A 344,699-nucleotide genomic window follows, 5' to 3' on the forward strand; every position below is an offset into this window, starting at 1 on the left:
ACGACCAGGATTCATTCGGTCTCCTTCCCACTTCAACCATACACCAGAACCAACACACAGGATTCTATGGTCTGCGCTGCGTCGCTTCGCTCCTTGCTCCGCCCTAGAATGACGAAGAACAGATGGGACGGCGCGTCCCCTTCCGGACATCTCCCCACTTGGACCTCACCGCGCTGCCCGAAAATGCTTGGAGAGCTTCAGGCCCTGCGCCTGATAGTTCGAGCCGAGTTCGGTGCCGTAAAGCGCCTGCGGGCGTTTCAGCATATGCTCGTAGACGAGACGGCCGACGATCTGGCCGTGATCGAGGATGAAAGGCACCTCGTGGCTGCGCACCTCGAGCACGGCGCGGCTACCGCTGCCGCCGGCGGCGGAGTGGCCGAAGCCCGGATCGAAGAAGCCGGCATAATGGACGCGGAACTCGCCGACCAGTGGATCGAAAGGCGTCATCTCGGCGGCGTAGAGCGGCGGCACATGCACGGCTTCTCGGCTGACCAGGATGTAGAACTCGTCCGGATCGAGCACCAGTTCGCCGGCGCCGCTCTTGTAGATCGGCTCCCAGAAATCAACGACATCCTGGGCGGCGCGCTTGTCGACGTCGACCAGGCCAGTGTGGTGCTTGCCGCGGTAGCCGACAAGGCCGTCTTTGTCGCCATCGAGATCGATGGAGAGCGCGATGCCGCCGCCTGAGATATTGGGCGGCTCGGTGGCGACCAGCATCTCGGCTCGGTGAAGGTCACGCAGCTCGCTCTCCGAGAGCACCGCGTTGCCGGTGCGGAAGCGGATCTGCGACAGCCGCGAGCCGGCGCGCACGACGATCGGGAAGGTGCGCGGGCTGACCTCGAGATAGAGCGGCCCGCGGTAGCCGGCGGCAATCTTGTCGAACTCATGGCCGCGATCGGTCATGACGCGCGTGAAGATGTCGAGGCGGCCGGTCGAGCTCTTCGGATTGGCCGAGGCGGATACATTCGCCGGCAGCGCCAGGCTTTCTAGCAGCGGCACGATATAGACGCAGCCGGTTTCCAGCACCGCGCCCTCTGCAAGGCTGATCTCGTGCAGCTTCAGCCGCTCGAGCTTGTCGACGACCCGATGATCCGGACCCGGCAGGAACGAGGCACGCACGCGAAACGCCTTGTCGCCGAGCCTTAGATCGAGGCTGGCCGGCTGGATCTGGTCGGCGTCCAGCGCGCGCGGCGACTTCAGCGCCTTCGCCTCGAACAGCGCTGCGATGTCCTGATCCGGAAGAATGCCTGTTTGCCGCAAAGGCTGGCTCCGTTCACAAGGCCGGGCGAGGATCTAAGCAGGCTCTTGCCGCCGGGCTGGTACAAACCTCTTAATGAAGCCGGCAATTGACGCAAGCGCGGCGCGGGTCTAAAGGGTCGTTATCCCGTGGTGATTTGGCCGGTCGGCTTGCAGCCACGTTAAATAAGTCGCTAAAGGACCGTCGAGCCGCAAGGCTATATGGACCGGTTGCGACTTCGCGGCCGGTTTTTTTGTGTCTGAAAGCAGGGCTATGAGCACCAAGAAGCGCAACTGGAAACCTCAGACGGCACTCGTGCATGGCGGAACGTTGCGTTCCGGTTTCGGCGAGACATCCGAGGCGATGTATCTCACCCAAGGCTATGTCTACGAGACGGCGCAAGCGGCGGAAGCCCGCTTCAAGGGCGAAGAGCCGGGCTTCATCTATTCGCGCTACGCCAACCCGACCGTCGACATGTTCGAAAAGCGCATGTGCGCGCTGGAAGGCGCCGAGGATGCCCGCGCCACCGCTTCCGGCATGGCCGCAGTAACCGCCGCGCTGCTCTGCAGCGCCAAGGCCGGAGATCATATCGTCGCGGCGCGCGCCCTGTTCGGCTCCTGCCGCTGGGTGGTCGAGACGCTGGCGCCGCGCTATGGCATCCAGGCGACGCTGGTCGACGGAACCGACATCGCCAATTGGGAAAAGGCGGTAAGGCCGAACACCAAGCTGTTCTTCCTGGAAAGCCCGACCAACCCGACGCTGGAGGTGGTCGACATCGCCGCCGTCGCCAGGCTCGCCAATTCGATCGGCGCCAGGCTGATCGTCGACAATGTCTTCGCCACGCCGCTGCAGCAGAAGCCGCTGCAGCTCGGCGCCCATATCGTCGTCTATTCGGCGACCAAGCACATAGACGGCCAGGGCCGCTGCCTGGGCGGCGTCATCCTGTCTGACAAGAAGTGGATCGACGAGAACCTTCACGACTATTTCCGCCACACCGGCCCGAGCCTGTCGCCCTTCAATGCCTGGACGCTGCTCAAAGGCCTGGAGACGCTGCCGCTGCGCGTGCGCCAGCAGACCGAGAGCGCCGGCAAGATCGCGGATTTCCTTGCCGGCCGGCCGGAGATCGCCCGTGTCATCTATCCGGGCCGCGCCGATCATCCGCAAGCGGATATCGTCAAGAAGCAGATGTCGGGAGGCTCGACGCTGATCTGCCTCGACGTAAAGGGCGGCAAGCAGGCGGCCTTTGCCTTCCAGAACGCGCTCGACATCGTGCTGATCTCGAACAATCTCGGTGACGCCAAGAGCCTGATCACCCATCCGGCGACGACGACGCACAAGAACCTGAGCGACGAGGCCCGCGCCGAGCTCGGCATCGGGCCAGGGACGCTGAGGCTCTCCGTTGGCCTGGAGGACAGCGACGATCTGCTGGAAGACGTGGAACAGGGCCTGAAGGCGGCAAAATAGAAGGCTGAGAACGCCGCGGCCGGAGCCTTCCAGAGCCGCAATTCCGGATGGAAAACCGTTTCACACTTTTCCTGGAATTGCTCTAGGCGAGCTCCTCCAACTCGGTCATCGCCTTGGTGCGGATGGTCATGGCGTTGCCGCGCCATTCGACGGCGCCGCCGAACCAGGCGCGCGCCCAGATGGCCGGCAGCAGGGCATCGCGCACGATCATCGCGGTGATGCTGCGCGGCGACAAATACCAGCCCTTCGCAAAGGCCAGCAGCCATTCCGGCAGGTAGCCGATCGCCAGCACGCCCAAGGCCGTCGTGGGCAGGCTGACGCCGGCGCTTGCCGCCGCAATCAGCGCCAGCAGCAGCGGCACCGCAGCGCCAGTCAGGATCTCCGGCGCGAAGAACAGTGGGAAGGTAACCCGCCGCAGCCGCGCCCAGCGCGTCTGGCGCGACCAGATCTCAGCGAGCCTGCGCTGGCCGAGCGGCTGCTCGAATGGCGAGGCGACGAGATTGACATTGAGCCCCAGGCCGTTGACCAGCTTGGTGGCCGCCGCGTCCTCGGCGATCTCGGCGGCCAAGGCCTGGATGCCGCCATTCGCGTCGAGCATCGGCTTGTTCCACAGCATGCTCTTGCCCTGGGCGAAGCCAAGGCCAAGCGCCTCGCCGGCATACTGCCAGCGCGCCTGCAGCGTGTTGAGGAAGGCGCATTCGACTTCGGCCCAAAACCCGTCCGGCCGCGAGCCGATCGGCGTCGAGCAGACGAGGCCGGTATCCGGCCGCCATGCCGCCATCAGGTGCTGGACATAGTCTCTCGGCATCAGCACGTTGGAATCGGCGAGGATCACCCAATCGTGTCGCGCCGCCTGCCAGCCCTTGACGCAGTTGTTGAGCTTGGGATTGGCGCTGACGCGATCGTCGCCGATCAGCAGCCGCGCCGGAACCTTCGGGCAGCGTGCGATCGCCGCATCGATCAGCTTGACCACCGGGTCTTCGGCATGCGCGACGCAGAAGATCAGCTCGTAGCGCGGCCAATCGAGCGAGAAGGCGCGCTGCAAGGTTTCCTGCGTGAACGGCTCGACGCCACGCGACGGCACGATGATGGAGACCGGCGGCCGTGCGCCGGGGGGCGGCGCGATGACATGCCGCCGCTTCAGCTGCGACGAGGCGAGCAGGATGCTGGCGAGATTGAAGGAAAGAAGCGCTGACGAAGCCAGGCCGGCTGCGATAGTCGGTTCCATCGAGATCTGGTCACCCCCGATAGAGAGTTTCACCGTTTCACGCAAACGGCGACCCACTCCATCTCCTTGTTTTCACGCAATTCCGGACGGAAGGCTACGGCGAAGGCGCCGAGCCTAACCGCTCGCGCTTTCCTGGAATTGCTTTAGGCCGCACGCGGCCGTTTCAACTGTTACAGAGCGCCCGAGTCGCCCGGCACGGTTTGTGCACACCAACATTGTCATGTGTCACCTAAATGACATTGTTTTTCGGCACCTGCACTTACAAGGCTGGCAGGATGGTCGGCGCTGCGTTTATCAAGAGCGGAGCGTGACATATTTTCCGCGGCGGCAACCGGAGTGGCCCATGTATCGCGCAGTGACGCGCAACATCGAAGTGCTGGTCAGGCCCTTCTATCTGGAGGACCGCTCCGATCCCTCCGAGAACCGCTATGTCTGGGGCTATCAGGTAACGATCGACAACCGCTCCGACGAGTTCGTGCAGCTTGTGTCGCGCTACTGGCACATCACCGACGGCCAGGGCCGGGTCGAGGAGGTGCGCGGCGCCGGCGTCGTCGGCGACCAGCCGGAACTCAATCCCGGCGACAGTTACCAGTACACCTCGGGCTGCCCGCTCTCGACGCCATCAGGCATCATGGTCGGCCACTACACGATGCGCAACGGCCGCGGCGAGACGTTCGATATCGCCATTCCGGCTTTCTCGCTCGACATGCCAGGGACAAGGCGCACGGTGAATTAGCCGTCGGCGACAGCCTCTTTCTCCCCGCTTCACGGGGAGAAATGCCCGGCAGGACAATGAGGGGCGACGCCGGCCTTCTGAGATTTTCCTTGAGGCGGACGACCGCGTCGCCTGCGTGTCGCTATGATCGCCAACGTTGGCGCCGCCCCTCATCCGCCCTTCGGGCACCTTCTCCCCATGGAACGGGGAGAAGGAAGAGGGCTCACTTCGCGAATTCAGCCGGGTCGAAGTCGTATTGGGTCGAGCAGAACTCGCAGGCGACATGGATGCCGCCCTCCTCGGTCGATTCCTTGATCTCCTCAGCCGAAAAGCCTTCGAGAATGCCGCGGATCTTGTCGCGCGAGCAGGAGCACTGGTCGGCGACAGGGACGCCGCGGAAAACGCGCACGCCGTGTTCGTGGAACAACCGGTAGAGCAACCGCTCGGCGCCCACCGTCGGGTCGATCAACTCGGTCGGCTCGATCGTGCCGAGCAGCGCCAGCAACTCCTGCCAGGAATTGTCGGCCGGCTGGTCCGCAACGTCACGCGGATCGCCGTCGCCGCCGGAAATATCGGGAACGCGCATGCGCTCCGGCGATTGCGGCAGGAATTGCGCCAGGATACCGCCGGCGCGCCACTGCTCGCGCGCGCCGGCCGGGCCGGGCGTGACCAGCTTGGCGACCGACATCTTGATATCGGTCGGGATCTGCTCCGACTGGCGGAAATAGGTGCGCGCGGCGTCCTCGAGCGAGGTGCCGTCGAGCTGGACGATGCCTTGGTAGCGCTGCGTATGCGCGCCCTGGTCGATCGTCAAGGCCAAGACGCCGTCGCCGAGCAGCGTCTGCTGCGAGGTCTCGCCGGCGGCGGTCAGCGCCTGCAGCCGGTCGGCATCGAAGCGCGCATAGGCGCGCAGCGCATGCGGCGTGGTGAAATCGGCCACCAGCATGTCGACCGGACCGTCGGTGCGGGTCTGCAGGATGAACTTGCCTTCGAACTTCAGCGAAGTGCCGAGCAGCACGGTGAGCACGCAGGCTTCCGCCAGCAGGCGGGCGACCGGCTCGGGGTAATCGTGGCGGCTCAGAATAGCGTCGAGCATCGGCCCGAGCTGCACGGTGCGGCCGCGCACATCGAGCGGCGCGACCTCGTAAGGCACGACGTGATCGTCGCCGGCGAAGCCGAATTCACCGAGTTGGGGTTTATGCTCAGCCAAGGTCTGGGTTTCCAACATGACAATACTCCGGGGCGCAGCCATGCCGCCCGGTGAGCCGCATGCGTCGAAGCGCGTTCGATTTACGTGATGGCCCGCAAATAGGCATCACATGTCCCCAGATCAAGTTGAGCCCGATCGGGCCGGAAGCGGTCAGGTCCAGCCCTTCTCACGCGCCCAGACACCAGGCCAGCACCGCCTTCTGGGCGTGCAGCCGGTTCTCGGCCTCGTCGAAGACCACCGAATGCGGGCCGTCGATCACCTCGTCGGTGACCTCCTCACCGCGATGCGCCGGCAGGCAGTGCATGAACAATGCATCGGGCTTGGCTTTCGCCATCAGCGCCGCATTGACCTGATAGGGCAGGAAGACGTTGTGGCCGCGGGCGCGATGCTCCTGGCCCATGGAGACCCAGCTGTCGGTGACGACGCAGTCGGCCTGGTCGACGGCTTCCTCGGCGGACCTGGAAAACCGGAGCTTGCCGCCATTGGCTTTCGACCAGTCGACATATTTCTCGAAAGGCTCGCTGCCTTCCGGCACCGCGACATTGAGGTTGAAGCTAAACCGCGCCGAGGCCTCCAGGAGCGAATGCAGCACATTGTTGCCGTCGCCGGTCCAGGCGAAGGTCTTGCCGGACACCGGACCGCGATGCTCCTCAAACGTCATGATGTCGGCCATGAGCTGGCAGGGATGCGTGTCGTCGGTCAGCCCGTTGATGACCGGAACGGTGGCGTTCTCAGTGAGCTCCAGCAGCCGGTCGTGCGAGGTAGTGCGGATCATGATGGCGTCGACATAGCGCGACAGCACTTTCGCCGTGTCGGCGATCGTCTCCGAACGGCCGAGCTGCATCTCGGTGCCGGTCAACATGATGGTCTCGCCGCCGAGCTGGCGCATGCCGACATCGAAGGACACGCGCGTGCGCGTCGACGGCTTGTCGAAGATCATGGCCAGCACCTTGCCATCGAGCGGTTTTGAACGCTCACCTGCCTTGAGCCTGGTCTTTCGCGCCACCGCGTCGTCAAGCATGATGCGCAGGTCGCCCGCGGAAACGGCGGACAGATCGGTGAAGTGGCGAACACTCATCGGCAGGTTCCAGAAATTATTTGGCGGCTTCGGCGGCAATCGCGTCGGTCAGGCGCTTGGCGCCGCCGCGAATGCGCTCCAGCGCCTTGCCGATCTCCTCGTCGGTGACGGTGAGCGGCGGCAGGAGGCGGATGACGTTATCGCCCGCCGGCACGGCAAGCAGGTGCTGGTCGCGCAGCGCCATGTTCACCTTGGCGTTGGGCATGGCGCATTTCAGGCCGAGCATAAGGCCGGTTCCCCTGATGCCCTCGATGACGTCGGGGAATTCATCGGCCACCGCCGCAAGGCCCTGCTTCAGAAGCAGCGCCTTGCGCTGGACGTCCTCGAGGAAGCCGTCGGCCAGCACCACGTCGAGCACGGCGTTGCCGACGGCCATCGCCAGCGGATTGCCGCCGAAGGTGGTGCCGTGCACGCCGGCCGTCATGCCGGTCGCCGCCTCGTCGGTGGCAAGGCAGGCACCCATCGGAAAGCCGCCGCCGATGCCCTTGGCGATCGCCATCAGATCGGGCGTGACGCCCGACCATTCATGCGCGAACAGCTTGCCGGTGCGACCGATGCCGCACTGGACCTCGTCGAAGATCAAAAGCAGGCCGCGCTTGTCGCAGAGCTGACGCAGCCGCTTCAGCGATTGCGTCGGCACCGGGCGTATGCCGCCCTCGCCTTGCACCGGCTCGATCAGGATCGCCGCGGTCTCCGGCGTGATCGCCTTTTCAGCGGCGTCGATGTCGTCGAAAGCCACCTGGTCGAATCCCTCGACCTTCGGGCCGAAGCCTTCGAGGTATTTGTACTGGCCGCCGGCGGCGATCGTCGCCAGCGTGCGGCCGTGAAAGGCACCCTCGAAGGTGATGATGCGAAAGCGCTCGGGATGGCCCTTGACGAATTGATAGCGCCTGGCCGTCTTGATGGCGCATTCCAGTGCCTCGGCACCGGAATTGGTGAAGAACACCTTGTCTGCAAAGGTCGCCTCAGCCAGCCGCTCGCCCAGCCGGCGCTGTTCCGGGATCTCATAGAGATTGGAGACGTGCCACAGCTTGGCGGCCTGCTCGGTGAGCGCCGCGACCAGATGCGGATGGCTGTGGCCCAGCGAATTCACCGCGATGCCGCCGGCGAAGTCGAGATATCGCTCGCCCTTGTCGGTGACCAGCCAGGTCCCCTCCCCACGGTCGAACGCTAGGGGTGCGCGGGCAAAGGTCTCGTAAAGCGCCGAACCGCTCATTATATGCGTCTCCGGAACCGGAAATCAAAAAAGCCGCCAATGCGGCGGCCTTTGCGGCTTATCATGTTTTTCGGCCATGAAGTCAACGAAAACGTCACGCAGAAGCGCGTGGCAAGCCCCTGACGCCACGTCGGCTCATAAGTAGGCCGGCAAGTTGGGGAAAACCGAAAAAACCGAATCGTGTTGCCCTGGGGACTCTTGTCACCGAGTCAGCGCATAAGGTATTTGTAGTCGAGAAATAACTAGATTTCGTGCGGCGGACCTAATCACCCGGTATATGTGGTGTTGTTTGCCCGGCGAGAGCCGGGGGCGGGAAAGGATTCTGACTGCCGTACGCCTCAGCAGGAGCGCGGTCTCATGAACTGGACTGACGAGCGGGTCGAACTTCTCAGGAAATTGTGGTCGGAGGGTCTGAGCGCCAGCCAGATCGCCGCACAGCTCGGCGGGGTGAGCCGCAACGCCGTCATCGGCAAGGTGCATCGCCTGAAGCTGTCGGGCCGGGGCCGCGCAACGGCTGCTCCGGCGCGCCAGAAGAAGGCGACGCAAGGCGCCTCGATGCAGAAATCGGTGACCCGCGCCGCGAGTGCCACGCGTCACGTGACCACCACCATCGGCGCCACCGCGCTGCAGGTGCAGTTCGACGCCGAGCCGGTCGCGCGCCACTATATCCGGCCGGTCGAGAACGTGGTCGTGCCGATCTCGCGGCATCTGCAGCTCGTCGAGCTGACCGAACGCACCTGCAAATGGCCGAACGGCGATCCGCTGTCGGAAGACTTCAACTTCTGCGGCAACGACGCCGCCGAAACGGGGCCCTATTGCAAGTATCATTCTCGGGTGGCGTTCCAGCCGGCCGGGGAGCGGCGCAGGGCGCGCTGAGCGAATAGAGAATAGCGAATAGCGAATAGCGAATAGCGAATAGCGAATAGAGCTGGATGGAGTTTCGCGAAGAGGGCAACTTATTTCCCCTACTCGCTACTCCCTATTCGCTACTCGCCCCCTACTCCCTTACTCCCCTATTTCACAGCCATCCATTCTTCTTGAATCGCCAGTACAGGAACGCGCAGATGAGCGCGATCGCCACCAAGACGGCCGGATAGCCGTATTCCATCTTCAGTTCCGGCATGTCGGAGAAGTTCATGCCGTAGATGCCGGCGAAGGCCGTGGGCACCGCCAGGATGGCCGCCCATGAGGCGAGCTTCTTGGATATTGCGGTTTCCTGGCTCTGCCCGACCAGCAGACTGGCTTCGAAGGCGAAGGCCAGAACTTCGCGCAGGGAGTCGATCTTTTCCTGCACGGTGCGGATGTGGTCGGTCACGTCGCGAAACAGCGGATGCATGGCGGCATGTATCTGCGGCAGGTCGGCGCTGGTCAGCCGACGGCAGACCTCGACCAGCGGCAGCGCCGCATTGCGCAGCCGCAGCAGATCGCGGCGCAGCATGTAAAGCCGCTCGATATCGGAACCGGTCATCGGCTTCAGAAGCACCTTGTCCTCGATCGCCTCGACCTCGTCCTCTATCTGCTCCAGCACCGGCATGTAGTTGTCGACGATGAAGTCGAGGATAGCGTAGAGGACGAAATCCTCGCCTTTGGCGAGCGAATGCGGGCAGCTCTCCCAGTGCTGGCGCACAGCGGCGTAAGAGGTCGACGGGCCGTGCCGGACGCTGACAATATAGCCGGCGCCGACGAACAGATGCGTCTCGCCGAAAGTGACACGGCCGTCGATCAATTGCGCGGTGCGGGCAACGATGAAGAGGGCGTCGCCATATTGCTCGATCTTCGGGCGCGCATGCGGATGCTCGGCATCCTCGATCGCCAAATCATGCAAGTGGAATTGCGCCTGCACCCGGAGCAGCAGGTTGCGATCGGGCTCGAGCAGGCCGATCCAGACGACATGACCGGGTTTTGCCGCCCATTCGCCGGCCTGTTCGATGGCGATGTCGGCGATGCGCTTGCCGCCCGAATAGACGCTGGATGCAATGATGCCCGACATAGGGGCCGGGGTCAGGTTTCGAACTTGTTCCATCGCAAACCTCCCGAGACTGCGACTGACAAAATCGCTGTCCCTGGAGGAGCTTATCCTAAATCAGGAAGCCATTCGAGAGGCGGCGGTTCACTTAGCCGGCACCGGGCCGGGAAGCACGACCTTGTCGGTCTTGTCGCCTTTCGGCCGGTCGGCTGGCATCTGGTCGCCCGTGACGATGTAATAGATCGTCTCGGCGATATTGGTCGCGTGGTCGCCGATGCGCTCGATGTTCTTGGCGCAGAACAGAAGATGCGTGCACGGTGTGATGTTGCGCGGATCTTCCATCATGTAGGTCAAGAGCTCGCGGAACAGCGAGGTGTACATGGCGTCGATCTGGTCGTCCCGGTCGCGCACGAGGCCAATCCTCTCGACCGAACGCGAGGCGTAGACGTCGAGCACTTCCTTGAGCTGCGTCAGCGCCAGATTGGCAAGCGCCTCGATACCGCGGAAAAGGCTATTCGGCTGGCGGCCGTCCACCGAGGCCACCCGCTTGGCGACGTTCTTGCCCAAGTCGCCGACACGCTCGATATCGGCCGAGATACGGATCGCGCCGACGATCTCGCGAAGATCCGTCGCCATCGGCTGGCGCCTGGCGATGATGATGATGGCCTTGTCGTCGATCTCGCGCTGTCCTTCGTCGAGGACGAGATCGTCCTGGATGACCTTCTGCGCGAGGCCATGGTCGACATTCACCAGGGCCGCGACCGCCTGTTCGACCATGCGCTCGGCATGGCCGCCCATCGCGGCGATGCGCTTCGACAGGAATTTCAGCTCTTCATCATAGGCACTGGCGATATGAACGGACTGCATGGATATGCCTTCCCGGCTTGTGCCGGCTGGTGCGTTCCCTCAATCCGTCGCTGATACGTGAACCGCATGACAGAAAGAAGAAAATCCCGGTTGGTAACCGATATACGATCAGCGAGCCGGCAAATGAACCGTGAACGCCGCGCCCTTGCCGACTTCCGACTTGATGGACAATCTTGCGTTATGACGGGTCAATATATGCTTGACGATCGAAAGGCCAAGCCCGGTGCCTTTCTGGGCGCGGCTGTTTTCGACATCGACGCGGTAGAAGCGCTCGGTGATGCGCGGGATGTGCTCTTCGGCAATGCCCGGACCATAATCCCTTATCGTGACGTCGAAGCCCGGCTGCTGGCCATCCTCGCCGCCGGTGACCGATACGGTGACGCGCCCGCCTGACTGGCCGTATTTGCAGGCATTCTCGAGAAGATTCTCGAAGACCTGGAACAGCTCGTCGCGATCGCCGGGGACGACAAGCGGCGCGTTGGCGAACTCCCGCTCGATGACGACGCCGTTCTCACTGGCCAGCGGCCCCAGCGAATCGATGACGCTGTCGATCGTCTGGCGAAGATCGACTTCCGTGCCCGGTCCCAGATAGGGTTTCATCTCCAACCGCGACAGTGAGAGCAGATCGTCGATCAGGCGGGCCATCCGGCCGGTCTGGTTCTGCATGATCTGCAGGAACTGGTCGCGCGCCGCCGGATCGTTGCGGGCCGGCCCGCGCAGCGTCTCGATGAAGCCGGCGATCGAGGCAAGCGGCGTGCGCAGCTCATGGCTGGCATTGGCGATGAAGTCGGCGCGCATGCGATCGATGCGACGCGTCTCGCTTTGATCCTTGAACACCAGCACGTAAAGGCCTGTGGCATGACCGACCGTGGACGCGCTGACCCGATATGTGCGTTCCACCGGCAGCTTTTCGGTGTAGTCGACCGCATCGGAAGCGACTTCCCCGGCAAGGATGCCGTCGAGCAGCGCCTGCATCTCCGGGGCGCGGAACTTGAGCGACAGCGACATACCGGGCGCCAGTCCGCCAAAGGCGGCGAAGGCGGCAGCGTTGGCGTGAACGATGGTGGCGGAATGGTCGAAGATGATCAGCGGGTCGGCGACCGCGGCGGCCAGATATTCGGCGGAGAGCCTCTGCAGCCCGCTGGCCTCGATCGCTGCCCCCGCATCGGCCGGCTGGCGTTCGGCATCTGCAGGCAGCATCGCCGCGGCCGCCAGCGCGGCCAGGGCTAGCAGCAGCACATAGGCGGATGCGCCGGCGAAAAAGTAAACGGCAAGGACTGCGAGAACGCCTGCGCCAAGCAGCCAACGGTTGCGCATCAGCCGCCCGGCCAAGGCTTGCCCCTTGTCGTCTTGTCCCGCGCCCGTCTCTGCCATAGGCCCGCGCCACCCCGCATCCCGTTCGACCGGTCAGCCGGCTCGCTGGACCGGCCTGACGCATGGGACCCTGGAAATCAGGATCGATTTTCGCGAAGGTTCATGCGCAAGATCAAAATGCTGCAGCGTCTTTGCGCTGCACAGGCTCCATAGCATGAGTCCGCAAACTGGAAAGGTTCGTCCGGATGAAAAAAGCCAAGGAAACGGCTGAAGCGGTGCCGGCCACGGCGCCGATCAAGATCAAGATCGGCGGCAAGGAGCGCGAGTTCGACATCGACAATCCGGTGCTGCCTGACTGGATCGAGGACAACAAGCTTACCGCCGGCGGCTATCCTTACGACAAGAAGATGAAAAGCGAGGACTACGAAAAGGAGCTCGAGGAGCTGCAGATCGAACTGGTCAAGGCGCAGGCCTGGCTGCAGGCCACCGGCAAGCGGGTGATGGCGCTTTTCGAGGGCAGAGACGCGGCCGGCAAGGGCGGCACGATCTTCGTGCTGCGGCAATATATGAACCCGCGCACGGCCCGCAACGTCGCGCTGCCCAAGCCGACGCCGACCGAGGCGGGGCAATGGTATTATCAGCGCTATGTCGACCATTTCCCGACTTCGGGCGAATTCGTCACCTTCGACCGCTCCTGGTACAACCGCGCCGGTGTCGAGCCGGTCATGGGGTTCTGCACGCCGGAGCAGCATGAGAAATTCCTCGACGAGACGCCGCATTTCGAGCGGATGATCTGCAACGAAGGTATGCATTTCTTCAAATTCTGGCTGAATATCGGCCGCGAAACGCAGCTCGAACGGTTCCATGACCGCCGCTGGTCGCCGCTGAAGAACTGGAAGTTCTCGCCGATCGACATCGCCGGGGTCGGCAAGTGGGACGACTACACCAGGGCGCGCGACCAGATGATCGAGCGCACACATAAGGAGTTCTCGCCCTGGGTCGTCGTGCGGGCCAATGACAAGCGACGCGCCCGGCTCGCGGTGATCCAGCGTATCCTGCTTTCCCTGCCTTATGACGGAAGGGACCTCCACGCCGTCGGCAAGCCCGACAAGAAGATCATCGGCGAGGGGCCGGAATTCCTTAAAGACTAGTTGTTGTTCTTCGTCTGGAACCGCTGGCCTGCCCTACCCGCGGGGTAACGCGGTTCCGGACGAGTTACAGCGCCGCGCGCCTTTCGGCTCGCGCGGCGCTGAGGTTTCATGCCGGGCGCTCAGGCGGCCAGGCGAGCAATCCGCTGCAGCCGCTTCAGCGTGGTGTCATCCTGAAGCGCCTGCTGGAACAGCGTGATCTCGTGGTCGATGCGGTCGCACAACACGTCCGTATCTCCCTTGAGCAGGCTGCGCGTCTGCAGCAATGCCGCAACGGGCTTCTTGGCCAGCTGTTTGGCCCTCGCCAGCGTTGCTTCCTCGGCGCTGCCTTGCGTCACGATCTCGCCGACCAGGCCCAGCGCCTTGGCGTCTTCGACGCCCAGCGTATCGCCCAGGCAGAAGAAGCGGAAGGCGCCGGCATAGCCGAGCTTCTGGGGCGCCAGAATGCTGGTCGCCGCGTCCGGCACCAGGCCAAAATCGACGAACGGCACCCTGAAGGTGCTGCCCTTGGAAGCGATCACCATGTCGCAATGGAACAGGATGGTGCAGCCGACGCCGACGGCATCGCCGTCGACGCAGGCAAGGACCGGCTTGGGGAAGGTCGCCAACATGCGGAACATGTCGGTGACGGCGGCGATCAGTTCTCGGTGCTTGGTGGCGTCGAGGAACTCCGAGAAGTCGCCGCCAAGGCAGAAGCATCCGGCAAGGCCGCGCAGCATGACGACGCGGACCTCGTCGTTGACCGCCGCATCGCGCAAGGTCCTGGCAAGGCTCGCATAGGCGTGCCTGTCGAGCACCGGCCGGCCGTCATGCGAGGACACGGTGACGACCAGCGTATGGCCGCGCAGTTCCGGTTCGGGATGGAAACTCATGACCGCCTCCATCACGAAGCCTGCTTGAGGCCGAGCAGACCGGGATAGCCCCGGTTCAGCACCGGCAGGTGGTGGTTGCGGCGGGCCCGCACGACCTCGAGCGTATGCTCGGTGAAGGTGAGCAGCGTCGCCACGACCTGCTGGTTGCCATAGGTGCGCTGGTAACCGAGCGGCGTCGCCAGGAAGTGCAGTTGCAGGGCGCGCAGCACCCACATCGGCTCGAACTCGATGATGACCTGGTTGACGTTGCGCTTCAGGCCCCATTCGACGAAGCCGGCGATCAGCTCGGTGCCGACTGTCGAGACGCCGCGTTTGCCGTCGCGAAAACCCGGAGCCACCGCGTAGCGGGTCAGTTCCCAGACATTCGGCCCCGAAGGGGACGGTCCTTCGCAGAGATCCGACAGAACATCCGTCAGAAGATGCGGCCGTGTGGTCGGCAGCATGCGCTGGTAACCAGCCAGTTCGCCGTTGCGGATGACGAGGTGGTGTTCGGCCTCGTCATGATCGAACTGGTCGATCTCGAGCTGGTCCGGACGGTCGAGATCGGTCCAACCCATCTCCTCGACGAAGATCTTGTAGCGCAAGCGATGGACCGCCTCCCAAAGGTCGGGGCGTTCCATCAGTTCCTGAGTGGTAAGGGCAAAGAGCATTAGCCGTCTCCTGGGCTTAAGAGGAAGATACGGCCGTGATGTCCCTTAAAATATTGCGCGAAGGCGCAGGCAAGAATTTCCAGGTCGGCACGGCCGACCTAGCTAATATAACCGCGCCTAATCGCCTCCGCGACCGCCTGTACCCGGTTGGCTGCCCCGAGTTTGCTCTTGGCGTTAAGAAGGTGTTTCTCGGAAGTGTGTTCCGAGATGCCGAGGATTTGCGAGATCTCCCATTCGGACTTGCCGACGGCGGCCCATTGCAGGCACTCCCGCTCACGCGCCGTCAATTCTATGTGATCGATGACGCTGTCGGCCTTGGCGTGCAGTTGCATGGCGCGGCCGATCGCATAGGTCGACGCGAGCGAGACCATTCCGAATTCCGCATCCGACAGTTCAACGGATTCGCCGCCCAGCGAGACCATCACGATCTGGCCGTCGAGCGTGACCAGCGGAAACGCCAGGCCGTCGCGCAGCTTGAACTCGCGCGCGTCGCCCATGACTTCGTCGCTGTTCTTGTCGATCAGGGCGTTCTTGGAAGCGTCCCGCCATTGGAACGGCGCCTGAAGCTGCTTCATGTGGCTGACGACCGGGTCGTGGTCGACATAGTTGCGCGCCACATAGCGCTCCAGCCATTCGCCGGGCCAATCGCAAAGCATCACATGCTGTTTCTGCCGGCCGCGCGGCGTGCCCGGCTGCGGCACGGTTCCCGCCATCAGTGCGGTCAGGCCGAAGCTCGAGGTGATGCCGAGCAGCCTCTCGCAGACCGCGGCCGCGGTGCCAGCATGCTGCAACTGGTCTATGTATTCCAGCGTTCTGTCGAACAGGCCCATCGCAACATCTACCCCATGTTGCTTCTGCTTTTTCATTACCGACGGTAGATGCCCGAACCCCCCTTCGTCATCAACCCCCGCGTCGCAATCTCCTCAGCAAAACCGGCAGCTTCCCCCTTCCGGCACGCAAGGTCACTTGCACACGTGCTAAAGCATACGCTGAATTTGGCGGCTTGAAATCAAAAACCGTTGTGCCTGCCCCCTTTTCATACGAAAAGCCAAGAAAGCTGTCTGGGCGGAGCCTTATCGTGAAATTGCGGTGGATATTTCTGGCCCTGATATCGGCACTGACCGGCGCGCTGCCCCTTGCCGGACCGACTCAGGCGGCGGAGCCGCAGGTGCCGGTGCTGTGGGACGCCAAGGAACGGCTGCCGAAGCCCGATCTTTCCGCGCTGCCGCGGCTCAGATTCCTCACCACCACCGATTTTCCGCCGTTCAACTTCCTCGACGGCGCCGGCCGTCTGTCGGGTTTCCACATCGATCTGGCGCGGGCGATCTGCGCGGAACTGGGCGTCGCCGAAAAATGCCAGGTCCAGGCTTTGCCGTGGAACGAATTGGACGATGCTCTGCAGAAAGGCGAAGGCGAGGCGATCATCGCCGGCATCGCCGCGACGCCGGACAGCCGCGAGAAATACGCCTTCTCGCGCTCCTACATGCAATTCCCGGCGCGCTTCATCATGCCCAAGGCGAAGGCCTTCGGCGAGCCGATCCTCGACAAGCTGCGCAGCAAGCGGGTCGGCGTCGTCGCCGGCTCGGCGCATGAGAAAATGCTGCGGGACTACTTTAACACCGTGCAGGTGGTGACCTTCGACACACCGGAAGACCTCTATGCCGACCTCAAGGCCGGCAAGGTCGACGCCGCCTTCGGCGATGGCATGCGCTTTGCTTTCTGGCTGGGCGGCTCGGACGCCGCCGGCTGCTGCCGCTTCGCCGGCGGTCCGTATCTGGCGCCGGAATATCTGGGCTCGGGCATGGCGATCGCCACCCGCAAGAACGACACAGCGCTTGCCGCCGCCTTCGACTACGCGCTGCAGGAAATCTCGATCAAGGGCACCTTCGCCGAGTTTTACCTGCGCTATTTCCCGGTGAGTTTTTTCTAACCGGTTATTCAGCAATTCCGAACAGAAGGCGCGGCGAAGTCGCCGAGCCTAACCGCTCAGACTTTTCCTGGATTGCTTCATGTCAGCGAGCGCAAGCGCGCCTTGGCCGCGCGGGCGATCGCGGCGACGGTCAGCGTGTCGAGGTCGAGCTTGAGGCGGATGAGCTGCAGGACGCGCACCTCCTCCATGCGCATTTCGAGATCGACTGCGGCAACCTCGAAAGCAGCGGCATAAGCGGTGTCGCGCAGCCGCTCCGGCAGCGCCTCGGCGACGCGCGCCAGCACGCCTTCCAGCCCGTCCTTCTCATGCAGCGCCTTCTGGCAGGCCTGTGCCACCTGAACCAGCCTGTCCTGGTTGAAATCGACGAACACCGGCCAGGAGCGGACGACGTCGCCGATCCGCTGCAGCTCGACATCGGTCATGTCGCGATCGGAGGCCGATGTGATGACCATCAGGTGGATCAGGGCTTCGTGCGGCGTCAATGAGGGCATTCAAAACTCCTGAAAGCATGCATGTCATCTCTCCAAAACCGTGACACACTTTTGGATGACATGCGCTGGATGATGGCCTCGAACGTAAGAGCGCTATCGCGGCGTCGCAAGGAAAAGCGCCGCAAATCGTTGACGCTCCAGCCTGTCACGCCTAGAGACCGATCGACAAATCCTTATCCGCCACGAAGACGGCCATGACTGGAACTTTGACATGACGGGATCAAACATCATCGATCTCACTCCCGAGATGCTTGCCGCGGCGGCCGAGAGCAAGGCCTGGCCGTTCGAGGAAGCGAAGAAAGTCATCGCTCGCTACAAGGGCAAGGATTTTCCCGAAATCGTCCTGTTCGAGACCGGCTACGGCCCGTCCGGCCTGCCGCATATCGGCACCTTCGGCGAGGTGGCGCGCACGACCATGGTGCGGCATGCCTTCCGGGTGCTGACGCAGGACAAGGTCAAGACCAAGCTTCTGTGCTTCTCCGACGACATGGACGGCATGCGCAAGATCCCGGAGAGCGTGCCGGACCGCGCCGCGCTTGAGCCCTATCTGCATATGCCGCTTACCTCGGTGCCCAATCCGTTCGGCGGCGACTATGCGAGCTTCGCCGACCACAATAATGCGATGCTGTGCCGCTTCCTCGACACGTTCGGCTTCGACTACGAATTCGCCAGCGCGACGCAGTACTACAAGGCCGGCCGTTTCGACGAGGTGCTGCGGCGCGCCGCCGAACGCTATGACGAGATCATGGGCGTGATGCTGCCGACGCTCGGGCCGGAGCGCCAGGCGACCTACAGCCCGTTCCTGCCGATCTCGCCGAAGAGCGGCCGCGTGCTCTACGTGCCGATGATAAATGTCGACGCCAAGGCCGGCACCATCACCTTCGACGACGAAGGCGCCGAGACGACGCTGCCTGTCACCGGCGGCCGTGTGAAGCTGCAATGGAAGCCGGATTTCGGCATGCGCTGGGCGGCGCTCGGCGTCGATTTCGAGATGTTCGGCAAGGACCACCAGACCAACGCGGCGATCTACGACCGCATCTGCAACATCCTCGGCGGACGCGCGCCGGAGCATTTCGTCTACGAGCTGTTCCTCGACGAGGAAGGCCAGAAGATTTCGAAGTCGAAGGGGAACGGCCTGACCATCGACGAATGGCTGACCTACGCGCCGACGGAGAGCCTCGGCCTCTACATGTACCAGCGGCCGCGGCAGGCGAAGAAGCTCTATTTCGACGTCATCCCGAAGGCGGTGGACGAGTATTACGCATTCCTTGGCGCCTATCCGCGCCAGGACTGGAAGGAGCGGCTCGGCAACCCGGTCTGGCACATGCATGACGGCAACCCGCCGGCCATCGACCTGCCTGTGCCTTTCGCGCTGCTGCTCAATCTGGTCAGCGCCTCCAACGCGCACGACAAGGCGGTGCTGTGGGGTTTCATCTCTCGGCATGCGCCGGGTGTGACGCCGAAGACGCATCCGGAGCTCGACCGGCTGACCGGCTACGCGATCCGCTATTTCGACGACTTCGTGAAGCCGACCAAGGTCTACCGCGCCGCCGACGAGGTGGAGCGCGAGGCGCTGGCCAAGCTCTCCGACGCGCTCGGCGCGCTGCCGCAGGGTGCCGATGGCGAGGCGATCCAGAACGCTGCGCTCAATGTCGCGCGCAAGATCGAACGCTACCAGGACCATTCCAAGCAGAGCCCGGAAGGCGGACCCGGCGTGTCGGTCGCCTTCTTCCAGATGATCTATCAGGTGCTGATCGGCCAGGAACGCGGGCCGCGCTTCGGTTCCTTCGCGGCGCTTTACGGCATCGCCGAGACGCGCGCGCTCATTGAGCGGGCGCTGGCTGGTCAACTGGCGGCGTAACCGCGCCGCCATCGGCCGGCAGGATCGAATCCGGCGCCACCGGCGCCGGCCCTGACGCGGCCGGCAGCGCCGGCAGACCGTCAAGCTTTGGCGCCGGGCCGAAAATACCTTTCCTTGCGGCGCGCGCCTTGTTACCGGCCTCGACATAGGGGCCGCCTTGCGCCGCGCGCGCCCAGCCATTCTCGATCAGCCACTGGCCGATGTCCTGGTTGCCGATATGGCATTCGGCGGTAATGATGTCGCGGCCGCCGTCCGGCGGCACCGTGCAGGCGACCGCACGGCCACGCAGGAAGGCGCGGAACGCCGTTCTGGCGCGCGTGCCGCAGGCCCAGCTCTTGCCCGCGTCGCTACAGGTTTCGTCGGCCTTGACGACGTCCACGCCGGACACGGCGACCGCGTAGCCCTTCGACTCGATGAGCCCGGCGGCGGTGGCGACCGGCTGGAACAATTTTGTGCCGTTCCAATCGCCTGGCATCTTGGTTTTGGGCGGCTTGGGCGGCCCGGCCAGCGCCAGATCGCTGAGCGGTGCGCGCGGCTCCACCCGTTCGAGTTCCTGGTCAGACAGGTCCGGCGGCGCCACGACGTCGGGATCGATGGCCCTCGAACGAGCGGCGGGCTTCGGTGGCTGCGGAGCGGGCGTCGCCGGAATGGCCGCAGTGGCCGGCTCTTGCGCGGCATCAGAAGCGGAAGGGGTGTCGCCGCCGGTTGGAAGGGCATCGGCAATGGGATCGATCTGATCGACCGTGACGGCGCTTTCGTGACCCTTGACCGTCTGTCCGCCGGCAACAACGAGCGCCGCCATTACGGGAATTGCCAGAACCGCCAGGGCTGTCTGAAGAAGCCGCATAAGCCCGGCCTACTGGCTCGCCCAGACGATGCGCGCCACCCATTCGATGTCGCGCGTCGGGATGTCGCGGTCCGGGTGAGCGGGATTGAGCGAAACCAGCACGATCGATTTCACCGTTTGCCGGTCGAGCACCTTGGCCATCACCTCGCCGGCGGTGGTCTTGACGACGACACGATCGCCCTTGCGCGTCGGCGCGCCCGGTTCCACGATCAGCACATCGCCATTGCGGTAGAGCGGCAGCATGGAATCGCCCTGCACCAGCAGCGCGTAGGACGTCTCGGTCGCCCGCGCCGGCAGCTCGACCAGATCCCAGCCCTGCCCCGCCGGATAGCCGGCATCGTCGAAGAAGCCTCCCGCGCCGGCCTGGGCGAAACCAAGCAACGGGACGGCGCTGCGCTGTTGGGCTATGGAGGCGCCGCCGCGCCCTTCGACCAGTCCGGTGAATTCCTCGAGCGACGCGCCGGTGGCCTCGATGATCTTGGCCAGCGATTCGGTCGAGGGCCAGCGCGGCCGGCCATCGGAAGACAGGCGCTTCGACTTGTTGAAGGCCGTCGAATCGAGGCCCGCGCGCCGGGCAAGACCGGAAGCCGATAGCGAATAGCGCTCGGCGAGAGCGTCAATGGCGGCCCATACGCGGTCGTGTGAGAGCACGCGCGCACTCCTTCAAACAGGAAAAAATGCCTCAAGCCTGTCTAGCGCGCGACCACACCATTGTCCACCGGTAGCGGCGGACCGGGATGGAAAGTGAACGCAGGCACAGATGGGCCTGGTTCGGCACACTAATCGAGCCGGCTTTCGTCGCCGACCCTGTAAGGGCCACGGCTCGACGCCGTGGCCATGGTGCGGGCCATTCGCCCCCAGACATACATCTTGGGTTGATCAGGCCGCCTCTCGGACCTCGCCCTTCCGGTAAGGGTCGAAGCGCTCGTAGAAGGTCTCGCCCTTCTCGGCCATGTCGAGGAGAAGCTTCGGCGCCTTGAACTCGGCGCCATACTTCTTCTGCAGCCCCTTGGCGATCTTAACGAAACGCTTGGCGCCGATGCCGTCGATGTAGGATAGCGCGCCGCCGGTAAAGGGAGCGAAGCCGAAAGCGAGGATCGAGCCGACGTCCGCCTCGCGCGGATCGGTGACAATGCCTTCTTCCATCACCCGCGCCGCTTCCAGCGCGATGGTCACCAAGAGGCGCTGCTTCAGCTCCTCATAGTCGACCTTTTCGGGCTTCAGCTGCGGATAGAGATCCTTCAGGCCTGGCCACAGCTTCTTCTTCGCCGGCTTCGCCGGATAATCGTAGAAACCCTTGCCGTTCTTGCGGCCGAAGCGGCCATGCGTGTCGACCATGGTGTTGATCAGCGCCATCTGCCCGGGATCGACGGCCTTTTCGCCCAGATCCCTGATGGTCTGCTTCATGATCTTCTGGGCGAGGTCGACGGCCGTCTCGTCGGTCAGCGCCAGCGGGCCAACCGGCATGCCGGCGGCCTTGGCGGCGTTCTCGATCATCGGCGCCGGAACGCCCTCGATCAGCATCTTGTAGGCTTCCGACATGTAGCGGAGCACGCAGCGGTTGACGTAGAAGCCGCGCGTGTCGTTGACGACGATCGGCGTCTTCTTGATGGCGCGCACGAAGTCGAAGGCGACTGCCAAGGCCTTGTCGCCCGTCTTCTTGCCGAGGATGATCTCGACCAGCATCATCTTGTCGACCGGCGAGAAGAAGTGGATGCCGATGAAGTTCTTCGGCCGCGCCGAATTCTTCGCCAGCGCCGTGATCGGGATGGTGGACGTGTTGGAAGCGAAGATCGCCGACGATTTCAGCACCGCTTCGGCCTTCTCCGTGGCTTCCTTCTTGACGCTCGAATCCTCGAAGACCGCTTCGACGACGAGATCGCAGCCGGCAAGGTCGGCATGGTCCTCCGTCGGGGTGATCAACGACAGAAGCTTGTCCTTGTCCTCGGGTTTGGCGCGGCCCTTCTTGATTTGATCGGCCATCAGGCTGTCGGAATGCGCCTTGCCCTTCTCGGCCGACGGCAGATCGCGGTCGAGCAGCACCACGGGAATGCCGGCTCGTGCGGTGACATAGGCGATGCCGGCGCCCATGAAGCCGGCGCCGAGGATGCCGATCTTCTGGAACCTGGTCTCCGGCACGCCGGCCGGACGGCGCGCGCCCTTGTTCAGCTCCTGCAGCGAGACGAACAGCGAGCGGATCATCGCCGCTGCTTCCTTCGACTGCATGATCTCGGTGAAATAGCGCTGCTCGATCCTGAGCGCCGTGTCGAACGGCACCAGCAGGCCTTCATAGACGCATTTCAGGATCGCGGGCGCGGCTGGATAATTGCCATAGGTTTCGCGACGCAGGATGGCGATCGCCGGCGGCCAGAGATTGGCGCCGGCCGCCGAATAGATCGGACCGCCCGGCAGCTTGAAGCCCTTCTCGTCCCAGGGCGCCACCGGTTTCAGGCCGTTCCTGATCATCGCCTTGGCGGTCTCGACCAGTTTCGAAGGCTCGGCGATCTCGTGGATCAGGCCCATCGCCTTCGCCTTTTGCGGCGTCAGGTTCTGCCCGGTGGTCAGCATCTGCAGCGCCTGCTGCTGGTCGGTCAGCCGCGGCACGCGCTGGGTGCCGCCGGCACCGGGGAAGATGCCGATCTTCACTTCGGGCAGCGCCATCTTCACCTTGTCGGAATCGGCGGCGATGCGGCCATGGCAGGCGAGCGACATTTCGAAGGCGCCTCCCATGCAGGTGCCGTTGATCGCCGACACCCAAGGCTTGCCGCAGGTCTCGATCTTGCGGAACAGGCCGGTCATATAGCCGGCATTGTCGAACAGCGCCTTGGTCGCCTTCTCAAGGTCATTCTCCTTGTCGACGGCAAAGGTCGCCAGCATCTTCTGCAGCATGGTGATGTCGGCGCCGCCGGAGAAGCTGTCCTTGCCCGAGGTGATGACCGCGCCCTTGATGGCGGCATCGCCGGCCACATGATCGACTATGGCGTTCAGCTCGCGCATCACCTCCTCGGTGAAGACGTTCATCGAACGGTCCGGCATGTCCCAGGTGATCAGCGCAATGCCGTCGGCGTCCACGTCGAGGGTGAAATTGGTGTAGCTCATCTCTTCTCTCCCCGTCAGACGCGTTCGATAATGGTTGCGGTGCCCATGCCGGCGCCGATGCAGAGCGTGACCAGCGCGGTGTTGAGATCGCGGCGCTCCAGCTCGTCCAGCACCGTGCCCAGGATCATGGCGCCGGTGGCGCCGAGCGGATGGCCCATGGCGATCGCGCCGCCATTGACGTTGATCTGGTCGTGCGGGATGTCGAAGGCCTGCATGTAGCGCAGCACGACCGAGGCGAAGGCCTCGTTGAGCTCGAAGAGGTCGATGTCCGACTGCTTCATCTTGGCGCGCTTCAGGAGCTTCTCGGTGACGTCGACCGGACCGGTCAGCATCAGCACCGGTTCCGAGCCGATATTGGCGAAGGCGCGGATGCGCGCGCGCGGCTTCAGTCCCATCGCCTTGCTGGCCTTCTTGGAACCGAGCAGAACGGCGGCGGCGCCATCGACGATGCCCGAGGAATTGCCGGCATGGTGGACGTGGTTGACCTCCTCTACCTCGGGATGCTTCTGCACGGCGACCGCGTCGAAGCCGCCCATCTCGCCGGGCATGACGAAGGACGGGTTGAGCGAAGCCAGCGACTGCATGTCGGTCGTGGGCCGCATGTGCTCGTCATGATCGAGGATGGTGAGACCGTTCTGGTCCTTGATCGGGATCACCGAATTCTTGAAACGGCCCTCGCCCCAGGCCTTGGCCGCGCGCTTCTGGCTCTCGACCGCATAGGCATCGACGTCATCGCGGGAAAACCCGTATTTGGTGGCGATCAGGTCGGCCGAGATGCCCTGCGGCACGAACCAGCCGGGCAGGCCAACGGAGGGGTCCATGAACCAGGCGCCGCCCGACATGCCCATGCCGACGCGCGACATGGATTCGACGCCGCCGGCAATCACGATCTCATCCGCCCCTTGCGCGATCTTGGCGGCGCCGAAATTGATGGCGTCGAGACCCGAGGCGCAGAAGCGCGAGATCTGCATGCCGGGTGCCTTGGTGTCGTAGCCGGCCTCGAAGGCGGCGGCGCGCGGAATGACGGAGCCCGCCTCGCCGACCGGATCGACACAGCCGAAGATGATGTCGTCGACATTGCCGGTGTCGAGCCCGTTGCGGTCGCGCAGCGCCTCGAGCGTCCTTGCGGCGAGCCGCACCGCCGGCACCTCGTGCAGCGAGCCATCCTTCTTGCCCTTGCCGCGCGGCGTGCGCACGGCGTCATAGACGTAAGCCTCAGTCATTTTCGTGCTCCTTGGCTTTGCCAGCCGCCGCGCTCACAGAGAGCGCCCGATCAGCAATTTCATGATTTCGTTGGTGCCGCCATAGATGCGCTGGACACGGGCGTCGCGGTACATGCGGGCGATCGGATATTCATTCATGTAGCCATAGCCGCCGTGCAGTTGAAGGCATTCGTCGACGACTTTGCCCTGCAGATCGCTGAGCCAGTATTTGGCCATCGAGGCGGTCACCGGATCGAGGCCGCCGTCGATATGGCGGGCGACGCAGTCATTGTAGAAGACGCGGCCGATCGTGGCCTCGGTCTTCAATTCGGCCAGCTTGAACTGGGTGTTCTGGAACTCGATGACGGCCTTGCCGAAGGCCTTGCGTTCCTTGACGTAGTCGATGGTCAGCGCCAGCGCCCGCTCGGTCATGGCGATCGCCCCGGTGCCGATCTGCAGCCGCTCCTGCGGCAATTGCTGCATCAGCTGGACGAAGCCCTTGCCTTCCTCGTCGCCGAGCAGGTTGGAGGTCGGCACGCGCACGTCGTTGAAGAACAGTTCGGACGTGTCGTTCGACTTCAGCCCGATCTTGTCGAGGTTGCGGCCGCGCTCGAAGCCCTCGACCTCCTCGGTCTCGACGACGATCAGCGACGTGCCCTTGGCGCCCTTGTCCGGATCTGTTTTGGTGACGACGATGATCAGGTTGGCGAGCTGGCCATTGGTGATGAAGGTCTTCGAACCGCTGATCTTGTAATGGTTGCCGTCCTTCTCGGCGCGGGTCTTGACGCCCTGCAGGTCGGAGCCGGCGCCGGGCTCCGTCATGGCGATGGCGCCGATCAGCTCGCCGGTCGCGAGCTTGGGCAACCATTTCTGTTTCTGCTCTTCGGAACCGTAATGCAGGATGTAGGGTGCTACGATCGAATTGTGCAGGCCGATGCCGAAGCCGTCGACGCCGACATGGCCGATCGCCTCGATGATGGCGCTCTCATGCGCGAAGGTGCCGCCCGAGCCGCCGTATTGCTCCGGCATGGAAGCGCAGAGCAGGCCGGCCGCTCCCGCCTTCAGCCAGCTCTCGCGGTCGAACATCTCGTTCTTCTCGAACTCGTCGTAACGCGGCGCGATCTCCTCGGCCATGAAGCGCGATGCCATATCGTAGAGCATGCCGACCTCGTCCGCCGCCCAGGCGGGCTTTGGAAGACCAAGAATTTCGGCTGGATTTGTCGCCACGATTTCCTCCGCGTTCCGACACTTGTGGGCCGGCGGTGCCGGCCCGCCAAACCTAGAACGCTTCCGCCGGCAGCGCCATCAGCGTGTCCGCGCCACTCGTTATGCGGGCGAGACGCGCCGCCGTTTCCGGCATGACGCGCTCCATGAAGAAGCGCGCGGTCGTGAGCTTGGCGTCGTAGAACGCGCCAGCTCCGTTGGCGCCGTCCGCGAGCTTCGCCTCAGCGGATTTCGCCATTTGCGCCCACATGTAGCCCAGCGCCACCAGGCCGAAGAGATGCATGTAGTCGCTCGAGGCCGCACCGGCATTGTCGGGCTTGGCCATGGCGTTCTGCACCAGCCACATGGTGGCCGCCTGCAGGTCGTTGAGGCCCTTCTTCAGCGCCTTGGTGAAGGGCGCCATCTTCTCGTCGGCGCGGTTTTCCTCGCAGAACTCGCCGACTTCCTTGAAGAAGGCCTGCACGGCGCGACCGCCATTCTGCGCCAGCTTGCGGCCGACGAGGTCGAGCGCCTGGATGCCGTTGGCGCCTTCATAGATCATGGCGATGCGGGCGTCGCGCACGAACTGGCTCATGCCGTGTTCTTCGATGTAGCCGTGGCCGCCGAACACCTGCTGCGCCATGACCGCGTGGTCGAAACCCTTGTCGGTGAGCACGCCCTTGACCACCGGGGTCATCAGGCCGGTGTAGTCGTCGGCCGCCTGGCGGTCCTTGTCGTCGCCGGAACGGTGCGCGACGTCGGACTTGATCGCCGTCCACAGCGCCAGCGCGCGGCCGGCCTCGTTGAAGGCCTTCATGGTCATCAGCGAGCGACGGATGTCGGGATGGACGATGATCGGGTCGGCCTTCTTGTCCGGCGCCTTGGCGCCCGACAGCGAGCGGCCCTGCAGGCGGTCCTTGGCGTAGGAGACGGCGTTCTGGTAGGCGATCTCGGCGACCGAAAGCCCCTGCAGGCCGACGCCGAGACGGGCCTCGTTCATCATCGTGAACATGGCCTTCAGGCCGCCGTTCAATTCGCCGAGCAGCGTCCCCTCCGCCTCGTCATAATTCATGACGCAGGTCGAGTTGCCATGGATGCCCATCTTCTCCTCGATCGAGCCGCAGGAGACGGTATTCCTCTCACCGGGATTGCCCGAGGCATCGAGCTTGAATTTCGGCACGATGAACAGCGAGATGCCCTTGACGCCTTCCGGCGCGCCCTCGGCGCGGGCAAGCACCAGGTGGACGATGTTGTCCGCCATGTCGTGCTCGCCGGCGGAGATGAATATCTTCTGGCCGGAAATTCTGTAGCTGCCGTCGCCGTTGGGAACGGCCTTGGTGCGCAGCAGGCCGAGGTCGGTGCCGCAATGCGGTTCGGTCAGGTTCATGGTACCGGTCCAGGTGCCCTCGATCAGCCTGGGCAGCCATGTCGCCTTCTGCTCCTCCGTGCCGTGGGTGACGATCGCCGCGATCGCGCCTTGCGTCAGGCCGGGATACATCATCAGCGCCATGTTGGCGGAAACCATATATTCGGAAACAGCCTGGTGCACCGTGTAGGGCAGGCCTTGGCCGCCGAACTCGACGGGTGCCGCAAGCCCCATCCAGCCGCCTTCGCGATACTGGTCGTAGGCGTCCTTGAAACCCTTCGGTGTCGTTACCGAGCCGTCGTCATGGCGCACGCAGCCTTCCATGTCGCCGACGCGGTTCAGCGGATGCATGACGTTTTCGGCCAGCTTGGCGCCTTCGGCGAGGATCGCCTCGAGAACGTCGGGCGTCGCATCCGAGAAGCCCGGAAGATTGGAATAGCGCTGATAACCCAGCACGTCGTTGAGCACGAACAGCGTGTCCTGGATCGGCGCCCTGTAGATCGTCATGCCTTCCTCCGCCCTTACGGTCCCGGCCCGACCAAGCAAGTCGCCTGTCCACGTCCTGGACAGGAGGCCGGGCCAATGTCGATGCTGCGATAGCAAATATTGACGTTTGCGTAAACGTCAACTTCGTCGCAGCCAAAATTTTATTTGACCGGGCGTGTCAGAACTTGGGCCCCCCGCTTGTCTGCCCCTCTGCGGTGAGGCAACTTCGCAGCATGGACCCAGCCGCATTCATCATTAGCATCCAGAGCCACTACCTGGATCAATTCAGGGCGTTCGTAAGAGAACAGCAGCAAGACTGCAGTCAGGGAGCCGCGGAGGTCAAGTTCCAACTCGCCGACCAAAACGAGCTCTTTCGGCAGCTATGCTGTGTCGACTTCGTCAGGAACGATGAAATGGTCGAACCCGTTGAACTTCAGTCCGATATTATGCGCTTCGAGCCGATCTCGGGCAGAATTGGAAGTGCTGACCTGCTGATAGAACAGCTTCAATGGAACGATGTCGTCATCCACCACACGCTGGCGTCTCCGCCGCTCGACAAGCTGAATGCCTGGTTCCAGCACTGGTTCGATCCGGACGATGAGCGCTACCGGGAAGGCGCAGAATTCGGAGACATCATCCATTCGCTTTGGGTGCGCCCAAAGAAACTGACCGTGGATTTTGGAACAGCCGCGCCGGATGCGTTCTGGAGCCTGCTAGCGCTTCTTGAAGGCGCGGGCACAACTGGATTGCGGATCAATTCGTCGGCAGGGGAGCTATCATGACCTGCAGCTGGCGCGGCGCAGTTGTGCAGGAAAAGCCGCGCGGCGATAACCACGCGGCTTGCATTTTAAACGAGAGCTGATTCAGCCGGCGGCGCTGGCCTGCGGCGCCGCGGTGCGCTCGACGAGCATCTGGCGCACGACGGACATCGAGTTGCTCAACTCGCCGATGGCGTCGTCGATCAGCGCACGCTGCTTCTGCAGGCGGGCGAGTTGCTTCTCCGACTTGTCGAGGGCCAGCCGCAACTGCCTGGTGTTGGTACCGGTCGGATCGTAGAGATCCATCATCTGCTTGACGTCGCGCAGCGAGAACCCGACCTTGCGGCCGAGCAGGATCAGCTTCAGGCGAGCCTTGTCGCGGCGCGTATAGAGACGGGTCGAGCCGTCGCGATGCGGATTGAGCAGGCCCTTGTCTTCATAGAAACGCAGCGTGCGCAGCGTCACACCGTATTTCTTGGCCATCTCGCCGATGCGGACGAATTCCTCGCCGGCTTCGACCGGGATGTCATTGGTATTGGCCGCGGCTTCGCCGGGCGGAACAAGTTTCATGGTCACTGGCTTTCCCCTGGCGGCGTCGCGGTCGCGGACCAAGCGTCGCCTGAGTGGAAGCGGGGGCGTGCTTCCAATCGTGGTTGCGACAAGTCAATCGCAAGAGGCACGGCTTCGCACCTTTTACGTTTACGTCAATTCTATATCGACAGCCGCAAGGTGACGCAAGGGCGTTGTCGAAGCGGAGCTTTATGCCGCACCCGCCAGGCGGCTCACGATTATGCGCGACTTCTTAAGCTTGGTTAACGCCTTGTTAGCGTAGCTTGAAAAAATATTGAACGATTACAATGATCTAGATGGCACGCGTTACGACGCGTTACGGGTGTCGTTACGAACGGGGAAAAGATGTCTATTGAATTAGTCAAACACTCGTTGCCAGGATGGAAAAAATCCTTCGCAACCATGGACGGGGCGGTCGCAGAATTGCGCCGGCACATCTGCGAAAGTTGCCTGCTTGGTAATCAAGGATTTGGCGACGAGGAAGGTTTTGAATTCCCACCAATCGACGTCGTCCATGACGGTAAGCGTTACGAATGCCGCGATGCACTCACGTTGCTTGGAACATCGTGCGGCTGCGAATATGGATTGGAGGGAGACGCTCCATGGCTAGGGGAGGTAGAGGATGAGCGCCGATGACCATGAACCCATGCGGGCAACGGTGGATGTCGACAAGATTCTCGGTCGCCTGATCTACCATGTTTCTACAGAAATCAACCCTAGGGGGTGGGAACTTCGCGAGGCATCAATGCTGGAGGAGGCAGTCAGATACCTCTGTGCCACATCACGGTCGATAGGAGTAGGGAAGATGATTAGCAATGAAGAGCGGGAGACACTAGAAGCCCAATGGGAGCGTGAACGGCGCGAACCATCGCCGCTTCCGTGGGCTTGTCGTGCACACGATTCTTACATGATGGAAGATGAGGAAGAACCAATCGAGATCGTTGACGCGCGCGGAGACACGGTTGCCGACAACGTCAGTTATTACGCGCACCACATCAAAGTCGCTGACGCGCGGCTAATCGTCCAGAGGATAAACGCTCACGAAGCTCTTGTTGCGGCGTTGGAATACACCCGCGAGTACATGCATCCGTATACGCCTGCCGATGTGCGTGACAAGATCGACGCAGCTCTTGCGCAGGCCGGGAGGGGGAAATGATAGCTAAACATACGCCGACGCCGTGGGTGTTCTCACCAGGCCGACACACGCATGATTGCATCATCCATGCTGCTGACGCCGATGACAGTGAGTATGGCTACATTCTGCCTGACAAGGGAGGAGTAGTCGGCTCTTCCGAATGGATATGGTTGTCCGATGAGGACGGGGAGTTTATCGTCCGCGCCGTCAACGCCCATGACGCCCTCGTGGCTGCGCTGGAGATGGCGCGGGCGAGCATTGCCGGCGAATGGGGCGAAGACCATCCAGAGGTCAAGGAAATCGACGCCGCGCTTGCGCGGGCGCGCAAAGGAGGGTGATCGGGATGTGTGATTGCACCATAACGCAAGGACGAGAGGGAGAGCGCGGATCGTGGTGCGTAAAATGCGGCACGAAGGTTCTTGAGGTGCATGATCGTTCTTGCAAGGAATGCAAGCATTTTGAGCCTGACAACCGCAGTGAACGACTCGGCTTTTGTCGTCCGAACTACATGTTGGTGACGGACGACATGCATGTCACCTACTATCTAATCGACGGTCCTGGCCGCTACGGGCTTTGCTTTGAGCCATGCGCCACATCGTAATCGACACCGAAACCACCGGCCTCGACGTCGCCAGAGACCGCATTGTGGAAGTTGGCGCCGTCGAGCTTGTCGACCTGTCGCCGCGGCGCTCGTTCCACGCCTATTATAATCCAGGCATTCCAGTGCCGGCCGAGGCTACGGCTGTGCACGGCCTTACCAACGAGTTTCTGGCCGCCTATCCGGCGTTCACGCCAGGACAGCTGCTCGAGTTTCTTGGCGACGCGCCGCTTATCGCGCACAACGCCGGCTTTGATGTCGGCATCCTGAACGCAGAGCTTACTGCTGCCGGTGGTGACCCGCTACCAAACGAGGTCATCGACAGCTTGGCACTCGCCCGCGCAAAGCATCCTGGCGCACCGGCTAGCCTCGATGCGCTCTGCCGGCGCTGCGGCATCTCGACGGCGCAACGCACCAAGCACGGTGCCTTGCTGGACGCCGAACTGTTGGCAGCCGTATATGTCGAACTTGTGGGCCGGCAGGCGACCATGGATCTTACCGTTGAGACGGTGCAGGCGATCGACGTCGGCGCGCTTGCCGTGCGCCCTGTACCGTTGCCGCCGCGGCTTACTGCGGCAGAGATGGCGGCCCATGCGGCGATGATGGCGGATACAGCATCTCGCCATATCTAGCCATCATCCCCCATCAACACGCCAGCCTCGCGAGCCGCGTCCACAAACGCGGCTCTTGCCTTTTCTGGCGTCTTGCGGCCATACAGCGCCTCAGAGATGACTTCTGCCGCTTGCGCCATTTAGGCCCACGTCCTGGCCAGCCAAGCATCGTGTCGCTTGCCGCCTGCACGTTTCGCACCTCACGCTCAAGACCGGCGCGCTCTTTGATGCGCACCAGCGGGAATGTCATTTCCCGTCCATCAGGCATCGCTAATACATACCAATCCTTAACCACCACTTGGCGTGCTGTGTATAACTGACCACACACCCAAAAATAGTTTCTGGTCCGACCAAATCTCACTTGCGCAAGGTAAACAAATATAACAGTGTCGCGATCGGGCTTGAACACCCATACCGGGTCGGCTGAGGGGAGTCGACACTTTTGTGCGCATTGCTCGGCGGCAACGCACGCTCTGGCTTAAGGCCGGGGGCGATGCGTTATGTCCAAGCGAAAGCCAAAAGCCATCGGCTCACCGCCGAGTGAGTGTTCAACCCCCGGCTTGGTCTGAGGAACCATACCGAGAGAAAAAGCATGGAGATGCGGATTGGCGTCGTGTGTGTTGGCGCCCAATGAAAACAACGCAACAGGGTTTGGGAAAAATGTACAACGTGATGGAGCCGGCCGCTACCGGAATAGACTGCGCAGTGCATATAGACATCATGCCCGAAATCTGGAAATTTTGCTTGGGTCAGTGCATATCGCACAAGGACATGGCCATGCCATCGCTTGTGCTCGGAAGGGTTCGCACCAGTCGCGGTGACGAGATTTACTCGGTGCGATCCTTCGCCATTGTCGATCCGAATCGCGATAGGATGATGATGGGCGAAGCGCTTATTGACGTCTCGCCTGGCGACAAGCCTTGCCATGATTGCCTGCTTTACATGACCGGTATGTGTCCCGGAGCGAAGCGGTAAGCTGCTTGCGGCTTGCCGCAAGCTAAGGTATACGCCATGCATTAATCGAGGGACAATGCATGGCCGTTACCGACGTCAAGAAGCTTCGCCCTGAACTGCTAACGAAGTCCAAAGCCGAACTCGAGCGGCAAGCGGCAGAGATTGCTATGGCGATCGCAGAGCTTGAGCGGGCGGAAGAAATCAAGGCCAAGGAAGAGCTTGCAGCCGAGGCGGCTGGGCGCGTCGAGCGCGTTGTGGCCGACGTCAAATGGCTGCATGAACAAGGGCTGTTGCCCGACCGCGTAACGGCTGGTTTCAGCCGAGGCGATATCTTCTCGCCAGGATCAATCCTGAAAGCACCGAGCGCGGAGTCGCTGGTTGGATCTGCCAAACCTGCAGGTGAGAAGAAGCGGCGTAGGCGCCGCGGACCGAACGGAGAGTGGCTGCCTAGCAAGGCGTCCTTGTCGGACAAAAAATAAGCCGCCCGAAGGCGGCTGTAACTATTGCGTGGATGAAATGCAGGATGGTTAGGCGGCCACCTTGTTAATCTCAGCTCCAGTCAGTGTGTATCCAACCAGGTCAACGAAGCTGTCGCGGTGATCTGGCGTCTCACACAGACGGGCCTCCTTCATCAGCCGCATGAGTGGCGACACGTCTGCCGCAGTGACATTAGCCTCTGTCCGCCCTGTGTTTTCAAAGTACGCCTGCCAGAACTTGGCGATGCGCTCGAAATTGTCTTCTGGCTTGCCATAAGCTGCTCGCCTAGCACCCGAGACAATGCGCTTGGCATCATCCGCGATCGCAGCCTTGACGTCCGTGTCGACGGTAAGAACTCGGTCGCAAAAGCTGTCGTTGGCTGGCATGAATGTATCCTCCACGATGTGTCCGCCCCAAGGGTCGTACGCTGTTGCCAATGACGGGTTGTCCTTAAACATCACACCTCCTCCTTCTTTCGTTTTGGTGCGCCTTCACGAACCGGCTTGCCGCGCACGGGGCCTTCTGGTGCGTCGATCTGCTGATTAGGGTCGGCCGCAATTCTGCGCGCAAACGCAATCGGATTCTTGATGAGCGGCCGAAACCTCTTGGCGTTGTACGGTGGATCTTCGAAGCCATAGGTTGGGTCTTTGCCGCGATTGACGCCAACAAGACGCACGCCGATGAACGGGCCATCAACGTAGTTATCGTATTCGCCAACCCACCTAAGTACATAGGTTTGGCCCTCAACCAACCCCAATGGAATTGTCACGCGTGGTGGTGATTTGGCATCCACGCAAATAACTTCCTGGCCCGGATAAAAATCCCAACTCATGCCGCCATCCTATCTTCAAGCCATCCCCAATTTTTTCTAGAGATGATGAGGCTGACTGTCTTTCGGTCAACGCCATAAACACGAGCGATTTCGGAATGCGATTTCGTTTTGGATAACCCGCGTATTTCAACTACCTGTGATTCGCTGAGCTTTGAGGCCGGATGCGTTTCACCTCTTGGCATCGTGCCATGACAAATCTTGTCCAAGGCATTCTCTTTGGCTGTTTTCCATGACAAGTGATTTGGCGCAACGCAACCTTCGTGTCCCTTGCCGCAGGAGTGAGCGGCTTCATGTTCAGGTGTTGGCGGCTCTCCGTTGACGAGTTCGCAAACCAGTCTTGAGACTATCTTGACTTTGCCATCATAGTTCAGGTTGCCGTAGCCATCGGCGCCACGCGAATAAGGCCAGATGAGGCAATTGTCTCCATCGTAGACGAGAACCTCTTCTTCCAAGTACCTTCGTGGCTCACCCCATTTTGTGCCGCCCGCAAACGGGTCACCATATTTCTTCCACCTAGCGTAGTGTGGGCCGCAGAAACCCTTCGCATCAACAAACGACGTGCAACCGTCCACCGCACACTCGGCTTTCTGTCTTGGTTTCGGCCCCTTCGGCAACCTGGGTGCAAGCGGGTCACCGTGTGTCCGCCACCTCTCATAATGGGTCTTGCACCATCCCTTGGAGTGCGCAGCCTTTCGGCATTCCTCAATCGCGCACTCACTCACGCCGCCTCCTCCTTCGCCAATTGGTAATCGCGGTCAGCCTTCGATTCTGCGCTGTCGTCATAGATGTCCTCGGCGGGCATCAGCATCACGGCAAGCGTGTTGAACGCCTCAGCCGCATCGCGGCACTGGTTGGCGGTTAGCGTGACGCTCGCGGGAAAGTTCTCCACGATGGTGGCGACCACTACCGAGCCAATGCGGCGCGCTTGGAATGTGGGTGTGATGCGGATGGTCATGCTGCCACCCAATCATCGATGAACTGGTCGCATCGGCTCGGCGTATAAGGCGCCCTTCTGCCGTCTGTAAGTTCCATTTCAAGGTACGAGAGCGCGCCATCGGGGACGGCCAGATGCACCCACTTGTTGGGACGCCACTCAAGACGGCGCATCTTCGCGCCATCCTTGATCATGCGCAGCGCCAGACTGTAGTCCGCTCCACTCACGCCGCCGCCCTCATCTTTTCGAGCATGTAAAACGTGTTCAGGAAATTGTGCTCAGATTCTCCCGGCGACCAGAACGCCAACGAGACACAGAGTGGGTCGTTATGCTTGTCGTGCCAGGCCATCGGCCGCATATTGACCAGCTCGTCCGCAATGATGCGGTTATCAGCCTCGTGCACGATCGCCGGCATCTCTTCCGGCAAGCCAAAGCGAGCCGCTAGCACCTTCCACAGTGCTGCTTCGTGCAGGCGGTACTCATGCATGCTGCGCTTAACGGGTCGCGGCATATCCACAAGATAGGCTTCCGTCGCATCGTGCAGCAGACCGGCAAGCGCATCGGCCGCCGAGCCGTGCCACCAGATCCAGTTGGCAATCAGCACGGAGTGCTCAGCCACACTGTAGAATCGCTTGCAGTGGCCCGCATATCTGCACTGCAGACTCAAGCTATGCGCTATGTCCTCGATGTGAACTTCTTCTGGCCTCGCATCCAACGGCCAGAAGTGCCTCCCGGTAAATGTTTGGAGCATCCCGCCCTTGCGCTCAGTTGCCGCCGTAGGCACAACCTGGCGCAAGTTGGCGTTGGCTGCGTCGGACATTTCGCGGAAGGTGCCGAACGGCCCAAACGTCTCCTGCGTCAGCGTGTCGTGCTCCACGTAGCGGCGCGCGACGGAGTCCCAATTCATGGTGGGCGCCAGATTGAGGCGCCGTAGCGGCCCGTGCGTTGTTCTTGCGCTGCGGTAGTCGGGTGCGTATTCGATCTTGCCGACCTTCATGCTGCCCTCCTGATGTCGTCAATGTGCGAACCTTGAATGGTCAGAAGCTCGACCGGGCCGCCAGGCATCGAATCATCAAACACACCGACCACTAGGCGACCAGTGAACCAGGCAAACGTGTCTAGGTCGGTGCGCCCTTTGAGTAAGATCGGGCCATCTTCGAATTGGTGATGGCCGTGTACGACATGCCGCTTGTCGTGTCCTCTCTCGTCATCGCCGGCATAAAGTTTCCAACCAAGCTCTTGATCGTCCTGCTGGTCGAGAGGCTTGAACGGATCGACGCCAGCATGAACGAACACACGATGCTCATCCACATGCATTCGCGGAAGCGCCTTCATCCACTCAAGATGCTCGCGCGGCACTAGATTGGCCGATTCTATAACGTCATCACCAATCTTTGCGCCGTACGACATGAGTGTCCGCGCGCCGCCGTTGGGGATCCACCATGAGCCGATAAGGCCAACCGCATCGCAGCACGTCACCATGATGTCCTCGTGATTGCCACGCAGAACAACGCGGCGCCAACCCGGAGGCAAGGCGGGATCGTCGATCAACCACTCGACAATCTCACGGCTCTGCGGGCCGCGGTCGACGTAGTCTCCAAGGTGGACAATTGTTCCGGGCACGCCGAGAGCATGCTGCGAAATGGCGTCATAAGCCATCTGCAGCAGGTCGAAGCGGCCATGCAGGTCGGCTATTGCGTAGGTATAGCTCACGCCACACTCCTCTGCGGTTCGTTGTCGTTGGCAGCGGTGCGCCATCCACCCACCATGCTGTCTTTTAGAGGCCTCATAACCTCTGCTGAAATTCGCCTAAACTCTGCGTACATGTCTCTTGGCACTCCCCAAAGTTTGGCTGTTCCGTGACTTATGGCGTCCTGCACATTTTCCTTGCGAGTTCCCCAATAAACGTGACCTCCAGTCACGCAGCCAAGATGTCCATTTCCGCACTCATGACAGGACTCATGTTTTGGAGTTGGCTTTGCCCCATGCACCAACTCAGCAACGTACACATGCGCGCCAATCGATTGTTTTTGTCCGGGCGGCTTGAACCATCCGTATCCAGCTTCGTTCCTGTAAAATGGGAAAATGATGCATTCATCACGGCGCTGTGCCGCCGCCCAATCAAGAAACCGCTTCACGTCCCCCTTACTGGTGCCACCTGCTAATGGGTCACCATGAGCCCGCTTTCGCTTGTAGTGCTTACAACACAATCCCTGACCACCAGTTCGCCCCACTGGATTTTCGCAGCCTTCTACTGAACACGTGCTTGTAGGACGACTCACGCGGCTACCTTCATCGGCTGATTGTCATTCGCAGCATCGAGCATCGCCACGCGAACGCGCGAGACCTCGCCGAAGTCGCGATGGTAGGTAATCGTCTGCACGGAGCGCCCTGACAGGAAGCCTGCACCGAAATGCCAGGCGTCTTGCGGGATTGGTGCCTGATGCGATTCCATGATCACACCGCCGCCCTCTGTGGCGTACTTAGACTGATGGTGAATATGGAAACCGTGAACGTAGCGGAACTTTGTGGCGCCCCAATCCTCTGCTCGCCGATGCGCCATGATCGACGCCATATCTTTGAGCTTGACGGTATGCCCGTGGGTAGCGCCGAGCATCACCTTGCCGAACCGATGCCAGAAAAACAGCGACGCATCGACATCGACAAAGACGCGCGGCTCGCTTCGATACCAAGCAAGCAGGAAATATCCGATCGCAACAGACGTCTGCTCGTCGTGATTGCCCTGCAGGACGCGGACAATCACACGGCCATTCTTCCGTAGCGCTGCATCGATCGTGCGAACCATCAGGCGGCCAGCAACCTCAAGGCCCTTCTGGTGCCGCCCGTCTGTATCGAGAACATTGTTGGACCGCGAGGTGCGAGCTTCGTTTGTGTCGGCGTGCAGGAGGTCTCCGCCACCAAGAACGATTCCAGTCCCGGCCGGCGGGCTACGGTCAATGGCATCATCGATGCCGCGACCGATGACGACTTCTGCGATATCGAGATCCCAATTGATTCCCGTCTCGCGCGCCCACGTCAAAAGGTTGATATGCCAGTCGTTGCACGGAATAAGCGTCAGCAAGTCGTCCTGCGTACCCTGCGGCGCAGCGATAGGCGACGACGGCGAAACGTAATCCTTAAAGGCTGCCTGAAGTATCGCTGCTATGTCGGCTGCGCTGTACTCGTTTCGCGTTTTCACCCACTTTTGGATTACGCGCCCTTCGGCATCGACCAGAGCTGACTCGCCCTTGACGCTATGTCCTTCCGGTATCTCGTGGACGTCGCCTGCTGCCTTCTTCTGCTTGACCCACTTGCCGTCGACCTTTGATGCAACAGAGCTGATGGCAAAGCCTGGCATGACCGGATCCAGCGAAAGCAGCCCCCGCTCCGCCGCAAGCGTCATGTGACGGCGCACGGTCTTTTCGTCGACGCCGAGCGCCTTGGCTGCGTCGACGTTGCTGCTGGTGGCCTGGCGGGCCGCGACTGTGGCGGCGATTGCTTCGTCTGTGATGGGCTGTGCTGGCAATGGTTATTCTCCAGAAACGATGCGGTAGGCGATGATATCGGAGTCGCCATCAACAACATCCACGCCAAGATGCCGCCAGTCGTAGCAACGCGACTGGTTTTTGCTGCGAATGCCATCGCGGAGCCGAACTTCCACCTCGTGTTCAGTCGGCCGCTTGCCGCCGTTCCACTCAATCCAACCGTCCATCACGCAACCTCCCTCTCGCCTTTCGGCTCGTTGTCGTTCTCGGCCAGAACCTTGTAGGTGTGGCGCGCTGCCGTCATGTAGACGATGATGCCTTCAGGCTTGTAGAAGCCCGGCGCTGCACGGCTGCCGCTTTCCTTGAGCGCGGCTAGCGTCGCGTCGACAGCATCCGTCGAAAAATCACCGGCATAGAGCACAGGCACGACGTGGCAGCATGCCGGCCGCTCGTTTGACCATCTGCCCGCATTGAACAGACTGAAGCGCCGCTCGTGCAAGCCGTATCCGCGCTGAATGCCAAGGCCCCACCATTCTCCGAAGTGCCGGCCGGGACCGAGTTCGCGAAGTCCGTCCGCGTGTTCAGCCACCCACCGCGCAAAGCCAAAGTTATCGTTCTCTGGCGTAATCCATCTGTTGCGGCTACCGGCGCGCACCGAGCCGTCTTCACCAACGACGACCTGAGCGTTCGTGCCGTCGATCTTTTCGGTGATGACGCAGCCGCGCTTGAGCCGGGGTATCTTTGGAAATGGAATGAATTCGTCCATAGCAATCTCCTTTCAGATGGGCAGCCAAGCCAGCGCGAGCAGGCCAGCCGTGAAGACGGCTAGTGCGCCGCCAATGAGCCACCAGCCTTGCGCAAAGGCGTAATGTGATTTCCAAGCCAGCCAGGCGCAGAATGCGGTTATGTAGAGCGATAGGAGGATGTTCATGCCGGCCCGCCGAATTTGTCGCAGAGCGTCCAGTCTAGGCCATCTAGATGCGCGCAACCGCTAAGCAGGATAAAGCACCGCATGCCGTAATCATTGGAGATAAAGCCGCTCGGCCGGCTGTCATCCTCATGCCTGACGAACTGATAAGCTTTGCCCGCCGTGAGTGAATCATCGTAATCCGGAACGAACTCCGCCTTCACGTACTCCATCTCACCCTCCAACGTTCAGTTGCGGCTGCTCGGCCTGCTTCTGTTCCGTATCCGAAACAGGCGGATCCCCGTCATAAGCAACGCCACCGTCGGTGCCGACCGTCGCGCCAATGCCATTGCCGCCGTCCTTGGCTGCCTGCAGAGCGTTGGCCTGGCTTGCGCTGTACGGCAGGCGGTACGTCATGGCCTCGCCGACTTCCGGCTTAAGCATCGCGTCGATGTACTGATCGACCACGATGTCGGCACCAAGGACTTGATAATGTCCCGCAGGCGGTGCCGTAAGCCGTGGCGTGCCTGTTGCCGTGTACATGCATAGAGCCGTCGCTGCGGCAAGCGCAGGCAGCACGTAAGGCGTGCGGTAGGCGAACCATGCGTAGGTGCACAGCAGTAGCGCTAGGGCGAGCCAGGTGGAGGCGATGGTTATAGCCATTTCAGCGTACCTGTCAGAAAGCCGAAGCCAAATCCGACTGCAGCGCAAGCAGTCATGCTGGCCAGGATGTCTCCGTTACGAATGGCCAACGTAGCTTCGTAGCAGTATGGATGCGCAAGCCAATCCCACATCACAAGTCTTCCTCTGGACCAAGCCACCAAATACCAATTGCGCTAAAGGAGATCGCGGCAAGAAGGAACAACATAAACATTGCTGCGAACCAATAAGCATCGCCCATGCCTGTAGCGACTTCTTGAATGGTCATTTCCCCGCACTCCTCAGCGGCGCAAATACCTCATTGCTGCTCGTCACGTTGCCAGCCGCGTCCAGCGTGAACCGCACAACGGTGCGCTCCTGCTTTGGCTTTAGGTCCATATTACGCGACACCAGCAGCCTACCGTTAAGCGCCACCTCGACATGGACTGCGATGGAGTCGGCGGGTACTGAATAACCGTGAATATCAATTATGTATTCACCGGCAGGCAGTGCGCGGCAGAACGTCGTTTCCGCATTAAGTGGGCTGCCGTCGTTCGTAACGCCAAGGTCGTCGCGCAACAGGCTGCAGACCGTGCCGTCTTTTCGACTGTAGCCAACGGGCAAATTGTCGTCGGGCGACTTGACCCACAGATCGACATCTATGTTGCCTTCAGGCCAGGCGGCCACCATAGCCAGCGAACCTGGCGGCGGTAGAGTGTCGGGATTGTCCTTTGCCGGTGGGTTGATCTGCGCCAGGACAAGCACCACGAGCGCGGTTAGCCCTAGCAGCATATTCATAAGCAAGTCGCGCACTAGGATTGGCGTCATTTTGTCGACACCCACGCCATAACTGCCAGCGTAAACAGCATGCTGAATCCGCCGCCGAACGCTGCACCGTTGTGATCTGTGCTATAGCCGCTGTAGATGTTCCCAATGCTTGAGCCAAGGAGGTTGGCGACACCGAAAGAGATTATCTGCCAGATGGTCATTTGGCCGCCCCAACAACCCACCCGTTGACACTAATCCAGAGCGCCGCAACTGCGCCAACAAGCGTTGAGCAGAACGCCACGCCCATACCAGCAAGCAGGCTTGCCGCGACTTTCTGGACGCCCTCGGCGCTACCGAGCGAGCCTGTGTCGATGTGCTGCAGCGCGATGATGAAGCCAATCACGTTGCCTATAAGGCCGAGCGTAACCAGCCACACCTCAGAGCGCTCAATGTGCGCCGTGCGGCCAGCAAAGATTGCCGCGATGCTCGCCGCAAAAAGAGCCGTTATGACGTAGCTGATGCGGCTGATGTCATGGCTGTACACAAAGCCAACATACCCCAGCCACCAAGCCCATGCGGCTATGCAGGCGCCAGCGAAGTTGACGATGAAGAGGCGCTTGGTGAGGGTCATTTCATCACCGTACCCTTGTTGGAGTCGGCAACAGCAACGATCGCGTCGCGGGCCGCCTTGTCGAAAACAAATTCCATGTGGTTGGCGGCAAGAAATGCGTAGACAGACGGGAACGTGATTATCATTCCCATGTGCCAAACCGGACCTTTGGCCACTGGTATTTCAGACGGTACGCCGACGAACTCCCAAACACCGTCAGACGCCTTGCGGTAAAGGCCGCCACCGCTATTTCCAAACGCGATTGACGTGGTTGCCAGCGTAAAATACTGGCCGTCGCTGAACACTTGCGAAAAAGGACCCATGCGCCCGGTGGGTGAAAGGAATGGTGTGTTTCCAAGCGCGGCACCGCAAGCAATGACCTCTTCGCCTTGGTCAAGGCGCGACCCCGGCGCAGGCATTCTGGCCACCGGAAGCGTTAGCCTCCGCTCAACCAACTGAAGCACAGCAAGGTCTCTGTCTTTGTCCGCGGCAATGACAATCGCGTCCGTTTCCGTGGCGGACACAAACTCGCTCGTGTCAACATAGTTGAACGACCGGACCTTGATTTTATCCATCTGCTTGATGGAGCCGGACTGAGCGTCGATCTCGATGGATCCAGAAATTACATGGAAGTTCGTCAGCACAAGCGTGCTGACACCATCTGGACTGCGCTTTAGCGCATGCGAGAAGATAACGGTTCCAGACCCCTCGCCTGGACCGGCAACCACCTGTACGGTTGGGGCGATGATCTGCGCGTTTAGGTCGACAACCTCTTTCGACTGGCCGAAAGACGTACTCGGCACCAGCAATGTGCAGGCAAGCAAAAGGGTTGCGGCAAGCATGCGGCGCATTGGCTTCGGTCTCCGGTTGTCGTAGGGGTTTGCGATTCTGTATCGTGTCTAGCACTTTAGGCGTTTTCGCCTTTGTAGTCAAGCAAAATATGCGAAACCGCCTATGCCTTGTTCTGAAACGCAAAAAAGCCCGCTAACCTTGCGGCTAGCGGGCGTGAAATGGTGCGTGCCTAGACGGCGCGCTTTGTTGCGGGCATGCGGTCGACCAAGCGGTCGATGCGGTCGCCGAGACCTTCAATGGAGGCAATCATTCGCGCCTCGCTCGCCAAAAGCCTTTCCTCGAGCTTCTGAAGATTTTCGGCGCGAATGTATTTTTCGGAAACGTGCAACTTGTACTCGTCCAGCGCCTTGACGCCTGCCGTGATCTGCCGTTGCAGGAACCACCACAGGCCGCCCAAGGAGCCGGCTAGCGTTGCCAGACCGACAATCTGGTCCCATGTTATCGGCCCGCTCACTTCGCGACTCCCGCACCGCGCAGCGCCGCGTCCCGCTCCGCATAGAAATCGCGCAGTGCCTTGTGTCGGCGTCCGCATTCGATCAGCGCCTTCCGGTCCATGATCCAAAGCCGCTCGACATGGCGCTGCGTCAGCGCACCTTTCGGCAAGCGCACAGGTCCAAGGCACTCCGCCACCAGCGTGCGGTCAGGATCCGACAGGGCTGGCGGCTGGCTAATGAATCGCGTCGATACGCATCCCTGCACTGCTAGACAAAGCAGGCCGATCGCGATCAGGGTCGGCATCCGCCTCATCTGACTTTTCCTTGATAAGCTGTTCAAGTGCTTGGTTTGCGGCCTCGAGTTGCGCGATGCGCGCTTGCTCTGCAGCCTTAGCCTGCGCATTGGCTTGCGCCTGACGGCTAATCTCCGTCGCAGTCGCCTTGGCAATCTCGGCCTCGCGCTTTTCGTATTTGGCTGACCACACAGCGGCGCTGTGAGCGCTGCCGAGGTGGTAGGTGTAGCCGAATGCGCCGACGATGATTGCTGCGAGCAGCCCGTACTTAATCAACGATGCGTAGCCGCCTGTGAGCGTGTCGAGGTTCATCTTGGCATCCCCTTAATGTAGCCGCTTATGACCTTGATGCAGACAGCGGCACCGAGCGCCCCGCCGACCAAGAGGCAAGCATAGCCAAACAACATCATTGGAGACCCGAAACGCATAGTTCCGCCTCACCGATGCGCTGCGCGTCGCCCATCTCGCGGCGCTTCACGAGTCCATCCACAACAACAATGCCAACCTTGTTGAAATTAGTTTGGGCTTCGCAGCCCTTTCGGTATTTTCCGGCCATATGCCAGCGGGTCGCCGTAGAGCCTGCCATACCCTTGTGCGATTTGATCGATCCGACACCGAAGTTGTAGGCGCCAGACAGCATCGCCGCCTGCACACTAACCGGGAAGTTGGTGTAGCCAGGAACCTCGCGAACCAAGGGCAAATAATAGTCGTGGTAAATCTGCTCGCGCGTCATCTGCTCGCATTCGGCGCGCGTGAAGCTCATGTTTGGTCCGACCGGCTTGCCGTTGATGCGTGTGATGCCGGCGCAGATGTCGTAGATTTTGGCGAACCGATCCCAATGAGAATACAGCACCATGCCTTCCCATGGCAGGATGAGCTTGTCGGTCGCCAGGATAACGGCAGGCGGCAGGACGGTCGGCGACGTATCGCTTAGGGCATGCCAGCCGCCCGCTGCAGCTGCGGCCACAACGGCCGCAATAGCCGCCTTAGCCCGCCTCGACGGCAGGATTTTGTTGATGGGCATCTTTAGTCCTTGTTGGGTTGCCAGAGTAGGCGCGCCGCCCATGCGCCACCTAGCAGCACAAGCGTCAGCCACCATGGCATGTAGTCGGCTACGGCCGGCACAAAGTTGATAATGATGTCTGTTGCCGCCGCCAACTCGATAAGTCGCAGCGACCAGGCGCGCTTAAGCACCCGCTCGACGTCGTCAATAAGTCTCATCGTTGGTCTTTCGTTATGCCGCCCGCCACCGCTTAAGCTCAATGGCGCAATGGTTAGGCTCAACCCACTCCATTAGACGACAGAACAGGCAGTTAGTGCTGCGGCTTGCTGCTATGCGTGCGCATAGGGTCTGGCGCTTGTTGCCGCCCGTTAGGCGATTCAACAAGCGCGATAAGCGGAGCCATGTCATGGCGCACCGTTATGAAAAATGTGATTGATGTGTTGTGCGCAGTGCGCTATAAGCGCTGTGCATTAAGCGGGTGTCCGCAGCGTTGCAGCGCTACGAACACCCTAACCAAGCCAACCTTACAGGAGGTCGAAATGGCTACCAATTCCTTACATTCATTTTCATCTGACGACAAGATTACCGCCACGATCGACGGTCTTTCCGCCGCCATATCAGTCCAGCCGCGCGCTGTGCCGTATCTGCTTTACGGAATTGCGCTGGGCGTTATTGTTTGCGCAGCTATATATCTGGTTATGCTCTCTCATTGACGACAGCGACACACATTGCGACATGGTTAAATCGCGTCAAAGTATAGCAATTTCAACAACTTGTTTTCGCTAAGCTGCCGAGCGACGCGCAATCACAGTTAATGAATTGCTAATTTTCCTTTGACTCCAACCGCATACCGGGAACAGGATTGTGTTCGGGACCGGGGGATGAGCTATCTTTCAGGAGCACCTCTGTCCGGGTATTGGGTAAACAGGGGAATTATTCACATGAAGAAGCTTATCAACATCGCGAAGTCGTTCCGTGACGAAGAGTCCGGTGCCGCCATGGTCGAATATTCGATCCTCATCGGCATCATCACTGCTGCAGTCATCACGTTCATCATCTCTGTCGGCATCTATGTCACCAATGCGTGGAGCACACTCTGCACTAATTTGCAGACTGACACGCAGAACGCCACGAACGTGACCTGCTGATAGCTGTTTGCGCGCCCTGAACCAGCGCGCATTCGATAGATGGTTGGGGCAGACTTTGAGAGGTTACCCCTGGCCAGACTATCGGCGGAGGGGGTCGGCGCTTAACCGCGCCGGCCCCTTTTCTCATGAAAGCGTAATCTTTGGATCGATATAGAAGGTCGACGACGCCTTCGCGGCCTTGACGATCACGAAAATCCAACCCTTTTGCTGTGGCGTAAAGGTCGCGGCCATCTTGAAAGCCGTCGTTGACCCGCCCCAAGTCGCCGTGCTCGAGGCAATCGCGCCCCCCGCGGCCAGCGTATCGGCCGGCGATGTTCTTGCGAATGACGACTGCGGCGAGGATGAGCTGCCGAGATATTCGACCGCGATCCAGATGTCATCATTGTTTGGCACGGCGCCACCACCCCAGATGCCCTCGATGGTGGCAGTTACCGATGCACCAGTGGTATCATTCCAGATGGCAATTACAGCGCTTTCATATGGGAAGTGCCGACTAGAATTGGCTGTTGTGACGATCTTCCACGAAAGCGGCGTCGTGCCATCGGTGGCTCCGCCGGTCCTGACAATCGTGGTCTCTTGGACGGTCGAACCTTCGTAGCGGTAGCGCCCTTGTTTATAGTTGGTGCCTCCGGAATCGGCGCGTATATAGTCGACGAAACTTGAGCCTCGGGCGGTAGGCGTCGCGGAGATCGTGGCAGATGCATTTATCTTGCAATCGCGCATGACATAGCGCTGCCCGGTCTCGCTGCTCACTGCGCCAAAGATTGTTCCCGCCAATGCGCTGAGATCGACTCCAGATAGATCCAGTGACCCATTGCCGCTTGCAAGTCCTTTGAAGAGCGTCGAGGGGAATGTGGCGCCTGCAAGCGCACTTGCAGTATCCCGCCAGAAAACTGTCGCAGCTATGACGCAGCCCTGCGAAGTGCTGCCGAACTGCATCGTTGTGTTCTCAAGGACGATGAACACCCCATTCTGGTTATTAAAACCGCAGTTGATGTTCACCGACGTAGAGGTCGTGTTGAGCTTGAGGGCGCAGTTCTTGAATTTGAGCGTTGCCCGCGACGAGTTGTCTGACAGGTGCAAGTTGGCGACTGAACTGCCGGAGCCCGCGGAAAAGGCGATACCCTCGTATTCCGTCACGGTATCGGCACCCGTGAATCGGATAAGGCTTGCGCCGGTGGTTGAGACCGTCGCGGTGGTCCGCAGATCGGCCGAAACAGGCGGGACGGAACCCGAATGATTGACGCAGATCACCTGTACTGGCGAGGCAGCGCTACCCGGCGACGTAAGTGTCATAGCCGTCGCCTGAGTCTCGGCGTGATCCTCCGAGACATAGATCGTGTCGCCTGCCGCGGAAGCCGTCAGCGCGGCGGCAAGTGTCAGATAGGCGTTCGCCCAGTCAACGCCAGTTGCGGCGCCGCCAGCACCGGAACGCACATAGCGAAGGGTCATTGATTATGCCTCTGCGATCGGGGCGGTCTCGCCCTTCAAGGCGCGAGATATAATGGCCATCTCCTTATCGATCGGAACCAGTGCTTGCCGCTTCTCCCGGTAAGCCGCATCGATCGGCTTTAGCTCGGCTTCAAGTTCGCGGATACTAGCAATGATGTCATCCATCTGCTTACGAAGCGGCTCGACGTCAGATAAGGCGATGCGGTCACGGTCGGCGCGAAGATGCTGGAACCGCGTACGCATCGCGCCAGGATCGAAATGATAGGTCGTCTTCATGTGGATAGTTCCTTAAGCAAGGGTCAGCGCGCCACCGCTACCGTCGAAGTCGATGGTGAAGCTGTTGCCTGTGGACAACGTTAGATCGGACCCATAATCGTAGTACCCAATCAACTCGTCGTTTGTGGCGGTATCGTTGTAGAGAACGACATATCTGAATGGGCCTACAGTTCCCGATGCCGTCACCGTGAGGTCGGCAAGCACAAGCTTGTATGTTCCTGACGTCTGCACCGAACTTGACGTCGTCACATTGCGAGAGGAGCAATTCGTGTAACTTATCTCAGTCAAATTCGAGCGCTGAGTATTGGTAGCTACAGGCGCGTTCGCCGCTGCGGTAAGAGCAACCACGATCTGATCCGAGCCAAGATTATGGACCTTCTCGGCGAGCGCCTCCGAGAAGGAATTGAATTTATTGAAGGCGACCATCAGATCGTTCCCCGTTATCGATTGAAGAAGGAACCGGGTAGCGCGGCCTGCCGCGTGCCGGTGCCGTTGACCATTGAGCCGGGAAGCGCGGCGTCTTTCTCACCGGTGTCGAAGGTGAGCAGGACAGCGACGCCCGTCAGCGTGAAGGAGCCGGCGCCGGCTGGTAGCCCAGCTGAGAAGCCGAGACTTGCTGCGGTGCCAGTGAGCGTGAATGCGCCTGCCGTTACCGGCATCGATGCATTCAAGGCGGCCGGGTTGCGAGTGATAGTGAAGACGCCAGTCGAGACCGGAAGCGGGAACGCCAGATTCAAATTAGCGGCATTGCCAGCCAGGATGAAACTGCCGGCTTGGACCGCATTGAACACGACCTGCAGCTTATAGGGATGGTATTCCCTGAAGCCGTCGCGCTCGGATCCGAACTGGACCCAGCCCGAAGCGTTGCCTGCAAAAGACGCCACCGGCACGGCGAAAGAAAGCCCGGTGATCCCGCTATGCGTCGTCAAAACGCTCGACCCGACCGGGTCGAGCACCTCGATGATCGTGGTTTGTCCAGTTTCCGGGGTCTCTGTTGCGTCGGCCCAGCCTGGCGCCGGGACGAGTTCGATCAGGCGGTTTCGCTCGTACCATTCGGCGGCTAGGTCGGTAATTCCGTCGGATGAGATCAGGCCATAAGAGATGCCATTCAGCGAAACATTTGCGGGCCTAAGCGGGCGGATGCCGCGACTTGCGAACGACACGAAGTCCACTGGGGCGCCCACCAATTGCCCTTGTCCAGTATTGGTGAGCAGTTTGACGTTGATGGAGTCTCCGTCGGTGTAGGCTTCAAAATCGCTGGTCGAAAGATCGTCGAACAGAATGAACGCCGCACCATCGGCATGAGCGAGCGGAACGGTATCCAGGCAGCCGCGGGCAATGTTCAGCGTCGTTCCCGAAACTCCGTCGACCCGCACGACTTCTGTGCCATAACGCGAGCCGTCACCAATTGATGCAAGCAGGCCGATTGCCGACGTATCCACACCGCTTCCGGTATTGATCGTGACTGTCGTCGCGTCGATTGCCAGTGCGCCCGATATGAATCCGCCGGGCGCGAAATCCATCTGTTCTGTGCCGGCATAGCCAGAACCCGCATCGACCACGATGTCGGCGTTAACGGCATCGCCCGTTGGCGCCACACCAGCGACCTGCAGCAGACCGGCACCCGTATCGCTGGAAAGCAGGCTGGCAAGATCGGCGTCGCCGACCATCTGCCGCATCTCGCGATATGGCATTTCCCAGACCAAGCGCGGGTTCACGGCCTGCGGGTCACTGGACGGCGGCACCCACGGTGAATCGGTGTCGTCAACCAGAACGGCGGCGCCGAGATTGAAGACGTCGGGCAGGAACTTCAGCCCGATCTTGTTTTGCCTGCCGTCGCCGAAATTGAGATCGGCGACGCGCATCACCTCGCCGGAAAGTTGATGGCGGTCAGAAACAAGGCGGAAGGGGTCGCCAGGATTGAGGCGTTCGATGGTGCGTTTTGCCACCAGACGACCGGATGTCAGGCCAGACCCAAGTGCAATGACGTCCCTCGTGGCGACCTTGATAGCAAGATCGCTTCGATTGATGCCTGGATATTCCTTCGTCGCCGGTTGCACCTTTGTCGCCTGCATCGCCTGAGCGAGATTGGTGACAAGATGCGCGCCGGTCTTGCGCTTTTCGCGATAGTAGAACTTCACCAGTACGGAGCTTACCGCTTCCGCCGGTGAACGATGATCCACCTCGGTCCATTCAACGATATCATCTTCGGTCAGCACCGGGATGAGATCAATGTCATAGTCGTTACGGATCGCCTTCAGGACGAACTTGCCGGTCGAGCGCGATACGTACAGATAAGCATCGACGTGGCTCAGGATCGTTGAAACGAATTCCCGAATCTCTTCCTCTTGGCTCCAACGAAGGCTAAGCCCGAACAGTTCAGAGTAGAAGGTATCGGCACAAGCGGTAAAGCTTGTGTCATCAATGTCAGCGTCGTTGTAGCCCATGCCCCACGTCGCGTCAGTGAGGCATTCCCGGATAATGTGTGCCGGGTTCATGTCGAATACAGTCGCGGCTATCTGCCAGAATACAAGATACGGAGACCCCTCGGCCACCACATAACCATTGCTGGCATTGTAGGCCACGCCGAGCATCGCATTGCTTTTACGGACGAATTGTGAGTTCGCGACGTCAACATAGTTGTCCATCGCGAGGTCGGCGATCGGGATGAAATAGAATCTTGTAATAGCGCCGGTCGACGACGTGTCCGGGACGACCACCGTACTCGATCCCATCGACATACGCGATGAGATAGCGTCATTCCCAAGTCTGGTGCTATTGCCTAGCGACGACCTAACGAGTGTGGAAAGATCCTCGCTATAGACGTAGATGCCGCCATTGTCGTCAACAATCACGACCTGATTGGTAGCCTCATTGTAGCTGGCTACTCGAATGGCGGTTCCGCCGACGTCAGAAAGTGTAACGATCGTCTCGGACCAAGCACCATTCCACGTTAAGCGAAGAACGTTCTTGGTGCTGTTTATGGCCCGATAGGCATATGTCTTGCCCATCGAGAATGAAACACCGACTGCGGAATTGATGCGTGCGTTAGAGGATGAAACTTGCCACTGATCAATCAGTCCGACAGTGACGCGCTCCAACAATATCCACAGCGGAGGATTGCTGGTGGCTCCGTTCAATACGCCAACTAGCGCGAAATTGCCTTCCGCGACGGAGATGTCGCACATGATGAAACCGAAGTTGAGCCCACTTACGCCGAGATCATCAAGATCGATCGTTTGGATAATAGACGAAGGATTTGCGACATCGCGGAACTCGAGAAAGGTAGGCGCACTTCCTCCACTATTGCCGCCACTGCGTACGACTAGCTCGTCAAAGTCGGTGATGTGTACAGAAGTGTGAAAATTGGTGCCGGGCAGGGTTATTTCCTGCGTGGCGCCGTCAGGCATTAGCCATGTCCGCACTACGCCGCTAGAGTCGCCACTCGCCGCATAGTCGCCGTTCGTGTCAATGTTCTTTGGCCCCGCTTCGGACAGGGCTTCCCGACCGGGATCATCGTTCGATATTTCTTGAGCCGGAATCGCGGCCTTGGCGTCATACCACTGCGTAGAGCCATCGCTGCGCAGATGAATGCGCTGAAGCCGGAACTCCCACGGCTTGATGTAATTCGAGGTACCGAGATAGACCTGCCGCAAAACGGCCGTAACAACACCCCTGAATGCCGAAATGTTAGCGCCAAGCTTCGATACTAGATAGTCGTCCTGCAGTTGGTCCGGCGCGCCCATGTTGAGGTCGACAGCGCCCTTTATGCCTCCCTCGCTCTTGTCGCCGCCAAACAGGTTTGACTTGTTGATATTGATGCGGCCGCCGGTCGTGACTCCGCGCCATGCAACCTTGTCCCCGACCCGGACGGAGGTGATGTTATCGGCAGGACCGTGGCAAAGGCCCATCTGCATGCCGAGCGAATATTTATAGCCGAGAATTTGTCGCGGACCGAAGAGACCGTAACGGCGCGCGCCCTTGATGGCCTGGCGCTTTAGATCACCGTACCAGGTGACGTTAGGGTCGGCGATGTCCGATGTGCCGAACACCACCGGGATTTCGCGACCTTCCTCAGCAGTTGGCGCCTGAAAGTCCTCGAGGCTTTTTGGCTTAGCGTTTGGCGGCTTCGGCGTGAGCGCAAGCTGGATAGCATACGACAAGATGCCGATAACGATGTTCCAGAACATATCGGCCTAACCTTGTTACGTTATGCTTTGCGAGAACGGATTGTTGTCGGACATGTTCTTGAAGCCGCCGTAGTTCAGGAAATTCGAGAACTTGTTGGCGCAGGTGCTTTCGGAGAGATCGCAGCCAGGCGCGATAGATACCGAGGCGGAGCCGTGGGCTGTCACGTAGTCGGAGAGGCCATCGATAACGCCAATAAGAGTGATCGTGCTGCCGGTGTGGTCGCCTATCCAGCCGAAGAGACCGTCAAACTCGACGACGCCGGCCTTATAATAGCCGTCGGGCTGGGATGCCGCGGCAGGGATGGTTAGCGTAAGGCCGTTAGCAACGGTGACCGTCGCGGCAGTCGAGAAATCATCGATGTTGAGATTGCAGCCGGGAAAATAAAGGGCGTGCCGACAGGTACGTTGATAGCGCGCACGGCACCCCGGTCTGCGCATCGATGTGAAGACGCTTTCAACAGAAACTTTAATGCTCTGTTTCGCCGATTTTGCGTCGACGACGCGACCCTTCCAGACCGCACGCAGTTCTTCCGTAAGGTCTGTATGATGCCCGCGCCAAATTGTGACCGACGTCACTTCGCCAGCCGGCGTGAGTAGCGTTCTCGCGTATGTATCCGAAATCGGGAACGTCAGCTCGACTGAGTTCTTTTCGATGTTGCCGGTCTGCTCAATATCGGCGTGTGCGATCGGCGAAGGATACCAATCCTCTCCCATGCGGTTAAGGATGACGGGATCCGATGTGAGGCGAACCGGTGACACGCCATTGTCAAGCAAATACAAAAAGTACGGCTGCCCCTGATCGACAGAGGCTTCCGGGGTATCGTAAGACATGCGGGAACGCCTCGGCTGCAAGGTTTGGGTCGGGGCTTGTTGCTGGCGTTAAGCCGGTACTTCCGTAACCGGTATCGACACGGACGAGGCCAGTTCGAACTGGTGGTCGATTGTCACGACGTCGGAGTTAAGTCGCACCTTCGATATGAAGCAAAACAACGCGATGTCCGCCACTGCAACCGACTGGCCGATCGCCGAGGAAATGGTAAGCAGATCATTGCCACCTGACTTCGATGCGCTGTTAATTGCCCTGAAAAACCGCGTTCCGTCGTTAAGCAGGATCATCACATGCTTGCCGGCATAATAGCCGACATGCCCGATGCTCTTGACGGTCACTACCGTAGCCGCTGAACCGATGGTCGACTGCAGCAGCAGGTCTTGATTGAATGTCGGCAGCCAGAATGCCTTCTGCTTTCCATTCAACGAATGGATCCAGCAGCGGCGGCGCCATAGGTCGCTACCGCGGTTCTCATGAAAACTGATCGTCTGACCAAAGTCGGCATAGTTAAGCAGCGTCTCGACCGCTATAGGGCCGAAACCATTGTCGACATACTCAGCGGCGCGCACGATCGATTCCGACACGTCGGCGATCAGCGCCGGCTTTTCTGTCACGACATCCAAAGACTGGTATTGCGGATAGCCCGCATCTCCCGCCAACGTGACATTGTCGAAGACCTGAAGTTTGGCCGACACATCGGTAAACGCCTTGTCGCGGCGGACTTGGTAGCCCTCGATCGCAAGCGCATTGCGCATCGGCAAAATTGACGGGCGTGTGTAGGTGCCGGCGACAGGCCCAAGCAGCGTCAATTGATCGACGGCAACCGCTGTTACCAGCGCCGTCTCGTAAGTATCGCTGTCCTGGTAGATTACGATGCCTTCGTTAACGCGCCAGTCGCCAGCCGTCGTATCGATTGCAATTGTCGTGTCGCCAGCCGTAACGGCGGCAGTGGTTGTCTCCTCGACCCAGGCGGGCACGCCAATCGGCGAATGCGCACGTCGAATTGCCAGCGTCCGCGCCTTGGCGAACTGTGCGTCGGTAAGGCGCGATCCAAATGCGAACATTTGCCTCGCGGAACTGCGGAGCGCGATGCGCTGCTCACCAGTGCGGCTAGGCAGCACGTCGGTCAGCCACTCCAATGTCTCTTGGATCGGCAACAGCGGGCGGAAAGGCCACACCTCGTAGAGAATGATGATGACCGGCAGTCCTAGATCGGGCGTACCGCTGGCGAGGCTGTCTGGTACCGTAGCGTGGATAAGAACAAGCGCTGGCGTGCCGAGGACCGGAACGCCAGCGTCAAAGCCGTCTGGCGCCGTGTCAACCGTCGCCATTAGGCTGGACCAGGAATGCCGACGTCAAACGCTGCAGAAGTGATCGTGTCGCCATTGTTGGTGGCCTTGGAAACCGCGATGGTGTTGGCAGCCAGAAGGCGCGAATTGGCACTGTCGACAAGCGCCCAATGCGTGATGGTACCGTTTGCCGTGCAGGCGGCGTTGGTGACGGCAGAGACTGTCACCTTGCGCCCAGATGGCGACCGCGCTGCGGGTGAGCTAATGGTTGGGCTTGTCTTGCTGCCGAGAGATGCGGTGAGCGTGCCGGCGTAATCCGCCGGCATGCTCGAGCAAAAATGCAGGACGTTGGCTTCATTCTTGATGATGTTTAGCCCGCTATCCAGCACGCGGTCATTGAGATAGGCGGCCATTACTTACCATTCCTGCGCAGCACATTCATGATGATCTCCTCGCCCTGCGGCGTGGCGAGATAATCGCCAACCACGGATGGGTCGAAGATGTTGTTGATCCGCACGTTTGACTTCAGGTGCGGTGCCAGCATGCGGACAAAGTCCTTCATGTTATCATTGCCTGCACCACCGCCTGCCGCCTTCACCATGTCGGCCGAGCGCGCATTGCTGCGGATGACGTCGCCGGCACGAAGCTTGCGCAGCTCCGGGCCTTTCTCGCCAACCCATGCCCAGCCGGGCGGAGCGCTTTCCGTGCCGTCGGCATAGAGGCCGATGTATCCGCCAGGATTTGCGGACAGGAAGCTATAGGCCGCAGTTCCAGAGAAGGCGGAGTTGAGACCACCGCCGCCGAACAGGCCGCCGAACATGTTGAAGAGTCCGCCAAGTCCTCCCCCCCAGCCTCCAGGCGCGGCCGGGAATTGGCTTAGCATGCTACCAAGTTTGCCGGCACCGCTGCCTAGTTGGTTTAGCCCGCCAGCCGCTTGGCTGGTCGACGAGATGAGGTTCGAAAGCGTGCTTGACGATGCACCGCCGAGTTGGCCGACGTTCTGTGTTGCCTGGCTTAGCGCCGCATTGAACTTGGAAACATATTGAGCGCCAGAGGTGCCCAAAATATCCATCTTGCCTGCGCCGGCCGATAGCGGACCGCCAGTAAACCATGCCGATGCCGCGTCCTGCGGATTGCCAAATTTCGACAGCAGCTTACCGAATTGCTGGTTGAAGATGGTGTCTTGTGCGGCCGGATTGGAAAGGAACGAGCTTGCCGACATCGGCGAGCCAAGCGCTTCGGTCGACCACGAAGGCAAATTACTCTTCATGATCTGGTAAGCGCCGAGCGCCTGGTTGCCGTTCTTCAACAGCGGACCTAGTGCTGAATACCCACCGCTTCCGGCGCTCTCAATCATCTTGATCGCGCTGGCAAACGACGACATGTTGCCGGTCAAGGACGATCCGCCGCCCAACACGTTCGCAAAGCCACCGGCAGGCGTGAAGATGCCGCCAAGAGGCGCGCCGCCAAATGCCGAACTTATGCGGCTCTGGATTTGATCCTGGCTGAACAGCGTGCCGAAAGCGGAATTAATCCGCTGCGAGATATTTGCCTGGCTCGCATTGACATCGCCCCCCGTGAGTAGATCGGTCAGCGTTGTATTCGGCGTAAAGGTCGAGCCATTGCCGCCAAGCAGATTGCCAAGACCGCCAAGCCCCAACGGCGAACCGTTGATGAAGACGCTCGCCGCCTGCACCTGCATCGAGGCGACGGCCTTCTGAGCCCCAAGCAGATTGCCCAGCACCCCACCGAAACCGCCGCCCTTGCCGCTCACAGCGCCGGGGAAGATGCCAAGATCAGCGATGGTGTTGAGGTTCGAGCCGGTGAGCCAGTTCTTCAGCGGATTGGTGATCGCCTGATCGAAGAGTGTGCGGGCCAGTTGCTTGCCCGCATTCTTCAATGCGTCACTGATAGAGCCGCCGTCAAACAGCGCGTCGACAACGCCATCGATGCCATCGCGCGCAGTCTGGAAGACATCCTCCCAAGCCGCTTTCATGCTCTCGATGGTGTCTTTCATCCGAATGAGCTTGGCTACATCGGAATCAAGATCTTGATCGGAGAAGCCAGCCGAGCGCAGTTGCGATGCGACGGACTGATCAGCCGCAGAGCGGCCAGCCTGACGAATATCGAACAGCAAATCCTGCTGGATTTTGGCTTTCGCCATCTGCTGCGTAAGGGCCGACAATTCAGCGGTGTTGGCGCGCATCGCGTTGGCCTCTTGGCCATAGACGTCGATGCCGAGTTGCCTGATCTGCTGCTCTGTCTTCAGGGCGGCAATCGCCGCGTCGTGCGCAAGTGTGCCTTGGCCGACCAGCGCCAGTTCTGCGCGCTGGATTTCGAGGTTCTGCCCTTGGCTGAAGATGGTATTGCGCGCTTCCTCGAGAGCCTTAAGCTTACCGTATTCGGTAGCCTGCTGCTTGATCAGATCGATCGACTTCCCATAGTAGCGCTGGATGTCGGCTTCGCTGGTGATGCCGTTGCGTGCGGCTTCCTCGCGCACCTGTGCGAGCTGCTGGTTGGCGAACTTGGCGGCTTCGACCTGTGCAGTAGATTTGCCGACGAGATCGACGTCGAGATGCATCGACTTAGTCGTCTCGATGAGCGAGCGCTGTCGCTGATCCTCCGCCTCCGTCAATTGCAGTTCAGCCTCAGCAAGCGCCTTTTTGCCCGCAAGCTCTACTCGCGTCGCCTGCTCTGCTGCACTGCCGCTTGGATTCAATTCAGCCTGAGCACGAGCTGCGGCAGCCAATTCTTGCGGCGAGCGCGCATTGGCGCCAAGCATATCGGCGTTGAACTGCCGCTGCATGCGGTATTGCGCCGTGATGGTAGCAACATCTATTTCATCCCCGGCTGCACCTTTAGGCAGGATGCCTTTTTCGGGAAGACGTATCTTGGCGAACTTGTCTAGGATGCCGACAAGGCCGCCAACCTGGCGCTCTGCCTTAGCAGCCTCTTCCGACATCTGCAGGAAGCGGCCAATAATGTAAGCGAAGTCTGGATGTGTCTCGCCGAACCGCTGAAGCGAAGAGCGAGCCTCATTAATGCTCATCTCGCTCTTTGATGCTGCATCGACAATGCGGTCGAACTCAAGTGAGGATTGCGACCGGCCAAGTGCGCTTTGCGCGCCCTCGGGGAGAGAACCGATGAGGCTCAGGAAGGTACCGCCGGAGCTGCGCATATCGCTTAGCGCCGACCTGGCCTTTTCCATGGCGGCTTTTTGCGCATCTTGCAGATTTTGTTCGAGCACAAGGCGGCCGACGCCGACATTTTCGAACGGGCCAGATTGCTGACCAGCTAGCGCCTGATAGGCTGGGCCAAGAGAGGTGATGATATCTTTCTGCTCGCTTAGGATCGCGTTCAGATCCTTCGCCTTTTCGCGCGTCGCGAGATAAAAGGCACCGGCCGCGACCGCCGCCGCACCGAAACCAGTCGCGATAAGACCGACGGTGCCAAGCGTTCCGGCTAAGGCGGCCCCTGCCGCCACCGCACTGCCTTTGATGGCAGAGAGCGACCCGGCGACACCGCCCTCGCCCATCTGCAGCGTTTGCAGAATCTGTCCGCCCTGAGAAAATGCGATCTGCTGCGGCGAGGCGCCCAGAAGGGCCATCGTGGCGATGTCGTTGGCCTGAAAGCCAAGGCCCTGGATCTGCTGGCCAGACAGGCGATTTGTATTGGCAGGCGCGCGCTGTTGCTGCTGTGCTAGCTTCGCATTTGCCGCAGTGACTGCGGCAGCCAATTGAGTCTGTCCGCGGGCCGCGAACTGAGCCGCGTCTCCCATCATCTGGTATTTCGCATAGATGCCGGTCAGGATGTTCCCGGCCTGCTCCATGCTGATCTTACCGCGATCGATACCGCTGCTTAATTGATTTAGCGCCGAATTGAAGCGCTGCGCATTCGCATAGCCATCAACATACTGGCGCGATAAACGAGAAAGGACGTCGCCGGCTTGGCTGATCTTGGTGTTTGTCTCGGTTACGGATGCGCCGGCAATCTGCGAAGATGCAGACATGCTCTTGTCGGCAGCAACCTTCTGTGCCGCACCGGACACATACTGACTAGCGTCAAGCTGTGCAGAAATGGCGAGCGTACGGAGTTCAACAGTCATGCATTTACTCCGGCTGCGGCATAGTATATTTTCGCATCCCTACCGACTGGAGGCGGACATGCGATCGATTATTGTGCTTATGACTGCTTGCATTGGCTGGCAGTCGAGTGCCCTGGCGAGCGAACGTTATGCACTGACAGAGATGCAAACAGCCGCTATCGAACAGACCATTTCCTCAACTCTGAAGGATCCGTCCAGCGCGTTATTTGGCGATATTGACGCCGCCAATGTGGGCGGAGGACAGGTTCTGGTTTGCGGCTCGGTTAACGCGAAGAATGGCTTCGGAGGTTATGCCGGAACCATACCGTTTCAGGGACATATCTGGCCGCCAGATCGTTCATTCTACATTGACGCTCTTGCAAGCGATGAAAGCGATGCGCTGCGTGTTGCGTCGCAATGCAAAGCGATACTCAATCGCTAAGCACCCGCCTTCGTATCTTTGCTTTTCTCGGAAACGTGCCTCAGCCATTCATCATCGATGATGGTCATGAATGCCCGGAACAGTTGGAAGTCGCTGCCCGTTATGCCTTGGTCTTTGGCGTAGTCTCGGATAGCGCTGTAACGGAGCGGCAGTTCACCGCCGAAAGCGCCATAGTGGCGCTCAAAACGAATAGCGTCCCACGCCTCCCAATAGAGGCCGTGCCAAGGTTCGGCATCGAACTCTATGCGTCCATCTGGAAACGCTGCGCGCTGAACCCATTCCTCATCTGGATATTCCTCCGCCAGAGCCTCAAGCCAATCCTGTCTTTCCTGATCAAGGCCTTCCCGCCTTAGTCGGTCTCGGAAGGCCGCTCGGAGTTTTTTCCTGCGTCCTCGATATACTGAACATCGACATCGGCTATCTTCGCCGCGCAATACTCAACAGCGGCAACCACCACTCGATATGCCGGATCAGACAAAATCTCGAGGGCTTTTTCTGGGGAGTATTCAACGTCGAAGCCGCGCCAGCCGTGCAGGATATGCTTGGCATAGAGCTTCCCAAGTTCCGTTGTGATCACATCGCGCGGAGCTTTCCCCTTGTACTGCTTGCTCAGGCGCTGCAACATAAAATCGCGGTCTACAGTGTAGGCTGGAAGAAGGATCGACGAGACGTTAAATTCTACGCCAGGCAAGTCCAATGCTTCGATCCAGTCGCCGTCAGCCTCTCGCTTAAGATCGGCTTTCACAGAAGATAATTTAACAATACTCATAGTTTTTCCTTTGTCGGAAGGAGGGGTTGCTGGCGAGGTCCGACAACCCCGCCAGCCCATCGTGCGCACAATCGTCTGCCTGCTGTCGGGCAGGATACTAAGCGGCGGCCTGCATCTTTTTTGCCAGGCTTCCAGAAGGACTGCGCAGCCGCCCATGCGGCCTACTCGGCCTGTCTGCAGTCAGCCCCTTGTCGTGTATAAGCGCAGCAAACTCTGCCGTAACCTCAGCGCTTGTGACGCCAGCGCGAAACTGCACTGGCGTCTTGCCGTCCGGATAGCCGATGAAATCAGCCAAAGGGACGAAGGTTGTCACGACAACGCGACCGTGGTTCGGGTGATATTCAGCGATGCCGCCGAGGTCGCATCGAACTTGGCCTGGAACGGCACTTCGAGCACCACCGGCTGGCCGTTGCCGGGGCCATTCGGACCGCCATCGATGAGTTTGGTCACAGGGATCGACCAAACTTCTGAATTGCTGGCGCTATCGGTCAGCGTGAAGCCGATCTTCACGTCGTCATGGGCGAGAATGGCCGCGTAGGTGTCAAGGTTTTCGAACAGCGCCGTGAACGAACCGGTGACATCGAAACGGCCGAGGCCGTGAGCGTATGGCTCATATGCAGAGACGATATCAACCGGATAGATGTTGTTGCTGATCTTCAGCGAGAGCGCCTGTATCTTCGGCGCGTTAGTGATGCCCGTGAAGTCAAGAGCCGCGACATTGAGGCCAGCATTGAATACCTCCGTCGTCGTCGCATGTGCGTAAGTAGCACCAGACAGAATACCATTAGTCGGCGTCGGGCTGCCAATACCCATTATGCCCCATGCCGCCGAAACAGATGCGCGCGGCTTCAACGAAAGGTCGAGCGTGTTGAAGCGCGTGCCGCGATAGCGGACATAGGTATCGGTCGTGCCCTGCTCATAGAAGTGCTCCAGCGTCGCGGCCTGTGGCGTGACGCCGTTCTTCAGAACATTCGTGTTCCAGTTGGAACACAGGAGATATTCGAGCCAGGTATGATAGGTCGCATAACTGTAGAGCGTCTGGATTGTGCCCTGCACCATGCGGCCGACATCGGTGATCGCGGCGACGTTGCGATCGGCGCGCACCTCATTGGGAACATCGACCTGCTTCGCCAGACGCACATCGGACGAGACATAACGCATGATCTGGAAATGCGGGCTGGTTGGAATGGTGTTGATCGTGCCCTCGGTAACGGACGCGAGTCGAACCTGTGAGCCGTCAGCAACGGTCATCGTGTAGTGCTCCCTTATGACCGGCCTTGGCCGGAATTTGACTTTGTGTGTTGGTTGCGCGCGGGCTACGGCGTCGGAATTGACGTGATGTCGCGGCGGTTCCAGAAGATGCTAGCCGTCATGGCCCAATAGCCAGGCCAGTCTTTGCCGGGTTCTCCGGCGCCTATCGACATATCCGGCATGAAGAGCGTCGATATCGGCTGCTCACGGAACAGGTACAGCAAGCTGTTTGCATATTGCCGCGCAAGCCTACTGCCCTGCCCGCTCGGCGTCATGACGTGGAGATACGTTACGCCGCGCTCGAGCCACACGTTCTCTTGCGGCGCGCCAACCGTATCCTGGTCGTAAGTGTCGCCATAAACCTCGACGTAAACGAAGGGTGCCGGCGTGTCTGGCAATTGGTAGAACTCGTTTTCGAAGACGACAGGCGTGGTCGTCCAGTCGCCCAGCCGATTGGCAAAGGCGTCATAGGCTGTAAGGCTGGACATTTATGGTGCCGCGTTGATTATGAGTGCGGGGTAGGTTAACGGCGTGCCCGCCGAGCGTCTTTTAGTGGTGCGCTTAAGGTGGTACGGGACGGACGGTGAAATGCCGCCAGGAACATCCACGTACTTCATCTCAAACTCAAACGCGCCTCTAAAGCGCGAATTGAGCGCCGACTTGGATAGATCGAAATGCCGCTTGCCTGGACCGTTATAGCCGGCCTCTATCTTACGGGTGTAGGGCATCTGCGAAAATATGACCACCTCGGCGTCTGCACGTAACTTTGAAAAGTCCGTAACGACCGTGCGTCCACCTACAACAACCACAAACGAGCCGACATATCTGCCGGACTTCCGTGGCGCTCGCTTCTTCAATTCCTCAAGCGCGGCATTGATGACCAGCGGCCAATTGCTGAAGACATAGACAATTGGGCCGGGCGCAACGACACTCTCTTCCGATGCGCCTTGCCTGCCGTTAACGTAGCGGTCGTACTTGGTAGAGGCACCCTCGGAGATCGCTCGTGCCAGCTCCTGCTTGGCGAATTTGGCCAGAGCGGTGTTAACCTGCGCAGGCTCAAGGCCGGCTGTTGCTAAACGAAGGTCACGATCGAAGAACTCAAAGCCGGTTGGCATTCGCAGCCCTCACCCAGCCACCACCATGTTTATCCGGCACCAGTCAGGCGTGAACTTCGGATCCACCATCTTGACCTGGCGCTGCTTGCCGCGGGCTATGACAAAATCCGTAATGCGCGGCACGCGGGGATCGCTCGCATTGGTGACGGGATATTGCGGCACGCCGCCAGGCCACTGCGCAGCCATGATCTGCGTCGGCGAAAGGATGACCTTGAGGTCAGAGACGGCAATCGTCCCGGCAATTTCCTCTGCGCTTACCGTGTCGACACGAGCGCGGCATGTGACGTCGATGTTGGTAATATTTGAACCGGCCGCTATCTGTCTTCGGAGGATGATGTCTTCACCGCGGCGCCTTAATGCTGCGTCGAGATCGCGGCGCTGATTACTCATCTGGCGACCAACCGCAGATCGAGAAGCGTGCCGCCGCCGTAAGTCCCGACGCTGTTGATCACAGCGCGGAATTGCGGAAAAATCAGACCGTCGTTCTGGCCTTCCGAACCAAGCGCGGCATAAGCTGCGGCTGCCTTATAGGTGAGACCAGACAGGTTCGCGGTTTTGATGGCGCTTGACGTGGTGAAATCGAATCGTGCCACGTCCAGCCAGTTGGTCCCGCTGTCCGGACTCGCCTGAATGAGCGCAGCGACACTTGTGCCGCCGGAGCCCCACGCAAATCGCGCAACAAGCGTCGCCGCCAGCATGCCTTCAAGGTCGGTAATCGGTGTCTGCGCCTGCGCCGAAAGCGGGGCGGTGATCTGGCCGGCGTAAAGCGTATAGCTACCGGGAGCGTTCATTTATGCCACCCATGTTTCGATATAGCCGCCATCGATGAGGATTGCCTTCACCTCTGGCGGAAGCAGTGTCTCGACGGTCGGATTGACCCAACGTTCAACGCGCTCCACGCCGGGCACATCGACAACCTTCACCAGCGGATCGTTTATTTCGGAAGGCGTTTCGTAGGCGTCCCGCCACAGCGATCGCAGCCAGATTTCAGCCGCAAGCTTCAAGTCGTCAGGAACTTCCGTAAAGCCAGCCGTGTACTCGACAACAATCCGGTCGGACGGCAAGCAATAAGAGGCGCCGCTTGGTCGGCCGCGATACATCTCGATGAATGAAATTATACCCGGCGAGCGATCGACGTCATAAGTCGACTCGTCCATCTCCGTGCCGTTCAGTGTGACCGATTCGACGGCGGTTACCCGCCTGCGCGAAAGCCTCAGTGGCAACCTGCCCGTAAAACTTAGCCGGAATGTTTCGGTCACCGACTCGGACATCAGCGTCGGCGGATTGGTGCCATCCGAGGCTATCTTGCATGCCCTGAAAATCGCTGCGGAAATGCGCGCTATGAGACGCGTCAAGTCGGCGTCCCTCGCCATCCCAACAATGCCCAGCGCGGCTCTAGCCTCCGCAACGGTAAGCAATGTGGCCGGATTGGGTTCGGTTACCTCAAATGTCGCGCGCATCAGACGGTGACCTTAATTGGACCAGCCACCTTTGCGACGCGCTCTCTGGCGTCGCGGCCCTTCTTGACCGACAACCGCCAACCGCTGGCCGGCAGGCCAGGCGCCGCCTTGTTTTCGTCCTGGCAAATCCAGTATTGACCGCCATAGGTAACGGCATCGCCGCGCTCATAGGTGAGGTCTGACTTATAGACGCCACGATCAAGAACAACCGGAATCTTGAACTGGAATTCTTTTACTCGATCACCCTTGGTGAACTTGAACGCAAAACCGCGCTCGCCATCGTGCTCCACTGACAGGTCGTCAAAACCGAACCCGTCTTGACCGTCCCTGCCGTTTGCGCCGTCAGCCCCTTTTTCCCCATCGCGGCCACTGATGCCGTTAGCGCCATCCTTGCCGACGACAACGCCAAGTGACTTGGTTGTGCCATCCGTAAGCGTAACGACAAGACCACCGTCGCGGTCGATCATGGCACCGGCTAGGCCGATGCCATCTTTGCCGTCGCGCCCGTCTAAGCCCTTAGCGCCGTCGCATCCCGGCACGCCGTCCTTGCCGTCTACTCCGTCCTTGCCGTCTAAGCCCTTAGCGCCGTCGACACCATCTCGGCCGTCGGCACCGTCGACGCCATCCTTGCCGTCCTTCGGCATGGGCAACGCTGCAATGGCCTCCGCAACCATCGCCTTGATGACTTCAGGGTCAGCATCCTTGCCGTCTGCCCCATTAGCCCCATCAATGCCGTCGCGACCAGGGATGCCATCCTTGCCATCCGCGCCAGGCGCACCCGGCTCACCCTTTTCACCGGGCAATCCCTGCTCGCCGCGCATGCCAGGCTCACCAGCAGGGCCTACGTCGCCTCGCTCACCGGGTGCGCCCTGCTCGCCTGGCGGGCCTTTTTCGCCGCGTTCCCCAGGTTCACCTTTGGCTCCAGCAGCGCCATCGCGCCCCATAACCTCGCCGAGCGATTTCGTGGTGCCGTCGCTAAGCGTAATTACCAACTCGCCATCGCGATTGATCAGAGCTGCGGCAAGTCCTATGCCTGCAGCGCCTCGCTCCCCAACGTCACCCTTTTCGCCCTTTTCAGGCGCGCGCTTTTCAAGCGCGTCGATGCGCTGATAGACAGCATCGAGAGATCGCTCAATATAACCCTTGACCGCCGAAAAGCCGGCGTCGAATGCCTTTTGCAGGTCCATTAGGCCGCCTTCTTTTCAACGTATGCGCCGACAAACTCAGCCTCGGCAAAAAACGGAATGACTTCCTTGCCTCCGCTTACGGGAGCGGGCTCGGGTGCAGGATTTGGAGCGGGTGTTGGCGTCTTCGTAGTCGCAAACGGATCATCGCTAGCATCACGTTTCGCCAAAGCCTCGAGGCTAAAGTTCTGCTGCTGTAAGTAAACGGAAGCGCCGCCCTTAGTCGGCTTCAAATCAAGTTTCTTGCGCTTCTCATCGATCGTCATGACGCCGCTGGCTTTTTCCAGCACATCCATTTGCGTAACGCTGTCCATGCGGAGCAAGTTCTCGATATCGAACTCGGTCCCCATGACCTTGCCGCCGGCTTTAGGCGTATCAAGTCCAAGACCCTCATCCAGGCAAAGCTCAAGCGCTTCGATCAGAACCTGAAGACACTGGCTATAATATTCGATGTTGAGCGCCTGAACGCTCGTGTGCGGTGGCGTCACACCGATACCAATCTTGTAAGGCGGCACATGGTAGGTGGAGCAAACAACCTCAGCCGACCATTTCAGCTGCTCAATGAGCTGCGAATCCGTCGCCGTTACAGCCTTGCCTTCGTACTTTAGACCATCGCCAAGAACCGCAACCTTGCCCGCATTCTCACCACTGTAATTGGCATCCCAATATGCCTTGAGGCGCGCAGCAGTGGTGTCGTCTATGGATCCAGGCGCTGTAAGGATGCCTCCAGGCTGCGATCCGTTTTGGAAGAACTTCGTCGAGTTCTTCTGAACCGCTAAGCCTTGCGTCGCGGCAAGACCGCCGGCAAAGACAGGAGATAGCCCGACAAGCGGATGGAAAAAGCAATTAAATCGGTCGTGGATGATTTCGGTGGCTGGTACGGTGACGCTTGCCGTCAAGCCAACCAGATGGTCGGTCTGCAGGTCGTAATAGACGTCACCATTGTCTGCAACAAGTGGCGTAACAAGCTTCGGATCGAGCACGTACATGCTCGTAACCACTTGCCTGTTATCGCGCCTTTTAAGCACATATGTATTGCCGGACTGAAGCTTTGAAATCACCCAATTCTCTATGAACTGGATGCGATTTTGGTAGTTGTTCGGCTTACGAAGAACGGGTGAAAACGACTGACTGGTTGTTTCCGACCAAATTCCACCGGCATCTTGCTCAACCAACTTGATGCGGAGTTTGGCAATGTCACTCGCGATAAGCGTCTGGCAGGCAAAAACCGCATGGAAGCTCAATACGCTGTCAAGTTTGACCTCAACGTTTTGCTGCCACGCGCCAGCAAAACTTTCGCGGATCAGCGGAAACCAGCCTCTGTTGGTATCAACGTGGTTTAGCGCTTTGGCGTGCGTCTCTAGTGTGCCCTCACCCGTGAATGGGATGGGCAGGCCGAAAATCTTCATGCCACGTCCTTAATTTCGGATGGCTCAGGCGGCTGAAAGCCTTGCGGCGCAAGGCGTGCACCACCCGCATAGGCGTTTTCGCATTTTCTTGTTGACTATGTAGGCGGTTTCGCCTATTCATGATTCCAAGCTCGAAAGAGCGAAGCGGGTGGCCACCGTAAAGGCGAAATCCACTGCCCCCTAGCAGCCCGCACCAATTCAGAGGAGCAACTATGGCAGCGCATACCAGACTGAAGCATGTCACTGGAGCGAAGCCGCTAACGCTGCAAAGCCTTGCACGGCAGATGCTTGACGAGGCGAAAGGAGACATGAGTGCCGCCGCAATCAAACTCGCCAACTACGCCAGCAACATCGCCAGCTATCGCGATGAGATTCTGCTTATCGGGGCGCGCAAGCTGCTCAACGAGGTTCCGCAGGCTGAGCGGGCGGGCATCTTGCGGGAATATGGCAGCGCACCATCAATATATCGCCGTACCTCATGGCCATGATGCCACTGGACAACCAGCGCGAGGTCTACGAGAAGGCCATGGTTAAGGCAGCTAAGCGCCTGCCGGTCTATGCATGGGTTAAAGGCGTCAAGGGTTTCGGCGATATCAGTTTCGCCACCATCGTCGGCGAGTGCGGCGACATCGGGTCATACAAGAGTGTGTCCGCCGTTTGGAAACGTCTCAGACTGGCGGTCATGAGCGGCAATCGACAGGGCGCGCCAGGCGAAGGCGCAACCAAGGATGACTGGGTCGCGCACGGCTACAACAAACAGCGGCGATCCGTATCATACGTGGCTCGAGAACACGTCATCGGAGGCATGGGCAAGTGGCGGCCGGTCTTTGGCGAGGATGTGTGGGCTAACCCTGATCTGACCTATTACCAGAAGGTCTATGCCGATCGCGCCAGATACGAGGCTGCGAAACTCGACATGCCCGTCACCGAAGCCGCGAGCGGTAAGGAATCCTACAAGAAGCACGTTTCGAACCGCGCGCACCGCTACGTCGAAAAGCGGTTGCTGCGAAACCTCTACATCGAATGGCGGAGGGCATAGCCCAGAGCCGGGTGGTGGCCAGCGTTCCTGCGTAGCCCACAAAATCCTCGCCACCACCCACCAATCGAATGGCGTCGTGCTTTACGAGCGGCGCACAGGGGCGGTGATTAAGCCACGCGGTCGCCGCCCCGACCAATACGGCGCAAGCCGTGCCTGCTGCCACAGGAGCAGCGCAAACCAAACATTTGTCGCAGCAGGCTGAAATTGCAGACGGTGGCCAGCGCACCATCGCAAACCACTCGAGCTTCGCCGCCGTCCGCAATCCTGAAATGGTGGCCCTTCGGAATGTCCGCGCCGGGATATTCCGAAGGGCCTTTTACCCCGATATCGCGGGGCTACTCCGCCAAGAGTCTCTCAAATACACCTACCGCCACTCGGCTTTTCGCTGAGACTGGACTGGAAGTCCAGATCGCCTGACCGCAGCCCGCTTTCGCGGTTCGCATGCTGCCGTCTGCAATCCCCTCTACACCGCCATTGCCTGCCGCCCGCACCACACAGCATCAGTCAGGCCGTGCATCACGGCCAATTTTTCGGCGTGCTGGTCATCCTCGGCAATCGCCAGTATTTCACCTGGCCAATGCTCTGCCGCCTCTGGTGAGGCTATGACGGCATCGAATGGTCCAGTTTCCAGCGCGGCTTCAAGTTCATCCCAGACCGTATCTGCGTAGCCTAGAATAAGGCTGCGCCCGTGAGGTGTGCGCCGGTAGTGCTTGCTCACCCATTCATCGGGAACCGTCTCGACGAACTGCCACGGCTTGAAGTAGCCAGGAAAGAACATCAGGCGTGTTTCTGCCGGCACAGACTTGCTTCTATCCCACCAATTAACCCCGTCCTTTGGTCCCCATGTCGGCTGACCGGCCCCAAGAATGTGGCTTATCCATGCCTGGTCAGATCCGACAAACCGGCGGCCAGCTAGCGCCGCATCCTTGACCGTAAATCTGTTGTAAACTTCCGCCCTTGCCCCTGCCTTCAGGAGCATCATTGAGCCGTTATAAAGCCTGTCCGGAGCTGTGCCGTTATATATCTTGAATTCGGCATCTGTTTCGAACAGTGAATCGAGCGGGCCTGCGATTACGCAGTCCATATCCATGCAGACGAAACGTTGTCCGAAGATCGCGCCAGCATTCGGACTGAACATGGCGAGGCGCCGCAGGCACTGCGGCCTCGCCGGTCCCCATGTAGGAATTGTCGCGTCCTCGAAATCGCGAGGCGGCGTAATAATGTCTATGGATGGGTCGATGCCATTCGGGATGTCGGTAACGCAAGCAATGCGATGCGGCATCGACAAATTGCGCCGCACCATGTCAGCCCAGATATTCACATGCTCTGGCTTGTAGGTGATGCGTCCTTCGGGCTGCCGCCAGAACCAGGTCAAGACGGTGATAGGTTCCTGCGCGGGCATTAAAATACGCGCTCCCACGGGAATTGCAGCACCTTGACGACATCCTGTTCGCCGCGAGTTCGCTTCGCCTCCATGATCCTGTGCTTTGCAAGTGGGTCGCGCCCATCTTTGCGCAGCAGTGTCGTGGTCGAAGCATCCTCAACCAGATCGCGCCAGTAACGCGTCAATGATACCTTATCGAGATGTCCTTGCTTGGCGTTGGCGAAGGCGCGCGCCCTGAACAGGCCGTCCGTGCCATAGACGCCGCAGAAGTCCTCATCATAGCCACCAATGCGCCAGAACGCTTCGCGCGTCAGCACAAAACTGTTAGGATGCGGCTTTGCGAAACCATTCTGCAGCGTTTGCAGGCCGGTATCGGCCTCAATGCGGTTCAGCATGTACACTGTGCCAGTATCGAGCTTGCCGAGCCCAATACGCTTCAGCAATGCCGCGGCATCCTCCTCCGCAAGCACATGGTCCATGTCGGTAAGCAGCAACCATCCCTCGCCAGCGACATACGCGCCGAGGTTGCGAGCTGCGTGCTGATGCCAGGGGCGATCCTCTAGAACGCGATAGATCGAAAGCGCGGGCAAGCATTCCGGCCTGGGCACGTCAATTGCGTGCCCCACTGGAGATCCATCGTCGACAAGGATGATTGCAATGCGGTCCTTGATTTCCTCCGGCCATGCGGCCCATTTGGCGTACTGGATAGAAAGCATGCCTGGATTCATGTAGAACGGCATGACGATTGTCAGGTCTGGTGCAGGCGCGTTCGTAGCTGGCGCGTTCGTCGCATCGGTATCCGTCATGCTCATGCGAGACTCTGCGTCCTTGTGCACCAGACAGGCAGTCCGCTTTCACGCGCAATGATGCCGGCCTGTTTCGGATCGGATTCGATGAAGAACTCGGCGCCGATGCGCTTGAATTGCTCGGCCTTCCATTGGCCGCGACCACCGGCCGCCAAGCGCTCGGCCTTGGTGCTATAGGGCATCATCGTCATTGACGTGTAGGAGACGCCGTGACGCTTAAGCCAGGCGTCTGTGGCGCCGCGGTACTTCTCTAGCCGTCCAGTAACGATATGGCCGATCGGACGCGTCGGCAGAAACAGCGGCTCAGCATTGGCCAGGAATTTCTCGTAGGCCGGGCCGTCGTCGTTTTCTTCCTTCGTCGGATCCCGACAAAGAACGCCGTCGAAGTCGAAGCACCATCGGTCAAGCCGGATATGCTTCATCATATTCCACTGAAACGCGCGCGGCCCATGAACGCATTCGAAGAACATGTCACAGACCGTCGCGGGCTCGACCTGATATGGTCCGAACACAGCCAGCCTGGTTATCTCAGATGCCTGATGGGCAATCCTCGCCACGGCGGCAGCCATGGCGCGGCCTTTGTTTGCGCTGTCGTCCACAAGGAGCACTCGTTGGCCGGCGCGCTCCTGCACGCCGCTACGCCCCGCCACGAGGCCTCTTGCGTAACCATCCACGTCAGCCAGAGGCTTTTGCAGCGACGTCGCGATCAATGCGGCAGGAATCATGCCGGATCGCGGAATGCCGACCACGCAGTCGAATTTGTCTCGGTCTAGTCTGTGGAGGTTGTCGGCGATCGTGCGGTTGAGGTCAGCGAAACTGCGGACGCTTAGCATTCTACCTCGCGCATTTCACCCCACGTACACCGAAGTTGATCCACTTGTGGTCCTTGCCGCGAAGTTCAGATTTTTCGAGCGAACGAATGTCGGTAAGGCCGCAGCGCGCCATTGCGCTGGACAAGTATGCTGGCGACCACAATGAGCGATGCAGCCAGAGATTTCCGTGACTTCCGGACTTGGGGTAGTTAAGCATACGTCCAGAACCCCACAACCAGGGATCACCACCAGTCAGGTTTGCTTTCCATACGGGTTCCGGGCCATTCCAAACGCCTGTTTCCTCTAGAGCGACCATCTCTTTCATGATCGCATAGGCGTTTACCGTCCACACCTCCAGCACGCCGCCCGGTTTGAGGATGCGCACCCATTCGCGAAGGGTTGCCTCGGCCTCATACCACTGGACATGTTCGATGGTGTGCGAGGAATGAACGATATCAAAAGTGTCATCGTCGAACGGTGGCTTTTCAGCGCGTCCGACATGCGTGACGTTTGCGCCTGGTGCGGCATCAAGCGTCTCAAATCCTGGTGCCGGGAATGATCCCGGCCCAATATCAAGACAGCGCATTTGGCGCGGTCGCCGGCTCTACTGGCGCGGGATTTGCGGTTGGAGCGGGTTCGGCCGGTTCTGCAGCCACTGGCTCGACGGCCGGCACTACAGATTCCGCCAACTTGGCGCGCACCGTCTCCAAGTCCCAACCCATGTGCGGGCGCTTGCCGAACTTGGCCTGATATTCCGCCCTTGCCGCAGGCAACTCATCGGTAGCCGAAACGGCAACCTTGGCAATCACGTTTGCGGGCGGACCCTTCAATTCAACGGCAGCGCGCGGCTGCCTTGCTTTGCCGATGCCGACAAGCAGCATGGCGTCACGGCCAGACGCTTCGAACGTGTCACCAGCGCGAAGCATGCGTGTGTTGTAGCTGAACTCTTTTGTGGCAATAAGCTTCTTCATGCGGCTCTCCGGTTATGCGGTAAGGTGCTTAACCGCCCACATTGTCGCTTCTTCGATCTTTGTTTTCGCGACTGCCAATTCACGGCTATTGCCGAGGCTCGCGATGAATTCATGAAACTCAAGGCCCATGTCCTTGAGTTTGCCCATAAGCGCTTTTTCCTCATCGGACAAAACGCGATAGGCGTGGCGCATCACGTTGTTAACGGTGCGCGCATCGGAAGTGCTGTCTACTGTAGTCATCACTATCTCCTCTAGGTAGGAAAGCGGGCGACCCATTACAGATCGCCCGCCAGTCATTCAAATATTAGGAGGCAGGAACCGCACCACCCCACACAACGCCCGTCAGGTAGGCGACGGCCGAGGAGCGGCGGAGTTTCCAATTAATCGTACGCTCCGCCCTCAATGCAACGCTGTTAGTCTGGAACATCGACACCATCGAGGCGCCGCCACCAGTCAGGGCCGACTGCGCAGGGCCATCCGACATCTCGAGCGAAGTCTCGCGGCTCATGTCAACGGCAACGCCGCCTTCATCAGCCTCATAGATATCCGAGGCGTTCGCCAGGACGACCACGCTGCCGATATAGTCGGACACGATAACCGGCAAGCCGAAGAACGAGCCGCCCATCATCGTAATGCCAGGGAATTCCGGCTGACCGAGGGCATTCACCATCAAGGCAAGCGCCAGAGCGTTCGTGGTCGACATCAACCAGACGCCAGTCGAAGGCGGATTGTTGGCCGCGATGAACTTGGCAAACAGCGCGCGCACATCCAGACGAACCGCATCCGCCGAAGTGCCGGTGGAGGCGACCGTAGCCGCACCGAAGGTGATCGATGCCGGGGACACGCCGGCCGAAGCCGACTTGGACGGGTCAATGAAGTCGGTATCCAGACGGGCAACCAGAGCGTCACGGAGCGAATCGCGAACGATCATTTCCGAAGACGGGCTGGAGTCGCGGATCGACTCTTCGGTCAACACCGCGATGTTAGCAACCTTGAGTGGCTCCATCGTGGTGCGCGCAAAATCAAGCGCGGTGAGCGGCTTGCCCTTGCCCTGGCCAACCCAATAACCAGCGCCGCCACCGGTCTGCGAAATCAGCGGGACGCGGAACGGCACATTGCGCAGAGACGGAACGCCGCCAACGCCGAACTTGCCGAGGATGGTGGCCGGACGCAGGTAAGCCGCAAAGTCAGCGTAGACACCGCCTTCCTGGCTAACCAGGTTATAGGCCCAGTTGCCGCTAATGGTCGAGCCGGCAGCAACAGCGGTCTTCAGGATTGCAGCGACATCGCCAGAGGCGCCATAAATGCGCTCAATGACCGATGCAACCGACTCGCCGTCAAGGCGGGCGATCGTCTTCACCTTGGCCAGGCGGGCAAACATGATGCCGGGCTTCTCGGTCGGCGTGGCCTTGACCTGCGCAACCGTGCGGTGCGCCGTGCCCTCTTCCGTGGTGGCGGCCTTAGTGACCGGCTTAGCGGTGGCAAGCTTGCTGGCCTCGAGCGCCTTAAGGCGAACGATGTGAGCGTCAACCGCCTTCACTTCGTCGGCAAGCGTGTCGTATTCGGTTTCCATCTCGGCATCGAGGGTTTCACCCTCCGAACCAAGCATGATCTCTTCCATGCGCGCAGCCTTGCTGACGCGCGTCTGTTCAAATGCGGAAATCTGTTCCGCAATAGTCTTAGCCATCGGTTTCTCCTGTGGCGTAAGGGGTTTGGTTGTCTTGGTTTGTTTCCCCGTTACGCCGGGTGCGGCAGAAGCCGTTTTCGCAGGACGCTCGATATGGCCTGTCGCGGCAGGAGCGTTCGTGTCGAATGATTTGATGACCGCGATAGCTGCGGCATCCATGTTCTTTAGGCTGGTGATAACGGCGTCGGCGTTGGCCGGGATCGTTACCGCGGAAAGTTCGTAAACCTCCGTCTCGGTAAAGCGAATGCCGCCGTTCTCCATAAAGCTGTATTCGATCGGCCTAAAGCCGATGCTTACCGCCCTGACCAAGCCGGCAACCATTGATTGCCACGCCTCTTCAATGCGGTCCTGCAGCGTGCCGGGCGTGGCGATAGTCGGCAGTTCCGCCGTAAACGGAATGCCGTCAGCCGTGGCTTTGCCGAACGTAACTGTGCCGATCGGCTTGTCGTGCATGTGCTGCCACAACAGCGGCAGCGGATTGGCGAACTTACAGCCAAGTGGCTCAACAATGTCGCCGACACGATCGACAGCAGGTGTGGTTGCCACACCGCGAATCGTGCGCTTGCCCTCGTCGACTGCTTTCACAGTCAACCAACTATAAGCTCTATTCATTTTGCGTGATTTCCTGCGCTAAAGCGCTAGACAAAAAGTATTTGGTAGGCCTTCTTTGGCGGCTCAGCCGTCCCGTCCACTGCAGCGCCAACCGCCATGCAGAGCGCGACGGCTGGATCGATGCGTACCGTGGACTTCTTCTTGGACAGCCACTGGTTACCCATAAGCGGATCGGTCTCGATCGCCACGCCCATGATGGCGCCAAGCAAAACCGGACTGCGCCTTATGCGTATCCGTTCTTCAAGGATCAGCGTTTCCAGTGCTGCGACGGAGCCGGGCATCCACAAGCCAAGCGGAGGCTCTTCACCGCCCGCCTTGGCCGCTTCAATCTTATCCGCATCGGGCTTGGCACGACGCTTACCGCCCTGCGGGTGAGCTACCGTCTTTAGTTCGACGCCGTATTCGTCAAGCTCTTGTTCAAACTTGTCAAATACGTAACGGTCAAAAGCCAGCACACCAATACCGTGCTCAGCGTTGACGCGCGCAAATAATGCCGCCACATGATCGTATCGGATGCGAGCGCCAGGAGGAGCATTGATATAGCCTTGCTCTAGCCACAACCGATATGGAACGTGGTCGACCTTGGATCGCTCGTCCATCGTGTCGTAAGGCGTAAACGCCTCAATCCATGCGTCGTAAGTCGGCAGTTCCGCTTCTGTGCCGTCCGCGCGCTTTACGCGCTTGGTGCCAGTTTCACGAACGAACGCCGCGGCAGTCAAATCCTTGCTGCCCGACAAGTCCAAGCCGGCAGCGACGATTTTGCCGGCGTCTTTCTCATACGGATCGAAGTCCGCCATCACCTTTTCGACGAGCGGGCGCGGAATCCACGACGTATCGGCCTCGGTCCACACGCAGAAGTGCAGTCGCAAGATGCCATTACGCTTCGACGGGATGTCCTTCGCCTGCGCAACTACGCCAGCCAGGTAATCGTGCTTCAGCGTCACGCCGAAAAGGGGATTGGCCTTCTGCCAGCAAGTCGGATCCGAAAACGGATCGTCGTCCTTGTCGAGAGCGCACACGTAGCTGAATGTGCTGTCGTCAATGACCTCGCCAACGTAGGTAAAGTCCTCGTCAGGCGTAGCCGTGCCGGCCGCAACCTTGACCGCATGCTGATGCTCGTCCCAGCAGATCGTCGTGCGATCGCTTCCCGAGTTCGTAATCATGAACAGCAGCGGCTGACGGCGGAACTTGAACCCTCGCTCGAGCATCTCGATGACCCTGCCATCTGGATGCTCGTGAATTTCATCGCAGAGTGCCACGTAAGGGCGCGGGCCGCTATGCGCACCTTCGCGCGAGATCGGGCGAAAGAACGACCGCTTGGCTAAGTAGGCGAGATTCCAAATCGGATTGCCGCCAGAAGGTGTCAGCGCTTCCTTCAGTGCTGGCGACTGCTCATACATGGCAACCGCGTCGCGGAAGAGAACGAACGCCTGATCCTTGGCTGCGGCTGCAGCATAGATTTCAGCGGCGGCCTCACCGTCGGACGTCATGCAGTAATGGCCGATACCTGCCGCCAACGGGGACTTGCCGTTACCTTTTCCCTCTTCGATGTAGGCGCGGCGAAAGCGTCGCAAAACTGCGCCGTCAGACTCCGTGCGCTTCCATCCGAAGATGGACCCGACCTTGAATTGCTGAGAGGTGTGAAGGTGGAACTTCTGTCCCTCGAACTGGCCGCCATTCAGCCGCAATACGTCAGGGAAATAGTTCAGGACTCGGTCGGCCGCCCCTTGGTCCCAGACAAGTCCTCGCTCATGTCCATGCTCCATGTCGTCGAAGTGCCTTTGACAGGCATTCCGCACATGCGGGCCAGCGATAACTTTGCCCTCAAGAACATCGATCGCGTAAGCGTCGACCGGGTTTTTACGTGAAATATTTGGCCGCTGGATCTTCGTTTTTATCGCCATCCGGCTTCGCTCCAGCCTTGCTCGCAGCAGATGGTGTGGCTCCCATTTCGCTAAGGCACTGCTTGATAAAAACGCTGGCCTGAACGCCAATTTCTTGGCCGGCGATTAGGCGTCCAAGTTGATTGCATACCGTAGCCATCAACATGCGGTGGCTGCTGTTCAGCCATGGCACCTCGCGCCTAAGGATCGTCCACGCCTCGCGCGGTTTATTGTGCTCAGAGTCGAGCAGCCATTCGGGCGGGTCGCCAACTCCTTCGGAGACCTTAACTTCGGTGCGCGCCTCAAACTTCTTGCGACGAACTTTGTCCTGGCCTGTAACTTTCGCCTTGGCCTTCGGCGTTCTTGGCCGCGCCATAAATTATTCTCTTGCATTGGCAGGCGAAATCGCCTATGTCTGACTAGTGACCTATCGAAGTCGCCTTTGCGCCGAAACAGTCACGCAAAATCTCCAGTGACCTCAACATTTCAATTGGAAAAATGCGTACGTTGGCCCCAAGCGGTATGAGGCCCCATCGCGTTATTTTATAACGTGATGCCCCCCCCCTAGAGCGGCCAACCATCGGCGCCATAGCGGACTGGTTTAGTTGATATGGCCGTTCCGTTATCCTCGCGCTGACCTCGACTCGAATGGCACGGCTTGCATGTCGATATGAATGGCCCAGACCAGAACAGGCCTAAGTCTCCCTTATGCGCAATTGCGTGGTGAACCTCAGTAGCGGGCTCTTTGATCTTCCGCTCTAGGCACCATTCGCACAGCGGCTTGGCCGATAGTTGGCTCTTACGCAAGCGCCGCCAACGCGCCGTGCCGTATAGGTGGCGCCAAGGACGATCAGTCTCGTACTTCATTGCAGTTAAACGCTGAAGCGTTGTCATTCGCCGCCGTAAACAGGCGCGACAGAAATGGATCGTCCTTATGCTTGATCACCCAAGACATGAATAATCCTCTCGTTGCATTACAGGCGTGACATGAAGGCACAAGATTATCTATCGTATTGTTCTCTTTGTCGTTGTCTAGGTGATCAACTACTAGCTTTCGCTTGCCCTTTGCACTCCACTCAACTACTTGAGCGCACCAATGGCAAGCATGCTCACCACCGCCTATGGCGTCATATAGAACTTGCCTGTGCTGATACAGGGTTCCAGCCTTGCAAGATATCGGATGTGCAGGGCTATATGATACGACATATCCATGAGAAGCCACATAAGTTCGACCAAAAACCGGATCGTCTGTCGAGCCAGTCTTATATCGCCTGTAATAATGCTTTTCGCAGAATTTTGCCCCAACCGTCCTAGATGGATTGTCGCATCCATCAATAGAACATGTCGCCCATTCTTTCTTCTTTTTTTCTGGGAGGTCGAAAGTTCCGTGTTGCAAAAGTCTTTGATAGTGCAGACCACAAACCAACGGACCATCGCGGTATTTGGATCGTGAATCTCTGTCGCAATTCGGTGCTTCACACTTCAAGGTCTCGACTCCTCGCCGACCTCATATTGAAACGGCGGGAAGCCGAAGCTTGCCCGCCGTAGACAATCGCGAGAGGTCGAGAATCGCGATTGCGTTTTAGCTAGCGGTCAATCCTCGCCATCCCAATGCTCCAGCGCTTCCCTTGGATAGGCGTCGATGTTCATGCCCTTGTGGTCGTCGTACCAGGCAACCTCAACGCAACCATGTTCGCATACGCTGAGAACGGTCATAAGCGGCGAGCCGGTTAGCAACTGCACGACGTCACCGGGGAAGAAGGTATCTTCAGTCGTGGTGTTATCTGCGTCCATGGCGGCAAACGGATTGAACTCGGCTGCGTAAGAATATGCATTCATGTGGATCTCCTCTCGTGTTGTTGTGGTAGATTACTCGCCGAGGCGAGCCTTAACAAATGCCGTAATCTGCGGCCAGAAGTACCAAGCTGCGGCAGCAATAGCCGCGATAAAGATCAATTCGAACATTGCTATTTCCTTTAGCTAAGAGCCTTGACGCCTGCCGCAATCTTCGCAGCAAGCGCATCGCGTGCGGCTGTTGCAGAATTGCGGGCAGCAACCAGTGCGTCGATGCCAGCCTGCGTGGCTGGCTGCCCCTCAATCGTCAGGGCCGCCGTCGAAGTTGGCGCCACAACAGCCGTGTTGTGCTGCCTGTATATATCGCGCATGGCCAGCTCGGCAGCGGATGTACCGCCGATGCAGGTGTGACCGTTCTTGACTTCCCACACATACGCAAAATCGAATTGCGCGTTAGGAACCTTCCTGTCCCAACGCTGGAACATTTCAGTCATCTGAGCGATGGACGGGAATTTGTAACCATCGCCAGTGTTGCTTGTCCAACTGCCTCCGCCGAACGCCTGAAACACAGGAACGATGCGCACCAGTTCGATGCCTGACTTGACAGCCGCGTCCACCGCTTTGTCGATGTAATTAACATCATAAACCGACGGCCGAACCGGGTAGGGATCGATGCCGAACAGGTCTATATGGGTGTTCGCATAGTTGTAGGTGTTCGAATAGTCAGGCGCACCGTATGGACCCATGTCCATCAGCGTCACGAACGTCTTTGCGCCTGGAATGGTGGCGTGGATGAAGTCGGATTCAGCCATCAACGCGGCAGGGTCGGTGCGCGTCTTGTATTTGCCGGTGATGTCAGGCTCGTCACCGAGGCGGAAACCGAACAGTTTCGGATTGCCGACAAATTGGCGCACAAACGACTGGAAAGTAGCGGTGGCGCCGACATTAGTACCGACCCAAACCAGGCCTTTCATGCCGTCTGGCAGAAGGTTAAGGCGATCCACAGATGAAACATCAGCCAGATTGAAGCCGGCTTTGAGAAGGTCGGCGGGTGTGCCGCCTGCCGTATAGTGAAGGGTCAAGGTATGCATTCCTTGTTGGGGTAAGGCATGCGGTGAAAATTGAGCGCTGCCGGGAACCTTATGTAAGGCTCAACCGGCAGCGAAACCGCCCAGCCGCAGCGAGAGGAGGCGCGCGGTAGGGCGATTGTTAAGCGGCCTTAGCCGCTATCTTATCGAGACCGCGAATCATTTCTCGCAGTTTTTCAATAAGTTCAAGTGCGCTAGCGACGTCCCTAACAACGAAATCAGGTTCCCGGTCGGATACGCCGTCTACGATTCCAGCATCGACCGCTTCGTCGCCAATGTAAATCCAAGAGACGCCTACGCCTTTGCGCCTTGGGTACGTATTCTCCGAAGGCTCCGGCGACACATCGTAAGGCGCTCTTGTTATGCGCATACCAATCTTAGCTGATCTAACCGGCTCAACGCCATTCGAGCGCATTTTGCTGCGCTGCCTAGCATATCCCCAATTCATCTTTGCCACGGAGTATCCTCTTTGTAGTTACCCGACACTCAGCGGCTGCACCTAAAACTGCAGCATGGCGTCGGGTCCGTCGCTGAGCGCACGGAAGTGTTTGGGTAGATTCCCTACCCCTCACTTGCCCTCACCATGAAAACCGGCAAAAGCGGCAATCACGCAGCGCTTTTCTTCATTGCCGCAATGAAATTGTCATTTACGGCCTTCAGCCGTCGCTTTCCGCGACGTTCTTTGGTGCGCTGATGGCCGCTACCTCCGAACTCTGAAACGCTGCTGGCCGTCATTGCCTTGTCCATATCTTCAAAGTCTTTCTTAGATAGCGAAGCCATCGTCTCGGCCCAAACCTCACGTTCGACCACGTGCGTTGAAATATCTTCCCACGCTATGCTACCGGCCTCGCCTTTCTTGACTTTCTCCAGGCCCATAAAAAGCTCGCGCAGGCTGGAAGGCTTCCATGGGAAGCCTTTTTTGCACACCGTAATTGGGTATTCAGGCAATGCAGCTATTTCGCCGCGCATCTGCAGCTTTGTGCGCTCTGGCGCAGGTTTCTCCGATGCACGCGCATCCTTGTCCTTTCGCCTCACCTTGTTTGGGTGCTTCCCGCCGTACACCGCAGTATATATGGCGCTACTGGTGATTGTGTCACCACCAAGCACGCGCTCCTGTTTATCACCGGTTCCAAGCATAGCTCCGACAGGCATCGGAGCGTCGTACTCGATTAGCTTGCCGTCGACGCTGTAGCGGTAGGCCTTTTCAGTCTGTGTTCCGTCACTGAACCGAAGTTGGCCGATCGCCACGATTTGCCCGCATTCGTTTCGCAGCGTTTCGCCATCTTCAAAGGCTGTGCGAATTTCTCCGATCGTTGGGCGAACAGACCTGCGACGCTCAATGTGAAGCCCGTCAAGGTCTTCGGGGCTGTTGTCGTTCGCCGCGATTGTCTTCCAATTGGTTTGCACAGTCTCAATAGTGCCTTCCGGCCTGCCGCGGTACGACTTGAGCGCGCCAAGCTGCTCCGATAGAGAACCATGACGACTCATGCTGCGTCAGCCTTCTTTTTTAGTCTGCCCGCTTCTTGCAACTGCTTGTGAATATGAACCCTCAATCGTTCAAGGTGCGGAAGCTCAGCCTTAGTGATTCTAGGATTGTCGTTAGCAACCCCTCTTGAGGATATATTCCTGACGAACACCTCAGAATGTGGCTTGATCTTTTCTGGATATGCCCGAAGCAGCCAATGGCAAAAATACGTCCACTCCTTGCTGCTCATATCGTGGCCTGGTGACCAAAAGCTTTTCCCTGTTACCTTGTCGGTCCACATATCTGGCGAGTTATCGTTATCGGCATTAATGGCGTTTTCACCATACCACTCGCAATCGCCATCGTTTTTCACTACGAGATATTTGATGTCGTATCCGCTATTAGAATCGGCACGCCGCCTTGCTTGCGCTGCCATCGCTCCCGTCTTGTCGGCATCAAGGCTGAACCCTTCAGATTTTACATCGACTCGTATCGTCTCATCCTTAACCCAATCGACGGCCAGCAAGTCGGCTCTGCCGTTTGGCGAGACGTTCCTGAAGACGTCGTAGCCGTTTGACAGTAGCCATGCTGTTGCCAAGTGCTCGCTTATCGCGCCCTTAGTTCCGGGGCTTACCGTTGTTCTCTTGCCTGTCTTCGACTTGGCAATTGCCATGATGTCCCCACATTTAGTATGCGTGATTCTGTTCACCGCAATCTATAGGCGTTTTCGCCTATGATGTCAAGCCAGAAGGGAGATTACGAGCTTGGGCTGCCAGTGGCACTCGGCGCGAAGGTGCTTGCGCATAGCGGGCAGAGTCTGACTGCACTTGGTGGCTAAATGTTGAATGCGCGAAACATCGGCGGCATCCAAGAGCGCATGAGCTGCAGCTCTGTCAATTTTTGCCTGTGCTGCACTAGCTTTTGCATAAGTCTTGGCGCGCTTGGCCAGATCCCGCTTATATCGATCTATCTCCACATCGATACCTGCCCCTCTTTTGGAAAGGGGCAGGTTGAGCATTCCGTGATCTAATGCCATCAGTTGTAGATAGCCCGCCCCTCGAATTCGACTAACTCGCGCTTTACAGGCATCCAGCGGCGAGCCGCCTTTGAGTAATAGAAGAACTTGCCGTTGGTTTCTTTAACTTCGAAGGTTTTGGTTCCGAGGGTGTAGGTCATGTCGCTCTCCTTTGTTGATATGACTTTAGGCGCTTGCGCCTATTGAGTCAAGCACAATTATGCGAAAGCGCCTATTTTTTTATTGTCGTTGTCGGCCGCCAACCAACCACGCACCAGGGCCTCTGTAGCGTCGGCGCACTCCACCTCGCTTACCGCTTTGACCACTTCAACGTTATGACCGATCGCCCTCAGCGCGGCATGCCTGTGTGTCTGCTCCGGCGACAGACGACCATTGGCTGCCTTGTATTCGATAAATCCGCACCTGCCGCCAAGCAGAAACACAGTCAGGTCAGGGTGGCCAGCCGTCAATCCGGTCGCCAGCGCCTTCGCAGCTTCATTGCGTCCACGCCTGCCGGCCTCCATGCCGCCTACAAGCAAGAACCGCCGACCGTACTCATCCATGCCGCGCAACCTACGCACAGCAGCCGCCTGCAGTTCCCACTCGAGCGGAGCTGCCTTAATGGTGGTCACCTTGCCGTTCTGCGTGACGAGCCGTACGCGGGCGCCGTTGATGCGGACAGTTTGGGTGGTGCGGGCGGTGGTTTTGCGAGCCTTAGACATTTCGTCCATTCCTCCTCTGTATATTACACAGAACTATGAAAATGATAGAAAATGGTACATATACATAACGTTATGGATAAATGGATGAAACTCTATATATAGTATATATGCCATTGATTTCATTGAGTTTTTTCGCGGGAGTTTCGTCTTTTTTGACCGTGGATGAAACTCGGACAAATGGACGAAACTCGGATTTATCCATGGACGAAACTCCCGCGCTGGATGGACGAATTACGCCACCCAAACAAGCCGTCGCGTTGGGCGGCCAGACTTGTTCTCGTTGGCCGCATATTCGACCTTGCCGCCCTTCGTAAGGTCGTCAAGAATCTCCTTGCGCTGCCAACCATCGATGGCCTTGCAGCGATCGAATAGACGGCCCTCAGTGATGCCTTTCTTGCCGGATTGCCGAATAAGACTGGCAATCTTTTTGAAGTTCGCCTCACGCTGATTATCGGCCAGGCGCTCGCCGACTTCGGCAAGCATTCCAGCCGCGCAAGTCCACGCCAGGGACGCGGCCCATTCAAAGTCGTATTCAGTTATTCGCGGATTCTCTGGATCCTTGCCTACAGCAACGATGAGGGCCAGCTTGATGGCGTTCTCAACGATGCGTCGCATGAATGGGCGGCCCTCGACGGCAACACGACCTTCCTTTGCATCGATCGTCTCCTTGACGGCACGGAAGACGCTTTCCGCGTCCGGCGTCCACGGCACGATGTGTGGCTTGTTTTCGGTCCAATCAGCTTTCACCTTAATGCCGGTCGCGCCGACGTTGCCGCGCTTCTTGGCTACGTCTATCCCGGCCACGCGTGCCATTCGTTCCATGAGGATGTACGGAACGTCTCTCACATCGCGCACTGGCTTCACGGCTTGCGGTTTGTCGCCTTTTACATGGAACAATATTAGGCGCGGCAACAGGCCATCCTCAGCGCTGGCAGAACTGAGCGCTGTCCAGAACTGCTCTGGCGTGCTTGTGCCGTGGATGCATAGGCACGGATTGTAGATGCGCTTTGGTGGTGTGCCGCGGTAGGCCGCGCCCTCAAAGAAGGTTGACGATGCGGAATAGTAGTCGCGCATGTCGGTCGATATAGCGCGCTGATGGCTCCCCGCTTTGCGGTCTGTGATCTCGCGCACAAATCCGCCGAACTCGTCAATCTGACAGTTTACCGACGAGTTCTTTTCCAATACCTCGCGGAGCGCCGACGCCGACATAATGCGGGCGGGGCCGCTATAATCGCTGAATACGCCATGGTCGCTCATCAGGATGCGCTTGATCTGGCTTCGTGCGTGTTCCTTGCCGAAGCCCGATTCTGCCAACGCCACAGTGTAAATGTTTGGCCTGGTGTCGCGACTTCCGGTCGAGAAGCGCGAGCCGCATAGCGACGCTACCATTGGCAGAACCGCGGCCATGGCGAGTGTGCGCGACGGGTACTCCGCCGACGACACAATCCAGTCGATAAGTTCCTCGACCAACCCGCCAGGATTGGTCAGGTCTTCAAGATTGGCGACAGCCTCGAGCTTGTATTCGGGGGGGTCGTCGTCAATGTCCGAAATTTGTACGGGATTTTCTGACACCGCCTCATTGTCGTTTGCGGCAGGGGCGACAATGTCGACTTGTTGCTCTGGTTGCGCGTGCTTAGCCATACCGCTTTTGATGATGCCATCGACGGGCATTGGCTTTGTGCCGTCGTCAGCATATTGCCTCTCTGGAATTGCGCGAGGCTTTTTAATGCCCGCATCAAGACCGCGGCGGATCTTGGCGCGGATTTCCTTCTCGCCATCCTTCGCGACAACGCCATTGGCGTAAGCGGCATCGAACAGACCAGCTTCGGCCTCATGGCGGGACAAGGCGCCGGCACCTACCAATGTACCGAGATTGAAGGCTGACTTGTTGACTTGTTCACCGCGACTACCCTGCAGTGCAGTAGCCAATTCGTTCAGTTCTGCCTCGACTGCGCGCTCTACATAAACGTCGTTGTCGCCAGCCGCGTATTCATACGCCGAAGCGGCGTGTGTTTGCACTGGCGGCAAGACAAGCGACAGTATCCAGTCAGGCGCCTCAGCCAACGGGGGCAGGCCGTCGCCATCGTGATCAAGCCACACATACTCTTTGCCATCGCCTGTCTTGCTACCAGGGGCAATCACGTAGCCCCCGCTTCCACGCACGTCTAGGCCCGCGCCAAGCTTGCCGCGGTTACGCACGCCGGCCGCGTATTTGAAATACCGATGCTCGCCCCCGCCAGCGGTGCGCGCCGTAGCTGTGACAGGCAGCGGGCCATGCTTCTGCTCGAGCGCAGCTAGCGTCTCGTATCCGTTGATTACGTTGCCGTCGTCGTCTTTGTGCACGTCGACGTCGAGCACCCAAGCGCCAAGCTGCTCGCCTGTCGGTATGCCAACCATGGCGCCAGGATTGCGCTCCCATAGGATGCGGATCACGCGCTCGTTTTTTGTGGCGCCCTTAAAGCCAGAACTAACCAGCGGCGTCTTTGCCTTGTAGACGATCAGTTCGCCGGTTTCGCGATCGTACTCTCCAGTTTCTTCGTCAGCGGCCCTGCATGGGAAAACGGGAATTCCAGCCTTGGCGTAGGAAAGCGCAAGTGATGCTTCGGTCATGCGGCTCTCCTAAAGATGCGGCGAACTCGATTGTAATAGTCGTCGTTATCTGGCTTCCACTGAACGCGGTTGCCTGCCTCGCGCCAATGCGCGTCTCCACCCTTCGGCAATAGCGCTTCATACAAATCATCGAACTCAAGGCCATGTGGTGTTCCGCCAATAACCCCTATCGGAAACCCATTTGATAATGGCGAGTCGCCAAGTAGGCAAACCGCATACGTATGCATGTAGCGAGCAGCCTTATTGTATTCCTCGAATGGCCATAGCTCGGCGTTGTTTGAAGATGCCTGCCGATCAATGAATGTTACTAAGTCGGCCGGCTTAACCTCACAAAGAACAGGCCCTACTTTCGTCCTGATGCGAAAATCCGGCGCCCATCCCTCTAGGTCGAATGGCTCATAGTCCCATTTCCATCCGCACAGATCGAAAAACGCGGCCCACCTTGCCTCAAGACGCGAGCGGAAATTGACGCCCGCATAGGTGGTTGGGATTGCTTTTATTGAGTACTCAAGCTGCGGCAATGATGCGCTCCTGATTATCGTTGGCGGCTGTAATGGCGGCTGCCTTCGCAGGCATCAACCGTTGAATGCGCTCGCCAAGCCATCTGAACTTCGGCACCGCCCATGAGTTGCCGAGTTGCTTGTAGCGCGGGCCGTCTGCGGCCATGAGCCACCACTCGCCGTCTATGCACTCCCACATATCGTCGGGGCGCAGGCGCGTGACCTTCTTCGGCGTCTTGCGTACCGGGATGCGCGTATAGTCGTCAGGAAACCCCTGCAGGCGTTCGCACTCGCGCGGCGTAAGGCGACGGACTGCGGAGGTGGCAACCATGGGTGCGCCACCAGCGGCTCCTTCGGTCGTGAGAGTATGCGTCACGGTTCCCGTGACGCATACGACATCGCCGCCTTGGTTGCCGTTGGATTGACCCGCAGCCCTGCCGCTGTTCTGCGGCATGATGGAATAGACTTGTTGGCATACGGCTTGCACCTCAGCACGCGCTTCCAACGTGTAGGCGACATCAGCCTGAACGCCAACGCCATCAGGTCCACTGCTCGGATTGGTGCGCAACGCACCGGCCTGAATGGCGTGGACAATCGCCAAACTATCGCATGTGTCGACATCCATGCCGTACGGCCTGTCACCGCCAGTCACGTTGCCTCCCGCGCGCATTGTTGGCGCCACTTCGACAGCCACCATCGTGGTCGATTCGAAGTCTTGCGACGAACCTTCGCGCGTTGCGTCGCAACGCGCTATTTCTGGTGAGTATTGCAACTCGCCAGCCAAATCGAAATCAGTTCCTAGCCCGCCACCGCCTGAAGTGCGCGCGCTAATTGTTCCGGCAACGTCTTCCCCCTTTTCTCTGCTCGGCGCAGGATTCCCTTGCATGCCAACGCGCTCAAAAAGAACCGCGGCTGGATCGGCGCCGTTTCCAAAATCTGCGACAACGAGCACGCGCTTGCGTCGTTGGGCGAGTCCGAAATATTGAGCGTCGAGAACCCGCCAAGCGACCCGTGCCCTTGGCCCGGCAACCATGCCTGCGTTTGGCCATTTGTTCCCGCCTGGCGCAGGCAGGGCATCATCTGCGCCGACAATTCCCGCCAGGAAACATCCGAACGCGTTGTCTGGTGTGTTGAGCCACCCGGGGACGTTTTCAACAATGGCATTTCGAGGCTTAATTGCATGGAGCGCCTTCATGTAAACGAGAGAAAGATTACCGCGAGCGTCATTCAGCGACTCCCGCAGACCGGCAACGCTAAATGCCTGGCACGGCGGGCCGCCGCAGACGACATCGACCTTGCCGCGATACTGCGACCAGTCATGCTTGCTCATGTCCCCAACGTTCGGCACGTCGGGATAATGATGCGCCAGGACGGCAGACGCCGCCTTGTCGAACTCCGCAAAACAGATTGCCTTCCAGTCTAGAGGCGTAAAGGCAACGCTGGCGGCTTCAATTCCGCTGAACATGCTTATGAAGGTGAATTTGCTCAAGCGACCTCCTGCTCATGCTTGGCTAGGTATGCAGTTGCCCGCTCGCGAAAGACCGCATCCTCCACATACGGAAGACCGATGTTGCAGCGGTGGCAAAGAATTGCGCGAACCTTGCCTGTGTTGTGGTTGTGGTCGACGCAAGCCCTAGCCGCCTGCTCTCCGCAGATGGCACAGTTGCCGCTCTGCTCGGTTAGCATCGATTCATAATTAGATGGCGTTAAACCGTAACGCCGCTTTAGGTGCCAACGCTTGCTTTGCTCTTGTGTGTAGCCACGCTCAGCGCTTGTTGTTGGACGAGACAGACGTCTGATTGTGTTTGCGCAATCAGTGCAATACGAATGCCGTCCAAACTTTCCAGTTGGCTGCTTGTGGAAGGCGTCAATCGGCTTGGTTTCCTCGCACATAGAACATGTCTTTTCGCGAGGATTGTCATTGTCGGCAATCACCAAGGCGCCTCTCCATCCCTTATCAATCTTCGTATGTGCTTGCCGAAGCCACGGATCATGGTGTTGCGGAACGTCATCCACTCAACGTCGTCCATGATCGCCAAATCGGTCTTGCCTATGCTGTCCGCATAGGCTCCCGCGTCCTGGCCGGCCAATTCCGATGCTTTGATCTCATAAGCATCCCATCGCCGTATGTCCTTCACGTACTCCAACAGCGGCAAACATTCGGCGCAGAGCCACCGCGGGTCGTCGGTTGGCCGACGCATCTGCCCTACGCCAATGCCGATCGCGTGTCGGCCGCAGACGTGGCAGGCGTCGGGGTCGTGGTTGGGTTGCTTTGCGGTGGTGGTCATGCGGCACCTGCGAACGAGAAGAGGTCTAGCGGCTGGTGTGGTGCATTGTCATTGGCCGCGCTTATTGCTGGCGCAATAACGGCTGGCGCCATCTGTCGCGCCTCGGCAAAGTCGACTGACACAATCTCACAAAGCGGCGAGACGCCTTTCCATTCGTCTCGGTAGAATGCCGTATCCACACCCACGCCAGCGTCGAAGTGCAGCCCGGTCAACTCTTGGAACTTAACAGCCTTGCCGTCTTTCTGGCGCTCATAGAATTGCCTACCGCTGTAGTTGAAGCCGGCGCTACCTTGCGGCACGATGAAGACGCCGTAGTTGGCTAAGTGTGCGGCAATGTCGATGATATGGAATTCGAAGTTGCGACCGCTATACCTCGGTGCGTTACGTTCGCGCTTGATGTTGCCGAACGGCGGGTTGCTAATCGCGTAGTCGAACTGACCAAGACCCATGTCAAGCACATCAAGCACATCAGCCTGTATCCACGTTGCCTCTGGCAGAAGTTTCTTGCCGACTGCGACATAGTCGGGATTGCGCTCAATGCACGTTATGTCAGCGGTGCGCTCGCCAAACCGGCTGCGGTAATGAACGGCATATGACAGCATGCCGATGCCGGCGCATAGATCGATGACGCGATGTCCGCCAACGTCAAATGAAAAGTCGAACGCCATGTCATACGGCGTGAAGAACGCGCCCGCAGACCCATTGATGTGGTTGGCGCCCTCATGCCAGTTGCGGAACACAAATTCTTTCTCATCTTCCGTCAGACGCTCTTTGACAAGCATCTCGATTGCCTGCGCGTGGGCCTTGGCTTCCGGTTTGGTGAGTTTGGCCACTAGGCGATCTCCTTAAAAAGCGGCAAGTTATCATTCGCCGCAAACTTGTCTGTCTGATTTCCCCAAGCGCGCCAGTTTGGCCAAGCCTGACGCGCGAACAACTCGAGATACGGCCCGTCGACAAGACGCTCAATGCGCTCATATTGCTCGTCAGGCTTGCGGCTGTGCTCGCGACGAGGTGCGCGAATTAGCTGGCGCACGCCCTTACCGAGACGGCGCGGCTTCCCGCGCTTTAAGAGGTGGCAAATCTCAACCTCCTGTCGCGTCCAATAGCCCATTCCCATCCTGCCCTTGTCCCAAACGAAGGCGACGCTTACAGGCTCAAATCCCCACGCGCGGCCAACATCAAATGCCTGCGCCTGCAGATGACTAACCGTCCACATGAGCAGCAGACAATCTTTGGCGGCGATCGTCGCGACGGGCAGTGCCTTTATGTCGTCAAGCGACATCACCGGATACGGCTGCTCTCCACGTGCTGGCGCCACGTTCTCGTTTGCATACGTTCGGAACGACCACGGCGGATCCGCGAGAATGCAGCCGAAGCCGCCGGGTGTTGTGGGTAGATCAATCAACAAACCAATCCTCATAGTTCGCGACGTCGGCCATTCCAACTGCTGCGGAATTCCAACCGCAGCGGCATTCGTATTCGTCCTGGATGTACAGCCCCGCGCCGACGTCAACGCACCCAGCCTCTGCGCGCGCGCCGCATTCTGGGCATGTCATAAACTGGTCGCCGTGGTTGCTCATGCTGCCACCTTGTCGTCCCACACGCGGAAGCCTGGAACGCTACGCATACCGGCGCGCACCGTCTCTTCCGCCATTGACTGCACCATCTCGCGAAACCGCTCTGGAGCGCGCCCATAAGCCCAATCCAACGCCTTCCCTTCGTCCTCTAGAGTGCAGCGCCACACGGTGCGCAAGCCAGTTCCGGTTGTTGCCGCCTTGTCGGCACGCTTTGCAAACTTCTCCACTTGCTTGGCTTGCTCGAGCAGTTCCTCGGCCTCAACGCGAGCCTCCAAGTTGCCTGCCGAAGCACGGATAGCGGCTTGCGCTTCCGCAGCAATGCGATCGGACTCAACGCGCGCGAGCCGTGCGGTCTCAGCCTTCTCATCGGCGATCTTCTTTCGCCATGCGGCGAGCAGCGTACCAAGCGCATCCTTACCTAGCGCAACCTTGCCCTTCTTTGGCTGGATAAGCGGATTGTATTTGTCCTGCACCGCCTGCACGGCATCGTCTAGCGGCTTCTTTTCTTCTACGCGCATCGCATCGGCGCGCTTGCCGGCCTCGTGAAGTCCATCGTAGAGCTTCTCGATAGCATCGTGCATTTCCTGTCTGTCGATTGGCTCTCCGTCGGCGAAGTTCTTAGCCTCATCAAACAGGTCTTCAATCTCTTGCTTAATCAGCGCGAACGGCTCTTGATTGTGCGTCTTTGGCGGCAGTGTGTACGGGTCGTAGGTCATGATACAAATCCTCTAATATGCCGGCCTAGTGTCCGATGTTTTGTAACGTTCGCGCTTGGGCGCTTACGACGCGCCAACGTTACATTGCGCTTACCGGCTATTGCGCACCGCGCAATCGCTCGTATGCGCAGCGTTATCATTATCCTCACGGTACGCCGCTACTGCTTCCCGCTGTGCCGCGCCGTTGGCGCCCTCTCTTACGATCACCCACCCAGCCGCGCGCAGCGCGCTAACACACTGCATAGCAAGAGCCGGGGCGCCGACGTAGCCGTTGCAGCAGCCGCGGAGTTCGGCGGTTAGGATTTCGGTTGGGGTTTTGTTAGAAAGGTATGCTGTCATCCAATTCGCTCCAGCTTACGTTGCCTATTCCATTGTCGTTATCAGCGGGCCGCTGGTTATCGTTCTCGGCGTGCTCTCGTTCGGTGCCAGGTTTGTATTCGGTTATGTTCCAGTAGCGGCCCGATGGCTTAACGCTGATCTCCTCCGTTGTGAGGAGTTCAGATTGCCTCTCCAAGAAATCCATCACCGTGGAAGGGAACGGTCTTGAGCCACCATGCTGGTGCCAGTACCGATCGGCATAACTCTTTGCATATCGGCCTTTGCGCGGATCGGGATGCTCAAGGTGTTGCGGACATATGAAGCCGTTGATGACGGTAAGCCCGCACGTATGGACAACCTGCACACAGGGCGGATTATCGCCCTTACCCTCTTTGAATCGGAAACTCCTCTTTGTAACGGTTCGCCACTTGGCTACCTCTGTGCTAAGCACTGGTGCATCTGCCGCCGTCGCCGTAATCTTCACCTCATCGGATGGCGGGAAGACATATCCGCAGCAATGGCACGTCCGCGCCGACGCGTGGACCATTTCGCCGCAGCCGAAATTGCCATTTACATCCTTGACGGCGCCGGGTGAATTTTCATCAGGACACAGGCGTTTAGGCGCTTCGCCATCGCCCTCACCCGGTGCCTTTGGCCGTATCTGATCGATCGGTCCGTGATATGCCAAGTTCTTGCCGTGGTCGGCGACCAAGCAGTCCTCCTTGCCTGGAAAGTTGCGCGTTCCGCGACCGAGGATCTGGACAAGTTTGCCTGGTGACTTAGTCGACAAGATAAGGCTGATGAAATCCACCCATGGGAAATTTGTGCCTGTCGTGATCATGCTCACCGACGAAATCGCCCAATATTTGCCGGCCTTGAAGCCTTCGAAAATCTCCTTGGTCTGGTGAGCGTTGTCGCTTGTAAGAACCGCGCACGGCCTGCCGTGGCGCCTGACGCATTCGGCTATGTGCCTGGCGTTCTCTTTGCTGGTGCTGAAAAACAGCCCGCCTCGGCGCCCCTCAGACATAATCATGTCTTCGGCAACAGCCGCCTCAATGATCTTTTCCGCAGCCTCAGACAGTTGGCCAGGGATATACTCTCCGCCGCGCGTGCCTACGCCTTTGAGGTCAATCTTGGCCGTGGTCTTGTGGCTGGTGAGTTTGGTCAGATACCCCTGCTCGATAAGGTCTGTAATCTTGGCTTCGTAAACGACATCATCGAACAGCTTGACGCGCTGCGGTTTGCCATCCTCGTCAACCTCTCCGTCCGACTCCATATCATCGGTAAGCCTGCCCGAATCCATACGGTAGTCGGTCGCCGTCGTCCCCATGACACGGCTGTCTGGATTGTTCTTTTTGATGCCGCTAAAGAACTTGCCGTATTGGGTGTTGGAGTTGCGGCTGATGGCGTGCGCCTCGTCAACAATGACAAGATCCACGTCGCCAATCTCGGCTGTGCGTTTGTAGACCGATTGAATGCCGCAGAACAGGATCTGCGCACGGCTGTCGCGCCGACCAAGGCTGGCGGAATAAATGCCAGCCGGCGCAAACGGCGATAGGCCAATGAACTCCTTGAAGTTCTGTTCCACAAGCGGCGCCGAATGCGTGACGTTGACGATACGCATATCGGGATAGTCGGCAAGCAACTCCTCGATAATCTTGGCAATAACCAGAGCTTTGCCCGCGCCAGTCGGGAGTACGATCAAGCCATTGCCGCCACCATTTGCCCAATAGGCGTACAGTGCGTCGATACTTTCTCGCTGGTATGGACGCAGTTCGAGCATTAGGCGGCAACCTTGGTAGCCTTGACCAACCGCTCACGTGCCTGCTCGGTAAGCTGCCGCACGCGCTCATGGCTAATACCGCGGCGTTCGCCGATCTCGCGCAACATCTCGCCTTTCCCGAGACGCACCAACATGCGACCGTCGCGGCTGCGCGATAGACGGCGCACAACTTGGGTGGCGTAGGTGATGTCCTCCTGCTGCGCAGGTGTCGACAGGCGCGTCAGTGCCAAGACGTCCGCGGCAGGCATGTTCTTTTTCTTGTTGGCTGCAACCTGGCGCTTGCCCTGAGCGATCGACCGCATGTTCAGCGTGAGCCAGTTGTACATGCCGTTCTTCGGCGCGGATGGATCGTTGCGGAAGTTGCGCCAATGACTGAACACGTAAGCAAGCGTGTCCTGCACAAGTTCGTCGCGGTCGTCATTTATGTTCGTTAGCTTGCGCGCGAGTTTCTTCAGTGCGGGCAGATAGGCCATAACGGCTGCGTCGAATGCGGCTGGGCGGGTCATGCTGTTGCCCTCCAAGTTGCGGCCGCAGCCTCGGCGCGCTCGAGTATCTCTGCGTGGCTGGCAAGCGGGTCGCCAAACCACGAGTCACCTTCAAAGCCTAAAGCGCGTGCTATCTCACTGTACTGGTCGCGGAGAACCATCCATGATTGCTCCATCGACTTGTATTGATCTCGCCATGTTGCGGGCTTCATGCTGCTTCCTTGTTGTCGTTGGCGCCATCGGTCCATAGACGACCATCGGCATACATTCTGTACGTAACCGTCTCTGCGTCCTCGTCCGCATCGATTTGCTCACCTGCCACTAGGCCGGGAATCGTCAGGTGTGCGGGACACCCCGCTGCCTGCTCATCGATACTGAGCGGCTTGCTAAAGCGAGCGCACGACCACGACCCGCCGTCCTCTGGCGTCGAGTAGAGGCATGTCCTGCAGTTGACGCGCGCTGGCGCATAGTCGTGACAAATCGGCTTATGACGGCACCAGCCGCAGGCGAATGCCATTTTGTGGTTTGGGTCTTCGTGCAGTTTCGCTGGCGGCTCGCCTGCGTCGATAATGCGCTGCGCTCTGGCAAGCAGGCGCACAACGAACTCAACGTTCAATTCAAGGCGCTCAGCGTAAAGCTCGTCCGTATCCTTGCATACGGCAAGGTAAATCCCGCGATCGCGTCCGCGCCGATACATATAGGTTTGTATCTGGCCGTAGTGGAGCGGTTTCGCTACCCGCACACCTTCTTTAACCAGCTTGGCGAAAGACTTTGCGTTGTGACTTTTTATCTCTCCGACATGGATGGTTTTTGGCGCTTCCGGCAACCCGAGGATTTCCGAGTCGAGATACCCCCTGACGTGCCCGCCGCAAGCCTCGACCATGATCTGCTTGCCGTTGTCATCTCTGTCGACAACCTCGCAGCCGATCATGCGGAGATTTTCAATCCAGCGCTCCTCCTCGATATTGCCGCTTTCAAAGATGCGCAGCGTGCGACCGTTGATGACTTCCTGCGGCGACACCCAACGGAAATCATAGTACAGCTTTCGCTCGCACTCCTCCGCCAGCGTGCTCACGGATATAGAGCGACCGTCGCGCGACTCGGCGTTATCCTCATACGCCTTGTATATCGCGCGCACCGTGCTTGCGGTTGGTTTGGGCAGCGGGGCCACTATGCAACCTCGACATGGAACGGCGCGCGGACGGCGGCACTAAACCGCTCTGCTGCGGCAAGCGCGGTCAGAACGCGGCTCTTTGGCGTGCCCTTGCTTGTGTACATGCTGCCGAGCGCTATATCCTCACCGCACCCTACTGCGGCAAAGCCGTCAACGTTCTCACCAACCTGGTAATCGCAGTCGATCATGAACAGGCGACCCTTAAAGCCGACCAGGAACGTTCCGCCGGCTTCGCCTTCATTCTCTTTTGTTGCGTATCCTCCCGCCTTCAGGCATGCGCGCACCGCATCAACGAAATCCTTGACCATGAATTTGTGAATGTCGTCGTCAGGGTGCCAACGGGGCGGCTCAAGCGAGTGCTGAAGAAGATTGCCCATGCGAAAGGACGACGTGAATCCCATCACAAACTCGCCGTTTCTGAACACCTTCTTGTCGGCGCGAACGCTGAGGTTGTATCCGCCTACGCCAGCGCTATCTCCGCCAATGTAGACTTTCCCTTGGTGTGCGATTCCAACGATGCAGGTCATTCCTTGCCGTCCTTATTGGTTCCACGTTCAGCCACAGCCAGGCAGTCGTGCGCCACGCGCTCAAGGTCATAGCTTTCCATCTTGAAGCCCTTGCCGCGCACGATAAGCGCCGCCTCCTTCAGCCACTGCGCGGCGATCTCGAGTTGGATTGCGGCGGTGGTCATGCGCGCACCTTCCGGTACGCTTCCTCGCAATCCGCGACGTCTTCCCATTGCGGCAGGAATTCGCGCTCAAGGATGGTGATAGCCTCAACCGTATCGCCGCGCCTTATTGCGTTGATCGCATCAACTGCGGCGGTCTTTTCACGCAGTTGATGCTCGTTGCCGAACTCATCTTCCCAAGAGAACATCACTCACACCCGCCGCGGCATGAGAACGGCAAGCAGGTTTGGCGCATTGTCCGACGTGAACACGGTAGGCGAACCACCATCCTCCAGCGCAAGCTTGACATCGCCTGCAGGAAACTGCCCGACGAGTTCAGTGAGGTATGAGGCGTCAAAGCCAACCTCGATCTGCTCACCGTCATAGGAAACCGCAATTTCTTCCATAGCAGTGCCGGCATCAGGGTTGTTTACGGTTAGCGTTGCCACATTGTCGGCGAATGACAACTTGACGGCGCGTGCACGCTCGGACGACACGATGGCGACGCGATCGGCGGCCCGGCGCATGTCGTCGCTTCCAAAGGTCACAACCTTGCTGTTGCTAGTTGGAATGACGCGCTGATAGTCTGGGAAGGTGCCGTCAATCAGCTTGGAAGTGATGACAGTTTCGCCGGCAGAGATGCGCAACTTTGCATCGCTCAGCGACACGGACACGGCGCCCTTGGGAACCAGTCCAACCATCTTTCGCGGCACAATGATGCCGGAGAATTCACCAACCGACGCGCCGGTGTGTTTGCCAAGCCGATGGCCGTCGGTTGCTACGGCGGTGATGGCATCTTCGGCGCCGACCAGGAAGATGCCGTTGAGATAATAGCGCGTCTCTTCCGTCGATATCGCGAACGACACGGGCGCGAAGAGTGCGGCAAGATCCAAGTCAAAATGCTTGGTGAATCCGTCAGCACTCCATGACGGGAAATCGGTGACCGGCAAAACCTGCAGGCGCGACGTGTAGCGGCCCGCTTTCACGGTCAGCGTTCCGTCAACTTCGGAAAGGGCAACATCCGGCAGGGGCGGAAGCTTCTTGACGATGTCCTCAAGCAGTTTGGCCGAGACGCAGAACGCGCCGTCCTCTTCGGCCTCAGCTGTCACACTGGACTGGATTTCGATATCCAAGTCGGTCGCTGTCGCGGTGAGCGTGCCGCCGTCCGCCACCAGTTTGACGCAGGATAAAATCGGGATGGTGTTGCGCGCCTCGACCACTTTCGTGGTACTGGCGAGCAGGCGCGCGAGATCGCTGCGCGGCATGGTCATGCGCATAAATGTCTCCTCTGTGAAATTTGTGGTCGTAGGTGCTCCCAACACCTACGACCTGGCTCTAAGCTCCTGCAGCGGAGAGCTTAGGCGCTCTTTTTCGCCTTGATGGCTGTATCGGCAAGCATGCAAAGAGCGATGGCCATGTCGGTATCCATCTGCACTTTCGGCTCGCCAGCCTCAAGGAAGACAGTAGCCAGACCAAGCACCTCGCCGAGTCCGCCAGTCTCAAGGTAGTTGGTGGCTTCCTCGATCTTGTTTGCCACCGTCACTTGCCTTTCGCCCACGGCCTGGAGCCAGCGGGTTTGGCAGCAGTCTGCGGCGTGTTCTGGTTGGCAGCGGGCCGCTGATTATTGTTGGCGGCTACAGGCTTGGGAGAGGGCTGCACATCATCAATGGCGGGTTCGGGGAGTGGCGCCTCATCTTCGAAATAATAGCGCTTAATCTCGGCCCTAGCCGGATACTGGCCATCTTTTGACGGCTTGCCGAGACCGACCTTCACGGTGAACGGCAAGAAATGGATTTGCTCCGAATCTTCCACCTCCGTCACGCCAACGGCGCGGCACAGGCTTGCGAATTGGCGCTGACCAATTTCCTGAGCTGTCGCCGACTTGTTCTCAAGATTGTACTGATTGAACAGCTTCCTTCCGCGATAGTCTTCGGGGTCAATCACACTGCATGTGACCTTCAGTAGTGTCCCGCTGCCATCTTTGGTAGGCTTGACCTCGGAGGCTTCGATCTCCATGCGGTAAGTGCCGTTCGGAAGCTCTGCATAATCGTTCTGCTCTGTGTTGTGAGCGGTCGCGTCAAAGCGCGCGCCAAGTTGCGCCATAGTGAAACTCCCTTTGTGCCGTTACACTAGCCTGCCGCGCTCTGCGGCAAAGTCCAGCGGATGCTTTGCGGCCTTCACCTTGTTGCAAGTCGAACAGAGCAACTGGAGGTTATGTGGCCAATTGGTGCCGCCTAACTTCAACGGCATTATGTGGTCTACCTGCCTTGATGCGCGCTTTCGAATGTCCGTCCCGCATTCTGCGCACTTAAAATTCTGTCGAATTAAAAGCCGTTCGATGTCCTCCTTGGTATGATGCCCTTCTGCGTTTCTTTTGCGCGCTCGTCTGGCTCTAACATTGGACTGAACAGTCTCAGGATTGTTGAGCGCCCACTTTCGTTGCGAATCTTTGTGCTTTTCGGGGTTATTCTCCCTCCACCTGATGCTGCACTCTTTCGCCTTTTCCGGATTATTTATTTTCCATGTGTCGCGACCGATCCTAGCTTTCGGATTGGTGGCGTACCGTATCCTGTCGTATTCTTTCTTCGCCTGCGTGTCTGACCAATATCTCTCAGTCGCCCTAGCGATTGCGCATTCAACGCAGCCCGCCGTCGTATAGCGCGGTGCGATATGGCCATATTTGCAGGGCTCGCCAGTGAAATAGAGTTTGTTCCCCGCCGCCTTAGCTTCCGCACGAGTGCGCGGAAGTTTGCTGTTGTCATTGTCGGCCTGCACAGCTATTCAGCGGCCTTCGCCGCCGCCGCATAGAAGTACTTGGACAACTCGGCGAAGCCGTTGCCCTTCTTGTACGGAATCGATGCCGGCATATTCAGACGGTTCTTGGCAAGGAAGCCTGCGCGCTCGTCGGTGTAGATGATGCGCTCTGAGCCAGACATACCTTCGGCCTTGGCCTCCTTCTTGCCGAAGCCTTTGTCGACCTGCTTTACCGATGTGCGCTTCGTCATGAACAGGAGCGCTTCGCTCTTCTCCATGATAATGTCGGTGGCGCGGTCCTGCAGTTTCGGTCGGTAACGGTCGTAAGCGTCAACAAGCGGATCGTTGAATTGCTTGGTCTTGTTGTGCAGGATTTGCACGACGTGCAGGCCGCTCCTGGCAAGCGCCTTGGCCGCTGCCATGTAGTCGTTCCAGTATTCATCGGCGGCGAGGTATCCCTTGCCGAATGCAGTCGGGGATCCCTTGTCGTTGCTGTCGATCGTGTCGAAGCCTTTCATCTGGCAGGTGTGCGCCCACACGAACCGCTCAAACGAATCCAGGCTGTCGATGATGACCGTTTTGAAGTCGTGTTCCTCGGTAAGCAGTTGTTCGAACACGTCGAGCATTTCCGTGTATGAGGTGATCGGCTTCGGCTCGCCGTCTTCTCCGGTCAGGGTCGGCAACTCGATATCGGTCGGCGGCTCCTCGCCTTCCGTGAACAGATACAGGGGGTCGGGAAACTCTGCTGCGAGCGTCGTCTTTCCGATGCCGCCAGTTCCATAGATGGCAAGCACTGGCGGGTGCTTGCGCTTCGTCGTGGTCAGATTTTTAAGCGGGATAGCCAACGGTAAGCCTCCAAGCTGCGAAAAGGGTGAGGACGATAAGGCCGAGCAGCCACGCAGGCGGCCAGGTGAGGATGCTTGTTGTTATGGGGCGCAAGGCGGTCACAGCAGCCACCACGCGATGAGCGGAACGAGCACGAGTACCGCGGTAAGCCAGACCGCCATGTAACGCTGCGCGGCGGGTGGGACGGTATTGTGGTAATCAGGGTCGATTAGGTCTTCCAAGGCAATGCCCTCCTGACTGTTGCTGGCGGCGCCAGCAACAGTGTGGTGGTTGCGGTGTGCGTGTTGCTTAGGCGGCGCGCATAAGGTCTTCGCGGCGCAGCCAGTCCTCGACGGCGTCTTTTGCGGTTGCCAGGAACAGACCGGTCATGCCGCGCAGTTCCTTAATGGCGCCAATCTTGTTTCCATTCGCCGCCAACCGCTGCCATTCATGCTCATAGGTCTTCTCGACCTTGGTAACGGCGCCAAGCGTATAGACGCCGAACTCCTTGCCCCTGTTGGCGTTAGCCAGGCGCATAGCCTCCTGCTCGGCCAGCACGGCGGAACCGTGCACGAAAGGCTGGCTAGCAGGTCGCGGCTGGCCGTTCTCGAGCACAGCGACGATCGCCGTGCCGCTTGCCGAATGCCGTGCTACGATGTCGGCGATGGATGAGACTGTGACTGGCCGCAGATCCTTTTCGTCTTCCGTCGAGATTCCGGCGGCGCCACACCCTTGGTCGACCTGAACGCCTTCTCCGCCGCCCCATACGCCAATCTTTACCACAGTTGCCTCCTTACCGGCACAGGAGGTGCCGTAGTCGTCGCGGAACTTCACTCTGTCACCAACCTTGAACTTTGGCGCCGCAACCGGCTTGTCCTGCCATTCGGCGATGAGTTGGTCATCGCCGCCGCGATCGAAGCTGAAATACCGCTCGCCGTTGGTCAAATACATGCGCCGCCCATGGTCGCCAGTCCAGCCGTCGTCTTCCGGCTCCATCGGCCCGACCTTCCGCCCGTCGCGCGTCTTGTAGAACTTTCCGGCTTCGATGCGGAGAGTTGCGCTTGCTGGCGCAACGGCAAAGTGTTCGAGGTTGTCGGTGTAGACGTTTCGCGAAGGTTGCGGCCCGTTCAAATCCCAATAGACTGTTGTGGTCTTATGCAATCCTTCGCGATTCCTAACCGTGCCGATGGCGCCAATCTTTTGGGGTTCGTTATACTCCGTACTCTTGCCGCAATAGCGCACCCTATCCCCAACTTTGAACTCGAGCCTGGTCGACGCCAATTCAACCTGGTCGGCGGCAAGCCAGTACTCGTTGCTGCTCCAGCCGCTACCGTCATCAAAGTCCTCAAAGGCGACCAGGTATGGGATGCCGGATTGGTCATCCTCGATGATCTTGCCGAACCGGCCGAAAGGTGCCTCGTCTTTGTCGATGCACTTGACGCGGTCGCCGACCTTCGGCGCCAACTGCAGGTCGTGCGGCTGAATATACGCCCCATCGGTGGCATTGCGATCAGCGTTGTAGATGGCGAAGTAACCGTCTTCCGAAAAGCCAACGACATAGAACTTTGTCGGACGCGCATCGCCGCCCTTCGCCCAATGCCGCATCCAATGCCCAAACAGGTCATGCACGTCGCCGCACGCCGGCACTACTGCATCACCAACCTTAAACTTGCTCATGCCATCCTCCTGTGCGCATCAAGCGCCACAACATTGCCCTCAGCCTCGCGTCCTTCGAAGCTCAGCATCGAAGCCGGAAACTCGCGTTCTTGCGGACCGCCATCATCGAGATAGCGGACGGTGTACTTGTCCTGGTCGCCGAGATAGGTGCGCTTGCCGACCACGATTGCGTCGATGTCGCCCATAATGATTCGACAACGCGAACCGATCATATGCCGTCTCCGTCTTGCTGTTCGGGGATCAGGTCTTCGGCGCAGAACCATTCGGTTACGGAGCGCCCTTTGCGCTCGTACTCCACGCTGTAGGTGACGTCACCGTTGACGAACCGCGAGGAGCCGACAACAACACCGGAAATCATTACGCGCTCGCCAAGCGCAAGATCTTTCTCTGCCTCGCTCATGCCGCTGCTCCATGCAGGGATGGAATGCGCGGCATGGAGATTTCGATCTGGCCGGAGGTTGTGGAGCAACCTCCATTAAGTGCTCCGCGGCGAACGACGGTGACGGCCGTCTCTTTTATGCTGCGCTCGACATCGCTAGCGCACTTGTATGCCCACTGCAGTCCAACTCCTAACTCCTTAGAGATACGCGCAAAGCTATCGCCCTCGGCCCGCATGGCGCGGGCGCGATCCCCTTTAGTCATTATGACTGTCCTCTTGTTCTGGTTGTGCGGTCGGCCCAAACCCGTTTTAAAACCGACTCTTTAGCTACAATTTGGAGTTATAGGCGTTTTCGCCTTACGTGTCAAGGTTCAATATGCGAAACCGCCTATCGTTAACCATAGGGACGATTTGTTAGAAAATCTAAAAGCCGTTTTCGCCTATCGGCACTTGCCTTTTTAGGCGGTTTCGCATAAATGGCGAATCGTTGGGTCAATAAAGAATGACCGGCGCTGCTGAAGGTGGGCCGGTGAAAACAGGGAGATACCCGTGGAATCAATGGCCGAAAAGATCAAAGCGCTCCGAGAGAGGCTTGGCATCGACCAGAAGGAACTAAGCCAGCGTATCGGGGTCGACCAGTCGACCGTATCCAAATACGAACGCGGCATCCAAGAGCCAAAGCGCGAGCCGAGCATGAGGCTGGCCGAGCTGGCTGGCGTGCCGTTTGGCGAGTGGATGGGCGTCGAACCGATATCCACCGCAGATGTGCGGGCTAAAAACGTGACTGTCGTCGGCGAACTCTGCGCCGGCCAGTGGCGGGAGGCGATCGAATGGGATCACGACGACCAGTACACGGTGCCAGCTCTCATTGATTCGGATCTGCCTGGCTACCCACTCAAAGGGTTCGTGGTGCGCGGCACGTCGATGAACGAATATTACCCAGACGGATCGATCGTGTTTGCGGCGGCCACCATCGCGAATGGCCTGCAGCCAGCGAATGGCGACCACGTCATCGTGACGCGGCGGAACAACAAGGGCCTGTATGAGGCGTCGCTGAAGGAGTACGTGATTGGCGTCGACGGCTCCAAGTGGCTGTTTCCGCGGTCCCACGATCCGGAGCATAAGACGCCGCTGCGCCTGGATGATTCGGAAGAGGTCACGGTGACCGGCATCGTGCGCGCGTCGTTCATCACTAGGCCGCGGCGCGGGTGAAAGGTTGCCAAAAATGCGCGTTTGGGGGCGGACAGCGATGTCCGCTTTTTCTTTTAGGTATAGGCGCTTTCGCATATTGTTGTTGACTTGATAGGCGAAAACGCCTATACGACTCTCCTGTACGGCCTAAATGGCTGCTGGCTCCTCTCTGGAGTTACGGGAAGTGGATAAGCAGGAAATCGAAAGATTGCGCGAGGCGGCACATAATGCGCCGCTCGCTAAGATTTATGAGGACCATAGGGGCCGTAAATCGATCGGCATCCATACCGATGCCTGGTGGAAGGCTAGCCGTGAGTACGCAACTGCACTTGCTGCGCAGGTGCAGTCATGACCGCCGCCACATTCGACACCCGCCGCCCGATCATGGTCAACGGCGCCGCTTACCGGCGCCAGCAGAACCGCCGTGAACCTGACGTAACGCTTACGCAGTCGCTGATTGCTGGAGTCGTCGTTGCGCTTTTCGCGATTGCCGTTCTTGCGATTGCGGTGGGTGTGTCGTGAACATCAACCGCAAGCGAACGGTGCGCAAACTGTTGCGAGCCAAGCAAGGCAACACTTGCTGCTTCTGCGGTAAACCAATGGTTCGCGCGACTGGACCAGGGCGAATATCGGATGACGCTGAAACAATCGAGCACCTGCGCCGCAAATGCGATGGCGGCACTGACGATTTGGATAACCTCGCTCTGTCGTGCCATGGCTGTAACTATGGTCGCGGACTTACCGATTGGCTTACGTACACAAGCTATCGTCGTGGGGAGTTATTCGCATGAGCGACGCAACAGCAAAAGAGCTTGCCGCCATACTGGCGCTTTGCCGCGGTACGGCAAAGACATACCGAGCCATTGGCAAGGCCTCACCGGAGCGGGTGGCAGAGATTGCTGACGCCATAGGCGATCGCATCGCGGCCTTGTTGGAACGCTGCTAAATGGCATCGCTCATCGAAACCATCAACAAGGCAGACCGCACCGCCCGCTTCTGGCGGTGCGGCAACATACCGGCAATCAACGCGCAAGAGCGGCTAACAGAGTTGGGGTTTTATGCCGTGAGTGTCGGCGAGAGGACCATCGTTGGCTGGCTACGCGGCTGCCGGTTTGAGATGCCGGGAGAGATGATATGAGCAGATCGGGATATAGCGACGACATTGACGATACGTGGCAGTGGATAAAATGGCGCGGGCAGGTGGCTAGCGCCATACGCGGCAAGCGAGGACAGGCATTCCTTAAGGAGATGCTTGCCGCTATGGACGCGATGCCAGAAAAGAAACTTGTTGCCAATGCACTGGAGGCGGATGGCCAAGTCTGCGCCATCGGCACAGTCGGCCGCGCTCGCGGGGTCGATATGAGCAAGGTCGATCCAGAGGATTACAGCACTGTGGCTGGCACCTTCGGTATTGCCGAGCCATTGGCGCAAGAGATCGTCTACATGAATGATGAGGCATTCGGCTCCTACTGGTGCAAGACGCCAGAAGACCGCTTTCAAGCAATGCGCGCTTGGATCGTTGGCCACATCCGCAAAGAAGAAACAGCCTAGCACTACCCGTTGCCGCTTATTGCGCAGCAATAACTCGCAACCGGTAATCGACAAGAGAGGAACACCAATGACCAACATCATCACCGCCGCAGAAGCTCTCGCGCAAGGTTCGACGCCGTCAGCCTTCTTTAGTATCGCGCGCTTCAACGAACGCCTTGGCGACAACGCTACCGGCCAGGCGACTCGCCGCATCGGTCGTGAGCTTGCGGGGCTTATGGGTATGGATCTTGGCGGGCGCCGTCGCCACAACAACGATAACGGCAAGCCGCGGCAGGCAAGGAGGGTGGCGTGAGCGACCATATGAAAGAGATGTATGAGGCTGCGATGGCTTTGGCGGATGGACTTGATCCTGCTGCGCTTGAGGCGGCAACCGTGGCGGTTCATTTTGCCGTCGACGATGCTGACGCTAAAGCCTTGGCCGAAGCAGCAATCCGCGCCTATCTCGCCGCCTCGTCCGCCGCGCCAGTGCAGGGGAAGGGCGTGCGCCAGATCATTTTCGACGCGCTCGACCTGTCGGAAGAACTTCGCATCGAATGCACGGCCGATGTTGTCAACGCTCTGACTGAGGCCGGCGCCATTCTCCCCGCAGGAGATGCAAAGGCAGGGGCGGTGGAGGCGCTCCATGCGCAAAGGCTTCGGGAAGTGGCGGCGGTGCTTGCGGCAGAGCGCATCCAGGGTTGGGCAAACCCGCTCGTATGCGTCCTAACTGACGCCGCCGATGCAATAGCGGGGCGACAGGACTTTGGCTACACTGGCGAAGTTGTCCTGTCCGATGCCGCCTCCCCTGTCAGAGTATCGCGTTCATGATCCGCCGCGAAGCAACCATAGGGAATTGCCGCCTGATCCTTGGCAATTGCACCGAAGTCTTGCCTACGCTTGGCAAAATCGATGCGGTGGTGACCGACAACCCGTATGGCATGGGCTATGACACGGACAGCACGCGGTTCAGCAGCAAGGATCAAACGTTATACAAAAGGCCCATCGGTGCTGGGCGGTCAGATCGTGCAATTCATGGTGATAATCAGCCCTTTGACCCGTCCACTTGGCTTACTTTCCCCGAGGTAATCCTTTGGGGTGCTAACCATTTCTCCCAGCGTCTTCCGATTGGATCGACGCTCGTCTGGCTAAAAAAGAAGCCGGAGCGATATGGCACATTCCTTTCCGATGCTGAGATCGGCTGGCAGTCGGGAGGTTATGGCGTCTATGCCTTTCATGCTCCTGATAGCAACGCTCGCCGCCGGCTCGAATTCACTGGGTCAACACTGGCCCCAGCCACAGCGCACCCTACCCAAAAACCAATAGCTTTGATGCAGTGGTGCGTTGAGCGGACGAAGGGCAAGACCATCCTTGACCCCTATATGGGCAGCGGAACGACTGGCGTTGCTTGCGTCAAGCTCGGCCGCAAGTTCATCGGCATTGAGATCGATGAGGGTTATTTCGATATCGCCTGCAAACGAATATCGAATGCTACCGAGCGCCCAAGCCTTCTTCTGGAGATGTCAAATGACGAACAAACATAGTAGCGCGTCCTCATCGCCGAAAAAGGACGGCCCGCGTGAGCGCGAAATAGATAAGCTTCGCCTTGCCGCCTTCGAGACCAACAGCAACGAGGACAAGGCTGCTTATTACCTTGCCGTGTCGCAATGGTTCCAAGATCGGCACAGCAGCTCCCCGCATCCACATCCACCGGCAGAGGTGGGCGAACTGGTGGAGAGGCTGAACGGATGTGCGGAGGCAATGGATGCCGCCGCCAAGATGGGGAGCGTCGAGCAACGACACTATCGATCTGACGCAGTTCGCGAAGCCGCCGCCCTCCTCGCCAGCCAAGCCGAGAAGCTGGCAGCGGTGGAGGCGGATAACGAAACGCTCCGCTCAATCATCAGCGATTGCGCCAAGGCGACCGGCGCGCATGTATCGCCCGCATGCACACTCGAATTTACGGCCCTTCTGCCGAAGGAAATCACCATCGGCAAAGAATCCGACCGCGCTCGTATAGCCGTACTGGAGAAGGCGCTGGAGGAGATGTGGGCGGAATTTGACCGCCTCCGCGATGCCGTCAACAGGCCAAAATGCGGCCAGCCCTTCATGGTGGGCGGTCGCACTATCGCGCCTTGGGGCATCGTCAACCACGCAATCGCTGCGCTCGATCTGTCCATGCACCGCGCGGACATCATAGACGATTTGAAAGGTAAGCTCGGATGGAACTCGTGAACCGCAATGAGAACTACACGCTGGAGCAGCTTGCGGCAGATGGCGCGCAGCAGTTGCAGGACGCGAACGCGCGGGCTCACAACCTCTACCGCCCTTCGATCCACCGCAAGCGTGACGGCCTCCTTCTCGTGACATGCGCGGGTCAGGGGCGCTTCCTGACATGGTTCGAGCGCTGCCAGCTTTGGCTTGGGATCACCGATGCGGAGAAGCTTGAGCGCAAGGTTTGCCGCGCCGACATCAAGCACATGAATAGCGCTTTCGACTGGCCCGACGGCCGAGCTGCCTTGGAGCGCACCGATGGAGAGCGGCCATGAGCGCCTTAACAGGTGAATGCCGCTGCTGCCGGAAGCCGATCGACAGGTCACGCCTCGCCTGCCCACCGCATTGGGCGATGCTTCCGAAACCTTTGAAGGACGCGATCTACCAGACCTACAGCAGGCGAGACATGCGGGCCTACGCGGCGAACGTCAGCGAGGCCGACAAGATATGGCAGGACGCGGGGCTTTGGAAGCCTGGTGTTCCAATGTCGAGGCGGGCGGACAAGGGTATGGAGACTCTTCGCGCGACCTTAAACGGCAAGCCGGGAGGCCATTAATGAGCTACGAAGGCATCAAGCGCGCTGCTCTCGAAATAGCTTTGGACAACGGCGGCATCAACCGTTTTCGCTCCGAAAAGATGATGTCGCGCGAATTTGAGCGATGGATCGTCAAGCAGCCACAGGAAATGCTGCCCGCAATCGATGCATGGCTTTCCAGTCTTTCTCGGGAGGATTTGCAGGAGTTCTGTTGCGGCGGCGAAGGCGAGCCGGAGCGGGAGCGGATATCCGCAACAGCGCCACCGTTCACGGACGACCTGCTCAACCGCTATTTTGAGGAGGTGTGCTAGGCCATGACCAACCCGGCTGATATCGAGCGCATAGAACGCGAACTGCGGGCGCGCATCGAAGCCTACCCGGCATCATATTCGTCAGAAGCTCGAAAGCTGGACCGCGCTCTCCTAGGCGAACTCTCCCGGCTGCGGAGCCAGATCGAAGGTCGCGACCAGTTCATCGTGAACAATGGCCTTTGGAGCGAATTCGTTGCCGCTCTGCCCGCCCGCGCCTTCATGGAGCGCACCGATGGCTAGACTCTTGTTCCTTCTGGCGCTCACGCTAGCTGCAGCCGCATGCGCCACACACAAAGACATGTCGCGCCAGGAAAGCCTAGACATCATGAGGGTGATGAATGCAATCGGCGAATGATAACTCGCTGGATGGCAAGCTGCCGTTCAAGGCACTCGACGCCCTACCGTTATTTGCCAGCGACAGGGAGATTGCGCTTGCGATCGTTGGCAAGGCCAAGGCACAATATTGGCTTACCGGCGTCTTGCCGACGCTAGAGCGCCGCGGCTTCCCTGCCGAGGATCCGCTACACACCGGGCGCGCAGTGCCGCTGGTGCGGAAATTTTATGAGGACTATTTCGGAATAACGGCGGGCTTTGCGATGGCCAAGCCGAGTGGAGAGGAAAAGATATGGCAGCCAAGGAGGCGGCGACGAGCGGCCTAAGTCACGGCAACCGCGTAGGGCCGCGCGCCAACTTCGGCCTGACTTGGATTAATCGCGTCAATGGTCGGACACCCTATTGGCGCGCGCCGTCGTGGTATTTGCCGCACGGCAAGGACAAGCCGCCAGAGAACATCAATCTGTCGCCGCTTGCCGATAAGCCTGACGAACTGCTTAAGCGCTGCCAAGGATACGAGTCGGAAGCGCTTGCATGGCGCGCAGGCGTCCGCGGCCATATCGGTTCTTTTGACGGCACGTTCGGCCAAATTATCCAAAAGTACCTGCGGGACGAGGAGAGCACATTTCACGCGCTGCGTCCGTCGTCGCGTCATCCTTATGAGTTCTACGCTAACAAGCTTGCGTTCGAGTTGGGAGAGTTGCGCATTGATGAGGTAACCGGCATCGACCTTAAGCGCTGGCATGAGCGTTGGTCGGAGGGCGGCGAGAAGCTAGCGGCAAGCAAGATGATGCGTGCCGTGCTGGACGCAGCTATCTCGTTCACGATTATGAGCGCTCGAGCTGGCTCGCCGGAGTTGCGAGCCGCCTCCGAACTGCGCGAGGTGCTGAAGACGGCAAGCCGCAAGATACCCAATCCGAAGCGGCGCGAGTCAACCGTGACTGCAGACCAGGTGATTGCCTTGCGTGCCGCAGCGCATGCCGACAAGCGACCAAGCTGTGCGATGGTTTATGCGATGGTATTTGAGACAACGCTGCGTCTATGGGACGTCATCGGCCAGTGGTGGCCTATGGACGCGCCGCTGATAAGCGATGTCGTTATGACGCCGCACACCAGCATGAAGGAAACGAAGAAGTGGTTCGGCATTCGGTGGGAGGATGTCGACGATAAACTCGTGCTGCGCTATGTGCCATCCAAGACGAGCGCCAAGACCGGCTTGGCTGTTACATTTCCGTTGAGCAAGGCGCCGATGGTGATGGAGGAGTTGGCGCATTGGCCAGAACCGCGCAGCGGCCCGATGGTTGTCTGCGAAGGCACAGGCATGCCGTACTCGTCAAACTACTTCGGGGAGTTCTGGCGAAAGGACCGCGAGGCGGCAGGCATTGCCGACAACGTGTGGGCGCGCGACTTGCGGGCGTCGGGGATTACGGAGGGGCGCGCTAGCGGAGCCTCGACAGACGATGCAGCCAAGGTGGCTGGTCACGCTAGCACCAAGACAACCGCGGCGGTTTACGATCGCGCTACGCTCGAGGCCGCTGAGCGGTTTGCGGATGCTAGGGCGGCGAAGAGAAAGGGAAAATAATGGGACGCGAACTACGCAGGGTGCCACTGGATTTCTCATGGCCGATAAACACGGTGTGGCAGGGTTTTATAAATCCACTCCACGTCGCGACGAAGTGCTCGGCATGCGACGGTTCTGGCTATTCCCCAGCAGCAAAACGCTTGCACGATAGGTGGTACGGATACGTACCGTTTCGACCCGAGGACCGCGACAGTAAACCGTTCTGCCACACCGACTGGCACGTCTGGAGTTTTGCCGCGCGCAACGTCTCACGCTCGCCGGAATATTATGGTGGTGACGCGCGTGCTGTTGACGCAGAGGCTCGCCGCTTGACCGCCTTGTGGAATAGATCGTGGAGCCATCATCTAAACGTTGATGACGTCGCAGCCCTGGTAGATGCTGGACGGCTGTGCGATTTCACCCACACGTTCACTTCCGGTATCGGATGGCAACTCAAAGAACCGGCCTATCATCCAACACCTGAAGAGGTGAATGTTTGGAGTTGCGGCGGTATGGGGCACGACAGCATCAATGCATGGGTGTGCATCAAGGCAGAATGCGATCGCCTTGGCGAGCCGCGCGAGTGCGCACAGTGCGGCGGTGATGGCGAGATATGGCCGTCCGCCGAAGCGAAGCAGGCTTATGAGGACTGGCAACAAACTGAGCCGCCCACAGGCGATGGCTATCAGATTTGGGAGACGGTGAGCGAGGGCGGCCCAATATCGCCACCATTTTCAACACCGGAGGATTTGGCGAGGCATATGGCCACGACGAAATGGGGAGCCGACAAGGGGACTTCGTATGAGACTTGGCTTGCCTTTATTCGTGGACCCGGTTGGGCGCCGTCGATGGTCGGGACCGATCAGGGCCTTGTAAGTGGCGCTGAAGACATGGTTGCCTCGGTGAACACACCCTGAACGCCACCCGTAACGCGCATCGCCTAATTCGTAACGTACACATTGATTCTATCATTTTTTGAGTTAACGCCTTGTTTACCACGTTGGGCGAAATGTGCGCATGTCGGTCACCCGTGTTTATCCTGTAGAGAATTTTTCACGGTTTTCGAAGCGTGGGTGAAAACCCGGGAAGCCCGTCTTCCTCCGCAGCAAAAACCGCTCGGCTCGCTTCGTTTCCGGCAGGCTAATGGGAGACCGGCCTCCGGCCGGCCATTCTGAATACGGGCGCATCGATGAACAGCAAGCGGTCCTATCTCGATACACTCAATGCCGGCAGGCAACGCCGGCCGCACGCCTCGCTCGAAGAACTGAACCGCTCGCTCGAAACGCTGGAGCAGCGGCTGGACCGCACGCGCGCCGACATGCCCGATCGCCCCGACCTGCGGCGGTCGCCGGTCGAGCCGCGCTATCCAAGCACGCAGCCTTACGGCCAGCCGCGCTGGTACGAAGACACCTATGCCGCGCAAAGACCCCTGGACCGGCCGCAGCAGAACCCGGCGGCGCAGAATCCTGGCTCACAGTATCAGCGGCCGCAACCGCGCGCGCCGCAAAATCCGGCGCCCGCCGCGCCCGCCTTCGACCAAGGCTATCAGGCGATCGCGCGTGACATCGACCGGGTGCGCGGCCAGGAAGACAGCGTCGCCATGGTCGGCAAGATCGCCGTCGAATTGCGCGGGCTGCGCGAGGAATTGCGTCACCAGATGACCGCCGGCCTGCAGCGCGAATTCGAGGCGTTTCGCCAGGACATCGACCGCGCCATGCAGGGCGGCGCCAACGGCCTGCCGGATAAGAGCAGCGCCGAGCTCGGTCTCGAATTCGAGCGGCTTTCGGGCGCCATCCAGACACTGGCCGAAAAGAGCGACGACCGCAGCGTCAACCTGCTGCGGCTAGAACTGGAACAGGTGAAGGGCGCGCTGGACACGCTGGCACGCGAGGAAAGCGTGCAGAAGGTCGACCGCCGCTGGGACGATTTCGACCGCCGCTGGAGCGCCTTCGAAGACCGCGTCGACGCCGACCAGCGCAAGCGCGCGGAAGGCCCGAGCCTTTCGGTGCTGACCGACCGGCTCGAACAGATCAGCAGCGCCGTCAACAACCTGCCGGAATCGCTTTCGCTGCGCTCGCTGGAGGAAAAGGTGCGCACGCTTGCCGGCGCGGTCGACCGTTTCGCCAGCCAGCAGACTATGCGCGGCGGCGAGACGCTGGCCATGATCGACGAGCGGCTGGACGAGATTTCCCGCGCCATCGTCGCCTCGACGGTGGCCGCGCAGGCCAATGCCTTCGACCCCGAGACCTTCGGCCGGATCGAGAAGCGCATGGCCTCCCTGGCGGCGCAGATCGAAGAGGTTGCGCAGTCGCGGCCCGGCGCGGAAGTCATTGATCACCTCAACCTTCTTACCAGCCGTGTGGATCAGTTGGCCGGCAGGGCAGACCTGCCCGAGCAGGCCATGGAGCGGCTCGGCAAGCAGATTGCCTTGATCACCGACAAGATGGACCGCGCGCAGGCCATGCCCGACGCCGATCATATCTTCCAAGGCCTGGAACAGCGCTTCGAGGCACTGTCCATGTTAATCGAGCGCCGCCAGGGCGATGCGATGGAACAGGGCAATATGCTGTTTCGCGATCTAGAGCGTCGGCTGGACGAGGTCGCGGACCGGCTCGACCAGCGCATGCGCCAGGATGAGAGCGCCGGCATCATGGAGGTGATCGACGCCCGCTTCACCGCTTTGGCCAAGCGCATCGAGACACGCACGCCGGATCCCGCCAACGACGCGGCGATCCGCGGGCTGGAAAGCCGGCTCGAGGATATTTCCAGCCGGCTGGAAATGTCCGCGCAGCAGGTCGCGGGCATCGATCCGGCGCTGATCCGCAGCCTGGAGGCGCAGGTCGCCGGCCTGTCGGCGCATCTTTCCAAGCCCGGCACGCCGCTGCCCGAATTCGAGGACATCAGCCCGCGCCTCAACGAGATCGAGAAGTCGCTGGCGGGCACGCGCGATTCCATCCTGACCGTGGCGCGCGAGGCGGCCGAGAGCGCCGTCAGATCGCTTGCCGAGTCGACGTCCAGCACGGCCCAGAGCAACGCGACCGCCGTTGCCGGCCTCGCCCAGGACCTGAAGACGCTCGAAGCGCTCACCCGCCGCTCCGACGAACGCAACTCGCGCACATTCGAGGCGATCCACGATACGCTGCTCAAGATCGTCGACAGGCTCGGCTCGCTCGAATCGGACGAGACCAGCGAAGCGGTCAGCGAACTGGTGGATCCGCAGCCGGCCGGTAAGCGCGGCGGCCGCGGCGGTAAGATCGCGGTGCAGGACGCGCCTTCGATGGATATCGACCAGCCGCTGCCGCTCACGGGGGACATGGCCGGTCTCGAAGGCCGTGCGGCTGCGATCATGCGCGATGAGCCAGACGCGCCGCGCACGCCTGCCGAGGCCGCGGCGGCAGCAGCCATGGCGGCCCTCGGGCCGGATGCGATCGGCGACAAGAGCGAGACGGCCGGCCGCAGGAGATCGATGTTCAGCGGCCTGGCGCGCGCTTTCAAGGGCAAGAAAGATGCGGACACGCAGCCGCTTGCCGGCTCTGCGCCAGTCGGTGACGTGCCAAGCGTCGACATCGACGAGCCGCTCGACCCCAAGGCCGCCAACCGGCCGTTGGAGCCCGGTTCCGGCGCGCCGGACCTCAACGCTATCATGAAACGCGTGCGCGACGAGCGCGGCGGCCAGCCGGTCAAGCGCAACGAGAGCGATGCCGCCAAGTCCGATTTCATCGCCGCGGCCCGCCGCGCGGCCCAGGCCGCAGCCGCGGAAGCCGACACGCTGAAGCGGCAATCGACCCTGACCGGCCCGGTGAAGGCGCTGAGGATAGGCGACCTGCTCAAGGCGCGGCGCAAGCCGATCCTGATGGCGGCGGCCGCGATCATGATGGCGCTGGCCGGCCTGCAGTTGGGCAAGGCCTTTTTGTCAGATCCGGTCGAGACGGCCAACAACCAGCCCGCACCGGTCGTCTCTCCGCAGACGGTCGACACGGAAACAGCACAGGACGAAAGCGGCCCGGCCCGGCCCGTCAGGCAGGCCGAGCCCGTCAAGGACGCGGCACTCGCCGCTTCTACGTCTTCCAGTCCCGAAAATGCCGCAGCCATGCCCGCCGAACCGGCGCCCGCGCCAGTGGCGCTTGCTGCGCCTGCCGCGCCGGTGCCGGCTCCCATGGCTTCGGCAACGCCGCCCGAACCCGCCGCCGCAGCCGCGTCCGCGGCGGATACGGATGGCGACACGCAGCCGATGGCCAAGGACCCCATGACGGCCAGTCCGGCAGCCGAGGGCGCCGCTGCCAGCACACCGACGGCCACTTCCGTCGACACGACAGGCGCCGTGCCGCCGGCCGGGAGCCAGGCAGCCGCGGCCAAATTCGATATCCCTTCCGAAATCGGTCCGGTGGCGCTGCACGACGCGGCCGCCGGCGGCGACGCCAAGGCGCTGTTCGAGATCGGCTCCCGCTATGCGGAATCGCGCGGCGTGAAGGAAGACATGAAAGCGGCCGCCAAATGGTACGAGCAGTCGGCCGAGCTCGGCTTCGCGCCGGCCGAATACCGCATCGGCAATTTCTACGAAAAAGGCATCGGCGTCGCGCGCGACATCAAGAAGGCCAAGACCTACTATCAGCTCGCCGCCGAACAGGGCAATGCCAGCGCCATGCACAATCTGGCGGTGCTGTTCGCCATGGCGGCGGACGGCGTGACCGACAATGAATCGGCGACGCACTGGTTCCAGGAAGCCGCCGACCTCGGCGTCAAAGACAGCCAGTTCAACCTCGGCATCCTGGCCGCCAAGGGCGTCGGCATGAAACAGAACCTGGAGGAATCCTACAAGTGGTTCGCGCTCGTCGCCAAGACCGGCGACAAGGACGCTGCGGCCAAGCGCGACGAGATCGCCAATGCGCTCAGGCCCGAACAGCTCGAGCGGGCGCGCGCCGCCACGGAATTGTGGAAGGCCAAGCCGCTCAACGCGGCCGCCAACTCGGCCGACGTTCCGGAGTCCTGGCAGGACAGCACTCCGCAGACGACCGCCGGCATCGATATGAAGAAGGCGGTGAAGAACATCCAGCTGATCCTCAACAAGAACGGCTATGATGCCGGCGGCGCCGACGGCGTGATGGGCGGCAAGACCAAGACCGCCATCATGGCCTTCCAGACCGACAACAAGATGAAGCCGACGGGCGAGATCGACGCGCCGCTCGTCAAGGCGCTCCTGGCGCACAAATAACGGCGGACGCGTCGCATATGCGACGCCCTGCCACACATTTGCCTGTTAACTGATTGAGATGGTTTTTGTTTCGGCGCAAGAAAAAATTGGCTTTTCGGTGCTTTACTGTCCGGGGACGGCACTGTGCGCCGGCAGACAAACTGATCGAGACAGACGGGTGGGCATCTATCTCCCGATCGCGGAAATTTCCGTCAACATCTTCGTGCTGCTCGCGATGGGCGCCGCGGTGGGTTTCCTGTCGGGCATGTTCGGGGTCGGCGGCGGCTTCCTGATCACGCCGCTTCTGATTTTCTACAACATCCCGCCGGCAATCGCCGTCGCCACCGGCGCAAACCAGGTCATCGCCTCCTCCTTCTCCGGCGCGCTTTCACATTTCAAGCGCGGCACGCTCGACTTCAAGCTGGGCGGCGTGCTTTTGGCCGGCGGCATCGTCGGCTCGACGGCCGGTATCTTCGTCTTTGCGCTCTTGCGCCGGCTCGGCCAGCTGGACCTGTTCATCTCGCTGCTCTACGTCGTGCTGCTCGGCACGGTCGGCGGGCTGATGCTGTTCGAAAGCGTCAACGCGCTGCGAGCCAGCCGCAGCGGCGCCGCGCCCGTCCTCAAGAAATCCGGCCAGCACAACTGGATCCACCGGCTGCCGTTCAAGATGCGCTTCCGCGCTTCGAAGCTGTTCGTCAGTGTTATCCCTGTGCTCGGGCTCGGCGCCGGGATAGGTTTCCTGTCGTCGATCATGGGCGTCGGCGGCGGCTTCATCATGGTGCCGGCGCTGATCTACCTGCTCAAGGTGCCGACCAATGTCGTCATCGGCACCTCGCTGTTCCAGATCATCTTCACCTCGGCCTATACGACGCTGGTGCATGCCACGACCAACCAGACGGTGGACGTGATCCTGGCCTTCCTGCTGATGGCCGGCGGCGTCGCCGGCGCGCAATATGGCGCCAAGGCCGGCCAGAGGCTACGCGGCGAACAGCTGCGCGCCCTTTTGGCGATGCTGGTGCTGGCCGTCGCCATCCGCCTTGCCGCCGATCTCTTCGTGACGCCGCCCAATCTCTATTCTCTGTCCGCCGCGGGGCTCAACTGATGGCGGCGCGACGAGCATTTGCAGCCGCCGTCTCGTTGTCGATGCTCTTTGCCCTTTCCCCGGCGACGGCGCAGACGCCGCCCGCCGAAAGCATTCAGATCGGCCTGTCGACGGATGCCATTTCCATCACGGCGGGCTTCTCCGGCGCCGACCTGACGATCTTCGGATCGCTGGAGAATCCCGATCCGCTGATCGCGCGCCAGGGGCGCTACGACGTGATCGTCGTGCTCGAAGGGCCGCCAAGGCCGGTCGTCGTCCGGCGCAAGGATCGCGTGCTCGGCGTCTGGATCAATCTGGATTCGGAGACGTTCGAGAACGTGCCGGTTTCCTATTCCGTCGCGACGACGCGACCGCTGCAGGACATCGCCGAGCCCGCCAAATACAAGCAGCTCTCGCTGGGCGCGCAGAACCTCTACATGAAGCCCGCCGACGAGACCGACAGCCCGGCGACGATCGAGGAATTCACCGCCGCGCTCCGCGACCGCAAGGCAGCGACGGGCCTCTACAGCGAGAATGTCGGCGGCGTGCAATTCCTGTCGCAGAACCTGTTTCGCGCTACCGTGCGGCTCGCGCCCAACGTGCCGGTCGGAACCCATAAGGCCCGCGCGTTCCTGTTCAAGAGCGGCATGTTCGTCAAGGAAAGCTCGGCCCAGCTCGAAATCCGCAAATCTGGCTTCGAGCAATCGGTCTTCCGCGTCGCGCATGACGATTCGTTCCTCTACGGCGTGTTTGCGATATCGCTGGCCATGCTGACCGGCTGGCTGGGCCGGCTCATCTTCCGCAAGGACTGATGCTTCGGGAAGAATCGGAAGACCCATTTTCCGTTCGAAACAGGGTTTCCCTTTTCCCGGTTTTGCGATACATCGCCGCCTCCCAGCCCTAGGGATAAGCACACACATTTCGACTTCGGCAGAGCGGTCCGGCACTCGGATGACGGCGCGCAACGCGTCGCCGACGATCTGCCGCCATGAAGCAAAGACAGGAGGCTGCGATGCGATCGGCATTCGGCGGCATCGATTTCGGCACGTCCAATTCGACCGTGGGCGTGATCCGCGACGGCCGGGCGCGGCTGGTGGCGCTGGAGGGCGAGCAGCCCACTCTGCCGAGCGCCGTGTTCTTCAACTTCGAGGACGGCTACACCTATTTCGGCCGCCGTGCGATCAGCGACTATACCGACAGCATCGAAGGGCGGCTGATGCGCTCGCTGAAGAGCGTGCTTGGCAGTTCGCTTGCCAACGAGAAAACGCGCATCAAGGCACGCCAGATCGGCTTCATCGACATCGTCGGCCTGTTCATCGACCACCTCAAGAAGCGGCTGGAAGAAGATGCCGGCGGTCCGGTCGACAACGTCGTGCTGGGCAGGCCCGTGCAATTCGTCGACGACGACGCGGCTGCCGATGCGAAGGCGCAAGGCGAACTTGAAAAGGCCGCCCGCGCGCAGGGCTTCAAGCACATCGCCTTCCAGTTCGAGCCGATCGCGGCGGCGCTCGATTACGAGCAAAAGGTTTCCCGCGAGGAGCTGGCGCTGATCGTCGACATGGGCGGCGGCACCTCCGATTTCTCGATCGTACGAGTCTCACCGGAGCGCGCCCGCTCGACCGACCGCAAGGCCGACATATTAGCCAACCGGGGCATCCATATCGGCGGCACCGATTTCGACCGGCTGCTCAGCATCGCCCATGTCATGCCCGAGCTCGGCTATCTGACGCGGACCAAGGACCACAAGCGGAACCTGCCCGCGGCCTACTTTATCGACCTTGCGACCTGGCAGCGCATCAACCTCGTCTACACCGCCAAGGCGATGAACGACCTGCGACAGATCCGCTACGAGGCCGAGCGGGCCGACCTCGTCGACCGCTTCATCCACGTCGTCGAGCATCGCTACGGCCATGCGATGGCGGGCTTGGTCGAAAGGGCCAAGATCGCGCTCACGGACCAAGCCTCGGCCGAAGTGAAGGTGTCGCTACCCGGCGCGCGCTTCGCGGCCGAGATCACACGCGCCGGCCTGGAGGAGACCATCGCGAGCGATATCGAACGCGTGGCCGCGACGGTCAAACACACGATCGCCGACGCCGGCATCCCTGCTTCGGCCATCACCGCCGTGTTCCTCACCGGCGGTTCGACCGCCATCCCGCTGGCGAAACGGCAGATCCTGGCGCTGGTGCCGCAGGCCGCGGTCATCGAAGGCGATATGTTCGGCTCGGTCGGCCTGGGCCTCGCGCTGGATGCGCAGCGCAAATACGCGTGAGGGCTGGAGGTTGACTAAGACGCCAGTCACTTCGTCATCCACGGGCGGAGCAAGGAGCGAAGCGACGCGGCGCAGACCCGAGGATCCATTCCGTGACTTTGAAGCGTTGCTCCGGTGCAGAATTCTGCTCCGCTGCATTCCACGTCGAAGGTCACGGAATGGATCCTCGGGTCTACGCTCCGCTTCGCGTCGCTCCGCCCGTGGATGACGAAGTTCGGAGGCTTTCGGCTAATCGCGAGCGTTCGCAATGATCAGCATCCAAATGAGATAGTTCGGATGCCGCCTGGGCTCAACTGGCCTTTCCACCAAGATGCGCCTTCAGCGCCATCTGCGCGAGGCTCGCCTGGCGGTCGCGATGCGTGATCATGGCGAAATCGCGCTTCGGCAATTCGACCGGCACGGCCCTGAGGCTGCCCTCCGCCAAAGAGCGCGCGACCACCAGTTCCGAGATGATCGTCGCCCCTGCGCCGGCCTCGACCGCCTGACGCACGGCCTCATTGCTGGGCAGGACGAGGAAAATCTGCAACTCGGCCGGCGGGACTCCCTGGCTAAGCGCGAAATCCTCCAGCGCCTCGCGCGTGCCCGACCCGCCTTCCCTGATGATCCAGCGCAGCGCCCTGATGTCGAGGATCCCCGCCCGCGTCATCGGGATTTCGGGATGCGCGCGCGCGACGACCAGCATCGGACGGTCTTCGTCGACCGTGGCGCGGCGCAGGATGTCGGACTCGGTGCGGCCCTCGACCAGTCCGAAATCGGCCCTGCCGTCCAGCACATTGGTCTCGACCTGCCGGGTGTTGCCGATTGTCACGCTGAGCTTCACGGCAGGATAGGCCTCGTGGAAGGACGCCAGGCGGCGCGGCAGCCAGTAGCTGGCGATGGTCTGGCTGGCCGCGATCGACAGGCTGCCGGCGACGGTCTGCGAGACATCCTCCAGCACGCCGCGGGCCGCCGCGGCGCGATCCAGAACCGCCTTCGCCTCCGGCAGGAAGCGGTGGCCGGTCTGAGCCAGCTCGATGTTGCGGCCGACCCGGTTGAACAGGCGCACGCCGTGCTGGCTTTCGAGCGCGCGAATGGCAGCCGACGCCGCCGACTGCGAGATGCCGAGCCGCTCGGCGGCCTTGGTCATATGGCCGTGCTCGGCGACGGCGACGAAGATGCGCAACTGATCGAGGGTCATGGCTAACTAAGAAGCAAAATCGATCGGAATTACAAGAGCTGCTTGTTAGACGCATCAATAGCTTTGTTCTAAGTTTTTGCAGGAAATTGGAAAAAACTGGTCGTCAGAGGCCAAGAGCGGGAAATGGCAGGGCGCTTCAAATCCCTATTCGCGCATTGGAGCCGCCGGCTGAAGCGGCAGCTCGCCGGCGAGCGCTATCATCCCGAGCTCCACTATATGCGCGGCCCGGGTCCCAAGACGAAGGCCAAGATGGCGACCGGCAAGAGCGTTCGCGGATCATGAACCCCTGCGCGCCGCGCGGCGCCAATTCCGCACCCTCGCAGCGGCCGCTGGCGGACAGCCGAGCACCAAACGAGGGCGATGGCGTCGAGACCTCGCCCGAAATCTCCGACCGCATCGCCAAGACCACCTGCTACATGTGCGCCTGCCGCTGCGGCATCGACGTCCACGTCAAGGACGGCAAGGTGCGCTACATCAACGGCAACAAGGACCATCCGGTGAACCGCGGCGTGATCTGCGGCAAGGGCAGCGCCGGCATCATGCAGCATTACAGCCCGGCGCGGCTGAAGAAGCCGTTGCTGCGCACAGGTCCGCGCGGCTCCGGCGAATTCCGCGAGATCGAGTGGGAGGAAGCGCTGACCATCGCCACCGAGAGGCTGTCGGCGATCCGGCGCACCGACCCGAGGAAGCTTGCCTTCTTCACCGGGCGCGACCAGTCGCAATCGCTGACCGGCTGGTGGGCGTCAAAATTCGGCACACCCAACTTCGCCGCCCATGGCGGCTTCTGTTCGGTCAACATGGCGGCCGGCGGCCTCTATACGATCGGCGGCTCGTTCTGGGAATTCGGCGAGCCCGACTGGGACAACACCAGATACTTCATGCTGTTCGGCGTCGCCGAAGACCACGATTCCAACCCGATCAAGATCGGCCTAGGCAAGCTCAAGGCACGCGGGGCCAAGGTGGTTTCGATCAATCCCTGCCGCACCGGCTACAATGCCATCGCCGACGACTGGATCGGCATTCGCCCCGGCACCGACGGCCTGTTCGTGCTGGCGCTCGTCCACGAACTGCTCAAGGCCGGACGCGTCGATCTCGACTATCTGCTGCGCTACACCAACGCGCCCGTGCTGGTTGTGCAGGAACCGGGGACCGCCGACGAGGGCCTGTTCGTGCGAGACGGCGACGGCAATCCGCTGGCTTGGGACAGAGTGGCGAAGCGCCCGGTCAATGCGGCCGACCCCGAAGCCAAGCCGGCGCTGACCGGCAGCTATGAGGCAGGCGGGCGGCGTTGCGTGCCTGTCTTCCAGCTCATCGCCGAACGCTATCTCGACGAGACCTATTCGCCGGACGCCGTGGCGGCGCGCTGCGGCGTCACCGCCGACACGATCCGGCGGATCGCGGCGGAGCTGGCGCATGTCGCCTTCGAGCAGCCGATCGAGCTGCCGATCGCCTGGACCGATTGGGCCGGCCGGCGACACGAGACGATCAAGGGACGACCCGTCTCGATGCATGCCATGCGCGGCATCTCGGCCCGTTCCAACGGCTTTCACACCTGCCGCGCCATCCATCTGCTGCAGGTTCTGCTGGGCACCGTCGATGTTCCAGGCGGTTTCCGCTTCAAGCCGCCCTACCCGCGCCCGGCGCCGCCGGAGCCGAAGCCATGCGGAAAAAACGTTCGGCCGATGACGCCGCTGGACGGCATGCCGCTCGGCTTCGTCTGCGGCCCGGACGATCTTCTCGTCGACGAGGCCGGCCGGCCCACCCGCATAGACAAGGCCTATTCCTGGGAAGCGCCCCTGGCCGCGCACGGGCTGATGCACTCGGTCATCCGCAATGCCTGGGCCGGCGATCCTTATCCGATCGACACACTGATGATGTACATGTCGAACATGGCGTGGAACTCGTCGATGAATACGGTCGAGACCGTTCGTATGCTGACCGACAAGGACGAGGCGGGCGCCTACAAGATCCCCTTCATCATCTATTCCGACGCCTATTATTCCGAAACGGTGGCTTTCGCCGACCTGGTGCTGCCCGACACCACCTATCTCGAGCGGCACGACTGCATCAGCCTGCTCGACCGGCCGATCAGCCATGCCGACGGTCCGGGCGACGCCATCCGCCATCCCGTGGTGCAACCGGACCGCGACGTGCGGCCGTTCCAGTCGGTGCTGATCGAGCTCGGCGCGCGGCTTGGTCTGCCGGGCTTTGTCGACGAGGACGGCTCAGCCAAATACCGCGACTATGCCGACTACATCGTCAACCACGAGCGCACGCCCGGCATCGGCCCTTTAGCCGGCTGGCGCGGCGAGAATGGCGGCTCGATCGGCAGGGGCGACGTCAACCCCAACCAGCTGCAGCGCTACATCGACAATGGCGGCTTCTGGCACCACGATTTTTCCGACGAGCAGCGCTATTACAAGATGGGCAACCGTGCCTATCTCGACTTCGCCGTAGAGATGGGTTTCATTTCCAAGGCCGAGCCTATCGTCTTCCAGCTCTACTCGGAGCCGATGCAGCGGTTCAGGCTTGCCGGGCGCGGCCATGGCGAGGTGCAGCCGCCGGACGCCGAGCGCGGCCGCATCGAGGCCTATATGGACCCGCTGCCCTTCTGGTACGCGCCCTTCGAGGACAGCACCGTCGACCTGCAAAAATATCCGCTGCATGCGCTGACGCAGCGGCCGATGCACATGTACCATTCCTGGGGATCGCAGAATGCGTGGCTGCGGCAGATCACCAGCCAAAACCGGCTGTTCGTGCATAGGCAGACCGCCACCGAGCTTGGCCTTTCCGACGACGACTGGGTGTGGATCGAAAGCGTCAACGGAAGGGTGAAAGGCCAGATTAAGCTGATCGACGGCGTGAACCCGGACACGGTGTGGACCTGGAACGCGATCGGCAAGCGGCGCGGCAGCTGGGGCCTGAAGGACGATGCGGCGGAGAGCAATCGCGGTTTCCTGCTCAACCATATCATCGGCGACCAGACGGCGGCCGATGCCAACGGCAAGCGCTATTCGAATTCCGATCCGGTCACCGGACAGGCCGCGTGGTTTGACGTGCGCGTGCGGATCGTCAAATGCGCGGCGGAGGAAGCCGGCTTCACCGAGCCGCATTTCGAGCGTTTTGCACAGCCACCGCATTTCGAGCCATCGCCTGGCGTGCTTCGCTTCGGCACGGAATTCCGCATGAAGAGGGAAGCCGCCGAATGACCTGTCTTCCCGCTCGAACCGAGAAAAAACTCGGCCTCGTCATCGACCTCGACACCTGCGTCGGCTGCCAAGCCTGCGTCACCGCCTGCAAGGAGTGGAACACTGGCGGCCACATGGCGCCGCTGACCGACATCGATCCCTATGGCGGGCATGTCGACGGCGTCTGGTTCAACCGGGTGCATAGTTACGAGCACACGACCGAACAAGGCGACCGCACGGTGAACTTCCCGCGCTCCTGCCTGCATTGCGAGCAGCCGGCCTGCGTCACCGTCTGCCCGACCGGCGCCTCCTATAAGCGCGCCTCGGACGGCATCGTGCTGGTCGACGAGGACAAATGCATCGGCTGCAAGCTCTGCAGCTGGGCCTGTCCGTATGGCGCCCGCGAATTCGATACGGATGTCGGCGTGATGAAGAAATGCACGCTCTGCGTCGACCGCATCTACAACGACAATCTGGCCGAGGAAGACCGCGTGCCTGCTTGCGTCGCCGCCTGCCCGACCAGCGCCCGGCATTTCGGCGATCTCGGCGATCCGGCCTCCGCGATCTCGCGGCTTGTCGAGGAGCGTGGCGGCGTCGCGCTGATGCCGGAGCTCGGCTACAAGCCGACCAACCGGTATCTGCCGCCGCGCGCCCGTAGCGAACGCGCTGCGAAGGTCGACGCGCCGGCGCTGGAGCCGATCAAGGCCGAGGGCGGGTTCCTCGGCTGGATCGACCGCATGCTTTCGAACTGATCATGCATCCCGCCTTCTCGGTCGTCTTCTTCACCACCGCCACCGGGGCAGGCTACGGCCTGCTCGCGCTGCTCGGCCTGCTTGGCGGATCTGGCGTGATCCCGGCCGATTTCTGGTTTGGCCTTGTCGGGATGGGGCTGGCGCTCGGCCTGATCGCGGCCGGCCTGTTGTCCTCGACCGGCCATCTTGGCCGCCCTGAGCGAGCCTGGCGCGCTTTCTCGCAATGGCGCAGCTCGTGGCTGTCGCGCGAAGGCGTGGCCTCGGTCGCCACCTTCATTCCGGCCGGCCTGTTCGGCATCGGCTGGGTGTTGGTCGGCAGGAGCGGCGGCTGGGTAGCGATCGCCGGCCTGCTGGCGGCGGCAGGCGCGGTCGTGACAATCTGCACGACCGCCATGATCTATGCTTCGTTGAAGCCGATCGCGCAGTGGCACAGTCGCTATACTTTGCCGGCCTATCTCATCTTCGCGGTAATGACCGGAAGCGTTCTCGCCAACGCCTTGCTCCAGGGGTTCAAGCTGGGTTCAACGGCGATGCCGATCTGGGCTCTGCTTGCCACGCTCGCCGGCTGGGGCTGGAAGCTTGCGACTTGGCGCTACAATGACCGGCTGGAAATCCCGACCACCGCCAACACAGCGACCGGCCTTGCCGGCGGCACGGTGCGTTCCATCGAGTGGCCGCACACGGAAGAGAACTATCTGCTGAAGGAAATGGGATTCCGCATCGCGCGCAAGCATAGCGCCAAGTTGCGGCTGATCACGCAGGCGCTGGCATTCGCAGTGCCAGCCATTCTGCTGGCGATCGCGTACTTCCTGCCAAGGCCCTTAAGCGCAATTGCGTCCATGCTTGCAGCCGTCGCGCAACTCGCCGGCATGCTGGTCGAGCGCTGGCTGTTCTTCGCCGAGGCGAAGCACACGGTCACCCTCTATTACGGCAGGGAGTAAGTTTCAGCCCGGCCTGAGCATCGAGCCGGAGATAGCAAAAATGCGTTCGGCGCCCAGCATATAGGCCATTAGCGTCTCCAGCCGGAACAGGCCGGCATAGGCGCGGTCGAGAACGTTGAGCGAGCCGGTATAGGCGCCGAAGGCCGGCATGATCATGCGGCCGCCATCGCCGGCAAAGCAGCGCCGCCTGACCGAGCGCCCGCGCTGAACGATGCGCGCGCACGGATGGAGGTGGCCTGATATCTCGCCCTCCACCCGGACCTTCGACGGCTCGTGACGGAAGAGCAGCGAGCCGATGGCGAGTTCCCGCACGGTCTTGCCCGGCAGGTCGGCTGGCGCATCCGGGTCGTGGTTGCCGGCGACCCAGAACCAGTCGCGGCCGGCCATCATCGCCTCCAGCCTTTCGCGGAAACTCAGATGCATGCGCTCGGCACCGCCGCCGTCATGGAAGGAATCGCCCAGGCTGACGACGATGCGCGGCTGATAGTCGGCGATCACCGCCTGAAGCCGCAGCAGGGTGGCCCCGGTGTCGTAAGGCGGGATCAGCGCGCCGCGCCTGGCGAAAGAAGAGCCTTTTTCGAGATGCAGATCGGAGACCGCGAGCAGCCGCAGATCGGGGAAATAGAGCACGCCGCGCCGGTCGCAGACCGCGCGCTCGCCGGCGATGCCGACGGGGTCGGCCTCGGCGATCAGCGTTGCGCGCGACAGCGAAAAATTCATCCCCTCTTAGGCCTTCTTTCAGTCCGCCATCTCCGGCCCCATGGCCTCTTCGACGAGCGTGGCGGCATCCATCAGCAGCGTCTCGTCTGCCTCGCCATTCACCGGCATCTTGCCGATTTCAAGCATGATCGGCACGGCCAACGGCGATATCTGCTCAAGGTTCTTATGCATGATTCGACCGCGGATGCGCGAGAGCATCTCGGCAAGTCTGCTGACATCGAGCAACCCGGTCGCGGCATCCGTACGGGTGGCCTGCAGCAGAATATGGTCGGGTTCATGGCTGCGCAACACGTCATAGATCAGGTCTGTCGACACGGTGACCTGGCGGCCGCTTTTTTCCTTGCCTGGGTGGCGCTTCTCGATCAATCCGGAAATCAGCGCGCAGTTGCGGAAGGTGCGCTTCAGCAGCCAGCTGTCGGCGAACCAGGCTTCGAGATCATCGCCCAGCATGTCCTGATCGAATAGCGTGGCCAGCGACGGTTTTCTGTTCTTGAACATCCAGCCCATGTCGGCCAGCGACCAGATGGCCAGCGCGTAATCGGTGGCCACGAAACCGACTGGCTTCGCGCCCGCCCGATCCAGCCGGCGGGTGAGCAGCATGCCCAGCGTCTGATGGGCAAGCCTGCCTTCGAAGGGATAGGCGACGAGGTAATAGCGGTTGCCGCGTGGAAAAGTCTCGATCAGCAGATCATCGCGTTTCGGCAAAACGGACTTGTCCGCCTGAAATCTTAACCAGTCAGCGACCTGCTCAGGCAGTTTCTTCCAGCGTTGCGGGTCGTCGAGCATGGCCCGCACCTGCTCGGCGAGATAGGTCGAAAGCGGGAATTTGCCGCCGCCATAATAGGGCACCTTCGCGTCACTGCCCGGTGCGTTCGAGACGAAGCACTCGTTCTCGCGAATGCCTTCGAAGCGCAGGATCTTGCCACCGAACATGAAGGTGTCGCCGTGGGTCAAAGTCTCCAGAAACGCTTCCTCGATCTTTCCCAGCACCCTGCCGCCGCGCGAGGCCGCCCCTCTGCTGCCGGCCTGGACGTAGCGCACATTGAGCGCCGGCACTTCGATGATGGTGCCGACATTCAGCCTGTATTGCTGGGCGACGGCCGGATTTGAAACCCGCCATAAGCCTTCCTTGGTCTGACGGATGCGGGCATAGCGCTCGTAATTTCTCAGCGCGTAGCCGCCGGTGGCGACGAAGTCGATGACCCGATCGAATGTCGGCCTGTCCAGGCTGACGTAAGGCGCGGCCGTCCGTATCTCCTCGAAGAGCACATCGGCATGGAACGGCGCGCCGCAGGCGCAGCCCAGCACATGCTGGGCCAGCACGTCGAGCCCCCCATTGACCAGCGGCGGCGTGTCCTGGGCACCGAGATAATTGGCATCCAGCGCCGCCCGGCATTCCAGCACCTCGAAACGGTTCGCAGGAATCAGGATCGCTTTCGACGGCTCGTCCATGCGATGGTTGGCACGGCCGATGCGCTGCGCGAGCCGGCTGGCGCCTTTCGGTGCGCCGACATGCACGACCAGATCGACATCGCCCCAGTCGATGCCGAGATCCAATGTCGAGGTGGCGACGATGGCGCGCAACGCGTTTTCGCCCATGGCCTTCTCGACGCGGCGGCGCTGGGCGACATCAAGCGATCCGTGATGAAGCGCGATCGGCAGCGTGTCTTCATTGACGCGCCATAGCTCCTGGAACAACAGCTCGGCCTGGCTGCGCGTGTTGACGAACAGCAGCGTGGTCTTGTGCCGCTTGATCTCGCGGTAGATCTCAGGCGTGGCGTAGCGGGCGGAGTGACCGGCCCAGGGCACCCGCTCTTCCGAGTCGAGGATCGATATCTCGGGCTTCGCGCCGCCGGTCACGACGATGAGCTCGGACATGGCACCTGGAGAAGCCTGGCTTACCAGCCAGCGACGCAACTCGTCCGGCTCGGCCACGGTCGCCGACAGGCCTATGGTCTGCAACCCGGGCACAAAAGCGCGCAATCGTGCAAGGCCAACCGCCAGCAGATGCCCGCGCTTCGAGGTGACAAGCGAATGCAATTCGTCGAGCACGACATAGCGCAGGTCCTCGAAGAAGCGCTTTGCGTCGTTTGAAGCGATCAGCAAGGCGAGTTGCTCGGGCGTGGTGAGCAATATGTCGGGCGGCGCCAGTTTCTGCCGCTGGCGCTTATGCGAAGGCGTGTCGCCGGTGCGCGTCTCGATGGTGACAGGCAGGCCGATCTCCTCGACCGGCTTGCCGAGATTGCGCTCGATGTCGACGGCCAGCGCTTTCAGCGGCGAAATGTAGAGTGTGTGGATGCCGCGGCGGGCTTCGCCCGGCTTTCGCTTGGGACGGCTGGCCAGTTCGGTCAGCGAGGGCAGGAAGCCGGCCAATGTCTTGCCGGCGCCGGTCGGCGCGATCAGCAGCACCGACTGGCCGCTTTGAGCCTTCGCCAACAGCTCGAGCTGATGGACGCGCGGCGACCAGCCCTTTTCGCCGAACCATTTGACGAATGGCTCAGGCAGCAGGACGGCGGCATTCTGCTCGGCAAGGCGCGGCTGCTCGGTCACGCGCAAGAGGTAGCGCGGCAGCAAGCAATCGCCAAGGAAAATCGGAACAAAAGGGGATCAGCGCGATTCTTCCTTCCCCCCTTGTGGGGGAAGGTGGATTGCCGCGTAGCGGCAAGACGGATGAGGGGTGCTGGAAGAAACGAGACCTGACTAGATAAAGGTGCTAAAGACGCTTAGCTCTTCAACGTAGCGATCCGTCCAGCACCCCTCATCCGTCTCGGCGCTGCGCGCCGATCCACCTTCTCCCACAAGGGGAGAAGGGGAGGCTGGCGCTACGGCCTCCGAAACCCAGTCGGACCGCCATAAAGATAGCCGATGCGGTCGACAGCCTCTTTAAGGCCCTCGCGCGAGACCAGCATGGTGTGGCCGTTGGCGTGGATCATGTCTCTTTCGTCGGTCATGATCGCGACGTGGCCTTTCCAGAAGACGAGATCGCCGCGCCGGAGACCTGAATAGTCCGGACCCGGCTCAAACGGCGTGCCGATCGACGCCGCCTGCATATCGGAGTCGCGCAGGACATCCTTGCCCGTCATGCGCATCGCCAACTGCACGAGGCCGGAGCAGTCGATGCCGAAGCCCGAGACCCCGCCCCAGAGATAAGGCGTGCCGAGGAAGCTTTCGGCGACCGTGACGTAATCCTCGGCCAGCTCGGCGATCGGCCGCAGATGGCGGGCGACGATCGCCTGGCCGGAGGGCAGCAGCGCATAATGCGTGCCGCGCGTTTCGGCCGAGCCGGTCACCGTCACGGTCGACCCCATCGACAGCTGCCCGCTGATCGGGAAACGCAAATCGGGACCCGGATAGAGGAAGGTGCGCGGCACGGAGACGACATGCGTGGGCGCTTGTTCGCGTGCCCCAATCAGATTGTCGGCCACATAGCCGACATAACCGTCGCGCTCGGCCTGCACCCAGGCCCAGCCTTCCGCGTCCTCGAAAACGAGCACGTCGTCGCCGAACAGCGCCTGCGTGTTGACGCCCGCGTCGGGGCGCGGCGCCTTGCGCAGATCGGCGACCGACGCCGTGATCCGCGCCGGGCGGCCGGTGACGAAGCGGTCGGCAGCGACCTCGCCCTTCAGCCTCGCATCGGCAAGGTCGGAGCGGAAGGCATGAAGGCGGGCATCCCTGGCGGTCAAATCGATAATCCAGTCATATCAGATAGGGGCAATGAGGTCAGATGGGCAGCTCGTGCGCCCTGGCGACGATACCATCGCCGAAGCGCTCGACAAAGAGCGCGCCTTCCACTGTGCGCCGGATCAGCACGTTGCGCTTGTCGAGCTCGTCGCGGTGGCGCGAGACCAGCTTCAGCGCGCCCATCGTGTCCAGCGCCCGGGTGATGACCGGCTTGGTGACGTTGAGCTTGGCGGCCAGCCCGCGCACCGTATGGGGCGGCGGATCGAGATAGATGGTGAACAGGATAGCCGTCTGGCGCATGGTGAGATCGGGCTCGCCGTCGCGCACCTGGGCCAGCATCACCTGCTGCCACAGTCGCAAGGCCTGGCTCGGGCGCATCGAGATCGACATCGCCCAAGCATGCCGGCAAATTGTTTCGGTTCCGTTTCAGTGACGATCTACCACCTTGGTCTTCCGGCCTAGGCAAATCGCTGCGTAATTATCCGCTCCAGCGCGCGAATGCCTTGCGCTTCGCCGCCGGTCAGGCCGTAGGGCCGGTCGGCCGGGTTCCAGGCGAAGATGTCGAAATGCGCCCAGCTGTCGGTCTTCTCGACAAAGCGCTTGAGGAAAAGCGCGCCGGTGATCGATCCGGCAAAGCCGTCCGTCGTCACATTGTTGATGTCGGCGATCTTCGAGCAAAGCTTTGCATCGTAGGGGCGCCACAAAGGCATGCGCCACAGTGGATCCTCGACCGCGACCGACGCCGCGGCCAGGTCGGCGGCAAGCGTCTCGTCGTTGGTGTAGAAAGGCGGCAGATCGGGCCCCAGCGCGACGCGGGCGGCTCCGGTCAGCGTCGCCATGTCGACCAGCAAAGCGGGCTGTTCCTCGTCGGCCAGCGCCAGCGCGTCGGCCAGGATCAGCCTGCCTTCGGCGTCCGTGTTGCCGATCTCGACCGTGATGCCCTTGCGGCTCCTGAGCACGTCGCCGGGCCGGAAGGCATTGCCGGAGATCGAATTCTCGACGGCGGGGATCAGCACGCGCAGCCGGACATTCAGTCTCGCCGCCATGATCATGGAGGCGAGGCCCAGCACGTTGGCGGCGCCGCCCATGTCCTTCTTCATCAAAAGCATGCCCGACGACGGCTTGATGTCGAGGCCGCCGGTGTCGAAGCAGACGCCCTTGCCGACCAGCGTCACCTTCGGCGCGTCGCCCGGTCCCCAGCTCATGTCGATCAGCCGTGGCGCGCCGGTGGAGGCCCGGCCGACGGCGTGGATCATCGGGAAATTCCGCATCAGCAGATCGTCGCCATGGATCACCGAGATATCGGCGCCGTGGGCGGTCGCTAGTTTTCGGGCGGCTTCTTCCAGTTCGACCGGACCGAGGTCGCTGGTTGGCGTGTTGACGAGGTCGCGTGTCAGGAACACGCTGTCGGCGATGCGGCGGAGATGCGCCGCATCGGCGCCCTCCGGAAGCGCGAAGCGCAAAGCCTTGCCGGGCTTCTTGCCGTAGCGAGTAAAGACATAGCCGCCGAGGACAAGCGCGAGCGCCGCGAGATCGGGTTGCGCCGGGCGCGACGCGAAATGCCAGTCGCCCTCCGGCAACGCCCTTGCGAGCGCGCCGAGGGCAAGAACGCTCTCGCCATCGCCTGTGCCGAACAACGCGCCGGCAAGGCCGCCACCCTCGCCCGGCAAGACCAGCGTGCGCCCTGCTTCGCCAGAAAAACCGTTGGCCCTTGCCCAGGCGATGGCGGAGGGCGGCAGTGCCGCGGCTTCAAGGGCGTCCTTCGCCACCAGATAGACAGGCAAGGCGACTTCCGGCTTCTGCTCAACGAGTTCGACAGGCATGCGATGATCTCCGGCCGAACCGTTCGAGTCGGCGCTTCTTAACGGTCCGTTAGGGTTAACAGAATATTTCTGCCGGAGGGAAGACGGCCAGCCAATGGCCGCACAGGAATGGAGACCGGGCGCCGATGCCGACCGAAGCGTTGAACCTTACAGCCAAGCGTCTGATCACCACGGCTTTCATAGCGGCGCTGGCGGCCAGCGTGGCGGGTTGCGGCAGCACCAGCAAGTTCACCACGGGCTCCATCTCCCGCTCCGACAGCAGGCCGCTGGAAACGATGTCGTCCGGCGAATTGCGTACCGCCACGTCCAGGCTCGGTCAGTCCTATGCCCGCAATCCGGGCGACAAGCGCATCGCAATGAACTTCGCGGCGGCACTGCAGATGGACGGCGATGCCGACCAGTCGCTGGCGGTGATGCGCAAGCTGGCCATCGCCTATCCCAAGGATCGCGAGGTGCTTGCGGCCTATGGCAAGGCGCTCGCCGCCAACGGCCAGTTCGAACCGGCCCTAGATGCCGTGCGGCGCGCACAGACGCCCGAATATCCGGACTGGAAGCTGGTGTCGGCGGAAGCCGCCATTCTCGACCAGATGGGACAGAAAGACGAAGCGCGGCAAGACTATCGGAAGGCGCTGGAACTGAAGCCGAACGAGCCTTCGGTGCTGTCCAATCTCGGCATGTCCTATGTGCTCGAAGGCGACCTGCGCACGGCAGAAACCTATATGCGCTCCGCCGCGCAGCAGCCCGGCGCCGACAGCAGGGTGCGGCAGAACCTCGCGCTGGTCGTCGGCCTGCAGGGCCGCTTCGACGAAGCCGAAAAGATCGCCTCGCAGGAACTGTCGCCCGAACAGGCGCAGGCCAACGTCGCCTATCTGCGCCAGATGCTTGCCCAGCAGAACGCCTGGAGCCAATTGAAGGATCAGGACAAGAACAAGGCGAAGGTCGCCACGAACTGACCGCGGACGGCATTGCCAAATCGACCACCGTTGAAATCAAAAAAGCCGCGCGGATCCCGCGGCTTTTTGATTGAAGCGAACGGCCCTATCTCTTTGTTTTTACGCAATCCGGACGGAAAACCGCTCAACACTTTTCCTGCGATTGCTTTACTGGCTCGAGGAGCTGTGCTGGTCGCCGAAGATGCCGCGCTGGCTGACCTGGATGCCGGCCGGTCCCAGAATGATGGCGAACAGAACCGGCAGGAAGAACAGGATCATCGGCACGGTAAGCTTCGGCGGAAGTGCCGCGGCCTTCTTCTCGGCGGCGTTCATGCGCATGTCGCGGCTTTCCGAGGCGAGCACGCGTAGCGCGTGCGCCACCGGCGTGCCGTAGCGTTCGGCCTGGACCAGGGCCTGGGACACCGACTTCACCGATTCCAGGCCGGTGCGGCTTGCCAGGTTCTCATAGGCGTTCTTGCGGTCCTGCAGATAGGACAGCTCCGCATTGGTGAGCACGAATTCCTCGGCAAGCGCAACCGACTGCGTGCCGATCTCGTCGGCAACCCTGCGCAGGGCCGCTTCCACCGACATGCCGGATTCCACGCAGATCAGCATCAGGTCGAGCGCGTCCGGCCACGCCAGCTGGATCGACTGCTTGCGCTTGGTCGCGCGGTTGTTGACGTAGAGGATCGGCGCATAGAAGCCGCCATAGGCGACAACGACACAGACGAACAGCTTGATGAAGGCCGGCTGCTGCGGCAGGCCGCCGAGCAAGAACAGATAGATGGCCGCCAAGGCAAAACCGACGAATGGCAGGACCAAGCGGAAAAAGAGGAAGCGCGTCAGCGGGTTCTGGCCGCGGAAGCCCGCGACCTTGAGCTTCTGCATCGTGCTTTCGTCGGCAAGCGCGCGCCTGAGATCCAGGCGGTCGACGATGTTGCGCATGCCGATGGACTGTTCCTCGCGCAGGCCCTTGCGGCGGCGGTCGGCCTCGTTGGCCAGCCGCGCACGCTGCTCGGCACGCATTTTGTCGCGTTCGAGCGCCACGCTTTTCATGCGCGACTTGAGCGACGTGCCGCCGAACGCCGGCATGAGCGTGAAGACGGTCGCGAACACGGCGATGCCGACCAGCATCGCGATCAGGAAAGAAGGGTCGGTGAGTGTTTTGACGACCTGCTCTGTCACCGGATCCGCACCCCTACACTTCGAAGTTCATCATCTTGCGCATCACCAGGATGCCGATCGACATCCACACACCCGAGCAGCCGAGGATCAGGTTGCCGACGTTGGTGGTGAACAGCGGCATGATGTAGTTCGGGCTCGACAGATAGACGAGGAAGGCGACGACGAAGGGCAAGGCGCCGATGATGACGGCCGATGCCTTGGCTTCCATCGACAGCGCCTGGACCTTGGCCTTCATCTTCTTGCGGTCGCGCAGGACGCGCGAAAGGTTGCCCAGCGCCTCGGACAGGTTGCCGCCGGCCTGCGACTGAATCTGGATGACGATGCCGAAGAAGCCGGCTTCGCTGCACGGCATCGTCTCGGGCATGCGCATGGCGGCGTCGGGCACCGACATGCCCATCTGCTGGGAATCGACGATGCGGCGGAACTCGGACCGGACCGGTTCGGGCGATTCGTTGGCGATCAGGCGGATCGCATCGTTGAGCGGCAGGCCGGACTTGACCGCGCGCACGATGATGTCGAGCGCGTTCGGAAATTCTTCCAGGAAAGCCTTGGTGCGACGTGTGCGGCGAAACGACACGAACCAGCGCGGCAGGCCGAGGCCGCCCACCAGCAGGGCACCGGGCAGCGCCCATAGAGGCGCGCCGAGGAAAAAGAGAACGGCCGTAAGGATGATCCCGCAGACAGCGGAATAGATATAGAAACGCTCGATCGGAACCTGCATGCCGGCTTGGCGGATCTGAACCTTCAGCGGCGGTTTCTTGACGTTGCGATCATTGGCCTTCTGCTTCTCGTCGAGCTGCTTCAGCGTGTCCTGAACGTTTTTTCGCCGCTTGACCGCCTCCGCGGCGCGGTCGCGCGTCGCTTTCACCACCGACCGGTCCGTCTCGGCTGTCTTGATGGTCTGAAGCCGCTTGCCGGCCTGCTTCTCGTTGTCGATGCGCGTGAACAGGAAAGCATAGGCCACCGCGCCGGCGCTGAAGCCGGCAAGCACGATGAAAGCCAGTACGGTGGTGTCAATTCCGAACATCGACCGGGGTCCCTAGGGCATTTCGCCGTTCCAAGGAAACGGCGAAATGCCCTGTCTCTTTGTCTTGACGCAATTGCGGGCGGAAAGTTACGGCGAAGTCGCCGAACCCGACCGCACCACACTTTTCCTGAAATTGCTTCCAACCTCCAGATGCTTCAGTCAGCGCGTTTCTCCATCGCCTCGAGCGCATTGGCGAGGCGCTGCTCCTCGCCATAATAGCGGGCGCGGTCCCAGAAATGCGGACGGCCGATGCCTGTCGACACATGCTCGCCGACCAGCCGGCCGCCGGCGTCTTCACCCTTGATGTTGTAGAGCACAAGGTCCTGGGTGATGATGACATCGCCTTCCATGCCGACCACCTCGGTGATGTGGGTGATGCGGCGTGAGCCATCGCGCAGGCGAGCCGCCTGGATGATCACGTCGATCGAGCCGACGACGATCTCGCGCACCGTCCGCTGCGGCAGGGAATAGCCGCCCATGGCGATCATCGATTCGATACGATTGAGGCATTCGCGCGGGCTGTTCGAGTGGATCGTCCCCATCGAGCCGTCGTGACCGGTATTCATCGCCTGCAGCAGGTCGAACACCTCCGGTCCGCGCACTTCGCCGACGATGATCCGCTCCGGCCGCATGCGCAGGCAGTTCTTGACCAGGTCGCGCATGGTCACCTCGCCTTCGCCCTCCAGATTGGGTGGCCGGGTTTCGAGACGGACCACATGCGGCTGCTGCAGCTGTAGTTCCGCCGAATCCTCGCAGGTGATGACGCGCTCCTCGCGGTCGATATAGTTGGTCAGACAGTTGAGCAGCGTCGTCTTGCCGGAACCCGTGCCGCCCGAGATGACGACGTTGCAGCGGACGCGACCTATGATCTTGAGGATTTCCGCGCCTTGCGGCGAGATGGCGCCGAACTTGACCAGCTGGTCCAGCGTCAGCTTGTCCTTCTTGAACTTGCGGATGGTGAGCGCGGTGCCGTCGATCGACAGCGGCGGCGCGATGACGTTGACGCGCGAGCCGTCGGGCAGGCGCGCGTCGCAGATCGGGCTCGATTCGTCGACGCGGCGGCCGACCTGGCTGACGATGCGCTGGCAGATGTTGAGCAGCTGCTGGTTGTCGCGGAAACGGACGCCGGTCTGTTCGACCTTGCCATTGACTTCGATGTAGACGTTCTTGGAGCCGTTGACCATGATGTCGGCTATGTCGTCGCGGGCAAGCAACGGCTCCAGCGGTCCATAGCCCAGAACGTCGTTGCAGATGTCCTCGAGCAGCTCTTCCTGCTCGGAAATCGACATCGCGAAGTTCTTGATCGCGATGATGTCGTTTACGATGTCGCGGATTTCTTCGCGCGCGCTTTCGGGATCGAGCTTGGCGAGCTGCGACAGGTCGATCGTGTCGATGAGTGCCGAAAACACCTGGCTTTTGGTGTCGTAATAGGTCTCGGAGCGCTCGCGCGGGACCCTTCTTGGCGGCTCCGGCGCCATAGGCGGCGCCTCGACGGGCCGGCGCGCCGGCGGCGTGGCCGGCGTGCCGGACGCCGGCGCGACCGGTCGTTCGGCCGTCATCGTCCCGGTTGGAGCGGCGGCGGGAGCGGATGCCGGCGGACGGAATTCGGGCGTTGCCCGGCCGCCGTCGTCTTTGCCTCTTTTACCAAACATGATCGACTACCCGATGCCGCTCAATCAGCGTCACTTCTTGTTGCGCGAGAGCTTGCCGAGGATCGAGCCCAGGCCTGCTTTCTTCCTTGTCTTGATTTCGCTGCGTCCGGTCAGCACATGCGCTATTTCATTGATGGTGGTCACGACCGGGCTCTTGGCGTCCATCTCGGAGAGCATGCGGCCGTTGTTGGCGGCATTGCCGAACAGCAGCGGTTCGAAGTTGATCACCGCCATCGGCGTGATGCCGAGCGGTTCGGCGAAATCGGACGCCGCGATCTCGGGCCGTTTCGGCACGCCCGCCTGGTTGATGATCAGCTTCGGCGGCGGATCGTTCGGACGCAGCCGCTTCAGCATGTCCACCATGTTCTTGGTGTTGCGAAGATTTGCGAGCTCTGGCGTGGCCGTGATGACGATCTCGTCCGCCTTGATCAGCGTGCTCTTGGTCCACCCGCTCCAGACGTGCGGGACATCGAGGACCAGCAGAGGCGCGCTGCGCTGCGCTGTCTCTATGATCTGCGCGAAGGCCTCGGACTCGAAATCGTAGACGCGCTCGAGCGTAGAGGGAGCCGCGAGCAACGACAGATGCTCGGCGCATTGCGCAAGCAGACGGTCGAGATAGACCTCGTCGACCCGCTCTGGTGAAAACACCGCCTCGGCGATGCCTTGCGCCGGATCCTGATCGAAATTGATGTTGGCGGTGCCGAAGGCGAGATCGAGATCGGCGATGACGACCTCGGACTTGAACAGGGAAGACATCGCCCAAGCGACATTGTGAGCGATGGTCGAGGAGCCGACGCCGCCCTTGGCGCCGATGAACGCGATCGAGCGGCCGATCGGCTCCGAATCCGGATCGACGAAGATCGACGACACGACACTGACGATGTCTGTCATCGAGACCGGCGCGATGACATATTCGGAAATGCCCGAACGGATCAGCTCGCGGTAGAGCCCGACATCGTTGTAGTGGCCGATAACCACCACCTTGGAGGACGGATCACAATATTCCGAGAGGTGGCCGAGCTGTTCGAGCAGCTGCTGCGGTTCGCTGCGCGATTCCAGCAGGATCAGGTTCGGTGTCGGCGCGGACTGGTAGAACTCGATCGCGGTCGGGATGCCGCCCATATGAACCTTGAGATGGGCTTTGGCCATCCGGCGATCCTCGCCGGCGCGCTGGACGGGGTTGGCGACCCCCTCAGTCTCGCAGAAGGCCTGGATCGAAATGCGCGGCACGGGACGCAGCGCCTGCATGGCGGCGATGTCCTGCTGCGAAAGGTCGCCGGTTTCCGCGGGCGTGTCGTAGGCAAGATTGCTCATCGTCATGCTCTTTCCGTGACTGCTTGCTTCGTCGTCCGGCTCAGCTCAGTAGGTTACTTCCGAATTGGCGAGGAACTCGTCCGAGATGCCCCTGCTCCGATAGATATCGATCACCCCACCGCGATTTTCGGCGTCGATATCGGACTGCTTGCGCGGCCCGATCAGATCGTTGGGATTGGCCAGCTGGGCTGCGAGATTGTTCTGATAGGAGCAGCCGAAATCGGCGTAGTGCTTGTTCTCCGACGTCTCCAGCATGTCGTCGGGCCAACGCCCGCATTTGTCGGTCTGGGCCCGCACCGCGACGAAGGCGATGCGCACCGGCGCTGACGCCTCCGGCACCGCCGACTGATAGGATGTCATGACGATACGGTTGCGCTTGACGCCTGCCGCCATGGCGAGCCTGGCAAAATCGCGGCCGGCGGCCCGGGCGGCAAGCTCATTGGCGGATCCGGCCGGCATGGCGATCGTCAGCGCCGGCGCGGCGCTCTTGTCGTAGCGGTCGAGAAAACCGAGCAGCGTATCGCGCTGCGCACCGGTCATGCCGCGATCACCGGCGCCGACCGGCAGGTCAATCTTCTGGTTCTTCTCGGCAATGACGATCGGATGGGTCGTGCGGTAGTCGTCCGGGATCGACCCGACGGTCACGCTGTCGCGATTGGCGCAACCTGCGAGCGACGCGGCAAGCATGACCGCCAATGCCGGGACCACCTGCCGACGGATCCTTGCGATACCGGATGCTGTCCGGACCGTCATGACCTTCGATGCTGACTTGGACATATCCGCATTCCCACTCATTTGTAGATGAAGCCCACGACGCCGTGGTAGCGGCCGGCCGGCCTGTCGGTCTGCATGGTGCCGTAGACGCGGTTGACGCGGCCGAGGAACATGCCGGCGCCGTCGCTTGCCGCGTTGAAGTTGTCGTCCGGCTTGGCGAGATCGTTGCGCGCCACCGGCCGCGTCAGATAGGGCGTGATGATGATGATGAGCTCGCTCTCGTTGCGCACAAAATCCCGGCTGCGGAACAGCGTGCCGAGGACGGGGATCTTGCCCAAGCCAGGGAATTGGCTGATAGCCTGGCGAACATCGTCGCGGACAAGGCCTGCGATCATCATCGAGCCGCCCGAAGGGAGCTCGACGGTGGTGTCGGCGAGACGCTTGCGAATAGAGAGAATGTTTGCGGCGGGAACGTTCTTTGAGCCGGTCGAAAATGCGGCGGAGCCTTCTGTCGTCGGCTCGGAAACCGCCGTCCGGACTTTCAGGCTGATGCGACCGGCGGACAGGACGACCGGTTGAAATTCCAGTCCGATGCCGTAATCGACCTTGTCGAGTTGGTACGTCAGCTTCGCAGGAATGCCTTTGGTGATGTCAGGATCGGTAATGGCCTGGCTGGAGACAATATTATACTCGCCGCCAACCCTGAACGTGGCTTTCTCGCCTGAAACTGCCGTCAAAGTCGGCTCGGCTAGCGTCTTCATCACCCCCGACTGTTCCATGGCGTTGACATAGGCCTGCAGCGAGGACGAGCCGATGTTAAATCCCGAATTGCTGAGGGGCTTGCCGAGCCCCATCGGGTTGTCGCCTGTCGACATCCAGCTGATGCCGTTGCTCTCGCCGCTGCCAAACATGTTGACGCCGAGCTGCTTCATCACCGAGCGGCTGACTTCGGCGACGGTCACCTTGAGCGTCACCTGGTCGTCGCCGATGATCTGCAAGAGGTTGACGATCTTGGAGGTCCGGCGCTCCTGGTCGGGATTGTTGATGTCGACGCCGCCATTGACCGAGCCGCCGGCGGCGGTCTGCGAATATTGGCCCGTCGTCGCTTCACCGCCGGACACGAAGATGGTGGCCAGGTCGACGGCACGCTTGGAATCGAGCGGCGTGTCGACCATGCCCGTCAGGACGACGTTGTCATTGAGAAGCTCGACCTTGATCTGCGAGGACGGGATGAAGCGCTTGAGATAGTCTTCCAGCCCTGCGACGTCGCGCTCGACGGCCAGATCCAGGCTGACGATCTGCTCGCCATTGGGGCCGAAGACGAAGATGTTGGTCTCGCCGACCGTCTTGCCGAACAGGTAGATGCGCCGCGCGGTGCGCGTCACGGCATCGGCAACCGCCGGATTGGCGACGAGGATATCATAGGCGTCGCTCGGCAAGTCGATGACAACGGATTTGTTGAGGCCGAGCTTGACGCGCTGCGTGGCGACGGAAGCCGACACGCCGGCGCCCGCGGCTTTGGCTTCGACCGTTCCCGGGGCGCCGGCGCCGAGCAGGAAAATAGCGATCGCCGCGGCGGCCAGGAAGGGCAGCAGTTTACCGTTCAGCCTCATTTCCTTGCTCCCACCTCGGAAACCTCGCCGGACTTGATCAGCCGCACGGTTCCGCGTCGGCCGTTGCCGTTGACCAGATAGTCGGCCTCGCCCGTATTCTTTTCATGGATGTCGGTGATCGGGCGCAGCGCCAGCGTCAGGCGGTCGGCCATCTGCTGCGCCACTGTGATGATTTCCGCCTGCTGCGGCGTCAGCTCCAGCGTCGCGGTCTGGCCGACCCTGGTCTTCTTACCTTCCTCGTCTTCCTGGATGGTCTGGTCGATGGCCAGCACGCGGATGTTCTTGAGGATCGTCTCGGTGTTGAACCCGCTGCCGCCGTTGCCGGTGTCGGCGCGGCGGGTCATGATGACGTCGACGAAGTCGTTGGGCAGGATGAACCCGCCGGCGGACGTGTCGGCCGATATCGCGGTGGCGACGGCGCGCATGCCGGAAGGCAGGATCGACGACATGAAGCTCTGCCCCTCGCCGACCAGCTTGGAGCGTCGCAACGGCTCGCCGGTATACATGGCTACGCGGGCGACCGAGCCCTTGAGCTTTTCGATCGCGTCAGGCTCGGCGGCGCGCGTGATGAAATTGGCGTTAACGCCATCGGCCGGCCATTCTTCCCAGCTGATGTTGTTGCCGAGCTGGCTGCCCATTGACACGTCACCGGAAAGCACCAGCACGTCCTGCAATGCGATCGCCGGCTGCTTGGGCGCATCGACAATGACCTGAGGCGGCGGCGCTACGACCATGTTCTTCGCCACGTAGCCCGCGCCACCCGCCGCGACCGCAGCCACGCCCAGAATAATCAATCGGGATGCTGGCATTCGTCCGAAACCCTTCGCTCATGGCAACCACCTCGCCAGGCCGGACTTTGCAGCTGCAATCGTCAAAACAAGGTTAATGTAATGCTTACGATCGTGATTAATTTAAGGTTTACTCAAATTGGATTGAACAGTGTGCCGTTAACAGAAAAAAGCGGCCGGGGCCGCCTTCCGATCTGATAAAAGGCGCCCTGGGATCGCCGACATCGAGATCGCCGGGCCTATGTTGTGAGCCTCTCCAGCGCCCAGACCATCAGCGGCGAATCCGGGAAAGTGATCAGTCCGCCGGCGCCAAGCGCGATGCCATATGGGATGCCAACATTCTCGTCCGCGAAATGGCGCAGAAATCGGCTGTGGCCGGTGTACGTGACGAGCGGCGATTTCCGGTAGGCAAGGATTGCGAGGGTAAGCAGGCCGCCGATGAAAGCCGACGTCACCAGATAGCCGACCAGGTTGATGTTGAGGCCCATCCACAGAGCGGTCGCGGCCAGAAGCTTGGCGTCGCCGCCGCCCATGCCGCCGAGCGCAAAAAGGCCGAAGGTCGTGGCAAGCACGAGGGCGCCGGCGGCGAAATGCCAGCCATAGGTTGCCCAGTCCATACCGGCGAGTGGCGCAACAAGCGCGAATGTCGCCACCAACAGCACGGGAACGCGGTTGGCGATCGTCATCGACAGCGTGTCCGAGATCGCAGCAAACAGCATGCAGAAAGGAAAAACGACGAAGATCACGGCTTCAAGCATGGATGCGGCCTGCCTGTGGCATGTTTTCAGCGTCATCCTAGGCGCGCTGGATTAACGATCGATGAGGCCGGACGATCAAATCGGCCGACTGCATAAAAAAGGGCCGCCAGCCGGCGGCCCTTTTTCTTTCTGTCGAAAAGGCGCGATACGCAGCCTTATTACGGAGCAGTGGCGCCGTTGAGGGTGGCGGCGATGTTGGCGAACTTGGCGTTCAGCGCGCCGCCGAGCTGGGTAGCACCAACCATGATGGCAAGCGCGATGAGAGCGGCGATCAGACCGTATTCGATGGCGGTCGCGCCGGATTCGTCCTTCACGAAACGTGCGATGAGATTAGACATTCGAGAGCTCCTACTCCACGTGTTACAGCACTACCGTCAACTTCTCTTCCGGGTTGATCGGATGGCGCAAATCTAGGGAGAAGCCGTTTCGATCGGCTTAATAAACAGCCTTACCGATTCCTTTCCGATGGCGAACGCACTGCGTGGTTAACCGTGGCCTAAACATCGCCAGAGGTCCGAGTTCCCGAGAAACCGGCGCTTGTGCAATATTCCTAAAACAGTAAGCGCCATGGACGCATGGCGCATCATGCAGGCGATCCTTAATCATGGCGGGCCCGGTTTAACCGTTACTTCACCAATCTCGTTCATGTTCCGTTGAAGAATCTGCCTGCCGGAGCGCTTCAATGACCTTGTCGAGATCGCTGTTTCCAGTCGCCGCGCTGCTGGCAACTGCTGCCTTGGTCATGCCGGCCAGCGCCGGCGCGGGTATAGAAGTCACCATGAACCAGGCCAAGATCGTCAAATTGTCACGCGGGGCCGATACGGTCGTCATCGGCAATCCGGCAATCGCCGACGCCTCCGTGCAGGACGCCTCGACCATCGTTCTCACCGGCAAGGGCTTCGGTGTCACCAATCTGGTCGTGCTCGACTCGGAAGGCAGCCCGATCATCGACGAACAGGTGACCGTCGTGCGACAAGCCGCCTCCTCGGTGCGCATCTACCGACGCGCCGAAGTCCAGACCATGTCCTGCACGCCCTATTGCGAGAGCGCATTCAAGAGCGAGGCCGAGAAAACTTCCGAAGCCGAAATGAGCGCCGGGCACTGAGCCCTGCGAGGGCGAGAACCCACGGGCATTAAAGACGGCTTAAAGCTTGCCCGACGAATTTAACGATCATCAAAACCGGAACTCAATGGGTTATCGCTAACCCTGCCGCCGGTACCGCAAAGGGGATCGGCAGGAACGCAATATGAGCAAGGATGCCATATCCGGCAACGGCATGGACAACAGGGCGCGCGCCAGATCGCGCCCCGGCTTCTTCAGCGACAGGCGCGGCAGCACGGCGATGGAATTCGCGATGCTGGCCATCCCGTTCGCGCTTCTCGTCTTCGCCATCCTCGAGAGCTGCATTTCTTTCGCCGGCCAGGAGGTGATGGCCAACGTCGCCGACGACGTGGCCCGCCAGCTGCGGACCGGGCAGTTGCAGAAGTCGAACGTCACCGAAGCCTCCATCAAGCAGCTGATCTGCAGCAGGCTTGAGATCATGGTGGCCAAGGACTGCCCGGGATTGCTGGTCGATCTGCGCGAATATCCGAGTTTCGCCGACGCCGCCACGGCAGGCTTCAAGATCGTGGATGGAGATATCGTGCTTACACAGGGGACGAACTCGACGACCCCAACCGTCTCGCCCGGATTGGCAGAGTCCATCAACATGCTGCGGGTGTTCTACAAATGGCCGGTGATGACCGATTTCCTGGCCCAGGCGATGGCAAATCTGAAGGACAAGAAAACGCTGCATTTCGCATCGGTGACCTGGCAGAACGAACCGTTCGACGACAATTGAGACTGCTCGACGGCTAAGCCGCGGCGTGGAGGACTATATGCATAGTGCGGGGGCACTCCGGGGCATTTCGGCGAAGGTGAAGCGGTTTTGCCGCGATCGCCGCGGCATCGCGGCGATCGAGTTCGCGTTCATCGTGCCGGTGCTCCTGATCATGTATTTCATCACGATGGAGGCCTCGCAGGCCATCGAGACCGGCAAGAAGGTCAGCCGCATCGGCAGCATGGTTGCGGACCTCGTCACGCAGCAGCAGGCCGTCGTGAAGGCTAACCTCGATGCAATGATGAAGATCGGCATATCGACGCTTCGGCCCTACAATCGCTCAAGTCCAACGATCATCATCACGGGCATACAGATCTCCGACGAGGCGTCGCCGACAGTGAAGGTGGCGTGGTCGCGCAAGCTGGTGGGCAACACCTACAGCGTCGATGCCAGTCCCGGCGACACCACGACCGTCCCTTCGACGCTGAAAATCCGCAACACTTTCCTGGTCCGCGTGGAAAGCGACCTCGGCTATGTGCCCGTCATCGCCTGGAGCGAGAACAACAACCAGCAGAAGGCGCTTGGACTGTTGTCGACCTTCAGCCACATAAATATGAGCGAGACTTATTATCTCCGGCCTCGCCGGAGCCCAACGATCCCCTGCAGCGACTGCTGACGGTCAGTCCCGGCCGTCGGACGCCTGCCGCACAATGGCCGTGGCCATAGCGTAGTCCTTGGACGCCGCCGGCACAAAGCCACCGGTATGCGCGGCCTCCAGCAGATCGTATATGTCGGGCGTCTGGGACTTGAGATTGGTCAGGAAGACCGTCAGCCGGCGCTTTGCCTCGGGATCGATATCGTTGCGGACGGCGTGCGGCCCGTAGCGCAAGAGGCCCGAGGTCCACAACACCCGAAGCGACGCCCCGGGGATGCCGGCAGCCTCCAGCCGCGCGACAGTGCCCCCGGAACGGGTGGACCGGCCATCGGCATCGGCCGGTTCCCAGCCGAACAGGGCGTCCGCTTCGCCGCCGGCGAGCATCGTCTCGGCCGCAGTGGCTGAAGCGGCGCGCGCCAGGAAGGGCGAACCCCGGGTGATGTTGACGCCTTCGGCCGGCAGCGCTGTCAGCGGCAGCAGCGCGCCGCCGACATTTTCGGCCGGCGCTATCGCGATCCGGTGCGAAGCCATGGCGGCAAGGTCCGCAAGCCGGCCGTCGCGCGTCACCAGGACGGAACGGATGCCGACGGCGCCGTCGGTATCGACCGGCGCCACCAGTGGCTCGACGCAGCCGCAGCGCTCCGAGGCCGTGGCATAGGCGAGAGCGGAATAGATCGCATATTGCACGCGCCCGCTCGCCTGCGCCTCGATCAGCGCCGCGTAGTCACGCGCAACGACGAACTCGACCTTCATGCCGAGCGCATTGGCATAGGCGTCGGTCAGGCGCGCGAGCCCCGGGACGGTGTTGCCGCCGCCTGGTTCGGCAACGATGCCGATGCGGAACGTGCCGATTTCGCCACGCCAGTCGGCGCGTGCCGGCGAGGAGGCGGCACCTAAGGCCGCGAGAGCGGCCGCCCATATCTTCAAGGCTTGCCTTGTCGCGGTTTTGCCGCGCCTTGCCATACCTGCCACGCTCCCGCCCCGCATCCGCGCCTCGCCGCAACTATGGCGCCAAGCCGTTGCAGTTTGGTTTCCGATTTGCCAACGCCGCCGGGGAACCTTATGTCTGGCGATCAAGGCTGACAACAAAGATACCCATGGCGCGCGCGTTCCTGTTCGTTCTCGATTCTTTCGGCATCGGCGGCGCGGCCGACGCCGAACGCTATGGCGATGCCGGCGCCGACACGTTCGGACATATTTTTCAGGCCTGCGCCGATGGTCGTGCCGATCGGCAAGGTTTGCGCAAGGGGCCGCTCGCGGTGCCCAACATGATGTCGCTCGGACTTGGCCGGGCGGCGCAAACCGCGACGGGACTGAAAACCGGTATCGACGCGCCGCCGGTCGCCTCGGCCTTTCATGGAGCCGCACAGGAAGTGTCGAGCGGCAAGGACACGCCCTCCGGCCACTGGGAGATTGCCGGCCTGCCGGTGCGTTTCGACTGGGGCTATTTCCCCGATACGGTGCCTGCCTTTCCGGCCGACCTGACCGACGCCATCATCCGCGAGGGCAAGCTGCCGGGGATCCTCGGCAACTGCCATGCACCCGGAACCGAGATCATCGAGCGGCTCGGCGAAGAGCATATCCGCACCGGCAAGCCGATCTGCTACACGTCGGTCGATTCCGTGCTGCAGATCGCCGCGCATGAGACGCATTTCGGCCTGGAGCGGCTTTATGAGCTTTGCCTCACGGTGCGTCGGCTGGTCGAGCCGCTCAAGATCGGGCGGGTGATCGCTCGGCCATTCGTGGGCGAGACGGCGGCCACGTTCCAGCGCACCCACAATCGCCGCGATTATGCGGTGCCGCCGCCGGAGCCGACCCTGCTCGACCGGCTGACCGGGCGCGGCAACAAGGTCATCGCCGTCGGCAAGATCGGCGATATCTTCGCTCATCGCGGCATTTCGGAAGTGCGCAAGGCCGGCGGCAACATGGCAATGTTCGACAAGGCGCTCAGCGCGATGGACGATGCCGGCGACGGCGACCTGGTTTTTGCCAATTTTGTCGATTTCGATACCGAGTTCGGTCACCGGCGCGACGTCGCCGGCTATGCCGGAGCGCTCGAAGCGTTCGACCGCCGACTGCCGGAGGCGCTGTCGCGGATAAGGCCCGGCGACCTGCTCATCCTCACGGCCGATCATGGCAACGATCCGACCTGGCGGGGCACCGACCATACGCGCGAACGCATTCCGGTGATCGGTATCGGGCCGGGACTGACGGGCGGCGACATCGGGCTCAGGCCGACCTTCGCAGATATCGGCGAGACCGTCGCGGACCACCTCGGCCTGGCTGCCGGTCGCCACGGAACATCGTTCCTTGCGATGATAGGCGGCCATGCCTGAGCTGCCCGAAGTCGAGACCGTCCGGCGCGGGCTGCAGCCGGTCCTGGAAGGGGCGCGGCTCGTCGACGTCAGGGCGCGCAGGGCCGACCTTCGCTTTCCTTTCCCCGAACGCTTTTCGGAACGGCTTGCCGGCAAGACCGTGACGGCGCTTGGCCGGCGCGCCAAATACCTGACGATGCATATCGAAAACGGCCCGGTTCTCATCTGCCATCTCGGCATGTCGGGGTCGTTCCGGATCGAAGCCGCGGAAAGCAGCGACGTCCCCGGCGCCTTCCACCACGACCGCTCGAAAAGCGTGGCGCACGACCATGTCGTGTTCGACGTCATCTCTCCGAGGGACGAGCGCTCCCGCGTCATCTTCAACGACCCGCGCCGCTTCGGCTTCATGCTGTTTGCCGAAGGAGCGCCGGACACGCATCCGATGCTGGCAGGGCTCGGCATCGAGCCAACTGGCAACGCGCTCGACGGTCCCCTGCTCGCCTCGCTGTTGAAGGGTCGCCGATCGCCGCTCAAGGCAGCCCTGCTCGACCAGCGGCTGATCGCCGGACTCGGCAACATATACGTGGCTGAGGCCTTGTGGCGCGCCGGCCTCTCGCCGCTGCGCGAAGCCGGCACCATCGCCGGGTCGGCCAAGAAGGCGAAAGAGCAAAGCGCGCGCCTTGCCGAAGCGATCAGCTCGGTCATTGCCGATGCGATCGCCGCCGGCGGCTCCTCGCTGCGCGACTATGTCCAGGCCGACGGATCGCTCGGCTATTTCCAGCATTCCTTCGCAGTCTACGATCGCGAGGGGGAACCATGCCCGAAGCCGGGCTGCCGCGGCCACATCGAGCGCATCGTGCAAAGCGGCCGCTCGACCTTCTATTGCCGGACCTGTCAGCGGTAAGCTAGGAACGTATCGATCGTCCCACTGCCGCGGAAGGAAGCGAACCATGGCCTATGAAACCGTTATCGTGGAAACACGCGGCAAGGTCGGGCTGATCACGCTGAACCGGCCTAAGGCGCTCAATGCGCTGAATTCGCAGGTCCTTGCGGAGGTCGTGGCGGCCGCGCGCGCGTTCGATGCCGATCCCGAGATCGGCGCGATGGTGCTTACAGGCTCGGAGAAGGCGTTTGCCGCCGGCGCCGACATCAAGGAAATGCAGGCGATGACCTTCGCCGACGCCTACACGCAGGACTTCTTCGTCGGCTGGGAGGAATTTACGCGCACGCGCAAGCCCATCATCGCGGCGGTCGCCGGCTATGCGCTCGGCGGCGGCTGCGAATTGGCCATGATGTGCGACTTCATCATCGCCGGCGACAATGCCAAGTTCGGCCAGCCCGAAATCACGCTCGGCGTCATGCCGGGCATGGGCGGCTCGCAGCGGCTGACCCGCTTCGTCGGCAAGTCGAAGGCAATGGACATGTGCCTGACCGGGCGGGTGATGGATGCTGCCGAAGCCGAGCGCAGCGGACTGGTCTCGCGGGTGGTGCCGGTCGCCGAGCTCGCCGAGGAGGCGCTGAAGGCGGCGGCCAAGATCGCCGAGTTCTCGCTGCCGTCGGTCATGATGACCAAGGAGGCGGTCAACCGCGCCTACGAGACGACGCTCGCCGAAGGGCTGCGCTTCGAGCGCCGCCTGTTCCATTCGCTGTTCGCGCTCGACGATCAGAAGGAAGGCATGGCCGCCTTTGTGGAGAAGCGGAAGCCGAATTTCACCAACCGCTAGAGCATGATGCCGAAAAGTGTGGAGCGGTTTTCGGACGACATCATGCTCTCTCTTTGATTTAGAGCCGGATTCAGATTTCAGGTCGGCTCGACCTGAAATCATCCGGCTCTAGGGCACCTTGCCCAATGTCTGAAGGCGGGTCATGATGTGACGCGCTTTCAGTCTCCAAAAAGACCGCCAAGTGGCGTTGACGCGCCGGAAAAGCTGAACTATAAGCCGCACCAACCGAGGCGGCCTGTGGCTGCCCGTTTGTTTTTTGCGCCCTGCGGCACCCGCTGGCGCCCACCAGATCGGAAGAGAGGCATCATGGCCAACACGTCTTCGGCCAAAAAGGCAACGCGCAAGATCGCCCGCCGCGCGGCGATCAACAAGAACCGTCGCTCGCGTGTCCGCACCTATGTGCGCCAGGTCGAAGAGGCGCTGGCCGCCGGCGACAAGGCCGCGGCGGTGGCAGCCTTCAAGGCGGCGGAGCCGGAATTGATGCGCGCCGCCACCAAGGGCGTCGTTCACAAGAACACGGCTTCCCGCAAGGTTTCGCGGCTGGCCCAGCGGGTTAAGACGCTGTCGGCCTGACCGACTTAATCCTTACTCCATCGATGTTGAACCCGGTCGCATAGACCGGGTTTTTTTCGTTTGCCGGCAAGTACTTAAAAAAATTGCTCGTGAGCAACGCTCGCGACGTGATTCCAACGCCAGTAATGTTTTGCCGGCATATTCAACGCCGCTGACAGCGGAACGCCCTCCCCGCGGCAACTGCCTAAATTTGCCTGGCAAAAAATCTGCAGTCTTTTCATAGGCTTACAGCCGGTCGTCCACAGCTTGTTCAGCTCAAGGTCGAGCGGCGGGGGAGAAGTAGCTGTCAAGACAATTATTTCAGAATATTTCGTTTCGGGCGGCCTTTTTCATATTCGCCGGAAAAGGGTTTGAATCACAATGGCTTTGTCAAAACGTGCCGGCGCAGCTCCCGATTTTGAGCCCCGTCCGGTAACCAGATTCGTTAAAAAACCGTTAGATGTGGCCTTGCCCTATCCACAGCGATTTCGGTAATGTCCATTCATCGAAGGGACGGGCTCTAGCCCCTGACCCAGCCTGAATCGGCCAGCACAAAATGGCGGAATTCATGACGTGGAGCAATTCCGCGTACGGCTTGGTTTGTCTCTTCGGTGCGGGTAGGGGACTGGCGTAATTGTACATGGCAGTCGATGTCTCGCCGGCGTTTTCGCCGGAGGGTGAGGTATTGACTTGTCTTTGTCGGTGGCCGGCGTGCGGAGCCGGCAGCTGGTCCCTTGCGCGAGTTGCGACGATCGTTGCCGGCGGCGGCAATGGCATCGCGGCTGAATGAGGGTCGCCGGACCAAGGATGCAGGAGGCGCATCCCCGGCGGAAAAAGGGTACGAGAAGACAAAGGGACTTTGATCATGCAGAGCGGCATTGAAAGGGAGATAGCGGGCGAGCTCCCATTTCCAGCAACTTTTGTCGGAGGGGGCGACGTGGCGGTATCCAGCGACGCGGAACAGAAGTTCGAACGGGTCAAGGCGCAGCTGAAGGCCCGTCTTGGAGCCGAGGTCTATTCGAGCTGGTTCGGTCGCATGAAGGTCGCCGAGGCTTCCCGCGGCGTCGTTCGCATCTCCGTGCCTACAGCCTTCCTGCGGTCCTGGATCAACGGCCATTACCTCGAGCTTATCGCAGAGCTGTGGCGGCATGAGGATGCCGACGTCCTCAAGATCGAGATCGTCGTGCGCACTGCAACGCGCCAGGGGCGCAATCCTGTCGAGCCCGAGATCGCGCCGGCGCGCAAGATGACCAAGCAGACGCATACCGCGCTTGCCAACGGCACCGCGAGCGCCGGGCGTGTGGAGCAACGGGCGCCGGCGCCCCGCCAGGGCGTGTCAGCGGAACCGGAGTTCCGCCACAATGTGCTGGGGTCGCCGCTTGACCCGCGTTACACATTCTCCTCCTTCATCGAAGGGCCGTCGAACAGGGTGGCCTTCGCAGCGGCCAGGGCGGTGGCGGAATCGCAGTCGAGCGCGGTACGTTTCAACCCGCTTTTCCTGCACGCGACCGTCGGGCTCGGCAAGACGCACCTCCTGCAAGCGATCGCCGCGGAATCGCTGCGGCAAAACCCGAAGTCGCGCGTCGTCTACCTGACGGCGGAATATTTCATGTGGCGCTTCGCCACCGCGATCCGCGACAACAACGCGCTGACGCTGAAGGAGCAGCTGCGCGATATCGATCTCTTGATCATCGACGACATGCAGTTCTTGCAGGGCAAGTCGATCCAGCACGAATTCTGCCATCTCATCAACATGCTGCTCGACAGCGCCAAGCAGGTGGTGGTCGCGGCCGACCGGCCGCCCTCGGAACTGGAATCGCTGGAGCCGCGCGTGCGTTCGCGCCTCAATGGCGGCGTGGCGCTGGAAATGTCGGCGCCGGATTTCGCCATGCGGCTCGGCATGCTGAAACTGCGCCGCGCCAGCACCAAGACCGATGACACCTCGCTGGATATCTCGGACGAGATCCTGGAGCATGTCGCGCGCACGGTGACCGGCAGCGGGCGCGAGCTCGAAGGCGCCTTCAACCAGCTTCTGTTCCGCCAGTCCTTCGAGCCGCAGATCACCATCGACCGCATCGACGAGATCCTCGGCCACATCTACCGCTCCGGCGAGCCGAAGCGGGTGCGCATCGAGGACATCCAGCGCATCGTGGCGCGCCACTACAACGTGTCGAAGACCGAGCTTCTGTCCAATCGGCGCACGCGCACGATCGTCAAGCCGCGGCAAGTTGCGATGTATCTGTCGAAAGTGATGACACCGCGCTCATTGCCGGAGATCGGGCGGCGGTTCGGCGGCCGCGACCACACGACCGTGCTGCATGCCGTGCGTAAGATCGAGGACCTTTCGGGCGGGGACAACACGCTGGCGCAGGAACTGGAACTGCTCAGAAGGCTGATCAACGACCAGGCCTGAAGGAGCGCACAAACAGCCGGCGGCACGCTTCGCCGGCTTTATCCCCAGAAAGCCCGCGCCGCCGGTCGGAACCGGCGCCGCGGGCTTGCCTTTGCAGGCTTTTTACTGTCAGCTTACGGAGATTCTGGAAGCCTTTCAGAGCTTTCACGGGATGCCGCCTGCCGGTGACCTGTTCATTCTTGAAGCGAGCCTGTTTCGTCATGCGTGTTATCCTGGAACGGTCAAATCTCTTGAAGTCCCTCAACCACGTCCACCGCGTGGTCGAGCGGCGCAACACCATACCGATCCTGTCCAACGTGCTGCTCAGCGCCGAGGGCGCCAGCCTCGAGATGAAGGCGACCGACCTCGACCTCGAAGTGACGGAGGCAACGCCCGCCAAAGTCGAGCGCGGCGGCGCGACGACGGTGCCGGCGCATCTGCTCTACGACATCGTGCGCAAGCTTTCCGACGGCGCGGAGGTGATGCTGAAGACGGACGAGGACGGCAATGCGATGACCGTCACCTCCGGCCGTTCGAGCTTCCGCCTGCAGTGCCTGCCGCAATCCGATTTCCCGGAGCTTTCGGCCGGTTCGTTCTCGCATATCTTCCGGCTGGAATCGGCTGCGCTCAAAGGGCTGATCGACAAGACGCAGTTCGCCATCTCCACCGAAGAGACGCGCTATTATCTCAACGGCATCTTCCTGCACACGCATGAGGTCGGCGGCAAATTGAAGCTGCGCTCGGTGGCGACCGACGGGCATCGCCTGGCGCGGGCCGAGATCGACGCGCCGGCAGGCTCCGAAGGCATGCCCGGCATCATCATTCCGCGCAAGACGGTGAGCGAGCTGCAGAAGCTGGTCGACGATCCCGATGTGGCGGTGACCACGGAGCTGTCGGACACCAAGATCCGCTTCACCATCGGCAGCGTCGTTTTGACCTCGAAGCTGATCGACGGCACCTTCCCCGACTATCAGCGCGTCATTCCGACCGGCAACGACAAGAAGCTGATCATCGACCGCCAGAGCTTCGCCGCGGCAGTAGATCGCGTTTCGACCATTTCCTCCGAACGCGGCCGGGCGGTGAAGCTTTCGATCAATGACGGCCAGGTGACCTTAGCCGTCAACAACCCCGACTCGGGCAGCGCCACCGAGGAACTGGCGGCCGACTATTCTTCGGACCCGATCGAGATCGGCTTCAACGCCAAATATCTGCTCGACGTCGCGGCCCAGCTCACCGGCACGGAGGCGAAATTCATGCTGGCCGATGCCGGCTCGCCGACGCTGATCCATGACATGGCCGACGAGACCGCGCTCTACGTGCTGATGCCGATGCGGGTCTAGGCTCAGTCACCTTGACGCAATTCCGGACGGAAAACCGCTGTGCACTTTTCCTGGAATTGCTCTGACGGACCTGATGTGTCGCCGTGAACTCGGATGCGAAACAGCTTCGGCAGCAGAGCTATGTAAGTAAGCTTATACTTACGAATTTTCGCAATTACGCGACGCTGTCGCTCGAGCTCGCGCCCGGCGCGGTGGTGCTGTCAGGCGACAATGGCGCCGGCAAGACCAATCTCCTGGAAGCGATCTCGTTCCTGACGCCCGGCCGCGGCCTGCGCCGCGCGCCCTATGGCGATGTGGCGCGCGAAGGCGGCGATGGCGGCTTCGCCTTGCATGCGCGCATTGAGGGGCCGGAAGGCCAGGTCGAGATCGGCACCGGAATTTCCGGCGGAGACGCCGCCGGCGAAGGCGGCAGGAAGGTACGGATCAACGGCGCGCCGGCGCGATCGGCCGAGGATATGCTGGAATGGCTGCGGGTCGTGTGGCTGACGCCGGCAATGGACGGGCTGTTTCCAGGGCCGGCGGCGGACCGTCGCCGCTTCCTCGACCGGCTGGTGCTGGCGATCGATCCTGGCCATGGCCAGCGCGCGCTCGACTATGAGAAAGCCATGCGCGGCCGTAACCGCCTGCTTACCGAAGGCTCCCGCGACGGCGCCTGGTTCGACGCGATCGAGATGCAGATGGCCGAGACCGGGGTGGCGATCGCCGCGGCGCGGGCCGAGCTGATAAGGCTGCTTGCCGCCATGATCGACAGATTGCCTGGCAGCGGACCGTTTCCGCAGGCTGACATCAGCCTTGCCGGCGACCTGGAGAGCGAGGTCGCCGCCGCGCCGGCCGTCGATGTCGAGGAGCGCTTCCGCCGCGCGCTTGCCAATGGCCGCGAGCGCGATCGTGCCGCCGGCCGCACGCTGGACGGCCCGCATCGTTCCGATCTCGTGGTGCGGCACCGGCCGAAGTCGATGCCGGCCGAGCTTTGTTCGACCGGCGAGCAGAAGGCGCTGCTGGTCGGCATCGTGCTGTCGCATGCCAGGCTGACCGGCGAGATGTCGGGCCTGACGCCGATCCTTCTGCTGGACGAGATCGCCGCGCATCTCGACGCGGGCCGGCGCGCGGCGCTGTTTTCCATCCTGGAAGAGCTGAACTGCCAGGCCTTCATGACCGGCACCGATGCCGCCCTATTCTCCAGCCTTGCCGGCCGCGCGCAGTTCCTGACCGTCGAGCACGGCAACGTCGAGCCGACCGGCTGACCTTTGAAGCGAGTTCTGCACCTGCGTATATGCGACAAGGCCGCGCCTTGCGCTTACTGACAAGGCCTCGCCACGGCGATATGGTCCAGCCATGACCGACGCCGCCCTCACCGACGAAGAGCTCGAACGCTACGCCCGCCATATCGTGCTGCCGGAGATCGGCGGGCCGGGCCAACAGAAGCTGAAACGGGCACGGGTGCTGGTGATCGGTGCCGGCGGGCTCGGCGCGCCGGTGCTCGAATATCTTGCCGCCGCCGGCGTCGGCACGCTCGGCGTCGTCGATGACGACACCGTCTCCTTGTCCAACCTGCAACGGCAGGTGATCCATGGCAGCGACAGGGTCGGCATGGCCAAGACCGACAGCGCACGGGAAGCGATCATGCGCATCAATCCCAACGTCACGGTGGAATCGCACCGCCTGAGGTTGACGGAGGAGAATGCCCCTGCCCTCGTCGCCGGCTACGATGTCGTCGTCGACGGCTCCGATAATTTCGAAACGCGCTACGCCGTCGCCGATGCCTGCGCGGGCGAGAAGAAACCCCTCGTCACGGCGGCCGTCGGGCGCTTCGACGGCTCGGTGACGGTGCTGAAGCCGTTCGAGGCTGGCGCCGACGGCAAGCGCAATCCAAGCTATCGCGACCTGTTTCCGGAAGCCCCGCCCGAAGGGCTGGTGCCGTCCTGCGCCGTCGCCGGCATCGTCGGCGCGCTGACGGGCGTCATCGGCACGCTGGAGGCGATGGAAGCGATCAAGCTGATTACCGGCATAGGCGAGCCGCTGATAGGCCGGCTGCTGCTCTATGACGGGCTCACGGCCCGCTTCGACACCATCCGCTACAAGGCCGTCTGAGCGCATGGACCAGAACGTCGGCATCTCCATAACCGGCCTTCCAGCGGATTTCGATCGGTGGGACGACCTGCTCGCGCTGATCCGGCGCGCCTTTGCCTATATGGACGGCGTCATCGACCCGCCCTCCTCGGCGCATCTTTTGACCGCCGAGGCGCTTGCCGCGAAGGCGAAGCGGGAGACCGGGTTTCTGGCCGTCGAGAATGGCCGCATCGTCGGCTGCGTCTTCGCGCTGGAACGGGCGCGGGATTTCTATGTCGGCAAGCTAGCGGTCGAGGCGCGGCTCCAGGGCCAAGGCATCGGAACCCGGCTGATGCGGGCGGTCGAGGATCTCGCCCACGAACGCGGCAAGGATGCGATCGAGCTGCAGACCCGCATCGAACTGACGACAAACCATGCAGCCTTCGCCCGGCTCGGCTTTCGCGAGACCGCGCGCACGGCGCATGAGGGCTATGACAGGCCGACCTCCATCACCATGCGCAAGGTGCTGTCTTGAGCCTTTCGCTCAGCCCGCAAGAACAGGCGATCGCCTCCAAGCAGGACGGCGCGGGCATGGCGATGCGCATCCTCGCCGAAAGCGCTCGCCTGCTCGGCGCACCGCGGCTGATCCCGATCGCCTCCACCCATATCGATGGCGCGCTGTATCACGGCGATTCCGGCACGCTGTTCGCCGAAAGACTGGTCGAAGGCGGCGCGAAGGTCGCGGTACGCTCGACACTCAATGTGGGGGCACTCGACCTGATGGGTTGTTCGCGTATCCGCCTGAAAGAGCCGCAGCGCGGCATGGCGCGGCGGATGATGGAGGCCTATCGCAAGCTGGGCTGCGAGCAGAGCTGGACCTGCGCCCCCTACCAGGCCGGACACAGGCCCGCGCTGGGCAGCGACGTGGCCTGGGGCGAGTCCAACGCGGTCGTCTTCTGCAATTCGGTGCTGGGCGCGCGGACCAACCGCTATGGCGATTTCCTGGACATTGCCTGCGCCATCACCGGCCGCGCGCCGGATTACGGCCTGCACCGGCCTGACAATCGCCGCGCGCGTCTCGTTTTCGACGTCTCGGGCCTCTCGCCATCCTTCCTTGCCTCGGAGATCGCCTGGCCGGTGCTGGGCAGCCTCTATGGCCGCGAGGTGGGCAATGCGATCGGCGTCGTCACCGGCGTGACGGATAATCCCGGCGAAGACGCGCTGAAAGCCTTCGGCGCGGCGGCCGCATCGTCCGGTGCGGTCGGCCTGTTCCACATTGCCGGCGTGACGCCCGAGGCTCCAGACGCCGAAGCCATTCTGGCCAGGCCGGAGCCGGAAGCGGTGATCCGCGTGACGCCCGACATGGTGGCGACGGCGCGCGCGGGCCTGTCGACCGCGGCCGCGACCAAGACCATCGATGCGGTGGCGATCGGCAGCCCGCATCTGTCGCACGCCGAGTTCGACAACCTGGAGCGGCTGATCGCCGGACGGCGGCTCGCGGTGCCGATCTACGCCTGCACCGGCCGCCATGCGCTTGCCCTGCTGGAGCAGAACGGCCGGCGAAAACGGCTCGAAGCGAGCGGGGTCGTCATCGTCGCCGATACATGTGTGGTGGTGACGCCGATCATGCCGGAGCTCGGCAATGGCGTGCTGATGACCAATTCGGGCAAGTTCGCGCATTACGCGCCGGGCAACACCGGCTATGCGGTGCTCTACGCCTCGCTCGCCGACTGCGTCGAAAGCGCGGTCCTCGGCAAGCCGGTCTTCACGGATATCGCGGCATGAGCGCGAGGGCCGAAATCCTGGTGCCGGGCAAGGCGGGCGAAGGCGACGCGCTGGTGCTGACTGCGCCGATCAGCTTCTGGGGCGGCGTCGACCCCAGGACCGGGCGTATCGCCGACGTTCGCCACCCGCAACATGGCGAAGTCATCGCCGGCCGGGTTCTGTTCCTGCCGGGCACGATCGGCTCGTCATCCGCTTCGGCGGTGCTGATGGAGCTCGTCCACAACGGCCGCGCGCCGGTCGCCCTGGTGCTGCACGAGCCGGACGCCATCCTGCTGCTCGGCCTGATCGTAGCCCGTGAGATGGGCTGGGAAACGCCGATGGCGGTGAGGCTCGAACGCGGCGCGTTCGACAACTACCGCGGAGCCGCCGTCACGGTCGCTTCGGACGGCGCAGTGAGCGCCGCCGTCTAAAGCTTTTTCAGGTCCTGAGCGGCAGGACACGATCCGGCGGACGGTGGCCATCGAAGAAGGCGCGGATGTTGATGATCACCTTCTCGCCCATGTCGATGCGGCCCTCGAGCGTGGCCGAGCCCATATGCGGCAACAGCACCACCTTGCCCTTGGCGGCGAGCTTCAACAGCTTGCTGTTCAGCGCCGGCTCATGCTCGTAGACGTCGAGGCCGGCGCCGGCGATCTTGCCGTCATGGATGAGCTTGATCAGCGATTCCTCGTCGATGATATCGCCGCGCGCGGTGTTGACGAGGTAGGCCGAAGGCTGCATCAGCGCGAGCCGACGGCCGGACAAAAGGTGGAACGTCGCCGGCGTCGACGGGCAATTGACCGAGATGATGTCCATGCGGGCCAGCATCTGGTCGAGGCTTTCCCAGTAGGTCGCCTCCAGTTCCTCCTCGACCGCCGGCAGCACGCGGTGCCGGTTGTGATAGTGGATCGAGAGGCCGAAGGCCTTGGCCCGCCTGGCGACCGCCGTGCCGATACGGCCCATGCCGACGATGCCGAGACGTTTGCCCCAGATGCGCCGGCCGAGCATCCAGGTTGGCGACCAGCCGGCCCATTTCTTCTCGCCCGTCAGCACATTGGCGCCTTCGGCCAGCCTGCGCGGCACGGCGAGCATCAGCGCCATGGTCATGTCGGCGGTGTCTTCGGTGAGCACGTTCGGCGTGTTGGTGACGGTGATGCCTTTCTTGGCGGCCGCCGCGACGTCGATCTTGTCGACGCCGTTGCCGAAATTCGCGATCAGCTTGAGGTTCTCGCCGGCCTGGGCGATCAGCGCGGCATCGATATGGTCGGTGATGGTGGGGACCAGCACATCGGCTTCCTTGACCGCCGCGACCAGCTCCGGCTGCGTCATCGGCCGGTCCTCGACATTCAGCCTTGCGTCGAACAGCTCGCGCATGCGCGTTTCGACCGGATCGGGCAGCTTGCGCGTGATGACGACGAGGGGCCGTTTTTTGCCTGCCATTTTATCCCCGAAGCTTCTTCGATCAGGATGACGTTTCGTCGAATCGTCATCCTGATCCTACTCTTTGTAGGAGCATGATCTTTTCCGAAAACCGGTTCCCACTTTTCGGGATCATGCTCTCGAAACCGATCTCGTTGAGACCTCTTTAACCAAGACCGGCGAAACTTGCAGCCAGTCGCGGCATCAGTCCACTCCTGTAACAAGCGGTGCCGCCGAAGACAAAGAAAAAGGGGCGCTCATCCGCACGGACCGGCGCCGAAAGGAACGAAAGTGTCTGGTTTCGCGTCGCTTCGCCTGGCCTTCAGTGCAGCCATTCTTGGCGCCCTGCTTTGCGCGCCGCAGGCATTCGCGCAAAGCGCGGCCGCGCCGGCGCAAACCATAACGCTTGGCCCGAGCGGGCTGCCGCTGCCGCGTTTCGTCAGCCTCAAGCCGGCCCGGGTCAACTCGCGCGTCGGCCCCGGCGCCAATTATTCCGTCAACTGGATGTATCTGAAGGCCGGCCTGCCGATGGAAGTCATCCAGGAATTCGACACATGGCGCCGCGTGCGCGATGCCGACGGCTCGGAAGGCTGGATCAACCAGTCGCTGCTCTCCGGCCGCCGCACCGCGATCGTTGCGCCCTGGCAGCGCGGCAAGGGCGGGCGAATCAACCTTCTCGACGAGCCCGACAAGGATGCGGGTGTCATCGCCATCATCGAGCCGGGCGTGATCGGCTCGATCAAGAAATGCGACGGTCAATGGTGCGAGATGACCTTCGACGGCCATACCGGCTGGATGGCGCAGTCGCAGGTGTGGGGCGCCTATCCCGGCGAGAAGGTCAAGAACTAGGCTGTGTCGATATTCAGGTGAGGCCGGTCTGCGAATGCCGGCTTTCTGCGCTTCCGGTGCTCACGTACTTTAAGTACGCTCCGCTCCGGTTCTCGAAAACCGCCATTCTCGACTTGGCCTGACCTGAATCTCAACACAGCCTAACTGGACACACCGTCCTGCTGGCGGCCGATGCGGCCGAGATGCGTATCCTGAAAACCGGTGGGCAGCTTGAGCCCGTAGCCGAGGGCACGGTCGATGGCGATGTGCGCGATCCAGATGAGCGCCACGGCGGTCGTGATCGGGCCGGCGAGCAACGCGCCCGCAAGCAGAAGCACGAGCGGGGCAATCAGGATATGCAAGGCGTTGTAGGTGACGGCGCCGACGCTTGGCCCGGCGAGATAGCCCAGCATCGACAGGTCCGGCGCAAGGATGAGCAGCGCAAACAGCCACCAGGAAAAACCGGAGATCGCATAGCAAACGATAGCCAACGCGGCGACGGTGGCCCATTCAAACCGGACAATCAAATCGACGGGCCGCACGGGGTCAGTTGCCGCGCTTCGGGCGAAGCCTCACGACGATGTCCACATTGGCGATCTCCATGCCTTCCGGAGGCGCCGGCAGGTTGGAGACGGTCACCGGTCCGCTCTCGATGTCGAAAATCCGATTCTCGCCTTCGATGTAGAAGTGGTGGTGATCGGAGGTGTTGGTGTCGAAATAGGTTTTCGAGCCTTCGACCGCGAGGATGCGCAGCAGGCCGGCCTGGGTGAACTGGTGGAGCGCGTTGTAGACCGTCGCAAGCGAGACCGGCACGCCGGCGGCGATCGCCTCTTCGTGCAGTTCCTCGGCCGAAAGGTGGCGGTCGCCCTTGGCGAAAAGCAGATCGGCCAGCGCAATGCGCTGACGCGTCGGCCTCAGGCCGGCTTCGCGAACCCGCTTGTCCACAGCGACATTTTCCTTCCGGTAGCCCGAATCCATCTCTTCGCGTCGAAGCTTTGCTGCCCAGCCCATCAACAGGTCCAGAATGGCAAAAGACGTCAAAAGCCAAAACCGGACATCAGCCGACATATATTCTGTAGTCCGAATGCGATCAATAGCGCGCATTGACCCGGGCAGGCGCACGGGTTAAGCGCAAACGCCGGTTTCCGGCCGCAAACAGAGTGTGTTAGGAAACCAACGAGAAGGGCGCCCTGCCGCCCGCGAAGGAACACGGGGACAGAAATTTGATGGCGGATCAAAAGTCCAGCTACGATTATGAGGAACTGCTTGCCTGCGCCCGCGGCGAGCTGTTCGGTCCGGGCAATGCCCAGCTGCCCTACCCGCCGATGCTGATGTTCGACCGCATAACCGAGATCAGCGAGACCGGCGGTGCTTTCGACAAGGGCTTCATCCGCGCCGAGTTCGACATCAAGCCGGACCTGTGGTTCTTCGCCTGCCACTTCATCGGCAACCCGATCATGCCGGGCTGCCTCGGCCTCGACGCCATGTGGCAGTTGACCGGCTTCTATCTCGGCTGGCTGGGCGAACCGGGCAAGGGCATGGCGCTTTCGACCGGCGAGGTGAAGTTCAAGGGCATGGTGACGCCGTCGGTGAAGAAGGTCGAATATGGCATCGACTTCAAGCGCGTGATGCGCGGCCGCCTGGTGCTCGGCATCGCCGATGGGTGGCTCAAGGCGGATGGCGAACCCATATACGCGGCTACGGATCTGAAGGTCGGCCTGTCCAAGCAGCCGGCCGCCTGACCGTTTTCCGCCACGGCGCCCGCGTAGCCAACGGATGCCATGTCAGTTTGTTTGCGTATGATCAAGGGCGAAGCCGGTTAGGTCTTTCGCCCGAATACGCGGGAAGGAGTTGCGAATGAGACGGGTCGTAGTGACAGGGCTCGGCATTGTGTCGTCGATCGGCAACAATGCCAATGAGGTGCAGAGCTCGCTTTACGATGCCAAATCAGGCATCAGCTTTTCCAATTCCTTCGCCGAACACGGCTTCCGCTGCCAGGTCTGGGGCGCGCCGACGCTAGATCCCACCCCGATGATCGACCGCCGCGCCATGCGCTTCCTGAGCCAAGGCGCTGCCTGGAACCACGTCGCCATGGACCAGGCGATCGCCGATGCCGGCTTAAGCGAAGGCGATATCACCAATGAGCGGACCGGCATCGTGATGGGTTCCGGCGGGCCTTCGACCCGCACCATCGTCGAAGCGGCCGAAACCACGATCAAGAACAACAGCCCCAAGCGTATCGGCCCGTTCGCCGTGCCGAAAGCCATGTCGTCGACGGCGTCGGCCACCTTGGCCACATGGTTCAAGATCCACGGCGTCAATTATTCGATCTCGTCGGCCTGCTCGACCTCCGCGCATTGCATAGGCAATGCCTATGAGCTCATCCAGTGGGGCAAGCAGGACGTGATGTTTGCCGGCGGCCACGAGGATCTCGACTGGACCATGTCTGACCTGTTCGACGCTATGGGCGCCATGTCATCGAAGTTCAACGACAACGCATCGGCCGCTTCGCGCGCCTATGACGTCAACCGCGACGGTTTCGTCATCGCCGGCGGCGCCGGCGTGCTGGTGCTGGAGGAACTGGAGCACGCCAAGGCGCGCGGCGCCAAAATCTACGCCGAGGTCGTCGGCTACGGCGCGACTTCCGACGGCTACGACATGGTCGCACCTTCGGGGGAAGGCGCGATCCGCTGCATGCGTCAGGCGCTTGCCACGGTGTCTTCGCCGGTCGACTACATCAACACCCACGGCACCTCGACGCCGGTCGGCGATTCCAAGGAAATGGGCGCCATCCGCGAGGTGTTCGGCGACAAGATGCCTTACATCACCTCGACCAAATCGCTCACCGGCCATTCGCTGGGCGCAGCCGGCGTGCAGGAATCGATCTATTCGATCCTGATGATGCAGGGCGGTTTCATCGGCGAGAGCGCCCATATCGAGGAGCTCGATCCGGAATTCGAGGGCATGCCGATCGTGCGCAAGCGTATCGACGACGCCAGGATCGACACCGTCCTGTCCAACTCCTTCGGTTTCGGCGGCACCAACGCAACGCTGATTTTCCAGCGCTATTCCGCATAAGACCAGCGTTTTTCATAAGGATTGCCAGGCATGGAAGGGTTGATGAAGGGCAAGCGCGGGCTTGTCATGGGTGTTGCCAACGACCATTCGATTGCCTGGGGCATCGCCAAGAAGCTGTCGGAACACGGGGCCGAGCTCGCTTTCACCTATCAGGGCGACGCCTTCGGGCGGCGGGTCAAGCCGCTGGCCGAGAAAGTGGGAGCCTCGCTGATCGTGCCTTGCGATGTCGAGGACAGCGCCTCGGTCAGCGCGACCTTCGAGACCCTCGACAAGGCCTGGGGCGGGCTGGATTTCGTGGTGCACGCCATCGGCTTTTCCGACAAGAACGAGCTGAAGGGCCTTTATGCCGACACCAGCCGCGACAACTTCGTGCGCACCATGGTGATCTCCTGCTATTCCTTCACCGAGATCGCCCGCAACGCCGCCGCGTTGATGGGCAATGGCGGCTCGATGATCACGCTCACCTATGCCGGCTCGGTCAGGGTGATGCCGAACTACAACGTCATGGGCGTCGCCAAGGCCGGGCTGGAAGCGAGCGTGCGCTACCTGGCCAACGACTACGGCCCGCGCGGCATCAGGGTGAACGGCATCTCGGCCGGGCCGGTGCGGACGCTGGCCGGCTCCGGCGTGTCCGATGCCCGCCACATGTTCTCCTACCAGCAGCGCAACTCGCCTTTGCGGCGCACCGTGACCATCGACGAAGTCGGCGGCTCGGCGCTTTACCTGCTTTCCGATCTGTCGTCGGGCGTCACCGGTGAAATCCACTATGTCGATTCCGGCTATCATATCGTTTCGATGCCGGCACTGGAGGAATTGAAGCAGAACGACGGCACGCGGGAATAGTTCACGGCGGCGACAGTTGCGCTCCAGTAAAATTGGATGCATCGGCGGAAACTCATTTTAAGGAGATATCCGCTATAAGGCCCCGTAATCTGGGGACAATGCATGCCTGCAGTCAGCAATCCCAAACGGACTCCGCTGTTCCGGCTGATCACCATCGCCAGCTCGGGCATGGGCAGTTTCATCCTTGGACTGTGGGGCCTGAGGTTCGGCTTCGGCGACGGCATGGCCGGCATGCCGGCCGAAACGATGGCGGGCGTCATTGCCGCTCTCTGCGCCCTTGCCGCCGGCGGAGCAGCACTCTCGTTCTTTGCCGGGGTCGACGAATCGGCGGCCTATGTCTTCAAGGAAACCCATTTCGACAAGCTGACCGGCCTTTTGTCGCGCCAGGCCATGGTCGGCAAGATAGCCGAGGCCGCCTCTGGGACGATCCGAACCGGCGAGCCGGTATTCCTGATCGACATCGATATCGACCGCTTCAAGCAGATCAACGACGCCATCGGCTACAGCCAGGGAGACGAACTGATCTGCGCCTTCACCAGCAGGCTGACGGAGAATATGCCGGAGGATGCGGTGATCGGCCGTATCGGCGCCGGCGAATTTGCGGTGCTTTTGCCGGACCGCCAGATCAGGGGCTCGATCGAGCGGCTGATCGAGAAGCTCATCAACGAGATGATGGAGCCCTATCAGCTGCAGACGCATCTGCAGTCGGTCAGCCTGTCGGTCGGCATCGTGGCGATGCCGAAGGACGGCGTCGACCCGGTCCTGGTCCTGCGCCGCTCGAACCTGGCGCTGCAGAACGCGCGCGCCAGCGGCATCGGCAACTGGTCTGTCTTCAACGCCGACATGGGCCGCGTTGCGGACTATCGGCAATGGATCGAGTCGGAGCTGAAGACCGCTTTCGACCGCGGCGACTTCAGTCTTCACTACCAGCCGCAGCTCGACCTGCCGAGCGGCCGCATCGTCGGTTATGAGGCGCTGATCCGCTGGAAGCACCCGGAGCGCGGCATGATCCCGCCGATGGAATTCATTCCGATCGCCGAGGAAACCGGCATGATCAATCCGATCGGCGAGTGGGTGCTGCGCAAGGCTTGCAGCGACGCCCGGTACCTGCCGGAGGAATGCTTCGTCGCCGTCAACATCTCGCCTGTCCAGTTCATGACCAGGGATTTCGTCGGCATCGTGCGGGAGGTGATGGAATCGACCGGCATCAAGCCCTCGCGGCTGGAACTCGAGGTCACCGAGACGGCGATGATGCAGGACCGCGACCGCGCCGCAGCCATCCTGGAACAGCTTGCCGAGATGGGTATCTCTGTGGCCGTCGACGATTTCGGCACAGGCTATTCCAATTTGAGCTACCTGATCGATTTCTCCTTCGGCAAGCTGAAGATCGACCGTTCCTTCGTCAGCCGCATCGACACCGATTCCAGCTCCGGCGCGATCGTGTCGACCATTGTCGGCCTGTCGCGGGCGCTGGGCGTGGGCATCATCGCCGAAGGCGTCGAGACCGAGAACCAGGCCACCCTGCTCCGAGCGGCCGGCTGCGAGGTTGTGCAGGGCTATCTGTTCGGCCGGCCGGCGCCGCTCAAGGTCGAGCTTGGCGAAGCGCGGTCCGCCTTCGGCACGCACGAGCCGGCCCGCATCGTCAGCCTGCAGTAAAGCGCCTCACTTTTTCCTGAGAGGCCTATGCAATTAACTCCCAAAGATATCCCCGGCATCATCGCCGGCGCGATTGTCGTCTGCATTTTTATCTATGTTAAGGTGATCGACCCAACAGTACCTCGTCGGATCATCAGCTACGCCTTCGGCCCGGAGTGGGAATGCCTATCGCCCACAAGAAACAACCCCATTTGCTTCAAGCCCTCCCATCCAAGAAACGATGGCTCAATTTCAAACTGACCCAACACCGAATTGCTCTCTTGCCTCGCGCAATTCCGGATGGAAAACCGCTTCACACTTTCCCTGGAATTGCTTCAGCGGCGCGCCGAAAACACCTTGAACATGCCGTCGCGGGCGATCTCGGCATGGCTGGCGAAGGCCGCCGAGAGCGCCTGTTCGTAAGGAAGCTGGCGGTTGGCGACCATGAACAGGCGGCCGCCCGGCTTCAACGCCTTCGACGCGGCGCGGATCATGCCGGCACCGATTTCCGGCTCGGACGCGCGGCCGCGGTGAAAGGGTGGGTTCATGACGATCGCGTCGTAGCGCCGTTCGACCGCCTCGGCTAGCAGATCGGTCCAGAAGAAACGCGGCTCGATGGCGCCGCCGTGGACGTTCAACCTGGCTGCTTCCAGGGCCTCAAAATCCGCTTCGTAGAGATCGAGTGCGGTGAGGCCTTGTGAGCGCTGCAGGACTTCCGCCGCCAGATAACCCCAGCCGGCGCAGAAATCAGCGACATTGCCTTTGAGATCGTCAGGCAGGTTCGCGGCCAGCAGTTTCGAACCGGCATCGATCCGATCGAAGGAGAACATGCCAGGCCTGGTCTTGAACCCGCCTTCGATGATCAAATCGGGGTTGCCGGCGCGCAGCGTCGCGGCCGTCTCCGCGCCGGCTCGCTTGAACCAGAAGGCAACGCCGTGATGCTTCGGCAAATGGCCTTCGAGCGGCACCAGGGCGTTGATCCGTTTGCGCAGGCTGTCGATGCCGTCCTCCTTGCCGCCGGCAACAACAACCAGCCCGCCCGGCTGGACGCGCTCTATCGCCTCGGCGACACGCTGCTCGTTCTGGCCGCGATGGCGGCCCGCAAGCATCAACGCCAGGTCGAAGCCGGTATCCTCAGCGCGCGGCGTGACCGCGTAGCCAGACGCCTGCAGCGTCCGAAAATGTGGCCGAAAGCCTTGCACGAGATGCAGCGCCGCCTCGAAGCCGGCGGGCAAGCGGAAGCCGGGCTCGGCGCCGAGAAACAGGACACGGGCATCCTTTCGCGGCAAAGGCAGCGCCTCGGCCGCGAACGGGTAGAACAGCGTCTTCAGCGGCTCCGCGGCCATTCACCTGCTCCGTAGGACGCAATTCCGGACGAAAACGGTTGCCGCTATCCTGGAACTGCCCTGAAACAAAACGGGCGCGACCTCGCGGCGCGCCCGTCTAAATTATCCGGTCAAACCGATCAGGCGGCGTCTTCCTCGCCGTCCGACTTCTTCTTGTCCTGGACGATTTCCTTGCCGGTCGCCTGGTCGACGACCTTCATCGACAGGCGCACCTTGCCGCGCTCGTCGAAGCCCATCAACTTGACCCAAACCTTGTCGCCTTCCTTGACGACGTCCGAGGTCTTGGCGACGCGCTCATTGGCGAGCTGCGAGATATGGACGAGACCGTCGCGCGGGCCGAAGAAATTGACGAACGCGCCGAAGTCGGCCGTCTTGACGACGGTGCCTTCATAGATCTCGCCGACTTCCGGCTCGGCGACGATGGTGTGGATCCACTTCTTCGCCGCCTCGATCTCCTTGGCGTTCGCCGAAGCGATCTTGACCGTGCCGTCGTCCTCGATGTTGATCTTGGCGCCGGTCTTCTCGACGATCTCGCGGATCACCTTGCCGCCGGAACCGATGACGTCGCGGATCTTGTCGGTCGGGATATGCATGACCTCGATGCGCGGCGCGAATTCGCCGAGCTCGGCGCGGGCGCCGGACAGCGCATGCGCCATCTCGCCGAGAATATGCAGGCGGCCGTCCTTGGCCTGGGCAAGCGCGATGCCCATGATCTCCTCGGTGATGCCATCGATCTTGATGTCCATCTGCAGCGAGGTGACGCCGTTGGCGGTGCCGGCGACCTTGAAGTCCATGTCGCCGAGGTGGTCCTCGTCACCGAGGATGTCGGAGAGCACCGCGAAGCGCTCGCCTTCCTTGATCAGACCCATGGCGATGCCGGCGACCGGCTTTGCCAGCGGCACGCCGGCATCCATCAGCGCCAGCGAGGTGCCGCAGACGGTCGCCATCGAGGACGAGCCGTTGGACTCGGTGATCTCCGAAACGACGCGCAGCGTGTAGGGGAACTGGTCCGCGCTCGGCAGCATCGGGCGGATGGCGCGCCAGGCGAGCTTGCCGTGGCCGATTTCGCGGCGGCCCGGCGAACCCATGCGGCCCGTCTCGCCGACGGAATAGGGCGGGAAGTTGTAGTGAAGGAGGAACTTCTCCTTGTACATGCCGGTCAGCGAATCGACATACTGCTCGTCCTCGCCGGTGCCGAGCGTGGCAACGACCAGCGCCTGGGTTTCGCCGCGTGTGAACAGCGCCGAACCATGGGTGCGCGCCAGGACGCCGACTTCGGAGACGATCTTGCGGACCGTCTTCAGGTCGCGGCCGTCAATGCGCGAGCCGGTGTCGAGGATGTTCCAGCGCACGACCTTGGCCTGGAGTTCTTTGAACACCGAGCCGATCTGCTCGGAGGTGTATTTGGCCTCTTCGCCTTCGGCCGGCGCAAACGCGGCCTTGACCTTCGACTTGACGGCGTCGACGGCGGCATAGCGCTTCTGCTTGTCGGTGATCTTGTAGGCCTCGCGAAGCTCGTCGCCGACGATCTTCAGCATCTCGGCTTCAAGCGCTGAGTAATCCGGCGCGGTGAAGTCGCGCGGCTCCTTGGCGGCGACCTCGGCCAGCTTGATGATCGCGTCGATCACAGGCTGGAAGCTCTTGTGGCCGAACACGACGGCACCGAGCATCAGTTCCTCGGAGAGTTCCTTGGCCTCGGATTCGACCATAAGCACGGCGTCGCCGGTGCCGGCGACGACGAGGTCGAGCTTGGATTCCTGCATTTCGTCGATATGCGGGTTGAGCACATACTCGCCGTTGATGTAGCCGACGCGGGCGCCGCCGATCGGGCCCATGAAGGGCACGCCGGAAAGCGTGAGCGCAGCGGAGGTGGCCACGATCGACAGGATATCCGGATCGTTCTCGAGGTCATGCTGGACGACGGTGACGACGATCTGGGTGTCGTTCTTGTAGCCGTCGGCGAAAAGCGGGCGGATCGGGCGGTCGATCAGGCGGGAAACCAGCGTTTCCTTTTCGCTCGGGCGGCCTTCACGCTTGAAGTAGCCGCCCGGGATCTTGCCGGCGGCGTAGGTCTTTTCCTGGTAGTTGACGGTAAGCGGGAAGAAATCGAGGCCGGGCTTCGGCTCCTTCATCGAAACGACGGTGGCGAGAACGACGGTCTCGCCATAGGTGGCGAGCACCGCGCCGTCAGCCTGGCGCGCGATCTTGCCGGTTTCCAGGATGAGCGGACGGCCGCCCCATTCGATTTCCACTTTGTGTTGATTGAACATGTCTTGTCCTTCATATGCGGAAAGGGCCGCGCCGTCCTAGCGGTCACGGGTTCTCCCTTTCCTGGCTTCCTTCGGGCAGCCACGGGCAAGACAACGGGAGGCTCGTATGTCCGGCTCATAAGCCGAGCGAGCATCCTGCAATCCTGCCCCATGACCGTCCATGGGGCGGTTCCGAATGGCCCTCTGCGCGTCCGGAACCGTGTTTGGCCGACCGATCGGCCGGCTTTTTGCGCATGACGCCGGAAACCGCTGTTTCCGGAACGCGCCCTGCGCGAATGCGAATTTCTAGAGCGCGCCGCGCTCCGGCATTATCGCACCGGATCGACCGATGCGCCAATGCGCGACCGGCGGGCCCTCCGAGGAAGACCCGCCGGTCAATTCGTCAGCGACGCAGACCGAGCTTGTCGATCAGCGTCTGATAGCGCCCGTCATCCTTGCGCTTGAGGTAGTCAAGCAGGCTGCGGCGCTGGGAGACCAGAGCAAGCAGGCCACGGCGGGAATGGTTATCCTTCTTGTGGTCCTTGAAGTGCTCGGTCAGGTTCTTGATGCGCTCGGAAAGAATGGCAACCTGGACTTCCGGGGATCCGGTGTCGCCCTTGGCGGTTGCGAATTCGGTCATCAATTCCTTCTTGCGGTCGGCAGTAATCGACATCGTGCTTTTCCTTATCTGTTGGAGGAAACGGGACGCCCACAGCCGGGATGTCGTCCAGCAGGGGCCAGTGCAAGCGACGCGTCAGGGCGCGAAGCTGCGGCGCATATAGTCCAATTCCGGAATAAACACCAGCCCAAATGTCAAGCCGGCTTGTCGCAGGTCTTGCCACGAAAACAAAGGGTTCAGCGGCTATAGCCACTTCTTCCATTTGAAGAAGAAGATCAGTCCGGCGGCGACAAGCGCCATGAACAGAATTGCCACCGGATAACCGTAATAGGCTTTCAGTTCCGGCATGTTCCAGGGCGAGCTTTGCGGATCGAAATTCATCCCCCAGACGCCGACCAGGAAGGTCAGCGGCATGAAGATCACCGAGACGATCGTCAAATAGGAAATGACGTCATTGGTGCGGGCCTGGGTCAGCGAGACATGCATCTCGATCAGGCCGGTGAGCATGTCGCGCTGGTTCTCGACCAGCTCGATCAGACGCAGCGAATGGTCGAGCGTGTCGTTGAAGAAGATCTTGGTCTCCGCCTTTACGAAGGCCACGTCGTTGCGGATAAGCGTGGCCAACGCGTCGCGCATCGGCCACAGCACGCCTTTGAGCACGTTGGCGTCGCGCCGCAATTCATGCAGCTGCCGCATCTGGTGCTTGTGCGGCTTATTCAGCATCTCGTCCTCGATGCCGTCGACCAATTCGCTCGCCGCCTCGATCGGTGGGAAATAGCTGTCGACGATTGCATCGATCAGCGCATAGGCAAGATAGTCGGCCCCGCGCGAGCGCAGGCGGTTGGGCATCGCGGCCGCAATGCGCTTGCGCACCGGATCGAACGGATCGCCTTCGCGCTCCTGGAACGTGACGACGAAATTGCCGCCGAAGAACAACGCGATCTGCTCGTAGCGATGCGAGGTGACATCGTCGATCATGCGCATGACGACGAAGGCATGATCCTCGAAGAAATCCACCTTGGGCCGCTGTCCGGTGTTGACGACGTCCTCCAGCGCCAGCGGATGCAGGCTGAAGATGCGGCCGATCTCCTCGATCAGCGGGATATTGGCAAGCCCGGTGCAATCCAGCCAGACGACAGGCCATTTCTCGCAATGCGCGTTGAGATCGTCGATCGAGGCATTGTCGATTGTTTTGTATTTCTCGGGCGAGATCAGCGTCAGCCGGAGCTCGCTGCGCCGCGCCGCCGGATCGGCGATAAGCGTGCCTGGCGACGCCCCGACCGGCGGCCGGCGGGTTTTCAGCGGTTCCCGCTTCTTGCCTACATCGGCCTTGGCCATGAGATATCCTCGGGATTCAGCATTCGGCCTAGATTAGAGCAATTCCAGCAAAAGTGCGCAGCGGTTTCCCGTCCGGAATTGCGTAAATACAAATACTTAGACCGGATTACCCGACAAAGACCCGCTTGGGCTTGAACATGCCCTGCTCGATGGCGCCGATGGCGACGAGCTTGCCGCGCGCGGTTGCGCAGGCCTCCTCGGCCTCGACCGGGGCATCGCGGCCGCGAATGATGACGGGATTGCCGAGGCGGATCTTGGTCGCCGCGTCGTCGCTGACCGCGACCTGCGGCAGGCAGTCGAGCGCCGCCGCTGTTTCGACAAGCAGCGCATCGATGGCGCTGAAATCGACCGGGGCGTCCATTTCATCGGATTTGTCGTCATCCTTTTCGCCAAAGCGAGCCGCTTCCAGCTCGGCGACAGTGACGAAATCCTCCGGCGTGAACGGCTCGACCTCGACGCGGCGCAATTCGGCGATGTGGCCGAAGCAGCCGAGATCGCGGCCCAGGTCGCGGGCCAGCGAGCGCACATAGGTGCCCTTGCCGCATTCGACCTCGAAGACGGTCTTGTCGGTGCCATGCTCGACAATATCCAAACGGCCGATTTCAATTTCCCGCGCGGGTATCTCGACCGTCTCGCCTTCACGGGCAAGGTCATAGGCGCGTTCGCCGGCGATCTTGATGGCCGAGAATTGCGGCGGCGTCTGCATGATGACGCCGGTGTATTTCGGCAGCAGCGCCCTCACCTCCGCCTCGTCCGGCCGACGGTCGGAATTGCTGGTCACCGGGCCTTCGAGGTCGTCGGTCGAGCGCTCTTCGCCCCAGGCGACGGTGAAGCGGTAGACTTTGGCGCCGTCCTGCACATAGGGAACGGTCTTGGTCGCCTCGCCGAGCGCGATCGGCAACATGCCGGAAGCCAGCGGATCGAGCGTGCCGGCATGGCCGGCCTTCTCAGCCTGAAAGAGCCATTTGATCTTGGAAACCGCCTCGGTCGAGCCCATGCCGACCGGCTTGTCCAGCACCACCCAACCGGAGACCGGCCGCCCCTTCTTCTTACCGCGACGCGCCACCTATTCCTCGTCCTTGTCGTTGTTCTTTCCGTCACCGAGATCGCGCGCGACTTCCGGCGATTTCAGCAGTTCATTGATCTTCGCGAAATTGTCGAAGGAAGTGTCGAGCCTAAAGCGAAACTCCGGCATGTACTTCATCTGCCTGAGCGCGCCGGAGACGCGGCCGCGGATGAATTTCGCGTGCCTGTTGAGCGCCTCGATCACGGCGCCGTCGTCCCCTGCGCCAAGCGGCGAGACGAAGGCGGTGGCGATCTTGAGATCGGGCGACATGCGCACCTCGGACACCGAGACGACGCTGTTCTCGATCACCGGATCGATGATCTCGCCGCGCTGCAAGGTTTCGGACAGGGCGTGACGCACCTGCTCGCCGACGCGCAGCATGCGCTGGGAGGGGCCTGACGGTGTCGAACGGGGCATTTTCTCTGGTCCTGAAATCGTGAAGCGCGGGATGGGACCGCGCCACATGTCTCGACATGCATGAGGGATCTGGGCGGCAGCCTTTCGGCCGCCGCCCTTTATTATTCGGCAAGTATACCCGAATTAGAGCGTTCTGGTTACCATCTCGACGCGGAAGCACTCGATGACGTCGCCGACACGCATGTCCTCGTAGTTCTGGAAGGCCATGCCGCATTCCTGGCCGCCCGGCACTTCCGCAACCTCGTCCTTGAAGCGCTTCAGCGTCTTCAGCGTGCCTTCGTGGATCACGACGTTGTCGCGGATCAGGCGAACACCCGCGCCACGCTCGACCTTGCCTTCGGTGACACGGCAGCCGGCGATCTTGCCGACCTTGGAGATGTCGAAGATCTCGAGGATCTCGGCATTGCCGATGAAGGTCTCGCGCCGCTCCGGCGAAAGCATGCCGGAAAGCGCTGCCTTCACGTCATCGACGAGGTTGTAGATGATCGAGTAGTAGCGGATCTCGATGCCGGCCGCGGCCGCGGCCGCACGCGCCTGCGCATTGGCGCGGACGTTGAAGCCGATGATCGCCGCTCCGGACGTCTCGGCGAGCGAGACATCGCTTTCGGTAATGCCGCCGGCGCCGGCATGGACGATGCGCGCGCGCACCTCGTCATTGCCGAGCTTTTCAAGCGCGGCATTGATCGCCTCGATCGAACCCTGCACGTCGCCCTTGATCACCAGCGGGAATTCCTTCAATCCGCTCGTCTGCAGCTGCGACATCATCTGCTCGAGCGAGCCGCGCTGGCCGGCATGCTTGGCCACCGCCTTGTCGCGCGCCAGGCGCTGGCGGTATTCGGTGATCTCACGGGCGCGCGCCTCGTTGTTGACGACGGCGAAGCGGTCGCCCGCCTGCGGCGTGCCCTGGAGGCCAAGCACCTCGACCGGCATTGCCGGCGGCGCTTCCGGCACATGCTCGCCGCGATCGTTGACGAGCGCGCGCACACGGCCCCACTCGTTGCCGGCGACGATGATGTCGCCCGGCATCAGCGTGCCGGTCTGCACCAGCACGGTGGCGACGGGACCGCGTCCCTTGTCCAGCTGCGCCTCGATGACCGCGCCTTCGGCGGTGCGGTCGGGATTGGCCTTGAGGTCGAGGACTTCGGACTGCAGCAGGATCGCTTCCAAGAGCTTGTCGAGATTGATGCCCTTGGTCGCCGAAACCTCGACGTCCAACACCTCACCGCCCATCGATTCCACGAACACTTCGTGGCGCAGCAGTTCGGTCCGCACTTTCTGCGGGTCGGCATCGCGCTTGTCGATCTTGTTGATAGCCACGATGATCGGCACGCCGGCCGCCTTGGCGTGATTGATCGATTCGATCGTCTGCGGCATCACGCTGTCGTCGGCCGCCACCACCAGCACCGCGATGTCGGTAACCTGCGCGCCACGGGCGCGCATGGCCGTGAAGGCCGCGTGGCCGGGCGTGTCGATGAAGGTGATCTTCTGACCGTTCTTCTCGATCTGGTAGGCACCGATATGCTGGGTGATGCCGCCGGCCTCGCCGGAGACGACATTGGCGTTGCGGATCGCGTCGAGCAGCGAGGTCTTGCCGTGGTCGACATGGCCCATGATGGTCACGACCGGCGGACGCGAGACAAGGTCTTCCGGGCGGTCGGCGATGTTGAACAGGCCTTCCTCGATGTCGGACTCGGCGACGCGGCGGACCGTGTGGCCGAATTCGGAGGCGACCAGCTCAGCCGTGTCGGCGTCGATGACGTCGCCCGGCTTCAGGATCTGGCCCTGCTTCATGAAGAACTTGACCACGTCCACGGCGCGCTCGGACATGCGTTGCGCCAGTTCCTGGATGGTGATGGTTTCGGGCAGGATCACTTCGCGCATGACTTTCTCGCGCGGCTCATTGTGAAGCGCGCGTTTGAATTTTTCCTGGCGGCGACGCATCGACGACAGCGAGCGGGCGCGCGCGTCGTCATCCGACAGCGCCGAGTTCAGCGTCAGCTTGCCGCGGCGGCGATCTTCCTCGCCCTTTGTCGGCTTGGCAGGCCTTGCCACTTCCGGCGTCGCAAGACGGCGCGGTGGCGCACTCGCGGCACCGGCACCGGTACGCCTCGGCTTGGCCTCCTCCTCGTCGTCAGCGGTGGCGACATCCGCCGCCAGCGGCGCGCGGCGGCGAGCCTCTTCCTCGGCGCGCCGGCGGGCCTCGGCCTCAGTCTGCAGGCGTGCCTCCTCCTCGGCCTGACGGCGCGCGGATTCCTCGCGCTCGCGCTTGCGGCGTTCCTCTTCCTCGGCGCGGCGCTTGGCATCTTCCTGAGCGCGCTGGCGATCCTCGGCCTCGCGGGCCTTGGAGCCTTCCAGCGCCTTGCGGCGCGCTTCCATCTCGCCGCGCGAGAGCTCGTTCAGGACCATGCCGGAACGCTCCGGCGGCGGAGGCGGCGCCTTCGGCGCTTCCTGCACGACAGGCGCGGCGGCAACGGCGGGCTTCGGCGTGAAGACGGACGCAGCCACCGGTTCCGGCTTGTCGCCGGGCAGCGAGAACTTGCGCTTCTTGGTCTCGACCACGACCGACTTGGTGCGCCCATGCGAGAAATTCTGGCGCACGGTGCCCTGCTCGAGGCCGGGGCGCTTCAGCGTCAAGGTCTTCTTCGGCGTCACGCTCAACGTCTTGTCGTCGCCCGATTTCGTATCGCTCATTCCATATCCTCTGCGGCATCATCTTCGTCAGCAACGGCCGCAAGCATTGCCAGATCGTTCGGGGTACCGCCCCGATATCGGTCGAGCGCAACTACGCGCTTCTCAACCGCCTGTCCCGCGTCCTGCGCGAGAACGGCAGCATGTATCACATTTGTACCCCCCAATGCCAAGCTCAACTCGGCTTCGGGGAAAAGTTTGTAGGCAAGGATGGCCGGTCCGCCGAGATGGACGGTTGCCCGCCGCGCCTGACTGATCTTGCGGACACCGTCGTCCGAAGCCTCGGTCGCATGCAGCACCAGAAGCGCCAGCCCGTCGCGCACCGCACCTTCGACCTTGGCAGCGCCAAGGACGACGGCGCCAGCCTTGCGAGCAAGGCCAAGCATGCCCAGAGCGGATCTGGAGAGCAGCCCGTCGACCATGCCGCCGAGATCGGCCGGAACGGTCACCTGCGCCTTGAAGGCACGGGCAAACAGGTTCTTGGCCGCTGCCTTCTCGATATGTAGGCGATCGGCAGTAACCCAGCAACCGCGGCCGGGCAGATTTCTCTTGATGTCCGGAACGACGACCGAATCCGGGCCGACGACGAAGCGGATCAGTTCATCCGCTTCGGCCTGCCTGCGCGTAACGATGCAAGTGCGATCGTTCATCTCGTCCACGGGCTTTGCGATTGGTGGTCACCTCACGCACCGACGGTTTCGTCGGCCGCTGCCTCTTCGGCAGCGAGTTCTTCCTCGGTGATCCAGCCGGCCTGCTTGCGGGCGGCGAGCACCATCTGCTCCGCCTCCGCGCGCGAGACGCCGTGGCTGGCGAGCACGCCCGGATAGACCTTGGTCTCGCCGTCCTTGCGCTCTTTCCAGCCGATCAGATCGTCGGCGGCATAGCCGGCGAAGTCCTCGACCGTCTTCACGCCGTCCTCGCCGAGCGTCACCATCATGGCGGTGGTGATGCCGGGAATGTCGCGCAGCTCGTCCTTCACGCCCAGCGCCTTGCGCTTTTCGTCGTGCTCGGCCTCGATCTTCTCCAGATATTCGCGGGCGCGGGTCTGGATTTCCGAAGCGGTGTCCTCGTCGAAGCCATCGATCGAGGAAATTTCGCCAGAGTCGACATAAGCGACTTCCTCGACGCTGGTGAAGCCTTCGGAGGCAAGCACCTGGCCGACCATCTCGTCGACGTCGAGCGCTTCCATGAAGAGCGCCGAACGCTCGACGAATTCCTTCTGGCGACGCTCGCTTTCTTCCTGCTCGGTCAGGATGTCGATATCCCAGCCGGTGAGCTGCGAGGCAAGGCGCACGTTCTGGCCGCGGCGGCCGATGGCCAGCGACAGCTGGTCGTCCGGTACCACCACCTCGATGCGCTCGGCGTCCTCGTCGAGCACCACCTTGGCGACCTCGGCCGGTTGCAGCGCGTTGACGATGAAGGACGCGGCCGATGGCGACCACGGAATGATGTCGATCTTCTCGCCCTGCAATTCGCCGACCACGGCCTGGACGCGGCTGCCGCGCATGCCGACGCAGGCGCCGACTGGATCGATCGAGGAATCGCGCGAGATAACGGCGATCTTGGCGCGCGAGCCCGGATCGCGGGCGACCGACTTGATCTCGATGATGCCGTCGTAGATTTCCGGCACTTCCATGGTGAACAGCTTGGCCATGAACTGCGGATGCGTGCGCGACAGGAAGATCTGCGGGCCGCGCTGCTCGCGTCGCACGTCATAGACATAGGCCCGCACGCGGTCGCCATATTTATAGTTCTCGCGCGGGATCAGCTCGTCGCGGCGGATGATCGCCTCGCCTCGGCCGAGATCGACGATGACATTGCCGTACTCGACGCGCTTGACGGTGCCGTTGACGATCTCGCCGATGCGATCCTTGTACTCGTCATACTGGCGATCGCGCTCGGCCTCACGCACCTTCTGGACGATGACCTGCTTGGCCGACTGCGCGGCGATGCGGCCGAAATCCATGGGCGGCAGCTGCTCGGCGATGAAGTCGCCGATCTGGGCGTCGGGGTTGCGCTCGCGCGCCGTGGAAAGCGCGATCTGCGTCGCGTAGTCCTCGACCTTCTCGACCACTTCCATCAGCCGCTGCAGCTTCATCTCGCCGGTGTTCGGGTTGATGTCGGCGCGGATGTTGGTCTCCTGGCCGTAACGAGAGCGCGCTGCCTTCTGGATCGCATCGGCCATGGCGGCGATAACGATCTGCTTGTCGATCGACTTTTCACGCGCGACCGCGTCGGCGATCTGCAGCAGTTCAAGCCTGTTGGCGCTTACAACCATTGTCTTTCTCCCGATTTCGCGCCGGGCATACGGCCCGGCTACTCAATCAACTTTCCTGTTCGGTTTCATTTTCCTCGCCGTCGGCAGCGTCTTCCGCTTCGCCACGGCGCTTCCTGGCTTCCTTGCGCGCCCGGTTGTCCTTCGACAGGGCATCGCGGATGAGATCGTCGGTCAGCACCAGCCGGGCCTCGGCGATCGCGTCGTAAGGCACGCGCACCGTCGGCTCTTCGCCATAGGCCGCCTTGTCGCGCTCGATCAGGATGCCATCGGCATCGGCCTCGGCGATCTTGCCCTTGAAGCGTTTGCGGTCGCCGACAAGAACCGATGTCTCCAACTTGACCAGATGGCCGGTCCAGGCGGTGAAATCCGACTTACGCACCAGCGGCCGGTCGATGCCTGGCGAGGAAACTTCCAGATGATACGCTTTTTCGATCGGATCATCGACATCGAGCGCCGGCGACACGGCGCGGCTGACCTCTTCGCAATCTTCGACGGTCATGGTGCCGTCTTCGCGTTCGGCCATGATCTGCAGCGTCAGCCCGTTCTGGCCGGTCAACTGCACCCGCACGAGCCGGAAGCCGATGGCCTTGAGCACCGGCTGCACGATCAGCGCAATGCGCGCATCGATACCGCTTTCGCGGATGATACGGTCGTCGGCCTCGCTTGCCGCTGCAGTCATCAGATCCCTGTCGCTTTTTGCTTCCGGCCGGCAGGTAACAAAAAAGAGCGGGACCGGGTGGACCCACTCTTCGTCATACCGACCAAGAATTTGAAGTTGATATAGACGATTGCCGCCGGCGTTTCAAGCCTTCAGGCACAGGCCAGCGGTGGTGTCTACAACTGGCGCGGCCATCGTTGGGCCGCATGCATCACGGTGAGTATCTCGATCTCCTCGCCGATAACACGGTAGGGAATTATGTATGGGACATCAGCGAGGACGAGTTCTCGTGTCCCTTTCACCCGCCAGACCCGCCCCATGGCGGGTTGCTCGGCGAGATTGTCCGCACAGGAAACGATACGCGCAACCACTCGTGCCGCGGCCGTTGGATTGTCCTTTTCGATGAAAGCGCCAATCTGGTCGAGACGACGCACGGCGTGCTGGGTCCAGCGGATCCGCTTCATCGTTCGGGCTTGACGTATTTCGCTATGACGCCGGCCAAATCCTTCTCGCTTGCGAATTCTCCTCGATCGGCTTCGTCAAGGCCGGCCTCGATCTCGGCAAGCTGCCATTCTTCCCTGGCGACATAGTCTTCGATCGCTTGAGCGGCGACGTAGGAACGAGAGCGATCCACCTTTTCGGCCAGTTGGTCCAGCTTGGCCACAGTCTCATCCGGAAGCCGCACGGTGAAGGCGCTCATCATCCGGTCTCCATTCTGGTTCATTGTGAATGTGGTAGAACCAAAGTGGTTCGTCAACTCCGCATGCCGTGAGGCGGAGCGGCGACGCAGCGACCTGAAGAAACTCGGCATCGATCCGGCCGCTTTCGACCGAATCGGCCGCTTCTAGAGCGGCTGATTACGACACCTTGGTGCCGTCTATTTCCGGATGAAGGTCAGATAGGCCGGCCGCCGTCCTTCGCGGATGGCCTTGGCCTCGTAGCGGGTGCCTGGCCAGCCGTCATAGGGCTGGTGCCAGCCGGAAGCGTCCTCGGCCTGCCATGCGAAGGCGCCGTGTTCGCGGCAGGCAAGCAGCGTCCAGTTCACATAGCTGTCGATGTCGGAAGCGAAGCGGAACCTGCCGCCGGCTTTCAGCACCCGGGCAAAGCGGTCGAGATTGGCGGCGCCGACAAAACGCCGCTTCCAGTGCTTCTTCTTCGGCCACGGATCGGGATAAAGCAAGTCGATGCCGTCGAGCGAGGCTTCCGGCAGCCAGTCGAGCAGCCGCGTGGCGTCGTCGTCATAGACCCTGAGATTGGCAAGCGGCGCCTTGCCGACAGCCGTCATCATCTTGGCCATGCCGTTGACGAAAGGCTCGACGCCGATGAAACCGGTTCCGGGCGCTTCCGTCGCGCGATGCAGGAGATGCTCGCCGCCACCGAAACCGATTTCCAGCTGCAGCGTCGAGACCGGTGCCTTGAACAAGGTCCTGAGATCGGCCGGCGCTTCCGCCGTCAGGTCGACCCGGTATTGGCGCAGGCCGCTTTCGAGGGCGATCGCCTGCTGCGGGCGGATAGTCTTGCCGTGCCGGCGACCGAAGAATCCTTCGGTCGCCCGGCTCGGCCTATCCTTTGCGTCCGCTGGCGTCAGGCGGCGACGGCGTCCTTGAGCGCCTTGGCAAGATCGGTCTTTTCCCAGGAGAAGGAGCCGTCGCGACCGGCCTTGCGACCGAAATGGCCGTAGGACGAGGTTTTTGCATAGATCGGCTTGTTGAGGTCGAGATGACGGCGAATGCCCGACGGCGACAGGTCCATCACCTTGCGCAGCGCATCCTCGAGCTTCGCTTCGTCCACCTTGCCGGTGCCGTGCAGGTCGACATAGACCGACAGCGGCTGGGCGACGCCGATGGCGTAGGAGAGCTGGATGGTGCAGCGGTCGGCAAGCTTGGCCGCCACCACGTTCTTGGCAAGATAGCGCGCCGCATAGGCGGCCGAACGGTCGACCTTGGTGGTGTCCTTGCCCGAGAAGGCGCCGCCGCCGTGAGGGGCTGCGCCACCATAGGTGTCGACGATGATCTTGCGGCCGGTGAGGCCGGCATCGCCGTCAGGCCCGCCGATGACGAATTTGCCGGTCGGGTTGATGTACCAGTTGCAGTCCTCGGCGATCTTCAAGTCGCCAAGCGCCTCGCGGATATAGGGCTCGACCACCTTGCGGACCTTCTTGGAGTCCCAGTTCGCATCGAGATGCTGGGTGGAGAGCACGATCTGCGTGACTTCCGCCGCCTTGCCGTCGGCATAGCGCACGGTGACCTGGCTCTTGGCGTCCGGACCGAGCTTGCCGGCCTCGCCATTGCCTTCATGACGTGCCGCTGCCAGCAGTTCGAGAATCTTGTGGCTGTAATAGATCGGTGCCGGCATCAGGTCGGGCGTCTCGCGGCAGGCGTAGCCGAACATGATGCCCTGGTCGCCGGCCCCTTCCTCGCCCTGGCGGTCGGCGGCATTGTCGACGCCCTGGCCGATGTCGGGCGACTGGCCATGCAGCAGCACGTCGATCTTGGCGGTCTTCCAGTGGAAGCCGGACTGCTCGTAGCCGATCTCGCGGATCGCCTTGCGGGCAACCGACTTGAACTTGGCCGGGTTGACCACAGGGTGGCCGGACGCGTCCTTGAGGACGTTGCCCGCCTTGTCCTTCTTCAAAAGCGTGTCCGGGACGCGGACCTCGCCGGCGATGACGACGCGGTTGGTGGTGGCCAGCGTCTCGCAGGCAACGCGCACCTTCCACGGATCCATGCCCGTCTTCTTGGCTTCGCGATAGACCAGATCGACGATCTCGTCGGAGATACGGTCACAGACTTTGTCGGGATGACCCTCGGAGACGGATTCCGAGGTGAAGAGATAGTTCTGCCGCGTCACGGGTGTCCCCTCTTGAAAAGATCGGCAAGCTGCCGATTTTGGCGCGCCACGTGTTAGCGGTGCCGGGCGCCGCTCGTCAAGCGGCGCGACGGATCTGGCATGAATGTAGGCAAGGTCGGGCTATGCCACCGGCGGCATGAAACCGCCGGCGGCATCAGGCAAATCAATCGGCGTCCTCGGCGGAAAGCGCCTTCACCAGATCGATGATCCTGCGGCGCACCTTGACGTCGCCGATCTTGACGAAGGCCCGGTTGAGCTGAAGCCCTTCGGGACTGCCGCAGAATTCAATGGCGAACGCCATCGAGGAGTCTTCGGCAAATCCCCTGGTGCCGCCGGCGGGCTCCTCGCCCGGAGCATCCTCGAAGAAGAAGGCGACAGGAACGCTCAGGATGGAAGCGATCGCCTGCAGGCGGCTGGCGCCAACCCTGTTTGTGCCCTTCTCGTACTTCTGGATCTGCTGAAAGGTGATGCCGAGATTTTCACCCAGCTTTTCCTGGCTCATTCCAAGCATATTGCGACGCAGCCGGATGCGGCTCCCGACATGGATGTCGATCGGATTCGGCTTCTTCTTGTTCTCTTCTGTCATTTTTTCCTCGCCGAATTTTTCCGGCTTTTTCTATTTGTTCCGCCCATATGAAGCCGGAGCCACCTGCCCCAACAGAACCCTCCAACCGACTTCGAGAAAATTTTAGGCGTTACAGTATGAGTTTCTAATGTGCCGACTGTCAATTCACCCGTAGCCGCTGCCTTACATTCAGTGTGAAGGCAATCAGCGCAAACAGCAACATGATCAGCAATCCGTTAATGCGTCGCTGTTCGGCGGGCAGGAGGGAGCGCCCAGAAACGGGCACATGCGCGTCGATAGCGCCGCGCGCGTCGACGGCAAGCGCATCGACAATGCGCCCGCGCGAATCGACGACGGCCGATATGCCATTGTTAGCCGCGCGCAACAGAGGCATTCCATTCTCCGCTGCGCGAATCTGCGCCTGCCTGAAGTGCTGATACGGGCCTGGCGTGTCGCCAAACCATGCGTCGTTGGTGACGTTCACAATCAAGTCGGCGGACACAGCGTCAGCAGCAACGAGATCGGGAAAAATCACCTCGTAGCAGATGAACGGAGCGGCACGCAGGCCGCCCGGCACGCCGATCGGATGGCGTTCGTTGCCGGCGGCGAAATTCATCGGCCCGGCAACAAGCTGGCCTATGCTCAAGCGTTCGAACAAGTCGGCGAAGGGCAGATATTCGCCGAACGGCACCAGATGCACCTTGTCGACGGCATCGACGATCTCGCCCTTGTCGTTGATCGCCACAACGGAATTGTAATAGCGGCTGCCGGCATTGGCCGATCCGCCCTCCTCGCGCACGACACCGGCTATCAGCATCTGGCCGTCGGCCAGCATATCGCCCAGCGCCGTCAGCGCGTCCGGACGCTCGGTGAAGAGGAACGGCACCGATGTCTCAGGCCACAGGATAAGCTGCGGCTTGGCATGGCCCTGTTCCGGCGCTTTCCCCGATATCCCCAGCAAAGTCGCGAAGATGCGGTCGCGCACCGAGGCATCCCATTTCTCGCTGAGATCGACAGCGGGCTGGACGATGCGGACGTCGATCGCGCGGCTCGGTTCGACCGGTGCCGCAAGCCTGACATAGCCGAAGCCGACATGGGCGGCGACGAGGATGACAAACAAGGCGAGGCCGAGCTTGAGATGGCGGCGCGCGGCGATGAGCGCCGGAAGAGAAAAGACAAAGACCGCGAGCGCATTCATGCCGATCATGCCGGTCACCGATACGCTCTGCATCAGGAGCGGCACCGGCATTGCGGCATAGCCGACGGCATTCCACGGGAAGCCGGTGAAGAGGAAATCGCGCAGCCATTCCGCGAGCCCGAAGCCGAAGGCTAACGCCGCGATACGACCGATATCGCTGCTCCAGAACAGCCGCGCCACAACGGTGGCAAAGCCATAGAAGAAAGCGAGCGCGAACGGGATGCCGACAACGGCGAAGGGCAAGGCCCACGCGAAGCTGTCGGCCTCGACCAGCAATGCCTGGCCGATCCACCAGAGGCCGGCCAGGAAATAGCCGAAGCCGAACCACCAGCCAGCGGCGAAGGCCGGCCTCAGGCGCCTCAACCAGCCATCTGACGCCTCGCCGGTGGCGCCGTCGAGCAGCCAGACAAGGACCGGAAACGAAACGAAGCAGACGGCGAAGAAATCGTAAGGCGCCTGGGCAAGCACCGCCAGCGCTCCGGCGGCAAACGCCACCAGCGCCCGCCGCCACCCCCACAGCAGAATTATCCGGCCGGCAAAGCGCTGCATCAAGCTTCCCAAGTCGCGCGAATCAGGGAGCTAGAGGTTTAACAGGCTGCGCCGCCCGATCCAAACCCAGATAAGCGCAGCCTGATGCGCCGTCGCGCTATATCGGTATCCCGCTACAGCTCTTTGCCTTAGCCGCATTTCTGCAACGCCAAGCGATTCCGCTTGGCTGCAAAATGCTCAGTTGTGCCAGCCCTCGATCCGCAGGCCGCTCGGCCGCTCGGCCTCGTCCTTCGGGACAACGCGCACGGTCTGGCTGAACGTCCAGACATGACCCTCGGGATCGCGGGCGCGGTATTGGCGCTCGCCGTAGAAATGATCCGTCGGTCCCTGAAGAATTTCCGCGCCGGCCGCACGTGCCTTTTCGCAATGAGCGTCGAGATCCTGCCGCAGCCGGATATAGACGGCCTGGGTGTTCTTGCCGCCGACCGAGGCCGGGCTGGCGACATGCTCGGCCCATTCGCAATCGACGATGATGTAGCCGTCGCCGAAACGCATTTCGGCATGGACAAGCCGGCCGTCGGCGTCGCTCACCACCATGCTTGGCTCGAAGCCAAAGGCCGCCTGCAGCCAGGTCAATGCGGCGCGCGGATCTTTATAGAAGACGCCTGAGCCGAGAACGGCATGCTTGAAAGGATCGTCGACGGGCATGTCGCGACGGTGTCAGGCCTGCTCGGTGCGCGCGGCACGGCGGCGACGCTCGCCTTTCTGGCTCTGCACGATGCGCACGCGCTTGACGCGGCGCGGGTCGGCGTCGAGCACGTGGAACTCGAAACCTGGGATGGCCTGCACCACTTCGCCGCGAGCGGGGACGCGGCCGAGCGTGTTGAAGATCATACCGCCGATGGTGTCGACATATTCGCCATGCTCGCCGGCGGCGAAATCCTCGCCGATCATCTTGGCGACCTCGTCGATCTCGGCTTTGCCGTCGACGACGAAGACGCCGTCGCCGGTCTGCGTGATCATCGGCTCGTCGTCGTCATGCTCGTCCTCGATGTCGCCGACCACCATCTCGACGATATCCTCCAGCGAGGCGAGGCCGTCGGTGCCGCCATACTCGTCGATGACCAGCGCCATCTGCGTGCGGGTCGTCTGCATGCGCCCCATCAGGTCGGAGGCAAGCATCGAGGGCGGCACGAACAGAACCGGACGGATCAGGCTGAGATCGCCGATGGTGCGCGCAAGGTCGACCTGGGCAAGGTCGAGCGCGGTCGACACCGGCGTCTTCGCTCTGCTGCGGCCCTTCTTGACGCGGGCGAGCTTGGTGATGTGGGCGAGCACGTCGCGAATGTGGACCATGCCGCGCGGATCGTCCAATGTCTCGGAATAGACCGGCATGCGCGAATGGCCGGACTGCTCGAACAGCCCAAGCAGATCGCCAAGCGTCGTGTTGATCTCGACCGCCTCGATGTCGGCGCGCGGCACCATGACGTCCTCCACCCGGACTTCGCGCAGGCGCAGGATGTTGTTGAGCATGGCGCGTTCGCCGGGCGAGAAGGCGCCGGCATCGGTCGCCGTTTCGGCAAGCGCGCCGGCGATTTCCTCGCGCAGGCTGGTGCCATTGCGGTGCCGGAACAGGCCAAGCACGCGGTCCACAAGGGAAGGACCGGCATGCGTCGGCTCAGCGGCCGCGCTGCCGGTCGGAATACTCGGACTTGAGCCCTCTTCCGTCTTTTCGGAAGACTTGGCAGCACTGCCGGCGTCCGGACGGGCGGCAGTTTCTGGTGTGTCGTTCATCGCCATCGGGTCAATTGAGCTTTTTTGTTACGCGTAGGGATCGGGAATGGCAAGTCTCGCAAGCGCCGCGCGCTCGATCCCTTCCATCTCCTCGGCCTCGGCGTCGGTCTCATGATCATGGCCCAAAAGATGCAGCAGGCCATGGATAACAAGATGGGTGATATGGTTCGCAACCGGCTTGTCTTCCAGTGCCGCCTCGCGAGACACCGTCTCCGAAGCCAGCACGATATCGCCCAGCATCGGCGGCAGCTTGCCGCCTTTCGAAAACGAAAAAGCCGGGAAAGACAAGACGTTGGTGGGCTTGTCCTTGCCGCGCCATTCGGCATTGAGCGCCTGGATATGGGCATCATCGGAAAAAACGACGCTGAGCTCGGAAGCGCCGCCCGCGCCGGTCTCGGCAAAAGCGGCCGCAACGGCGCGCTCGACCAGATGCGTCAACTCGGCTTCTGCGGGCCAAGCGCCGGCCTCGACGAAAACATCGATGTCGACCGGGATTCCGGCAGAGGATTTGTTGTCTGCAGCCATACGGCCTTTGATCAGCTTTCGGCGCCGAGGCCTCGCGCCAGCTTGCCGTCGCGGTCATAGGCCTTGACGATCTCGGCGACCAGCGGGTGGCGCACCACGTCGCCTTCGTTGAAGCGGACCGTGACGATGCCCGGCACGCCGTCGAGGATGCGCAGCGCCTCGACCAGCCCCGACTTGGTGTTGGGCGGCAGGTCGATCTGGGTCGGATCGCCGGTGACGATCATGCGCGAGTTCTCGCCGAGACGGGTCAGAAACATCTTCATCTGCATCGGCGTGGTGTTCTGCGCCTCGTCGAGGATCACCGCCGCATGCGCCAGCGTGCGGCCGCGCATGAAGGCCAAGGGCGCGATCTCGATGACCTCGGCGGCAATCGCCCGCTCGACCTTGTCGGCCGGCATCATGTCGTAGAGCGCGTCATAGAGGGGCCGCAGATAGGGGTCGACCTTCTCCTTCATGTCGCCGGGCAGGAAGCCCAGCCGCTCGCCGGCCTCGACGGCGGGGCGCGACAGCACGATGCGCTCAACCATGCCGCGTTCGAGCAGCATGGCCGCATGCGCGACCGCCAGATAGGTCTTGCCGGTGCCGGCAGGGCCGATGCCGAAGACCATTTCCGAGCGCTCCAGCGCCCGCATATAGGCGTCCTGCGTCAGCGACCGGGCATAGATCGTCTTCTTGCGCGTCGCGATCTGGGCGGCCGAAACCTTGCCCTTGCGCTCCAACGTGGGCAGCGTCAGCTGGTCGTCGGCGGCAATCGCCATGCGCACGGCGCCGTCGACATCCGACTGGCCGATGTCGACGCCCTTCTGCAGGATGCCGTAGAGCGTATCCAGCGCCCGGCGCGCCTGCTCGGCGGCCGGAGCCGAGCCTTTGATCGCAAGCTGGTTGCCGCGCGAACGGATATCCACGCCGAGCTTCTGCTCGAGCCGGGCCAGATTCTCGTCGAACTGACCATAAAGGGCGCTGGCAAGCTTGTTGTTGTCGAAGGTCAGTACGATGTGCGCCATGTCGGAAGCCCCGGACGCCTGGTTCGGGGGCGGATTCTTCAGTTCAGCAGCGCTCAACCGTCTCTCCTCATCTGCCGAGGCCCGTCAGGCCAGTTCGGCGAACAGGCTATTGTAGCCGGTCCTTGTGATTCGTACGTCGATAATGTCACCGATTCCGCCGGCCTTGTCGTCAACAATAACGGGCTGCAGCCAAGGCGAACGGCCAACTTTCTGCCCGGCCTGCCGGCCAGGCTTCTCGATCAGCGTGCCTATGGTCCTGCCGACCAGGCTAAAGCCGAAATCCTGCTGCTGCCTGAGAAGCAGACCCTGCAGAGCCTGCAGACGCTCGTCCTTCACCGCTTCCGAGACATGGTCATCCATTTCGGCGCCCGGTGTGCCGGGGCGCGGCGAATATTTGAACGAGAAGGCCGAGGCATAGTTCACCTCGCGCACCAATTTCAGTGTCGCTTCGAAATCCTCATCCGTCTCGCCGGGGAAGCCGACGATGAAGTCGCCGGACATGGCGATATCGGCGCGGGCGGCGCGAATGCGCTCGATGAGCGCCAGATAGTCGCGCGCCGTATGGCGCCGGTTCATCGCCTTCAAAATCCGATCGGAGCCCGACTGTACCGGCAGATGCAGATAGGGCATCAGCGCCGGCAGGTCCCGATGCGCGGCGATCAATTCGTCGTCCATGTCGCGCGGATGGCTGGTGGTGTAGCGCAGCCGCGCCAGGCCAGGGATTTCCGCCAGACGAAACAGCAGGCCGCCAAGACCCCATTCCTCGCCGTTTTCGCCTATGCCGTGCCAGGCGTTGACGTTCTGGCCGAGCAGCGTCACCTCGCGCACGCCGGCCTCGGCGAGGCGCTCGGCCTCGGCGACGATCTGCGCCACCGGGCGCGAAACCTCGGAGCCGCGCGTGTAAGGCACCACGCAGAAGGTGCAGAACTTGTCGCAACCTTCCTGCACCGTCAGGAAAGCGGTGACGCCGCGCCTGGCAAGCTCGGCGCGCTTCGGCTGCGGCAGATGCTCGAACTTGTCCTCGACGGCGTATTCGGTCTCGACGATCTTTTCGCCGCCACGGACCCTCGCCAGGACGTCGGGCAGCCGGTGATAGGTCTGCGGGCCGATGACCAGATCGACCGCTGGCGAGCGGCGGATGATCTCGGCGCCTTCGGCTTGCGCCACGCAGCCGGCGACACCGATCAGCAATTCGCGGCCGGCCTCGGCGCGTTCGGCCTTCATGTCGCGAATGCGGCCAAGCTCGGAATAGACCTTTTCCGCCGCCTTTTCGCGGATATGGCAGGTGTTGAGCAGCACAAGATCCGCATCTTCGACGGCGTCGGTGGCGACATAGCCGTCGGCCGCCAGCGCATCGGTCATACGCTGGGAATCGTAGACATTCATCTGGCAGCCATAGGTCTTGACGAAGACCTTTTTCGCCGTCCGGTCCGTGCCGGCCGAGTGCTCGGCAGCAGCGCCGATGCCGTGGCTTTCAATCGTGTTCAAATCCATCGGGCGGCTTCTAGCGCCTTTCCGTGACAAAAAACAGACGAATCTGCCTGAAGCAGGTCGTCCCGACAGGACGCGCTTCAGGTCTTTTTTTCTTTATGTATGTCGTTATCCCAAAACCGCTACGCACTTTTGGCGAAATGCATCGGCTATCGGCTCTTGGCCGGGTCGGCGAGGACAGCCTGCATCATCTCGCGCACCTTGGCTTCCATCAGCCGTGCCGTTTCCTTGCGGTTCGAGCCCTTGGAGAACGGCACAGGCTCGCCGAAATGCACCTCGGCATCGATCGCGCCTTCGGCAAGCAGGGTTCTCAGGTGCGGCATCAAATCCTGGTCGCCGATCCAGGCGGACATCGGCCGATGGCGGCGGCCCATCGGCATGCCATGCAGGCGCGTATAGGCGATCGCCACGGGCTGGATGAAGACCTGGTCCGCCGCACCTTCCGAAATCGCCATCGAGGCGGCGCCGAAGAGCGTGCTCTTGAACGGCAGCACAAGGTTGCCGTCCCCGGTCGAACCTTCGGCGAACAGCACCATGGCGTCGCCTTTTGCCATCCTTTTGGCGATCTCGCTCGCCTGGTCGCCGGAGGTGCGCTTGCGCTCGCGCTCGATGTAGACGGTGCGCTGCAACTTGGACAGCATGCCGATCAGCGGCCAGCCTTCCATGTCGGCCCTGGCGATGAACTTCACATCGACAAAGGAGCCGAGCACCATGATGTCGGTCCAGGAGATATGGTTGGCCGCGATCAGCAGCGGACGTTCCCTGGCCAGCGCGCCCTTCACATGCACCCGCATGCCCAGCGCCCTCAGGATCATGCGATGCCAGATTTTCAGGATGAAGATCTCGGGCCAGAGTCCCGTCTTCATCGACAGTATCTGCAGCGGCACCAGCACCAGTGAACAGACGACGACATAGAAGAGCGCCAGGAAAATCCGTAATTTCTTGATCATTCGCTCCGGCCCCAACATTACAGTGCCGCGCGCCTTAGGGCGCGCAAAGGACGCTGTAACACTCCCGCTTGGCGCATGATCCCTTTCCGAAAATCGGAGCCGATTTTCGGGGTCATGCGCGACTGTGGCTAGCGAAGATCGCGGCGCATGACAAGCGCGCCGGTCGGACCGTGCTCGGTCGAGCGATAATAGTTGGGCCGATGACCGACCTGGATGAAGCCGAGCCTGCGATAAAGCGCGATCGCCGGCGCATTGGTCTCGTCGACCTCAAGGAAGAGCGCTTCGGCGCGCTGCGCATGAAGCTCGCGCAGCACCGCATCCATCAATTGCCAGCCAAGGCCCTGTCGGCGATGGCTACGGGCGACGGCCACGGTCAGGATCTCGCCCTCGCCGGCCGCGAGCCGCGCCAGCACGAAACCGACCGGAGGTTTCGATCCCTGCCCTGTCTCGCGCGCGGCGTAGCCGAACACCGTGTCCTGTTCGAGCAGCGCCGCGAACTCGCCATCGGTCCAGGGCCGCACGAAATCCTCGCGATGCAGCTCCGAGACGGCAGCGCTGTCGGCAACCGTCAGCGGTTCCAAGGCATATTCCCTGCGGCGCGGCTGAAAGAACGGTATGCGCATCAGGCGTCGTTTCCTTTTGGACCACGACTTTTCCGCAAAACCGCCTCCCCCTTTTTGGGATCATGGTTTTCCTTTGGACTGTTGTCCTGTCTTGGAAGAATGAAGCCCGCCTGCGGCTTGGCGTCGGCGCCGCGCAGATAGAGCGGCTTGGGCTTTTCGCCCGGCCCTCTGGCCGACGCCAGCCTGGCATAGGTCGCGATGTCGGCGGTGGCGGCAACCGGGCCGGTGTCGAAGGCCCGTCCCGCCGCTGCGGCAATCTGTGGCGCAGCGGTGCCGACAAGGACGGCATCGGCGCCGTTGGCCATGATCGCCGCCACGGAAAGCGTGATCACTGAAGGTCGGTAAGCCTCCGCTAACGCTTTATCGTAGAGCGCCGCGTGGATTTCGTCGCGGCCGGCGTCGAGCGCGGCAAGCACCGCGCGCTCGGGAAAAGTTTTCGCACCCTCCGCCGCCAGGGCTTCCAGCGTCGTCACGCCGATCGCCGGGATTTTCAACGCCAGCGCCAGGCCGCGCGCGGTCGAGACGCCGACGCGCAGGCCGGTGAACGAGCCGGGTCCGATCGAGACGGCAACGGCGTTGAGATCAGGGTAGCCGATGCCGCCCGCTTTCAAGGCCGTCTCGATGACGGCCATCAGATGCTCGGCATGCCCCTTGCCTAGGTCGCGCACTTCGCGGCCAAGCTCCTTCCCCGCGCCCGCGTCATAGACGCAGGCGGCGCAGAGATTGGCAGCGCAATCGATGGCAAGCAGCTTCATACGGGCAGCTTCATAGGCCGGTTAACGAACTGGATCGAAACACAATTCCCTCTGCCCGGCATAGGCCGCCGCCGCAAGGGCCAGGGCGGAGAAATGTTAAGCGGCTTCGGTTCAGCGCCACAGCGGCATCTTGGTGTTGTCAGGCCGTGGCCGCGATGCACAGCGTGTGATTGTCCCAGACATAGTCCGGTTCGGAACGGGTGGCGCCGTCGCCACCGACGATCTCGCCGGCGCCGGTCGTCGCCATGAAGCCGGAGCCGTCGGGCGCGACGCCGCAGACCTCGACCAGCGCTCTTGTCGTGACCACGCGTCCGCTGGCGGCATCGATGACGGCCAGCGAATTGCCCTCCGGCGAGGTGATGGCGACGGTGCCCGTTGCGCCATTGGCGGCGACCGAGCCGACATAATTGCGCAAGCCTGAGAGCACGTCCTGCGGCATCTCCAGGAGCTCGAGCTCCTTGCCGCGCGCGGCGCGCCCGACCAGCGCCGGCCGGTCGGTCGCCGGCCCGCGATACTGGCAGCCGAACCAGACGGTGCCCACCTGGTCGCGATCCATGTGGCGGATCGAAAGCTGATGCAGCGCCGGCGGCAGTTCGTGCTTTTCGATGAGGTCGCCGGTGACGCGGTCGACCAGCGTGTAGGACGGCTTCATTGTCGCGATGTTGAGTTCGGCGCGACCGAAATCGGGATGGGTCTCGATGCCGCCATTGGCGATGGCTAAAGTGCGGCCATCGCCAAGCAGGAGCAGTTCATGCGGTCCCATGCCGTAGGTCGGGAACTCGCCGACGCGATTGAATTTCGCCCGCGCATCGTAGACGCCCACGACACCTGCCGCGTTGTCGAAGTCGTTCTCCGTAGCGTAGAGCAGAGCGCCGTCAGGCGAGAACACGCCATGGCCGAAGAAATGCCGGCCGGCGATGCTGGCGATGGTCAGCGGCTTGTCGCGGCCGGCATGGTCGAAGACCACCGCAAAGGTGCCGGGCTGGCGGGCAAAGACCACCGAGCGCTTCGACACCGGATCGAAAGTGACGTCGTGGCCGCGATCCGGCAGATCGACCGTATGCAGGATTTTCCCCGCCTCGGAGAGCACGGCGGCGCCGAAGCTGCCGTCGCGCTTGACGAAGGCCGTGGCAAACACCGCATCCGCGGCAAGCGTGTCAGCCCATGCGCGCGGCGCCATGGCGGCGGCGAAGCCCACGCCCGCTGCCCGCAGGAAATCGCGGCGGTGGATGAGGGCGGTTCTCACGGCATCAATCCCCATCCAGCGACGAGAAGCCGGCGGTCAGGCCGAACTCGGCGGTCATCCTGGTGCCGATCAAGGTCGACAGGCTGGAGGTGATCAGCGCGAAATGCTCGAGCTTGCCGCGCAGCGCGGGGTCGGCGAGCGCCTTGTCGATCGGACCGGCAACGGATTTCGCTGTCGTCACGCCGTTGCTGAGCTGGATGTGGATGGACTCTGCCATCCATTGCGCGTCGGCGGGCAGCGCGTCGCCGAGCCTGGAGGCCTGGAACAGCTGGTCGATGCCGGACAGGTTTGCGGCCAGTGAGGCCGTCGTGTTCTGCGAGCGCCAGTAGATCGCCTGCTTCGGCTTATCGGCATCGGGTTTCGCGCCGAGAAATCCCTTGAGCCGCACGTCGCGGATCATTTCCAGCTCGTTGATGAAGACGCCGACCAGTTCCGTCACCGCTTCGTTGCCGTCGCGGTAGAGCGGGTTCTTCGGCCCCGGATTGGCCCAGAGCGACGCGAAACCATCGGGCTTTTGCCAGGCGTCGCGCACCTCGCCCGCCATCGTTTCGATATTGCCGGCAACCGCCGCGCCATAGGCGCAGCGGTAAGGATCGTCTTTCCCGGCAAGCGTTTCGGCGCCGTCGCCGTAAAGCACATATTCGAGCGCGCCGAGGCCCTGCATGGCGACGCTCTTTTGCGCCAGTTGCGCCGGATCGATGTCTGATGGGTCCTTGGATGCGAGCGTGGCCTGCACTTGCCTCAGGCCGATGCTCTTGCGGTCCGGCCAATAAAGCATGCGCTCCAGCCGGTTGTTCTCCTTGATCGGCCCGAAGGCGATGATCTCGGCTACCGACCAGGCCTCGACCGTGCCTGAAAACGCCGCGCGAGCCGCTTCGAGCTTCTCCTTGGACGGCGCTTCGCAAAGCTGGTGCATCGCCTTGGTCAGGCCCGCCGCATGCTCATCGAGGCTGGCATAGGCGGGGCGGACGAAGCCGTCGATCGCGCGGCCGATGACATCGGAAGCCTTGACCGCAGCCGATGCCGGCATCACTGCGGCCAGAAGGAACGGAAGAGCAAGGGCCATGCGTTTCGACATCAGAGCGACGCGTTTCGACATCAGAGGGACTCCAGGAATTTGATCAGCGCGTCGCGATCGGCCGCGGCGGCACCGACAAAGCGGTCGCGCGCCTTCTGTCCCTCGCCGCCATGCCACAGGATCGCCTCAGCAAGCGTACGCGCGCGGCCGTCATGCAGGTAAAAGGCATTGCCGTTGACCGTCGCGGTAAGCCCGATGCCCCAGAGCGGCGGGGTGCGCCATTCGGTCCCCGTGGCTTCGCCCACCCGCTGCCCATCGGCAAGGCCCTCGCCCATGTCGTGCAACAGGAAGTCGGAATAGGGCCAGATCAGCTGAAAGGCCTGCGCCTTGTTCGGCGTGCCGCGCATGGTGACGAATTTCGGCGTGTGACAGGCAATGCAGCCCATCTCGTAGAACTGCTTTTTGCCGGCGAGCACGTCCGGCTTGCCGATGTCGCGCCGCGCCGGCACGGCCAGGTTCTGCGAATAGAAGGTGACGAGGTCCATCACCGGCGGCGACGCCTCGGCCGTGCCGAGGCGTTGCTGCACCCCGTTTGGCATGGCCAGGCAATCCGTCTGCGCCTCGGTGCAATCCCCCCAATGCTTCGGCATTTCCGGCGTCGAGATGCCGATATCGCCAGCAAAGGCATCGCCCGTTTGCTGGCGGATCGAGGCGGTCTGCGCCTTCCAGCCGAAGCGGCCCAAGGTCACCGCGTCGCTCAGCTCGTCGCGCACCATGTTCGGCCTGCCCGAGATCCCGTCACTGTTGCGATCGTCCGGATCGGCATTGGCGAGAATATCGGCCGGCGCGATCTGCTCGATCAGGCCCAGCCCGATCATCGGCGGCGTCAGGCGCGGCGACAGCGTGGTGCGCGGATCGAGCGGACCGTAGCCGAGATTTTCGATCGTATAGCTCGGCTTGCGCAGTGAAACGACGGCACCGTCGCCGAGCGTAACTTTTTGCTCCTGATAATCGACGCGCATCCGGCCCTCACCCCTGAGCCCGGGAACCGCAAGGTCCTGCAGTTGCGCGCCATAGACGGGATCGGGAAAGTTCAGCAGCTTATGATCGGTGAGCGCGGCCCTTTCCTCGGCGCTGCCGGCATCGCGCGCGAGTCTCAGGAACATCGATGTCGATCCGGCATCGCCTTCCGGAGGACGCCCGCGGCCATCCTTCAGATGGCAGTTCTGGCAGGCGCGTTCGTTGAAGAGCGGGCCGAGCCCGTCCGAAGCCTGGGTCGAGGACGGCGACGACACCCAGTTCTTGCGAAACAGCGCGTTGCCGAGCTTGAAGGTTCCTTCTTCTTCGAAGGTGATATTGGCGGAGGATTGTGAGAAGGCATCGCGGTTGATGTCCTTGCGCGAGGTGCCGGCGCCGCCCTGCATCAGCTCGAACGGCTCCGGCCTGGTGAAATCGGCCGTTGGCCTGGTGACCGCCAGAACCCGCGCCTGGTCCTTCGGCGTCAGGTCGGTGCGGCTTGTCGGCAGAGCGGCGGGCTCACCGGCCAAGGCGGATGCGGAAGGCATGATCGCCAGCAAAAGCCATGCCCCGCGACCAATCCGGTATCGCGGGGTCTTTTGGGACGGCAAGCCGTGAATCCCGGCCCGCCACGCGCGGCGCGAAAAATCTACGGGGCGCCGCATTCCCGCATGTCCTTACTCCGCCTCGTTGGCCGAGTCGGCATTGAGCTGGCCGTATTTTTCCTCGCCGATCGAGGCAAGCAGATCGAGCTGCGTTTCCAGGAAGTCGATATGTCCTTCCTCGTCCGCCAAAAGATCCTCGAACAGCTTCATCGAAACGAAATCGCCTTCGTCCTGGCAGATCTCACGCGAGCGCTTGTAGGCGGTGCGTGCGTCATATTCGCCGGCGAGATCGGATTCGAGCACTTCCTTGACATTCTGGCCGATGCGCAAGGGCGCGACGGACTGCAGGTTCGGGTGACCCTCGAGGAAGATGATGCGCGCGATCAGCCGGTCGGCGTGATGCATTTCCTCGATCGATTCCGCCCGCTCCTTCTTTGCCAGCTTGGTGTAGCCCCAATCCTCGAGCAGACGGTAATGCACCCAGTACTGGTTGACGGCTCCAAGCTCCAGAAACAGAGCTTCATTAAGCCGCTCGATGACCTGCGGTTCGCCTTTCATGGGTTCTGCTCCCGTATTGGCCGCGCAAGCCTCGCACGCGATCCAGGTGTGAAACGATGTCCACGCCCCCCACCTCTGAGCGGGCGTGGTAATTCTCGGTGACCCGAATGATCGTTTCCACCACATTTGGGAAACAGCCGCAACAGCGACCGCGCTTGGCCATCGCGTGGTAGACCTTAGCGGGCACGATCAGCTGCCAGGGATCCTGATCCAGCAGGCCGACGATCGTCTGCTCGATCTCCTTTTCGGTGATGATGTTGCAATGGCAGATCAGCATCTACTTGCTCTGGCTGACGGCGCCGTTCCGGCGCCGCTTGGCTGGTTTCTCAATTGAGCATGATCTTGTCCAAAAACCGGCTTTTGGGATCATGCCCGATCTTACTTGAACACCTTGTCGGGCGCGTCGAGGCTGTCGGAACCCTCGAAAGCGATTTGGTTCAGCTTGAGCGAGCCGACGGCGCGCTCGATCGACTTGGTCTGGTCGATCAGGGCGTCGATCGCCGCCTGCACCGTGGCGTTACCTTCCGTGTTGCCCTCGGCGATCTGCTGGTCATATGCCTCGCCGGCAAGGGCACGCGCCTGGATGGCCTCCATCTTGGCGACGGTGGTGTCGAGTTTGCCCGACAGCTCCCTGTCGATCGCCGGATCGGCGGCCTTCACCATGTCGGACACCGACGGACCCGAGACCACGGAGCCATCGAGCCGCTTGTAGCTGGCATGGTAGGCATCGCGGATGCCGACCGCGTCATAGAGATGCGAGATGTAGGTGTTGTCGGAGAAGCAGTCGTGCTCCTCTTCCGGGTCGTGCAGCAACAGGCCGAGCTTCATGCGCTCGCCGGCGAGCTCGCCATAGGAGAGCGAGCCCATGCCGGTGAAGATGGTGGAGATGGCGGCATTCGCATCGCCCTCGGTGAGGTTCTTGCGCGCGGCGCCGTCTTCCTTCCAGTTGCCGACCATTTCCTGCAGGTCGGACACCAGAAGATCGGTCGCCGATCTCAGATATTCGGCGCGGCGATCGCAATTGCCGCCTGTGCAGTTCTTGAGGTCGTAGTCGGTAAAGGGCCGCTCGCCGGCGCCCGGCCCGGTGCCATGCAGGTCCTGCCCCCAGAGCAGGAATTCGATGGCGTGATAGCCGGTCGCGACATTGGCTTCGACGCCGCCGGCCCCCTGCAGCGTGCCGGAGAGGAACTCGGGCGTCAGCTTCGAGGCATCGACCTTCTTGCCGTTAATCTCGATTTCCTTGTTGGCGATGACGTTGGCCGTATAGAGCGCGTTTTCGTCCGACTCCGTGCCATAGCTCTTGGCGACATAGTCGATCAGGCCCTCATCCAGCGGCCAGGAATTCACCTTGCCTTCCCAGTCGTCGACGATCTTGTTGCCGAAGCGGTAGACTTCGGTCTGCTGGTAAGGGATGCGCGCCGCCTTCCAGGCCTCGCGCGCGGCGTTCAACGTGTCGGCCGAGGGACTGGCGACGAGCGCATTCACCGCCTTGTCCAGCGCCTGCGCAGTGGTCAGCGAATCCTCGTATTTGGCCAAAGCGATGTCGGCATAGGTCTTGATCACCGCCTTGGCGTCGGTCTCGGCTTTCGCCGGCAACACGAACACCGCCGCCGTCAGTGCAGCCGTGGCGCAGATCGCGGCCAGCCTGCCGCCATTACGTGCCGTCATCATCCTTCTCCAGTTCCTTGGAAATTCAATAAAAGGCGCCCACCCGCGCCGAGGCATAAGCATGCCGGGAAAAATGGTGGCCGCGCCAATGCGCGGTTCGCGATAAAAAGACAACCACTTGCCTCCAATCGAAAGGGTTCAAGGCCCAGACATCAAAGGAATGCGCTTTGAGCGCAGCTCTCCATAAAGCGATGGAGAGGCCGGGAGTCAACTGGTGAGAGAGAAAATATACAATTGAAACAACAGTTTAGAATTATTCTAAACTACAAATGTCAACTTTAAGCTCGGTATTGCCTCGCTGGGCCCGATTGACAGACAGCCATTCTGGGTGCGACCCGATGCGCGGCCCTTGCGGCGGTGACGGACAATCGCCACTTGGCGCAAGGGCCTAAATTTGCTGACCAAAAAGGATTGCGATGACCAACGGGGTTGTGATTGTCGGTGCGGGCCATGCCGGCGTGCAGGCCGCCGCCAGCCTGCGCGAAGAGGCCTATGAAGGGCCGGTTGTCCTGGTCGGCGACGAGCAGGACCTGCCCTATCACAAGCCGCCGTTGTCCAAGACCTTCATCAAGGACGCCGAGGCCAAGCCGCAGCCCTTGCGCGGCGAAGCCTTCTACACTGGCAACAACATCGACTACCGGCCGGGCGTGCGCATCGACAGCATCGATGCTCGCGCGAGCCGGTTGAATGTCGCAGGCGGTGGAACGCTTGCCTTCGACCGGCTGGTGCTCGCGACCGGCTCGCGGCCGCGCCTGCTCAAGCTTGACGGCGCCAGCCTTGCCGGCGTGGTCTCGCTGCGTTCGCTGGCCGATGCGCGGGCGATCCGCGAGCTCAGCGCGCAAACCGAGGACGTGGTCATTCTCGGCGGCGGCTTCATCGGCCTGGAGATCGCGGCAACGCTGAGAGCGGCCGGCCGCAACGTCACCGTCGTCGAGGCGGTCGACCGGCTGCTCGGCCGCGCCGTGGCGCCGATCATCGCCGCGCATGTGCGCCAGCGCCTGGAAGCGATCGGCGTGCGCATCCTGACCGGCACCACCATTGCCCGCCTGGAGGGCGAAGGCGGCCGCGTCGCGGCCGCGATCACCTCGGGCGGCGAACGCCTGCCGGCGCAAATGGTGATCATCGGCATCGGCGTGGTGCCCAATGTCGAACTGGCTGAAGCCGCCGGCCTGGCAACCGGCAACGGCATCCGCGTCGACCAGCATATGCAAAGCTCTGTTCCCGAAATCCTCGCCATCGGCGACGCGGCCTCCTACCGGCATTGGTTCACCGGCGGCGACGTGCGGCTGGAATCGGTGCAGAACGCCACCGACCAGGCGCGGCTTGCCGCACGCACCGTCCTCGGCCATGGCGAGCCCTTCTCGGCCGTGCCGTGGTTCTGGTCGGATATCGGCGACATGAAGCTGCAGATGGTGGGCCTGACCCAAGGCGGCGATCACCATGTCGTGCTGGGCGATCTCGCCGAGAACAAGTTCTCGATCTACCACTATGCGGGCAACCGGCTGCTCGGTATCGAATCCGTCAACCGCCCGGCCGACCACATGCTTGGCCGCAAGATGCTCGGCGCCGGCTTCTCGCCGACGCCGCAAACGGTGGCAGGCGGGCCGGATGCGCTGAAGGCGGCGCTTGCGGCCTTCAGTCGGGACGAACCGGCAAGGGCGAGCGCGTAGAGATTGCCGATTTTTGCCATAGATCATAAAGTGGCTGAATGAGCACGATGAACATTTCACTGCCGGACAGCTTGAAGAATTTTGTCGATCAGCAAGTGACTGATCGAGGCTATGGCACGAGCAGCGAATATGTGCGTGAATTGATCCGCCAGGATCAGGATCGTCAACTTTTGCGCCGCTTGCTCCTAGAGGGCGCGTCGTCCGCGCCGAGTGAGCCCGTTGACGATGATTATTTCGCAGCGTTGAGGAAACGAGCGCAGGGCCAATAAGTTAGTGGCCACCAAGCCAATTATTCCTCGAAGCCTTGCTCTGCGCGATATCGAGGACGCTGTCGATTATTATGCACGTGAAGCTGGTTCGCACGTGGCGTTAGGCTATGTCGAGGACCTTCAGAATGCCTACAAGTTAATAGCCAGCCACCCGGCATCAGGCTCTCTGAGATAGTTATGAAGTTGGGTTGCCCGGCCTACGCAGCCTGCCGCTCAAGCGTCATCCATATTTGATCTTCTATATTGAACAGGCAGAACCACATCGATGTGTGGCGCGTGCTTCACGCCAAGATGGATATCCCATCCTGGTTACAACATCCGGGCTCCTGACGGCTTGCGCGCGCCGGTGCAGACCGTCAGAAGAGCACCGCACCATCCTCAGGCGGCCTGCGCCTCGCGGATCGAGGTTTCCAGGATATCCAGCGCCTCGGTCATGACGCCGTCCTGGATGGTGATCGGGGACAGGAAGCGGATGACGTTGCCGTAGACGCCGCAGGTGAGCAGGATGAGGCCCTTGTCCAGCGCCTTCAGCCTGACCGCGTTGGCGAACTCCGCTGACGGAAGCCCCTTCTGCACGTCGTTGAACTCGACGGCGTTCATGAAGCCTGGACCGCGGATGTCGACGATCTCCGGTACGTCCTCGCGGATCGAAACCAGCCGCTGCTTCAGCCGCGCGCCCAGCGCATTGGCACGGTCGCAGAGCTTTTCCTCCTCGATGACGTCGAGCACTGCGTGCGCGGCGGCAACGCCGATCGGGCTGCCGCCATAGGTGCCGCCGAGCCCGCCGGGGCCGGGCGCGTCCATGATCTCGGCGCGGCCGGTGACGGCCGACAGCGGGAAGCCGCCGGCGAGGCTCTTGGCCATGGTGGTGAGGTCGGGCGCCACGTCATGATGATCCATGGCAAACATCTTGCCGGTACGGGCAAAGCCGGTCTGCACTTCGTCGGCGACGAGCAGGATGCCGTGCTGATCGCAGATCTTGCGCAGCGCAGCCATGAAATCGCGCGGCGCTTCGTAGAAGCCGCCCTCGCCCTGAACCGGTTCGACGATGATGGCTGCAACGCGGCCCGGATCGACATCGGCCTTGAACAGCTTGTCGAGCGCGGCAAGCGAATCGGCGACCGACACGCCATGCAGCGCCACCGGGAACGGGGCATGGAAGACATCGGCGGGCATGGCGCCGAAGCCGACCTTGTAGGGCACGACCTTGCCGGTCAGCGCCATGCCCATGAAGGTGCGGCCATGAAAGCCGCCTGAAAAGGCGATGACCGCCTGACGGCCGGTGGCGTTACGGGCGATCTTGATGGCGTTCTCGACCGCCTCGGCGCCGGTGGTGACGAACACGGTCTTCTTGTCGAACTTGCCGGGCAGCAGGCCGTTCAGCCGCTCGGCGAGATGCACGTAGCTTTCATAGGGTACGACCTGGTGGCAGGTGTGGGTGAAGCGGTCAAGTTGCGCCTTGACGGCCTCGATCACCTTCGGGTGGCGGTGGCCGGTGTTGACGACGGCGATGCCGGACGAGAAGTCGATGTAGCGGCGGCCTTCGACATCCCAGATTTCCGAATTCTCGGCGCGTTCGGCGTAGATCTGTGTCGTCATGCCGACGCCGCGCGAGATCGACTGGTTCTTGCGTTCGGAAATGGCTGAATTCTTCATCTCATCCCTCAATCGGGCCATCCCTCATCGAGACTGGGCCCGTTCTCGTTTGATGCCGTTGAAACCCCTTCTGGCCTTATTTCACGTTTTGCTCAAGTCGGCACGAAGTCCAGTCAATTGGGCCTGCCCCAGATAAAGTCCTCCCCGGTACACCTGGGCAGGGACGCGGCTTGGCAATTGCGGGCTAAACCCTCACAAATCCTTCGCTGGCCCTCAACAGATTGCGCGTATAATCCTCGCTGACGCGATGGCCGATCAGCTGGCTCGCGGTCAGCGTCTCCACGGCCTCGCCATTCTGCATCACCATCAGCCGCTCGCACATATGGGTGATGATGGCGAGGTCGTGGCTGACCATCAGGAAGGTGAGCTTGCGGCGCCGCCGGACCTCCTCCAGCAGGTTCAGCACCTCCGCCTGCACCGAAGCGTCGAGCGCCGAGGTCGGCTCGTCGAGCAACAGGATCGAAGGTTCGAGGATCAGCGCACGCGCAATGGCGACGCGCTGGCGTTGGCCGCCGGAGAGCTGGTGCGCGTAACGAAAGCGGAAGCCCTTGCCAAGCCCTACCTCGTCCAGCGCGCGCTCGATGCGCTTCTCGCCGTCGGCAATGCCATGGATCGCGAGGGGCTCCTGCAGAAGGCGGTCGACCGTCTGGCGCGGATGCAGCGAGCCGTACGGATCCTGAAAGACCATCTGCACCTCGCGATAAAACGCCTTGTCGCGGGTTTTGCCGAGCGTCTTGCCCTTGACGGTAATGGTGCCCGAGGAAACCGGCCCGAGACCTGTGATTGCTCTCAGCAGCGTCGACTTGCCGGAACCGCTTTCGCCGACGAGGCCGTAGGATTCGCCTTCCCTGACTTCGAGGCTGACGCCCTTCAGCGCGCGAAACCGGTCGAAGACCACTTCCAGCCCTTCGACAGTGATGGAAGCCGTCATGCCGCCCACTCCGGCTTGCGGTCGAGCACCGGCAGCGGATGGCGCTCGAAGCCGATTCTGGGCATGCAGTTGAGCAGGCCGCGCGTGTAAGGGTGCTGAGCGTCGCGCAGCTCCGAAGCCTTGATCTGCTCGACCACCTTGCCGGCATACATGACGACGACGCGGTCGCAGAAGGAGGAGACCAGGCGCAGATCGTGCGAGATGAAGATCAGCCCCATGCCGCGCTCGGCGACGAGCTTGTCGAGGATATTGAGCACGTCGAGCTGCACGGTGACGTCGAGCGCCGAGGTCGGCTCGTCGGCGATCATCAATTCGGGTCCGGTGACCAGCATCATGGCGATCATGGCGCGTTGGCCCATGCCGCCCGAGACCTCGTGCGGATAGAGATCGAAGACGCGGGCCGGGTCGCGGATCTGCACCGCCTGCAGCATCGCCAGCGCCCGTTCGCGCGCTTCGGTCTTTCCTACCTTCTCATGCGTGCGCAGCGTCTCGACGATCTGGCGGCCGATGGTCATGACCGGATCGAGCGAATATTTCGGATCCTGAAGGATCATGGCGATGCGGTTTCCCCGCAGCGCCCGGCGCTCACGCGGCGATATGGAAAGCAAGTCCATGCCGTCGAAAGCGAGCTTCTTCGCCGAGACCTCAGCCTGCGGCGGGGTCAGCCCCATGATGGCGCGGCCGGTCTGCGATTTGCCGGAGCCGCTTTCGCCGACGATGCCCAACCGCTCGCGGCCGAGCGAGAAGGAGACGCCGCGCACCGCCTGCACGAGGCAGGTGCGGGTCGGGAAGGTGACGCGCAGATCGTCGACCTCGAGAAGCGTGTCGCTCATTGGTCGCCACTCCGGGGATCGAGCGCGTCGCGCAGGCCGTCGCCGAGCAGGTTGAAGCCAAGGCTGACGATGAGGATGGCGGCACCTGGGGCTGCGGCCACCCACCACTGGTCGAGGATGAAGCGGCGTCCGGATGCGATCATCGCGCCCCATTCGGGCAATGGCGGCTGCGCGCCGAGACCGAGGAAACCAAGGCCGGCGGCGGTGAGGATGATGCCGGCCATGTCGAGCGTGACGCGGATGATCAGCGAGGAGATGCAGAGCGGCATGATGTGGCGCAGCACGATGCGGAAGGGCGAGGCGCCCATCAGCTGCACCGCCTTGATGTAGTCGGAATTGCGCACCGTCAGCGTCTCGGCGCGCGCGATGCGCGCGTAGGGCGGCCATGAGGTGATGGCGATCGCCAGCACGGCATTCTCGATGCCGGGTCCGAGCGCCGCGACGAAAGCCAGCGCCAGCACAAGCTTCGGAAACGCGAGGAAGATGTCGGTGATGCGCATCAGGATCGTGTCGGTCCAGCCGCCAGCATAACCGGCGATCGTGCCAACCAGCAGGCCGATGGGCGCGGCGATGATGGCGACGAGGATCACCACATAAAGCGTCCAGCGCGAGCCATAGACGATGCGTGAATAGATGTCGCGGCCGAGATCGTCGGTGCCGAACCAGTGCGCGGCGCCGGGCGGCAGCAGGCGGGCGTTCTTGAGATCGCCAACGGTCGGCGAATACGGTGCCAGCACATCGGCAAGGGCGGCGACCACCAGCAGCGCGATGATAATCAGCATGCCGACCAGCGCCAAGCGATTGGCGGAGAAGCGGCGCCAGGCGACATAGGAGCGGCCGAGCCTTGCCTGCAGGCGCGAGGCCGGTCGGTCGCTCAGCAGCCATGCGCGACGGGAGAAGGCGCCGGCGTCGGCGGCGGTCATGACAATGCCTCCTGAAGTAGTCGGCCCCCACTCCGGTCTGCTTCGCAGACCACCTCTCCCCCGTTCGACGGGCGTGAGGAAAGGCGCCAAGCGTGCGACCGGCTTGTCCTCTCCCCCAGGCACGAGGAGAGGTGGCCCGAAGGGCCGGAGCGGGGGTGGTTGGCCGCGGCCAAGCCCAAAACGGCAATAGCTCCGATCATTCGGTCTTCGTCCTTGGATCGAGCAGCCGGTAGAGCAGATCGGAGAAAAGGTTGATGGCGATGAAGACCGAGCCGATGGCAATGGTGCCGCCGAGCACGGCGTTCATGTCGGCGTTCTGCAGCGAGTTGGTGATGTAGAGGCCGATGCCCGGCCAGGAGAAGACGGTCTCGGTCAGCACCGAACCTTCGAGCAGGTTGGCGTAGGAAAGCGCAATCACAGTCACCATCGGCACGGCGGCGTTGCGCAGCGCGTGGCCCCAGATGATGCGCGTCTCCGACAGGCCTTTCGCACGGGCTGCGACGATATATTCCTGCGCCAGCTCGTTCAGCATGAAGGAACGCGTCATGCGGCTGATATAGGCAAGCGACAGGTAGCCGAGCAGCGAAGCCGGCAGGACGATGTGGCGCCAGGCGTCGTAGAAGACGTCCCACTGCCTCTGGATCGCGGCATCGAGCAGGTAGAAGCCGGTGATCGGCGTGAACGTGTATTCGTAGACGACATCGAGCCGCGCCGGAAACGCGATCCACTGCAGCTTGGCGTAGAACAGCACCAGCCCGAGCAGACCCAGCCAGAATATCGGCACGGAATAGCCGATGAGGCCGACGATGCGGGCGACCTGGTCGATGAGGCTGCCGCGCTTGACGGCGGCCAGCACGCCGAGCGGCACGCCGATGACGGCGCCGATGATCGTGCCCAGCGTCGCCAGCTCGATGGTCGCCGGGAAAACGCGGCGGATATCCGTCATCACCGGATTGGTAGTCAGCACCGACGTGCCGAAGTCGCCGCTCAACGCACTTTTGACATAGAGGTAGAACTGCTCGATCCAGGGCAGGTCGAGACCCATCTCGCGGCGCGTGCGCTCGACGACGGCCGTCGGCGCCCGGTCGCCGAGAACGGCCAGCACCGGATCGATCGGGATGACTCGGCCGATGAAGAAGGTCACCGCGAGCAGACCGAGATAGGTCGTCACCGCAATGATCAGAAAGCGGCCGAGCGACGATAGGATGGCGATGGCGCGGGCGCTGCCGCGCCCGGCCGCCGCCTGGTTTTCAGCTACGCTCACGCGTCGCGCCCGGGGTTACTGCTTCGAGACCGCCCAGACGAAATTGGTATCGAAGCTCGGGCCGAGCTTGAAGCCCTGGAGGTTCTTCCGCAAGCCCGCCACTTCCAGCTGCTGGTGGATGATGACGAAGGGGCTGGTGTCCATGATCTTCTGCTGCAGATCCTTGTACATGTCGGCACGCTTAGCCGCATCCTTCTCCAGCAATGCCGCCTCGGTTTCCTTGGTCAGGTCCGGAATGTCCCAGGCATTGCGCCAGGCCAGCGTCTTGATCTTGGCGTTGTCGGAATTGTCCGGGTTGGAGGCGAAGGTCTGGGCGTTGGAGTTCGGGTCGAAATAGTCCTGGCCCCAGTTGCCGATGTAGATGTCGTGGTTGCGGGCGCGGTATTTGGTCAGCGTCTGCTTACCGTCTCCCGGAATAATCTCCAGCTTGATGCCGGCCTGGCCGAGCGTCTGCTGGATCGATTCCGCCATGCCGGTGGTCGGCTGTCCAGTGCGCACGTCCATGGTCACCTTGAAGCCGTCCGGCAGGCCGGCCTTGGCAAGCAATTCCTTGGCTTTGGCGACGTCGAGCTTGAACGGGTTATCGTCGATGGCGCCGAGATCGCCCTTGGGCAGGAAGGACTGATGGATCTCGCCGATGCCCTTGAGGATGGTGGTGCTGAGCGCGTCGTAGTCGACCAGATATTTGAACGCCTGGCGCACCTCGGGCTTGGCGAGGTTCGGGTTCTTCTGGTTGAGGCTGATGTAATAGACCGTGCCCTTCGGCGCGCTGGTGGTGGTGAGATCGGCGTTCTTGGCAATGGCATCAAGGTCGTTCGGCTCGAGATTGCGGGCGACGTCGATATCGCCGGCTTCGAGCGCCAGGCGCTGTGCCGAGCTTTCCTTCATGTTGCGGTAGATGACGCGGGCGAGCTTGGCCTTCTCGCCGTTGTAGTTGTCGTTGCGCTCCAGGACGACGGCCTCGTTGGCGCGCCATTCGCGCAGCTTGAACTGACCGGAGCCGGCATAGCCGGTCTTCAGCCAGGCATTGCCGAAATCGTTGTCCCATTTGTAGTCGGCGCTCGGCGTGGCGGCGGCGACATGTTCCTTGACCAGCTTGGCGTCCACGACCGACGCGACGGTGGCCGACAGGCAGTTGAGCACGAAGCTTGGCGCATAGGCCTTGTCGACGACGAACTGGAAGGTGGTGTCGTCGACGGCCTTGGCCTTTTCGGTGACGTTGTCGCCGGTAATGCCGAACTGGTTGATGATGAAGGCCGGGCTCTTGTCGAGCTTGACGGCGCGTTCGAAGGAATAGGCGACGTCGGCGGCGGTGATCGGATTGCCGGAGGCGAATTTCATGCCGGGCTTCAGCTTGAACGTATAGGTCAGGCCATCATCGGAAACGGTCCAGCTCTCGGCGAGGTCGGGCTTGACCTTGGAGGTGTCGTTGAGATCGAGGCGGACCAGAAGATCATAGGTGTTGCCGGTGACCTCGGCCGTCGACAGCTCGAACGCTTCGCCCGGATCCATCGAGATGATGTCGTCGATGGCAAAGCCCTCGACCAGCGTATCGGCGGGCGTGACCGCGAAAGCGGGCGAGACGAGCAGCGCGGATAACGCGGCGCCCGCAAGCAAGGCGCGCGAGCGGAGAGCAAACTTTTCCAGCATCATAGTGATCGTTCCCTGTTTTGTTGACCTGAGTTCCCGGCTCAGGGCTGTATTGTTCTTTGCAAGGCCGGCTGCGGCTTTGACCCCTTACCGTCGTGTTTTTTGTCCAGTTGGTCAACACCCTATTCAGCGGTTCTCGAACCGGCAACGGACATTTTGCGAGACGCTATATTGGGGGACCAGTCGAGCCGTATGAGTCGACCGATGCGCCGGCTAATTGAAGCCGCCAATCCGCAAAAAATTATCAGGTCCATCCCTTGCGAGGCAGCCGCTATTTCAACTGCGCGACTAGGCCCGCATCGGGAAAGCAGGTGGCGGGCTTGCCGTTCTTTGCCTGCCAGATGCCGATGGAGCGACGGGTCTTGAAGCCGGGCAGGCCGTCGGCGCTGCCGACATCGTAGCCCTTGGCTTCCAGCGCCCGCTGCAGGGCGGCGATATCGGAGCGGTGGAGATCGCCGACCGCGCCCCAGCCGCCGACGAAGGCGGCGTCGCCCTTGGCGATGCGATCGGCGGCATGACCGATGAATAGGCCGTAGAGATCGCTGTTGTTGTATTGCTTCAGCACATAGAAGTTCGGCGTCACGACGAAGGCCGGACCGCTGCGCCCGGCCGGCATCAGCAGCAAGCCCTCGGCCTTCAATTCGCTCGCCGCAAATGCCTTGCCGTCGACGCGCCTGATGCCCATCGCCACCCAATCGGAGATCCTCTTGCCCCGGTCGGGTCCTTCGAGCGAGCACGACACATTTGCCGGCACCGTCACCTCGGCCCCCCAGCCGCGCCCCCTCACCCAGCCATAGTGGACGAGATAGTTGGCGATCGAGGCGAGCACATCGGGCGTCGAATTCCAGATGTCGGGCCGGCCATCGCCGTCGAAATCGACGGCGTGCTTCAAGAACGAGGTCGGCATGAATTGCGGCTGGCCGAGCGCGCCGGCCCAGGACGATTTCATCGCATTGACCGGCGCCAGCCCGCGCTCGACGATTTCGAGCGCCGCCAGCACCTCGGTACGGAAGAAATCCTTCTTGGTCGACATGAACGCCTTGGTGCCCAGCACCTCGAAGGCGTCGTAAGGCATCTTGGCCGCGCCGAAGCCGGTCTCGCGACCCCAGATCGCCAGCACGATCTCGCCCGGAACGCCATAGCGCTTCTCGATCAGCCCGAGCGTCCGGGCATTGGCGCTCTCGCGCGTCCTTCCGCCCGAGGTGACGGCCCGAACCACCTTCTCGGCGAAGTAGCTGGCCGGCGGGCCGAACTCGGCCTGATGCTGCTTCTCAGGCGTCGTCGGCTTCTCGCTGGGCAGGACGAGATCGGGCAGTTTCAAGTTCGGCTTCACGCCGAGGAAGGCCGCGTCGAAGGTCTTCTTGGAAATGCCTTTGGACTTGGCTTCGGGCCAGAGGTCGGTTTGAAGCCAGGCCTGGAACTGGTCGTCGATGGGGGCGGCATGGGTGGGGGTGGTAATGAAGAGAGCGATCAACGCCGTCAGAAAGGAAAGGACGACCCATCTGGAAGGCTGGCGTTCTGTCGCGCCCCCCTCTGTCCTGCCGGACATCTCCCCCACAAGGGGGGAGATCAGATGTCGCGCAGGCTTTCGCCAATCGCCGACGTGGGGATAAAAGCGCCGGCAAAGAAACTGCCAATCTCCCCCCTTGCGGGGGAGATGCCCGGCAGGGCAGAGGGGGGTGTGACGGAGCGCAGCATCCCGAGGAATAACATCTGTCACGTGCGCCCTCTCCAGTCCCCTCAAAACGCCGTCCTCGACCGCAACGCCGCGGCCAGCGTGCCTTCGTCCAGGTAATCGAGCTCGCCGCCGACCGGCACGCCATGCGCGAGCCGCGTCACTTTCACATCAGAACCCGATAACTGATCCGTCAAATAATGCGCCGTCGTCTGCCCCTCGACGGTGGCATTGACGGCGAGGATGACTTCCTTCACCTCGCCGCCGGCAACGCGGTCGATCAGCAAGCGGATGTTGAGCTGGTCCGGACCGATACCGTCGAGCGGCGACAGCGTGCCGCCGAGCACGTGATAGCGCACGTTCATCGCCGCCGCACGCTCCAGCGCCCAAAGGTCCGAGACGTCTTCGACGACGATCAGCGTGCCGGCGTCGCGGCGTGGGTCGGTGCAGATCATGCAAGGATCGGCGGTATCGACATTGCCGCAGGTCGAGCAGATGCGCACCTTGTCGACCGCTTCGCTCATGGCGGCAGCCAGGGGCTCGAGCAGCTGTTCCTTCTTCTTGATGAGATGAAGCGCTGCGCGCCTGGCCGAGCGCGGCCCTAGCCCCGGCACCTTGGCCAGGAGCTGGATCAGGCGTTCGATTTCCGGACCGGCGATTCTCTTCGACATCGCCCTGATCTAGAGCAATTCCAGGAAAAGTGCGAAGCGGTTTTCCGTCCCGAATTGCGTGCAAGGGAAAAGATGGATCAGTTCGCCGCTTCTTGAAACGGTGGACTGATCCAGGATTTTTCAGAGCGGTTTGGAACAGCCAGCAAGGGCAGAGGGCCTGCCATGGCGCCATGGCGGGCCCTGTATTGGATCAAATCGGGCTCAGTTGGTTTCGAGCGGCCGATCTTGGCTGGCGATCATCGCGCCGATGGCGTCGGTGTTCTCAGGTGTCAACTGGAAGCCCATCGACGCTTCCTGCGGCGCGCTGGGCACCGAAGAGACGTAGCGGCCCTTGAGCGTGCCGCCGAAACGCGAGGCGTCCGGCTCGGCCATCGGCTCCTGCATCGCCACGACCATCGGCTTCTGCGCGAGGCGGCCGGATTTCTGCGAAGGAGCAGCAGCAGCCGTCACATAGGTCGCTTCGGCCGGAACGATTGCCGCCTTGGCCGGAAGCGTCGGTTCGGCCGCATTCATCGCGGCCTGCTTGGCCGGATCCGGGCGTACGATCGTCTTGACCACCGGCTCGGCGGAAGCCACCAGCACGGGGGCGGCAGGGTCGATTTTCTGCTGTTTGTCGGAGGCCATGGCGACCATCGGCTCGTCCGGCAGCGGCTGCCAGTTGCGGCCGCGCTTCTCATAGAAGGCGTTGCCGCCGGCAACCATGGTGTAATGCATGTTCTTGTAGGGAAAACGCAGGCCGGCGGTGTGGAAATACATCGTGTTCTTGAGCTTGGCCTTGCGTTCGCCTCTCAGCACAGCATCGGCCGCCTCCTCGACATCCGGCAGGGCCCTTGAATTCATCGGCCGAGTCATGACGCCCGGAGCAAACTGGCCCGGCTCGCCGACAACTTGACAGATGGTGTTGCCGTGCTGGCCCGAGCGAAGACGGTTCATGACGACCGTGCCCACCGCGATCATGCCGTCGCGGCTCGACCTGTTGGATTCGAAGAACATTGCCCTTTGCAAGCATTCCTTGTCCTTCAGCGAGTGGCCGGAGGAACGCGTGAGGAAGCTCGGCGTAAGGGCATCGGTCAGACCCGACACCGACATGCCATGGGAGGAAGTGGTCTGGCTGCAACCGGCCAGGAGCAAGGGGGAAGTGACGATGCCGATAAGCAGCAGCGGCGTCTTCCATCGCGTCGCGATCACCAAAAAAGCCTCATGTCCAGATGCCAGCCCGCCCCGAGATGTGGCAAGAATGAGACTCTTTCAGGCAAAAAGATGGCTAGAGGGTTAGCAACTTCTGGACTTGGGTAAAACTTTATGAATGCCGCGAAATGAGCCCGTGAGCATTGCCGGCAAAATGGTTAATATTACAGCTGGACTCAATTTCCGTTCATAATCAATTAACTGGCGGACACCGCCTCAGAAAGGCAATTTCATTCCGGGCGGGATCGGCAAGCCTGCCGTCAACGCCTTGGTCTTCTCCTGCATGATCTGCTCGACCTTATTTTTGGCGTCATTGTGGGCGGCCAGGATGAGGTCCTCCAGTATTTCGGCTTCGTCCGCCTTGATCAAAGACGGATCGATCTTCAGCGTCTTCATTTCGAACTTGCCGGTCAGCGTGATGCTGACCAGACCGCCGCCGGCCTGGCCGGTGGCTTCAAGCGTGGCGATCTCGTCCTGCATGGCCTGGAACTTGGCCTGCATTTCCTTCGCCTTGCCCATCAGGCCGAGAAGATCTTTCATCGGTTGGTCCTCTAAAAATGTTTCAGGTCTCGTCGTCATCGGCCGCCGGCTCGACCGGCAGGTCGGCCTCGGCTTCATCCACTTCCGGCACGTCCGGGATGCGCACATCGATGATCTTGGCGCCAGGGAAACGGGCGAGAATGGCCGCGACTACGGGATCGCTCTTGGCGTCGGAGAAGGCATTCTCGCGCTTCGTCGTCTCCATCTCGGCCAATGTCTGGCCGCCTTCTTCCTTCGACAGCGACACCAGCCAGTTGCGCCCGGTCCAGGCGCGCAGCTTGGCGGTGAGGTCGTTGAGCAGCATCTTCGGCGCGTCGTTAGTCAAGGCAACGTCGAGCCGGCCGGGCTCGATGCGAACCGGCCGCACGCAGCGTTTCAGCAGCACCTTGAAGGCCATGTCGCGATTGGCGTCGGCAAGCGCAACGATGTCGGCCAGCGATTTCACTGGAACGACAGGCGTCTCGGCGACCGGCTCCGGCGCGGGAACGAAGGTATCCGGCACAGGCTGCGCCTCGACCAGGCGCATCGTCTGCGCGCCGCCGGGGGAGGCTGTCACCCGGGTCTGCGCGACAGCAGTTGCGCTGCCATTGCCGGACCCCGCGGGTGCTCCGTTGGCGCGAGTCGCCACATTCGACTGCGGGGCCGCACCTTCCAGCGATTTCAAAGCCTCGTCCAGCGTCGGCAGGTCGGCGGCATGCGCCAAGCGGATCAACACCATTTCGCCGGCGCTGACCGGGCGGTTGGAAGACTGCACCTCAGGAATACCCTTGAGCAGCATCTGCCAGGTCCGCGACAACACGCGCACCGAAAGCGTGCCTGCGAATTCGGCGCCGCGCCGGCGCTCATCCTCGGAAAGCGAAGCATCGTCGGCTGCCGCCGGCACGAAGCGCAGGCGGGTGACGAGGTGGTTGAACTCGGCAAGATCGGTAAGAACGGCGGCCGGATCGGCGCCGGTGTCGTATTGCGCGCGGAATTCGGCCAAGGCCGCTGCGACATCGCCCTTCATGACATGCTCGAACAGGTCGATGATGCGGGCGCGGTCGGCAAGGCCGAGCATGGCTCGCACCGCCTCGGCGCTGACCGTGCCGCTGCCATGGGCGATCGCCTGGTCGAGGATGGAGAGCGAATCGCGCGCCGAGCCTTCGGCGGCCCGCGCGATCATCGCCAGCGCCTCGTCGTCGACGGTAATACCTTCCTTGGCCGCGATCGAGGACAGATGCCCGACAAGCGCGCCGGCATCGATGCGGCGGAGATCGAAGCGCTGGCAACGCGACAGGACCGTTATCGGAACCTTGCGTATCTCGGTGGTGGCGAAGATGAATTTGACGTGCGGCGGCGGCTCTTCCAGCGTCTTCAGCAGGCCGTTGAAGGCCTGGGTGGAGAGCATGTGCACTTCGTCGATGATGTAGACCTTGTAGCGCGCCGAGACCGGTGCGTAGCGCACCCGGTCGATGATGTCCCTGATGTCGTCGATGCCGGTATGTGAGGCGGCGTCCATCTCGATGACGTCGACATGGCGGCCTTCCATGATCGCCTGGCAATGCTCGCCGAGAATCGAAAGGTCGACGGAGGGCTGGTCGACGGTCGCGGTTTTGTAGTTGAGGGCGCGCGCCAGGATGCGCGCGGTCGTCGTCTTGCCGACACCGCGCACGCCGGTCAACATCCAGGCCTGGGCGATGCGGCCGGTGGCAAAGGCGTTGGTCAGCGTGCGAACCATCGGCTCCTGGCCGATCAGCTCGGAGAAATTCGAAGGGCGGTATTTGCGCGCCAGGACGCGATAAGCGGCGGCCTTGCCAGTCTCCAGGCTTTGTGGCCCCAAATTTCCGGCTTCGCTCATTCGCCGTCAAAAGCTCCCAGGACCGCGACGGAAGGCGGCCGATTCCTGCGCATAGTCTCACCCGCACGGCTTGGCGCCGTCAATGTCGCGGGAGAAAGGCGAAGAGGTGGGAGGCTGGAACAATGACCCGTTCCGGGCTCGTTAGGGCTGCTTCCTTCCGGACCTGACCCGGTTGGCGAGTGGATCGTCCACCACCAACCTCCCGCGCTCCATATCGGCAATTCGGCAGCGAAATGCAAGGGCCGAGCCGGAACCCGCAACCGCATCGAAGGCGGAAAGTCCTTCAAATCGATAATGGCGGTCAATGAATCGCTTGCAGCCACCCTGCCGCCGCTCTAGCGTTCCTGGTTTGGAAAATGCTTGCAACAAAAGCGAAGGAAACGCTCATGCTGCCGGGCCTCGAGGCCGGATTCACGCTGGACGCCCGGCTGGAGGCGGACAGCGAGCAGCTTATGTGGCTTGGCCTTTGCGAGCTCAGGCTGATGAACGACCGCCGCTGGCCATGGCTGGTTCTGGTGCCGCAGCGGCCGGGCGTGGAGGAAATTCACGACCTGACGCCGCTCGACCAGGCGATGTTGACCTTCGAGACCAATATGGTAGCGCAGGCGCTGAAGCGGGTGACCGGATGCACCAAGATCAACACCGGCGCGCTCGGCAACATCGTGCGTCAGCTGCATGTCCACGTCGTCGCCCGCTCGGAGGGCGATCCCGGCTGGCCGGGACCGGTCTGGGGCCATGGCATACGCGAGCCCTACCAGCGCTCCGATATCAGGCGGTTTGCCGAAACGATCAAGGCGGCGCTATAAGCTGACCAGTGTCCATCCGCACATCGAGCCCACCCGAGTCTCCATGAGCTTTCGCCTGTTCGACGCGCCCTTGCGCGAGCCCAGCCAATTCGTCGGTTTCGCCGGCAACCGGATCGATCGGCAGTCCGAGAACCGGGCTGATGATGCGGTCGAAAAAGCGCTGGCCGACCAGGCCGCGCGGCTGATGCTGATGCATGCCGGCCGGCTCTATCTCAAGCTCGAGGACGGCACGTTCGACCCCTGGTTCAGGACGGATGAGAGTGGAGCTTTCGAAGCCGCACTCGATCGCGGCGTGCTCCTCGGCTTCTCCGACAGCGGGCCGGTGCTGGCCGTGCCCGCCGGCATCGAGCCGGAAAAGCTGCCCGAGACGATCAAGGCGATCGACTATCGTTCCGTCTATATGCAAGGGCTGGTCGACGAGGCGGCGGCCGGCGCGCTGGCGCAAGGCGCGGCGCTGCTTGCCTGGCACGTAAGCCATGCCTTCTGTTCCAAATGCGGCAACCGCTCGGAGATGCGCGCCGGCGGCTACCGGCGCCATTGCCCTGCCTGCGGCACCGACCATTTCCCGCGCACCGATCCGGTGGCAATCATGCTGACGGCGACGCGCGAGAAATGCCTATTGGGGCGCGGCAGGCATTTCGCGCCGGGCATGTATTCGGCGCTTGCAGGCTTCATCGAGCCGGGCGAGACAATCGAGGCGGCGGTACGGCGCGAGACGCTCGAAGAGGCCGGCATCCGGCTCGGCCGCGTCGTCTACCACGCCAGCCAACCCTGGCCGTTCCCCTATTCGCTGATGATCGGTTGTTTCGGCGAGCCCCTTAACGAGGATATCCAGGCCGACCTCAACGAGCTGGAGGACTGCCGCTGGTTCTTCCGCGACGAGGTGCGCACGATGCTGGACAGGCAGCATGCCGATGGCTTGATTACACCGCCGAAAGGGGCAATCGCCCATCACCTCATCCGCGCCTGGGTCGACAGCGAATAGGAGACGAGACATGATCCGCCATACCGTCGTGTTCACGCTGAAGCATCCGCTGCAATCGCTGGAGACGAAGCGCTTCCTGCACGATGCGAAGAAGATCCTGACCGGGATCAAGGGCGTCACGCATTTCGAGCAGTTGCGGCAGGTGAGCCCGAAGAACGACTACCAGTTCGGCTTCTCGATGGAATTCGCCGACCAGGCGGCCTACACGCGCTACAACGAGCACCCCGACCATGTCGCCTTCGTGCGCGACCGCTGGGTGCCCGAGGTCGAGAAGTTCATGGAGATTGACTACGTGCCGCTGGGGTTCGGCTGAAAATTCAGGTGAGGCCGGCCTGCAAATGGCGGCCCCCCTGCGCTTCCGGTGCTCACGTACTTCAAGTACGCTCCGCTCCGGTTCTCGGAGGCCACCATTTTCGGCCCGGCCTGACCTGAATTGGGCTGGCGCTAATCCGCCACCTTCCACTGCTCGCGCGAGGCGCTGGCCGGATAGACGCCGAGGATGCGCATCTCGCGCGAGAAGAAGCGCAGCTCGTCCAGCGCCAGCTTGACCAGGGGGTCGTCCGGGTGGCCCTCGATGTCGGCGTAGAACAGCGTCGCGGTGAAGGCGCCGAGCTGGTAGCTCTCGAGCTTGGTCATGTTGATACCGTTCGTGGCGAAGCCGCCCATGGCCTTATAGAGCGCGGCCGGCACGTTGCGGACACGGAAGATGAAGGTGGTCATCATCTTGGCGTCCGGCGCGGGGCGCTCCACCCACTGCTTGTTCTTGGTCAGCACGACGAAGCGGGTGACGTTGGAATCGGTGTCCTCGACATTCTTCTCGATGATGTCGAGCCCATAGAGCTCGGCGGCCAGAGCCGGCGCCAGCGCGGCCATTGTGCGGTCCCGGACCTCCGACACCATCTTGGCCGAACCCGCCGTGTCGCCGGCGATCACCGGCTTCCAGCCGTTCTTGCGGATATATTTGCGGCACTGGCCGAGCGCGTGGATGTGGCTGTGGACGGTCCTGATCTCTTCCCGCTTCACGCCCGGCAGCACCATCAGCTGGAAGTGGATCGGCAGGAAGTATTCGCCGACGATATGCAGCTTCGATTCCGGTAAGAGGTGGTGGATGTCGGCGACGCGCCCGGCGATCGTGTTCTCGATCGGGATCATGGCGAGCTCGGCCTTGCCGGTCTCGACCGCGTTGAAGGCATCCTCGAAGGTCGGGCACGGCAACGGCTCCATCGACGGGAACATGTTGCGGCAGGCCGTGTCGGAATTGGCGCCGGGCTCGCCCTGGAAGGAAATTCTGTTGGTCTTGTCAGCCATGCCGATATCTCAATTTGAAAGGATCTGTCTTGCCCGCTCGAGATCATGCGGCGTATCGACGCCGAGCGGCACGGAATGGACGATCTCGGCGTCAATGCGCATGCCGGCTTCCAGCGCGCGCAGCTGCTCCAGCCGCTCGCGACGCTCCAGCGGCGACGGCTTCAGCGCGACGAAACGTTCCAGCGCGGCGCGGCGATACGCGTAGAGGCCGATGTGATGGTAGAGTGGCCCCTCGCCCCAGGGCGCGGCGGCTCGGGTGAAATAGAGGGCTCGCAACCGTGTCGCGGACTGCGGCGAGCCGACGATCTTGACGACATTGGGATTGGTCTTCTCCTCGTCGCGCACGATCTCGACGCCGAGCGTGGCGATATCGACCGATTTGTCCTCAAACGGCCGCAGCGACGCGCCGATGATTTCGGGGTCGATGGTCGGCAGATCGCCCTGGACGTTGACGATCGTTTGCACCCGCCTTTCGGGGTCGAGCGCCGTCAGCGCCTCGAAGATGCGGTCGGAGCCCGATTCGTGATCCGCTCGGGTCATGACAGCCTCGAAACCATGCGCCCGCACGGCTTGCGCGACCGCTTCCGTGTCGGTCGCCACCACCACGCGGCCAAGCCCGGCCTCGGCCCCGCGCCGGGCGACATGGACGATCATCGGCACGCCCGCAATGTCGGCCAGCGGCTTGCCCGGCAGGCGCGTCGAGGCCATGCGGGCGGGGATCAGGATCAAGGTCGACATCGGATTTCAGGGCAGCCGAAAAAAGCGGATGGAAAAGTGGCAAAAGGTCTCACTGGAAGCGCCCTTATAGGTGTTGCAACGCCAGAGCAAAAGACCTAGTTTCCGCGCGGTTTGACTGGCCTTTCAGGGCAGTTCGCGAGACCGACGGACGGAGTGGACGGGACGGTCCGCCGGAAAAGGGAGCAAGGGGCGTATGGATTCCAACGAAGTCAACAAGCTGCTCGGCGGATTTCTTGGAACCTGCTTCATCGTCTTTTCCATAGGCCTCGTCTCGGACGGGCTGTTCGCCTCGCCGACGCCCGAAAAGCCCGGCTTCGCCATCGAAGCGCAGGAACCGGCCGAAGGCGGTCCGGCTGCTCCCGCGGCGGAAGCCAAGCCGATCGCCGACCTACTCGCCACCGCCAACGCAGAGGCGGGCGCCGCGATCTTCAAGAAATGCCAGGCCTGCCATTCCGGCGAAAAAGGCGGTCCGAACAAGGTCGGTCCGGACCTTTGGGACATCGTCGACCGCCCCGTCGCCGAGCATGAAGGCTTCGCCTATTCGGCCGGCATGAAGGATTTCTCCAAGGGCGGCCAGGAGCACTGGACCTACGACAATCTCAACCACTTCATCACCTCGCCGAAGAAGTTCGTGAAGGGCACGGCGATGGGCTTCGCCGGCCTGCCGAAGGATGAAGACCGCGCCAATGTGATCGCCTATCTGCGCACGCTGTCGGACAATCCGAAGCCGCTGCCGCAGCCGGGCGCTTCGGCGGAAGCCAAGCCGGCGGAAGGTGCCGCACCCGCGAAGCCCGCCGAAGGCGCCGCGCCGGCCAAGCCGGCCGAGGGAACCGCTCCGGCCAAGCCCGCCGCGCCCGCTCAATAAACAATTTGTCATAGAGACTTCCTTGGAAAAGCCGGGTTCGTCCCGGCTTTTCTGTTAGGAAAGCTGCATGGAGCGCGACAAAGGCGGCACTTGCGGTTTCCACCCGCGTCAAATGATCTAGATTGCGGGTGGACAGAGCAATTCCAGGAAGGGAGAACCGGTTTCCGTCCGGAATTGCTTCGAAACAAAGCGATAGAGCGGTTGTCGTTTCCGGGAACGATGAACCGCTCTGGAGTTCGCGACGAGGAGAACGCATGAAGGTTGGCCGTTTCCGCACGCTTTTCGCATCGGCGTTCGCGCTCGCCTTCGCCGCCAGCCTGCAGGCCGGCTTCGCCGATGAATGGCGTACGACATCGTCGCTGATCGGACCTTCGAAGTATGGCGAGAATTTTCAGCATTACGACTACGTCAATCCGAATGCGCCGAAGGGCGGCACCTACAATGCCGTCGCTATAGGGACCTTCGACAGCTTCAATCCCTTCATAGTGCAAGGGTCACCCGCTGCTGGCTTCGCCGATTTTGGTGGCAGCCAGCTTTACGACACGCTGATGGAACAGGCTACTGATGAAGGCAGTGTGAGCCACCCCCTGATCGCAGACGCCTTCAAGTATCCTGCCGATTTTTCCTCAGCCACCTACCGACTCGATCCTCGTGCAAAATGGCATGACGGCAAGCCGATCACCGTCGACGACGTGGTCTGGTCATTCCAGGTGCTGAAGGCCAACAGCCCCAGATACAATCGCTATTTCGAGAACGTGACCGAGGCGGTCGCGGTCTCGGACCGCGAGGTCGAGTTCCATTTCAACCAGAAGGGCAACCGCGAGCTGCCCAAGATCCTCGGCGATCTCGTCGTCTTGCCGAAGCACTGGTGGGAAGGCACGGACGCCAGCGGCAAGAAGCGCGACATCACAAGGCCGACGCTCGAGCCGCCACTGGGCTCCGCGGCCTACAAGATCGCCAGCTTCAAGCCAGGCTCGGAAATCGTCTGGCAGCGCGTGCCGGACTATTGGGGCGCCAAGCTGCCGGTGAAGATCGGCCGCGAGAATTTCGACACCCAGCGCTTCACCTACATCCTTGACGACAACGCTGCCTGGCAGGCCTTCACAAAAGGTGGGCTGGACGACATCCACCGCGAAATGAGTTCGCGCAAATGGGCAACGGCCTATGACTTTCCGGCCTTCAAGGGCGGCGATGTGATCAAGAAGACCTTCGAAAGCGAACATGCGCAGCCCATGCAGGGCTTCGTGTTCAACCAGCGGCGAGCACTTTTCCAAGATCGTCGGGTGCGTGAGGCGCTGACCCAGCCCTTCGATTTCGAGACGATGAACAGGACGCTGTTTTTTGGCTTCAACACCAGAACGTCGAGCTATTTCCAAGGCACCGAACTGGCATCGAGCGGCCTGCCGCAAGGCAAGGAACTGGAAATCCTGGAAAAATATCGCGACAAGCTGCCGCCCGAATTGTTCACTCAGGAGTTCAAGCTAGCTGTCTATGACTCACCGCAAGCGGAGCGGAAACATCTTAAGCGGGCCGTTGATCTTCTTGCTCAGGCCGGCTGGCAGATCAAAGGCGGCAAGATGATCAACACAAAGTCCGGCGAGCCGCTTAAGTTCGAGATACTCGGGTCGAACGACACCGACCAAGTCATCTCCAGCCCTTACATCGCTAACCTGCGCAAAATAGGGATCGACGCGACCCTACGCATCATCGACCAGACCCAGTACATCAACCGGATCAACCACTTCGACTTCGACATGGTAACCACGGTGCTTCAGCAATCTGAATCGCCCGGCAACGAGCAACGCGAATTCTGGAGTTCGAAGGCAGCAGACGCTCCAGGCTCGCGTAACCTGATGGGCATTAAGGACCCGGTCGTCGACGCCCTGATAGATCGGATCGTTTTTGCCAGCGACCGCGCCGACCTTGTCGCCGCCACCCATGCCCTTGACCGGGTGCTTTTGTGGAACTTCTACGTTTTGCCGCAGTACCATCGCTCGGCCGTCTGGTATGCTTATTGGAACAAATTCGGCATGCCGGATAAGCAGCCCAGCTACCGCGGCGCCGATATCGATTCCTGGTGGATCGACACGGCCAGGGAAAAGGCGCTGGCCGCCAAGTACAAAGGCGTCAATTGATGGAGCGGCGGACTTTGCTTCCTCGCCGCGACTTCCTGGCGCTCGGCGCCGCGGCCACGGCGGCCGCGTTGCTGCCGGGCCGGGCCTTTGCTGATACCCCGACCGGTATCAGGCTGCATGGCCTGTCGGCCTTCGGCGACCTCAAATACAAGCCTGATTTCACGCATTTCGACTATGTCAATGTCGATGCGCCGCAAGGCGGCACCTTCAACTTCTCGCCGCCCAACTGGGGCGCCAACCAGAGCCCGCAGACCTTCAACACGCTGAATTCGTTCGTACCCAAGGGCGATTCCCCGCAGCGCATGGAAATGTGCTTCGATTCCCTGATGGTGCGGGCGCTTGACGAGCCGGATGCGGCCTATGGACTGATCGCCGAGAGTGTCACGATCTCCGACGACCGCAACACCTTCACCTTCTCGCTGCGCCCGCAGGCGCGCTTCCATGACGGCACGCCGCTCACCGCCGACGATGTTGCCTTCACCTTCAAGCTGCTGAAAGACAAAGGGCATCCGGACTACGCGCTGTCACTGACGCATCTGGAAGATGCCGTGGCGAAGGACACCCACACGGTCGAGCTCAAATTCTCGGGCAAGCAGTCGGCCCGCACCATCCTCAACGTCGTCGGATTTCCTATCCTTTCGAAGGCCTTCTTTACGGCCAACCCGTTCGATTCCTCGCAGCTCAATCCACCGCTCGGCTCAAGCGCCTACAAAGTCGGGCGCTGGTCGGCGGGCGCCTGGATCGAATATGAGCGGGTGGCCGACTATTGGGGCAACGACCTGCCGGTCAATCGCGGCCTGAACAATTTCGGGCGTGTCCGCGTCGAATTCTACCAGGATCGCACCGCCGGGTTCGAGGCCTTCAAGAAGGGCGAGATCCTCTACCGCGAGGAATTCACGTCGCGCGTCTGGGCGACGGCTTACGATTTTCCGGCCTTTACCGCCGGCAAGGTGATCAAGCATGAGTTCCCGGCTGAAACCACGCCATCCATGCAGGCCACCGCGGTCAACCAGCGGCGTGAGCAGTTCAAGGATCCACGCGTGCGGCAAGCGATCGCGCTCTGCTTCGATTTCGAATGGACACGGCGCAACTTCTTTTATGGTTCCTATGAGCGCTCGCAATCCTGCTTCGAAAAATCCGACTTCCGGGCCGCGGGCATGCCGACCCCGCAGGAACTGGCGCTGCTTGAGCCGCTGCGCGACCAGCTGCCGCCGGAGACATTCGGCGAAGCGGTGACGCAACCGCCGTCGGACGGCTCAGGGCGGGACCGGAAGCAACTGAGCGCGGCATTGAAGTTGCTCGCTCAGGCCGGCTGGAAACGCTCCGGTGATTTCGTGGTCAACGACAAGGGCGGGCGGCTGGCCGCCGAATTCCTGGTCGACGACGAGACCTTCGTGCAGGTCTATTCGCCCTGGGTCGCCAACATGAAGGCCATCGGCATCGATGCGTCGATCCGCCTGGTGGATTCGGCGCAGTACCAGCTCAGGCAATCGACATTCGATTTCGACCTGCTCTCGGCCGCCTTCAATTTCAGCGCTACGCCGACCCGCGACGATCTGGAAATTTTCTTCCACTCGCGCAGCGCCGCCGTATCGGGCTCGCGCAACCTGTCGGGCGTTGCAAGCCCGGCAGTCGATGCGCTGATCGATGCCGTCGGCGCCGCCAAGGATCGTGAAAGCCTGACCACCGCCATGCGCGCGTTGGACCGGGCCTTGCGCGCGCGGCGCGATTGGATTCCAAGTTGGTATCTGGCGAATCACCGAAGCGCCTATTGGGACATGTTCGGCTTCCCCGAACAGAAACCCGATTTCGGCTTTCCGGTCGAGGCGCTGTGGTGGTTCGACAAGGGCAAGGCGGCGAAGATTGGCAAAGCCTGACATCACTGTTCGCGCGGGGCCCGTCGCCTGATGGGCGCCTATATCCTGCGCCGCATTCTCCTGATGATCCCGACGCTGTTCGGCATCATGGCGATCTCCTTCGCGGTCATCCAGTTCGCGCCGGGCGGCCCGGTCGAGCAGGTGATCGCCCGGCTGACCAACCAGGGCGGCAACGACCGCCTCGGCAGCGGTGGCGGCGACGCCGGCGGCGGCAATTTCGACGTGGCCGGCGATGTCGGCTCGAAATATCGCGGCGCGCAGGGGCTCGATCCCGAATTCATCAAGAAGCTGGAAAAGCAATTCGGCTTCGACAAGCCGCCGCTCGAGCGCTTCGGCATGATGCTGTGGAACTATATCCGCTTCGATTTCGGCGACAGCTATTTCCGCGATATCTCGGTGCTGAACCTGATCCTGGAGAAGATGCCCGTCTCCATCTCCATCGGCCTGTGGATCACGCTGTTGTCGTACCTGATCTCGATCCCGCTCGGAATCCGCAAGGCGGTGAAGGACGGCTCGACCTTCGACGTGTGGACCAGCGGCGTCGTCATCGTCGGCTATGCCATCCCAGGCTTCCTGTTCGGCATCATGCTCATGGTACTGTTCGCGGGCGGTTCGTTCTGGGACTGGTTTCCGCTGCGCGGCATCGTCTCTGACAATTGGGATCAGCTGTCTTGGCCCGCCAAGATCGCAGACTATTTCTGGCACATGACGCTGCCGCTGACGGCGCTCGTGCTCTCGGCTTTCGCGACGACCACCCTGCTCACCAAGAACTCCTTCCTCGAAGAAATCCGCAAGCAATATGTGGTGACGGCGCGCGCCAAGGGGCTGTCGGAGCACAAGGTGCTCTACGGCCACGTGTTCCGCAACGCCATGCTGATCGTCATCGCCGGTTTTCCCGGCGCCTTCATCTCGGCCTTCTTCACCGGCTCGCTGCTGATCGAGAACATCTTCTCGCTCGACGGCCTCGGCCTGCTCGGCTTCAAGTCGGTGATCGACCGCGACTATCCGGTGGTGTTCGCCACGCTCTACATCTTCTCGCTGCTTGGCCTGTTCGTCGGCCTTCTGTCCGACCTGATCTATACCTGGGTCGATCCGCGCATCGACTTCGAGCGGAGAGACATCTGATGGCCGAGGCCGCGATCCAAAGCGCCCCGGTTCGGCCCCGCAGGCCATTTCTGTCGCCGCTCAACCAGCGGCGGTTGCAGAATTTCAAGGCTAACCGGCGCGGCTACTGGTCGCTCTGGATCTTCCTGTTGCTGTTCGTGCTGTCGCTGTTTTCAGAGCTGATCGCCAACGACAAGCCGATCGTCGCCTCCTACAAGGGCGAGATCCTGTTTCCGGTTCTGGTCGCCTATCCGGAGGAGAAGTTCGGCGGTTTCTATGCCGTCACCGACTATCGCGATCCGGTGATCCAGGACGAGATCAACTCCAATGGCTGGATGATCTGGCCGCCAGTCCGCTACTCCTATCAGACGGTCAACAACGCCATTCCGGAACCGGCGCCCGCAAAGCCGTCCTGGCTTTACGACAAGAAGACGCGCTGCAGCCAGTACCCGCAAGGCGAGGCCGACGCCAACTGCACCGTCGGCAACTGGAACTGGCTGGGCACGGACGACCAGGCCCGCGACGTGCTGGCGCGGGTGCTCTATGGCTTCCGCATCTCGGTTCTGTTCGGCCTGATCCTGACGCTCGGCTCGTCGCTGATCGGCGTCGCGGCCGGCGCGGTGCAAGGCTATTTCGGCGGTTGGACCGACCTTCTCTTCCAGCGTTTCATCGAGATCTGGTCGGCGATCCCGGTGCTCTATCTGCTGCTCATCATCTCGGCCATCCTGCCGCCCGGCTTCTTCATCCTGCTCGGCCTGATGCTGCTGTTTTCATGGGTGGCGCTGGTCGGCGTGGTGCGGGCCGAATTCCTGCGCGCGCGCAACTTCGAATATGTCAACGCGGCGCGCGCGCTGGGCGTGCCAAACCTCACCATCATGTTCCGCCACCTGCTGCCGAACGCCATGGTGGCGACGCTGACCTTCCTGCCCTTCCTGCTCTCTGGCTCAATCTCGACGCTGACCTCGCTCGACTATCTCGGCTTCGGCCTGCCGCCGGGCTCGGCCTCGCTCGGCGAATTGCTGAAACAGGCGCAGCGCAACCTCAACGCCCCCTGGCTCGGCATCTCCGGCTTCATCGTGATCTCGCTGATGCTGTCCCTGCTGGTCTTCATCGGCGAGGCGACGCGCGACGCCTTCGATCCGCGCAAGACGTTCAAATGAACCAAGCCCTCCTTTCCGTCCAGGATCTGAGCGTCGCCTTCGCGCAAGGCGGCAGCCAGGCGATCGCCGTCGATCACATCTCATTCGACATCGCCAAGGGCGAGACGCTGGCCCTGGTGGGCGAATCCGGCTCGGGCAAATCGGTCTCGGCGCTGTCGGTGCTGAAGCTCCTGCCCTATCCGGCAGCCAGCCATCCGTCGGGTAGAATCCTGTTCAGCGGGGCCAACCTGCTCGCCATGGACGAGAAGGCGTTGCGCGGCGTGCGCGGCAACAAGATCACCATGATCTTCCAGGAGCCGATGACCTCGCTCAACCCGCTGCACACGATCGAGCAGCAGATCGTCGAGGTGCTGCAATTGCATCAGGGCCTGCGCGACGCCCCGGCGCGCGCCCGCACGCTGGAACTGCTCACCGAGGTCGGCATCCGCGATCCGCAGAAACGCCTCGACGCCTATCCGCACCAGCTCTCCGGCGGCCAGCGCCAGCGCGTCATGATCGCCATGGCTCTGGCCAACGAGCCGGAGCTTCTGATCGCCGACGAGCCGACGACCGCGCTCGACGTCACCGTGCAGGCGCAGATCCTGGAACTGCTGGCGGAGCTCAAAGCCCGCAAGGGCATGTCGCTGCTGTTCATCACGCATGATCTCGGCATCGTGCGCAGGATCGCCGACCGCGTCTGCGTCATGACCAAGGGCAAGATCGTGGAGAGCGGCCCGACCAGGGAAATCTTCGCCAATCCGCGGCATGACTATACAAAGCATCTGCTCGCGGCCGAGCCGAAGGGCAAGCCGCCCACAACCGACCCGGGCGCCAAATCAGTCATGACCGGCAAGGACATCAAGGTCTGGTTCCCGATCAAGAAAGGCTTCTTCCGGACCACGGTCGACCATGTGAAGGCCGTGGACGGCATCGACGTCACGGTGCGGGCCGGCCAGACCCTTGGCGTCGTCGGCGAATCCGGCTCGGGCAAGACGACGCTGGGCCTAGCGCTCGCGCGGATGATCTCCTCGACCGGTACGATCAATTTCAACGGACGCGACATCAACCAGCTCTCCTTCGGCGCCATGCGGCCGCTGCGGCGCGAATTGCAGATCGTCTTCCAGGATCCGTTCGGATCGCTCAGCCCGCGCCTGTCGGTCTCCGAGATCATCGAGGAAGGACTGAAGATCCACGAGCCGAAGCTCTCGGCCGACCAGCGCGACGACAAGGTGGTCGCCGTGCTGAAGGAGGTCGGCCTCGATCCCGAAACGCGCCACCGCTATCCGCATGAATTCTCCGGCGGCCAACGCCAGCGCGTCGCCATCGCCCGCGCCATGGTGCTCAACCCGCGCTTCGTCATGCTCGACGAGCCGACCTCCGCGCTCGACATGAGCGTGCAGGCGCAGGTGGTCGACCTTTTGCGCAGCCTGCAGGCCAAGCATAATCTCGCTTACCTCTTCATCAGCCACGACCTCAAGGTCGTCCGCGCCCTTGCCAATGATGTCATCGTCATGCGCAATGGCCGGATCGTCGAGGCGGGACCTTCCGAACAGATTTTCAGCAGCCCGCAAACCGATTATACGCGGGCGCTGATGGCGGCGGCCTTCAAGATCGAGACCGCGCCGACCGGCGTGGTCAGCGAGTAGCCGGACCCGCACCGGCGAAACAGGGAAGAAAAATCCGAAAATGGAAAAAGGCAAAATCCTGCTTGCCCTCACGGGCATCCACCCGCAGCGCTGGCACGAGCTGCTCTCGGCCGAGCGCGAGGTCGTGCTGGAGCCGAACGGCGCCAACGATCCTTCGATCACCTATGCGGTGGTGTGGAAGCAGAAGCCCAACCTTCTCAAGTCGCTGCCCAATCTGCGCGCCATCTTCTCGATCGGCGCCGGTGTCGACCATGTCTTTGCCGATCCAGGCCTGCCCGACGTGCCGATCGTCAAGATCGTCGCCGACAATCTTACCCAGCACATGGTCGAATATGTTGTCTGGCGCGTGCTCGACCACCATCGCCAGGCCTCGCTTTACCGAGCCCAGCAGCAAAAGAAGATCTGGCACGAGCCGCCGCAACGGGTGGCGGGCGACGTCTCCGTCGGCATCATGGGGCTTGGCAGTCTTGGCCGCGCCGCGGCTTCGGCGTTGTTGTCGCTCGGTTTCGCCGTCAACGGATGGTCGCGCAGCGAGCGGGGGATGAAGGGCGTTTCGACCTATGCCGGCGAGGCGGGGCTGATCCCCTTCCTCAACGCCACCGATATCCTGGTTGTGCTCTTGCCGCTCACGCCGCAGACCCAGGGCATCGTCAATTACGGACTGCTCAAGGAACTGCGCCGGCGCAACGGGCTCGGCGGCGCGGTGCTGATCAATGCCGGGCGCGGACGGCTGCAGAAGGATGCCGACATTTTGCGCGCGCTGGACGACGGCACGCTGAAGGAAGCGAGCCTCGACGTGTTCGAGGTCGAACCGCTGCCGAAGACCAGCCCGCTGTGGAGCCATCCGAAAGTGTTCGTCACGCCGCATGCGGCGGCGACGTCGGACCCGGCGCATCTGGTGCCGATCATGCTTCGCCAGATGGCCGCCTTCGAGCGCGGCGAGAAGCTCGAGAACCTGGTCGACCGCAAGGCGGGGTATTAATCGGGAGTCAGACCCCAGTCGCGGAAGCGCTGCTTGATCGCCCGCAGCGAAGACAGCTGCAGCTTCGGCAGATCGAGCGCTTCGAACATCGCCCGGTATTTCCTGCGGTTTCGCGGCGTGGTGACGGCGATGTGGTGGATCATGTCCCATTTGATGCTGTCGCGCCCGCCTTCCAGAGCGCCGAGCCTGTCCTTCTCGAACAGCGTTCGCCTTAAATAGCGCAGAAGACTCGCGGCCGTGGAGATATCCAGCAGAATCAAGCCTGTCGCCCGCCGAAGTCGCTGCGGCATGCAAACCGAATAGTTCCCGTCCATCACCCAGCGCTCGCCGGCTATCGCGGCATCGTGCAGGGCAATGAATTCGGCCCTCGGACGCTGCTCCCAATCCGTATTGGGCAGATGAAAGAGCTGATCGAGGTGAACGGCTTCCAGGCCGCGCTTGCGCGCTATCGCGTCGGCAAGGGTGGACTTGCCGCTATTGGACGGGCCCAGGATGCAGATGCGGTCGCCGAGGTCTGAGAGGTTCATCGGGCGGTCTTTCAAGCGCGATCAAACGCTCGCCGGTCCATCCGAGCGTCAAACGGGGCTCAGGAAGGTTTCGAGCCGGGCAGCCCGAGCGTCTCCTTCTTCTTCGGCTTGCCGCAGTCGCGGCGTTCGATCGAGCGGTTCATGGCGTCGATCTCGCCGCTCGCCTTGTTGCTGGCGCGCTGCGCCTTGGAGCGCATATCCGGCATGAACGGGCCGAAGCCCATGGCCGGATTGGAGAAGCCCGGCTTGGCAGTGACGGGCAGATTGTTCTGCCGCGCCAGTTGATTGCGCTGCGCCAGCAACTGATCGCAAGGCACATCGTCATATTGCAATGAGGATTGGACATCCTCGTCCTGACGCTCGGCCATCGACGTGCCGCCGACACAGCCGGAGACCGTCAGGCAAGACGCCAACGCAACCATGGTCCAGCGCATGGATATCTCCCTAGGGCAATTCCAGGAAAAGTGCCTCGTGGTTTTCCGTCCGGAATTGCGCAAAAACAAAGACTCGGTATCCGCCCCGCGCAACCCCGACCATGCCATTCGGGCTTTTTCGCAGCAAGGTCGACCTCATGCCGTTGCCGGATTCCCCAGCTCGGCGGCTGCAGCGGGAAACCCAGCCACAATGGCCAGGCCCTCGACCGGATCCCGCCGGTCGTGCCGGATAACCGTGCTTTCCAGCGACAGGACCGCAAGGCCGTTTGCCGCGAGCAATAGCCGCGCATAGGCCTCTGAGTGGGCATAACGCCGCGACGGCAAAAGGGCGAAATCGCCGTCGCCGGCAAGCGTCTCGAGCGAAAAGGCGAACAGGCCGCCATCGGCAAGCATGTTCGCGACCGCGCCGACAATGCGTTCGAGCGCGCCCAGATAGATGAACACGTCGGCCGCGACCACGAGGTCGGCCTTGGCGCCTGTGTAAGAGAAATGCTGGAGGTCGGCCTTGGCCAGCCGGTCGTAGATGCCCTTGGCCTTCGCCTTCCTCAGCATGCCGGCCGAGATGTCGTAGCCCTCCAGCCGGTCGGCGAACGGGCGCAGCCTCTCGCCCATCAGGCCGGTGCCGCAGCCGAAGTCGAGGGCCAACCGGAACCGGCCGGGCTGTGCCTTGCTTATGGCGCGCCAGAGAAAATCCGGCAGCCCATAACCGAGCTTCCCGACAAGCGAGTCCTCGAAACTGTCGGCGTAGTGATCGAACAAGGTCTCGACAAAGGCGCTGGGCGGCGCCTCGGCGGCGGGCGCCTTGCCGATCAGTTGAAGCTTCAGCGCGGCGCCAAGGCGGTCCGCGGGCTCGAGCTTCAGCGCCATGGCCCAGGCCTGCGCGGCCTGGTCGAGCAGGCCTGCCGCCTCCTGCATCTCGCCGAGGCGAAACCAGCCCGCCGCCCATTGCGGCGCCAGTTCCAGCGCGCCAAGCAGAAGCTCGGCCGCCTGCGCCAGCCCGCCCGAGGCGAGCAGCGTCTCGGCGAAATCGGCGCGACGATCGGCGTTCAAATCGCCCGAGGAGGCCTGGAGCGGTTTCATCTTTTGAAAAATCCCACCGGCGAGGCGGAGCCGGCAAGGGGCTGTAGGACGAGTCAGCAGTCTCTTGCAACAGGCTTCCCGAGGCAAATTTAGCCACTATGTTCAAAGCCATGCGCGCCAGCGACCTGCTCAAGCCCCGGCCGGAGGGCCTCTACTGCCCGCCCGGCGATTTCTTCATCGATCCGGTACGGCCCGTCGGGCGGGCGCTGATCACGCATGGCCATTCCGACCATGCGCGCTCCGGCCACCGCTCGGTGCTGGCCACGCAAGAGACGCTCGACATCATGGGGCTGCGTTACGGCGAGGATTTCGCCGGGACCACGCAGGCGGCTGCTTTCGGTCAGACGATCGACATCAACGGCGTCGCCGTGACCTTCCATCCGGCCGGGCATGTGCTGGGCTCGGCGCAGATCTGCGTCGAGCATGGGGGCATGCGCATCGTCGCCTCCGGCGACTACAAGCGGCAGAAGGACGCCACCTGCCTGCCGTTCGAGCCTATCCCATGCGATGTCTTCATCACCGAAGCGACCTTCGGCCTGCCGGTGTTTCGCCATCCGCCGGACCATGAGGAGATCGCGCGCGTGCTCAAATCGGCGGCGCAATTTCCCGAACGCTCGCATCTGATCGGCGCCTATGCGCTCGGCAAGGCGCAGCGCGTAATGCGGCTGTTGCGCGACGCGGGCTACGACCGGCCGATCTATATCCACGGCGCGCTGGCGAAGCTCAGCGAATATTATCAGAGCCAAGGCATCGATCTCGGCAAGCTCGAGCCGGGGACGGTGGAAAGCCGCGGCAAGGCCGATTTCGCCGGCGCGATCGTCGTCGGCCCGCCGTCGGCCTTCGCCGACCGCTGGGCGCGGCGTTTTCCCGACCCGATCTCCTGCTTCGCCTCAGGTTGGATGCGCATCCGCCAACGCGCCAAGCAAGGCGGCGTCGAGCTGCCGCTGATCATTTCCGACCACGCCGATTGGGACGAGCTGATCATCACGATCAGGGAAACCGGCGCGGAGGAAATCTGGGTCACGCATGGCCGCGAGGAGGCGCTGGTGCGCTGGTGCGAGCTGGAGGGCATCGCGGCGCGGCCGCTGCATCTCGTAGGGTATGAGGATGAGGGCGATTGATGGCGTACGCGCATAAGAAAATCGCCACCGCCGCGCTCTACGGCGCCCCCCTCTGTCCTGCCGGACATCTCCCCCTCAAGGGGGGAGATTGGCAGCTTGAACGCCGGCGCATCTCTACCGGCGCCGAAGATTCGCGAAAGCGGACGCGACGTCCAATCTCCCCCCTTGAGGGGGAGATGGCCGGCAGGCCAGAGAGGGGGGCCTCGCGCCAGCTTTCGCAATTGGCGCAGCGCAAACGCCCATGAACCGTTTCGCCGAGCTTCTCGACCGCCTTGTGCTGACGCCGTCGCGCAACGGCAAGCTGACGCTGCTGACCGATTATTTCCGCAGCGTCGAGGATCCCGATCGCGGGTTGGCGCTGGCGGCGATCACCGGCGATCTCTCGATCGCGGCGGTGAAGCCGGCAATGCTGCGCGCGCTGGTGGTCGAGCGCATGGATCCGGTGCTGTTCGGCTATTCCTACGACTATGTCGGCGATCTCGCCGAGACGGTGTCGCTGGTCTGGCCGCAACCACAAGGCCACATCCCCAATCATGTGCCGACGCTTGCCGAAGTGGTCGGCAGACTGCAGGCGGCGAGCCGCTCCGACGGACCGAAGGTTCTGTCACGGCTGCTCGACGACGCCAGCATCTCGGCGCGCTTCGCCATCATCAAGCTGGTCACCGGCGGCTTGCGCATCGGCGTGTCGGCGCGGCTCGCCAAGCAGGCGCTGGCCGACCTTGGCCAAGTCGACGTCGCTGAGATCGAGGAGCTCTGGCACGGGCTGGCGCCGCCTTACACCGAGCTATTCGCTTGGCTCGAGGGCCGGGCGGAAAAGCCGACGAGCGCCGCGCTGGCGCTGTTCCGTCCGGTGATGCTGTCCAATGCTGTCGACGACGGCGACCTCGAAAAGCTCGACCCGGCCGATTATGCGGCGGAATGGAAGTGGGACGGCATACGCGTGCAGGCGGTGTGCGAAGGCGGCGTGCGCCGGCTTTATTCGCGCACCGGCGACGACGTGTCCGGCGCCTTCCCGGACCTTGCCGCCGCGATGAATTTCGAGGCGGCGCTGGACGGCGAGCTTTTGGTCGGCGACCCGCGCGAGGCGACCGGAACCTTTTCCGACCTGCAGCAGCGGCTGAACCGCAAGAGCGTGTCGCCAAAGATCCAGCAGCAATATCCGGCCTTCATGCGCTGCTACGACGCGCTGCAGATCGACGGCGAGGACCTGCGCGCGCTGCCCTTCGCCGAGCGCCGCAAGCGACTCGAGGCTTTCGTCAAAACCCTCGACCCGAGCCGCTTCGATCTCTCGCCGCTGGTCACGTTTTCCGACTGGGAGACGCTGGAGCGGCTGCGTCAGGCGCCGCCGCATCCGATCATCGAAGGGGTGATGCTGAAGCGCTGGGATTCGCCCTATCTTGCCGGCCGGCCGAAGGGCCCGTGGTTCAAGTGGAAGCGCGACCCGCACACCATCGACGCGGTGCTGATGTATGCGCAGCGCGGCCATGGCAAGCGTTCCAGCTTTTATTCCGACTACACGTTCGGCGTCTGGTCCGGCCCGGAGGGCTCGGAAGAGCTGGTGCCGGTCGGCAAGGCCTATTTCGGCTTTACCGACGAGGAGCTGAGAGAAATCGACAAATATGTGCGCGACAACACGATCGAGCGTTTCGGGCCGGTGCGCTCGGTGCGCGCCGACCGCAGGAACGGCCTGGTGCTGGAGGTGGCGTTCGAAGGCCTCAACCGCTCGACCCGCCACAAATCTGGCGTCGCGATGCGCTTTCCCCGCATCTCACGGCTGCGCTGGGACAAGCCGGCGGCGGAAGCCGACCGCATCGAGACGCTGCAGGCATTGCTGGATAGCTAAAGATCGAGCGCCGGCGCTTCGCTCCACCCGGCGCTTCGCGCCGACCTCCCCATCGAGGGGAGGTCGCGCCGACGGCGCGGGTGAGGTGCAGCGCCTGCGTTGGCGGATAGAGCGGCGCGATCACTGCGATATCGAGACGCGTATCTCGTAGATATCCACCGACTTGCCCTTCTGGTCGAAATCGGAATTGACGGCGATCGTGCCGGCGGCGCCCGGATGCTTGTTCGGGAACTGCACGTCGAACAGATATTCGTTGCGCTCGTGGCCGACCGCGTAGCGCTTGCGGCCGCAATCGCCGAGATCGCCGAAATTGCAGTCGATCGAGATCTGCGTCTCCTTGCCTTCTTCCGAACGCGCGACGATGTCGAACATGGCATGCTTGCCCGCAAGCTTCTCCAGCACGCCCTGGCCGACATCGAAGGCGATGGCCGAACCGGACGCGCCCGAGCGGATGCGCAGGAACTGGCCGGTGTCGTCCTTCATCACCTCGGCGGCGGCGTCGGACGGCGCGCTGACATGGGTCGGGTCGGCGGGCGAGAAGACGTTGATCCAGTTCTTCGACTGGTCGGCTTCGCCCGGTTTCTGCGGCGACCCTGGCTCGGTCGGCTGCGAGGAGTCCTCGTCGTCCAGCGCCGGCGTCGGCTCCGGCGGGCCGGTGTTGAGCTCGGCCGCCGTCTTGAAGACACCGGTCTGCTTGGCGAAATAGAGGCCGATGCCGGCGGCCGCGAGCAATGTCGCGACGACGAAGATCGCGGTGAGCGGCAAGCGCCGGCCCCTGATGCGCCGCTCGTCGCGGTCGGGCGCGACCTGGGCGCCGTTGCCGACGGGAGCACCCGGCGAATCATCGAGCGAGGGCGCATCGGGAAGCGCTGTCTCATCCGGCATGATGTCGGGCACGCGCGGCAGCACACGCGCACGCGGCCGGTCTGACGCATCGGGCTGGACCGGGCCGTCGACGGTGATCGAGGGCGAGGGCGCGGTTTGCGACGGCGGCAGCGGCGCGTCGACAGACGGCGCGGCCGATTCGGACGGCGCTTCGACGCGGGGGTCCGGTGCGCCATTGCCGGTGGGCGCGACGTTTTCCGGCGGCAGCGTCACCTCTGGCACGGCCGGCAGGAACTCCGATTCGATCTCGGTGATCTTGGCCTGGACTGCCTTGCGGCGGCTGATGGCGGCCTCGACCGTGACGTTCGGATTGGCCTGCAGGACGCGGTCGAGCGCGGCAAAGGCGGATCGATAGACCCTCTCGCGGAACGCCCGGTCCTCGGCATTGCCTTTCTCGAAGGCATTGCGGATCGCTTTCTCGATGGGGTCCAAGCGAGCTCCCTCTGCGCGTTCGCTCCCGGTTGTCTGGTCGTCAGCCGCAGACGACCGATCGATCAACGGCGAGCGGCTGCCTTGCCGGCCAAAGCCATTTCGGCATTTTTTGTTGAAGAATCAACATTTTTCGTCACCGCGGCTGCAGCCGCGCCGGCCAGCCGGATGCGAAGGACCGCATACCCGCACGCCGCCGCGGGCCGCGCCGGCGCCCGTCGCGCGGTAACCGTAGATCGGAATTGCCGTCGGCGAGGCCGGAATTCACCGCTGCCCATCTTGAATTAGCGAGCGGTTGAGTCTATCACCCAGCCCATTCTGGAAGCTCAGCGCTTCCCGGGCCGCTTTAGCTCAGTTGGTAGAGCACATCATTCGTAATGATGGGGTCGCGTGTTCGAGTCACGCAAGCGGCACCAAAATTCCAATAACTTAGCCGATCGCCTCGCCGGATTTGTACAGAAACCGCACAGAAACACCTGATGCCGAAGGCTGTAGACCTGAGCGACCGCGAACTTCACCGTCTGATCAGCTAACTTTCTCCCTGCTCGCCTAGACCGTGCTTCGGAATTTCCTTTAGCCCTAACATTTGTAGGCGCGACCAGTTCGGCCGTGTGCACATGATAGGGCGCTCGGTCCTGGCGGGGCCGAGCCCAACCACCTTCACCCGCTGGCTTCGGCCGGCGGGTTTTTTCATTCTGTTACAGCTCGGCGACAACCGTCTGGGCATTCCAGTCAATGGACTTCGGTCGTATGTACTTTAAGACTGTGGCCCGAGTGCGGAACAAATACCACAAAGTTCTCTTTTCTTCCGAGTGAGAACTCAAGAAAAGGAGAAAAGCCATGTCTGACGGCCCTACAGTCGTAAACTCTGGTGGTGGCGGAACAGCCGTTGCGATAATCCTTGGCATCATCGCAGTTGTTGCCCTACTATTCTTCACGGGGGTGATAAACATAAATGGGGGCGGAGGTAAGGATGTGAACGTTAGCGTGAACACGCCCAAGGTTGAGGCGCCGTCCGCACCGTCCGTCTCCAAGCCCGCCGCGCCCGCCAAACCGGCACCGGCACCTGCTAACGGGGGCTAGGGCGGATCTTCCTCACAGGCTCCGGCGAAATGCTGGACCTGTGAGGTCCAGCGGTTCACGTCCCGCGATTCGCCGGTCCCCGCCATCTCTGCCCAGGCGCATTAGCGGAGGCCGAGCGCTTGAGCGGTCTGCCGTGAACCATGGGCCATCGGCGGATGACAAAAAGTCACCGGCGGGGGCAACCTGCCCCAACGGAATAAGGGGCTATATCTTTGGTCCCTTCGGACCAATGCGTTCGGCAGGATGGACCTCGGTCGATTGTGGGCTGGCGGGCAAATCAGACAGTCTCGCGATCGCACCGGCTGATAACCCCAAGCCCCCCGCCCTATCGGTCGGTGCATGCCCGGCTTGCGGACCTCAAAATCCTAACCACAAAAGCGAGCCGGGCTTCCATCCGCGTGCCCATGCCGAGACGCAATTTGTCGGAAATGCAATGAGGAGTTGGACGGTCTATCACGTCGATTTCAGAGCAGGGGGCAGCAGACCGCTTCTAACCAAAATCGGAAGCCTTGAAGCAGACAATCTTTTGGCGGCGGTGACGAAGGCACAGGCATTGTGGCCCGATGAAAGGTCCATGACCGTCCGCCCGGCTGCGGAAGACAGCCAATCGGCACAGCCGCCGGCCCCACTGCGCGACACCGATTGAACCCAAGGAGCGATCGGGTCGCTCGCTTCGGCTCCAAAGCCTCGACATGATCTGGCCACGCCTACGGTGCTACCTGGCGTGTTTCACAAGCGGCATCATTCTCACGCCTTTCCCCTGCACCACGTGATCGGCGCATCTCGGCCATTGTCGGGAACAGCTGTTGGTGGGAAACTCCCTTTGTCAGCATGGGAGGTCGAAATGCCCAATAGTTTCAAGACCGGAGACGTCGTCAGGCTGAAGTCCGGAGGCCCCGAAATGACCGTCAGCGACGGGGCGGCTTCCGGCACGTATCTGTGCCACTGGTTCAACCGCGAGGGCGACGTCTGGACGCCGCAACATGCGGGTTTCAAGCAGGACCAGTTGGTGGCGGTCGACCAGCCGAGATAGTCGTCGCCTCCTGTCCTTAGCAATCCTTCGATCCGGCTGCGCCGGATCCGGTAGGTTGGTGTCCGGTCGAAAAAGACCGACGGATTTTGCTCTGTCTCGCGTTCAATGGCTGAAGCGTGGCCGCCAATGGCCGCGCCCAACCGGAGACGAGAGCATGATTCGCCCCACCATATTCGTCGTTGCCCTTGGCCTGCAGACCGCGTTCGCGGTTGCCCAGACAACGACGCCGGCCCCTGCCCCGGCCCAGACGGCGCCGAGCAGCCCGGCTCCGGCCGCCAAGTCTGACCAACCCAAATCCGGCCTGACGCTGGAAAAGTTCGAGGCGCGCCGGGAAAGGGTGTTCATGCGGGCCGACACAGACAATGACGGCAAGGTCAGCCTCACCGAATGGACCGCTTTCCAGACCACGCGCAAGGCCAAGGGCGATCCGGCCAAATCCTTCGCGCGCATCGACGTCAATAAGGACGGTTTCGTCGACAGGGGCGAGCTCGACGCCTTTCTCGCCGAGCGCTTCGCCAGGCTCGACAAGAATAGCGACGGCGTGCTCGGCGCCGACGAGAGGCCGGGCCATAAAACCGCTCCCAATCAGGAGCAATGATCAAGAGGCTATGCCGCACAATGACAGCCGCGAGCGCCCGACGTGATGGGCGCCGATCCGGACGAGGAACTGGTACGCCGCATCGGCACCGGCGACACCGCCGCGGTGCAGGCGATGGTGGCGCGCAAGCTGCCGCGCATCCTGGCCCTGGCCGCCAGGATGCTTGGCGACCCGGCGGAAGCAGAGGATGTCGCCCAGGAGACTTTCGTGCGCATCTGGCGCCATGCCTCGGGCTGGCGCCAGGGGCACGCACGCTTCGACACCTGGGTCCACCGCGTCGCGCTCAACCTCTGCTACGACCGGCTGCGGCGCCGGCGCGAATGGACGACGGACGAGCTGCCGGAGGTGGCCGATGAAACGCCGCTTCCCGATGCAATGCCTGACGACGACGAGCGCAGGGTCAACCAAGCACTGCAGCGCATCGCGCCGCGCCAACGCGAGGCGATCGTGCTGGTCTATTATCAGGAGCTGTCCAACATCGAGGCCGCCACCGCCATGCAAGTCAGCGTCGATGCGCTGGAAAGCCTGCTCGCGCGCGGCCGGCGCTCGTTGCAGGCCATGCTCGTTGGAGATGGCGATGATTGAGACCGTGAGGGGACTGCGAATCCCGAGGACTGCGGCGTGGGGGGCCACGCCGGAACGGCGGAAGGGGGAACGACATGGCTGAGAAAACTTCGGACGGGCCAATGGACGCCGGGCGTTTCGCCGCGCTGGCGGATGCCTATGGCAGCGCCTTGCACCGCTGGCCGCCGGCCGAGCAGGCCGCAGCGATACTGTTTGCCGAGACCGACGAGGGCCGCGCCGTCCTGCGGCGCGCCGGCAGGCTCGACGCCATGCTCGACCGCCATCGGGTTGAAGCCCCCGGGGCGGCCCTGCATCGCACGATCGCCGCCCGCGCTGCCACCCAGGTCAGGCAGAGCCGCCGCCGACGGTTCTGGTGGCTGGGCTTCGGGCTTGCGGGTGTCGGCCTGGCCGGCGCCGTGGCCGGCCTGGCGCTGGTGGCCGTCGTCAGTCCGGATATGCAGCCCGACCATTATGTGATGGATGCCAACGCGACGTCGTTCGGCGATGCCGGTCCCGACGCCGATCCTTACGAGGAAAACCTATGAGCCCCCGTCTTGTCGCGGCATCGCTGGTGCTGAACGTTTTTCTGATCGGCGCGGTGGCCGGCGGCGCCGGCTGGCTGATCGGCAAATCGAATTCTGGCTATTCGCTGGAATCGGCCGGCGGCAGGTTGCCGGCCGCCGACCGCAAGGTCTTCCGCCAGGCGTTGCGCGAGGTGCGCCGGGAGTCGCGGGACGTGATCCTCGACGGACAGGCCGCGCGGCGTGAGGCGGCAAACCTTCTGCAACAGCCAGCTCTCGACACCAATGCGCTTGCCGCCGCCCTGGAGCGCGCGCGCAATGCCGATGTCACCGTGCGCACCCGGATCGAGCAACGCATCATCGAATTCGCCGCATCGGGCTCCCCGGAGGACCGCCGGCTGCTGGCGGACGCCTTGTTGCGACGCGCTGGCCGGCAGCCGCCGCCTGCAAAAAAATTGCCATAGGCGGCGACGGAAAGGGCAAGCGCGCTCCGTTCAAGGGAAGAGGGACAGGCCTGCGACCGCCTTTGGCGGCGGCAGGTTCTCTTCAACCTCGAAACTCTCGGGAGTATCGCATGAACAGTCTGGCAAAATATTCGATCGCGGCTGCCCTCGCCCTCGGCGGAACGGCCGCCGCAAGCGCCGCCTCGGCGATGCCGATCGCACCGGTTGCGCCCTCACCGGCGCTTGTCGAGCACGTCGCCTGGGGCTGCGGTCCGGGCTGGCATCCCAACCACTGGGGCCGCTGCGTGCCCAATCGCCGCGTGATCTATCCCGGCTATTACTACTGGGGCGGACCGCGCGTCTATATCGGCCCCGTCTGGCATCCCTACCATCGCTGGCACCACTGGCGCCGCTGGTAACAACCCTTCGCGATGCCGGTGCTGCGGCCGGCATCGTGAGTATCCCCGATGATCCATGAAACCGACGCGATCTGCGCCGGGTTCAACGGAGGCTTCGTTGGCCGCAACGTTTGCAAATTCCGTCTCGCCGAACCCCGCCCTGGTGACGCTCAACCGCTTCGGCCTCGGCGCGAAACCCGGCGACGAGTTTGGCAAGATCGCCGCCGATCCGCGCGGCTACCTCGAGGCCGAGCTCAAGCAGCAGGACATCGCGCTCATTTCCCCCGACGACCCACGGAATGCCGGGTTGCTGGACAGCACTGCGGCGATCCAGGCCAGCATGGCGGCAGCCATGGAGCGCAATGCGGCGCGCGCCGAAACGGCGGCCGCCGCTATGCAGCCAGCAACGGATGATCCAGCCGGCCCGGCCGTGGCAAAAGCCAAACCCTCGGTGCCGCATGTCGAGGCCGATATCTATCGCGACGAGGCGCAGGCCCGGTTCGACAAGGCGCTCACTGCGACGCCCGGCTTCGTAGAGCGCCTGGTCGGCTTCTGGTCGAACCATTTCTGCGTTTCCGTCGCCAAGGCACCGGTCGTGCGGGCATGCGCCGGCGCCTTCGAGCGCGAGGCGATCCGCCCCTTCGTGCTCGGCCGCTTCGCCGATATGCTTTTGGCCGTCGAGCACCATCCGGCCATGCTGTTCTATCTCGACAACCGGCAGTCCATCGGCCCCGATTCCCGCGCCGGCAAGCGACGCGGACGCGGCCTCGACGAGAACCTCGCCCGCGAGATCCTGGAATTGCACACGATGGGCGTCGGCAGCGGCTATGCCCAGGCCGACGTCACCAGTTTCGCGAACATGCTGACCGGCTGGACGATGGCCGGCCGCGAGGGGCGGCTGGGCGAGCCGGGAAGCTTCGTCTTCAACGCCAATGCGCATCAGCCGGGCAAGGCGGTGCTGCTCGGCAAGACCTATCCCGATGGCGGCATGGGCCAGGCGGAGGCCGCGCTCAACGACATTGCCCGTCACCCGGCCACCGCGCGGCACATCGCCACCAAGCTTGCCCGCCATTTCATCGCGGACGATCCACCGCCGGCGGCGATCGCCCGCCTGGCCACGATCTTCACCAAGACCGACGGCGACCTGCGCGCGATCGCGTTGACGCTGATCGACATGCCGGAAGCCTGGTCGACGCCGCTCACGAAGCTGCGCTCGCCCTTGGACTATGTCGTGGCGCTGCGGCGGGCGGTCGGCGCCACCGCCGTCAACGAACCGCAACGGTCGCTTCGCTGGCTGAGCGTGCTCGGCGAGCCGCTGTGGCGACCGCCGGGGCCGAACGGTTTTCCCGACCGGACGGACGCTTGGGTTTCCGCCGAGGGCCTCAAGACGCGGCTGGACATCGCCTGGCAGGCGGCGAAGCAGGCGGACGATATCGGCGATCCCGACGAGATGCTGGCGTCGCTGATCGGCACATCCGTCTCGGCCGAGACGCGGCAGGCGATTTCGCGCGCGGAGTTCAGACAGCAAGGCCTGGCGCTGCTGCTGATGGCGCCGGAATTCCAGCGCCGGTAATTCCAGCGCCGGTAACAGTGATGGAGATGCGGCCATGAGCCTTTTTTGCGAAACCCCCAGCCTGTCCCGGCGCGCGGTGCTGATGAGCGGCGGCGCGCTGTTTGCCTGGGCCTATCTGCCGCGCTTCGCGCGCGCAGCCGACAAGCGCGACCCGCGCCTGATTGTCATCGTGCTGCGCGGCGCCCTGGACGGGCTGTCGACCGTCGGGCCGGTTGGCGATCCAAACTATGCCGGCCTGCATGGCGACATCGCGCTTTCGCTCTCAGGCGCCAACCCGGCATTGCCGCTTGACGGTTTCTTCGCCGTCAATCCGGCAATGCCGGTGTTTGCGCGCCTGTTCAAGGCGGGCCAGGCGGCGGTCGTGCATGCGGCGGCGACCGGCTATCGCGACCGCTCGCATTTCGACGGCCAGGACGTGCTGGAAAGCGGCCTGCCCGGCCCTGGCAACGCCACCACCGGCTGGCTCAACCGGGCGTTGGCCAGCCTGCCGGCGGGCGAGCGCGTGGCGAGGCTCGGCGGGCTGGCGGTCGGGCCGTCGACGCCGCTGGTGATCCGTGGCGCCGCGCCCGTGCTCGGCTGGGCACCGCAGGCGCTGCCGACGCCCGGCGATGCGCTGGCGGAGCGTGTGCTCGATCTCTACAACCATCGCGATCCGGTGCTGGCGGCCGCGCTTCAGAAAGGGCTCGATGCCGATCGGATGGCGCTGGGCGACCAACTCGACGGCACGACGATGAAGCCTAAGGGCGGCCTCGACAACGCCGCCGGCATGCGGCAATCGGCGCAAGGCGCGGCGCGGCTGATGGCCGCCGACGACGGGCCGCGCATCGCGGCGCTCGCCTTCGACGGCTGGGACACGCACGTCAATGAAGGCGGCGCCACCGGCCGGCTCGCCAATCTGCTCGGCGGCCTCGACGGGGCGTTCGAGGAGTTCGAGAAGGGGCTTGGCGAGCGTTGGCGCGACACCGCGGTCGTCGCCATCACCGAGTTCGGCCGCACGGCCCGCATCAACGGCACGGTCGGCACCGACCATGGCACCGGCACAGTGGTGCTGCTCGCCGGCGGCGCGATCAAGGGCGGCCGCGTCATCGCCGACTGGCCGGGGTTGAAGCCGGCGCAGCTCTACGAACAGCGCGACCTCGCGCCGACCAGCGATGTGCGTGCGGTGCTGAAGGGGCTGCTGGCCGACCAGTTCGGGCTGTCGCCGGCCGTGCTTGGCGACAAGGTGTTTCCGGAGTCGGCGGCGGTGAAGCCGATGCGGGATCTGGTGGCGTGAGCCGTGAGTTTGCCGGTCAGCGATAGGCTGGCGGCGCCAGTCAGTTCGTCATCCACGGGCGGAGCGGGAGCGAAGCGGACGCGGAGACCCGAGGATCCATTCCGTGACTTTGATCGTGGGTGCTGCGGAGCAGAATTCTGAACCGTGGCAACGCCTGAACGTCACGGAATGGATCCTCGGGTCTGCGCTGCGTCGCTTCGCTCCTTGCTCCGCCCGTGGATGACGAGGCTGAGGAGCCTCGGCCAATCACCAACGCTGGCGCGGAGGTTTCGAACCTGTGCGTGGGACCTTAGCCAAACCGCCCGCGCCGTTGCCAGCGCGGGCATCAACGGCGATCCGAGAGCGATCACCAGCTCCAATAACCGGGGTGCCAGCGGTGGTGGTACCAGAAGCCGGGATGCCAATGGCGCGCCGGCCGTATGATCACGCGGCGGTTCGGCACGCATCTGCCCCTACGGTTCACGTGCCAGCCGGGACCGCAGCGCCAGCCGACGGTTTCGATGGGCAGCGGCGAAGCACCTGGCTTGGCCATCGGCATGGCTTGCGAGCCCACACTGGATAGCAGCAACGTGCCGGCGGCCATCGCGAGAGGCAGAAAATATCTCGTCATCAAGGTTTGTCTCCGTGATTCAATCCCTACCGCCGTGAAACGGGGGACACGGTCGAATTCCGTCGGAGCGGTTTGGATCACGTCTTCGTTAGCGGGGTAGCGCCTTCGTTGAGCGTCGCCACGGTCTTCAGCGCGCCGTCCAGCATGTCGCCCTTTTCGTCCTTCAGCGCCGCCTCGCGCAGGCGGCGGATCCAGTCGGCAGCGTCCTCCCTGCCCTTGAGCATGGGCAGCGCCGACAGTACGCGATCGAATTTCGACTGGGCGCGGGCATGTGTGTCGCTGTAGCCCTTGATCAGGCGGCGGCAGTTCAGGATTTCGGTGGCAAGCGCGTAGTCCTTGTGCGCGTGGGCGAGCGCCAGGCCGTACCAACGTTCGAGATGCTCGACCTCGACCCTGTGGCGCAGCAGGCGGCGGCGCCAGCGCCGCAGGCCGCCGATGAACCACAGCATGGCGAAGCCGGTGAAACTGTCGGTGCGGATGTGGCGGCCGCGATTGATGCGGCGGTCGAGGAAAGCGGCGAGCTTGGGTCGGTTGTCGATATAGCTTCCGAGCCCTGCCGGCAGCGTGCCGCAGAATTCCTCGATGCGTGGATGGAAATATTCGGTCACCTGCAGGACCGAGCCTTGCTTGACACCGACTTCTTTGCGCACCCGCTTGTCTCGCGTCGAGCGTGTCTTCAAATCCGCAACGCGGATCATGTCGTCGTAGCACATGGCGTTGGCGAGATGCTTTGCCGCGGCGATCGACAGCGCGTAGCCACGCTCCGCATTATCCAGCGTCACCGCCCTGCTCAACCGGTCGAGATATTCGCCGCCATAGGCGATGTCCTGATAATCGACGACCTTCTTCAGGCCGCGCTCGGCCATGTCGCGCACCGGTTCCGGCAGCAGCGCGACGCGAGCGGCAAGCGCCTGCCAGCCCTTGAGCAGGGTTTCCGGGCCGCTGACCCTCCCCGTTGGCCTGAGCTGGGCAACGGGGGGTTCCGCCGCCGCCTTTTCCCCGGCCGGCGCTGCCGCGATCCCGCGCGCGCGGTCGTAAGCCGCGCCGAAGGCGGCGAGGCTCGGCTTGACGCCACGGCCGCCGGCGCCGATCGCCTGCTCGTAAGTTTCGCGGGTGAAGGGCAGCGCGTCGGAGCCGGCCAGCGCACCGAGCAGGCTGGCCGAGATCATGGTGCCGTTGTCGGCGGCGATCTTTTCCATGTCGAAGGCGATGAAGCGCCTGGCCGCCGCTTGTGCCGTCGCGTGCACTTTTTCCGACGAGGCGCGGCCGTCGCCCGGCTCGATCTTTTCCGAGACGGCAGCGATGCGGTGTGAAGAGGTGATCAGCGTCGTGCGCTCGGGCGTGACGAAACCGCGGATGATGGCGCGGCCGGCTTCCATCAGCTCGGCGGCGATCAAGATGTCGACATCGCCCTGCGAGGGCGACAGCGCGAAAACCGGCAGCCGGCCGGTGTCGCGGGCCATCTCGATGTAATAGATCGTGGCGCCAGTGCGCTGCGCGACGCCGGCCACGGAGGTCGATTGGGCGATATAGCCGTTGCGCTCGGCGACGTCGGTGATCCAGTCGGCGAGCACGCCGCCGCCCTGGCCGCCGACCGCGAGCACGGCGAGTTTTATCACCCGCTCGTCGTCAGAGGCGCCCGCCTTGGGGCGCAGGGGAGAAGCCTGATCAAGCATCGGCGAACGTCAAGCGGCGGCTCTCGCGGCGGCGCTGCAGAAGGCCGATCGCGGCGCGGCGCGCGTTTTCGAGGAAACGGTCCCAGCGGCCGGGATTGTGGACGACATCGGCGCGGTAGAAGGATGGGCAGAGCACGGCGGCGTCCGCCACCTCGCCGCAATTGCCGCAACCGACACAGTTCTGGTCGATCGACGCGACCGGATCGTCGCGCAGCGGATCGTCGAGCGACTTCACCGACAGCGACGGGCAGCCGGACAGCCGCATGCAGGCATGGTCGCCCGTGCAGATGTCCTCGTCGACGCCGAATTTCGGCTTGACCACGCGCTCGCCGCCTTTGATCGCCTTGTCGACCAGCGGCTTCTCGCGGCGCTGGCGGTTGAGCATGCATTCCGACGAGGCGACGATGACCTTCGGCCCCTTCTCCTCGGTGGTCAGCGCCTCGCGCAGCGCGGCTTGCATCTTGCCGACATCATAGGTGCGGTCGATATGGCGCAGCCATTTGACGCCCATGCCCTTCACCGCTTCATCGATCGGATGCTTGGTCGACTTGGTGCGGTTGTTTGCGCGCGAGGACAGGATGTCCTGGCCGCCGGTGGCGGCGGAGTAGAAATTGTCGACGATGACGATGACGCCGTCATTCTTGTTGAAGACAGCATTGCCGATCGAGGAGGTCAGGCCGTTGTGCCAGAAGCCGCCATCGCCGACGAAGGAGATCGAGCGGCGTTTTGCCTCCGGCGAGTTGAAGGCGGAGGCCGAGGCCGGCCCCAGCCCATAGCCCATGGTGGTGGCGCCGAGCTCGAAAGGCGGCATGATCGAGAACAGATGGCAGCCGATGTCGGAGGCGATGTGGTGCTTGCCGAGCTCTTGCTCGACAAGCTTGGTCGCGGCGAAAATCGGCCGCTCAGGACAGCCGACGCAGAAGCCCGGCGGACGTCCAGGCACGACATTGATGAGGTCGGCCGTATCGACGCCTTCACCCGCCTTGTTCGGAGCCCGGACCTCGCCCGGCAGCAGATGCGGGGCATTGGCGCGCAGGAAGGAGCCGATGCCGTCGAGCATCACCTGGCCGGTATATTCGCCGGCCATCGGCAGATGCTCCTTGCCGACCAGTTTAGTGCCGCGCCCGGCCTTGTGCAGCATCGCGGCAAAGGCCTGCTCGATATAATTGGGCTGGCCTTCCTCGACGACCAGCACCGCCTGCTTGCCTTCGCAGAAGGCGAGAAACTCATCGTCGACCAGCGGGTAGACGGCGTTGAGCACGTAAAGCGGCACGTCGGTCTCGCCATAGGTGTCGGCAAGGCCGAGCCGCTGCAGCGCGCGGATGACCGAATTGTACATGCCGCCCTGCATGACGATGCCGACCGAGCCGTGGTCCGAGCCGAAGATCTCGTTAATCTTGCGGTTTTTGATGAAATCGACAGCCGCTGGCCAGCGCTTGGCGACCTTTTCCTTCTCATGCAGGAAGGAGGCGGGCGGCAGCACGATGCGGCCGGTGTCGCGGCGCGGCGCCGACAGCGCATCGGCGACCGACATCGGCGGGCGCTTGTTGTCCTTGGCGATGAAGTGGCCGTGGACGTGGCAGCAGCGGATACGCACCTGCAGCATCACCGGCGTGTTCGACACCTCCGACAGCTCGAAGCCGTCCTCGACCGCCTTGACGATCGACGGCAGGTTCGGGCGCGGGTCGAGCAGCCAGACCTGGCTCTTCATGGCGAAGGCATGGCTGCGCTCCTGCATGATCGAGGAGCCCTCGCCATAGTCCTCGCCGACGATGATCAGCGCGCCGCCGGTGACGCCGCCGGAGGCGAGGTTGGCCAGCGCGTCGGAAGCGACGTTGGTGCCGACCGTCGACTTGAAGGTGGCGGCGCCCCGGATCGGATAATGCACGGAGGCGGCCAGCATGGCGGTGGCAGTCGCTTCGGAAGCGCTCGCCTCGAAATGCACGCCGAGCTCGCCCAGAATGTCCTGCGCGTCGGCCAGCACATCCATCAGATGGCTGATCGGCGCGCCCTGGTAGCCGCCGACATAGCCTACGCCGCACTGCAAGAGCGCCTTGGTGATGGCGAGGATGCCCTCGCCGGCGAATTCCTCGCCGGCGCCAAGCCTCAGCTTTTCGACTTCCTTGGCAAAAGACCGTTCGGCCATCTCCGCCTCCTTCCGTTGCCGCCTTCCATGGGGCGGCGCGTGCATCTAGATCTCGTGCTTGCGGATGTTCTTCAGCATTTTTTGCAACGTCGCGATCAGCGCGGCGTATTCGGCATCGTCGATACCGTCGAACATGGCTTCGAAAGCGTCATGCATTGCGGGCCAGGCGCGGGTGAACAGCGCGCGGCCATCATCGGTCAGGAACACATGGCGGATACGGCTGTCGGTGACGCCCTGCTCGCGCCGCACAAGGCCCTGGCCTTCCAGCGTGTCGAGCGTGCGGCTCAAGGTCGACTGCTCGATCACCGTGTAGACCGACAGGTCGTTGACGGTGACGCCATCGGTGACCGAGAGCACGGCGAGCGTCCGAACCTGCGGAATGGTCAGGCCCTGCTTGCGGAAATCCTCGCGCAAAGTGGCGTTGTAACGACCCATGATGCGGTTCATCAGATAGGGCGCGAATTGCTGCAGGCCGATCTGGCCGAGGGTCGAGATGCGCTGGCGCTTTTCCGGGAGCTTCTGTTCCATCACAGCCTCCCCGCCAGAAGGAAGCCGGAACCGCCTCCGAGGCCGGCGCCGGGATGCGTGGAAGCGCCGATATGGTAGAGGCCTTTGATGCCGGTCTCATGGTTGCGGCTCGCCTTGAACGGCCGCCACAGGAAGGACTGGTCTATGGTGGACGAGCCGCCATAGGGATCGCCGCCGACCAGATTGATGTTCATCGCTTCGAGATCGGTCGGCGAATAGGCGCGGCGCGCGATAACGCTCTCGCGGAAACCGTCGATGTGGTTGGCGAGGATCGCCTCGACGCGGTCGGCATAGGCTTCGCGCAGCGCCTCGGTCCAGCGGCCGTCGGCGGGCGCTTCGAGCTTGCCGGCGGCATCGCCTTTGATGTGGCGCGGCGCCTCCGGCAACTGCAGCCAGAGAATCGCCTTGCCGTCCGGACAGCGCGACGGGTCGAGCGCGTGCGGCTGGCCGACGCAGATGGTCGGCACTTCCGGCAGCAGGCCGCGCACCGCCTCGTTGCAGGCTTTCGAAACACCATCCAAACCCGGCGTCAGATGCAGCAGCGCCACCTTGTCGAGGCCCTCGCCGCGCCAGGCCGGCGGCTTATCCAGCGCGTAGTGGATCTGGAAGTTGCCTTTGCCGTAGCGATAAACGCGCGTCGCTTCGACGTCGCGCTTTGGAGCCGCATCGCCGAGCAGGCGGCCGTATAGCTGCGTCGGCGTGACCGAGCAGATGACGCTTTTCGCCGCTGTCAGCGTTTCACCGGACGCGAGCCGCACGCCGCTGGCGCGTCCGCCGCTCTGGACGATCGAGGCGACGTCGGCGTTGACGCGGACCTCGCCGCCGCGTTCCCTGATCAGCGCCTCGAAGGCGGCGAGCAGGTTTTTCGCGCCGCCCTTGACAATCGGCGCGCCGGCGGCCTCCAGCGCGAAGGCGATGACCTTGGCGATCTGGCCGGAGAAGGCGTCTTCCGGTCCAAGCCCGGCATGCAACACCCAGGGCGCCCAGAGCGCACGGAGAAGGTCGGAAGTGTAGGTCGTTTCCAGCCAGCCGCGCGCGGGCACCAGCGCCTCGCCCATGAAGGCGGCAAGGTTGCGCGGGCCTCGCCGCCAGGCCTCGCCGGCGATGAGCTTGGTCGTCGGATAGGACCACAGTGCGCCGCCGAGCAGGCCGAACAGCAGCCCGGCATTGCGCTCGATACCGCTGACATCGCCGCCATGGCGGTCGCCGTCGCCGGAGGCGATCCGGTTCAGCGCCGCAATGTTGGCGGCACGGTCGGTGGTGAGCACGGCATGGCTGCCGTCGGGCGTGAGCACGCCTGTCGGGGTGGCGGTGTGGCAGAACTCCAGCCCATGCCGTGCAAGGTCCTTGCGGAGCGCGGCAAAGGCCGGCGAGGTGATGAACAGCACGAAGGTCGTGGCCATCACATCATGGACGAAGCCGGGCACCGTGATCTCCTCGGTGCGCATGCAGCCGCCGATACGATCGTTGCGCTCGAGCACGAGCACCTTTGCGCCCTTGGCGCCAAGCATCGCCGCGCAGACCAGGGCGTTGATGCCGCTGCCGACGATGATGTGATCGGTGGCGGTCATTGGAGGCTCGCGGGTGTTGGGAGGCTAATCGCGCAAAGCCGTGTTCCTTCGCGCCCCCCTCTGGCCTGCCGGCCATCTCCCCCTCTAGGGGGGAGATTGGCAGTTTTGGCGCCCCACATCGTGCTGCGACGTGGGAGATTGGCGAAAGCGGGGGTGACATCCAATCTCCCCCCTAGAGGGGGAGATGTCCGGCAGGACAGAGGGGGGCGCCGTAGAGCGCTGGCCTTGCCAGGCTGCCGCCCTCTCGCTGTCATCACTCCATCGCCCGCAAGCATGATCTTCTCCCGAAGACCGTCGCCTCGCCTATTTGCCCGGCACCAGCGCCAATGCGCGGATCGGGCTGCCGGTGCCGTGCTCGATCTTGAGCGGGGCGGCGATCAGGATCGCGCCCTTCGGCGGCAGCTGGTCGAGATTGCAGAGGCTGGCCAGCCCGTAACGGTTGGCCTTGTGCATCAGCGTGTGGGCCGGGAATGGCGGCTCCATGCCGCCGGCCTTGCCGGCGTCGGTACCGATCGTTTCCGAGCCCCAGCCCTTGATGTCCTTGGCGATCAGGAACTGGATGGCCTCGGCCGTCGGGCCCGGCGTGTGCGGGCCGGTCTCGTTGGCATTGAGGAACTCCGCTTCCGAGCCGTTGCGCTTGTACCAGTCGGTGCGCATCACCACCCACTCGCCGGGGTTGATGGCGCCGTGCTTGGCCTCCCAGGCCTTGATGTGGTCGACGGTGAGCAGGAAGTCGTGATCTGCGGCCGCTTCTTTCGAGCAGTCGATGACGTTGACCGGGCCGATGAAATTCTGCGCCGGAATGGTGTCGGTGGCGCCGTCCGGATAGTCCTTGCCGGTGATCCAGTGCTGCGGCGCGTCGAAATGCGTGCCCGAATGCTCGCCGAGCTTCAGCCAGTTCCAGGCCCACCACGGGCCGTTCTTGTCGTATTTGGAGATCTCGTGGATCTCGACCTTCGGCGTGTCGACGGCGAGTTCCGGCGGCAGCTTGATCAGCGGCGTGTTCGGCCCGAGCGGCGCCGTCAGATCGACCACCTTGATGGCGCCCGAAAGCAGCTGGCCGGCGACCTCGCCGAGGAGTTCTTGCGTGTCCATGGTCTTTTGTTCCCTCTTGTTCGTGACCTTCAAGGCTCGTTGCGGCCCTTAATATACCTACTAGACGAAAACATATGCATCTGCAATTATCTTTAAGCATAAAGCATTTTTGGGGCGGGGCGTGAGCGAGTTCGACGCCATCTTTGTCGGGGCGGGCCACAACAGTCTGGCATGCGCCGCGCATCTGGCGCTCAAAGGCTGGAAAATAGCGGTTTTCGAACGCAGCGAGGCAATCGGCGGCGCGGTACGGACCGCCGAGTACACGCTTCCCGGTTTCCGGCACGATTTCGGCGCGATGAATTTGAGCCTCTTCGCCGGCTCGGCCTTCCACCGGAAATATGCAAATGGATTGAAAAGCCACGGACTGGAATTCGCGCCCGCGGCCGATTGTTTCGCCAGCGCCTTCCCGGACGGCAAATGGTTCGGCGTCAGCAACGACCTCGAAAGGACCGCATCGCGGTTGGCCGCCTTCTCCGCGGCGGACGCGGCCACATGGCGGAAACTGGTCGCCGCCTTCCCGGGTGAGGCCGAACATCTGTTCCGCCTGCTGGGTTCGCCGATGAGCGCAAGGGCGCTGGCCGGCACAGGCTGGAATCTCTGGCGCAAGAAGGGTTTTTCCGGCGCGTTCGATACGGCCCGATTGCTGTTGTCGTCACCGCGCGCGTGGCTCGAGGAAAATTTCGAGACGCCGCATGTGCGCACGACACTCGCGGCCTGGGGCATGCATCTCGATTTCGCTCCCGACATCGCTGGCGGCGCCGTGTTCCCTTATCTGGAATCGATGGCCAACCAGAGTTTCGGCATGGTGCTGGGCAAAGGCGGCGCCGATACCATCATCCTGGCGCTTGCCGGCATGCTCAAGGCGGCTGGCGGCAAGATCATAACAGGCGCGGAGGTCGCGGAGATCATGGTCGCCGGCGGCAGGGCGACCGGCGTTCGGCTGGCATCCGGCGAAACCCATGCCGCAAGCAAGGCGGTCATTGCCGGCGTCGCGCCCAAGGCGCTGGCAGGCAAGCTTCTGCCCGACGGCTCCGGCGACGCCGGCTTCGATGCGGCGATGAAGACATTCCGCCACGCGCCGGGCACGATGATGATCCATCTGGCGCTGGACGACCTGCCCGACTGGAGCGCCGGCGCCGAGCTTCGCCAATTCGCCTATGTGCATCTGGCGCCGTCGCTCGACGCCATGTCGCGCACCTATCAGCAGGCGATCGCTGGCCAACTGCCGGAGCAGCCGGTGCTGGTCGTCGGCCAGCCGACGGCGGTCGATCCGTCGCGCGCGCCGCCAGGCAAGCATGTGCTGTGGGTGCAGGTGCGCATGCTGCCGGCGGAGATCGTCGGCGATGCCGCGGGCAAGATCGCGCCCGCGCACTGGGATGCGGTAAAGGACGCCTATGCCGAGCGCGTGCTCGTCATCATCGAGAGCTACGCCCCGGGATTGCGCAAAAAGATCCTCGGCCGCGCGATCTTCTCGCCGCTTGACCTCGAGCGTGAGAATCCGAACCTCGTCGGCGGCGACCAGATCTGCGGCAGCCATCACCTGGCGCAGAATTTTCTCTTCCGCCCGGCGCGCGGCTTCGCGCGCTGGAACACGCCGGTCTCGAACCTCTTTCTCACCGGCGCGGCGACATGGCCCGGCGCCGGCACGGGCGCAGGTTCCGGCTTCATGCTCGCCCAACAGCTGGGAGGGAACTAGAGCATGATCCCGAACCGAAGGTCAGCGAACGCAAAAAGTGGGAGCCGGTTTTTGGGAAAGATCATGCTCCAACAAAGGGCTAGAAATCCGGGATGGACAAGGCGCGGTTGCCCACCACCGAATGAAAACGCCGCGCGGATAAATGATAACCAACAAGGGGAACGACCATGACCATCAACAGACGTGACTTGCTTGGATATGGCGCCGCGGCGATCGGTGCTGCGACGCTCGGCCTGCCGAGGGCGGCAAAGGCGGCGGACGAGCTCACCATCGCCTACAACGTCAACCTGCCCTCGTGGGATCCGACGACCGGCCCCTCGGCCGTCAACCCGACCATCCAGGGCCTTTATCAATCGGTGTTCGACCAGATCATCGGACAGAAGCCGGACCTTTCCTTCACGCCGGGCCTGCTCACCGAATGGGGCTGGAATGACGACCGCACCAAGGTGACGATGACGGTACGCGACGGCGTGAAATGGCATGACGGCTCGCCCTTTACGGCCGAGGACGTGGTGTGGTCGCTGCAGCGGGCCGGCGACGAGAAGACCGGCAATCCGATCCAGTTCGTCTGGAAGAACGTCAACAACTTCAAGATCGACGGCAACAAGATCACCGGCGACGTCGTGCAGTTCGACCCGGTCTATTTCAAGTGGATGTCGTTCCTGACCGGCTACATCCTGCCGAAGGCCTATTACGAGAAGGTTGGCGCGGAAGGCTTCGAGAAGGCGCCGATCGGCACCGGTCCCTATATGGTCGACAAGTTCGAGCGCAATGCGTTCCTGCGGCTCAAGGCCAACCCGCACTATTGGGGCACCAAGCCCGCCTTCGAGAATGTGACGATCAAGTTCGTCACAGACGCCGCAAGCCGCGTCGCCGAGATCGAATCCGGCTCCTCGCAGGTGACGCTCGAAATTCCCTACGAGGAATATGACCGGCTGATCGCCAAGGACGGGCTGGCCGGCTCGATCAAGAATGTTTCCGACATCGGCATGATCTTCTTCAACGACATCGAGGCGATGCTGGACAAGAACGTCCGCCAGGCGGCGGTGATGGCGGTGGACAAGGAGCTTTTGGTCAAGCGGCTGCTGCGCGGCTACGGCCAGCCGATCGCGACGCTGGAGACGCCGGAATACGCCGCCTTCGATCCATCGATCAAAGTCGAGCACAATCCGGAGAAGGCCAAGGAGCTGCTCGCCGCCTCCGGCTATTCGCCCAAGAAGCCGGTCAAGTTCACCATCCAGACGACCAAGGGTTTCAAGCCCAAGGACTACGAGATGATCCAGGCGATCGTCGGTATGTGGCGCAAGGTCGGCATCGAGGCCAATATCGAGGTCTACGAGATCGCCAAGCATTACGAGTTGCGCGCCGCCGACAAGCTGGCTCCGGCCGCTTTCTACAACTGGGGCAACTCGATCGGCGATCCGACCACCTCGACCGGCTTCGCCATGTATGGCCCGAGCCCGCATTCGGTGTGGGACAGCAAGGACCTTGTCGACATGATCAACCCGCTGTGGGGCGAGAAGGACGAAGCCAAGCGCATTGCCGGCTGGAAGGCCGTCGACAAATACATTGCCGAGCAGGCTTATGTGCTGCCGCTGATCCAATATGCGCAACCGATCGTGCATTCGAAGAAGGTCAATGTCGTGCAGCATGTGTCCGGCGCGCTGCTGCCGGCGCTGATGACCCCGGCCGCCTGATCAACGGTCTTGGATTGCCACGCGCGCCGTCCGCAAGACGGCGCGCATTTTCATCCAGGCATATGGGCGCATGCTGCTGCAAAGATTTCTCGTACGTCTGTTGACGATGATGGTGACGCTGTTCGGCGTCGCCGTCGTCGTCTTCGTCGTCATCCGTGTCGCGCCCGGCGACCCGATCGCGATGATGCTGCCGCCCGGCGCCAGCGATGACGACATCTCCCGGCTGCGCTCGCTCTACGGGCTCGACAAGAGCATCGTGCAGCAATTCTTCATCTGGCTCGGCGGCGTGCTGCATGGGAATTTCGGCACCTCGATCTCGCTGCGCCAGGACGTGCTGGGGCTGGTGTTCAACCGGCTGCCGGCGACGCTGGAGCTGGCGACGGTCGCGCTGCTGATGGCGATCGCGATCGGCACTACCGCCGCGATCCTCGGCGCGCGCTCGCGCGGCACGGCGATAGAGGCCGGCATCGACATCGTGAGCGGCGCGACGCTCTCCATCCCCGATTTCCTCTGGGGCCTTGTGCTGATCCTGCTGTTCGGCGTGCTGGTGCCGGTATTCGACATTTCGGGCCGGGTGTCGCCGCAGCTCGATCTGCCTTTCGCCACGCAGTTCTATCTCGTCGAGAGCATCCTCAGGCTTCGTTTCGACCTGACCTGGGACCTGTTGAAACACATGCTGATGCCGGCCGTGGCACTGGCGCTGCCGCTGGCAGCGATCATCGCTCAATTGCTCAAACAGTCGCTGAAGGAAGTGCTCGACCTCGACTATGTGGTGCTGGCACGCGTGAAAGGTTTTTCGGAGACACAGGTGATCCTGCGCGAGGCGCTGAGGAACGCGGCATTGCCGACGCTGACGCTGGTCGGCGTTCAGTTCACCTTCCTTATCGGCGGCACCGTCATCGTCGAGCGGCTGTTTTCCTATGAAGGCCTCGGCAATATGGCGATCGACGCGGTCATCAACCGCGATCTGCCGCTGATCCAGGGCATCGTGCTGGTGTTCGCGCTGCTCTTCGTGCTGATCAACCTCGCCGTCGACATGATGTATGCGCTGCTCAATCCGAGGCTGCGCCATGGATGAGGCAAATGTCGCCAGGCGAGGTTTGAGCCCGAGGCTGTGGCTGGCCGGCGGCTGGCTTCTGCTGGCGCTGCTCGCGGCCATATTCGCGCCATTGATCGCACCGCAGGACCCGCTGGCGCAGGATTTGATGCTGGAGCGCCTGCCGCCCTTCTGGCTCGACGGGGCCGAACCTGGCTACTGGCTCGGCACCGACAGCCTTGGACGTGATCTGCTGTCGCGGCTGATCTTCGGCGGACGCATCGCCTTCATCGTCGCCTTCGCGGCGGCGACGTCCGCCTGTGTTCTCGGTTCGGTGCTCGGCCTGATCGCCGGCTATTTCGGCGGCTGGGCCGACCTCATCATCTCGCGCATCGTCGATGTCTGGATGGCGTTCCCACCGGTGCTGTTCGCGATCCTGCTGGTGGCCGTGCTGGGCACCGGCCTGAGCTCCGTCATCCTCGCCATCGCGATCATCGACTGGACGCGCTTCTGCCGGGTGATCCGCGCCGAGGCGATGAGCCAGGCGCGCATGGACTATGTCGAAAGCGCACGCATCGCCGGCTATGGCCGCATCGGCATCATGCTGCGCGAAGTGCTGCCCAATGTGCTGCCGTCGGTGGTGGCGCTGCTGTCCCTGGAGATGGGCATCGCCGTCATCGTCGAGGCGATCCTCTCCTTCGTCAATCTGTCGATCTCGACCGACGATCCGACCTGGGGCAGCATCATCGCCGAGGGACGGTTGTCGATCCATCAGGCCTGGTGGGTGCTGGTGTTCCCGCTGATCACGCTGATCCTGACCGTGCTCTCCTTCAGCCAGTTCGGCGAAGCGCTGAAGGCGCGCTTCGATCCGGTGCTGCGATGAGCGCGTGCCTGGACATCCGCGGTTTGAGCGCCGTGCTGCCCAACGGCCAGCGCGTGCTGCGCTCGGTGTCGCTTGCCGTGCAGCCGGGCGAGGTGCGCGCGCTGGTCGGCGAAAGTGGCGCCGGCAAGACGATGATCGGCAAGGCGGTGCTCGGCGTGCTGCCGAAAAGCGTGCGCATCGTCGAAGGCGAGATGCTGATCGAGGGCGAGGACCTCGGCCGCCTCGATGCCAAGGCGCGGCGGACCCTGATCGGCGCGCGAACGGCGCTGATCCCGCAGGATCCGCTCACCGCGCTCAACCCGTCGCGCCGCATCGGCCCGCAGATGACCGACCGGCTGGTGCGCATCCTCGGCTGGAGCGGCGAAAGGGCGGACCAGCGCATATGGCAGTTGCTCGACGAGGTGCAGATCCGCGATCCCGAGCGCGTGCTGAAGAGCTATCCGCATGAATTGTCCGGCGGTATGCGTCAGCGTGTGCTGATCGCGGCGGCTTTCGCGGCGGAGCCCCGATTGATTGTCGCGGACGAGCCGACGACGGCGCTGGACGTAACGGTGCAAAAACAGATCCTGCGGCTCATCGCGCAACTGCAGCGCGATCATGGCACGGCGATCCTGTTCGTCACCCATGACCTCGGCGTGGTTGCCAAGATCTGCCAGAAAGTGTCGGTGCTCTATGCCGGCAAGGTGGTCGAAGAGGCCGAGACCGAGGCGCTGTTTGCGGCACCGCAGCACCCCTATACGCGCGCGCTGATGGCGGCGACACCGCGCTACACCGACCCGTTTGCTTCGCTGAAGCCGGTGGACGAAAGCGTGCTTGCCGGATTGGCCGCAGAGATCGCCGCCGCCGACAAGGACTGGAGGCCCGGCCATGGCTGAGCCGCTGTTTTCCGTGCGCGGGCTGAAGGTGGCGCTGCCCGACATGACGCGCAAGCCGCTGATCGGCCGCGCGCCGCTGGCCGAAATCCTGAAAGGTCTCGACTTCGACCTGCCAAAGGGATCTGTCACCGGCATCGTCGGCGAATCCGGTTCGGGCAAATCGACGCTCGGGCGCGCGCTGGTCCGGCTGCTCGAACCTAGCGCGGGTTCCATCGGCTTCGAGGGGCGCGACATCAGCCGTCTTTCGGAAGCCGAGCTGAGACCGCTGCGCCGCGACCTGCAGATGATCTTCCAGGATCCGATGTCGTCGCTCAATCCGCGGCATACGATCTTCAACATCATCGCCGCACCCTTAAGGCAGAACGGCCTTGGCGACAGGCTGAAGGAACGCGTCGCGGAAGCCCTGCAGCGCGTCGGCCTGCCGCAGAGTTTTGCCAGCCGCTACCGCCACGAATTATCAGGCGGACAGCGGCAGCGCGTCGGTATCGCACGAGCACTGGCGCTGTCGCCGAAATTCGTGCTGGCCGACGAGATCGTCTCCGGCCTCGACGTCTCGACGCAGGCGCAGATCCTGACGCTGCTGGAAAAGCTGGCGGCCGAGATGGGGCTGACGGTCGCCTTCATCAGCCACGATTTGTCGGTGATCCGGCGGCTTTGCCAGCAGGTCATCGTGATGCGCGAAGGCAGGATCGCCGAGGCCAGCGCCACGGACGCGCTGTTCGAGAACCCGAAGGAGACCTACACGCGCGACCTGCTCGCCGCCATTCCGCTGCCGGAGATCGATCCGAACTGGCTGCAGCCCAAGGCATCGGCATGACGTGAGTTTTTGATCCGCACGCCGACCAGCGGGCCTCGGATGTGCGCAAGGACAAGTCAGCCCGCCAACGGAGGGTGACATGAAATACGCAATCCAGGCAGCGGTTTTCGCGGCCTCCTTATTCGGTGCAGTGGGAGCAGCTTCCGCGGATTCGATCCCCGGCATGCGCGGACATGACCACACCGGCATCACCGTGCCCGACATGAAGCAGGCCGTCGACTTCTTCACCAATGTCGTCGGCTGCAAGAAGGCGATGTCGTTCGGGCCGTTCGCCGACGACAAGGGCACCTTCATGCAGGATCTGCTCGGCGTCGATCCGAAGGCGGTGATCGAAGAGATCACCATGGTTCGCTGCGGCTACGGATCGAACATCGAGCTGTTCAAATATACCGCGCCCGATCAGAAGGATTTGACGCCGAAGAACAGCGATATCGGCGGCTTCCACATCGCCTTCTATATCGACGACGTCGCCGCCGCCAAAACCTGTCTCGAGGCCAAGGGTGTTAAAACCCGGATGGGACCGCTGCCGGTGAAGGAAGGGCCGGCCGCGGGCCAGACCATCCTCTATTTCCAGGCGCCGTGGGGGCTGCAGCTCGAGGCGATCAGCTACCCCGAAGGCATGGCCTACGAGAAGGGCGCCGAAACGGTGCTGTGGAGCCCGAAGGATCCCACCAAGTGACGAGGCAAACGCGCCGGCCGCGATCATTCAATTATAAAACTTCAAGCTTGAAATAATTGCCGGCCGGCGCGATACTGACAATCGGGATCGCCGGCCTTTGCCGGCGAGTCCCGATGTGAAGAGGAGATCGCAAGACATGAAGGTTGCGGTTCTCGGCGGCGGACCAGCCGGCCTCTATTTTGCCATCTCGCTCAAGCTGCGCGATGCCGCGCATGAGGTGACGGTCTATGAGCGCAACCGCGCCGACGACACATTCGGATGGGGCGTGGTGCTGTCGGCGGAGACGCTGGAGAACCTGACCAGGAACGATCCGGTCAGCGCCGTCTGGATCAAGAAGCATTTCGCCTATTGGGACGACATCGCCGTCATTCATGACGGCGTGCGAACGGTGTCTTCCGGCCATGGCTTTTGCGGCATCGGCCGCAAGCGGCTCCTGATCCTCTTGCAGCGGCGCGCCCGCGAGCTCGGCATCAAGATGATGTTCGAGACCGATGTTTCCGGCCCGAAACCCTTTATGGAAACGCATGACCTGGTGGTCGCCGCCGACGGGTTGAACTCTAAATCCCGCGCCACGTTCGCCGACGTCTTCAAGCCGGACATCGACACCCGCAAATGCAAGTTCGTGTGGCTCGGCACCACGCAGAAATTCGACGACGCCTTCACCTTCATCTTCGAGAAGACCGAGCATGGCTGGGTGTGGGCGCATGCCTACCAGTTCGACAGCGAGACCGCGACCTTCATCGTCGAATGCAGCGAAGCGACCTGGGCTGCCTTCGGCTTCGGCCAGATGACGCAGCAGGAATCCATCGCGGTCTGCGAACGCATTTTTGCAAAGCATCTCGGCGGCCACCCGCTGATGACCAACGCCAACCACATTCGAGGTTCGGCGTGGATCAACTTCCCGCGGGTGCTGTGCGAGCGCTGGTCGTACAAGAACCTGGCGCTTATGGGGGATGCGGCGGCTTCAGCGCATTTCTCCATCGGGTCCGGCACCAAGCTGGCGTTGGAGAGCGCGGTGGCGCTCGCCGACTATGTCGAGTCCGAGCCGGACCTCGATGCGGCCTTCCGCAAATATGAGGATGCGCGGCGCACCGAGGTGCTGAAGCTGCAATCGGCGGCGCGCAATTCGTTGGAATGGTTCGAAGAAGTCGAACGATATCTCGGTTTAGATCCAGTTCAATTCAACTATTCGCTGCTCACCCGCTCGCAGCGCATCAGCCACGAGAACCTTCGGCTGCGCGATGCCGAATGGCTCGCGGGCGCCGAGGAATGGTTCCAGCGCAAGGCTGGCGCCGGCGGCAACAGCTTACGCCGCGCGCCGATGTTCGCGCCGTTCAAGCTGCGCGACATGACGCTCAGCAACCGCATCGTCGTCTCGCCGATGGCGCAGTACAAGGCGGTCGACGGCTGCCCGACCGATTGGCATTTTTCGCATTATGCCGAACGCGCCAAGGGCGGCGCCGGCCTGCTCTATATCGAGATGACCTGCGTCAGCCCGGAAGGGCGCATCACGCCCGGATGCCCTGGCTTCTACAGACCGGAGCATGAGGTCGCCTGGAAGCGGCTGGTCGATTTCGTCCATGCCGAGACCGAAGCAAAGATCTGCGCCCAGATCGGCCATTCCGGCGCCAAGGGCTCGACCCGGGTGGGCTGGGAAGGAACCGACGTGCCGCTGCCGGACGGCAACTGGCCGGTGATGGCGCCTTCGGCCGTGCCATGGTCGCCGAAGAACCAGGTGCCGAAGGCGATGGACCGCGCCGACATGGATCTGGTTCGCGACCAGTTCGTCGCCTCGGCCGAGATGGCCGAACGCTGCGGCTTCGACATGCTGGAGATCCATGCCGCGCATGGCTACCTGCTGTCGGCCTTCATCACGCCGCTGACCAACCGCCGCACCGACGACTATGGCGGCTCGCTGGAAAACCGCATGCGCTATCCGCTGGAAATCTTCCATGCGGTGCGCGCAGTGTGGCCGGCCGAAAAGCCGATCTCGATGCGCATCTCGGCCAATGACTGGGTGGGCATCGAAGGCGTCACGCCTTCGGATGCGGTCGAGATCGCGAAGATGCTGCACGAAGCCGGCGTCGACCTTTGCGACGTATCGGCCGGCCAGACCTCGATCGCCGCCAAGCCGGTCTATGGCCGCATGTTCCAGACGCCGTTTTCCGACCGCATCCGCAACGAGGTCGGCATGGCGACGATGGCGGTCGGCAACATCTATGAGCCGGACCACGCCAACTCGATCCTGATGGCCGGGCGCGCCGACCTGGTGGCGCTGGCCAGGCCGCATCTTGCCGATCCCTACTGGACGCTGCACGCGGCGGTGACGCTCGGCGACCGCGGCGTCAAATGGCCCGATCCCTATCTGCCGGGACGCGACCAGATCTACCGGCTGGCCGAGCGGGAAGCGGCGGCGGGGCTCAAAGTATGAGCGCCGTGCGCGAAATTGCCGGCAAGCACGCGCTGGTCACCGGCGGCGGCTCCGGCGTCGGCAAAGCCATTGCGCAAGCGCTGGCGGCAGAAGGTGTGGCCGTCACCATATGCGGGCGGCGCGAAGCGGCGCTGGCCGAGGTGGCGAAGGAAAGCGACCGCATCTTTGCCGTCACTGCCGATGTCACGAACGAGGCCGACATGGCGGACGTGTACCAGAAGGCGGAAGCCGCACGCGGACCCTTCGACATCGTCGTGGCCAATGCCGGCATGGCGGGCAGCGCGGCGGCGAACAAGACCGCGCTGGCCGACTGGCAGCGCACGCTCGACGTCAATCTCACCGGCGCCTTCCTGACCGTGAAGCCGGCGCTCGCCGGAATGCTCGCGCGAAAGACAGGCCGGATCATTTTCATTGCCTCGACCGCGGGCCTCAAGGGTTATGCCTATGTCGCACCTTACGTCGCGGCCAAGCACGGTGTTGTCGGGCTGATGCGGGCTTTAGCGGCCGAGACCGCCAAATCCGGTGTCACCGTGAATGCCGTGTGCCCGGGCTTCGTCGAAACCGAGATTCTTGAGGAGTCCGTCCAGCGCATCGTCGAGAAGACCGGACGTTCCACCGCCGAGGCGCGCGCGAGCCTTGCGGCGACGAACCCGCAGGGGCGGTTCATCCAGCCGGAAGAAGTCGCGGCGGCGGTGCTTTGGCTATGCAGCGACGCCGCGCGGTCGATCACCGGGCAGGCCATTTCAATCTCGGGAGGCGAGACATGGTAGCGGGACCGACTTCCGCCGGACCGGGCAAGGACAGGCTGCGGCTGTGGATACGCCTGCTGCGCGCCTCGCGCACCATCGAGGCGGAGCTGCGCGAGCGTTTGAAGAAGGAGTTCGACACCACGCTGCCGCGCTTCGACGTGATGGCGGCGCTCTACCGCTCGCCGGAAGGCATGCTGATGAGCGATCTGTCGCGCTTCCTGCTGGTGTCGAACGGCAATGTGACGGGCATCGTTGACCGGCTGGTTTCCGAAGGGCTGGTGATGCGCGCGCGCCGCAACGGCGACCGCCGCACCTCGATGGTGCGGCTGACCGAGGAAGGCTCGAAGTCTTTCGCCACGATCGCCGCCGCGCATGAGAATTGGGTCGGCGAGCTGCTCGGCAATGTCAGCGAGGACGAGGCGCGGCAGCTGACCGGCATGTTGAAATCGTTCCGCAGCAATTGGGAGGGACGCGAATGAGCGCCATGGCCAAGCTCAAGCCGAAGCACTTCCTCTGGCAGGTCGAAGGCAAGATCGCGAAGATCCGGCTCGACCGGCCGGAGCGCAAGAACCCGCTGACCTTCGACAGCTATGCCGAGCTGCGCGACACGTTTCGCGAGCTCGTCTATGCCGACGACGTCGATGCCGTGGTGTTCCTGCCCAATGGCGGCAATTTCTGCTCGGGCGGCGATGTCCACGACATCATCGGGCCGCTGATCCAGATGGACATGAAGGCGCTGCTCGCCTTCACGCGCATGACCGGCGATTTCGTCAAGGCGATGCTCAACTGCGGCAAGCCGATCATCGCGGCCGTCGACGGCGTTGCGGTCGGCGCCGGCGCGATCATCGCCATGGCCTCCGACATCCGCATCGCCACGCCGGAGGCAAAGACCGCCTTCCTGTTTACGCGCGTCGGCCTCGCCGGCTGCGACATGGGCGCCTGCGCGATCCTGCCGCGCATCATCGGCCAGGGCCGCGCCGCCGAACTGCTCTACACCGGCCGCACCATGAGCGCCGCCGAAGGCGAGCGCTGGGGATTCTACAATCGGCTGGTCGAGCCCTCGGCGCTGGAGGCCGACGCGCTCGACATGGCGGCGCGCATCGTCTCCGGCCCGACCTTCGCGCATGGCATCACCAAGACGCAGCTTAACCAGGAATGGTCGATGGGCCTCGAGCAAGCGATCGAGGCGGAAGCGCAGGCACAGGCGATCTGCATGCAGACCGGCGATTTCGAGCGGGCGTACAAGGCGTTCGTGGCCAAGGAAAAGCCGGTGTTCGAGGGGAGTTGAGAATGGGTGTGTTCTTGGAGAGGTTGGCGGGACAGCGCCCCCCTCTGGCCTGCCGGCCATCTCCCCCTCTAGGGGGGAGATCGGATGTCGCCCCCGCTTTCGCCAACCACCAACGCCGCAGGATTGAGCGGGACGCCAAAACTGCCAATCTCCCCCCTAGAGGGGGAGATGTCCGGCAGGACAGAGGGGGGCGCCGTAGAGCGCAACGCCCTAAGCACTGCGGAGGTGCAAATGCCTGACCGCACCTTCCTCTTGTGGCCCTTCTTCGAAGATCGCCACCGCCAACTCGCCGAGCGTCTGGAAGCCTGGTGCCAACAAAACCTTCCCGTCGACCACCACGACGTCGACGCCGCCTGCCGCGGTCTCGTGGCGATGCTCGGCCGCGACGGGTGGCTGAAGCCGACGGCGCTCGACCCGGCCAAACCCGGACCGCTTGATGTGCGCACGCTCTGCATCACGCGCGAGACGCTTGCCCGCCACGATGGGCTCGCCGATTTCGCCTTCGCCATGCAGGGGCTGGGCACCGGCGCGATCACGCTGTTCGGCACGCCGGACCAGCAGCGCTGGCTGGAGAAGACGCGGACCGGCCAAGCGATCTCCGCCTTTGCGCTCTCCGAGCCACGCTCGGGGTCGGATGTCGCCAATATGGAAATGACCGCTGTCCGCGAAGGCGGCGACTATCTGCTCTCGGGCGAAAAGACCTGGATCTCCAATGGCGGCATCGCAGACCTCTACGTGGTGTTCGCCCGCACCGGCGAGGCGCCCGGCGCCAAGGGGATTTCCGCTTTCGTCGTGCCGGCGGAGACGAAGGGGCTCAGCGTCGCCGAGCGGCTCGAGGTCATCGCCCCTCACCCTCTGGCGCGGCTCTCCTTCGATAATGTCCGCATTCCGGCTTCCGCGCTGATCGGCAAGCCCGGTGACGGCTTCCGCATCGCCATGTCGGTGCTCGACGTGTTCCGCTCGACGGTCGGCGCGGCCGCCCTCGGCTTCGCGCGCCGCGCGCTGGACGAAAGCATCAAACGCGCGGCCGAGCGAAAACTGTTCGGCGCGCCGATGGCGGAGTTGCAGATGGTGCAGGGTCACCTCGCCGACATGGCGCTGGATGTCGACGCGGCTGCGCTCCTCATCTACCGCGCCGCCTGGACCAAGGACATGGGCGCCGCGCGGGTGACGCGCGAGGCCGCCATGGCCAAACTCTTCGCCACCGATAAGGCGCAGGACGTGATCGACAAGGCGGTGCAACTGCATGGCGGCGATGGCGTCCGCAAGGGACACATCATCGAGAGCCTCTATCGCGAGATCCGGGCGTTGCGCATCTATGAGGGCGCCTCGGACGTGCAGAAGGTGGTCATCGCCAGGCAGGTGATGGGCGGGGCGTGAGAACGAGTTTGAACCAGGGGGAACTGGACATGCACACGATCCTGCAGCCGGAAGGCTGGGCCAAACCGATCGGCTACGCCAATGGTGTGGCCGCGCATGGCCGGCTCGTCTTTATCGGCGGCCAGGTCGGATGGAATGCCGAATGCCGGTTCGAGACCGACGACTTCGTCGGCCAGGTGCGCCAGACGCTCGCCAACATCGTTGCCGTGCTCGCCGAAGCCGGCGGCGAGCCGCGGCACATCACCTCGATGACTTGGTACTTTATCGACAAGGCCGAATATGTCGGCAACCTCAAGGGCATCGGCGAGGCCTATCGCGACGTGATCGGCCGACACTTCCCGGCGATGGCGGCGATGCAAGTGGTGGCGCTGGTCGAGGACCGGGCCAAGGTTGAGATTCAGGCGACGGCTGTTATCCCGGAATAGTTACTCGCGAAGCCCGGCCTGCCGCAGCAGCGGCAGAACATGGTCGCAGAAATAGGGCAGTTCCTGGGTGTAGTTGACAAAGGACAACGCGATGCCCTGATAACCATGCCCGGCGATGGCGACCATATCGGCGGCAATCTTTTCAGGGGTTCCGATCAACGGATAAGTGCCGGCGCCGCCGGCAAAGCGCTGGCGGTAGCGGTCATAGGCGTGCGGATCGTGCGACTGGGAGAATTCCTTCTTGCCGGCCATATGGGCGTCGACGGCTTCGTGGTCGGCCATCGTGACGGCGTAGCGCGTGTAATAGGCCTGCGCCTCTTCCACCGTCGGGCGGCAGACGACATGCGCAACCGTATAGACGCCGACATCGCGGCCCGCCTTGTCGGCGCGCTCACCGATGTCGGCGACATGCTTGCCGGCATCGTTCATCTCGGAAAAGGTCGTGAACAGATAGTCGCATCTGGCAGCGGCGAAATCCCGGCCCGGGCCGCCGAAAGCGGCATTCATCGTCACCGGACGCGGAACCTGAAGACTGGCCGGCCGGCTCACCGCCTCCTTGAGCCGATAATAAGCGCCTTCGTAGTCGAGAGGCTCGCTCGATGCATAGAGCCGCTCGAGGATTTCAATCCATTCCGCCGCCTGGTCATAGCCCTTCTCGACCAACGGCGTGCCGAACATTCCGAATTCCTTCGGGTTCCAGCCGCAAACGATGTTGAGCCCGGCGCGGCCCTTGCTGATGTGGTCGACCGTCGCCAGCGCCTTGGCGGCGTAGAGTGGATGCACCAGCGGCACATGCACCGTCATGAACAGGCCGATCTGCTCGGTCACGGCCGCGAGCGCCGCCGCCCAGGTGAAGGTCTCGAAGGAAAATTCGCGGACCTTGTTGCGGCCGCCGAAACCGCGCCAGCGCGCGATCGGCAACATGAATTCGAGGCCGGCGCGGTCGGCTATCTGGGCGGCCGTCAGATTATCCCGCCAGCTTGCGGTCCAGCGTTCCGGCACGTCGGTGATGGCAAGCCCGCCATCGGCATTGGTCGAGAAGACGCCGAGCTTCAGTCTGTTCGGGCCGTGGAGGGGATGGGCTTTGATCATCTCGGAAACTCGCGGCGGGACGCCACACGCTAGGCCGGCGTGAAAATATTTCAAGCCTGAAATAGCTTCGCCTCGCCGTCATTTGCGGGTATGCATTGGGCAACTCAGAAGGGGATGGCATGAGCGAGTTCCGCCAGAAATGCGTCGGCAAGACGAACCTTATCGGGTCATTCACCGCCATTCCCCATCCGGTCGCCGTCGAGGTGATGGCGCTGTCCGGCCTCGATTTCCTCTGCATCGACTGGGAGCACGCGCAGATCTCGCGCGACATGATCGAGGCCATGGTGCGGGCAGCCGACGTGCATCGCGTGCCGGCGATGGTCCGGGTTCCCGGCCATGCGCCGGAAGCCATTCAGGCGGCGCTGGACAGCGGCGCGCAAGGCGTGCTCGTGCCGCGCGTCTCGACAGCGGAGCAGGCCGCGATTGCGGTGAAGGCCTCGCGCTATCCGCCGCAAGGCGCGCGCGGTGTCGGTCCCGGCCGGGCCGCGGGCTATGGCTATCGTATTCCCGAATATCTTGCCTCCGCCAACAACCGAACGATCGTCGCGGTCCAGGTCGAGACATCGGAGGGACTGGCCAATATCGAAGCGATCGCGGCGGTCGACGGCGTCGACGTAGTCTTCGTCGGCCCTGGCGATCTCTCGGTGTCGATCGACGCGGTCGGCCCGGCAGGCGCGGACAAGCTCTCCGAGGCGATCGGAACAATCATTCGCGTAACGATCGCACATGGCAGGACTGCCGGCATATTTTGCGCCAGCCCCCAGACCGTCAGCCGATGGGCAGCAATCGGCGCGAGTTTCTTCGTGCTGGCCAGCGACACGATGTTTCTCGGTGCCGGGGCCGCGGCCAACGGCACCGCCGCCCGCGCTGAACTGGCGCAAGGGGCCGGCTAGGCGAGAGCATATCGGCAAGGCAGAGGGTCGCCAAACTTTAAGCTTAAAACTTTCGCCTTGAAAAGCGCCGTACTTTGGATAGCATCAAGATCGCGACTGTCCGGCTGGAGGGGCTTTTCCGGTCCATCGCAGTGTTCCGGGTGAGAGGGGTTCGGTCCTTGTCGTTCATACTGCCCCATTCATCGTCCAGCGCGCGCTATGCCTTTGATGGCGTGCGTGCCCAGATTCGCGATCTGCACACCGAAAACATCGCAAACCTCGCGGTTCGCGCGCGGGAACTCGGCGATGTCATCGCGCTCTGGTACGGCGAAGGCGATATGGTGACGCCAGCCTTCATCCGTGACGCGGCGAAGGCCGCCTTCGACGAAGGCCTGACCTTCTACGTTCCCAACATGCGCGGGCACGGCCCGCTGAACGAGGCGCTTTCAGAATACCAGACGCGCATCCACGGCCGCTCGATCCCGATCGCGCGGACCACGGTGACGCCGGGCGGCATGCAGGCGCTCTATCTGGCGCTGGAACTGCTGGTCGATACCGGCACCAACGTCGTCTATGTCGCGCCGCAATGGCCCAACATCCACAACGCCATCCATCTGATCGGCGGCGAGCCGCGCCCGTTCTCGCTCGACTTCAAGGGCGACTGGCAACTCGATCTCGACCGATTGTTTGCAAGCTGCGATGCGCGCACCCGCGCGATCTTCCTGTCGACGCCGTCCAATCCGACCGGCTGGACCGCGACGCGCGAGGAGATGCAGGCGCTGCTGGACTTCAGCAGGCGCACCGGCATCTGGATCATCTCCGACGAGGTCTACGGCCGGCTCTATCTCGAGGGCGACGTCGCTCCTTCCATCCTGCAGATCGCCGAGGATGGCGACAGGGTGCTTTCGGTCAACAGCTTCTCGAAGGCTTGGGCGATGACCGGCTGGCGCGTCGGCTGGCTGACCCATCCGTCAGGCGTTGCCGACCAGTTCGGCGCGATGACGCAATATGTCAACAGCGGCACCGCCGCGCCGATCCAGGCCGGCGCCGTCGCGGCGATCCGCCAGGGCGAGCCGCTGGTCGAGGAAATCAGGCAGCGGATCAGGATGGGCCTCGACCTCGCCTATGACCGGCTGGCGCAAATCCCAGGCACCATCCTGCCGACCAAGCCGCGCGGCGGCATGTATGCGTTCTTCGCCATGGAGGGCGAGAACGACGCGCGCCGCGCCTGCGCCCGCATTCTGGAGACGGCGCGGGTGGGGCTTGCGCCCGGTCACCTGTTCGGAAATTCGGCTGCGGCGTTCCTGCGCATGTGCGTGTGCCGCGACACCAGCCAGATAGAAACGGCGCTTCAACGCATGACCGCCGCAATGAATTGACGCCCTGCCGGAAGCGGGGCGGCAAAAAACCGTGCGGGGAAAACCCGCCCGTTCAACAACAGAGGGAACAGAAATGAGCTTTACTCGTCGCAACCTGCTTCTCATGGCTGCCGCTATCGGCATCGCCGCCGGCCCCGCCACCGCTTACGCCGCGGATGTGCTCAATGTCGGCGCTTACCCGACCAATCCGCCTTTCGAATACAAGAACGAGAGCGGCACCTTCGAGGGTTTCGAGGTCGACATCGTCAACGAGGCGGCCAAGCGCATCGGCATGACCACCGACATCGCCGATCTCGGGTTCCAGGCGCTGTTCGCCGCTACCACCTCCAAGCGCATTGACGTCGCCATCTCCTCGATCACCATCACGCAGGAGCGGCTGAAGTCGCAGTCCTTCACGCAGCCCTATTATGACTCCGACATGGGCATCGCCACCAAGGCCGACAGCCCGATCAGCACCGAGGCGGACCTCAAGGGCAAGGTCGTCGGCGTGCTTTCCGGTTCCACCGGCGAAACCTGGGTCAAGGACCATCAGCAGGCCGACGGCTTCAGCGACGTGAAGGGCTATGACACGCAGCAGAACCTGTTGCTCGACCTCAGCGCCGGCCGCGTCGATGCCGCCGTCAGCGATATCCCCGGCATGCAATATTCCTTCAAGAAGATGAAGGACCTCGTCGTCAAGCAGCGCATCAAGACCGGCGAACAATACGGCCTGATGATGACCAAGGACCACCCGCTGCTCGGCAAGCTGAACGACGCGCTGACCGCGATGAAGAAGGACGGGACGCTGGCCGCGATCCACAAGAAGTGGTTCGACAGCGATGCTCCGGCGGACTCCTCCACGGTCAAGGAAATGCCGCTGCCCAAGGCCTGAGCGGCGACGAACACAACGGACGTGCCGGCGCGAGAGGCCGGCACGTCCGTTTTTTCACCCATGAGCCCTGCCATCGCCGAAGCCGGTGCGGCAAAATCGGTATCGGTGCCTGGCTCTGGCGTCTGTCTCCTTGATTTGATGCAATTGCGGATGAAAAGCCGTTTCGCACTTTTCGTGGAATTGCTCTGGACGCAAAACGGTTCGGGAACGCTCCCATGTCGCTGATCGACACCTTCTTCAATCCCGGCGTTATTGCAGCCAGCCTGCCGGCGCTGCTGCGCGGCTTTCTCAACACGCTGCTGCTTGGGGTGATGAGCATCGTCATCGGTATCGCGGCGGGGCTGGCGATCAGCCTCGTGCGGCTCTATGCGCCGAAGCCGCTGCGGCTGCTCGCAGTCGGCTACACCGACATCTTTCGCGCTTTGCCGGTGCTGGTGGTTTTGATCCTGATCTACTACGCGCTGCCCTTCCTCGGCATACGCCTGTCGTCCTGGGCGTCCGCCGTGACGGCTTTCGCCATCATCATGTCGGCTTACTCGGCCGAGGTATTTCGCTCCGGCATCGAAAGCATTCCGCGCGGCCAGTTCGAGGCGGCGCAGGCGCTTGGCCTGCCGTTCATGCTGACCCTGCGCAAGGTCGTGCTGCCGCAAGCGATCCGCGTGGTCATCCCGCCGATGACCAGCAACTGCGTCTCGATGTTCAAGGACACCTCGCTCGCCTCGACCGTGGCACTGCCGGAGCTGCTCAAGGAAGCGACCAATGCGCAGTCGCTCTACGCCAATCCCTCGCCGCTGATCGGCGCGGCGCTTGTCTACCTCATCTTCCTCTGGCCGATGGTGCGCCTCGTCAGCCTGCTCGAGCGCCGCTTCCAGACCGAGAAGACGCGCTGAACCCCGTCCACCGATCGTCCAAGTCCCCGCAGGAGCCTACCCGTGAACAAGCACCAGTCCGACAATACCAACGCCGCCGCGTTCCCGGTCGAGAAGATCCGCGCCATGTTTCCGGCGCTTCAACAGGCGGGCGACTTCATCTTCCTCGACAATGCCGCCGGCGCGCAGATCCCGCAAAGCGTGCTGGATGCCGTGACCAATCATCTGGTTTCACACAATGTGCAGCGCGGCGGCCGCTATGGCCGCAGCGTCACCGTCGATCAGTCGGTCGCCGACGCACGCGAGAGTGTGGCGCTGTTGATCAATGCCTACAGTCCGTCCGAAATCTGCTTCGGCATGAACGCCACCTCGTTCATCCGCCTGGTCAGCCTCGGCATCGGCCAGATGCTCGCGAAAGATCCTGGGGGGCGTGACGAGATCGTCGTTACCGACATGGATCACGACGCCAACATCGCCACTTGGCTGGCGCTGGAAACCGCCGGCGCCAAGTTCAAATGGTGGCGCATGCGCGAGGACGGCAATCTGCATGTCGACGACCTCAAGCCGCTGGTGTCGGAGCGCACGCGCCTCGTCGCCTGCACGGTGACAGCGCATTCGATCGGCTCGATCGTCGACGTCGCCGCGGTGGCCAGGATCGCGCATGCGGCCGGCGCCGAAGTGTTCCTGGATTGCGTGCATTACGGCCCGCATGGGCTGATCGACGTGCAAGTCTGGCAGTGCGACTATCTCGTCTGCTCCGGCTACAAGAATTTCTCGCCGCATATGGGCTTCCTATGGGGTCGCTTCGACACGCTGAAGCGGCTGCCGACCTTCCGCGAGGACTTCATTCCCGACGAGCCGCCCTACAAGGTCGAGGCCGGCACCTTCATCTATGAGAACGTCTCCGGCATGGACGCGGCGGTGCGCTATCTGGAATCGATCGGCCGCAACTTCCTTCCCGAAAACAACCGCTCGCGCCGCGACAACATCGTCGCCGGCATGAATGCCATCCGCGATTATGAGTTGATGCTGGCGCGCGCAATGCTGAAGGTGCTGAAGGATTGCAATGCCACGATCTACGGCGTCGCTGACGAGGCGCGCATCACCGAGCGCGTGCCGACCTTCTGCTTCAACATCGGCAAGCTGTCGCCGCAGCGGATCGTCGAGGAGATGGCCGCCATGCAGATCGGCATACGCGACGGCCACATGTATGCGCCGCGGCTGATGAAGCGGCTGAATCTGTCGATGGACAGCGGCGCCATTCGTGCCTCGCTGGTGCATTACAACACGGTGGAAGAGGTGCACCGTTTTGGGGAAGCGCTGCGGGCGATTATTGCGAAGTTGCGGTGATCCCGACCACCTCCGCGTCGTCATCCACGGGCGAAGCAAGGAGCGAAGCGACGCGCGCAGACCCGAGGGTCCATTCCGTGACGTGAGAGCGCCGCTCACGGTGCAGAAATTCTACTCCGCTGCATTCTTCGGCTGAGGTACCGGCATGGATTCTAGGGTCTTCGCGCCGCTTCGCGGCGCTCCGCCCTAGAATGACGAAGCAGGAGGCCTACGCCGCCTTCTTCGCCAGCCGCGCCTTGATGCTGGCAATGTCGGCGCGCGGCGTCGCGGTGAAGAGCGTCTTGGTGTAGGCGTGCTTGGGGTCGGAGAAGACCTCGTCGCGCGGGCCGTATTCGACGGCTTCGCCGAAATACATGACCATCACGTCGTCGGCGATATAGCGGACCACCGAGAGGTCGTGGCTGATGAAGACATAGGTCAGCTGGAATTCGTCCTGCAGGTCGGCAAGCAGGTTCAGCACCTGCGCCTGCACGGAGAGGTCGAGCGCCGAGACCGGCTCGTCCAGCACCAGCAGGCTCGGGTTCAGCATCAGCGCCCGGGCAATGGCGATGCGCTGGCGCTGGCCGCCCGAGAACATATGCGGATAGCGGTTGTAATGCTCCGGTCCCAGCCCGACCTTCTTCAGCATCTTCATCGCCAGGTCGCGCCGCTCTTCGGCAGGCTTGTCGGTGTTGATGAGCAACGGCTCGCCCAGCACATCGCCGATCTTCTGGCGGGGATTGAGCGAGCCATAAGGATTCTGGAACACGATCTGCACCTTGCGGCGCATTTCCTTAGTGAGCCCGTCCCTGGCGATATCGACCTTGTTGCCGTCGATGAAGAGCTCGCCTGAGGTGGCCGGATCGATCAGCGTGATGATGCGGGCGAGCGTGGACTTGCCGCAGCCGCTCTCGCCGACGACGGCAAGCGTCTTGCCCTTCTCGACGCTGAAGGACACGCCCTTCACCGCGTGGACGGTGCGCGCGCCGCGGAACAGGCCGCCGCCGACATGGTAGTCGCGCTTGATGTCCTTGCCTTCGACGACCTTGGTCATGCGCCGGCTCCTGAAGGTGCGGGCTCGAACAGCATGTCGGAGACGGTCGGCAGCCGGTCGCCGACGGCGTTCTCCGGCAGCGCCGAGAGCAGCGCGCGCGTATAGTTGCTCTTCGGCGATTCAAAGAGCGACAGCACGTCGGCCTCTTCCATCTTGCGGCCCTTGTACTGGACGATGACGCGATCGGCGGTTTCGGCCACCACGCCCATATTATGGGTGATCATGATCAGGCCCATGCCGTATTTGGCCTGCAGCGAGACAAGCAGGTCGAGGATCTGCTTCTGGATGGTGACGTCGAGCGCCGTGGTCGGCTCGTCGGCGATCAACAGCTTCGGATTGCAGGCGATCGCCATGGCGATCATGACGCGCTGGCACTGGCCGCCCGACATCTGATGCGGGAAGGAGTTCAGCCGCTCCTCCGGTTCCGGAATGCCGACCTGCTTGAAAAGCTCGATGGCGCGCGCCCGGCGCTCAGTCTTGTCCATGCCCATATGGAAGCGCAGCACTTCCTCGATCTGGAAGCCGACGGTGAAGCAGGGATTGAGGCTGGCGACCGGCTCCTGAAAGATCATGGCAATGTCCTTGCCGATGATCTTGCGGCGGTCGGCCGGGTCGATCTTCAACAGGTCGCGGCCGTTGAAAGCCATGCGGTCGGCGGTGACGGTCGCCGTCCATGGCAGCAGGCCCATCACCGCCAGCATCGACACCGACTTGCCGGAGCCGGATTCGCCGACGATGGCGAGCACCTCGCGCTCGTCGACATGGAGCGAGACGCCGTCGACGGCGCGGAACGGACCGGACGCGGTCTGGAATTCGACGACGAGGTTCTGGATGTCGAGCAGCGCCATCACGACCTCCTGAGCTTGGGATCGAGGGCATCGCGCAGGCCGTCGCCGACAAGGTTGATGGCAAGCACGGTGATGAGGATGGCGAGACCCGGGAAGGTCACCACCCACCAGGCGCGCAGGATGAATTCGCGCGCCGTGGCAAGCATGGTGCCCCATTCCGGCGTCGGCGGCTGGGCGCCGAGACCAAGGAAGCCGAGGGCTGCGGCTTCCAGGATAGCGTTGGAGAAGGACAACGTGCCCTGGACGATCAAAGGCGCAAGGCAGTTGGGCAGGATGGTGGCGAGCATCAGCCGCAGATGGCCGGCGCCGGCGACCTTTGCCGCCACGACATATTCGCGGCTCTTCTCGGCCATCACGGCGGCACGCACCAGGCGGGCGAAATGCGGCTGCAGGACCAATGCGATCGCCAGCATGGCGTTGAACAGGCCCGGGCCGAGAATGGTGACAAGCACCAGCGCCAGGAGCAGCGACGGAAAGGCCAGGATCAGGTCCATGACGCGCATGATCGCAACGTCGACCCAGCCGCGGAAATAGCCCGCCAGCAGGCCGAGTGTGATGCCGCCGGTGAGCGCCAGCGTGACCACCACGGCGCCGATCAGCAGCGAGAAGCGCGCGCCGTAGAGCAGGCGCGAGAGGATGTCGCGGCCGACCGGGTCGGTGCCGAGCAGATATTGCGTGCTGCCACCGGCCTGCCAGGCCGGTGGCCTGAGAAACGCGGTCTTATCCTGGACGTCGGGTGCATAAGGCGCGAGCAGCGGCGCGAAAAGCGCGGCGAGCACCAAAAGGATGAACACGAACAGGCCGATCACGGCGCCGCGGTTCACCGAGAAATAGTGCCAGAAGGTCTTGAGGCCTGTGAGCCGATCCGGGCTGCCGGCGGCCATCGGGGCGATTTCGGTCTGGGTCATTTATGCCGCCCTGATGCGTGGGTTGATGACGGCATAGAGCACATCGACGATGAGGTTCACCGCCATGACGATGAGCGCGATCAAAAGCAGACCCGACTGCACGACGACATAGTCGCGCTTGAAGATGGAATCGACCATCCATTTGCCGATGCCCGGCCAGGCGAAGATGGTCTCGGTGAGGATGGCGCCCGCAAGCAGCGTGCCGACCTGCAGGCCGATGGTGGTGACGACCGGGATAAGCGCGTTGCGAAGGGCATGCACGCCGATGACGCGCGCTGCCGAAAGGCCCTTGGCGCGCGCGGTGCGGACATAGTCCTCGCCCAGTACCTCGAGCATGGCCGAGCGCGTCTGGCGCGCGATCACCGCCAGCGGAATGGTGCCGAGCACGATCGCCGGCAGGACGAGATGGCTAAGCGCGGAGCGGAATGCATCCCACTTGCCATAGAGCAGGCTGTCGACGGTCATGAAGCCGGTGATCGGCTTGAAAAAGAACTGCAGGCCGATGCGGCCCGAGACCGGCGTCCAGCCGAGATAGCCCGAGAAGAAGATGATGAGCAGCAGGCCCCACCAGAAGATCGGCATGGAATAACCGACAAGGGCCGTGCCCATCAGCGACTGGTCGAACCATGAGCCGCGCTTGACGGCGGCAAAAATGCCGGCGGGAATGCCGATCACCATGGCGAAGATCATGGCGAAGAAGGACAGTTCCAGCGTCGCCGGGAAGAGCGTCTTGAATTCCTCGAGGACCGGCCGCTTGGACGAGATGGAAACGCCGAAATCGCCGGTGGCGACCTCACCGACATAGCGCGCATACTGCTCCCAGATCGGCAGATTGTAGCCGAACTGTTGCTTGAGCTCTTCGTAGCGGGCGGGGGCGACGCCATGCTCGCCGGCCATAGCGAGGATCGGATCGCCCGGCAGCAGCCGGACAAAGGCGAAGGCACAGATGGTGATGCCGACCAGGGTCGGAATCAGGAGGGCGATTTTGTTGAGAAGATATCGGAGCATCATCAAATGGAACGGGGCGGCGCTGGAAGTTGCGCCGCCCCGTTCGCAATATTACTCGGACTTGTCAACGCCGTCGAAACGGTGAATGCCGAGCGGGTCCATCTTGAAGCCGGTGACATTATTGCGAACGACCGCGTAAACCTGGCTGTGAGCCAGCAGGAAAGCGGGCGCTTGCTTGGCGAAGATCACCTGCGCCTGCTCATAGAGCTTGGTGCGCTCGGCCTGGTCGCTGGTCTTTTTTGCCTTCTGGATCAGGTCCTCGAAATCCTTGTCGCACCAGCTGGAGTAGTTCGAGACGCCGATGGCCGAGCAGGCGAAGAGAGTGGCGAAGAAATTGTCCGGATCGCCATTGTCGCCGGTCCAGCCGATCTGGAAGGCGCCGGGACGGTCCTTCTTCTTGCCTTCCTCGCGATACTTCGTCCACTCGTAGTTGACGATGTTCGCCTTGACGCCGACTTTGGCCCAGTCGGCCTGGATCAGTTCAGCCGCGCGCTGGAAGTTCGGGTTGTAGGGACGAACGCGGTCGGCAGCCCAGAGCTGGATTTCCTTCAGGCCGGCATCGGCGAGAACCTTCTTGGCCGCTTCCGGATTGTAGGTGTCGGTCTTCACGTCCTTGTTCCACGACCACATGGTCGGCGGGATGAGGTTCTGGGCGGGCGTCGCGCCGGCATCCTGGAACAGCGACTTTATCAGGGCCTCCCGGTCGATTGCCTGGTTGAGCGCATGGCGCACTTCCGGCTTGTCGAGCGGCGGGATCGTGGTGTTGTAGCTCATATAGCCGATGTTCAGGCCGGCCTGATCCATCAGCGTCACGTCCTTGTTGGTCTTGATGGTGGCGATGTCGGCCGGGTTCGGATAGGGCGCTACGTCGCATTCGCCGGCCAGCACCTTCTGGATGCGGGCGGTCGCGTCAGGCGTGATGGCGAAGACCAGATCGTCGATCTTTTCCTTGCCCTTGAAGTAGTCGGGGTTGGCAGCATAGCGGATGACCGAATCCAGCTGGTAGTCGACGAACTGGAACGGGCCGGTGCCGACCGGCTTGGTCGAGAAGTCGGCCATCTTGCCGTCCTTCTGGAGCTGGTCGGCATATTCCTTCGACACGATCGAGGCGAAATCCATGCCGAGATTGGCCAGCATCGGCGCGTTCGGCTCGGTCAGCGTCAGCTTGACGGTGAGGTCATCGACCTTCTCCCACTTGGCGACGTATTTCGGCATGTCCATGCCGGTGTAATAGTCCCAAGTGAGGTTCGGCAGATACTTGTCGCCGTTCCACGGGTTCTGCTTGTTGAACTGGCGATCGAAGGAGAAGACGACGTCATCGGCGTTGAGGTCGCGCGTCGGCTTGAAATAGTCGGTGGTCTGGAACTTCACGCCCGGATGCAGATGGAAAGTATAGACCAGGCCATCGTCGGAGATTTCCCACTTGTCGGCCAGACCAGGCTCGATCTCGGTGCCACCATGCGTGAATTCGACCAGGCGGGAATAGACGGTGCGCGAAGACGCGTCGAAGTCGTTGCCGCCGGTCGTCGTACCCGGATCGAAATTGGCCGGCGACGCTTCCGAGCAATAAACGAGCGTCTTAGCACTGGCCATGCCGCTGAGGACGCTTGCAGCCAGCAACGCGGCTGCAAAAGTCATTGTCTTTTTCATTGACCACTCCCTGATGTTCTCTCAAGCCCCTCTATCAGGCTCGCGAAGGGCGCATATAAGCACCGTTTCTTCGCCTTTGGAACACCTCGTTTGCGTACCCCATGGGAAGCAGGAAAAGAATCTAGCTTTTGCTCAAACCGCAGAAAAAATGAGTAGTTTTTTCTGCTCACGACATTATTAACGACGGCATTTTTTTATTGATCGCTCACCTATTAAAACCAGCCGACAGGGCCCGACTGCCGGAGATCTGCCCGCCGCCGGACGTGCTGCGGAAGGTGTCCGGATCATCGGATTTCGACGGCAAATCTTTCCCCGCCCTGCCGCTGGGGCAAGGCTTGCACCGTCGCCGATAGAGGCAATACATAGACTGTGGGCGGGATTTCCCGGAAATCCGCGACGGCGTGGAGGACGCTTCCCTGGAAGCGGACGCCGAGATTGAAGGCGACAGGGAGAGACAGGTGGCAAAAGCAGCCAAGACGACAGCCCCGGTGAATGCAAAGGCCAAGGGCGCCGCCGCAAGCGATGCGCCCAAGACCGCCAAGGCCGCAGCCACAGCGAAGGCGAAGACGACTGCAAAACCCGCAAAATCAGCCCCAAAGCCGGCCGCTGCCAAGCCCGCGGCGGCAAAAGCCGGAAAAGCGGCCGCGAAGTCGCCCGCCGCGAAGACGGCGCCAGCGACGGGCAACGCGAAGCCTGCCTCGAAGAGCCTGCCGAAGGCGATCACCGAGCTCACCGTCGGCTTGCCGGAAAAGCCGTGGCTGAAAAGCTATCCCAAGAACATGCCGGCCGAGATCGGCGCCCTGCCCTACAAGTCTATCGGCGAGTTCCTCGTCGGCGCCTGCAAGCAATTCGCCGGGCGGCCGGCTTTCGTATGCATGGGCAAGTCGATCACCTATGCCGAGGTCGAACGGCTGTCGTCCGCGTTCGGCGCCTATCTGCAGGCGAGAGGCCTGGAGAAGGGCGCGCGCGTGGCGCTGATGATGCCGAACGTGCTGCAATATCCGGTGGCGATGATGGGCATACTGCGCGCCGGCTATACGGTGGTGAACGTCAACCCGCTCTACACGCCGCGCGAGCTGGAACACCAGCTGAAGGATTCCGGCGCGCAGGCGATCGTCATCCTCGAGAACTTCGCCAGCACGCTGCAGGCGGTGATCGCCAGGACGCCGGTCAAGCATGTCATCGTCGCCGCCATGGGCGACATGCTGGGCGGACTCAAGGGCGCCATCGTAAACCTCGTGGTGCGACGGGTTAAGAAGATGGTTCCGGCATGGTCGCTGCCTGGCCATGTCAAATTCAACGCCGTGCTCAAGACCGGAGCGAGCATCGCCTTCAAGCCGCCCACGGTCTCTGGCGACGACATCGCCTTCCTGCAATATACGGGCGGCACCACCGGCGTCTCGAAGGGTGCGGTGCTGCTGCATCGCAACGTGCTTTCGAACGTCGCGCAGAATTCGCTATGGGTAGAGGACGCCTATACGGTCAAGCCGAAGCCGGCGCATCTCAACTTCATCTGCGCGCTGCCGCTCTATCACATCTTCGCGCTGACGGTGAACGCGCTGATGGGCATGCAGCAGGGCGCGCAGAACGTGCTGATCCCCAACCCGCGCGACATCCGGGGCTTCGTCAAGGAACTGGCGAAATACCCGATGCACATCTTCCCCGGCCTCAACACGCTGTTCAACGCGCTGCTCAACAATGAGGAGTTCCGCAAGCTGGACTTCAAGCCGCTGATCCTGACGCTGGGCGGCGGCATGGCGGTGCAGAAGGGCGTGGCGGAGCGCTGGAAGGCGCTGACCGGCTGTCCGGTGAGCGAAGGCTACGGGCTCTCCGAAACCTCGCCGGTGGCGACCGCCAACAAGTTCAGCTCGGCCGATTTCACCGGCACGATCGGCCTGCCGCTGCCTTCGACCGAGATCGCCATTCGGGACGACGACGGCAACAACGTGCCGCTCGGCGAAGTGGGCGAGATCTGCATCCGCGGCCCCCAGGTTATGGCCGGCTACTGGAACCGGCCCGACGAGACCGCCAAGGCAATGACCAAGGACGGCTTCTTCAAATCCGGCGACATGGGCTTCATGGACGAGCGCGGCTACACCAAGATCGTCGACCGCAAGAAGGACATGATCCTGGTCTCCGGCTTCAACGTTTATCCCAACGAACTGGAAGAGGTGGTGGCGCATCACCCCGGCGTGCTCGAAGTGGCGGCCATCGGCGTGCCGGACGAGCATTCCGGCGAGGTGCCTAAATTGTTCGTGGTGAAGAAGGATCCGGCGCTCACCGTCGAGACGTTGATGGCCTATTGCCGCGAGAACCTGACCGGCTACAAGCGGCCGAGATTCATCGAATTCCGCACCGAGCTGCCGAAGACACCGGTCGGCAAGATCCTGCGGCGGGCGCTGCGGGACCAGGTTTGAGCGATTGTTCCGCCGGCAAGGCACGGGAGCGAGACAAGCGGCTCGATCCGGCGGAATTCATCAAGGCGAACATGCGGCTGGCGCCGGTGCCATCAGTGCCGGAGGTGCTGCTCTATCAGGCACATCCCGGCAGCAGACTGCGGCGGCTGCTCGAACCGGAAGACGAGAGCGACGGAAGCCGGCCTGACCCACAGCCGCCCTACTGGGCCTATGCCTGGGCCGGCGGCACCGTGCTGGCACGCTATATCCTCGACCGTCCGTCGATCGTAGCCGGCAAACGCGTGCTCGACCTCGGCGCCGGCTCGGGGCTGGTCGGCATCGCTGCGGCAAAAGCCGGCGCGAGCGCAGTGATCGCAGCGGAGATCGACCGCAACGGCGTCGTGGCGCTCCGCCTCAACGCGCAAGCCAACGGCGTCGCCATCGAGACACGCGACGAGGACCTCACCGAGGGCCCGCCGCCGGCGGTCGACCTGGTTCTCGCCGGCGACGTCTTTTACGCGCAGGATGTCGGGCAACGGATGATCCCGTTCCTCGACCGCTGCCTAGCCGCCGGCATCGATGTGCTGGTCGGCGATCCCGGCCGCGCCTGGCTGCCCAGACCACGGCTTTGCCTGCTCGGCGAATATCACGTGCCGGATGTCGGCGGAAACGGCGGCAGCGAACCCAGGCCCAGCGCGGTGTTCGCCTTTGTCCGATAAAAGAGTGGCTGAGGAGCCCAGCAATCGCCCCTCGCCTCACATCGGGCGCCACCGGTCATACAGCACTTTCTTATTCATGGGTCCGAGAGCAAAGCTCGGAACAGGGACCAGCTAAACCCGTTTGCCAGTTCTAACGGATAGAACGAAGAGACGGAGCAGTCATGGAAATCCACGACACAAATCACCGTCGATCAAAGATCGGCGGCCACACGATATTTCTGCGGGAAGCAGGACCGCCCGATGCTCCCGTTTTTCTTTTGCCGCATGGCTACCCGTGCTCGTCTTACCAGTTCAGACGCCTGATGCCGGGCTTGGCCGACCGCTGGCGAACAGTAGCATTCGACTGGCCTGGATTCGGCTACAGCGACACACCGGACCCCGCCGAGTTCGACTATGATTTCAACGCCTATGCCGGCGTTCTCGCTGACGTTGCCGATGCGCTGCATTTGGAGCGTTATGCGCTCTGGCTCCACGATTACGGTTCTCAGATCGGCCTCCGTCACGCGATAGCGCATCCCGACAGGATCGCGGCGCTGATCATCCAGAACGGCGACATCTACGAGGACGTGCTCGGGCCGAAATACGACACGATCAAAGCCTGGTGGGTGGACAAATCGGCAGAGAGGCACCGTCCACTCGAGGAGGCGGTCAGCGAGGAGGGATTCCGCAAGGAGTTCATCGGCGAGGTCTCCGAGGACGTCGCGAGCCGCGTCCCTCCCGATCTGTGGAAGCTGCATTGGCCGCTCATGAACACACCGATCCGGAAGGCGGTGTCGGTCCGGCTGATGGAAAAGCTCGAGCAGAACATCGAATGGTTCCCGCGATACCATTCCTATCTGCGCGAGCACCGTCCGCCGACGCTGATCGTCTGGGGACCGCAGGACGGCTACATGCCCGAGCAGTCAGCGCTCGCCTATCGGCGCGACCTCCCGGATGCGGAGCTCCACATCCTCGACGATGCCGGGCATTGGCTGTTGGAAACACATTTCGAGGAAGCCCTGCGGCTGGTGCGCGAGTTCCTCTCGCGAACGCTGCCGTAAGCACGGCTCTCCGCCAAATCCAGAACCCAAGGAGACGAACATGGCGACGAAACCAACCATCGCACGCATCTGGCGCGGCCGCACCCGTCGCGACGTCGCGAACAGCTACGAACCTTATCTGAAGGCAGAGGGCATTCCTCCGCTTCAGCAGGTTGCGCTCGGCGTCCAGCTCTTTCGCGAGGACCGGGAAGAGGAGACCTGGTTCACGACCATCTCCTACTGGCCCGATATCGAGGCGATGACCGCTTTCACCAAGGGCGACCCGATCAAAGTCCACCATCTGGACCGCGACGCCGAATTTCTGATCGAACTGCCCGAGCGCATCGAGATCCATCGCATCCTCGTCGACGACCAGGATCTGCGCTGACGTTGCCGTCATGAGCAACCTCGCCCTGTTCGGCCTCATGGCACTGATCTGGGGGCTGACCTGGGCGGCAGTCAAGATCGGCCTGGATGCGGGCGTCCCCCCGATTCTTCTGGCGGGGCTGCGCTATCTGCTGACTGCAGGAATCCTGGCATTTTGGACACATGGAGCCTTATCGGCATTCGCGGAAGGCCGGTCGATGCGAGTCATCATATCGGCCCTGCTGACGAATGCCGGAACCTACGGACTGCTGTTCTGGGGCATGCAAACGGTCCCCTCCGGCCTATCCGGCTTGGTCAATCTCGCGCTGGTTCCGGTGCTTCTGTTTGGCTTGGCAGTGCTGCTCGGAGAAGAGCGGCCCACTTGGCGACACGGCCTGGCTCTGGCGCTCGGCTGCACAGGTCTGCTTGGCCTCTTCTGGACGCGTCTTGTCGAGCAGGAATCCGGAAACGGATTGGGGCTTGCCGCTATCGTGGCCGGCACGGCGTGCTACTGCGCGGGGAGCGTCATTGCGCGGCCGCTGATCGGCCCGATCAAGCCTCTGACACTCACCGCGATCCACGCCGTTCTCGGCGGCGCGGCGCTGATCGTCGTCTCATTCCTTTTGGGCGAGGTTTCGGCGACGCTGCCAGGAAGGATCGATGTCACTCCGGCTGCGGCAAGCCTGTTGTTCCTCTCCCTCCTCGGAACCATCGTAGCCTACACGATCTATCTGCGCCTGCTTGAACAATGGGGCACCGCCCGCGCCGGGCTCTATGCCTTCATCTCGCCCATCGTTGCCCTGGCCGTAGGCGTTTGGCTGTTCGGCGAAAAGGTCGGAGCGGCCGAGATCGGCGGCGCCGCACTGTTGTTGGTAGCCGCAGGATTGGCGTTGTTTGGGCGCGACCGCCCCAACGCAGCGAGGAAATGAAAGCCGTCGCCAATGTCACTTCCCCATCGTATCGCCGGCAACCTGGCCCTTGACCTCGCCAACACCATCAGTCGGCGCGGCACCGACCGGGAAATCGACCATCTCGCGACGGCGGCGGACATCCTGGCGTGGTCAAGGCAAACGGGCCTGATCGACGATGATTTCGCCCTTCCTTCGGCCGACCACAAAGCTTTGGTCAAAGACGTTCTCGCCCTTCGCCGCGCCGTAAGCGACGCCGGCTCGGCAATAGCTCACGGCGACGAACCTCCCGCTGCCGCACTCGACACCATTCGAAAATACGCGGCCGAAGCGCTCAGAACCGCCGCGCTCGCTGGATCGCCGGTGTCGTTGCATTTCCGAGGCGCCAATCGCATCACCGGGGCAATCGCGTGGTCGGCTCTCGACCTGCTTCGCGGCGACGAACTATCGCGTCTCAAACAATGCCCGCCGCACGACTGCCGCTGGCTTTTCATAGATCGCACGAAGAACGGTTCGCGACGGTGGTGCGAGATGAACAGCTGCGGCAATCGGGCCAAGAAGCAGTCGCATCGGAGAATGGCTGATTGAGGCGTCTTCCTGGGACGGCGCCCGGTCTAACCCGCCGGCACGTTCACCCGCGCAGTCAGAAAATCCGGCAGGTCGGCGACCGAGTCCAGAACGACGTCCGCCATCGGCGCCAGCGAGTCGCGCGTGCCGGTGCCGGAGAGCACGCCCACCGCCAGGCCGCAGCCGCCGGCGCGGGCCATTTCGAGATCGTGTCGGTTGTCGCCGACCATGGCGATCTCGCCGGGCCTCAACCCGGTCAGGTCGCAGAAAGCGACGACCGTGTCGGGCGCCGGCTTGGAGTTAGCAACGGCGTCATAGCCGAAGGCGGCATCGAAGAGCTGCGCGATGCCCAGCGTAGCCAGCGTCTTTTCGGCGCCGCTGGTCGAATCGTTGGTGGCGACGCCCATGCGATAGGATCGTTTGTGCAAGGCCCGCAACGAGTCGACGACGCCCGGCAGTGCGACCGCCATAGCCGAACCTTGCGCCGAGGTGATCTCGTTGAAGCGGGAAACGGCGTGCATCTGATCTTCCTCGGACAGACGCGGGAACCAGAGCTCGACGACGTCCATGTTCGAGCCGGAGGCGAAGATCGAATCCGGCTTGAAGCGCTTTGTGACGAAGTCGAAGCCGGCGGCGGCGAGCAACCGATCGGCTTTCCAGCGATCGCCCTCGGCGGCATCCATCGCCATGAAGTCGGCGACGCCGAGCCAGGTCGCGTTGAAGTCGACAAGCGTGCCGTCCTTGTCGAACAATATTCCCTTGATATCCGCCAATCCCGTTTACTCCGCGCCGCGCAATTGGTGGATATGTCCCACCAGCCCGGCAGTCGAGGCGTCGCGTTTTGCGGCAGTCTCCTTGCCTTCCACGACAGGCAGCAGGCCTGTCGCCAGTTCCTTGCCGAGCTCGACACCCCATTGGTCGAAGGAATTGATGTTGAACAGCGTGCCCTCGACGAAGACGCGATGCTCATAGAGCGCAATGATTCGGCCCAATGTGCGCGGGTCGAGCTTTCTGTAGAGAATGGTCAGCGAGGGGCGATCGCCCGAGAAGACGCGGTGCGGCGCGATCCTGTCGACATCGGCCGGCTTCATGCCCTTGGCCAGCATCTGGGCGCGCGCCTCTTCCAGCGTGCGCCCCTTCATGAGGGCCTCCGACTGCGCCAGGCAGTTGGCGAGCAAAAGATCATGCTGGTGTTTCAATTCGGGCTCGTGACCGACAGCGGCGGCGAGGAACTCGACGGGAATGAAGTCGGTGCCCTGATGCAGGAGCTGGAAGAAGGCATGCTGGCCGTTGGTGCCGGGCTCGCCCCAGACCAGCGGGCCGGTCGGCGTGGCGACCGCTGTGCCGTCCAGCGTGACGCTCTTGCCGTTCGATTCCATGTCGAGCTGCTGCAGATAGGCCGGCAGGCGCGACAGGCGCTGGTCGTAAGGGATGACGGCGCGGGCCGGATATTTGCAGACGACGCGATGCCACCAGCCGATCAGCCCCAGAAGCACCGGAAGGTTCTTTTGCATCGGCGCCGAGCGGAAATGCTCGTCCATCTCATGCGCGCCGTCGAGGAAGGCGCGGAAATTGCGCGGGCCGACGGAAATCATCACCGGCAGGCCGATGGCGCTCCAGACCGAATAGCGGCCGCCGACCCAGTCCCAGAAGCCGAAGACACGGTCCTGCTCGATGCCGAACTTCGCCACCAGGTCGAGGGCGGTCGAGACGGCGGCGAAATGCTTGCCGACCGCTTCCTTGCCCAACGCCTTCTGCACCCAATCGCGCGCCGTCTGCGCATTGGTCATCGTCTCGACCGTGGTGAAGGTCTTGGAGGCGATGATGAACAAAGTCGTCTCGGCAGACAGACCCTTCAGCGTGTCATGGATATGGGCGCCGTCGACATTGGAGACGTAATGCGCGCGCGGCCCGTCATGATAGGGCGCGAGCGCCAGCGTCACCATCGCCGGGCCGAGATCGGAGCCGCCGATGCCGATATTGACGATGTCGGTGATCTTCTTGCCGGTGGCACCGGCCGCCTTGCCGGAGCGGATGGCGTCGGCGAAGGCACCCATGGCGTCGAGCACGGCGATCACATCGGCCTTGGTGTCCTGGCCGTCGACGATCACGCTCTTGCCGGTCAGGTTGCGCAGCGCGGTGTGCAGCACGGCGCGGTTCTCGGTGATGTTGATCTTCTCGCCCTCAAACATGGCGGCGCGACGTCCCGCGAGGTCGGCGGCGGCGGCGAGCTTTTCCAGCATCGTCATCGTATTTGCGTCGACGGCGCATTTCGACCAGTCGAGCAGAAGGTCGCCGTCGGTGACGGAGAATGCCTCGAAGCGCTTGGGATCGGCGGCGAAGGCCTCGCGCATTGTGCCCCTGGCCGCCGCACGCTGCTCACGCAGAGCGGTGACCTGCTTGTCGAAGGCTGACTGATCCACTGGCGGGCTCCTGGCGGGTTTTTAGACCATTTTAACAGGCCGGATGTTTCCGGCGCGTGTCGGCGCGTCATTCTATCGAGCCGATTTCCATTTCGTTCAAGCGCGGCTTTGCCGCACCGCATTCACGCTTTGATGAGAGGCGGTGTTGGATGGTGAGGTGCGGGAATTCGCGGCGGGGCGCTGGGGCGGAGGGCGACGACGCTTCGCGTCGCGCTTGATAGATCACTGGCATAAATCCCAGCGATCAGAAAAATTGATTGGCGCAACACCTTATGCCACCCATACACTCCACTGGTCCAGCCAAGTGAAAACAGCTGGCCGTCCGAGGAACATTTCCCATGCCACAGCGCAATGACACGGCCATATGGTCCGGCCTGTTCCGGATTTCGGCTGAATCCGGCCAAACCCTCCAGGCGCAGATCCGCCAGGCGATCGTCGCGGCCATTCTCGACCGACAGATCGCCGCCTCGATGCCGTTGCCGTCGTGCCGAATTCTCGCGGAAAAACTCGGGGTTGCCCGCGGCACGGTGGTGCTCGCCTTCCAGCAGTTGGTCGACCAGGGCTTCCTAGTGGCGCGCGAACGGCGCGGCCATTTCGTTAATCCGGACGTGCTGGCCACCCCCGCCAAGCCGCACCAGAAGGCGCCCGACCAGCAGAACGAGATCGACTGGAAGGCGCGCCGGCAGATCGCCGCGAGCGACATGCCGCCGCCGGCCAAGCACGACAACTGGATCAAGTCCTCCTACCCGTTCGTCTACGGCCAGTTCGATCCGGCGCTGTTTCCGACCGCCGAATGGCGCGAGTGCAACCGCATGGCGCTGGCGGTGCTCGAGATCCGCAACTGGGCGTCCGACATGGTGGACCGCGACGATCCGCTGCTGATCGAACAGATCCAGGCCAGGCTCCTGCCGCGGCGCGGTATCTTCGCCAATCCGGACGAGATCATCGTGACGCTGGGCGCGCAGAACGCACTTTACATGCTTGCGTCGCTGCTAATGACCAAGGGCTCGAAGGTGGCCATGGAAGACCCGGGCTATCCTGACGCCCGCTCGATCTTCCGGCTGGCCGGCGCCGATATCCAGCCGGTTCCGGTCGACCAGTCGGGCATCGTGACCTCCGCGATCCCCAGCGATTCCGGCTTCGTCTTCGTCACGCCCAGCCACCACTGCCCGACCATGGTGCCGTTGTCGGCGGAGCGGCGGCAGGATCTCCTGGCGCGCGCCAACCGCAACAACCAGATCATTATCGAGGACGGCTATGACAGCCAGCTGCTCGACGAGGCACCGCAGCAGGCGCTGAAGAGCCTCGATCGTTCCGGCCGCGTGATCTATGTCGGCTCGATGTCGAAGACGCTGGCTCCGGGTCTCAGGCTTGGCTACATCGTGGCCTCGGCCGGGCTGATCGCCGAGCTTCGCGCACTGCGCCGCTTCATGCTCAGGCACCCGCCGGCGAACAACCAGCGCGCCGTTGCGCTGTTCCTGTCGCTCGGCCATCACGAGGCGCTGGTGCGCAGGCTTTCCACCGCCTTCGACGAACGGCGCAAGCGCCTGGTCCATGCGATTTCCGCTTTCCTGCCAGAGTGGCGCTCGACCGACTCGGCGGGTGGCACATCGCTGTGGCTGGAAGGACCGCGCGGTACCGATTCACGCGGCCTTGCGGAAGCGGCCGCTTCGCGCAGCGTCATCATCGAACCCGGCGACCGGTTCTTCGATCGCAGCGAAAAGCCCTCTCGTTTCATGCGCTTGGGCATCTCCTCGATCTCGCTGCAGCATATCGAGCCGGGCATCCGCGAACTCGCTACCGCCGCCGGACGCAGGCCCGCGGCCGCCTGATCGCCACAGACCTCCTGAAAAAAGCCGGCGCCGCGCCGGCTTTTTTTGTTTGGGCGTATGTTTGCCGCTTTAGCACTCTGGCATATTCGACGGGATTGCTTGGCCCATAGGCTGTGCCAATGCCGGCGGCATAGTCGGAGCCAGAAGGGGACGAGGCAGCCGATGGTGGACCAACCGCCGCGTTCGCCGCGCAGAAAAAGACAAAAGGTGGAGTGCTTCCATGTCAGTGGCTCTCGAGAAGCAGGAATCGTCGTCGGACCAGCGTTCGCGGCGGTCCGGCGGGCGCGAAGCGCGCCGCGCGATGCGGGCGGCGCCCTTGGCCGACGATATCCGTCCGGTGCGGCCGGGGCTTGAAGGCGGCAGCTATGGCCCATTGAGCCAGAACGACCGCGAGCGCATCCACGAAGCGGTGCTGACGCTGCTGGAAACGGTCGGCTTCGCCAATGCCATCCCGTCCTGCATCGAGGCGCTGACCCGGGTCGGCGCCACCAATGGCGATGACGGCCGCGTTCGGTTGCCGCGCGCCTTGGTGCTGGACACGATCAAAAAGGCGGCGCGCAATTTCACCCTCCATGGCCAGGATCCGAAGCACGACATGCTGATCCAGGGCAAACGCGTGCACTACGGCACGGCGGGCGCGGCGGTGCATCTGGTCGATGTCGAGAAGCGCGAATATCGCGAATCGCTGCTGCAGGATCTCTACGACGCCGCCCGTCTCGTCGATGGGCTGGACAACATCCACTTCTTCCAGCGCACCATGGTGCCGCGCGACATTCCCGACCCGCTCGATATGGATTTCAACACGCTCTATGCCTGCGTGATGGGGACGTCCAAGCATGTCGGCACCTCGTTCACCGTGCGCGAGAACGTCAAGCCAGCGCTGGAAATGCTTTATGCAATCGCCGGCGGGGAGGAGAATTTCCGCGCGCGGCCGTTCGTGTCGAACTCGAACTGCTTCGTCGTGCCGCCGATGAAGTTCGCCGAGGACGCCTGCGGGGTGCTGGAGGCCTGCGTCGAAGGCGGCATTCCGATCCTGCTTCTGTCGGCCGGCCAGGCCGGCGCCACGGCACCTGCCGCCATTGCCGGCGCCGTCGTGCAAGCGGTGGCGGAAGTGCTGATGGGCCTGGTCTATGTCAATGCCGTCAAGCCTGGACATCCGGCGATCTTCGGCACTTGGCCGTTCGTCTCCGATCTCAGGACCGGCGCCATGTCCGGCGGCTCGGCCGAGCAAGCGGTGTTGACCGCGGCCTGCGCGCAGATGGCGCAATATTACGACCTGCCCGGCGGCTCGGCCGCCGGCATGTCGGATTCGAAGCTGCCCGACATCCAGGCCGGCTACGAGAAGGGCATCACCAATGTCATGGCGGGCTTGTCCGGCCTGAACCTGGTCTATGAATCGGCCGGCATGCATGCCTCGCTGCTCGGCTTCTGCCTCGAAAGCCTGATCATCGACAACGACATGCTCGGACATTGCCTGCGCTGCGTGCGCGGCATCGAGGTGACCGACGACGCGCTGTCGATCGACACCATCGCCGATGTCTGCCTCAAGGGCCCCGGGCACTATCTCGGCAACGATCAGACGCTGAAGCTGATGCAGACGGAATATTTCTATCCCGCCGTCGGCGATCGTTTCTCGCCCAAGGAATGGAACGAGAAGGGCCGGCCCGACATCCTGTCGCGGGCGATCGCGGAGAAGAAACGCGTGCTTGCCGAGCGCTTCCCGCGCCACGTCTCGCGCCTGCTCGACGACAAATTGCGCGCCCGCTTCGGCGAGATGATCAAGCTGCCGCGCAGCAAGATGGGCGGCTAATATTCAGGTGAAGGCCGGCCTGCAAACGATGCCTTTCCTGCGCTTCCGGCCTTCGCCGGCCGAAGCTCTCTTAGATGTCTCCGCTCTATAAAGGCTACGGCCGGCATAGACCGGTTCTCGGAACCCGCCATTTTCGACTCGGCCTGACCAAAGCTCAACGCGTCCTGTTCGTCTGATCATTCCGCGCTCAGCCCGTAGCGCTCGACGACCTCGGCGTTGATCAGCTTAGCGTGCAGCGTCATCAGCACGATCTGCGCGTCGAAACTGTCGCCGGCCTCCAGCGCCGCCTCGATGCGGCGCTCGACCTGCAATGTCGGCTCGCGGCCGTTGGCCTGCTCGAACACATGGCGTCCGGCGACGCAATAGCCGCAGAGCTGCGCCACGGATGCATAGGCGTCCGCCGGCGGCTCGTCGGGCCAGCGGTCGTTCATCAGGTTGACGATGGTGAGTTTCACGCCCTCTGGTACCAGCGCCGGATGCAGGTCGGCCGCACGCAACGCGTCGTCGAGCTGGCGCAGATCGCCGGAGCGGCCGAACATGCCGAGAAAGCCGAGGGAAGAGCGCCGTTTCGCCACGATGATCTGTCCCTTCGTGAGCTGCCGAGGTCGAGCTTATCTGTGGGTTCCCTGGAGATGAAACAAGGGCAACAGAAAAGGGCGGCTCGCCGTCGGCAAGCCGCCCCTTTTGATCGGCCGAATAAATAGGCTTAGTGATTGTCGCGCGGCACGCCGCTGGTATGGGCGACGTCCTGGTATTTCACCGCCGGTTTCAGCACCATGCCGGCCGAGAACTGGTCGACCATGCCGCGCTGGATCTCCTGCCAAGGCGTCTGGTGCTGGGGATAGTGATAGCCGCCATTGGCCTGCAGCGCGGCGCGCCGCTTGGCGATCTCCTCGTCGCTGACGAGGATATTGGCCGTGGCCTTTTTCAGGTCGATGCGGACGCGGTCGCCGCTCTTGAGCAGCGCCAGCCCGCCGCCGATCGCGGCTTCAGGCGAGGCATTGAGGATCGACGGGGAGCCCGACGTGCCGGACTGGCGGCCGTCACCGATGCAGGCAAGGGCGTGGATGCCCTTCTTAATCAGGTAGGCCGGCGGCTGCATGTTGACCACCTCGGCGCCGCCCGGATAGCCGACCGGACCGGCGCCGCGCATGAACAGGATCGTGTGCTCGTCGATGCCCTGCGCGGGATCGTCGATGCGGGCGTGGTAATCCTCCGGCCCGTCGAAGACCATGGCGTTGCCCTCGAAGGCCTCCGGGTCGTTCGGGTTGGAGAGGTAGCGCTCACGGAATTCGGGCGAGATGCCGCTGGTCTTCATGATGGCGGAATCGAACAGGTTGCCCTTGAGGTTGATGAAGCCGGCATTGGCCTTGAGCGGCTTGTCGGCGCTGCGGATGACGTCGTGATTCTCGTTGACGGCATCCCGGCAATTGTCGCCCATCGACCTGCCGTTGGCGGTGATGGCACCGGGATGCGGCAGCAGCCCGGCCTTCATCAGTTCGGCGACGACTGCCGGCACGCCGCCGGCATGGTGATAGTCTTCGCCGAGATACTCGCCCGTCGGCTGCAGGTTGACCAGCAGCGGGATGTCGAGGCCGATCTTCTGCCAGTCGTCATTGTCGAGCGGCACGCCGAGATGGCGGGCGATGGCGTTGAGGTGGATCGGCGCGTTGGTCGAACCGCCGATGGCCGAGTTGACTACGATGGCGTTCTCGAACGCCTCGCGGGTCATGATGTCGGACGGCTTCAGATCCTCATGCACCATCTCGACGATGCGCTTGCCTGTCTCGTAGGAAATCTGGCCGCGCTCGCGGTAGGGTGCAGGGATAGCGGCCGAGCCGGGCAGTTGCATGCCGAGCGCCTCGGCCAGCGAATTCATCGTGGTAGCCGTGCCCATGGTGTTGCAATAGCCGGTCGACGGCGCCGAGGAGGCGACGATGTCCATGAACTCGTCATAGTCGATCTCGCCGGCAGACAGCCGCTGGCGCGATTCCCAGACGATGGTGCCCGAACCGGTGCGCTTGCCCTTGTGCCAGCCATTCAGCATCGGGCCGACCGAAAGCGCGATCGCCGGGATGTTGACGGTGGCCGCCGCCATCAGCAAGGCAGGCGTCGTCTTGTCGCAGCCGATGGTCAGCACGACGCCGTCGAGCGGATAGCCGTAGAGCACTTCGACCAGGCTGAGATAGGCAAGGTTGCGGTCGAGCGCGGCCGTGGGGCGCTTGCCGGTCTCCTGGATCGGATGGCAGGGGAACTCGAAGGGGATGCCGCCCATCGAGACGATGCCCTCGCGCACGCGCTTGGCAAGCTCGAGGTGATGCCGGTTGCAGGGCGAAAGGTCGGAACCGGTCTGCGCGATGCCGATCAGCGGCTTGCCCGACATCAGCTCGGCGCGAGTCAGGCCGTAATTGAGGTAGCGTTCGAGATAGAGCGCCGTCATGCCCGGATTGTCGGGATTGTCGAACCACTCCTGCGAGCGAAATTTCTTCTTCTTGGTGGGGGCGCCTGCCATGGTGGTCTCCGTATTTGTATGACAAATCGATAGGACAATGCGTTCATGCAGGCAAGAGGCAGGCGCAGCCGGAACCCGGACTTTGGTGCGATAGACTTGTTTCGGGCCGCGCGCTACGACCAACCGGCATCAGCAATGCGGGAGGTCTTGATGGCTTTGGTGATCGAAGGCGAGGAGCGGATCGCCGCACCCATCGGGAAAGTGTGGGAAGCCCTTAACGACCCGGAGATCCTGAAGGTGGCGATTCCCGGCTGCCAGAGCCTTGAGAAGAATTCGGACACCGCCATGGCTGCGACCGTGGTGCTCAAGATCGGCCCCATCAAGGCGACCTTCAACGGCGAAGTCACGCTGAAAAACCTCAAGCCACCGCATTCCTACACCATCCAGGGCGAAGGCAAGGGCGGCGTTGCCGGTTTCGCCAAGGGCGGCGCCGACGTGACGCTGACCGCCGACGGGGCGGACTCGACAGTGCTCAAATACGCCGCCAAGGCCGAGGTCGGCGGCAAGATCGCGCAACTCGGCAGCCGGCTGATCCAATCGACATCGAAGAAATTGGCAGGGCAGTTCTTCTCGACGTTTGGCGAGAAGGTCGGCGCCTGACCCTCAAAGGAAAGGGCGTTATTCGAACACGATGCTTGGCACGGCGGCTTCGGCGGCGCCGCGCTCTTCCTGGACCCTTTCCCAGACCTTGCTGGCGATATCGCGGTAGATCTTTGCTTCCGCGCCCTCCGGCTTGGAGGCGACGACCGGGGCGCCGGCATCCGAGCTTTCGCGGATGCCCATCTCAAGCGGCACCTCACCAAGGAAGGTGACGCCGAGGCGCTCGGCCTCGCGGCGCGCGCCGCCATGGCCGAAAATGTCGTAGCGCTTGCCGGTGTCGGGAGCGAGAAAGTAGCTCATATTCTCGACGATGCCGAGCAGCGGCACGTCGACCTTCTTGAACATGTTGAGGCCCTTGCGGGCGTCGATCAGCGCCAGATCCTGCGGCGTCGAGACGATGACGGCGCCGGCGAGCGGCACCTGCTGGGCCATGGTGAGTTGGGCATCGCCGGTGCCGGGCGGCATGTCGACCACCAGCACGTCGAGCGGACCCCATTCGACCTCGCGCAGCATTTGCGTCAGCGCCGACATCACCATCGGGCCGCGCCAGATCATCGGCGTCTCCTCATCGACGAGGAAGCCCATCGACATCACCTTGAGGCCGTAATTCTGCATCGGCTTCAGCACCTTGCCGTCGACGGTCTGCGGCCGGCCGTGGATGTTGAGCAGCCTGGGCATGGACGGGCCGTAGATATCGGCATCAAGCACGCCGACCTTCAGCCCGTTGGCGGCAAGGCCGAGCGCCAGGTTGACGGCGGTGGTCGACTTGCCGACGCCGCCCTTGCCGGAGGCGACGGCGATGATGGCGTCGATGCCGGGCACGCCGCGCCTGCCATGGCTCTGCGAGGTGGGCGCATGCGGCGCAGGGCGCTGCGGCGCGGGCTGCGGAGTCGGCCGCTGCGGGGCAGATGGGCGCGGCGGAACCGGCGCTTCCATGCCGCCGCCCTTCTTCTCCGCCGTCAGCGCGACGACCGCGCTGGCGACGCCAGGGATAGCCTTCACCGCGCGCTCGGCGGCGGCACGCAGCGGCTCCAACTCCTGGGCGCGGGCGGCGGGCACGGTGATCGAGAAGAAGACCTTGGAATCGGCGATGAAAATCTCGGAGACCATGCCGAGATCGACGATGTTGCCGGTGAAGTCCGGCCCGTTCACCGTCTTCAGGCGCTCGATGACGGATTCCTTGGTAACGGTCATGATCTTTCCTCGGCGTTTGGCGTTCCAGATAGTGCAGTTTGCCGGCGGAACCAAGCCGTGGCGCAACGGCTCGCCCGGCGTGCCCCGGAAAGCGACGGATGGTGTCGGATTTGGCCACGGCCGCGGCGCAGGTTCGGGCCCGGTCATAGCCAAACGGTGCGCCCGCACTATCTCCATCGCCATCACGACAGCCGGGGAAGGAAGACGGTCATGCTTGAAAACAGCAATGTGACAGCCAATCTCGCGGTGAAGGACATCGCCAAGGCAAGGGCGTTCTACGAGGGCACGCTGGGCCTCAGCCAAGTGGACGACATGGATGGCGAGCTGATCGTCTACAAAAGCGGTGACACGCTCCTCAATGTCTATCGCTCGCAATTCGCCGGCACCAACAAGGCGACGGCCGCAACCTGGGCGGTAGGCGACCGCATCGAGCCGATCGTCAAATCGCTGCGGTCGAAGGGCATCACCTTCGAGCACTATGATATGCCCGGCCTGTCGCTCGAAGGCGACATCCATGTCGGCTCGGGCATGAAGGTGGCCTGGTTCAAGGATCCCGACGGCAACATCCTGAACCTGGTGGGCAAATAGCGCCCACTCTCAGGCGGAGCCGGAACCCGTCATCCGGCGAGCCTTGTGGCGAGATAGGTCAACGCCGAAATCGCCGCCGTCGCCGGCAAGGTGATCACCCAGGCGACGACGATGTTGCCGGCGATGCCCCAGCGCACGGCGGAGACGCGGCGCGCGGCACCCACGCCGATGATGGCGCCTGTGATGGTATGCGTCGTCGAAACCGGGACACCGAGCCAGGTGGCGGCGAAAAGCGTTACGGCGCCGCCGGTCTCGGCGCAAAAACCCTGCATCGGATTCAGCCGCGTGATCTTCGATCCCATGGTGTGGACGATGCGCCAGCCGCCGAGCAGCGTGCCCAACGCCAGTGCCGACTGACAGGTGAGCACCACCCACAGCGGCACATGGAAAGTCGGGCCGAGCGCGCCCTGCGAAAAGAGCAGCACGGCGATGATGCCCATGGTCTTCTGCGCGTCGTTGCCGCCATGTCCCAGCGAATAGAGCGAGGCGGAAAAGAACTGCAGCACGCGAAAGCTGTTGTCGACCGCGAATGGCGTCTGGCGCACGAACAGCCATGAGACGATGAGTACCAGGACGAGCGCCAGCACGAATCCCGTCGCAGGCGAGAGCACGATGGCCGCGACCGTCTTGCCGAGCCCGGACCAGACGATGGCGCCCAGGCCTGCCTTGGCGACCCCGGCGCCGACCAGCCCACCGATCAGCGCGTGCGAGCTGCTCGACGGAATGCCGGCGACCCAGGTGACGATATTCCAGACGATGGCGCCGACGAGTGCGGCAAAAATCACCGCCGGCGTGACGATGCTGGCGTCGATGATGCCTTTTCCCACCGTCTCGGCGACATGCAGGCCGAAGAACAGGAAGGCGATAAAATTGAAGAAAGCCGCCCACAGCACCGCGTAATGCGGCCTGAGCACCCGGGTGGAGACGATGGTCGCGATCGAGTTGGCGGCATCGTGCAGGCCGTTGAGGAAATCGAAGAACAGCGCCACGGCAACAAGGCCGACCAGCAGGGGAAAGGCGATCGTGGCGTCCATCGCCTAAACGTTCTCGATGACGATGCCGCTGATCTCGTTGGCGACATCCTCGAAACGGTCGACCACTTTCTCCAGCTGGCCATAAATCTCCGAACCGATCAGATAGGCCATGGCGTCGCTGCGGCCGTGACGCTTGAACAGATCCTTGAGGCCATGCTCGTGCAGATCGTCGGCGCGGCCCTCGACGCGCATGACCTCCTCGGCGATGGCGTTGAGATGCGCTGCGTTGGCGCCGACCTTGCCGAGCAGCGGGATCGCCTCGGCGACCAACCGGGCGGCCTGGACGATGACGCCGCCCATTTCCCGCATCAGCGGATCGAATTCCCTCACTTCGAACAGTTTCACCGTCTTGACGGTCTTGTGCATCATGTCGATGGCGTCATCCATCGACTGGATCAGATCCTTGATGTCGCCGCGGTCGAAGGGTGTGATGAAGGAGCGCCTGACGGCAAGCAGGACCTCGGCGGTGATGCCGTCAGCCTCGTTCTCGAGATCGATGATTTTTTGGCACCAGCGGTCGATGTCCTTGCCCCGGAGAAGCTGCTCAAGGGCTTCGGCGCCGCCGACCACGGTGCGCGAATGCCGCTCGAACAGGTCGAAGAAGCGATCCTCGCGCGGCAACAGCTTGCGAAACCAACCCAGCATGTCGTCCCTCCCTGCTTCCACCTATCTCACATAACGCCACGCGCAGCGCGGGAAAACAGATAGCCGGCTCAAAAATGTGGACGAGGCCGATTGCGCATGCGTCTTGCGAAGCAGGGCGATTTCCCCGACCTTGGGCAAACCGCGGCGGATCGGACGGCATGATCGACAAACTGGAATTCTTCATCGCTCTCGCCAAGGAGGAGCATTTCGGCCGGGCCGCAGAAGTGTGCGGTGTCACCCAACCGACCTTATCGGCCGGCATCAAGCAGCTCGAGGAACAGCTCGGCGTCATGCTGGTGCTGCGCGGCTCGCGCTTCCAGGGCCTGACGCCGGAGGGCACGCAGGTGCTGGGCTGGGCGCGCCGCATCGTCGGCGACTCCCGCACGATGCGCGAGGAGATGCGGGCGGCGCGCCACGGCCTGTCCGGGCGCATCCGCATCGCCGCGATCCCGACGGCGCTCGCCATGGTGGCGCGGCTGACGACGCCATTCCGCGAAAAGCATCCGGGCGTCACCTTCTCGGTGCTGTCGCGCACATCCATCGAGGTGCTGTCGCTGCTCGGCAATTTCGACGTCGATGCCGGCATCACCTATCTCGACAACGAGCCGCTCGGGCGCGTGACCAGCGTGCCGCTCTATGACGAGCGCTATCAGCTGATCACGGCGGTCGGGAACCCCTATTCCGACCGCGACAAAGTGTCGTGGGCCGAGATCAGCCAGCTGCCGCTCTGTCTGCTGACGCCGGATATGCAGAACCGGCGCATCATCGACCAGCATCTGGCAGAAGCCGGCGTGCAGGTGCGGCCGACGCTGGAATCGAATTCGATGATCGTGCTGTTCTCGCATATCCGTACAGGCAAATGGTCATCGATCATGCCGCTCAACCTTGCGGAAACGTTCGGCTTTTCCGAGCCCATCCGGGCGATCCCGATCGTCGAGCCGGACGCCAGCCACACGGTCGGGCTGGTGGCGGCGCCGCGCGAGCCGCACACGCCGCTGGTGCAGGCGCTTCTGGGAGAGGCGATGGCGCTGGCGGACGATTTCCGCGCCCACCGCTAGGTTAGACAATGCGAGCCGCCGGATCTTGATAGAAAATTTCTATCGAACGACGAAAGCGCTTTATTGATTTCGGAGGTTTCCTCTGATTTCGTAAGGACTTAGCGATATTGCGCCCTATGCATGTCGTTGCCCCGAAACCGCTCTATATGCTGGGGTGACATACATTGGCCGCCACGACCAGGGAGGGCGCTGCGTGAGCATGCAGGCCGCAAGTACCGAGATCGCGTCGCGCACGGCGGCGATCATTGATGAGATGAAGGGCCTCGAAGGCCCGTTGCTGCCGATCCTGCACAGCATACAGGAAGAGTTCGGCCACGTTCCGAAAGACGCGCTGCCGGTGATCGCCGATGGGCTGAACCTATCGCGGGCCGAGGTGCACGGCGTGGTCAGCTTCTACCACGATTTCCGCGCTAAGCCCGCCGGACGGCACGTGCTGAAGCTCTGCCAGGCCGAAGCCTGCCAGTCGATGGGTTCGGACGCCGTCGCCGCCAAGATCAAGCAGTTGCTGGGCATCGATTTCCACGAGACCACGCGCGACGGATCGGTTACACTGGAGCCGGTCTATTGCCTCGGGCTTTGCGCCTGCTCGCCGTCGGCGATGCTCGACGGCGAAGTCATCGGCCGGCTCGATGACGAGAAGATCGAAGAGATCGTCGCGGAGGTACGTTCATGATCCCGCGCATCTATGTCCCGGCAGATTCCGGCGCGCTGGCGCTCGGTGCAGAAAAGGTCGCCAAAGCGATCGAGAAGGAACTCAAGGAGCGCGGCGTCGAAGCCAAGATCGTGCGCAACGGCTCGCGCGGCGCCTATTTCCTGGAGCCGATGGTCGAGGTGGCCACGGCTGAGGGCCGCGTCGCCTACGGGCCGGTCAAGCCATCCGACGTCAAGAGCCTGTTCGACAGCGGCTTCCTCAAGGGCGGCCATCACAAGCGCTGGCTGGGCTCCCCCGACAAGATCCCCTTCTTCGCCAAGCAGACGCGGCTGACCTTCGCGCGCTGCGGCGTCATCGATCCGCTGTCACTCGACAGCTACAAATCGCATGGCGGCCTGAACGGTCTGCAGAATGCAGTGGCGATGGCGCCCGCGGACATCGTGAAACAGGTGACCGAATCCGGCTTGCGCGGCCGCGGCGGCGCCGGCTTCCCGACCGGCATCAAGTGGAAGACGGTGCTGGATACGGCGGGCGCGCAAAAATACATCGTCTGCAACGCTGACGAAGGCGACAGCGCCACTTTCGCCGACCGCATGATCATGGAAGGCGATCCCTTCGTGCTGATCGAGGGCATGGCGATCGCCGGCATCGCCACCGGCGCGACCAAGGGCTTCGTCTATATCCGCTCGGAATATCCGCATGCAGTGGCGACGATGAACAAGGCCGTCGCTATCGCGCGCAGGGCGGGCGTGCTGGGCGTCAACGTGCTGGGCTCACCCAACGCCTTCGACATGGAAATCCGCGTCGGCGCCGGCGCCTATGTCTGCGGCGAGGAAACCTCGTTGCTCAACAGCCTCGAGGGCAAGCGCGGCGTGGTGCGCGCCAAGCCGCCGCTGCCCGCGATCCAAGGCTTGTTCGGCAAGCCGACGGTGATCAACAACGTGATCAGCCTGGCCTCGGTGCCTGTCATCATGGACAAGGGCGCTGCCTACTACAAGGATTTCGGCATGGGCCGCTCGCGGGGCACGATCCCGATCCAGATCGCCGGCAACGTCAAGCATGGCGGCCTGTTCGAGACGGCTTTCGGCCTGACGCTGGGCGAGATCGTCGACGACATCGGCGGCGGCACGTCCACTGGGCGTCCGGTGAAGGCGGTGCAGGTCGGCGGTCCGCTCGGCGCCTATTTCCCGCGCGCTTTGTTCGACACGCCGTTCGACTACGAGGAATTCGCCAAGCGCGACGGGCTGATCGGCCATGCCGGCATCACCGTGTTCGACGATACGGCCGACATGCTGAAGCAGGCGCGCTTCGCCATGGAGTTCTGCGCCATCGAAAGCTGCGGCAAGTGCACGCCCTGCCGCATCGGCTCGACGCGCGGCGTGGAGGTTCTGGACAAGGTCGCCGCCGGCATCGAGGCGGAGAAGAACCTCGCGCTGGTCACCGACCTCTGCAACACGATGAAGTTCGGATCGCTTTGCGCGCTGGGCGGCTTCACGCCCTACCCGGTGATGAGCTCGATCACGCATTTCCCCGAGGATTTCAAGCCCGCGCCGGCACGCGTGGCTGCTGAATAGGAGCTGGCAGATGAACATCAAGGCCGACTTCCCGACACTCATCGAAGAGATCGACTACGGCACGCCGGAGTCGAAAGCGACGAAGCAGGTGACCCTGACAGTCGACGGGCAAAGCATCACCGTGCCGGAAGGCACCTCGATCATGCGCGCGGCCATGGAAGGCGGCGTCGAGATCCCGAAGCTCTGCGCTACCGATATGCTGGACTCCTTCGGCTCCTGCCGCGTCTGCCTGGTCGAGATCGAAGGACGCGGCGGCACGCCGGCCTCTTGCACGACCCCGGTCGGCGAAGGCATGGTGGTGCGCACGCAGTCCGACCGGCTCGACGCCATCCGCCGCGGCGTCATGGAACTCTATGTCTCCGACCACCCGATGGGCTGGAACGAAAAGGCCGGAACCGGCGCCAGCGAGTTCGACGCGGTGGCGAAGTCGGTCGGCCTCGCCGAGAACCGCTATGGTGTCGAGGGCCGCAACCACGTCAAGGAAGAAAGCGGCGTCGCGCCCGGCCATGGCTCGTTGGCGGTCGATTACATCGCCCGCGACGAATCCAACCCCTATTTCACCTATGATCCGGCACAGTGCATCGTCTGCTCGCGCTGCGTGCGCGCCTGCGAGGAGGTGCAGGGCACCTTCGCGCTGACCATCGAGGGCCGCGGCTTCGAATCGCGCATGGTCGCCGGCATGCATGAGGACTTCATCGCTTCCGAATGCGTGTCCTGCGGCGCCTGCGTGCAGGCCTGCCCGACCGACGCGCTGCGCGAGAAGACCGTGCTCGAGAAGGGCATGCCGGAGCGCTCGGCCGTCACCACCTGCGCCTATTGCGGCGTCGGCTGCTCGTTCAAGGCCGAGGTCAAGGATGACGAGGTCATCCGCATGATGCCCTACAAGGACGGCAAGGCGAACCACGGCCATAGCTGCGTCAAGGGCCGTTTCGCCTATGGCTATGCCACGCACAAGGACCGCATCCTGTCGCCGATGGTCCGCGAGAAGATCACCGATCCGTGGCGCGAAGTGACCTGGGAAGAGGCGATCGCCCATACGGCGAAGGAATTCCGCCGCATCCAGTATCAGTATGGACGCACGGCAATCGGCGGCATCACGTCCTCGCGCTGCACGAATGAGGAGACCTATCTCGTCCAGAAGCTGGTGCGGCAGGGCTTCCGCAACAACAACGTCGACACCTGCGCGCGCGTCTGCCACTCGCCGACCGGCTACGGGCTCGGCCAGACCTACGGCACATCGGCCGGCACGCAGGATTTCGATTCGGTCGAGTTCACCGATGTCGCCGTCATCATCGGCGCCAATCCGGCTTCCGCCCATCCCGTCTTCGCCTCGCGGCTGAAGAAGCGGCTGCGCCAGGGCGCCAAGCTGATCGTGCTCGATCCGCGCCGCACCGAAATGGTCAAGTCGGCGCATATCGAAGCCGACTACCACCTGCCCTTGAAGCCTGGCACCAACGTGGCGGTGCTGACGGCGCTGGCACATGTCATCGTCACCGAAGGCCTGTTCGACGAGGCCTTCATCCGCGAGCGCTGCGACTGGGCCGAGTTCCAGGACTGGGCGTCCTTCGTCGCCCTGCCGGAAAACAGTCCCGAAACCGTCGGCAAGCTCTCGGGCGTCGATCCGGAACTGATCCGGGGTGCCGCGCGCATGTATGCCAAGGGCGGCAATGGCGCGATCTATTACGGCCTCGGCGTGACGGAGCACAGCCAGGGCTCCACCACGGTGATCGCCATCGCCAACCTCGCCATGGCCACGGGCAATATCGGCCGTCCGGGCGTCGGCGTGAACCCGCTGCGCGGCCAGAACAACGTGCAGGGCTCCTGCGACATGGGCTCGTTCCCGCATGAATTGCCGGGCTACCGCCACATCTCGGGCGAAGCGGTGCGCGACATCTATGAGAGCCTGTGGGGCGTGAAGCTGGACGATGAGCCGGGCTTGCGCATCCCCAACATGCTGGACGCCGCCGTCGACGGTTCGTTCAAGGGCATCTACATCCAGGGCGAGGACATCCTGCAGTCCGATCCGGACACCAAGCATGTCGCCGGCGGCCTCGCCGCGATGGAATGCGTGGTCGTGCACGACCTCTTCCTCAACGAGACGGCGAACTACGCGCATGTCTTCCTGCCGGGCTCGACCTTCCTCGAGAAGGACGGAACCTTCACCAATGCCGAGCGCCGCATCAACATGGTGCGCAAGGTCATTGAGCCGAAGGCGCGCTATGCCGACTGGGAAGCGACGCAGGAGCTTGCCCGCGCCATCGGGCTCGACTGGAACTATACCCATCCCTCGCAGATCATGGACGAGATCGCCAAGACGACGCCGAGCTTCGCCGGCGTTTCGTTCGAGCTGCTCGACCGCGTCGGCTCGGTGCAGTGGCCGTGCAACGAGAAGGCGCCGCTCGGCACGCCGATCATGCATGTCGACGGCTTCGTGCGCGGCAAGGGCAAGTTCATCCGCACCGAATATGTGGCGACGGACGAGCGGACCGGTCCGCGCTATCCGCTGCTGCTCACCACCGGACGGATCCTGTCGCAGTATAATGTCGGCGCGCAGACCAGGCGCACCGAAAACGTCACGTGGCATGCCGAGGACCGGCTGGAGATCCATCCGCACGACGCCGAGGTCCGCGGCCTCCGCGACGGCGACTGGGTGCGGCTGGCGAGCCGCTCCGGCGAAACCACGCTGCGCGCGCTGATCACCGACCGCGTCTCGCCCGGTGTCGTCTACACGACCTTCCACCACCCGGACACGCAGGCCAACGTCATCACGACCGACTTCTCGGACTGGGCGACCAACTGTCCGGAATACAAGGTCACCGCCGTGCAGGTGGCGCCGTCCAACGGTCCGACCGACTGGCAGAAGGACTATAACGAGCAGGCCAAGCAGAGCCGGCGCATCGCCCCGCTGCAGGCGGCGGAGTAGTTCTTGACCGCGCGGCGCAAAGCCACGACTCAAATTTCGCGGCTGGCGCATCGCGCCGGCGGCACCGCGGCCGCGAACCGCATGGTGCCTGAAGAGACGCCGGTGGCGTTCTCCTTCGCCGGCACCACGCATGCGGTGATGATGGCGAGCCCCGCCGATTTCGAGGATTTCGCGCTCGGCTTCTCGCTGACCGAAGGCATCATTGCCGGCCCGGCAGAGATCGAGGCGATCGAGGTCGAGGATCTCGGCGCCGGCATCGACATCCAGATACGGCTCAAGGACAAGGCCAACATGCGCTTCCAGGCGCGGCGGCGCAGGCTGGCCGGGCCGGTCGGCTGCGGGCTGTGCGGCATCGAATCCATCGAGGAGGCGATGCGCTCGGTCGACGCCGTTGGTGCATCGCGACTTACGCTTCAATCTGACGATATAACAAGCGCCGTCCGCCTGCTGTCGAAGCAGCAGCCGCTGCACAAAGAGACCGGCGCAGTGCATGCCGCCGGCTTCTACGTTCCAGGCAAGGGCATCGTCATGGCGCGCGAGGATGTCGGCCGTCACAACGCGCTGGACAAGCTGGCCGGCGCGCTGGCCAGGGCCGGCATCGACGGCGCGAGCGGCGCCGTCGTGGTGACCTCGCGCGTCTCGGTGGAGATGGTGCAGAAGACGGCCGCCATCGGCGCCGCGATCATCATGGCGGTCTCGGCGCCGACCGCGCTCGCCATCCGCACGGCCGACGCCGCCGGCATGACGCTGGTGGCGCTGGTTCGCGGCGACGATTTCGATATTTTCACCCACCCTGAACGAGTGGCTTCCGGAGTTGCCAAGCATGTCGCATGACGAAGACCACATCACCAGCACCAGGGAGAAGCTGGTGCGCATGGCCAACCAGATCGCCACCTTCTTCCATTCGAAACCGCGCGAGGAAGGCATTGCCGGCGTTGCCGAGCACATCAACAAGTTCTGGGAGCCGCGGATGCGGCGCCAGTTCTTCGAGATGCTCGACGCCGGCACCGAGAATTTCGACGAGCTCGTGGTCGCCGCCTCGGCTAAGATCAAGCGGCCGATCAGCCCCGCGGAGGCCGACATGAAGCTTGGTCTTACGGCCTTCCCGGCAGATGTCGCCGCTTCGCAAAAATAGCGTAGCGACCGGGCGGTCTTATATTTCTTTCTGCTAAAATTTAAGCTGCCGCTATCCGCGCGGCTCTGCTATGTTTGACGATCGGAAATCGTCGGGCCGGGCGGAAGAACTCGTGAGGCCGATCGACACGCGATATGCCCGCAGCGGGGACGTGCGGATCGCCTATCAGGTGGTCGGCCAAGGCGCGTTCGATCTTGTGTTCGTGCCGGGCTTCATCTCCAATCTCGACCTGCACTGGGAAGACGAAGGCTACAGCCGCCTGTTGAAACGGCTTTCGGCTTTCTCACGGCTCATCCTGTTCGACAAGCGCGGCACCGGGCTCTCCGACCGTGTCGATGCCCGTCATCTGCCGAGCTTAGAGGCCCGCATGGACGACGTGCGCGCGGTGATGGACGCGGCCGGCAGCGGTCGGGCGGCGATCCTCGGCGCCTCGGAAGGCGCGCCTATGGCGATGCTGTTCGCCGCCACCTATCCGGAGCGGACGCGCGCGCTGGTGCTTTATGGCGGCTATGCGCATTTCCACAAATGGGTGATGCCGCCGGAGCGGCTGGAGGCCTTCATCGAGACGGCGGAGACGTCGTGGGGCACCGGCGCCACCTTGCCCAATTTCGCGCCTGGCCGGGTGGACGATGCGCATTTCGCCCAGTGGTGGGCCCGGTTCGAGCGGCTTTCTGCCAGTCCGACTGCCGCGGCGGCGCTTGCCCGCATGAACGCCGATATCGATGTGCGCGGCATCCTGGCGATGATCAGCGCGCCGACGCTGATCATCCATCGCCGCAACGACGTCCGTGTCGATCCTGACGCCAGCCGCTTCCTGGCGAAGAAGATCCCGCATGCCCGGCTGGTCGAGATAGCCGGGCGCGATCATCCGATCTGGACCGGCGATGTCGATCGCGTGGCCGACCTGATCGAGGAATGCCTCACCGGCGAGCCCGCGGTGGCCGACACCGAGCGCGTGCTGGCGGCGCTGCTGGTGACGCGCATCTACGACACGGCCAGGCTCGGCGATCGCATGTGGAGCGAGCGCAGCCAGCGCTTCCAGGAAACCTGGCGGCTTCTGGTCGGCCGCCATGGCGGCCGCACGGCCGGCACGCATGGCGAATTGATGATGTCGCGCTTCGATGGGCCGGCGCGCGCCGTGCGCTGCGCCGCGGCATTGCGCGAGGCGGCGCAGCAGATCGGCGTGGCAAGCGCGCAAGGCGTGCATGTCGGCGAGATCGAAATACGCGGCCAGCCGGTCGGGCTGACGGCGCGGGTGACGATGCAGCTCGCCACGCATGCCGGACGCGGCGACATCCTCGCCTCGCGGCTGGTCGCCGATCTCGCAACAGGGTCCGGCCTGCATTTCGTCGATGCCGGCCGCGTCAGCCTCGACGAGCTGGACGAGCCCATGCCGGCGGTTCTGGCGACGTCGGAGCAGCATCTGGAGCCCGCCTGCCGGCCCAGGGCCAGGCCGACCGAGCCGCCCGCGCTGACGGCGCGCGAGAGCGAGGTGGTGAACCTGATCGCCGATGGCAAGAGCAATGCGGCGATCGCCGCCGAGCTCAGCCTCAGCGAGCACACGGTCAAGCGGCACGTCGCCAACATTCTATTGAAGCTCGATCTGCCGTCGCGGGCGGCGGCGGCGGCATTTTCGGCGAGGCACACTGGCCCGGACGGGCCATGAGAGCCATGGCGCTTTCGGGGGAAGCGCCGGGGCCGCCACAAGCGATACCAATTCTCCCCATGCAGGCCGGGCGATGTCGCCGAAAGGGCGCTGCGAAATGGAGGATGAAATGCTGAAACTCAGTCGCAAGATCGGATTGCTGGCATTCGCCGCGGGCGCATTGCTGGCCATCACCCCGGCGCATGCCGAAGACGCTCCGGCCAGCGCCGCCTACAAGGACATCCAGGCCACCCTCGGCTCGGTGCCCGACATGTTCAAGACCTTGCCGGACGTCGCGGTCGCCGGCGCCTGGGCCGAGATCAAGGGCGTGCAGCTCAACCCCAAGACCGCGCTCGACGGCAAGACCAAGGAGCTGATGGGCCTTGCGGTCGCCGCGCAGATCCCCTGCCAGTACTGCATCTATTTCCACACCGAGGCCGCCAAGCTCAACGGCGCGAGCGACGAGGAGATCAAGGAGGCGGTGGCCATGGCGGCGATCGTGCGCCACTGGTCGACGATGCTCAACGGCAGCCAGGTCGATCTGGCGACCTTCAAGAAACAGACAGACGACGTGTTCGCGGCCGTCAAGGCCAAGTCGCAGTGAACGAAATTCCTGCCCGACGATGATCGCCGGGCAGTCCTTCCCTCGTCAACAGCCCGATCGAGAAGACGGGCACATGGAGGATGACATGCTGACCAAGACACAGACAGTGGACGGCGCGGCGATCAAGAAGGCGATCGAAGGCCGTGACGGCAAGCTCCTGTCGAGCTTCTACAATGACGACGCGCTGGTGCGGGTGATCGACCGCAACAATCCGCCGAGCAAGCCGCGCGAGATCCGCGGCCGGGCGGCGATCAGCACCTTCTGGGACGATATCTGCAGCCGGGCGATGACCCACAAAGTCGACACCACGATCGCCGAGGGCGACAGCCTCGCCTTCACCCAAGCCTGCGCCTATCCGGACGGCACGAAGGTGTTCTGCGCGGCGATGCTGGAATTGAAGAACGGCCGCATCGCACGCCAGACCGTCGTGCAGGCTTGGGACGAATAGATCAACCGCGGGCTCAACCGCAAATCAGGGAGGAGAACCAAAATGTTCAGTGCCAGATGGCAGATCGACGCCAAGTTCGGTCACAAGCAGACTGCGCTCGAGCTGATGCGCAAATGGGAGCGTGAGATCGGGTCGCAGGTCGGGCTCGCCGACATGAAGTTCCAGCTCATGACCGGTTCCGTGGGCGCGCGCGAAGCGACGATCGAGGCGCACCACCAGGTCGAAAGCCTGGCCCAGTTGGAGGAGTTCTTCGCCAAGATCGCCAAGATCGACGCGCATGCCAAATGGGGCAAGGAGCTGGAGCCCTATGTGGTGTCGGGCACCAGCAAATGGACGATCTTCCGGATCGTGGAGTAGTGGCCTGAGCGCCGCCCGGCCTTCTCCCCTTGTGGGAGAAGGTGGCTCGGTGCGCCGCGCCGAGACGGATGAGGGGTGCTCCAGCTTGGCGCCAAGCTACCCCTCACCCGGATTGCCATCCGATTTGCGAAGAGCAAATCGGGGCAATCCGACCTCTCCCACAACAAGGGGAGAGGTAAAAGGAGCCTACCCGTGCGCCACCATCACATGCCGCACGGCGGTGTAATCCTCCAGTGCGTAGAGCGACATGTCCTTGCCGTAGCCGGACTGCTTTAGGCCGCCATGCGGCATCTCGTTGGTCAGCATGAAGTGGGTGTTGATCCAGGTGCAGCCATATTGCAGGCGGGCGGCGGTCGCCATGGCGCGCGAGACGTCCTTGGTCCATACCGACGAGGCAAGGCCGTAGTCGCTGTCGTTCGCCCAGCTCACCGCCTCGTCGACATCCGCGAAGCGGGTGACCGAAACGACCGGACCGAACACCTCGCGGCGCACGATCTCGTCCTCCTGCAGCGCGCCGGCGACGACCGTCGGCTGGTAATAGAAGCCGGAGCCTTCGCCCGGCTTGCCGCCGGTGGTGATCTCGATGTGCTTCAGTTCCGAAGCGCGCTCGACGAAGCTCGACACACGGTCGCGCTGGCGGCGCGAGATCAGGGGCCCGATCTCATTGTCCGTATCGTCCGGCTGGTTGTACTTGATGGTCGAGACCGCGGAGGAGAGGTCGGCGACGAGCTTGTCATAGATCTTCTTGCCGGCATAGATGCGGCAGGCGGCGGTGCAATCCTGGCCGGCATTGTAATAGCCGAAGGCGCGCAGGCCGTTGACCACGGCGCCGAGGTCGGCGTCATCGAAGACGATGACAGGCGCCTTGCCGCCGAGCTCCAGATGCGTGCGCTTGACCGACTTGGCGGCTGCCTGCAGCACCTTCTTGCCGGTGGCGACATCGCCGGTGATCGAGATCATGTTGACCTTGGGGTGGTTGATCAGCGTGTTGCCGACGCTGTCGCCGCGGCCGAGCACCACATTGACGACGCCCTCGGGCAGGATCTCGGAAAGGATCCTCGCGAGTTTCAGCGCCGTCAGCGGTGTCTGCTCCGACGGCTTGAAGACCACCGTGTTGCCGCCGCCGATCGCCGGGGCCAGCTTCCAGGCCATCATCATCAGTGGATAATTCCAGGGCGCTATGGAAGCGACGATGCCGATCGGGTCGCGCCGCACCATCGAGGTGTGGCCCGGAATATACTCGCCGGCCACCTGGCCCGGCATCGAGCGCACCGCGCCGGCGAAGAACCGGTAGCAGTCGACGATCGCCGGAATCTCGTCATTGAGCACGGCATTGATCGGCTTGCCGCAGTTCAGCGCCTCGAGCGCGGCGAACTCCTTCGCTTCGGCCTCGATGCGGTCGGCAATCTTGAGCAGGTAGCCGGAGCGCTGCGCCGGCGTGGTGCGCGACCAACTGACGAACGCTCGTTCGGCGGCACTAACGGCAGCCTCGATCTGCGCGGGGCTCGCCTCCGGCAGGTTGAGGATCGTCGCCCCGGTTTTCGGATTGAGGATCGGCTCCTCGGCCTCGGTGCCCTTCTCGAATTTCGAGCCGATCAGCATTTGGGTGTCCATTGGATTTCTCCCTTAACAGGAGCGAATAGGGAGTAGCGAATAGCGAGTAGGGTTTGGCCATCGATTTCCCTATTCGCTATTTGCTATTCGCTACTCCCTATTCGCTGTTTTTCATTTTCCACTGCCCGCAATCTGATCGCCGTCGCGGGTCAGGTAATAGGCAAAGAGGATCGGCAGCAGCGTCACCAGCACGACGACCATGGCCACGACATTGGTGACCGGGCGCTGGCGCGGGCGGATCAGTTCCTCCAGCATCCAGATCGGCACGGTCTGCTGTTGGCCGGCGGTGAAGGTGGTGACGATGACCTCGTCGAAGGACAGCGCGAAAGCGAGCATGCCGCCGGCAAGCAGCGCGGTTGCGATGTTCGGCAACACGACATGCCGGAAGGTCTGAAAACCGTCGGCGCCGAGATCCATCGAAGCCTCGATCATAGAGCCCGACGTGCGGCGGAAGCGGGCGACGGCGTTGTTGTAGACGACGACCACGCAGAAGGTTGCGTGGCCGAGCACGATCGTCCAGAACGAGAACGGGATGTCGGCGAGCGCGAAGGCCGAGCGCAGCGCAATGCCGGTGATGATGCCGGGCAGCGCGATTGGCAGGATGACCAGCAAAGAGATGGCCTCGCGGCCGAAGAAGCGCGTCTGCGAGACGGCCGCGGCGCAGAGCGTGCCGAGCACCAGCGCGATCGCCGTGGAGATGGCGGCGACACGGACCGACAGCGACAGCGCCTCCCAGACATCCGGCCGGTTCCAGGTGACGGCGAACCATTGCGTGGTGAGCCCCGGCGGGGGCCAGACGAAACTCTTCTCTTCCGTCGTGAAGGCGTAGACGAAGATCAGCAAGATCGGCAAATGCAGGAAGAGCAGGCCGCAGGCGGCGGCGATCTTCAGGCCGAGCGGAGCAGATTGACCACGGTCAGAGCGCATCGAAAGCCCCCATGCGCTTGGCGCCCCAGAGATAGAAGCCCATGATGACGATGGGCACCACGGTGAAGGCGGCGGCCAAAGGAATGTTGCCGGCGGTGCCCTGCTGCGAATAGACGGCCTGGCCGATGAAGAGGCGCGAGGTGCCGATGATCTGCGGGATGATGTAGTCGCCGAGCGTCAGCGAGAAGGTGAAGATCGACCCGGCGACGATGCCGGGCAGCGCCAGCGGGAACAGCACGTTGCGGAAGGTCTGTCCCGGCGAGGCGCCCAGATCGGACGAAGCCTCGACCAGATTGCCGGGCACGCGCTCGAGCGCGGCCTGAACGGGGAGGATCATGAAGGGCAGCCAGACATAGACGAAGACGATGAACGTGCCGGTGAAGGAGACCGACAGCGAGTTGCCGCCGACAACGGGGAGCGACAGCCAGCCGTCGAGCAGCCAAAGCAGGTTGAGCTTGGCGAGCAGCCAGGTGAGGATGCCTTCCTTGGCGAGGATCAGCTTCCAGGCATAGATCTTGACCAGGTAGCTCGACCACAGCGGCAGCATGACGCCGAGATAGAACAGCGCCTTCCAGCGGCCGCGCGCATAGCGCGCCGCATAATAGGCGATGGGGAAAGCAATGATTGCCGAAGCAAGCGTGACCAGCGCCGCCATCGTCACCGTGCGCAGGATGATGTCGAGATTGGCGGCCTGGAACAGGTCGCCATAGGTCTTCAGCGTGAACTCGCGGTTGATGAGGCCGGAAAACTCGTCGATCGAGAAGAAGCTCTGCAGGAGCAGCGCGAACAGCGAACCGATATAGACGATGCCCAGCCAGAGAAGCGGCGGCAGCAACATGAGCAGCAGCAGGAGTTTTGGGCGACGCCAGAAGAGGTCGGAGAGTGCGCCGCGCATGCCGCCGCTGCCTGGCAGGATGGCGGGTGTGGGGTTGGATTGAGCAGCGGCGATGGTCATGGCGCCGCCGCGTGTTGAACGGGATCAGGGGAGAGGCCGCGATCCTTCGCCCCCCTCTCTGTCCTGCCGGACATCTCCCCCGCAAGGGGGGAGATTGGATGTCGCGGCCGCTTTCGCCAGTTGCCAACGTGACAGGATTGGCGAGGCCGAGAAACTGCTGATCTCCCCCCTAGAGGGGGAGATGGCCGGCAGGCCAGAGGGGGGCGCCTCGCGCAAACCTTCCTCATGCCGGCTCGTCCATCAGATGCAGGTTGTCGCGGTTGAAGGTCAGCACCACCGCCTCGCCCTCGGCCGGCAGCGCCATTCCCGCCGGCACCACCGCATGCAGCCTCAGCCCGTCGGCATCGAGCGCCAGCCTCGTCGTGGCGCCGAGATAATTGGTCCCGACCAGGCGGGCGGCGACACCGTCGCCGCTTGCCGCACTTGAAACGCGGATCGACTCCGGACGCAGGCTCCCCCAGCGGTGCTGGCCGGAATAGCGCTGGACGAAATCCGGCGGCAGCACATTGGACGAGCCGACGAAATCGGCGACGAAGCGCGTGTTCGGCCGCTGGTAGATATCCTCCGGCGTGCCGACCTGCATGATCCTGCCGTCGTTGAAGACGGCGACGCGATCGGCCATGGACAGCGCCTCGCCCTGGTCGTGGGTGACGAAGACGAAGGTTATGCCGAGCACTTTCTGCAGCGACCTCAACTCCTCCTGCATGTTCTCGCGCAGCTTGAGGTCGAGCGCGCCGAGCGGCTCGTCGAGCAAAAGCACCTTGGGCTGGTTGACCAGTGCACGCGCCAACGCAACGCGCTGGCGCTGGCCGCCGGAGAGCTGGCCGGGACGGCGCGCGCCGTAGCCCGGCAGGCGCACCAACGAAAGCGCTTCCTCAGCCGCCTTCAGCCGCTCGGCCTTGCCGACACCCTTGACCATCAGGCCGTAGGCGACGTTGTCGAGCACATTCAAATGCGGAAACAGCGCATAGTCCTGGAAGACGGTGTTGACGTTGCGGCGATAGGGCGGAACGCCCTCGGCGCGCTCGCCGAAGATGGAGATCGAGCCCGTCGTCGGTTGCTCGAAGCCGGCGATCAGTCTGAGGCACGTCGTCTTACCGGAACCGGACGGCCCCAACATGGCGAAGAACTCGCCGGGCACGATGTCGAGATCGACGGCGTCGACGGCGCGCACGCTGCCGAAATGGCGCGAGACTTGTTTGAAGGAAACGGCAGAGGTCATGGGCCCAGTCAGTTCAGTTGCCGGTTAAACGAAGGCGAGTTCGCACGGCGCCCTGCCTCCCCTCGATGGGGGAGGTCGCGGCGAAGCCGCGGGTGGGGGTGGTTGGCGCCAACGTCCATGCTGACCCCCACCCCGACGCTACGCGTCGACCCTCCCACAAGGAGGAGGGTAAGGGAACTCACCGGCCGCCGATGACGCCGATATAGTCAGACACCCAGCGGTAATAGGGCACGCACTGGTCGTTCTGGCTGGCGCATTTCGACACCGGCGTCTTCCAGAACTTGATCTTGTCGAAATTGTCGTAGCCGTTGGTCTTGCAGCCCTCGTCGGTCAAAAGCTCGTTGCCCTTGCAGGCGGCGGGCACGACCGGGAGCGAGCCGAACCATGCCGAAACGTCGCCTTGGACCTTCGGCGACAGCGAATGCTCGAGCCACATATAGGCGCAGTTCGGATGGGCGGCGTCGGCTTCCATCATGGTGGTGTCGGCCCAGCCGGTGACGCCCTCTTCCGGCACGGTCGAGGCGACCGGCTTCTTGGCGGCGACCAGCGTATTGACCTGATAGGGCCAGGAGCCGGAAGCGACCACGCCCTCGTTCTGGAAGTCGTCGACCTGGATCGCGGCATCGTGCCAGTAGCGGCCGACCAGCGTGCGCTGCGTGCGCAAGAGCTCGAGCGCCGCCTTGTACTGGTCTTCGTTCAACTCGTAGGGATCCTTGATGCCGAGCTCCGGCTTGTGGAACATCAGATAGTTGGCGGCATCGGCGATGTGGATCGGGCCGTCATAGGCCTGGACGCGACCTTTGTTCGACTTGCCGTCGGGCAGCTTCATTTCCTCAAAGACGACGTTCCAGCTCTTGGGCGCTTCCTTGAAGACTTCGGTGTTGTACATCAGGATGTTCGGACCCCACTGGTAGGGAACGCCGTAATGGACCTTGTCGACGGTGAACCAGGGCGCGTCCTTCAGGCGGTCGTCGACGGTCTTCCAGCTCGGGATGAGATCGGTGTTGATCGGCTGCACGCGCTTGCCGGCAACGAGGCGCAGTGAAGCATCGCCCGAAGCGGTGACCAGGTCGAAGCCGCCCTCGTTCATCAGGGAGACCATCTCGTCCGAGGTGTTGGCGGTCTTGACGTTGACCTTGCAGCCGCTTTCCTTCTCGAAAGCCGTCACCCAGTCGTAATTCTTGTCGGTCTCGCCGCGCTCGATATAGCCGGGCCAGGCAACGATGTTGACCTCGCCCTCGCCCTTGCCGAGTTCCTTGACCTGGGCCATGGCCTGACCGGAAAAAGCCAGCGCGACAGTCAGCGCCGTGCACGACTTCAGGAATGCATTCATCGTCGATCTCCCATTTTGGCGCATGACCCCGAAAACCGGCTCGGTTTTCGGAAAGGATCATGCGCAAACTACAAGGGTCGGAGCTTCATGCTCCGACGGCAGCGCTCTCGGGGCGCAGCTTTGTTCCCTGAGCGAAAGTGCGGTGAAAAATCCGGTTTCGCAAATTCATTTATCAGAAAGCCGATATCGGTTTTATCGATACCATTCCGGACGGAAGGCTACGGCGAAGTCGCCGAACCCAACCGCTCCACACTTTTCCTGGAATTGCGGGATCACGGCCGCTGGCGCACCATGCGCTGCGACTGCGCGAGGCCGATGAAATCGCGAGCCGCCTGCGGCAGGGCGGAGCCGCGACGCCACACCGTGCCGACCTGGACCACCGGCAGCGAGCCGGAAACGTCGCGCGATTCGATGCGATCGCCTTCCAGCGACCAGGGCCTGTAGACGAGGTCGGGCAGCAGCGCCACGCCGGCGCCGGTGGCGACCAGGCTGCGCACTGCCTCGACCGAGCGGGTGCGGAAGGCGACATGCGGCCTGGCGCCGATCGCCGACAGCAGCTTGCCGGTGTTCTCCTCGATCTCGTCGACGGTGAGCATGATCAGCGGCTCGGAGACGATGTCATTGACCCCGATGATGTCGGCGCTGGCGAGCCTGTGGCTGAGCGGAATCCACAGCCTGTAGGCCGAGACTTCCAGGATTTCCGACTGCAGCGCCGTGCGGTCGCGCAGGTTGGACGTCACCATGACGGCGATGTCGAGCTTGCCGCCGACCAGAAGGTGCTCGAGATAATCGCCATTGTCCTCGATTGCCGAGACCTCGACGCCGGGATAGGCGCGGCGGTAGCGGGCGAGCAGGTCGGATAGGACATAGCCGGCGACCAGCGAGGTGACGCCGAGTTGCAGCCGCCCGCCGGCGGCCGCCTGCTCGCTGGAGAAAGAACGGCGCGCATCGGAGACATCGGCCAGGATCTTGGTCGCGTGGCGCAGGAACTGATGGCCCTTGTGGGTGATGTTGAGGCCACGTGGATGGCGCTCGAAGAGTTCGACGCCGAGATCGCTCTCCAACTCCTTGATTGCCTCGGTAACCGAGGACTGGGAAATCGACAGGTTCTGCGCGGCGCCCGAGACGGTGCCCTGCTCTGCGACGGCGACGAAGAACTGCAATTGGCGGATGGTGAAAGCCATGGCCGGACTAAACACCGGCCAACGTGGCAATGGGAAGTGGGGCAAGCTCCGAAACTTGACGACCTTCCTATTCGTAACTAGTTAAGTTACATGAAACGCAACAGCCGCCTGTCCTCAACCCTGCATATCCTCGTCCATATGGCCGAGGCCCCCGACCAGGCGCTGACCTCCGAACAGCTTGCCGGCTTCATCCACACCAACCCGGTGGTGGTGCGCCGCACCATCGCCGGGCTGCGTGAAGCCGGCATCGTCAGCTCGTCGCGCGGCCATGGCGGCGGCTGGCAACTCGGCCGCGCGCCGGACAAGATCTCGCTGGCCGAGATCAGCGCCGCGCTCGGCGAGACGCTGTTGCCGTTCAGCACCGAGCCGGAAAGCCCCGGATGCCTGGTCGAGCAGGCGGTGATCGCCGTGCTTGATGATTTTCGCCTGGAGGCGGAAAGGCTGCTCGCGGAAAGGCTCAGCCATATCACGCTGGCCGACCTGACGGCCGATTTCCGCCGCCGTTATGACCTCATTGGAGTATCCAGCCATGCAGTATGATGTGATCGTCGTCGGCGGCAGCTTTGCCGGCCTGTCCGCCGCCATGTATGCGGCGCGCGGGCGGCGCAAGGTGCTGGTGATCGATGCCGGCGAGCCGCGGAATCGATTTGCCGAACATTCGCACGGCTTCTTCGGCCAGGACGGACGGGCGCCGGCAGACATTCTCGGCGAGGCCAGGGCACAGCTGCTTGCCTATCCCGCCGTCACGATGATCGAGGGCCGCGCCGAGCGGGCCGCCATTGCCGGCACTGGATTCGAGGTTCGGATGGACGATGGCGAGCGTTTCGGTGCGACGCGGCTGGTGCTGGCCACCGGCGTCCGGGACATCCTGCCGGATGTTCCAGGACTTGCCGCGCATTGGGGCAAGACGGTGCTGCATTGCCCTTATTGCCACGGCTACGAGGTGGCCGGCGGGCCGCTCGGCGTGCTGGCGACCGGACCGATGTCGCTGCACCAGGCCGAGCTGATCTCCGACTGGGGCGACGTCACGCTGTTCGCCGACGGTTTGTTCGAACCGGACGCTGACCAGGCGCGGATATTGGAGAAGCGCAACATCCGGTTCGAGCCGGGCAAGGTGAGCGAAGTGCAGAACGACGGGTCCGGCGGTCTGGTCGTCAGGCTCGACGGCGATCGCACCGCGAGCCTGCGGGCGCTGTTCACCGCGCCGCGCAACGTGATGGCAAGCCCGCTCGCCGAGCAGCTGGGCTGCGCCTTCAACGAAGGCCCGCTCGGCAAGGCGATCGTCGTGGACGACAAGCAGCAGACATCGGTGCCTGGCGTCTTCGCGGCAGGAGACGCCGCGCGCCTGATGCACAACATTGCCTTCGCGGTGTCGGGCGGCGCGATGGCCGGGGTTGCGGCGCACCAGTCGCTGGTATTCGGCTAGCTCTTATTCCTTGGGCGACGTCAGGCCGCGGCGATACTGACCCGGGCGCCGGCCTGGCTCAGCGCTGCGGCTATATCGCGTGGCGGCGGCTGGTCGGTGGCGAGCTCGGAAAAGCCATCGAAGCCGCAGACCCGGACCAGTCCCTGGCGGCCGAACTTGGAATGGTCGGTGACGACCAGCGAGCGATGGCCGCGCGACAGCACCATGCGGGCGAACTCCGCCTCGTCCAGATCATAGTCGGTCAGGCCGGCGGCCGCATCGACGGCTCCGATCGAGATCACCGCATGATCGACCGAAAAGCGGCTGACGAACTCGATCGCCGAAATGCCGAAAGCCGCGCCGGAATCGCTGCGCAGCTCGCCGCCCGCCATGTAGACCTTGTTGCCGTTCACCGTCGCCAGCGTGCGGGCAATGTCGGAGGAATTGGTGACCACCGTCAGCCGGCGATGGCCGAGCAGCTCGCGCGCGAGGAAGGATGTGGTCGTGCCGGTATCGAGCATGATCGCCTCGCCATCGCGGATCGTGGTCGCGACCATCCTGGCGATCAGGCGCTTGGCTTCGGCATTCTCGCGCATGCGCCGCTCGAACGGCGCCTCGCCCACAATCGAGGCAAGGCCCACGGCGCCGTGCATCTTCAGCACCGACCCGTCATCGGCGAGCGGCTTGACATCGCGCCGCACGGTTTCCAGCGAGACGCCGAGCCGCTCGGCGAGGCTGGCTATGGTGATCGTGCCCTCCTCGCTGAGGAGCCGCAGGATTTCGCCGTGCCGTTTCGAATGGATCATCGGTGTGTCCGGGAATTCTGACCGAATTTAAGGCTTTGCCGACGCTTTGAAAGGAGTCGCTTATATTTTCGGGCAAAACACCCAAAAAAGGTCACAGCTTTTGGATTGACAGCGCTGCCACGCTGGCGTGACATTGACCTTGTGACAGGCTCGGAACTGCCGCGGGAGGGTGATGGCAGAGCCGCAACCTAGTGACCAGATCGCCTGGAACCAGCCAGGCGCGAGCTTTTATCGAATCCGCGGGGGCGGATGCCGGGATATCATACCTGGCCAAGGGGCTCGTCGGTGCGGTGCGGGATACCGATCCTGGCGTCTCGCACCGACGAGGCTTTTTCATGTTCTCCCAGCCTTGTTTTCCGCGGGACCGGTTGGGGCCGGAGCGAAGCCGTGAGTGCCGAAGACCGCATCCGCGCCTTGCCGTGCTGGAACGGCGGCATCGAGATCGAGCCGCTGCCGGGCGGCCTCAGCAACGCCAATTTTGTTGTCACCGACGCGGCCGGGCGGCATGTCGTGCGCTTCGGTCAGGACTTCCCTTTCCACCATGTCTTTCGCGAACGCGAGGTGATGACGGCACGGGCGGCGCATGCGGCGGGCTTCGCGCCGGCCGTGCATTATGCCGAGCCCGGCATCCTGGTGACGGAATTTCTCGGCGCCAAGACCCTCCTGGGAGAGGATGTGCGGGCCAATCTCGGCCGCGTGGCCGCGCTGCTGCGCGGCTTTCACCGCGAGATGCCGAAGCATGTCTCCGGCGCCGGTTTCATGTTCTGGGTGTTCCACGTCATCCGCGACTATGCGCGCACGCTGGACGAGGGCGGCAGCCGCAAGAAGAGCGAGCTGCCACGTTATCTGGCGCTGGCGGACGAGCTCGAGCGGGCGCAAAAACTGCTGCCGATCGTCTTCGGCCATAACGACCTTTTGCCAGCTAACATCCTCGACGACGGCAAGCGGCTGTGGCTGATCGACTTCGAGTATGCCGGCTTCAACACGGCAATGTTCGACCTCGCCGGCGCCGCCTCGAACGCCGGCCTGAGCGATGACGAATCCTTCGCCTTCATGACCGCCTATTTCATGAAGGAGCCGGACGGCGAAATCCGCCGATCGCATGCCGCCATGCAATGCGCCTCGCTGCTGCGCGAAGCGATGTGGAGCATGGTGTCCGAGCTCTATCTCAACGCGCCCGGCATCGATTATGTCGCCTATAGCGAGGAAAACCTCGTCCGGCTCGACGCGGCGCTGGACAACTACCGGACGAAATACGGAACCAGATCATGACCTTGCCCGGCCATGCCGAAATCGTCGTCATCGGCGGCGGCATCATCGGCTGTTCCACTGCCTACCACCTGGCGCGCGACCATAGGGCGGACGTGGTGCTGCTCGAGCAGGGCAAGCTGACCTCGGGCTCGACCTGGCACGCCGCCGGCCTGGTCGGGCAGCTGCGCTCCTCCGCCTCGATCACGCGCGTGCTCAAATATTCGGTCGAGCTCTACAAAGGGCTGGAGGCCGAGACGGGCCTGGCGACCGGCTGGAAGATGACCGGATGTCTGCGGCTGGCGACGAATGCCGACCGCTGGACCGAGTTCAAGCGGCTGGCGACCACGGCCAAAAGCTTCGGCATGGATATGCAGCTGCTGTCGCCGGCGGAAGTGAAGCGCATGTGGCCGCTGATGGAGACAAGCGACCTTGTCGGCGCTTCCTGGCTGCCGACCGACGGGCAGGCAAGCCCCTCAGACATCGCCCAGTCGCTCGCCAAGGGCGCGCGCATGCATGGCGCGAAACTGTTCGAGGGCGTGCGCGTCACAGCCTTTACGATGAAGGACGGCCGCATCACGGCGGTGAAGACTTCACAGGGCGACATCGCCTGCGACAAGGTGGTGAACTGCGCCGGACAATGGGCAAGGCAGGTCGGCGCGATGGCCGGCATCAACGTGCCGCTGCAGCCGGTCAAGCACCAGTACATCATCACCGAGAAGATCGCGGGCCTTGCGACCGACGCGCCGACAATCCGCGACCCCGACCGTCGCACCTATTTCAAGGAGGAGGTCGGCGGGCTGGTGATGGGCGGCTACGAGCCCAATCCGCAGGCCTGGGCAACCGGACTTCCCGGCGGCGATGTCCCGAACGACTGGGAGTTCCGGCTGTTCGACGACGACTACGATCATTTCGAGCAGCACATGGCCCAGGCGATCGCGCGCGTTCCGGCGCTACAAACCGCCGGCGTCAAGCAAATGATCAACGGTTCGGAGAGTTTCACGCCGGACGGCAACTTTGTCCTCGGCGCAGCGCCCGAATGCGCCAACATGTTCGTCGGCGCCGGCTTCAACGCCTTCGGCATAGCGTCCGGCGGCGGCGCCGGCTGGGTGCTGGCGCAATGGGTGGCCGACGGCGAGGCGCCGCTCGACCTGTGGGTGGTCGACATCCGCCGTTTCTCCGGCCTGCACCGCGACCGCGACTGGGTCCGCGACCGCACGCTGGAGGCCTATGGCAAGCACTACACGATCGGCTTCCCGCACGAGGAATATCTGTCCGGGCGGCCGCGCATCGTCTCGCCGCTCTACGAGCTGCTGAAGATGCATCGCGCCGTGTTCGGCTCCAAGCTTGGCTGGGAGCGGCCGAACTGGTTTGCGCCGGATGGCGCGGCCGCCGAGGACGTCTATTCGATGGGCCGCCAGAACTGGTTCGGCCCGGTCGGCGACGAGCATCGTCATGTGCGCGAGAAGGTCGGCATTTTCGACCAGTCCTCCTTCGCCAAATACGAGCTGACCGGTAGCGATGCGCTGAAGGCGCTCGACTGGATCTGCGCCAACGACGTCGACAAGCCGGTCGGCCGATTGATCTACACGCAGCTTCTCAACACGCGCGGCGGCATCGAGGCGGACCTCACCGTGTCGCGGCTCGGCGAGGACCGGTTCTACATCGTCACCGGCACCGGCTTCCGCACGCATGACCTGTCCTGGATCGGCGACCATATCGGCCCCGGCCTGGATGCCAGACTGACCGACGTCACGGAGGATTTCGGCACGCTGTCGCTGATGGGACCCCGCGCCCGCGACGTGCTGACGGCGGTGACGGACGCCGATGTCTCAAACGCCGCCTTCCCCTTCGGCCATGCCCGCGAAATCCAGATTGCCGGCCATAGCGTGAGGGCGCTGCGCGTCACCTATGTCGGGGAACTGGGCTGGGAGCTGCATGTGCCGATCGCCGCCACCGGCGAGGTTTTCGATGCGCTGATGGCGGCGGGCAAGGCGCATGGCATTCGCCCGGTCGGCTACCGGGCGCTGGAATCGCTGCGACTGGAGAAGGGCTATCGCGCCTGGGGTTCCGACATCACGCCGAACGATATGCCGCAGGAGGCGGGGCTCGGCTGGGCCGTGAAGCTTCGCAAGAATACCGACTTCGTCGGACGCCGGGCGCTGGAGAAGGCAGCCGGCAAGCCGCCAACGAAACGCTTTGCCGGCTTCACGGTGGACGACCCGGAGATCGTGCTGGTCGGACGCGAGACGATCCTGCGCAATGGCGACCCGGTCGGTTACCTGACCAGCGGCGGCTACGGCTACACGGTGGGCAAGAATATCGGCTACGGCTATGTGCGCAATGCCGACGACGTCAGCGACGATTTTCTGGCCTCGGGCGACTATGAGCTTGTCGTGGCGATGGAGCGCACGCCGGCAAAGATCCATCTCGAGGCGATGTACGATCCGGCCGGAGCAAGGATAAAGGCCTGATCGAGGGACGGTCAGCTGACGCGCAGCACAAGCCCCCTGCTCGGCACGGTCTCGGACTCGCCCGGCATCGAGGCGTAAGGCGCCGTTTCCTCGACGCGCTTCAACCTGCCCTGAGCCTCAAGTCCGGCAATGCGCTCGGCGAAGCCTGATTGCCACAGCGTGTTCTTGACGGTCAGCACGATGATCCCGCCTGGACGGCAGATGCGGATCAACTCGTCCAGTCCCTCAACCCCGACATGGCCGGAGGTGAAGACGCCCGCCGAAACAATGCCGGCATAGACGCCGTCGGCGAAGGGCAAAGCGTCGCCCATCGCCAGGCGATGCAGCGCCGTGTAGACGCCCTTGGCGCCAGCCTTGTCCAGCATGCCTTGCGAGATGTCGAGCGCCTCGACCTTCGGATAGCCGGTGATGGCCAGCCATTCGCCGATCAGGCCAGTGCCGGCGCCGGCATCGAGCAAGGGTTCGGCGCCGCGCGGCAGGTGCCTGGCAAGCAGCGCCAGGCAGATCGTCGGGTGGCGATAGCCGGCGGCCGACATGTCGGCATCATAGGTCTCGGACCAGCTGTCATAGATCGCCGCCACTTCCTCAGGCCGCTTCGCGGCGTAGGCCGCGCTTAGCGAGCCGCTGTGCTTGCCGTCCGCCATTTCTGCTCCCGCCGCCGATTCGTATCCGCAATGGTAGCCAAGCGGCAAAAACTGTGGAACCGTTCCTCTGTAAAACATCGTGTGATGGTAAAGGGGATGACGATGGACGAGGCGCGCGCCGCGTTGGCCACCATTCCGGCGCTGGCAGGCTATGACGGGCCACTGGAGCGTTTGGCCGGCCTGACCAACAAGGTCTACCGGGCCGGCGAAGCGTGTCTGCGCATTCCCGGCAAGGGCACGGAAGAATATATCAACCGCGCCAACGAGGCGGTGGCGGCGCGCGAGGCGGCCAAGGCCGGCGTCAGTCCCGAGGTGCTATATGCCGATCCTGCGTCCGGCTTGATGGCGACGCGCTTCATCGCCGGTGCCGAGACGATGTCGCCGGAGAAATTCAAGGCGCGGTCGGGCAGCCCCGCGCGAGCGGGCTACGCCTTCCGCAAGCTGCATGCTTCGGGCGCGGTGTTCCCCTTCCGCTTCGAATTGTTCGCGATGATCGACGACTATCTCAAGGTCTTATCGACGAAGGACGTGGCGCTGCCCGCCGGCTATCACGACGTGGTGCGCGAGGCAGGCGCGGTGCGCGCCGCGCTTGCCGCGCACGCCATCCCGCTCGCCGCCTGCCACTGCGATCCGCTGTGCGAAAATTTCCTCGATACGGGCGAGCGGATGTGGATCGTCGACTGGGAATATTCCGGCATGAACGATCCGCTGTGGGACCTCGGCGACCTTTCGGTCGAGGGCAGGTTCGATGCGGCCCAGGACGAGGAACTGATGCGCGCCTATTTCGGCGGCGAGGCGAGGCCGGCGGCGCGCGGACGTATCGTCATCTACAAGGCGATGTGCGACCTTTTATGGACGCTCTGGGGACTGATCCAGCTCGCCAACGACAATCCGGCCGACGATTTCCGCGCCTATGCCGACGGTCGCTTTGCCCGCTGCAAGGCGCTGATGGAGACCGCGGAATTTTCGCGGCATCTGGCGTCTGTTCGCCTGGGCTAGATCGTGATGGCGTTTCGTTGAATCGCCATCACGATCTAACTCTTTGTGGGAGCATGATCTTTCTCCGAAAACCGGTTCCCACTTTTCGGAATCATGCTCTAGACCCGTCGCGACGCTCTACCTGAAAACCCTCTGGATCTCGTTCAACGACCCTGTTTCGTCGGACTTTCTGCAATACCAGATGATGAGCGCGATGGTGCCGATGGGGAACAATCCCGCGAGCAGCTGGTGCCAGCCGCTTCTGTTGATGTCATGCAGCCTGCGCGCGGTCATGGCGAGTGTCGGCAAAAGGATGGCAAGATTCCAGATCGATGAGATAAATTCATTTCCAACAACGGCATCAACAACGATCATGATGACGCCGACAATGACAATGAACAGATAGGCATACCAGAACTCCGAGCGACTGGCCCTGCCGGAAAAATTCACATAATTTCGGAAGAAGCTTGCTATCGCTTCACCAAAGTTCATCGAAGGCGGGGTGTCCCCGAAACGATTGACGCCGGCTGGCGGCGCCCTCAAGACAAACAACAACGGCACGCCGATAATGATCAGCACTATAAGCCAATGCCATATAGAGAAACTGCCCATGATTACCCCCGCAATAGCGCAATTTTCCGGGCCATGGATATCCTGCCGGTCCCGCCGGAATCAATTACAGATTGCACCCGGCAGGCGATTTGCACGGGAAAATATTTTTCGAGCGAAGGCCAGAGCAATTTCAGGAAAAGTATGAAGCGGTTTTCCGTCTGAAATTACGTCAGAACAAGGAGATGGGCATTTCACCGTTTCCGTAAAACGTGAAATGCCTTGGGCGAGGTCGCCCGGGTCTAATTCACGCCCTTCGGCACGTTCTCGGGCGGCACCTCGATCTCCACCACCTTCTGACGATGGAAGATGAACAGGCCGGCAAGCACGACGATCGCCGCACCGATCAATATGCGCGGCCCCGGGACATCGCCGAAGAACATGAGGCCGAAGACCACAGCCCACAGGAGCAGCGTGTAATGCAGCGGCGCCAGCGTCGAGGCCGGCGCCAGCTTCAGCGCCCTCGTAATCATCAGATGCGCGGCGCAGGAGACGACGCCGAGCAGTAGCATGGCGCCGAAATCGAGCGCCGACGGCGTGCGCCAGGTGCCGATGGTAAGCAGGCCGCCGACGATCAGCGTGCCGATCGTCTGCCAGGTGACCAAGGTCGTGTCGCTGGTGCCGCGCAGGAGGCGTCCGAGGATGATGGCAAAGCCGAAGGCGATGCTGCCCACCAGCGCGAAGCCGGATGACATGGAGAAAGCCGCCGAGGACGGCTTGAGGATGATCAGCACGCCGCAGAAGCCGACCAGGATGGCCAGCCAGCGCCGCCAGCCGACCTTTTCGCCGAGCAGCAAGTGCGACAGCGCCGCGACATAGATCGGCCCGGCCATATAGAAGCTCATCACGTCGGCCAGCGGCAGGTAGACGACCGCGGCGTAGAAAAGCCCGGTATCGGCGGTGGTGGCCACGACGCGCAGGACCTGCAAAAGCGGCCGGTCCATGTGAAACAGCCTGGCCGTGCCCTGGTTGGCGATCATCGGGCCGAGCACGAAGAAGGCGCCGATCGAGCGGATCAGCACCACCTGCCCGACGGAAAAGGAAGCGACCAGCCATTTGCCCATCGCGTCGTTCAGCGCGAACATGAAGTCGCCGGCCAGCATCAACAGGATGCCGGCGAGCAACATGTTCCTGATCGTGAAATTTCGGGCGAGCAAGGCCATGCCGCTCCCTAGCCGCATGCCGCCGGTTTGACGAGGGAAATCCGGAGCATCGGTAAGACCAGCGGCGGAAATCGGCTGGTTCTAGCCCGCCTTATGCCGCCGGTTCACCTGCGCCGGCCGTCCCGCGATCGAAAGCCGCGTTTCCTGCCTGGTCCGCTCCGCTACGATCTTGCCCCTGGCGATGACGCAGAGACGCTCGGGGCGCAGGCGAACGGCCTCGCTTGCATTGCCGGCATCGAGGACGACGAGGCTCGCCCGCTTGCCGACCGCCAGGCCCAGATGATCGAGCCCCATGATGGCGGCGTTGACATTGGTCACCATGTCGAAGCAGCGCGCCATGTCGGCCGGGCTCGACATCTGCGCGACATGCAGGCCCATGAAGGCGACGTCGAGCATGTCGGCGGTGCCCAGCGAGTACCAGGGATCGAGCACGCAATCCTGGCCCCAGCCGACGCGGATGCCGAGCGCCTGCATCTCCTTGACACGGGTCAGGCCGCGCCGCTTCGGGAAGGTGTCGTGGCGCCCCTGCAGCATGATGTTGATCAGCGGATTGGGGATTGCCGATACACCGGCCTCGGCGATGAGCGGCAAAAGCTTCGAGACGTAGTAATTATCCATCGAATGCATCGATGTGAGGTGCGAGCCGGCCACCCTGCCCTGCAACCCGAGGCGCTGCGTTTCATAGGCCAGCTGCTCGATATGGCGCGACAGCGGATCGTCGGTCTCGTCGCAATGCATGTCGACCATCAGGCCGCGTTTGGCCGCGATCTCGCAAAGCTCCGTCACCGAGCGGGCGCCCTCGGCCATGGTACGCTCGAAATGCGGGATACCGCCGACGATGTCGACGCCCATGTCGAGCGCGCGGATGGTGTTTTCACGAGCATTCGGCGAGCGGTAGAGGCCGTCCTGCGGAAACGCGACCAGTTGCAGGTCGATATAGGGCGCGACGGTTTTCTTGACATCGAGCAGGGCTTCGACCGCGAGCAGCCGGTCGTCGCAGACATCGACATGGCTGCGGATGGCGAGCAGGCCCATCGAGACGGCCCAATCGCAATAGGCGAGCGCGCGCTCGCGCACGGCCTCATGCGTCAAAAGCGGCTTCAGCTCGCCCCATAGCGCGATGCCTTCGAGCAGCGTGCCCGACGCATTGATGCGCGGAATGCCGTAGGAGAGCGTGGCGTCCATATGGAAATGCGGATCAACGAAAGGCGGCGAGACGAGATTGCCGCTCGCGTCGATTTCGGCCGGCGCCGAACCCTGGAGCTTTGGTTCGATCGCGACGATGGTCTCGCCGGCAATGCCGATATCGGCAATCCTGCCATCCGGCAGCGTGCCGCCGCGCACGATCAAGTCGAAATCCATCTGTCGTCACCCTTTTCCAGGAATCGGCAACCATCGTGACCGAAAAGACAGCCTGCCGCAGCCTTTTCTTTCCCTCGACGGCGAAAGGTTCCATCCGGCCTCAACTCGCTCTATAAGCCGCCACGCGCCCTTGTGGCGAATCCGAATTTCTCACAGCCAGCCATAGGATCGGCCGTTGTTTCGCTTCTTCCGCTCGACGGAAAACCAACGCCTCATCGCGAGGCTGGTAAGAGAATCCTTCCACGACCATAAGTTCGGCTATGGCGCGGCCATATTGTCGATGCTGGTGGTCGCCCTCATGACGGGGGCAAGCGCCTGGATCCTGCGCGAAATCACCAACGAGTTCGTGGTCTATAAGCGGATAGACCGCGTCAACCTGATTGCCGGGGGTGTGGCGGCTATCTTTGTTCTCAAGGGCATCGCGACTTTCGTCCAGACCTATTTCATGAGCCGCGTCGGCAATGCCATCATTGCCGACCGGCAGCGCAAGATCTACGACCGTATCCTGGCGCAAGGCATCGAATTCTACCATTCGACCTCGTCTTCCGACCTGATCACCCGCATGACCAACAACGCTCAGGCGGCGCGCAGCGTGCTCGACCTCGTCGTCACGTCCTATGTGCGCGACCTGGTGACTTTGGTTGTGCTGGTGATGGTCATGGTCTGGCAACAGCCGGCGCTGTCGCTGATCTGCTTCGTCGTCGGACCGGTGGCGATCTATGGCGTCAACCGCATCCTGAGACGCGTCCGCAAGATCGCGGCGATGGAATTCATCTCGCTCGGCCAGATCGTGCATGTGATGCAGGAAACGGCCATCGGCGTGCGGGTCGTCAAATCCTTCAATCTCGAAGCCGCGATGCGCAAGCGTATGCACAAGGCGGTGTCGGACGTCGAAACCCGTGCCAACAACATCGCCACGCTGGAAGCCGCCACCAGCCCGGTGATGGAAACTCTGGCCGGGCTGGCGATTGCCGGCGCCGTGCTGGTCAGCGGCCTGCTGGTGCTGCAGGGCGGCCAGATGCCGGGCAACATCATGGCCTTCATCGCCGCGCTGCTGCTGGCTTATGAGCCGGCAAAGCGCCTGGCCCGCGTCCGCATCTCGCTGGAGACGGGCATTGTCGGCGTGCGCATGATGTTCCAGCTCGCCGACCGGCCGCTGACGCTGGCCGAGAAACCCGGCGCCACGCCGCTGCAACCCGGTCCGGGCGAAATCCGCTTCGACAATGTCAGCTTCGCCTATCCGGAAAGCCCGTCGGTGTTCGAAGGATTCAACCTGACGCTTGACGCCGGCAAGATGACGGCGCTGGTCGGACCGTCGGGCAGCGGCAAGTCGACGATCCTGAACCTGATCATGCGCATGTATGATCCGCAGATCGGCAAGGTGATGTTCGACGGCCAGGACATCTCGTTCGCGACGCTCGATTCGCTCAGAAGCAAGATCGCCTATGTCAGCCAGGACACGTTCCTGTTTGCCGGCACCGTCATGCACAACATCCGCCTCGGCCGCGAGGACGCGACCGACGAAGAGGTGATCGCCGCCGCCAAGGCCGCCAACGCGCATGACTTCATCAGCGCCATGACCAAGGGTTACGACACGGAGGTCGGCGAGAACGGCTCGCTGTTGTCCGGAGGCCAGCGCCAGCGCATTTCGATCGCGCGCGCCATGCTGCGCAACGCCGAGATCCTGCTGCTCGACGAGGCGACCAGCGCGCTCGATGCCGAATCGGAAGCGCTGTTCCGCGACGCGCTGCAGCAGCTTACCGTCGGGCGCACGACGATCGTGATCGCGCACCGGCTGTCGACCGTGCACCAGGCCGATACGATCGTGGTGCTGGAAAAGGGCAAGGTGGTGGAAAACGGCCCGCACAAGACGCTGCTCAAGCAGGGCGGGCTCTACCAGAAACTTTATGAATATCAGCTGATGCCGTGACGCAGCGCCTCTCCTTCTCCCCCTGCGGGAGAAGGTGGATCGGCGCGCAGCGCCGAGACGGATGAGGGGTGTTCCAGCGGAGTGAGACGTTGGCGAATTCTGACTGGATAAGCGGTGCCGCCAAGCTGGAGCACCCCTCATCCGTCGCCTTCGGCGACACCTTCTCCCACATGGGGAGAAGGGGAAATGCGCCCTCTACTCCGGCACTTTGCGCACCGCGCCCTTGTCGGCGCTGGTGGCGAAAGCCGCATAGGCACGCAATGCCGTCGTCACCTTGCGCTTGCGCTTCTCGGCCGGCTTCCAGGCATCGGTGCCCTTGGCCGCCATCGCCTTGCGGCGCGTATCGAGCTCGGCCTCGCTGACGGCGAGATTGATCTTGCGGTTGGGAATGTCGATCTCGATCGTGTCGCCTTCCTGGACCAGGCCGATCGTGCCGCCTTCGGCGGCTTCCGGCGAGACGTGGCCAATGGAAAGGCCCGACGTGCCGCCGGAGAAGCGGCCGTCGGTGATCAGCGCGCAGGCTTTGCCGAGGCCCTTCGACTTCAGGTAGCTGGTCGGGTAGAGCATCTCCTGCATGCCGGGGCCGCCGCGCGGTCCCTCGTAGCGGATGACGACGATGTCGCCGGCCTTGATCTCGTTGCCGAGGATCGCCTTGACCGAGGCGTCCTGGCTTTCGAAAACGCGGGCCGGGCCGGTGAATTTCAGGATGGACTCATCCACGCCGGCAGTCTTCACGATGCAGCCGTCGAGCGCCAGATTGCCCTTCAAAACGGCAAGACCGCCATCCTTCGAGAACGGCGTCCTGGCCGAGCGGATGACGCCCTTCTCACGGTCGAGATCGAGTTCGTCCCAGCGGCGGTCCTGGCTGAAGGCGACCTGGGTCGGCACGCCGCCGGGAGCGGCGAGGAAGAAGTCGCGGACGTTTTCGGCAGAGGTGCGCGAAATATCCCAGTGGTCGAGGGCCTCGCCGAGGGTCGCCGTATGCACCGTCGGCAGGTCGCGATTGATCAGGCCGGCCTGGTCGAGCTGGCCGAGAATGGCCATGATGCCTCCGGCGCGATGGACGTCCTCCATGTGCACGTCGGACTTGGCGGGCGCTACCTTGCAAAGCACCGGCACCTTGCGCGACAGCCGGTCGATGTCCTCCATGGTGAAGTCGACCTCTCCTTCATGCGCGGCGGCAAGGATGTGCAGCACCGTGTTGGTCGAACCGCCCATGGCGATATCGAGCGCCATGGCGTTCTCGAAGGCACCTTTGGAGGCGATGCTGCGCGGAAGTGCCGTTTCGTCGTCCTGCTCGTAATAGCGCTGGGCGAGATCGACGACGAGATGGCCGGCCTCGACGAACAGGCGCTTGCGGTCGGCATGGGTGGCCAAGGTCGAGCCGTTGCCCGGCAGCGACAGACCCAGCGCCTCGGTCAGGCAGTTCATCGAATTGGCGGTGAACATGCCGGAGCAGGAGCCGCAGGTCGGGCAGGCCGAGCGCTCGATGACCTTTACGTCCTCATCGGAGATCTTGTCGTCGGCGGCCGCGACCATGGCGTCGACCAAATCGAGCGCCTGCGCCTTGCCGGCCAGCACCACCTTGCCGGCCTCCATCGGGCCGCCGGAGACGAAGACGGTCGGGATGTTGAGGCGCAGCGAGGCCATCAGCATGCCAGGGGTGATCTTGTCGCAGTTGGAGATGCAGACCATGGCGTCGGCGCAATGCGCGTTGACCATATATTCGACGGAATCGGCGATCAGCTCGCGCGACGGCAGCGAATAGAGCATGCCGTCGTGACCCATCGCGATGCCGTCGTCGACGGCGATAGTGTTGAACTCCTTGGCGACGCCGCCAGCCTTCTCGATCTCGCGCGCGACGAGCTGGCCGAGATCCTTCAGATGGACATGGCCCGGCACGAACTGGGTGAAGGAATTGACCACCGCGATGATCGGCTTGCCGAAATCCGAATCCTTCATGCCGGTGGCGCGCCAGAGGCCGCGAGCGCCGGCCATGTTGCGGCCATGGGTGGTGGTGCGGGAACGATAGGCGGGCATTCGATTGTCCTTGCTGGCTGGCCACACCGATGCGGCGGGCGGCGCTCGAATTTAGTCGGCAGCGGTTATAGCGGCCACGTTCAGGCATGACCACCATTTTGCGCTGCGCCAGCATGCTTCGGCAAATTTGCGCTTTTCAGGAAATTTTTGCTGCCGCTGTCGGATGACGCCTCGCTGAGGCGTCCTTGAGGCAAACGGCATCGAAATGGCACGAAATCGCCACCGAACCGTTTGACAACGAAGCCAACATGAAGCCCGAGGAGCAAGGCATGCAGAAGATCACCACCTTCCTGTGGTTCGACGACCAGGCCGAGGAGGCCATGAACCACTACATCTCCATCTTCAAGAATTCGAAGGTGCTGAGCGTGACGCGCTGGCCCAAGGGCCATCCCCAGGAAGGCCAGGTGCTGGTCGCCTCGTTCGAGCTCGACGGCGTGCAATTCCAAGCCCTCAACGGCGGGCCGCAATACAAGTTCACCGAAGCGATCTCGCTGTCGATCGACTGCAAGACGCAGGAAGAGGTGGATCATTTCTGGACCAGGCTCACCGAAGGCGGCGAACCGGGACGCTGCAGCTGGCTGAAGGACAAGTTCGGGGTTTCCTGGCAGGTCGTGCCGGAGCAACTGCCGCGGCTGCTTCAGGATCCGGACCGCGAGAAAGCCGGCCGCGTGATGTCCGCGATGATGCAGATGGGCAAGATCGACATCGCCAAGATCGAGGAAGCGGCGAAGGGGTGAGCGCCCTTTACCTTCTCCCCTTGTGGGAGAAGGTGGATCGGCGCGCAGCGTCGAGACGGATGAGGGGTGTTCCAGCGGAGTGAGACGTCGGCTTTCCCTGGAACACCCCTCATCCGACCTCGCTTCGCGAGGCCACCTTCCCCCACAAGGGGGAAGGGAAAAACACTCACGCCGCTTTGTCGCGCACCTGGTAATCCTTGACCGCGGTGAAGCGGATCGCTTTCCAACGCTCGGCTTCGTAGTTCAGCGAGAAGGCGTGCTGGGCGAGAAAAACCGGATCGTTGTCGAGGTCGCGGGCAATGTCGCCCCGATGCGCCTCGATGAAACGCTGGACTTCCGCCTTGTCGTCGGCCGAGATCCAGCGGCAGATCGAGAAACGCGACATCTCGAAATCCACCGGCAGCGTGTATTCGATGTTCAGCCGTTCCTTCAGAACGTCGAGCTGCAGCGCGCCGACGACGCCGACGATCGCCGGCGAGCCGTCCTCGGGCGAGAACAGCTGCACGACGCCTTCCTCGGCCATCTGGTGCAGGGCTTCCTTCAGCTTCTTGGCCTTCATGGCGTCGCCGAGGCGCACGCGGCGCAGGATTTCCGGGGCGAAGTTCGGCACGCCGCGGAACAGGATCTCCTCGCCTTCGGTCAGCGTGTCGCCGATGCGCAGCGTGCCGTGGTTGGGGATGCCGACGACGTCGCCGGCGAAAGCCTCGTCGGCGGTGACGCGGGTGCGGGCGAAGAAGAACTGCGGCGCCGACAGGCTCATCGGCTTACCGGTGCGCACCAGCTTGGCCTTCATGCCGCGCTCAAGCTTACCCGAGCAGACGCGGACGAAGGCGATGCGGTCGCGGTGGTTCGGATCCATGTTGGCCTGGATCTTGAAGACGAAGGAGGTCATCTTCTCCTCCGTCGCCTCGACCGTTCGCTCGTCGGCTTCCTGGGCGCGCGGCGGCGGGCCGTAGGCGCCGAGCGCCTCGATCAGGTCGCGCACGCCGTAATTGCGCAACGCCGAGCCGAAATAGACCGGCGTCAGGTGGCCTTCGCGAAAGGCTTCCACGTCGAGCGGGCGACAAGCCTCCCGCGCGAGTTCCAGTTCCTCGATGAAGGCTTCGCGCTCGTTTTCGGGCAAAAGGCCGGCGACGCGGTTGGAATCGGGCCCGTTGACCGGCGTGCGCTCCTTTTCCGCGTCGCCCTTGCGCACCGCGTTCAGCGCCAGATGGTAGGTGCCGGAAAAGGTCCTGCCGCGGCCGATCGGCCAAGTGACCGGCGCGGTGTCCAGCGCCAGCTTCTGCTCGATCTCGTCGAGAATCTCGAACGGATCGCGGCTCTCGCGGTCCATCTTGTTGACGAAGGTGATGATCGGAATGTCGCGCAGCCGACAGACCTCGAACAACTTCAGCGTGCGCGGCTCGATGCCCTTGGCGGCGTCGATGACCATGACCGCCGAATCCACCGCCGACAGCGTGCGATAAGTGTCGTCGGCGAAATCCTCGTGGCCGGGCGTGTCGAGCAGGTTGAAGACGTTGTCGTCATATTCGAAGGTCATCACCGAGGTAACGACCGAGATGCCGCGCTCGCGCTCGATCTTCATCCAGTCGGACCGCGTCTGGATGCGGTCCTTCTTGGCCTTGACCTCGCCGGCGAGCTGGATGGCGCCGCCGAACAGCAGCAGCTTTTCGGTGAGCGTGGTCTTGCCGGCGTCAGGGTGCGCGATGATCGCGAAGGTGCGGCGGCGCGATACCGCCTGTTCGATGTCTTCTGCCAATTTCTGGAATCCTGTCTGTGGCGCGGGCTTCTAGCAGCGCTTGTCCGGCGTGTCGACGGTTTTGGACAGACCGGTTCGACCGGCGCAGCAGTGACGTGCCGTCGGCAAAAGACCTTGGTCCTCAATTCCACATTCCGTCGCGATCGGTCTTGCCGCCGTATCTGGTGACCGACGATATTTCCAAGCGTTTGATACCGATGTCGCGCAACAGGTAGTCCGGCAACTCGTCCAGCCAGGCGCGATCCCTGCGAATGCGGACCATCCGCGCGAGGACGCGCAGGCCGGAACGGCATATTTCGATGGCTGTCGCGAAGAAACGCCCGTTAACGGATGAGCGGGCGACGGGCTTCATTCCCATGCGAAGGGATGGCATGATCATCTTCCTTTTGTTTGAACGAAAGGATCGGGAGGGCCGTGCAGGCCCTCCCGAAGACGCTGCGCGTGTCAGGACCGGTCGTGCTCGCAGCTCACATAAGGGTTCCAGTCGGCGAACATGCCGGCCGGGTTGTGCCGCCAGTGCCAGACATGGAGCTCGTAATACGGGTCCACCGGATGGACTCCCACCGTCGTCTTGCGCTGCAGGGTGCGGCCGAGGAATTCGGGTACGCCTTTGCCCTTCCAGTCCTTTTCGAAGACGATGTATTCCATGCCGACGAGCTGCATCGAGCCATCGGCCTCCGGCTCGTAGGTCAGCACGTCCGGCTCGCCGAGCACGAGCCTGCCGTCGCCGGCCCGCTCGGGATGGATGAAATGGACGCCCATCGTTCCGTGCTGGTCATGCGTCGTGCATTCGAACAGCTGCCGATAGCCGTCCGCCTTGGCGACCTCGATGTCGAGATACCTGGCCGCCATCTCCCGAGACCGGTTGAGCACCGGATCGGGCATGTCGTGGGCGACCGCGGTGCCGCAAAACAGTGCGGAGGCGCCGACGGCAAGGACAATTTCGGCAAAGCGCTTCACGATCGATCCTCCCCGTCAGGCCGCGGCGTAAGCCGTCGTCGGATCGAACAGGCGCTTGATTTGCGTGATCTTCGTTGCCGGGAAGCCGCTCATCTTGGCATGACGCTGGATGATCGCCTCGTCCTTGGCGAGATAGACGCAAAAGGTCTTGTCGTCCGCCACGAAGGATTCGACCCACTGGATGTCGGGGCCAAGCTCGGCCAGAACGGCATTCGAGGCCTTGGACGCATCGCGAAGCTGCTCGCGCTCGAAGGTGCCGACCTTGGGAATCTCGCGTTCGATGATGTATTTGTGCATATCATAATCTCCTTGATCTGGGTTCAAATGCCACCGGGCGCCCGACCAGGTCGGTGCCCGTGACATCCCGGGGGCCGCTGAGCTAAACTGCAGCTTGGCCCGCCAGGCAGACGGAGAATTACGAAAGAGGCGGCCAACAGTCCTTACGCCGCCCTTATCTTATTCTGATCCTTTGCCTATTGCCGTTACAGGGATTGCTGCCGATGGGAATTTATTGCTTCGGCGACTTCGAACTCAATGAGGAGTCCCGCGCCCTTCGCCTCGCCGGAAGCGAGATCGAGGTGCAGCCCCTGGTCTTCGATTTCTTCGCCGTCCTGCTGCGCCATCAGGAGCGCGCCTTGAGCAAGGACGAATTGCTTGAGAGGCTGTGGCCCGACGTGACGGTGACCGAGGCTTCGCTGCAGCGCGTCGCGAGCCTTGCCCGCGGCATCCTTCGCCAGGGCGGCATGGAGACGGCGCTGCGCAACCTGCCCCGCTTCGGCTACCGGATTTGCCTCGATCAGCCGGCCGCCTTGCAAACCAGGCCGGCGCCGGCCGATGGGGGCGGCAGGCCCTCGATCCCCGGCCTGCCAATTCTGTCGGCGCGGGCTGCCGTTGCAGCGAGGAAATGGCATGACGCCGCGGCCTCTTTCACGCAAGCGGATGCCGCCGACGAGCTGCTGACGGCTGATCTCGAGGAATGGGCGCTGGCGCTGGAATGCATGGGCCGGCCGGCCGAAGCCATTCCGCTTCTGGCGCGCGCGGTGACGGCTTACGGCGTGGCCGGCGAGCGACTGCGCGCGGCTTCCCCCGCAATCACCCTCGCCAGGATCCATCTCGAGAGAGGCGAGCTTGCCGTCGCCAAGGGCTGGCACAAGCGCGCCGCGCAGTTGATCGATACCGCTTCCGACAGCAGGGAGCACGGTCTCTGGTGCTGGATGGGGGCGCGCATCATGGGCGCGGAAGCCGAGCCGGAACAGGCGCTTGCGCTGGCTGAGCAAGCCTTCGCGGTCGGCAGGCACCTCGACGATCCGGTGGTGGAGTCGCTCGGCCTTATCTATCGCGGCTTCTTCAAACTGTGTCTCGGTGAAACCAAAGCCGGGCAGGAGGATCAGGACCTTGCCGCCGCGCTCGGCCTGTCCAGCGATGTCGACCCGGTCGTCGGCGGGATCCTCTATTGCAACATTCTGTGGGCTTGCCGGAATTTCGGCGACTGGTCGCGCGCCAACCAATGGACGCTCGGCTACGAAGACTGGTGCAGGGGACACGGGCTGGAAGACCTTTCGGGCTCGTGCCGGCTGCATCGCGCCGAAGTGCTCGGCGTTCATGGCACGCTGAAGGAGGCGGAAGCGCTTGTGCGCGCGGCACTCGACCAGCTCGCACTCGACGCGCCCTGGGCGACCGGCGACGCCTTGCGCGTGCTGGGCGACATTCACCTGGCGGCCGGAGAATTCACGGAAGCCGAAACGGCCTACCGCGCATCGCACGCAGCAGGCTGGGATCCGCAGCCCGGACTTGCGCTACTGCAACTGGAGCAAGGGCAGGCGGAGGCCGCTTTCAGCGCTCTCGAACGTTCCCTGGTGGGCAATGGCTGGCCGACCTTGCAGCGGCGAGGCATGGTCCTCGCCACGCTCGCCAAGGTGGCGGCGCGGACCAATCGGGGCGAGCGGGCGAAGGAGGTGATCGCCGAATTGGAGACCCAGCCGCAGCGCTGGCCGATGGCCTCCATCCAGGCGCTGACCGCGGAAGCCAAAGCGGAGCTTTTCATGCAGGAAGAGCGCCCCGCCGAGGCTGCCCGGGAGCTGCAGATCGCATGCTCGCACTGGAACGAGATCGGCTCGCCGGTCAATGTCGCTGACGCCCGGCTGTCGCTCGCGGCGCTGCTCATCAGGATGGGCGATCGTTCCGGCGCTGAGCTGGAGCTCGGCACCGCGCTCGCGATTGCGAAGAAAGTCGACTCGTCACGGCTCATGCGGCGCTGCGACGAGCTGAAGGGCCTGATTGCCGGGGCGCAGGCGGTAGCGGCGGGCAGCGTCTAGCTCTCACTTGAGGTCTGCTCGGCGCGGTGGCATGAGAGGGAAATCTCTCTCAAAGGTCCGGCATGAGCAGCGCAAAGCAATTCATCGTCATCGGCGCCGGCATCATCGGCGCCTCGATCGCTTGGCATCTTATGAAAGCCGGCGCGCGGGTGACGGTGGTTTCGGAAAGCGGCGCCGGCGGTGTCGCCACGCCGAATTCCTTTGCCTGGATCAATGCAAGCTGGGGCAATCCGGAAACCTATTTCCGGCTGCGCATCCGCGCCATGGCCGAATGGAAACGGCTGGCGAACGACCTGCCCGGCCTGCCGGTCGCGTGGTGCGGCGGCCTGTGCTTCGACCTGCCCGCGGACAGGCTCGAGGCCTATGCGGCCGAGCATTCGTCCTGGGGCTATGGCATCGAACGGGTCGGGCGCGAACAGGCGGCGCGCATCGAGCCCAATTTGGCGGAGCTTCCCGAGTTTGCGCTTTATGTCGCGCAGGAAGGCGTGGCCGAGCCTGTGGCGACCACGAAGGCGCTGCTGGCCGACGCCGAACGGCGCGGCGCGCGGGTCGTCACGGGAACCGTCGACAGGCTGGCGCTGGTCAACGGCAAGGTCACGGGCGTCGTCGCTTCGGGCGAGATCATCGCCGCCGACGAGGTGGTGATCGCGTCGGGCGCCGGCGCTCCGGCGATCGCCGCGACGGCAGGCATCAAGCTGCCGATCGAGACCCCGCCCGGCCTGATCGTGCATTCGCGACCGCACCCAAAGCTGCTCAACGGGCTGGTGCTGGCTGACAGACTGCATATGCGCCAAACCGCCGAGGGCCGCATCATCGCCGGCTCAGATTTCGGCGGCGGCGATCCGGGCGAGAATCCGGAGGCCGCCGCGCAGGCGCTGTTCGCCGCGACGAAAGCGATGCTGCGCGACGCCAACGGGCTGGAATTCGACTTCCACACGATCGGCTACCGTCCGACGCCGGTCGACGGTTTCCCGATCGTCAGCCGCGCGGAAGGCATCGGCGCGCTCTACGTCGCCGTCACCCATTCCGGCATCACGCTGGCGCCGGCTATAGGCCTGTTTGCGGCCAGCGAAATCCTCGGCGACAAGCGCGATGCGTTGCTTGAACCCTACGCGCTGTCGCGTTTCGCTCAGTAGCCAGGAGGCCGGCGAAACCCTCCGGTGAGCGACGCAATCGCGGCTGCAATGCCGAGCAGCCGCGCTTCCGACCATTTCCTGCCGACCAATTGAAGGCCGACCGGCAAGCCGTCGCGGTCCTGCCCACAAGGGAACGCGAGCGCCGGATGGCTGGAATAGTTGAACACCGCGCCATAGGCCGGTAGCATCCAGTAGCTCTCCTCCTTGCCATTGACCTTGAGCGGGCTGCCCGGCTTGCAGTGCGGGAAGGCCGTGGTCATGGCGACCGGGCAGAGCAAGGCATCGCAGCTGTCAAAGAACCGCTCCCAGGCTAGGATCGACCGGTCGCGGCGGGCAAGCGCGGCGAACCAGCGCGACACCGGCGTCGGCTGCTCCGGCGGTTCCGGCTGTGCGGCTTCCAACATCATGCCGATCAATGCACCGCCTTCGGACAAATCGTCGTGCAGGTCGAGCTTCGGCAATTTCGCGCTCTCCACAGCCGCGCCAGCCGAGGCGAGTTTCGCGGCCAAGCCTTCTACGGCGGCGCGGATTTCGGCGGCAACCGGGAAGCCCGGGAAAGATTCGGCCACGGCGATGCGCAACGACTTGAGTTCGAGTTTCGGCATCGGCTCAACCGGCACGGGCGCCAGGTCGGTGTCCGCGCGGTCCGGTCCCGCAATGATCCGATAGATCAGCGCCAGATCCTCGATGTTGCGAGCAAGCGGGCCAACACATGACATCAGCCGCACGCTGCGCGGCATGCCGCCCGGATCAGGAAAGGCGCCGGCCAGCGACACGCGATGTTCAGTCGGCTTCAAGCCATAGACGCCGCAGAAAGCAGCGGGCAAGCGTATGGAATCCTGCATGTCGGTGCCGACTTCGAACGGAGTCATGCCTGTCGCTACTGCCGCGGCCGCGCCACCGCTTGAGCCGCCGGCCGTGCGCGACCGATCCAGGGATTGCGAGTGCGCCCGAACAGCGGATTGTCGGACTGCCAGTCGCCCAGCATAGTGGGGACATTGGACTTGCCGACCAGTATGGCGCCGGCTGCTTTAAGCCTTTCAACCACAGGGCTGTCCTGATTGGCCGCGTAGTCGGCGAAGGGTGGAAAGCCGACGGTGGTCCTGATGCCCGCCGTCTCGTGCGCATCCTTCAGCGTGAACGGCACCCCATGCAGCGGACCGAGCGTGTCGCCGCGCGCCGTTGCCGCATCGGCCAGCAGGGCACGTGCCCGCGCCTGTTCGCGATCGAAGATGACGACAGCGTTGACCGCCCCATTGTGCCGGTCGATCTGGGCAAGCTGCGCATCGAGCGCCTCGATCGCCGAAATTTTTCGCTGGGCAATGGCTGCCGCGAGCTCGGCAGTCGAGGAAAACCCGATATCCATGTGCACACTCCGGCTGCTTGCCGCGCTTCGCCTTGAACATGGCGGATGAGGGCGCGGCTTCAAGCCGAATTCAGCATCCGAAGCTCGCGAGCGCTTGATCGAAATTGCGCCAAGTGCCGATTTCCCTCACCCTGCCAGAGCCAACTGGACGGCCGCCGGCGCGAAAGGCTTGATGCTGGTGCTGTCGCGGGTCATGGTGACGAAACTCGACTGTGGAATCTCGTGCCAGGTCCGGCCGTCGCGATCGAACGGCTCGGAAACGATGCAGCGACCTACTCCCTTGGCGAAGGCGCCGGTATAAAGCGTCGGAGCATGCTCGTCGGTGGCGTAGCGAACGGCGTGAAGCGCCCGACCGTCGCTGAACGCGGCCGTCAGCTTCAGCGACGGTTCGATGCCGGCACCGCGCGCAGCCTCAAGGACGCGACTGGTGGCGCGCGACACCGCGTCTTGCGGGTCCTGCGCCAGGCCTTCGCCGATCATAAGCTGAAAGAACAGTTCGGAATCCGTGCTGCCTTCGATCTGGTCGAACAACGTATCGGAGAGGGAATTCTCGAGCGCGCGACGGATCTTCTCGAAGCCGCCGATCTGGCCGTTATGCATGAACGACCAGCGGCCCGAAACGAAGGGATGGCAGTTCGCGCGGCTGGTGACGCCGCCTGTCGAGGCGCGCACGTGGGCCAGGAACAGGCCGGATTTTATCAGGTGTCCAAGGCTCCTGAGATTGGTATCGGACCAGGCCGGCAGGACATCGCGGTAAAGGCCGGGTTCCGGCCGGTCACCGTACCAGGCTACGCCGAAGCCGTCGGCATTGGTCGGCGATTTCGCCTCCTTCGCGCCATGGCTCTGAACGATCAGGGAATGGGAGGGTGCGGCGATGACCTCCTCGAGGAAGATCGCATCGCCGAGATAGGCTGCCCACCTGCACATTGTTTGATCCTCTGTCGATGCGTTTCCGGGCACGCGAATGGATTCGCGGCCCGCCGAGCGCCACGGATGACAGGAGGGAGCCTGGGCGTCCTTACGCCACGCTTACGTTTTGCTGATCTCTGCCTGAATCCGGCAGCCTGGATCTTGCTTCAGCCGACCAGCGCCAGCGGGGCCGCCGCCGGCGCGAACGGCCGGATGCCGGTGCCGCCCCTCGTCATGGTGACGAAGCTCGCCGGAGGTATCGCCTGCCACTCGCCGCCGTCGCGGTCGAAGGGCTCGGAGACGATGCAATGGCCGGCGCGCTTCGCGAAGGCGCCGGTATAGAGCGTCGGCGCATGGCTGTCGGTGGCATAGCGGACGGCGTACAGCGCCTCGCCATCGGAAAAGGCCGCGGTCAGTTTCAACGCAGGTTCGATGCCGGCCCGGCGGGAGGCTTCGATGACGCGACCGGTTGCCCGCGACACCGCGCCATGTGGGTCGGTCGCCAGTCCCTGGTTTATCATCAAGAGGAAAAAGAGCTCGGAATCGGTGGTGCCCTCGCGCTGGTCGAAGACCGCGTCGGAGAGCGTGTTCTCCAGCGCGCGACGGATCCTTTCGAAGCCGCCGATCTGGCCGTTATGCATGAACGACCAGCGGCCGGAGACGAAGGGGTGGCAGTTCATGCGGCTGGTGGCGCCGCCGGTCGAAGCGCGCACATGGGCGAGGAACAGGCCCGACTTGATCTGCCGGCAGAGGCTCTTGAGGTTGGGATCGGACCATGCCGGCAGGATGTCGCGGTAGAGTCCAGGCTCGGGCCGGTCGCCATACCAGGCCAGACCAAAACCGTCGCCATTGGTCGGCGACTTGGCTTCCTGGGCGCAGTGGCTCTGGGCGATCAGCGAATGGCAGGGCGCGGTGATGATGTCTTCGAGGAAGACCGCTTCACCAAGATAGGCCGCCCACCGGCACATCGCTTTCCACCATCTATCAGGCGCGGTCCAGGAGAGCCTTCGGCTCCTTCACCGCATGCGAGCCCCTGTTGTGCGTGCGCTCATAGAGCTCGCGAACGATTCGGCTCGCCGTAGTCTCGAACAGAAATGGCAAGAAAGCGTGAACGAGCGCGGCGCCAGCCGCCATCGACAGGCGCGAGCAGAACCAGGCGGCGAACGCCATATGGCCGAAATAGGTCTCGCCGACCTTCTCCGGGTGAGCCGTGAACAGTGCCGTAAACCGTGTCGTCATGGTGATCCCTCCTGCCGGGATGAGTCCCGATAATGAGTATCGTGCCATACGGCTTTGGTTCATTGGTCCCAAATGGTCCTTGCTTTTCGATATTTTGTGGGACATTCATCCCAACATGTCGACAGAAATCGATGAGATTGATCGAAGATTGCTGGCTGAGCTGCAACGCGATGGCACGCTGTCGGTTGACCAGCTGTCGGAGCGGGTGGCGCTGTCGCGCAACGCCTGCTGGCGGCGCGTCAAGCGGCTGGAGGAGGATGGCGTCATCACCGGCCGCGTCGCGCTGGTCGATGCCGACAAGCTCGGGCTGGGCCTTTCCGTCTTCATCCTGGTCCGCACCTCCAACCACGATCCGGACTGGCTGCAGAAATTCCGCGCGGCGGTTACCGGCTTTGCCGAGATCGCCGGCGTCTACCGCATGTCGGGCGACCTCGACTATGTGCTGAGGGCCCGCGTCGCCGACGTGAAGGCCTATGACCGCCTCTACCAGCGCCTGATCGCCAAGGTGGCGTTATCGGATGTCTCGGCCTCCTTCGTCATGGAGGAGATCAAGGAGACGACCGTGGTGCCGGTGGAACTGCGCTAGGTAGGCCGAGGCCTCCGCGACTTCGTCATCCACGGGCGGAGCGGGAGCGAAGCGGACGCGGAGCAGACCCGAGGATCCATTCCGTTACCTCGATCAGAGACTGCGGCGGAGCAGAATTCTGCACCGTTGCGACGCTTTGAGGTCACGGAATGGATCCTCGGGTCTGCGCCGCGTCGCTTCGCTCCTTGCTCCGCCCGTGGATGACGAAGTGACGAGTGTTTTCGCCAATCGCCAAAGTAGACCGCGAGGCCATAGTCACGCCAGAAAGAAAGCCGTTGATAGTATGGCGGGCGAGTTGACCGAATCGCCGCACGCGCCGATAGGATCGATTTCATGCGCACGGCTGTCCATTCTTCCTCCGTCATCGGCCCCACCGTCGGTTTCGTCAGGCTTCCGCATGGCGATGGCCTGCCTCTGCCGGCCTATGAGAGCGCAGGCGCCGCCGGCATGGATTTGCGCGCCGCGGTGCCGGAGGACCGGCCGCTGCTCATCCTGCCCGGAAAACGCGCGCTGGTGCCGACCGGGCTCGTCCTGGAAATCCCGGAAGGCATGGAGGGCCAGGTGCGGCCACGCTCGGGCCTTGCCTTCAAGCATGGGCTCACCGTCCTCAACACGCCCGGCACCGTCGACAGCGACTATCGCGGCGAGGTGAAGGTGCTGCTGGTCAATCTCGGCGACGAGGATTTCTCGGTGACGCGCGGCATGCGCATTGCCCAGATCGTTTTTGCGGCCGTGACCCAGGTTGCGGTCGAGGAAAGAGCATTGGCCGGCGGCACGGCGCGCGGCGCAGGCGGCTTCGGGTCGACCGGCACCGCTTGAATGGCAATCCCCAAGCTCGTTATCTTCGACTGCGACGGTGTCCTGGTCGACACCGAGAACCTTGCCAACAGGCGCCTCGCCGAATGGCTGACCGTCGCCGGGTTTACGACCACATTCGAATATTGCCGCAAGAACTTCTCCGGCCGCAGCATGGCCTCGGTGCAGAAGGAGATCGAAGAGACGACCGAGGTGCGGCTCGGCGCTGACTTCGTCGAGCGCTGGAATGCCGGCCTGCCGGACCTTTTTTCGCACGGGGTCGAAGCAATCCCCTATGTGCGCGACTTCATCGATAAGGTGCGGGCCGCGGGCATTGCCTATTGCGTCGCTTCCTCGGCGCGGGTCTCGAAGATGCACATCACGCTCGGGCAGACCGGGCTGTTGCCGCTGTTCGAGCATGCGATGTTCTCATCCACCATGGTCAGCCGAGGCAAGCCGTTCCCGGATCTCTTTCTGAATGCGGCAAGGACGATGGGCTTCCCGCCGGCCGACTGCATCGTCATCGAGGACAGCGTCGCCGGTACCCAGGCCGGCATTGCCGCCGGCATGCGGGTGTTCTCCTATTACGCCGATCCGCTCTCCGATCGCGATGGCCTGGCGGCGGCCGGCGGCATATTGTTCGACGATATGCGCGACCTTGCCGGGCTCGTGCCGATCCGCTGATCGCACCCGGCTGCGCATCGCAACGCGCCGTGCTAGCGTGAGCGCATCCGAGGGGGCGCGGCCGGTGATTTCCACCTTATGCCGTTTCATATTTGCATGCCTGCTGCTGCCATGCGTGTGCGCGGCCGCGATGACCCAGGCCGTCAGCTTTCCGGAACTGAACACCGCCGTTCCCGGGCACCAGGACGTCACCTATTTCGACCTCGCCAAAATGATCGTGCCCGATCTCAAGTCCGGCGGCGACGGTTTCTACACAGGCGGCGCGCCGATCGAGATGCGCGACATCCTCGGCGGCGACGACGGCGGATCGCCGCCCGAGGTCGTCAACCTGCCGAATGCGGCGGTGCTGGCCATAAAGGCCGGCGGCAAGGACCGGCTGGCGATGCTTCTCGACCTCGGCCAGGCGCAGGACAGCGCCGAAGGGTTTGCCGCGCTGGCGCTCTACGATCTCACCGGCAAGCCGAAGCTGCTCGACGCCGTCAATGTCGGAACCGACCGGAGCACCTATTTTCGCGATCCAGGAAAACTCCCGATCAGTGCGGGCGACGACGCGCTCATCACCATGAGCACACATTTCAATTCGAACCAGGGCTATGTCGGCACGATCCTGATCCTCGTCCGCGACGACCGCTTCGAGCCTATCGACCAGATCAACACGTTCGACGAGAATGTCTGCGCCTACAGGCGCACGCAGGACCTGTCCTTCCGGACGCTCGGCGGCGACAAACCCTATGCCGCGATCAAAGTGACGGTGACCGATGCCACCAAGCCGAGCGGCGAGAGTTGCGAGGAGCCGGCGCCCAAGGCGGTCTCGCACGACATTTCCGTCACCTATCGCTGGAATAAAGCCAGATCGCGTTACGCAAGCAATTCCGACGCTTTCGAGAAATTGTCAGCAGAAAACGCCAAACGCTTCTGAGCCGTAAGCATTCGTTTGCCCGGTTCAAGCGGCCGCTATAAATTCGCCGCACGAGCCAACTCATGATTGAGGACCTGCCATGGACGACAAGGGCAAGATTTTTCGCGATCTGCACGCCTCCACCTTCGTCATGCCCAATCCCTGGGACATAGGCACGACAAAGCTTCTTTCTTCGTTCGGCTTCAAGGCGCTGGCGACGACCAGCGCCGGCTTCGCCTTCTCGCGCGGCCTGCCGGACGGCGCCGTGACCTTCGAGGCCATGATCCATCATTGCCGCGAGGTGACGGCGGCGACTGAGCTGCCGGTTTCGGCCGATCTGGAGCGCGGCAAGGGCGACAGCCCCGAACAGGCCGCCGAGACCATCTTCGCGGCCGAAGCCGCCGGTCTCGCCGGCTGCTCGATCGAGGACCACACCGGCGACCCTGGCAATCCGATCTATGATTTCTCGCTGGCAACCGAGCGCGTCGCTGCCGCTGTCGAGGCAGCCCGGGCGCTCAAGCATGATTTCGTCTTCACCGCGCGGGCCGAGAATTTCCTGTGGGGCAAGACCGACCTCGAAGACACGATCAAGCGGCTGCAGGCTTTCGAGAAAGCCGGCGCCGACGTGCTCTACGCGCCGGGCATCGGCGACGTCGAAATGGTGCGCACGATCTGCTCGTCGGTGAGCCGGCCGGTCAATGTGATGGCCCGACCCGGCTTCACCATCGCCGACCTTGCCATGGCCGGAGCCAAGCGCATCTCGCTCGGACCGTGGCTGACCAATTTCGCCTATAGCATGCTGGAGACGGCGGCGCGCGAAATCCAGCAGGACGGCACCTTCGGCTTCGCCCGGGCGGCGATGCCGTTCGGCAAGCTGCAGGCGCTGTTCCGCGGCGGCACCGATTAAAGCAGTTCCCGCGCCGAAACCGCCTTGTGCAGATGCACCATCATGGCAGCCGCGAAAAGCGGCGTCAGAAGGTTGAGCAGCGGCACGGCAAGAAACACAGCGATGACCAGCCCGGCCAGGAACACCGTGCCGGCATGTTTGCGGCGCAACGCCTTGGCCTCGGGTTCGGGACGAAACCGCATGGCGGCGAACTCGAAGAATTCGCGGCCCAGCAGATAGCCGTTGACGATGAAGAACGCGGCAATGTTGATGCCCGGCACCAGCAACAGCAGCAGCGCGACGATGTTGCCGAGGACGACCACGCCGAAGAATTTGACGGCCAGCGCAAGCGAATGCAGCGCCGGCACGGCGCGGCCGGGCGGATCGTTGGGGTAGTCGGTACGTTCGACCACTTCGGCGACATCATCGAGGAACAGGCCGGCGACGATCGCGGTCACCGGCGCGATGAGCAAGGCCAACCCCACAGCCAGAACGATGCCGGCGATGATGCCGCCCAGCCACCCGGCCCAGGACGGCAGGCCTGGAAGCAGCGTTTGCAGCCATGGCCAGGCCAGCCATTCGAGCAGGCTCTCCAAACCGACCCAGAGCGCCAGCAGAGCGAGCAGCGTCAGCCCCAGCGTCTTTAGAAAGACGGAGCGGAATTCGGGAGAGAACAACCGGCTGGCGGCGGCGCGGGCGGCGTCGAGGATCACAGCGTCTTCAACCCCTCATCGAAAAAGACGCTTCGCAGATAAGCAGGCTGGATGCCAGGCGCAACTATTGCGCAAGCCTGGCCCGCCTGGCCGGAATGGTCATCGCCGCGACGCCGGCGACGACGAAGGCCATGCCGAGCCAGGCCGCCGGCCCGAGGCTTTCGCCGAGGAAGACGGCGCCGATGCCGACGCCGATCGGCACGCGCAGATAGGCCTGCGAGGTGGTGCCGACCGAGCCCAGCGTGTGGATGAGGCGGAAATAGATGACGAAAGCCAGCGCCGTCGAGAAGACCGACAGGCCGAGCAGGGCCAGGATCGATGCGCCCGACGGCGCAAGCGTCCATGGCCGGTCGACGACCAGGCTCAGCGGCACAAGGATGGCGGCGCCGCAAAGCATCGAACCCGCGGCGGGTATCATCGGATCGAGGCCCTTAAAGCCACGGCCAAAGATCGCCGCGCCGGCATAGGAGACCGTCGCGATGACGATCGCAAGCTGCGCCCACAATTGATGGCCAAGCCCGCCAAGCGCCTGCGTGCCGATGATGAGACAGATGCCGACGATGCCGGCGCCGACGCCGAGCAGCTTGCGCGCCGTTACGGGCTCATGGCGCGTGATCAATGCCGTCAGCAGGAAGGTGAAGATCGGCGACGTCGAATTGAGGATGGTGGCGAGGCCGGCATCGACCGAGCGCTCGGCGGCGGCGATCAGCGTGAAGGGCACGACGCTGTTGAGACAGGCCTGGAAGGCGAACCGGGGCCATACTGCCGCATCGGCCGGCATGGCAAGGCCGCGCCAGCGGATGATGGTGAAGAGAATGCCCCCGGCGATCAAGGTCCGGGCGGCGATGAAGGTCACAGGCGGGATCGTCTCGACGCCGACCTTGATGAAGGTGTAGGAAGCGCCCCACAGCACCGCCAGGACGCCGAGCAGCGCCAGTTCGGTGGACATTTCGCTCTTCTGGGACATTTCTGCGCCTTCTGCTGCGGGAACGATCCGCTTTGTTGTTACGCAATTGCTGACGGAATACCGCCACTCACTTTTCCTGGAATTGCTTCTAGCCCATGGCGGCGCGGAAATGTTTCGATCGCCGCGAAACCATAGCGGCGAAGGCCGCGGTCGATATGGGCCAGTTCGACACGAACGCTGCCGCAGCCGGCGCTTCGCAAACAATGGCGATTTTCGGGGTAGGCAAAGCAATGCCAAGTCGCTAGACCCGCGCCCGGCCGGCATGCCAGATAGCCGGGCAGCCCTTGGCGGAGATTTTGATGCCGGAATATGACGTGCTTTGCATCGGCAATGCCATTGTCGACATCATCGCGCAGTGCGACGAAGCTTTTCTCGAGACCAACGGCATCATCAAGGGCGCGATGAACCTCATCGACGCCAGGCGCGCCGAACTGCTCTACAGCCGCATGGGTCCGGCGATCGAGGCTTCCGGCGGCAGCGCCGGCAACACCGCGGCCGGCGTCGCCAGCCTCGGCGGACGGGCCGCTTTCTTCGGCAAGGTGTCGAACGACGCGCTGGGCGAGATCTACACCCATGACATCCACGCCCAGGGCGTGGCCTTCGATACCGCACCGCTCAAGGGCGAACCGCCGACGGCGCGCTCGATGATCTTCGTCACGCCCGACGGCGAGCGTTCGATGAACACCTATCTCGGCGCCTGCGTCGAGCTTGGCCCCGAGGATGTCGAGGCCGACAAGGCCGCCGGCGCCAAGGTGACTTATTTCGAAGGCTATCTGTGGGATCCGCCGCGCGCCAAGGAAGCCATCCGGCAGACGGCGAAGCTGGCGCATGCGGCGGGCCGCGAAGTGTCGATGACGCTGTCGGATTCCTTCTGCGTCGACCGCTACCGCGACGAGTTTCTCGAGCTGATGCGTTCGGGCACCGTCGACATCGTCTTTGCCAACAGCCACGAGATCAAGTCGCTCTACCAGACCGCCTCCTTCGAGGAGGCGCTCGCCGCCATCCGCAAGGATTGCAGAATAGCCGCCGTCACTCGTTCTGAAAAAGGTTCGGTCATCGTGCGCGGCGACGAGACCGTCATCATCCAGGCGACGAAGATCAAGGAGCTGGTCGACACGACCGGCGCCGGCGATCTCTACGCTGCCGGCTTTCTCTACGGCTACACGACCGGCCGCAGCCTCAAGGACTGCGGCGATCTCGGCTCGCTGTCGGCCGGGCTGGTGATCCAGCAGATCGGCCCGCGCCCGCGCCAGAATCTGCGTCGCGAAGCCGAGCAAGTGGGGCTGCTTTAGAGCTGCCCAATAAGTACCGTTGCGTTACCGCCAACAGGGTCAAAACCGGCTTCTCTGTCGCGCCCCTGTCATAGAGCGCTCCTACACGCAAACTGAGGCGTACTGCGACTGACATTGCGGCACGCCAAACCAGGGGTGTGAAGATGCGTGCCAGCAACCTGCCGGGCCGCGGCGTTCGTTGCCGCCGCAGTTTTTGCTTTCCGCAATAAGAATTTCAGCATCGGCCGGCGCCTGGGAGGAGCGCGGGCCGCAAGACAGATTCATGACCAGATTCCAGAACTCGTCCGACGGGATTTCACAAGAGGCGTTGGCAGGCCTGGTCGCCGAGGCGGTGCAGCAGGCGCTGACGCAGCAGGGCGTCATGCTGGGCGCCGAGGCGCTTGCTTCAGCAAGCAAGATCGCGGGCCATGTGGCTGCCGCCCTGCCCTTCCTGCCGCAAGCACAGCGCCTTGCCATCAGCTCCTTCAAGGGTGAGTGGACCGACCTTGCCTCCGACTTCTTTCGTGCGATGACGAACAAGGCCGCGAGCGACGGCCCGGCCATATCCGGCCGCGCTCTTGAGCGCTCACCGCCGAAATCGGAGACAGAGAGGCCTGCGGCGCAGCCGATCGCCGAGCGGGCCGCGGAGCTCCAATCGATGCTGATCGAGGATTGGGCCGGCGAGGTCGCCGGCTCGACCTATCTGGAAGAGAAGCTCCGCATCCCGCGTTCCACGCTGCATCGCTGGCAAAGACGCGGCGAGGTCGTCGCGTTGCGCAAGGGCGGCCGCAAGCATGTCTTCCCATTAGCCCAATTCGTCGACGGCAGGCCGGTTCCCGGGATCAGCGACGTGCTTTCGGCGATCGCCAATCCGAGACTTGCCTGGTTTTGGCTGACCCGACCCTCGCCCGAGCTCGACGGCCGCATCCCCATCGAGATGTTACGGGAAGACATGGTCGAGGACGTGCTCCGCGCGACACGTACTCTATCCTGACTCCTGTTTCGCGGAGTCGATTTTTCTATGCTTATCTGGATTTTTAGAAAACTTGTCCGGCAAATCGCTTGTCATAAAACTGTAATAATTGGCACATTTGGCACATTGTGCAGGTTACCTGACGTTCCGATTGTACTTATTGTTCAGAATGTTCCATCTTTGCATTTATGTGACGTGATATTTACGCAACAAGACTTCTACAAGAGTTCAAAAAGCCGCCTTTCCGACACAACCCCTGTTGTGTGAGGCCAACGATTAGGCCATGTCCAAGGCGAAGAAGCGGCGCCGGTGCGCGTGCTTTTTCAACGATGGGGACGGGGGTGGCAAAGCCGAACGGCACGTCAGGCCTGTCTTGAACCTTTGACTGGAGATTCAAGAAAATGAACATCAAGAGCCTTCTACTCGGCTCCGCTGCGGCTCTGATCGCAGTTTCGGGCGCCCGCGCCGCCGACGCGGTCACCGTCGCCGAGCCGGAACCGGCCGAATACGTGAAGATCTGCGACGTCTATGGCGCCGGCTATTTCTACATCCCCGGCACCGAGACCTGCCTGCGCGTCGGCGGCTACATCCGCTATGACGCCGGCTTCGGCGACGTCGGCACTTTCGACGGCCGCAAGACCACCGACGTTCAGGACGGCGACTCGCAGAACAGCTGGAACAAGAACGCCCGTTTTAACCTGAAGACTTGGACCGGCCAGGAGACCGAGCTCGGCACGTTGAAGACCTATACCGAGACGCGTTTCAACTTCAAGAATGGTGGCCCGACGAGCACGCCAACGCTGAACTTCGCTTGGATCCAGCTCGGCGGGCTGCGCGTCGGCAAGGACGAGACGCCTTATGACTCGTTCATCGGCTATGCCGGCAACGTCATCCAGGACACGACCATCCCGTACGGCATAAAGGACACCAATGTCGTCAGCTACTACTTCGATGCTGGCAGCGGCTTCTCGGGCGTGATCTCCCTTGAAGAAGGATCGGACGTTACAGGTCTTGCTACCGGCACGGGTACGGGCGTTATCGCAGGCACGATCGACAGCTACGTTCCGCATGTCGTCGGCGGTCTGAAGTATAAGGGCGACTGGGGTGCGATCACCGGCGTCGTTGCCTATGACAGCAACTACGAAGAAGTGGCCGGCAAGGTTCGCCTGGATGTCAATGTCACCAAGGAACTGACGCTGTTCATCATGGGCGGCTACGGTACGGACGATAACTTCCGCGACGCGGGTAACGCCATCAACACCCATGGCCGCGGCTTCTACAAGCCGTGGGGCGGCAACTGGGCTGTCTGGGGTGGCGGCACCTACAAGTTCGACGCCAAGACTTCGTTCAACCTCCAGGCTTCGGCTGACGACGACAAGAACTACGCCGTGGCTGCGAACATCGCCTACAGCATCGTTCCGGGCTTCACGATCACAGGCGAAGTTGATTGGGACCATTTCGGCAGGTTTGACGATGGGATCGGTGACACCAATGTCGTCGACTGGACCAAGGCCGACAAGAAGAACAGCGTCGGCGGCATCGTTCGCTTCCAGCGCAACTTCTGATCGGACTGGCGATCTCAGGGAAGGCTCGCGGCATCGCCGCGGGCCTTTTCCAATTCCAAACGTTGGCGATGTGGGCAAACGCCTCGTCAGCAAACGCCTTCGTCAGTTGCCCGCCGTATAAGCTGCAATTGCCGCCATATTGACGATGTCGCTGTCTTTGGCATTCAGCGACACAATCTGCACCGGCTTGTTGAGGCCGACCAGCAGCGGGCCGATGACGGTCGAGCCGCCGAGCTCCTGCAGCATCTTGGTCGAGATCGAGGCCGAGTGGAATGCCGGCATCACCAGCACATTGGCCGGTCCCGTCAGGCGAATGAAAGGATACTGCGCCATGGCGCGCGGGTTCAGCGCCACGTCGGCGGCCATCTCACCGTCATACTCGAAATCGACGCGGCGCTTGTCGAGGATGCGCACCGCTTCCTGCACGCGCTCGGAACGCTCGCCCTGCGGATGGCCGAAGGTGGAATAGGCGAGCATAGCGAGCCTTGGCTCGTAGCCCATGCGGCGGGCAAAACCGGCCGCCTCCTCGGCGATGTCCGCGATCTGCTCGGCGTTCGGCATGTCGTGCACGGCGGTGTCGGCGACCAACACGGTGCGGCCGCGCGCCAGCACGATCGAGACGCCGATGACGCGGTGGCCCGGCTTGGCGTCAATGATGCGGCGCACGTCGTCGAGCGCGGTGGAATAGTTGCGGGTCACACCCGTGACGATGCCGTCGGCGTCGCCCAGCGCCACCATGCAGGCGGCGAAATGGTTGCGGTCGTTGTTGATCAGCCGCTGGCAGTCGCGGAACAGGAAACCCTTCCGCTGCATGCGCTCGTAGAGATAGTCGGTGTAGATGCCGTTGCGGCGCGACAGCCTGGCGTTGATGATCTCGATGCCCGGCTTGTTGAGGTCGATGCCGGCATTGCGGGCATTGTCCTTGATGACGTCGTCGCGGCCGAGCAGGATCGCCGTGCCGAGCCTCTGGTTCACATAGGAGACGGCGGCGCGCATCACCTGCTCCTCCTCGCCCTCGGCAAAGACGATGCGCTTGGGCTGGCGGCGCACACGGTCGTAGATGCGCTGCAAGGTCGAGGCGATCGGGTCACGGCGCGCGGACAGTTCCTGCGCATAGCGGTCGAGATCGAGGATCGGCTTGCGGGCGACGCCGGATTCCATCGCCGCCTTGGCCACCGCCAGCGGGATCGCCGAGATCAGGCGCGGATCGAATGGCACCGGAATGATGTAGTTGGGGCCGAATTTCGGCCGGTTGCCCTGATAGGCGGCGGCAACGTCGTCCGGCACGTCCTGGCGCGCCAGCTCGGCAAGCCCCCTGGCGGCCGCGATCTTCATCTCGTCGTTGATGGTGGTGGCGCGCACATCCAGCGCGCCGCGGAAGATATAGGGGAAGCCCAGAACATTGTTGACCTGGTTTGGGTAGTCGGAGCGGCCGGTGGCCATGATGGCGTCGGTGCGGATCTCGGCCACTTCCTCCGGCGTGATCTCCGGATCGGGATTGGCCATGGCGAAGATGATCGGGTTCTTGGCCATCGACTGCACCATGGCGGTGGTGAGCGCGCCCTTGGCGGACAGGCCAAGGAAGACGTCGGCGCCGTCCAGCGCTTCGGCCAGGCTGCGCGCCTCGGTCTTGACCGCATGCGCCGACTTCCACTGGTTCATGCCTTCGGTGCGGCCTTGGAAGACCACGCCCTTGGTGTCGCATAGGATGATATTTTCGGGCGAAAAACCCATCGCCTTCATCAATTCGATGCAGGCGATGCCGGCGGCGCCGGCGCCGTTGCAGACCATTTTTGTGGTCTTCATGTCGCGGCCGGTGATCTCCAGCGCGTTGATCAGCCCGGCGGCCGAGATGATGGCCGTGCCATGCTGATCGTCATGGAAGACGGGAATGTCCATCAGCTCGCGCAGCCGCTGCTCGATGATGAAGCACTCGGGCGCCTTGATATCCTCGAGATTGATGCCGCCGAAGGACGGCCCCAGGAAGCGCACGCAATTGATGAACTCGTCGGCGTCCTCGGTCGCCACTTCGAGGTCGATCGAATCGACATCGGCGAAGCGCTTGAACAGCACCGCTTTGCCTTCCATCACCGGCTTCGAGGCCAGCGCGCCGAGATTGCCAAGGCCGAGGATGGCGGTGCCGTTGGAGATGACGGCGACCATGTTGCCGCGCGCCGTATAGTCGAAGGCGCGGCTCGGATCCTCAGCGATGGCGCGCACGGGAACGGCGACGCCCGGCGAATAGGCGAGGCTCAGATCGCGTTGCGTCGCCATCGGCTTGGTGGCGACGATCTCCAGCTTGCCGGGCCGTCCCATGGCGTGGAACTCCAGCGCCTCCTCGGGACTGACGGAGGGGCCGCTGCTTTCCGTTTTCCTGGCCATGTTGCTGACGCTTCTCCCACCATTTCGCGCTCTTGAGGCGCATTGTTTTGAATTACCCGCTTAAGGGTACACGCCGCCGCTGTAAACCGCCAAGCGATCCAGCGATTTTGTTCCTCCGTTGGCAGAGACAAGCTGTCAAATCTTGCCCGATGAGATCGCGGCAATCTCGCGCAGGTGCTCGCGTACCGGGGCCCACCGCGTCAGCCCCGAGGTGCCGGCGAACGGCCATTCGGAGAAAGGCGGATCGTTGCTTCCCATGCGCTGCTTAAGCGCCGAGAGATAGGCCATCAGTTCCAGCCGTTGCGCCCGCACCCTTTCCAGCGTGCGGCCACGAATCTCCTCGCGCGGGATGGCGCGGTCGCGAAGTCGCTCGACCGCGCGGCGGATTGCGGCCGGCTCCGGCTCGGCGATCAGGCAATAGTCCGGATCGAAATAGACGTCGCGGCCGCCGATGCTCGGCGTCGAGACGATCGGCAGGCCGGCCAGCAGATACTCCATGCTGGAATACATCGCCCCTTCCACCGCCGACAGGCAGAGCCCGACCGCGGCCCGGTTATAGACGCGGTTGACCTCGTAAGGCGGCATCCGCCCGGGCAGGCCGTCAACAAGCGGATTGGCGATGCTGTGAAGCGGCGATTGCGCCTGCAGCCGGCGGATGAAGGCGCGGTCGCCGGCCGGCGGCAATTCGCCGATCGAGGACGTCACATGGACCAGTCTTTCGATCTCGAAGGCGAGGTGGTGCCGCTTGGTGTGCGAGATACGGCCATTGTAGACGGCATCGTACTCGACCGGCACGTCCGGCAGCGGCCGGAAGACGTCTTCCGAAATCATCAGATTGTGATTGGAGAAGATCGCTGTGCCGCCAACGCCTGCAATCAGACGGCGCTCTTCCTCTGTGTTGCAGAGGAAGATCAGGTCATGGTGGGGGCAGACCGCGGCGAACCACGCGAGATCCTTGCGTATCTGCTCGACGACGGTGGGCCTCTCCAGCGTCCAGTTCGGCATCAGAAGGAAGGTAGCGCGCGCTGGCACCATGCGCCGGCAGAGGGCAGCGAGTGCGTAGAGCGGGCGCCGGCCGCCGACAGGTATGTAGAGGATCAACGGATCGCGACTGAAGACATGGACGGGTATGTCGATGCCGCCATCGAGGCCGGAGAGCGGCCCGCGCGTCGGCAGGATGAAGGGAAACCGTGTCCGCACCCACGCCCTGATTTTGGTTCTGGTACGGTTGGCGCGGTTGGTGGCAAGAAGCCGCACCCGCCTGAGCGGCGAGCCGACCGGGCCGACCATCTCCTCGAACGTCTCGTGTCCGTCCTTCTTCATCGCCCCGCTATCTTCTCCTGACCCCGAACGATCCATATGTCGGCCGGCGGCATGAGGCAACACGCCCCCGTGCGCCCATCCTGCTGATGGCGGCAACCGTCCACTCGTCCCCCGTTTTTGCAACCGCCGGCATTAAACCGCCCGCTCACATCTGCTAGCGTGCCGGGATGGATATGCGTACCCCGGAAGAACACAACGCCACGGCGGCACCGGCACCGTTTGCCACGGCCGGCGTCACGCCGATGATGGAGCAATTCATCGAGATCAAGGCGGCGAACCCGGATTCGCTGCTGTTCTACCGCATGGGCGATTTCTACGAGCTGTTCTTCGACGACGCGGAGAAGGCGAGCCAGGCGCTGGGCATCGTCTTGACCAAGCGGGGCAAGCACCAGGGCAATGACATCCCGATGTGCGGCGTGCCGGTGCATGCGGCGGACGACTATCTGCAGAAGCTGATCGCGCAAGGCTTTCGCGTTGCCGTGTGCGAGCAGATCGAGGACCCGGCCGAAGCCAAGAAACGCGGCTCCAAATCGGTGGTGCGCCGCGACGTGGTGCGGCTGGTCACGCCAGGCACCATCACCGAGGACAAGCTGCTCGCGCCCTCGGAATCGAGCTTCCTGATGGCGCTCGGCCGCGTGAAGGGAGGCGCGACCAGTCAAGCCGGCTTCGCGCTGGCCTGGATCGACATTTCGACCGGCGCCTTCCGCGTTGCGGAGACGAGCGCCGAGCGGCTGCTTGCCGACATCTTCCGCGTCGACCCGCGCGAGCTGATCGTCGCCGAGCCGGTTTTCCATGATCCGGAGCTCAGGCCCGTGTTCGACGTGCTGGGCCGCGTCGCCAATCCGCAGCCGCCGTCGCTGTTCGATTCGGCCTCGGCCACCGGACGCATCGCGCGCTTCTTCGAGGTCGCGACGCCGGACAGTTTCGGCACATTCTCGCGCGCCGAGTTATCGGCGATCTCGGGCGCCATCGCCTATGTCGAAAAAACGCAAAAAGCCGAACGTCCGCCGCTGTCGCGGCCCGAGCGCGAGGAGCAGGGCTCGACGCTGTTCATCGATCCGGCGACGCGCGCCAACCTGGAACTGCTGCGCACGCTGTCCGGCAACCGCGACGGCTCGCTGTTCAAGGCGATCGACCGCACGGTGACGGGGGGCGGCGCGCGACTGCTCGCCGACCGGCTGATGGCGCCGCTGACCGATCCAACAGCAATCGCGGCTAGGCTGGATTCGGTGTCGTTCTTCCGTTCCGAGATGCGGCTCTGCCAGGGCCTGCGGACGAGCCTCAAAAGCGTCGCCGACATGCCGCGCGCGCTGTCCAGGCTGGCGCTCAACCGCGGCGGACCGCGCGACCTGGGCGCGCTGCGCGCCGGCTTCGAGGCGGCCGGCGCGATCGCCGAATTGTTCGCGGGGGCCGATCTGCCCGCCGAGCTCGCTGCGGCACTGGCCGCGATCAAAGCCTTGCCCGAGGAGCTTGCCCGCCACCTCAGCGAAGCGCTCGACGACGAGCTGCCGCTGATCAAGCGCGACGGCGGCTTCGTGCGGTCGAGCTACAATGCCGAGCTCGACGAGATGCGGGCGCTGCGCGACGAATCGCGAAAGGTGATCGCCGGGCTGGAGCGCTCGCTGATCGAAGAGACCGGCATCCGCTCGCTGAAGATCCGGCACAACAATGTGCTCGGCTACTACATCGAGGTCACCGCCAATCACCATTCGATCATGACCGGCAGCGACGCCGCCAAGGCGCGCTTCATTCATCGCCAGACCATGGCCAACGCCATGCGCTTCACCACGACCGAGCTGGCGGAGCTGGAATCGAAGATCGCCAACGCCGCCGACCGGGCGCTGAGCACCGAGCTCGCCGCTTTCGACCGGCTGACCGCGGAAGTGGTGGGCGAGGCCGAACGGATCCGCGCCGGCGCCGACGCGCTTGCGGCTCTGGATGTTTCGTCGGCGCTGGCATTGCTTTCCGAAAGCGAGGGCTGGTGCCGGCCGCTGGTGGATTCGAGCCTCGCCTTCGAAATTGCCGGTGGGCGTCACCCGGTGGTCGAACAGGCGCTCAGGCGTTCCGGCGATGGCCCGTTCGTCGCCAATGATTGCGACCTGTCGCCTCAGGGCGGCGCCAAGGCCGGCGCGATCTGGCTGCTCACCGGCCCGAATATGGGCGGCAAATCGACGTTCCTCAGGCAGAACGCGCTGATCGCCATCCTTGCCCAGACCGGTTCCTTCGTGCCGGCGCAAAGCGCCCATATCGGCGTGGTCGACCGGCTGTTCTCGCGCGTCGGCGCCTCGGACGACCTGGCGCGCGGCCGCTCGACCTTCATGGTCGAGATGGTCGAGACCGCGGCGATCCTCAACCAGGCCGGCGAGCGGGCGCTGGTCATCCTCGACGAGATCGGCCGCGGCACGGCAACTTTCGACGGCCTGTCGATCGCCTGGGCGGCGGTCGAATATCTGCATGAGAAGAACCGCTGCCGGGCGATTTTTGCCACGCATTTCCATGAGATGACGGCGCTGGCGGGCAAGCTCCCCCGGCTTCACAACGTCACCATGCGGGTGAAGGAATGGGAAGGCGACGTCGTCTTTCTGCACGAGGTCGGCAAGGGCGCGGCCGACCGCTCCTACGGCGTACAGGTGGCGCGGCTCGCCGGCCTGCCGGAAGCCGTCGTTGCCCGCGCCAAGGAAGTGCTGCACCAGCTCGAAGAGGGCGAAGTCTCGGGCAAGACCAATCGGCTGGTCGACGACCTGCCGCTGTTTTCGGTGGCGGTGAAACGCGAAGCGGCGAAGCCGGTCAAAAGCGATGCGCTGGGCGACGCGCTCGGCGCGATCAATCCCGACGAGATGACGCCGCGCGAGGCGCTGGAGGCGCTCTACCGGCTGAAGGGGCTGGCAACGAAGCAGTAGAACCAGGCGTGGCCTTGACCCATTGTACCGATCGCTACAATGTCGGTTATCGACGATCGGAACCGACAGGAGATTTCATGAGCCGTCCGCCATTGCCGCCCTTCACGGCCGAGACAGCGGCGCAAAAGGCGCGCCTCGCCGAGGATGCATGGAACAGCCGCGACCCGGAACGGGTCTCGCTCGCCTATACCGAGGACAGCAGATGGCGCAACCGGGCCGAGTTCATCTCGGGTCGCGGCGAGATCGTCGATTTCCTCAAGCGCAAATGGGCGCGCGAGCTGGATTATCGCCTGATCAAGGAGGTCTGGACCTGGAATGAAAACCGCATCGCGGTGCGCTTCGCCTATGAATGGCGCGACGACAGCGGCCACTGGTTCCGCTCCTACGGCAACGAGAACTGGGAATTCGACGAGGCCGGGCTGATGCGCCGGCGCGTGGCGAGCATCAACGACCTGCCGATCACGGAACGCGAGCGGAAGTATCATTGGCCGCTCGGCCGCCGGCCGGACGACCATCCCGGCCTTTCGGAACTCGGGCTTTAGAGCATGACCCAAAAAATTGTGCAGCGGTTTTGGAAAAGATAATGCTCGAACAAGAACACTAAGCATGCGGCGCATCGCTCCGGACCACGACCAGTTGCTGGCGATCGTGGCCGAGGTTTTCCGCGAGCACGGCTATGAGGGCGCCAGCCTGGCCCTGATCGGCGAGGCGGCGGGGCTCGGCAAGGGGAGCCTTTACCACTTCTTTCCGGGCGGCAAGGAAGAGATGGCGAGGGCCGTCATTGCCCATATCGACGGCTGGTTCGAGGACAATGTATTTGCGCCGCTGCGCGACGGCGGCGATCCGTCGGCCGGGATCGAGCAGATGCTCGCGGCGACGGACAGCTACTTCCGCTCCGGGCGCCGGGTCTGTCTCATCGGCGCCTTCGCACTGGAGGCATCCCGCGACCTCTTCGCCAGCCAGATAAGGGACTATTTCGGCCGTTGGGTCGCGCACCTCGCCGATGCGCTGGCGCGAGTTGGGCATGGGAAAACCGAAGCCGTCGAACTGGCGGAGGAAACCGTCGCCGCCATCCAGGGCGCGCTCACCCTTGCCCGTGCCGCTGACGATGCCGGGGTATTCTCCCGTACGCTGCGCCGGCTGCGCACGCGGCTCGGGCTGTCGGCCAAGACCTAGCCCCAGTTCCTACAGAGGTTCGAAGCGGTAGCCTGTCTCGGTTCGGGAAATCCGGCCGACGCCCGGTGAATCGAGATGCGCTCCTGCAACGCACCAGGCATTGTCGGCGGCAAGGGCCAATATACGCAACCGGGTTGCCCGTGCCTGTTCCTGATCCGCGTCGAACTCCCACGCGACCTCCGGCCGATCGAACTGAAGCGACGGAGCATGCACGAGGTCGCCCCAGACCAGCAATGTTTCGCCGTGGCTCGCAACACGAAAGCAGGTATGGCCGATTTCATGACCCGGCGCGGCGATCGCCTCGATGTTCGCACTCAAGTGCTGTCCCGGATCCAGAGGCTGCGCTCGGTCATGGAAGCGGCTCAACCTCGCTTCCAACCGGAACATGTCGAGCTCGGCTCGAGGGACAAGTAAGCGGGAGAGCTGCGGGAAACCGTCCCTGCCATCCGGAAGGATGAGCCCTTGGATATGGTCGAGATGGGTGTGGGTGAAGGCGACAGTGTGTATCCGATCGACGGCGATGTTCGCCTCGCTCAGCGCCTGCGGCAGAAAGCCCATCGTCGGGTGCCAGGCGTTCGAGGATCCGGTATCGATCAGCGTGATGTCTTCGCCGTCGTCGATGGCAAAGGCATTGACCGACAATCGGAGCGCGCCGTCGAAGAGCGGCACCTGCGGCGGCAGATCGTCGCCGAAAGGCTTGTCTCCCGGCTGGCGCAGTCTCCGGACGGGCATGTCGACGTAACCGTCGCGCAGCGAGGTGACCGTCAAGTCGCCGATTTTATAGGTCGCGTAATGAGGTCCGGCTGAAATTCGTTCCAATGCCTGCTCTCTTTCAAACGCGCATCCCGACGCGAGGTTTTCGGTTATTCCCTCGACAGGGATTTTGAAAGGTTGCCGTTTGTCTTGGTGCTAGATTTTCCGTTCATTTCCGTGAAATCATCGCAAACGCCGGGGATTGGTTGAAGCCGCCGCAACCTCGTCATTCTATGGCGGAGCAAGGAGCGAAGCGACGCGGCGCAGACCATAGAATCCTGTGTGTTGGTTCTGGTGTATGGTTGAAGTGGGAAGGAGACCGAATGAATCCTGGTCGT

The 344,699-nt window shown here is 62.6% G+C and carries 352 protein-coding genes, 1 tRNA gene, 1 other RNA gene, 2 pseudogenes and 1 riboswitch; of the genes and pseudogenes, 145 read left to right on the plus strand and 211 right to left on the minus strand.

All coding sequences use genetic code 11. From position 1 onward, the window contains the following. Positions 1–165: 165 nt before the first annotated feature. Positions 166–1,260: a 2'-deoxycytidine 5'-triphosphate deaminase gene (locus tag LB523_RS11695; RefSeq protein ID WP_140542060.1), complete on the minus strand. Its 1,095-nt coding sequence runs from the start codon at positions 1,258–1,260 to the stop codon at positions 166–168. A gap of 116 nt (positions 1,261–1,376) precedes the next feature. Then, a riboswitch (SAM riboswitch) is annotated at positions 1,377–1,454 on the plus strand. 56 nt (positions 1,455–1,510) lie between these two features. Here LB523_RS11695 and LB523_RS11700 point away from each other — a divergent pair. Continuing rightward, entirely contained in the window at positions 1,511–2,701 is a 1,191-nt protein-coding gene (locus tag LB523_RS11700) for an O-succinylhomoserine sulfhydrylase (protein ID WP_224602829.1), read from the plus strand. 82 nt (positions 2,702–2,783) lie between these two features. Here the strand turns inward: LB523_RS11700 and LB523_RS11705 are convergent, their stop codons facing one another. After that, positions 2,784–3,929, minus strand: coding sequence for a ceramide glucosyltransferase (locus LB523_RS11705; protein ID WP_224602830.1), 1,146 nt, complete (start codon positions 3,927–3,929; stop codon positions 2,784–2,786). Positions 3,930–4,272: 343 nt separating this feature from the next. On the opposite strand from LB523_RS11705, the gene apaG reads away from it, so the two are divergent. Further along, a complete protein-coding gene (gene apaG, locus LB523_RS11710) occupies positions 4,273–4,665 on the plus strand; it encodes a Co2+/Mg2+ efflux protein ApaG (RefSeq protein ID WP_095765893.1) in 393 nt (130 codons plus the stop codon). A gap of 202 nt (positions 4,666–4,867) precedes the next feature. Here apaG and LB523_RS11715 read toward each other — a convergent pair whose 3' ends face one another. The 3 genes from LB523_RS11715 to LB523_RS11725 all read right to left on the minus strand — a co-directional run bounded on the left by LB523_RS11715 (position 4,868) and on the right by LB523_RS11725 (position 8,148). Further along, positions 4,868–5,896 carry an Hsp33 family molecular chaperone gene (locus LB523_RS11715; protein ID WP_140845700.1) on the minus strand — a complete coding sequence of 343 codons (1,029 nt, stop codon included), beginning with the start codon at positions 5,894–5,896 and terminating at the stop codon, positions 4,868–4,870. Positions 5,897–6,020: 124 nt separating this feature from the next. Then, complete coding sequence (gene argF / locus LB523_RS11720) at positions 6,021–6,932, minus strand: ornithine carbamoyltransferase (RefSeq protein WP_224602832.1); 912 nt, start codon at positions 6,930–6,932, stop codon at positions 6,021–6,023. Positions 6,933–6,948: 16 nt separating this feature from the next. After that, positions 6,949–8,148: an aspartate aminotransferase family protein gene (locus LB523_RS11725; protein WP_224602833.1), complete on the minus strand. Its 1,200-nt coding sequence runs from the start codon at positions 8,146–8,148 to the stop codon at positions 6,949–6,951. A 357-nt stretch (positions 8,149–8,505) separates the two neighbouring features. On the opposite strand from LB523_RS11725, the gene LB523_RS11730 reads away from it, so the two are divergent. Next, positions 8,506–9,024 carry a GcrA family cell cycle regulator gene (locus LB523_RS11730; protein ID WP_095765897.1) on the plus strand — a complete coding sequence of 173 codons (519 nt, stop codon included), beginning with the start codon at positions 8,506–8,508 and terminating at the stop codon, positions 9,022–9,024. Positions 9,025–9,166: 142 nt separating this feature from the next. On the opposite strand, the gene LB523_RS11735 is transcribed toward LB523_RS11730, so the two are convergent. The 3 genes from LB523_RS11735 to LB523_RS11745 form a co-directional block, all read right to left on the minus strand. Next, on the minus strand, positions 9,167–10,171 hold the full coding sequence (locus tag LB523_RS11735; RefSeq protein WP_095765898.1) for a magnesium and cobalt transport protein CorA: 1,005 nt from the start codon (positions 10,169–10,171) through the stop codon (positions 9,167–9,169). Positions 10,172–10,258: 87 nt separating this feature from the next. Continuing rightward, entirely contained in the window at positions 10,259–10,981 is a 723-nt protein-coding gene (gene phoU, locus LB523_RS11740; RefSeq protein ID WP_095765899.1) for a phosphate signaling complex protein PhoU, read from the minus strand. 108 nt (positions 10,982–11,089) lie between these two features. Further along, a complete protein-coding gene (locus LB523_RS11745) occupies positions 11,090–12,355 on the minus strand; it encodes an ATP-binding protein (RefSeq protein WP_140845697.1) in 1,266 nt (421 codons plus the stop codon). 185 nt (positions 12,356–12,540) lie between these two features. Between LB523_RS11745 and ppk2 the strand changes: the two genes are divergently transcribed. Continuing rightward, positions 12,541–13,446 (plus strand): polyphosphate kinase 2, encoded by a 906-nt coding sequence (gene ppk2 / locus LB523_RS11750; protein WP_224602835.1) that lies wholly within the window; start codon positions 12,541–12,543, stop codon positions 13,444–13,446. Between the two features lie 119 nt (positions 13,447–13,565). On the opposite strand, the gene LB523_RS11755 is transcribed toward ppk2, so the two are convergent. The 3 genes from LB523_RS11755 to LB523_RS11765 all read right to left on the minus strand — a co-directional run bounded on the left by LB523_RS11755 (position 13,566) and on the right by LB523_RS11765 (position 15,795). Beyond that, a complete protein-coding gene (locus LB523_RS11755) occupies positions 13,566–14,315 on the minus strand; it encodes an enoyl-CoA hydratase-related protein (protein WP_224602837.1) in 750 nt (249 codons plus the stop codon). Between the two features lie 11 nt (positions 14,316–14,326). Further along, positions 14,327–14,965 carry an acyl-homoserine-lactone synthase gene (locus tag LB523_RS11760; RefSeq protein WP_224602839.1) on the minus strand — a complete coding sequence of 213 codons (639 nt, stop codon included), beginning with the start codon at positions 14,963–14,965 and terminating at the stop codon, positions 14,327–14,329. Between the two features lie 98 nt (positions 14,966–15,063). After that, on the minus strand, positions 15,064–15,795 hold the full coding sequence (locus LB523_RS11765) for a LuxR family transcriptional regulator (protein ID WP_224602841.1): 732 nt from the start codon (positions 15,793–15,795) through the stop codon (positions 15,064–15,066). A gap of 248 nt (positions 15,796–16,043) precedes the next feature. On the opposite strand from LB523_RS11765, the gene LB523_RS11770 reads away from it, so the two are divergent. Further along, on the plus strand, positions 16,044–16,895 hold the full coding sequence (locus tag LB523_RS11770; protein WP_411966455.1) for a transporter substrate-binding domain-containing protein: 852 nt from the start codon (positions 16,044–16,046) through the stop codon (positions 16,893–16,895). Positions 16,896–16,972: 77 nt separating this feature from the next. Here the strand turns inward: LB523_RS11770 and LB523_RS11775 are convergent, their stop codons facing one another. After that, complete coding sequence (locus LB523_RS11775) at positions 16,973–17,386, minus strand: tellurite resistance TerB family protein (protein ID WP_224602843.1); 414 nt, start codon at positions 17,384–17,386, stop codon at positions 16,973–16,975. 211 nt (positions 17,387–17,597) lie between these two features. Between LB523_RS11775 and LB523_RS11780 the strand changes: the two genes are divergently transcribed. Next, entirely contained in the window at positions 17,598–19,247 is a 1,650-nt protein-coding gene (locus LB523_RS11780) for a lysine--tRNA ligase (protein ID WP_224602845.1), read from the plus strand. Here the strand turns inward: LB523_RS11780 and LB523_RS11785 are convergent. The 6 genes from LB523_RS11785 to LB523_RS11810 form a co-directional block, all read right to left on the minus strand. Continuing rightward, positions 19,210–20,094: a thermonuclease family protein gene (locus LB523_RS11785; RefSeq protein WP_411966456.1), complete on the minus strand. Its 885-nt coding sequence runs from the start codon at positions 20,092–20,094 to the stop codon at positions 19,210–19,212. The genes LB523_RS11780 and LB523_RS11785 overlap by 38 nt on opposite strands. A gap of 9 nt (positions 20,095–20,103) precedes the next feature. Continuing rightward, a complete protein-coding gene (locus LB523_RS11790; RefSeq protein WP_224602848.1) occupies positions 20,104–20,745 on the minus strand; it encodes a helix-turn-helix transcriptional regulator in 642 nt (213 codons plus the stop codon). Positions 20,746–20,973: 228 nt separating this feature from the next. Beyond that, on the minus strand, positions 20,974–23,193 hold the full coding sequence (locus tag LB523_RS11795) for a 3-hydroxyacyl-CoA dehydrogenase NAD-binding domain-containing protein (protein ID WP_224602850.1): 2,220 nt from the start codon (positions 23,191–23,193) through the stop codon (positions 20,974–20,976). Positions 23,194–23,207: 14 nt separating this feature from the next. Continuing rightward, positions 23,208–24,416 carry an acetyl-CoA C-acetyltransferase gene (locus tag LB523_RS11800; RefSeq protein ID WP_224602852.1) on the minus strand — a complete coding sequence of 403 codons (1,209 nt, stop codon included), beginning with the start codon at positions 24,414–24,416 and terminating at the stop codon, positions 23,208–23,210. Positions 24,417–24,449: 33 nt separating this feature from the next. Further along, positions 24,450–25,622, minus strand: coding sequence for an acyl-CoA dehydrogenase family protein (locus LB523_RS11805; protein WP_224602854.1), 1,173 nt, complete (start codon positions 25,620–25,622; stop codon positions 24,450–24,452). A gap of 52 nt (positions 25,623–25,674) precedes the next feature. Then, complete coding sequence (locus tag LB523_RS11810) at positions 25,675–27,471, minus strand: acyl-CoA dehydrogenase (RefSeq protein WP_224602856.1); 1,797 nt, start codon at positions 27,469–27,471, stop codon at positions 25,675–25,677. A 392-nt stretch (positions 27,472–27,863) separates the two neighbouring features. Here LB523_RS11810 and LB523_RS11815 point away from each other — a divergent pair, with 392 nt between their 5' ends. After that, complete coding sequence (locus tag LB523_RS11815; protein ID WP_224602858.1) at positions 27,864–28,232, plus strand: hypothetical protein; 369 nt, start codon at positions 27,864–27,866, stop codon at positions 28,230–28,232. An 81-nt stretch (positions 28,233–28,313) separates the two neighbouring features. Here the strand turns inward: LB523_RS11815 and LB523_RS11820 are convergent, their stop codons facing one another. Then, positions 28,314–28,778, minus strand: coding sequence for a MerR family transcriptional regulator (locus LB523_RS11820; RefSeq protein WP_224603206.1), 465 nt, complete (start codon positions 28,776–28,778; stop codon positions 28,314–28,316). 345 nt (positions 28,779–29,123) lie between these two features. Between LB523_RS11820 and LB523_RS11825 the strand changes: the two genes are divergently transcribed. From LB523_RS11825 to dnaQ, 4 genes are all read left to right on the plus strand, one after another. Next, complete coding sequence (locus LB523_RS11825; RefSeq protein ID WP_224602860.1) at positions 29,124–29,414, plus strand: hypothetical protein; 291 nt, start codon at positions 29,124–29,126, stop codon at positions 29,412–29,414. Then, positions 29,401–29,934, plus strand: coding sequence for a hypothetical protein (locus LB523_RS11830; protein WP_224602862.1), 534 nt, complete (start codon positions 29,401–29,403; stop codon positions 29,932–29,934). The genes LB523_RS11825 and LB523_RS11830 overlap by 14 nt, the downstream gene beginning before the upstream one ends. Further along, positions 29,931–30,251, plus strand: coding sequence for a hypothetical protein (locus LB523_RS11835; RefSeq protein ID WP_224602864.1), 321 nt, complete (start codon positions 29,931–29,933; stop codon positions 30,249–30,251). Before LB523_RS11830 ends, LB523_RS11835 begins: the two co-directional genes overlap by 4 nt. Positions 30,252–30,498: 247 nt before the next feature. After that, positions 30,499–31,143, plus strand: a complete 645-nt coding sequence (gene dnaQ / locus LB523_RS11840; RefSeq protein WP_224602866.1) for a DNA polymerase III subunit epsilon — start codon at positions 30,499–30,501, stop codon at positions 31,141–31,143. Here the strand turns inward: dnaQ and LB523_RS29440 are convergent. Next, on the minus strand, positions 31,140–31,262 hold the full coding sequence (locus LB523_RS29440) for a DUF982 domain-containing protein (protein WP_224602868.1): 123 nt from the start codon (positions 31,260–31,262) through the stop codon (positions 31,140–31,142). The genes dnaQ and LB523_RS29440 overlap by 4 nt on opposite strands. An 894-nt stretch (positions 31,263–32,156) precedes the next feature. Between LB523_RS29440 and LB523_RS11850 the strand changes: the two genes are divergently transcribed. Further along, on the plus strand, positions 32,157–32,555 hold the full coding sequence (locus LB523_RS11850) for a hypothetical protein (protein ID WP_224602870.1): 399 nt from the start codon (positions 32,157–32,159) through the stop codon (positions 32,553–32,555). A 48-nt stretch (positions 32,556–32,603) separates the two neighbouring features. On the opposite strand, the gene LB523_RS11855 is transcribed toward LB523_RS11850, so the two are convergent. The 23 genes from LB523_RS11855 to LB523_RS11960 form a co-directional block, all read right to left on the minus strand. Then, entirely contained in the window at positions 32,604–33,011 is a 408-nt protein-coding gene (locus LB523_RS11855) for a DUF6378 domain-containing protein (protein WP_224602872.1), read from the minus strand. Next, positions 33,011–33,385: a CAP-Gly domain protein gene (locus LB523_RS11860; RefSeq protein ID WP_224602873.1), complete on the minus strand. Its 375-nt coding sequence runs from the start codon at positions 33,383–33,385 to the stop codon at positions 33,011–33,013. The genes LB523_RS11855 and LB523_RS11860 overlap by 1 nt, the downstream gene beginning before the upstream one ends. Then, positions 33,382–33,837 (minus strand): hypothetical protein, encoded by a 456-nt coding sequence (locus LB523_RS11865; protein WP_224602874.1) that lies wholly within the window; start codon positions 33,835–33,837, stop codon positions 33,382–33,384. Before LB523_RS11865 ends, LB523_RS11860 begins: the two co-directional genes overlap by 4 nt. Positions 33,838–34,103: 266 nt before the next feature. Then, positions 34,104–34,340 (minus strand): hypothetical protein, encoded by a 237-nt coding sequence (locus tag LB523_RS11870; RefSeq protein ID WP_224602875.1) that lies wholly within the window; start codon positions 34,338–34,340, stop codon positions 34,104–34,106. After that, positions 34,337–34,513 carry a hypothetical protein gene (locus tag LB523_RS11875; RefSeq protein WP_224602876.1) on the minus strand — a complete coding sequence of 59 codons (177 nt, stop codon included), beginning with the start codon at positions 34,511–34,513 and terminating at the stop codon, positions 34,337–34,339. Before LB523_RS11875 ends, LB523_RS11870 begins: the two co-directional genes overlap by 4 nt. A 29-nt stretch (positions 34,514–34,542) precedes the next feature. Beyond that, positions 34,543–35,316 (minus strand): hypothetical protein, encoded by a 774-nt coding sequence (locus tag LB523_RS11880; RefSeq protein WP_224602877.1) that lies wholly within the window; start codon positions 35,314–35,316, stop codon positions 34,543–34,545. After that, entirely contained in the window at positions 35,313–36,032 is a 720-nt protein-coding gene (locus LB523_RS11885; RefSeq protein ID WP_224602878.1) for a metallophosphoesterase, read from the minus strand. The genes LB523_RS11880 and LB523_RS11885 overlap by 4 nt, the downstream gene beginning before the upstream one ends. Positions 36,033–36,597: 565 nt before the next feature. Beyond that, positions 36,598–37,845, minus strand: coding sequence for a hypothetical protein (locus tag LB523_RS11890; RefSeq protein WP_224602879.1), 1,248 nt, complete (start codon positions 37,843–37,845; stop codon positions 36,598–36,600). Between the two features lie 3 nt (positions 37,846–37,848). Then, positions 37,849–38,031: a hypothetical protein gene (locus LB523_RS11895; RefSeq protein WP_224602880.1), complete on the minus strand. Its 183-nt coding sequence runs from the start codon at positions 38,029–38,031 to the stop codon at positions 37,849–37,851. Then, on the minus strand, positions 38,031–38,570 hold the full coding sequence (locus LB523_RS11900; RefSeq protein WP_224602881.1) for an RNA ligase family protein: 540 nt from the start codon (positions 38,568–38,570) through the stop codon (positions 38,031–38,033). The genes LB523_RS11895 and LB523_RS11900 overlap by 1 nt, the downstream gene beginning before the upstream one ends. Positions 38,571–38,582: 12 nt before the next feature. Beyond that, complete coding sequence (locus tag LB523_RS11905; protein ID WP_224602883.1) at positions 38,583–38,735, minus strand: hypothetical protein; 153 nt, start codon at positions 38,733–38,735, stop codon at positions 38,583–38,585. Next, the gene (locus tag LB523_RS11910; protein ID WP_224602884.1) at positions 38,732–38,944 is read right to left on the minus strand and encodes a hypothetical protein; all 213 of its coding nucleotides are present in this window, start codon (positions 38,942–38,944) and stop codon (positions 38,732–38,734) included. Before LB523_RS11910 ends, LB523_RS11905 begins: the two co-directional genes overlap by 4 nt. 1 nt (position 38,945) lies before the next feature. Beyond that, positions 38,946–39,374, minus strand: coding sequence for a hypothetical protein (locus LB523_RS11915; RefSeq protein WP_224602886.1), 429 nt, complete (start codon positions 39,372–39,374; stop codon positions 38,946–38,948). A 130-nt stretch (positions 39,375–39,504) separates the two neighbouring features. Then, positions 39,505–39,639 carry a hypothetical protein gene (locus LB523_RS29265; RefSeq protein WP_263493061.1) on the minus strand — a complete coding sequence of 45 codons (135 nt, stop codon included), beginning with the start codon at positions 39,637–39,639 and terminating at the stop codon, positions 39,505–39,507. Next, the gene (locus LB523_RS11920) at positions 39,636–40,193 is read right to left on the minus strand and encodes a hypothetical protein (protein ID WP_224602887.1); all 558 of its coding nucleotides are present in this window, start codon (positions 40,191–40,193) and stop codon (positions 39,636–39,638) included. Before LB523_RS11920 ends, LB523_RS29265 begins: the two co-directional genes overlap by 4 nt. Beyond that, positions 40,175–40,339, minus strand: coding sequence for a hypothetical protein (locus tag LB523_RS11925; protein ID WP_224602888.1), 165 nt, complete (start codon positions 40,337–40,339; stop codon positions 40,175–40,177). The genes LB523_RS11920 and LB523_RS11925 overlap by 19 nt, the downstream gene beginning before the upstream one ends. Then, positions 40,336–40,749, minus strand: coding sequence for a MotA/TolQ/ExbB proton channel family protein (locus LB523_RS11930; protein WP_224602889.1), 414 nt, complete (start codon positions 40,747–40,749; stop codon positions 40,336–40,338). Before LB523_RS11930 ends, LB523_RS11925 begins: the two co-directional genes overlap by 4 nt. After that, complete coding sequence (locus LB523_RS11935; RefSeq protein WP_224602890.1) at positions 40,746–41,579, minus strand: serine protease; 834 nt, start codon at positions 41,577–41,579, stop codon at positions 40,746–40,748. The genes LB523_RS11930 and LB523_RS11935 overlap by 4 nt, the downstream gene beginning before the upstream one ends. A gap of 170 nt (positions 41,580–41,749) precedes the next feature. Then, the gene (locus LB523_RS11940) at positions 41,750–42,034 is read right to left on the minus strand and encodes a hypothetical protein (protein WP_224602891.1); all 285 of its coding nucleotides are present in this window, start codon (positions 42,032–42,034) and stop codon (positions 41,750–41,752) included. Further along, entirely contained in the window at positions 42,031–42,318 is a 288-nt protein-coding gene (locus tag LB523_RS11945) for a dehydrogenase (RefSeq protein WP_224602892.1), read from the minus strand. The genes LB523_RS11940 and LB523_RS11945 overlap by 4 nt, the downstream gene beginning before the upstream one ends. Continuing rightward, entirely contained in the window at positions 42,248–42,619 is a 372-nt protein-coding gene (locus tag LB523_RS11950; RefSeq protein ID WP_224602893.1) for a hypothetical protein, read from the minus strand. Before LB523_RS11950 ends, LB523_RS11945 begins: the two co-directional genes overlap by 71 nt. 94 nt (positions 42,620–42,713) lie before the next feature. After that, positions 42,714–43,331, minus strand: a complete 618-nt coding sequence (locus LB523_RS11955; RefSeq protein ID WP_224602894.1) for a glycoside hydrolase family protein — start codon at positions 43,329–43,331, stop codon at positions 42,714–42,716. Between the two features lie 2 nt (positions 43,332–43,333). Then, a complete protein-coding gene (locus LB523_RS11960; protein ID WP_224602896.1) occupies positions 43,334–43,528 on the minus strand; it encodes a hypothetical protein in 195 nt (64 codons plus the stop codon). A 321-nt stretch (positions 43,529–43,849) separates the two neighbouring features. Here LB523_RS11960 and LB523_RS11965 point away from each other — a divergent pair, with 321 nt between their 5' ends. Both LB523_RS11965 and LB523_RS11970 read left to right on the plus strand, forming a co-directional pair. Next, positions 43,850–44,023 carry a hypothetical protein gene (locus tag LB523_RS11965; protein WP_224602897.1) on the plus strand — a complete coding sequence of 58 codons (174 nt, stop codon included), beginning with the start codon at positions 43,850–43,852 and terminating at the stop codon, positions 44,021–44,023. Positions 44,024–44,251: 228 nt separating this feature from the next. Then, the gene (locus LB523_RS11970; protein ID WP_224602898.1) at positions 44,252–44,458 is read left to right on the plus strand and encodes a Flp family type IVb pilin; all 207 of its coding nucleotides are present in this window, start codon (positions 44,252–44,254) and stop codon (positions 44,456–44,458) included. A gap of 123 nt (positions 44,459–44,581) precedes the next feature. Here LB523_RS11970 and LB523_RS11975 read toward each other — a convergent pair whose 3' ends face one another. From LB523_RS11975 to LB523_RS12010, 8 genes are read right to left on the minus strand one after another with little or no spacing between them, the layout of a single operon-like run. Next, complete coding sequence (locus LB523_RS11975) at positions 44,582–45,910, minus strand: hypothetical protein (RefSeq protein ID WP_224602899.1); 1,329 nt, start codon at positions 45,908–45,910, stop codon at positions 44,582–44,584. A gap of 3 nt (positions 45,911–45,913) precedes the next feature. Continuing rightward, positions 45,914–46,186 carry a hypothetical protein gene (locus LB523_RS11980; RefSeq protein WP_224602900.1) on the minus strand — a complete coding sequence of 91 codons (273 nt, stop codon included), beginning with the start codon at positions 46,184–46,186 and terminating at the stop codon, positions 45,914–45,916. Positions 46,187–46,198: 12 nt separating this feature from the next. After that, positions 46,199–46,612, minus strand: coding sequence for a hypothetical protein (locus tag LB523_RS11985; protein ID WP_224602901.1), 414 nt, complete (start codon positions 46,610–46,612; stop codon positions 46,199–46,201). Positions 46,613–46,626: 14 nt separating this feature from the next. After that, complete coding sequence (locus LB523_RS11990; RefSeq protein WP_224602902.1) at positions 46,627–50,376, minus strand: hypothetical protein; 3,750 nt, start codon at positions 50,374–50,376, stop codon at positions 46,627–46,629. 15 nt (positions 50,377–50,391) lie between these two features. Beyond that, the gene (locus LB523_RS11995) at positions 50,392–51,207 is read right to left on the minus strand and encodes a phage BR0599 family protein (RefSeq protein ID WP_224602903.1); all 816 of its coding nucleotides are present in this window, start codon (positions 51,205–51,207) and stop codon (positions 50,392–50,394) included. 48 nt (positions 51,208–51,255) lie between these two features. Then, positions 51,256–52,536 (minus strand): hypothetical protein, encoded by a 1,281-nt coding sequence (locus tag LB523_RS12000; RefSeq protein ID WP_224602904.1) that lies wholly within the window; start codon positions 52,534–52,536, stop codon positions 51,256–51,258. Beyond that, positions 52,536–52,907: a hypothetical protein gene (locus tag LB523_RS12005; protein WP_224602906.1), complete on the minus strand. Its 372-nt coding sequence runs from the start codon at positions 52,905–52,907 to the stop codon at positions 52,536–52,538. The genes LB523_RS12000 and LB523_RS12005 overlap by 1 nt, the downstream gene beginning before the upstream one ends. Then, complete coding sequence (locus LB523_RS12010; RefSeq protein WP_224602908.1) at positions 52,907–56,599, minus strand: hypothetical protein; 3,693 nt, start codon at positions 56,597–56,599, stop codon at positions 52,907–52,909. The genes LB523_RS12005 and LB523_RS12010 overlap by 1 nt, the downstream gene beginning before the upstream one ends. 58 nt (positions 56,600–56,657) lie before the next feature. Here LB523_RS12010 and LB523_RS12015 point away from each other — a divergent pair, with 58 nt between their 5' ends. Both LB523_RS12015 and LB523_RS12020 read left to right on the plus strand, forming a co-directional pair. Beyond that, a complete protein-coding gene (locus LB523_RS12015) occupies positions 56,658–57,020 on the plus strand; it encodes a hypothetical protein (RefSeq protein ID WP_224602910.1) in 363 nt (120 codons plus the stop codon). After that, positions 56,996–57,373: a hypothetical protein gene (locus LB523_RS12020; protein ID WP_224602912.1), complete on the plus strand. Its 378-nt coding sequence runs from the start codon at positions 56,996–56,998 to the stop codon at positions 57,371–57,373. Before LB523_RS12015 ends, LB523_RS12020 begins: the two co-directional genes overlap by 25 nt. On the opposite strand, the gene LB523_RS12025 is transcribed toward LB523_RS12020, so the two are convergent. The 9 genes from LB523_RS12025 to LB523_RS12065 all read right to left on the minus strand — a co-directional run bounded on the left by LB523_RS12025 (position 57,370) and on the right by LB523_RS12065 (position 64,208). Continuing rightward, a complete protein-coding gene (locus tag LB523_RS12025; protein ID WP_224602914.1) occupies positions 57,370–57,789 on the minus strand; it encodes a hypothetical protein in 420 nt (139 codons plus the stop codon). The genes LB523_RS12020 and LB523_RS12025 overlap by 4 nt on opposite strands. 309 nt (positions 57,790–58,098) lie before the next feature. Then, a complete protein-coding gene (locus tag LB523_RS12030; RefSeq protein ID WP_224602915.1) occupies positions 58,099–59,040 on the minus strand; it encodes a phage tail tube protein in 942 nt (313 codons plus the stop codon). 65 nt (positions 59,041–59,105) lie between these two features. Then, positions 59,106–59,528 carry a phage tail terminator-like protein gene (locus LB523_RS12035; protein WP_224602916.1) on the minus strand — a complete coding sequence of 141 codons (423 nt, stop codon included), beginning with the start codon at positions 59,526–59,528 and terminating at the stop codon, positions 59,106–59,108. Further along, positions 59,529–60,155, minus strand: coding sequence for a hypothetical protein (locus LB523_RS12040; RefSeq protein WP_224602917.1), 627 nt, complete (start codon positions 60,153–60,155; stop codon positions 59,529–59,531). It abuts the gene before it with no gap. A gap of 9 nt (positions 60,156–60,164) precedes the next feature. Next, positions 60,165–60,545, minus strand: a complete 381-nt coding sequence (locus LB523_RS12045; RefSeq protein WP_224602918.1) for a hypothetical protein — start codon at positions 60,543–60,545, stop codon at positions 60,165–60,167. Continuing rightward, the gene (locus tag LB523_RS12050) at positions 60,542–60,946 is read right to left on the minus strand and encodes a hypothetical protein (RefSeq protein ID WP_224602919.1); all 405 of its coding nucleotides are present in this window, start codon (positions 60,944–60,946) and stop codon (positions 60,542–60,544) included. Before LB523_RS12050 ends, LB523_RS12045 begins: the two co-directional genes overlap by 4 nt. Continuing rightward, a complete protein-coding gene (locus tag LB523_RS12055; RefSeq protein ID WP_224602920.1) occupies positions 60,947–61,615 on the minus strand; it encodes a hypothetical protein in 669 nt (222 codons plus the stop codon). It abuts the gene before it with no gap. After that, positions 61,615–62,802: a hypothetical protein gene (locus LB523_RS12060; protein WP_224602921.1), complete on the minus strand. Its 1,188-nt coding sequence runs from the start codon at positions 62,800–62,802 to the stop codon at positions 61,615–61,617. The genes LB523_RS12055 and LB523_RS12060 overlap by 1 nt, the downstream gene beginning before the upstream one ends. Further along, entirely contained in the window at positions 62,802–64,208 is a 1,407-nt protein-coding gene (locus tag LB523_RS12065) for a phage portal protein (protein WP_224602922.1), read from the minus strand. The genes LB523_RS12060 and LB523_RS12065 overlap by 1 nt, the downstream gene beginning before the upstream one ends. 212 nt (positions 64,209–64,420) lie before the next feature. Here LB523_RS12065 and LB523_RS12070 point away from each other — a divergent pair, with 212 nt between their 5' ends. Both LB523_RS12070 and LB523_RS12075 read left to right on the plus strand, forming a co-directional pair. Continuing rightward, the gene (locus LB523_RS12070) at positions 64,421–64,696 is read left to right on the plus strand and encodes a hypothetical protein (RefSeq protein WP_224602924.1); all 276 of its coding nucleotides are present in this window, start codon (positions 64,421–64,423) and stop codon (positions 64,694–64,696) included. Further along, entirely contained in the window at positions 64,687–65,247 is a 561-nt protein-coding gene (locus LB523_RS12075; protein ID WP_224602925.1) for a hypothetical protein, read from the plus strand. The genes LB523_RS12070 and LB523_RS12075 overlap by 10 nt, the downstream gene beginning before the upstream one ends. Positions 65,248–65,710: 463 nt before the next feature. On the opposite strand, the gene LB523_RS12080 is transcribed toward LB523_RS12075, so the two are convergent. The 38 genes from LB523_RS12080 to LB523_RS12265 form a co-directional block, all read right to left on the minus strand. Further along, entirely contained in the window at positions 65,711–66,649 is a 939-nt protein-coding gene (locus LB523_RS12080) for a hypothetical protein (RefSeq protein ID WP_224602928.1), read from the minus strand. After that, positions 66,649–67,443, minus strand: a complete 795-nt coding sequence (locus tag LB523_RS12085; RefSeq protein WP_224602930.1) for a hypothetical protein — start codon at positions 67,441–67,443, stop codon at positions 66,649–66,651. The genes LB523_RS12080 and LB523_RS12085 overlap by 1 nt, the downstream gene beginning before the upstream one ends. After that, the gene (locus LB523_RS12090; protein ID WP_224602933.1) at positions 67,440–68,270 is read right to left on the minus strand and encodes a phosphoribosyltransferase family protein; all 831 of its coding nucleotides are present in this window, start codon (positions 68,268–68,270) and stop codon (positions 67,440–67,442) included. The genes LB523_RS12085 and LB523_RS12090 overlap by 4 nt, the downstream gene beginning before the upstream one ends. Before the next feature lies 1 nt (position 68,271). Continuing rightward, complete coding sequence (locus LB523_RS12095) at positions 68,272–68,835, minus strand: class I SAM-dependent methyltransferase (RefSeq protein ID WP_224602935.1); 564 nt, start codon at positions 68,833–68,835, stop codon at positions 68,272–68,274. Then, a complete protein-coding gene (locus tag LB523_RS12100; protein ID WP_224602937.1) occupies positions 68,822–69,220 on the minus strand; it encodes a hypothetical protein in 399 nt (132 codons plus the stop codon). Before LB523_RS12100 ends, LB523_RS12095 begins: the two co-directional genes overlap by 14 nt. A gap of 12 nt (positions 69,221–69,232) precedes the next feature. Beyond that, on the minus strand, positions 69,233–69,460 hold the full coding sequence (locus LB523_RS12105) for a hypothetical protein (RefSeq protein WP_224602939.1): 228 nt from the start codon (positions 69,458–69,460) through the stop codon (positions 69,233–69,235). Between the two features lie 64 nt (positions 69,461–69,524). Then, positions 69,525–71,519, minus strand: a complete 1,995-nt coding sequence (locus LB523_RS12110) for a phage major capsid protein (protein ID WP_224602941.1) — start codon at positions 71,517–71,519, stop codon at positions 69,525–69,527. Between the two features lie 26 nt (positions 71,520–71,545). Beyond that, a complete protein-coding gene (locus tag LB523_RS12115; protein ID WP_224602943.1) occupies positions 71,546–73,423 on the minus strand; it encodes a terminase large subunit in 1,878 nt (625 codons plus the stop codon). Then, entirely contained in the window at positions 73,380–73,778 is a 399-nt protein-coding gene (locus LB523_RS12120) for a hypothetical protein (RefSeq protein WP_224602945.1), read from the minus strand. Before LB523_RS12120 ends, LB523_RS12115 begins: the two co-directional genes overlap by 44 nt. Positions 73,779–74,995: 1,217 nt before the next feature. Beyond that, on the minus strand, positions 74,996–75,241 hold the full coding sequence (locus LB523_RS12125) for a DUF2158 domain-containing protein (protein ID WP_224602947.1): 246 nt from the start codon (positions 75,239–75,241) through the stop codon (positions 74,996–74,998). Positions 75,242–75,378: 137 nt separating this feature from the next. Then, positions 75,379–76,278, minus strand: a complete 900-nt coding sequence (locus LB523_RS12130; RefSeq protein WP_224602949.1) for a hypothetical protein — start codon at positions 76,276–76,278, stop codon at positions 75,379–75,381. Positions 76,279–76,890: 612 nt separating this feature from the next. Then, positions 76,891–77,772 carry a hypothetical protein gene (locus tag LB523_RS12135; protein WP_224602951.1) on the minus strand — a complete coding sequence of 294 codons (882 nt, stop codon included), beginning with the start codon at positions 77,770–77,772 and terminating at the stop codon, positions 76,891–76,893. Then, positions 77,769–78,422 carry a hypothetical protein gene (locus LB523_RS12140; RefSeq protein WP_224602953.1) on the minus strand — a complete coding sequence of 218 codons (654 nt, stop codon included), beginning with the start codon at positions 78,420–78,422 and terminating at the stop codon, positions 77,769–77,771. Before LB523_RS12140 ends, LB523_RS12135 begins: the two co-directional genes overlap by 4 nt. Positions 78,423–78,488: 66 nt before the next feature. After that, positions 78,489–78,767: a hypothetical protein gene (locus LB523_RS12145; RefSeq protein ID WP_224602955.1), complete on the minus strand. Its 279-nt coding sequence runs from the start codon at positions 78,765–78,767 to the stop codon at positions 78,489–78,491. A 17-nt stretch (positions 78,768–78,784) separates the two neighbouring features. Then, complete coding sequence (locus LB523_RS12150; RefSeq protein WP_224602957.1) at positions 78,785–78,925, minus strand: hypothetical protein; 141 nt, start codon at positions 78,923–78,925, stop codon at positions 78,785–78,787. 57 nt (positions 78,926–78,982) lie between these two features. Continuing rightward, positions 78,983–79,495 (minus strand): VRR-NUC domain-containing protein, encoded by a 513-nt coding sequence (locus tag LB523_RS12155; RefSeq protein WP_224602959.1) that lies wholly within the window; start codon positions 79,493–79,495, stop codon positions 78,983–78,985. A gap of 222 nt (positions 79,496–79,717) precedes the next feature. Then, positions 79,718–82,096, minus strand: coding sequence for a bifunctional DNA primase/polymerase (locus tag LB523_RS12160; RefSeq protein WP_224602961.1), 2,379 nt, complete (start codon positions 82,094–82,096; stop codon positions 79,718–79,720). Then, positions 82,093–82,617 (minus strand): hypothetical protein, encoded by a 525-nt coding sequence (locus LB523_RS12165; RefSeq protein WP_224602963.1) that lies wholly within the window; start codon positions 82,615–82,617, stop codon positions 82,093–82,095. The genes LB523_RS12160 and LB523_RS12165 overlap by 4 nt, the downstream gene beginning before the upstream one ends. Continuing rightward, positions 82,604–84,085 carry a DNA cytosine methyltransferase gene (locus LB523_RS12170; protein ID WP_224602965.1) on the minus strand — a complete coding sequence of 494 codons (1,482 nt, stop codon included), beginning with the start codon at positions 84,083–84,085 and terminating at the stop codon, positions 82,604–82,606. The genes LB523_RS12165 and LB523_RS12170 overlap by 14 nt, the downstream gene beginning before the upstream one ends. After that, positions 84,082–84,531 carry an endonuclease domain-containing protein gene (locus LB523_RS12175; protein ID WP_224603207.1) on the minus strand — a complete coding sequence of 150 codons (450 nt, stop codon included), beginning with the start codon at positions 84,529–84,531 and terminating at the stop codon, positions 84,082–84,084. The genes LB523_RS12170 and LB523_RS12175 overlap by 4 nt, the downstream gene beginning before the upstream one ends. Continuing rightward, entirely contained in the window at positions 84,528–84,884 is a 357-nt protein-coding gene (locus LB523_RS12180) for a DUF6511 domain-containing protein (protein WP_224602967.1), read from the minus strand. Before LB523_RS12180 ends, LB523_RS12175 begins: the two co-directional genes overlap by 4 nt. Beyond that, entirely contained in the window at positions 84,881–85,717 is an 837-nt protein-coding gene (locus LB523_RS12185; protein ID WP_224602968.1) for a methyltransferase, read from the minus strand. Before LB523_RS12185 ends, LB523_RS12180 begins: the two co-directional genes overlap by 4 nt. After that, positions 85,717–86,289 carry an MT-A70 family methyltransferase gene (locus tag LB523_RS12190; protein WP_224602969.1) on the minus strand — a complete coding sequence of 191 codons (573 nt, stop codon included), beginning with the start codon at positions 86,287–86,289 and terminating at the stop codon, positions 85,717–85,719. Before LB523_RS12190 ends, LB523_RS12185 begins: the two co-directional genes overlap by 1 nt. Before the next feature lie 171 nt (positions 86,290–86,460). Beyond that, the gene (locus LB523_RS12195; RefSeq protein WP_224602970.1) at positions 86,461–87,177 is read right to left on the minus strand and encodes a hypothetical protein; all 717 of its coding nucleotides are present in this window, start codon (positions 87,175–87,177) and stop codon (positions 86,461–86,463) included. A 319-nt stretch (positions 87,178–87,496) separates the two neighbouring features. Beyond that, a complete protein-coding gene (locus LB523_RS12200) occupies positions 87,497–89,278 on the minus strand; it encodes a DEAD/DEAH box helicase (protein WP_224602971.1) in 1,782 nt (593 codons plus the stop codon). After that, positions 89,278–89,784 (minus strand): sigma-70 family RNA polymerase sigma factor, encoded by a 507-nt coding sequence (locus LB523_RS12205; protein ID WP_224602972.1) that lies wholly within the window; start codon positions 89,782–89,784, stop codon positions 89,278–89,280. Before LB523_RS12205 ends, LB523_RS12200 begins: the two co-directional genes overlap by 1 nt. A gap of 187 nt (positions 89,785–89,971) precedes the next feature. After that, positions 89,972–90,934 carry an oxidoreductase gene (locus tag LB523_RS12210; protein ID WP_224602973.1) on the minus strand — a complete coding sequence of 321 codons (963 nt, stop codon included), beginning with the start codon at positions 90,932–90,934 and terminating at the stop codon, positions 89,972–89,974. Next, on the minus strand, positions 90,934–91,464 hold the full coding sequence (locus tag LB523_RS12215) for a hypothetical protein (RefSeq protein ID WP_224602974.1): 531 nt from the start codon (positions 91,462–91,464) through the stop codon (positions 90,934–90,936). The genes LB523_RS12210 and LB523_RS12215 overlap by 1 nt, the downstream gene beginning before the upstream one ends. After that, positions 91,461–91,628: a hypothetical protein gene (locus LB523_RS12220; protein ID WP_224602975.1), complete on the minus strand. Its 168-nt coding sequence runs from the start codon at positions 91,626–91,628 to the stop codon at positions 91,461–91,463. The genes LB523_RS12215 and LB523_RS12220 overlap by 4 nt, the downstream gene beginning before the upstream one ends. Then, positions 91,625–91,813 carry a hypothetical protein gene (locus LB523_RS12225; protein ID WP_224602977.1) on the minus strand — a complete coding sequence of 63 codons (189 nt, stop codon included), beginning with the start codon at positions 91,811–91,813 and terminating at the stop codon, positions 91,625–91,627. The genes LB523_RS12220 and LB523_RS12225 overlap by 4 nt, the downstream gene beginning before the upstream one ends. Positions 91,814–91,816: 3 nt before the next feature. Continuing rightward, on the minus strand, positions 91,817–92,881 hold the full coding sequence (dnaN, locus tag LB523_RS12230) for a DNA polymerase III subunit beta (protein WP_224602979.1): 1,065 nt from the start codon (positions 92,879–92,881) through the stop codon (positions 91,817–91,819). A gap of 80 nt (positions 92,882–92,961) precedes the next feature. Then, on the minus strand, positions 92,962–93,141 hold the full coding sequence (locus LB523_RS12235; RefSeq protein ID WP_224602980.1) for a hypothetical protein: 180 nt from the start codon (positions 93,139–93,141) through the stop codon (positions 92,962–92,964). Positions 93,142–93,143: 2 nt separating this feature from the next. Next, a complete protein-coding gene (locus LB523_RS12240) occupies positions 93,144–93,707 on the minus strand; it encodes a DUF669 domain-containing protein (RefSeq protein ID WP_224602981.1) in 564 nt (187 codons plus the stop codon). 21 nt (positions 93,708–93,728) lie between these two features. Then, complete coding sequence (locus tag LB523_RS29445; protein ID WP_224602982.1) at positions 93,729–94,379, minus strand: HNH endonuclease; 651 nt, start codon at positions 94,377–94,379, stop codon at positions 93,729–93,731. A gap of 2 nt (positions 94,380–94,381) precedes the next feature. Next, a complete protein-coding gene (locus LB523_RS12250; protein WP_224602983.1) occupies positions 94,382–95,203 on the minus strand; it encodes an ATP-binding protein in 822 nt (273 codons plus the stop codon). Between the two features lie 289 nt (positions 95,204–95,492). Beyond that, the gene (locus LB523_RS12255) at positions 95,493–96,860 is read right to left on the minus strand and encodes a hypothetical protein (RefSeq protein ID WP_224602984.1); all 1,368 of its coding nucleotides are present in this window, start codon (positions 96,858–96,860) and stop codon (positions 95,493–95,495) included. After that, positions 96,857–97,072 carry a hypothetical protein gene (locus tag LB523_RS12260; protein ID WP_224602985.1) on the minus strand — a complete coding sequence of 72 codons (216 nt, stop codon included), beginning with the start codon at positions 97,070–97,072 and terminating at the stop codon, positions 96,857–96,859. Before LB523_RS12260 ends, LB523_RS12255 begins: the two co-directional genes overlap by 4 nt. Continuing rightward, complete coding sequence (locus tag LB523_RS12265) at positions 97,069–97,260, minus strand: hypothetical protein (protein ID WP_224602986.1); 192 nt, start codon at positions 97,258–97,260, stop codon at positions 97,069–97,071. Before LB523_RS12265 ends, LB523_RS12260 begins: the two co-directional genes overlap by 4 nt. A 537-nt stretch (positions 97,261–97,797) precedes the next feature. Between LB523_RS12265 and LB523_RS12270 the strand changes: the two genes are divergently transcribed. The 20 genes from LB523_RS12270 to LB523_RS12365 all read left to right on the plus strand — a co-directional run bounded on the left by LB523_RS12270 (position 97,798) and on the right by LB523_RS12365 (position 113,512). Continuing rightward, positions 97,798–98,451 carry a LexA family transcriptional regulator gene (locus LB523_RS12270; protein WP_224602987.1) on the plus strand — a complete coding sequence of 218 codons (654 nt, stop codon included), beginning with the start codon at positions 97,798–97,800 and terminating at the stop codon, positions 98,449–98,451. Positions 98,452–98,778: 327 nt separating this feature from the next. Beyond that, complete coding sequence (locus LB523_RS12275) at positions 98,779–98,952, plus strand: hypothetical protein (RefSeq protein WP_224602989.1); 174 nt, start codon at positions 98,779–98,781, stop codon at positions 98,950–98,952. Between the two features lie 77 nt (positions 98,953–99,029). Beyond that, positions 99,030–99,221, plus strand: coding sequence for an HNH endonuclease (locus tag LB523_RS29450; RefSeq protein WP_411966460.1), 192 nt, complete (start codon positions 99,030–99,032; stop codon positions 99,219–99,221). Then, a complete protein-coding gene (locus tag LB523_RS12285; RefSeq protein WP_224602991.1) occupies positions 99,218–99,376 on the plus strand; it encodes a hypothetical protein in 159 nt (52 codons plus the stop codon). The genes LB523_RS29450 and LB523_RS12285 overlap by 4 nt, the downstream gene beginning before the upstream one ends. Then, on the plus strand, positions 99,377–99,568 hold the full coding sequence (locus LB523_RS12290) for a hypothetical protein (protein WP_224602993.1): 192 nt from the start codon (positions 99,377–99,379) through the stop codon (positions 99,566–99,568). Next, positions 99,565–99,981 (plus strand): hypothetical protein, encoded by a 417-nt coding sequence (locus tag LB523_RS12295; protein ID WP_224602995.1) that lies wholly within the window; start codon positions 99,565–99,567, stop codon positions 99,979–99,981. Before LB523_RS12290 ends, LB523_RS12295 begins: the two co-directional genes overlap by 4 nt. A gap of 67 nt (positions 99,982–100,048) precedes the next feature. Continuing rightward, entirely contained in the window at positions 100,049–100,273 is a 225-nt protein-coding gene (locus LB523_RS12300) for a hypothetical protein (RefSeq protein ID WP_224602996.1), read from the plus strand. Next, positions 100,270–100,788 carry a hypothetical protein gene (locus LB523_RS12305; protein WP_224602997.1) on the plus strand — a complete coding sequence of 173 codons (519 nt, stop codon included), beginning with the start codon at positions 100,270–100,272 and terminating at the stop codon, positions 100,786–100,788. The genes LB523_RS12300 and LB523_RS12305 overlap by 4 nt, the downstream gene beginning before the upstream one ends. After that, positions 100,785–101,501 carry a DNA-methyltransferase gene (locus tag LB523_RS12310; protein WP_224602998.1) on the plus strand — a complete coding sequence of 239 codons (717 nt, stop codon included), beginning with the start codon at positions 100,785–100,787 and terminating at the stop codon, positions 101,499–101,501. The genes LB523_RS12305 and LB523_RS12310 overlap by 4 nt, the downstream gene beginning before the upstream one ends. Further along, positions 101,485–102,192 carry a hypothetical protein gene (locus LB523_RS12315; protein ID WP_224602999.1) on the plus strand — a complete coding sequence of 236 codons (708 nt, stop codon included), beginning with the start codon at positions 101,485–101,487 and terminating at the stop codon, positions 102,190–102,192. Before LB523_RS12310 ends, LB523_RS12315 begins: the two co-directional genes overlap by 17 nt. After that, the gene (locus tag LB523_RS12320; RefSeq protein ID WP_224603000.1) at positions 102,180–102,506 is read left to right on the plus strand and encodes a hypothetical protein; all 327 of its coding nucleotides are present in this window, start codon (positions 102,180–102,182) and stop codon (positions 102,504–102,506) included. The genes LB523_RS12315 and LB523_RS12320 overlap by 13 nt, the downstream gene beginning before the upstream one ends. A 280-nt stretch (positions 102,507–102,786) precedes the next feature. Continuing rightward, complete coding sequence (locus LB523_RS12325; protein ID WP_224603001.1) at positions 102,787–103,077, plus strand: hypothetical protein; 291 nt, start codon at positions 102,787–102,789, stop codon at positions 103,075–103,077. A gap of 3 nt (positions 103,078–103,080) precedes the next feature. Next, positions 103,081–103,317: a hypothetical protein gene (locus LB523_RS12330; RefSeq protein WP_224603002.1), complete on the plus strand. Its 237-nt coding sequence runs from the start codon at positions 103,081–103,083 to the stop codon at positions 103,315–103,317. A gap of 98 nt (positions 103,318–103,415) precedes the next feature. Then, the gene (locus LB523_RS12335) at positions 103,416–103,736 is read left to right on the plus strand and encodes a hypothetical protein (RefSeq protein WP_224603003.1); all 321 of its coding nucleotides are present in this window, start codon (positions 103,416–103,418) and stop codon (positions 103,734–103,736) included. Continuing rightward, positions 103,703–104,992, plus strand: a complete 1,290-nt coding sequence (locus LB523_RS12340) for an integrase (protein ID WP_224603005.1) — start codon at positions 103,703–103,705, stop codon at positions 104,990–104,992. Before LB523_RS12335 ends, LB523_RS12340 begins: the two co-directional genes overlap by 34 nt. Continuing rightward, positions 104,992–105,888: a hypothetical protein gene (locus LB523_RS12345; protein ID WP_224603007.1), complete on the plus strand. Its 897-nt coding sequence runs from the start codon at positions 104,992–104,994 to the stop codon at positions 105,886–105,888. The genes LB523_RS12340 and LB523_RS12345 overlap by 1 nt, the downstream gene beginning before the upstream one ends. A gap of 272 nt (positions 105,889–106,160) precedes the next feature. Then, complete coding sequence (locus tag LB523_RS12350; RefSeq protein WP_224603009.1) at positions 106,161–110,183, plus strand: SEL1-like repeat protein; 4,023 nt, start codon at positions 106,161–106,163, stop codon at positions 110,181–110,183. 157 nt (positions 110,184–110,340) lie between these two features. Continuing rightward, positions 110,341–111,264, plus strand: a complete 924-nt coding sequence (locus tag LB523_RS12355) for a sulfite exporter TauE/SafE family protein (RefSeq protein WP_095765915.1) — start codon at positions 110,341–110,343, stop codon at positions 111,262–111,264. Next, positions 111,264–112,055 (plus strand): TIGR02186 family protein, encoded by a 792-nt coding sequence (locus LB523_RS12360; RefSeq protein ID WP_095765916.1) that lies wholly within the window; start codon positions 111,264–111,266, stop codon positions 112,053–112,055. The genes LB523_RS12355 and LB523_RS12360 overlap by 1 nt, the downstream gene beginning before the upstream one ends. A gap of 200 nt (positions 112,056–112,255) precedes the next feature. Continuing rightward, on the plus strand, positions 112,256–113,512 hold the full coding sequence (locus tag LB523_RS12365; protein ID WP_224603011.1) for an Hsp70 family protein: 1,257 nt from the start codon (positions 112,256–112,258) through the stop codon (positions 113,510–113,512). Between the two features lie 289 nt (positions 113,513–113,801). Here LB523_RS12365 and LB523_RS12370 read toward each other — a convergent pair whose 3' ends face one another. Next, positions 113,802–114,689 carry a LysR family transcriptional regulator gene (locus LB523_RS12370; protein ID WP_095765917.1) on the minus strand — a complete coding sequence of 296 codons (888 nt, stop codon included), beginning with the start codon at positions 114,687–114,689 and terminating at the stop codon, positions 113,802–113,804. A gap of 123 nt (positions 114,690–114,812) precedes the next feature. On the opposite strand from LB523_RS12370, the gene LB523_RS12375 reads away from it, so the two are divergent. From LB523_RS12375 to LB523_RS12390, 4 genes are read left to right on the plus strand one after another with little or no spacing between them, the layout of a single operon-like run. Further along, a complete protein-coding gene (locus LB523_RS12375) occupies positions 114,813–114,971 on the plus strand; it encodes a hypothetical protein (protein ID WP_176476947.1) in 159 nt (52 codons plus the stop codon). Further along, complete coding sequence (locus tag LB523_RS12380; protein WP_224603012.1) at positions 114,968–117,898, plus strand: molybdopterin oxidoreductase family protein; 2,931 nt, start codon at positions 114,968–114,970, stop codon at positions 117,896–117,898. Before LB523_RS12375 ends, LB523_RS12380 begins: the two co-directional genes overlap by 4 nt. Further along, positions 117,895–118,629, plus strand: coding sequence for a 4Fe-4S dicluster domain-containing protein (locus LB523_RS12385; RefSeq protein WP_224603014.1), 735 nt, complete (start codon positions 117,895–117,897; stop codon positions 118,627–118,629). The genes LB523_RS12380 and LB523_RS12385 overlap by 4 nt, the downstream gene beginning before the upstream one ends. Before the next feature lie 2 nt (positions 118,630–118,631). Beyond that, positions 118,632–119,570, plus strand: a complete 939-nt coding sequence (locus tag LB523_RS12390) for a dimethyl sulfoxide reductase anchor subunit family protein (RefSeq protein ID WP_224603016.1) — start codon at positions 118,632–118,634, stop codon at positions 119,568–119,570. Positions 119,571–119,573: 3 nt separating this feature from the next. Here the strand turns inward: LB523_RS12390 and pdeM are convergent, their stop codons facing one another. The 5 genes from pdeM to LB523_RS12415 all read right to left on the minus strand — a co-directional run bounded on the left by pdeM (position 119,574) and on the right by LB523_RS12415 (position 125,794). After that, positions 119,574–120,290 (minus strand): ligase-associated DNA damage response endonuclease PdeM, encoded by a 717-nt coding sequence (pdeM, locus tag LB523_RS12395; RefSeq protein ID WP_224603018.1) that lies wholly within the window; start codon positions 120,288–120,290, stop codon positions 119,574–119,576. 18 nt (positions 120,291–120,308) lie between these two features. Then, a complete protein-coding gene (locus LB523_RS12400; RefSeq protein WP_224603209.1) occupies positions 120,309–122,840 on the minus strand; it encodes a ligase-associated DNA damage response DEXH box helicase in 2,532 nt (843 codons plus the stop codon). Between the two features lie 272 nt (positions 122,841–123,112). Next, the gene (locus tag LB523_RS12405; protein WP_224603021.1) at positions 123,113–123,973 is read right to left on the minus strand and encodes a C40 family peptidase; all 861 of its coding nucleotides are present in this window, start codon (positions 123,971–123,973) and stop codon (positions 123,113–123,115) included. Between the two features lie 37 nt (positions 123,974–124,010). After that, positions 124,011–124,361 (minus strand): MarR family winged helix-turn-helix transcriptional regulator, encoded by a 351-nt coding sequence (locus tag LB523_RS12410; protein ID WP_040985896.1) that lies wholly within the window; start codon positions 124,359–124,361, stop codon positions 124,011–124,013. 68 nt (positions 124,362–124,429) lie between these two features. Next, entirely contained in the window at positions 124,430–125,794 is a 1,365-nt protein-coding gene (locus LB523_RS12415) for a leucyl aminopeptidase family protein (RefSeq protein ID WP_224603023.1), read from the minus strand. Positions 125,795–125,919: 125 nt separating this feature from the next. Here LB523_RS12415 and LB523_RS12420 point away from each other — a divergent pair, with 125 nt between their 5' ends. After that, entirely contained in the window at positions 125,920–126,747 is an 828-nt protein-coding gene (locus LB523_RS12420; RefSeq protein WP_095765924.1) for a tetratricopeptide repeat protein, read from the plus strand. A gap of 147 nt (positions 126,748–126,894) precedes the next feature. Here the strand turns inward: LB523_RS12420 and LB523_RS12425 are convergent, their stop codons facing one another. The 9 genes from LB523_RS12425 to LB523_RS12465 all read right to left on the minus strand — a co-directional run bounded on the left by LB523_RS12425 (position 126,895) and on the right by LB523_RS12465 (position 136,115). Further along, the gene (locus LB523_RS12425; RefSeq protein WP_224523405.1) at positions 126,895–127,911 is read right to left on the minus strand and encodes a type II secretion system F family protein; all 1,017 of its coding nucleotides are present in this window, start codon (positions 127,909–127,911) and stop codon (positions 126,895–126,897) included. A gap of 13 nt (positions 127,912–127,924) precedes the next feature. Then, positions 127,925–128,938, minus strand: a complete 1,014-nt coding sequence (locus tag LB523_RS12430; protein WP_095765926.1) for a type II secretion system F family protein — start codon at positions 128,936–128,938, stop codon at positions 127,925–127,927. 155 nt (positions 128,939–129,093) lie between these two features. Next, positions 129,094–130,590: a CpaF family protein gene (locus LB523_RS12435; RefSeq protein WP_224548742.1), complete on the minus strand. Its 1,497-nt coding sequence runs from the start codon at positions 130,588–130,590 to the stop codon at positions 129,094–129,096. A gap of 30 nt (positions 130,591–130,620) precedes the next feature. Continuing rightward, positions 130,621–131,904, minus strand: a complete 1,284-nt coding sequence (locus LB523_RS12440) for a CpaE family protein (protein WP_411966461.1) — start codon at positions 131,902–131,904, stop codon at positions 130,621–130,623. 45 nt (positions 131,905–131,949) lie between these two features. Continuing rightward, positions 131,950–132,681, minus strand: a complete 732-nt coding sequence (locus LB523_RS12445; RefSeq protein WP_224603027.1) for a CpaD family pilus assembly protein — start codon at positions 132,679–132,681, stop codon at positions 131,950–131,952. Positions 132,682–132,695: 14 nt separating this feature from the next. After that, a complete protein-coding gene (locus LB523_RS12450; protein ID WP_224603029.1) occupies positions 132,696–134,231 on the minus strand; it encodes a type II and III secretion system protein family protein in 1,536 nt (511 codons plus the stop codon). Beyond that, complete coding sequence (gene cpaB / locus LB523_RS12455; protein ID WP_224523395.1) at positions 134,228–135,040, minus strand: Flp pilus assembly protein CpaB; 813 nt, start codon at positions 135,038–135,040, stop codon at positions 134,228–134,230. The genes LB523_RS12450 and cpaB overlap by 4 nt, the downstream gene beginning before the upstream one ends. A gap of 218 nt (positions 135,041–135,258) precedes the next feature. Continuing rightward, positions 135,259–135,777 carry a prepilin peptidase gene (locus tag LB523_RS12460; protein ID WP_095765932.1) on the minus strand — a complete coding sequence of 173 codons (519 nt, stop codon included), beginning with the start codon at positions 135,775–135,777 and terminating at the stop codon, positions 135,259–135,261. A 158-nt stretch (positions 135,778–135,935) separates the two neighbouring features. Continuing rightward, positions 135,936–136,115, minus strand: coding sequence for a Flp family type IVb pilin (locus tag LB523_RS12465; RefSeq protein WP_095765933.1), 180 nt, complete (start codon positions 136,113–136,115; stop codon positions 135,936–135,938). 344 nt (positions 136,116–136,459) lie between these two features. Here LB523_RS12465 and LB523_RS12470 point away from each other — a divergent pair, with 344 nt between their 5' ends. From LB523_RS12470 to LB523_RS12480, 3 genes are all read left to right on the plus strand, one after another. Next, positions 136,460–136,882, plus strand: coding sequence for a pilus assembly protein N-terminal domain-containing protein (locus LB523_RS12470; protein WP_095765934.1), 423 nt, complete (start codon positions 136,460–136,462; stop codon positions 136,880–136,882). A gap of 172 nt (positions 136,883–137,054) precedes the next feature. Continuing rightward, complete coding sequence (locus LB523_RS12475; RefSeq protein WP_224603210.1) at positions 137,055–137,618, plus strand: TadE/TadG family type IV pilus assembly protein; 564 nt, start codon at positions 137,055–137,057, stop codon at positions 137,616–137,618. A 37-nt stretch (positions 137,619–137,655) separates the two neighbouring features. Next, positions 137,656–138,273: a TadE/TadG family type IV pilus assembly protein gene (locus tag LB523_RS12480; protein WP_095766193.1), complete on the plus strand. Its 618-nt coding sequence runs from the start codon at positions 137,656–137,658 to the stop codon at positions 138,271–138,273. Between the two features lie 3 nt (positions 138,274–138,276). On the opposite strand, the gene LB523_RS12485 is transcribed toward LB523_RS12480, so the two are convergent. Continuing rightward, the gene (locus LB523_RS12485) at positions 138,277–139,215 is read right to left on the minus strand and encodes a phosphate/phosphite/phosphonate ABC transporter substrate-binding protein (protein WP_224603031.1); all 939 of its coding nucleotides are present in this window, start codon (positions 139,213–139,215) and stop codon (positions 138,277–138,279) included. 134 nt (positions 139,216–139,349) lie between these two features. On the opposite strand from LB523_RS12485, the gene LB523_RS12490 reads away from it, so the two are divergent. From LB523_RS12490 to dnaA, 5 genes are all read left to right on the plus strand, one after another. Further along, positions 139,350–140,588, plus strand: coding sequence for a phosphopentomutase (locus tag LB523_RS12490; protein WP_224603033.1), 1,239 nt, complete (start codon positions 139,350–139,352; stop codon positions 140,586–140,588). After that, complete coding sequence (gene mutM, locus LB523_RS12495) at positions 140,581–141,471, plus strand: bifunctional DNA-formamidopyrimidine glycosylase/DNA-(apurinic or apyrimidinic site) lyase (RefSeq protein ID WP_224603035.1); 891 nt, start codon at positions 140,581–140,583, stop codon at positions 141,469–141,471. Before LB523_RS12490 ends, mutM begins: the two co-directional genes overlap by 8 nt. A gap of 46 nt (positions 141,472–141,517) precedes the next feature. Beyond that, positions 141,518–142,291, plus strand: a complete 774-nt coding sequence (locus LB523_RS12500) for an enoyl-CoA hydratase (RefSeq protein WP_224603036.1) — start codon at positions 141,518–141,520, stop codon at positions 142,289–142,291. A 306-nt stretch (positions 142,292–142,597) separates the two neighbouring features. Then, positions 142,598–142,864 (plus strand): 30S ribosomal protein S20, encoded by a 267-nt coding sequence (gene rpsT / locus LB523_RS12505; RefSeq protein WP_095765940.1) that lies wholly within the window; start codon positions 142,598–142,600, stop codon positions 142,862–142,864. Positions 142,865–143,708: 844 nt separating this feature from the next. Continuing rightward, positions 143,709–145,256, plus strand: a complete 1,548-nt coding sequence (gene dnaA, locus LB523_RS12510) for a chromosomal replication initiator protein DnaA (protein ID WP_095765941.1) — start codon at positions 143,709–143,711, stop codon at positions 145,254–145,256. Here the strand turns inward: dnaA and LB523_RS12515 are convergent. Then, positions 145,240–145,458 carry a hypothetical protein gene (locus LB523_RS12515; protein WP_224603038.1) on the minus strand — a complete coding sequence of 73 codons (219 nt, stop codon included), beginning with the start codon at positions 145,456–145,458 and terminating at the stop codon, positions 145,240–145,242. The two genes, dnaA and LB523_RS12515, sit on opposite strands and share 17 nt — an antisense overlap. Between LB523_RS12515 and dnaN (LB523_RS12520) the strand changes: the two genes are divergently transcribed. From dnaN (LB523_RS12520) to LB523_RS12545, 6 genes are all read left to right on the plus strand, one after another. Beyond that, complete coding sequence (dnaN, locus tag LB523_RS12520) at positions 145,457–146,575, plus strand: DNA polymerase III subunit beta (protein WP_095765942.1); 1,119 nt, start codon at positions 145,457–145,459, stop codon at positions 146,573–146,575. The two genes, LB523_RS12515 and dnaN (LB523_RS12520), sit on opposite strands and share 2 nt — an antisense overlap. A gap of 83 nt (positions 146,576–146,658) precedes the next feature. Continuing rightward, positions 146,659–147,819 carry a DNA replication/repair protein RecF gene (gene recF / locus LB523_RS12525; RefSeq protein WP_224603041.1) on the plus strand — a complete coding sequence of 387 codons (1,161 nt, stop codon included), beginning with the start codon at positions 146,659–146,661 and terminating at the stop codon, positions 147,817–147,819. 91 nt (positions 147,820–147,910) lie between these two features. Continuing rightward, entirely contained in the window at positions 147,911–148,666 is a 756-nt protein-coding gene (locus tag LB523_RS12530; protein WP_224603043.1) for a molybdopterin-synthase adenylyltransferase MoeB, read from the plus strand. Between the two features lie 4 nt (positions 148,667–148,670). Next, positions 148,671–149,159 carry a GNAT family N-acetyltransferase gene (locus LB523_RS12535; protein WP_224603045.1) on the plus strand — a complete coding sequence of 163 codons (489 nt, stop codon included), beginning with the start codon at positions 148,671–148,673 and terminating at the stop codon, positions 149,157–149,159. Further along, positions 149,156–150,409 (plus strand): aconitase X, encoded by a 1,254-nt coding sequence (locus LB523_RS12540; RefSeq protein WP_224603047.1) that lies wholly within the window; start codon positions 149,156–149,158, stop codon positions 150,407–150,409. The genes LB523_RS12535 and LB523_RS12540 overlap by 4 nt, the downstream gene beginning before the upstream one ends. Then, positions 150,406–150,819, plus strand: a complete 414-nt coding sequence (locus LB523_RS12545) for an aconitase X swivel domain-containing protein (RefSeq protein ID WP_224603049.1) — start codon at positions 150,406–150,408, stop codon at positions 150,817–150,819. Before LB523_RS12540 ends, LB523_RS12545 begins: the two co-directional genes overlap by 4 nt. Positions 150,820–150,826: 7 nt before the next feature. Here the strand turns inward: LB523_RS12545 and LB523_RS12550 are convergent, their stop codons facing one another. Then, the gene (locus tag LB523_RS12550) at positions 150,827–151,828 is read right to left on the minus strand and encodes a 2-hydroxyacid dehydrogenase (protein WP_095765949.1); all 1,002 of its coding nucleotides are present in this window, start codon (positions 151,826–151,828) and stop codon (positions 150,827–150,829) included. 270 nt (positions 151,829–152,098) lie between these two features. Here LB523_RS12550 and LB523_RS12555 point away from each other — a divergent pair, with 270 nt between their 5' ends. Beyond that, positions 152,099–152,656, plus strand: coding sequence for an SH3 domain-containing protein (locus LB523_RS12555; RefSeq protein ID WP_095765950.1), 558 nt, complete (start codon positions 152,099–152,101; stop codon positions 152,654–152,656). Positions 152,657–152,796: 140 nt separating this feature from the next. On the opposite strand, the gene LB523_RS12560 is transcribed toward LB523_RS12555, so the two are convergent. Continuing rightward, positions 152,797–153,177: a DUF4260 domain-containing protein gene (locus LB523_RS12560; protein WP_224603051.1), complete on the minus strand. Its 381-nt coding sequence runs from the start codon at positions 153,175–153,177 to the stop codon at positions 152,797–152,799. A gap of 4 nt (positions 153,178–153,181) precedes the next feature. Continuing rightward, on the minus strand, positions 153,182–153,613 hold the full coding sequence (gene irrA, locus LB523_RS12565) for an iron response transcriptional regulator IrrA (RefSeq protein WP_224603211.1): 432 nt from the start codon (positions 153,611–153,613) through the stop codon (positions 153,182–153,184). Positions 153,614–153,861: 248 nt separating this feature from the next. Here irrA and fabA point away from each other — a divergent pair, with 248 nt between their 5' ends. From fabA to LB523_RS12585, 4 genes are all read left to right on the plus strand, one after another. After that, positions 153,862–154,377 carry a 3-hydroxyacyl-[acyl-carrier-protein] dehydratase FabA gene (gene fabA / locus LB523_RS12570; protein WP_140845655.1) on the plus strand — a complete coding sequence of 172 codons (516 nt, stop codon included), beginning with the start codon at positions 153,862–153,864 and terminating at the stop codon, positions 154,375–154,377. Between the two features lie 115 nt (positions 154,378–154,492). Continuing rightward, positions 154,493–155,713 (plus strand): beta-ketoacyl-ACP synthase I, encoded by a 1,221-nt coding sequence (gene fabB, locus LB523_RS12575; protein ID WP_095765953.1) that lies wholly within the window; start codon positions 154,493–154,495, stop codon positions 155,711–155,713. A gap of 30 nt (positions 155,714–155,743) precedes the next feature. Further along, positions 155,744–156,556 carry an enoyl-ACP reductase FabI gene (gene fabI / locus LB523_RS12580; RefSeq protein WP_224548708.1) on the plus strand — a complete coding sequence of 271 codons (813 nt, stop codon included), beginning with the start codon at positions 155,744–155,746 and terminating at the stop codon, positions 156,554–156,556. A gap of 102 nt (positions 156,557–156,658) precedes the next feature. Next, positions 156,659–158,212 carry a putative bifunctional diguanylate cyclase/phosphodiesterase gene (locus tag LB523_RS12585; protein WP_140845654.1) on the plus strand — a complete coding sequence of 518 codons (1,554 nt, stop codon included), beginning with the start codon at positions 156,659–156,661 and terminating at the stop codon, positions 158,210–158,212. A gap of 314 nt (positions 158,213–158,526) precedes the next feature. Here LB523_RS12585 and LB523_RS12590 read toward each other — a convergent pair whose 3' ends face one another. The 12 genes from LB523_RS12590 to LB523_RS12645 all read right to left on the minus strand — a co-directional run bounded on the left by LB523_RS12590 (position 158,527) and on the right by LB523_RS12645 (position 171,553). After that, positions 158,527–159,537 carry a class I SAM-dependent methyltransferase gene (locus LB523_RS12590; protein ID WP_224603053.1) on the minus strand — a complete coding sequence of 337 codons (1,011 nt, stop codon included), beginning with the start codon at positions 159,535–159,537 and terminating at the stop codon, positions 158,527–158,529. Between the two features lie 119 nt (positions 159,538–159,656). Then, the gene (gene pnp, locus LB523_RS12595; protein WP_095765957.1) at positions 159,657–161,807 is read right to left on the minus strand and encodes a polyribonucleotide nucleotidyltransferase; all 2,151 of its coding nucleotides are present in this window, start codon (positions 161,805–161,807) and stop codon (positions 159,657–159,659) included. A gap of 382 nt (positions 161,808–162,189) precedes the next feature. After that, positions 162,190–162,459, minus strand: a complete 270-nt coding sequence (gene rpsO, locus LB523_RS12600) for a 30S ribosomal protein S15 (RefSeq protein ID WP_095765958.1) — start codon at positions 162,457–162,459, stop codon at positions 162,190–162,192. Between the two features lie 189 nt (positions 162,460–162,648). After that, entirely contained in the window at positions 162,649–163,743 is a 1,095-nt protein-coding gene (gene corA, locus LB523_RS12605; RefSeq protein ID WP_224603055.1) for a magnesium/cobalt transporter CorA, read from the minus strand. A 106-nt stretch (positions 163,744–163,849) separates the two neighbouring features. Then, a complete protein-coding gene (gene truB / locus LB523_RS12610; protein ID WP_224603057.1) occupies positions 163,850–164,809 on the minus strand; it encodes a tRNA pseudouridine(55) synthase TruB in 960 nt (319 codons plus the stop codon). Continuing rightward, positions 164,810–165,226 (minus strand): 30S ribosome-binding factor RbfA, encoded by a 417-nt coding sequence (rbfA, locus tag LB523_RS12615; RefSeq protein WP_095765961.1) that lies wholly within the window; start codon positions 165,224–165,226, stop codon positions 164,810–164,812. A gap of 123 nt (positions 165,227–165,349) precedes the next feature. Continuing rightward, positions 165,350–167,917: a translation initiation factor IF-2 gene (infB, locus tag LB523_RS12620; protein WP_224603058.1), complete on the minus strand. Its 2,568-nt coding sequence runs from the start codon at positions 167,915–167,917 to the stop codon at positions 165,350–165,352. After that, positions 167,914–168,564, minus strand: a complete 651-nt coding sequence (locus LB523_RS12625) for an RNA-binding protein (RefSeq protein ID WP_224523891.1) — start codon at positions 168,562–168,564, stop codon at positions 167,914–167,916. Before LB523_RS12625 ends, infB begins: the two co-directional genes overlap by 4 nt. Before the next feature lie 32 nt (positions 168,565–168,596). Continuing rightward, positions 168,597–170,192, minus strand: a complete 1,596-nt coding sequence (gene nusA / locus LB523_RS12630; RefSeq protein WP_095765964.1) for a transcription termination factor NusA — start codon at positions 170,190–170,192, stop codon at positions 168,597–168,599. Positions 170,193–170,238: 46 nt separating this feature from the next. Beyond that, on the minus strand, positions 170,239–170,871 hold the full coding sequence (gene rimP / locus LB523_RS12635; RefSeq protein WP_140629422.1) for a ribosome maturation factor RimP: 633 nt from the start codon (positions 170,869–170,871) through the stop codon (positions 170,239–170,241). Between the two features lie 155 nt (positions 170,872–171,026). Next, positions 171,027–171,314, minus strand: coding sequence for a type II toxin-antitoxin system RelE/ParE family toxin (locus LB523_RS12640; RefSeq protein ID WP_224603059.1), 288 nt, complete (start codon positions 171,312–171,314; stop codon positions 171,027–171,029). After that, positions 171,311–171,553 (minus strand): CopG family ribbon-helix-helix protein, encoded by a 243-nt coding sequence (locus LB523_RS12645; RefSeq protein WP_181170589.1) that lies wholly within the window; start codon positions 171,551–171,553, stop codon positions 171,311–171,313. The genes LB523_RS12640 and LB523_RS12645 overlap by 4 nt, the downstream gene beginning before the upstream one ends. On the opposite strand from LB523_RS12645, the gene LB523_RS12650 reads away from it, so the two are divergent. Further along, positions 171,537–171,698 carry a hypothetical protein gene (locus LB523_RS12650; RefSeq protein ID WP_224603218.1) on the plus strand — a complete coding sequence of 54 codons (162 nt, stop codon included), beginning with the start codon at positions 171,537–171,539 and terminating at the stop codon, positions 171,696–171,698. The two genes, LB523_RS12645 and LB523_RS12650, sit on opposite strands and share 17 nt — an antisense overlap. Before the next feature lie 29 nt (positions 171,699–171,727). Here the strand turns inward: LB523_RS12650 and trmB are convergent, their stop codons facing one another. From trmB to LB523_RS12740, 18 genes are all read right to left on the minus strand, one after another. Beyond that, positions 171,728–172,438: a tRNA (guanine(46)-N(7))-methyltransferase TrmB gene (gene trmB, locus LB523_RS12655; protein WP_224603212.1), complete on the minus strand. Its 711-nt coding sequence runs from the start codon at positions 172,436–172,438 to the stop codon at positions 171,728–171,730. Next, the gene (gene metK / locus LB523_RS12660) at positions 172,435–173,700 is read right to left on the minus strand and encodes a methionine adenosyltransferase (protein WP_095765968.1); all 1,266 of its coding nucleotides are present in this window, start codon (positions 173,698–173,700) and stop codon (positions 172,435–172,437) included. The genes trmB and metK overlap by 4 nt, the downstream gene beginning before the upstream one ends. A 163-nt stretch (positions 173,701–173,863) precedes the next feature. Next, positions 173,864–174,286, minus strand: a complete 423-nt coding sequence (locus tag LB523_RS12665) for a helix-turn-helix domain-containing protein (RefSeq protein ID WP_140545192.1) — start codon at positions 174,284–174,286, stop codon at positions 173,864–173,866. A gap of 139 nt (positions 174,287–174,425) precedes the next feature. Then, positions 174,426–176,012: an apolipoprotein N-acyltransferase gene (lnt, locus tag LB523_RS12670; protein ID WP_224603060.1), complete on the minus strand. Its 1,587-nt coding sequence runs from the start codon at positions 176,010–176,012 to the stop codon at positions 174,426–174,428. Positions 176,013–176,189: 177 nt separating this feature from the next. Continuing rightward, positions 176,190–176,660, minus strand: coding sequence for a VOC family protein (locus LB523_RS12675; RefSeq protein ID WP_224603061.1), 471 nt, complete (start codon positions 176,658–176,660; stop codon positions 176,190–176,192). Between the two features lie 12 nt (positions 176,661–176,672). Then, the gene (locus LB523_RS12680; protein WP_224545234.1) at positions 176,673–177,746 is read right to left on the minus strand and encodes a hemolysin family protein; all 1,074 of its coding nucleotides are present in this window, start codon (positions 177,744–177,746) and stop codon (positions 176,673–176,675) included. 27 nt (positions 177,747–177,773) lie between these two features. Continuing rightward, on the minus strand, positions 177,774–178,271 hold the full coding sequence (ybeY, locus tag LB523_RS12685) for an rRNA maturation RNase YbeY (protein WP_224603062.1): 498 nt from the start codon (positions 178,269–178,271) through the stop codon (positions 177,774–177,776). 11 nt (positions 178,272–178,282) lie between these two features. Continuing rightward, complete coding sequence (locus LB523_RS12690; RefSeq protein WP_411962568.1) at positions 178,283–179,275, minus strand: PhoH family protein; 993 nt, start codon at positions 179,273–179,275, stop codon at positions 178,283–178,285. A gap of 84 nt (positions 179,276–179,359) precedes the next feature. Continuing rightward, positions 179,360–180,769: a tRNA (N6-isopentenyl adenosine(37)-C2)-methylthiotransferase MiaB gene (miaB, locus tag LB523_RS12695; RefSeq protein ID WP_224603063.1), complete on the minus strand. Its 1,410-nt coding sequence runs from the start codon at positions 180,767–180,769 to the stop codon at positions 179,360–179,362. Between the two features lie 146 nt (positions 180,770–180,915). Further along, entirely contained in the window at positions 180,916–181,716 is an 801-nt protein-coding gene (locus tag LB523_RS12700) for a lysophospholipid acyltransferase family protein (protein ID WP_224545231.1), read from the minus strand. A 128-nt stretch (positions 181,717–181,844) separates the two neighbouring features. Further along, a complete protein-coding gene (rimI, locus tag LB523_RS12705; protein ID WP_224545230.1) occupies positions 181,845–182,339 on the minus strand; it encodes a ribosomal protein S18-alanine N-acetyltransferase in 495 nt (164 codons plus the stop codon). Then, positions 182,339–183,094, minus strand: a complete 756-nt coding sequence (gene tsaB / locus LB523_RS12710; protein WP_224545229.1) for a tRNA (adenosine(37)-N6)-threonylcarbamoyltransferase complex dimerization subunit type 1 TsaB — start codon at positions 183,092–183,094, stop codon at positions 182,339–182,341. Before tsaB ends, rimI begins: the two co-directional genes overlap by 1 nt. 139 nt (positions 183,095–183,233) lie before the next feature. Beyond that, positions 183,234–184,340: a DUF1513 domain-containing protein gene (locus LB523_RS12715; protein ID WP_224545228.1), complete on the minus strand. Its 1,107-nt coding sequence runs from the start codon at positions 184,338–184,340 to the stop codon at positions 183,234–183,236. Positions 184,341–184,344: 4 nt separating this feature from the next. After that, positions 184,345–185,418, minus strand: coding sequence for an imelysin family protein (locus LB523_RS12720; protein WP_224545244.1), 1,074 nt, complete (start codon positions 185,416–185,418; stop codon positions 184,345–184,347). Between the two features lie 20 nt (positions 185,419–185,438). Further along, positions 185,439–186,923 carry a di-heme oxidoredictase family protein gene (locus LB523_RS12725; RefSeq protein ID WP_411962567.1) on the minus strand — a complete coding sequence of 495 codons (1,485 nt, stop codon included), beginning with the start codon at positions 186,921–186,923 and terminating at the stop codon, positions 185,439–185,441. A 129-nt stretch (positions 186,924–187,052) separates the two neighbouring features. After that, a complete protein-coding gene (gene bfr / locus LB523_RS12730) occupies positions 187,053–187,538 on the minus strand; it encodes a bacterioferritin (RefSeq protein WP_095765979.1) in 486 nt (161 codons plus the stop codon). Then, a complete protein-coding gene (locus LB523_RS12735; protein WP_224526726.1) occupies positions 187,504–187,815 on the minus strand; it encodes a (2Fe-2S)-binding protein in 312 nt (103 codons plus the stop codon). The genes bfr and LB523_RS12735 overlap by 35 nt, the downstream gene beginning before the upstream one ends. Positions 187,816–187,916: 101 nt before the next feature. Beyond that, positions 187,917–189,206, minus strand: a complete 1,290-nt coding sequence (locus tag LB523_RS12740) for an imelysin family protein (RefSeq protein WP_224603064.1) — start codon at positions 189,204–189,206, stop codon at positions 187,917–187,919. A 416-nt stretch (positions 189,207–189,622) separates the two neighbouring features. Here LB523_RS12740 and LB523_RS12745 point away from each other — a divergent pair, with 416 nt between their 5' ends. The 3 genes and pseudogenes from LB523_RS12745 to LB523_RS12755 all read left to right on the plus strand — a co-directional run bounded on the left by LB523_RS12745 (position 189,623) and on the right by LB523_RS12755 (position 191,475). Further along, positions 189,623–190,876, plus strand: coding sequence for an NAD(P)/FAD-dependent oxidoreductase (locus LB523_RS12745; protein ID WP_224545226.1), 1,254 nt, complete (start codon positions 189,623–189,625; stop codon positions 190,874–190,876). Between the two features lie 38 nt (positions 190,877–190,914). After that, positions 190,915–191,145: a type II toxin-antitoxin system ParD family antitoxin gene (locus LB523_RS12750; protein ID WP_224526731.1), complete on the plus strand. Its 231-nt coding sequence runs from the start codon at positions 190,915–190,917 to the stop codon at positions 191,143–191,145. A 4-nt stretch (positions 191,146–191,149) separates the two neighbouring features. Beyond that, a pseudogene (locus LB523_RS12755) lies at positions 191,150–191,475 on the plus strand (type II toxin-antitoxin system RelE/ParE family toxin). A 48-nt stretch (positions 191,476–191,523) separates the two neighbouring features. Here LB523_RS12755 and LB523_RS12760 read toward each other — a convergent pair. The 12 genes from LB523_RS12760 to ffs form a co-directional block, all read right to left on the minus strand. Beyond that, positions 191,524–192,801 carry a 4-aminobutyrate--2-oxoglutarate transaminase gene (locus LB523_RS12760; protein ID WP_224545225.1) on the minus strand — a complete coding sequence of 426 codons (1,278 nt, stop codon included), beginning with the start codon at positions 192,799–192,801 and terminating at the stop codon, positions 191,524–191,526. A 184-nt stretch (positions 192,802–192,985) separates the two neighbouring features. After that, positions 192,986–193,732 carry an ABC transporter ATP-binding protein gene (locus LB523_RS12765; RefSeq protein ID WP_224603065.1) on the minus strand — a complete coding sequence of 249 codons (747 nt, stop codon included), beginning with the start codon at positions 193,730–193,732 and terminating at the stop codon, positions 192,986–192,988. Then, positions 193,729–194,565, minus strand: a complete 837-nt coding sequence (locus LB523_RS12770; protein ID WP_224545223.1) for an ABC transporter ATP-binding protein — start codon at positions 194,563–194,565, stop codon at positions 193,729–193,731. The genes LB523_RS12765 and LB523_RS12770 overlap by 4 nt, the downstream gene beginning before the upstream one ends. Then, positions 194,562–195,488: a nickel transporter permease gene (gene nikC, locus LB523_RS12775; protein ID WP_224545222.1), complete on the minus strand. Its 927-nt coding sequence runs from the start codon at positions 195,486–195,488 to the stop codon at positions 194,562–194,564. The genes LB523_RS12770 and nikC overlap by 4 nt, the downstream gene beginning before the upstream one ends. 196 nt (positions 195,489–195,684) lie before the next feature. Further along, positions 195,685–196,752 (minus strand): ABC transporter permease, encoded by a 1,068-nt coding sequence (locus LB523_RS12780; protein ID WP_224545221.1) that lies wholly within the window; start codon positions 196,750–196,752, stop codon positions 195,685–195,687. 15 nt (positions 196,753–196,767) lie between these two features. After that, positions 196,768–198,405, minus strand: a complete 1,638-nt coding sequence (locus LB523_RS12785) for an ABC transporter substrate-binding protein (RefSeq protein WP_411966457.1) — start codon at positions 198,403–198,405, stop codon at positions 196,768–196,770. A gap of 268 nt (positions 198,406–198,673) precedes the next feature. Beyond that, positions 198,674–199,951 (minus strand): lytic murein transglycosylase, encoded by a 1,278-nt coding sequence (locus LB523_RS12790; RefSeq protein WP_224603066.1) that lies wholly within the window; start codon positions 199,949–199,951, stop codon positions 198,674–198,676. A 191-nt stretch (positions 199,952–200,142) separates the two neighbouring features. After that, positions 200,143–200,748 carry a recombination mediator RecR gene (gene recR, locus LB523_RS12795; RefSeq protein WP_224603068.1) on the minus strand — a complete coding sequence of 202 codons (606 nt, stop codon included), beginning with the start codon at positions 200,746–200,748 and terminating at the stop codon, positions 200,143–200,145. A 201-nt stretch (positions 200,749–200,949) separates the two neighbouring features. Continuing rightward, a complete protein-coding gene (locus LB523_RS12800) occupies positions 200,950–201,936 on the minus strand; it encodes a cell wall hydrolase (protein ID WP_224603070.1) in 987 nt (328 codons plus the stop codon). Between the two features lie 216 nt (positions 201,937–202,152). Further along, positions 202,153–202,476 carry a YbaB/EbfC family nucleoid-associated protein gene (locus tag LB523_RS12805; RefSeq protein ID WP_095765991.1) on the minus strand — a complete coding sequence of 108 codons (324 nt, stop codon included), beginning with the start codon at positions 202,474–202,476 and terminating at the stop codon, positions 202,153–202,155. 22 nt (positions 202,477–202,498) lie between these two features. Next, positions 202,499–204,313 carry a DNA polymerase III subunit gamma/tau gene (locus LB523_RS12810; protein ID WP_224603072.1) on the minus strand — a complete coding sequence of 605 codons (1,815 nt, stop codon included), beginning with the start codon at positions 204,311–204,313 and terminating at the stop codon, positions 202,499–202,501. 106 nt (positions 204,314–204,419) lie between these two features. Beyond that, positions 204,420–204,516, minus strand: an RNA gene (gene ffs, locus LB523_RS12815) — signal recognition particle sRNA small type. 183 nt (positions 204,517–204,699) lie between these two features. Between ffs and LB523_RS12820 the strand changes: the two genes are divergently transcribed. From LB523_RS12820 to LB523_RS12830, 3 genes are read left to right on the plus strand one after another with little or no spacing between them, the layout of a single operon-like run. Then, positions 204,700–205,119, plus strand: coding sequence for an HIT domain-containing protein (locus tag LB523_RS12820; protein WP_224603075.1), 420 nt, complete (start codon positions 204,700–204,702; stop codon positions 205,117–205,119). Positions 205,120–205,162: 43 nt separating this feature from the next. Continuing rightward, positions 205,163–206,104, plus strand: coding sequence for an NAD(+) diphosphatase (gene nudC, locus LB523_RS12825; protein ID WP_095765993.1), 942 nt, complete (start codon positions 205,163–205,165; stop codon positions 206,102–206,104). Between the two features lie 10 nt (positions 206,105–206,114). Next, complete coding sequence (locus LB523_RS12830) at positions 206,115–206,417, plus strand: Dabb family protein (protein ID WP_140843772.1); 303 nt, start codon at positions 206,115–206,117, stop codon at positions 206,415–206,417. A gap of 131 nt (positions 206,418–206,548) precedes the next feature. Here the strand turns inward: LB523_RS12830 and LB523_RS12835 are convergent, their stop codons facing one another. Continuing rightward, positions 206,549–207,412: a prephenate dehydratase gene (locus tag LB523_RS12835; protein WP_224603076.1), complete on the minus strand. Its 864-nt coding sequence runs from the start codon at positions 207,410–207,412 to the stop codon at positions 206,549–206,551. A 9-nt stretch (positions 207,413–207,421) separates the two neighbouring features. Beyond that, positions 207,422–208,150 (minus strand): 3-deoxy-manno-octulosonate cytidylyltransferase, encoded by a 729-nt coding sequence (locus LB523_RS12840; protein ID WP_224603077.1) that lies wholly within the window; start codon positions 208,148–208,150, stop codon positions 207,422–207,424. Between the two features lie 193 nt (positions 208,151–208,343). On the opposite strand from LB523_RS12840, the gene LB523_RS12845 reads away from it, so the two are divergent. From LB523_RS12845 to LB523_RS12875, 7 genes are all read left to right on the plus strand, one after another. Continuing rightward, the gene (locus tag LB523_RS12845) at positions 208,344–209,015 is read left to right on the plus strand and encodes a c-type cytochrome (RefSeq protein ID WP_224526766.1); all 672 of its coding nucleotides are present in this window, start codon (positions 208,344–208,346) and stop codon (positions 209,013–209,015) included. Positions 209,016–209,269: 254 nt separating this feature from the next. Continuing rightward, on the plus strand, positions 209,270–211,150 hold the full coding sequence (locus LB523_RS12850) for an extracellular solute-binding protein (protein WP_224603078.1): 1,881 nt from the start codon (positions 209,270–209,272) through the stop codon (positions 211,148–211,150). Beyond that, the gene (locus LB523_RS12855) at positions 211,150–213,027 is read left to right on the plus strand and encodes an extracellular solute-binding protein (protein ID WP_224603079.1); all 1,878 of its coding nucleotides are present in this window, start codon (positions 211,150–211,152) and stop codon (positions 213,025–213,027) included. The genes LB523_RS12850 and LB523_RS12855 overlap by 1 nt, the downstream gene beginning before the upstream one ends. Before the next feature lie 30 nt (positions 213,028–213,057). After that, positions 213,058–214,152 (plus strand): microcin C ABC transporter permease YejB, encoded by a 1,095-nt coding sequence (locus LB523_RS12860; RefSeq protein WP_095766000.1) that lies wholly within the window; start codon positions 213,058–213,060, stop codon positions 214,150–214,152. Continuing rightward, positions 214,152–215,291, plus strand: a complete 1,140-nt coding sequence (locus LB523_RS12865; protein ID WP_095766001.1) for an ABC transporter permease — start codon at positions 214,152–214,154, stop codon at positions 215,289–215,291. The genes LB523_RS12860 and LB523_RS12865 overlap by 1 nt, the downstream gene beginning before the upstream one ends. Further along, positions 215,288–216,916 carry an ABC transporter ATP-binding protein gene (locus LB523_RS12870; protein WP_224603080.1) on the plus strand — a complete coding sequence of 543 codons (1,629 nt, stop codon included), beginning with the start codon at positions 215,288–215,290 and terminating at the stop codon, positions 216,914–216,916. Before LB523_RS12865 ends, LB523_RS12870 begins: the two co-directional genes overlap by 4 nt. Before the next feature lie 40 nt (positions 216,917–216,956). Continuing rightward, positions 216,957–217,898 (plus strand): 2-hydroxyacid dehydrogenase, encoded by a 942-nt coding sequence (locus LB523_RS12875; protein ID WP_224603081.1) that lies wholly within the window; start codon positions 216,957–216,959, stop codon positions 217,896–217,898. Here the strand turns inward: LB523_RS12875 and LB523_RS12880 are convergent. The 3 genes from LB523_RS12880 to LB523_RS12890 all read right to left on the minus strand — a co-directional run bounded on the left by LB523_RS12880 (position 217,895) and on the right by LB523_RS12890 (position 219,939). Beyond that, positions 217,895–218,425, minus strand: a complete 531-nt coding sequence (locus LB523_RS12880) for an AAA family ATPase (protein WP_140843788.1) — start codon at positions 218,423–218,425, stop codon at positions 217,895–217,897. The genes LB523_RS12875 and LB523_RS12880 overlap by 4 nt on opposite strands. A gap of 59 nt (positions 218,426–218,484) precedes the next feature. Continuing rightward, entirely contained in the window at positions 218,485–218,859 is a 375-nt protein-coding gene (locus tag LB523_RS12885) for a hypothetical protein (protein WP_140843790.1), read from the minus strand. 135 nt (positions 218,860–218,994) lie between these two features. After that, entirely contained in the window at positions 218,995–219,939 is a 945-nt protein-coding gene (locus LB523_RS12890) for a class I SAM-dependent DNA methyltransferase (protein ID WP_224603082.1), read from the minus strand. A gap of 110 nt (positions 219,940–220,049) precedes the next feature. On the opposite strand from LB523_RS12890, the gene LB523_RS12895 reads away from it, so the two are divergent. Continuing rightward, positions 220,050–221,060, plus strand: a complete 1,011-nt coding sequence (locus LB523_RS12895; protein WP_224603215.1) for a ligase-associated DNA damage response exonuclease — start codon at positions 220,050–220,052, stop codon at positions 221,058–221,060. 241 nt (positions 221,061–221,301) lie between these two features. After that, the gene (locus LB523_RS12900) at positions 221,302–222,903 is read left to right on the plus strand and encodes a cisplatin damage response ATP-dependent DNA ligase (protein WP_224603083.1); all 1,602 of its coding nucleotides are present in this window, start codon (positions 221,302–221,304) and stop codon (positions 222,901–222,903) included. A 120-nt stretch (positions 222,904–223,023) separates the two neighbouring features. On the opposite strand, the gene LB523_RS12905 is transcribed toward LB523_RS12900, so the two are convergent. Beyond that, positions 223,024–224,220: a hypothetical protein gene (locus tag LB523_RS12905; protein ID WP_224603084.1), complete on the minus strand. Its 1,197-nt coding sequence runs from the start codon at positions 224,218–224,220 to the stop codon at positions 223,024–223,026. A gap of 337 nt (positions 224,221–224,557) precedes the next feature. On the opposite strand from LB523_RS12905, the gene LB523_RS12910 reads away from it, so the two are divergent. The 9 genes from LB523_RS12910 to LB523_RS12950 all read left to right on the plus strand — a co-directional run bounded on the left by LB523_RS12910 (position 224,558) and on the right by LB523_RS12950 (position 231,703). Beyond that, a tRNA-Thr gene (locus LB523_RS12910) sits at positions 224,558–224,633 on the plus strand. Between the two features lie 1,511 nt (positions 224,634–226,144). Continuing rightward, entirely contained in the window at positions 226,145–226,333 is a 189-nt protein-coding gene (locus LB523_RS12915; RefSeq protein ID WP_095766010.1) for a YodC family protein, read from the plus strand. A gap of 154 nt (positions 226,334–226,487) precedes the next feature. Beyond that, positions 226,488–226,931 (plus strand): EF-hand domain-containing protein, encoded by a 444-nt coding sequence (locus LB523_RS12920; protein WP_224603086.1) that lies wholly within the window; start codon positions 226,488–226,490, stop codon positions 226,929–226,931. Between the two features lie 45 nt (positions 226,932–226,976). Further along, the gene (locus tag LB523_RS12925) at positions 226,977–227,516 is read left to right on the plus strand and encodes an RNA polymerase sigma factor (protein ID WP_224603088.1); all 540 of its coding nucleotides are present in this window, start codon (positions 226,977–226,979) and stop codon (positions 227,514–227,516) included. A 74-nt stretch (positions 227,517–227,590) separates the two neighbouring features. Beyond that, positions 227,591–228,040, plus strand: coding sequence for a hypothetical protein (locus LB523_RS12930; protein WP_224603090.1), 450 nt, complete (start codon positions 227,591–227,593; stop codon positions 228,038–228,040). Further along, positions 228,037–228,480 carry a periplasmic heavy metal sensor gene (locus LB523_RS12935; RefSeq protein WP_224603091.1) on the plus strand — a complete coding sequence of 148 codons (444 nt, stop codon included), beginning with the start codon at positions 228,037–228,039 and terminating at the stop codon, positions 228,478–228,480. Before LB523_RS12930 ends, LB523_RS12935 begins: the two co-directional genes overlap by 4 nt. Before the next feature lie 110 nt (positions 228,481–228,590). Beyond that, positions 228,591–228,878 (plus strand): GCG_CRPN prefix-to-repeats domain-containing protein, encoded by a 288-nt coding sequence (locus tag LB523_RS12940; RefSeq protein WP_224603094.1) that lies wholly within the window; start codon positions 228,591–228,593, stop codon positions 228,876–228,878. A gap of 55 nt (positions 228,879–228,933) precedes the next feature. Further along, entirely contained in the window at positions 228,934–230,430 is a 1,497-nt protein-coding gene (locus tag LB523_RS12945) for a DUF1800 domain-containing protein (protein WP_411966458.1), read from the plus strand. Positions 230,431–230,464: 34 nt separating this feature from the next. Beyond that, positions 230,465–231,703: a DUF1501 domain-containing protein gene (locus LB523_RS12950; protein WP_224603098.1), complete on the plus strand. Its 1,239-nt coding sequence runs from the start codon at positions 230,465–230,467 to the stop codon at positions 231,701–231,703. Between the two features lie 346 nt (positions 231,704–232,049). Here the strand turns inward: LB523_RS12950 and LB523_RS12955 are convergent, their stop codons facing one another. The 6 genes from LB523_RS12955 to LB523_RS12980 all read right to left on the minus strand — a co-directional run bounded on the left by LB523_RS12955 (position 232,050) and on the right by LB523_RS12980 (position 239,329). Further along, positions 232,050–232,316 (minus strand): GCG_CRPN prefix-to-repeats domain-containing protein, encoded by a 267-nt coding sequence (locus LB523_RS12955; RefSeq protein WP_411966459.1) that lies wholly within the window; start codon positions 232,314–232,316, stop codon positions 232,050–232,052. 74 nt (positions 232,317–232,390) lie between these two features. After that, entirely contained in the window at positions 232,391–233,989 is a 1,599-nt protein-coding gene (locus LB523_RS12960; protein WP_224603102.1) for an indolepyruvate oxidoreductase subunit beta family protein, read from the minus strand. Next, a complete protein-coding gene (locus tag LB523_RS12965; RefSeq protein ID WP_224603104.1) occupies positions 233,982–236,135 on the minus strand; it encodes an indolepyruvate ferredoxin oxidoreductase subunit alpha in 2,154 nt (717 codons plus the stop codon). The genes LB523_RS12960 and LB523_RS12965 overlap by 8 nt, the downstream gene beginning before the upstream one ends. A gap of 45 nt (positions 236,136–236,180) precedes the next feature. After that, on the minus strand, positions 236,181–236,663 hold the full coding sequence (locus tag LB523_RS12970; RefSeq protein WP_224603105.1) for a MarR family winged helix-turn-helix transcriptional regulator: 483 nt from the start codon (positions 236,661–236,663) through the stop codon (positions 236,181–236,183). Continuing rightward, positions 236,663–238,234, minus strand: coding sequence for a phytoene desaturase family protein (locus LB523_RS12975; RefSeq protein ID WP_224603106.1), 1,572 nt, complete (start codon positions 238,232–238,234; stop codon positions 236,663–236,665). Before LB523_RS12975 ends, LB523_RS12970 begins: the two co-directional genes overlap by 1 nt. Positions 238,235–238,537: 303 nt before the next feature. Continuing rightward, complete coding sequence (locus tag LB523_RS12980; RefSeq protein ID WP_224602771.1) at positions 238,538–239,329, minus strand: cyclase family protein; 792 nt, start codon at positions 239,327–239,329, stop codon at positions 238,538–238,540. 121 nt (positions 239,330–239,450) lie between these two features. Between LB523_RS12980 and LB523_RS12985 the strand changes: the two genes are divergently transcribed. The 13 genes from LB523_RS12985 (at position 239,451) to LB523_RS13045 (ending at position 253,285) form a co-directional block, all read left to right on the plus strand. Beyond that, positions 239,451–241,025 carry a phytoene desaturase family protein gene (locus tag LB523_RS12985; RefSeq protein WP_224603107.1) on the plus strand — a complete coding sequence of 525 codons (1,575 nt, stop codon included), beginning with the start codon at positions 239,451–239,453 and terminating at the stop codon, positions 241,023–241,025. Between the two features lie 167 nt (positions 241,026–241,192). After that, positions 241,193–242,722, plus strand: a complete 1,530-nt coding sequence (locus LB523_RS12990) for an ABC transporter substrate-binding protein (protein WP_224603108.1) — start codon at positions 241,193–241,195, stop codon at positions 242,720–242,722. Between the two features lie 70 nt (positions 242,723–242,792). Then, positions 242,793–243,800, plus strand: coding sequence for an ABC transporter permease (locus LB523_RS12995; RefSeq protein ID WP_224603109.1), 1,008 nt, complete (start codon positions 242,793–242,795; stop codon positions 243,798–243,800). Continuing rightward, the gene (locus tag LB523_RS13000; RefSeq protein ID WP_224603110.1) at positions 243,793–244,641 is read left to right on the plus strand and encodes an ABC transporter permease; all 849 of its coding nucleotides are present in this window, start codon (positions 243,793–243,795) and stop codon (positions 244,639–244,641) included. Before LB523_RS12995 ends, LB523_RS13000 begins: the two co-directional genes overlap by 8 nt. Further along, the gene (locus tag LB523_RS13005) at positions 244,638–245,516 is read left to right on the plus strand and encodes an ABC transporter ATP-binding protein (protein ID WP_224603111.1); all 879 of its coding nucleotides are present in this window, start codon (positions 244,638–244,640) and stop codon (positions 245,514–245,516) included. The genes LB523_RS13000 and LB523_RS13005 overlap by 4 nt, the downstream gene beginning before the upstream one ends. Beyond that, positions 245,509–246,333, plus strand: coding sequence for an ATP-binding cassette domain-containing protein (locus LB523_RS13010; protein WP_224603112.1), 825 nt, complete (start codon positions 245,509–245,511; stop codon positions 246,331–246,333). Before LB523_RS13005 ends, LB523_RS13010 begins: the two co-directional genes overlap by 8 nt. A 79-nt stretch (positions 246,334–246,412) precedes the next feature. Then, the gene (locus LB523_RS13015; RefSeq protein ID WP_224603115.1) at positions 246,413–247,012 is read left to right on the plus strand and encodes a VOC family protein; all 600 of its coding nucleotides are present in this window, start codon (positions 246,413–246,415) and stop codon (positions 247,010–247,012) included. 136 nt (positions 247,013–247,148) lie between these two features. Continuing rightward, positions 247,149–249,443, plus strand: coding sequence for a bifunctional salicylyl-CoA 5-hydroxylase/oxidoreductase (locus tag LB523_RS13020; RefSeq protein ID WP_224603117.1), 2,295 nt, complete (start codon positions 247,149–247,151; stop codon positions 249,441–249,443). Continuing rightward, entirely contained in the window at positions 249,440–250,213 is a 774-nt protein-coding gene (locus tag LB523_RS13025) for an SDR family NAD(P)-dependent oxidoreductase (protein WP_224603119.1), read from the plus strand. The genes LB523_RS13020 and LB523_RS13025 overlap by 4 nt, the downstream gene beginning before the upstream one ends. Beyond that, positions 250,207–250,671, plus strand: a complete 465-nt coding sequence (locus LB523_RS13030; RefSeq protein WP_224603120.1) for a MarR family winged helix-turn-helix transcriptional regulator — start codon at positions 250,207–250,209, stop codon at positions 250,669–250,671. Before LB523_RS13025 ends, LB523_RS13030 begins: the two co-directional genes overlap by 7 nt. Then, positions 250,668–251,480 carry an enoyl-CoA hydratase family protein gene (locus tag LB523_RS13035; RefSeq protein ID WP_224603121.1) on the plus strand — a complete coding sequence of 271 codons (813 nt, stop codon included), beginning with the start codon at positions 250,668–250,670 and terminating at the stop codon, positions 251,478–251,480. The genes LB523_RS13030 and LB523_RS13035 overlap by 4 nt, the downstream gene beginning before the upstream one ends. A gap of 231 nt (positions 251,481–251,711) precedes the next feature. Next, positions 251,712–252,860: an acyl-CoA dehydrogenase family protein gene (locus LB523_RS13040; protein WP_224603122.1), complete on the plus strand. Its 1,149-nt coding sequence runs from the start codon at positions 251,712–251,714 to the stop codon at positions 252,858–252,860. Positions 252,861–252,889: 29 nt separating this feature from the next. Then, positions 252,890–253,285 (plus strand): RidA family protein, encoded by a 396-nt coding sequence (locus tag LB523_RS13045; protein WP_224603123.1) that lies wholly within the window; start codon positions 252,890–252,892, stop codon positions 253,283–253,285. Here the strand turns inward: LB523_RS13045 and LB523_RS13050 are convergent, their stop codons facing one another. After that, positions 253,286–254,377 carry an LLM class flavin-dependent oxidoreductase gene (locus LB523_RS13050; protein ID WP_224603124.1) on the minus strand — a complete coding sequence of 364 codons (1,092 nt, stop codon included), beginning with the start codon at positions 254,375–254,377 and terminating at the stop codon, positions 253,286–253,288. 119 nt (positions 254,378–254,496) lie between these two features. Here LB523_RS13050 and LB523_RS13055 point away from each other — a divergent pair, with 119 nt between their 5' ends. The 5 genes from LB523_RS13055 (at position 254,497) to LB523_RS13075 (ending at position 259,718) form a co-directional block, all read left to right on the plus strand. Continuing rightward, positions 254,497–255,270, plus strand: coding sequence for an HpcH/HpaI aldolase family protein (locus LB523_RS13055; protein ID WP_224603125.1), 774 nt, complete (start codon positions 254,497–254,499; stop codon positions 255,268–255,270). A 158-nt stretch (positions 255,271–255,428) separates the two neighbouring features. Further along, positions 255,429–256,628 carry a pyridoxal phosphate-dependent aminotransferase gene (locus LB523_RS13060; RefSeq protein ID WP_224603126.1) on the plus strand — a complete coding sequence of 400 codons (1,200 nt, stop codon included), beginning with the start codon at positions 255,429–255,431 and terminating at the stop codon, positions 256,626–256,628. Between the two features lie 73 nt (positions 256,629–256,701). Then, positions 256,702–257,499, plus strand: a complete 798-nt coding sequence (locus LB523_RS13065; protein ID WP_140543112.1) for an ABC transporter substrate-binding protein — start codon at positions 256,702–256,704, stop codon at positions 257,497–257,499. 215 nt (positions 257,500–257,714) lie between these two features. Continuing rightward, positions 257,715–258,389 (plus strand): amino acid ABC transporter permease, encoded by a 675-nt coding sequence (locus LB523_RS13070; RefSeq protein ID WP_095766038.1) that lies wholly within the window; start codon positions 257,715–257,717, stop codon positions 258,387–258,389. A 42-nt stretch (positions 258,390–258,431) separates the two neighbouring features. Then, positions 258,432–259,718, plus strand: a complete 1,287-nt coding sequence (locus LB523_RS13075) for a cysteine desulfurase-like protein (protein WP_224603128.1) — start codon at positions 258,432–258,434, stop codon at positions 259,716–259,718. 208 nt (positions 259,719–259,926) lie between these two features. Here the strand turns inward: LB523_RS13075 and LB523_RS13080 are convergent, their stop codons facing one another. The 5 genes from LB523_RS13080 to LB523_RS13100 are packed head-to-tail and all read right to left on the minus strand — an operon-like array spanning position 259,927 to position 265,165. Continuing rightward, positions 259,927–260,751, minus strand: coding sequence for a dipeptide ABC transporter ATP-binding protein (locus tag LB523_RS13080; RefSeq protein WP_224603131.1), 825 nt, complete (start codon positions 260,749–260,751; stop codon positions 259,927–259,929). After that, positions 260,748–261,599, minus strand: coding sequence for an ABC transporter ATP-binding protein (locus LB523_RS13085; RefSeq protein WP_224603133.1), 852 nt, complete (start codon positions 261,597–261,599; stop codon positions 260,748–260,750). Before LB523_RS13085 ends, LB523_RS13080 begins: the two co-directional genes overlap by 4 nt. Further along, positions 261,599–262,507: an ABC transporter permease subunit gene (locus tag LB523_RS13090; RefSeq protein WP_140843856.1), complete on the minus strand. Its 909-nt coding sequence runs from the start codon at positions 262,505–262,507 to the stop codon at positions 261,599–261,601. The genes LB523_RS13085 and LB523_RS13090 overlap by 1 nt, the downstream gene beginning before the upstream one ends. Beyond that, positions 262,508–263,515 (minus strand): ABC transporter permease subunit, encoded by a 1,008-nt coding sequence (locus LB523_RS13095; protein WP_140629740.1) that lies wholly within the window; start codon positions 263,513–263,515, stop codon positions 262,508–262,510. Positions 263,516–263,566: 51 nt separating this feature from the next. Next, complete coding sequence (locus LB523_RS13100) at positions 263,567–265,165, minus strand: ABC transporter substrate-binding protein (protein WP_224603136.1); 1,599 nt, start codon at positions 265,163–265,165, stop codon at positions 263,567–263,569. 458 nt (positions 265,166–265,623) lie between these two features. Between LB523_RS13100 and LB523_RS13105 the strand changes: the two genes are divergently transcribed. The 6 genes from LB523_RS13105 to LB523_RS13130 all read left to right on the plus strand — a co-directional run bounded on the left by LB523_RS13105 (position 265,624) and on the right by LB523_RS13130 (position 271,161). After that, on the plus strand, positions 265,624–267,582 hold the full coding sequence (locus tag LB523_RS13105) for a long-chain fatty acid--CoA ligase (RefSeq protein WP_224603138.1): 1,959 nt from the start codon (positions 265,624–265,626) through the stop codon (positions 267,580–267,582). Continuing rightward, the gene (locus tag LB523_RS13110) at positions 267,579–268,280 is read left to right on the plus strand and encodes a class I SAM-dependent methyltransferase (protein ID WP_224603139.1); all 702 of its coding nucleotides are present in this window, start codon (positions 267,579–267,581) and stop codon (positions 268,278–268,280) included. Before LB523_RS13105 ends, LB523_RS13110 begins: the two co-directional genes overlap by 4 nt. A gap of 161 nt (positions 268,281–268,441) precedes the next feature. Beyond that, positions 268,442–269,320: an alpha/beta fold hydrolase gene (locus tag LB523_RS13115; RefSeq protein ID WP_224603140.1), complete on the plus strand. Its 879-nt coding sequence runs from the start codon at positions 268,442–268,444 to the stop codon at positions 269,318–269,320. A 40-nt stretch (positions 269,321–269,360) separates the two neighbouring features. After that, positions 269,361–269,687 (plus strand): hypothetical protein, encoded by a 327-nt coding sequence (locus LB523_RS13120; RefSeq protein WP_040993861.1) that lies wholly within the window; start codon positions 269,361–269,363, stop codon positions 269,685–269,687. A gap of 10 nt (positions 269,688–269,697) precedes the next feature. After that, positions 269,698–270,594, plus strand: coding sequence for a DMT family transporter (locus LB523_RS13125; RefSeq protein WP_224603141.1), 897 nt, complete (start codon positions 269,698–269,700; stop codon positions 270,592–270,594). Between the two features lie 12 nt (positions 270,595–270,606). Then, positions 270,607–271,161: a CGNR zinc finger domain-containing protein gene (locus LB523_RS13130; protein ID WP_224603142.1), complete on the plus strand. Its 555-nt coding sequence runs from the start codon at positions 270,607–270,609 to the stop codon at positions 271,159–271,161. Positions 271,162–271,187: 26 nt separating this feature from the next. Here LB523_RS13130 and LB523_RS13135 read toward each other — a convergent pair whose 3' ends face one another. Both LB523_RS13135 and pgi read right to left on the minus strand, forming a co-directional pair. Further along, entirely contained in the window at positions 271,188–271,913 is a 726-nt protein-coding gene (locus tag LB523_RS13135) for an HAD family hydrolase (protein WP_095766047.1), read from the minus strand. Between the two features lie 6 nt (positions 271,914–271,919). Further along, the gene (pgi, locus tag LB523_RS13140) at positions 271,920–273,563 is read right to left on the minus strand and encodes a glucose-6-phosphate isomerase (protein WP_224603143.1); all 1,644 of its coding nucleotides are present in this window, start codon (positions 273,561–273,563) and stop codon (positions 271,920–271,922) included. A gap of 338 nt (positions 273,564–273,901) precedes the next feature. On the opposite strand from pgi, the gene LB523_RS13145 reads away from it, so the two are divergent. Continuing rightward, complete coding sequence (locus LB523_RS13145; protein ID WP_095766049.1) at positions 273,902–275,395, plus strand: PLP-dependent aminotransferase family protein; 1,494 nt, start codon at positions 273,902–273,904, stop codon at positions 275,393–275,395. 220 nt (positions 275,396–275,615) lie between these two features. Continuing rightward, positions 275,616–277,205 carry a trimethylamine methyltransferase family protein gene (locus tag LB523_RS13150; RefSeq protein WP_224603144.1) on the plus strand — a complete coding sequence of 530 codons (1,590 nt, stop codon included), beginning with the start codon at positions 275,616–275,618 and terminating at the stop codon, positions 277,203–277,205. 176 nt (positions 277,206–277,381) lie between these two features. Here LB523_RS13150 and LB523_RS13155 read toward each other — a convergent pair whose 3' ends face one another. After that, positions 277,382–277,780: a hypothetical protein gene (locus LB523_RS13155; protein WP_095766051.1), complete on the minus strand. Its 399-nt coding sequence runs from the start codon at positions 277,778–277,780 to the stop codon at positions 277,382–277,384. Positions 277,781–277,911: 131 nt separating this feature from the next. Then, positions 277,912–279,717, minus strand: a complete 1,806-nt coding sequence (locus tag LB523_RS13160; protein ID WP_224603145.1) for an IlvD/Edd family dehydratase — start codon at positions 279,715–279,717, stop codon at positions 277,912–277,914. A gap of 150 nt (positions 279,718–279,867) precedes the next feature. Between LB523_RS13160 and LB523_RS13165 the strand changes: the two genes are divergently transcribed. After that, positions 279,868–280,317 (plus strand): SRPBCC family protein, encoded by a 450-nt coding sequence (locus LB523_RS13165; RefSeq protein WP_224603147.1) that lies wholly within the window; start codon positions 279,868–279,870, stop codon positions 280,315–280,317. Between the two features lie 18 nt (positions 280,318–280,335). Here the strand turns inward: LB523_RS13165 and LB523_RS13170 are convergent, their stop codons facing one another. Next, positions 280,336–281,514 (minus strand): Mrp/NBP35 family ATP-binding protein, encoded by a 1,179-nt coding sequence (locus tag LB523_RS13170; protein WP_224603216.1) that lies wholly within the window; start codon positions 281,512–281,514, stop codon positions 280,336–280,338. Between the two features lie 207 nt (positions 281,515–281,721). Here LB523_RS13170 and LB523_RS13175 point away from each other — a divergent pair, with 207 nt between their 5' ends. Beyond that, positions 281,722–282,099: a VOC family protein gene (locus LB523_RS13175; RefSeq protein ID WP_224603149.1), complete on the plus strand. Its 378-nt coding sequence runs from the start codon at positions 281,722–281,724 to the stop codon at positions 282,097–282,099. Positions 282,100–282,128: 29 nt separating this feature from the next. On the opposite strand, the gene LB523_RS13180 is transcribed toward LB523_RS13175, so the two are convergent. Next, the gene (locus LB523_RS13180; protein WP_140843886.1) at positions 282,129–283,133 is read right to left on the minus strand and encodes an inorganic phosphate transporter; all 1,005 of its coding nucleotides are present in this window, start codon (positions 283,131–283,133) and stop codon (positions 282,129–282,131) included. A gap of 3 nt (positions 283,134–283,136) precedes the next feature. Next, positions 283,137–283,778: a DUF47 domain-containing protein gene (locus LB523_RS13185; RefSeq protein WP_224603151.1), complete on the minus strand. Its 642-nt coding sequence runs from the start codon at positions 283,776–283,778 to the stop codon at positions 283,137–283,139. 158 nt (positions 283,779–283,936) lie between these two features. Between LB523_RS13185 and LB523_RS13190 the strand changes: the two genes are divergently transcribed. The 10 genes from LB523_RS13190 (at position 283,937) to LB523_RS13235 (ending at position 294,174) form a co-directional block, all read left to right on the plus strand. Beyond that, on the plus strand, positions 283,937–284,836 hold the full coding sequence (locus LB523_RS13190) for a LysR family transcriptional regulator (RefSeq protein WP_095766056.1): 900 nt from the start codon (positions 283,937–283,939) through the stop codon (positions 284,834–284,836). 193 nt (positions 284,837–285,029) lie between these two features. After that, entirely contained in the window at positions 285,030–285,509 is a 480-nt protein-coding gene (locus LB523_RS13195) for a formate dehydrogenase subunit gamma (RefSeq protein ID WP_095766057.1), read from the plus strand. Next, the gene (locus LB523_RS13200) at positions 285,506–287,062 is read left to right on the plus strand and encodes a formate dehydrogenase beta subunit (RefSeq protein ID WP_224603153.1); all 1,557 of its coding nucleotides are present in this window, start codon (positions 285,506–285,508) and stop codon (positions 287,060–287,062) included. Before LB523_RS13195 ends, LB523_RS13200 begins: the two co-directional genes overlap by 4 nt. A 10-nt stretch (positions 287,063–287,072) precedes the next feature. After that, positions 287,073–289,985, plus strand: a complete 2,913-nt coding sequence (fdhF, locus tag LB523_RS13205) for a formate dehydrogenase subunit alpha (RefSeq protein ID WP_224603154.1) — start codon at positions 287,073–287,075, stop codon at positions 289,983–289,985. 3 nt (positions 289,986–289,988) lie between these two features. Then, the gene (fdhD, locus tag LB523_RS13210; protein WP_224603155.1) at positions 289,989–290,819 is read left to right on the plus strand and encodes a formate dehydrogenase accessory sulfurtransferase FdhD; all 831 of its coding nucleotides are present in this window, start codon (positions 289,989–289,991) and stop codon (positions 290,817–290,819) included. Next, positions 290,809–291,120 carry a formate dehydrogenase subunit delta gene (locus LB523_RS13215; RefSeq protein ID WP_224526908.1) on the plus strand — a complete coding sequence of 104 codons (312 nt, stop codon included), beginning with the start codon at positions 290,809–290,811 and terminating at the stop codon, positions 291,118–291,120. The genes fdhD and LB523_RS13215 overlap by 11 nt, the downstream gene beginning before the upstream one ends. Before the next feature lie 112 nt (positions 291,121–291,232). Further along, a complete protein-coding gene (locus LB523_RS13220; RefSeq protein WP_224603156.1) occupies positions 291,233–292,786 on the plus strand; it encodes an alpha/beta fold hydrolase in 1,554 nt (517 codons plus the stop codon). A gap of 109 nt (positions 292,787–292,895) precedes the next feature. Then, positions 292,896–293,369 (plus strand): carboxymuconolactone decarboxylase family protein, encoded by a 474-nt coding sequence (locus LB523_RS13225; protein WP_224603157.1) that lies wholly within the window; start codon positions 292,896–292,898, stop codon positions 293,367–293,369. Positions 293,370–293,454: 85 nt separating this feature from the next. Next, a complete protein-coding gene (locus tag LB523_RS13230; protein WP_027166011.1) occupies positions 293,455–293,817 on the plus strand; it encodes a nuclear transport factor 2 family protein in 363 nt (120 codons plus the stop codon). 42 nt (positions 293,818–293,859) lie between these two features. Beyond that, positions 293,860–294,174 (plus strand): hypothetical protein, encoded by a 315-nt coding sequence (locus tag LB523_RS13235; RefSeq protein ID WP_095766062.1) that lies wholly within the window; start codon positions 293,860–293,862, stop codon positions 294,172–294,174. A 186-nt stretch (positions 294,175–294,360) separates the two neighbouring features. On the opposite strand, the gene LB523_RS13240 is transcribed toward LB523_RS13235, so the two are convergent. The 6 genes from LB523_RS13240 to LB523_RS13265 form a co-directional block, all read right to left on the minus strand. Beyond that, entirely contained in the window at positions 294,361–295,788 is a 1,428-nt protein-coding gene (locus LB523_RS13240; protein WP_224603158.1) for a gamma-aminobutyraldehyde dehydrogenase, read from the minus strand. A gap of 111 nt (positions 295,789–295,899) precedes the next feature. After that, entirely contained in the window at positions 295,900–296,715 is an 816-nt protein-coding gene (locus LB523_RS13245) for an ABC transporter permease (protein WP_140629170.1), read from the minus strand. After that, positions 296,705–297,670 (minus strand): ABC transporter permease, encoded by a 966-nt coding sequence (locus tag LB523_RS13250; RefSeq protein ID WP_224603159.1) that lies wholly within the window; start codon positions 297,668–297,670, stop codon positions 296,705–296,707. The genes LB523_RS13245 and LB523_RS13250 overlap by 11 nt, the downstream gene beginning before the upstream one ends. A 223-nt stretch (positions 297,671–297,893) precedes the next feature. Next, positions 297,894–298,892, minus strand: coding sequence for an ABC transporter ATP-binding protein (locus tag LB523_RS13255; RefSeq protein ID WP_224603160.1), 999 nt, complete (start codon positions 298,890–298,892; stop codon positions 297,894–297,896). A 178-nt stretch (positions 298,893–299,070) separates the two neighbouring features. Then, positions 299,071–300,225: an ABC transporter substrate-binding protein gene (locus tag LB523_RS13260; protein WP_224603161.1), complete on the minus strand. Its 1,155-nt coding sequence runs from the start codon at positions 300,223–300,225 to the stop codon at positions 299,071–299,073. Between the two features lie 272 nt (positions 300,226–300,497). After that, positions 300,498–301,409, minus strand: coding sequence for a LysR substrate-binding domain-containing protein (locus tag LB523_RS13265; RefSeq protein ID WP_140629159.1), 912 nt, complete (start codon positions 301,407–301,409; stop codon positions 300,498–300,500). 90 nt (positions 301,410–301,499) lie between these two features. On the opposite strand from LB523_RS13265, the gene LB523_RS13270 reads away from it, so the two are divergent. Both LB523_RS13270 and LB523_RS13275 read left to right on the plus strand, forming a co-directional pair. Then, a complete protein-coding gene (locus LB523_RS13270) occupies positions 301,500–301,949 on the plus strand; it encodes an RrF2 family transcriptional regulator (RefSeq protein WP_224603165.1) in 450 nt (149 codons plus the stop codon). Beyond that, positions 301,939–302,835, plus strand: coding sequence for an NAD(P)/FAD-dependent oxidoreductase (locus LB523_RS13275; RefSeq protein WP_224603167.1), 897 nt, complete (start codon positions 301,939–301,941; stop codon positions 302,833–302,835). Before LB523_RS13270 ends, LB523_RS13275 begins: the two co-directional genes overlap by 11 nt. A gap of 20 nt (positions 302,836–302,855) precedes the next feature. On the opposite strand, the gene LB523_RS13280 is transcribed toward LB523_RS13275, so the two are convergent. After that, positions 302,856–303,620 (minus strand): DeoR/GlpR family DNA-binding transcription regulator, encoded by a 765-nt coding sequence (locus LB523_RS13280; RefSeq protein ID WP_224603169.1) that lies wholly within the window; start codon positions 303,618–303,620, stop codon positions 302,856–302,858. 387 nt (positions 303,621–304,007) lie between these two features. On the opposite strand from LB523_RS13280, the gene LB523_RS13285 reads away from it, so the two are divergent. Both LB523_RS13285 and LB523_RS13290 read left to right on the plus strand, forming a co-directional pair. Further along, the gene (locus LB523_RS13285) at positions 304,008–304,892 is read left to right on the plus strand and encodes a phosphotransferase (protein WP_224603171.1); all 885 of its coding nucleotides are present in this window, start codon (positions 304,008–304,010) and stop codon (positions 304,890–304,892) included. Further along, the gene (locus LB523_RS13290; protein ID WP_224603173.1) at positions 304,889–307,342 is read left to right on the plus strand and encodes an FAD-dependent oxidoreductase; all 2,454 of its coding nucleotides are present in this window, start codon (positions 304,889–304,891) and stop codon (positions 307,340–307,342) included. The genes LB523_RS13285 and LB523_RS13290 overlap by 4 nt, the downstream gene beginning before the upstream one ends. Before the next feature lie 11 nt (positions 307,343–307,353). Here the strand turns inward: LB523_RS13290 and LB523_RS13295 are convergent, their stop codons facing one another. Further along, positions 307,354–307,986: a class I SAM-dependent DNA methyltransferase gene (locus LB523_RS13295; protein WP_224603175.1), complete on the minus strand. Its 633-nt coding sequence runs from the start codon at positions 307,984–307,986 to the stop codon at positions 307,354–307,356. Between the two features lie 96 nt (positions 307,987–308,082). Here LB523_RS13295 and LB523_RS13300 point away from each other — a divergent pair, with 96 nt between their 5' ends. Further along, positions 308,083–308,985, plus strand: a complete 903-nt coding sequence (locus LB523_RS13300) for a phosphotransferase family protein (RefSeq protein ID WP_224603177.1) — start codon at positions 308,083–308,085, stop codon at positions 308,983–308,985. Between the two features lie 117 nt (positions 308,986–309,102). Here the strand turns inward: LB523_RS13300 and LB523_RS13305 are convergent, their stop codons facing one another. From LB523_RS13305 to LB523_RS13315, 3 genes are all read right to left on the minus strand, one after another. Further along, positions 309,103–309,576, minus strand: a complete 474-nt coding sequence (locus LB523_RS13305) for a DUF805 domain-containing protein (RefSeq protein ID WP_095766076.1) — start codon at positions 309,574–309,576, stop codon at positions 309,103–309,105. A 239-nt stretch (positions 309,577–309,815) separates the two neighbouring features. Then, positions 309,816–310,736: a DMT family transporter gene (locus tag LB523_RS13310; RefSeq protein ID WP_224603179.1), complete on the minus strand. Its 921-nt coding sequence runs from the start codon at positions 310,734–310,736 to the stop codon at positions 309,816–309,818. Between the two features lie 81 nt (positions 310,737–310,817). Then, complete coding sequence (locus LB523_RS13315; protein ID WP_224603181.1) at positions 310,818–312,098, minus strand: amidohydrolase family protein; 1,281 nt, start codon at positions 312,096–312,098, stop codon at positions 310,818–310,820. Positions 312,099–312,273: 175 nt separating this feature from the next. Between LB523_RS13315 and LB523_RS13320 the strand changes: the two genes are divergently transcribed. Next, the gene (locus LB523_RS13320) at positions 312,274–314,028 is read left to right on the plus strand and encodes an ABC transporter ATP-binding protein (protein WP_224603182.1); all 1,755 of its coding nucleotides are present in this window, start codon (positions 312,274–312,276) and stop codon (positions 314,026–314,028) included. 195 nt (positions 314,029–314,223) lie between these two features. Here the strand turns inward: LB523_RS13320 and ilvD are convergent, their stop codons facing one another. Further along, positions 314,224–316,068 (minus strand): dihydroxy-acid dehydratase, encoded by a 1,845-nt coding sequence (gene ilvD, locus LB523_RS13325; protein ID WP_224603183.1) that lies wholly within the window; start codon positions 316,066–316,068, stop codon positions 314,224–314,226. Between the two features lie 269 nt (positions 316,069–316,337). Between ilvD and LB523_RS13330 the strand changes: the two genes are divergently transcribed. After that, on the plus strand, positions 316,338–316,805 hold the full coding sequence (locus LB523_RS13330; protein WP_140843932.1) for a VOC family protein: 468 nt from the start codon (positions 316,338–316,340) through the stop codon (positions 316,803–316,805). Between the two features lie 166 nt (positions 316,806–316,971). Here the strand turns inward: LB523_RS13330 and LB523_RS13335 are convergent, their stop codons facing one another. The 4 genes from LB523_RS13335 to LB523_RS13350 form a co-directional block, all read right to left on the minus strand. Further along, positions 316,972–318,564 carry a peptide chain release factor 3 gene (locus LB523_RS13335; protein WP_140843934.1) on the minus strand — a complete coding sequence of 531 codons (1,593 nt, stop codon included), beginning with the start codon at positions 318,562–318,564 and terminating at the stop codon, positions 316,972–316,974. A 121-nt stretch (positions 318,565–318,685) separates the two neighbouring features. Further along, positions 318,686–318,937, minus strand: coding sequence for a DUF1127 domain-containing protein (locus LB523_RS13340; RefSeq protein ID WP_224603184.1), 252 nt, complete (start codon positions 318,935–318,937; stop codon positions 318,686–318,688). A gap of 71 nt (positions 318,938–319,008) precedes the next feature. Then, positions 319,009–319,524 carry a hypothetical protein gene (locus LB523_RS13345; protein WP_224603185.1) on the minus strand — a complete coding sequence of 172 codons (516 nt, stop codon included), beginning with the start codon at positions 319,522–319,524 and terminating at the stop codon, positions 319,009–319,011. Positions 319,525–319,539: 15 nt separating this feature from the next. Further along, complete coding sequence (locus LB523_RS13350) at positions 319,540–319,821, minus strand: DUF4242 domain-containing protein (RefSeq protein ID WP_224603186.1); 282 nt, start codon at positions 319,819–319,821, stop codon at positions 319,540–319,542. Positions 319,822–320,024: 203 nt separating this feature from the next. Between LB523_RS13350 and LB523_RS13355 the strand changes: the two genes are divergently transcribed. Both LB523_RS13355 and LB523_RS13360 read left to right on the plus strand, forming a co-directional pair. Further along, on the plus strand, positions 320,025–321,839 hold the full coding sequence (locus tag LB523_RS13355) for a winged helix-turn-helix domain-containing protein (RefSeq protein ID WP_224603187.1): 1,815 nt from the start codon (positions 320,025–320,027) through the stop codon (positions 321,837–321,839). Between the two features lie 62 nt (positions 321,840–321,901). Then, positions 321,902–322,975: an NAD(P)/FAD-dependent oxidoreductase gene (locus tag LB523_RS13360; RefSeq protein ID WP_224603188.1), complete on the plus strand. Its 1,074-nt coding sequence runs from the start codon at positions 321,902–321,904 to the stop codon at positions 322,973–322,975. Here LB523_RS13360 and LB523_RS29455 read toward each other — a convergent pair. From LB523_RS29455 to LB523_RS13385, 5 genes and pseudogenes are all read right to left on the minus strand, one after another. Then, a complete protein-coding gene (locus LB523_RS29455) occupies positions 322,969–323,382 on the minus strand; it encodes an amidase family protein (RefSeq protein WP_411966462.1) in 414 nt (137 codons plus the stop codon). The genes LB523_RS13360 and LB523_RS29455 overlap by 7 nt on opposite strands. Before the next feature lie 81 nt (positions 323,383–323,463). Beyond that, positions 323,464–324,341, minus strand: a pseudogene (locus LB523_RS29460) (amidase); the annotation flags it as partial. A gap of 126 nt (positions 324,342–324,467) precedes the next feature. Then, on the minus strand, positions 324,468–325,268 hold the full coding sequence (locus tag LB523_RS13375) for a class II glutamine amidotransferase (protein WP_224603189.1): 801 nt from the start codon (positions 325,266–325,268) through the stop codon (positions 324,468–324,470). A 149-nt stretch (positions 325,269–325,417) separates the two neighbouring features. Further along, the gene (locus LB523_RS13380) at positions 325,418–326,218 is read right to left on the minus strand and encodes a class II glutamine amidotransferase (RefSeq protein WP_224603191.1); all 801 of its coding nucleotides are present in this window, start codon (positions 326,216–326,218) and stop codon (positions 325,418–325,420) included. Positions 326,219–326,234: 16 nt separating this feature from the next. Then, entirely contained in the window at positions 326,235–326,489 is a 255-nt protein-coding gene (locus tag LB523_RS13385; RefSeq protein ID WP_040994452.1) for a DUF6356 family protein, read from the minus strand. A gap of 115 nt (positions 326,490–326,604) precedes the next feature. On the opposite strand from LB523_RS13385, the gene LB523_RS13390 reads away from it, so the two are divergent. The 5 genes from LB523_RS13390 to LB523_RS13410 all read left to right on the plus strand — a co-directional run bounded on the left by LB523_RS13390 (position 326,605) and on the right by LB523_RS13410 (position 330,359). Continuing rightward, entirely contained in the window at positions 326,605–327,075 is a 471-nt protein-coding gene (locus LB523_RS13390) for an Lrp/AsnC family transcriptional regulator (RefSeq protein ID WP_224603193.1), read from the plus strand. Between the two features lie 333 nt (positions 327,076–327,408). Then, the gene (gene dut / locus LB523_RS13395) at positions 327,409–327,894 is read left to right on the plus strand and encodes a dUTP diphosphatase (RefSeq protein ID WP_224603194.1); all 486 of its coding nucleotides are present in this window, start codon (positions 327,409–327,411) and stop codon (positions 327,892–327,894) included. Further along, positions 327,895–328,554 (plus strand): HAD family hydrolase, encoded by a 660-nt coding sequence (locus LB523_RS13400; protein ID WP_224603195.1) that lies wholly within the window; start codon positions 327,895–327,897, stop codon positions 328,552–328,554. Between the two features lie 130 nt (positions 328,555–328,684). Continuing rightward, the gene (locus LB523_RS13405; protein WP_224603196.1) at positions 328,685–329,473 is read left to right on the plus strand and encodes a hypothetical protein; all 789 of its coding nucleotides are present in this window, start codon (positions 328,685–328,687) and stop codon (positions 329,471–329,473) included. 79 nt (positions 329,474–329,552) lie between these two features. Beyond that, positions 329,553–330,359, plus strand: a complete 807-nt coding sequence (locus tag LB523_RS13410; RefSeq protein WP_224603197.1) for an isocitrate lyase/phosphoenolpyruvate mutase family protein — start codon at positions 329,553–329,555, stop codon at positions 330,357–330,359. Here LB523_RS13410 and LB523_RS13415 read toward each other — a convergent pair. Beyond that, positions 330,356–331,051 (minus strand): sulfate transporter family protein, encoded by a 696-nt coding sequence (locus tag LB523_RS13415; protein ID WP_224603198.1) that lies wholly within the window; start codon positions 331,049–331,051, stop codon positions 330,356–330,358. The genes LB523_RS13410 and LB523_RS13415 overlap by 4 nt on opposite strands. Before the next feature lie 64 nt (positions 331,052–331,115). After that, a complete protein-coding gene (locus LB523_RS13420) occupies positions 331,116–332,000 on the minus strand; it encodes an EamA family transporter (protein ID WP_224603199.1) in 885 nt (294 codons plus the stop codon). Between the two features lie 317 nt (positions 332,001–332,317). Here LB523_RS13420 and LB523_RS13425 point away from each other — a divergent pair, with 317 nt between their 5' ends. From LB523_RS13425 to LB523_RS13435, 3 genes are all read left to right on the plus strand, one after another. Beyond that, complete coding sequence (locus tag LB523_RS13425) at positions 332,318–333,310, plus strand: adenosine kinase (protein WP_224603200.1); 993 nt, start codon at positions 332,318–332,320, stop codon at positions 333,308–333,310. A 262-nt stretch (positions 333,311–333,572) separates the two neighbouring features. Continuing rightward, a complete protein-coding gene (locus LB523_RS13430; RefSeq protein ID WP_140846681.1) occupies positions 333,573–334,283 on the plus strand; it encodes an antitoxin Xre/MbcA/ParS toxin-binding domain-containing protein in 711 nt (236 codons plus the stop codon). A 380-nt stretch (positions 334,284–334,663) separates the two neighbouring features. Continuing rightward, entirely contained in the window at positions 334,664–335,827 is a 1,164-nt protein-coding gene (locus LB523_RS13435; protein ID WP_140846668.1) for a porin, read from the plus strand. 102 nt (positions 335,828–335,929) lie between these two features. Here the strand turns inward: LB523_RS13435 and LB523_RS13440 are convergent, their stop codons facing one another. Further along, positions 335,930–338,209, minus strand: coding sequence for an NADP-dependent malic enzyme (locus LB523_RS13440; protein WP_224545128.1), 2,280 nt, complete (start codon positions 338,207–338,209; stop codon positions 335,930–335,932). Between the two features lie 135 nt (positions 338,210–338,344). Beyond that, a complete protein-coding gene (locus LB523_RS13445; RefSeq protein WP_140846640.1) occupies positions 338,345–339,532 on the minus strand; it encodes a glycosyltransferase in 1,188 nt (395 codons plus the stop codon). 167 nt (positions 339,533–339,699) lie between these two features. On the opposite strand from LB523_RS13445, the gene mutS reads away from it, so the two are divergent. From mutS to LB523_RS13460, 3 genes are all read left to right on the plus strand, one after another. Next, positions 339,700–342,432, plus strand: coding sequence for a DNA mismatch repair protein MutS (gene mutS / locus LB523_RS13450; protein WP_224603201.1), 2,733 nt, complete (start codon positions 339,700–339,702; stop codon positions 342,430–342,432). A 77-nt stretch (positions 342,433–342,509) separates the two neighbouring features. Next, a complete protein-coding gene (locus LB523_RS13455) occupies positions 342,510–342,974 on the plus strand; it encodes a DUF1348 family protein (protein WP_224526995.1) in 465 nt (154 codons plus the stop codon). 64 nt (positions 342,975–343,038) lie between these two features. Further along, the gene (locus tag LB523_RS13460; protein WP_224603202.1) at positions 343,039–343,608 is read left to right on the plus strand and encodes a TetR/AcrR family transcriptional regulator; all 570 of its coding nucleotides are present in this window, start codon (positions 343,039–343,041) and stop codon (positions 343,606–343,608) included. 9 nt (positions 343,609–343,617) lie between these two features. On the opposite strand, the gene LB523_RS13465 is transcribed toward LB523_RS13460, so the two are convergent. Next, positions 343,618–344,427 carry an MBL fold metallo-hydrolase gene (locus LB523_RS13465; RefSeq protein WP_224603204.1) on the minus strand — a complete coding sequence of 270 codons (810 nt, stop codon included), beginning with the start codon at positions 344,425–344,427 and terminating at the stop codon, positions 343,618–343,620. Positions 344,428–344,699 lie beyond the last annotated feature (272 nt).

Source organism: Mesorhizobium sp. ESP-6-4 (assembly GCF_020164735.1).
GTDB lineage: Bacteria > Pseudomonadota > Alphaproteobacteria > Rhizobiales > Rhizobiaceae > Mesorhizobium.

Bases quoted from the DNA above. Each gene is read 5' to 3' on its own strand.
- LB523_RS11700 (WP_224602829.1), top strand. From the start codon at position 1,511: ATGAGCACCAAGAAGCGCAACTGGAAACCTCAGACGGCACTCGTGCAT.
- LB523_RS11705 (WP_224602830.1), bottom strand. From the start codon at position 3,929: ATGGAACCGACTATCGCAGCCGGCCTGGCTTCGTCAGCGCTTCTTTCC.
- apaG (WP_095765893.1), top strand. From the start codon at position 4,273: ATGTATCGCGCAGTGACGCGCAACATCGAAGTGCTGGTCAGGCCCTTC.
- LB523_RS11715 (WP_140845700.1), bottom strand. From the start codon at position 5,896: ATGGCTGCGCCCCGGAGTATTGTCATGTTGGAAACCCAGACCTTGGCT.
- argF (WP_224602832.1), bottom strand. From the start codon at position 6,932: ATGAGTGTTCGCCACTTCACCGATCTGTCCGCCGTTTCCGCGGGCGAC.
- LB523_RS11725 (WP_224602833.1), bottom strand. From the start codon at position 8,148: ATGAGCGGTTCGGCGCTTTACGAGACCTTTGCCCGCGCACCCCTAGCG.
- LB523_RS11730 (WP_095765897.1), top strand. From the start codon at position 8,506: ATGAACTGGACTGACGAGCGGGTCGAACTTCTCAGGAAATTGTGGTCG.
- LB523_RS11735 (WP_095765898.1), bottom strand. From the start codon at position 10,171: ATGGAACAAGTTCGAAACCTGACCCCGGCCCCTATGTCGGGCATCATT.
- phoU (WP_095765899.1), bottom strand. From the start codon at position 10,981: ATGCAGTCCGTTCATATCGCCAGTGCCTATGATGAAGAGCTGAAATTC.
- LB523_RS11745 (WP_140845697.1), bottom strand. From the start codon at position 12,355: ATGGCAGAGACGGGCGCGGGACAAGACGACAAGGGGCAAGCCTTGGCC.
- ppk2 (WP_224602835.1), top strand. From the start codon at position 12,541: ATGAAAAAAGCCAAGGAAACGGCTGAAGCGGTGCCGGCCACGGCGCCG.
- LB523_RS11755 (WP_224602837.1), bottom strand. From the start codon at position 14,315: ATGAGTTTCCATCCCGAACCGGAACTGCGCGGCCATACGCTGGTCGTC.
- LB523_RS11760 (WP_224602839.1), bottom strand. From the start codon at position 14,965: ATGCTCTTTGCCCTTACCACTCAGGAACTGATGGAACGCCCCGACCTT.
- LB523_RS11765 (WP_224602841.1), bottom strand. From the start codon at position 15,795: ATGGGCCTGTTCGACAGAACGCTGGAATACATAGACCAGTTGCAGCAT.
- LB523_RS11775 (WP_224602843.1), bottom strand. From the start codon at position 17,386: ATGCCCTCATTGACGCCGCACGAAGCCCTGATCCACCTGATGGTCATC.
- LB523_RS11780 (WP_224602845.1), top strand. From the start codon at position 17,598: ATGACGGGATCAAACATCATCGATCTCACTCCCGAGATGCTTGCCGCG.
- LB523_RS11785 (WP_411966456.1), bottom strand. From the start codon at position 20,094: ATGCGGCTTCTTCAGACAGCCCTGGCGGTTCTGGCAATTCCCGTAATG.
- LB523_RS11795 (WP_224602850.1), bottom strand. From the start codon at position 23,193: ATGAGCTACACCAATTTCACCCTCGACGTGGACGCCGACGGCATTGCG.
- LB523_RS11800 (WP_224602852.1), bottom strand. From the start codon at position 24,416: ATGACTGAGGCTTACGTCTATGACGCCGTGCGCACGCCGCGCGGCAAG.
- LB523_RS11810 (WP_224602856.1), bottom strand. From the start codon at position 27,471: ATGACGATCTACAGGGCGCCGATCCAGGACACGCTGTTCGTGCTCAAC.
- LB523_RS11815 (WP_224602858.1), top strand. From the start codon at position 27,864: ATGGTCGAACCCGTTGAACTTCAGTCCGATATTATGCGCTTCGAGCCG.
- LB523_RS11820 (WP_224603206.1), bottom strand. From the start codon at position 28,778: ATGAAACTTGTTCCGCCCGGCGAAGCCGCGGCCAATACCAATGACATC.
- LB523_RS11825 (WP_224602860.1), top strand. From the start codon at position 29,124: ATGTCTATTGAATTAGTCAAACACTCGTTGCCAGGATGGAAAAAATCC.
- LB523_RS11830 (WP_224602862.1), top strand. From the start codon at position 29,401: ATGAGCGCCGATGACCATGAACCCATGCGGGCAACGGTGGATGTCGAC.
- LB523_RS11835 (WP_224602864.1), top strand. From the start codon at position 29,931: ATGATAGCTAAACATACGCCGACGCCGTGGGTGTTCTCACCAGGCCGA.
- dnaQ (WP_224602866.1), top strand. From the start codon at position 30,499: ATGCGCCACATCGTAATCGACACCGAAACCACCGGCCTCGACGTCGCC.
- LB523_RS29440 (WP_224602868.1), bottom strand. From the start codon at position 31,262: ATGGCGCAAGCGGCAGAAGTCATCTCTGAGGCGCTGTATGGCCGCAAG.
- LB523_RS11850 (WP_224602870.1), top strand. From the start codon at position 32,157: ATGGCCGTTACCGACGTCAAGAAGCTTCGCCCTGAACTGCTAACGAAG.
- LB523_RS11855 (WP_224602872.1), bottom strand. From the start codon at position 33,011: ATGTTTAAGGACAACCCGTCATTGGCAACAGCGTACGACCCTTGGGGC.
- LB523_RS11860 (WP_224602873.1), bottom strand. From the start codon at position 33,385: ATGAGTTGGGATTTTTATCCGGGCCAGGAAGTTATTTGCGTGGATGCC.
- LB523_RS11870 (WP_224602875.1), bottom strand. From the start codon at position 34,340: ATGACCATCCGCATCACACCCACATTCCAAGCGCGCCGCATTGGCTCG.
- LB523_RS11875 (WP_224602876.1), bottom strand. From the start codon at position 34,513: ATGATCAAGGATGGCGCGAAGATGCGCCGTCTTGAGTGGCGTCCCAAC.
- LB523_RS11880 (WP_224602877.1), bottom strand. From the start codon at position 35,316: ATGAAGGTCGGCAAGATCGAATACGCACCCGACTACCGCAGCGCAAGA.
- LB523_RS11895 (WP_224602880.1), bottom strand. From the start codon at position 38,031: ATGGACGGTTGGATTGAGTGGAACGGCGGCAAGCGGCCGACTGAACAC.
- LB523_RS11900 (WP_224602881.1), bottom strand. From the start codon at position 38,570: ATGGACGAATTCATTCCATTTCCAAAGATACCCCGGCTCAAGCGCGGC.
- LB523_RS11905 (WP_224602883.1), bottom strand. From the start codon at position 38,735: ATGAACATCCTCCTATCGCTCTACATAACCGCATTCTGCGCCTGGCTG.
- LB523_RS11910 (WP_224602884.1), bottom strand. From the start codon at position 38,944: ATGGAGTACGTGAAGGCGGAGTTCGTTCCGGATTACGATGATTCACTC.
- LB523_RS11915 (WP_224602886.1), bottom strand. From the start codon at position 39,374: ATGGCTATAACCATCGCCTCCACCTGGCTCGCCCTAGCGCTACTGCTG.
- LB523_RS29265 (WP_263493061.1), bottom strand. From the start codon at position 39,639: ATGACCATTCAAGAAGTCGCTACAGGCATGGGCGATGCTTATTGGTTC.
- LB523_RS11925 (WP_224602888.1), bottom strand. From the start codon at position 40,339: ATGACCATCTGGCAGATAATCTCTTTCGGTGTCGCCAACCTCCTTGGC.
- LB523_RS11930 (WP_224602889.1), bottom strand. From the start codon at position 40,749: ATGACCCTCACCAAGCGCCTCTTCATCGTCAACTTCGCTGGCGCCTGC.
- LB523_RS11935 (WP_224602890.1), bottom strand. From the start codon at position 41,579: ATGCGCCGCATGCTTGCCGCAACCCTTTTGCTTGCCTGCACATTGCTG.
- LB523_RS11945 (WP_224602892.1), bottom strand. From the start codon at position 42,318: ATGCCGACCCTGATCGCGATCGGCCTGCTTTGTCTAGCAGTGCAGGGA.
- LB523_RS11950 (WP_224602893.1), bottom strand. From the start codon at position 42,619: ATGAACCTCGACACGCTCACAGGCGGCTACGCATCGTTGATTAAGTAC.
- LB523_RS11955 (WP_224602894.1), bottom strand. From the start codon at position 43,331: ATGCCCATCAACAAAATCCTGCCGTCGAGGCGGGCTAAGGCGGCTATT.
- LB523_RS11960 (WP_224602896.1), bottom strand. From the start codon at position 43,528: ATGAGACTTATTGACGACGTCGAGCGGGTGCTTAAGCGCGCCTGGTCG.
- LB523_RS11965 (WP_224602897.1), top strand. From the start codon at position 43,850: ATGGCTACCAATTCCTTACATTCATTTTCATCTGACGACAAGATTACC.
- LB523_RS11970 (WP_224602898.1), top strand. From the start codon at position 44,252: ATGAAGAAGCTTATCAACATCGCGAAGTCGTTCCGTGACGAAGAGTCC.
- LB523_RS11975 (WP_224602899.1), bottom strand. From the start codon at position 45,910: ATGACCCTTCGCTATGTGCGTTCCGGTGCTGGCGGCGCCGCAACTGGC.
- LB523_RS11980 (WP_224602900.1), bottom strand. From the start codon at position 46,186: ATGAAGACGACCTATCATTTCGATCCTGGCGCGATGCGTACGCGGTTC.
- LB523_RS11985 (WP_224602901.1), bottom strand. From the start codon at position 46,612: ATGGTCGCCTTCAATAAATTCAATTCCTTCTCGGAGGCGCTCGCCGAG.
- LB523_RS11990 (WP_224602902.1), bottom strand. From the start codon at position 50,376: ATGTTCTGGAACATCGTTATCGGCATCTTGTCGTATGCTATCCAGCTT.
- LB523_RS11995 (WP_224602903.1), bottom strand. From the start codon at position 51,207: ATGTCTTACGATACCCCGGAAGCCTCTGTCGATCAGGGGCAGCCGTAC.
- LB523_RS12000 (WP_224602904.1), bottom strand. From the start codon at position 52,536: ATGGCGACGGTTGACACGGCGCCAGACGGCTTTGACGCTGGCGTTCCG.
- LB523_RS12005 (WP_224602906.1), bottom strand. From the start codon at position 52,907: ATGGCCGCCTATCTCAATGACCGCGTGCTGGATAGCGGGCTAAACATC.
- LB523_RS12010 (WP_224602908.1), bottom strand. From the start codon at position 56,599: ATGACTGTTGAACTCCGTACGCTCGCCATTTCTGCACAGCTTGACGCT.
- LB523_RS12015 (WP_224602910.1), top strand. From the start codon at position 56,658: ATGCGATCGATTATTGTGCTTATGACTGCTTGCATTGGCTGGCAGTCG.
- LB523_RS12020 (WP_224602912.1), top strand. From the start codon at position 56,996: ATGCAAAGCGATACTCAATCGCTAAGCACCCGCCTTCGTATCTTTGCT.
- LB523_RS12025 (WP_224602914.1), bottom strand. From the start codon at position 57,789: ATGAGTATTGTTAAATTATCTTCTGTGAAAGCCGATCTTAAGCGAGAG.
- LB523_RS12030 (WP_224602915.1), bottom strand. From the start codon at position 59,040: ATGACCGTTGCTGACGGCTCACAGGTTCGACTCGCGTCCGTTACCGAG.
- LB523_RS12035 (WP_224602916.1), bottom strand. From the start codon at position 59,528: ATGTCCAGCCTTACAGCCTATGACGCCTTTGCCAATCGGCTGGGCGAC.
- LB523_RS12040 (WP_224602917.1), bottom strand. From the start codon at position 60,155: ATGCCAACCGGCTTTGAGTTCTTCGATCGTGACCTTCGTTTAGCAACA.
- LB523_RS12045 (WP_224602918.1), bottom strand. From the start codon at position 60,545: ATGAGTAATCAGCGCCGCGATCTCGACGCAGCATTAAGGCGCCGCGGT.
- LB523_RS12050 (WP_224602919.1), bottom strand. From the start codon at position 60,946: ATGAACGCTCCCGGTAGCTATACGCTTTACGCCGGCCAGATCACCGCC.
- LB523_RS12055 (WP_224602920.1), bottom strand. From the start codon at position 61,615: ATGCGCGCGACATTTGAGGTAACCGAACCCAATCCGGCCACATTGCTT.
- LB523_RS12060 (WP_224602921.1), bottom strand. From the start codon at position 62,802: ATGGACCTGCAAAAGGCATTCGACGCCGGCTTTTCGGCGGTCAAGGGT.
- LB523_RS12065 (WP_224602922.1), bottom strand. From the start codon at position 64,208: ATGAAGATTTTCGGCCTGCCCATCCCATTCACGGGTGAGGGCACACTA.
- LB523_RS12070 (WP_224602924.1), top strand. From the start codon at position 64,421: ATGGCAGCGCATACCAGACTGAAGCATGTCACTGGAGCGAAGCCGCTA.
- LB523_RS12075 (WP_224602925.1), top strand. From the start codon at position 64,687: ATGGCCATGATGCCACTGGACAACCAGCGCGAGGTCTACGAGAAGGCC.
- LB523_RS12080 (WP_224602928.1), bottom strand. From the start codon at position 66,649: ATGCCCGCGCAGGAACCTATCACCGTCTTGACCTGGTTCTGGCGGCAG.
- LB523_RS12085 (WP_224602930.1), bottom strand. From the start codon at position 67,443: ATGAGCATGACGGATACCGATGCGACGAACGCGCCAGCTACGAACGCG.
- LB523_RS12090 (WP_224602933.1), bottom strand. From the start codon at position 68,270: ATGCTAAGCGTCCGCAGTTTCGCTGACCTCAACCGCACGATCGCCGAC.
- LB523_RS12095 (WP_224602935.1), bottom strand. From the start codon at position 68,835: ATGCGCTGTCTTGATATTGGGCCGGGATCATTCCCGGCACCAGGATTT.
- LB523_RS12100 (WP_224602937.1), bottom strand. From the start codon at position 69,220: ATGAAGAAGCTTATTGCCACAAAAGAGTTCAGCTACAACACACGCATG.
- LB523_RS12105 (WP_224602939.1), bottom strand. From the start codon at position 69,460: ATGACTACAGTAGACAGCACTTCCGATGCGCGCACCGTTAACAACGTG.
- LB523_RS12110 (WP_224602941.1), bottom strand. From the start codon at position 71,519: ATGAATAGAGCTTATAGTTGGTTGACTGTGAAAGCAGTCGACGAGGGC.
- LB523_RS12115 (WP_224602943.1), bottom strand. From the start codon at position 73,423: ATGGCGATAAAAACGAAGATCCAGCGGCCAAATATTTCACGTAAAAAC.
- LB523_RS12120 (WP_224602945.1), bottom strand. From the start codon at position 73,778: ATGGCGCGGCCAAGAACGCCGAAGGCCAAGGCGAAAGTTACAGGCCAG.
- LB523_RS12125 (WP_224602947.1), bottom strand. From the start codon at position 75,241: ATGAATGCATATTCTTACGCAGCCGAGTTCAATCCGTTTGCCGCCATG.
- LB523_RS12135 (WP_224602951.1), bottom strand. From the start codon at position 77,772: ATGAGTCGTCATGGTTCTCTATCGGAGCAGCTTGGCGCGCTCAAGTCG.
- LB523_RS12140 (WP_224602953.1), bottom strand. From the start codon at position 78,422: ATGGCAATTGCCAAGTCGAAGACAGGCAAGAGAACAACGGTAAGCCCC.
- LB523_RS12145 (WP_224602955.1), bottom strand. From the start codon at position 78,767: ATGCTCAACCTGCCCCTTTCCAAAAGAGGGGCAGGTATCGATGTGGAG.
- LB523_RS12150 (WP_224602957.1), bottom strand. From the start codon at position 78,925: ATGACCTACACCCTCGGAACCAAAACCTTCGAAGTTAAAGAAACCAAC.
- LB523_RS12155 (WP_224602959.1), bottom strand. From the start codon at position 79,495: ATGGACGAAATGTCTAAGGCTCGCAAAACCACCGCCCGCACCACCCAA.
- LB523_RS12160 (WP_224602961.1), bottom strand. From the start codon at position 82,096: ATGACCGAAGCATCACTTGCGCTTTCCTACGCCAAGGCTGGAATTCCC.
- LB523_RS12180 (WP_224602967.1), bottom strand. From the start codon at position 84,884: ATGACCACCACCGCAAAGCAACCCAACCACGACCCCGACGCCTGCCAC.
- LB523_RS12195 (WP_224602970.1), bottom strand. From the start codon at position 87,177: ATGACCTACGACCCGTACACACTGCCGCCAAAGACGCACAATCAAGAG.
- LB523_RS12200 (WP_224602971.1), bottom strand. From the start codon at position 89,278: ATGCTCGAACTGCGTCCATACCAGCGAGAAAGTATCGACGCACTGTAC.
- LB523_RS12205 (WP_224602972.1), bottom strand. From the start codon at position 89,784: ATGACCCGCCCAGCCGCATTCGACGCAGCCGTTATGGCCTATCTGCCC.
- LB523_RS12215 (WP_224602974.1), bottom strand. From the start codon at position 91,464: ATGACCTGCATCGTTGGAATCGCACACCAAGGGAAAGTCTACATTGGC.
- LB523_RS12220 (WP_224602975.1), bottom strand. From the start codon at position 91,628: ATGACCACCGCCGCAATCCAACTCGAGATCGCCGCGCAGTGGCTGAAG.
- LB523_RS12225 (WP_224602977.1), bottom strand. From the start codon at position 91,813: ATGTTCTCTTGGGAAGATGAGTTCGGCAACGAGCATCAACTGCGTGAA.
- dnaN (WP_224602979.1), bottom strand. From the start codon at position 92,881: ATGCGCATGACCATGCCGCGCAGCGATCTCGCGCGCCTGCTCGCCAGT.
- LB523_RS12240 (WP_224602981.1), bottom strand. From the start codon at position 93,707: ATGGCGCAACTTGGCGCGCGCTTTGACGCGACCGCTCACAACACAGAG.
- LB523_RS12255 (WP_224602984.1), bottom strand. From the start codon at position 96,860: ATGAGCAAGTTTAAGGTTGGTGATGCAGTAGTGCCGGCGTGCGGCGAC.
- LB523_RS12260 (WP_224602985.1), bottom strand. From the start codon at position 97,072: ATGATCGGTTCGCGTTGTCGAATCATTATGGGCGACATCGACGCAATC.
- LB523_RS12265 (WP_224602986.1), bottom strand. From the start codon at position 97,260: ATGAGCGAGGCAGAGAAAGATCTTGCGCTTGGCGAGCGCGTAATGATT.
- LB523_RS12270 (WP_224602987.1), top strand. From the start codon at position 97,798: ATGGCCGAAAAGATCAAAGCGCTCCGAGAGAGGCTTGGCATCGACCAG.
- LB523_RS12275 (WP_224602989.1), top strand. From the start codon at position 98,779: ATGACCGCCGCCACATTCGACACCCGCCGCCCGATCATGGTCAACGGC.
- LB523_RS29450 (WP_411966460.1), top strand. From the start codon at position 99,030: ATGGTTCGCGCGACTGGACCAGGGCGAATATCGGATGACGCTGAAACA.
- LB523_RS12285 (WP_224602991.1), top strand. From the start codon at position 99,218: ATGAGCGACGCAACAGCAAAAGAGCTTGCCGCCATACTGGCGCTTTGC.
- LB523_RS12290 (WP_224602993.1), top strand. From the start codon at position 99,377: ATGGCATCGCTCATCGAAACCATCAACAAGGCAGACCGCACCGCCCGC.
- LB523_RS12295 (WP_224602995.1), top strand. From the start codon at position 99,565: ATGAGCAGATCGGGATATAGCGACGACATTGACGATACGTGGCAGTGG.
- LB523_RS12300 (WP_224602996.1), top strand. From the start codon at position 100,049: ATGACCAACATCATCACCGCCGCAGAAGCTCTCGCGCAAGGTTCGACG.
- LB523_RS12310 (WP_224602998.1), top strand. From the start codon at position 100,785: ATGATCCGCCGCGAAGCAACCATAGGGAATTGCCGCCTGATCCTTGGC.
- LB523_RS12315 (WP_224602999.1), top strand. From the start codon at position 101,485: ATGACGAACAAACATAGTAGCGCGTCCTCATCGCCGAAAAAGGACGGC.
- LB523_RS12320 (WP_224603000.1), top strand. From the start codon at position 102,180: ATGGAACTCGTGAACCGCAATGAGAACTACACGCTGGAGCAGCTTGCG.
- LB523_RS12325 (WP_224603001.1), top strand. From the start codon at position 102,787: ATGAGCTACGAAGGCATCAAGCGCGCTGCTCTCGAAATAGCTTTGGAC.
- LB523_RS12330 (WP_224603002.1), top strand. From the start codon at position 103,081: ATGACCAACCCGGCTGATATCGAGCGCATAGAACGCGAACTGCGGGCG.
- LB523_RS12335 (WP_224603003.1), top strand. From the start codon at position 103,416: ATGCAATCGGCGAATGATAACTCGCTGGATGGCAAGCTGCCGTTCAAG.
- LB523_RS12340 (WP_224603005.1), top strand. From the start codon at position 103,703: ATGGCAGCCAAGGAGGCGGCGACGAGCGGCCTAAGTCACGGCAACCGC.
- LB523_RS12345 (WP_224603007.1), top strand. From the start codon at position 104,992: ATGGGACGCGAACTACGCAGGGTGCCACTGGATTTCTCATGGCCGATA.
- LB523_RS12350 (WP_224603009.1), top strand. From the start codon at position 106,161: ATGAACAGCAAGCGGTCCTATCTCGATACACTCAATGCCGGCAGGCAA.
- LB523_RS12360 (WP_095765916.1), top strand. From the start codon at position 111,264: ATGGCGGCGCGACGAGCATTTGCAGCCGCCGTCTCGTTGTCGATGCTC.
- LB523_RS12365 (WP_224603011.1), top strand. From the start codon at position 112,256: ATGCGATCGGCATTCGGCGGCATCGATTTCGGCACGTCCAATTCGACC.
- LB523_RS12370 (WP_095765917.1), bottom strand. From the start codon at position 114,689: ATGACCCTCGATCAGTTGCGCATCTTCGTCGCCGTCGCCGAGCACGGC.
- LB523_RS12375 (WP_176476947.1), top strand. From the start codon at position 114,813: ATGGCAGGGCGCTTCAAATCCCTATTCGCGCATTGGAGCCGCCGGCTG.
- LB523_RS12380 (WP_224603012.1), top strand. From the start codon at position 114,968: ATGAACCCCTGCGCGCCGCGCGGCGCCAATTCCGCACCCTCGCAGCGG.
- LB523_RS12385 (WP_224603014.1), top strand. From the start codon at position 117,895: ATGACCTGTCTTCCCGCTCGAACCGAGAAAAAACTCGGCCTCGTCATC.
- LB523_RS12390 (WP_224603016.1), top strand. From the start codon at position 118,632: ATGCATCCCGCCTTCTCGGTCGTCTTCTTCACCACCGCCACCGGGGCA.
- pdeM (WP_224603018.1), bottom strand. From the start codon at position 120,290: ATGAATTTTTCGCTGTCGCGCGCAACGCTGATCGCCGAGGCCGACCCC.
- LB523_RS12410 (WP_040985896.1), bottom strand. From the start codon at position 124,361: ATGTCGATCTCGATGCGCCCGAGCCAGGCCTTGCGACTGTGGCAGCAG.
- LB523_RS12415 (WP_224603023.1), bottom strand. From the start codon at position 125,794: ATGCCTGTCGAACTCGTTGAGCAGAAGCCGGAAGTCGCCTTGCCTGTC.
- LB523_RS12420 (WP_095765924.1), top strand. From the start codon at position 125,920: ATGCCGACCGAAGCGTTGAACCTTACAGCCAAGCGTCTGATCACCACG.
- LB523_RS12430 (WP_095765926.1), bottom strand. From the start codon at position 128,938: ATGTTCGGAATTGACACCACCGTACTGGCTTTCATCGTGCTTGCCGGC.
- LB523_RS12435 (WP_224548742.1), bottom strand. From the start codon at position 130,590: ATGTTTGGTAAAAGAGGCAAAGACGACGGCGGCCGGGCAACGCCCGAA.
- LB523_RS12440 (WP_411966461.1), bottom strand. From the start codon at position 131,904: ATGAGCAATCTTGCCTACGACACGCCCGCGGAAACCGGCGACCTTTCG.
- LB523_RS12445 (WP_224603027.1), bottom strand. From the start codon at position 132,681: ATGTCCAAGTCAGCATCGAAGGTCATGACGGTCCGGACAGCATCCGGT.
- LB523_RS12450 (WP_224603029.1), bottom strand. From the start codon at position 134,231: ATGAGGCTGAACGGTAAACTGCTGCCCTTCCTGGCCGCCGCGGCGATC.
- cpaB (WP_224523395.1), bottom strand. From the start codon at position 135,040: ATGCCAGCATCCCGATTGATTATTCTGGGCGTGGCTGCGGTCGCGGCG.
- LB523_RS12460 (WP_095765932.1), bottom strand. From the start codon at position 135,777: ATGCTTGAAGCCGTGATCTTCGTCGTTTTTCCTTTCTGCATGCTGTTT.
- LB523_RS12465 (WP_095765933.1), bottom strand. From the start codon at position 136,115: ATGTCTAATCTCATCGCACGTTTCGTGAAGGACGAATCCGGCGCGACC.
- LB523_RS12470 (WP_095765934.1), top strand. From the start codon at position 136,460: ATGACCTTGTCGAGATCGCTGTTTCCAGTCGCCGCGCTGCTGGCAACT.
- LB523_RS12475 (WP_224603210.1), top strand. From the start codon at position 137,055: ATGGACAACAGGGCGCGCGCCAGATCGCGCCCCGGCTTCTTCAGCGAC.
- LB523_RS12480 (WP_095766193.1), top strand. From the start codon at position 137,656: ATGCATAGTGCGGGGGCACTCCGGGGCATTTCGGCGAAGGTGAAGCGG.
- LB523_RS12485 (WP_224603031.1), bottom strand. From the start codon at position 139,215: ATGGCAAGGCGCGGCAAAACCGCGACAAGGCAAGCCTTGAAGATATGG.
- LB523_RS12490 (WP_224603033.1), top strand. From the start codon at position 139,350: ATGGCGCGCGCGTTCCTGTTCGTTCTCGATTCTTTCGGCATCGGCGGC.
- mutM (WP_224603035.1), top strand. From the start codon at position 140,581: ATGCCTGAGCTGCCCGAAGTCGAGACCGTCCGGCGCGGGCTGCAGCCG.
- LB523_RS12500 (WP_224603036.1), top strand. From the start codon at position 141,518: ATGGCCTATGAAACCGTTATCGTGGAAACACGCGGCAAGGTCGGGCTG.
- rpsT (WP_095765940.1), top strand. From the start codon at position 142,598: ATGGCCAACACGTCTTCGGCCAAAAAGGCAACGCGCAAGATCGCCCGC.
- dnaA (WP_095765941.1), top strand. From the start codon at position 143,709: ATGCAGAGCGGCATTGAAAGGGAGATAGCGGGCGAGCTCCCATTTCCA.
- dnaN (WP_095765942.1), top strand. From the start codon at position 145,457: ATGCGTGTTATCCTGGAACGGTCAAATCTCTTGAAGTCCCTCAACCAC.
- LB523_RS12515 (WP_224603038.1), bottom strand. From the start codon at position 145,458: ATGACGAAACAGGCTCGCTTCAAGAATGAACAGGTCACCGGCAGGCGG.
- LB523_RS12530 (WP_224603043.1), top strand. From the start codon at position 147,911: ATGACCGACGCCGCCCTCACCGACGAAGAGCTCGAACGCTACGCCCGC.
- LB523_RS12535 (WP_224603045.1), top strand. From the start codon at position 148,671: ATGGACCAGAACGTCGGCATCTCCATAACCGGCCTTCCAGCGGATTTC.
- LB523_RS12545 (WP_224603049.1), top strand. From the start codon at position 150,406: ATGAGCGCGAGGGCCGAAATCCTGGTGCCGGGCAAGGCGGGCGAAGGC.
- LB523_RS12550 (WP_095765949.1), bottom strand. From the start codon at position 151,828: ATGGCAGGCAAAAAACGGCCCCTCGTCGTCATCACGCGCAAGCTGCCC.
- irrA (WP_224603211.1), bottom strand. From the start codon at position 153,613: ATGGATTCGGGCTACCGGAAGGAAAATGTCGCTGTGGACAAGCGGGTT.
- fabA (WP_140845655.1), top strand. From the start codon at position 153,862: ATGGCGGATCAAAAGTCCAGCTACGATTATGAGGAACTGCTTGCCTGC.
- fabB (WP_095765953.1), top strand. From the start codon at position 154,493: ATGAGACGGGTCGTAGTGACAGGGCTCGGCATTGTGTCGTCGATCGGC.
- fabI (WP_224548708.1), top strand. From the start codon at position 155,744: ATGGAAGGGTTGATGAAGGGCAAGCGCGGGCTTGTCATGGGTGTTGCC.
- LB523_RS12585 (WP_140845654.1), top strand. From the start codon at position 156,659: ATGCCTGCAGTCAGCAATCCCAAACGGACTCCGCTGTTCCGGCTGATC.
- LB523_RS12590 (WP_224603053.1), bottom strand. From the start codon at position 159,537: ATGGCCGCGGAGCCGCTGAAGACGCTGTTCTACCCGTTCGCGGCCGAG.
- pnp (WP_095765957.1), bottom strand. From the start codon at position 161,807: ATGTTCAATCAACACAAAGTGGAAATCGAATGGGGCGGCCGTCCGCTC.
- rpsO (WP_095765958.1), bottom strand. From the start codon at position 162,459: ATGTCGATTACTGCCGACCGCAAGAAGGAATTGATGACCGAATTCGCA.
- corA (WP_224603055.1), bottom strand. From the start codon at position 163,743: ATGGCCAAGGCCGATGTAGGCAAGAAGCGGGAACCGCTGAAAACCCGC.
- rbfA (WP_095765961.1), bottom strand. From the start codon at position 165,226: ATGCCCCGTTCGACACCGTCAGGCCCCTCCCAGCGCATGCTGCGCGTC.
- infB (WP_224603058.1), bottom strand. From the start codon at position 167,917: ATGAGCGATACGAAATCGGGCGACGACAAGACGTTGAGCGTGACGCCG.
- LB523_RS12625 (WP_224523891.1), bottom strand. From the start codon at position 168,564: ATGAACGATCGCACTTGCATCGTTACGCGCAGGCAGGCCGAAGCGGAT.
- nusA (WP_095765964.1), bottom strand. From the start codon at position 170,192: ATGGTTGTAAGCGCCAACAGGCTTGAACTGCTGCAGATCGCCGACGCG.
- rimP (WP_140629422.1), bottom strand. From the start codon at position 170,871: ATGACTGCAGCGGCAAGCGAGGCCGACGACCGTATCATCCGCGAAAGC.
- LB523_RS12640 (WP_224603059.1), bottom strand. From the start codon at position 171,314: ATGAAGCGGATCCGCTGGACCCAGCACGCCGTGCGTCGTCTCGACCAG.
- LB523_RS12645 (WP_181170589.1), bottom strand. From the start codon at position 171,553: ATGATGAGCGCCTTCACCGTGCGGCTTCCGGATGAGACTGTGGCCAAG.
- LB523_RS12665 (WP_140545192.1), bottom strand. From the start codon at position 174,286: ATGACAGAAGAGAACAAGAAGAAGCCGAATCCGATCGACATCCATGTC.
- lnt (WP_224603060.1), bottom strand. From the start codon at position 176,012: ATGCAGCGCTTTGCCGGCCGGATAATTCTGCTGTGGGGGTGGCGGCGG.
- LB523_RS12675 (WP_224603061.1), bottom strand. From the start codon at position 176,660: ATGCCCGTCGACGATCCTTTCAAGCATGCCGTTCTCGGCTCAGGCGTC.
- LB523_RS12680 (WP_224545234.1), bottom strand. From the start codon at position 177,746: ATGAACGACACACCAGAAACTGCCGCCCGTCCGGACGCCGGCAGTGCT.
- ybeY (WP_224603062.1), bottom strand. From the start codon at position 178,271: ATGGCTGCAGACAACAAATCCTCTGCCGGAATCCCGGTCGACATCGAT.
- LB523_RS12690 (WP_411962568.1), bottom strand. From the start codon at position 179,275: ATGGCGCACATCGTACTGACCTTCGACAACAACAAGCTTGCCAGCGCC.
- miaB (WP_224603063.1), bottom strand. From the start codon at position 180,769: ATGGATTTGAACACGATTGAAAGCCACGGCATCGGCGCTGCTGCCGAG.
- LB523_RS12700 (WP_224545231.1), bottom strand. From the start codon at position 181,716: ATGATCAAGAAATTACGGATTTTCCTGGCGCTCTTCTATGTCGTCGTC.
- rimI (WP_224545230.1), bottom strand. From the start codon at position 182,339: ATGCGCATACCGTTCTTTCAGCCGCGCCGCAGGGAATATGCCTTGGAA.
- tsaB (WP_224545229.1), bottom strand. From the start codon at position 183,094: ATGAAGCTGCTTGCCATCGATTGCGCTGCCAATCTCTGCGCCGCCTGC.
- LB523_RS12720 (WP_224545244.1), bottom strand. From the start codon at position 185,418: ATGTCGAAACGCATGGCCCTTGCTCTTCCGTTCCTTCTGGCCGCAGTG.
- LB523_RS12725 (WP_411962567.1), bottom strand. From the start codon at position 186,923: ATGCCTTCCGCATCCGCCTTGGCCGGTGAGCCCGCCGCTCTGCCGACA.
- bfr (WP_095765979.1), bottom strand. From the start codon at position 187,538: ATGAAAGGCGAACCGCAGGTCATCGAGCGGCTTAATGAAGCTCTGTTT.
- LB523_RS12735 (WP_224526726.1), bottom strand. From the start codon at position 187,815: ATGCTGATCTGCCATTGCAACATCATCACCGAAAAGGAGATCGAGCAG.
- LB523_RS12740 (WP_224603064.1), bottom strand. From the start codon at position 189,206: ATGACGGCACGTAATGGCGGCAGGCTGGCCGCGATCTGCGCCACGGCT.
- LB523_RS12745 (WP_224545226.1), top strand. From the start codon at position 189,623: ATGACCAACGGGGTTGTGATTGTCGGTGCGGGCCATGCCGGCGTGCAG.
- LB523_RS12750 (WP_224526731.1), top strand. From the start codon at position 190,915: ATGAGCACGATGAACATTTCACTGCCGGACAGCTTGAAGAATTTTGTC.
- LB523_RS12760 (WP_224545225.1), bottom strand. From the start codon at position 192,801: ATGAAGAATTCAGCCATTTCCGAACGCAAGAACCAGTCGATCTCGCGC.
- LB523_RS12765 (WP_224603065.1), bottom strand. From the start codon at position 193,732: ATGACGGCTTCCATCACTGTCGAAGGGCTGGAAGTGGTCTTCGACCGG.
- LB523_RS12770 (WP_224545223.1), bottom strand. From the start codon at position 194,565: ATGAGCGACACGCTTCTCGAGGTCGACGATCTGCGCGTCACCTTCCCG.
- nikC (WP_224545222.1), bottom strand. From the start codon at position 195,488: ATGACCGCCGCCGACGCCGGCGCCTTCTCCCGTCGCGCATGGCTGCTG.
- LB523_RS12785 (WP_411966457.1), bottom strand. From the start codon at position 198,405: ATGATGCTGGAAAAGTTTGCTCTCCGCTCGCGCGCCTTGCTTGCGGGC.
- LB523_RS12790 (WP_224603066.1), bottom strand. From the start codon at position 199,951: ATGTCCGGCAGGACAGAGGGGGGCGCGACAGAACGCCAGCCTTCCAGA.
- recR (WP_224603068.1), bottom strand. From the start codon at position 200,748: ATGTCGAAGAGAATCGCCGGTCCGGAAATCGAACGCCTGATCCAGCTC.
- LB523_RS12805 (WP_095765991.1), bottom strand. From the start codon at position 202,476: ATGAAAGATCTTCTCGGCCTGATGGGCAAGGCGAAGGAAATGCAGGCC.
- LB523_RS12810 (WP_224603072.1), bottom strand. From the start codon at position 204,313: ATGAGCGAAGCCGGAAATTTGGGGCCACAAAGCCTGGAGACTGGCAAG.
- LB523_RS12820 (WP_224603075.1), top strand. From the start codon at position 204,700: ATGCTGCCGGGCCTCGAGGCCGGATTCACGCTGGACGCCCGGCTGGAG.
- nudC (WP_095765993.1), top strand. From the start codon at position 205,163: ATGAGCTTTCGCCTGTTCGACGCGCCCTTGCGCGAGCCCAGCCAATTC.
- LB523_RS12830 (WP_140843772.1), top strand. From the start codon at position 206,115: ATGATCCGCCATACCGTCGTGTTCACGCTGAAGCATCCGCTGCAATCG.
- LB523_RS12835 (WP_224603076.1), bottom strand. From the start codon at position 207,412: ATGGCTGACAAGACCAACAGAATTTCCTTCCAGGGCGAGCCCGGCGCC.
- LB523_RS12840 (WP_224603077.1), bottom strand. From the start codon at position 208,150: ATGTCGACCTTGATCCTGATCCCCGCCCGCATGGCCTCGACGCGCCTG.
- LB523_RS12845 (WP_224526766.1), top strand. From the start codon at position 208,344: ATGGATTCCAACGAAGTCAACAAGCTGCTCGGCGGATTTCTTGGAACC.
- LB523_RS12850 (WP_224603078.1), top strand. From the start codon at position 209,270: ATGAAGGTTGGCCGTTTCCGCACGCTTTTCGCATCGGCGTTCGCGCTC.
- LB523_RS12855 (WP_224603079.1), top strand. From the start codon at position 211,150: ATGGAGCGGCGGACTTTGCTTCCTCGCCGCGACTTCCTGGCGCTCGGC.
- LB523_RS12860 (WP_095766000.1), top strand. From the start codon at position 213,058: ATGGGCGCCTATATCCTGCGCCGCATTCTCCTGATGATCCCGACGCTG.
- LB523_RS12865 (WP_095766001.1), top strand. From the start codon at position 214,152: ATGGCCGAGGCCGCGATCCAAAGCGCCCCGGTTCGGCCCCGCAGGCCA.
- LB523_RS12870 (WP_224603080.1), top strand. From the start codon at position 215,288: ATGAACCAAGCCCTCCTTTCCGTCCAGGATCTGAGCGTCGCCTTCGCG.
- LB523_RS12875 (WP_224603081.1), top strand. From the start codon at position 216,957: ATGGAAAAAGGCAAAATCCTGCTTGCCCTCACGGGCATCCACCCGCAG.
- LB523_RS12880 (WP_140843788.1), bottom strand. From the start codon at position 218,425: ATGAACCTCTCAGACCTCGGCGACCGCATCTGCATCCTGGGCCCGTCC.
- LB523_RS12885 (WP_140843790.1), bottom strand. From the start codon at position 218,859: ATGCGCTGGACCATGGTTGCGTTGGCGTCTTGCCTGACGGTCTCCGGC.
- LB523_RS12890 (WP_224603082.1), bottom strand. From the start codon at position 219,939: ATGAAACCGCTCCAGGCCTCCTCGGGCGATTTGAACGCCGATCGTCGC.
- LB523_RS12895 (WP_224603215.1), top strand. From the start codon at position 220,050: ATGCGCGCCAGCGACCTGCTCAAGCCCCGGCCGGAGGGCCTCTACTGC.
- LB523_RS12900 (WP_224603083.1), top strand. From the start codon at position 221,302: ATGAACCGTTTCGCCGAGCTTCTCGACCGCCTTGTGCTGACGCCGTCG.
- LB523_RS12915 (WP_095766010.1), top strand. From the start codon at position 226,145: ATGCCCAATAGTTTCAAGACCGGAGACGTCGTCAGGCTGAAGTCCGGA.
- LB523_RS12920 (WP_224603086.1), top strand. From the start codon at position 226,488: ATGATTCGCCCCACCATATTCGTCGTTGCCCTTGGCCTGCAGACCGCG.
- LB523_RS12925 (WP_224603088.1), top strand. From the start codon at position 226,977: ATGGGCGCCGATCCGGACGAGGAACTGGTACGCCGCATCGGCACCGGC.
- LB523_RS12930 (WP_224603090.1), top strand. From the start codon at position 227,591: ATGGCTGAGAAAACTTCGGACGGGCCAATGGACGCCGGGCGTTTCGCC.
- LB523_RS12935 (WP_224603091.1), top strand. From the start codon at position 228,037: ATGAGCCCCCGTCTTGTCGCGGCATCGCTGGTGCTGAACGTTTTTCTG.
- LB523_RS12940 (WP_224603094.1), top strand. From the start codon at position 228,591: ATGAACAGTCTGGCAAAATATTCGATCGCGGCTGCCCTCGCCCTCGGC.
- LB523_RS12945 (WP_411966458.1), top strand. From the start codon at position 228,934: ATGAAACCGACGCGATCTGCGCCGGGTTCAACGGAGGCTTCGTTGGCC.
- LB523_RS12950 (WP_224603098.1), top strand. From the start codon at position 230,465: ATGAGCCTTTTTTGCGAAACCCCCAGCCTGTCCCGGCGCGCGGTGCTG.
- LB523_RS12960 (WP_224603102.1), bottom strand. From the start codon at position 233,989: ATGCTTGATCAGGCTTCTCCCCTGCGCCCCAAGGCGGGCGCCTCTGAC.
- LB523_RS12965 (WP_224603104.1), bottom strand. From the start codon at position 236,135: ATGGCCGAACGGTCTTTTGCCAAGGAAGTCGAAAAGCTGAGGCTTGGC.
- LB523_RS12970 (WP_224603105.1), bottom strand. From the start codon at position 236,663: ATGGAACAGAAGCTCCCGGAAAAGCGCCAGCGCATCTCGACCCTCGGC.
- LB523_RS12975 (WP_224603106.1), bottom strand. From the start codon at position 238,234: ATGACCGCCACCGATCACATCATCGTCGGCAGCGGCATCAACGCCCTG.
- LB523_RS12980 (WP_224602771.1), bottom strand. From the start codon at position 239,329: ATGGACACGCAAGAACTCCTCGGCGAGGTCGCCGGCCAGCTGCTTTCG.
- LB523_RS12990 (WP_224603108.1), top strand. From the start codon at position 241,193: ATGACCATCAACAGACGTGACTTGCTTGGATATGGCGCCGCGGCGATC.
- LB523_RS12995 (WP_224603109.1), top strand. From the start codon at position 242,793: ATGCTGCTGCAAAGATTTCTCGTACGTCTGTTGACGATGATGGTGACG.
- LB523_RS13000 (WP_224603110.1), top strand. From the start codon at position 243,793: ATGGATGAGGCAAATGTCGCCAGGCGAGGTTTGAGCCCGAGGCTGTGG.
- LB523_RS13005 (WP_224603111.1), top strand. From the start codon at position 244,638: ATGAGCGCGTGCCTGGACATCCGCGGTTTGAGCGCCGTGCTGCCCAAC.
- LB523_RS13010 (WP_224603112.1), top strand. From the start codon at position 245,509: ATGGCTGAGCCGCTGTTTTCCGTGCGCGGGCTGAAGGTGGCGCTGCCC.
- LB523_RS13015 (WP_224603115.1), top strand. From the start codon at position 246,413: ATGAAATACGCAATCCAGGCAGCGGTTTTCGCGGCCTCCTTATTCGGT.
- LB523_RS13020 (WP_224603117.1), top strand. From the start codon at position 247,149: ATGAAGGTTGCGGTTCTCGGCGGCGGACCAGCCGGCCTCTATTTTGCC.
- LB523_RS13025 (WP_224603119.1), top strand. From the start codon at position 249,440: ATGAGCGCCGTGCGCGAAATTGCCGGCAAGCACGCGCTGGTCACCGGC.
- LB523_RS13030 (WP_224603120.1), top strand. From the start codon at position 250,207: ATGGTAGCGGGACCGACTTCCGCCGGACCGGGCAAGGACAGGCTGCGG.
- LB523_RS13035 (WP_224603121.1), top strand. From the start codon at position 250,668: ATGAGCGCCATGGCCAAGCTCAAGCCGAAGCACTTCCTCTGGCAGGTC.
- LB523_RS13040 (WP_224603122.1), top strand. From the start codon at position 251,712: ATGCCTGACCGCACCTTCCTCTTGTGGCCCTTCTTCGAAGATCGCCAC.
- LB523_RS13045 (WP_224603123.1), top strand. From the start codon at position 252,890: ATGCACACGATCCTGCAGCCGGAAGGCTGGGCCAAACCGATCGGCTAC.
- LB523_RS13050 (WP_224603124.1), bottom strand. From the start codon at position 254,377: ATGATCAAAGCCCATCCCCTCCACGGCCCGAACAGACTGAAGCTCGGC.
- LB523_RS13055 (WP_224603125.1), top strand. From the start codon at position 254,497: ATGAGCGAGTTCCGCCAGAAATGCGTCGGCAAGACGAACCTTATCGGG.
- LB523_RS13065 (WP_140543112.1), top strand. From the start codon at position 256,702: ATGAGCTTTACTCGTCGCAACCTGCTTCTCATGGCTGCCGCTATCGGC.
- LB523_RS13070 (WP_095766038.1), top strand. From the start codon at position 257,715: ATGTCGCTGATCGACACCTTCTTCAATCCCGGCGTTATTGCAGCCAGC.
- LB523_RS13080 (WP_224603131.1), bottom strand. From the start codon at position 260,751: ATGACCAAGGTCGTCGAAGGCAAGGACATCAAGCGCGACTACCATGTC.
- LB523_RS13085 (WP_224603133.1), bottom strand. From the start codon at position 261,599: ATGGCGCTGCTCGACATCCAGAACCTCGTCGTCGAATTCCAGACCGCG.
- LB523_RS13090 (WP_140843856.1), bottom strand. From the start codon at position 262,507: ATGACCCAGACCGAAATCGCCCCGATGGCCGCCGGCAGCCCGGATCGG.
- LB523_RS13095 (WP_140629740.1), bottom strand. From the start codon at position 263,515: ATGCTCCGATATCTTCTCAACAAAATCGCCCTCCTGATTCCGACCCTG.
- LB523_RS13100 (WP_224603136.1), bottom strand. From the start codon at position 265,165: ATGAAAAAGACAATGACTTTTGCAGCCGCGTTGCTGGCTGCAAGCGTC.
- LB523_RS13115 (WP_224603140.1), top strand. From the start codon at position 268,442: ATGGAAATCCACGACACAAATCACCGTCGATCAAAGATCGGCGGCCAC.
- LB523_RS13120 (WP_040993861.1), top strand. From the start codon at position 269,361: ATGGCGACGAAACCAACCATCGCACGCATCTGGCGCGGCCGCACCCGT.
- LB523_RS13125 (WP_224603141.1), top strand. From the start codon at position 269,698: ATGAGCAACCTCGCCCTGTTCGGCCTCATGGCACTGATCTGGGGGCTG.
- LB523_RS13130 (WP_224603142.1), top strand. From the start codon at position 270,607: ATGTCACTTCCCCATCGTATCGCCGGCAACCTGGCCCTTGACCTCGCC.
- LB523_RS13145 (WP_095766049.1), top strand. From the start codon at position 273,902: ATGCCACAGCGCAATGACACGGCCATATGGTCCGGCCTGTTCCGGATT.
- LB523_RS13150 (WP_224603144.1), top strand. From the start codon at position 275,616: ATGTCAGTGGCTCTCGAGAAGCAGGAATCGTCGTCGGACCAGCGTTCG.
- LB523_RS13160 (WP_224603145.1), bottom strand. From the start codon at position 279,717: ATGGCAGGCGCCCCCACCAAGAAGAAGAAATTTCGCTCGCAGGAGTGG.
- LB523_RS13165 (WP_224603147.1), top strand. From the start codon at position 279,868: ATGGCTTTGGTGATCGAAGGCGAGGAGCGGATCGCCGCACCCATCGGG.
- LB523_RS13175 (WP_224603149.1), top strand. From the start codon at position 281,722: ATGCTTGAAAACAGCAATGTGACAGCCAATCTCGCGGTGAAGGACATC.
- LB523_RS13180 (WP_140843886.1), bottom strand. From the start codon at position 283,133: ATGGACGCCACGATCGCCTTTCCCCTGCTGGTCGGCCTTGTTGCCGTG.
- LB523_RS13185 (WP_224603151.1), bottom strand. From the start codon at position 283,778: ATGCTGGGTTGGTTTCGCAAGCTGTTGCCGCGCGAGGATCGCTTCTTC.
- LB523_RS13190 (WP_095766056.1), top strand. From the start codon at position 283,937: ATGATCGACAAACTGGAATTCTTCATCGCTCTCGCCAAGGAGGAGCAT.
- LB523_RS13200 (WP_224603153.1), top strand. From the start codon at position 285,506: ATGATCCCGCGCATCTATGTCCCGGCAGATTCCGGCGCGCTGGCGCTC.
- fdhF (WP_224603154.1), top strand. From the start codon at position 287,073: ATGAACATCAAGGCCGACTTCCCGACACTCATCGAAGAGATCGACTAC.
- LB523_RS13215 (WP_224526908.1), top strand. From the start codon at position 290,809: ATGTCGCATGACGAAGACCACATCACCAGCACCAGGGAGAAGCTGGTG.
- LB523_RS13225 (WP_224603157.1), top strand. From the start codon at position 292,896: ATGCTGAAACTCAGTCGCAAGATCGGATTGCTGGCATTCGCCGCGGGC.
- LB523_RS13230 (WP_027166011.1), top strand. From the start codon at position 293,455: ATGCTGACCAAGACACAGACAGTGGACGGCGCGGCGATCAAGAAGGCG.
- LB523_RS13235 (WP_095766062.1), top strand. From the start codon at position 293,860: ATGTTCAGTGCCAGATGGCAGATCGACGCCAAGTTCGGTCACAAGCAG.
- LB523_RS13240 (WP_224603158.1), bottom strand. From the start codon at position 295,788: ATGGACACCCAAATGCTGATCGGCTCGAAATTCGAGAAGGGCACCGAG.
- LB523_RS13245 (WP_140629170.1), bottom strand. From the start codon at position 296,715: ATGCGCTCTGACCGTGGTCAATCTGCTCCGCTCGGCCTGAAGATCGCC.
- LB523_RS13250 (WP_224603159.1), bottom strand. From the start codon at position 297,670: ATGACCATCGCCGCTGCTCAATCCAACCCCACACCCGCCATCCTGCCA.
- LB523_RS13255 (WP_224603160.1), bottom strand. From the start codon at position 298,892: ATGACCTCTGCCGTTTCCTTCAAACAAGTCTCGCGCCATTTCGGCAGC.
- LB523_RS13260 (WP_224603161.1), bottom strand. From the start codon at position 300,225: ATGAATGCATTCCTGAAGTCGTGCACGGCGCTGACTGTCGCGCTGGCT.
- LB523_RS13265 (WP_140629159.1), bottom strand. From the start codon at position 301,409: ATGGCTTTCACCATCCGCCAATTGCAGTTCTTCGTCGCCGTCGCAGAG.
- LB523_RS13270 (WP_224603165.1), top strand. From the start codon at position 301,500: ATGAAACGCAACAGCCGCCTGTCCTCAACCCTGCATATCCTCGTCCAT.
- LB523_RS13275 (WP_224603167.1), top strand. From the start codon at position 301,939: ATGCAGTATGATGTGATCGTCGTCGGCGGCAGCTTTGCCGGCCTGTCC.
- LB523_RS13280 (WP_224603169.1), bottom strand. From the start codon at position 303,620: ATGATCCATTCGAAACGGCACGGCGAAATCCTGCGGCTCCTCAGCGAG.
- LB523_RS13290 (WP_224603173.1), top strand. From the start codon at position 304,889: ATGACCTTGCCCGGCCATGCCGAAATCGTCGTCATCGGCGGCGGCATC.
- LB523_RS13295 (WP_224603175.1), bottom strand. From the start codon at position 307,986: ATGGCGGACGGCAAGCACAGCGGCTCGCTAAGCGCGGCCTACGCCGCG.
- LB523_RS13300 (WP_224603177.1), top strand. From the start codon at position 308,083: ATGACGATGGACGAGGCGCGCGCCGCGTTGGCCACCATTCCGGCGCTG.
- LB523_RS13305 (WP_095766076.1), bottom strand. From the start codon at position 309,576: ATGGGCAGTTTCTCTATATGGCATTGGCTTATAGTGCTGATCATTATC.
- LB523_RS13310 (WP_224603179.1), bottom strand. From the start codon at position 310,736: ATGGCCTTGCTCGCCCGAAATTTCACGATCAGGAACATGTTGCTCGCC.
- LB523_RS13315 (WP_224603181.1), bottom strand. From the start codon at position 312,098: ATGGATTTCGACTTGATCGTGCGCGGCGGCACGCTGCCGGATGGCAGG.
- ilvD (WP_224603183.1), bottom strand. From the start codon at position 316,068: ATGCCCGCCTATCGTTCCCGCACCACCACCCATGGCCGCAACATGGCC.
- LB523_RS13330 (WP_140843932.1), top strand. From the start codon at position 316,338: ATGCAGAAGATCACCACCTTCCTGTGGTTCGACGACCAGGCCGAGGAG.
- LB523_RS13340 (WP_224603184.1), bottom strand. From the start codon at position 318,937: ATGCCATCCCTTCGCATGGGAATGAAGCCCGTCGCCCGCTCATCCGTT.
- LB523_RS13350 (WP_224603186.1), bottom strand. From the start codon at position 319,821: ATGCACAAATACATCATCGAACGCGAGATTCCCAAGGTCGGCACCTTC.
- LB523_RS13355 (WP_224603187.1), top strand. From the start codon at position 320,025: ATGGGAATTTATTGCTTCGGCGACTTCGAACTCAATGAGGAGTCCCGC.
- LB523_RS13360 (WP_224603188.1), top strand. From the start codon at position 321,902: ATGAGCAGCGCAAAGCAATTCATCGTCATCGGCGCCGGCATCATCGGC.
- LB523_RS29455 (WP_411966462.1), bottom strand. From the start codon at position 323,382: ATGATGTTGGAAGCCGCACAGCCGGAACCGCCGGAGCAGCCGACGCCG.
- LB523_RS13375 (WP_224603189.1), bottom strand. From the start codon at position 325,268: ATGTGCAGGTGGGCAGCCTATCTCGGCGATGCGATCTTCCTCGAGGAG.
- LB523_RS13380 (WP_224603191.1), bottom strand. From the start codon at position 326,218: ATGTGCCGGTGGGCGGCCTATCTTGGTGAAGCGGTCTTCCTCGAAGAC.
- LB523_RS13385 (WP_040994452.1), bottom strand. From the start codon at position 326,489: ATGACGACACGGTTTACGGCACTGTTCACGGCTCACCCGGAGAAGGTC.
- LB523_RS13390 (WP_224603193.1), top strand. From the start codon at position 326,605: ATGTCGACAGAAATCGATGAGATTGATCGAAGATTGCTGGCTGAGCTG.
- dut (WP_224603194.1), top strand. From the start codon at position 327,409: ATGCGCACGGCTGTCCATTCTTCCTCCGTCATCGGCCCCACCGTCGGT.
- LB523_RS13400 (WP_224603195.1), top strand. From the start codon at position 327,895: ATGGCAATCCCCAAGCTCGTTATCTTCGACTGCGACGGTGTCCTGGTC.
- LB523_RS13405 (WP_224603196.1), top strand. From the start codon at position 328,685: ATGACCCAGGCCGTCAGCTTTCCGGAACTGAACACCGCCGTTCCCGGG.
- LB523_RS13410 (WP_224603197.1), top strand. From the start codon at position 329,553: ATGGACGACAAGGGCAAGATTTTTCGCGATCTGCACGCCTCCACCTTC.
- LB523_RS13420 (WP_224603199.1), bottom strand. From the start codon at position 332,000: ATGTCCACCGAACTGGCGCTGCTCGGCGTCCTGGCGGTGCTGTGGGGC.
- LB523_RS13425 (WP_224603200.1), top strand. From the start codon at position 332,318: ATGCCGGAATATGACGTGCTTTGCATCGGCAATGCCATTGTCGACATC.
- LB523_RS13430 (WP_140846681.1), top strand. From the start codon at position 333,573: ATGACCAGATTCCAGAACTCGTCCGACGGGATTTCACAAGAGGCGTTG.
- LB523_RS13435 (WP_140846668.1), top strand. From the start codon at position 334,664: ATGAACATCAAGAGCCTTCTACTCGGCTCCGCTGCGGCTCTGATCGCA.
- LB523_RS13440 (WP_224545128.1), bottom strand. From the start codon at position 338,209: ATGGCCAGGAAAACGGAAAGCAGCGGCCCCTCCGTCAGTCCCGAGGAG.
- LB523_RS13445 (WP_140846640.1), bottom strand. From the start codon at position 339,532: ATGAAGAAGGACGGACACGAGACGTTCGAGGAGATGGTCGGCCCGGTC.
- mutS (WP_224603201.1), top strand. From the start codon at position 339,700: ATGGATATGCGTACCCCGGAAGAACACAACGCCACGGCGGCACCGGCA.
- LB523_RS13455 (WP_224526995.1), top strand. From the start codon at position 342,510: ATGAGCCGTCCGCCATTGCCGCCCTTCACGGCCGAGACAGCGGCGCAA.
- LB523_RS13460 (WP_224603202.1), top strand. From the start codon at position 343,039: ATGCGGCGCATCGCTCCGGACCACGACCAGTTGCTGGCGATCGTGGCC.